General features: G+C 59.0%; 414 protein-coding genes, 9 tRNA genes, 3 rRNA genes, 1 other RNA gene and 10 pseudogenes (1 of these 437 cut by a window edge). 238 read left to right on the forward strand and 199 right to left on the reverse strand.

The genetic code is table 11. The annotated features are described in order from the left end of the window. Positions 1-42: 42 nt before the first annotated feature. From mdtD to betI, 7 genes are all read right to left on the reverse strand, one after another. Positions 43-1470: a multidrug transporter subunit MdtD gene (gene mdtD, locus AB4N82_RS12115; RefSeq protein WP_460104963.1), complete on the reverse strand. Its 1428-nt coding sequence runs from the start codon at positions 1468-1470 to the stop codon at positions 43-45. Positions 1471-1505: 35 nt separating this feature from the next. Further along, complete coding sequence (locus tag AB4N82_RS12120) at positions 1506-2396, reverse strand: alpha/beta fold hydrolase (RefSeq protein WP_032884035.1); 891 nt, start codon at positions 2394-2396, stop codon at positions 1506-1508. Positions 2397-2579: 183 nt separating this feature from the next. Further along, positions 2580-3896: a TldD/PmbA family protein gene (locus AB4N82_RS12125; protein ID WP_122763913.1), complete on the reverse strand. Its 1317-nt coding sequence runs from the start codon at positions 3894-3896 to the stop codon at positions 2580-2582. Then, entirely contained in the window at positions 3896-5338 is a 1443-nt protein-coding gene (locus AB4N82_RS12130) for a TldD/PmbA family protein (RefSeq protein ID WP_122763912.1), read from the reverse strand. Before AB4N82_RS12130 ends, AB4N82_RS12125 begins: the two co-directional genes overlap by 1 nt. A gap of 203 nt (positions 5339-5541) precedes the next feature. Further along, entirely contained in the window at positions 5542-7245 is a 1704-nt protein-coding gene (gene betA, locus AB4N82_RS12135; protein WP_122763911.1) for a choline dehydrogenase, read from the reverse strand. Positions 7246-7387: 142 nt separating this feature from the next. Continuing rightward, a complete protein-coding gene (gene betB, locus AB4N82_RS12140; RefSeq protein WP_122763910.1) occupies positions 7388-8860 on the reverse strand; it encodes a betaine-aldehyde dehydrogenase in 1473 nt (490 codons plus the stop codon). Positions 8861-8970: 110 nt separating this feature from the next. Then, complete coding sequence (gene betI / locus AB4N82_RS12145; RefSeq protein WP_032884029.1) at positions 8971-9564, reverse strand: transcriptional regulator BetI; 594 nt, start codon at positions 9562-9564, stop codon at positions 8971-8973. 389 nt (positions 9565-9953) lie between these two features. On the opposite strand from betI, the gene AB4N82_RS12150 reads away from it, so the two are divergent. Beyond that, the gene (locus AB4N82_RS12150) at positions 9954-11888 is read left to right on the forward strand and encodes a BCCT family transporter (protein ID WP_233897097.1); all 1935 of its coding nucleotides are present in this window, start codon (positions 9954-9956) and stop codon (positions 11886-11888) included. Between the two features lie 177 nt (positions 11889-12065). Here the strand turns inward: AB4N82_RS12150 and choV are convergent, their stop codons facing one another. The 3 genes from choV to AB4N82_RS12165 all read right to left on the reverse strand — a co-directional run bounded on the left by choV (position 12066) and on the right by AB4N82_RS12165 (position 15103). Continuing rightward, positions 12066-13244, reverse strand: a complete 1179-nt coding sequence (gene choV / locus AB4N82_RS12155; protein WP_122754259.1) for a choline ABC transporter ATP-binding protein — start codon at positions 13242-13244, stop codon at positions 12066-12068. After that, on the reverse strand, positions 13241-14086 hold the full coding sequence (choW, locus tag AB4N82_RS12160) for a choline ABC transporter permease subunit (RefSeq protein WP_003194913.1): 846 nt from the start codon (positions 14084-14086) through the stop codon (positions 13241-13243). The genes choV and choW overlap by 4 nt, the downstream gene beginning before the upstream one ends. A gap of 69 nt (positions 14087-14155) precedes the next feature. Beyond that, the gene (locus AB4N82_RS12165; protein WP_032884025.1) at positions 14156-15103 is read right to left on the reverse strand and encodes a choline ABC transporter substrate-binding protein; all 948 of its coding nucleotides are present in this window, start codon (positions 15101-15103) and stop codon (positions 14156-14158) included. 416 nt (positions 15104-15519) lie between these two features. On the opposite strand from AB4N82_RS12165, the gene AB4N82_RS12170 reads away from it, so the two are divergent. Both AB4N82_RS12170 and gbdR read left to right on the forward strand, forming a co-directional pair. Continuing rightward, positions 15520-16896 carry an L-serine ammonia-lyase gene (locus AB4N82_RS12170; protein ID WP_122763909.1) on the forward strand — a complete coding sequence of 459 codons (1377 nt, stop codon included), beginning with the start codon at positions 15520-15522 and terminating at the stop codon, positions 16894-16896. Between the two features lie 589 nt (positions 16897-17485). Next, the gene (gene gbdR / locus AB4N82_RS12175; protein WP_032884022.1) at positions 17486-18589 is read left to right on the forward strand and encodes a choline metabolism transcriptional regulator GbdR; all 1104 of its coding nucleotides are present in this window, start codon (positions 17486-17488) and stop codon (positions 18587-18589) included. Positions 18590-18692: 103 nt separating this feature from the next. On the opposite strand, the gene AB4N82_RS12180 is transcribed toward gbdR, so the two are convergent. The 5 genes from AB4N82_RS12180 to AB4N82_RS12200 form a co-directional block, all read right to left on the reverse strand. After that, the gene (locus AB4N82_RS12180; protein ID WP_032884020.1) at positions 18693-18956 is read right to left on the reverse strand and encodes a hypothetical protein; all 264 of its coding nucleotides are present in this window, start codon (positions 18954-18956) and stop codon (positions 18693-18695) included. Positions 18957-19206: 250 nt separating this feature from the next. Beyond that, positions 19207-19683: a thioesterase family protein gene (locus tag AB4N82_RS12185; protein ID WP_095185094.1), complete on the reverse strand. Its 477-nt coding sequence runs from the start codon at positions 19681-19683 to the stop codon at positions 19207-19209. 139 nt (positions 19684-19822) lie between these two features. Further along, positions 19823-20788 carry an L-carnitine dehydrogenase gene (locus AB4N82_RS12190; RefSeq protein ID WP_122763908.1) on the reverse strand — a complete coding sequence of 322 codons (966 nt, stop codon included), beginning with the start codon at positions 20786-20788 and terminating at the stop codon, positions 19823-19825. A 125-nt stretch (positions 20789-20913) separates the two neighbouring features. Then, positions 20914-21801, reverse strand: coding sequence for a beta-keto acid cleavage family enzyme (locus AB4N82_RS12195; protein ID WP_032884016.1), 888 nt, complete (start codon positions 21799-21801; stop codon positions 20914-20916). A gap of 73 nt (positions 21802-21874) precedes the next feature. After that, positions 21875-22819 carry a choline ABC transporter substrate-binding protein gene (locus AB4N82_RS12200; protein WP_460104966.1) on the reverse strand — a complete coding sequence of 315 codons (945 nt, stop codon included), beginning with the start codon at positions 22817-22819 and terminating at the stop codon, positions 21875-21877. A 193-nt stretch (positions 22820-23012) separates the two neighbouring features. On the opposite strand from AB4N82_RS12200, the gene AB4N82_RS12205 reads away from it, so the two are divergent. After that, positions 23013-23957, forward strand: coding sequence for a GlxA family transcriptional regulator (locus AB4N82_RS12205; RefSeq protein WP_032884013.1), 945 nt, complete (start codon positions 23013-23015; stop codon positions 23955-23957). A 68-nt stretch (positions 23958-24025) separates the two neighbouring features. Further along, positions 24026-25204: an AAA family ATPase gene (locus AB4N82_RS12210; RefSeq protein WP_099601667.1), complete on the forward strand. Its 1179-nt coding sequence runs from the start codon at positions 24026-24028 to the stop codon at positions 25202-25204. Between the two features lie 124 nt (positions 25205-25328). On the opposite strand, the gene AB4N82_RS12215 is transcribed toward AB4N82_RS12210, so the two are convergent. Continuing rightward, positions 25329-25745, reverse strand: coding sequence for a DUF3010 family protein (locus AB4N82_RS12215; RefSeq protein WP_032884011.1), 417 nt, complete (start codon positions 25743-25745; stop codon positions 25329-25331). A gap of 41 nt (positions 25746-25786) precedes the next feature. Then, positions 25787-26188: a lysozyme inhibitor LprI family protein gene (locus AB4N82_RS12220; protein WP_032884009.1), complete on the reverse strand. Its 402-nt coding sequence runs from the start codon at positions 26186-26188 to the stop codon at positions 25787-25789. A gap of 219 nt (positions 26189-26407) precedes the next feature. Between AB4N82_RS12220 and AB4N82_RS12225 the strand changes: the two genes are divergently transcribed. From AB4N82_RS12225 to etfB, 6 genes are all read left to right on the forward strand, one after another. Beyond that, positions 26408-27385 carry a dipeptidase gene (locus AB4N82_RS12225; RefSeq protein WP_032884008.1) on the forward strand — a complete coding sequence of 326 codons (978 nt, stop codon included), beginning with the start codon at positions 26408-26410 and terminating at the stop codon, positions 27383-27385. Positions 27386-27462: 77 nt separating this feature from the next. Then, positions 27463-27993, forward strand: a complete 531-nt coding sequence (locus AB4N82_RS12230) for a DUF5943 domain-containing protein (RefSeq protein ID WP_005792152.1) — start codon at positions 27463-27465, stop codon at positions 27991-27993. A gap of 15 nt (positions 27994-28008) precedes the next feature. Next, positions 28009-30069 (forward strand): dimethylglycine demethylation protein DgcA, encoded by a 2061-nt coding sequence (dgcA, locus tag AB4N82_RS12235; RefSeq protein ID WP_095185089.1) that lies wholly within the window; start codon positions 28009-28011, stop codon positions 30067-30069. Between the two features lie 154 nt (positions 30070-30223). Beyond that, positions 30224-32167, forward strand: coding sequence for a dimethylglycine demethylation protein DgcB (dgcB, locus tag AB4N82_RS12240; RefSeq protein WP_122763907.1), 1944 nt, complete (start codon positions 30224-30226; stop codon positions 32165-32167). Next, entirely contained in the window at positions 32167-33387 is a 1221-nt protein-coding gene (gene etfA / locus AB4N82_RS12245) for an electron transfer flavoprotein subunit alpha (RefSeq protein ID WP_095185087.1), read from the forward strand. Before dgcB ends, etfA begins: the two co-directional genes overlap by 1 nt. Before the next feature lie 10 nt (positions 33388-33397). Further along, positions 33398-34168, forward strand: a complete 771-nt coding sequence (gene etfB / locus AB4N82_RS12250; RefSeq protein WP_032884002.1) for an electron transfer flavoprotein subunit beta — start codon at positions 33398-33400, stop codon at positions 34166-34168. Between the two features lie 136 nt (positions 34169-34304). On the opposite strand, the gene AB4N82_RS12255 is transcribed toward etfB, so the two are convergent. The 14 genes from AB4N82_RS12255 to gbcA all read right to left on the reverse strand — a co-directional run bounded on the left by AB4N82_RS12255 (position 34305) and on the right by gbcA (position 47512). Next, entirely contained in the window at positions 34305-36134 is a 1830-nt protein-coding gene (locus AB4N82_RS12255; protein ID WP_460104969.1) for a secretin N-terminal domain-containing protein, read from the reverse strand. Positions 36135-36243: 109 nt separating this feature from the next. Further along, positions 36244-36735, reverse strand: a complete 492-nt coding sequence (locus AB4N82_RS12260; RefSeq protein WP_122763906.1) for a hypothetical protein — start codon at positions 36733-36735, stop codon at positions 36244-36246. Continuing rightward, positions 36732-37268, reverse strand: a complete 537-nt coding sequence (locus tag AB4N82_RS12265; RefSeq protein WP_032884514.1) for a hypothetical protein — start codon at positions 37266-37268, stop codon at positions 36732-36734. Before AB4N82_RS12265 ends, AB4N82_RS12260 begins: the two co-directional genes overlap by 4 nt. Positions 37269-37273: 5 nt before the next feature. Beyond that, positions 37274-37828, reverse strand: a complete 555-nt coding sequence (locus tag AB4N82_RS12270) for a hypothetical protein (protein WP_122754265.1) — start codon at positions 37826-37828, stop codon at positions 37274-37276. After that, positions 37825-38550 (reverse strand): hypothetical protein, encoded by a 726-nt coding sequence (locus AB4N82_RS12275; protein WP_122763905.1) that lies wholly within the window; start codon positions 38548-38550, stop codon positions 37825-37827. The genes AB4N82_RS12270 and AB4N82_RS12275 overlap by 4 nt, the downstream gene beginning before the upstream one ends. Next, entirely contained in the window at positions 38531-40168 is a 1638-nt protein-coding gene (locus AB4N82_RS12280; protein WP_122754267.1) for a GspE/PulE family protein, read from the reverse strand. Before AB4N82_RS12280 ends, AB4N82_RS12275 begins: the two co-directional genes overlap by 20 nt. Positions 40169-40172: 4 nt before the next feature. Next, positions 40173-41357, reverse strand: a complete 1185-nt coding sequence (locus AB4N82_RS12285; protein WP_032883996.1) for a type II secretion system F family protein — start codon at positions 41355-41357, stop codon at positions 40173-40175. After that, positions 41354-41818, reverse strand: a complete 465-nt coding sequence (locus AB4N82_RS12290; RefSeq protein ID WP_032883995.1) for a transglycosylase SLT domain-containing protein — start codon at positions 41816-41818, stop codon at positions 41354-41356. Before AB4N82_RS12290 ends, AB4N82_RS12285 begins: the two co-directional genes overlap by 4 nt. Positions 41819-41824: 6 nt before the next feature. Beyond that, positions 41825-42256 carry a type II secretion system major pseudopilin GspG gene (gspG, locus tag AB4N82_RS12295; protein WP_122763904.1) on the reverse strand — a complete coding sequence of 144 codons (432 nt, stop codon included), beginning with the start codon at positions 42254-42256 and terminating at the stop codon, positions 41825-41827. Positions 42257-42458: 202 nt separating this feature from the next. Continuing rightward, positions 42459-43991: a lytic polysaccharide monooxygenase gene (locus tag AB4N82_RS12300; RefSeq protein WP_122763903.1), complete on the reverse strand. Its 1533-nt coding sequence runs from the start codon at positions 43989-43991 to the stop codon at positions 42459-42461. A gap of 70 nt (positions 43992-44061) precedes the next feature. Continuing rightward, positions 44062-44568: a type II secretion system protein gene (locus AB4N82_RS12305; protein WP_206073136.1), complete on the reverse strand. Its 507-nt coding sequence runs from the start codon at positions 44566-44568 to the stop codon at positions 44062-44064. Beyond that, positions 44555-44935 (reverse strand): type II secretion system protein, encoded by a 381-nt coding sequence (locus tag AB4N82_RS12310; RefSeq protein WP_032883989.1) that lies wholly within the window; start codon positions 44933-44935, stop codon positions 44555-44557. The genes AB4N82_RS12305 and AB4N82_RS12310 overlap by 14 nt, the downstream gene beginning before the upstream one ends. Further along, the gene (locus AB4N82_RS12315) at positions 44910-45404 is read right to left on the reverse strand and encodes a prepilin-type N-terminal cleavage/methylation domain-containing protein (RefSeq protein ID WP_460105128.1); all 495 of its coding nucleotides are present in this window, start codon (positions 45402-45404) and stop codon (positions 44910-44912) included. Before AB4N82_RS12315 ends, AB4N82_RS12310 begins: the two co-directional genes overlap by 26 nt. A gap of 812 nt (positions 45405-46216) precedes the next feature. Then, positions 46217-47512: a glycine-betaine demethylase subunit GbcA gene (gene gbcA / locus AB4N82_RS12320; protein ID WP_032883986.1), complete on the reverse strand. Its 1296-nt coding sequence runs from the start codon at positions 47510-47512 to the stop codon at positions 46217-46219. A 284-nt stretch (positions 47513-47796) separates the two neighbouring features. Between gbcA and gbcB the strand changes: the two genes are divergently transcribed. Next, positions 47797-48897, forward strand: a complete 1101-nt coding sequence (gene gbcB, locus AB4N82_RS12325) for a glycine-betaine demethylase subunit GbcB (protein ID WP_032883983.1) — start codon at positions 47797-47799, stop codon at positions 48895-48897. A gap of 338 nt (positions 48898-49235) precedes the next feature. Here gbcB and AB4N82_RS12330 read toward each other — a convergent pair whose 3' ends face one another. The 4 genes from AB4N82_RS12330 to AB4N82_RS12345 all read right to left on the reverse strand — a co-directional run bounded on the left by AB4N82_RS12330 (position 49236) and on the right by AB4N82_RS12345 (position 51244). After that, positions 49236-49358 (reverse strand): hypothetical protein, encoded by a 123-nt coding sequence (locus AB4N82_RS12330; protein WP_277419701.1) that lies wholly within the window; start codon positions 49356-49358, stop codon positions 49236-49238. A gap of 71 nt (positions 49359-49429) precedes the next feature. After that, positions 49430-49552 (reverse strand): hypothetical protein, encoded by a 123-nt coding sequence (locus AB4N82_RS12335; protein WP_274602988.1) that lies wholly within the window; start codon positions 49550-49552, stop codon positions 49430-49432. 71 nt (positions 49553-49623) lie between these two features. Then, the gene (locus tag AB4N82_RS12340; protein ID WP_277419700.1) at positions 49624-49746 is read right to left on the reverse strand and encodes a hypothetical protein; all 123 of its coding nucleotides are present in this window, start codon (positions 49744-49746) and stop codon (positions 49624-49626) included. 457 nt (positions 49747-50203) lie between these two features. Further along, positions 50204-51244 (reverse strand): threonine aldolase family protein, encoded by a 1041-nt coding sequence (locus AB4N82_RS12345; protein ID WP_032883981.1) that lies wholly within the window; start codon positions 51242-51244, stop codon positions 50204-50206. Between the two features lie 90 nt (positions 51245-51334). On the opposite strand from AB4N82_RS12345, the gene AB4N82_RS12350 reads away from it, so the two are divergent. The 8 genes from AB4N82_RS12350 to fdhA all read left to right on the forward strand — a co-directional run bounded on the left by AB4N82_RS12350 (position 51335) and on the right by fdhA (position 61345). Next, positions 51335-52063: a TraX family protein gene (locus AB4N82_RS12350; protein ID WP_122763593.1), complete on the forward strand. Its 729-nt coding sequence runs from the start codon at positions 51335-51337 to the stop codon at positions 52061-52063. 238 nt (positions 52064-52301) lie between these two features. Next, entirely contained in the window at positions 52302-53555 is a 1254-nt protein-coding gene (gene glyA, locus AB4N82_RS12355) for a serine hydroxymethyltransferase (RefSeq protein ID WP_032883977.1), read from the forward strand. Between the two features lie 22 nt (positions 53556-53577). Beyond that, positions 53578-54828 carry a sarcosine oxidase subunit beta gene (locus AB4N82_RS12360; RefSeq protein WP_010207084.1) on the forward strand — a complete coding sequence of 417 codons (1251 nt, stop codon included), beginning with the start codon at positions 53578-53580 and terminating at the stop codon, positions 54826-54828. Between the two features lie 15 nt (positions 54829-54843). After that, a complete protein-coding gene (locus tag AB4N82_RS12365; RefSeq protein ID WP_003194855.1) occupies positions 54844-55146 on the forward strand; it encodes a sarcosine oxidase subunit delta in 303 nt (100 codons plus the stop codon). Then, positions 55143-58160, forward strand: a complete 3018-nt coding sequence (locus tag AB4N82_RS12370) for a sarcosine oxidase subunit alpha (protein WP_122763592.1) — start codon at positions 55143-55145, stop codon at positions 58158-58160. The genes AB4N82_RS12365 and AB4N82_RS12370 overlap by 4 nt, the downstream gene beginning before the upstream one ends. A 129-nt stretch (positions 58161-58289) precedes the next feature. Next, positions 58290-58922, forward strand: a complete 633-nt coding sequence (locus AB4N82_RS12375; RefSeq protein ID WP_032883974.1) for a sarcosine oxidase subunit gamma — start codon at positions 58290-58292, stop codon at positions 58920-58922. Positions 58923-59090: 168 nt separating this feature from the next. Then, positions 59091-59948, forward strand: coding sequence for a formyltetrahydrofolate deformylase (gene purU, locus AB4N82_RS12380; protein WP_032883972.1), 858 nt, complete (start codon positions 59091-59093; stop codon positions 59946-59948). A gap of 197 nt (positions 59949-60145) precedes the next feature. After that, complete coding sequence (gene fdhA / locus AB4N82_RS12385; RefSeq protein WP_005792122.1) at positions 60146-61345, forward strand: formaldehyde dehydrogenase, glutathione-independent; 1200 nt, start codon at positions 60146-60148, stop codon at positions 61343-61345. A 50-nt stretch (positions 61346-61395) separates the two neighbouring features. On the opposite strand, the gene AB4N82_RS12390 is transcribed toward fdhA, so the two are convergent. The 6 genes from AB4N82_RS12390 to AB4N82_RS12415 form a co-directional block, all read right to left on the reverse strand. Next, positions 61396-61749 carry a hypothetical protein gene (locus AB4N82_RS12390; RefSeq protein ID WP_122763590.1) on the reverse strand — a complete coding sequence of 118 codons (354 nt, stop codon included), beginning with the start codon at positions 61747-61749 and terminating at the stop codon, positions 61396-61398. Beyond that, entirely contained in the window at positions 61750-62724 is a 975-nt protein-coding gene (locus AB4N82_RS12395; RefSeq protein ID WP_032883969.1) for a hypothetical protein, read from the reverse strand. A 147-nt stretch (positions 62725-62871) separates the two neighbouring features. Beyond that, on the reverse strand, positions 62872-63285 hold the full coding sequence (locus tag AB4N82_RS12400; RefSeq protein ID WP_163033279.1) for a DUF3757 domain-containing protein: 414 nt from the start codon (positions 63283-63285) through the stop codon (positions 62872-62874). A gap of 135 nt (positions 63286-63420) precedes the next feature. Beyond that, positions 63421-63879 carry an anti-sigma factor gene (locus AB4N82_RS12405; RefSeq protein ID WP_032883966.1) on the reverse strand — a complete coding sequence of 153 codons (459 nt, stop codon included), beginning with the start codon at positions 63877-63879 and terminating at the stop codon, positions 63421-63423. A 77-nt stretch (positions 63880-63956) separates the two neighbouring features. Further along, positions 63957-64634: an anti-sigma factor gene (locus AB4N82_RS12410; protein ID WP_122763589.1), complete on the reverse strand. Its 678-nt coding sequence runs from the start codon at positions 64632-64634 to the stop codon at positions 63957-63959. Next, positions 64631-65257, reverse strand: a complete 627-nt coding sequence (locus AB4N82_RS12415) for a sigma-70 family RNA polymerase sigma factor (protein WP_122754275.1) — start codon at positions 65255-65257, stop codon at positions 64631-64633. The genes AB4N82_RS12410 and AB4N82_RS12415 overlap by 4 nt, the downstream gene beginning before the upstream one ends. Positions 65258-65387: 130 nt before the next feature. Here AB4N82_RS12415 and AB4N82_RS12420 point away from each other — a divergent pair, with 130 nt between their 5' ends. After that, positions 65388-65960, forward strand: a complete 573-nt coding sequence (locus AB4N82_RS12420; protein ID WP_032883963.1) for a DUF2780 domain-containing protein — start codon at positions 65388-65390, stop codon at positions 65958-65960. On the opposite strand, the gene AB4N82_RS12425 is transcribed toward AB4N82_RS12420, so the two are convergent. After that, complete coding sequence (locus AB4N82_RS12425; RefSeq protein WP_032883962.1) at positions 65957-66844, reverse strand: acyltransferase; 888 nt, start codon at positions 66842-66844, stop codon at positions 65957-65959. The genes AB4N82_RS12420 and AB4N82_RS12425 overlap by 4 nt on opposite strands. Before the next feature lie 172 nt (positions 66845-67016). Here AB4N82_RS12425 and rloA2 point away from each other — a divergent pair, with 172 nt between their 5' ends. The 4 genes and pseudogenes from rloA2 to creD all read left to right on the forward strand — a co-directional run bounded on the left by rloA2 (position 67017) and on the right by creD (position 71058). Next, positions 67017-67517: a retropepsin-like aspartic peptidase RloA2 gene (gene rloA2, locus AB4N82_RS12430; protein WP_032883961.1), complete on the forward strand. Its 501-nt coding sequence runs from the start codon at positions 67017-67019 to the stop codon at positions 67515-67517. A gap of 9 nt (positions 67518-67526) precedes the next feature. Next, positions 67527-68195: a two-component system response regulator CreB gene (gene creB / locus AB4N82_RS12435; RefSeq protein ID WP_122763588.1), complete on the forward strand. Its 669-nt coding sequence runs from the start codon at positions 67527-67529 to the stop codon at positions 68193-68195. Then, positions 68195-69633 (forward strand): annotated as a pseudogene (creC, locus tag AB4N82_RS12440) (two-component system sensor histidine kinase CreC). Before creB ends, creC begins: the two are co-directional and overlap by 1 nt. Before the next feature lie 51 nt (positions 69634-69684). Then, positions 69685-71058 carry a cell envelope integrity protein CreD gene (gene creD / locus AB4N82_RS12445; RefSeq protein WP_122763587.1) on the forward strand — a complete coding sequence of 458 codons (1374 nt, stop codon included), beginning with the start codon at positions 69685-69687 and terminating at the stop codon, positions 71056-71058. A 452-nt stretch (positions 71059-71510) separates the two neighbouring features. On the opposite strand, the gene AB4N82_RS12450 is transcribed toward creD, so the two are convergent. From AB4N82_RS12450 to AB4N82_RS12485, 8 genes are all read right to left on the reverse strand, one after another. Further along, on the reverse strand, positions 71511-72140 hold the full coding sequence (locus AB4N82_RS12450; RefSeq protein ID WP_095185068.1) for a glutathione S-transferase: 630 nt from the start codon (positions 72138-72140) through the stop codon (positions 71511-71513). A gap of 187 nt (positions 72141-72327) precedes the next feature. Beyond that, positions 72328-72510 carry a hypothetical protein gene (locus AB4N82_RS12455; protein ID WP_032883948.1) on the reverse strand — a complete coding sequence of 61 codons (183 nt, stop codon included), beginning with the start codon at positions 72508-72510 and terminating at the stop codon, positions 72328-72330. Next, positions 72507-73610 carry a PepSY-associated TM helix domain-containing protein gene (locus AB4N82_RS12460; protein ID WP_032883945.1) on the reverse strand — a complete coding sequence of 368 codons (1104 nt, stop codon included), beginning with the start codon at positions 73608-73610 and terminating at the stop codon, positions 72507-72509. Before AB4N82_RS12460 ends, AB4N82_RS12455 begins: the two co-directional genes overlap by 4 nt. Before the next feature lie 62 nt (positions 73611-73672). Then, positions 73673-76102: a TonB-dependent siderophore receptor gene (locus tag AB4N82_RS12465; RefSeq protein ID WP_122763585.1), complete on the reverse strand. Its 2430-nt coding sequence runs from the start codon at positions 76100-76102 to the stop codon at positions 73673-73675. Positions 76103-76259: 157 nt separating this feature from the next. Further along, a complete protein-coding gene (locus AB4N82_RS12470) occupies positions 76260-77228 on the reverse strand; it encodes a FecR domain-containing protein (RefSeq protein WP_122763584.1) in 969 nt (322 codons plus the stop codon). Next, entirely contained in the window at positions 77225-77743 is a 519-nt protein-coding gene (locus tag AB4N82_RS12475) for an RNA polymerase sigma factor (protein ID WP_032883939.1), read from the reverse strand. The genes AB4N82_RS12470 and AB4N82_RS12475 overlap by 4 nt, the downstream gene beginning before the upstream one ends. 1341 nt (positions 77744-79084) lie before the next feature. Continuing rightward, positions 79085-79792, reverse strand: coding sequence for a 3'-5' exonuclease (locus AB4N82_RS12480; RefSeq protein ID WP_122756320.1), 708 nt, complete (start codon positions 79790-79792; stop codon positions 79085-79087). Then, positions 79789-81711 (reverse strand): putative nucleotidyltransferase substrate binding domain-containing protein, encoded by a 1923-nt coding sequence (locus tag AB4N82_RS12485; RefSeq protein ID WP_177434275.1) that lies wholly within the window; start codon positions 81709-81711, stop codon positions 79789-79791. The genes AB4N82_RS12480 and AB4N82_RS12485 overlap by 4 nt, the downstream gene beginning before the upstream one ends. A 246-nt stretch (positions 81712-81957) precedes the next feature. Between AB4N82_RS12485 and AB4N82_RS12490 the strand changes: the two genes are divergently transcribed. After that, positions 81958-82404, forward strand: a complete 447-nt coding sequence (locus tag AB4N82_RS12490; RefSeq protein WP_032884510.1) for a response regulator — start codon at positions 81958-81960, stop codon at positions 82402-82404. A 118-nt stretch (positions 82405-82522) separates the two neighbouring features. Here AB4N82_RS12490 and AB4N82_RS12495 read toward each other — a convergent pair whose 3' ends face one another. Beyond that, positions 82523-84700, reverse strand: coding sequence for a malate synthase G (locus AB4N82_RS12495; protein ID WP_032883935.1), 2178 nt, complete (start codon positions 84698-84700; stop codon positions 82523-82525). A gap of 266 nt (positions 84701-84966) precedes the next feature. Here AB4N82_RS12495 and AB4N82_RS12500 point away from each other — a divergent pair, with 266 nt between their 5' ends. Then, positions 84967-85479 (forward strand): glycine cleavage system transcriptional repressor, encoded by a 513-nt coding sequence (locus AB4N82_RS12500; RefSeq protein ID WP_032883932.1) that lies wholly within the window; start codon positions 84967-84969, stop codon positions 85477-85479. A gap of 111 nt (positions 85480-85590) precedes the next feature. Here AB4N82_RS12500 and rarD read toward each other — a convergent pair whose 3' ends face one another. The 5 genes from rarD to AB4N82_RS12525 all read right to left on the reverse strand — a co-directional run bounded on the left by rarD (position 85591) and on the right by AB4N82_RS12525 (position 91291). Further along, the gene (gene rarD / locus AB4N82_RS12505) at positions 85591-86475 is read right to left on the reverse strand and encodes an EamA family transporter RarD (RefSeq protein ID WP_032883928.1); all 885 of its coding nucleotides are present in this window, start codon (positions 86473-86475) and stop codon (positions 85591-85593) included. Positions 86476-86604: 129 nt separating this feature from the next. Continuing rightward, positions 86605-87579, reverse strand: coding sequence for a serine/threonine protein kinase (locus tag AB4N82_RS12510; protein WP_032883927.1), 975 nt, complete (start codon positions 87577-87579; stop codon positions 86605-86607). Between the two features lie 179 nt (positions 87580-87758). Beyond that, complete coding sequence (locus tag AB4N82_RS12515; protein WP_032883925.1) at positions 87759-89657, reverse strand: PhoX family protein; 1899 nt, start codon at positions 89655-89657, stop codon at positions 87759-87761. 79 nt (positions 89658-89736) lie between these two features. Beyond that, on the reverse strand, positions 89737-90501 hold the full coding sequence (locus tag AB4N82_RS12520; RefSeq protein WP_122763583.1) for a TOBE domain-containing protein: 765 nt from the start codon (positions 90499-90501) through the stop codon (positions 89737-89739). A gap of 52 nt (positions 90502-90553) precedes the next feature. After that, complete coding sequence (locus AB4N82_RS12525) at positions 90554-91291, reverse strand: ComF family protein (protein ID WP_122763582.1); 738 nt, start codon at positions 91289-91291, stop codon at positions 90554-90556. Positions 91292-91383: 92 nt separating this feature from the next. On the opposite strand from AB4N82_RS12525, the gene bioB reads away from it, so the two are divergent. The 10 genes from bioB to AB4N82_RS12575 all read left to right on the forward strand — a co-directional run bounded on the left by bioB (position 91384) and on the right by AB4N82_RS12575 (position 103679). After that, positions 91384-92439: a biotin synthase BioB gene (gene bioB / locus AB4N82_RS12530; RefSeq protein ID WP_032883922.1), complete on the forward strand. Its 1056-nt coding sequence runs from the start codon at positions 91384-91386 to the stop codon at positions 92437-92439. A gap of 143 nt (positions 92440-92582) precedes the next feature. Next, on the forward strand, positions 92583-93764 hold the full coding sequence (gene bioF, locus AB4N82_RS12535; protein ID WP_122763581.1) for an 8-amino-7-oxononanoate synthase: 1182 nt from the start codon (positions 92583-92585) through the stop codon (positions 93762-93764). Then, positions 93757-94488, forward strand: coding sequence for an alpha/beta fold hydrolase (locus AB4N82_RS12540; RefSeq protein WP_122763580.1), 732 nt, complete (start codon positions 93757-93759; stop codon positions 94486-94488). The genes bioF and AB4N82_RS12540 overlap by 8 nt, the downstream gene beginning before the upstream one ends. Further along, positions 94481-95293 carry a malonyl-ACP O-methyltransferase BioC gene (gene bioC / locus AB4N82_RS12545; RefSeq protein ID WP_099601642.1) on the forward strand — a complete coding sequence of 271 codons (813 nt, stop codon included), beginning with the start codon at positions 94481-94483 and terminating at the stop codon, positions 95291-95293. The genes AB4N82_RS12540 and bioC overlap by 8 nt, the downstream gene beginning before the upstream one ends. Then, positions 95290-95970, forward strand: coding sequence for a dethiobiotin synthase (bioD, locus tag AB4N82_RS12550; protein WP_032883918.1), 681 nt, complete (start codon positions 95290-95292; stop codon positions 95968-95970). Before bioC ends, bioD begins: the two co-directional genes overlap by 4 nt. Before the next feature lie 106 nt (positions 95971-96076). Then, a complete protein-coding gene (locus tag AB4N82_RS12555) occupies positions 96077-96358 on the forward strand; it encodes a hypothetical protein (RefSeq protein WP_032883917.1) in 282 nt (93 codons plus the stop codon). Positions 96359-96621: 263 nt separating this feature from the next. Next, positions 96622-98427, forward strand: coding sequence for a phenylacyl-CoA dehydrogenase (locus AB4N82_RS12560; protein ID WP_032883916.1), 1806 nt, complete (start codon positions 96622-96624; stop codon positions 98425-98427). A gap of 201 nt (positions 98428-98628) precedes the next feature. Next, positions 98629-99918 carry a GGDEF domain-containing protein gene (locus tag AB4N82_RS12565; RefSeq protein WP_099601641.1) on the forward strand — a complete coding sequence of 430 codons (1290 nt, stop codon included), beginning with the start codon at positions 98629-98631 and terminating at the stop codon, positions 99916-99918. 90 nt (positions 99919-100008) lie between these two features. Then, positions 100009-101778, forward strand: a complete 1770-nt coding sequence (locus AB4N82_RS12570; RefSeq protein ID WP_032883912.1) for an acyl-CoA dehydrogenase C-terminal domain-containing protein — start codon at positions 100009-100011, stop codon at positions 101776-101778. A 122-nt stretch (positions 101779-101900) separates the two neighbouring features. Beyond that, positions 101901-103679 (forward strand): acyl-CoA dehydrogenase C-terminal domain-containing protein, encoded by a 1779-nt coding sequence (locus AB4N82_RS12575; protein ID WP_032883911.1) that lies wholly within the window; start codon positions 101901-101903, stop codon positions 103677-103679. 226 nt (positions 103680-103905) lie between these two features. On the opposite strand, the gene AB4N82_RS12580 is transcribed toward AB4N82_RS12575, so the two are convergent. After that, positions 103906-104805 (reverse strand): LysR family transcriptional regulator, encoded by a 900-nt coding sequence (locus tag AB4N82_RS12580; protein ID WP_032883909.1) that lies wholly within the window; start codon positions 104803-104805, stop codon positions 103906-103908. Between the two features lie 197 nt (positions 104806-105002). Here AB4N82_RS12580 and AB4N82_RS12585 point away from each other — a divergent pair, with 197 nt between their 5' ends. Further along, positions 105003-106268 carry an aspartate aminotransferase family protein gene (locus AB4N82_RS12585; protein WP_122763579.1) on the forward strand — a complete coding sequence of 422 codons (1266 nt, stop codon included), beginning with the start codon at positions 105003-105005 and terminating at the stop codon, positions 106266-106268. Positions 106269-106450: 182 nt separating this feature from the next. After that, positions 106451-106609: a YqaE/Pmp3 family membrane protein gene (locus AB4N82_RS12590; RefSeq protein ID WP_003194776.1), complete on the forward strand. Its 159-nt coding sequence runs from the start codon at positions 106451-106453 to the stop codon at positions 106607-106609. A gap of 5 nt (positions 106610-106614) precedes the next feature. On the opposite strand, the gene pqqE is transcribed toward AB4N82_RS12590, so the two are convergent. From pqqE to AB4N82_RS12640, 10 genes and pseudogenes are all read right to left on the reverse strand, one after another. Continuing rightward, a complete protein-coding gene (gene pqqE, locus AB4N82_RS12595) occupies positions 106615-107745 on the reverse strand; it encodes a pyrroloquinoline quinone biosynthesis protein PqqE (RefSeq protein ID WP_095185055.1) in 1131 nt (376 codons plus the stop codon). Further along, entirely contained in the window at positions 107738-108013 is a 276-nt protein-coding gene (pqqD, locus tag AB4N82_RS12600) for a pyrroloquinoline quinone biosynthesis peptide chaperone PqqD (RefSeq protein ID WP_095185054.1), read from the reverse strand. The genes pqqE and pqqD overlap by 8 nt, the downstream gene beginning before the upstream one ends. Continuing rightward, positions 108010-108762 carry a pyrroloquinoline-quinone synthase PqqC gene (gene pqqC, locus AB4N82_RS12605; protein WP_099601639.1) on the reverse strand — a complete coding sequence of 251 codons (753 nt, stop codon included), beginning with the start codon at positions 108760-108762 and terminating at the stop codon, positions 108010-108012. Before pqqC ends, pqqD begins: the two co-directional genes overlap by 4 nt. Before the next feature lie 11 nt (positions 108763-108773). Then, entirely contained in the window at positions 108774-109685 is a 912-nt protein-coding gene (pqqB, locus tag AB4N82_RS12610) for a pyrroloquinoline quinone biosynthesis protein PqqB (RefSeq protein WP_032883902.1), read from the reverse strand. A gap of 71 nt (positions 109686-109756) precedes the next feature. Further along, positions 109757-109831, reverse strand: a complete 75-nt coding sequence (gene pqqA, locus AB4N82_RS12615; RefSeq protein ID WP_003194766.1) for a pyrroloquinoline quinone precursor peptide PqqA — start codon at positions 109829-109831, stop codon at positions 109757-109759. A 174-nt stretch (positions 109832-110005) separates the two neighbouring features. Beyond that, entirely contained in the window at positions 110006-112360 is a 2355-nt protein-coding gene (gene pqqF, locus AB4N82_RS12620; protein ID WP_122763578.1) for a pyrroloquinoline quinone biosynthesis protein PqqF, read from the reverse strand. Positions 112361-112408: 48 nt separating this feature from the next. Further along, entirely contained in the window at positions 112409-113203 is a 795-nt protein-coding gene (locus AB4N82_RS12625) for a carbon-nitrogen hydrolase family protein (RefSeq protein WP_122681314.1), read from the reverse strand. A gap of 11 nt (positions 113204-113214) precedes the next feature. After that, on the reverse strand, positions 113215-114906 hold the full coding sequence (locus AB4N82_RS12630; protein WP_032883896.1) for a flavin monoamine oxidase family protein: 1692 nt from the start codon (positions 114904-114906) through the stop codon (positions 113215-113217). A gap of 146 nt (positions 114907-115052) precedes the next feature. Continuing rightward, the gene (locus tag AB4N82_RS12635; protein WP_032883895.1) at positions 115053-115499 is read right to left on the reverse strand and encodes an Lrp/AsnC family transcriptional regulator; all 447 of its coding nucleotides are present in this window, start codon (positions 115497-115499) and stop codon (positions 115053-115055) included. A 36-nt stretch (positions 115500-115535) separates the two neighbouring features. Further along, positions 115536-115688, reverse strand: a pseudogene (locus AB4N82_RS12640) (LysR family transcriptional regulator); the annotation flags it as partial. Between the two features lie 8 nt (positions 115689-115696). On the opposite strand from AB4N82_RS12640, the pseudogene AB4N82_RS12645 reads away from it, so the two are divergent. Then, a pseudogene (locus tag AB4N82_RS12645) lies at positions 115697-115999 on the forward strand (VOC family protein); the annotation flags it as partial. 454 nt (positions 116000-116453) lie between these two features. Here AB4N82_RS12645 and AB4N82_RS12650 read toward each other — a convergent pair. The 17 genes from AB4N82_RS12650 to rpsU form a co-directional block, all read right to left on the reverse strand. Beyond that, positions 116454-117143: a hypothetical protein gene (locus AB4N82_RS12650; RefSeq protein ID WP_460104981.1), complete on the reverse strand. Its 690-nt coding sequence runs from the start codon at positions 117141-117143 to the stop codon at positions 116454-116456. Positions 117144-117541: 398 nt separating this feature from the next. Next, complete coding sequence (locus AB4N82_RS12655; RefSeq protein ID WP_460104983.1) at positions 117542-119212, reverse strand: AAA family ATPase; 1671 nt, start codon at positions 119210-119212, stop codon at positions 117542-117544. 96 nt (positions 119213-119308) lie between these two features. Next, positions 119309-120694, reverse strand: a complete 1386-nt coding sequence (locus tag AB4N82_RS12660) for a restriction endonuclease subunit S (RefSeq protein WP_460104985.1) — start codon at positions 120692-120694, stop codon at positions 119309-119311. Continuing rightward, positions 120691-122235: a class I SAM-dependent DNA methyltransferase gene (locus AB4N82_RS12665; RefSeq protein WP_460104987.1), complete on the reverse strand. Its 1545-nt coding sequence runs from the start codon at positions 122233-122235 to the stop codon at positions 120691-120693. The genes AB4N82_RS12660 and AB4N82_RS12665 overlap by 4 nt, the downstream gene beginning before the upstream one ends. Before the next feature lie 266 nt (positions 122236-122501). Continuing rightward, positions 122502-125978 (reverse strand): type I restriction-modification system endonuclease, encoded by a 3477-nt coding sequence (gene hsdR / locus AB4N82_RS12670; protein ID WP_460104988.1) that lies wholly within the window; start codon positions 125976-125978, stop codon positions 122502-122504. Positions 125979-127021: 1043 nt separating this feature from the next. Continuing rightward, positions 127022-128446, reverse strand: coding sequence for a P-type conjugative transfer protein TrbL (trbL, locus tag AB4N82_RS12675; protein WP_460104990.1), 1425 nt, complete (start codon positions 128444-128446; stop codon positions 127022-127024). Between the two features lie 206 nt (positions 128447-128652). Continuing rightward, positions 128653-129411 (reverse strand): P-type conjugative transfer protein TrbJ, encoded by a 759-nt coding sequence (gene trbJ / locus AB4N82_RS12680; protein ID WP_460104991.1) that lies wholly within the window; start codon positions 129409-129411, stop codon positions 128653-128655. Between the two features lie 47 nt (positions 129412-129458). After that, positions 129459-129833: a conjugal transfer transcriptional regulator TraJ gene (gene traJ, locus AB4N82_RS12685; RefSeq protein ID WP_460104993.1), complete on the reverse strand. Its 375-nt coding sequence runs from the start codon at positions 129831-129833 to the stop codon at positions 129459-129461. A 334-nt stretch (positions 129834-130167) separates the two neighbouring features. Next, positions 130168-130368 (reverse strand): TraK family protein, encoded by a 201-nt coding sequence (locus tag AB4N82_RS12690; RefSeq protein WP_460105130.1) that lies wholly within the window; start codon positions 130366-130368, stop codon positions 130168-130170. 99 nt (positions 130369-130467) lie between these two features. Next, positions 130468-130686 carry a DNA-binding protein gene (locus AB4N82_RS12695; RefSeq protein WP_460104994.1) on the reverse strand — a complete coding sequence of 73 codons (219 nt, stop codon included), beginning with the start codon at positions 130684-130686 and terminating at the stop codon, positions 130468-130470. Between the two features lie 379 nt (positions 130687-131065). Beyond that, positions 131066-131674: a hypothetical protein gene (locus AB4N82_RS12700; protein WP_460104995.1), complete on the reverse strand. Its 609-nt coding sequence runs from the start codon at positions 131672-131674 to the stop codon at positions 131066-131068. Positions 131675-131684: 10 nt separating this feature from the next. After that, the gene (locus AB4N82_RS12705) at positions 131685-132755 is read right to left on the reverse strand and encodes a site-specific integrase (protein WP_460104996.1); all 1071 of its coding nucleotides are present in this window, start codon (positions 132753-132755) and stop codon (positions 131685-131687) included. A gap of 125 nt (positions 132756-132880) precedes the next feature. Continuing rightward, positions 132881-132957: transfer RNA gene (locus AB4N82_RS12710), tRNA-Ile, on the reverse strand. A gap of 15 nt (positions 132958-132972) precedes the next feature. Further along, entirely contained in the window at positions 132973-136716 is a 3744-nt protein-coding gene (locus AB4N82_RS12715; protein WP_122763577.1) for a bifunctional diguanylate cyclase/phosphodiesterase, read from the reverse strand. Positions 136717-136839: 123 nt separating this feature from the next. Further along, on the reverse strand, positions 136840-138690 hold the full coding sequence (gene rpoD, locus AB4N82_RS12720; RefSeq protein WP_095185047.1) for an RNA polymerase sigma factor RpoD: 1851 nt from the start codon (positions 138688-138690) through the stop codon (positions 136840-136842). A gap of 67 nt (positions 138691-138757) precedes the next feature. Further along, positions 138758-140725: a DNA primase gene (gene dnaG / locus AB4N82_RS12725; protein WP_032883872.1), complete on the reverse strand. Its 1968-nt coding sequence runs from the start codon at positions 140723-140725 to the stop codon at positions 138758-138760. A gap of 443 nt (positions 140726-141168) precedes the next feature. Then, positions 141169-141384, reverse strand: a complete 216-nt coding sequence (gene rpsU / locus AB4N82_RS12730) for a 30S ribosomal protein S21 (RefSeq protein ID WP_002551877.1) — start codon at positions 141382-141384, stop codon at positions 141169-141171. A gap of 202 nt (positions 141385-141586) precedes the next feature. Between rpsU and tsaD the strand changes: the two genes are divergently transcribed. Continuing rightward, positions 141587-142612 carry a tRNA (adenosine(37)-N6)-threonylcarbamoyltransferase complex transferase subunit TsaD gene (gene tsaD / locus AB4N82_RS12735; RefSeq protein WP_095185046.1) on the forward strand — a complete coding sequence of 342 codons (1026 nt, stop codon included), beginning with the start codon at positions 141587-141589 and terminating at the stop codon, positions 142610-142612. A 43-nt stretch (positions 142613-142655) separates the two neighbouring features. Here tsaD and plsY read toward each other — a convergent pair whose 3' ends face one another. Continuing rightward, the gene (plsY, locus tag AB4N82_RS12740; RefSeq protein WP_032883869.1) at positions 142656-143225 is read right to left on the reverse strand and encodes a glycerol-3-phosphate 1-O-acyltransferase PlsY; all 570 of its coding nucleotides are present in this window, start codon (positions 143223-143225) and stop codon (positions 142656-142658) included. Between the two features lie 72 nt (positions 143226-143297). Between plsY and folB the strand changes: the two genes are divergently transcribed. After that, entirely contained in the window at positions 143298-143651 is a 354-nt protein-coding gene (gene folB / locus AB4N82_RS12745) for a dihydroneopterin aldolase (RefSeq protein WP_032883867.1), read from the forward strand. After that, positions 143642-144166 (forward strand): 2-amino-4-hydroxy-6-hydroxymethyldihydropteridine diphosphokinase, encoded by a 525-nt coding sequence (folK, locus tag AB4N82_RS12750; RefSeq protein WP_032883865.1) that lies wholly within the window; start codon positions 143642-143644, stop codon positions 144164-144166. The genes folB and folK overlap by 10 nt, the downstream gene beginning before the upstream one ends. Here the strand turns inward: folK and AB4N82_RS12755 are convergent. From AB4N82_RS12755 to AB4N82_RS12805, 11 genes are all read right to left on the reverse strand, one after another. Further along, positions 144155-145390: a multifunctional CCA addition/repair protein gene (locus AB4N82_RS12755; RefSeq protein ID WP_032883863.1), complete on the reverse strand. Its 1236-nt coding sequence runs from the start codon at positions 145388-145390 to the stop codon at positions 144155-144157. The two genes, folK and AB4N82_RS12755, sit on opposite strands and share 12 nt — an antisense overlap. A gap of 63 nt (positions 145391-145453) precedes the next feature. After that, positions 145454-147019, reverse strand: a complete 1566-nt coding sequence (locus AB4N82_RS12760) for a SpoVR family protein (protein WP_032883861.1) — start codon at positions 147017-147019, stop codon at positions 145454-145456. After that, complete coding sequence (locus AB4N82_RS12765) at positions 147016-148287, reverse strand: YeaH/YhbH family protein (protein ID WP_016977872.1); 1272 nt, start codon at positions 148285-148287, stop codon at positions 147016-147018. The genes AB4N82_RS12760 and AB4N82_RS12765 overlap by 4 nt, the downstream gene beginning before the upstream one ends. A 113-nt stretch (positions 148288-148400) precedes the next feature. Then, positions 148401-150323, reverse strand: a complete 1923-nt coding sequence (locus AB4N82_RS12770) for a PrkA family serine protein kinase (protein WP_003194732.1) — start codon at positions 150321-150323, stop codon at positions 148401-148403. 284 nt (positions 150324-150607) lie between these two features. Continuing rightward, entirely contained in the window at positions 150608-150937 is a 330-nt protein-coding gene (gene glpE, locus AB4N82_RS12775) for a thiosulfate sulfurtransferase GlpE (RefSeq protein ID WP_032883859.1), read from the reverse strand. Between the two features lie 32 nt (positions 150938-150969). Continuing rightward, positions 150970-151821 (reverse strand): symmetrical bis(5'-nucleosyl)-tetraphosphatase, encoded by an 852-nt coding sequence (locus tag AB4N82_RS12780; RefSeq protein ID WP_122763576.1) that lies wholly within the window; start codon positions 151819-151821, stop codon positions 150970-150972. Beyond that, positions 151821-152201, reverse strand: coding sequence for a Co2+/Mg2+ efflux protein ApaG (gene apaG / locus AB4N82_RS12785; protein WP_032883857.1), 381 nt, complete (start codon positions 152199-152201; stop codon positions 151821-151823). The genes AB4N82_RS12780 and apaG overlap by 1 nt, the downstream gene beginning before the upstream one ends. Positions 152202-152304: 103 nt before the next feature. Further along, complete coding sequence (rsmA, locus tag AB4N82_RS12790) at positions 152305-153117, reverse strand: 16S rRNA (adenine(1518)-N(6)/adenine(1519)-N(6))-dimethyltransferase RsmA (RefSeq protein WP_095185041.1); 813 nt, start codon at positions 153115-153117, stop codon at positions 152305-152307. Beyond that, a complete protein-coding gene (gene pdxA / locus AB4N82_RS12795) occupies positions 153114-154103 on the reverse strand; it encodes a 4-hydroxythreonine-4-phosphate dehydrogenase PdxA (protein ID WP_122763575.1) in 990 nt (329 codons plus the stop codon). The genes rsmA and pdxA overlap by 4 nt, the downstream gene beginning before the upstream one ends. Then, a complete protein-coding gene (locus AB4N82_RS12800) occupies positions 154100-155440 on the reverse strand; it encodes a peptidylprolyl isomerase (protein ID WP_032883854.1) in 1341 nt (446 codons plus the stop codon). Before AB4N82_RS12800 ends, pdxA begins: the two co-directional genes overlap by 4 nt. Beyond that, positions 155415-158228: an LPS-assembly protein LptD gene (locus AB4N82_RS12805; RefSeq protein WP_122763574.1), complete on the reverse strand. Its 2814-nt coding sequence runs from the start codon at positions 158226-158228 to the stop codon at positions 155415-155417. Before AB4N82_RS12805 ends, AB4N82_RS12800 begins: the two co-directional genes overlap by 26 nt. 130 nt (positions 158229-158358) lie before the next feature. Here AB4N82_RS12805 and AB4N82_RS12810 point away from each other — a divergent pair, with 130 nt between their 5' ends. The 3 genes from AB4N82_RS12810 to AB4N82_RS12820 are packed head-to-tail and all read left to right on the forward strand — an operon-like array spanning position 158359 to position 160824. After that, positions 158359-159384: an aminoglycoside phosphotransferase family protein gene (locus tag AB4N82_RS12810; RefSeq protein ID WP_122763573.1), complete on the forward strand. Its 1026-nt coding sequence runs from the start codon at positions 158359-158361 to the stop codon at positions 159382-159384. Further along, complete coding sequence (gene murU, locus AB4N82_RS12815; RefSeq protein ID WP_122681324.1) at positions 159381-160055, forward strand: N-acetylmuramate alpha-1-phosphate uridylyltransferase MurU; 675 nt, start codon at positions 159381-159383, stop codon at positions 160053-160055. The genes AB4N82_RS12810 and murU overlap by 4 nt, the downstream gene beginning before the upstream one ends. Before the next feature lies 1 nt (position 160056). Next, positions 160057-160824, forward strand: a complete 768-nt coding sequence (locus AB4N82_RS12820; protein ID WP_122763572.1) for a TerB family tellurite resistance protein — start codon at positions 160057-160059, stop codon at positions 160822-160824. Between the two features lie 78 nt (positions 160825-160902). Here AB4N82_RS12820 and AB4N82_RS12825 read toward each other — a convergent pair whose 3' ends face one another. Next, positions 160903-161877 (reverse strand): alpha/beta hydrolase family protein, encoded by a 975-nt coding sequence (locus tag AB4N82_RS12825; RefSeq protein ID WP_122763571.1) that lies wholly within the window; start codon positions 161875-161877, stop codon positions 160903-160905. Positions 161878-161954: 77 nt separating this feature from the next. Here AB4N82_RS12825 and AB4N82_RS12830 point away from each other — a divergent pair, with 77 nt between their 5' ends. The 14 genes from AB4N82_RS12830 (at position 161955) to AB4N82_RS12895 (ending at position 177074) form a co-directional block, all read left to right on the forward strand. Then, entirely contained in the window at positions 161955-163949 is a 1995-nt protein-coding gene (locus tag AB4N82_RS12830; protein ID WP_122756339.1) for a PAS domain-containing sensor histidine kinase, read from the forward strand. Between the two features lie 18 nt (positions 163950-163967). Next, on the forward strand, positions 163968-164597 hold the full coding sequence (locus AB4N82_RS12835) for a response regulator (RefSeq protein WP_032883847.1): 630 nt from the start codon (positions 163968-163970) through the stop codon (positions 164595-164597). A 214-nt stretch (positions 164598-164811) separates the two neighbouring features. Then, complete coding sequence (locus AB4N82_RS12840; RefSeq protein ID WP_032883846.1) at positions 164812-165924, forward strand: ABC transporter ATP-binding protein; 1113 nt, start codon at positions 164812-164814, stop codon at positions 165922-165924. Positions 165925-165967: 43 nt separating this feature from the next. Further along, on the forward strand, positions 165968-167008 hold the full coding sequence (locus AB4N82_RS12845; protein WP_032883845.1) for an ABC transporter substrate-binding protein: 1041 nt from the start codon (positions 165968-165970) through the stop codon (positions 167006-167008). 214 nt (positions 167009-167222) lie between these two features. Continuing rightward, on the forward strand, positions 167223-168470 hold the full coding sequence (locus tag AB4N82_RS12850; RefSeq protein ID WP_032883844.1) for an ABC transporter permease: 1248 nt from the start codon (positions 167223-167225) through the stop codon (positions 168468-168470). Positions 168471-168482: 12 nt separating this feature from the next. Beyond that, the gene (locus AB4N82_RS12855) at positions 168483-169307 is read left to right on the forward strand and encodes an ABC transporter permease (protein WP_017739612.1); all 825 of its coding nucleotides are present in this window, start codon (positions 168483-168485) and stop codon (positions 169305-169307) included. A 140-nt stretch (positions 169308-169447) separates the two neighbouring features. Further along, a complete protein-coding gene (locus AB4N82_RS12860; protein ID WP_032883843.1) occupies positions 169448-170596 on the forward strand; it encodes an iron-containing alcohol dehydrogenase in 1149 nt (382 codons plus the stop codon). Between the two features lie 84 nt (positions 170597-170680). Then, complete coding sequence (rpe, locus tag AB4N82_RS12865) at positions 170681-171355, forward strand: ribulose-phosphate 3-epimerase (protein ID WP_122763569.1); 675 nt, start codon at positions 170681-170683, stop codon at positions 171353-171355. After that, complete coding sequence (locus AB4N82_RS12870; RefSeq protein ID WP_099601621.1) at positions 171352-172170, forward strand: phosphoglycolate phosphatase; 819 nt, start codon at positions 171352-171354, stop codon at positions 172168-172170. Before rpe ends, AB4N82_RS12870 begins: the two co-directional genes overlap by 4 nt. 70 nt (positions 172171-172240) lie before the next feature. After that, entirely contained in the window at positions 172241-173722 is a 1482-nt protein-coding gene (trpE, locus tag AB4N82_RS12875) for an anthranilate synthase component I (RefSeq protein WP_032883839.1), read from the forward strand. A 9-nt stretch (positions 173723-173731) separates the two neighbouring features. Continuing rightward, complete coding sequence (locus AB4N82_RS12880) at positions 173732-174325, forward strand: aminodeoxychorismate/anthranilate synthase component II (RefSeq protein ID WP_024077700.1); 594 nt, start codon at positions 173732-173734, stop codon at positions 174323-174325. A 9-nt stretch (positions 174326-174334) separates the two neighbouring features. Next, positions 174335-175384, forward strand: coding sequence for an anthranilate phosphoribosyltransferase (gene trpD / locus AB4N82_RS12885; protein ID WP_032883837.1), 1050 nt, complete (start codon positions 174335-174337; stop codon positions 175382-175384). Then, positions 175381-176217, forward strand: a complete 837-nt coding sequence (gene trpC / locus AB4N82_RS12890) for an indole-3-glycerol phosphate synthase TrpC (protein ID WP_122763568.1) — start codon at positions 175381-175383, stop codon at positions 176215-176217. Before trpD ends, trpC begins: the two co-directional genes overlap by 4 nt. Before the next feature lie 161 nt (positions 176218-176378). Next, entirely contained in the window at positions 176379-177074 is a 696-nt protein-coding gene (locus AB4N82_RS12895; RefSeq protein ID WP_032883833.1) for a lipoate--protein ligase family protein, read from the forward strand. On the opposite strand, the gene crp is transcribed toward AB4N82_RS12895, so the two are convergent. Further along, positions 177071-177715: a cAMP-activated global transcriptional regulator CRP gene (gene crp / locus AB4N82_RS12900; protein ID WP_032883832.1), complete on the reverse strand. Its 645-nt coding sequence runs from the start codon at positions 177713-177715 to the stop codon at positions 177071-177073. The two genes, AB4N82_RS12895 and crp, sit on opposite strands and share 4 nt — an antisense overlap. A gap of 245 nt (positions 177716-177960) precedes the next feature. Between crp and AB4N82_RS12905 the strand changes: the two genes are divergently transcribed. Beyond that, on the forward strand, positions 177961-178383 hold the full coding sequence (locus AB4N82_RS12905; RefSeq protein WP_003176451.1) for an OsmC family protein: 423 nt from the start codon (positions 177961-177963) through the stop codon (positions 178381-178383). A 62-nt stretch (positions 178384-178445) separates the two neighbouring features. On the opposite strand, the gene coq7 is transcribed toward AB4N82_RS12905, so the two are convergent. The 6 genes from coq7 to hemJ form a co-directional block, all read right to left on the reverse strand. Next, the gene (gene coq7, locus AB4N82_RS12910; RefSeq protein WP_122681328.1) at positions 178446-179093 is read right to left on the reverse strand and encodes a 2-polyprenyl-3-methyl-6-methoxy-1,4-benzoquinone monooxygenase; all 648 of its coding nucleotides are present in this window, start codon (positions 179091-179093) and stop codon (positions 178446-178448) included. Between the two features lie 138 nt (positions 179094-179231). Further along, on the reverse strand, positions 179232-179570 hold the full coding sequence (locus tag AB4N82_RS12915) for a histidine triad nucleotide-binding protein (protein WP_032883829.1): 339 nt from the start codon (positions 179568-179570) through the stop codon (positions 179232-179234). 47 nt (positions 179571-179617) lie between these two features. Then, complete coding sequence (locus AB4N82_RS12920) at positions 179618-180406, reverse strand: SDR family NAD(P)-dependent oxidoreductase (RefSeq protein WP_032883828.1); 789 nt, start codon at positions 180404-180406, stop codon at positions 179618-179620. A gap of 60 nt (positions 180407-180466) precedes the next feature. Further along, on the reverse strand, positions 180467-181432 hold the full coding sequence (locus AB4N82_RS12925; RefSeq protein WP_122763566.1) for a DUF805 domain-containing protein: 966 nt from the start codon (positions 181430-181432) through the stop codon (positions 180467-180469). Between the two features lie 68 nt (positions 181433-181500). Next, positions 181501-182463: an NAD(P)H-dependent flavin oxidoreductase gene (locus tag AB4N82_RS12930; RefSeq protein ID WP_099600893.1), complete on the reverse strand. Its 963-nt coding sequence runs from the start codon at positions 182461-182463 to the stop codon at positions 181501-181503. Positions 182464-182487: 24 nt separating this feature from the next. Then, the gene (hemJ, locus tag AB4N82_RS12935) at positions 182488-182916 is read right to left on the reverse strand and encodes a protoporphyrinogen oxidase HemJ (protein WP_032883825.1); all 429 of its coding nucleotides are present in this window, start codon (positions 182914-182916) and stop codon (positions 182488-182490) included. Positions 182917-183050: 134 nt separating this feature from the next. On the opposite strand from hemJ, the gene argC reads away from it, so the two are divergent. Both argC and erpA read left to right on the forward strand, forming a co-directional pair. After that, on the forward strand, positions 183051-184085 hold the full coding sequence (gene argC, locus AB4N82_RS12940) for an N-acetyl-gamma-glutamyl-phosphate reductase (protein WP_010206935.1): 1035 nt from the start codon (positions 183051-183053) through the stop codon (positions 184083-184085). A gap of 165 nt (positions 184086-184250) precedes the next feature. Continuing rightward, positions 184251-184601, forward strand: a complete 351-nt coding sequence (erpA, locus tag AB4N82_RS12945; protein WP_003176443.1) for an iron-sulfur cluster insertion protein ErpA — start codon at positions 184251-184253, stop codon at positions 184599-184601. Between the two features lie 69 nt (positions 184602-184670). Here erpA and AB4N82_RS12950 read toward each other — a convergent pair whose 3' ends face one another. Beyond that, positions 184671-185762, reverse strand: a complete 1092-nt coding sequence (locus AB4N82_RS12950) for an anhydro-N-acetylmuramic acid kinase (protein ID WP_122763565.1) — start codon at positions 185760-185762, stop codon at positions 184671-184673. 3 nt (positions 185763-185765) lie between these two features. After that, entirely contained in the window at positions 185766-187184 is a 1419-nt protein-coding gene (locus AB4N82_RS12955; RefSeq protein WP_095185031.1) for a peptidoglycan DD-metalloendopeptidase family protein, read from the reverse strand. A 208-nt stretch (positions 187185-187392) separates the two neighbouring features. Between AB4N82_RS12955 and tyrS the strand changes: the two genes are divergently transcribed. The 55 genes from tyrS (at position 187393) to bfr (ending at position 229904) form a co-directional block, all read left to right on the forward strand. Then, a complete protein-coding gene (tyrS, locus tag AB4N82_RS12960) occupies positions 187393-188592 on the forward strand; it encodes a tyrosine--tRNA ligase (RefSeq protein ID WP_122763563.1) in 1200 nt (399 codons plus the stop codon). A gap of 497 nt (positions 188593-189089) precedes the next feature. Then, positions 189090-190626 (forward strand): 16S ribosomal RNA (locus tag AB4N82_RS12965). A gap of 83 nt (positions 190627-190709) precedes the next feature. Continuing rightward, positions 190710-190786, forward strand: a tRNA-Ile gene (locus AB4N82_RS12970). A 30-nt stretch (positions 190787-190816) separates the two neighbouring features. Then, positions 190817-190892 (forward strand) — tRNA-Ala (locus AB4N82_RS12975). A gap of 247 nt (positions 190893-191139) precedes the next feature. Beyond that, positions 191140-194031 (forward strand): 23S ribosomal RNA (locus tag AB4N82_RS12980). A gap of 169 nt (positions 194032-194200) precedes the next feature. Next, positions 194201-194316 (forward strand): 5S ribosomal RNA (gene rrf, locus AB4N82_RS12985). The 16S, 23S and 5S rRNA genes sit together here with 2 tRNA genes alongside, the layout of an rRNA operon. A gap of 167 nt (positions 194317-194483) precedes the next feature. After that, positions 194484-195443: a bifunctional biotin--[acetyl-CoA-carboxylase] ligase/biotin operon repressor BirA gene (gene birA, locus AB4N82_RS12990; RefSeq protein ID WP_122765259.1), complete on the forward strand. Its 960-nt coding sequence runs from the start codon at positions 194484-194486 to the stop codon at positions 195441-195443. Next, entirely contained in the window at positions 195433-196182 is a 750-nt protein-coding gene (locus tag AB4N82_RS12995) for a pantothenate kinase (protein WP_122765260.1), read from the forward strand. Before birA ends, AB4N82_RS12995 begins: the two co-directional genes overlap by 11 nt. A 7-nt stretch (positions 196183-196189) precedes the next feature. Continuing rightward, positions 196190-196636: a hypothetical protein gene (locus tag AB4N82_RS13000; protein ID WP_122765261.1), complete on the forward strand. Its 447-nt coding sequence runs from the start codon at positions 196190-196192 to the stop codon at positions 196634-196636. Between the two features lie 142 nt (positions 196637-196778). After that, positions 196779-196863: transfer RNA gene (locus AB4N82_RS13005), tRNA-Tyr, on the forward strand. Positions 196864-196887: 24 nt separating this feature from the next. Beyond that, a tRNA-Gly gene (locus tag AB4N82_RS13010) sits at positions 196888-196961 on the forward strand. Between the two features lie 25 nt (positions 196962-196986). After that, positions 196987-197062, forward strand: a tRNA-Thr gene (locus AB4N82_RS13015). Between the two features lie 161 nt (positions 197063-197223). After that, a tRNA-Trp gene (locus AB4N82_RS13020) sits at positions 197224-197299 on the forward strand. A gap of 45 nt (positions 197300-197344) precedes the next feature. Then, positions 197345-197713 carry a preprotein translocase subunit SecE gene (gene secE, locus AB4N82_RS13025; protein WP_032884531.1) on the forward strand — a complete coding sequence of 123 codons (369 nt, stop codon included), beginning with the start codon at positions 197345-197347 and terminating at the stop codon, positions 197711-197713. Positions 197714-197722: 9 nt separating this feature from the next. After that, the gene (gene nusG / locus AB4N82_RS13030; protein ID WP_003176436.1) at positions 197723-198256 is read left to right on the forward strand and encodes a transcription termination/antitermination protein NusG; all 534 of its coding nucleotides are present in this window, start codon (positions 197723-197725) and stop codon (positions 198254-198256) included. 117 nt (positions 198257-198373) lie between these two features. Further along, on the forward strand, positions 198374-198805 hold the full coding sequence (gene rplK, locus AB4N82_RS13035) for a 50S ribosomal protein L11 (RefSeq protein ID WP_003176435.1): 432 nt from the start codon (positions 198374-198376) through the stop codon (positions 198803-198805). Beyond that, positions 198805-199500, forward strand: coding sequence for a 50S ribosomal protein L1 (gene rplA, locus AB4N82_RS13040; RefSeq protein ID WP_032884532.1), 696 nt, complete (start codon positions 198805-198807; stop codon positions 199498-199500). Before rplK ends, rplA begins: the two co-directional genes overlap by 1 nt. Positions 199501-199699: 199 nt before the next feature. Then, a complete protein-coding gene (gene rplJ, locus AB4N82_RS13045; protein ID WP_003232405.1) occupies positions 199700-200200 on the forward strand; it encodes a 50S ribosomal protein L10 in 501 nt (166 codons plus the stop codon). Positions 200201-200278: 78 nt separating this feature from the next. Further along, positions 200279-200644 carry a 50S ribosomal protein L7/L12 gene (rplL, locus tag AB4N82_RS13050; protein WP_003176432.1) on the forward strand — a complete coding sequence of 122 codons (366 nt, stop codon included), beginning with the start codon at positions 200279-200281 and terminating at the stop codon, positions 200642-200644. 219 nt (positions 200645-200863) lie between these two features. Next, the gene (gene rpoB, locus AB4N82_RS13055; protein ID WP_032884533.1) at positions 200864-204937 is read left to right on the forward strand and encodes a DNA-directed RNA polymerase subunit beta; all 4074 of its coding nucleotides are present in this window, start codon (positions 200864-200866) and stop codon (positions 204935-204937) included. 64 nt (positions 204938-205001) lie between these two features. Further along, a complete protein-coding gene (gene rpoC, locus AB4N82_RS13060) occupies positions 205002-209201 on the forward strand; it encodes a DNA-directed RNA polymerase subunit beta' (RefSeq protein ID WP_032884534.1) in 4200 nt (1399 codons plus the stop codon). Positions 209202-209418: 217 nt separating this feature from the next. Beyond that, entirely contained in the window at positions 209419-209790 is a 372-nt protein-coding gene (gene rpsL / locus AB4N82_RS13065) for a 30S ribosomal protein S12 (protein ID WP_002555494.1), read from the forward strand. A gap of 118 nt (positions 209791-209908) precedes the next feature. Then, positions 209909-210379, forward strand: a complete 471-nt coding sequence (gene rpsG / locus AB4N82_RS13070; protein ID WP_002555493.1) for a 30S ribosomal protein S7 — start codon at positions 209909-209911, stop codon at positions 210377-210379. A 30-nt stretch (positions 210380-210409) separates the two neighbouring features. After that, entirely contained in the window at positions 210410-212515 is a 2106-nt protein-coding gene (gene fusA, locus AB4N82_RS13075; RefSeq protein ID WP_010206921.1) for an elongation factor G, read from the forward strand. A gap of 30 nt (positions 212516-212545) precedes the next feature. Next, complete coding sequence (tuf, locus tag AB4N82_RS13080; RefSeq protein ID WP_003176426.1) at positions 212546-213739, forward strand: elongation factor Tu; 1194 nt, start codon at positions 212546-212548, stop codon at positions 213737-213739. 159 nt (positions 213740-213898) lie between these two features. Further along, positions 213899-214210 carry a 30S ribosomal protein S10 gene (gene rpsJ / locus AB4N82_RS13085; RefSeq protein ID WP_003186070.1) on the forward strand — a complete coding sequence of 104 codons (312 nt, stop codon included), beginning with the start codon at positions 213899-213901 and terminating at the stop codon, positions 214208-214210. An 81-nt stretch (positions 214211-214291) separates the two neighbouring features. Further along, positions 214292-214927 (forward strand): 50S ribosomal protein L3, encoded by a 636-nt coding sequence (rplC, locus tag AB4N82_RS13090; protein WP_003194649.1) that lies wholly within the window; start codon positions 214292-214294, stop codon positions 214925-214927. A gap of 12 nt (positions 214928-214939) precedes the next feature. Then, on the forward strand, positions 214940-215542 hold the full coding sequence (rplD, locus tag AB4N82_RS13095; protein ID WP_017135963.1) for a 50S ribosomal protein L4: 603 nt from the start codon (positions 214940-214942) through the stop codon (positions 215540-215542). Further along, positions 215539-215838 (forward strand): 50S ribosomal protein L23, encoded by a 300-nt coding sequence (rplW, locus tag AB4N82_RS13100; protein ID WP_002555488.1) that lies wholly within the window; start codon positions 215539-215541, stop codon positions 215836-215838. Before rplD ends, rplW begins: the two co-directional genes overlap by 4 nt. Before the next feature lie 14 nt (positions 215839-215852). Next, the gene (gene rplB / locus AB4N82_RS13105; RefSeq protein ID WP_032884535.1) at positions 215853-216677 is read left to right on the forward strand and encodes a 50S ribosomal protein L2; all 825 of its coding nucleotides are present in this window, start codon (positions 215853-215855) and stop codon (positions 216675-216677) included. Positions 216678-216693: 16 nt separating this feature from the next. Then, on the forward strand, positions 216694-216969 hold the full coding sequence (rpsS, locus tag AB4N82_RS13110; protein ID WP_003232420.1) for a 30S ribosomal protein S19: 276 nt from the start codon (positions 216694-216696) through the stop codon (positions 216967-216969). Positions 216970-216980: 11 nt separating this feature from the next. After that, the gene (rplV, locus tag AB4N82_RS13115) at positions 216981-217313 is read left to right on the forward strand and encodes a 50S ribosomal protein L22 (RefSeq protein WP_003103908.1); all 333 of its coding nucleotides are present in this window, start codon (positions 216981-216983) and stop codon (positions 217311-217313) included. A gap of 13 nt (positions 217314-217326) precedes the next feature. Beyond that, positions 217327-218013 carry a 30S ribosomal protein S3 gene (gene rpsC, locus AB4N82_RS13120; RefSeq protein ID WP_003176422.1) on the forward strand — a complete coding sequence of 229 codons (687 nt, stop codon included), beginning with the start codon at positions 217327-217329 and terminating at the stop codon, positions 218011-218013. A 12-nt stretch (positions 218014-218025) separates the two neighbouring features. After that, positions 218026-218439, forward strand: coding sequence for a 50S ribosomal protein L16 (gene rplP, locus AB4N82_RS13125; protein ID WP_003232424.1), 414 nt, complete (start codon positions 218026-218028; stop codon positions 218437-218439). Next, positions 218439-218630, forward strand: a complete 192-nt coding sequence (gene rpmC / locus AB4N82_RS13130; RefSeq protein ID WP_002555481.1) for a 50S ribosomal protein L29 — start codon at positions 218439-218441, stop codon at positions 218628-218630. Before rplP ends, rpmC begins: the two co-directional genes overlap by 1 nt. A gap of 2 nt (positions 218631-218632) precedes the next feature. Continuing rightward, the gene (gene rpsQ / locus AB4N82_RS13135; RefSeq protein ID WP_003176419.1) at positions 218633-218899 is read left to right on the forward strand and encodes a 30S ribosomal protein S17; all 267 of its coding nucleotides are present in this window, start codon (positions 218633-218635) and stop codon (positions 218897-218899) included. 23 nt (positions 218900-218922) lie between these two features. Next, positions 218923-219291 (forward strand): 50S ribosomal protein L14, encoded by a 369-nt coding sequence (rplN, locus tag AB4N82_RS13140; RefSeq protein WP_002555479.1) that lies wholly within the window; start codon positions 218923-218925, stop codon positions 219289-219291. An 11-nt stretch (positions 219292-219302) separates the two neighbouring features. After that, positions 219303-219617 carry a 50S ribosomal protein L24 gene (gene rplX, locus AB4N82_RS13145; protein WP_003176416.1) on the forward strand — a complete coding sequence of 105 codons (315 nt, stop codon included), beginning with the start codon at positions 219303-219305 and terminating at the stop codon, positions 219615-219617. A 20-nt stretch (positions 219618-219637) separates the two neighbouring features. After that, positions 219638-220177 carry a 50S ribosomal protein L5 gene (rplE, locus tag AB4N82_RS13150; RefSeq protein WP_003176415.1) on the forward strand — a complete coding sequence of 180 codons (540 nt, stop codon included), beginning with the start codon at positions 219638-219640 and terminating at the stop codon, positions 220175-220177. A gap of 13 nt (positions 220178-220190) precedes the next feature. Next, positions 220191-220496, forward strand: a complete 306-nt coding sequence (gene rpsN, locus AB4N82_RS13155; RefSeq protein ID WP_003176414.1) for a 30S ribosomal protein S14 — start codon at positions 220191-220193, stop codon at positions 220494-220496. A 208-nt stretch (positions 220497-220704) separates the two neighbouring features. Then, a complete protein-coding gene (gene rpsH / locus AB4N82_RS13160) occupies positions 220705-221097 on the forward strand; it encodes a 30S ribosomal protein S8 (protein ID WP_010566853.1) in 393 nt (130 codons plus the stop codon). A 12-nt stretch (positions 221098-221109) separates the two neighbouring features. Further along, complete coding sequence (gene rplF, locus AB4N82_RS13165) at positions 221110-221643, forward strand: 50S ribosomal protein L6 (protein ID WP_003176412.1); 534 nt, start codon at positions 221110-221112, stop codon at positions 221641-221643. A gap of 10 nt (positions 221644-221653) precedes the next feature. Next, positions 221654-222004 (forward strand): 50S ribosomal protein L18, encoded by a 351-nt coding sequence (gene rplR, locus AB4N82_RS13170; protein WP_003176410.1) that lies wholly within the window; start codon positions 221654-221656, stop codon positions 222002-222004. Positions 222005-222007: 3 nt separating this feature from the next. Beyond that, complete coding sequence (rpsE, locus tag AB4N82_RS13175; RefSeq protein WP_003176409.1) at positions 222008-222508, forward strand: 30S ribosomal protein S5; 501 nt, start codon at positions 222008-222010, stop codon at positions 222506-222508. A gap of 2 nt (positions 222509-222510) precedes the next feature. Next, the gene (gene rpmD / locus AB4N82_RS13180; RefSeq protein ID WP_003176408.1) at positions 222511-222687 is read left to right on the forward strand and encodes a 50S ribosomal protein L30; all 177 of its coding nucleotides are present in this window, start codon (positions 222511-222513) and stop codon (positions 222685-222687) included. A 3-nt stretch (positions 222688-222690) separates the two neighbouring features. Continuing rightward, on the forward strand, positions 222691-223128 hold the full coding sequence (gene rplO, locus AB4N82_RS13185) for a 50S ribosomal protein L15 (protein WP_003176407.1): 438 nt from the start codon (positions 222691-222693) through the stop codon (positions 223126-223128). Continuing rightward, on the forward strand, positions 223129-224457 hold the full coding sequence (gene secY, locus AB4N82_RS13190; RefSeq protein ID WP_017736663.1) for a preprotein translocase subunit SecY: 1329 nt from the start codon (positions 223129-223131) through the stop codon (positions 224455-224457). Between the two features lie 27 nt (positions 224458-224484). Next, complete coding sequence (rpmJ, locus tag AB4N82_RS13195; RefSeq protein ID WP_002555468.1) at positions 224485-224601, forward strand: 50S ribosomal protein L36; 117 nt, start codon at positions 224485-224487, stop codon at positions 224599-224601. 129 nt (positions 224602-224730) lie between these two features. Further along, complete coding sequence (gene rpsM / locus AB4N82_RS13200) at positions 224731-225087, forward strand: 30S ribosomal protein S13 (protein ID WP_003210063.1); 357 nt, start codon at positions 224731-224733, stop codon at positions 225085-225087. Positions 225088-225117: 30 nt separating this feature from the next. Next, positions 225118-225507, forward strand: coding sequence for a 30S ribosomal protein S11 (gene rpsK / locus AB4N82_RS13205; RefSeq protein ID WP_002555466.1), 390 nt, complete (start codon positions 225118-225120; stop codon positions 225505-225507). Positions 225508-225525: 18 nt separating this feature from the next. Next, positions 225526-226146, forward strand: coding sequence for a 30S ribosomal protein S4 (rpsD, locus tag AB4N82_RS13210; RefSeq protein ID WP_003176404.1), 621 nt, complete (start codon positions 225526-225528; stop codon positions 226144-226146). Between the two features lie 22 nt (positions 226147-226168). Then, entirely contained in the window at positions 226169-227170 is a 1002-nt protein-coding gene (locus AB4N82_RS13215) for a DNA-directed RNA polymerase subunit alpha (RefSeq protein WP_003176403.1), read from the forward strand. A 41-nt stretch (positions 227171-227211) separates the two neighbouring features. Next, the gene (rplQ, locus tag AB4N82_RS13220; protein ID WP_003176402.1) at positions 227212-227598 is read left to right on the forward strand and encodes a 50S ribosomal protein L17; all 387 of its coding nucleotides are present in this window, start codon (positions 227212-227214) and stop codon (positions 227596-227598) included. A 237-nt stretch (positions 227599-227835) separates the two neighbouring features. Then, on the forward strand, positions 227836-229284 hold the full coding sequence (locus AB4N82_RS13225) for a catalase (protein ID WP_460105022.1): 1449 nt from the start codon (positions 227836-227838) through the stop codon (positions 229282-229284). Between the two features lie 155 nt (positions 229285-229439). Then, a complete protein-coding gene (bfr, locus tag AB4N82_RS13230) occupies positions 229440-229904 on the forward strand; it encodes a bacterioferritin (RefSeq protein ID WP_032884537.1) in 465 nt (154 codons plus the stop codon). Between the two features lie 63 nt (positions 229905-229967). Here the strand turns inward: bfr and uvrA are convergent, their stop codons facing one another. Continuing rightward, entirely contained in the window at positions 229968-232802 is a 2835-nt protein-coding gene (uvrA, locus tag AB4N82_RS13235) for an excinuclease ABC subunit UvrA (protein WP_032884538.1), read from the reverse strand. 178 nt (positions 232803-232980) lie between these two features. On the opposite strand from uvrA, the gene AB4N82_RS13240 reads away from it, so the two are divergent. The 4 genes from AB4N82_RS13240 to tam all read left to right on the forward strand — a co-directional run bounded on the left by AB4N82_RS13240 (position 232981) and on the right by tam (position 236680). After that, on the forward strand, positions 232981-234375 hold the full coding sequence (locus AB4N82_RS13240) for an MFS transporter (RefSeq protein WP_095186176.1): 1395 nt from the start codon (positions 232981-232983) through the stop codon (positions 234373-234375). A 9-nt stretch (positions 234376-234384) separates the two neighbouring features. Further along, the gene (locus tag AB4N82_RS13245; protein WP_003232445.1) at positions 234385-234900 is read left to right on the forward strand and encodes a single-stranded DNA-binding protein; all 516 of its coding nucleotides are present in this window, start codon (positions 234385-234387) and stop codon (positions 234898-234900) included. 122 nt (positions 234901-235022) lie between these two features. Next, a complete protein-coding gene (locus AB4N82_RS13250; RefSeq protein ID WP_163034912.1) occupies positions 235023-235829 on the forward strand; it encodes a hypothetical protein in 807 nt (268 codons plus the stop codon). Positions 235830-235918: 89 nt separating this feature from the next. Continuing rightward, complete coding sequence (gene tam / locus AB4N82_RS13255) at positions 235919-236680, forward strand: trans-aconitate 2-methyltransferase (RefSeq protein WP_095186178.1); 762 nt, start codon at positions 235919-235921, stop codon at positions 236678-236680. Positions 236681-236700: 20 nt separating this feature from the next. Here tam and AB4N82_RS13260 read toward each other — a convergent pair whose 3' ends face one another. After that, the gene (locus AB4N82_RS13260) at positions 236701-237264 is read right to left on the reverse strand and encodes a cysteine hydrolase family protein (protein WP_032884542.1); all 564 of its coding nucleotides are present in this window, start codon (positions 237262-237264) and stop codon (positions 236701-236703) included. 97 nt (positions 237265-237361) lie between these two features. On the opposite strand from AB4N82_RS13260, the gene AB4N82_RS13265 reads away from it, so the two are divergent. The 3 genes and pseudogenes from AB4N82_RS13265 to AB4N82_RS13275 all read left to right on the forward strand — a co-directional run bounded on the left by AB4N82_RS13265 (position 237362) and on the right by AB4N82_RS13275 (position 240346). Beyond that, positions 237362-238321: a GlxA family transcriptional regulator gene (locus tag AB4N82_RS13265; protein WP_095186179.1), complete on the forward strand. Its 960-nt coding sequence runs from the start codon at positions 237362-237364 to the stop codon at positions 238319-238321. Positions 238322-238492: 171 nt separating this feature from the next. Next, positions 238493-239601, forward strand: a pseudogene (locus tag AB4N82_RS13270) (DUF3182 family protein). Further along, positions 239591-240346 carry an alpha/beta hydrolase family protein gene (locus AB4N82_RS13275; protein WP_032884545.1) on the forward strand — a complete coding sequence of 252 codons (756 nt, stop codon included), beginning with the start codon at positions 239591-239593 and terminating at the stop codon, positions 240344-240346. Before AB4N82_RS13270 ends, AB4N82_RS13275 begins: the two are co-directional and overlap by 11 nt. Positions 240347-240351: 5 nt before the next feature. Here AB4N82_RS13275 and AB4N82_RS13280 read toward each other — a convergent pair whose 3' ends face one another. The 3 genes from AB4N82_RS13280 to AB4N82_RS13290 are packed head-to-tail and all read right to left on the reverse strand — an operon-like array spanning position 240352 to position 243330. Further along, a complete protein-coding gene (locus AB4N82_RS13280) occupies positions 240352-241296 on the reverse strand; it encodes a lysylphosphatidylglycerol synthase domain-containing protein (protein WP_122765265.1) in 945 nt (314 codons plus the stop codon). Next, positions 241286-242554: a cardiolipin synthase ClsB gene (clsB, locus tag AB4N82_RS13285; protein ID WP_032884547.1), complete on the reverse strand. Its 1269-nt coding sequence runs from the start codon at positions 242552-242554 to the stop codon at positions 241286-241288. The genes AB4N82_RS13280 and clsB overlap by 11 nt, the downstream gene beginning before the upstream one ends. Continuing rightward, complete coding sequence (locus AB4N82_RS13290) at positions 242551-243330, reverse strand: endonuclease/exonuclease/phosphatase family protein (RefSeq protein ID WP_032884548.1); 780 nt, start codon at positions 243328-243330, stop codon at positions 242551-242553. Before AB4N82_RS13290 ends, clsB begins: the two co-directional genes overlap by 4 nt. 266 nt (positions 243331-243596) lie before the next feature. Here AB4N82_RS13290 and AB4N82_RS13295 point away from each other — a divergent pair, with 266 nt between their 5' ends. The 5 genes from AB4N82_RS13295 (at position 243597) to AB4N82_RS13315 (ending at position 250615) form a co-directional block, all read left to right on the forward strand. Beyond that, positions 243597-245039, forward strand: a complete 1443-nt coding sequence (locus AB4N82_RS13295; RefSeq protein ID WP_032884764.1) for an OmpA family protein — start codon at positions 243597-243599, stop codon at positions 245037-245039. Positions 245040-245057: 18 nt separating this feature from the next. After that, entirely contained in the window at positions 245058-246644 is a 1587-nt protein-coding gene (locus AB4N82_RS13300; RefSeq protein ID WP_206073133.1) for a hypothetical protein, read from the forward strand. After that, positions 246645-247475 (forward strand): hypothetical protein, encoded by an 831-nt coding sequence (locus tag AB4N82_RS13305; protein ID WP_050442793.1) that lies wholly within the window; start codon positions 246645-246647, stop codon positions 247473-247475. 58 nt (positions 247476-247533) lie between these two features. After that, the gene (locus tag AB4N82_RS13310) at positions 247534-249618 is read left to right on the forward strand and encodes a mechanosensitive ion channel family protein (protein ID WP_122765266.1); all 2085 of its coding nucleotides are present in this window, start codon (positions 247534-247536) and stop codon (positions 249616-249618) included. Positions 249619-249730: 112 nt separating this feature from the next. Continuing rightward, entirely contained in the window at positions 249731-250615 is an 885-nt protein-coding gene (locus AB4N82_RS13315) for a sugar nucleotide-binding protein (RefSeq protein ID WP_032884551.1), read from the forward strand. A gap of 126 nt (positions 250616-250741) precedes the next feature. Here AB4N82_RS13315 and AB4N82_RS13320 read toward each other — a convergent pair whose 3' ends face one another. The 5 genes from AB4N82_RS13320 to AB4N82_RS13340 all read right to left on the reverse strand — a co-directional run bounded on the left by AB4N82_RS13320 (position 250742) and on the right by AB4N82_RS13340 (position 254654). After that, positions 250742-251440: an OmpW/AlkL family protein gene (locus AB4N82_RS13320; RefSeq protein WP_095186186.1), complete on the reverse strand. Its 699-nt coding sequence runs from the start codon at positions 251438-251440 to the stop codon at positions 250742-250744. Positions 251441-251534: 94 nt separating this feature from the next. Further along, complete coding sequence (locus tag AB4N82_RS13325; RefSeq protein WP_032884553.1) at positions 251535-252056, reverse strand: DUF3299 domain-containing protein; 522 nt, start codon at positions 252054-252056, stop codon at positions 251535-251537. 11 nt (positions 252057-252067) lie between these two features. Then, positions 252068-253333, reverse strand: coding sequence for an ABC transporter permease (locus AB4N82_RS13330; RefSeq protein WP_027605183.1), 1266 nt, complete (start codon positions 253331-253333; stop codon positions 252068-252070). Between the two features lies 1 nt (position 253334). Then, on the reverse strand, positions 253335-254045 hold the full coding sequence (locus tag AB4N82_RS13335; protein ID WP_122765267.1) for an ABC transporter ATP-binding protein: 711 nt from the start codon (positions 254043-254045) through the stop codon (positions 253335-253337). A 6-nt stretch (positions 254046-254051) separates the two neighbouring features. Next, entirely contained in the window at positions 254052-254654 is a 603-nt protein-coding gene (locus tag AB4N82_RS13340) for a DUF2796 domain-containing protein (RefSeq protein WP_122765268.1), read from the reverse strand. A 132-nt stretch (positions 254655-254786) separates the two neighbouring features. Between AB4N82_RS13340 and AB4N82_RS13345 the strand changes: the two genes are divergently transcribed. Beyond that, positions 254787-255134, forward strand: a complete 348-nt coding sequence (locus tag AB4N82_RS13345; protein ID WP_099603289.1) for a hypothetical protein — start codon at positions 254787-254789, stop codon at positions 255132-255134. On the opposite strand, the gene trxA is transcribed toward AB4N82_RS13345, so the two are convergent. The 3 genes from trxA to AB4N82_RS13360 are packed head-to-tail and all read right to left on the reverse strand — an operon-like array spanning position 255131 to position 257150. Then, positions 255131-256003, reverse strand: coding sequence for a thioredoxin (gene trxA, locus AB4N82_RS13350; protein WP_122765269.1), 873 nt, complete (start codon positions 256001-256003; stop codon positions 255131-255133). The two genes, AB4N82_RS13345 and trxA, sit on opposite strands and share 4 nt — an antisense overlap. A gap of 32 nt (positions 256004-256035) precedes the next feature. Then, on the reverse strand, positions 256036-256698 hold the full coding sequence (locus tag AB4N82_RS13355; protein WP_460105029.1) for a class I SAM-dependent methyltransferase: 663 nt from the start codon (positions 256696-256698) through the stop codon (positions 256036-256038). Then, complete coding sequence (locus AB4N82_RS13360) at positions 256695-257150, reverse strand: YbaY family lipoprotein (RefSeq protein WP_032884559.1); 456 nt, start codon at positions 257148-257150, stop codon at positions 256695-256697. The genes AB4N82_RS13355 and AB4N82_RS13360 overlap by 4 nt, the downstream gene beginning before the upstream one ends. A 139-nt stretch (positions 257151-257289) precedes the next feature. Here AB4N82_RS13360 and nrdR point away from each other — a divergent pair, with 139 nt between their 5' ends. The 11 genes from nrdR to AB4N82_RS13415 all read left to right on the forward strand — a co-directional run bounded on the left by nrdR (position 257290) and on the right by AB4N82_RS13415 (position 265495). After that, positions 257290-257760, forward strand: coding sequence for a transcriptional regulator NrdR (gene nrdR / locus AB4N82_RS13365; RefSeq protein ID WP_163033267.1), 471 nt, complete (start codon positions 257290-257292; stop codon positions 257758-257760). Then, positions 257757-258893: a bifunctional diaminohydroxyphosphoribosylaminopyrimidine deaminase/5-amino-6-(5-phosphoribosylamino)uracil reductase RibD gene (gene ribD / locus AB4N82_RS13370; protein ID WP_122765271.1), complete on the forward strand. Its 1137-nt coding sequence runs from the start codon at positions 257757-257759 to the stop codon at positions 258891-258893. Before nrdR ends, ribD begins: the two co-directional genes overlap by 4 nt. Positions 258894-258940: 47 nt before the next feature. Continuing rightward, positions 258941-259603 (forward strand): riboflavin synthase, encoded by a 663-nt coding sequence (locus tag AB4N82_RS13375; RefSeq protein WP_032884562.1) that lies wholly within the window; start codon positions 258941-258943, stop codon positions 259601-259603. 15 nt (positions 259604-259618) lie between these two features. After that, positions 259619-260710, forward strand: a complete 1092-nt coding sequence (ribBA, locus tag AB4N82_RS13380) for a bifunctional 3,4-dihydroxy-2-butanone-4-phosphate synthase/GTP cyclohydrolase II (protein WP_032884563.1) — start codon at positions 259619-259621, stop codon at positions 260708-260710. Positions 260711-260798: 88 nt separating this feature from the next. Continuing rightward, on the forward strand, positions 260799-261275 hold the full coding sequence (gene ribH, locus AB4N82_RS13385; protein WP_122765272.1) for a 6,7-dimethyl-8-ribityllumazine synthase: 477 nt from the start codon (positions 260799-260801) through the stop codon (positions 261273-261275). After that, complete coding sequence (nusB, locus tag AB4N82_RS13390) at positions 261272-261772, forward strand: transcription antitermination factor NusB (protein WP_032884564.1); 501 nt, start codon at positions 261272-261274, stop codon at positions 261770-261772. Before ribH ends, nusB begins: the two co-directional genes overlap by 4 nt. 18 nt (positions 261773-261790) lie before the next feature. After that, positions 261791-262756, forward strand: coding sequence for a thiamine-phosphate kinase (gene thiL, locus AB4N82_RS13395; RefSeq protein ID WP_122765273.1), 966 nt, complete (start codon positions 261791-261793; stop codon positions 262754-262756). 66 nt (positions 262757-262822) lie between these two features. Further along, positions 262823-263551, forward strand: coding sequence for a substrate-binding periplasmic protein (locus AB4N82_RS13400; RefSeq protein WP_122765274.1), 729 nt, complete (start codon positions 262823-262825; stop codon positions 263549-263551). Positions 263552-263679: 128 nt separating this feature from the next. Beyond that, on the forward strand, positions 263680-264297 hold the full coding sequence (gene ribA, locus AB4N82_RS13405; RefSeq protein WP_032884567.1) for a GTP cyclohydrolase II: 618 nt from the start codon (positions 263680-263682) through the stop codon (positions 264295-264297). Further along, complete coding sequence (locus tag AB4N82_RS13410) at positions 264294-264710, forward strand: nuclear FMR1 interacting 1 family protein (RefSeq protein WP_095186193.1); 417 nt, start codon at positions 264294-264296, stop codon at positions 264708-264710. The genes ribA and AB4N82_RS13410 overlap by 4 nt, the downstream gene beginning before the upstream one ends. After that, positions 264707-265495: a cobalamin-binding protein gene (locus AB4N82_RS13415; protein ID WP_122756010.1), complete on the forward strand. Its 789-nt coding sequence runs from the start codon at positions 264707-264709 to the stop codon at positions 265493-265495. The genes AB4N82_RS13410 and AB4N82_RS13415 overlap by 4 nt, the downstream gene beginning before the upstream one ends. Before the next feature lie 19 nt (positions 265496-265514). On the opposite strand, the gene AB4N82_RS13420 is transcribed toward AB4N82_RS13415, so the two are convergent. The 14 genes from AB4N82_RS13420 to exaC all read right to left on the reverse strand — a co-directional run bounded on the left by AB4N82_RS13420 (position 265515) and on the right by exaC (position 281334). Further along, entirely contained in the window at positions 265515-267404 is a 1890-nt protein-coding gene (locus AB4N82_RS13420; RefSeq protein WP_122765275.1) for a TonB-dependent receptor domain-containing protein, read from the reverse strand. Between the two features lie 142 nt (positions 267405-267546). After that, on the reverse strand, positions 267547-269445 hold the full coding sequence (gene dxs, locus AB4N82_RS13425) for a 1-deoxy-D-xylulose-5-phosphate synthase (RefSeq protein ID WP_122765276.1): 1899 nt from the start codon (positions 269443-269445) through the stop codon (positions 267547-267549). Between the two features lie 111 nt (positions 269446-269556). Next, positions 269557-270444 carry a (2E,6E)-farnesyl diphosphate synthase gene (gene ispA / locus AB4N82_RS13430; RefSeq protein ID WP_032884572.1) on the reverse strand — a complete coding sequence of 296 codons (888 nt, stop codon included), beginning with the start codon at positions 270442-270444 and terminating at the stop codon, positions 269557-269559. Next, on the reverse strand, positions 270441-270683 hold the full coding sequence (locus tag AB4N82_RS13435; protein WP_003176346.1) for an exodeoxyribonuclease VII small subunit: 243 nt from the start codon (positions 270681-270683) through the stop codon (positions 270441-270443). The genes ispA and AB4N82_RS13435 overlap by 4 nt, the downstream gene beginning before the upstream one ends. 265 nt (positions 270684-270948) lie before the next feature. Then, positions 270949-271581, reverse strand: coding sequence for an isochorismate family cysteine hydrolase YcaC (gene ycaC, locus AB4N82_RS13440; RefSeq protein ID WP_027605204.1), 633 nt, complete (start codon positions 271579-271581; stop codon positions 270949-270951). Positions 271582-272003: 422 nt separating this feature from the next. Further along, the gene (locus AB4N82_RS13445) at positions 272004-272780 is read right to left on the reverse strand and encodes a LexA family transcriptional regulator (protein ID WP_081797587.1); all 777 of its coding nucleotides are present in this window, start codon (positions 272778-272780) and stop codon (positions 272004-272006) included. A 211-nt stretch (positions 272781-272991) separates the two neighbouring features. Beyond that, positions 272992-273519 (reverse strand): inorganic diphosphatase, encoded by a 528-nt coding sequence (gene ppa, locus AB4N82_RS13450; protein ID WP_003176323.1) that lies wholly within the window; start codon positions 273517-273519, stop codon positions 272992-272994. Between the two features lie 108 nt (positions 273520-273627). Continuing rightward, entirely contained in the window at positions 273628-274443 is an 816-nt protein-coding gene (locus AB4N82_RS13455) for a M90 family metallopeptidase (protein WP_032884574.1), read from the reverse strand. Positions 274444-274449: 6 nt separating this feature from the next. Further along, entirely contained in the window at positions 274450-275106 is a 657-nt protein-coding gene (locus AB4N82_RS13460) for a DedA family protein (protein ID WP_032884575.1), read from the reverse strand. Between the two features lie 300 nt (positions 275107-275406). Then, positions 275407-275865 carry a GNAT family N-acetyltransferase gene (locus AB4N82_RS13465; protein ID WP_032884576.1) on the reverse strand — a complete coding sequence of 153 codons (459 nt, stop codon included), beginning with the start codon at positions 275863-275865 and terminating at the stop codon, positions 275407-275409. 91 nt (positions 275866-275956) lie between these two features. Further along, positions 275957-276790, reverse strand: a complete 834-nt coding sequence (eutC, locus tag AB4N82_RS13470; RefSeq protein ID WP_122765277.1) for an ethanolamine ammonia-lyase subunit EutC — start codon at positions 276788-276790, stop codon at positions 275957-275959. Then, positions 276787-278181 (reverse strand): ethanolamine ammonia-lyase subunit EutB, encoded by a 1395-nt coding sequence (locus AB4N82_RS13475; protein WP_095186198.1) that lies wholly within the window; start codon positions 278179-278181, stop codon positions 276787-276789. The genes eutC and AB4N82_RS13475 overlap by 4 nt, the downstream gene beginning before the upstream one ends. 52 nt (positions 278182-278233) lie before the next feature. Continuing rightward, a complete protein-coding gene (gene eat, locus AB4N82_RS13480) occupies positions 278234-279667 on the reverse strand; it encodes an ethanolamine permease (RefSeq protein ID WP_122765279.1) in 1434 nt (477 codons plus the stop codon). A gap of 146 nt (positions 279668-279813) precedes the next feature. Then, entirely contained in the window at positions 279814-281334 is a 1521-nt protein-coding gene (gene exaC, locus AB4N82_RS13485; RefSeq protein ID WP_032884580.1) for an acetaldehyde dehydrogenase ExaC, read from the reverse strand. A 272-nt stretch (positions 281335-281606) separates the two neighbouring features. Here exaC and AB4N82_RS13490 point away from each other — a divergent pair, with 272 nt between their 5' ends. The 4 genes from AB4N82_RS13490 (at position 281607) to AB4N82_RS13505 (ending at position 285840) form a co-directional block, all read left to right on the forward strand. After that, positions 281607-283508 (forward strand): sigma-54-dependent Fis family transcriptional regulator, encoded by a 1902-nt coding sequence (locus AB4N82_RS13490; RefSeq protein ID WP_122765280.1) that lies wholly within the window; start codon positions 281607-281609, stop codon positions 283506-283508. 79 nt (positions 283509-283587) lie between these two features. Continuing rightward, positions 283588-284937, forward strand: coding sequence for a UDP-N-acetylmuramate:L-alanyl-gamma-D-glutamyl-meso-diaminopimelate ligase (mpl, locus tag AB4N82_RS13495; protein ID WP_032884582.1), 1350 nt, complete (start codon positions 283588-283590; stop codon positions 284935-284937). Next, on the forward strand, positions 284934-285563 hold the full coding sequence (ubiX, locus tag AB4N82_RS13500; RefSeq protein WP_032884583.1) for a flavin prenyltransferase UbiX: 630 nt from the start codon (positions 284934-284936) through the stop codon (positions 285561-285563). The genes mpl and ubiX overlap by 4 nt, the downstream gene beginning before the upstream one ends. Beyond that, on the forward strand, positions 285556-285840 hold the full coding sequence (locus AB4N82_RS13505; protein WP_032884584.1) for a YceK/YidQ family lipoprotein: 285 nt from the start codon (positions 285556-285558) through the stop codon (positions 285838-285840). The genes ubiX and AB4N82_RS13505 overlap by 8 nt, the downstream gene beginning before the upstream one ends. 137 nt (positions 285841-285977) lie before the next feature. Here the strand turns inward: AB4N82_RS13505 and AB4N82_RS13510 are convergent, their stop codons facing one another. The 3 genes from AB4N82_RS13510 to AB4N82_RS13520 form a co-directional block, all read right to left on the reverse strand. Beyond that, positions 285978-286619 carry an oxidoreductase gene (locus AB4N82_RS13510; RefSeq protein ID WP_032884585.1) on the reverse strand — a complete coding sequence of 214 codons (642 nt, stop codon included), beginning with the start codon at positions 286617-286619 and terminating at the stop codon, positions 285978-285980. 29 nt (positions 286620-286648) lie between these two features. After that, positions 286649-288367 carry a C13 family peptidase gene (locus AB4N82_RS13515; protein WP_032884586.1) on the reverse strand — a complete coding sequence of 573 codons (1719 nt, stop codon included), beginning with the start codon at positions 288365-288367 and terminating at the stop codon, positions 286649-286651. Between the two features lie 105 nt (positions 288368-288472). Continuing rightward, positions 288473-288928 carry a MaoC family dehydratase gene (locus tag AB4N82_RS13520; protein WP_032884587.1) on the reverse strand — a complete coding sequence of 152 codons (456 nt, stop codon included), beginning with the start codon at positions 288926-288928 and terminating at the stop codon, positions 288473-288475. Between the two features lie 163 nt (positions 288929-289091). Between AB4N82_RS13520 and AB4N82_RS13525 the strand changes: the two genes are divergently transcribed. From AB4N82_RS13525 to AB4N82_RS13535, 3 genes are read left to right on the forward strand one after another with little or no spacing between them, the layout of a single operon-like run. Next, positions 289092-289445, forward strand: a complete 354-nt coding sequence (locus AB4N82_RS13525; protein ID WP_032884588.1) for a CidA/LrgA family protein — start codon at positions 289092-289094, stop codon at positions 289443-289445. Then, entirely contained in the window at positions 289442-290158 is a 717-nt protein-coding gene (locus AB4N82_RS13530; protein WP_032884589.1) for an LrgB family protein, read from the forward strand. Before AB4N82_RS13525 ends, AB4N82_RS13530 begins: the two co-directional genes overlap by 4 nt. A 21-nt stretch (positions 290159-290179) precedes the next feature. After that, positions 290180-290773 (forward strand): LON peptidase substrate-binding domain-containing protein, encoded by a 594-nt coding sequence (locus AB4N82_RS13535; RefSeq protein ID WP_095186203.1) that lies wholly within the window; start codon positions 290180-290182, stop codon positions 290771-290773. Here AB4N82_RS13535 and AB4N82_RS13540 read toward each other — a convergent pair. Together AB4N82_RS13540 and AB4N82_RS13545 are read right to left on the reverse strand one after the other, a co-directional pair. Beyond that, positions 290767-292083 (reverse strand): bifunctional DedA family/phosphatase PAP2 family protein, encoded by a 1317-nt coding sequence (locus AB4N82_RS13540; protein ID WP_032884591.1) that lies wholly within the window; start codon positions 292081-292083, stop codon positions 290767-290769. The genes AB4N82_RS13535 and AB4N82_RS13540 overlap by 7 nt on opposite strands. A 25-nt stretch (positions 292084-292108) precedes the next feature. Then, positions 292109-292792 (reverse strand): DNA-3-methyladenine glycosylase, encoded by a 684-nt coding sequence (locus AB4N82_RS13545; RefSeq protein ID WP_032884768.1) that lies wholly within the window; start codon positions 292790-292792, stop codon positions 292109-292111. Positions 292793-292966: 174 nt separating this feature from the next. On the opposite strand from AB4N82_RS13545, the gene AB4N82_RS13550 reads away from it, so the two are divergent. The 13 genes from AB4N82_RS13550 to AB4N82_RS13610 all read left to right on the forward strand — a co-directional run bounded on the left by AB4N82_RS13550 (position 292967) and on the right by AB4N82_RS13610 (position 305428). After that, positions 292967-294232 (forward strand): glutamate-5-semialdehyde dehydrogenase, encoded by a 1266-nt coding sequence (locus AB4N82_RS13550; RefSeq protein WP_122765281.1) that lies wholly within the window; start codon positions 292967-292969, stop codon positions 294230-294232. After that, a complete protein-coding gene (gene nadD / locus AB4N82_RS13555) occupies positions 294232-294876 on the forward strand; it encodes a nicotinate-nucleotide adenylyltransferase (RefSeq protein WP_095186205.1) in 645 nt (214 codons plus the stop codon). Before AB4N82_RS13550 ends, nadD begins: the two co-directional genes overlap by 1 nt. Before the next feature lie 69 nt (positions 294877-294945). Then, a complete protein-coding gene (rsfS, locus tag AB4N82_RS13560) occupies positions 294946-295440 on the forward strand; it encodes a ribosome silencing factor (protein WP_003176298.1) in 495 nt (164 codons plus the stop codon). 9 nt (positions 295441-295449) lie between these two features. After that, positions 295450-295917, forward strand: coding sequence for a 23S rRNA (pseudouridine(1915)-N(3))-methyltransferase RlmH (rlmH, locus tag AB4N82_RS13565; RefSeq protein ID WP_003176297.1), 468 nt, complete (start codon positions 295450-295452; stop codon positions 295915-295917). Between the two features lie 15 nt (positions 295918-295932). Next, positions 295933-297831 (forward strand): penicillin-binding protein 2, encoded by a 1899-nt coding sequence (gene mrdA, locus AB4N82_RS13570; protein WP_032884594.1) that lies wholly within the window; start codon positions 295933-295935, stop codon positions 297829-297831. 31 nt (positions 297832-297862) lie between these two features. Next, positions 297863-298966 carry a rod shape-determining protein RodA gene (rodA, locus tag AB4N82_RS13575; RefSeq protein ID WP_050442794.1) on the forward strand — a complete coding sequence of 368 codons (1104 nt, stop codon included), beginning with the start codon at positions 297863-297865 and terminating at the stop codon, positions 298964-298966. A 17-nt stretch (positions 298967-298983) separates the two neighbouring features. Then, positions 298984-299994: a lytic murein transglycosylase B gene (mltB, locus tag AB4N82_RS13580; protein WP_032884595.1), complete on the forward strand. Its 1011-nt coding sequence runs from the start codon at positions 298984-298986 to the stop codon at positions 299992-299994. Beyond that, complete coding sequence (locus AB4N82_RS13585; RefSeq protein ID WP_032884596.1) at positions 299994-300995, forward strand: septal ring lytic transglycosylase RlpA family protein; 1002 nt, start codon at positions 299994-299996, stop codon at positions 300993-300995. Before mltB ends, AB4N82_RS13585 begins: the two co-directional genes overlap by 1 nt. A gap of 180 nt (positions 300996-301175) precedes the next feature. Then, positions 301176-302333, forward strand: coding sequence for a D-alanyl-D-alanine carboxypeptidase family protein (locus AB4N82_RS13590; RefSeq protein ID WP_032884597.1), 1158 nt, complete (start codon positions 301176-301178; stop codon positions 302331-302333). Positions 302334-302417: 84 nt separating this feature from the next. Further along, positions 302418-302693, forward strand: coding sequence for a DUF493 domain-containing protein (locus tag AB4N82_RS13595; RefSeq protein ID WP_032884598.1), 276 nt, complete (start codon positions 302418-302420; stop codon positions 302691-302693). Next, positions 302693-303340 (forward strand): lipoyl(octanoyl) transferase LipB, encoded by a 648-nt coding sequence (gene lipB, locus AB4N82_RS13600; RefSeq protein ID WP_032884599.1) that lies wholly within the window; start codon positions 302693-302695, stop codon positions 303338-303340. The genes AB4N82_RS13595 and lipB overlap by 1 nt, the downstream gene beginning before the upstream one ends. 26 nt (positions 303341-303366) lie before the next feature. Beyond that, positions 303367-304368, forward strand: a complete 1002-nt coding sequence (gene lipA, locus AB4N82_RS13605) for a lipoyl synthase (RefSeq protein WP_162163623.1) — start codon at positions 303367-303369, stop codon at positions 304366-304368. A 139-nt stretch (positions 304369-304507) separates the two neighbouring features. Beyond that, complete coding sequence (locus AB4N82_RS13610) at positions 304508-305428, forward strand: S66 peptidase family protein (protein WP_122765282.1); 921 nt, start codon at positions 304508-304510, stop codon at positions 305426-305428. Between the two features lie 120 nt (positions 305429-305548). On the opposite strand, the gene AB4N82_RS13615 is transcribed toward AB4N82_RS13610, so the two are convergent. The 5 genes from AB4N82_RS13615 to leuS all read right to left on the reverse strand — a co-directional run bounded on the left by AB4N82_RS13615 (position 305549) and on the right by leuS (position 311706). Further along, positions 305549-306874: a lytic murein transglycosylase gene (locus AB4N82_RS13615; protein ID WP_032884601.1), complete on the reverse strand. Its 1326-nt coding sequence runs from the start codon at positions 306872-306874 to the stop codon at positions 305549-305551. Positions 306875-306935: 61 nt separating this feature from the next. Beyond that, positions 306936-307100, reverse strand: coding sequence for an alternative ribosome rescue factor ArfA (gene arfA, locus AB4N82_RS13620; protein WP_003176285.1), 165 nt, complete (start codon positions 307098-307100; stop codon positions 306936-306938). Positions 307101-307328: 228 nt separating this feature from the next. Then, positions 307329-308366 carry a DNA polymerase III subunit delta gene (gene holA, locus AB4N82_RS13625; protein ID WP_122765283.1) on the reverse strand — a complete coding sequence of 346 codons (1038 nt, stop codon included), beginning with the start codon at positions 308364-308366 and terminating at the stop codon, positions 307329-307331. 39 nt (positions 308367-308405) lie between these two features. Next, positions 308406-309011, reverse strand: a complete 606-nt coding sequence (locus AB4N82_RS13630; RefSeq protein ID WP_032884603.1) for an LPS-assembly lipoprotein LptE — start codon at positions 309009-309011, stop codon at positions 308406-308408. An 88-nt stretch (positions 309012-309099) separates the two neighbouring features. Continuing rightward, entirely contained in the window at positions 309100-311706 is a 2607-nt protein-coding gene (gene leuS / locus AB4N82_RS13635) for a leucine--tRNA ligase (RefSeq protein WP_122752989.1), read from the reverse strand. A gap of 261 nt (positions 311707-311967) precedes the next feature. Between leuS and AB4N82_RS13640 the strand changes: the two genes are divergently transcribed. Both AB4N82_RS13640 and AB4N82_RS13645 read left to right on the forward strand, forming a co-directional pair. Continuing rightward, on the forward strand, positions 311968-312285 hold the full coding sequence (locus AB4N82_RS13640) for a hypothetical protein (RefSeq protein WP_032884605.1): 318 nt from the start codon (positions 311968-311970) through the stop codon (positions 312283-312285). Between the two features lie 97 nt (positions 312286-312382). Next, complete coding sequence (locus tag AB4N82_RS13645; protein ID WP_095186210.1) at positions 312383-313144, forward strand: YdcF family protein; 762 nt, start codon at positions 312383-312385, stop codon at positions 313142-313144. A 74-nt stretch (positions 313145-313218) separates the two neighbouring features. Here AB4N82_RS13645 and lnt read toward each other — a convergent pair whose 3' ends face one another. From lnt to miaB, 5 genes are all read right to left on the reverse strand, one after another. Then, positions 313219-314742 (reverse strand): apolipoprotein N-acyltransferase, encoded by a 1524-nt coding sequence (lnt, locus tag AB4N82_RS13650; protein ID WP_122756002.1) that lies wholly within the window; start codon positions 314740-314742, stop codon positions 313219-313221. A gap of 8 nt (positions 314743-314750) precedes the next feature. Next, entirely contained in the window at positions 314751-315590 is an 840-nt protein-coding gene (locus AB4N82_RS13655; RefSeq protein ID WP_005791724.1) for an HlyC/CorC family transporter, read from the reverse strand. 31 nt (positions 315591-315621) lie between these two features. Then, positions 315622-316080 (reverse strand): rRNA maturation RNase YbeY, encoded by a 459-nt coding sequence (gene ybeY, locus AB4N82_RS13660; RefSeq protein WP_122765284.1) that lies wholly within the window; start codon positions 316078-316080, stop codon positions 315622-315624. After that, positions 316073-317077: a PhoH family protein gene (locus AB4N82_RS13665; RefSeq protein WP_032884609.1), complete on the reverse strand. Its 1005-nt coding sequence runs from the start codon at positions 317075-317077 to the stop codon at positions 316073-316075. The genes ybeY and AB4N82_RS13665 overlap by 8 nt, the downstream gene beginning before the upstream one ends. A 193-nt stretch (positions 317078-317270) precedes the next feature. Then, positions 317271-318599, reverse strand: a complete 1329-nt coding sequence (gene miaB, locus AB4N82_RS13670; RefSeq protein ID WP_032884610.1) for a tRNA (N6-isopentenyl adenosine(37)-C2)-methylthiotransferase MiaB — start codon at positions 318597-318599, stop codon at positions 317271-317273. Between the two features lie 131 nt (positions 318600-318730). Between miaB and AB4N82_RS13675 the strand changes: the two genes are divergently transcribed. Further along, a complete protein-coding gene (locus AB4N82_RS13675) occupies positions 318731-319057 on the forward strand; it encodes a DUF1820 family protein (RefSeq protein WP_003236992.1) in 327 nt (108 codons plus the stop codon). A gap of 8 nt (positions 319058-319065) precedes the next feature. Here the strand turns inward: AB4N82_RS13675 and AB4N82_RS13680 are convergent, their stop codons facing one another. The 4 genes from AB4N82_RS13680 to AB4N82_RS13695 form a co-directional block, all read right to left on the reverse strand. Then, the gene (locus tag AB4N82_RS13680) at positions 319066-319620 is read right to left on the reverse strand and encodes a tetratricopeptide repeat protein (RefSeq protein ID WP_032884611.1); all 555 of its coding nucleotides are present in this window, start codon (positions 319618-319620) and stop codon (positions 319066-319068) included. Between the two features lie 225 nt (positions 319621-319845). Continuing rightward, positions 319846-321129 (reverse strand): glutamate-1-semialdehyde 2,1-aminomutase, encoded by a 1284-nt coding sequence (gene hemL, locus AB4N82_RS13685; RefSeq protein ID WP_122765285.1) that lies wholly within the window; start codon positions 321127-321129, stop codon positions 319846-319848. An 18-nt stretch (positions 321130-321147) separates the two neighbouring features. After that, a complete protein-coding gene (gene thiE, locus AB4N82_RS13690; RefSeq protein ID WP_032884613.1) occupies positions 321148-321771 on the reverse strand; it encodes a thiamine phosphate synthase in 624 nt (207 codons plus the stop codon). Between the two features lie 31 nt (positions 321772-321802). Continuing rightward, positions 321803-322600, reverse strand: coding sequence for a hydroxymethylpyrimidine/phosphomethylpyrimidine kinase (locus AB4N82_RS13695; RefSeq protein WP_122765286.1), 798 nt, complete (start codon positions 322598-322600; stop codon positions 321803-321805). A 275-nt stretch (positions 322601-322875) separates the two neighbouring features. Between AB4N82_RS13695 and AB4N82_RS13700 the strand changes: the two genes are divergently transcribed. The 4 genes from AB4N82_RS13700 (at position 322876) to AB4N82_RS13715 (ending at position 329366) form a co-directional block, all read left to right on the forward strand. Continuing rightward, positions 322876-325266 (forward strand): hybrid sensor histidine kinase/response regulator, encoded by a 2391-nt coding sequence (locus AB4N82_RS13700; protein ID WP_095186214.1) that lies wholly within the window; start codon positions 322876-322878, stop codon positions 325264-325266. Between the two features lie 68 nt (positions 325267-325334). Next, positions 325335-326990, forward strand: a complete 1656-nt coding sequence (locus AB4N82_RS13705) for an acyl-CoA dehydrogenase family protein (protein WP_122765287.1) — start codon at positions 325335-325337, stop codon at positions 326988-326990. A gap of 195 nt (positions 326991-327185) precedes the next feature. Next, positions 327186-328658, forward strand: coding sequence for an AMP nucleosidase (amn, locus tag AB4N82_RS13710; RefSeq protein ID WP_163033266.1), 1473 nt, complete (start codon positions 327186-327188; stop codon positions 328656-328658). Between the two features lie 72 nt (positions 328659-328730). Further along, on the forward strand, positions 328731-329366 hold the full coding sequence (locus tag AB4N82_RS13715; RefSeq protein ID WP_122765288.1) for a pseudouridine synthase: 636 nt from the start codon (positions 328731-328733) through the stop codon (positions 329364-329366). On the opposite strand, the gene AB4N82_RS13720 is transcribed toward AB4N82_RS13715, so the two are convergent. Then, positions 329361-329570 (reverse strand): DUF2788 domain-containing protein, encoded by a 210-nt coding sequence (locus tag AB4N82_RS13720; protein ID WP_032884769.1) that lies wholly within the window; start codon positions 329568-329570, stop codon positions 329361-329363. The genes AB4N82_RS13715 and AB4N82_RS13720 overlap by 6 nt on opposite strands. A 196-nt stretch (positions 329571-329766) precedes the next feature. Then, positions 329767-330246, reverse strand: a complete 480-nt coding sequence (locus AB4N82_RS13725) for an Lrp/AsnC family transcriptional regulator (protein ID WP_003176264.1) — start codon at positions 330244-330246, stop codon at positions 329767-329769. A gap of 416 nt (positions 330247-330662) precedes the next feature. Between AB4N82_RS13725 and AB4N82_RS13730 the strand changes: the two genes are divergently transcribed. Continuing rightward, positions 330663-331736 (forward strand): DUF6515 family protein, encoded by a 1074-nt coding sequence (locus tag AB4N82_RS13730; RefSeq protein WP_095186217.1) that lies wholly within the window; start codon positions 330663-330665, stop codon positions 331734-331736. Here the strand turns inward: AB4N82_RS13730 and AB4N82_RS13735 are convergent. Together AB4N82_RS13735 and AB4N82_RS13740 are read right to left on the reverse strand one after the other, a co-directional pair. Further along, positions 331733-332626, reverse strand: a complete 894-nt coding sequence (locus tag AB4N82_RS13735; protein WP_032884620.1) for a cation diffusion facilitator family transporter — start codon at positions 332624-332626, stop codon at positions 331733-331735. The two genes, AB4N82_RS13730 and AB4N82_RS13735, sit on opposite strands and share 4 nt — an antisense overlap. Before the next feature lie 9 nt (positions 332627-332635). Then, the gene (locus tag AB4N82_RS13740) at positions 332636-333055 is read right to left on the reverse strand and encodes a hypothetical protein (protein ID WP_032884621.1); all 420 of its coding nucleotides are present in this window, start codon (positions 333053-333055) and stop codon (positions 332636-332638) included. A gap of 110 nt (positions 333056-333165) precedes the next feature. Between AB4N82_RS13740 and hrpB the strand changes: the two genes are divergently transcribed. Continuing rightward, entirely contained in the window at positions 333166-335673 is a 2508-nt protein-coding gene (gene hrpB / locus AB4N82_RS13745; RefSeq protein WP_122765289.1) for an ATP-dependent helicase HrpB, read from the forward strand. Positions 335674-335797: 124 nt separating this feature from the next. Here hrpB and AB4N82_RS13750 read toward each other — a convergent pair whose 3' ends face one another. Beyond that, on the reverse strand, positions 335798-336886 hold the full coding sequence (locus tag AB4N82_RS13750) for an endonuclease/exonuclease/phosphatase family protein (protein ID WP_032884623.1): 1089 nt from the start codon (positions 336884-336886) through the stop codon (positions 335798-335800). 40 nt (positions 336887-336926) lie between these two features. Next, positions 336927-337586: a YciC family protein gene (locus tag AB4N82_RS13755; protein WP_032884770.1), complete on the reverse strand. Its 660-nt coding sequence runs from the start codon at positions 337584-337586 to the stop codon at positions 336927-336929. A gap of 180 nt (positions 337587-337766) precedes the next feature. Here AB4N82_RS13755 and AB4N82_RS13760 point away from each other — a divergent pair, with 180 nt between their 5' ends. From AB4N82_RS13760 to AB4N82_RS13770, 3 genes are all read left to right on the forward strand, one after another. Continuing rightward, positions 337767-338516 carry a DUF2076 domain-containing protein gene (locus AB4N82_RS13760; RefSeq protein WP_095186220.1) on the forward strand — a complete coding sequence of 250 codons (750 nt, stop codon included), beginning with the start codon at positions 337767-337769 and terminating at the stop codon, positions 338514-338516. Between the two features lie 116 nt (positions 338517-338632). Continuing rightward, positions 338633-339109 carry a LabA-like NYN domain-containing protein gene (locus AB4N82_RS13765; protein ID WP_122765290.1) on the forward strand — a complete coding sequence of 159 codons (477 nt, stop codon included), beginning with the start codon at positions 338633-338635 and terminating at the stop codon, positions 339107-339109. Positions 339110-339151: 42 nt separating this feature from the next. Then, positions 339152-339763, forward strand: coding sequence for a 3'-5' exonuclease (locus AB4N82_RS13770; RefSeq protein WP_032884626.1), 612 nt, complete (start codon positions 339152-339154; stop codon positions 339761-339763). A gap of 139 nt (positions 339764-339902) precedes the next feature. Here AB4N82_RS13770 and AB4N82_RS13775 read toward each other — a convergent pair. After that, positions 339903-340144, reverse strand: a pseudogene (locus tag AB4N82_RS13775) (DUF6124 family protein). A gap of 102 nt (positions 340145-340246) precedes the next feature. Between AB4N82_RS13775 and AB4N82_RS13780 the strand changes: the two are divergent. Then, positions 340247-340807, forward strand: coding sequence for a hypothetical protein (locus AB4N82_RS13780; protein ID WP_122765291.1), 561 nt, complete (start codon positions 340247-340249; stop codon positions 340805-340807). After that, complete coding sequence (locus tag AB4N82_RS13785) at positions 340791-341075, forward strand: acyl carrier protein (RefSeq protein WP_032884628.1); 285 nt, start codon at positions 340791-340793, stop codon at positions 341073-341075. Before AB4N82_RS13780 ends, AB4N82_RS13785 begins: the two co-directional genes overlap by 17 nt. An 86-nt stretch (positions 341076-341161) precedes the next feature. Here the strand turns inward: AB4N82_RS13785 and AB4N82_RS13790 are convergent, their stop codons facing one another. Further along, complete coding sequence (locus AB4N82_RS13790) at positions 341162-341623, reverse strand: Lrp/AsnC family transcriptional regulator (protein WP_095186224.1); 462 nt, start codon at positions 341621-341623, stop codon at positions 341162-341164. Positions 341624-341784: 161 nt separating this feature from the next. On the opposite strand from AB4N82_RS13790, the gene yedA reads away from it, so the two are divergent. Next, on the forward strand, positions 341785-342681 hold the full coding sequence (yedA, locus tag AB4N82_RS13795) for a drug/metabolite exporter YedA (RefSeq protein ID WP_122681740.1): 897 nt from the start codon (positions 341785-341787) through the stop codon (positions 342679-342681). 48 nt (positions 342682-342729) lie between these two features. Further along, positions 342730-344067: a DEAD/DEAH box helicase gene (locus AB4N82_RS13800; RefSeq protein WP_032884631.1), complete on the forward strand. Its 1338-nt coding sequence runs from the start codon at positions 342730-342732 to the stop codon at positions 344065-344067. A 118-nt stretch (positions 344068-344185) separates the two neighbouring features. On the opposite strand, the gene AB4N82_RS13805 is transcribed toward AB4N82_RS13800, so the two are convergent. Further along, complete coding sequence (locus tag AB4N82_RS13805; RefSeq protein ID WP_122765292.1) at positions 344186-345412, reverse strand: TIGR03862 family flavoprotein; 1227 nt, start codon at positions 345410-345412, stop codon at positions 344186-344188. A 170-nt stretch (positions 345413-345582) separates the two neighbouring features. Continuing rightward, positions 345583-346503, reverse strand: coding sequence for a histone deacetylase family protein (locus AB4N82_RS13810; protein ID WP_032884633.1), 921 nt, complete (start codon positions 346501-346503; stop codon positions 345583-345585). 76 nt (positions 346504-346579) lie between these two features. On the opposite strand from AB4N82_RS13810, the gene AB4N82_RS13815 reads away from it, so the two are divergent. Genes AB4N82_RS13815 through AB4N82_RS13825 form a run of 3 tightly spaced genes read left to right on the forward strand, consistent with a single transcriptional unit; the run spans position 346580 to position 348640 of the window. After that, positions 346580-347149, forward strand: coding sequence for a GNAT family N-acetyltransferase (locus AB4N82_RS13815; protein WP_032884634.1), 570 nt, complete (start codon positions 346580-346582; stop codon positions 347147-347149). A gap of 37 nt (positions 347150-347186) precedes the next feature. After that, positions 347187-348056 (forward strand): acyl-CoA thioesterase II, encoded by an 870-nt coding sequence (gene tesB, locus AB4N82_RS13820; protein WP_032884635.1) that lies wholly within the window; start codon positions 347187-347189, stop codon positions 348054-348056. Continuing rightward, positions 348053-348640 carry an HAD family hydrolase gene (locus tag AB4N82_RS13825; RefSeq protein ID WP_122765293.1) on the forward strand — a complete coding sequence of 196 codons (588 nt, stop codon included), beginning with the start codon at positions 348053-348055 and terminating at the stop codon, positions 348638-348640. The genes tesB and AB4N82_RS13825 overlap by 4 nt, the downstream gene beginning before the upstream one ends. A 132-nt stretch (positions 348641-348772) precedes the next feature. On the opposite strand, the gene AB4N82_RS13830 is transcribed toward AB4N82_RS13825, so the two are convergent. From AB4N82_RS13830 to AB4N82_RS13840, 3 genes are read right to left on the reverse strand one after another with little or no spacing between them, the layout of a single operon-like run. Further along, positions 348773-349747 carry an alpha/beta hydrolase gene (locus AB4N82_RS13830; RefSeq protein ID WP_122765294.1) on the reverse strand — a complete coding sequence of 325 codons (975 nt, stop codon included), beginning with the start codon at positions 349745-349747 and terminating at the stop codon, positions 348773-348775. Then, complete coding sequence (ypfJ, locus tag AB4N82_RS13835; RefSeq protein WP_032884638.1) at positions 349748-350635, reverse strand: KPN_02809 family neutral zinc metallopeptidase; 888 nt, start codon at positions 350633-350635, stop codon at positions 349748-349750. 57 nt (positions 350636-350692) lie between these two features. Beyond that, entirely contained in the window at positions 350693-351106 is a 414-nt protein-coding gene (locus AB4N82_RS13840) for a membrane lipoprotein lipid attachment site-containing protein (protein WP_095186226.1), read from the reverse strand. 198 nt (positions 351107-351304) lie between these two features. Between AB4N82_RS13840 and AB4N82_RS13845 the strand changes: the two genes are divergently transcribed. Next, positions 351305-352183 (forward strand): DMT family transporter, encoded by an 879-nt coding sequence (locus AB4N82_RS13845; RefSeq protein ID WP_099603256.1) that lies wholly within the window; start codon positions 351305-351307, stop codon positions 352181-352183. Position 352184: 1 nt separating this feature from the next. On the opposite strand, the gene AB4N82_RS13850 is transcribed toward AB4N82_RS13845, so the two are convergent. Then, positions 352185-353519, reverse strand: a complete 1335-nt coding sequence (locus AB4N82_RS13850; RefSeq protein ID WP_032884641.1) for an MFS transporter — start codon at positions 353517-353519, stop codon at positions 352185-352187. A 232-nt stretch (positions 353520-353751) separates the two neighbouring features. On the opposite strand from AB4N82_RS13850, the gene quiC reads away from it, so the two are divergent. Further along, on the forward strand, positions 353752-355653 hold the full coding sequence (gene quiC / locus AB4N82_RS13855) for a 3-dehydroshikimate dehydratase QuiC (RefSeq protein WP_099603255.1): 1902 nt from the start codon (positions 353752-353754) through the stop codon (positions 355651-355653). An 80-nt stretch (positions 355654-355733) separates the two neighbouring features. Beyond that, the gene (locus AB4N82_RS13860; RefSeq protein WP_032884643.1) at positions 355734-356399 is read left to right on the forward strand and encodes a TetR/AcrR family transcriptional regulator; all 666 of its coding nucleotides are present in this window, start codon (positions 355734-355736) and stop codon (positions 356397-356399) included. A gap of 47 nt (positions 356400-356446) precedes the next feature. On the opposite strand, the gene AB4N82_RS13865 is transcribed toward AB4N82_RS13860, so the two are convergent. Together AB4N82_RS13865 and aroQ are read right to left on the reverse strand one after the other, a co-directional pair. Beyond that, positions 356447-357295, reverse strand: coding sequence for a shikimate dehydrogenase (locus tag AB4N82_RS13865; protein ID WP_095186228.1), 849 nt, complete (start codon positions 357293-357295; stop codon positions 356447-356449). Then, positions 357292-357741 carry a type II 3-dehydroquinate dehydratase gene (gene aroQ, locus AB4N82_RS13870; protein ID WP_095186229.1) on the reverse strand — a complete coding sequence of 150 codons (450 nt, stop codon included), beginning with the start codon at positions 357739-357741 and terminating at the stop codon, positions 357292-357294. The genes AB4N82_RS13865 and aroQ overlap by 4 nt, the downstream gene beginning before the upstream one ends. Positions 357742-357948: 207 nt before the next feature. Here aroQ and AB4N82_RS13875 point away from each other — a divergent pair, with 207 nt between their 5' ends. From AB4N82_RS13875 to AB4N82_RS13905, 7 genes are all read left to right on the forward strand, one after another. After that, entirely contained in the window at positions 357949-358470 is a 522-nt protein-coding gene (locus AB4N82_RS13875; RefSeq protein ID WP_095186230.1) for an RNA polymerase sigma factor, read from the forward strand. Between the two features lie 64 nt (positions 358471-358534). Next, positions 358535-359533, forward strand: a complete 999-nt coding sequence (locus tag AB4N82_RS13880; protein WP_122765295.1) for a FecR family protein — start codon at positions 358535-358537, stop codon at positions 359531-359533. 151 nt (positions 359534-359684) lie between these two features. Further along, positions 359685-362435: a TonB-dependent receptor gene (locus AB4N82_RS13885; RefSeq protein ID WP_460105056.1), complete on the forward strand. Its 2751-nt coding sequence runs from the start codon at positions 359685-359687 to the stop codon at positions 362433-362435. A 103-nt stretch (positions 362436-362538) separates the two neighbouring features. Then, on the forward strand, positions 362539-363162 hold the full coding sequence (locus AB4N82_RS13890; protein WP_122752971.1) for a heme acquisition protein HasA: 624 nt from the start codon (positions 362539-362541) through the stop codon (positions 363160-363162). A 176-nt stretch (positions 363163-363338) separates the two neighbouring features. Beyond that, positions 363339-365075: a type I secretion system permease/ATPase gene (locus AB4N82_RS13895; RefSeq protein ID WP_460105058.1), complete on the forward strand. Its 1737-nt coding sequence runs from the start codon at positions 363339-363341 to the stop codon at positions 365073-365075. Then, positions 365072-366397: an HlyD family type I secretion periplasmic adaptor subunit gene (locus AB4N82_RS13900; RefSeq protein ID WP_460105060.1), complete on the forward strand. Its 1326-nt coding sequence runs from the start codon at positions 365072-365074 to the stop codon at positions 366395-366397. Before AB4N82_RS13895 ends, AB4N82_RS13900 begins: the two co-directional genes overlap by 4 nt. Beyond that, positions 366394-367710: a TolC family outer membrane protein gene (locus AB4N82_RS13905; protein ID WP_032884652.1), complete on the forward strand. Its 1317-nt coding sequence runs from the start codon at positions 366394-366396 to the stop codon at positions 367708-367710. Before AB4N82_RS13900 ends, AB4N82_RS13905 begins: the two co-directional genes overlap by 4 nt. Before the next feature lie 143 nt (positions 367711-367853). On the opposite strand, the gene trmA is transcribed toward AB4N82_RS13905, so the two are convergent. Both trmA and AB4N82_RS13915 read right to left on the reverse strand, forming a co-directional pair. Then, a complete protein-coding gene (gene trmA / locus AB4N82_RS13910) occupies positions 367854-368933 on the reverse strand; it encodes a tRNA (uridine(54)-C5)-methyltransferase TrmA (protein WP_122765297.1) in 1080 nt (359 codons plus the stop codon). Further along, a complete protein-coding gene (locus AB4N82_RS13915; protein ID WP_032884654.1) occupies positions 368930-370225 on the reverse strand; it encodes an NCS2 family permease in 1296 nt (431 codons plus the stop codon). The genes trmA and AB4N82_RS13915 overlap by 4 nt, the downstream gene beginning before the upstream one ends. 188 nt (positions 370226-370413) lie before the next feature. Between AB4N82_RS13915 and AB4N82_RS13920 the strand changes: the two genes are divergently transcribed. The 4 genes from AB4N82_RS13920 to AB4N82_RS13935 all read left to right on the forward strand — a co-directional run bounded on the left by AB4N82_RS13920 (position 370414) and on the right by AB4N82_RS13935 (position 374629). Then, complete coding sequence (locus AB4N82_RS13920) at positions 370414-370860, forward strand: DUF4879 domain-containing protein (protein WP_286818319.1); 447 nt, start codon at positions 370414-370416, stop codon at positions 370858-370860. Between the two features lie 96 nt (positions 370861-370956). Continuing rightward, entirely contained in the window at positions 370957-371463 is a 507-nt protein-coding gene (locus tag AB4N82_RS13925; protein WP_032884655.1) for a (2Fe-2S)-binding protein, read from the forward strand. Further along, positions 371460-372449, forward strand: a complete 990-nt coding sequence (locus AB4N82_RS13930; protein ID WP_032884656.1) for an FAD binding domain-containing protein — start codon at positions 371460-371462, stop codon at positions 372447-372449. Before AB4N82_RS13925 ends, AB4N82_RS13930 begins: the two co-directional genes overlap by 4 nt. Further along, positions 372446-374629, forward strand: a complete 2184-nt coding sequence (locus AB4N82_RS13935; protein WP_122765298.1) for a xanthine dehydrogenase family protein molybdopterin-binding subunit — start codon at positions 372446-372448, stop codon at positions 374627-374629. The genes AB4N82_RS13930 and AB4N82_RS13935 overlap by 4 nt, the downstream gene beginning before the upstream one ends. Before the next feature lie 140 nt (positions 374630-374769). Here AB4N82_RS13935 and AB4N82_RS13940 read toward each other — a convergent pair. The 4 genes and pseudogenes from AB4N82_RS13940 to AB4N82_RS13955 form a co-directional block, all read right to left on the reverse strand. Next, positions 374770-374958 (reverse strand): annotated as a pseudogene (locus AB4N82_RS13940) (MFS transporter); the annotation flags it as partial. Positions 374959-375140: 182 nt separating this feature from the next. Then, a pseudogene (locus tag AB4N82_RS13945) lies at positions 375141-375329 on the reverse strand (MFS transporter); the annotation flags it as partial. A 182-nt stretch (positions 375330-375511) separates the two neighbouring features. Continuing rightward, a pseudogene (locus tag AB4N82_RS13950) lies at positions 375512-375700 on the reverse strand (MFS transporter); the annotation flags it as partial. Positions 375701-375882: 182 nt separating this feature from the next. After that, a complete protein-coding gene (locus AB4N82_RS13955; RefSeq protein ID WP_032884658.1) occupies positions 375883-377130 on the reverse strand; it encodes an MFS transporter in 1248 nt (415 codons plus the stop codon). A gap of 317 nt (positions 377131-377447) precedes the next feature. Here AB4N82_RS13955 and AB4N82_RS13960 point away from each other — a divergent pair, with 317 nt between their 5' ends. From AB4N82_RS13960 to AB4N82_RS13970, 3 genes are read left to right on the forward strand one after another with little or no spacing between them, the layout of a single operon-like run. Continuing rightward, complete coding sequence (locus AB4N82_RS13960; RefSeq protein WP_032884659.1) at positions 377448-378887, forward strand: cytochrome ubiquinol oxidase subunit I; 1440 nt, start codon at positions 377448-377450, stop codon at positions 378885-378887. Between the two features lies 1 nt (position 378888). Beyond that, positions 378889-379896, forward strand: coding sequence for a cytochrome d ubiquinol oxidase subunit II (cydB, locus tag AB4N82_RS13965; protein ID WP_032884660.1), 1008 nt, complete (start codon positions 378889-378891; stop codon positions 379894-379896). A gap of 12 nt (positions 379897-379908) precedes the next feature. Further along, positions 379909-380076 (forward strand): DUF2474 domain-containing protein, encoded by a 168-nt coding sequence (locus AB4N82_RS13970; RefSeq protein ID WP_081797589.1) that lies wholly within the window; start codon positions 379909-379911, stop codon positions 380074-380076. Between the two features lie 69 nt (positions 380077-380145). Here the strand turns inward: AB4N82_RS13970 and AB4N82_RS13975 are convergent, their stop codons facing one another. Both AB4N82_RS13975 and AB4N82_RS13980 read right to left on the reverse strand, forming a co-directional pair. Next, on the reverse strand, positions 380146-381270 hold the full coding sequence (locus AB4N82_RS13975) for a methyltransferase (RefSeq protein ID WP_122765300.1): 1125 nt from the start codon (positions 381268-381270) through the stop codon (positions 380146-380148). 156 nt (positions 381271-381426) lie between these two features. Beyond that, positions 381427-382137 carry a helix-turn-helix transcriptional regulator gene (locus AB4N82_RS13980; protein WP_122765301.1) on the reverse strand — a complete coding sequence of 237 codons (711 nt, stop codon included), beginning with the start codon at positions 382135-382137 and terminating at the stop codon, positions 381427-381429. Between the two features lie 371 nt (positions 382138-382508). Between AB4N82_RS13980 and AB4N82_RS13985 the strand changes: the two genes are divergently transcribed. Further along, entirely contained in the window at positions 382509-383285 is a 777-nt protein-coding gene (locus AB4N82_RS13985) for a ferredoxin--NADP reductase (RefSeq protein WP_095186240.1), read from the forward strand. A gap of 46 nt (positions 383286-383331) precedes the next feature. Here the strand turns inward: AB4N82_RS13985 and mscL are convergent, their stop codons facing one another. Continuing rightward, positions 383332-383748 carry a large-conductance mechanosensitive channel protein MscL gene (gene mscL / locus AB4N82_RS13990; protein ID WP_032884664.1) on the reverse strand — a complete coding sequence of 139 codons (417 nt, stop codon included), beginning with the start codon at positions 383746-383748 and terminating at the stop codon, positions 383332-383334. A gap of 287 nt (positions 383749-384035) precedes the next feature. Between mscL and katB the strand changes: the two genes are divergently transcribed. Genes katB through AB4N82_RS14010 form a run of 4 tightly spaced genes read left to right on the forward strand, consistent with a single transcriptional unit; the run spans position 384036 to position 388317 of the window. Continuing rightward, on the forward strand, positions 384036-385577 hold the full coding sequence (gene katB / locus AB4N82_RS13995) for a catalase KatB (RefSeq protein ID WP_032884665.1): 1542 nt from the start codon (positions 384036-384038) through the stop codon (positions 385575-385577). A 55-nt stretch (positions 385578-385632) separates the two neighbouring features. Beyond that, positions 385633-386172, forward strand: coding sequence for an ankyrin repeat domain-containing protein (locus AB4N82_RS14000; protein ID WP_032884667.1), 540 nt, complete (start codon positions 385633-385635; stop codon positions 386170-386172). Between the two features lie 35 nt (positions 386173-386207). Continuing rightward, entirely contained in the window at positions 386208-387575 is a 1368-nt protein-coding gene (gene radA, locus AB4N82_RS14005) for a DNA repair protein RadA (RefSeq protein WP_032884669.1), read from the forward strand. 16 nt (positions 387576-387591) lie between these two features. Continuing rightward, positions 387592-388317, forward strand: a complete 726-nt coding sequence (locus AB4N82_RS14010) for a hypothetical protein (RefSeq protein ID WP_122765324.1) — start codon at positions 387592-387594, stop codon at positions 388315-388317. A gap of 4 nt (positions 388318-388321) precedes the next feature. Here the strand turns inward: AB4N82_RS14010 and AB4N82_RS14015 are convergent, their stop codons facing one another. After that, the gene (locus AB4N82_RS14015) at positions 388322-388690 is read right to left on the reverse strand and encodes a PilZ domain-containing protein (RefSeq protein WP_032884671.1); all 369 of its coding nucleotides are present in this window, start codon (positions 388688-388690) and stop codon (positions 388322-388324) included. Positions 388691-388864: 174 nt separating this feature from the next. Between AB4N82_RS14015 and AB4N82_RS14020 the strand changes: the two genes are divergently transcribed. The 3 genes from AB4N82_RS14020 to yjiA all read left to right on the forward strand — a co-directional run bounded on the left by AB4N82_RS14020 (position 388865) and on the right by yjiA (position 392251). Then, complete coding sequence (locus AB4N82_RS14020) at positions 388865-390931, forward strand: carbon starvation CstA family protein (protein WP_032884672.1); 2067 nt, start codon at positions 388865-388867, stop codon at positions 390929-390931. Between the two features lie 15 nt (positions 390932-390946). Beyond that, the gene (locus AB4N82_RS14025) at positions 390947-391144 is read left to right on the forward strand and encodes a YbdD/YjiX family protein (RefSeq protein ID WP_003176208.1); all 198 of its coding nucleotides are present in this window, start codon (positions 390947-390949) and stop codon (positions 391142-391144) included. 147 nt (positions 391145-391291) lie between these two features. Continuing rightward, positions 391292-392251, forward strand: a complete 960-nt coding sequence (gene yjiA, locus AB4N82_RS14030; RefSeq protein WP_122765302.1) for a GTPase — start codon at positions 391292-391294, stop codon at positions 392249-392251. A 184-nt stretch (positions 392252-392435) separates the two neighbouring features. Here the strand turns inward: yjiA and glyA (AB4N82_RS14035) are convergent, their stop codons facing one another. Both glyA (AB4N82_RS14035) and AB4N82_RS14040 read right to left on the reverse strand, forming a co-directional pair. After that, a complete protein-coding gene (gene glyA / locus AB4N82_RS14035; RefSeq protein WP_032884674.1) occupies positions 392436-393689 on the reverse strand; it encodes a serine hydroxymethyltransferase in 1254 nt (417 codons plus the stop codon). Between the two features lie 221 nt (positions 393690-393910). Continuing rightward, a complete protein-coding gene (locus tag AB4N82_RS14040; RefSeq protein WP_122765303.1) occupies positions 393911-397762 on the reverse strand; it encodes a sensor domain-containing protein in 3852 nt (1283 codons plus the stop codon). Between the two features lie 285 nt (positions 397763-398047). Here AB4N82_RS14040 and ettA point away from each other — a divergent pair, with 285 nt between their 5' ends. Then, a complete protein-coding gene (gene ettA, locus AB4N82_RS14045) occupies positions 398048-399712 on the forward strand; it encodes an energy-dependent translational throttle protein EttA (protein WP_032884676.1) in 1665 nt (554 codons plus the stop codon). A 348-nt stretch (positions 399713-400060) separates the two neighbouring features. Then, complete coding sequence (gene gdhA / locus AB4N82_RS14050) at positions 400061-401398, forward strand: NADP-specific glutamate dehydrogenase (RefSeq protein WP_032884677.1); 1338 nt, start codon at positions 400061-400063, stop codon at positions 401396-401398. Here gdhA and AB4N82_RS14055 read toward each other — a convergent pair. From AB4N82_RS14055 to AB4N82_RS14075, 5 genes are all read right to left on the reverse strand, one after another. After that, positions 401395-401892, reverse strand: coding sequence for a GreA/GreB family elongation factor (locus tag AB4N82_RS14055; RefSeq protein ID WP_122765304.1), 498 nt, complete (start codon positions 401890-401892; stop codon positions 401395-401397). The two genes, gdhA and AB4N82_RS14055, sit on opposite strands and share 4 nt — an antisense overlap. Positions 401893-401962: 70 nt before the next feature. Continuing rightward, the gene (locus AB4N82_RS14060; protein WP_032884679.1) at positions 401963-402319 is read right to left on the reverse strand and encodes a hypothetical protein; all 357 of its coding nucleotides are present in this window, start codon (positions 402317-402319) and stop codon (positions 401963-401965) included. A gap of 159 nt (positions 402320-402478) precedes the next feature. Next, positions 402479-402784 carry a chorismate mutase gene (locus tag AB4N82_RS14065; RefSeq protein ID WP_032884681.1) on the reverse strand — a complete coding sequence of 102 codons (306 nt, stop codon included), beginning with the start codon at positions 402782-402784 and terminating at the stop codon, positions 402479-402481. A 153-nt stretch (positions 402785-402937) separates the two neighbouring features. After that, a complete protein-coding gene (locus AB4N82_RS14070; RefSeq protein ID WP_122765305.1) occupies positions 402938-404791 on the reverse strand; it encodes an Lnb N-terminal periplasmic domain-containing protein in 1854 nt (617 codons plus the stop codon). Between the two features lie 92 nt (positions 404792-404883). Then, positions 404884-405372: a DUF3015 domain-containing protein gene (locus AB4N82_RS14075; RefSeq protein WP_027605327.1), complete on the reverse strand. Its 489-nt coding sequence runs from the start codon at positions 405370-405372 to the stop codon at positions 404884-404886. A gap of 267 nt (positions 405373-405639) precedes the next feature. On the opposite strand from AB4N82_RS14075, the gene AB4N82_RS14080 reads away from it, so the two are divergent. Further along, complete coding sequence (locus tag AB4N82_RS14080) at positions 405640-408078, forward strand: Lon protease family protein (protein WP_032884683.1); 2439 nt, start codon at positions 405640-405642, stop codon at positions 408076-408078. Positions 408079-408376: 298 nt separating this feature from the next. Then, positions 408377-408694 (forward strand): PA4575 family protein, encoded by a 318-nt coding sequence (locus AB4N82_RS14085; protein WP_032884774.1) that lies wholly within the window; start codon positions 408377-408379, stop codon positions 408692-408694. 6 nt (positions 408695-408700) lie between these two features. On the opposite strand, the gene AB4N82_RS14090 is transcribed toward AB4N82_RS14085, so the two are convergent. Beyond that, on the reverse strand, positions 408701-410524 hold the full coding sequence (locus AB4N82_RS14090) for a hypothetical protein (RefSeq protein WP_081797591.1): 1824 nt from the start codon (positions 410522-410524) through the stop codon (positions 408701-408703). Between the two features lie 165 nt (positions 410525-410689). On the opposite strand from AB4N82_RS14090, the gene AB4N82_RS14095 reads away from it, so the two are divergent. Next, the gene (locus AB4N82_RS14095; protein ID WP_005791582.1) at positions 410690-411178 is read left to right on the forward strand and encodes a TIGR00645 family protein; all 489 of its coding nucleotides are present in this window, start codon (positions 410690-410692) and stop codon (positions 411176-411178) included. Between the two features lie 19 nt (positions 411179-411197). Here AB4N82_RS14095 and AB4N82_RS14100 read toward each other — a convergent pair. The 9 genes and pseudogenes from AB4N82_RS14100 to AB4N82_RS14140 all read right to left on the reverse strand — a co-directional run bounded on the left by AB4N82_RS14100 (position 411198) and on the right by AB4N82_RS14140 (position 424039). Next, positions 411198-412632: pseudogene (locus AB4N82_RS14100) on the reverse strand (ArnT family glycosyltransferase). A gap of 149 nt (positions 412633-412781) precedes the next feature. Further along, on the reverse strand, positions 412782-413687 hold the full coding sequence (locus AB4N82_RS14105) for a methyl-accepting chemotaxis protein (RefSeq protein ID WP_371260674.1): 906 nt from the start codon (positions 413685-413687) through the stop codon (positions 412782-412784). Continuing rightward, positions 413682-414944 (reverse strand): annotated as a pseudogene (locus AB4N82_RS14110) (PDC sensor domain-containing protein); the annotation flags it as partial. The pseudogene AB4N82_RS14110 and the gene AB4N82_RS14105, both read right to left, overlap by 6 nt. Positions 414945-415076: 132 nt before the next feature. After that, positions 415077-416192: an HD-GYP domain-containing protein gene (locus AB4N82_RS14115; protein WP_122765308.1), complete on the reverse strand. Its 1116-nt coding sequence runs from the start codon at positions 416190-416192 to the stop codon at positions 415077-415079. Between the two features lie 75 nt (positions 416193-416267). Continuing rightward, positions 416268-417200, reverse strand: a complete 933-nt coding sequence (locus AB4N82_RS14120; protein WP_032884688.1) for a chemotaxis protein CheV — start codon at positions 417198-417200, stop codon at positions 416268-416270. A gap of 1318 nt (positions 417201-418518) precedes the next feature. Next, positions 418519-418915, reverse strand: a transfer-messenger RNA (tmRNA) gene (gene ssrA / locus AB4N82_RS14125). 94 nt (positions 418916-419009) lie between these two features. Continuing rightward, the gene (locus tag AB4N82_RS14130; protein ID WP_032884699.1) at positions 419010-419291 is read right to left on the reverse strand and encodes a hypothetical protein; all 282 of its coding nucleotides are present in this window, start codon (positions 419289-419291) and stop codon (positions 419010-419012) included. A gap of 136 nt (positions 419292-419427) precedes the next feature. Continuing rightward, positions 419428-422238: an FAD-binding and (Fe-S)-binding domain-containing protein gene (locus tag AB4N82_RS14135; RefSeq protein WP_095186250.1), complete on the reverse strand. Its 2811-nt coding sequence runs from the start codon at positions 422236-422238 to the stop codon at positions 419428-419430. 106 nt (positions 422239-422344) lie between these two features. Then, positions 422345-424039, reverse strand: coding sequence for a lactate permease LctP family transporter (locus AB4N82_RS14140; protein WP_032884701.1), 1695 nt, complete (start codon positions 424037-424039; stop codon positions 422345-422347). Between the two features lie 261 nt (positions 424040-424300). Between AB4N82_RS14140 and AB4N82_RS14145 the strand changes: the two genes are divergently transcribed. Beyond that, the gene (locus tag AB4N82_RS14145) at positions 424301-425068 is read left to right on the forward strand and encodes an FCD domain-containing protein (protein ID WP_032884703.1); all 768 of its coding nucleotides are present in this window, start codon (positions 424301-424303) and stop codon (positions 425066-425068) included. Between the two features lie 37 nt (positions 425069-425105). Here AB4N82_RS14145 and smpB read toward each other — a convergent pair whose 3' ends face one another. Beyond that, entirely contained in the window at positions 425106-425588 is a 483-nt protein-coding gene (smpB, locus tag AB4N82_RS14150; RefSeq protein ID WP_003176160.1) for an SsrA-binding protein SmpB, read from the reverse strand. 167 nt (positions 425589-425755) lie between these two features. On the opposite strand from smpB, the gene AB4N82_RS14155 reads away from it, so the two are divergent. After that, positions 425756-426190, forward strand: a complete 435-nt coding sequence (locus AB4N82_RS14155; protein WP_032884705.1) for a type II toxin-antitoxin system RatA family toxin — start codon at positions 425756-425758, stop codon at positions 426188-426190. Next, positions 426183-426485: an RnfH family protein gene (locus AB4N82_RS14160; RefSeq protein WP_122765309.1), complete on the forward strand. Its 303-nt coding sequence runs from the start codon at positions 426183-426185 to the stop codon at positions 426483-426485. The genes AB4N82_RS14155 and AB4N82_RS14160 overlap by 8 nt, the downstream gene beginning before the upstream one ends. Positions 426486-426548: 63 nt before the next feature. Here AB4N82_RS14160 and AB4N82_RS14165 read toward each other — a convergent pair whose 3' ends face one another. Next, positions 426549-427076, reverse strand: coding sequence for an outer membrane protein assembly factor BamE (locus tag AB4N82_RS14165; protein ID WP_017528805.1), 528 nt, complete (start codon positions 427074-427076; stop codon positions 426549-426551). 98 nt (positions 427077-427174) lie between these two features. On the opposite strand from AB4N82_RS14165, the gene fur reads away from it, so the two are divergent. After that, on the forward strand, positions 427175-427579 hold the full coding sequence (gene fur, locus AB4N82_RS14170; protein WP_003194220.1) for a ferric iron uptake transcriptional regulator: 405 nt from the start codon (positions 427175-427177) through the stop codon (positions 427577-427579). 84 nt (positions 427580-427663) lie between these two features. Here fur and recN read toward each other — a convergent pair whose 3' ends face one another. Further along, positions 427664-429337 carry a DNA repair protein RecN gene (recN, locus tag AB4N82_RS14175; RefSeq protein WP_032884707.1) on the reverse strand — a complete coding sequence of 558 codons (1674 nt, stop codon included), beginning with the start codon at positions 429335-429337 and terminating at the stop codon, positions 427664-427666. 253 nt (positions 429338-429590) lie between these two features. On the opposite strand from recN, the gene grpE reads away from it, so the two are divergent. The 8 genes from grpE to AB4N82_RS14215 all read left to right on the forward strand — a co-directional run bounded on the left by grpE (position 429591) and on the right by AB4N82_RS14215 (position 440059). After that, complete coding sequence (grpE, locus tag AB4N82_RS14180; protein WP_017139264.1) at positions 429591-430151, forward strand: nucleotide exchange factor GrpE; 561 nt, start codon at positions 429591-429593, stop codon at positions 430149-430151. Between the two features lie 102 nt (positions 430152-430253). Next, on the forward strand, positions 430254-432170 hold the full coding sequence (gene dnaK, locus AB4N82_RS14185) for a molecular chaperone DnaK (protein ID WP_032884708.1): 1917 nt from the start codon (positions 430254-430256) through the stop codon (positions 432168-432170). Positions 432171-432488: 318 nt separating this feature from the next. Continuing rightward, positions 432489-433613 (forward strand): molecular chaperone DnaJ, encoded by a 1125-nt coding sequence (gene dnaJ / locus AB4N82_RS14190; RefSeq protein WP_032884710.1) that lies wholly within the window; start codon positions 432489-432491, stop codon positions 433611-433613. A gap of 10 nt (positions 433614-433623) precedes the next feature. Further along, on the forward strand, positions 433624-434430 hold the full coding sequence (dapB, locus tag AB4N82_RS14195) for a 4-hydroxy-tetrahydrodipicolinate reductase (RefSeq protein WP_032884711.1): 807 nt from the start codon (positions 433624-433626) through the stop codon (positions 434428-434430). Between the two features lie 259 nt (positions 434431-434689). Next, on the forward strand, positions 434690-435826 hold the full coding sequence (carA, locus tag AB4N82_RS14200) for a glutamine-hydrolyzing carbamoyl-phosphate synthase small subunit (RefSeq protein WP_032884712.1): 1137 nt from the start codon (positions 434690-434692) through the stop codon (positions 435824-435826). 105 nt (positions 435827-435931) lie between these two features. Then, the gene (gene carB, locus AB4N82_RS14205) at positions 435932-439153 is read left to right on the forward strand and encodes a carbamoyl-phosphate synthase large subunit (RefSeq protein ID WP_032884713.1); all 3222 of its coding nucleotides are present in this window, start codon (positions 435932-435934) and stop codon (positions 439151-439153) included. Next, a complete protein-coding gene (gene greA / locus AB4N82_RS14210) occupies positions 439150-439626 on the forward strand; it encodes a transcription elongation factor GreA (protein WP_032884714.1) in 477 nt (158 codons plus the stop codon). The genes carB and greA overlap by 4 nt, the downstream gene beginning before the upstream one ends. Positions 439627-439654: 28 nt before the next feature. Beyond that, positions 439655-440059, forward strand: coding sequence for a hypothetical protein (locus AB4N82_RS14215; protein WP_032884715.1), 405 nt, complete (start codon positions 439655-439657; stop codon positions 440057-440059). Between the two features lie 8 nt (positions 440060-440067). Here AB4N82_RS14215 and AB4N82_RS14220 read toward each other — a convergent pair whose 3' ends face one another. Then, positions 440068-440376, reverse strand: a complete 309-nt coding sequence (locus AB4N82_RS14220; RefSeq protein ID WP_017139256.1) for a YhbY family RNA-binding protein — start codon at positions 440374-440376, stop codon at positions 440068-440070. 105 nt (positions 440377-440481) lie between these two features. Between AB4N82_RS14220 and rlmE the strand changes: the two genes are divergently transcribed. The 15 genes from rlmE to pnp form a co-directional block, all read left to right on the forward strand. After that, the gene (gene rlmE / locus AB4N82_RS14225; protein WP_003235041.1) at positions 440482-441132 is read left to right on the forward strand and encodes a 23S rRNA (uridine(2552)-2'-O)-methyltransferase RlmE; all 651 of its coding nucleotides are present in this window, start codon (positions 440482-440484) and stop codon (positions 441130-441132) included. 200 nt (positions 441133-441332) lie between these two features. Continuing rightward, positions 441333-443243 carry an ATP-dependent zinc metalloprotease FtsH gene (ftsH, locus tag AB4N82_RS14230; protein WP_027605365.1) on the forward strand — a complete coding sequence of 637 codons (1911 nt, stop codon included), beginning with the start codon at positions 441333-441335 and terminating at the stop codon, positions 443241-443243. Between the two features lie 8 nt (positions 443244-443251). Continuing rightward, positions 443252-444103 (forward strand): dihydropteroate synthase, encoded by an 852-nt coding sequence (gene folP / locus AB4N82_RS14235; RefSeq protein ID WP_032884716.1) that lies wholly within the window; start codon positions 443252-443254, stop codon positions 444101-444103. A gap of 16 nt (positions 444104-444119) precedes the next feature. Then, positions 444120-445457, forward strand: coding sequence for a phosphoglucosamine mutase (gene glmM / locus AB4N82_RS14240; protein WP_032884717.1), 1338 nt, complete (start codon positions 444120-444122; stop codon positions 445455-445457). A 66-nt stretch (positions 445458-445523) separates the two neighbouring features. Beyond that, positions 445524-446279, forward strand: coding sequence for a triose-phosphate isomerase (gene tpiA / locus AB4N82_RS14245; RefSeq protein WP_032884719.1), 756 nt, complete (start codon positions 445524-445526; stop codon positions 446277-446279). A gap of 4 nt (positions 446280-446283) precedes the next feature. Beyond that, on the forward strand, positions 446284-446667 hold the full coding sequence (gene secG, locus AB4N82_RS14250; RefSeq protein ID WP_010206600.1) for a preprotein translocase subunit SecG: 384 nt from the start codon (positions 446284-446286) through the stop codon (positions 446665-446667). A gap of 22 nt (positions 446668-446689) precedes the next feature. Beyond that, positions 446690-446775, forward strand: a tRNA-Leu gene (locus AB4N82_RS14255). A 96-nt stretch (positions 446776-446871) separates the two neighbouring features. After that, positions 446872-446948 (forward strand) — tRNA-Met (locus AB4N82_RS14260). Positions 446949-447088: 140 nt separating this feature from the next. Continuing rightward, entirely contained in the window at positions 447089-447547 is a 459-nt protein-coding gene (gene rimP, locus AB4N82_RS14265; protein ID WP_032884784.1) for a ribosome maturation factor RimP, read from the forward strand. A 47-nt stretch (positions 447548-447594) separates the two neighbouring features. Next, positions 447595-449076, forward strand: a complete 1482-nt coding sequence (gene nusA, locus AB4N82_RS14270) for a transcription termination factor NusA (protein ID WP_003212187.1) — start codon at positions 447595-447597, stop codon at positions 449074-449076. A 27-nt stretch (positions 449077-449103) separates the two neighbouring features. Then, positions 449104-451629, forward strand: a complete 2526-nt coding sequence (gene infB / locus AB4N82_RS14275; protein WP_032884720.1) for a translation initiation factor IF-2 — start codon at positions 449104-449106, stop codon at positions 451627-451629. A gap of 159 nt (positions 451630-451788) precedes the next feature. Further along, entirely contained in the window at positions 451789-452184 is a 396-nt protein-coding gene (rbfA, locus tag AB4N82_RS14280; protein WP_003176137.1) for a 30S ribosome-binding factor RbfA, read from the forward strand. 3 nt (positions 452185-452187) lie between these two features. Next, entirely contained in the window at positions 452188-453105 is a 918-nt protein-coding gene (truB, locus tag AB4N82_RS14285) for a tRNA pseudouridine(55) synthase TruB (RefSeq protein ID WP_032884721.1), read from the forward strand. A gap of 115 nt (positions 453106-453220) precedes the next feature. Then, positions 453221-453490, forward strand: coding sequence for a 30S ribosomal protein S15 (gene rpsO, locus AB4N82_RS14290; protein WP_003177875.1), 270 nt, complete (start codon positions 453221-453223; stop codon positions 453488-453490). Positions 453491-453686: 196 nt separating this feature from the next. After that, positions 453687-455546, forward strand: partial view of a polyribonucleotide nucleotidyltransferase gene (pnp, locus tag AB4N82_RS14295; RefSeq protein WP_122752938.1) — the 5' portion only. It continues 246 nt past the right edge of the window; 1860 of the gene's 2106 nt are visible here — the first part of the coding sequence; it begins with the start codon at positions 453687-453689; the stop codon falls past the right edge of the window.

Consider the following 455546-nt stretch of genomic DNA (forward strand, 5'->3'; position numbering starts at 1 on the left):
GCCCTGTGGGAATTTCCCCGCAAGTTCTAGACGAGACGCCGCTTAATGCTCGATATGTTGGTCTGGGTTGACCACCCGTTTGCCGTCTGTTGGCGACAGTTGCAGGAAGATCGCCGCCGCCAGCATCGCCATGATGCCCACGGTGAGGAAGGTCAACTGGAAGGCGCCCAGCACACTTTCCACGCCATCATTGCCCGATTCGGCAGTGAAGCCGCCGAGCAGCGCACCGGCGCAGGCCACGCCCAGGCTCAGAGACAGTTGCGCCACCACCGAAAGCAAACTGTTGCCGCTGCTGGCCTGAGCGTCGTCGAGGTCGATCAGGGTCACGGTGTTCATGGCGGTGAATTGCAGGGAGTTGATCGCCCCCAGCACCGCGAGCATGCCCAGCAGCAAAGGGTAGGGCGTCTGTTCCGTAACCAGACCCATGCTGGCGAGCATCATCCCCAGTGCCAGGGTATTGCCGGTGAGCACGATGCGATAACCCAGGCGCTCGATCAACGGACGCGCCACAGACTTGGCAAACATCGCCGCCGCCGCCAGTGGCAGCATGCTCATACCGGCTTGCGATGGCGAATAACCCAGCGCTACCTGCAACAACAGCGGCACCAGGAACGGCAGCGCGCCGCTGCCCAAGCGGGCGAACAGGTTACCCAGAATGCCCACCGCAAACGTGCGCGTCTTGAACAGCACCGGCGAGAACAGCGCATTGTCGATATACCCGGCCCGCAGCCAATACGCCGCCAGGCACGCCAGCCCGCCGAACAGCAGCAACATCACCCGCAGGTGCGGAAGGTGCAGTTCGCCCAGGCCTTCCATAGCGATGGTGATCAACACCATCGCCGCGCCGAACAGCAAAAAGCCGAGGCCATCAAAGCGTGTGCGCTCGCTGCCGCGCAGGTCGGGGATGAATTTCCACACGGCGTAGCAGCCGATCATGCCCACCGGCAGGTTGATCAGGAAGATCCAGTGCCACGTCAGGTATTGCACCATCCAGCCGCCCATGGTCGGGCCGAGCAATGGGCCGAGCAGGCCAGGAATGGTGATGAAGCCCATGATCCGCACGAGCTCGGAGCGCGGGTAAGCACGGAGAACGACCAGCCTTCCGACCGGCAGCATCAGCGCGCCGCCCAAGCCTTGGATCACCCGCGCACCCACCAGCATGGTCAGGCTGCTGGACAAGGCGCACAGCAAAGAGCCGATGCTGAACAGCATGATCGCGCCAAAGAAGATTTTCTTAGTGCCGAAGCGGTCGGCAATCCAGCCGGACGCCGGGATCAGCAGGGCGACGGTGAGCATGTAGGCGATCACCACACCTTGCATACGCAGCGGGTTCTCGGCGAGGTCCCGCGCCATTGCCGGCAGCGCCGTATTCAGAATCGTCCCGTCCAGCGACTGCATGAAGAAGGCAATCGCCACCACCCAGGGGAGCCAGCGGGCGGTCTTGTCATCGAGCGGGACGCGATTCGGCATGGGAACCCTTTTGTTAGCAGGCTATGTGTTGGCGATTATGCGCCATTCGTCGCGCTTTTTCCCACTGGCGGTTCGTCTAAGTCCGACAACACCGCGTGCTCGCCCACCAAAAAATTCAGCAGCGCGCGGTGCACCGATAACGCGGCCTCGCGGGACTCCAGATCAAGCAAATGACCGGTGTGCTCGGCCACTGCAAAGCTGCTGCGGGCCACGTAATGCTTGAATAGCTGGGCTTCGGCGGCCGGGGTGTATTCGTCCAGGGCGCCGTTGAGGAAATGCACCGGCGTTTCAATCTGCCGCAGTGCTGGCAGGTAGTTGCCGTCACCCAGACCGAGTACCTGATGGATATGGAAGCGCGCCTGGCGGTACTCGGTGGTGGCCATGGTCGACAGGTGACGGTGGTTATTTCGTTTGAGCCGGGGCGAGAGGTATTTGCCGACCGTCTCGTTGAGCAAGTGGCCGACAGCGGATTTGTCATCGGCCTCGATCAGCACGCGCACGCGCTCCACGTAGTCGAGCATGGGTTGGTTGAGGTTGGGCGCCAGGGCCATCACCACCGAGCTTTCGATGGACGGCGGGTTGTGCGCGAGGGTCAGCAGCGTGGAGATGCCACCCCAGGAGGCCGATACCAGGTGGTTGACCTCGAAGCGCTCCACCAGGGCGCGCAGCATCTGCACTTCGTCGTCCTTGGTCACTAGGTCCAGGTCGGTGTTGTGCTCGCGGGAATAGCCGGAGAATGGCAAATCGAAGAGCAGCACATTGAAATGCTCGGCCAGGCATTTGCTGGTGCGGGCGAAGGAGCGGGTGGTGGAGAGCGCGCCATTGACCATCAGTACCGTTTTCTTTTGCGGGTCGTGACCCAGTTGCTCCATGTGAACGTTGTAGTGTTTGAACAACTTTTGTATGACGAAACTTCCATGGTTCATCGCAGTACTTCCAGTATGTGGCGGTATGCCACTAGCTGTTATAGCGAGGTTTTTTGCAGGCGACAACAGGCCGCCCGTGCAAACGGACAGGAAGAGAATTTACGGTAGGAAGGGCTGAAACCGGGATGTCTGAAATCAGCACAAAACACTGTGGGAGGGGCTCCTCCCACAGGCATTTGATGTTTAGAGAGTCAGGGTCAGGCGTTTTACCAAGGCCCCCGGCAACAGGTTGGATGCAGTGTTGCGCTGTCCGTAGGTGCTGGCCGACAGCAGCAACTCGCGCTCAGCGGTGAGGGCTTCCAACTGCGAGCCGAGCAGGCTGTAGACGCTGTCATCAAACCGCATGGTGCTGACCGGCGCCTTGATCTCGCCGTCTTCCACCCAGAACGTGGCGAAGCGCGTCATGCCGGTGAGGCGGGCGGCGGGCAGGTCTGAATAGTTCAGGTACCACAGGTTGCTGATGTACAGCCCGGTGCCGAGTTGTTTGAGGATGTCAGCTTCGGCCAGGCTGCCCGCTGCCATCTGCAAGGCACTGGGGGATTCGTCGCTGCTGGCGCCGTTGGTGCTGAGACCATATTCGGCGGCACTGCGCGAGTTCACCAGTTGGCCTTCGGCCTTGCCCGCGTTGATCAACGTGACATCGCCGCGCGGGTAGCCCTCGCTGGAAAACGCCTGGCTCAGGGAGCCGCTGACGTGTTCGTTCACTGTTACCAGCGGGCTGAGGTGTTGCTCGCCCGCGTACAGCTTTTGCAGTGAGCTGCCTTTGCTGGCGATGGCCTGTGCGGAGAAACCACCCCAAGTGATGATGCTGATGATTTCTTCCAGCGCCGCCGGGGCGAGGTAGGCGCGATACTGCCCGGGCGCCAGGGTGTGCAACGGTCGACCGAGGAACTCAAGCTGGTTGCGGGCCTGTTGCAAGCGGCGGGCGAACTCGGCGCTGTCCCAAGTGTGCCCGGCATAGTTGGCCTTTACCGCTTCGCCGTTGGCATGGAACAGGCTGAAGTCGAAGTTGAAGCTATTGGCCTGGTGCCAGCCGAATGCCCCATCGGAACTGGCAAAGCCACGGCTGATCGGCCCGGCGGCGTAGATGCCAACCAAGTCCACGCCGTCAGTAGCCTGGCTGATGTCCTCCAGCACGAGGGCCAGATCGGGCAGCGGCTGGGCCTGTTCGTTGTGGCTGTGCCAGGCATCGTGGTTGAGCAACAGATACGGGTCATGGGGCAGCAACGGCAAGGTTTCGCGCAGTTGTTGCAGGCCATCGGCGAGGCGCTGGCGGTCCAGTTCAGGCGTGCCAGCCAGGGTGATAGCGAGGTCGGCGTGGCGGCCATCGTTGATCAGTTTCAGGTTGAGGCTGGCCTGTTGCACTTGTCCGGCCTGGCGCACCTTGGCGTGGTTGAACCGCACGAACTCGGACGCCTCGGCCGCATAGCTCAGGTGAAATTGTTCCTTTTCGGTGATGGCCTGCTTGAGCCACTCCACCAATGCCTTGAAGGTATTCATCAGGCATCTCCCCCAAATACGTCAATGTTGCTGAACACACACGCGGGTGAGGCGTGGCCGACACGGATCACCTGGTTGGGTTCGCCCTTGCCGCAGTTCGGCGTGCCCAGCACCTTGGTGGTGCTGGCGTCACCCACGGCGCTGAGCTTGCGCCAGAACTGCGCGGAAATAGCTCGGTAGTTGGGGTTCTTCACCACGCCCTTGAGCTCACCGTTTTCAATCAACTGGCCCCATTCGCAGCCGAACTGGAATTTGTTGCGCGCATCATCGATGGACCATGAACGGTTAGTCGACATCAGGATGCCGTTTTCGATGCCGCCAATCAGTTGCGCCACGCTCTTGTCGCCGGCTTCGATATTCAGGTTGGCCATGCGGTCGATCGGCGCGCGGTTCCAACTGCTGGCGCGGCTGTTGGCTACGCCGCTCATGCCGGATCGAAATTGCGACAGTGCCCCACCCAGCGGCTTGATCAACAGCCCTTCGCGTATCAGGAATTGCTTGCTGGCGGCGGTGCCGTCGTCGTCATGGCTGTAGCTGGCGAGCTGCTCGGGAATGTTCGGGTCGAACGTCACATTGAGCAGCTTGGAGCCGTATTGCAGGTGGCCAAAGTCGCTGGCCTTCACAAAACTGGTGCCGGCGTAGTTGCGCTCATCGCCGAGAATACGGTCCAGTTCCAGCGGGTGGCCGATGGACTCGTGGATCTGCAGGATCATCTGGTCAGGCATCAGCAGCAGGTCGCGCGGGCCTTGGGGCGTGTTCGGCGCCAGCAGCAGTTGCAGGGCTTCGTCGGCAATGCGCGGGGCCGCGCCGACCAGGCCGAAACGGTTGATCACCTCAAAGCCGCCTTGTTGGCCAAAGTTGGTGCCGCCGAGGGTGCGGGTCTGGCTGTCGTTGCCGTCAAAGGCTGTAACGTTGACGCCAGGGAACACAAAACGCTGGGCCTGGCGCAGCTCGGCGCCTGCAGTATTGAGGTAGATCTGCTCGACGTGGGTCAGACCCAGGCTGACATCCCAACTGACCAGGCGCTCGTCCTTGGGCACGGCGGCCGATTCGTCGCCAAGCAGGTGATAGCAGTCACTAAGGGACGGGAAGGGCTGGTCGAGGTCAGGCGACAGATAGTCGGCGATGTCGCTGGAGACGTGTTGGTCGCGCACATCCAGCAGGGCGTGAGGCTTGATTTGCCGGGCTTGCTGTTCGGCGCGCTCAAGGGCGGCTTGCAGGCCGGCAAGGGAAATGTCGTTGGTCGCGGCGTAGGCTTCGACACCGTTGAGACGCACGGTGAGCATGGCGCCTTCGTCGTTGCTCAAGTGTGGCGGTTCGGCGACGTTCTTGCGCACCGACAGGTACTGGCCGGATTCGCGAACGTAGCGTAGGGAGAAGAAATCGGCGGTAGTGCGCAGGGCACTGAAATGCCGTTTGAGTGTGGCGTGGTGTTCGAACATGGGGCCTTCCTTGTGGGCAGCTCAGCGCGGGCAGGCAAACAGAGTAGGCCTGGGCTGGGGGCTGATCAAGGAAAGTGTAGAGGTAAGGTTTGCAGTGCCTGATAGGGCCCTAGCGGGGGCAAGCCCTCTCCCACATTTGATTTGTGAATACATTCAAATGTGGGAGGGGGCTTGCCCCCGATGAAGGCACCGCAGTGAATCAGTTACTGCACAGTCGGCCCCACTTCACGCAACGGCTTGCCACGCACCGGCGCATCGCCTGCCACGTAGTAATCCGCCGTGCTGCGCGGCAGCGGCTGGCGACCACGGATCTTGTCGGCGATTTTCTCGGCGATCATGATCGTCGGCGCGTTCAGGTTACCGGTGGTGATGATCGGCATGATCGAGGCATCGACCACACGCAGACCTTGCATGCCATGCACGCGACCTTCGCCATCCACCACGGCCATTTCGTCGGTGCCCATCTTGCACGAGCAGGACGGGTGGAACGCGGTTTCGGCGTGCTCGCGGATGAACTTGTCCAACTGCTCATCGGTTTGCACGTCGATGCCCGGGCTGATTTCGCGGCCACGGTATTGATCGAGGGCCGGCTGCTGCATGATTTCACGGGTCAGGCGAATGCCGTCGCGGAATTCCTGCCAGTCCTGTTCGGTGGCCATGTAGTTGAAGAGGATGCTCGGGTAGTCCCGTGGGTTCTTCGACTTCAGTTGTACGCGGCCACGGCTCGGCGAGCGCATGGAGCCCATGTGTGCCTGGAAACCGTGCTCTTTCACACCGTTGCTGCCGTTGTAGTTAATCGCTACCGGCAGGAAGTGGTACTGGATGTTCGGCCATTCGAATTCTTCACGGGTACGGATAAAACCGCCCGCTTCGAACTGGTTGCTGGCGCCGATACCGGTGCCGTTGAACAGCCATTCGGCACCGATGGCCGGCTGGTTGTACCAGAGCAGCGACGGGTACAGCGACACCGGCTGAGTGCACGCATATTGCAGGTACAGCTCAAGGTGGTCCTGCAGGTTTTCGCCGACGCCAGGCAGGTCATGGACCACCGGGATGTCGAGGCTTTCCAGCAATTTGGCCGGGCCCACGCCGGAGCGTTGCAGCAGTTGCGGCGAAGCGATTGCGCCGCTGCACACCAGCACTTCTTTACGCGCACGGGCTTCAACGCGCTCTTCGGCGGCACCGATCAGGTAACGCACGCCAACGGCACGCTTGCCTTCGAACAAGACTTTGTCGGTGAGGGCGTGGGTGACGATGGTCAGGGTCGAACGCTTCTTGGCCGTGTCCAGGTAACCACGCGCGGTACTGGCGCGACGGCCGTTAGGCGTGACGGTACGGTCCATCGGGCCGAAGCCTTCCTGCTGGTAGCCGTTCAAGTCTTCGGTACGCGGGTAACCGGCCTGCACGCCCGCTTCAACCATGGCGTGGAACAGCGGGTTATTGCCGGCTTTAGGCGTGGTCACGCTGACCGGGCCATCGCCGCCATGCCAGTCGTTCGGGCCGATGTCGCGGGTTTCAGCCTTGCGGAAATACGGCAGGCAATCGAGGTAGCTCCAGTCTTCCAGACCTGGCAGCTTCGACCAATTGTCGTAGTCCATGGCGTTGCCGCGGATGTAGCACATGCCGTTGATCAGCGAAGAGCCACCCAGGCCCTTGCCGCGACCGCATTCCATCCGACGGCCGTCCATGTGTGGCTCTGGATCGGTCTCGTAGGCCCAGTTGTAGCGGCGGCCTTGCAGTGGGAATGCCAGGGCGGCGGGCATTTGGGTACGGAAGTCGAGGCGGTAGTCGGGGCCGCCGGCTTCCAGCAGCAGGACGGTGACGCCTTCGTCTTCGGTCAGACGGGTCGCCAGGGTATTACCGGCGGAGCCGGCACCCACAATGATGTAGTCGTATTCTTGGGACATAAATGCACCCTCTTTGATGTGTGGTCAGGTCGGGCCTCATCGGGGGGCAAGCCCCCTCCCACATGTGATCGGGTTACACCGTCAAAGGTGGGAGGGGGCTTGCCCCCGATGGCGGCCTCAAAGGCAACGCAAGGCTCGGGTCTTAGAACACCGAGGCGTAATCGCCCAGCTCAACCTGTACCGATTTGATGCGGGTGAAGTTATTCAGCGAGCTGATGCCGTTCTCACGGCCAACACCCGATTGCTTGTAGCCGCCGACCGGCATTTTTGCGTCGGACTCGCCCCAAGCGTTGATCCAGCAGATACCCGCTTCCAGTTGATGAATCACGCGGTGAGCGCGGTTCAGGTCTTTGGTGACCAGGCCGGCGGCCAGACCGAAGTCGGTGTCGTTGGCGCGGCGGATCACTTCTTCTTCGGTTTCGTAGGTGAGGATGCTCATCACCGGGCCGAAGATTTCTTCACGCACGATCACCATGTCGTCGGTGCAGTCGGTGAAGACAGTCGGTGCCACGAATGCGCCTTTGGCGAAGTCGCCGTCGGTCAGGCGGTCGCCGCCGCACAGCAGGCGGGCGCCTTGTTCTTTGCCTTTGACGATGTAGCCCAGCACGCTTTCCATGTGGGCGAAGCTGACCAGCGGACCGAAGTTGGTGTTGTCGTCTTGCGGGTCGCCAACGCGGATGCGCGCAACACGCTCAACGATCTTGGCTTCGAACGCCGCTTGCAGGTGCTTAGGCACGAACACGCGAGTGCCGTTGGTGCAGACCTGACCGGAGCTGTAGAAGTTGGCCATCATCGCGATGTCGGCCGCACGATCCAGGTCGGCGTCTTCGAACACGATCAGCGGCGACTTGCCGCCCAGTTCCATGGTCACTTCTTTGAGCGAAGAGCTCGACGCGCTGGCCATGACTTTCTTGCCGGTGTCGGTGCCGCCGGTGAACGAGACTTTCTCGATGCGTGGGTGCTCGGTCAGCCAGGTGCCGACTTCACGGCCGCTGCCAGTCAGTACGTTGAACACGCCAGCTGGAACGCCAGCCTCGGTGTAGATCTCAGCCAGTTTCAAGGTGGTCAGCGAAGTGACTTCGCTTGGCTTGAAGATCATTGCGTTACCGGCAGCCAGGGCCGGTGCGGATTTCCACAGGGCGATCTGGATCGGGTAGTTCCACGCGCCGATACCGGCGACCACGCCCAGCGGCTCGCGGCGGGTGTAGACAAACGAGGTGTCGCGCAGTGGGATCTGCTCGCCTTCGATGGCAGGCACCAGACCTGCGTAGTATTCCAATACGTCAGCGCCGGTGACGATGTCGACGTACTTGGTTTCGGAGAAGGATTTTCCGGTGTCCAGAGTTTCCAGGGCGGCCAGCTCGTCGTTGCGCTCGCGCAGGATGTCGACAGCACGACGCAGGATGCGCGAACGCTCCATGGCGGTCATGGCGGCCCAGATTTTCTGGCCTTTTTCAGCGCTGACCACGGCACGTTCAACGTCTTCTTTCGTTGCGCGTTGCACTTGGGCGAGAACTTCACCGTTAGCCGGGTTGATGGCTTCGAAGGTGGCATCGCTGCCAGCGTCGCTGTAGCCGCCGTCAATGTAGAGTTTTTGCAGGTCGAAACGGGCCATAAAGTCCTCGCAAGTGCATAAGTGGTTGGCGTTACCCGCCGCTAAGTGGGCCATAAGGGTGTGGCAACACTGAGCGGCAGACGTTCAGGGGTTGAGCGTTTATAAGGGCTCTAACTCACCTGCTTGGCCAATTGGAAATCCATGTATTCGTAAGCGATCCGTTGCGCTTGCGCCGTGTCGAAAGCGTCTCCCGACAGGGCGCCGCGCAACCACAAACCGTCGATCAACGCCGCCAGGCCTCGGGCTGCTTTGCGTGCATGCGGCAGCGGCAGCGTTCGGCGGAACTGGCAGCACAGGTTGGAATACAGACGTTGATCGTTGATCCGCTGCAACCTGTGCAATGACGGGTGGTGCATGCTGGTGGCCCAGAAGGCCAACCAGGTTTTCATTGCCGGGCCGTTGACCTGGCTGGCATCGAAGTTGCCCTCGATGATCACCTGAAGGTGTGCCCGTGGGCTGTCGTCCGTGAGCGCAAGCCTGCGTTCGTGGACGTTCTCAATCAGCGCGTTCATCAGGTAGCGCATCGTCGCTGCAATAAGGCCGTTCTTGTCCTTGAAATAGTGACTGATGATGCCGTTCGAAACGCCGGCCAAACGGGCGATCAGCGCAATGCTGGCATCTCCCATTCCGACCTGATCGATGGCCGTCAACGTGGCTTCGATCAACTGTTGGCGGCGTATGGGTTGCATACCGACCTTGGGCATGTAGCACCTCTCCTTAGGCCTGCCGACGGGCGATGAACGTTCGTCGACTTGAAGGCCAGTCTATTTTGTTTTGATTGAACGTTCAATCAACAAAGAATAAGCTCTGCGACAAATGGTCGCTGCCTACAGGTATTTCCTACGTGAGGGCGGCGACATCTGACACCTGGGAAACCCTTGAAACAGGCCGCATAAGCGCCTGGCACCGCATCGACGGGGCGCAAGAATTTTCGGGGTGTCTTTATAACACCCGTCCGTCGACTGCCGAAAAATCGATGGCCTGGGATAACCGTTGCCTTGTGTTTCTCTCTCGCACTGCCCGGAGCATCTGCGCCATGAGTTCTGCCTCTCTTATAAAGACCCCGCCGGAAAAGGTGCGGGTCAACGGTTGGGTGTTCTACACCTCCACCGCGCTGATTCTGTTGTTGACTGCCATTCTGATAATCGCCCCGCAGGAGGCCGGGCGCATGCTCGGCGTAGCCCAGGCGTGGCTTTCCAAAAGCTTCGGCTGGTACTACATGGTGGTCATCGCCGCCTATCTCGTATTCGTAGTCGGCCTGGCGTTTTCGTCCTACGGCAAGTTGAAACTGGGCAGCAAGGACGACACCCCGGACTTCAGCTACGGCGCCTGGGCCGGCATGTTGTTCTCGTCGGGCATCGGCATCTCGCTGCTGTACTTCGGCGCCTCGGAGCCGTTGGATCACTACTTCAACCCGCCTGAAGGCGCGGCCGCCAGCAATGGCGCCGCTCGCCAGGCGTTGCAACTGACCTTCCTGCACTGGGGCCTGCATGGCTGGGCGATCTACGCCTTGGTCGGCCTGGCCGTGGCGTACTTTGCGTACCGCCATAACCAGCCGCTGGCGTTGCGTTCGGCGTTGTACCCGCTGATGGGCGAGCGTTGGGTCAAAGGCGCGGCGGGCCACGCGGTGGACGGTTTCGGCATGTTCGTGACCCTGCTGGGCCTGGTAACCAACCTGGGGATCGGTTCGTTGCAGGTGTCGTCCGGGTTGGAAAACTTGTTCGGCATGGAACACAGCAACACCAACCTGCTCATCGTGATCATCGTGATGAGCACCGTCGCCACCATCGCTGCCGTGTCGGGTGTGGAGAATGGCATTCGTCGCCTGTCCAACCTCAACATCGTGCTGTTCAGCGGTTTGCTGATCTTCGTGCTGCTGTTCGGCCCGACCCTGCACCTGCTCAATGGCCTGGTGCAGAACACCGGTGATTACCTCAACGGCATCGTGCTGAAGACGTTTGACCTGTATGTGTATGAAGGCGACGGTGAAAAAACCGAGCGCTGGATGGGCCTGTGGACTCTGTTCTACTGGGCCTGGTGGATTTCCTGGGCGCCATTTGTAGGTATGTTCATCGCGCGTATTTCCCGTGGTCGCACGGTGCGTGAACTGGTGGCCGGCGTGCTGCTGATCCCGCTGGGCTTTACCCTGGCGTGGCTGTCGATCTTTGGTAACTCGGCGCTGGACCTGGTGCTGAACCAAGGGGCGGTGGAGTTGGGCAAGACGGCGCTGGAACAACCGTCCATGGCCATCTACCAACTGCTGGAGCACTACCCAGCGTCGAAAATCGTCATTGGTGTGTCGATCTTCGTAGGCTTTGTGCTGTTCCTGACCCCGGCGGATTCCGGCGCAGTGATGATGGCCAACCTTTCCTGCAAAGGCGGCAACGTGGATGAAGATGCGCCGCACTGGCTGCGGATCTTCTGGTCGGTGGTGATCACCCTGGTGACCATCGGCCTGCTGTTTGCCGGCAACTTCGAAGCCATGCAAACCATGGTGGTGTTGGCGGGGCTGCCGTTCTCGGTGGTGCTGATTTTCTTCATGTTCGGTCTGCACAAGGCCATGCGCCAGGACGCGGCGATCGAACAGGAGCAGGCGCAACTGGCTGAACGCGGGCGTCGTGGTTTCAGCGAGCGTTTGACGGCACTCGACCTGCAACCGAGCCAGGGCACTGTGCAGCGCTTCATGGACAAGCACGTCACGCCAGCGCTGGAAGAGGCGGCGGTCGCGTTGCGTGAGCAAGGGTTGGAAGTGCAGACGCTGTTGGGCAAGTCCAAGCGTTGCATCGGTGTGCGGATCGAGATGGAAGAGGGCAACCCGTTCGTTTATGAAGTGAGCCTGGATGCTTACTCGTCGGCGCCGAGCGACCTGCCTGAAGAAGAGCGCACCCGCTATTACCGTGCCGAGGTGTACCTGCACAACGGGCCTCAGGAATACGACCTGATGGGCTTCGCCCAGGAACAGATCACCCGGGACGTGCTCGATCAGTTTGAAAGCCATCGGCAGCTCCTTGGCCGTGTCTATAGCTGATGCTTTGAAAGCCCGGTGGTGTTGTCACTGACACCACTGAGGCAAAAAATGTGGGAGGGGGCTTGCCCCCGATTGCAGTGTGTCAGTCAGTTCATCTGTTACTGATCCACCGCTATCGGGGGCAAGCCCCCTCCCACATGTTTGACCCAGTTTCTCCAATGGCATTTGCGGTGTTTGCTAGCCCAGGTTTTTGCCCAGCAGGGCGTGGTAGAGCTCACTGTCGCCCAGGATCCCCACCACCTTGTTGTTGTCATGCAGCACCAACTTGTTCCCCGTCTGGTAACGAATCTGCAGCGCATCACGCATGCCGATATTCGAATCCACCAGCGTCGGTACCCGGCCCAGGCCTTCTACTGCTTGCCCCGGTGCCCAGTTCTGCAGGTTCATCACCACGCCATTCTGACGGGCGCCCTGGATGGTGTTGCCCTCAGCCAGGTCCAGCCACGAGTCACCGCCTGGATCGAGGCACACCGAGCCGTTCACTCGCGTGCAGTTGTCCAGCGTGCGCATCAGGCTGCGGCCGCACAGCACGTTCAGCGGGTTGGTGTGGGCGACGAAGGTACGCACATAGTCGTCCGCGGGGTTGAGTACGATCTCTTCCGGCACGCTGTACTGAATGATCTTGCCGTCTTTCATGATCGCGATGCGGCTGCCCAGCTTGAGCGCCTCGTCGAGGTCGTGACTCACGAACACGATGGTCTTGCTCAGCTTGCGTTGCAGTTCCAGCAACTCGTCCTGCAAGCCCTGGCGGATCAGCGGGTCGAGGGCGGAGAAGGGTTCGTCCATCAGCAGAATATCGGCGTCCATCGCCAACGCACGGGCCAGGCCAACACGCTGCTGCATACCGCCGGAGAGTTCGTCCGGCTTCTTGTTGCGCCACTGGGTCAGGCCCACCAGCTCAAGTTTCTCGTCCACCAGCTTGCGCCGTTCTTTCTCCGGACGACCCTGCATTTCCAGGCCGAAACTGATGTTTTCACGCACCGTCAGCCAAGGCATCAGGGCAAACTTCTGGAACACCATGGCGATGCGCTTGGTGCGCATCATTTTCAGCTCGGCAGGGGTGCAGGAGGCGATGTCGATCTGGCGACCTTCATGCTCCACAAACAGCTGGCCACGGCTCACGGTGTTAAGGCCGTTGATGCAACGCAGCAAGCTCGATTTGCCGGAGCCCGACAGGCCCATCAGCACACAGATTTCACCTTTCTCGATATCCAGGCTGGCTTTTTCAACGCCGACAATCTGCCCGGTCTTTTTCAGGATCTCGTTGCGATGCATGCCCTGGTCGAGCAGCTTGAGTGCTTCGCGTGGGTCTTTGGAGAAGATCACGTCGACATTGTCGAATCGGATAATGCTCATGCATCACCCCCTACTTTGGCGTCGGGTTGTTTGCAGATGCGGTCGAGCATGATGGCCAGCAACACGATTGCCAGGCCCGCTTCAAAGCCCAGGGCGATGTCGGCGGTGTTCAGCGCGTTGACCACTGGCTTGCCGAGGCCATCGGCGCCTACCAGCGCGGCGATCACCACCATCGACAGCGACAGCATGATGCATTGGGTAATGCCGGCGGCAATGCTCGGCATGGCGTGGGGCAGTTCAATGCGTGAGAGCAACTGACGGCGCGAGCAGCCAAAGGCCTTGCCGGCGTCCATCAACTCTTGCGGTACATCGCGGATACCCAGGTAGGTCAGGCGGATCGGCGCGGCAATGGCGAATACCACCGTGGAGATCAACCCAGGCACCACACCCAGCCCGAAGAGGGTCAGGGTAGGGATGAGGTAGACGAAGGTCGGTACGGTCTGCATCAGATCGAGCACCGGCCGCATCATGGTGTAGAACATCGGTTTGTGCGCGGCAACAATGCCCAGCGGCACACCGATGACCACGCAGACCAGGGTGGCAAACAGCACCTGCGCCAGGGTCTCCATGGTTTCCTGCCAGTACCCCAGGTTGAGGATCAGCAGGAAGGAGGCGATGACAAAAACCGTCAGTCCCCATTTACGTTGAATAAAGTGAGCCAGCAGCGCAATCAGACCGATCAATGCCAGCGGATTGAACCAGGTCAGCGCAAACGTCACGCCGTGGATCATCGTTTCCAGTGTCGATGCGATTGCGTCGAAGTAGTTGGCACCGTGTTGGGTCAACCAATCGACGAAGGCAGCGATGTACTGGCCTAGTGGGATTTTCTGTTCAGTCAGCATGGTAGTGAATGTCCACATGCGAAGAGGGAATACATCCCGGGGCAGCGTACCGCCCCGGGGTCAGCAGTATTACTTGGCGAGATACGCTTTGACGGCCTCCAGACCTGGTTTGCCATCGACGGTGGTGACCCCTGCAAGCCAGGTGTCGAGTACTTCTGGGTTCTTTTTCAGCCAGGCCTTGGCGGCGGCGTCGGGCTTCATCTTGTCGTCAAGGACGTTACCCATCAGGGTGCTTTCCATGTTCAAGGTGAACGACAGGTTTTTCAGCAGTTGGCCAACGTTGCTGCATTCCTGGGTATAGCCCTTGCGGACGTTGGTGTAGATGGTGGCCTGGCCGTAGTTGGGGCCGAACGAATCGTCACCCCCGGTCAGGTACTTCATCTTGAAACGGGTGTTCATCGGGTGCGGTTCCCAGCCGAGGAACACGATGGCCTGGTCGCGCTTGGAGGCGCGTTCCACCTGCGAGAGCATTCCGGCTTCGCTGGATTCGACCACTTTGAAGCCGGCGGTTTTCAGGCCGAAGGCGTCTTTATCGATCAGCGTCTGGATGGTGCGGTTGCCGTCGTTGCCCGGCTCGATGCCGTAGATCTTGCCGCCCAACTCATCCTTGAATTTGGCAATATCGGCGAAGTCTTTCAGACCTTTGTTGTACAGCGCCTCGGGGACCGCCAGGGTGTATTTGGCGTTTTCCAGGTTGGCGCGCACGGTTTCCACGGTGCCGGCATCACGGTACTGCTTGATGTCGTTTTCCATGGTCGGCATCCAGTTGCCGAGGAAAATATCCATATTCTTGCCGTCGGCCAGGGACTTGTAAGTCACCGGTACCGAAATCATCGTGGTGCGCGGCTTGTAGCCCAGGCCCTTGAGGATTTCGCTGGTGGTCGCGGTAGTGACGGTAATGTCGGTCCAGCCGACATCGGAGAAGTTGACGGTCTTGCACTGTTCCGGTTCTGCAGCGTGCGCCATGACGGGAAGACTCAGCATGGCGGCCAACAACAACGAGGGTGAACCTTTCATCTGGGTAGACTCCTGTGTTTTTTCTGGCGGCCTTCGCCGCGCTTTATAAGTGTTGCGGTTGGAGCGTGCGACAACAGCTCTGCCACGGTGCCTTGCAAACGAGTCGAGACTGATCATGTACCAGTGAAAATCTGACGCCTACAGGGGGCGTCGTATCCAGTACAGGGAGGGTCGCATCCAGTGTCGGTGACGTCGCTTACAGGTTTTTCCCAAGGCAAAACCGCAGTTTTTGCCCATCTGCGCCGCTGAAAACGGCCAAAACAGGCGATCGCACGCGAGCGACGCTGGTGAGCATGGGTGCGTCGGTGTGAGACGCCGTGACGGCAGATAAAACCTTGATGATGCCGCCATCTGGGCGATCTGAGCGTAGCAGCTTGTTCAAGTCCGGCCCGTGCTTATCGAGGAGTTCCACGTTAATGGCTATCAGCGTTTTCGACCTGTTCAAGATCGGCATCGGGCCTTCTAGTTCTCACACCGTCGGCCCCATGCGCGCCGCGGCGTTGTTCGTCCAAGCACTGCGTGAACGTGAATTGTTGGAACAAGTACGGCGCGTCGAAGTTCAGCTGTACGGCTCGTTGTCGGCCACCGGCATCGGCCACGGCAGCGACACCGCAACCATCATGGGCCTGATGGGCGAGTGGCCGGATGCAATTGATCCGTCGCAGATCGGCCTGCGCATCCACACCCTGCGCGAGACCGACACACTGCTGCTGGACGGGCGTTTGCCGGTGCCGTTTGTATGGGCACGGGACATGCGCCTGCTCGATGAGAACCTGCCGTTCCACCCCAACGCCATGACCTTGGTGGTAGTTGGTGATGATGGCGAGCTGCACCGCGACACCTACTACTCAGTGGGCGGTGGTTTCGTGGTGGATGAAGCCCAGGCCCGAAGCGGCGTGGCGGATATGGACCGCACCGAGTTGCCCTATGACTTTTCCAGCGCGGTGGAGTTGTTGCAGTTGTGCAAGACCCACAACCTGCGCGTTGCCGAGTTGATGCTGGCCAACGAAAAGGTCTGGCGCTCCGAAGAAGAAATCCGCAGCGGCCTGATGAAGCTTTGGCACGCCATGCAGGCGTGCGTGGAGCAGGGCCTCAAGCACGAAGGCATCCTACCTGGCGGCCTCAACGTGCGTCGCCGCGCGGCCAAGTTGCACCGCAGCCTGCAGGAGTTGAACAAGCCTAATGTGATTGGCTCGACGTTGAGCGCCATGGAGTGGGTCAACCTGTTCGCCCTCGCGGTCAACGAAGAAAACGCCGCGGGTGGGCGCATGGTCACCGCGCCTACCAATGGCGCGGCGGGGATTATTCCGGCGGTGTTGCACTACTTCATGAAGTTCAGCGACGAAGTCACCGAAGCCAACGTGGTCGACTACCTGCTCAGTGCTGCGGCGGTAGGGATTCTGTGCAAGAAGAACGCTTCAATCTCGGGTGCCGAAGTCGGTTGCCAGGGGGAAGTGGGTTCTGCGTGTGCCATGGCCGCGGCCGGGCTGGCCGAGATTCTTGGCGCTACGCCGGAGCAACTGTGCAACGCCGCCGAAATTGGCCTGGAACACAACCTCGGCCTGACCTGCGACCCCGTGGGCGGGTTGGTGCAAGTGCCGTGCATCGAGCGCAATGCGATTGCGGCGGTGAAAGCGATCAACGCGGCGCAAATGGCCTTGCGTGGCGACGGTCAGCACTTTATTTCCCTGGACCGGGTAATCCGCACCATGCGCGATACCGGGGCAGATATGCATGACAAGTACAAAGAGACATCGCGGGGTGGGTTGGCGGTCAGTGCGGTGGAGTGCTGATGAGCTTGTTGTGATGAACAGGGCTTAGTGATGAACAGGGCTTTTGTGGTGAGCGTGCTTTTGTGGTGAGCGGGCTTGCCCCGCGCTGGGTGGCGAAGCCGCCCCAATCAATAAAGGCACCACATAGTTTCAGATAAAACCCGGTCGCCTGATTTTGGGGCGGCTTCGCCACCCAGCGCGGACCAAGCCCGCTCACTACAAGTGAACACTTCAACCAAAATCGCCACCTTTTAGCGCGTCGCAAACAGATAAGTAGCTCCCGAACGATTTTCCCTCCGACCACCCGTCACCTGTGCATGGGGTGACAGACTTCTCCTACGCCCGCAAAGCGCCTTCCCACAAGTGCTACCGATCTGCTCACACCCCTTAGCAGTGCTGCTCCTACGTCCCTTTTCGGCCGTATCCCGCACTTCCTGCGCGGGCTTATATAGACGCGTCATAAGGTCGTTTTCAGGAGTTATTGAATAGCCATTCAATTTTAGGCATGGCATTTGCTCTATCTATTTAAAGCGTCGCCTTCCTGAGGCCGACCGCCATAACAAGAGCCTCGCCTGAGGCCAACACCCGCTTAGTGTGAGGAGATACCGCGATGACGTCGTTCAACTCAGGGGCCCAACCCCAGAACCGTGCGCCTCAATCCATCGGCTTTTTGCTGTTGGACAATTTCACGCTGATTTCCCTGGCGTCAGCCGTGGAACCGCTGCGCATGGCCAACCAATTGTCCGGTCGCGAGTTGTATCGCTGGACAACCCTGAGTGTCGACGGCAACCAGGTCTGGGCCAGCGACGGTCTGCAAATCACCCCCGACGCCTCCATGCACAAAGCTCCGGCCCTGGACACCGTCATCGTGTGCGGCGGCGTGGGTATTCAGCGCACCGTTACCCGTGAACACGTGTCGTGGCTGCAAAGCCAGGCGCGCCAGTCCCGCCGTCTTGGCGCCGTCTGCACCGGCAGTTGGGCCCTGGCTTGCGCCGGCCTGCTTGATGGGTTTGATTGCAGCGTGCACTGGGAATGCCTGGCGTCGATGCAGGAAGCCTTCCCGCGCGTGGCCATGAGCACACGCCTGTTCACCCTCGACCGCAATCGCTTCACCAGCTCCGGCGGCACCGCGCCGCTGGACATGATGCTGCACCTGATCAGCCGCGATCATGGCCGCGAACTGTCGGCAGCGATCTCCGAGATGTTTGTGTACGAGCGCATCCGCAACGAACAGGATCACCAGCGTGTGCCGCTCAAGCACATGCTGGGCACCAACCAGCCGAAGCTGCAGGAAATTGTGGCGTTGATGGAAGCCAACCTGGAAGAGCCTATCGACCTGGACGAACTGGCGGTGTACGTCGCCGTGTCGCGGCGCCAGCTGGAGCGCCTGTTCCAGAAATACCTGCACTGCTCGCCGTCGCGCTACTACCTCAAACTGCGCCTGATCCGTGCACGGCAGTTGCTCAAGCAAACGCCGATGTCGATCATCGAAGTGGCCTCGGTGTGCGGGTTTGTGTCTACGCCGCACTTCTCCAAGTGCTACCGCGAATACTTCGGCATTCCGCCACGGGATGAGCGCGTCGGTTCCAACACCACCCAGCAGGTGGCGATGATGCCGATTCCGCAGGCGCTGGTGTTGTCACCGTTGGCCGGGCCGATGTCGGCGTTGAGTCAGGCGCGCAATGAGTCGACTTTTGCGAGCGTGCGGCTTTAGACCGAGTTGACTGCATCGGGGGCAAGCCCCCTCCCACATGGGAATGGATTCCAAGTGTGGGAGGGGCGGTGCGACGATTCGACTTGCTCTCAATAGCGTTCTATCAGACACCAGAGTTCTGCTTGAACTGCACCAAAGCCGGCAACAGCTGCTTATCAATCGCCTGACGCACCGCCGGCAGGATCGTCGCGCTGCCGCTGTACATCTGTTCCACCATGCCCTTGAGCGCTTTAGCCCGTGCTTCGCTCAAACCGCGCACGGCGCACTCGCAGGCCTGCTCAGCGGTGGCGCCGCTGGACACGTCGAAACCCAGTGAGCGCAGTTGGCCCAGCAGGTCATCCTGGTCAATCAAATCCGCATGCATCATGACGTTTATCCTGGTGAGGGGAGCGAGGTCTGACTGGGATTCTGGTAGCCGCCCATGCGGTCGGCAAGGGCAGAATGCGTGAATGCCTCAGATGGCTATGAGCGTGTCGTTTTCGGGCCATTTGCCAACCGCACTTATCGGCACACTGAACCCAGGCACACAGCTTGACGGTTTGGTCACCCTCGGGATGTACGGCTCACACAAGGCACTCTGCCCCGATCCACTCCACATTGGATCGGGGTTTTTTTGCTTATTGTCTGACCGGCAAACCGATGACACGGCCAAGCAGGGCAGGCTTGGGCAGGTCAGCCTGTGCAGCGCTGACAGCGATGATTTTTTCCAGCGTCGGCTCGGTAAACGGCGCCGAATGCGGGCCGGCCAGATCGACGTGCAAGAGCATCTGTTCGTTACCCGCCAGCGCCCGCTCTTCGCCCACAAGATGCAGGCTGTGATAGAGGTGCAGGCGCTTGGCGTCATGGGCGATCAGTTGGGTATGCACCTCAACCTCGGCGCCGAGTTTCACCTCGTGCAGGTAGTTCAGGTGCAGTTCCAGGGTGAACAGCGAGTGGCCGCTGGCGTCGCGGTTTTCGCTGTCCAGGCCCAACGTGTCCATCAGCGCGTCGGTCGCGTAGCTGAAGATCAGCAGGTAGAACGCGTCGCGCAGGTGGCCGTTGTAGTCGACCCACTCGGGGAGGATTGCTGTGGTGTAGGTCGTCAGTGCAGGCATGGAAAACTCCCGGATCAGTACTCGGTCAAAATGTGGGAGGAGCTTGCCCCCGATAGCGGTGTGTCAGTTGCCAGATTTCTTGACTGATCCAATGCTATCGGGGGCAAGTCGATTCGTCGCACCGCCCCTCCCACATGGGTTATTCGGCGAAAGCCATACCGTGCTTGGCTTTGGTGGTTTTTACCGCTTCCAGCACCGCCAACAGGCAATCATCACGATAGCGTTCCAGTGCCGAAATGCTGTGTGTACCCAACTGATCGCTAGTGCCATCCACCACATCATCAATCAATTTGTCAGTCAGCTCGGGCGCCGGCAGATACGTCCACGGCAACTGCAGTGCCGGACCAAACTGCGCCATGAAATGCCGCATCCCCGCATCGCCGCCCGCGAGGGTGTAGGTCAGGAAGGTGCCCATGAACGACCAGCGCAACCCTGCGCCAAAGCGGATGGCATCGTCGATTTCGCCGGTGGTCGCCACGCCGTCATTCACCAGGTGCAACGCTTCACGCCAGAGCGCTTCGAGCAGGCGATCGGCAATGAAGCCCGGTACTTCCTTACGCACATGCAACGGGCGCATGCCGAGGGATTCGTACACCTTGATCGCGGCTTGAATAGCGTCGGGCGCGGTGTTTTTGCCGCCGACCACTTCCACCAATGGCAGCAGGTAAACCGGGTTGAACGGGTGACCGACCACGCAGCGCTCAGGGTGGGTTGAGCTCTCGTAGAACTCACTGGGCAGCAGGCCCGAAGTGCTCGAGCCGATCAGTGCGTTGGGCTTGGCAGCGGCGCTGATTTTGCCGTGCAGTTCCAGCTTCAGCTCCAGGCGTTCTGGGGCGCTTTCCTGGATGAAGTCAGCGTCTTTTACGCACTCTTCAATGGTGGCGACAAAGCGCAGGCGGTCTTGGGATGCGCCGGGTGCGAGGCCTTGTTTCTCAAGCGCACCCCATGCGTTGGCAACGCGTTTGCGCAGGGCGGCTTCGGCGCCGGGGGCCGGATCCCAGGCGATTACATCAAGGCCGTGGGCGAGGGCGCGGGATACCCAGCCACTGCCGATGACACCGCTGCCGAGCGCGGCGAAGGTTTTGATTTCGGTGATAAAGCTCATGGCACATTCCTAAAGAGGTTGGTAATCCCCTGTGGGAGGGGGCTTGCCCCCGATAGCGGTGCGTCAGTCGATACAGCTGGTGCTGATCCTCCGCCATCGGGGGTAAGCCCCCTCCCACATGTTGATCAGCGGCGTTTGGTGAGGCCCATCTTTGCCCGGCCCTCTGCGGGGGTCATGACTCGCGCGCCCAAGCGGCTGAGGATCTCACTGGCCCGTTCTACCAACTGCCCATTGGTCGCCAGCACGCCCTTGTCCAGCCACAGATTGTCTTCCAGGCCTACCCGCACATTGCCGCCCAGCAGTACCGCTTGCGCCGCCATCGGCATTTGCATGCGGCCGATGCCGAAGCCCGCCCACACTGCGTCGGCGGGCAGGTTGTCGACCATGGCTTTCATGGTGGTGGTGTCGGCCGGCGCGCCCCATGGGATGCCCAGACACAGTTGGAACAGCGGGTTGTCGAGCAGGCCCTCTTTGATCATCTGCTTGGCGAACCACAGGTGGCCGGTGTCGAAAATTTCCAGTTCGGCTTTTACACCCAACTCTTGAATGCGTTTGGCACCGGCGCGCAACTGCGCAGGGGTGGACACGTAAATGGTGTCGCCATCGCCGAAGTTCAGCGTGCCGCAGTCCAGTGTGCAGATCTCCGGCAGCAGTTCTTCCACATGGGCCAAGCGTGTCAGCGGGCCGACCAGGTCGGTATTGGGGCCGAACTCCATCGGGTTCTCGCCGCCGCCGATCTCCAGGTCGCCGCCCATGCCGGCGGTGAGGTTGACGATGATGTCGATGTCCGCCTCGCGGATGCGCTCCATCACTTCGCGATACAGCGCCACGTCGCGGCTGAACTTGCCGGTTTCGGGATCACGCACATGGCAGTGCACCACGGTGGCGCCGGCCTTGGCGGCTTCAACCGCTGCGGCTGCGATTTGTTTGGGGGTGACCGGCACGTGTGGGCTTCTGGCGGTCGTGTCGCCAGCACCGGTGAGTGCGCAGGTGATGATGACGTCGTGATTCATGAGACGGTTCCTTACAGGCGTGGTGATGCCGTTCGCAGCCGTGTCTGGCTGCGAAGCAGTGGTTGAAAGTGTGTTACTTGCCGGTCAATTGCAGGTTGGCGGCGGCCGGTTTGCCATCGAAGGTGGTCACGCCTTCCAGCCAGCGAGCCTGGTCTTGAGGGTGATCCTTGAGCCACTGCTTGGCCGACTCGATAGCGTCCTTGTGATCCAGCAACGGCTGCATCATTCGGCTCTCGTCGGCCGCGGTGAAGGTCAGGTTGGTCAGCAGTTTGTGCACATTGGGGCACTGCTCGGCGTAGGTCGGCGAAGTGACGGTCCAGACGGTCGCCATGCCTTCGTTCGGGCCCAGGGCGTCGTCGCTGCCGGTGAGATAAGTCATCGCCACGTTGACGTTCATCGGGTGCGGCGCCCAGCCAAAAAACACCACCGCTTCCTTGCGGCGAACGCCGCGGTCGACGGCGGCTAGCATGCCGGCTTCGCTGGATTCCACCAGTTGGAATTTGCCCAGGCCGAACTGATTCTTGGCGATCATCGCCTTGATCTGGGTGTTAGCCCCTGAGCCCGGCTCGATGCCGTAGATCTTGCCACCCAGTTCTTTTTCGAATTTGGCGATATCGGCGAAGGTTTTCAGGCCCTTGTCCGCCAGGTAAGTCGGCACGGCGAGGGTGGCGCGGGCGTCTTCTAGGCTTGGCTTGTCGAGGACTTTGACTTGTTTGGCGTCGACAAATGGCGTGATGGTCTGGGTCATCAGCGGGTTCCAGTACCCCAGGAACAAGTCCAGGCGCTGGTCGCGGATGCCGGCGAAGATGATTTGCTGGGAGGCGCTGGTTTGTTTGGTCTTGTAGCCGAGGCCGTCGAGCAGTACTTGGGTCATGGCGCTGGTGGCGATGACGTCGGTCCAGTTCACCACGCCCATGCGCACGTTCTGGCATGAAGCGGCATCCGCTGCCATCACATTGGTGCTCAAAATAGCGCTGGCACTGAGTGCAAGCACGCAGCGGCTGATCAGTCGATTCATGGTGGATCCCTCGGCAGGTCGTTATTGTGGGGTCCGGCGTCTTTGTGCGCCGTGCAGCCAAGTTACGCAAGCCAGGGGCCAGCAAAACGCACGGCGGCGACCACCTCTTGCACTGCAGCGACCTGCCCCCTTGAATCCGCCCCTGAACGGGAGTATCACAGTGCCACGCTGCCCGTCCGACGAGAGCGCCACCATGTCCCAGGATTTCTACTTTCTGCTGATGCCGGGGTTTTCGGCCATTGGGTTTATCTCCGCGCTGGAACCGCTACGGGTGGCCAACCGCTTTCGTGGCGAGCTGTACCGCTGGCATGTGCTGAGTGCCGATGGCGGCGCGGTGTTGGCGAGCAATGGCATGTCGGTCAACGCGGATGCCGGGCTGGAGCCGCTGAAAAAAGGGGCGACCTTGCTGGTGGTGGCCGGCTTTGAACCGCTGCAGTTCGCCACCCCCGCCCTGGAACACTGGCTGCGTCGCCTCGACCACGACGGCGTGACCCTTGGCGCCATTGATACCGGCGCCTGCGTCCTCGCCGAAGCCGGCCTGCTTGACGGCCATCGCCTGACCCTGCATTGGGAAGCCATCGACGCGTTCAAGGAGTCCTATCCTCACCTGACCGTCACCCAGGAACTGTTCGAGATCGACCGCCGCCGCATCACCTGCGCCGGCGGCACCGCGTCCATCGACTTGATGCTCGACCTGATCGCCCAGGCCCACGGCCCGGAACTGGCGATTCAAGTCTCCGAACAATTCGTACTCGGCCGCATCCGCCCACGCAAAGACCACCAGCGCATGCAGATCGCTACGCGCTACGGCATCAACAACAAAAAATTGGTGCAAGTGATCGGCGAAATGGAGCAACACACCGAACCGCCCTTGAGCACCTTGGCCCTGGCCGAAGCGATCAAGGTGACTCGGCGCCAGTTGGAGCGGCTGTTTCGCCTGCATCTGAATGACACGCCCAGCAACTTCTACCTCGGCCTGCGCCTGGAAAAGGCCCGGCAGTTACTGCGCCAGAGCGATTTGAGCGTGCTGGAAGTCAGCATTGCCTGTGGGTTTGAGTCGCCGTCGTATTTCACGCGCAGCTATCGCGCTAGGTTTGCGAAGTGCCCGAGGGAGGATCGGCGACGGGAGGTGGTTTGACGGGCAATTATAGTCAATTATACTCGTGACTATAATTTATAGTCCTTTCCATAATTGAGTATAAAACCATGTCCAAGAACAGCGGTTTCGTGTTCCGCCGCCCAGTCCTGGCGCGCAGCATTGCCGATGGTCTTGTGGGGGCCGGTATTCAGGATTTCACTTCCGGCCTGTTTCTCGCAGCGCCGCGCCGCACCGGTAAAAGTACTTTTTTACGCGAAGACCTGATCCCGGAGTGTCAGCTTCGGGGATGGCTGACCGTGTACGTGGATTTGTGGGCCGACAAGGAAAAGGACCCCGCCGAGTTGATCGCCAGCGCCATAGCCGCTGCGCTGGTTCCCTATGAAAAGGGCATTCGTAAGCTGGCCAAGAATATCGGGATCGAGAAGCTCAGCTTTCTGCGTACCCTGTCCTGGGATTTCAGCAAGCCGCAATTGCCGGTCGGCGCAACGTTGACCCAAGCTTTGGAATTGCTCCACAGCGTTGCGCAAAAAACCGTCGTGCTGGTGATAGACGAAGCGCAGCACGCATTGACCAGCGATTCAGGTATCAACGCGATGTTCGCGCTCAAAGCTGCCCGGGACCAACTCAACCAGGGTCGTGACGAGGAGGGCAGCGGATTGCATCTCGTGTTCACGGGCTCCAATCGCGACAAACTGGCCCATTTGGTGCTGGGCAAAAGCCAACCGTTTTTCGGCTCCAGCATTACGCCGTTTCCGTTGCTGGGCAAAGAGTTCACCCAGGCCTACACCGTGCACCTCAATGCGCACTTGGCTCAGGACAATCAATTCAGTGCTGCGGATATCGACGAAGCCTTCGAGTTGGTCGGTCGTCGTCCCGAAATGCTGCGCACGATCATCGGCGAAGTGGCGTTGGAGTTGGGCGAGGCCAGCAATCTGGGCGAACTGCTGCACAGTCGCGCCGAACTGCTGCGCGCGGGTGTATGGACCGAATTCGAAAGCGCTTGGAACGCCCTGACGATCCCGCAGCGTGCGGTGTTGGAGGTGATGGTGGAGCGCTCACACAACAACGAACCTTTTGCGCCGTTTACCGACAGCACACTGATAGCGGTCAGCAAGGCGCTGGAGGACATGGGCAGCGACGTGGTGCCGGGCACCCAGACCATTCAGGCCTGTATCGATGCGTTGCGCGATAAGGAGTTGGTGTGGAAGTCGAGCCGGGGTGGGTATGCCCTGGAGGACAAAACGTTCGGCGATTGGCTGCGGCACAAGCGCCATACACCCCACTGAAAACACCACAGACCCAGTGTGGGAGGGGGCTTGCTCCCGATAGCGGTAGGTCAGCCAATGCATGAGCAAGCTGATCCACCACCATCGGGAGCAAGCCCCCTCCCACAGTGGATTTCGGCGTGGCTTATTTCTTCAGCAGGGCGGAGCACGCGGTCTTGAAGGCCTCATGCTGATACTTGTTCAACGTCGCCGGCAGTTCAAAGGTGTGCTTCTTGTTCTGCGCATTGATGGTCTGCGGCGACAGCAACGTCACCTCAACCCCCTCCAGCAGTTGAAACACCCCTTCAATCTTGAACGTGGTCGGGCCACCGGCGAATTCGCCTTTTTTGCTGCGCTTCTTGATCGCGATGCGAGTGACGGCGTTGGCCTGCACGAAGGCCTTCACCTGGGCGGCAAAGGCTTTGACGTTGGCCGCTTCATCATCGTCTTCAAGGGCGATTTTCTTGGTAGCCAGGGCGACGTGGCTCAGCGCCTGGTTGTCCAGGGAGGCGACAGCGATGATGGCTTCGCTGCCTTTGATTTCGATGCCGCAGATAGTCATGAAAAACCTTGGCTCAGAGTAAAAGTGGCGGGGATTGTCGCTTATTCCTGCCCAATCGACTCCAAAAACTCCGACCGCTCATCACTCATCCGCGCCAGGCAGTCATTTTGCGCAATCGCATAGGCTTTGGTGCCGGTCACTGCCGGGAAGGTGTCCACCGCGCAATCGGCGTCACGTAGTTTTTCCCACTTCTGCTGGGCGTCCTTCAGACGAGCGGTAATGTCGGCGAGCTTGGTCTTGTCGCTGCCATAGGTAGAACCCATGCGTTCCAGCAGGCCCTGATAGTTGTCTTTCAACAATTGTTCGGCGGTGGTTTTGTTGTAAGTGGCGCATTCCAGGGTTTGCTTGTCGTTTTCGATGCCATCGCACGGCGTGCTGTCGGTGTCTTCAGCCGCGTGGACGCCGGTTGCGATGAGTGCCAAAGCCAGGAAAATCGATTTCATTGCGCCGTCTCATATCAGGTGATGCAGGAATTCTGGCTCAAGCGTAAGACAAAGAACAGTCGCCAGTCAGAGCTGTCATGTAGGCCTTTGTCGCGGATTGACGCTTTCGGCAATTCCCCTGTCGTTTTTGCACCCGGCTCAGGTTGCCCCTGGGCATATGCTGGCCCCAAAGCGCCGGCAGACGATTCGGCGCATGAATCGCCAATAAGGGGACGCCTGATGAGCCCAGCCGAATTGCACGCCGACAGCATCGTTATCGACGGGCTGATTATTGCCAAGTGGAACCGCGACCTGTTCGAGGACATGCGCAAAGGTGGCCTCACCGCCGCCAACTGCACCGTGTCGGTGTGGGAAGGGTTTCAGGCCACCATCAATAACATCGTCGCCAGCCAGACCCTGATCCGCGAGAACAGTGACCTGGTGATCCCGGTGAAAACCACCGCCGACATCCGTCGCGCCAAGGAACTGGGCAAGACCGGCATCATTTTCGGCTTCCAGAATGCCCACGCGTTTGAAGACCAACTCGGCTACGTCGAGATCTTCAAGCAGCTCGGCGTTGGTGTGGTGCAGATGTGCTACAACACCCAGAACCTGGTCGGCACCGGTTGCTACGAGCGTGACGGCGGCCTGTCGGGCTTCGGGCGCGAGATCGTCGGCGAGATGAACCGCGTCGGCATCATGTGCGACCTGTCCCACGTCGGCTCCAAAACCTCCGAAGAAGTCATCCTCGAATCGAAAAAGCCGGTGTGCTACTCCCACTGCTTGCCTTCCGGTCTTAAAGAGCACCCGCGCAACAAGTCCGATGCAGAGCTGAAGTTCATCGCCGACCACGGCGGCTTTGTCGGCGTGACCATGTTCGCGCCGTTCCTCGCCAAGGGCATCGATTCGACCATCGACGACTACGCCGAAGCCATCGAATACACCATGAACATCGTCGGCGAAGACGCCATTGGCATCGGTACCGACTTCACCCAGGGCCATGGCCAGGATTTCTTCGAAATGCTGACCCATGACAAGGGTTACGCCCGCCGCCTGACCAGCTTCGGCAAGATCATCAACCCGCTGGGCATCCGCACCGTGGGCGAGTTCCCCAACCTCACCGAAACCCTGCTCAAGCGCGGCCACAGCGAGCGCGTGGTGCGCAAGATCATGGGCGAGAACTGGGTCAACGTGCTCAAGGACGTCTGGGGCGAATAAGCCACCGCTGACACTTCTTTACCCTCGGCCATCCGGCGCCGGGGGCATCCAAACGAATTTTCTGGAGTTAAGTTTCCATGGCCAAGATCGCCCCTCAATTGCCTATCGAAGTCGACAGCGAAACCGGTGTCTGGACCTCCGACGCCCTGCCGATGCTGTACGTGCCGCGCCATTTCTTCGTCAACAACCACATGGGCATCGAAGAAGTCCTGGGCGCTGACGCCTACGCCGAAATCCTCTACAAGGCCGGCTACAAATCCGCTTGGCACTGGTGTGAAAAAGAAGCTGAATGCCACGGCCTGGAAGGCGTCGCGGTGTTTGAACACTACATGAAGCGCCTGTCGCAACGCGGCTGGGGCCTGTTCAAAATCCAGGACATCGACCTGGATAAAGGCACCGCCAGCGTCAAGCTCGAACATTCGGCATTTGTCTACGTGTACGGCAAGGTCGGGCGCAAAGTGGACTACATGTTCACCGGCTGGTTTGCCGGCGCGATGGACCAGATTCTTGAGGCCCGTGGCAGCAAGATCCGCACTGTGGCCGAACAAGTCTACGGAGGCTCCGAAGAGGGCCACGATGACGGCTTGTTCACCGTCAAGCCGTTGTAAGCCGAGGACCGTGCCATGGCTTTCGAAGCAATGTTCCAGCCGATCCAGATCGGCAAACTGACCATCCGCAACCGCGTGCTCAGTACCGCCCACGCCGAGGTGTATGCCACCGACGGCGGCATGACCACCGATCGCTATGTGAAGTACTACGAAGAGAAAGCCAAGGGCGGTATTGGCCTGGCGATCTGCGGCGGTTCCTCGGTGGTCGCCATCGACAGCCCCCAGGAATGGTGGAGTTCGGTGAACCTGTCCACCGACCGCATCATCCCGCACTTCCAGAACCTGGCTGACGCCATGCACAAGCATGGCGCCAAAATCATGATCCAGATTACCCACATGGGCCGTCGCTCGCGTTGGGACGGCTTTAACTGGCCGACCCTGATGTCGCCGTCCGGTGTACGTGAGCCGGTGCACCGCGCGACCTGCAAGACCATCGAGCCGGAAGAGATCTGGCGCGTGATCGGCAACTACGCCAGTGCCGCTAAGCGTGCCAAGGCCGGTGGCCTTGACGGTGTGGAACTGTCGGCGGTGCACCAGCACATGATCGACCAGTTCTGGAGCCCGCGGGTCAACAAGCGTACCGACGAATGGGGCGGCACCTTCGAAGGCCGCATGAAGTTCGGCCTGGAAGTGTTGAAAGCCGTGCGCGCGGAAGTCGGTGATGACTTCTGCGTGGGCATGCGCCTGTGCGGTGACGAGTTCCACCCGGACGGCCTGTCCCACGAGGACATGAAGCAGATCGCCAAGTATTACGACGACACCGGCATGCTCGATTTCATTGGCGTCGTCGGCTCGGGTTGCGACACCCACAACACCCTGGCCAACGTAATCCCGAACATGAGCTACCCGCCGGAGCCGTTCCTGCACCTGGCGGCCGGTATCAAGGAAGTGGTCAAGGTCCCAGTGCTGCACGCACAGAACATCAAAGACCCGAACCAGGCCACGCGCATCCTTGAAGGCGGCTATGTGGACATGGTCGGCATGACCCGTGCACACATCGCTGACCCGCACTTGATCGCCAAGATCAAGATGGGCCAGATCGACCAGATCAAACAGTGCGTCGGCGCCAACTATTGCATCGACCGCCAGTACCAGGGCCTGGATGTGCTGTGCATCCAGAACGCCGCGACGTCCCGTGAATACATGGGCGTGCCGCACATCATCGAGAAATCCACTGGACCGAAACGCAAGGTCGTAGTGGTCGGCGCCGGTCCAGCCGGGATGGAAGCCGCACGCGTTGCCGCTGAACGTGGCCACGACGTGACGCTGTTGGAGAAGAAAGAATTTATCGGCGGGCAAATCACCACTGCTTCCAAGGCGCCGCAACGCGACCAGATCGCGGGGATCACGCGCTGGTTCCAACTGGAACTGGCGCGCTTGAAAGTCGACCTGCGCCTGGGCGTGGCGGCCGATGCCGAGACCATCCTGGACCTGCGTCCAGACGTGGTGGTGCTGGCGGTCGGCGGGCATCCGAACATCGAGCAGAACGAACACTGGGGCGCGGCCGAAGGCCTGGTGGTGAGCAGCTGGGACGTGCTCGACGGCAAAGTCGCGCCGGGCAAGAACGTGCTGGTCTACGACACCATCTGCGAATTCACCGGCATGTCGGTTGCGGACTTCCTCGCGGACAAAGGCAGCCAGGTGGAAATCGTCACCGACGACATCAAGCCGGGCGTGGCGATTGGCGGTACGTCGTTCCCGACTTACTACCGCAGCATGTACCCGAAAGAAGTGATCATGACCGGCGACATGATGCTGGAAAAGGTCTACCGCGAAGGCGACAAGCTGGTGGCGGTGCTGGAGAACGAATACACCGGCGCCAAAGAAGAGCGGGTAGTGGACCAGGTGGTGGTCGAGAACGGCGTGCGTCCGGATGAAGCCATCTACTACGGGCTCAAGGAAGGTTCGCGCAACAAGGGTCAGATTGACGTTGAAGCCTTATTCGCGATCAAGCCGCAGCCGTGCCTGAGCGAGACGGGCGAGGGGTACTTGCTGTTCCGCATCGGTGACTGTGTGGCACAGCGAAATACCCACGCTGCCATCTATGACGCCCTGCGCCTGTGCAAGGATTTCTGACACCACAGGGCCAAAAATGTGGGAGGGGGCTTGCCCCCGATAGCGGTGGGTCAGCGACAACTGTACCGACTGACAGTCCGCCATCGGGGGCAAGCCCCCTCCCACATTCGGGTCAGTTTCGCATTAGATTTGTGTGGTCTGTGGGAGCTTCACCATGTTGAACACCTTGCTGCCTATTCTCTTGTTCGCCGCCTTGGGCCTTGCCGTCCTCGGCGCCCTGCGCCGGGTGAACATGTGGCGCCGTGGCCGCGCGTCCAAAGTCGACCTGCTGGGCGGCCTGCTGGCCATGCCCAAGCGCTACATGGTCGACCTGCACCATGTGGTCGCCCGCGACAAATACATCGCTAACACCCACGTCGCCACGGCACTGGGCTTTGTGCTGTCGGCACTGCTGGCGATTCTGGTGCATGGCTTCGGCCTGCAAAACCGTATCCTCGGCTACGCCTTGCTGCTGGCCTCGGTGTTGATGTTTGTCGGCGCCACCTTCGTTTACCTGCGCCGGCGCAATCCGCCGTCGCGCCTGTCCAAAGGCCCGTGGATGCGCCTGCCGAAAAGCCTGATGGCGTTCTCGGTGAGCTTCTTCCTGGTGACCTTGCCCGTGGCCGGGATTCTGCCGGCGGACTTCGGCGGTTGGTTGCTGGCTGCGCTCTTGAGTGTGGGTGTGCTGTGGGGCGTGTCCGAAATGTTCTTTGGCATGACCTGGGGCGGCCCGATGAAACACGCCTTCGCCGGTGCCCTGCACCTGGCCTGGCACCGTCGCGCTGAACGTTTTGGCGGTGGTCGTTCCACCGGTTTGAAGCCGCTGGACCTCAGTGATAAATCCGCGCCGTTGGGCGTGGAGAAACCCAAGGATTTCACCTGGAACCAACTGCTCGGCTTCGACGCCTGCGTGCAGTGCGGCAAGTGCGAAGCGGCGTGCCCGGCCTTTGCCGCCGGCCAGCCGTTGAACCCGAAAAAGCTGATCCAGGACATGGTGGTCGGCCTGGCCGGCGGCACCGATGCCAAATTCGCCGGCAGCCCATACCCAGGCAAAGCCATTGGCGAACACAGCGGCAATCCGCATCAACCGATCGTCAACGGCCTGGTGGACGCCGAGACCCTGTGGTCCTGCACCACCTGCCGCGCCTGCGTGGAAGAGTGCCCGATGATGATCGAGCACGTGGACGCCATCGTCGACATGCGCCGCCACCTCACCCTGGAAAAAGGCGCCACGCCGAACAAAGGCGCCGAAGTCCTGGAAAACCTGATCGCCACCGACAACCCCGGCGGTTTCGCGCCGGGCGGTCGCCTGAACTGGGCGGCGGATTTGAACCTGCCGTTGCTCAGCGACAAAAGCAGCGTTGACGTGCTGTTCTGGGTCGGTGATGGCGCCTTCGACATGCGCAACCAACGCACCTTGCGTGCGTTCGTCAAAGTGCTTAAAGCCGCCAAGGTCGACTTCGCCGTGCTCGGCCTGGAAGAGCGCGACAGTGGCGACGTGGCGCGACGCCTGGGCGATGAAGCGACGTTCCAACTGCTGGCTACGCGCAATATCCAGACCCTGGCCAAGTACAGCTTCAAGCGTATCGTCACCTGCGATCCGCACAGTTTCCATGTGCTGAAAAACGAGTACGGCGCCTTCAACGGCAACTACCGCGTACAGCACCACAGCACTTTCATGGCCGAGCTGATCGGCGAGGGCGCGCTGAACCTGGGCCAGCACAAAGGCAACAGCGTGACCTACCACGACCCTTGTTACCTGGGCCGCTATAACGGCGAATACGAGGCGCCGCGCGAAGTGCTGCGTGCGCTGGGGATCGAGGTCAAGGAGATGCAACGTTCGGGCTTCCGCTCGCGTTGCTGCGGCGGTGGCGGCGGCGCGCCGATCACCGACATCCCCGGCAAGCAACGTATCCCCGACATGCGCATGGACGACATCCGCGAAACCGGCGCCGAGCTGGTGGCGGTGGGCTGTCCACAATGCACTGCGATGCTTGAAGGTGTGGTCGAGCCGCGTCCGTTGATCAAGGATATCGCCGAGCTGGTGGCCGATGCGTTGCTTGACGAGGCATCGCCAGCCAAAGCTCCCATCAAACGTGAACCTGCGGAGGTGCACTGATGAGCGACATTATCCGCCGCGACCCACGGGCCGAATGGATCGCCCGTAACCGCCTGCACCCGTTGCATGCGGCGATGCAGCCGGTACAACACAGCTGGATGGGGCCGAACGGCGTTATCCGCAAAAACGTACATGGCGTCGGTTTTATCGGCCCCAACGGCATCAAGCGCATCGACCGCAGCGGCGCCCAGCAGGGTGGCGTGACCAAGCGTACGGCGGCGATTGAAGTGCAGTTGCCGCTGCATCAGGTGCCTGCGCCGGCGTTCTATATCAACGTGGTGCCGGACATGGTCGGCGGCCGCTTGAGCAGCCACGACCGCGACCTGCTAGGCCTGGCGCGGCAACTTGCCGGCAGCGACGGTGCGGTGTTGGCGGTGGTGTTTGGCGAGCATAAGGAAAACGCGTTCGCCACGGCCGGTGTCGACCGTCTGCTGGTGCTGGACGGCCACGAATTCGACGGTTATTCACCGGAACAACGCGTGCAGGGTTTGCGGGCTGTGGATAACCAGTTCAACCCACGCCATTGGTTGCTGCCCGACAGCCGCAGCGGCGGTGGTGAGCTGGGTCGGCGGTTTGCCGCGAGCCTCAAGGAGCGCCCGGCCACGCGGGTGTGGCAGATCAAGGGCGACGAGTGCATCGGCCGCGCCGGCGCTGGCCAGGAAGACCTGGCGCGGCCACTGCCGCGCCTGATCCTCGCCGCCGTCGAATGTGCCGATCCGGTCAGCGACACACGTCATGAAGTCTTGCCCGTGGAGTTATCCACAACCCTGGCCCGCAGCCTGCCGCGCATCGAAGACCTCGGCGCGGTGGCAGTGGACCCGGCGGCGATCCCCATGGCCGAGGCCGAGTTTATTTTCTCTGGCGGCAACGGCGTGAAGGATTGGAACCTGTTCCACCAGACCGCTGCTGCCCTGGGCGCCACCGAAGGCGCGTCGCGTGTGGCCGTGGACGACGGCTTTATGGCCCGCGATCGCCAGGTCGGCGCCAGCGGCACCTGGGTCACCGCACGGGTGTATGTGGCCGTGGGGATTTCCGGGGCGATCCAGCACCTGCAAGGCATCGGTGCCTGCGACAAGGTGGTGGCGATCAATCTCGATCCGGGTTGCGACATGATCAAGCGTGCCGACCTGTCGGTGATCGGCGAAAGCGCCGCGATACTGCAAGCCTTGATCGATGCGGTCGAGGCCTACCGCAACGGCGCCAAGCGCGATGCGGCTTGAGGACATGACTATGACCACGAATGTAATCAGCCTGGTGTCCATCGGCGCACACCCCACCTCCGGGCGCCCGCGCCGGGCAGAGCAGGATGCGCGAGCCGTTGAACTCGGCCTGCAAATGGCTGGGGATAAGTTGCAGGTGCTGCACGCGGGCAATATCGCCGAACCCACCTTGCGCAGCTACTTGGGCATGGGCTTGCCGCAACTGCATGTACTCGAACAACCGGAGGGAGCCGATGCCTTGCCGGTACTCAGTGATTATCTGCGCGAGGCAGGCGCCCAGGTGGTACTCACCGGCAGCCAGGCCGAAACCGGTGAAGGCTCGGGCATGCTGCCGTTTCTGCTGGCCGAGCAATTGGGCTGGCCGCTGGTTGTCGGGTTGGCTCAGGTGGAGTCCATCGAAGGCGGCGTTGCACATGTGCTGCAAGCCTTGCCGCGTGGGCAGCGGCGGCGCTTGAAGGTGCGCTTGCCGTTTTTGGCGACTGTGGATAACGCCGCGCCCAAGCCTCGGCAGAGCGCCTATGGCCCGGCGCAACGCGGTGAGTTGGCAGCCCATGAGGTTGAAGTTGAAGCCGATGAGTTATTCACAGGCGCGGTGCTGCAACCGGCCAAGCCTCGTCCCAAGCGCCTCAAGGTGATCAAAGCCAAAAGCGGCGCCGACCGCATGAAAGCCGCTACGGCCAAGGCCAGTGGTGGCGGTGGGCAAGTGCTCAAAGGTGTCAGCGCCGAGGAAGGCGCCCAAGCCATTCTCAAGTTGCTCATAGAAGAAGGCGTCGTGCGCTAACCCACCAACACTGCAAGACCAATGTGGGAGGGGGCTTGCCCCCGATGGCAGTGGTTCAGTTACAGATGAGCTGATTGATACACCGCAATCGGGGGCAAGCCCCCTCCCACATTTTTATCTCCATCAGGGTCTGAGGTTAAGGGGCGGCTGGCGCGGGTTTCGGCACCAGCTCCGGCAGCGGTGGCGGCAGCGGCTGCCAGGTGGCATCCGGCTGTTGCATCGGCGGTGGCAGGGCCGGTGTAGGGTCGCCGCCCATCGGCTTGAGGATCATTTTGTCGGTGGTGTCGCGCAGGATCATGCCCTGGGTTGAGCTGCGCGCTTCGGTGCCGCTGTGAAAGGTGCTGATCTGGGAAATCGGCAGGTCGAGGTTGCGTTCGATCCTCGGCGTCAGCAGCAGGATGATCTCGGTTTTCTGCTGAGTGTTCTGGTTAGTGCCGAACAGCTTCTTGCCGATCCACGGGATCTGGCTCAACCACGGCAGCCCCGAACCTTCATCGATATCCGAGGTGCGGATCAGCCCCGAGACGATCTGGGTTTCGTTGTTGCGCGCGGTCAGCAGGGTCTTGGTGGAACGTGAGCCCAGTTCGAAGGTGGCTGGCACGTTTTCCGAGCCGGGAATGCGCTTGGTGATGTGGCTCATTTCCACGTTCAGCTCCAGGTTCACCTCATCGCTCAGGCTGATATTGGGCTTGACGGAGATCTGCAGCCCCACGTCCTGATAAGACACCGATGAGGTGGTGATCTGATTGGCGGTGGTGGTGGTCACCACCGGGATCTTGTCGCCGATATTCACCTGGGCTTCTTCACGATTGCGCACCCGCACCCTGGGGTTGGCCAGGGTCACGGTGTTGCCGCTGCGCTGCAGCATATTGATACGCGCCGATGTGCTGCCCGAATCCAGCAGGATGTTGTCACCGTTGATGCCGCGAAGCGCGCTGATGGGGATACCTGCGAGCCCGGCGGGCACGTTGGCCAGGTTGCCTACCGACAAGCCGATACCTTCCGGGTACTGGATGCCCAGGTTCAATTCGTCGGTCAGGCTGACCTCCAGCACCTGGATATCGATGGTCACTTCCGACTGCGCAATGTCGATGGCCTCCACCAGTTTTTCCACGGCGCTGAGGGTGTCCAACCCATCGCGCACAATCACCGCATTCAGGCGCTCGTCTACCAACACCTCCTTGGGCTTGAGCACCTGCTTGATCTCGGCGGCGATGACCTTGGGGTCGCCATGGCTGAGGTAGAAGGTGCGGACGGCCAACTCACGGTATTCACGTTCTTTGTCCGGGCGGCGGGGGTAAACCAGGATGGTGTTGGCGTTAAGGATTTTCTTGTCCAGCCCTTGGGTGGTCAGCAGCAGGTTCAGCGCATCTTCGGCGGTGGTTCGGCTGGCGGTCATGCTTGCCGAGGCGCTGGGATTGACGTCTTTGTCGATGACGAAGTTGACCCCTGAAAGGCGCGCGATAGTCTCGAAAATCGTGGTCAGGCTCTGGGCGCTGAACTCCAGGCTCAGGGGTTTGCGCATGGCCTCGGAAAGGTCGGCGCTGAGGTAGTCGGCGCTGACCAGCTCGCGGGTCAGGGCATTGCGAAAGTCCAGGGCCTCTCGGTAGTTGGGCTTTTGCGCGATGATCCGGCGCACCAGGTTGAGCGCCTCCACTGGGTTTGCGCGTTTCATTTCGTAGGCCTGCGCCAGTTGTGGGCGCAGTTGTTTCATCGCCTGGATGCTCTGGATTTCCTGGCGTGCGCCGAGGTTGCTGGGGTCGTATTTGAGGATGGTTTCCAGGGCGCGGATGGCGGCCGCGTCGTCACCACGCATCAGTGCGGTACTGGCCTCGCGGCTGTACTGGGCCACCAGCAACTCCAGTTTGCTGAAATTGGCGGTGCGCAGTTGCACGTCGTCCGGGTCTTGTTTGGCTTCGGCTTGGAGCACTTCCACCGAGCGGATGATGTCGCCCTTTTGGCGCAACTCATCGCTCTCTTTGATTGCGCGTTGGGTCTGGCACGCGCTGAGCAGAAGCCAGGGTCAGGCTCAAGTAAATCCATGTACGTATCGCCATGATCGTGTCCCGCCCTGGTCAGTGAGTGTCAAGCCGCAAGGTGCTGACATGCTTGAGCGGCATGTAGGTCAGCACCACGGTCGTGTCGGTCAGCTTGTCCAGTCGGTAGTGCGAGTCGAGCATCTTGCCGGGCACGATGCGCCCCGGCACCGAGCAGCGGTTGCACAGCGTGTATTGGCGATCGTTACCGCGCAGCACGACGATTTTCGATTGGTTCTCATAACGCCACTGCGCGCTCACGCTGAAGGGCAGCGCAGGTGGTTTGGGCGGTGCGGTGTCGACTGGAATGGGGGGCGGCGCAGGTGTCCAGGTTTGGGTGGGGAACAGGTCGACTGTCTCAGCCAAGGTTGGCGCGGAGGGTGACGCTGGCGCTGTGGGGTTGATCTGCGGCGTGGTCGTCACGGGTGACGATGCAGGGGCAGGGCTGTCCACCGTGTCCTGCCAGAACAGCCAGCCACAGCTGATCAGGGTCAATAACAGGAGCACGCGCAAATACAGTGGCAGCTTCATTCCACCACCCCCAGCACACTGACCTTGAGGTTGATGTCCAGCATGCCGCTGCTGATGTCTTTGCGCTCCAGGGTCACGCGCTCGATGCGCACGGCGGGCTCGTTCGAGAGGTCGACCAGGGCATTGCGCAATAAGGCGTAGGGGCCGGAGAGCGGGATCTCCACGTCCAGCCGTTGCAGCCCTGTGTCGCCGGGCGCGGAGTAGGCCAGCGTGGTCTGTTCGATGGCAAAGCCGTAGCGGCTGAGCACACCCAGCAGCGTTTCCAGGCGGGGGGCAAAGTCCTGCGCGCTGGGTAAGCGCTCGACCACCGCCGGTTCGGTGACTTGCACATCCTGAGGCTGTTCATCGATGCCGGCCTGCAGTTCCTGGCGGCGCAGGTTGTCGCTGATGCCTGCCGGGTAGATCACCGTCACTTCGATCACCAGCGCCGCCATCATGGCCCCCACCGCCAGCAGGCCCCAAAATCCCAGGCGCTGTTGCCACTGGGTCAGTTGCCAGCGCAGGCGCGGCAGGTGGCGAGTAAGGGCATGCATGGGCATTACCCCGCGCCAACGGTGAGTTTGACCTGCACCGGGTGTTGCGGGTCGTTGGCCTTGCGGGCGCTTTGTTGCAGGTTCACCTGTACACCGGGTTGCGCCTTAAGTCGCTCGGCAAATCGAAAGGCGTCGCCCAGCACTTTGGCTTCCAGGTCCAGATGAATCAGTTGGGCTTGTGTGTTGATCTCGACGCGGGTCAAGGCGATGTCTCGGGACCAGGCTTGGGCCACGGCATCCATCAGTGCGAAGGGCGTGACCTTTTGTTGGGCGAAGGTGGACAGCTGCTGTTTTTGCGTGGGCGACAGGCGAATGGCGGCCTGTATCAACTGCTCCTGACGGCGAGTCAGCTGGATGAAGTGCTGCTCCAATGCGTCGGTCTGTTGTTGCTGTTGCTCCATGCGTTGCCAGTGCTGCCAGGTGTTGAACAGCAGGGCGGCGGCGCCCAGCCATAGGACAGTCACCCACGGCCGGCGGGTGGCGCTGGCGCGTAGGAAATCCACGTGTGGCCCTTGAGGCGTACGCAGGTGCTGCCAGACAGTCGCGAGCCTGGATTTCATACAGACGACTCCTCCAACCAGGGGTGCACCGGCCCCAACCGGTTTTCCGCCGGGGTGTTGGTGACCACCAAGGTGGCAGCGGCATGCCGCTCCACCAGCAGGTCGGCGGTGAAAAGGTTGTCGCTCAAGGTGCTGCCGCGTGGGGTGGATATGACGCAGACCTGATCGATCACACCCTGTTGTCGATAGAGGCAACTGAGGCTTTCGGTTTCGGGCACCACCAGCACACAGTCGGCCGGTAAGTGCCGCCAATACCGCTGCGCCACCGCTGTCAGCAATGGCATACACGTCACCAGCGGCAGGCGACGCAGCTTGAATAGCTCACGCAGGTCGTGCAGCAGCTCCCGATGCATCGCGACCGCCAGGCGTTCATGGCCGAAGGCGCTGTCCGCCACGTGTATCTGCCACTGCTCAGGGTCGATGCCGGCTTGTTGGCTGAACGTGGCCTCGGCGAATCCTTGCCAATCGTCTGCGCTGTACAACCCGGTTTGCCACCCCAGCATCAGGTAATGCACATGGGGAAATCCCAGCAGCACCGTGGCGCGGTCCAGGAACCCTACGCGGCCGCGCGGCGCCTGTTCCAACAGCTCGGCGCAGGCGGCCAAGGGCACGCCTTCATGTTGCGCGCGCCACACCGGCGCACCGCGCCAGCGCGGGCGCGCGGCCCACTCGGCACCGGTGCTGTGCAGCCACACCACGTGCTCAATAAAGGGAAATGACACGGTGGATCTCCTTGAGCGTGGTATCGCCCTGGGCGGCATGGGCCAGGGCGATATCGCGGATAAATACGTGGCCGGCTTCACGCGCCAGTTCACGCAGGCTGGAGGCCGAATTGCGGTTGAGCAGGCCCTCCTTGATGCTGTCGGTCAGCGTCAGCACTTCGGCCAGGGCGAGCCGGCCGCGATAGCCGGTGTGGCGGCAGGTCTCGCAGCCTGTGCCCACACGGTAGTGGCCCTGTCTGAGTTGGGCGTCAGGCAGTTGGGCGAGGCGGACAATATCGGGGTCGGGCTCGGCGTCGACGCCGCAGTCCGGGCAGATGCGCCGCACCAGGCGCTGGGCGACCACCCCGTTGAGGGCTTCGACAAAACTGGCCGGGTCCACGTCCATATAGGTAAAGCGCTCCAGCACACTGAACGCGCTGTTGGCGTGTACCGACGACAGCACCAGGTGCCCGGTCAGCGCCGCCTGCACCGCGATACCGGCGGTTTCGCCGTCGCGGATTTCCCCCACCAGAATCGTGTCCGGGTCGTGGCGCAGGATCGAGCGCAGGCCACGGGCGAAGGTCAGGCCCTTCTTGTCGTTGACCGGAATTTGCAGCACGCCGGGCAGTTCGTATTCAACCGGGTCTTCGATGGTGATGATCTTTTTCTCGCCGGTATTGGTCTCCGACAGGGCGGCGTACAGCGTGGTGGATTTGCCGCTGCCGGTGGGGCCGGTCACCAGCAACATGCCATAGGGTTCGCTGGCCAATACGCGGATGCGCGCGATGGTGTCGGCGCTCAGGCCAAGGGTTTCCAAGCTCAGGGATTCGCCGCGCTGGGACTTGTCGAGAATCCGCAGCACCGCATCTTCGCCGTGGATGCTGGGCATGATCGACACACGAAAATCCACCTCGCGGCCTTGGATCTTCATCTTGAAGCGTCCGTCCTGGGGCACCCGCCGCTCGCCGATATCCAGCTCCGACAGCACCTTGATCCGCGACAGTGCCTGCTCGGCCATGTCCAGACCGCTGGCCTGGCCCATCTGCTGCAACACGCCGTCGATACGGTATTTGATCACCAGGCCCTGGGGCGTGGTTTCCACATGGATGTCACTGGCGCGGCTTTGCAGCGCATCGAACAACATGGAGTTGACCAGGCGCACCACTGGGTTGTCGTCGCGGGCGATGCTGCTCAATGAAATTTCCTGGGCGGCCTGGCTGACACGGGCGCTTTCATCGTCGCTGCCGAAGGGTTGCATGACCCGTTGGCTGGCTTCGGCCAGGGTCAATTGAGCTTTCACCGCGCCGGGCAGGCTCATGGCGAGGGGTAATTGGCGCAAGGTTTTGGAGGACTGCAACCAGTGTCGGCTGGCCAGGGTGAACGGGTCGCCCAGTACCAGGCAGGGCTCACCGTGGTTATCCACAGGCAGCGCGTTATGGATCAGTGCCTGGGGCAATGCCAGCAGATCAAAACGCCAGTTTTCACTGAGGGTTTGCGGGGCGATGGCAAGCAGGCCGAGGGGCTGGGCGATAGTGCTTAATTGGTCGGGTGCTTTTTCCAGGACCTCCCGCAGGTAATCGGACAAGGGGATGCCTCGTTGTGCCGCAAGCGCTTGCCATTGCAGTGTCTGCTCACTCATCGCGTTACCCCTGAATGGAACCCGCCAGTTCGAAAATCGGCATGTACAGCATGAACACGATCAAGCCGATCAGCCCGCCCACCACCAGCATCAACAGTGGCTCGAACACCTTGCTGAACAGCTCAATGGCGCGCTCCAGTGCCTCATCGTGAAATTGCGCGATGCGCTCACACATGGCCGCCAATTCGCCGCTTTGCTCGCCCACCCGCAATAGGCGTTCGGCGACGGCGGTGGTCAGTTGATGGCGGGCGAGGGCGGTAGAGAGGGGTTGTCCGGCCTGGATATCGGTCATGGCTTGGCGCAAGGCGCCTTGACGTTCCACGGGCAGTAGCGCGCCGGACAACTCCACCGCCGTGACCACCGGCATTCCGCCCATCAGCAACATGCCTGCGGTGCGATAAAACCGCGCGAGCACAAACAGCGTGCGCTGGGCTCCCAGGCTGGGGATTTTCCAGAACAGGCCCGCTGCGCGACGCTTGAACCCGGCGCTGCGAAACATCAGCACCAGTGCAGCGATGACCAGTACCAGGCCGACCAGCATCTCCAGGCTATGGGCGTCCACCAGCGCGCCCCACCACACCATGAAGCGCGCGGTGGCTGGCAGGTCGGTGACCGCATCGAATACCGAGGCGAAGCGCGGGATCACGAAAAACAGCAGAAACAGCAGGATCAACGCGCCCACGCTGAGCACCACCAAGGGGTACATCAGGGCGCCGCTGACGCGCTTTTTGACGGTTTCCAAATGCGCTTCGAAATGATGGTAGCGGCGCAGGGCCACGGCCAATTGGCCGCTGTGCTCGGAGGACGCCACGGTGGCGATCAACAGCGAAGGAAACGTCTGTGGCTTGAGCTGCATCGCCTTGGACAGTGAGTTGCCTTCATACATGGAGGCGAGCAGATCGCTCATGACCTGTCGGTTGACGCCCGGCGGCGCCTTGTCGCGCAGGGTTTCCACCGCTTCCACCAGCACCAGTCCGGCGTCCAGCAGCACCACCAGTTCCTGGATAAACAGGCCAAGGGCGAACGTGCTGCGGCGACTCGGCAGTTTGAGTTGGCGGCGGGCTTTGAGCGAGATGACTTGCACACCCTCGGCCTGCAGTTGCCGGCGCGCCTGGGAGAGGTCCACGGCGTGCAGTTGCAGGGACTGCAAATGGCCGTCGCGGATGATGCGTGCGTCGACGTCGATCATGGTGCCTGCCTCGCCAGTTGTTGGCGTTGTTGCAGTAACTCACCGTAGTAGCGCCACACCGCCCGGGCGTAGCGCGAGCGCTGCGCCTGGCGATCCGACTTGGCCCCGGCGTTGTAGGCGCCGACTGCCTGCCAGCCATAGCCCTGTTCGCGGATAAACCCGGCGAGGATCCACGCGCCGACCATCACGCTGGTGCAGGGCTGGGTAATCAGGTGTTGTTCGGTGATGCCCCATTGCGCGAGCGCAGGCAAGTGACGGCTGTTGATTTGCATCAGGCCGATGTCCTGGCTGCCGTCACTGTTGACGTTACGCGCGTGTGGGTTGAGGCCGGACTCGACCTTGGCGATGGCGTACAGCAGAAGCGGGTCAACGTGGTAACGGCTGGCCGCCAATTGCCAGCAGTTGGCCTGGGCAACGCCCATGCAGCACAACAGGGTTAAGGCAAGCGGCAGGCGGCGCATGGTGGGTCACAGCCCGTAGACGATGTCGGCGTAGGTGTTCTCACCGCCGGCTTTGCCGTCTCGGCCCAGGCAGATGATCTCTGCGTCGTTGGGCGCAGTGCCGGGGTTCTTGAAGAGGTAAGGGTTGCCCCATGGGTCTGGCGGCAGTGACTTGAGGTACGGCCCTTGCCAATTGTTCGCGTTGGCGGGGCGCGTCGTGAGCGCATTCAGGCCGAGTGTTTCGTCGGGGTAGGTGCCAGTGTCCAAGCGGTACTGATGCAAGGCATCGGCAAGGGACTTCATCTGCCCCTGGGCTGTTTGCACCTTGGCCAGTTCCAATCGATCAAACATCTTCGGCCCGACGTAGCTGGCGAGCAGGGCGATGATCAGCAGGACTACCAGCAGCTCAAGCAAGGTGAAACCGCAGGAGCGGGTGCGGAAAAAGGCGCGACTGTACATGGAGATACCCTGTGGGAGTGCCAAGGCACGGCGGTTGTGTAGCCATCTCCCGGCCCGCGTTTGAGCGGGCACCGCCGGTAGTACTGCATCGCTATTCGAATTACACCTCTACAACTGTAGCGTTCGTCGATATAAGGCGCCGTGAGGCGCCCTATAACGTTTGGCTCTTGGGGTTATCGAGTTAATGAATATGCGCGTCGGCTTATTCCACCTTTTCCCAAGCGTCGCGCCATGCTTCGCCGGTTTCCGGTGCATAAGCCCATGCGGCACCAGCGCACCAGCCGCTGTTCGGAAACGGTCTGCAGCGGTAGTTACCGCCAGCGTTGCTCACGATGTCCCCGGCTTTGTACGGCGTGCCCTCTACGTAGGCCGGATACTCTCCGCCGCCGCTGTCCGGAGTCACCGTGAAGTCGAACTCCGCCTGGCTGGTCTTGCCGTTTTGCTGGTCGCGCACATTCAGGCGTGCCTTGAACGGGGTCGCCTCTGTGACGGTGTAGGCAGTACCGCTGACGTTGGCGGCGTTCTGCGCCCCGGTCATCCCAGGCACCGCCCATTGGTAGAGCAGTTGCCCGTTGCTACCGGTCGAGCCCGTGCCACTGAAGGTAAAAGCCTGTCCGGACTTCAACGAAGTGGGGCCGGTAATACGGGCAACCGGTGGCGCTGGGTTAACAGGCGTTTCCCCACCCGGAATGATGGACATCGCCTTGGAGTAACCCTCGTTCTGGACGAACACTGAGTTGGCGCTTGGGTCGGCTGAGTTGAACGCAATTTCGTTGCCGTGCTTTTCCCCGACTTTGGCGATGCTCGCATTGATCTGACTGGCCAGTTGTTGGCCCCAGATTTTCGCGTCCAGATTGGCTGCCGTGATGGGCAGGGTTATATCGACGACCTCCTGGGCTCGCGGGGTGTTGTCGAGGATGCGGAAGCGCACGGCGTCACCGGGTTTGAGGGCGCCCATGACGGCGTCGATGAACTGGCCAAGCTCGCGCCAGCGCTCCGGAATACCGCCCCCGACGATGTTAATGTCGCTGCAGTTGTAGAACCCTTCCCCGGCCGGATCTATGCGCTGCCATTGCACGAAGAGCGTCGCCTTGCCGGACTGCTGTGCCGGAACCGGAACTGACATCTTGAAGTATCCCGAGGCCGAAATAGCCGGTGGCTTGTTGCCCCAGTTGGTTTGCGCGACCGTGAATTGCTCGGTGTGGATAAGGGTCAAGTCATTCCAGGTCAAGGGGGCGCGGGTTGGGTCAACGCCTGGTTTGGTCAGGAACACCCGCGCAAAGCTGGGCACGTGGGGCGCCGTGCCGATGATGCGCACGTCCATTTTGCCGTTTTCGGGCGTCACGTCGGTGCGGTGCCAATCCCATTTCGCCTTCGGCGGCGATTCGTTCCCCACCAGGTTCAGGCCGTCTTTTTCGCTGTCGGCTGCCGAGCACAGTTTGCCGTCCGGCACTTCTCGCTTGACGGTCTCCAGGTCCTCATAACCGGGCGCCCGGATCAAATGCGCGACTTCATTCCATTGTTGACCTGGATACCTCCCACTTATTTCGTCCAGTGCTGCGCACCCCGCGTCACTTTTGCTACCTGACCAAAAGTCCGGAAGCATTCTGCAGTGGATCTGTCGTGCGATGGGGGTATCCACGCCGCCATGGGCTATCGCCAGCGCCGGCATCAGAATTGCCAGTGCGAGCACCCAGTTAATCAAGTTCCTTGTGTAGCGCTGTAGGTTATTCATGTTGTAGTCCGCCTCAATTCAGATAGAAAAGTTCCGAACGGCTGGAACGATCAGTGTGTGTGCAAGGGCATCATTGGTTGGGCTGGTCTCCACGGGGAGCGCTGGGGATTGGAGGGTTACTCTGTCCAGGGCCGTACAGAAACACCCACCCTTGATAACTGCCTTGCCCTGTAAAACTCTGATTGATCACCGCAAAGTTGCTTTGCTTGAACGGCGTGCCGCTGGCGTTGCTGAACACGCCCATGATCGTTTCACCCGGCCCCGGGACCACGCCCCAATCGGCGGTGCCAGTCAGCGGGTCGTTGTAGACCCGGCGCAGGTAGCGCTTGATGGTCGGTTGGCGGCGGTCCAGCACCAAATCTTCGAGGGACTTGGGGAACGTATTACCGGCGGCGTAGTACAGGCCGATCGCCCGCCGAATTTCATTGCCTCGCGCCAGCAGTTCCAACTCACGCTCGCGCTGCAACACGCTGGACCACAGCGTGCCTGTTTCCATCAACATCACGGCCACCACGGCCACTGTCACCAACATGCCCATGAACACCGAGCCGTCCTGGCGGTGTTTACCAGTCTGCATAGGCGCTCCCGTCGTGGGCGCTGCCGGGCGCACCGCTGCGCACGTCGCCCAGGCCTTGTTCGTCGGAGGGTTGCAGTTGCCAGGTGTCGCGCTTGCCGGTGAGCGGGTCCATGGGGATTTCGCGCAAATAGCGCCGGTCGACCAGGGCTTGCAGGGACTCGGGATTGTTGCCGTGGTCTTCACGGTATTGGTCCAGGGCCTGGCGGATGGAGGACAGGTTATGGCGCAGCACGGTTTCCTGGGCCTTGGCGTGCTGGCGAAAATACTGGGGCGTCACGAGGGTCATGAGGGTGGCGATGATAGCCATCACCACCAGCAACTCGATCAGGGTAAAACCCCGATTACCACTGGCTGTATGACGTTCCATTCAAACTCTCCCGAGTGCTGCGGGACGAAACGTCGAATACATCTTCCCCCTCTTGTGGGTTATCAGCGGTGCTCTTGTAACTGCGCAGTTGCCAGGTTTGCGCGGGCAACAGTTCCGGACACTCGCAGACGGGGTCGCGGGGGATGCGGCGCAGGATGAAGAGTTTTTTGCCTTTGAGATCGGTCTTGTCCGTGACCCCCTCGACTAATGCTTGGAGGGAGGGTGGATAACCGCTGTCGCTGATACTTTTTTCAATACGTCCGTCGTCGCTGGCTTCTTTGTAGGCGTCGATCCCACGGCGTATTTCCCGCAACGAGCGTTGCAGGTCAAGTTCCCTGTCGCGTTTACCCATCAACGCCGTCAGCGGATAAGCCACTGTCGAAAGCGTGGCCAGTAAGGCCAGCGTCAGTAGTAATTCAATCAGCGTAAAACCTTTGGCGCAGTGATGGCTGGAATGACCCCGCCCTATCACTGATCTATCTCCCTCTATCGCGCCAAGGACTTCTGCATTAACCCAGGCCAATGGATATAACTGCAAAAGTGAGTGTAGATGAACTTTGAATCTGAGTATTTTTTGTACAGTTGGCCGATAAGCGGTGGTTACCCACAATCACTGTGCACGTGCCTGTGGATAAGGTGTTTGTGGTTGTCCACAGAGCATGTAAATCAAGGCCTGCAGCGCGCTGTACGAAAAACAACCAGGCTAAGTGGCGGTTTTTACAGGCGTTTTGATGTGGATAAGGACGCTGCCCATTCTCGACTTGCCCCCAAACTCTGTTGGCGGTTCTGTGGATAAGATGTTCGCTATCAGCTACAGGCCATATAAACAGTGGCTCTCAGTGAGTTGGTTGTATTTTGATCAATTCGGCCTTTTTGTTCCGCTAAACCGGTAGATGCCCCGGTTTATGAAGGTTTGAGGCGGTTTTCCACAGCGTCGCCAGAGTTGCCCCCAAAGTCTGTTGGCGGATCTGTGGATAAGGTGTTTGCGTACCGCTGTGGGCTTTGTATTACGTGGCCTGTAGGCTATTGATCATAAATTGATCAAAGCAGGGAAAAAACCGTGGAGTCGAATAAGTCACGGATTTTCTTCAGTTAATTTTGGACAAGTAAGCCAGTTGCCCACAATTACTGTGGGTGGCTTTGTGGATAAGTTGTTGGGTAAAGGCTGGAGGGCGCGCTGGCAGAGGCCTGCGAGAGATTTGGTCAAATATTGAGCAGTGTGAGGTTCAAGTGGGGGAGGGGGCTTGTCCCCCTCCCACCTTGTTGAGCTGCGGGTATCGATTATTCGTGTGCAGCCACGCCTTTGAGGTAAGGCGCCGGTGCAGCGCCCAGATTGCTCAGCAGGCGCTCGCTGTACCAGTCCACAAAGTTCACCACGCCGAACTCATAGGTCTTGGAGTACGGCCCTGGCTGGTAAGCGGTGGAGTTGATCCCGCGCTGGTTCTCTTCTGCCAAGCGACGGTCCTGGTCGTTGGTGGCGTCCCACACTTGGCGCATGCGCTCCACGTCGTAGTCCACGCCTTCGACGGCGTCCTTGTGCACGATCCACTTGGTGGTGACCATGGTTTCCTGGGCGCTGATTGGCCACACGGTGAACACGATGATGTGATCGCCCATGCAGTGGTTCCAGGAATGCGGCAGGTGCAGGATGCGCATCGAGCCCAGATCGGGGTTTTTGATGCGGCCCATCAGCTTGGCGCAGCCTTGCTTGCCGTCCAGCGTCATCGACACAGTGCCCTTGAGCAGCGGCATGCGCACGATGCGGTTGCGCAGCCCGAAGCTGGCGTGGGCGTAAGGAATTTTTTCCGCGTCCCAAGCGGCTGCGGAGGCGGCCACGTGGTCCTTGAACGCCTGGTCGGCGCGCGGGTCGGTGACATCGTCCCATTCCAGCAGGGTCTTGAGCAGTTCCGGGTGCGAGGCGTTGCAGTGGTAGCACTCGCGGTTGTTTTCCAGCACCAGCTTCCAGTTGGCTTTTTCCATCAAGGTGGTTTGCACCGCCACCTTGGTGTTCTCCATGTCGTACGGTTCCATGTAGTGGTTCAGGGTCGACAGGAAGTCATCAATGGCCGGCGGGTTCTCGGCCAGGCTGATGAAGATGTAGCCACCGGCGGTCTTCACGTTCACCGGCTTCAAACCGTACTGCTTCATGTCGAAGTCGGCGCCCATTTCGGTACCGGCAAACAGCAGGCGGCCGTCCAGCTCGTAAGTCCACTGGTGGTAGTGACACACCAGTTTGGCGACCTTGCCCTTGTCACTGGTGCACAGGCGCGAGCCGCGATGGCGGCAGACGTTGTGGAACGCATGCACCACGCCTTCGGCGCCACGAATCACGATGATCGGGTTCTTGCCGATTTGCAGGGTCAGGTAGTTGCCCTTGGCGGGAATTTCGCAGGTCATGCCGGCGATTAACCACTCTTTCTGGAAAATCTCCTGCATGTCGATATCAAACAGCCGGTCATCAGAGTAGAACGGCTGCGGCAGCGAAAACGTGCGCTCGCGCTCTTGCAGCATTTGCGCGGTGGCCTTGCGTGCGGGTTCCAGCGGATCGCCCAAGCTTAAGGTTGCGGTGACGTCCATCGTGTGTGTCCTCATGGCCATTCTGTGTGGCCGGCGAATAGTGGCTACGGTTGATGCTATGCAAGGCGTAAAGAAAGCGTAGTTGTTGGGTGCGAGTGTGGGGCCGGCGTTGCGACGATCCTTATCCATGGGCGACATGGCCCAATCTGATCCCGACGCGCAACCCCCTGTCGTTGGGGGCTGGTCGCGATAAGTATGTGAATGTCGCAGATAGGTAAATGGGTGGTTCTCGCGTTACGCAGAATCGCCACCATAAAGCCGAATATCGGCAGTGGAGAATCAGCATGTCCAACAGTTTCCTGAATCCAGTAACTACCCAGACCTGGGCCAATGGTCGGCACATCGTCCGTTGCGTCAAAGTCATCCAGGAAACCTGGGACGTGCGCACCTTTTGCTTCATGGCCGACCAGCCGATCCTGTTCTTTTTCAAGCCGGGGCAATTTGTCACCCTGGAGCTGGAAATCGAAGGCCAGCCGATCATGCGCTCGTACACGATTTCGAGCTCGCCCTCGGTGCCTTACAGCTTCTCGGTGACCATCAAGCGTGTGCCGGGCGGCAAGGTGTCCAACTGGCTGCACGACACGCTGCACGAAGGTCAGGAGCTGGCGGTACACGGACCGGTGGGGTTGTTCAACGCCATCGACTTCCCAAGCCCCAAAGTCTTGTACCTCAGCGGCGGTGTGGGGATTACTCCCGTGATGTCCATGGCGCGTTGGTTCTACGACACCAACGCCAATGTCGACATGACCTTTATCCACAGCGCCCGCTCGCCTAAAGACATCATTTACCACCGCGAGCTGGAGCACATGGCGTCGCGGATCGATAACTTCAGCCTGCACCTGATTTGTGAGAAGCACGGTCTGGGCGAGCCTTGGGCCGGTTATCGGGGCTACCTGAACCACAAGATGCTCGAACTGATGGTGCCCGACTTCCTGGAGCGCGAAGTGTTCTGCTGCGGCCCGACGCCTTACATGAACGCGGTCAAGCGCCTGCTGGAAGTGGCCGGGTTCGACATGGCGCGCTATCACGAGGAATCCTTCGGTGCGACGCCGCCGGAAGCTCGTGCCGATGCGGTGGAACAAGCCGAACAAGCGGCCGACGCGCCGGAAATCGATTTGGCAGACCTGCATCAGGTGGAATTCATTTCGTCAGGCAAGAGCATCCGCGTGGCGCCGGGCGAAACCGTGCACGCAGCGGCGGCCAAGCTTGGGCTGTTGATCCCGAAAGCTTGCGGCATGGGCATTTGCGGAACGTGCAAGGTGATGAAGCTGGGCGGGGAGGTCGAGATGGACCACAACGGCGGGATCACCGAGGAAGACGAAGCCGACGGTTACATCCTGTCGTGCTGTAGCGTGCCGAAAGGGGATGTGCGTATCGAGTTCTGATTGCTCAAACAGGCACAACACAGTCCAAATGTGGGAGGGGGCTTGCTCCCGATAGCAGAGTGTCAGTCACTGCATGTGCAGGCTGACCCACCGCCATCGGGAGCAAGCCCCCTCCCACATTTTTTATGTACATCAGTGAGTGATTGTCAGGCGCCCATGACTTCGCGGATGTCTGCGGCCAGTTCGCGCACGCTCTTCCTCCAGGCACAACACAGTCCACATGTGGGAGGGGGCTTGGTCCCGATAGCAGAGTGTCAGTCACTGCATGTGCAAGCTGACCCACCGCCATCGGGAGCAAGCCCCCTCCCACATTTTTTATGCACATCAGTGAGTCATTGTCAGGCGCCCATGACTTCGCGGATGTCTGCGGCCAGTTCGCGCACGCGCTCTTCCTCCAGGCACAACACATTCCAAATGTGGGAGGGGGGTTGCTCCCGATAGCAGAGTGTCAGCCACTGCATGTGCAAGCTGACCCACCGCCATCGGGAGCAAGGCCCCTCCCACATTTTTTATGTACATCAGTGAGTCATTGTCAGGCGCCCATGACTTCGCGGATGTCTGCGGCCAGTTCGCGCACGCGCTCTTCCTGCAGGCACAACACAGTCCAAATGTGGGAGGGGGCTTGCTCCCGATAGCAGAGTGTCAGCCACTGCATGTGCAAGCTGACCCGCCGCCATAGGGAGCAAGCCCCCTCCCACATTTTTTATGTACATCAGTGAGTCATTGTCAGGCGCCCATGACTTCGCGGATGTCTGCGGCCAGTTCGCGCACGCGCAATTCCTCCAGGCACAACACAGTCCAAATGTGGGAGGGGGCTTGCTCCCGATAGCAAAGTGTCAGCCACTGCATGTGCAAGCTGACCCACCGCCATCGGGAGCAAGCCCCCTCCCACATTTTTTATGTACATCAGTGAGTCATTGTCAGGCGCCCATGACTTCGCGGATGTCTGCGGCCAGTTCGCGCACGCGTTCTTCCTCCAGGCACAACACCGTCCAAATGTGGGAGGGGGCTTGCTCCCGATAGCAGAGTGTCAGTCACTGCATGTGCAGGCTGACCCACCGCCATCGGGAGCAAGCCCCCTCCCACATTTTTTATGTACATCAGTGAGTGATTGTCAGGCGCCCATGACTTCGCGGATGTCTGCGGCCAGTTCGCGCACGCTCTTCCTCCAGGCACAACACAGTCCACATGTGGGAGGGGGCTTGGTCCCGATAGCAGAGTGTCAGCCACTGCATGTGCAAGCTGACCCACCGCCATCGGGAGCAAGCCCCCTCCCACATTTTTTATGCATATCAGTGAGTCATTGTCAGGCGCCCATGACTTCGCGGATGTCTGCGGCCAGTTCGCGCACGCGCTCTTCCTCGGTATCCCACGCGCACATGAATCGCGCGCCGCCTTTACCGATGAAGGTGTAGAAGCGCCAGCCCTTGGCGGTCAACGCGGCAATGGCTGGTTCCGAGAGTTGCAGGAATACGCCGTTGGCCTGTACCGGGAACATCAATTCCACGCCCGGAATATCCGCCACCAGGCTGCTCAGCAGTTGTGCGCAGTGGTTGGCGTGGCGTGCATGTTTGAGCCAGGCGTCGTTTTCCAGCAGCCCCACCCATGGCGCCGACAGGAAGCGCATTTTCGACGCGAGCTGGCCGGCCTGTTTGCAGCGGTAGTCGAAGTCTTCGGCCAGCTTGTGGTTGAAGAACAGGATCGCTTCCCCCACGGCCATGCCGTTCTTTGTGCCGCCAAAGCACAGTACGTCCACACCGGCTTTCCAAGTCAGGTCTGCTGGCGAGCAGCCGAGGAAGGCGCAGGCGTTGGAAAAGCGCGCGCCGTCCATGTGCAGGTTCAGGCCCAGTTCTTTGCAAGTGGCGCTGATGGCGCGGATTTCTTCCGGGGTGTACACGCTGCCGACTTCAGTGGCTTGGGTCAGGGTGACTACGCGGGGTTTGGGGTAATGGATGTCTTGGCGTTTGAGCGCGATCTCGCGGATCGATTCCGGGGTCAGCTTGCCGTTTTCGGTGCGGGCTACGAGCAGTTTGGAGCCGTTGGAGAAAAACTCTGGCGCGCCGCATTCGTCGGTTTCGACGTGGGCCGTTTCCGAGCAAATCACGCTATGGTAGCTCTGGCACAAGGAGGACAGCGCCAGTGAATTGGCGGCGGTGCCGTTGAAGGCGAAGAACACTTCGCAGTCGGTTTCGAACAGGTTGCGGAAACCGTCGGCGGCGCGGTGGGTCCATTCATCATCGCCATAGGCGCGTTGATGGCCTTGGTTGGCTTGTTCCATGGCGGCCCAGGCTTCCGGGCAAATGCCCGAATAGTTGTCACTGGCGAATTGTTGGCTCTTGTCGGTCATGGCCCATTCCTGTGGTCGATGTTGGTGCGCACTTTAACCAAGATTGTCGGGCGTACGCACGCTCTGTAAATGCAAAGTCACTGGGGAATTATGCACGGTACTGAAACGATACCTGTCGGACGTGTCCGTGATGGCGCTTTGGATTTGCTCAAGTGGCTGGCGCTGCTGAGCATGGTGCTCGACCACCTGCGTTATGTCGGCTTGAGCCTCGATGGCCTCTACGTACCGGGGCGCTTGGCGTTCCCGTGGTTTTGCCTGGCGATTGCGGCGAACCTGCACCGCGTCGCAAACGCACCGGTGACTGGGCATTGGCGTTACCTGGGCTGGCTGCTGCTGTTCAGTGTGATCAGCGAAGTGCCGTACCGGATGTTTATCGACGATGCCGATACGTTGAATGTGCTGCCGACCTTGGCCTTGGGCTTGCTGGTTGCCCGAGGATGGCAGCAGAAGGCGCTTATTGATCGAGGATTGGCGTTGATCGCCGCCACGATAGCGGCCGTATTTTCATCCCACTTAATGTTCGGTTTCTTTGGTGTATTGCTGCCATTGGCGATGCTGCTGGTGTTTAGTCGGCCTTGGTATTTCAGTGTGTTGCCGGGCCTGGTCTGCGTCGCGGCCAACCAGTGGCAGATCCTGCTCAATAGCGGCACGCTGGTGGCGCTGTTGGGGTTGGCTGCATGCCTGATTGCGCCATTGGCGGGCTTGGTCTTATTGCGACATGCCAAAAGCGCCGGGCCCCCGGCCATGCGTCGTTGGGCGTATGTGCTCTATCCCGCGCATTTCCTGCTGCTGCTACTCCTTCGCAAGTTCATCACCTGACCCATTGTGGGAGGGGGCTTGCTCCCGATAGCGGTGGATCAGCTTGCACATGCTGTGGCTGACACACCGCTATCGGGAGCAAGCCCTCTCCCACATTTGTTCTGTGTTGTTCCGGCAATGTCGTAAACGCACCTTTGCGTGGCGTCCGTAGGCATTTGGCCTGTCTGCGCCAGCCCTACCATCGCATCAAAGGGCCCTGCGACGGGCCTCAACAATACGAAAGGCTGGGAGAGACGCGATGTTCAGCAAACAAGACCAGATCCAGGGATATGACGACGCACTGCTGGCGGCCATGAATGCCGAAGAGCAGCGTCAGGAAGATCATATCGAGCTGATCGCGTCGGAGAACTACACCAGCAAGCGTGTGATGGAAGCTCAAGGCAGCGGCCTCACCAACAAATACGCCGAAGGCTACCCAGGCAAGCGCTACTACGGCGGCTGCGAGCACGTGGACAAGGTTGAAGCCCTGGCCATCGAGCGCGCCAAGCAACTGTTCGGCGCCGATTACGCCAACGTGCAGCCACACTCCGGTTCGTCTGCCAACAGCGCTGTGTACCTGGCGTTGATCAATGCCGGCGACACCATCCTGGGCATGAGCCTGGCCCACGGCGGTCACCTGACCCACGGCGCCAAAGTGTCGTCCTCGGGCAAGCTCTACAACGCGGTGCAATACGGCATCAACACCGACACCGGCTTGATCGACTACGACGAAGTCGAGCGCCTGGCCGTCGAGCACAAGCCGAAAATGGTGGTGGCCGGTTTCTCTGCCTACTCCAAGACCCTGGATTTCCCACGTTTTCGCGCCATCGCTGACAAAGTCGGCGCGCTGCTGTTCGTCGACATGGCCCACGTCGCCGGCCTGGTTGCCGCCGGCCTGTACCCGAACCCGCTGCCCTACGCAGACGTGGTCACCACCACCACCCACAAAACCCTGCGCGGTCCACGTGGCGGTTTGATCCTGGCCAAGGCCAACGAAGAAATTGAAAAGAAACTCAACGCCGCCGTGTTCCCTGGCGCCCAGGGCGGCCCGCTGATGCATGTGATCGCCGGCAAGGCCGTGTGCTTCAAGGAAGCCCAGGAGCCAGGCTTCAAGGTCTACCAGCAGCAGGTGATCGACAACGCCCAGGCCATGGCCGGCGTGTTTATCAAACGCGGCTACGATGTAGTGTCCGGCGGCACCGATAACCACTTGTTCCTGGTCAGCCTGATCCGTCAGGGCCTCACCGGCAAAGAGGCGGATGCCGCCCTCGGTCGCGCCCACATCACCGTCAACAAAAACGCCGTGCCGAATGACCCGCAGTCGCCGTTCGTGACCTCGGGCCTTCGCATCGGCACCCCGGCGGTGACCACGCGCGGTTTCAAAGTGGCGCAGTGTGTTGAGTTGGCCGGCTGGATCTGCGACATCCTCGACAACCTCGGCGATGCCGACGTCGAGGCCAACGTGGCCAAGCACGTGTCTGCCCTGTGCGCTGATTTCCCGGTTTATCGCTGAGCGCGGTTTTGGAGTAATGACTATGCAACGCTACTCGGGCTTCGGCCTCTTCAAGCACTCCCTCAGCCACCACGAAAACTGGCAGAAGATGTGGCGCACGCCGACCCCTAAGAAGGTCTACGACGTGGTTATCGTCGGCGGCGGCGGGCATGGTCTGGCGACCGCCTACTACTTGGCGAAAGAGCACGGCATCACCAACGTGGCCGTGGTCGAGAAAGGTTGGTTGGGCGGTGGTAACACCGCGCGCAACACCACCATCGTGCGTTCCAACTACCTGTGGGATGAGTCGGCGCACCTGTACGAACACGCGATGAAACTGTGGGAAGGCCTGTCCCAGGACCTGAACTACAACGTGATGTTCTCTCAGCGTGGCGTGTACAACCTGTGCCACACCCTGCAGGACATCCGTGATTCCGAGCGCCGTGTGAGCGCCAACCGCCTCAACGGCGTGGACGGCGAACTGCTCAATGCCAAGCAAGTGGCCGACGAGATTCCGTACCTGGATTGCTCCAAGAACACCCGCTACCCGGTGCTTGGCGCCACCGTGCAACGTCGCGGCGGCGTGGCCCGTCACGATGCCGTGGCCTGGGGCTTTGCCCGCGCCGCTGACGCACTCGGCGTGGACCTGATCCAGCAGACCGAAGTGATCGGTTTCCGCAAGGAAAACGGCGTGTGCATCGGTGTGGAAACCAACAAGGGTTTTATCGGCGCCAAGCGCGTCGGTGTGGTGACGGCGGGTAACTCCGGCCACATGGCTTCGCTCGCCGGTTTCCGCCTGCCGATCGAATCCCACCCGCTGCAAGCGTTGGTGTCGGAGCCGATCAAGCCGATTATCGACAGCGTGATCATGTCCAACGCCGTGCACGGTTACATCAGCCAGTCCGACAAGGGCGACCTGGTGATCGGGGCCGGTATCGACGGCTACAACGGCTACGGCCAGCGCGGCTCATACCCGGTGATCGAACACACCATCCAGGCCATCGTCGAGATGTTCCCGGTGCTGTCGCGCGTGCGCATGAACCGTCAGTGGGGCGGCATCGTCGACACCACGCCGGACGCCTGCCCGATCATCTCCAAGACCCCAGTACCGAACATGTTCTTCAACTGCGGTTGGGGCACCGGTGGCTTCAAGGCTACGCCGGGCTCAGGCAACGTGTTTGCCGCGAGTCTCGCCAAGGGTGAAATGCACCCATTGGCTGCACCTTTCTCCATCGACCGTTTCCACAACGGTGCGTTGATCGACGAACACGGCGCTGCGGCCGTCGCCCACTAACAGGAGAAATTTCCTATGTTGCATATCTTCTGTCCTCACTGTGGCGAACTGCGCTCCGAAGAGGAATTCCACGCGTCCGGCCAAGCGCACATCCCGCGCCCGCTGGACCCGAATGCCTGCACCGACGAGCAGTGGGGCGACTACATGTTCTTCCGCGACAACCCGCGCGGCCTGCATCACGAACTGTGGATCCATGCCGCCGGTTGCCGCCAATATTTCAACGCGACCCGCGACACCGTGACCTACGAAATTCTTGAAACCTACAAGATCGGTGAGAAGCCGCAATTCACCGCCAAGGCCTCTGGAGAGAAGGTATGAGCCAGATCAATCGCCTGTCCAACGGTGGCCGGATCGACCGGAATAAAGTCCTTACCTTCAGCTTCAACGGCCAGAGCTACAAAGGCTTTGAAGGCGATACCCTGGCCGCTGCATTGCTGGCCAACGGCGTCGACATCATTGGCCGCAGCTTCAAGTACTCGCGCCCACGGGGCATCTTTGCTGCCGGCGCTGAAGAGCCAAACGCGGTGCTGCAGATCGGCGCCACCGAAGCCACGCAAATCCCTAACGTGCGCGCCACGCAACAGGCGCTGTACCAAGGCCTGGTCGCCACCAGCACCAACGGCTGGCCGAGCGTCAACAACGACATGATGGGCATTCTCGGCAAGGTCGGCGGCAAGCTGATGCCGCCGGGTTTCTACTACAAAACCTTCATGTACCCGCAATCGTTCTGGATGACCTACGAGAAGTACATCCGTAAGGCCGCAGGGCTGGGTCGCTCGCCGACCGAGAACGACCCGGACACCTACGACAACTTCAACCGTCACTGCGACGTGCTGGTGGTCGGCGCAGGCCCCGCCGGCCTCGCTGCTGCACTGGCTGCTGCGCGCGGCGGTGCTCGCGTGATCATCGCCGATGAGCAGGAAGAGTTCGGCGGTTCGCTGCTCGATTCCCGCGAAAGCCTCGACGGCAAGCCGGCCACTGAATGGGTCGCGAGTGTCATCGCCGAACTGAAATCCCTGCCGGACGTGGTGCTGCTGCCCCGCGCCACCGTCAACGGTTACCACGACCATAACTTCCTGACCATTCACGAGCGCCTCACCGATCACTTGGGTGACCGTGCGCCGATTGGTGTGGTGCGCCAGCGCATCCACCGCGTGCGTGCCAAGCGTGTGGTCCTGGCGACCGGTGCTTGCGAGCGTCCGCTGGTGTACGGCAACAACGACGTGCCGGGCAATATGCTCGCGGGTGCGGTTTCCACTTACGTGCGTCGCTATGGCGTAGCACCGGGTAAAAAGCTGGTGCTGTCGACCAACAACGACCACGCTTACCGCGTTGCGCTGGACTGGCTCGATGCCGGTCTGCAAGTGGTCGCGGTGGCGGATGTGCGCCACAACCCACGCGGCGCGCTGGTTGAAGAAGCTCGCGCCAAAGGTATTCGTATCCTCACCGGCAGCGCCGTGATCGAGGCTCGTGGCACCAAGCGCGTGACCGCTGCGCGTATCGCCGCGATCGACGTCAAGGCGCATAAAGTCACCAGCCCTGGCGAGTGGCTGGACTGCGACCTGGTGGCCAGCTCCGGCGGCTACAGCCCGGTGGTCCACTTGGCCTCGCACCTGGGTGGCAAGCCGACCTGGCGCGAAGACATCCTCGGTTTTGTACCGGGCGAAGCACCGCAGAAACGTGTGTGCGTCGGTGGCATCAACGGCGTCTACGGCCTTGGCGATTCCCTGGCGGATGGTTTTGAAGGCGGCGTACGCGCGGCCAGCGAAGCCGGTTTTGCCCCGGTGGAAGGTACGCTGCCAAAAGCTTTGAGCCGTCTGGAAGAGCCAACCCTGGCGCTGTTCCAAGTACCTCACGAGAAAGCGACCGCACGGGCGCCGAAGCAATTTGTCGACCTGCAGAACGACGTCACCGCCGCCGCCATCGAACTCGCCACCCGCGAAGGTTTCGAGTCGGTGGAACACGTCAAACGCTACACCGCGTTGGGCTTCGGCACCGACCAGGGCAAGCTCGGCAACGTCAATGGCCTGGCGATTGCCGCGCGCTCGCTGAACGTGACCATCCCGCAGATGGGCACCACCATGTTCCGCCCCAACTACACGCCGGTGACCTTCGGCGCGGTAGCGGGCCGGCACTGTGGGCACATCTTCGAACCCGTGCGCTACACCGCGCTGCAAGCCTGGCACGTGAAAAACGGCGCCGAGTTTGAAGACGTCGGTCAGTGGAAACGCCCGTGGTACTTCCCGCGCAACGGTGAAGACCTGCACGCCGCCGTGAAACGCGAATGCCTGGCCGTGCGTGACAGCGTCGGCCTGCTGGATGCGTCCACCCTCGGCAAGATCGACATCCAGGGCCCGGATGCGCGTGAGTTCCTCAACCGCATCTACAGCAACGCCTGGACCAAGCTCGATGTGGGCAAGGCGCGTTACGGCCTGATGTGCAAGGAAGACGGCATGGTCTTCGATGACGGCGTCACCGCCTGTCTCGCCGACAACCACTTCCTGATGACCACCACCACCGGCGGCGCCGCCCGTGTGCTGCAGTGGCTGGAAATCTACCAACAGACCGAATGGCCGGACCTCAAGGTGTACTTCACCTCGGTCACCGACCATTGGGCGACCATGACCCTGTCCGGTCCTAACAGCCGCAAGCTGCTGGCCGAAGTCACCGACATCGACCTGGACAAGGACGGTTTCCCGTTCATGACTTGGAAAGAAGGCCTGGTGGGCGGTGTGCCGGCGCGGGTGTTCCGTATCTCGTTTACCGGTGAGCTGTCGTACGAAGTCAACGTGCAGGCCGACTACGCCATGGGCGTGCTGGAACAGATCGTCGCGGCCGGCAAAAAGTACAACCTGACCCCGTACGGCACCGAGACCATGCACGTACTGCGGGCCGAGAAGGGCTTCATCATCGTCGGCCAGGACACCGACGGCTCGATGACCCCGGACGACCTGAACATGGGCTGGTGCGTTGGCCGCACCAAACCGTTCTCGTGGATCGGCTGGCGTGGGATGAACCGTGAAGACTGCGTGCGCGAAGAGCGTAAGCAACTGGTGGGCTTGAAGCCGATCGACCCGACTGTGTGGCTGCCGGAAGGCGCGCAACTGGTGTTCGATCCGAAGCAGTCGATCCCGATGAAGATGGTCGGCCACGTCACCTCAAGTTATGCGCATAACTCCCTGGGCTATTCGTTTGCCATGGGCGTGGTGAAGGGCGGCTTGAAGCGCATCGGCGAGCGGGTGTTCTCACCCCAGGCGGATGGCAGCGTGATCGAGGCGGAGATTGTGTCTTCGGTGTTCTTTGATCCTAAGGGTGATCGGCAGAACATCTGATAGACCGCGGCGCGGCCATCGGGAGCAAGCCTGCTCCCACATTTTGATGGGTGAATACTTTCAAATGTGGGAGGGGGCTTGCCCCCGATGAGGCCAGAACAGTCACCCCAGAATTCAGATAGGTGCTTTATGACAGCAGCCAATGTTTACCAACAACGCCCCACCTCCGGCGCCAAGGCCGAGTCGTCGCTGCACCATGCCGACCTCGCCAGCCTGGTCGGTAAGGGCCGCAAGAACGCCGGCGTGACCGTGCGTGAAAAGAAACTCCTCGGCCACCTGACCCTTCGTGGTGACGGCCATGACGCAGCCTTCGCCGCCGGCGTGCACAAGGCCCTGGGCATCGAACTGCCCGGCGCCCTGCAGGTCATCGTCAAAGGCGAAACCAGTCTGCAATGGCTCGGCCCGGATGAGTGGTTGCTGATCGTGCCAAGCGGTGAGGAATTCGCCGCCGAACAAAACCTGCGCGCCGCTCTGGGTGATTTGCATATCCAGGTCGTCAACGTCAGCGGCGGTCAGCAGATCCTCGAACTGAGCGGCCCGAACGTGCGTGATGTGCTGATGAAATCCACCAGCTACGACGTGCACCCCAACAACTTCCCGGTGGGCAAGGCAGTGGGCACGGTGTTCGCCAAGTCGCAATTGGTGATCCGCCACACGGCTGAAGACACCTGGGAACTGGTGATTCGTCGCAGCTTCTCGGATTACTGGTGGTTGTGGCTGCAAGACGCCTCGGCCGAATTCGGCCTGAGCGTTCAAGCCTGATCGAGTGGGCGCTTTTGTGGCGAGGGGGATTGCCCCCCGTTGGAGCGCGCAGCGGTCCCACTAAGGTCAGCGCATTTTTTCTGCAATAACCGAGTGGCGGGTTTTGGAGCTGCTTCGCAGCTCAACGGGGGACAAGCCCCCTCGCCACAAGGGCCTGAGGATTCCAGTATGAGCCGCGCACCCGATACATGGATTTTGACCGCCGACTGCCCCAGCGTGCTCGGCACGGTGGACGCGGTCACCCGCTATCTGTTCGAACAGGGCTGCTACGTCACCGAGCACCATTCGTTCGATGACCGTCTCTCGGGTCGGTTTTTTATTCGCGTCGAATTCCGCCAGCCGGATGGCTTCGACGAGCAGGCTTTCCGCGATGGCCTGGCCACGCGCGGTGAAGCCTTTGGCATGATCTTCGAACTGACGGCGCCGAACTACCGGCCAAAAGTGGTGATCATGGTCTCCAAGGCCGATCACTGCCTAAACGACCTGCTGTACCGCCAGCGTATCGGTCAGCTGTCTATGGATGTGGTCGCAGTGGTGTCCAACCATCCCGATCTCAAACCTTTGGCCGACTGGCATCAAATTCCCTACTACCATTTCCCCCTCGACCCCAACGACAAACCGTCCCAGGAGCGTCAGGTGTGGCAGGTGATTGAAGAGACGGGCGCCGAACTGGTGATCCTTGCGCGCTACATGCAAGTGCTGTCGCCGGAGCTGTGCCGCAAGCTGGACGGCAAGGCCATCAATATTCACCACTCGTTGCTGCCGGGGTTCAAGGGCGCCAAGCCTTATCACCAGGCGTACAACAAGGGCGTGAAACTCGTCGGCGCTACGGCGCATTACATCAACAACGATCTGGACGAAGGTCCGATCATCGCCCAAGGCGTGGAGGTGGTGGATCACAGCCACTATCCCGAGGATTTGATTGCCAAGGGGCGGGACATCGAAGGGCTGACATTGGCGCGGGCGGTGGGGTATCACATTGAGCGGCGGGTGTTCTTGAATGCCAATCGGACGGTGGTGCTCTGACTGCCGCCATCGGGAGCAAGCCCCCTCCCACATTCGACCGCATTCCAAAGGTAGAACTCGGTCAACTGTGGGAGGGGGCTTGCCCCCGATGAGGCCCTCACAAACAACGCAATAACAGCATCTGTACCCGAGCACTTAAACGCGCTGCCCACCCAACGGGCAACGCAGTTCCATAAAAACAACAGCGAGGTGAAAGCATGTCTGGTAATCGTGGTGTCGTGTATCTCGGCAACGGCAAGGTCGAAGTACAGAAAATCGACTATCCCAAAATGCAGGACCCCCGTGGCAGGAAGATTGAACACGGCGTCATCCTGCGCGTGGTCTCCACCAACATCTGCGGCTCCGACCAACACATGGTGCGCGGCCGCACCACCGCCCAGACCGGCCTGGTGCTCGGTCACGAGATCACCGGTGAAGTGATCGAGAAGGGCAGCGACGTCGAAAACCTGAAGATCGGCGACCTGGTTTCCGTCCCCTTCAACGTCGCCTGCGGCCGCTGCCGCTCCTGCAAAGAACAGCACACCGGCGTGTGCCTGACCGTCAACCCGGCCCGTGCCGGTGGTGCTTATGGCTACGTCGATATGGGCGACTGGACCGGTGGCCAGGCCGAATACGTGCTGGTGCCATACGCCGACTTCAACCTGCTGAAACTGCCCGACCGTGACAAGGCCATGGAGAAAATCCGTGACCTGACCTGCCTCTCCGACATTCTCCCCACCGGCTACCACGGCGCGGTGACTGCTGGCGTTGGCCCTGGCAGCACCGTCTACATCGCCGGCGCCGGTCCCGTCGGCCTGGCAGCTGCTGCGTCTGCACGCCTGCTGGGCGCGGCGGTGGTGATCATCGGCGACGTCAACTCCATCCGCCTGGCCCACGCCAAGGCCCAGGGTTTTGAAATCGTCGACCTCTCCACCGACACCCCATTGCACGAACAAATCGCCGCGCTCCTCGGCGAGCCCGAAGTGGACTGCGCGGTTGACTGCGTAGGCTTTGAAGCACGCGGTCACGGTCACGACGGCGTCAAGGCCGAAGCCCCGGCCACGGTGCTCAACTCACTGATGGGCGTGGTGCGCGTGGCGGGCAAGATCGGTATCCCCGGCCTCTACGTCACCGAAGATCCAGGTGCTGTGGATGCCGCCGCGAAGATGGGCAGCCTGAGCATCCGCTTCGGCCTGGGCTGGGCCAAATCCCACAGCTTCCACACTGGGCAAACGCCGGTGATGAAGTACAACCGCCAACTGATGCAGGCGATCATGTGGGACCGTATCAACATTGCCGAAATCGTCGGTGTGCAGGTGATCAGCCTGGATGACGCACCACGTGGGTATGGCGAGTTCGATGCGGGCGTGCCGAAGAAGTTTGTGATTGATCCGCATAAGTTGTTTAGTGCGGCGTAGTTGATAGATAAGGGCGACTTAGAGTCGCCCTTTTTTATCGCAGATAAGTCTTATATAAAAAACCAACTGATAAACATGCCGGCAAAGGATAGGCAGGCAGTGAGTGTCGGTATCACCATCCAATACCTAAGATGTTTTGGTATTCTTTCAACGTCCTCAACAAGCACCAGATGTTTCCATTGAAGTATTTTTGGAATAAGAATAATCGTCGCCATGGCGAATACGCGCTGGGGGCGTCCTTCAAAGTGTGAATTACGGAAGATATGTTTTTGCACGACTAGATAGGTGCTGTATTGCACATAGCCTTCTGCAGCATCCAGCTTTTTATACATGGCACAAAAGATCAGCGGAAAGCTCAATAGCATTAGGATGACTGAACCAATACCGAGGTAGAACCAGACCATTTAATCCCTCGCAGTCTTATAGATAAAATCGCCTGTGCTTTGCGCAAGTCCGGTTCCCAGCGCGGCTCCCCCTAGGCCGCCTGCGGCACCGCCGACGATGGCACATGCCAAGGCTCCGGCGCCAGCCGTGGGTATTCCAAAAACTAACATGCAGGCGCCGATGCCAATCGAGGCTCCAAGTCTTGCTCCCAAGTATGAGCCACCAACGCCAGCTACCAACTTGCCTCCTTCAACATATTTCGCCCGCGTACATTCTTGCTCACGCCCGGTGGAACACGCCTCTGCTATCTCCAATGCTGTCGACCCAACATCCAGCGCAAGACCAATGTAAGTGCCCTTCTTCAATATCTGCGACGCCTTGGCTATACGCTCGACTGTGTCCTCATACCCGCGAATCTCCCCGTGATGCCAATAGCTCTTGCTGGAGATCCCCAGCATTCTCTTGATTGAACCTTCATTCTTCAGCCCCGTACCAAAGCGCGCCATCCCGGAGAGTTGGGTATCCAGCTTCGCAAACAACGCCCTACGCTTAGCCAGAAATTCATTTCTCGCACTCACGGTACCGTTCCTCAGGTACTGCTTATGCAATTCATCGATTTCCTTGAGCGTCTGCTCGATCTGCGTCAGGTGATTGCTCCAAGCACCGCTCACACTGCCGATGCCCAAAGACGCATGGGACATGATGGTCTGCAATTGATCGTAGTTTTTGATCATAAATTGATCAGCGGCGGAGTGTGCCAACAGCGCATGCTTGATGTTGGCTGCCGATCGCATCAGTCGGGCTTCTTCAGCGGTACAGGAAGCTGTTCGGCTGTCCCCGATAATGACCAAATGTCCAGGCAGTACTACGGTGTTGCGAATGTGTTGGTTGAGGATGTCGAACTTGGTTTGGGTATTTGGGGTGAGAGAAAGGCTCAGTTTGAGCAACGGATAAGGCTGCGGCCGTTCATTGATAAATGCGTAAGGTCCCTGCATCGCGTACACCTCCAAGACTGAGGTGCAGGACTATAAGAAGGCGCCATAAGGGATGTAAGGCGTGTACAAGGAAGTTGGTAGCGTTTCGGAAACGGACTACCTAAGTTAGGGCTGATGACTACAAATCAGCCCTACGCAGCGCAACGTTCATTGATGGTTGAACATGCATTTCAAGTTGTCATTAGCCTTGCAGTAGTTGGCTTCCCAGAACGTATTGGGCGCATGTGAGAACTGATGCACAGGTTTTAGTACCAGTCTCACGGCGTCATCGCCGGCCCCGGAGTAATCACAGATGACCGCAGGCATGCTGTTTCTCTCGTCGTTTATGGGCTTGTAGTTTGCCGCCGTGAATTCCAGGCTTGCCATGCGCAGTTCTTTAGCGGTCTCGTTCTCGCCGGCCCATTTCTGATCCAAAGGACCATCAGCCACATAGTGGTAGCCGCCTTTGTCCATCCGGTATTGCTTGATGTCGGCAGGCTTGGGGCAGGAAGAAGTTTGTGCAAAGACGTGACCGGTCACAGTGAGCATTGCCAATAGGCAAACAACACGGTTGAGGTTCATGAGAGAGACTCCCTTGTGCATTGGACTTGAATGCTGAGGGAGTTTTTATCAAGCATCTACTGTGAGAAATGACAGTGGCTTAGATTCAATTTTGATAAAAAACGGGGTGCTCAGAGCACCCTTGCGGCAATGGGCTCAGCGCGTTGCCAAAGCCCCCTGATAGACGGTCGGCCCCGTCGGTTGCTTGCTCACTGAGCCGCCTTTGCTCTCCGCACTCACCATCAATTCCACCGGTTTGCTGATCGAGGCCTGCTGCCTCGGGTTCAAGCCGATGATGCCTTCGCCATCCTCCGGTATCAGTCCAAGTGACACGGGCTTGCCGCCGTCGGGTATCGCCCACAGTTCCAGGCTCTGGTCCGGCGCGGGTGCGGTGATGGCGATGGGTTGCACTTCCAGGTAATCCTTGTGAGCCATGACCTGCGCCGCCGGCTGTTGGGTGGTGGTGATCAGGGTGGCGGCGGACTTGACGTTGTCCTGAGTGTAGAACGCGCCGCCGAGGCCGGCGATCACGGCCACGCAGACGCCGATAAACAGGCGTGGACGGCTCCAGAAAGGCGGCTTGGGCTCAATGATTGTGGGGCGTGTAGCGCTCATAACGTTGTTCCTGACAGGGCTTTCAGTGCTGTCATGGACTCTGGTTTGCGCGATGGGTTCCTGGCCCCCCTTGCAGGTCAAAGTGATGCCAATTGGCCCTGATACAGCACCGGTCCGGTGGGTTGCCCGGTGGGCGAGCCGCCGTGTGGTTCCAGGCTCACGGCCAAGGTCAGCGGTGCGGTCAGCAAGGCTCGCTGCGCTTCGCTCAGTTGGATTCGGCCTTTGCCCACTGCGGGCACCAAGCCCAGGGAGATCGGTTTGCCTCCGGGCTTGATGGCCCACAATTCCAGGTCCTGTGCCGACGTCACGGCGGCCAGTGACAAGGGTTCCACTTGCAGGTGGTCGGCAAAGGCCTTGATCTGCAACGCGGGTTGTTGGTTGGCGGCGACCAGTGTGGCGTTGTACTCCACACTCAGGTCGCGCTGGTACAACACGCCCACCAGCACTGCGATAACAATCCCGAACGCCGCCGCCCACAGTCGCAGGTTCGTCCACAACGGTTTCTTGGCCGGCATGTGCAGCACCTGCGGCTCGATCCGTGACTTGATGCCCGCCCACACATGCTCGGGCACCGGCCGTTCGGGCAATGCGCCGGTTAGGCTGGCAAGCGCTTCCTGCCAATGGCCCAGTTCAACGCGCAGCGCGGCATCTTCCAATAACAGCGCATCAAAACGCCGACGGGCGGTGGCGGGCATCAGTCCGATGGCGTAGTCGGCTGCCAGGGCGCGGCGCAGGGCTGTGGTTTTGTAGTTCATGATTCAAGGCACCTGCGCAGGCGCTCCATGCCGCGGCGAATCCAGGATTTGACCGAGCCCAGCGGCGCGGCCAAGTGTTCGGCCAACTCCGAACACGACAGGCCCTGGAAGTAAGCCACAGTGATCGATTGACGCTGCATGCCGTCGAGGGTGTCGAGGCAGCGGTTGAGCGCGCGGGCTTCGCGTTCGCTGTCGAGCCGTTCGTAGGCGCTGGGGCCTTCGTCGAGCAAGGCGTCCTGTTGACCGTCGGCCAAAGGCTGTTCGCGGCGTTTACGCAGTTGGTCGATGGCCAGGTTGCGGGTGATGTTGATCATCCAGGTCATCGGCGCCGCCAGGTGGGCTTCGTAGCGCGAGGCGTTGTACCAGATGCGTACGAAGGCTTCCTGCAGCACCTCTTCAGCCAGGTCCTGGCGTCCCATAAACACCATGGCGACCCCGTGCAGACGCGGCGAAACACTGCGATAGAGCGTTTCAAACGCTTGGCGATTGCCCAAGGCGCATTGGGCCAGCAGGGGCCGCAACGTGTCAGCATCAGTGAGCGTAATAGGGCTTCTCCAGGCTCTCGTTTGAGGGCGACGGGACTGCGCACGGTAGGCAGAGGTTAGTTCAGCTTGGGCATTCATTCCATCCAGCTCCGGGCAGCGTATAAAGCCTATACGTAGGGCAGGGCGATTCGGATGCGTGTGTGGGAACAATCCCCCGGAATGCCCAGTCAAACGCCTGCTTTCGCACCTATATCCAGAGGTTGTTTCAATGAAGATTTCACGCGGTTTCGCCCTTTCCTGCCTGATGACTCTGGCGGCCGGCCCCGTACTCGCCGCGGGCTTCAGCCTTGGTGATGCGGCCAATGCCATTTCCGGCATGCAGGGCGGTAGCAACAAAGCCGCTGCCGCCGCACCGTCGTCCGAGACGGCCGGTTTGCTGAGCGCGCTGACCTCGCAACTCAATATCACCCCCGAGCAAGCCGTTGGTGGCACCGGCGCGATGTTGGGCCTGGCCAAGAACAAACTGAGCGGCAACGATTATTCGCAACTGGGCAACAGTGTGCCGGGCCTGGATCAGCTGTCGGGCAACAATGCATTGGGCAGCCTCGGGGCCTTGAGCGGGATGCTCGGCCAGACCGGTGGCAGCAAAACCAGCGGCCTGGACGGCTTGCTGGGTAACGTGAAGAACACCAATGACCTCAACACCGCGTTCAGCGCGTTGGGCATGGACAGCGGCATGATCGGCCAATTCGCTCCGGTGATCCTGCAATACCTGGGCGGCCAGGGCGCCAGCAGTTCGGTGCTGGGCAAACTGGCCCAGGCCTGGGGCACCGGCAGCTAAATGCTCTGCGCGCGCAGTTGTTCGATGCGCGCGTCTTTCTCCTTCCAGAGCTGGTTGACCCAGTTCTGGACGGTCTGGCGAAATGCAGGATCGTTCTCGTAATCTCCCTGCCACAACGCCGGGTCCAGCTCACGGGTCTGGATGTCGATGATCACCTTCGGCACCGCGCCGCTGATCAAGTCCCAGAACCCCGGAATCTTCTGCTGCGGATAGACCACCGTGACGTCGAGGATTGCGTCCAGCTGTTCCCCCATCGCTGCCAGCACAAACGCCACACCGCCTGCCTTGGGTTTGAGCAACTGGGTGAAGGGTGAGTCCTGCTGCCTGCGTTTGGCCTCGCTGAACCGCGTGCCTTCCAGGTAATTGACCACCGTCACCGGCTGGCGCTTGAACAGCTCACAGGCTTGTTTGGTGATCTTCAAGTCCTGGCCCGCCAGCTCGGGGTGCTTGGCCAGGAACGCCTTGGTGTAGCGTTTCATGAACGGGTAATCCAGCGCCCACCAGGCCAGGCCCAGGAAGGGCACCCAGATCAGTTCTTTTTTCAGGAAGAATTTAAAGAACGGCGTACGCCGGTTGAGCGCCTGGATCAGCGCCGGAATATCCACCCAGGACTGGTGGTTGCTGATGACCAGATAGGAGGTGTCCCTGCGCAAGTCGTCGCCGCCGCGAATGTCCCATTGCGTCGGGATGCAGCGGGCGAAGATCAGTTTGTCGATCTCGGCCCAGGTCTCGGCGATCCACATCACCGCCCATGACGCATAGTCACGGTAGCGCCCCGGTGCCACCAGCTTGAGCAGGGCGAACACCAGCAAGGGGCCGATCAGGATCAGCGTATTGAGTAATAGCAGCAGGGTGACCAAACAGCCGGTGAGCAGGCGGCGCATAAGCAACTCTTGGGATCTTGTGGGCGGATCATGATAAGCAAGCTGAGTCTAGAGGCCAAATCGCAAAGCGTCGGACGAATGTTTCACAATGTTCCGGGTATGTTGGGCTGACTAACTAACGGTCGCTTTTGCGGTCTAGAATCCGCCTACTTAATTCAAGGAAACCACCTACGTGAAATCTATCCTTGCCTTGCTTGCCCTCGTTGCGCTGCCTGTCATGGCAGCCGAACCGACCCTTTACGGTCGCTACGAATACATTCAACTGCCGGAGATCGGCGAAACCTTCAAGGCCAAGATGGACACCGGCGCGCTGACCGCCTCGCTGTCGGCCCGCGACATCGACACCTTCACCCGTGATGGCGATGATTGGGTGCGCTTCCGTCTCGGCGGCAAGGACGCCTCCGATAAGGTCTACGAACACAAGGTCTCGCGCATCAGCAAGATCAAGAGCCGCGCCGACGAAGACGACGACAAGGACGAAGCCAGCGTCGCCAAGCGCCCGGTGATCGACCTGGAAATGTGTCTGGGCAACGTCAAGCGGACCGTCGAGGTCAACCTGACCGACCGCAGCAGCTTCAATTATCCGTTGCTGATCGGCGCCAAGGCCTTGCGTGAATTTGGCGCAGCGGTAAACCCGGCTCGTCGGTACACTGCCGACAAACCGGACTGCTGATTTGAACCCATGCCCTACATCCTGATTGTCGAAGACGAAGCGGCGATAGCCGACACGCTGATATTCGCCCTGCAAGGCGAGGGCTTTACCACCACCTGGCTGAGCCTCGGCCAGGAGGCATTGGCCCATCAGCGGCAGACGCCCGCCGACTTGATCATCCTCGACATCGGCCTGCCCGACATCAGCGGTTTTGAAACCTGCAAGCAATTGCGCCGTTTCACCGAAGTGCCGGTGATGTTCCTCAGCGCGCGCGATGCTGAGATCGACCGGGTAGTGGGGCTGGAAATCGGCGCCGATGATTATGTGGTCAAGCCGTTCAGCCCACGGGAAGTGGCGGCGCGGGTCAGGGCGATTCTCAAGCGGGTCGGCCCTGGCGTTGCACCGGCGGTGTTCCAGGTGGACCTGGAACGGATGCAGATCACCTATCGGGGCCAGCCCCTGAGCCTCACGCGCCATGAATTCCGCCTGCTGCAGAGCCTGCTGGAACAACCCGAGCGGGTGTTCAGCCGCGAGCAATTGCTGGATGCCGTAGGCGTACCGGCGGATGCCGGCTACGAGCGCAATATCGACAGCCATATCAAAAGCCTGCGCAGCAAACTGCGTAGCGTGGCGGCGGACGCCGAACCGATCCAGACCCATCGCGGCCTGGGCTACAGCTACAGCCCGAGCAACAGCTGATGCGCCTGGGGCTGCGGATTTTCCTGGTGTACGCGCTGTTTATCGGCCTCACCGGTTACTTCGTGCTCAGCACGGTGATGAAGGAAATCCGTCCCGGCGTGCGCCAGTCCACCGAGGAAACCCTGGTGGACACCGCCAACCTGTTGGCCGAGATCCTGCGCGATGACGTCAAAAACCGCACCCTCGGCCAAAGCCACTGGCAGGAATTGCTCAAGGCCTACGGGAACCGTCAGCCGGGCGCGACCATATGGGGCCTGCCGAAAAACCAGGTCAACCACCGCATCTATGTCACCGACGCCAAAGGCATCGTGTTGCTCGACTCCACAGGCGAAGCGGTGGGCCAGGACTACTCCAAATGGAACGATGTTTACCTGACGCTGCGCGGCGAATACGGCGCCCGCTCCACCCGCAGCCAACCGGATGACGCCACTTCATCAGTGATGCACGTAGGTGCACCGATCCGCGACAACGGCCAGATCATCGGCGTGGTCACCGTGGCCAAGCCCAACAGTTCATTGCAGCCTTATGTGGATCGCACTGAGCGGCGCCTGCTGTGGTACGGCGCCGGATTAGTCATCCTGGGCCTGCTGTTGGGCGCGCTGTTGTCGTGGTGGTTGAGCGTCGCGCTACGACGGCTGACGGCCTATGCCGAGGCGGTCAGCGAAGGCCGGCGCGCCGAGTTGCCTCACTACCGTGGTGGCGAGTTGAAGCAGTTATCCACTGCTGTGGAGCACATGCGCACGCAACTGGAGGGCAAGGCCTACGTCGAGCATTACGTGCACACCCTGACCCATGAATTGAAAAGCCCATTGGCGGCGATTCGTGGCGCGGCAGAGCTGTTGCAGGGTGATATGACCCGCGAGCAGCAGCAGCGTTTTGTCGGCAATATCGACAGTGAAAGCGCACGCCTGCAGCAGTTGATCGAGCGTTTGCTGAACCTGGCGCAAGTGGAACAACGCCAAGGCCTGGAAGAGCAGGTGAGTATCCCGCTGGCAGCCTTGGTCGACGACGTGCTCAAGGCCCAATGTGCGCGGATCGAAGGCGCCGGCTTGCAAGTGGAGCAGACGATTGCGGCGGATGTGAAGGTGTTCGGCGAGCCCTTCCTCCTTCGCCAGGCACTGGGCAATCTGCTGGAGAACGCCTTGGATTTCACCCCCCTGGCGGCCTGTTGGCATTCGCTGCACAGACGCACCATAACGATGTGCAGGTGAGCCTGTTCAACCAGGCCGCACCGATTCCCGACTACGCGTTGCCGCGCCTGAGCGAACGTTTTTATTCCCTGCCACGCCCGGCCAGCGGACGCAAAAGCACGGGGCTGGGCCTCAACTTTGTCGAGGAAGTGATGAAGCTTCACGGCGGCGCATTGCAGATCGGTAACGTCCCCGGCGGCGTGCGCGTAGAACTGCATCTCCACACAGTCTCCACATTGCCCACATAAATCCCCCACATGCGCGGCCCACTCTCTCTCCATCAAAACAGGGAGAGACCCATGAACCGCAGCCTGCTTTTCAAACTTGGCGCGATTGCGCTGCTGATCCTGCTGTTGCTGATTCCGTTGCTGATGATCAACGGCATCATCAGCGACCGCCAGCAACTGCGCGACGGCGTACTGATGGACATCGCACGCAGCTCCAGCTACGCCCAACGCCTCACCGGCCCGGTGATGGTGGTGCCCTATCGCAAGACCGTGCGTGAGTGGAAGCTCAATGAAAAGCTCAACAAGCGCTACGAAGAAACCCGTGAAGTGCGTGGTCGTTTGTATTTCCTTCCGGAGCGTTTTGAACTCGACGGCAAGGTGCAGACAGAACTGCGCGCACGGGGCATTTACCAAGCTCGGCTGTTCCACGCCGACAATCGCATCAGCGGGCGTTTTGTGCTGCCGGAGCAATGGGGCATCACCGAGAACTATGCCGATTACCGCTTTGAGCCGGCGTTTCTGGCGGTGGGCATCAGCGATATTCGCGGTATCGAAAACGCGCTGAAACTGGAGCTGGGCAGCCAGCGCCTGGAGTTCTCGCCGGGCAGTCAGGTCGGTTGGTTGGGTGAAGGTGTACACGTCGAACTGCCGGCGCAGGACAACAAGAAACCGGCCGCCATGGACTTCGCTTTTGACCTGCGCCTGCAGGGCACCGAGCAACTGCAAGTGGTGCCGGTGGGCAAGACCAGCCAGGTCTCACTCGCGTCCAACTGGCCACACCCGAGCTTTATCGGCAACTTCCTTCCGGCTCAGCGTGAGGTCACCGACCAGGGCTTCACCGCCAACTGGCAGACTTCGTTCTTCTCCACCAACCTCGAAGAAGCCCTGCGTGGCTGCTTGTCCGAAAACAGCTGTGAGGACTTCAACAGCCGCAGCTTCGGGGTGAACTTCATCGATCCGGTGGACCAGTACCTCAAGAGCGACCGTGCGATCAAATACGCGCTGCTGTTCATCGCCCTGACCTTTGCCGGCTTCTTCCTCTTCGAAGTGCTCAAGAGCCTGGCAGTGCACCCGATTCAATACGCCTTGGTGGGTGTGGCGCTGGCGTTCTTCTACCTGCTGCTGTTGTCGTTGTCCGAGCACTTGGGTTTTGCCCTGGCGTACCTGATCTCGGCGAGTGCCTGTGTGATGTTGATCGGCTTTTATGTGTGCCATGTGCTGCGCAGCATCGCCCACGGCCTGGGGTTTTCGGCGGGGTTGGCGGCGTTGTACGGCTTGTTGTACGGGCTGTTGAGCGCCGAGGATTACGCGCTGCTGATGGGCTCGCTGCTGTTGTTCGGCCTGCTGGGAACGGTGATGGTGCTGACGCGCAAACTGGATTGGTATGGCGTGGGCAAGCGCAAGGTGGTCGAGCCGTTGGCGTTTGATCTGGAGGCGGTGCAATGAGTGGGTTACGAGAGGATCGGCAAGAGCGGTCGCAGTTGGTGGAGAAAATTAACGCGCTGTTTTCCGCTGTTGTGGTGAGTGAGGTTTGCGTGGTGAGCGGGCGGGCTGTGGAGAGTGAGCGGTCTGTGGTGAGTGGACGGTCTGTGGAGAGTGGACGGTCTGTGGTGAGTGGATTTTTGGGGTGAAAGGGCTGTCTGTGGAGAGTGGATTTTTGGGATGAAGGGGCTGTCTGTGGTGAGCGGGCTTGCCCCGCGCTGGGCTGCGAAGCAGCCCTAATCCAGACACCGCGTTTTTTCAGCAATACCCGATTGGCAGGTTTTGGGGCCGCTTCGCAGCCCAGCGCGGGGCAAGCCCGCTCACCACAGACAGCCCACTACCACAGACAGCCCGCTCACCACGGATAGCCCACTACCACAGACCGTCCACTCACCACAGGAAAGCTGAGCGGTTTGCTAGACCGGCGGCTGGGTCTCCAGCATCGAAGGTCGCTGGCTGACTTCGGCGTACCAGCCGGCAAGCTTGGGGTTGTCGACTCGCCACTGCATGTCCGGATGACGGAAGTCGAGGTAGCCCAGGGCACAGGCCACGCTGATCGAAGCAATGTCGAAGTGGCTGGTCAGTTCGGCGATGGCATCCTGTTCCAGCTCGGCGAGGGCGCGGCGGATCTTGTTGCGCTGCTCGTCGAGCCAAGGCGCCCAATGTTTCTCCACCGGACGCAGGGTCGATTCATAACGCACCAGCACGGCGGCATCCATGATGCCGTCGGCCATCGAGGCCAGGGTCAGGCGGCGCCAGCGGGCCGCGCCGTCGCGGGGGATAAGTGGGTTGCCCACATGCTGGTGGTCGAGGTAATCAAGGATCACCCGACTGTCGTGCAACGCGCTGCCGTCCGCCAGGCGCAGGGCCGGGATCTTACCCACGGGGTTGCCTTGCACCACCTGCGCGTCCGGGTTGACCGGGGTCGGCATGCACCCTTGCAGGGCCACGCGATCCTGCTGGCCGGTTTCGATCAGCAGCACGCGGACCTTACGAACGAACGGTGACGCGGGGTTATGGAACAAGGTCATGCTGGGAGTGGACATGGGCAAGCCTCAAAATTGACTGTGGCTAGCCTAGAGGGTTGCGCGGTGGCTGGCGAGGGGGAGTGCGGGTGTTTTTGAGGGCCTCATCGGGGCAAGTCGAATCGTCGCACCGCCCCTCCCACGGTTGACCGAGTTGTCATGACGACCACGGAACACCTGTGGGAGGGGCTTGCCCCCGATAGCGCCCTCAGCCACGCCGCTTGAACAACGCCCACATGCCAATGGCGGCCGGTATCCCCAACCCCACCCAACTCAACGAATCCCACAGCCCATCACCCAGCAACGCCGCAAACAACCCGGCGGCGCCGAGCAGGCCAATCCCCAGCGGGATGCCAAATACCTTCCAGAAACTCGACTGTCTTGGCTTCATGCCTTGCCCGCCTTGCGCCGGACGATCCACAGATAAATCCCGCTGATCAGCACAACGATGGTCAACACATCCAGCACCGCCCACAGGATTTTCATCGGCATGCCGCCGTAGTCACCGAAGTGCAGCGGCTGAGACATGCCCATGGCGTCCATGTACCACGGCCGTTCGGCAACGGCGGTGACGGCCAGGGTGCTCGCGTCGATCAGCACCGGCGTGAGCAGGTGCGAGGTCAGGTGGGTGCTGCCTTTCATGAACACCGCGTAATGATGCTCGCTGGAAAAGCGTGTACCAGGAAAGGCGATAAAATCCGGCTGCATACCAGGGGCGGCCTTGGCGGCGATGGTCAGCAGTTCCGTTGCTGGGGCACGCTGGGTCAGCGGCGGGGCATTCTTGTACGGTTCGATCATCGCGCTGAGGCTGTCCTGACGCCACGCGGCGATGATCAGGTCGGCGCAGGCGCTGATCACGCCGGTCACGCCCACCACCAGCGCCCAGGTCAGGGTGACCACGCCGATCAGGTTGTGCAGATCCAGCCAGCGCAGGCGGGTGGATTTGTCCTGGCGCACAGTGGCGAACTTCAATCGGCGCATAAACGGCAGGTACAACACTGTGCCGGAGATGATCGCCAGCACAAACAACACGCCCATGAACGCCAGCAGCAACTTGCCCGGCAGCCCGGCGAACATGTCCACATGCAGACGCAGCAGGAACAGCGTGAAACCGCCATTGGCCGAAGGCATCTCCACCGACTCGCCGGTGCGCGCGTCGAGCATAAAGGTGTGGGACGAATTGGGCTCAGTGCCCGCAGTAGCGGCCATGATCGCGATCACACCGTTCTTGTCGTCCTCGTCCCACGCCAGGTATTGCATGGCTTCACCGGGGCGATGGGCCTGCGCCTTGGCGACCAGTTGCTCAAGGTTGAGCTGCGGCGTATCGGCAGGCATCTGCGCCAGTGTGGGCTCGTTGCCCAGCAGATGGTCGATCTCATGGTGAAACACCAGTGGCAGGCCGGTGAGGGCGAGCAGCAGGAGGAATACGGTGCAGATCAGGCTGGTCCAAGTGTGGATGAAGGACCAGCGGCGGATGGTTTTGCTTTTCATTTTCTAACCTTCAGACACACCAAAGCCGCCCAAGGAGGCGGCTTGGTTGTTAACTCAGCCGATTACCACTGGTAAGTGGCGCTGGCGACTACGCTGCGTTGGTCGCCGAAGTAGCAGTAGGAACCGTCACAGGTGGAAATGTAGTCCTTGTTGAACAGGTTGGTAGCGTTGAGTTTTACCGACGCGCCTTTGAGGCTGTTATCGATTCGGCCCAGGTCGTAGTGCACCGCGCCGTCGAATACGGTGTAGGCATTGGCTTTGCCAGTCCAGGTGTTGCCCTGGTCGCCATAGGTGTTGCCGGTGTAGCGCGCGCCGAAGCCGATACCGAAACCATCCAGTGGGCCGGTGTGCCAGGTGTAGTCGGTCCACAGCGAGGCTTGCTGATTGGGGATCAGTTGCAGGCGGTTGCCTTTATAGATGCCGGTTTGCACCTCGGACTTGGACAGGGTGTAGGCGGCAATCACCTTGAGGTTCTCGGTCACGTCAGAGACGGCTTCCAGTTCCAGACCCTTGACCTTCACTTCGCCGGCCTGGTCGGTGATCGACTCGTTGCCTGCGCCGGTGCGGGTTACCAGTACGTTTTTCTGAGTCAGGTCGTAGACCGCCGCGCTCAGCAAGGTATTAGAGCCGGGCGGTTGGTACTTGATCCCCAGTTCCCACTGCTTGCCTTCGGTGGGTTTGTACGATTTGACCGGGTCGGTGCTGGCGTTGCTCGCTGGCTGGAAGGATTCGGCATAGGACAGGTACGGTACAAAGCCAGAATCGAATACATAGCTGATCGCCGCGTTGCCACTGAAGTTCTTGCTGCGGTCGGTGTTGGTCGCGTCTAGTTTGTTGAAGTACGTGGTGCCCTGGTGTACCCAATCTTCACGGCCACCCAGCGTCAGGCGCCACTTGTCGAGGGCCATCTGGTCTTGCACATAGAGGCCGGTCTGCACGGTTTTCTGGTTGTAGTCGTAGTAAGGCGTCACGCCGACCGGACGCACAGTCGGCGCGGTGTTGACCGGATCAAAGATGTTGATGTTCGATGCGGTGCCGTAGATGGTCCGGAACGAGGTATCGGTGCGCTGATGATCCAGGCCCAGCAGCACGGTGTGGATAATATCGCCAGTGGCGAAGTCAGCCTGGAAGTTGTTGTCCACTGCGAACTGACCGATGTTCTCGTCAACGTTCGTCGAAGAACGGGCGATATTGCCCGCCGCGTCAGCTGGTTGGTAGATATAAGAACCGACGGTCAATTGCTGGAACGACAGCTCAGACTTGGTATAGCGCAGGTTTTGTTTGAACTGCCACGTATCGTTGAAGCGATGTTCGAACGCGTAGCCCAGCGCGTAGTAGGTACGGTCGTAGAACTCGTAGTCCGGATCGCCCAGGTTCTTGTGGTGGGATACTTCGCCCAAAGACGATTTTATTTTGGTGCCCTGGATCGGCAGGAACTGGCTGGTGGTGCCGGTATCGTCGCGGGTGAACTGCGAGAGCAAGGTAAATTTGGTATCGGGGTCGATATTCCAGGTCAGGCTCGGCGCAATGTTGTAGCGCTTGTTATCGATATGGTCGACCTGGGTGCCTGCATCACGCACCACACCGCTGACGCCGTAGAGGAACTGGCCTTCATCGTCGATCTTGCCGGTGCTGGCGAAGTTGATCTGGCGGTAGTTGTCGCTGCCGTATTGCACCTGGATCGCATTGCTCTGTTCAGCGCTGGGGCGGCGGCTGACCATATCCAGCAGGCCGCCGGGCGGTGTCTGGCCATACACCGAGGAGGCGGGACCGCGCAGCAGGGCGAGACGGTCGAGGTTCCAAGTTTCGGCTTTCGGGTTGGCGTAAACGCCGCGTGGCAGTGGCAGGCCGTCGAGGAATTGGGTCGGTTCGAAGCCGCGCACGCGCATCCAGTCGTAACGGGTATCGCTGCCATAGCTGGCGGAGACGATGCCGGGCATGTACTTCACCGCGTCATCCAGGTTCTGGACGTTGCGGTCCTGCATCTGCTCGCGGGTGGCGACGGAAATCGAACGCGGTGCCTCGACTAGTGCCGTGTCAGTCTTGGTACCGGCGGCAGTGCGGTTGGCCAGGTAGCCCTCGACCGGACCCCAGGCACTTTCGGTATCGCCCTGACCAATGATGCTGGTCTCTGGCAACGCCACAACCCCCTCAGGAATCGCCACCAAGGTAAACGTCCCCGCACCACCCTGTTCCAATTGCAACCCAGTCCCACGCAACGCCTCGCGCAGTGCACCTTGTGCATCGAACTGGCCCTGGACCGGCGCCGAGGTCTTGCCGGCGGCCAGCGACGGGTTGAGGGTCAGCGCGAGGCCGGCCTGGCTGGCGATTTGGTTCAGGGTGGTGGCCAGCGGTGCAGCCGGCAGGTTGTAGGCGCGCACGCTGGACGCTTGTTCGGCGGCAAACAGTGAAGGGCTGGCCAGCGGGGCGCTGAGGGCTATAGCCACGGCTAACAGGCTGGGGCGCAACAAGGTGTCTAGCGTGCGGGACATGGGGCGGCTCCTGAATGGAAGTAATTCGCAATTGCCTATGTGCCGAACGAGAATCGAGAAGTGATAGGGCAGGATCAAAATATTTTTGCGGTGGGTGTGAGGGCCTCATCGGGGGCAAGTCGAATCGTCGATAGCGATAGCCCAGCCACCCCAGAACCTAAGGCTTACCCGTGACCGTTACCCACCACGGCGTGTGCTGCTCGATCTGCACCGGCAGGGTCGGCAGCAGAGCGTTGAGCGCAAGGGTGGTGTCGTGCAGCGGGAAGCTGCCAGTGATGCGCAGGTCAGCCACGCTTTTATCCACACCCAAGTAGCCGGTGCGGTAGCGGCTGAGCTCTTCCACCACATCGCCCAGGCGGGCGTTGTCGACCACCAGCATGCCGCGGGTCCAGGCGTCGGTGGCAGGGGTGACGGCCAGCGCTGGGCCGAGGCCGTCGCCACGCATCAGCACTTGCTGGCCTTCCTTGAAAATCTGTTCTTGATGCAATGCTTGCGGCTGCGCCGCGACTGCCGATTGCAAGACGCTCAACCGCGTGGCGTCGTCTTCGCGCCTGACGATAAACCGCGTGCCCAGCGCCCGCAGGCTGCCGTCGCGGGTTTGCACGTAGAACGGGCGCGCGTCGTTGTGGCCGGTCTCGACGAGGATTTCGCCTTCCTGCAACACGATCAGCCGGCGTTTTTCATCAAAGCGTACGTCGATGGCGCTGTGGGTATTGAGGTTGATCTGCGTGCCGTCCGCCAGTTTCAGCGTGCGCTGTTCGCCGGTGGCGGTGCGTTGGTCGGCCAGCCAATAGTGGATCGGCACATAACGCTCGCCGGCAAACAACGCCAAACCGCACACCAGCGCGATACTCGCCAGGCCAGTACCGAGCTTGCGCACCCGTTGGCGAATACCTTCACGCGATTGCAACAACGCCGCCCGCGCCGGGCCCGAGGCCACGCCAAAGCGCTGATCGAGCATCCCCAGCTGGCGCCAGGCGCGAGCGTGTTCTTCATTGCTGGCCAACCATTTGCTGAACTCTTCACGTTCCACCGCGCTGCCGTCGCCGGAATCCAGGGACAGCTGCCAGGCAATCGCCGCATCCAGCACACGGGCCGAGACCGGTTTTGAGCTGATCGCACTCACAACGGTTCGCCATACAACGCGATGTAGCACTGGCGAATGCCCTGGGCCAGGTATTGGCGCACACGGGGTACTGACACGCCGAGGCGCTGGGCGATTTCCGCGTGGCCCAGGCCGTCGAGGCGGTTATAGAGGAACGCGGCGCGGGCCTTGCTCGACAGCTTGCCGAGCAGGCGGTCGATGGCCTTGAGGTCTTCCAGGATAAGTTGCTGTTCTTCCGCAGAAGGGTGTTCGCTTTCCGGGACCAGCATCAATTCGGCGAGATAGGCCTGTTCCAAGGCGGCGCGACGGAAGTAGTCGAACAGCAAGCCTTTGGCGATCGCCACCAGAAATGCCCGTGGCTCGCGGGGGGCGCGCAGCTCGTCACGGCCCAGCAGGCGCATGAAGGTGTCCTGACTCAGGTCTTCGGCGCGACTCGGGCAGGCCACATTGCGCCTCAGCCAGGCCAACAGCCAGCCACGATGGTCGCGATACAACGCGCCAACAAGCTCACTGTGTGGGTTCTGGACCGACGACAAGGCATCACCGAATAAACAGGGGGTTTAAACTAACGAGAATTATTCGCGATTGTGTCAGAGGCGTGGGATGGGCGCAATTGGCGTCCGTCGGGTTGAAGGCTTAATGACATCTCATTGGTAGATGAGCGTTGCCTTGTGAGAAGAGCTCTTTGTGGTGTGGGCTTTCTGTGGTGAGCAGGTTTTCTGTTGTGAGGGGGCTTTCTGTGGTGAGTAGGTTTTCTGTTGTGAGGGGGCTTTCTGTGGTGAGCAGGTTTTCTGTTGTGAGGGGGCTTTCTGTGGTGAGCAGGTTTTCTGTTGTGAGGGGCTTTCTGTGGTGAGTAGGTTTTCTGTTGTGAGGTGCTTTCTGTGGTGAGTAGGTTTTCTGTGGTGAGCGGGCTTGCCCCGCGCTGGGCTGCGAAGCGGCCCCAACACCTGCCAATGGGTTATGACTGAAGAACCGCGGTGCCTGGATTGGGGCTGCTCCGCAGCCCAGCGCGGGGCAAGCCCGCTCACCACAATGAAAGCTCATTCACCTAAAGGTCATTTATTTAAGTGGTTAGAAAGAGGCGCTTGCTTGCGCCGCTTCCATTGGCTCAAGCGTGGTGAGGGGGCTTTCTTTGGTGAGCAGGCCTTCTGTGGTGACTAGATTTTCTGTGGTGAGCGGGCTTGCCCCGCGCTGGGCTGCGAAGCGGCCCCAACACCTGCCAATGGGTTATGACTGAAGAACCGCGGTGCCTGGATTGGGGCTGCTCCGCAGCCCAGCGCGGGGCAAGCCCGCTCACCACAATGAAAGCTCATTCACCTAAAGGTCATTTATTTAAGTGGTTAGAAAGAGGCGCTTGCTTGCGCCGCTTCCATTGGCTCAAGCGTGGTGAGGGGGCTTTCTTTGGTGAGCAGGCCTTCTGTGGTGACTAGATTTTCTGTGGTGAGCGGGCTTGCCCCGCGCTGGGCTGCGAAGCGGCCCCAACACCTGCCAATGGGTTATGACTGAAGAAACGCGGTGCCTGGATTAGGGCTGCTCCGCAGCCCAGCGCGGGGCAAGCCCGCTCACCACAATGAAAGCTCATTCACCTAAAGGTCATTTATTAAGTGGTTAGAAAGAGGCGCTTGCTTGCGCCGTTTCCACCGGCTCAAGCGTGGTGAAGGGGCTTTCTTTGGTGAGCAGGCTTTCTGTGGTGACTAGGTTTTCCGTGGTGAGCGGGCTTGCCCCGCGCTGGGCTGCGAAGCGGCCCCAACACCTGCCAATGGGTTATGACTGAAGAAACGCGGTGCCTGGATTGGGGCTGCTCCGCAGCCCAGCGCGGGGTAAGCCCGCTCACCACAATGAAAGCCCTTTCACCTAAAGGTCATTTATTTAATTGGTTAGAAAGAGGGCGCTTGCTTGCGCCGTTTCCATTGGCTCAAGCGCTCCTGAAGCGCCTTCGGGGAGTCGATCTGCTGTTGTCGTGCACGACTGAATAGGATAAGCATCAGCTCCGCCGTGGCCAGGGCGTCGGCGCTGGCGTGATGGCGTTCGCCCACGTGCAGTTTGAAATGGTTTATCCAGTCGTCCAGTCCGGCTTCGCGGATAGGCGCCTCGGGGCACAGCAGTGGGGCGATGTCGGCCACATCCAGAAACGGATGCGCCAGGCGATAACCCAGGCTGTCCTTGAGTGCGCGGCCGAGCATGTGCTGGTCGAACGGTGCATGGAAGGCCAGCAATGGGCTGTCGCCGACAAATGCCATGAAGTCCAGCAGCGCTTCCACCGGATCACTGCCAGCGGCGATGGCGCTGGGCCCCAGACCATGGATCAACACGCTGGGGCTGAGCTTTGTTTCGGCGCGCTGCAGGGTGCGTTCGAACAGCTGTGAAAAGTCCACCGCGCCGTCTTCGATCACCACCGCGCCGATGGACAGCACTTGGTCACGGTTGAGATTCAGGCCGCTGGTTTCCAGATCTACCACCACCCAGCGTTGGGTACGCAGTGGGTTATCGCCCAATGCCGCGGGCTTGGACAGTTGCACCAGGCGCCGTTGTTGCGCGGCATCAAGGCCAGGTTTTTTCGCACGTAACCAGTCGAATAAACTCACAGTTGATACCGCAACGTCAGGCTGCTTTGCAGGCGTTGGGCCTGGCGCAGGGATTCGCGCAGAATGCGCCGGTCCAGGTGGTTGAGGCTATCGGGGTCGACGCGGTTGGAATACGGCTGGTTCTCGCGGGTCTGTAACTGGTGCTGCTGCATGCGGGTTTGCTGGATAAAGTGGTACGCCTCCTCATACGCGGCGCCGTCCAGCGGTTCGATGACTTCCTTGGCCACCAACTGGCGCAGACGCTCCAGGGTGTTGTTGGCGTGGATGCCATTGGCCAGCGCCAGCAGGCGCGCGCCGTCGACAAACGGTGTGAGGCCCTGCACCTTGAGGTCGAGCGTGGCTTTTTCACCGCTTTTGCGTGTCAGCACGAATTCGCGGAAACGTCCTACAGGTGGCCGTTGGCGCAAGGCGTTCTCGGCAAGCATGCGTTGAAACAGCCGGTTATCTGCGACCTGATCCAGGACGTTTTGGCGCAAAAAATCGCCCCCCTGTTCATCGCCCCACACCACCCGCAGATCAAAATAGATGCTCGAACCCAACAGGTTCTCCGGCGTTGCTTCACGAATAAACGCCGCAAACCGCCGCGCCCATTCCGCCCGCGACAGGCACAGCTCGGGGTTGCCGGCCATGATATTGCCCTTGCACAGGCTGAACCCGCACAGCGCCAAGCTCTGGTTGATCTGCTGCGCCAGGGGCAGCAACCGACCGCGAATCTCGGCGGCCTCAACCGCGTCCTTGGCCTCGAACAGAATGCCGTTGTCCTGGTCGGTGTACAGCGTCTGCTCGCGGCGGCCTTCGCTGCCGAAACACAACCAACTGAACGGCACGCCGGGGTCGCCTTTTTCGGCGAGGGTCAACTCGATTACTCGACACACCGTGTGATCGTTGAGCAGGGTAATGATGTGAGTGATCTGGGTGGATGACGCGCCATGGGCGAGCATTCGCTCGACCAACTGGCCAATCTCGCCGCGAATCGCCACCAGGTTCTCCACCCGGGGCGCATTGCGGATGGTGCGGGCCAGGTGCACCAGATCGACCCGTTGCAGGGAAAACAGATCGCGTTCGGATACCACGCCACACAGGCGCTGGTCCTTGACCAGGCACACATGGGCGATATGCCGTTCGGTCATGGCGATGGCGGCGTCGAATGCGCTGTGGTCCGGGGTCAGGAAAAACGGCGCCTGGGTCATGTGACTGTCGATCGCCTGGGTGAAATCGCTGGTGCCGTCGGCCACCACTTGGCGCAGGTCGCGCAAGGTGAAAATCCCCAGGGGCGACTGATGGACGTCGACGATCACAATGCTGCCCACCTGTTGCTCGTGCATCAGCGTCACCGCTTCGCGCAGCGGCGTGTCCGGGCTGCACATTACCGGGTGGCGCATGGCCAATTCGCCCAGACGGGTATTGAGCGAGTACTGCGTGCCTAGGGTTTCCACGGCTTTTTGCTGCACTTGCTGGTTGACCTGATCCAGCAGGCTGCTGACGCCGCGCAGGGCAAAGTCGCGAAACGGGCTGGAGAGGGCAAACAGTTTGATAAAGGCGGGCTTGTTCAGTTGCAGGCAGAAGGTGTCTTCGGCGGCTTTATGCTCGGTGCGCGTGGCTCGTTCACCTAAAAGCGCAGCAAGGGGGAAGCACTCGCCAGTGGTGATTTCGAAGGTGGTTTCTGCCGAGTCCGGTCGTTCGCCCACGACGCGGCCTTGTTTGACGATGTAAAAGTGCTCCACCGGCCCGCCCGACGGCTTGAGAATGCTCTCGCCAGGGCCGAAGAAACGTAATTGACACTGTTCAACCAGAAATGCCAGGTGCGCATTTTCCATTTGATTGAATGGCGGGAAACGTTGCAGGAATTGCAAAGTGCCGTGGATGTTCTGCAACACGGCGGTTTTACCCGCCTGCGTGAAAGCATCAGCTTTACTCATAACAGTGACCGCAGTTTTTTTGTCGTTATCGTCCTGCATGGTCGACTCCTACGCGATAGGTGCCCATTGGACGTAAGTCTAGGTCGATGAAAACAGCGTAGAGCTAGGGAAAAACCTTACATGAATATCGTCCAAACCCCGTGGAACACCCACTAGTCAAACTTTCCGACGAAGTGCACATTGATCGCCCTTCCGCAGATGTCTGACGAGTGTGCTGGGAGATTGATGAAAATTGTTGAGAACCGTATGTCCGACCACGATATTTTGAGTGATGCCGAGCGCGAGGCCCTAAGCGCCGTGATGCTGGAGCCTGATTTACCGCCGCAACGCGTGCTGATTGTCGATGACGACAAGGATGCGCGAGAACTGCTGGCGGAGATCCTTGCTCTGGACGGTATTCGCTGCATGACTGCCGAGAGTGGTGAGGCAGCGTGGAATTTGTTGAAATCCAGCAGCTCCATCGGTTTGCTGATCACCGACTTGCGCATGGCACCGAGCAATGGCCTGGAGTTGATCCGCCAAGTGCGCGAATCCACCCGCGCGGCGCTGCCGATCATCATCATGTCGGGGGACGCCGAAGCGCCGGATGTGATCGATGCGATGCATTTGAGTGTGGTGGACTTTTTGCTCAAGCCGATCGACAGCGTGAAGTTAGCGAAACTGGTCAAGCGCGAGTTGGGCATGGCTTCCTGATTTTTGCGGTATCTGCACGGGCTTCATCGGGAGCAAGCCCCGTCCCACAGTTGACCGCGTACATCCACAACACAGCCCCAAAGAAAAAGCCCTGATCTCTCGATCAGGGCTTTTTCATTTACAGGCCGTTTTTAGCCTTGAACTCCCGACGCCGACGGTGCAACACCGGCTCGGTGTAACCGTTGGGTTGCTTGGTTCCTTCAATCACCAACTCCACCGCTGCCTGGAACGCGATGTTGCTGTCGAAGTCCGGGGCCAGTGGGCGATACAGCGCGTCCCCTGCGTTCTGACGGTCCACCACTGGCGCCATGCGCTTGAGGCTTTCCATCACCTGGGCTTCGTTGACGATGCCGTGGCGCAACCAGTTGGCGATGTGCTGGCTGGAAATACGCAGGGTGGCGCGGTCTTCCATCAGGCCCACATCGTTGATGTCCGGCACTTTGGAGCAGCCGACACCTTGGTCGATCCAGCGGACCACGTAGCCGAGGATGCCCTGGGCGTTGTTGTCCAGCTCGTTGCGGATTTCTTCCTCGGACCAATCGGTGTTGCTGGCCAGGGGGATGGTCAGGATGTCGTCCACCGAGGCGCGCTCGCGCGTGGCCAGTTCGGCCTGGCGGGCGAATACGTCAACCTTGTGATAGTGCAGGGCGTGCAGCGCAGCCGCCGTAGGCGACGGTACCCAGGCGGTGTTGGCACCGGCCAATGGGTGAGCGATTTTCTGTTCGAGCATCGCGGCCATCAGGTCGGGCATCGCCCACATGCCTTTACCGATCTGTGCGCGGCCTTGCAGGCCCGTGCTCAAGCCGATATCGACGTTCCAGTTCTCGTAGGCGCCGATCCATTTTTCGGCCTTCATGGCGGCCTTGCGCACCATCGCGCCCGCTTCCATGGAGGTGTGGATTTCGTCGCCGGTACGGTCCAGGAAGCCGGTGTTAATAAACACCACGCGCTCGCTGGCCGCCTTGATGCAGGCCTTGAGGTTGACCGTGGTGCGGCGCTCCTCGTCCATGATCCCGACCTTGAGGGTGTTGCGCGGCAGGTTCAGCACGTCTTCGATGCGACCGAACAGCTCGTTGGTAAACGCGGCTTCTTCCGGACCGTGCATTTTCGGCTTCACGATGTACACCGAGCCGGTGCGGCTGTTCTTGCGGGTGTTGTTGCCGTTGAGGCTGTGGACCGCCGCCAGGCTGGTGACCAGGCCGTCGAGGATGCCTTCCGGCACTTCATCGCCGTTCTTGTCGAGGATCGCGTCGATGGTCATCAAGTGACCAACGTTGCGCACGAACAACAGCGAACGGCCATGCAACGTCACGTCCTGACCGTCGATGCCGGTGTAGACACGGTCAGGGTTCATGGTACGGGTGAAGGTCTTGCCGCCCTTGGCCACTTCTTCGGCCAAGTCGCCCTTCATCAGGCCGAGCCAGTTGCGGTAGATCACCACTTTGTCGTCGGCATCCACGGCGGCGACGGAGTCTTCGCAGTCCATAATGGTGGTGAGCGCAGCTTCCATCAGTACGTCTTTCACGCCGGCGGCGTCGGTCTGGCCGACCGGGGTGCTGGCGTCGATCTGGATTTCGAAGTGCAGGCCGTTGTGTTTGAGCAGGATCGCAATCGGCTCGGCCGCCGGGCCCTGGAAGCCGATCAGTTGCGCATCGTCACGCAGGCCGCTGTTGCTGCCGCCTTTGAGGCTGACGATCAACGTGCCGTCGACGATCTTGTAACCGGTGGAATCGACATGGCTGCCGGCGCTGAGCGGCGCGGCTTCGTCGAGGAAGGCACGGGCGAAGGCAATCACTTTGTCGCCACGCACTTTGTTGTAGCCCTTGCCCTTCTCGGCGCCGTCGGCTTCGCTGATGGCGTCGGTGCCATACAGCGCGTCGTACAGCGAACCCCAGCGCGCATTAGAGGCGTTGAGGGCGAAACGGGCATTCATCACCGGCACCACCAGCTGTGGGCCGGCCATACGGGCGATTTCGTCATCGACGTTTTGGGTCGAAGCCTGGAAGTCTGCGGCTTCTGGCAGCAGGTATCCGATGTCTTGCAGGAAGGCTTTGTAGGCCACCGGGTCGTGAGCCTGGCCGGCATGGGTCTGGTGCCAGGTATCGATGCGCGCCTGGAAATCGTCGCGTTTGGCGAGTAGGGCTTTGTTCTTCGGTGCCAGGTCATGGATGACCTTGTCGGCGCCGGCCCAGAACTGGTCGGCAGTGATGCCGGTACCGGGAATGGCTTCGTTGTTCACGAAGTCGAACAGGACTTTGGCGACCTGCAGGCCACCGACTTGAACGTGTTCAGTCATTGCTTGCCTCACTCTGCGGAGCTTATGCGCTTTTTCAGATTTTCATTATGTAGTGCACGGTTGGGCATACTACATGATGACTTGCGGTTGTGAAAATTAGACTAAATACGTCGTTTAGCGACCCACTTTGGTCGTACGGTCACAGCGGAGAACAGGATGTTCTCAAAAAACTATTAGATTGTTCCAGATAAATATAAAAATGGTACACGATTTGTTTTCATGGGCCCCTGGGTCCACCTTGTAGATTGAATTCAGAGGGCTTCGCCATGGACCATCTTGTACTCACAATTATCGCCGCCGACAAACCCGGCCTGGTCGAGCGCATCGCGCAGAACATTGCCGCCCACGGTGGCAACTGGCTGGAAAGCCGCATGGCCCATATGGCCGGGCAGTTTGCTGGGATCCTGCGGGTCAGCGTACCTACGGAAAGCCGTCAGGCGTTATTGGGGGCGCTGGAGGACTTATCCACACACGGCATTCGCGTGCTGGTGGGTGAGGGCAGCACTGGGCAGGCCTCGGCGTCCAAACCAATTGTGATGACGTTGGTGGGCAATGACCGTTCGGGCATCGTGCGTGAGATCACGGCGTTATTGAGTCAGCAGGGCGTGAACCTGGAGCGCTTGAGCACGGATGTGCGCCCGGCCCCTATGAGTGGCGACCCGCTGTTCACGGCTGAAGCGTTGTTGCAGGTGCCACCATCGTTGTCCTTGGAGAGCTTGCAGCAATCCCTGGAAACCTTGGCCGATGACTTGATGGTGGAGCTGCGTAACGAGGAATAATTTGTCCACAAGGTTATGCATGGAAATCTTGCATGGGCCTGTGGATAACCTTGGGGTGAATGCCTGCAAGCCATGCCGGCTGTGGCTTGCAGGATGCTGTACGTTATTTGATCAGCGTTTGCGCACGGTCAGCCAGGCGTCCACGCTGTAGACCACCAACCCAGCCCAGATAAAGGCGAAGGCAATCAGCGTGCTTGGCGCCAGGTGTTCGCCGAACAGCAGTACGGCTTCGAGCAACACCAGGGTCGGCGCGACGTACTGCAAGAAACCCAGCGCGGTGTACGGCAAATGCCGTGCGGCGGCGTTGAAGCACACCAGCGGGATGAGCGTTACCGGACCCGCGGCCACCAGCCACCAGGCTTCGGACGTACTCCAGAACGCCAGTTGCGCACTGTGGGCGGAGGGGTTGAACAGCAGCCACGCGACGGCAATTGGCACCAGCATCCAGGTTTCCACCACCAGCCCTGGTAGCGCCTTGACCGGTGCCTGTTTGCGGATCAGGCCGTAGAACCCAAAGGTCAGCGCCAGCACCAACGACACCCACGGCAAACTGCCTACTTGCCACACCTGTTGCGCCACGCCCACTGCGGCCAGGCCCACGGCAGCCCATTGCAGGCGACGCAAGCGTTCGCCGAGAAGCAACATGCCCAGCAGTACATTCACCAACGGGTTGATGTAGTAACCCAGGCTGGCTTCCAGCATGCGGCCACTGTTCACCGACCACACATACGTCAGCCAGTTACCGGCAATCAACGAACCGCTGAGGGCGAGGATCGCCAGGCGCTGGGGGTTGTCGCGCAGCTCGCGGAACCAACCGGGATGCTTCCACACCATCAACAGCAAACCGCCGAACAACGCCGACCACAGCACACGGTGAACGATGATCTCGGCGGCGGGTACGCTGGCGATGGCTTTGAAGTAGAGCGGGAACAAGCCCCAGATGACATAGGCGCTCAGGCCCAGGATGTACCCCTTGCGGGGGTTGGCGGCGTGCATTGCAGAATCCTTGCTTAGGCAGCTAACAAAGCGCGATTGTAAGGATATTTGTCAGGCAATGGGACTGGCTTGGTAATGAGGTCTGCTTTGTGTAGGAGGGTGCAAGCCCCCTCCCACGTTCACAAGCAATCAGAAGAGTTTGAGCGGCTCTTCATTGAGCGCCGAAAGCTGCTCGCGCAGTGCCAGCACCTGATCACCCCAATACCGCTCGCTGCCGAACCACGGGAAGCTGTGGGGGAAGGCGGGATCGTCCCAACGCCGCGCGAGCCAAGCGCTGTAGTGCATCAGGCGCAGGGCGCGCAGCGGTTCGATGAGTGCCAATTCCCGCGGGTCGAAATCGTGGAACTCCTGATAGCCGTCCATCAACTCGGACAGTTGACCCAGGCATTCCTGACGGTCGCCAGCGAGCATCATCCACAGGTCCTGCACTGCCGGTCCCATACGGCAGTCATCCAGGTCGACGATATGGAACATCTCGTCGCGGCACATCATGTTGCCGGGGTGGCAATCGCCGTGCATGCGGATGTTCTTGTGCGGTGTGGCCTTGTAGACCTCTTCCACACGCTTGAGCAGGTCGCGGGCAACGGACTCGTAGGCCGGCAGCAGGCTTTTGGGAATGAAATTGCCTTCGAGCAGCGTGTTGAGTGAATCGTGACCGAAGTTCTTCACGCCCAGGGCTTCACGGTGTTCGAACGGGCGGGTCGAACCCACCGCGTGCAAACGGCCGAGCAGTTGCCCGAGTCGATACAGTTGATCAAGGTTGCCGGGCTCTGGCGCACGGCCGCCACGGCGAGGGAACAAGGTGAAGCGGAAACCGGCGTGTTCGAACAGGCTCTCGCCGTTGTGGATCAATGGCGCGACTACTGGCACTTCGCAGTCGGCCAGCTCGAAGGTGAAGCGGTGTTCTTCAAGGATCGCGTCGTTGGTCCAGCGTTGAGGGCGATAGAACTTGGCGATCAGCGGTTCACCGTCTTCGATACCCACCTGATACACGCGGTTTTCGTAGCTGTTGAGCGCCAGAACACGAGCATCGCTGAGAAAACCGATGCTTTCGACGGCGTCGAGCACGAGGTCAGGGGTGAGGGTTTCAAACGGATGGGCCATGGGAACTCCTGCGGGCAGCAGGGCGCCGCTTCCGGCCGGGTATGGTAACGCACCAAGCCTGAGATAGGGGGCGCCTGTGCCATTGTCATCGGGGGCAAGCCTCCTCCCACAGGTGACCGCGTTTATCCTGTAGGAATGCGGTCTGATGTGGGAGGACGCTTGCCCTCGATAGCGGCCTATCAGGCGCCGACAATCCCGCCATCATCTCGCCGAATCGCTATCACCGACGAACGCGGCTTGCCATTCGGCAGATGCTCCGGCCAAGTCGAGCCGCCGGTTTCCCCCGGATGCTGAATCCCCACAAACAACGTTTTCTGATCCGGTGAGAAGCTGATACCCGTCACTTCACACGCCACCGGCCCGACCATGAAGCGGCGGATTTCTCCGGTGACTGGGTCGGCGCAGAGCATCTGGTTGTTGCCCATCCCGGCAAAGTCGCCCGCGTTGCTGTAATCGCCATCGGTGAGGATCCACAGGCGTCCGGCCTTGTCGAAGCCCAGGCCGTCGGGGCTGTTGAACATGTTCTGCGGGTTGATGTTGGACGATCCGCCCTTGGGCTTGCCCGCGTGTACGCCGGGGTTGCCGGCGACCACAAACAAATCCCAGCTGAAATCGGCCGCACCGTGGTCATCGGCATTGGCTTTCCAGCGCAGGATCTGGCCGTAGACGTTCTTTTCCCGTGGGTTGGGGCCGCCTACCGGTTGGCCGTCTTCGCCGCGCTTGGCGTTGTTGGTCAGGGTGCAATAAACCTGGCCATCGGTGGGGCTGACCACGATCCATTCCGGGCGGTCCATGCGCGTGGCTTTGACCACACTGGCGGCCAGGCGCGCGTGGATCAGCACTTCTGCCTGGTTGGCGAAACCGCTGCTGGCATCGATACCGTTTTTTCCATGGGTCAACTCGACCCACTGGCCTTTGCCCTTGGGATGATCGGCATCGCCGTTGCCCGCGTCGAAGATCGCCACGTACAAGGTGCCGTGGTCGAGCAAGTCTTTGTTGGCCTTGGGGTTCTTGTGGTTGATCTTGTCGCGGCTGACGAACTTGTAGATGAACTCGCCGCGCTCGTCGTCGCCCATGTACACCACCGCGCGGCCGTCGCGGGTTTCAGCGAGGGCGGCGTTTTCGTGCTTGAAGCGGCCCAAAGCCGTGCGTTTGGCCGGGGTGGATTGCGGGTCGAATGGGTCGATTTCCACCACCCAGCCATGACGATTGAGTTCGTTGGGGTTCTTGGCCAAGTCGAAGCGTGGGTCGTGCTGGTGCCAGTTGATGTCTTTACTGGCGGCCACCACGCCGTAGCGTTTCTGTCCGGCGTCGAAGGTTTGTTGTGGATTGCTGCTGCCGAAGCAGTCGGTGAAGTTCTCTTCACACGTCAGATAAGTGCCCCACGGTGTCTTGCCGTTAGCGCAGTTCTGGAAGGTACCGAGGGCTTTCTTGCCGGATTTGTCGGCGCTGGTTTTCAGCCAATCGTGGCCAGCAGCCGGGCCGCTCAGGCGGATTGGCGAGTTGCCGTGGATACGGCGGTTGTAACGCGAGTCCTGGACGAACTGCCAGGTGTCACCTTTACGCCGCACTTCAATTACCGACACGCCTTCGCTGGCCTGGGCCTTGTGCACATCTTCCGCCGATTGCGGCGCGCCGCCGTGGGCGTAGAGATAGCGGTAATTGGTGTATTCGTTGTTGATCGCCATCAGCGCGCGGTTGTCGTCGCCGGGGAAGGCGAACAGGCTCATGCCATCGTTGTTGTCGCCGAATTGTTGTTCCTGGGCCTTGGCCGTGCCGTTGCCGGAAGGGTCGAAAGCCGGCGCGCTCTTGTGCAGCGGTTGGCCCCAACTGATTAACACCGAGGCGCTGTAGCCCGGCGGCAAGGTGATGGTGTCGCTGGTGGCGGCAGCGATGCTGGCAAACCCCAGCAGCGGGCTGGCGGACGCGGCGTTCACGGCCAGTGCGCTGCGGCTCAGCAGGTTGCCGCCCAGGAACATCGCGGCACCGCACAGGGCGCCGGCGCCGATGAAGCGGCGGCGGGTGAGGCCAACCATCTGTTCAAGGTCGGTGGCTTGGTTTTCTTCTAATAGGCTCATCTCAGGCTCCCTGCGGTTTTTGCAGACACCATAAGGAGCGGGTGTGACGAAGTTGTTGCAGTTTGAAGAACTCTGCGGCTCAGACTGGTGTGCCGAGCAGCACATGACTGGGGGCAAATTGCACTTGGATCGCCTGGCCTTCGGCGGCGTCCAGAGCGATGAGTACGTCGGGCTGCGCCAGGGCGCATAAAACCTGGCCATTGGGCAGGGCGATACGCACTTCGCTGGGACCGTCCTCGGCGTGGAGAATGGCGTCTAGCGTCCCGCTCATACAATTGTGTCCGAGTGTTACGGCGCCATCCGGTGCCAGCAATTCCAGCCAGCCAGCCTTGATCAGCGCGACGACTTCCACGCCGATCTCCAGCTCCAGCCGTTGTGTGCTGTCGTGGGTGATTTGCGCCGCGAGGGTCAATCCACCCGCGAGTTGCAAATGAATCAGGTCGTTGCGGCCATGGCTTTCAATTCTGATGACCAGGCCATGCAACTGATTGCGCGCGCTGGTTCGCAGCATCAAACGGCCCAGCAGATTGAAGTCACTGGCGGCTTGGTCCGAGCCCAACACCTCTGCCTGCAAGGCTTGCAGGCGTTGATAGAGGCGCAATACCCGTTCCCCTTCAGCCGTGAGCCTGGCGCCGCCGCCGCCTTTGCCGCCGACGCTGCGTTCTACCAGCGGTTTTTGCGCGAGGTTGTTCAGTTCATCAATGGCATCCCAAGCGGCCTTGTAACTCAAGCCAGCACTCTTGGCGGCGCGGGTGATGGAGCCCTGTTCGGCGATATGCCCAAGCAGGGCGATGCGTTGGGGGCGGCGGACGATGTGTTGGCTCAGTAAAGTCGGAAGAGACATGGGCATATGCTGTGTTGGGATGAGCGGACGTTGCGGCTGTGAGGCATGAGAGTCAAGTGCCGGGCTTGGGTGTGCGGGCCAGGCAGTACACGTCCACCTGTCGCGCGCCGGCGTTGATCAACAGCCGCGCCAGGCTGTGGGCGGTGGCGCCGGTGGTGAGCACGTCGTCCACCAGTGCCAGGTGGCGGCCTTTTACAAGGGCATCAGGGGGCAGGGCGAAGGCGTTGAGCAGGTTGCGTTTGCGCGCCTTGGCGTCGAGGGTCTGTTGCGCCATGGTTTCATGGGGGCGTAATAACAGGTGTTCATCGTAGGGGATATTCAGGTCGGTACTGAGCCAGCGCGCCAGCATCAGCGCCTGGTTATAACCACGCTCGCGCAGGCGCTGGCGGGCCATGGGTACCGGCAGCAGAACGTCTGGGCGGGTGAGTTCGTTGTTGTCGAAGCGATCCCGCAGGTGTTGCCCCAGCAAATGCCCCAGCAGATGCCCGAGGGGCCAGCGCGCCTGGTGCTTGAAGCGACTGATCAAGGTGTCCACGGGAAAGCTGTAGGTCCAGGGGGCGATTACTTGTTTAAAGGCGGGGGGGTGTTTCACGCATTGGCCGCAGATCAAACCGTCCATCGCCAAGGGTAACGCGCAGGTCTGGCAGTGATCCATCAGCCAGGGCAGCTCGGTTTCGCAGACGTTGCACACACAATCGTCTGTTTCTGTGGCCTCATCGCAGATTAAACAGGTTCGTATGTTTTTTAACCAGATGTAAACTTCGTGTTTGTATCTTGGTTGACAGTGCATGAATCTTCCTTAAATATGCCGAGCATCCGTGTCGCGCCTGTGGGTATTGCCCTTCCCGCAGCGTTTGCCAAAGCATAATCAAGGAATCGCCCATGAGCGCCAGCATCACCGCCACCTTGCGTCACGATTGGTCCCTGGCTGAAGTCAAAGCACTGTTTGTGCAGCCGTTCAATGACCTGTTGTTCCAGGCGCAGACCGTACACCGTGCGCATTTCGACGCGAACCGTGTGCAGGTGTCGACGCTGCTGTCGATCAAAACCGGCGCCTGTCCGGAAGATTGCAAATATTGTCCGCAGTCGGGCCACTACAACACTGGCCTGGAAAAAGAAAAGCTGATGGAAGTGCAGAAGGTTCTCGAAGAGGCCGCCCGCGCCAAGGCCATCGGTTCGACGCGCTTCTGCATGGGCGCCGCCTGGAAACACCCGTCGGCCAAAGACATGCCGTACGTGCTGCAGATGGTCAAAGGCGTCAAGGCCATGGGCCTGGAAACCTGCATGACCCTCGGCCGTCTTGACCAGGACCAGACCGAAGCCCTGGCCCAGGCCGGCCTCGACTACTACAACCACAACCTGGACACCTCGCCGGAGTTCTACGGCAGCATCATCACCACCCGCACCTACAGCGAGCGCCTGCAAACCCTGGCTTATGTACGTGATTCGGGGATGAAGATCTGTTCCGGCGGCATCCTCGGCATGGGCGAGTCCCTCGACGACCGTGCCAACCTGCTGATCCAGTTGGCCAACCTGCCGGAGCATCCGGAGTCGGTGCCGATCAACATGCTGGTGAAAGTGGCCGGTACGCCGCTGGAAAACGCCGAAGACATCGACCCGTTCGACTTCATCCGGATGCTCGCCGTGGCGCGCATCCTGATGCCTCAGTCCCATGTGCGGCTGTCCGCCGGCCGTGAAGCCATGAACGAGCAGATGCAGGCCCTGGCGTTTTTCGCCGGCGCCAACTCGATTTTCTACGGCGACAAACTGCTGACCACCGCCAACCCGCAGGCCGACAAGGACATGCAACTGTTCTCGCGCCTGGGCATCCTGCCGGAAGCCCGTGAAGAGCACGCCGATGAAGTGCATCAAGCGGCGATTGAGCAGGCGTTGGTCGAGCAGAAGAGCAGCGAGCAGTTCTACAACGCTGTCGTCTGATTGAAATGAAAGGCCCATGTGGGAGGGGGCTTGCCCCCGATGAGGGAGTGTCAGTCGATAAATAGAGTGACTGGCCCACTGCTATCGGGGGCAAGCCACCTCCCACAATTTGATCGAGTTAATCCTGCTAGTCCGAGGCCTGCATGTCTTTTGATCTATCCGCGCGCCTCGCTGCCCGCCGTGCCGAACACCTTTACCGTCAGCGGCCACTGCTGCAGAGCCCCCAAGGTCCTGACGTGGTGGTCGACGGCCAACCGTTGCTCGCCTTCTGCAATAACGACTACCTGGGCCTGGCCAATCATCCTCAAGTGATCGAAGCCTGGCGTGCCGGTGCGTCCCGTTGGGGCGTGGGCGGTGGCGCATCGCATTTGGTGGTCGGGCACGCCACGCCGCACCATGAACTGGAAGAGGCCCTGGCTGACCTGACCGGTCGCCCCCGTGCGCTGCTGTTTACCACGGGCTACATGGCCAATATGGGCGCAGTCACGGCGCTGGTGGGGCAGGGCGATACGGTGCTGCAAGACCGTCTCAATCACGCGTCCTTGCTGGATGCGGGCTTGCTGTCCGGTGCGCGGTTCAATCGCTACCTGCATAACGACGCCGCCAGCTTGGCCAAGCGCCTGGAGAAAGCCACCGGTAATACGTTGGTGGTCACCGATGGCGTGTTCAGCATGGACGGCGATTTGGCCGACTTGCCCGCGCTGGCCCGTGAAGCCAAGGCCAAAGGCGCCTGGCTGATGGTGGACGACGCCCATGGTTTCGGCCCGTTGGGGGCCAACGGCGCAGGGATCGTCGAGCATTTCGGCTTGAGTCAGGAAGACGTGCCGGTACTGGTCGGCACCCTGGGCAAAGCCTTCGGCACCGCCGGCGCGTTTGTGGCGGGCAGTGAAGAATTGATCGAAAGCCTGATCCAGTTCGCCCGGCCGTATATCTACACCACCAGCCAACCACCCGCGTTGGCCTGCGCCACGTTGAAAAGCCTGGAGCTGCTGCGCACCGAACATTGGCGGCGTGAACACCTTAATGGCCTGATCCGCCAGTTCCGGCAGGGCGCCGAGCAGCTCGGCCTGGACTTGATGGACAGCTTTACGCCGATCCAACCGATCCTGATTGGCGACAGCGCCAGAGCCGTGCGTTTGTCCCAGATGCTGCGCGAGCGCGGCTTGATGGTCACTGCGATCCGACCACCGACGGTGCCCGTCGGCAGCGCCCGTTTGCGCGTGACATTGACGGCGGCCCACAGCGAGGCGCAGGTGCAGCTATTGTTAAACGCATTGGAAGAGTGTTTCCGCTTGCTAGGCGCCCTGGAGCCCGACCATGCGTGATCGACTGATATTGCTGCCCGGCTGGGGCCTCGGCGTATCGCCGCTGGAACCTTTGGCCGCCGCATTGCAAGGGCTGGACGAACACCTGCACGTACAGATCGAGCCGTTGCCGGTGCTGGACTCCAGCGATCTCGGCGAATGGCTGGATGAACTCGACGCCACATTGCCGGATAACGCCTGGCTCGGCGGCTGGTCCCTGGGCGGCATGCTGGCTTCGGAATTGGCGGCGCGACGTGGCGAACGCTGCTGCGGGTTGCTGACCCTGGCGAGCAATCCATGTTTTGTCGCCCACGAGGGTTGGCCGAGTGCGATGCCTGCGCAGACGTTCGATTCCTTCCTCGCCGGCTGCCACGCCGATTCCCAGGTCACCCTCAAGCGCTTCGGACTGTTGTGCGCCAAAGGTGCTGAAGACCCTCGCGGGCTGGCGCGTTTGTTGGTCAGCGGCGCGCCGCAGACGCCGTCCGGCGCGTTGATGACCGGTCTTGAACTGCTTGCGAAATTGGACACCCGCGAAGCCTTGCTGGCCTATCGCGGCCCGCAGTTGCATCTGTTTGCCGGTATGGACGGGTTGGTGCCTGCCGAAGCCGCCAGCGACCTGCTGACGCTGCTCCCCGATGTTGAAATCGGTCTGATTGAACAGGCCGGTCACGCTTTTCTTCTGGAGGATCCCCACGGAGTAGCGGGGGCCATCCAGGCTTTTTTGCATGAGTGCGTTGATGACTGATTTATCCCACCCCCCTCTGCCGGGTGCCTTGCCGGACAAGCGCCAAGTAGCGGCGTCGTTTTCCCGTGCGGCGGCCAGTTACGACAGCGTCGCCGAGCTGCAGCGAGCGGTGGGGCATGAACTGCTGTCGCGCCTGCCGTCAGCGTGCGCGCCACGACGTTGGCTGGATATGGGATGCGGCACTGGGTATTTCAGTCGCGTGCTGGGTGAGTTATTGCCGGCCAGCGAGGGCGTGGCGCTGGATATCGCTGAGGGCATGCTCAACCATGCGCGGCCTTTAGGCGGCGCGGCGCATTTCATCGCGGGAGATGCCGAGCGTTTGCCCGTGCACGATGCAAGCTGCGGGCTGATCTTCTCCAGCCTTGCGGTGCAATGGTGTGCCAACTTCGATGCAGTGCTCAGCGAGGCACATCGCGTGCTGCAACCGGGCGGGGTATTGGCCTTTGCCAGTTTGTGTGTGGGTACATTGGATGAGCTGCGCGAAAGCTGGCGCGCCGCCGATGGCCTGGTGCACGTCAATCGCTTCCGCACCTTTGAGGCTTACCAGCAACTGTGTGCGGCCAGCGGCCTGCGTGTGGTCAGCCTGGAGCGCCAGCCCCATGTGCTGCATTACCCGGATGTGCGCAGTCTGACCCATGAATTGAAGGCTCTTGGTGCACACAATCTCAACCCCGGACGCCCCGGAGGGCTGACGGGCCGTGCGCGGATTGTTGCACTGGTCGAGGCTTATGAGCGATTCCGCCAGTCCCAAGGCCTGCCGGCGACTTATCAAGTGGTGTACGCCGTACTGGAGAAACCTCTATGAACGCCGCTTATTTCATTACGGGCACCGACACCGACGTCGGTAAGACCACCATCGCCGCCGGCCTCCTGCATGCAGCCGGCCAAGCCGGCAAAAGCACCGCCGCTGGTAAACCTGTCGCCTCCGGTTGCGCAGTAACCCCCGAGGGCCTGCGCAATGCCGATGCATTGGCGCTGCTGGCCGAATGTTCATTGCCGTTGAGTTATGCCGAGGTCAATCCGGTGGCTTTCGAGCCCGCCATCGCCCCGCACTTGGCAGCAAGGGAGGCAGGGGTTTCGCTGACGGTGCAATCGCTGCTCAAGCCCATGCAGCAGATTCTGGCGCGGCAAGCGGATTTCACCTTGATCGAGGGCGCAGGTGGCTGGCGCGTGCCGTTGGCTGACCAGGCCAATCTGTCGGACCTGGCCATCGGGCTCAAACTGCCGGTGATCTTGGTGGTAGGCGTGCGCCTGGGCTGTATCAGCCATGCTTTGCTCACCGCCGAAGCCATCGCAAGGGATGGTCTGTCGCTGGCGGGCTGGGTGGCGAACATCATCGACCCCAAGACCTCCCGTCTGGAAGAAAACCTCGCCACCCTGGCCGAACGGCTGCCTGCTCCGTGCCTGGGTCGAGTGCCGAAACTCAAGCACGCCAGCGCCGAAGCCGTGGCGCAATACTTACAGTTGGACTTGCTTGACTGATTTTGGCTATCGCTAAGGCATTATGCCATTAGTGTTTTTGACGGGCGTTTTGCCAGGTTCTCTGCTTCAATCAACATTCACGATTCTCTAAAGGCAGGCTCAAGCCATGGAAATCTCTGGAAGCAGCGCGTTTTATTCGGGCCTGAACACCATTCAGTCCGGGCAGAGCCGTGTCGACCAGGCCGCTGGCAAGATCGCCAGCGCAGCCACCAGCCAACCTTCCGATGCCCAGAATGATCGCTTGCAGGCGATCAACCGTGGCCAGCCGACCGATTCCGCCAGCAATATGGTGGAACTGGCAGAAGGCAAGTTTCAGGTGGAGCTAGGCGTCAAAGTCGCCAAGGCTTCCGACGAAATGCTCGGCACCTTGATCGACACCTACGCCTGATCTGCTGGCGCTCGAAATGTGAGAGGGGCTCGTCCCCCTCCCACATTTGTCCTGTTTTATTCTGATCCCTCTCTACACTCTCCCCGATGTGGCATCTCGCCTCAGGCCTTGTTGCGCCTGAGTTGACGTGCGTCATGACAGACGGCATCTGCCCGACGCTTGACATCCCCAGGTCGTAAACGTATGTTTCAAACACCTGTTTGACCGCCACAACACATCCACGCGGTTGTTCATTCCAGCTACATCAGCAGAGGTTTATCGCTATGCCTGACTACAAGGCCCCCTTGCGTGATATTCGCTTCGTTCGTGACGAACTGCTCGGTTATGAAGCGCACTATCAGAGTCTGCCGGCTTGCCAGGACGCTACTCCGGACATGGTTGACGCCATCCTTGAAGAAGGCGCCAAGTTCTGTGAACAAGTGCTGGCACCGTTGAACCGCGTGGGCGACATCGAAGGGTGCACCTGGAGTGAGTCAGGCGTTAAGACGCCGACGGGTTTCAAAGAAGCCTACAAACAATTCGTCGAAGGCGGCTGGCCTAGCCTGGCCCACGACGTGGAGCACGGCGGCCAAGGCCTGCCGGAATCCCTGGGTCTGGCCGTGAGCGAAATGGTCGGCGAAGCCAACTGGTCGTGGGGCATGTACCCAGGCCTGTCCCATGGTGCGATGAACACCATCTCCGAGCACGGCACCCCCGAGCAGCAAGAGGCCTACCTGACCAAGCTGGTATCGGGCGAGTGGACCGGCACCATGTGCCTGACCGAGCCACACTGCGGCACCGACCTGGGCATGCTGCGCACCAAGGCCGAGCCTCAGGCCGACGGCTCCTACAAAGTCTCCGGTACCAAGATCTTCATCTCGGCCGGTGAACACGACATGGCCGACAACATCGTCCACATCGTATTGGCCCGCCTGCCGGACGCACCGGCCGGCACTAAAGGCATCTCGCTGTTTATCGTGCCCAAGTTCATGCCTAACGCCGACGGTTCGGTGGGTGAGCGCAACGCGGTGACCTGTGGTTCCCTGGAACACAAGATGGGTATCCACGGCAACGCCACCTGCGTGATGAACTTCGACGCGGCCACCGGTTTCCTGATCGGCCCGGCGAACAAAGGCCTGAACTGCATGTTCACCTTTATGAACACCGCTCGCCTGGGCACTGCGCTGCAAGGCCTGGCCCATGCCGAGATCGGCTTCCAGGGCGGCCTGAAATACGCCCGCGATCGCCTGCAAATGCGCTCCCTCACCGGCCCCAAAGCACCGGACAAGGCCGCTGACCCGATCATCGTGCACCCAGACGTGCGTCGCATGTTGCTGACCATGAAAGCCTTCGCCGAAGGCAATCGCGCAATGGTGTACTTCACGGCCAAGCAAGTGGATATCGTCAAGTACGGCACCGATGACGAAGCCAAGAAACAGGCCGATGGCCTGCTGGCTTTCATGACGCCAATCGCCAAGGCATTCATGACCGAAGTTGGTTTTGAATCGGCCAACCATGGCGTGCAGATCTACGGCGGTCACGGCTTCATCGCCGAGTGGGGCATGGAGCAGAACGTGCGCGACAGCCGCATTTCGATGCTGTACGAAGGCACCACCGGTATCCAGGCGCTGGACCTGCTCGGCCGTAAAGTGCTTATGACTCAAGGCGAGGCGCTCAAGGGCTTCACCAAGATCGTGCACAAGTTCTGCCAGGCCAATGAAGGTAACGCGGCCGTTCAGGAGTTCGTTACACCGCTGGCTGCACTGAACAAAGAGTGGGGCGAGTTGACCATGAAGGTCGGCATGGCCGCGATGAAAGACCGTGAGGAAGTCGGTGCCGCTTCGGTGGATTACCTGATGTATTCCGGTTACGCCTGCCTGGCTTACTTCTGGGCCGACATGGCACGCCTGGCGGCCGAAAAACTGGCTGCCGGCACGACCGAAGAGGCGTTCTATACCGCCAAGTTGCAGACTGCGCGCTTCTACTTCCAACGCATTCTGCCGCGTACTTTGGCGCACAAAGCCACCATGCTGTCGGGCGCCAACAACCTGATGGACATGAAAGAGGAAGACTTCGGCCTGGCTTACTAAGCCTCACCGGGTTTGCCTGAACCGCCGCTTCCCTTGGAAGCGGCGGTTTTTTTATGGGCGATAAAAAACACAGCGCAGCGCTCAGGGATTGTCGCCGCCTGCCGTTACAGTGATGGCAATGTGATACGTGACAGGCAGGGTGTGCTTAACTGTCCGCGCTAAGGCACATAGCCATCATTTTTGCGGGTCGGAGTTCTACCCTTGTCACGCGTGTCCGCTGTTCGTTTCAGTCATTTCCTCCCTTCGTTGCTGCTCTTGCTGGCCGGGCTCTCGGCTGCGTACGTCAAGGACCTCAACGTCTTCTTCACGTCACTGTTCAATGTGTTGCCAACCTTGGTGCTGTTGCTCGGCGGTTCGTACTGCGCTGTGTATCGGCGCCAGCGTGAGCTGTTTTTGATGATCACGGTGTACATCGCCTACTTCCTGCTCGATACCCAGACCGATTTCTATCGCGACAACGGCCGCGTGCGCGAAGACGCTGCCGTGGTGTTTCATCTGTGTTGCCTGTTGTTGCCGCTGCTGTTCAGCATCTACGCGCTGTGGCAGGAGAAAACCCACCTGTTCCGCGACTTCGTGGCCCGTTGCGCTGTGGTACTGGCGATAGGCAGCGTGGCGCTGGCCCTGGAGCAAAGTTATCCCCAAGCGGTGCTGAACTGGCTGGCGGAGATCCGCTGGCCGGCGCTGCACGGGACCTGGATGAGCCTGATCCAGTTGTCGTACCCGATGTTCCTGATCGGTTTTCTCACCCTCGCCGCCCAATACTGGTACCAGCCGCGCCCGCTGCACGCGGCGCAATTGGTGGGGTTGCTGGGGCTGTTCTGGATGCTGCCGAAAACCTTCATCCTGCCGTTCACCCTGAACATCATGTGCAGCCAGGTGATGTTGATGATCGCGGCCGGCGTGGCCCATGAGGCCTATCAAATGGCGTTCCGCGATGAGCTGACCGGCCTGCCGGGACGCCGCGCCCTCAACGAGCGCATGCAGCGGCTGGGGCGCAACTATGTGTTGGCGATGACCGACGTCGACCACTTCAAACGTTTCAATGACACCCATGGTCACGATGTGGGTGACCAAGTGCTGCGCTTGGTGGCGAGCAAGTTGTCCAAGGTCAATGGCGGTGGACGCGCCTACCGCTACGGCGGTGAAGAGTTCGCCGTGGTGTTTGCCGGCAAAACCCTGGATGAGTGCATGCCGCACCTAGAGGAAATCCGCGAAATTATCGCCAACTATGACATTAAGCTGCGCAACGCGGACCGTCCCCAGGATGATCAACAAGGCCGTCAGCGCCGGGCGGGCAGCGGCGCGACGAGTGTGTCGGTGACGGTCAGTATCGGCGTGGCCGAACGCCAGGCCGAGCAGCGCAGCTCCGAAGAAGTCCTCAAGTCCGCCGACCAGGCGCTGTATGCGGCCAAGGGCGCCGGGCGTAACTGCGTGATTGCCGCCGGGCAGACGCGCCGTGGCGCGGTGCGTATGGACAGCGCTGCCGGTTAAGTAATGGCGGTGTATTCAGCGGTTCTACAGTGATTGTTTGCGACGCTGGCCAGCAGTAGGTTGAGACCATCTGCTGCCGGAGACATGACCATGCCTGAGTACAAAGCTCCCCTGCGCGACATGCGCTTTCTGATCGACAACGTATTTGATTTCCACGGTCACTACGCCGCGCTGGGCGCAACCGACGCCAGCCCGGACATGGTCAGCGCTATCCTCGAAGAGGGCGCCAAATTCTGCGAGAACGTGCTCTCGCCACTCAACCGCAGCGGTGATGAAGAGGGCTGCCATTTCGACAATGGCGTCGTGACCACGCCCAAGGGCTTCAAGGAAGCCTTCGCCCAATACGTCGAAGGCGGTTGGCACGGTGTGGCGGCGGATCCGGCTTACGGCGGCCAGGGCTTGCCGCAATCGTTGGGCCTGGTGCTCAGCGAGATGATCGGCTCCAGCAACACCTCATGGGGCATGTATCCGGGCCTGACTCACGGCGCGATGTCGGCGATCCACGCCCACGGGACGGAAGAGCAGAAGGCCACGTTCCTGGGCAAACTCACCGCAGGCGAATGGACCGGCACCATGTGCCTCACCGAAGCCCATTGCGGCACCGACCTGGGCCTGATCAAGACCCGCGCCGTGCCCCAGGCCGATGGCAGCTATGCGATCACCGGCAGCAAGATCTTCATCTCGGCCGGTGAGCACGACATGAGCGCCAACATCATCCACCTGGTGTTGGCCAAACTGCCGGATGCACCCGCGGGCACCAAAGGTATCTCGCTGTTTATCGTGCCCAAGTTCCACGCTGACTCCGGCGAACGCAACGCGGTGCACTGCGGCTCCATCGAGCACAAGATGGGCATCAAGGCCTCGGCCACCTGCGTGCTGAACTTCGACGGCGCCAAGGGCTTTTTGATTGGAGAGGCCAATAAAGGCCTCAATTGCATGTTCACCATGATGAACCACGCGCGGCTGGGTACCGGCATGCAGGGCCTGTGCAACGGCGAGGCGAGCTTTCAGGGCGCGATCAAATACGCCAACGACCGCCTGCAAATGCGCTCCCTGACTGGCGCCAAGGCGCCGAACAAAGCCGCCGACCCGATCATCGTGCACCCCGATGTGCGTCGTATGCTGCTGACCATGAAAGCCTTCAACGAAGGCAATCGCGCGCTGACCTACTTCACCGCGCAATTACTCGACACTGCACACCTGAGCAGCGACGCCGCTCAACGCCAGGAAGCCGAAGACCTGCTGGCGTTCCTCACGCCGATCTGCAAAGCCTTTATGACCGACACCGGGCTGGAAGTGACCAACCACGGCATGCAGGTATTTGGCGGCCATGGCTATATCCGCGAATGGGGCATGGAGCAGTTGGCTCGCGATGCGCGGATTGCGCCGATCTATGAAGGCACTAACGGCATTCAGGCACTCGACCTGCTGGGGCGCAAGGTGCTGGGCAGCCAGGGCAAGTTGCTGCGCGGGTTTACCAAGATTGTGCATAAGTTCTGCGCCGCGAATGCCGAACATCCGCAGTTCAAGGCCTATGTGGCGCAGCTCAATCAGTTGAACCAGGAGTGGGGCGAGTTGACCACCCAGGTCGGCATGGCCGCGATGAAAAATCCCGACGAAGTGGGCGCCGCTGCCGTGGATTACTTGATGTACAGCGGTTACATCGTCCTTGCCTACCTGTGGCTGCGCATGGCGATTGCGGCGCAGGCCCATGACGATGTCGAGTTTGCCAAGGCCAAGCTGGCCACGTGCGAGTTCTACTTCAAGCGTCTGCTGCCGCGTACCACAACCCACCGCGCCGCTGTGCAAGCCGGCAGCGAATGCCTGATGAGTCTGCCAGCGGAGGCATTTGCACTGTAGTGACTTAAAAATACCAATCAGTCACAAGTGGACCCTATGTGTCTGAAAAGTTGTTCGGGTACACTCGGAGCCTGTAAAACCGATCCTATCGAATCACTTTTCCCGTTCTCACGAGGTTTGCCATGGCTGATTACAAAGCGCCGCTGCGTGATATGCGCTTCGTCCTCAACGAAGTTTTTGAGGTCGCCAATACATGGGCCCAATTGCCGGCATTGGCAGACAGCGTTGACGCCGAAACTGTCGAGGCGATCCTCGAGGAAGCCGGCAAAGTCACCGCCAAATCCATCGCCCCGCTGAGTCGCGGTGGCGATGAGCAAGGCTGCCGCTGGGATAACACCGCAGTGTTTACCCCGGACGGTTATCCACAGGCCTACAAAACCTACGCTGAAGGCGGCTGGGTCGGTGTCGGCGGCGATCCGGTGTTTGGCGGTATGGGCATGCCCAAGGCGGTGTCGGCCCAGGTTGAAGAGATGATCAACTCGTCGAGCCTGGCGTTTGGCCTGTATCCGATGTTGACGTCTGGTGCGTGCGTATCGATCAACACCCACGCCAGCGAAGAGCTCAAGGCTGCCTACCTGCCGAAGATGTATTCCGGTGAATGGGCCGGTTCCATGTGCCTGACCGAGGCCCATGCCGGCACAGACTTGGGGATTATCCGGACCAAGGCCGAACCTCAGACGGACGGCTCCTACAAAATCAGCGGGACCAAGATCTTTATCACCGGTGGCGAGCACGACCTCACCGAAAACATTATCCATCTGGTCTTGGCCAAGCTGCCGGATGCGCCGGCCGGGCCTAAGGGGATCTCGCTGTTCCTGGTGCCAAAGTTCATGGTCAATGCCGACGGCAGCCTCGGCGCGCGCAACCTGGTGAGCTGTGGTTCCATTGAACACAAGATGGGTATCCAGGCGTCCGCTACTTGCGTGATGAACTTCGACGAAGCCGTGGGTTACCTGGTGGGCGAGCCTAACCGTGGGCTGGCGGCGATGTTCACCATGATGAACTACGAGCGTCTGGGTGTGGGTATCCAGGGCCTGGCGTCCGGCGAGCGTTCCTATCAGAACGCGATTGAGTATGCGCGTGATCGTCTGCAAAGCCGCTCACCGACAGGCGCTCAGGCGAAAGACAAAGCCGCTGACCCGATCATCGTCCATCCGGACGTGCGCCGCATGCTGCTGACCATGAAAGCTGCGAACGAAGGCGGCCGCGCGTTCTCCACCTACGTGGCAACGCAGCTGGATATCGCAAAGTTCAGCGAAGACGCCGCAGCCCGTGAGCGTGCGGATAACCTGGTGGCATTGCTGACGCCGGTGGCCAAAGCGTTCCTCAGCGACCTGGGCCTGGAAACCACGGTGCTCGGCCAGCAGGTGTTTGGTGGCCACGGGTACATCCGCGAGTGGGGCCAAGAGCAATTAGTGCGTGATGTGCGCATCACCCAGATCTACGAAGGCACCAACGGCATTCAGGCCCTGGACTTGATGGGGCGCAAGATCGTGGGCAGCGGCGGGGCGTTCTACACCTTGTTTGCCGACGAGATCCGCCAGTTCATTGCTCACTCGAACGCCGACCTGGCTGAGTTCACCAAACCGCTGAGTGCGGCGGTGGACAACCTCGATGAGTTGACGGCCTGGGTGCTGGATCGCGCCAAGACCAACCCGAACGAAATCGGTGCGGCCTCAGTGGAGTATTTGCATGCGTTTGGATACATGGCCTACGCCTACATGTGGGCGCGTATGGCCAAGGCCGCGTTGGGCAAAGAGGCTGAAGAAGACTTCTACGCCAGCAAGCTGGGGACCGCGCGCTTCTACTTTGCGCGCCTGCTGCCGCGTATTCACTCGCTGAGTGCGTCGGTAAAGGCCGGTAGCGAATCACTGTTTTTGATGGATGAGGCACTGTTTTAAGGGGGGCGAGGGCGTGTAAGCATTCTCTTACATGACGTGCTGCTATTCGTCCTCTATCGCCAAATTGGATCCACGGATAATCTACTTCACATGGACGTCGCGCAGGAAGCGCAAAGAAACAACACGGACACGTAGGATTCTGCCAGGACGGCGGAGTGAAATGGATGTCAGGGAAACAGTCTGCAAAGCCCCGCTTCGGCGGGGTTTTCTTTTGCCCGCGAAAAAGTCAGGCCGGCGCCTGCGGGGCATTCATCACGTCTTCAAGCAAGGTGCGCAGCAGTGCCACTGTTGCTTGCTGGCGCTGCACGTCACGGCACACCAAGCCTACTTTCAGCGGCACCCTCGGTTCACTCAAGGGTTTCCACAGCAGCATCTGGCTGTTGTGTTCGTCCTGGGAGCGCCCCGGCAGCACCGTTGCCAGTTTGGTATGGGGCAGGCTGTCGAGAATCCCCACCATGGTGTTGAGCTCAGCCTGGACTTGTGGCCGTCGCCCAAGGTTGGCGAGTTGGCCCTGCCAGATCTGCCTGATTTGAAACTCTTCCCCCAGCAACAACATCGGCAACTCGGCCGCCTGTTTCAGCGAGACTTTCTTGAATTCGCGCAGGGGATGATCGTCCGGAATGACCACTTTCAACTCATCTTCATACAGCAGCACGCCATGTAATCCCGGCTGACGGGGTGGCAGGTAACTGATGCCGATGTCCAGCGAACCATTGAGCAGCCGCCGTTCAATCTCAAGCCCGGTCAATTCGTAAATCTGCACCACCAGATGCGGCTGGGCCTTGCGTACGCGCTCAAGCATCTGCGGCACCAGGCTGGTGTGCACGGTTTGCAGCACGCCGATAGCCAAGGTGCGCAGGGCCTGGCCCTTGAAGTTGCGCAGCGCTTCGACGGCTTGCTGCATGCCATCTATCAACGGCAACGCGTGGTTGTACAGCGTGTGAGCGGCCAGGGTTGGCAGTAGACGTTTGCTGCTGCGCTCGAACAGGCTCACATCCAGGTTCTGCTCCAGTTGGCGAATCTGTTGCGACAACGCTGGTTGGGAAATCGACAGACGTTCGGCGGCACGGCCTACATGGCCCTCTTCATACACCGCGACGAAATAACGCAGTTGCTTGAAATCCATAAGTCTTTCTTATCGAAAAAGCTGAAAAATCGAAATGGCTGTTAGCCCTTTAGGCGCCTAGTCTAGCGCCTATTCGCAGGGCTTACAGGGCCAGATCAGGCAATGAACAGTGTTTGTGTTGATAGCGTTTACATAGGCAACTCAAAAAATTCACAGGCAGTCTTCGCGACTTGCTCGGTTGCTATCGGGGGGGATCTGTGAACTTGTTCTCTATTCGCCGCGCCGCGCCTAGCCTGGACGATTTGGTCTTGGATACGCAGCACGATGATCCGTCCAGCGAATCCTTGATGCCCACGGTGGCGAGGCCGCCGCAAGTCTTCGTGCGTGGCCAAGGTTCCTGGTTGTGGGACAGCGACGACCGCGCTTACCTGGACTTCAGCCAAGGCAATGGCGCCAATAGCCTCGGCCATAGCCCCCAGGTGTTGATCAAAGCGCTGAGTGACCAGACCCAAGCGTTGATCAACCCCGGCGTGGGTCTGCATAACCGTGCCCAACTCAACCTCGTCGACCGTTTGTGTCACCGTACCGGCAGCGACCAGGCTTACCTGCTCAACAGTGGCGCGGAAGCCTGTGAAGCGGCGATCAAGCTGGCGCGCAAATGGGGTCAGCTGCATCGTGGTGGCGCGTACCGCATCATCAGTGCCAGCAACGGTTGCCATGGCCGCAGTTTCGCGGCGCTGGCTGCATCGGCCGGTACTTTGGAAAACCGTTTCGAACCGCAATTGCCTGGTTTCAGCCATGTGCCTTTCAACGACCTGCCGGCGCTGCACGCTGCTGTCGATGCTCAAACCGTAGCCATCATGCTCGAACCGATCCAGGGTGCCGGCGTAACCCCTGCGACGGAGCGCTACCTCAAGGGCGTTGAGCGCTTGTGCCGTGAACTGGGGATCCTGCTGATCCTGGACGAAGTGCAGACAGGCCTCGGTCGTTACGGCACGTTGCTGGCCGAACAACAGTACGGTGTACGCGCTGACATCATCACCCTCGGCAAAGGTCTGGGCGGCGGCGTGCCCCTGGCGGCGCTGCTGGCGCGTGGCAAGGCGTGTTGTTTCGAAGTAGGCGAATTGGAAGGCACGCATCACGGCAATGCGTTGATGGCGTCAGCCGGCGCGGCGGTACTCGATACCGTGCTGGAGCATGGCTTTCTTGAGCATGTGCGCGAGTCCGGCCTTTATCTTGGCGAAGGCCTCACTCGTCTGGCCTATCGCTACGACCACGGCCAACTGCGCGGCCAGGGCCTGATGTGGGGGCTGACGTTGTCGGATGATTCTGCCGATGCCGTAGTAAGCGCCGCACTGCAAGAAGGCCTGATCCTCAACGCCCCGCAACCTGACTGCCTACGCTTCACGCCAGCGCTGACGGTGAGCAAAAGCAACATTGACGAAATGCTCCTGCGCCTTGCTCGCGCGTTCTCCCGCGTGCGTACCGCACAGCTGCAATGCCGCAAGGGCATCGCTGTTTAACCCCATTTTTCTGAACCGTCTCGCGGTATACGCGGCGCCTCCAGCCTGATTCTTTTGGCTGGGGGCGTTTTTTTGCCTGCTCGTTACAGGATGGCTCAATGCCAGAATTCACTGAACCCTCACGAATGGCAAAGGTCGATTAGCTACACGGCTCACACGAGCCGATTTTTTGGAGCTGACCCATGGACATCATTCGTATCATCATCGCCATTCTGCTGCCGCCACTGGGTGTGTTTCTGCAAGTAGGCTTCGGCGGCGCGTTCTGGCTGAATATTCTGCTGACGTTGTGCGGTTACTTCCCTGGGATCATCCACGCGGTGTACATCATCGCCAAGCGCTGAGGCTGTTAGCCTTTTGCGATGAGCCGTGAATTGCGCTCATTGCGAAAGGCCAGTTGCTCGATGGTCTGGGTGGCGTGTTCGGCCTCTTCCCGCGCTTGCAGGATGATGCCGTGCTGCTCGGACTTGCTGCACACCGGGTCGGCGTTGCTCGCATCCCCCGTGAGCATGAAGGCCTGGCAACGGCAGCCGCCGAAGTCCTTTTCCTTCTCGTCGCATGAGCGGCATGGCTCTGGCATCCAGTCGTAGCCGCGAAAGCGGTTGAAGCCAAACGAGTCGTACCAGATGTGTTGCATGCTGTGGTCGCGCACATTCGGAAACTGCACCGGCATCTGTCGGGCGCCGTGGCAGGGCAGGGCGGTGCCGTCTGGCGTGACGGTCAGAAAGATGCTGCCCCAGCCGTTCATGCAGGCTTTCGGGCGTTCTTCGTAGTAATCCGGCGTGACGAAGATCAGCTTGCACGGATGGCCTTCGGCTTCGAGCTTGGCGCGGTATTCGTTGGTGATGCGCTCGGCGCGCACCAACTGCTCCTTGGTTGGCAACAGCCCAACACGATTGAGCTGCGCCCAGCCGTAGAACTGGCAGGTCGCGAGTTCAACAAAGTCCGCTTCCAGCGCGATGCACAACTCGATGATGCGGTCGATCTTGTCGATATTGTGCCGATGGGTGACGAAGTTCAGCACCATCGGATAGCCGTGGGCTTTCACCGCACGAGCCATTTCCAACTTTTGCGCGAAGGCTTTTTTCGAGCCGGCCAGCAGGTTATTGACCTGTTCGTCGCTGGCCTGGAAGCTGATCTGGATATGGTCCAGGCCGGCCTTCTTGAAGTCGCTGATCTTCTGCTCGGTGAGGCCGATGCCGGAAGTGATCAGGTTGGTGTAGAACCCCAGTTTGCGAGCCTCGGCGATCAACTCGGCCAAGTCCTGACGCACCAGCGGTTCACCGCCGGAAAACCCCAGCTGCGCGGCGCCCATTTCCCGGGCTTCGCGAAATACCTTGATCCACTGCTCGGTGCTCAGTTCCTTGCCCTGCTCGGCGAAGTCCAGCGGGTTGGAGCAATACGGGCACTGCAGCGGGCAGCGGTAAGTCAGCTCGGCCAGCAGCCACAGCGGCAGGCCAATGGCCGGCTTTTCAGGCAAGGGTGATCCAGTGCTCAGCACGGGCGACCTCCATGAATTGCTCGATGTCATCACCGAGCTCAGGCACACCTGGGAATTGTTTATCCAACTCGGCGATGATTGCGGCCACGTCGCGCTCGCCGTCGATCAAACCACCGATCAACGCGGCGCTGTCATTGAGCTTGATCATGCCCTCAGGGTAGAGCAGCACATGGCCCTTTTGCGCAGGCTCGTACTGGTAGCGATAACCCTGGCGCCAGGTCGGTGTTCTGCTGCGATCAAAGCTCATAGGGTGATCCCTTTATGCCAGACCCGCTGCTCGGTCACGCTGTGATACGGCGGACGTTTGAGTTCGTAGGCCATGCTCATGGCGTCCAGCATGCTCCACAGGATGTCCAGTTTGAACTGGAGAATTTCCAGCATGCGCTCCTGGCCTTCGCGGGTGGTGTAGTGCTGCAGGGTGATCGCCAGGCCGTGCTCCACATCGCGACGGGCCTGCCCCAAGCGAGTGCGGAAATATTCGTAGCCGGTTGGGTCGATCCACGGGTAATGCTGCGGCCAACTGTCGAGGCGCGACTGGTGGATCTGCGGCGCGAACAGTTCGGTCAACGAGCTGCTGGCGGCCTCCTGCCAACTGGCGCGACGGGCGAAGTTGACGTAGGCGTCCACCGCAAACCGTACGCCGGGCAGCACCAATTCCTGGGAGCGCAGTTGGTCCGGGTCGAGGCCGACTGCCTCGCCCAGGCGAAGCCAGGCTTCGATACCGCCGTCCTCACCGGGAGCGCCATCGTGGTCGAGCAAGCGCTGGATCCACTCGCGACGGATCTCGCGGTCCGGGCAGTTGGCCAGAATCGCGGCGTCCTTCAGGGGAATGTTCACCTGATAGTAGAAACGGTTGGCGACCCAGCCCTGGATTTGCTCGCGGCTGGCACGGCCTTCGTACATCGCCACATGGTAAGGGTGATGGATATGGTAGAAGGCGCCCTTGGCGCGCAAGGCGGCTTCGAATTCGGCGGTAGTCAACGGTGTGTCAGTCATGTCGTCTGCTCCTACAATTCAATGCTCATGCCGTCGTAAGCCACTTCGACATTGCGCCGCACCAGCTCCGCCCGCTCGGGAGAATCTTCATCGAGGATCGGGTTGGTGTTGTTGATGTGGATAAGCACCTTGCGCTGCTCCGGCAGTTGCTCCAGCACTTCCAGCATGCCGCCGGGGCCGTTTTGCGCCAGGTGGCCCATCTCGCGACCGGTGCGGGTACCGACGCCACGGCGCTGCATTTCATCGTCGTCCCACATCGTGCCGTCTACCAGCAGGCAGTCGCTGCCGGCCATGATCTCCAACAGCGGCGCGTCGACTTTGCCCAGGCCCGGGGCGTAGAACAGTTTGCCGCCGGTGCGCAGGTCTTCAACGATCAGGCCAATGTTATCGCCGGGGTGCGGGTCGAAACGGTGCGGCGAGTAAGGCGGCGCAGCGCTGCGCAGTGGCAATGGAGTGAAGCGCAGATTCGGGCAGGCCGGGATGGTGAAGCTGGCGTCCAGTTCGATGCGGTTCCAGGCCAGACCGCCGTTCCAGTGGGTGAGCATGGTGAACAGCGGGAAGCCGGTGCTTAGGTCTTCATGGACCATGTCAGTGCACCACACCTGGTGCGGGCAGCCTTCGCGCAGGCTCAAGAGGCCCGTGGTGTGGTCGATTTGGCTGTCCATCAGGATGATCGCACTGATGCCGGTGTCGCGCAGGGCACGGCCCGGTTGCATCGGCGCAAAGCCTTGCAGCTGTGCGCGAATATCCGGGGAGGCATTGCACAGCACCCAATTCACACCATCGTCGGAGATCGCGATGGACGACTGGGTACGTGCCTGGGCCCGCAGGCTGCCATCACGAAAACCTGCGCAGTTCACGCAGTTGCAGTTCCACTGCGGGAAACCACCGCCGGCGGCGGAACCTAGAATCTGGACGAACATGGTTACTCCATCACGCAAAGCTCAAAACAAAAACGCCCCGGGCGAACCGAGGCGTTGTATTACCCAGCGGATTAACGGCTGGCGAAGTACATGGTGACTTCGAAACCGATGCGCAGATCAGTGTAAGCAGGTTTGGACCAAGTCATATTCTTACTCCTACGAAGTGATGGGACGTTTACTACCAAGTAATACATATAGTCCACCTCCAGTCGGAGATGTTCAGATGTGTGCGTAGGAATGTTACTCAATTCTTGTCAGGTTAGCGCTGTCTTGGTGGAAAAAGCCTGTTGCAGGGTTGGCAATGATCAGCCTGCTGGCTTTCAGGCGCTCAACGTCTCCGGGCCATTGGCTACATAGCGCCAGCCACCTCGGGCGTCATTCAATTGCTGGGCGGCCAGCAGCAGGTCTTCACGGCTAACGCTGTGGATCAGTTGCTGAATGTGCGTGAGATAACCCGACGGATGGCCGGCCAAGTGTGCGTGCCACAGCAGCTCGGCAGCTTGGGCGACCGGCAACGCCTGAGGTGAAAATTGTTGAGCCAGGGCAAGGTTGCCAAGATCTTCGAAACTGCCGACCAACGCCGGCAGTTGGGCCAGGAAGGTTTCCAGGTGCTCAACGATGCCTTCCAGGGACACGCTGGGAGACTGCACGCCAAACAACAGGCCGGTTTGCCCGTTTATCTGTCGGACTGCGCTGAATACTGCGTAGCCCAACTGCAACTCAACCCGCAGGCGTTGGTAGAAAGGAGCTTGGAGCAGGTGTCCAAGCAGTCGCCACGACGCTTCATCGGCCAGGGATTGGCTCGGGGTCGGGCAAAACAGCAGCAAGGCGGCTTCGGTGGAGCTGGTTTTTATCTCATGCCACACGCGTTGACCACTGAGGTTTTGCAGTGTTTGTTCGATGTGGGCAGGTTGCCCAGGCAGACGGGCGGCGGCCGCTTTGATCAACGCTTGAGTTGCGATGGGTAAACCCAGGCCCAGGCCATGCCAGCGTGCGGTGGCCCAGGATGCAGGCTGCTCGTGGGGGTCGACATTACCAGCGGCGCAGCAGGAGGGCAGCGCCTTGAGCAACGCTCGGATTGGGATCATGGGAGGTGGCGCGATGACAGCTTCTTGCGGCTGATTCAGGCTTTGCGCCAAGACCTCCAGCACGGCCGGCATGGGTTCGTGCAGACCGGTCATCTTCACCAGCCAGTCACTACCGGTGGCTTCAAAGGACACTTCAACACCCGCCTGACGTGCATTTTCAAGCAAGGGCTGCAAGCTGCTTTCCACCCCGGCGGCAACTGGCGAGCCAAACCGCCATTGCAGGTACAGCGCGCCTTCGTCGCTGTCATCCGCCAAGGCCTGGCTGAATGTTAGCGCCGCTACCTCCCGGCGACCCCGCGAGCGATCCTGGGCAAAGGTTCGCAGCCCTCGGTGGGCGCTGGTTTGGCCGCGGATCAGGCCTGCGCGCTCTTGCTTGACCGGTGGGCGCAGGAACGGATTGTTCGATGGGAGTTGCCAGCGATGTTCGGCGGGCGGTAGTTGCAGTGATTCAAACAGGGCCTTGAGCGCGGCGATGCCTTGTTCACCCAGATCGTCGCTGTCGTTTCGGGCCAATGCCAGGGCGCCCTGGATCTGTTGTTGTCGCACGTTCAGCAGCGCGAACTCTTCGCGCAGCGGAGTCCAGTCGCTGTGTGAGAAAAAGCTCAGCCAGTCGTGCAACAGTGCCTCAATGTGTGTCGCCGGTTTGTCTGCGGTACCGAGCGTAAAGTCGATATCCAGCACTGCTTGTCCGGCGGCGTGGTACAGCACTGACGCCTGCAGTGCGCTGACCAATTGCCGTGCTTTCAACTCAGCGAGCAGCCCGCCCGGTGCAGAGGCGTTTAGCCAAGTGCAGAGGAAATCCAGTGCTTCGCGGGGTACGTCACAGGCGATGACGTGGTGCAGGTGTCCGCCTTCGGTGTGCTGATACCGCCGAGCCTGGCCTTGCATCAGGGCCGGTGGCGACGCCTGCGGATGTTGCGGGCCAGAGACCAGTTGCACACTGAACTGCTGCGCCAGGGCTTCCAGCTCTTGCAGCGACTGCGGACCGGCAAGGCTCAAAGTCATCTGCCCGCTCTGATAGAAATGTGTGTGGAATTCCCGCAAGGCTTGTTGAAACGCCTCGCGCTCCACCGGCAGGCTGTCGCGGTTGCCGGCATGAAAACCACGCAACGGATGATCCGCCGCCAAGCCTTCGAACAGCGCCACCTGTTGCTGAGCCTTGGCATCTTGAGACCAGGCGACAAACTCTGCGTGCAGCACTTCGCGCTCGCGCAGTTGATCCTCCAGCGTCAGGCGCGGATGGGTCAGCATGTCTGCCAGCCGCTCAAGCCCCTCTGCAAAGGTCGGAACGGGCAGTTCAAAGAAGAAGTCCGTGGTGCGTTCGCGGGTGCTGGCATTCACTTGGCCACCGTGACGTTGTACGTAGGCCATCAACCCTTCACCGCTGGGAAACCGCTCGGTGCCGAGAAACAACAAATGCTCAAGAAAATGGGCCAGACCAGGCCAAGCCAACGGTACGTCATGGCTGCCGGCAGCCACCCTTAACGCTGCGGCGCAACGCTTCAAACGTGGCGCATGGCGCAGGCAAACCCGCAGGCCGTTGGCCAGGGTCAAATGAACGGGATAAGGGTGGGCCGGGACAGGCATGGGCACTTCCAGAACGGGGCAAGTGCCTATGCTAACAAACCCATCGGATCAGGGCTTGTGCAGCGGGCCGTAAAGCTCGGGGCGACGGTCTTGCAGGTAGTGATTGGCGGCGCGGGCGTCGAGGATCGATTGGTGATCCAACGTGCCGACAATCAAGGCTTCATCCAGACCGGCCTGGGCGATGCGCTGGCCATCCGGTGCGGCGATGCTGCTTTGGCCGCAGTACTGAATCTCGCCTTCGTGCCCGCAATAGTTGGCATAGGCCACGTAGCACTGGTTTTCAAAGGCCCGCGCCCGCACGGTGACGTCGGCAACGAAATCGAACGGCACCATGTTGGCGGTGGGCACCAGTATTAATTCGGCCCCGGCCAAGGCCAGGCGCCGGGTGTTTTCCGGGAACTCCAGGTCGTAGCAAATCAGGAATCCCAGCTTCCAACCGTTGAGCTCCACCAGTGGGAAGTCATCGTCGCCGGCACTGAACATCGAATGGTCCAGATCCCCGAACAGATGGGTCTTGCGATAGTTGCAGAGGCGCTGGCCGTTGGCGTCTATCAGCTGCACGGCGTTGTAGATCTGCCCATCGTCGGCCCGCTCAGGATAACCATACAAAATGGCCAGTCCGGCGCTTTGCGCGATGTCGGCAATGCTCTGGGCAGACTCGCCATCCTGCGCTTCGGCCAATGCCCCGACGGCTTCTGCGCCGATGTTGTAACCGGTCAGGAACATCTCCGGCAGCACTAGCACATCGGCGCCGGTCGCTTCGTGTGCGAGCTGGCGCAGGCGCTTGAGGTTGCCCGCCACTTCCAGTGGCAGCGGCGGGCATTGGTACAGGGCGACACGCATGGCGTAACTCCTTATTCGGCCAGGGCGATTGGTCCGATGTCATCGAACACGTCGCCCGGCCCTGGGTTCTCGGCGTGAGTACTGCCACCGAAGTGGGTCATGATGCCCCACACCGCGTTCAGCGAGGTTTGTACTGCGCCTTCCACCCAGGCAGGTGTCCAGGAAACGTCGTCGCCGGCGATAAAAATCCCACGCTGTTCGGCCGGCATGTCCTTCTGCATAAAGTGCGCATACATACGCTGGTTGTAACGATAGTGGCCAGGCAGCGCGCCTTTGAAGGCCCCGAGGAAATGCGGGTCGGCCTCCCAGGACACGGTGATCGGATCACCAATGATGCGCGCCTTGATATCGACTTTCGGGTAGATCTTGTTCAAGGCATCCAGGGCCAGCTTTACCCGCTTTTCGATAGGCTGCGGAAGCATTTTCAGCGCGTCGCTCATCCACGAGTACGACAAGCAGATCACCCCTGGTTTGTCGTCGCCGTTGTCGAACAGGTAAGTGCCGCGGGTGAGGCGGTCGGTGAGGGTCATGCTCATGAGGTCGCGGCCGGTTTCCGGATCTTTGTCTTTCCAGAAGGGGCGGTCGACCATCACGAAGGTTTTCGAGGATTGCATGTAGCGGGTGCGGTCCAGGGCCATCCACATCTTTTGCGAGAACAGGGTTTCATCGCATTCGATTTGGGTGGTCAGCAGCCAGCTTTGGCAGGTGGTGAGGACGGCGGCATATTCGCGGGTGTCGCCGTAGTTGTCGGTCACCGCGAAGCGGCCATCGGCTGCATGTGCAATGCGCTTGACCCCGGCTCTCGGCGCGCCGCTGTGCAACGAGCTGAGGCTGGTGCCGGCCGGCCAGTGGGCGCAGCGTTCCGGTACATGGCGCCAGATACCCATTGGCACTTGGGCCACGCCACCGACCACCAGGTGTTGGTGGTCGTCGCAGTTGGTCATCACTACGCGGAAGATTTCCAGCATCGAGTTGGGAAAGTCCGAGTCCCAGCCGCCGGTGCCGAAACCGACTTGCCCAAACACTTCACGGTGATGAAACGACAACTTGGCGAACGCCTTGGACGTGGCGACGAAATCGTAGAAGGTGCGGTCGTCCCACAGGGGCACCAGCTTATTCCACAGCGCTTTGAGGCGCGGTACGTCGCGGTCGCGAATGGCTTGCTGGATATCACCGAACTGCGAGCCAGCTTCCAGGGCGTCGGCCCAGGCGTCAGCCACTTCCTGGAACAGTGCAGGCAAGTCGGACAGCTTTTGTGCGTAGTGGGTTTGGCCTTCGAGGTCGATCACGGTGCTGCCGGAGGCCGGCGTCAGTGGGTTGGGGAACGGTTTGGTTTCCAGTCCCAGCTTGTCCACATAGTGATAGAAGGCGGTGGACGACACCGGGAAGCGCATGCCGCCCAGCTCGGCGATGATGCCTTCGGCACCTTCGAAGGCCTGGGAGCGCAAACGGCCGCCCATTTTCGAGGCTTCGTACACCACGGGTTTGAGGCCCAGCTTCATCAGCTCATAGGCGGCAACCAGCCCGGCGATACCTGCGCCGATGATGGCTACTTCTGCACCATGGTTGGCGGCGGGGATACTGCCCAGGCCTGCGGGGTGCTCGATCCAGTCATCAAAGGCAAACGGAAAATCCGGGCCGAAGATGGTGATGGGCTTTTTACCGTCTGCAGGGTGGCGACTGTTTTTGTTCGACGTATTCATGGCTGACCTGGCTGGATACCCGGCGGGGCACGACCCGCTGAGTATAGGAAAAGATGGCAGCCAGTTTAGGGAGCGTTGCGCTCGTTAATAAGACGCAATGTGTCGTCGGAATGAATTGTTTTCAGTCGAAGTGACGAGGTTGCTGGTCAGATTGGTTGTCCGCGATCCAATTTGTTACTGAGGATGATCGAGGTGGTGGTTTTCTCTACACCATCGACACTGCCGATCTGGTCCAGTAACTGATCCAGTTGCTCCGGCGAATCCGTCCGTAGCCAAGCCACGTAATCAAACTCGCCGCTCACCGCGCACAACTGTTGCACCTGAGCCATGGCACTCAGCCTGCGCAACACTTCTTTGCCTGAGCGAGGTTGCACAGTGATGCCCACGTAGGCCTGCAAACCACCGTCCGCTACCCGTTGGCCCAAGCGCACGCCATAACCGGTGATCACTTGGGTTTTCTCCAGGCGCGCCAGGCGGGAGGTCACCGTGGTGCGCGCGATGCCCAACTGCCGCGCAAGCATGGCTACGCTTTCGCGGGCGTTGATCTGCAAGGCGGCGATCAGTTGGCGATCGATTTCATCGAGGACAGGCAAGGGAGGCTCCGTGACGGGCTGCAATGGGAACGCATGTTACAGGCTTGAATCGTCCAGCAGGCAGCGGGCAAACAGTTGTGGCACTGGTAAGTGCCGTTGGCTATAGCGACTCAGTAGGATGACCTCTCGGTAAAACGTCAGGTTGCCCAACGGGATTATTCTTACTTGGGGCGAGCGCTCCAGCCACAGTCAGTAGTTTCTTCGGCCACCCATTGGTCGTCCCCGAACATCCGAAAACCGCCTTCCAGGACGCGGCCCACACCAATGCCGTCGACGTCCACGATGTCCTCGTGCCGTATTTCGGCGTGGTATTGGGCTGTGAAGATTGGCACGTACTGGCGGAACGCTTGCAGGCGCGAGGTACGACGTTTGCGCTGGAGTCGCATATTCGGTTCAAGGGCCAAGTAGGAGGGCAGGCGACATTGTTCCTGTTTGACCCGTGCGGTAATGCGCTTGAGTTCAAAGCATCCAGGGATATTGGGCAGTTGTTTGCGAAGTGAGGCGGTGGACGTTTTGTGGACAGTCCGGACACTGAGAGTGGGTCTTCAGACACACAAAAGCCGCGCAATGCGCGGCTTTGGAGTTGGTGGGCCCACACGGACTTGAACCGTGGACCAAAGGATTATGAGTTGGCTTGTGACGCAGCAAGCCTAACGGAATCGTACATAGGTTAGCGTAGGTATAACGAGCTGCAAGTAGCGTGTTTACGGGGTGGAGCGTAGTTTCGCGTACGTGGTTAAAGCTTGGCCCTGTACCGCTAGTGTACCTTCAATGTACGACCAGCCTTTTGCTGGAGTCGGATTAAATCTAACGGAAATTGGGCAAGATTTGTCATTTTCTGACTAAAGTAGACACGTGATCCATAAAAGTCGGACTAAGATTCAGTTTGGATTTGGGCCACGCATGGTGCGTTTTTCCTATCCTCCGTCTTGGGTATGCTGTAAGTGCTTTCCCTCAAATTCCATATGTTGCGGCAGCATCGCCATTTGCATCTAGCCCTTCAAGGCAGAGCGCTCGTAGTCGCTCTAGAAACTGATCTGGCAATTGAAGTAGAGAACTATAGAGTAAACTGCGCCAATAGTTGTAGGGGGAAAGTCTGGCAGAGCGCATGTTTATTCTTGCCCTGTATTCAATGGAGCTTTTAAAAGCTGGTAAGTCTCCAAAGTCTAAGTCTTCTGCGAGCTTCTCGCGGAGGGAGAGAAATTCTCCTTCAATACGCCCTTTGATTTTATAAACGTCGTTCCATGTCGTCAATTTTTGCTGGTTTATAGGATCTATTGGCGTCATCGTCCACGTAGCTATTGGCAAAATGTCTAGGAATTCGATATGCAATGCCACCTGTCCGTGGGCATTTTCGCTCCAAGGGTCAAAGCATGTGCGTCGAATTCCTTGTGGACCTCGTAAAAGGTCTTTAGCAAGCTTCGCTTTGGAGTTGCAAGTGTGACAAGTAGGTAATAGGTTGTCCGGGTCCACTCCGAACTGCGGATACTTATCTTTAGCTAGTAGATGATCGTAAGGTGCACGCCATTGCTCTTCTGCTGCGATGCCATGTTGTCGCTGTGCTAGTAGCTCCGTCGCGCACATGCCACAGACGTTTCCATTTCCAGGGGGAGGGGCGGCGCTGTATCGATTGTAGTGATCCATGACAGTCTCTCCACACGCACGTGTGACACCAACAAGTTTCGAAGTGTTTTCGAATAGATGCGCGGCTAATTTTTTCAGCTCGACTGTTACTGTTTCAGGAGGCTCAGGTATTTCTGATGTTGAGTCACCGAAGAGTAGCCGAGTGCTCGCGGCTCCCCGAAAAGCTAAGTAAAGTTCATATCTTACGTCTGCACCTGTAGCCGCTATGGCATCTCTTACTGATTGCAAACGTGCTAGTGTCAACTCGTTAGCTTGCACCGCATCCCAAAGCCCTGAGGGAAGGGTCGTGTCGTCGACAGCCCGCCCGGCACAACTGGAAAGAAGTAGTTCTTGCATTAATAAGTTGAGCCCGCTGAAAACCGCGCTGGGTGGAAGGCCGGATCTAACTGGAAGTAGCATTAGTTTTCTAAACTCCGCAGCCGGTGCAATATATAAGCGCGCTCCATCGATTCGCCAAGGTGAGATTCGATCCACCTTCGCTTATGAGTATTATCTGTGCCTTGGTCGTGCAGGTGCCGGTTGATTTCATCAACTGCTGTTTGTGAGATCACGGACCTGAGGCCGAAAAACTTTTTAATCAGTACTTCAAACGAAGCGCCAAATGTTTCGCTAGGTGGTGATGCCATGATTGATTGGCCGTCAGTTTTTTCAAAGTGATAGACAGATTCGCGATATAGGGAGGAGATCAGAAATGGCGAATGAGACGAGATCAACGCCTGCGAGGTGACTAGGCTACGTCCGGCTTGCTCAAAGTCGAGGTGATAGCGAGTTCGCCAGCTAGGATTAAGATGCGTCTCAGGCTCGTCGAATATGAATAGTGACTCGGCGTCGCCAAAGAGCCTTACAGCTCCGATTGTATGGAGCAGCTGCGCTTCTCCATCGCTCAAGTCGTCAATTGGTGCAACGCTGTGTCCGTCAGTGAGGTGTAGTTCTAACACAGTAAGTGGAAGCTTTCCCTTGAGCGGCTTTTTGACATGCTCGTTTAAAGAGTCATCTCGTAACATTTTGCGGATGTCAAATGACCATCTTTTAACGCCTAGCAGTTGCAATTTATACAGCTTCCAGAATAGACGGACAGGGTCGAGATATGTCTCGTTAAGACGGTCGACGACATGTTTGTCTAGGAAGTTAATCGTGATCTCTGCTCTTAGGTAGTTGAGTTCGTATAATTCGTATTGATCGTCTGTGGTTCGGCTTGATAAGCCGTGTACATTATCCTCACCTACTGCTCGTATCAACTGTTTGAGATCTTCGATACTGTCCTGTTCTACGGGCACGCGCTGCAAATCGTATTGTAGAACTACTTTGCTTGGATGTCTTAATCGGATCTCTGGCCACAGCTCGTCGCGCTCTGTATCGCTTAATAATCCAAGGGCTGCAATAATCAAATTTGTGCAGTCGTAATCTAGGAATAGTGAGCTCGGCAATGGTGTATCGGCTTCAAGTGTGCGCAGAGGATCGCCTATGGCTTCGCCAAAGATTCCCGGAAAGCGCCGTCTATATTTGTCGTTAATCTGTTCGAAATCCTCCGCATCGACATTGGGTTGCGCCAACTCTATGCGGCGACGAGACCTTACTCGCATTACCTCGAAGTACTGGAGGGCGTTACGCATAAAGGCTCGTTGTAGGTTCTCATTTAGGCCGGAGGCGTAACCTATCAAACGAGGCAATGGCAAGTCTGCCAGTGCGCAATCAACCTCAGAAGACCATTGTGTAGCTTCGACGCCATTGTATATATTGAAATCAATTATTTGGATGCTGCTGTGGATTTGAATTGATTGATCTGCTTTGAGTTGCGCCGTAAATCGTTTGAGTGGTTCATTGTTATTGCCTGACCATTCATAGGTAACTCTGAAACGATATTTTAGCATCTTGCGGACATTGAAGTCTGGTCGCTTCCTTCGCTCCAAATAGGCAAAGGCTTCTGCTATCAGCTCCATAAGCTGCGACTTGCCAGACCCGTTTCGGCCTATAAATGCGATTATTTTTCCTGGCGCATCGGAAAAATCAAACTGTTGATTAGCCAATCCCTTGTACTGACCAATGAGCTCGAAATGGAGCAGTTTCATTTTTGGATATCCATTTAATTTCGATATGCCTTGTCTCTTAAGACTGAAGCCTTGAGCATAGGTGCACACTGACCTCTGTAAAGATGCAGGCAGTCTTTACTCGAGAGCATTACTTGCTTTCCTTCCACGCTTGACCATATGAACGTTGGTGCGTAGGGCTTTGATTCGCTCCAGCAGGGCGCCGGCCGGTTCGTCGCTCGCATCCTGGGGCACCAGTTTTCCTTTAAACGCCTTGGCCAGGATACTTTGAGTCAGGCGGTTGATTTTGTTCTGGGCGTTGGCGACCCTAGATTCTAGTTGGTCGGCGAAGGCAAAGAGATTTTCGGCGCGACGAATAATTTCGATTTGTTCTTCTATGGGGGGCACAGAGAGTCGCAGGTCGCGAATGTTTGAGAGGTTCAAACCAGGCTTTCCCCCGCCATAAGCAAGCTTTGTCAGTGCACCCCGGCCAGAGCCAATGTCTTTGAGATAGAGCTCTATAAACGGTGCGAACTCAGGCTTATTAAGTTTGATCAAGGCTACATGTTGGCTGACATAAGCCTCTGGAATGTGCTGTTTTACTCGGGCGACTTTTCCAACATTAGCTCCGGTTATTGTAATCAACAAGTCTTGCACTTGAACTCTAGTTCGCTTTCCTTCGCTAGACTCGGGCAGGCTGACAAAGGCAGTATTTGATATGTCCAGCTCGTCAGTGTTGATGTCCTGAGAGCGTATAAATATAGCACCATTATCTGAGTAGTAGTCCGCCCAGCCCCGTGAGCCACTTGTAACCAATGAGGACATACACCCGAGCTTACAACTCTCCCATTTATCTTGAGGTTTCGAACCGCCAAGATTCGCCCGCCAGTCCTCCGTCAAACGTCCGGAAACCGCTGCCGCGATTACGGACTGTCGGAAACTGGTGAAAAGGCTAGGTATGGCGTCGATGCGAGCTTTGATGGTTTCGACCTGGGCCAGCAGTTCATCGACTTTTTGGGCGATTCGGGTTTGTTCTCTGGCCGGAGGTATGGGGAACTTGAATTCTGAAAGTTTTCCCCTCGCAATCCGCTTGCGCGTTGTTCCAGAAGACTCAATCTCGATTGTCTTTCGCACTTCTGGAGAGTTTATAAAATGCATCAATAGCCTGTGTGATACATCGGACGAGCCCGAGCGAAATATAGCTACATCAACCACAGTAAGGCAGCGTTGACTAATGCTGGGCATCAAGCATGCGCGACCGAGAGGGTCGGGCATCCTGGCAATTAGTAAATCTCCTTCAGATAACTCGGTACAGTTAAGTAGCTTGAATTTTTCATTGTTAACGAAACGTGATGACTTGTCGATAAAGACGCCGTCGCCTATATCAGCAAGTTGCAGTAGTCGGTTTTCGCCCGCTGGATCTTGGTCCTTACTTTCGATCCAGTCACCATCAGAAAAGAGCCCACCCTCTATGATTAGGTCACTGAGCGAGCCAAGCACCCACCCCTTTGGCAGCTCATTCATTCCAATTCCCCCGGCCCATCACTAAACCCCGACTCTTTCGCCAGAATCTGCTTTCGCTGCTCTGTCTCGTCCCCAGCTCCCAATGCAAAAATTAGTTGATCTAGTTCGCGTAATACCGCTGAGAGTTCGGTCATGGCTTCACCAGCTAGCGCTTCCGGGGAGGGGAAGTCATTGACATCAATGTCGTCATTATCCGTGAGCCAGTTAATATTCAGCGAGTCACCGCGTTCTCTGATTTGCTCGCGGGTAAACACGCGGAAGCGGCTGAGATCGCCGATACCTTCGACGTTTTCAGCACGTGGGCTGTTGCCATTGGCATCCGCGCCGTAGGCATCCTCGAAGGGTTTGAGGTGGCTTGCCCCGAATGGGGTGCGTTTGCCGAAGCTGGGCATATTGCTGCGCAGGTCGTAGACCCATACACGTTGAGTGCAGCCCTGTTCCTGGCGTGGGTTGGTATCGGTGCCTTTCTGGAAGAACAGGACGTTGGTTTTCACGCCCTGGGCGTAGAAGATTCCGGTGGGTAAACGAAGGATGGTGTGTAGGTTGCATTTGCTCATCATGTCGCGGCGCACCTCGGTGCCGACGCCCGCTTCGAACAGCACGTTGTCTGGTAGCACTACTGCGGCGCGGCCTCCCGGTTTCAGGCCTCGGTAAATGTGTTGGAGAAAGGCGAGTTGTTTGTTGCTGGTTCTGTAGGTGAGATCTCTACGGGTGGGGCCGCCGCCGCCTTTAGCGGTACCAAAAGGTGGGTTAGAAAGGATTACATCGACTTTGGGCAGATCTGCACCGATTTGGCCTAGGGCGTTACCTAAATGTACTACGCCTTCTTCATCACCTTCCATGCCGTGCAGCAATGTGTTCATCAAGGCTAGACGGCGGGTGCCTGGTACTAACTCGATGCCAATAAATGCGCGGTTTCGCTGAAATGTTCTGGCTTTTTCGTCGAGGTCGTAGTGGTCATCGGTATGGTTTTTGATATAGGCGTCGGCAGCGATCAAGAACCCGGCTGTGCCTGCGGCCGGGTCCTGGATGGTTTCGCCAGGCTGAGGCTTGACACAGTTGATGATGCTATCGATCAGCGGGCGTGGAGTGAAGTATTGGCCAGCACCGGATTTGGTTTCGCTGGCGTTCTTTTCCAGTAGGCCTTCGTAAAGATCGCCAAGACCATCCCTGCGGGCGCTAAACCAGTCGATACCATCTAGGCTCTTAATCAACTGCTCCAAGTGGCGCGGCTCTTTCATGCGAGTCTGAGCATCGGCGTAGATCGCGGCGATCAGCGGATCAGTATTTTGGCCCAAGTCGAGCAGCATTTGCCGGTAGTAGTTGAGCAGGTTGAGGCCTGACTTTTCAGACAGATCCGGCCAACGAGCCCCCTCGGGTAGCTTGTGGCTGAAGTTCTCGTTGTTCTGGACCTGCTCGTACTCCATCTTTATAAACAGTAACAGGACCAGTTCAGTGACGTAGTCGCTGTAGTTGATCCCGTCGTCTCGGAGAACGTCGCAAAGGTTCCAGAGCTTCTGGACGATGTCGCTGTTGGTCATGGTGGCGCTCAGTAAATGGGCGGGGCTAGCCACTGACGAAGTCGGGCTGGCCACCTGAATGGGGTGCCTCGGGCCGGCTTGTTGAACCGTGTGTGTAAAAAACGCTCAATGCGTGCTTGGCTTCCGAAGCTACAGTGGTACATCGCGAGTATTGAAAAAACTTGGCTCTGTCGTCATGAGCGGGCCCGGTATTGTACTCCGGGTGCTGGTTCTCTGTACGTGCTGCTCAGGGCGCTTTCTGGCCGCACAATAGATTAAGCAATTGACTAACCTACCTCCGGCCACAGGTTGTCGTTCAGGGCCTCCAATACCCGATCCAGATGACCACCGAGGTTGCGATTCAAACTTTTAAGACCTCCATCATTTCTGAATGCCTCATTGACTTGTTGCGGGTCGATGATCACCTCATGCACCAATTGCCTGGCAAGGCGATCGAGCCATTTACGTTGCACAGGCGTCCATTGCTGGAGGGCGTAGATTTTTTGCATGGCATTGGTCACCCGCTGATCGAATGGCAGCAAGGCTTCGCCGATAGCGGCCTGGCGGATGTAGCCGATGATGCTGGCAGCGATTTCCTGGTTGGTTTGGTTACGCCATGCGCTTTTGAGGCTGACTTCGCTAAAGCCGTGTTGATCGAGCAATAGGCGTACATTGCGCAGTTGTTCACGTGTGAGGTCTTTCGGCCGGTTGACCACCACGCCAAGTGCTGCGGACTGGTTGAGCTGTTGGTGGATAAAATCGTGGAAACTTTCCAGGTAGTCCTGGGGTTTTTGGTGGTCGCCGTAATTTTGCTCGCGGCCAATTAGCTCATCACTCTGGGTGGCTATAATTGGGTGGCTCTCTGAACCGAGCAGGGTGCTGACGCTATCCAATTGGTTGAGTAGTTGACTATGTTGGCGGATAAAATTGGCGGCTTGCTGCGGCCCTAGTTCATGCAGGTGTTTGTGTAGCTTGGCCGGCTCTACCCCCCAAATGTCTTCAAGCTCGTCGAGCTTTTGCTTTAGGGATGGGTCGTTCTCTGCTTTGTGGTCAGCCTTGCGCAGGATGCGCATGATGCGCTGGCTAAGAACGTCAAGCACATCATGGGCGTGGCTACTGTCTTCCTGGCTACCAGGGGCGTCATGGCTCGCATCATTAGTGAGCTCGCTGACCAATTGCTCAATGGAGACGTTAGGATTCTTCACCAGTGGTTTCATGGTGTCGACGGCTTCCAGGCTGGCGTAGAGGTCGACAGGGTCGTAGATGCGAAAAACCGTTTTGCCTATGTCGTCGCAGCGTCGAGTCGCACGGCCTTTCATCTGTTCATAAAGAATTCGCGAGCGTACTCGGCGCATAAACACTAGGTTGCAAATTTTTGGCACGTCAATGCCGGTGGTGAGCAGATCTACAGTGATAGCGATGCTTGGATGCGGTTCGTTTTTGTACCTGCGAATCAGTTGCTCAACTTTGTCGCTCTGGCCAGTGATGATTTGCACCGTCGCCTGGTTGTATTGCTCGGCATACGCTTCCCTGAAAGCTTCGTCCAGGAGGTTTTTCACACGCTCGGCATGGGCCTGGTTGACGCAGAAAATCATGGTCTTTTCTTCGCCGAATGGGTCCAGCTCATTGGCCAGGGCGTCACAGATCACTTTGTCAAAAGCTGGGGTGATGACGCGGCGGTTGAACGACTCGATATTGAAGATGAGTTCGTCCTCCAGCTCGGCAAGGTCGACTTCGCCAGTTTGAGTATTGATCACGCTGACCGACTCACCCTTCTCAAAACGGATACCGTGCTTGCTAAGTTGGGTTTCGTAGCGGATTGGCGGTTCATGGTCGATCAGCCAGTCATCGGCTACGGCTTCGCGGTAGCTGTAGGTGAACACAGGCTTACCAAAAATCTCACTGGTGTGCTTGGCCGGGGTGGCGGTGAGGCCGATTTTGCAGGCATCGAAATAGTCCAACACGCGACGATATTGTGAGAGGTACTGACTGTGATCACGGACAGCTAGCTGGCCTTCGCTCATCTCCTGGTCGAGGGTGTAACCACGGTGAGCTTCGTCAACAATGATGCAGTCGAACTCGCCTACGGACGGTGGACTGTCTGAGCGAAAAATGCGGCTGACCATAGCCTGTACGGTGGCCACCTGAATGCGGGTTTCCGCTTCGGCGGCCATGTCGCCCAGCTCTTTGATGTCATAGATCTGCGCCAGGGTGTGGTTCTGCTCAAGGGGGGTGTCGTTAAACGAGTCGATGGCCTGCTGGCCAAGGGCACTGCGGTCAACCATAAACAAGATGCGCTTGAAGCGCTCGGCCTTCAGAAATCGGTACATCAAGCCAATGATAGTGCGGGTTTTGCCGGTGCCAGTTGCCATGGCGAGCAAGCAATCGCGTTGGTTGTTGGCTAGGGCTTGCTCCACTGCCTGGATGGCTTTTTCCTGATAGTCACGTAATTTGAGATAGGCGAACCCTTCACCCTTGAGCTTGGCCTCGGCCTCTGCTTGGCTGCGTTTGAGGAGGTCGATCAGATCATTCGGAGTATGGAAATCCTGCAGCGGCCGACGCGTATTGGCAGGACTGCGCAAATCACGGAACCAAGTGCCTGATTGTTCGGCGAGCTGCTTGATATAGGGGCGACCATTGCAGGCAAAGGCAAATGGGACGAGGAAGCTGGTGCCTTGACCATCGCTCCAGGGCTGCAACTGCCCAGCGAGCAGCCAGGGCTGCTGATGCTCGGACGCAATCTTGAACGCGCGGGCATAACGCTCTGCCTGGGTAATGCGGTCGGCGATATTGATGCGTTTGCGTTTGGCTTCAACAATGGCTACAGGGAGCAGGCCAGCGAACAGTACATAGTCAGCGCAGGCTTTTGGGCTGCTGGTGGGCCACTCGGCGATAGCTTTGTTCTTACCCTTTTCAGGGCGCGCGCCCTTGCTGTAGATGAGGTCCAACGAATCGGCTTCCCAGCCGGCCTCGATCAGTTGCTGGTCGATCAGAATCCGTGTGAGGTCTTCACTTAGGTCGAAGCTGCTGCTGGCTTGTTGAGTTTTATAAACGACTTGCTGGGTCGACTGAGGCTTGGTTTCCAGCCTTTGCTGTAGAGCAGTGAGGCGTTGTTCAAATTCAGCGCGCAACTTGTTCAGCTCGGCTTCATGGGTATCGGCCAGTTGTTTGTGCTCGCGTGACTCCGCATCCATTTGCTCGGCGAGAACGGAGTACTCCTCTGCCTCGCGCCTCATCAACATGGCCAGTTGTTGATTGCTTTCAAGCTGTTGGCTGGACTCGCTTAGCTGCGCTTTTAACTGCTCAATATGGTTTTGTAGGTCACGTAGCGGGGTGCTGGGGTCAGCCGGTGTAACGAAGGCGCCGGGTTTGAACGCATTGCCGTTTTTACCGAAGGACTGGTGGTACCAGATGGCCAGGGCACGTCCGACTTTGAGCCCGTCCATGGCTTCGCGGTGCTGGGTACGAAATTGGTGTGTGGCTTTATTACCTTCAATGCGCAGGGTGTGAAACAGGCTGCGGATGTTTTGATCCAGCTGGATATCGCGGCTCAATTTGTAAAGGAGGTCGGACTGCGTGGTCGTGGCATCGAACTCGACACCGGCGCGGCTGGCTAGGTCTTGAGCCAAAGCCTCGCCCAACTGTCTCAGTTTGATCAGTGTGGTGTTGGGATCACTGGCAAAGACCTGTTCGGCCGCGCTCGCAAGCTGTAGGAAAACGGGGTCGTGTTCCTGAAGAAAGGAGAAGTTGCTACTGGCGACCATGGTCGATCCTATGAGTGTTCGTCCCTTGATTGCGCCGAATTGAGCTTAATTGCGCAAAGTTACGTTGAGCTTACCCAAGATGGGTTGGGTTTGGCCATGGCGGAACGCTACTAGTATTGTTCAGCCGTAGTATCGGGATTTCGAGTAGGCTCATCTGAAGTAACACCAGCACTCAACTGCTTGAGCAATTCTTTTGAGAGTCCTCTAGACCTTAATGTATGGCGTGTGACCATTAAGGGTAGCTCTTGAGGGGATTCATCATCCCCATCGAGAAAAACAGGCTCTTGCCGACTTTCAATATCGTTCATTTCGATGTACTCAGAGGGCTAATGTCCAGTGATTGCAGGGCTGCCGCGATAGGTCAGGATTTCGTTGACAGAACTAGACCACCTTCCCTTTGGCGTAACAATCACTGTCGTGCGACGCACTGCCAGGTATTCAGCCTCATGACATTTAGGCCGCACTGATGCAAAGGAGGATTTTTTCCTTTGCGTAGCGTAGCGGTCATAGCGGCGCGCAGCGCAGTTGGCCGCCTTCGGGTTGAGGCGCTAGGGGCTGGGGAGGGAGTCGGGGGCTGCTGAGCTCTTGGTTAAAAACACGGGTTAGAAAACAGAGTTAAAAGAAAGGGTTAGAGATGATTGAAAATGAAGCTATCCCATTGAAATGCATGATTTTTTAACAATGTATCTGCCCCCCAAGTGTTAGTGCTTTGGCCCCCCAAGTGTTAGCACCTCGGCCCCTCAACTGTTAGGTCACCCGCCCCCCAAGTGTCAGTAGGTGGCCCCCCAAATGTTAGTAAAAATTACGATTGCGCCCTATGATTTTCCAGCAAGGTAGTGGCAAGGACCGAAGTAGCGCCTAATCATGTTGGAAACATCTGATTTTTTGGGGAACCGCTGTCAACGGCGATATTGCGAACGGAAAAAAGGGGGCTAAGCCCCCCAAGTGTTAGTTCTCGCCAATTTTTGGCCCCCCAAATGTTAGTAGTTGGAAGGTTTACCCGATGAATTCAGACGACTAGTGAGTTTTATATGCTCGCGAAGTCAATCTTGCGGCGGTTTCTGATTTACGAAGTCGGCTACCTCAGCATTCCCTGCAGTAATGTGGTCGCCTTCAAACGCAGGTTTTTGAATCGCCCACCCCGACTGATCTTGCTCAGAGTCAATTGCTGTTGTGATCTTTCCGCCGAATGACTGCTTGTTCCCCTCCATCGCAGCGAGGCTGATACCGCCCGCCGCGTGACGCGCAAGCTGTGCACCTGCCTCCATCGCGATTTTGCCGGCCTTACCAAGTGTACTTTGGTCGGATGCCGCGTCAGGGTCGTGGTGTCTTCCGTCTTGGCGGCTAGAAAAGCCTGATCCATTGCCCATGGTCTCTGAGAAGCTTGAACGGCCGCTCCCAGCACTAGGAGACGAGTCAGAGGTGTCCATCGAGAGTTCGCCGCTTCCACCGTCTGCCATGCTTGCCTGGGCGGATTTAAACGCTGCTGAGAGCGCTGACATGCCTCCACCAGCCTGGGTTGCACCCGCCAAAGCTGAGGCGCCTGCTGATGCTGCAGCGGATGCAGCCATGCTCGCCGCACCTATCGCTGCGCCAGCACCGAAGCTACCGATCCCTGCTGACTGTCCTCCAGAACCAACCAGGCCAGCTAACATCGGAGGCAGTTTATTCACCATGGTGAGCAGCACTACGGATGCGACAAGGAGTACGCATAAGCTGTTCAAGTCTGGTGTCCCTTCCTGGAAGGCTTTGTAGTACTGGTCGATGAAAGATTTGCCGATGCCGATCAGCAGGATCATCGTGAAGAGCTGGATCCCGATACCAAGCACTGCCTTGTAGAAGCTGATCGCAATGTCTGACGTCCAGCGGCTGCCCCCGAAGCCCAACAAGAAAACGCCAGCGTAGGCAAGAAGCCAAGCGGAGACGAGTAGCAGCAGCATGTTGACGGCAATGAGGGCTAGGACCACCAACACCACGATTGCGGCAACGAGCATAACGGCAGAGAGGACTGGGGACAGTAACGAGGCAGAGTCGCCTACTTTTGTAAGTATGTTGAAGCCGATATCAACGATACCGGATGGGGATAGACCATTGCCCAGGCCTGACGCGTCAGCGCTGATCTTGCGCATGGTGTCGATGATGGATAGAGATATGGCCGGGCCGTTTATCAGGAGCCACCAGAAAAACCCCAGTGTCCCAAAGAATCTGATCGTTTCTGCAAAGAAGTCTTGAAGACCTGCGTTACGCAAAAGCATCAGCCCGTAAGTCCAAACCATGCTTACGAGTGCCAGACTCCAGAACAGCCAGGTGGCTGCGCTCAGAATCTTGGATTGCCAAGTGATGGCTACCGTGGAAAAGCTCTCCAGTATTTTGTTGAGCATGTTGCCGCTGTCCAGGCCAGCGGCTTGAACGCTTTGCGCGATGCAGAGCGAGGCGATTAGCAGATGAATTGAAATGAGCTTTTTCAAAGGATCACCATTTCCTATTGCTGCTAGGAGAGTTGTTGTGGCTCAGCGCGCATGCGTCCCGAATTTGCTCCTGGTCGTGCTTCGGCCGACCAGTGGGATCGTCATTGCAAGTGAGCGTCTTTGAGGTGTTCGACGTATCACAACCCCCGGTGAGAGCTAGTGACAATGCTATGCAGACTGAAAATCGCCGGTGCATATCTTCCCCCTTACCAAGACTTTTCGACGCTTGGGCTGTTTTGTCCGGACAGTGCGTGGTGATCAGCAGAGAGCTGTTGGGAGTCTCGGTCACCGTTTATCTGGGCTTCGGTAGCCACCGCGTTCTGCTGTGCGACGAGTAGGCTTCGGATCTGAAGGAGCTGGTTGGCTTGGGCGCTCGCTAATTGATTAGCCGATTGGATCGCCTGCATCTGGCCATTGGCCTTAACGGCCTGATGTTGCATTGCCGCTAAGTTATCCGCGTCTGCTTGTAGGGTGTCTTGTTGGCTATCGACGTTTTTTAGCAATGCGTCGCTAGCCTGTTTGCGTGCGGTGCTGGCATTGGCTCGGGCCTTTGCAATGGCTTGCTGATCCTCGCTTGAGCAGCCTTGGACGCCAAAGCATGGAGATGCTGAGTAATACGAAACGTCCTGGTATTTGGAGAGATAGCTTTCTAGGCTGCCTGCCTGGTTCTTGTAGTAGGTGAGCGTGTCTTGAGCTGCCAGTAATTTAGAGATGGTCCGATCAGCCTCATCCCATATGTAGGCTGCCGGAGCGGCGGTGTTCTGCAGCATGTTCTCGTACTGTTCTAGCTGGGTCTTGTATTGCTCGATCTGCTTCGTGACGGCAGCTACGTTTTGGATAGCGCTGATCGTAGACTGGCTAACGTTTAATCCGTCGACTACCGGGATGCCAGCATCCGCTTGCTGTAAATGCATCATAGAGATGGTCAGCAAGCAACCTGCGATAAAACCTTCGGTTTTATTCATGGAAACTCCAAAGGAAGAATGTTTTTGAAAGGTTGATTTTTTAGCGGCTAAAATTTGAGGGACTGCACCAGTCGCAGCATTTCGTCTTGGTTAGCTTCTATGCGCTCCAGCAGTGCCCGCACTACGTCTGGAGTCATAGCAATACCGGCCAGTGCAAGCTTGGGATCGTCAGTCAGCCAAAGCTTGAGAAGTCCTCCCAGACGTCCTTGGTCTGCATTGATCTTCACGAGCTTCAGCACGTTCTGCGAATCGATAGTTCCAGTAATTACATGGCCGAGGCTCAGTCGTCTGAGATACTCCGCAACCGTTAGGCTTGCTTGGGCTGCATTTTCTTTAATCAAAGTTTCCTCATCAGGTAGCACAGGTACTCGCAAGTGCTTGCCATGTTTTCTGGTGTCAGTACTAGAGCTGTTTTTTTGCATGGTGTGTTCCCCCTATCTTTGCGAAGAAATTTAGTTCGCGGATGCGAATGGCCTCGCAGAGCAAGTACACGTTGAGTGCCGCCAGGCGCGAATAAGTGGTAGTGAAATTAGCTGGCCGGCTCGCCGGTTAGCTAACTTCACCTATCTTGCCCTGCATTTCGATAATCTTTAAACGATCAATGGGGCAGTCTTGGATCGAACAAAGTTGAATCTTTTGTCGAACAATGGTCAGAACAACGAGGTTGAGCGACTATTGAGCGTGCTGAGAGCGGTTGAGCGCTTCAGCAATGACAATTGCGCGGCCTATTAACTATTAATTGCTCGTGTGAGGAAATTATTTGGCCGGCTTGGTGCAGAGCTGATGAGCGTAACGCCGGAACGCGTGGTAGCCGTAGCTGATTAATTCTTCCTCCCGGAGCGCTTGCCAGATTTGCAAGATCGACCAGCCTTTATCAATCGCATTCTGAATGTCTGCTCTGTGGATTATGAACTCCGCTCGGTTTCTTTCTGATCTTTGAACGCCATTCTTAGACATTACGTTTTCTGCAATTCTCAGAGATAATGGCTTCACAGTTTTTCTCCCAAGCTAAAAGGATCGATTAGCCTTTCATTGTGGTTGTGCCGGAAGCGGCCATTACCCTTGATCTATAACCCTGGCAATGTCGGCTGTTCGGAAATACACGCGGCGACCGAGTTTTATACGGCAGGGGAGTAGGCGTCTTGATAGGTCGTTGTCGCCTCCAAGGCTGATTCTCAAACCGTCTTTGCTTCTATGAAGTATTTCCGCCAACTGCTCAATTGAAAGCAGCGTAGCTCCGCCGTATCGAGCTAGTAATGTTTCTTCAGTTGTCATATATATCACTCGCCTAGAGAACTTAGGCGATAATAAAGCTACTTTTCTGAAGTTTGAAAGGTTTTTTTTGAGTTTTTTATAAGTGTAAGAAGTTTAGCTAAAGTTACTTGGAGTTCTATAGCTAAAGTTTAGTCGTCTGGTGTTTTTTTGGGGGCGACGTTTGCCGAGACTCTAGATGCGGGTGACTGTGAAATGATATTTTGCTTCGCTACCGCCGCCTGTTCGTTTAAGTTTGACAAGGATTTGCGTGATTTTTTAGCTGCTAAAATTCGATTGTATTCTCTCTTTAGCTAAAGATTGCGAGGTAGCAAAACTTTATCTAAATTTTGATTTGGCGTAACCACGCGAACTTATGGCTCAGGTAGCTCTAAAGACGCAGCTATAGAAAAAGTGTTTTGACTGTCGTCGCCACTGAGGCTAGGTTGGATAGGATGTTGGTTTTTTGTTCAAATTCTTTGATCTGGTTGACCGCCTCAGCATCAGCGTTTTCTTTTATGCGGTCTGGGTTGCCATCAGGCGGTGACAGAGGCTGATTGATATCGGTGTTCGTATTTGGCGAAGTAACTACCGTGTAGCGAGACTTGGATTGGGTGAACAATATTTCTGGAATGGCGTCATATTTTTCACAACTTTCCATTGCAATTAACTTTTCAATAATTTGTAATTCAGAGTCAATTCTTATTGCAATTGAGGCGAATGTGGTAAAGCTTATATCTTCGGAGATTATTTTCGAGCGCCAATTGAATTGATCCACTATATTGTTATATGGGTACAGTAGATCAAAACCTAGCCTGATCATGCGGTTCTGAGCGCTTGTTCCTAATGCGATGAGACATGCCTGCGCCTCTGTTGCGAGCTCGCATGCTTGTGGTTTGCCAAATCGTGAGTCCTCGGTTACGGGTGATGTGGTTGGGTAGTTTTCCACGAGCAATTTAAAATAAGCATCGTGTGCGGACTTGAATTTTTTAACTATTTCTATTTTTTCCATGACCTAATCCTTACGTCGCTTTTTTCCGAATAGTTATCGAATCTAATCTACCAACTAAGTCTTCTGCTCTCAGGTGCGTATAGCGTTTTAACATCTGCATTGAGCGGTGCCCGCTGATTGCGGATACCTCTTGGTCTGACAGTCCACCCTCTACGAGTCTGCTCACTGCCTCATGGCGCAGGTCGTGAAATCTAAAGTCTGGTAGTCCGAGCTTTTTCTTCAACTGGCCCCAAATCTTTGTGAAGGTATACGGGCGGCGTTTCCTATCCTTACCGGGTTCACCAAAGAACACCAGGTCGCAGTCAATTGGGCGCACAGGGTTATTCATTGCTGCCTGGAAGGTTTCTGTGGCGTGCTTGCTCAGGGGCACGGTTCTGGATGTATCGTTTTTCGTATCTGAGAGGCGTATGACGCGCTTAACCAAATCGACCTGAGGGCGACGTAGGGACGAGATCTCAGAAGAGCGCATACCCGTTTCTAGAGCGATGCGAACAATCCATCCCAGCATTGGGTTGCTGTACGCATTTACGGCAGCGAGCAATCTCCGCTCTTCGTCTGGTGATAGGCGTCGGTCTCTGCCTTCACCGGGACTTGGCTTACGAATATTCAACACTGGGTTGAACGTCAGCCCTAGTCCCCACTCTTGGATAGCTACTGTGTACAGGTGACTCAAAAGGGCCAGTTCAAGGCGCACGGTGTTGTTGCTGATGTTTCCGTTGCGGCTGGGTTCGTTCAGTCGCTTGTCGCGATAGCCTGCGATGATTTCCGCAGAGAGGGCAGCCAGTGAGTATTTTCCCAGGTGCTCGATGAGCTTTTTGGCTTTGGATATTTCACCACGTTGCGTGGTGGGTTTCTTAGTGGGGGTGATATCGCTGAGATAGCGTGTGAGGGCCGCTTCCAGCGTCATACGCTCAGAACCGCTGCGCTGGATGTACACACCCCGAACCATTTCGTCTTCGGTACGCCGAGACCAGTCCTCCGCATCACGCTTGGTGCGAAAGGTTTTGGCGACGGTGGGCCAGCCAGTTTTGCGAATGAGTGCCTTCCAGGTGCCGGAAGGGGTCTTTACGAGAGTAGCCATGAGAGGGTGCTCCTAGGCGGCCGGCGAACCAGCACTGTACCTAATTTGTACCCTTGGACCATAGGACTGTATCTGTGGTGGTCCATCCAGAAACACGAAAGCCGCGCAATGCGCGGCTTTGAGTGTGGTGGGCCCACACGGACTTGAACCGTGGACCAAAGGATTATGAGTCCTCTGCTCTGACCAACTGAGCTATAGGCCCTTAACAGGTCGCGGATTATAACGATGGTTTCTTCTGTGTGCTATCCGAAAAATCCTCAATGCTCATACGAAGGAAGGTAGCGACAAAAAGCTCCGGCGGCAGTGGCAAGCTGACGATGTAGCCTTGCATCTGTTCGCAGCCCTCAGCGGCCAGGAAGGCTTGCTGCGCGGGGTTCTCGACGCCTTCGGCGATGATGGTGAATTGCATGCTGTGGCCCAGGGCGATGATAGCGCGCACGATGGCGGCGTCGTGGGGGTCGTCCGGCAGGCCGCGGACGAAGGATTGGTCGATCTTCAGGAAATCCAGCGGTAGCCGTTTGAGGTAGCTGAGGGACGAGTAGCCAGTGCCGAAGTCATCAATTGCCAGCTGCACGCCCAGTTGTTTGAGTTGGTGCAGCACCTCAAGTGCTTCTTCGGCCTGGCTCATGATGAAATTTTCAGTGATCTCCAGTTGCAGGTGACCTGGGTCGAGGTGGTAGTCGCGCAACAGTTGTTCTATTCGACTCAGCAAGCCGGGATGGCGTAGCTGCGCACCGGCGAGGTTGACCGACAGCGGGCCGAAATCTTCGTAGGTGCCCTGCCACGCGTGCAGTTGTCGGCAGGCCTGTTCCAAGACCCAATCGCCAATTTGCAGGATCGTGCCGTTCTCTTCGGCCAGGGCAATAAAGTGTTCTGGCGGTACGTCGCCAAAGGTGGGGTGATGCCAGCGGATCAGGGCTTCGGCACCGATCAGTTCTTGTGTTACCAGGCTCAGTTTCGGCTGGTAATACAGGCTCAGCTCTTTACGTTCGATGGCTCGCCGCAGTTCATGCTCCAGTGCCACACGCTCGTTGGCCTGAGCCGTCAGGTCGCGGGTGTAGCTTTCGACCCGGTTACGTCCCTTGGCTTTGGATCGATACATCGCAGCGTCGGCATTCTTGACCAAGGTGGCGACATCCGTACCGTCCTGCGGGTAAAGGCTGGTGCCGATGCTGGCGCTGATGAAGAACTCGTGCTCGCCAGCCTGGAATGGCGGGGTGAAGCAGGTCAGTAACTTGTTGGCCAATTGCTCGGCGTCATTGGCGTGTTGCAGGCCGGGTAGCAGGATTATGAATTCATCGCCGCCCAGGCGCGCTACGGTATCGATGTCTCGCAGTTGGTCCTTGAGGCGCACGGCAATGTCTTTGAGCAGCAGATCGCCGATCGGGTGGCCGAGGCTGTCGTTGATGTGTTTGAAGCGGTCCAGGTCGAGGAACAACACCGCGCCCTGTTTGCCGGTCTCTTGATGGCCGTTGAGGGCTGCCTGCAACCGGTTTTCAAATAGAGTGCGGTTGGGCAGCCCGGTCAGTGGATCGTGGTGCGCCTGATAATCGAGGCGCGCCTGGGCCAGTTTGAGGCTGGATATGTCTGCAAACACCGCCACAAAGTGAGTGATCAATTGATCCCGGTTGCGCACGGCGCTGATGGTCAGCCAACTGGGGTACAGTTCGCCGTTCTTTCGACGGTTGGAAATCTCGCCCTGCCAATGACCTTGGGCCGTCAATTGGTGCCACATCGCGGCGTAAAACGCGCTGTCATGCAGGCCTGAGGCGAGGAGGCGGGGTGTTTGGCCGAGGGCTTCGGCTTCGCTGTAGCCAGTGATTTCGCTGAAGGCGCGGTTGACGGCGCTGATGTTCTGCCGGGTGTCGGTGATCAACACGCCTTCGGCGGTACTCTCGAATACCGTCGCGGCCTGTTGCAGTTTTTCCTGCATCAATTGACGTTCGGTGATGTCGCGGGCGATGGTCAGCATGCAGTCTTCCCCGGCGATCGGCAGCGGGCGACTGGACACTTCACACATCCGAATTTCACCGTCGCTACGGCGTATGTGGCAGATGAAATCACGCACAAAGCCATCTCGCTGCATCAGTTCCAGCATGTGTTTGCGTTCGTTGAGATCGACCCAGATGCCCAGTTCCAGGGTTGATTGGTCGAGAGAGGTGGCGCTGGTGTAACCGGTCAGGCGGCTGAAACCTTCGTTGACTTCAATCAGCAGGCCGTCGCATTGGCGGCTCAGCAGCAAGCCGTCGGGCGAAGCATGGAAGGCTTTGGCGAACTTCTCTTCGGAGGTTTGCAGCAGTTGCTGGGTTTCCTTGAGTTGGGTGATATCGCGCACCACCACCACGATGGCTTCAATCGCGTCGAGCTGGAAGGGCTCCGCGGAGATAAGCCCGGTGAAGGCTTGGCCGTTACTGCGCAAAAACGGCATTTCAAGGTTGCGAATACTGGTTGTCTGGACGCGTTGCAACAACTCCGGACCGATGCCCGGGATGCCCCATATCTCCAGTTCCGTGCCGGTTCTGCCGATCACTTCCTCGGCGGTCAGGCCGATTTGATCTTCGAACGCTTTGTTGACCTCCAGCAGACAGCCATCGGAAAGCCGCGCGATCACCAGGATGTCCGGGCATTGCTGGAAGACCGAGGCAAACTTCTGCTCGGACAGCTGCAGCGCCTCCTCGGTGCGCTTGGCCTCGCTGATATCAATCATCAAGCCGCGCAGCACCGGCTCATGGCCGTGTTCGATCAGGCTGACAATATCGCGTACCCACAAACAGCGGCCGTCGGCGGTGATCACTCGGTAATCAATGCTGTGGTCGCGGTTGGCGCGGGTTTCGCGATAGCAATAGGCTTCGGTGCGGATCAGGTCGGCGGGGTGAATGATGTTGCGCCAGAAGCCCGGAATCAGCCAATGGGCTCTTGGGTAACCGAGCAGGTCCTCGGCGTGGGGCGACACGTAACTGTAGGTGAAATCGGTGATGCTGGCTTCCCAGGCAATAGCGGACAAGCTTTCTACCAGGCCGCGATAGTGGTACTCGCTGCTGCGCAATTCTTGTTCAAGCGCGACGCGGCGGGAAATTTCCGAACTCAGCCGGCGATTGATCCGAATCACGACGGCCAATACGGCGATTAGCAGCAGCACGGCGGGCAGGCCGTACATCAGCAGGTCGCGCCAGAACGTGCGGTTATCCGTGAAGTTGCCTACCCAGTGCTGTTGGATGGCATTGGTTTCATCGGGGCTGAGGTCGGCCAGGACTTTATCCAGGATGCCCACCAGTATTTTGTCGTCCCGTGGCACTCCCATCGCCAATTGATAGCGGTAAGGGGTATCGCCGCTGACGTATAGACCATCGAGTTTTAGTTCGCGCAGGCTCCAGACGCTGGACGCCAGGTCGCTGACCACGGTATCGACTTCGCCGGTCGCCAAGGCTTGCAGCGTGGAGCTGACGTTGGGCATCGCGACCAGGTTGAGGTCAGGATGGTGGGTGCGCAGCAACTCGTGAGGGGCGTAGTTTTCCACCACGGCAACCTTCAATCCGTAAAGGTCCTTGAGATTACGCGGCCGTGCCCCGCCTTCGTGGGCAAGAATCACCATCGGAAAATCGATGTAAGGCCGGGTGAAGGCCAGATAATTCTGGCGCTCCGGTGTCGACATGATGCTGGGGATAAGGTCGAGCTGATTGCTTCGAGCCATCTCCAATACGGCACCCCAGCTCGGCGGCTCGATTATCTTGACCCTGACGCCCAGGCGATCCTGGATCAGACGCACATAATCCGCCGACAAGCCTTGGTATCGACCATTTTCATCACGGTATTCGAAGGGTGGCCACGAGGGGTCCACTCCCAGTCTCAGCTCCTGATGGTCCGCCAGCCAGCCACGCTCATCATCAGTAAGAGTCAACGCGCCAGCCGTTGCGGTCCAGTTCAGCAGCGACAGCAGTATCACGGTCGGCAATCTGGGCATAACGGTCTCGTTATGGCACGGGGGAATGTGTCGAGTGTAGACGGGCATTGCGGGGGGAGTGGGGCAGTACAGGATTTTATCTATGCAAAACAAAACCCCCGGCATGGGCCGGGGGTTCTGGTATCACTCGTCGAGGAAGGAGCGCAGATGCTCGCTTCGCGTCGGGTGGCGCAACTTGCGCAGCGCCTTGGCTTCGATCTGACGGATCCGTTCACGGGTCACGTCAAACTGCTTACCGACTTCCTCAAGGGTGTGGTCGGTATTCATGTCGATGCCGAAACGCATGCGCAGTACCTTGGCTTCACGGGCAGTGAGGCCGGACAGTACGTCGCGAGTCGCTTCTTTCAAGCTCTCAACTGTGGCGACATCGATTGGCGACTGCATAGTCGAGTCTTCGATGAAGTCACCCAGGTGGGAGTCTTCGTCATCACCGATCGGGGTTTCCATGGAGATCGGCTCTTTAGCGATCTTCAATACCTTACGGATTTTATCCTCAGGCATTTCCATGCGTTCGCCCAGCTCTTCCGGGGTCGGTTCGCGACCCATTTCCTGCAACATCTGCCGGGAAATACGGTTGAGCTTGTTGATCGTCTCGATCATGTGCACCGGAATACGAATGGTGCGGGCCTGGTCGGCGATCGAGCGAGTGATCGCTTGACGGATCCACCAGGTGGCATAAGTCGAGAACTTGTAGCCGCGACGGTATTCGAACTTGTCCACAGCCTTCATCAAGCCGATGTTGCCTTCCTGGATCAGATCGAGGAATTGCAGGCCACGGTTGGTGTACTTCTTGGCGATGGAGATCACCAGACGCAAGTTCGCTTCTACCATCTCTTTCTTCGCGCGGCGGGCTTTAGCCTCACCGATCGACATGCGACGGTTGATGTCCTTGATCTCGGCAATCGTCAGACCGGTTTCGGTCTCAAGTGCAGTCAGCTTCTGCTGGCAGCGGATGATATCCGGCTGCAGGCGACCAATGGCTTCAGCATACTTCGCCTTGCCTTTGGCCAGAGCGTCGCTCCAGCTTTCGTCAACTTCGTTGCCCGGGAACTGGCGCAGGAAGTCAGTACGCGGCATGCGAGCATCACGAACACAGAGCTGCATAATCGCACGCTCTTGTGCGCGCAGACGCTCAAGGGCGCTGCGAACGCGTTCAACCAGGCCTTCGAATTGCTTCGGAACCAGCTTGATTGGCATGAACAGCTCAGCCAGCGCCAGCAGCTCGGCAATTGCCAGCTTGTTGGAGCGACCGTGCTTTTTCAGGGCCTTGCGGGTGACTTCCATTTGATCGGAAACCGCACCGAAACGCTGGGCGGCGATGATCGGGTCTGGACCGCTTTCGACTTCTTCTTCGTCGTCGGTGCTGGCTTCAGCCTCGTCGTCTTCGGAGTCGTCGTCCGCTTTCGCGGCTTTCGCATCGACAGGCGGCGGTACTTCGGCAGCAGGCGGCGCAATACCGTCGTCCGGGTCGATATAACCGCTCAGGACGTCGGACAGGCGGCCACCTTCGGTGGTGACGCGAGTGTACTCGGAGAGAATGTGGTCAACCGTGCCAGGGAAGTGCGCGATTGCGCCCATCACTTCACGGATGCCCTCTTCGATACGCTTGGCGATTTCGATCTCGCCTTCGCGTGTCAGCAACTCGACGGTACCCATTTCACGCATATACATGCGCACAGGGTCAGTCGTGCGACCGATGTCGGTCTCCACCGCGGCCAACGCAGCAGCGGCTTCTTCAGCGGCTGCCTCGTCGGTATCGGCGTCGGCCAACATAAGGGCGTCCGCATCCGGAGCACTCTCGTGTACGGGGATCCCCATGTCATTAATCATGCGGATGATGTCTTCCACCTGCTCAGGATCTGAAATATCCTCAGGCAGGTGGTCGTTGACCTCTGCGTAAGTCAGATACTTCTGCTCACGACCAAGGGTGATCAACTCTTTGATACGAGACTGCTGTTGCGCTTTTCCGGACATAACACCCTATCCACTGAAGGTCTTGGCGGGCAAAAAACAAGCCGAGGATTATACCCGAGCTATGACCTCACACGCCAGCTGAGGTCGGGTTTGATGCGGAAACATTCTGTTTTAAGAGGTCGCGCATCTGTTTTGCTATCTGAATTTGCTCTTCAGCCGATAATCCTGGCTGTCTTGCTCTCTTGATGAGTTCATCGAGGGTTTGCGTATGCTGACCCGCAGATAACCTAGTAATGGTGTCTAAAAACTGTTGTTCAAGGTTATCGCCGTCAATTAGCCACTCCTTTTCCGCAAGTGCTTTCAACAAGCGCCCTTGTTCTGTGCCGTGCCAGCGTGCCATCAGCTGAATTGAGTTTAGCTTAGGATTTTTCTGCACGGCTTCGATCAGCGCGATCAGCACCTGAGCGTAGGTATTGCTCGCATTGGCAAAATGGTCGGCACTTTCGACCTTGCCCGCCAGTTGCGGGTGGTGAATGAGCGTGCGCAGGGCAATCAGCGTGGGCGCTTCTACGGCAACTGGCGTGCGTGGGGCGTAGGCCTCATCGCGATCGCCACGCTTGCCGTTCTTGCTCCACGGTTTCTTGTCCCATTTCTTGCCGCCGGCACCGGGCTTCTTCGGCGTCCATTCCTGCTGGGGCGCATAGGCCTCCTGCGGCTGGAAGTCGGCATAGTCCGGCATGGCGTCGTAATCCATGCCCGGGTCGTAGGCGGGCGGAGCATCCTGCGGTGCACTGTGCACCAGCTGACTGACGGCTTCGCCGCTTAGTCCGGTAATTTCCAGCAGGCGTTGGCGCATCAGGGTGCGCAGGTTGGCGCCAGGCACCTTGTCGATCAGCGGCGCTGCGAGGGTGGCCATATGGGCCTTGCCTTCAAGGGAGCGCGGATCGGCTTCCTCGGTCAGTTGCTGGAAGAAATAATCGGCCAGCGGCTGCGCATGTTGGTTGATGCGTGCACGGAATGCGTCAGTGCCCTCGGAGCGCACCAGGGTGTCCGGGTCTTCTCCCTCGGGCAAGAACAGGAAGCGCGCGCGGCGCCCATCCTGCAGGCTCGACAGCGTTGCTTCGAGTGCGCGCCAAGCGGCGTTGCGGCCAGCCTGGTCGCCGTCGAAACAGAACAGCACGCTGGGCACGACGCGAAACAGGCGCTTCAGATGTTCTTCGCTGGTGGCGGTGCCAAGGGTGGCGACGGCGTTGCGCAAGCCTTGCTGGGCGAGGGCGATCACGTCCATATAGCCTTCAACCACGATGATTTCATCGAGGTTGCGATTGTTCTTGCGCGCCTCGAACAGGCCGTAGAGTTCCTGGCCTTTGTGGAATACCGGGGTTTCCGGGGAGTTCAGGTACTTGGGTTTGTCGTCGCCCAGTACGCGGCCACCGAAGGCGATGATACGGCCGCGGCTGTCACGGATAGGGAACATCACGCGGTCGCGGAAGCGGTCGTAGCGCTTGCCGGTCTCGGCATTTTCCACCAAGAGGCCTGCGTCGATCATGGCTTTTTGCTGCAGAGTGTCGCTGCTCAAATGTTTGTACAGGTTGTCCCAGCCGGGTGGCGCGAAGCCGAGACCGAAGTCGCGAGCGATTTCACCGGTAAGGCCGCGGCCCTTGAGGTAATCGACGGCCGCCTTGCGCTGAGGATGGCTCTTCAGTGCCTGCCGGTAAAAGTCGGCGGCGGCAGTGAGCAGCGGGTATAGCGGCGAATCGGTGGGTTGCCGTGGTTTGTGCGGGCGGCCACTTTCTTCGCGGGGGACTTCCATGCCGGCGGCTTTCGCCAGGTCCTCGATTGCCTGGGGGAAGTCCAGGTTGTCGTGGTCCATCAAGAAACCGAGGGCGTTACCGCCTGCGCCGCAGCCAAAGCAGTAATAGAACTGCTTGTCTGGGCTGACGCTGAACGACGGGGTTTTTTCTTTGTGGAACGGGCAGCAGGCGGTGTAATTCTTGCCGGCTTTCTTCAATTGCACGCGCGAGCTGACAACATCGACGATGTCGGTGCGGTTCAGAAGGTCGTCAATAAAGCTCTGGGGAATTAGCCCGGCCATGGCGTTCTCGTCATCACTGCGTGTAAATGAGGGCCCGTGAAGTGCTCAAGCGCTTGGGTCGAGTGGCTCGACCATCAATCGTCTGCTTGGGCTGTATGGAAGTGTATCTGCCGAGCATTCACTGACGTTAATTTCTATCAGTCTTCGGCGAAGAAATGTTGCCCCTGGCTCCGGTCTTGGCCGCTAGCGGCCTCGGAAGCTCATCGATGGGCACAGCCGACCGTTGATCGCCTGTTTACAGAATAAGTGTGCTCGTCAGTAGCCTTGTTAGGCTCGTCAGAAGAGACGTGCACCGCTGGCAAAAGAGCCAGTCCTGACGTGTGAAGCAGTTGTCTCAGTCGCATGTGCGGCTTCGACGATGAAGCATCAAGCGATATCTGCAAATGCCAATAGCCCGGCTGAAGGGCCGGGCTTGGCAGAAGCTTGCTACGAACGTCTGTGTATTAGTACAGACGAACGGCGCGGCGCTGCTCGCGCTGAACTTTCTTGGCGTGACGCTTAACAGCGGCTGCTGCTTTACGCTTACGCTCAGAAGTTGGCTTCTCGTAAAATTCGCGGCTACGAACTTCGGCCAGTACACCGGCTTTTTCGCAGGAGCGCTTGAAACGACGCAGAGCTACGTCGAAGGGTTCGTTCTCTTTAACTTTGACGGCTGGCATCCAGAGCTACCTTCTTTCATTACCGGGATCAACGTTCTCGTCGCAAAAAATTCGCGGCTGAGGTCGTCGGTTTTTAAGGGTTGCGGATGTTAACCCCTCATTGACCGGAATGCAAAGCCTCTGATCGAAAACCGCTAGTCGGGAGGGGGAGTGGCGACTATTATGCGCGCCTTCGAATTTAGCCTCTACAAGGCGCAAACCCATGCTAGTACTGGGACTTGAAACCTCCTGCGACGAAACCGGTGTCGCACTTTACGACAGTGAACGCGGGCTTTTGGCCGATGCACTGTTCAGTCAGATCGACCTGCACCGCGCTTATGGCGGCGTGGTGCCGGAGCTGGCCAGCCGTGATCACGTCAAGCGCATGCTGCCCTTGATTCGCCAGGTGCTGGACGAGGCCGGTTGTGTGCCGACCGAGATCGACGCGATTGCCTACACGGCGGGCCCTGGATTGGTCGGAGCCCTTCTGGTTGGGGCCTCTTGCGCACAGGCGCTGGCTTTCGCCTGGGGTATTCCAGCCCTGGGTGTGCACCATATGGAAGGCCATTTACTGGCGCCGATGCTGGAAGAAAACCCGCCGCAGTTCCCGTTCGTCGCTTTGTTGGTTTCGGGGGGGCATACGCAGCTGGTTCAGGTTGACGGAATCGGTCAATACACGCTTTTGGGCGAGTCGCTGGACGACGCCGCCGGCGAAGCTTTCGACAAGACTGCGAAGATGATGGGCCTCAATTACCCCGGCGGACCGGAAATCGCCCGTCTCGCCGAAAAGGGCGTTGCTGGTCGCTACACATTCCCGCGTCCGATGTGCGATCGCCCCGGTTTGATGTTCAGCTTCAGCGGGTTGAAAACCTCCGCACTGAATACCTGGCAGCACAGCGTCAGCGCCGGGGACGACAGTGATCAAGCCCGTTGCGACATCGCTCTGGCGTTCCAGCAGGCCGTGGTGGAGACTTTGACCATCAAGTGCAAGCGTGCTCTGAAACAGGCTGGCATGAAGCGTCTGGTGATTGCTGGCGGCGTCAGCGCAAACAAGGCGCTGCGCAGTTCATTGGAAAAAATGCTCGGTGATATGAAGGGGGATGTGTTCTACGCCCGCCCTGAGTTTTGCACCGACAATGGCGCCATGATCGCCTATGCCGGTTGCCAGCGTCTGCTGGCGGGGCAGCACGAAAGCCTGGCGATCAGCGTGCAGGCACGTTGGCCGATGGAGCAGCTGCCGCCGTTGTAGGCCGTTATTTGGGCGCGACGTGAGCCAGGCTCATCTGGGGGATTTAAAAATGCCGTTCGCGCCCGGCAAACAGGTCGCGTAAATTGCCCCGATGGCGCCAGACGATCAGCAATGTCAGCACGCTCATCGGCAGCAGCGCCGCCGGTTCCTGCCAGGCCAGCAATGGCAGGGTGAGCGGCGTGGCGATCAGCGCCGCCAGTGAGCTGGTTCGGGTTAGGTAGAACGTCAGCAGCCAGGCAAGCACGGCCAGTAGTGCCGCCGGTGGGTAGATCCCCAGCAGCATACCGGCCGCCGTGGCGACACCTTTGCCGCCGCGAAATCGGAAGTACAGTGGAAACAGATGGCCCAGGACGGCGCACACGCCCACCCAGGCCTGCTGTTGCAGGGTAAGGCCGGCGGTGCTGGCGATCAGCACGGGCAACAAGCCCTTGCACAGATCGCCCAGCAGCGTCAGCACGGCGAGCTTCTTGCCCGCCAGGCGCAACATGTTGGTGGCGCCAGCATTGCCGGAACCACTCATTCGCGGGTCGGGGTTTCCCGTCAGGCGGCTGAGCAAAATGGCGAAGGACAGCGAGCCGAGCAGGTAGGCGAGAATCGCCAGTGACCAAAACATGCTAACTATTCCGGGCGAGGACGCCCTGATTCTAACGGGGCATCGCGCCCTTGTCGTGCTGCGGAGAAGAGCTTGGACAGAGTGTTTATCGAAGGCCTGGAAGTCGACACCGTGATCGGGGCCTACGACTGGGAGCGCGGGATCCGCCAATGCCTGCGTCTGGACCTGAGCTTTGCGTGGGATAACCGCCCGGCCGCCGCAGGTGACGACTTGACCTTGGCGCTGGATTACGCCAGCGTTTCGGCGCGTATCCAGGCGTTTGCCGAACAGTCCCAGTACCAACTGGTGGAAACCTTTGCTGAGCGCTTGGCCCAAGTGTTGATGAGTGAGTTCCAGATTCCCTGGCTGCACCTCAAGCTGACCAAGCCCGGCGCAGTACCGGCCGCCAAAGGTGTGGGCGTGGAGATTGAGCGCGGATGTCGCTAACTCAGGTTTACCTTGGCCTCGGTAGCAATATCGAGCGCGAGCTCCATCTGTGCGCCGGGCTCGACGCGTTAGCGAGCTTTCTGACGGATATGCGCTGCTCGGCGGTGTTTGAAAGCCAGCCGGTGGGCATCAAAAGCGGGCCGTTCTTCAATCTGGTGGTGTCGGCCTATACCGACCTGTCGTTGACAGAATTGGACCGCCGTCTTAAGACCATCGAAGCTGAAAACGGCCGCTACGCGCCGGACCGCAAAGGCCTGCCATTGGACATCGATGTGCTGCTGTACGGCGAGTTGGTGGGGGATTTCGACGGTTTGATCCTGCCCCGTGCGGAAATCCTGAAAAACGCCTTTGTTTTGTGGCCGCTGTCGTTGATGGCACCGGACCGCGTGCATCCTGAGGTGGGTAAAACGATGGCTGCTCTGTGGCGGGATGCGCAGATCGATCAGTTGCTGGCGCCTGTCGCCTTTGAGTGGCAGGGCCAGCACCTGACGCCGAATGCGCTTCTAATTCGATAGGGCGCGTTGTTCCTTGTAGGCCTGCAACGCCTTGAGCCGTTCGCGCTTCAAGGCTTCGCCCAGCTCAGGGCCTTTGAAACCCTTCTCCACCAATGGCGCCACCGCCACCTCGCGTGCTGTCTGCGCCGCACCGCGCAAATAATCTGCCTGTGGATAACTGCGTTGCTCGAAGCCCTTGCGGCCCCGGGCATCCATTTCACAGGCGACCACAAACTCCTCAAAGCGCTGCGGTCGGCGATATACGTCAAAACTTTGCAGTAACTCCAGCAGCGTCGAGGCTTTCAGCTCCAGCGCTCGATGGCCGTGGGTGTGATATTGACCCACCAGCAGCGCCAGCTCCTGGCAATCCCTTTGCACTTTGAAACGTTCATTGACTGCCTTGATCAGCTTCAAGCCCCGATGCTCATGGGCGATATGCTGCGGCAACTTATCCACAGGCGTTAGACCTTTGCCCAGGTCATGCAGCAGGCAGGCCCAGCGCACGGTCAGTGGCTGTTTGTGCAAGGCGGCCTGCTCCAGCACGCTCAAGGTATGCACGCCAGTGTCTATCTCGGGGTGGTGGGCCTCGGGTTGGGGGACGCCGAAGAGTGCATTTACTTCCGGCATCAAGGTTTTCAGTGCGTCGCAGTCGCGCAGGACCTGAATAAACACCTGAGGCTGATCTTCCATCAGTGCTCGGGAGATTTCCTTCCAGCTGCGCTCCGGCGTCAGGGCTTCCAATTCGCCTGATTCGCTGAGTTGACGCATCAGTTCCAGAGTCTGCGGTGCCACTGTAAAACCAAGATGTGCATAGCGAGCGGCAAAACGTGCGACGCGCAGAACTCGCAGGGGATCTTCGGCGAAAGCGGGGGAAACATGGCGCAGAACGCGGGCTTCGAGGTCACGCTGGCCGTTGTAGGGGTCGGTCAGGTTGCCGTCATCGTCTTCAGCCATTGCGTTGATGGTCAGGTCGCGACGGATCAGGTCTTCTTCCAGCGTGACCTCGGGGCTGGCGTGAAAGACAAAACCGCCATAGCCCCGGCCGCTCTTGCGCTCAGTGCGGGCCAAAGCATATTCGTCGCCGTTCTTCGGGTCCAGGAACACCGGGAAGTCAGCGCCTACCGGCTTGAAGCCCTTCGCTAGCATCTCCTCGGTGGTCGCACCGACAACGACGCGGTCGATATCAGTGACCTTGATGCCCAGCAGGCGGTCACGCACGGCGCCGCCGACTTTGTAGATTTTCATGAAAAAGCCTCCATTAGCGGCACAGGATACCGCCTGTGCCTGACCAATGGAGGCTTTGCTGTTTCAGAGGTGAACGACGGCCATGTCCAGGCGACCATAGTCGTTATCGTTGTGATCACTGCGCGGTGGTACATGGTGAGTTTTCATCACCTGATCGCCTTGCAGTGTTTCCAGATGGATGTCGAAGCCCCACAACCGGTGTAAGTGCTTGAGTACTTCCTCGGTGGATTCGCCCAGGGGTTTGCGGTCATGTTGCTGGTGACGCAAGGTCAGCGAGCGGTCGCCGCGGACGTCGATGCTGTAGATCTGTACGTTGGGCTCCCGGTTGCCCAGGTTGTACTGCGCGGCCAAGGTTTCACGGATGATGCGGTAGCCGGGCTCATCGTGGATGGCCGGCACCACCAAATCGTCCTTGAGATCGTCATCGAGGATGCTGAACAGCTTGAGGTCGCGTATCACCTGGGGTGACAGGTACTGCAGGATAAAACTCTCGTCCTTGAAGCTGCTCATGGCGAACTTGATGGTGGACAGCCAGTCGCTGCCGGCGATTTCCGGAAACCAGCGGCGGTCCTCTTCGGTCGGGTGTTCGCACATGCGCCGGATGTCGCGGTACATGGCAAAACCCAGAGCGTAAGGGTTGATGCCGCTGTAATACGGGCTGTCGAAGCCAGGCTGAAATACCACACTGGTGTGGGAGGTGAGGAACTCCATCATGAAGCCGTCGGTGACCAAGCCCTCGTCGTACAGGTCGTTCATAAGCGTGTAGTGCCAGAACGTCGCCCAGCCTTCGTTCATCACTTGGGTTTGGCGCTGTGGATAAAAGTACTGGGCGATCTTGCGCACGATGCGCACGATTTCCCGTTGCCATGGTTCCAGCAGTGGGGCGTGTTTTTCCAGGAAATATAGGATGTTTTCCTGAGGTTCGGCGGGGAAGCGCGCATTGTCCTTGTCGCTGTTTTTGTCGGCGCGTTTAGGAATAGTGCGCCACAGGTCGTTGATTTGCTTCTGCAGGTGCTCTTCACGCTCCTTCTGACGCAGGCGTTCTTCCTCGGCGGAAATCGGGTACGGGCGCTTGTATCGGTCGACCCCGTAGTTCATCAGGGCATGACAAGAGTCGAGCAAGTCCTCCACTGCGTCGATCCCGTGGCGCTCCTCACACTGCATGATGTACTGCTTGGCGAACACCAGGTAATCGATGATCGAACTCGCATCGGTCCAGGTGCGGAACAGGTAGTTGCCTTTGAAAAAGCTGTTATGCCCATAGCAAGCGTGGGCCACCACCAATGCCTGCATGCAGATGGTGTTTTCTTCCATTAAGTAGGCGATGCATGGGTCGGAGTTAATCACAATCTCGTAGGCCAGCCCCATCTGGCCACGGGTGTAGGACTTCTCGGTGCTGAGGAAGTGTTTACCGTAGGACCAATGGTGATAACCCAGCGGCATACCGACAGACGCGTAGGCATCCATCATCTGCTCAGCGGTGATCACTTCGATCTGGTTGGGGTATGTGTCCAGAGCATAACCCGCCGCGATCCGACTGATTTCCTTGTCATAGGCTTGGATCAGCTCAAAGGTCCACTCGGAGCCGGTGGAAATGGGTTGGCGCTTAGTCTCTTTTTTGGCGGTCATGTCACTAACCTGCGCTGGAAGAGTTCACGGAAGACCGGATAGATATCGCCGGCCGAGACCAGTTGCTGCTGGGCGAACGTGTCGGCAAAAGCTTCGCCGATGCGCTCATATTCGAACCACAGGGCCTGGTGCTCACGGGGGGTAATTTCAACGTAAGTGTAGTACTGCACGAACGGCATGATCTGGTTGATCAGGATGTCGCGGCAGATGGGCGAATCATCATTCCAGTTGTCGCCGTCAGAGGCTTGAGCGGCGTAGATATTCCATTCGTTGGCCGGGTAGCGCTCGGCCATGATCTCCTGCATCAGCTTCAGGGCGCTGGACACGATGGTGCCGCCGGTTTCCCGCGAGTAGAAGAACTCTTCTTCGTCGACTTCCCGGGCGCTGGTGTGATGGCGGATGAACACTACGTCGATCTTGTCGTAGTTTCGCTTCAGGAACAGGTAGAGCAGGATGAAGAACCGTTTGGCGATGTCCTTGGTGGCCTGGGTCATGGAGCCGGAAACGTCCATCAGGCAAAACATCACCGCCTTGGAACTGGGGTTCGGTTGTTTGACGAGCAGGTTGTATTTCAAGTCGAAGGTGTCGAGGAACGGCACACGATGGATGCGCGCACTGAGTTTCTCGATTTCCGCCTCGATTTCCTGGATATCGCCGAAGTTATCCGGTTCTTCGCGCTTCAAGCGCGCCAACTCTTCCTTGGCCTCTTTCAATTTGGCGCGGCTGCTGCCCGACAGGGCGATACGCCGTGCATGGGCCGAGCGCAGGGTACGGATGATATTGATCCGTGACGGGTTGCCCTCGTTACTGATACCTGCCCGCACGGTCTTGAAGGTGTCGGTACCGGTCAGGTTTCGTTTGACGAGGTTGGGCAATTCCAAGTCCTCGAACATGAATTCGAGGAATTCCTCCTGGGTAATCTGGAACACAAACTCGTCCATGCCTTCGCCAGAATTGCCGGCTTTGCCTGGACCTTTGCCACCACCACCGCCTTGAGGTCGCTGGATATGTTCGCCGGTGGTGAACTCCTTGTTACCAGGGTGCACGACGGTCTGTTTGCCGCCGCGGCCATGGTGCAGGACCGGTTCGTCGATATCCCGTCCGGGAATGCTGATTTGCTCACCATGCTCCATGTCGGTGATGGAGCGGCGGCTGACGGCCTCTTCGACGGCCTTTTTGATGTGGTCACGGTAACGCCGCAGGAAACGCTGGCGGTTTACCGTGCTCTTGTTCTTGCCATTGAGGCGTCGGTCGATCACATAGCTCATGAGGAGCCCTCCGGGCAGCTTCACGTTACAAGCTTCAAGCGGCGAGCTGGAAGCTTAGAGACAAGCGGTCAACTGCCAGGCCCATGACCTGGCAGTGCACGCCTATCGCTGCCTTACTGCGATTTGCGAACCCGCAGATACCACTCGGAGAGCAGTCGTACCTGTTTGTCGGTGTAGCCACGCTCGACCATTCGTGTGACGAAGTCGTTGTGTTTTTGCTGGTCCTCCTTGCTGGCCTTGGCATTGAAGCTGATGACCGGTAGCAGATCCTCGGTGTTGGAGAACATTTTCTTCTCGATGACCACCCGCAGCTTCTCGTAGCTGAGCCAGGTAGGGTTCTTGCCGTTGTTGTTGGCGCGGGCACGCAGTACGAAGTTGACGATCTCGTTGCGGAAATCCTTCGGATTGCTGATGCCAGCGGGTTTCTCGATCTTTTCCAATTCCTCGTTGAGGGCTACGCGGTTGAGGATCTCGCCGGTTTCCGGGTCGCGGTATTCCTGGTCCTGGATCCAGAAGTCCGCATACAGCACGTAGCGGTCGAAAATGTTCTGGCCGTACTCGCTGTAGGACTCCAGGTACGCGGTCTGGATTTCCTTGCCAATAAACTCGATGTAGCGCGGCGCGAGGTACTCCTTGAGGAAGCGCAGGTAGCGTTCGCGGGTCTCCGCCTGGAACTGTTCCTGTTCGATCTGCTGCTCCAGCACATAGAGCAGGTGCACCGGGTTGGCGGCGATCTCGTGCGGGTCGAAGTTGAAGACTTTGGACAGGATCTTGAACGCAAAGCGCGTCGATAGGCCGTTCATGCCTTCATCCACGCCTGCCGTGTCGCGGTATTCCTGGATTGACTTGGCTTTAGGGTCGGTGTCCTTGAGGTTTTCACCGTCGTACACGCGCATCTTAGAGTAGATGTTCGAGTTCTCCGGCTCCTTGAGGCGCGACAGCACGGTGAACTGGGCGAGCATCTTCAGGGTGTCGGGTGCGCAATGGGCCTTCGCCAGGGAGCTGTTGAACAGTAGCTTGTCGTAGATCTTGATCTCATCGCTGACTCGCAGGCAATAAGGCACCTTGACGATGTAGATCCGGTCGATGAAGGCTTCGTTGTTCTTGTTGTTACGGAAGGTGTGCCATTCCGATTCGTTGGAGTGGGCCAGCAGGATCCCGGTGAACGGAATCGCGCCCAAGCCTTCGGTGCTGTTGTAGTTACCTTCCTGGGTCGCGGTAAGCAGTGGGTGCAGCACTTTGATCGGTGCCTTGAACATTTCCACGAATTCCATCAGGCCTTGGTTGGCCCGGCACAGTGCGCCCGAGTAGCTGTAGGCGTCGGCGTCGTTTTGCGGGAATTCTTCGAGTTTGCGGATATCGACCTTGCCCACCAGCGCCGAAATATCCTGGTTGTTCTCATCGCCCGGCTCGGTCTTGGCAACGCCGATCTGGTTGAGGATCGAGGGGTAGAGTTTCACCACGCGGAACTGGCTGATGTCACCGCCAAACTCGGCCAGGCGCTTGGTGGCCCAGGGCGACATGATGGTGTTGAGGTAGCGGCGTGGGATGCCGAAGTCTTCTTCGAGGATCGCGCCATCTTCCGTGGCGTTGAACAGGCCCAGTGGCGACTCGAAGACCGGCGAGCCCTTGATCGCGTAGAAGGGCACTTTCTCGATCAGCTGTTTGAGCTTTTCGGCCAGGGACGATTTACCGCCGCCGACAGGGCCGAGCAGGTAGAGGATCTGTTTCTTCTCTTCCAGGCCTTGGGCGGCATGGCGGAAGTAGGAGACGATCTGATCAATGCATTCTTCCATTCCGTGGAAGTCTTCAAAGGCCGGGTAGCGGCGGATCACCTTGTTGGAGAATATTCGCGACAGGCGCGAATTATTGGCGGTTTCCACCAGCTCCGGCTCACCAATCGCCAATAGCAGGCGCTCGGCGGCAGATGCGTAGGTGCTGCGGTCCTGCTTGCACAGCTCAAGATACTCTTGCAGCGTGAGTTCTTCCTGCTGTGTGGACGCGAAGCGTTGTTGGAAGTGGCTAAAGATACTCATGACGTCGTCACCTCGCTCGATACGTGGAGCCGACGCCGGATCTATCAGTCGATGCTGGCAGTCATTGACGATCGCCAATGGCCGTTTTCCCCCCAGAACACCCTAAACGCTACCGATGACCCGCACGCCGGTGTACCGGCTCTCCCCTGATTCGGATGGCCTGCGCTTAAGGATAGTTCGGAATCTGGGAGGTCAAGGCGTGATACGCAATTAGTTTGCCTGCGCCGTTCGTCAGAAACGGCGCGAGCCCAAGCGTCACGCGGGGTAGCGGGGTTTGAAAATATTTATTGCGAATCGCCCGAAGAAATTTCTGCGGGATAGGTCGTACGCCACAGCTCAAAACCACCGTCCAGGCTGTAGACGTCGGAGAAGCCTTGGCTGATCAGGTAGGCGGCGGCGCTCTGGCTGGAATTGCCGTGGTAGCAGGCCACGATCAGTGGCGCGTCGAGGTCGGCGGCGCGGATGAAGTCGGCGATGTTAACGTTATCCAGATGCTGGGCGCCGGTGATATGGGCTGCCGAGTAAGTAGGCTGGTCGCGGATATCAACCACCACCGCGCCTTGCTCGCGCAGGGCTTGGGCTTGTTCGGGAGGGATACGTTTGAATTCGCTCATGGCGGGCTCCTTGTCTTGGCGGCGCTTAGCGTCTAGCGCTTGGCGGCAGCCGGCAGTGTAATGGGAAGGGGAGATTCACACTGGCAGCTGTGGCGCTCGCCAGTGTCGATGTTCATCAGGGTCATGGCGCCGCCCCACACGCAACCGGTGTCGAGGGCGAATACGCCGGGTTCGTTGCACTTGCCTTCCAGGGCGGCCCAGTGGCCGAAGATGATCTTCGTATCACGGGTCTTGCGTTCCTTATGGGCAAACCACGGCTTGTAGCCGGGCAGGGCGGTGTCGGCACCTTCTTTGCTCTTGAGGTCCAGCTTGCCCTCGGCGGTACAGAAGCGCATGCGTGTGAAGTAGTTGGTGATCACCCGCAGGCGGGCGACGCCCGTCAGGTCGTTATCCCACTTCACCGGTTCGTTGCCGTACATGCCGTCCAGGTAGGTGGTGTACAGGCTGTCATCGGCCAAGGCACTTTCGACTTCGGCTGCGCACTTAAGGGCTTTCTTCAGCGTCCATTGCGGCGGGATACCCGCATGCACGAGGGCCATGTTGCGGCCTTCGTCGTAATGCACGATCTTTTGCCGGCGCAGCCAGTCGAGCAGCTCGGCTCGGTCGGGCGCTTCGAGAATTTCCCGCAGGGTGTCGCCCTTTTTCAGGCGCTCGATATTATTGCCGGCCGCCAACAAGTGCAGGTCATGGTTGCCCAGCACGCACACCAGGGAATCACGCAGGCTATATAAGTAGCGCAGGGTTTCCAGGGACTCAGGGCCGCGATTGACCAGATCACCGACTAACCAAAGCCGATCATTGGCCGGGTCGAAGGCCACGCGCTCAAGCAGGCACTTGAGCGGCCCCAGGCAGCCTTGCAGGTCGCCGACTGCGTAGGTCGCCATCAGTGCAGGGCTCCCGGTACGGCAAGGCGAAATGGCTTGATGATGGCGTCGAACAGTTGGCCATCGGTGGCTTTCATCTGATACGAGCCTTGCATGGTGCCGACCTTGGAGGTCATCACCGTGCCGCTGCTGTAGGTGTGGCTGGCGCCAATGTCGATCAGCGGTTGCTGGCCAACCACGCCTGCGCCGCGCACTTCTTCCACTTGGCCGTCACCGTCGGTGATTACCCAATGGCGTGATAGCAACTTGGCCGGCACCTGCCCGTTGTTCTTCACCGTGATGGTGTAGGCAAAGGCAAAGCGGTTCTGTTCAGGTTGCGATTGGTCCGCCAGGAAGCGGGTCACGACGCTGACGTCGATCTGGTAGCGAGGATCGGACATGCAAGAGGCCTTAAAAGCAAAAGCGGAGGACAGCAGATGCGGATCAGTCTAGGCCAAGAGGTGGGCACTAGGCCAGACATGTGTCTGGCCATGGCTGGGTGCTTCAGTCGACTGCTGGAGCAGGCTGGATGGCAAGCTGGTCTGCCAGGCGCACGAACGCGGCCAGGTCCAGTTGCTCGGGACGCAGGCTACCGTCGACGCCGGCGGCTTCGATTTCAGCTTGGCTCAATAGGGCCTTGAGCGTGTTGCGAAGGGTCTTGCGGCGTTGGTTGAACGCTTCGCGCACGACACGTTCCAGCAACTTGTGGTCCTTGGCCGGGTGGGGCAGAACGGCATGCGGTACCAGGCGCACAATGGCCGAGTCGACCTTTGGCGGCGGGTTGAATGCACCCGGACCCACGTTGAACAGGTGTTCAACGCGGCAGTGGTACTGAACCATGATCGACAGACGGCCCCAATCACCACCACCTGGGCCTGCGGCCAGGCGTTCCACCACTTCTTTCTGCAGCATGAAGTGCATGTCGCGGATGATCCCGGCGTTGTTCAGCAGGTGGAAAATCAGCGGTGTGGAGATGTTGTACGGCAGGTTACCGACCACGCGCAGGCTGTTAGGCGCGGCGTTGAGGGAGTTGAAGTCGAACTTCAGTGCATCGCCCTGGTGCAGGTTGAAGTTGGATTTTCCGGCGAACTGCTGGTTGAGGATAGGGATCAGATCCTTGTCCAGTTCAACCACGTCCAGCTGGCCACCGCTGGCCAGCAGGCCTTGGGTCAATGCGCCCTGGCCTGGGCCGATTTCCAGCAGGCGGTCTTCGGGCTTGGCATGGATGGAGCGCAGGATGCGGTCGATCACGCCAGCGTCGTGCAGGAAGTTTTGCCCGAAGCGCTTGCGCGCCCGGTGTTGGTAATGCTCAGTCATATACGGGTCTCGGCCATCTGATAGGCGGTTTCCAGGGCCACGTGCAGGCTGCCGGTATCGATCTTGCCGCTGCCCGCCAAGTCCAGGGCAGTGCCATGGTCGACGGAGGTGCGGATGATCGGCAGGCCCAGTGTCACGTTGACGGCGGCGCCGAAGCCTTTGTATTTCAGCACCGGCAGCCCCTGGTCATGGTACATCGCCAACACTGCGTCGCAGTGCTCCAGATATTTGGGGGTAAACAGAGTGTCTGCTGGCAGTGGGCCACGCAGGTCCATGCCTTCTTGGCGCAGACGCTCCAGGGTTGGTTCGATGATGTCGATTTCTTCATGGCCCAAGTGCCCGCCTTCACCTGCATGGGGGTTGAGCCCACAGACCAGGATACGCGGTTGAGCGATGCCGAATTTTTGCTGCAGGTCGGCGTGCAGGATGCGCGTGACGCGCTCCACGCGTTCGGCGGTGATGGCGTCTGCGACGTCACGCAGCGGCAGGTGCGTAGTCACCAGGGCGACACGCAGGCCGCGTGTGGCCAACATCATCACGACTTGTTCAGTGTGTGTCAGTTCGGCGAGGAATTCGGTGTGGCCGGAAAAGGCGATGCCGGATTCGTTGATCACGCCCTTGTGGACCGGTGCGGTGATCATGCCGGCGAAATCACCGTCGATGCAGCCTTGCCCCGCACGAGTCAGCGTTTCGAGCACAAACGCCGCATTGGCCTTGTCCAGTCGCCCTGCAACCACCTTGGCCTGCAGCGGGGTGTCCCACACATAGAGGCTGCCCGCGGGCGCCGGCAGGTCAGGCCAGTTGCCCGGCGCCACGTCCAGCAGGTTGATAGCCACACTCAGTTGCGCGGCCCGCTCAAGGAGCAGGTCGCGGCTGGTAATGGCAATCAGAGGGTATGGCTGAGGCTGCGAGGCGAGCAGCAGGCAAAGGTCTGGACCAATGCCGGCCGGCTCGCCGGGTGTTACCGCGAAACGCTGTGGTTTCACTGGGCTGCCTGGTCGGTGCCTGTTTGCTCGGCGCCTGGCAGCTTGTTTTCCACGTAGGCTTCGTCACGGATCTGACGCAACCAGGTTTGCAGCTCTTCGTCGTACTTGCGGTTACGCAGTACGTTCAGCGCTTGTTGCTCGCGGGCCTGGCTGGTGTTGTCAGTGGCGCGGCGGCCAAGGACTTCCAGTACATGCCAGCCATATTGGGTCTTGAACGGCTTGGACAGTACGCCTTGCGGAGTATCGGCCATTACCTGTTGGAACTCGGGCACCAGCGCTTTCGGATCGATCCAATTCAGGTCGCCGCCGTTGAGGGCTGAACCTGGGTCTTCCGAGAAGCTCTTGGCCAAGGTGGCGAAGTCTTCACCGCTTTCGATGCGGTCATAGATCTTCTGGGCCAGCTCCTTGGTTTGCGCCTCGGTACGGATTTCGCTTGGTTTGACCAGGATATGACGAACATGAACCTCGTCTTTCAGCGAGGTCTCGCCACCGCGACGTTCCAGCAACTTCAGGATAATGAAGCCACCTGGGGTGCGGGCTGGCTGGGTGATACCGCCCACTTCCATGGCACTCAGTTCACGGTCGAACGGAGGTGGCAGTTGAGCGGCTTTACGCCAGCCCATATCGCCGCCTTCGAGGGCGTTGTCGCTGCCGGACTGGGCAATGGCCATCTGAGCAAAGTCAGCACCGCCTTTCAGGCGATCATAGATAGCTTGGGTTTTCGCCGCTGCCGCATTCAGTTGCTCGGAGTTGGCACTGTCTGGGGTCGGGATCAGGATATTGGCCAGGTGCAGTTCTTCGGAAAGCTGCATCTTGCCCAAGTCGGAGGCCAGGAAGTTCTTCACTTCCTGCTCGGACACCTGCACTCGCTCGGCAACGCGACGCTGACGCACACGGCTGATGATCATCTCGCGGCGGATCTGGTCGCGGGCGTCTTCGTACGAAAGACCGTCGCGGGCCAGGGCTGAGCGGAACTGGTCGATGCTCATGTTATTGCGTTGAGCGATGGTGCCGACGGCCTGGTTCAGCTCTTCGTCCGAAATACGAATACCGGAACGATCACCGATCTGCAGTTGCAGGTTTTCGACGATCAAGCGTTCAAGTACCTGTTGGTCCAGGACGCTGGTAGGCGGTACACCACCGCCACGCTTGGCGATGGTTTGCTGAACTTCCTTGACCCGTTGGTCCAGTTGGCTCTGCATGATCACGTCGTTATCGACGATGGCCACTACCTTATCCAGCTGTTGAACCGCAGCGTGTGCCGATGCGGTCCCCAGGAACAGTGCGCCCAGCACTAGCGGGCGCAGACAATCAGAAAGCTTGGTCTTCACGTTCACGATAACCTTCAATGCCTTTGTCGAGGAAGCTCTCTACCTTGGCGCCGGTCAGGCCGCCGAGTCCTTTGAGGACGATCTGCAGGAAGAGCCCGTGGTCACCCTTTTCGTTCAGCGGGGCGATCTGGCTGTATTCGTCGTTGGAAACCCAGTAACGGTTGATGACGCGCAGTTTCCAGCAGCAGTTGTCGTACTCGAAACCACCAAAGGCTTCCAGGGTACGGTTGCGTGCGTAGTCATACTGCCAGCGGGTGATCAGGTTCCACTGAGGAATGATCGGCCACATCATCGAGAAGTCGTGTTGTTGGATTTTGTAGTAATCCTTCACGTAGTTCGGGTCGCCTGGCTGACCGTAGTCGCCACCGAACTGCCACTTACCGGTCAACTGGTTGTAGACAACCTGGTCGTTACGATAGCGGTAACCAACGTTGATGATCTTGTTGGGGTTGTCTTCCGGCTGGTAGTGAAGCATCGCGCTGCCGGAGCGAGGGCTGTGCTCCTCGGTGTCCCAGTTGTAGTTGGCCGTGGCGCGCCAGTCGCGGTTGAAGCGGAACTCGTAGTCCAGGGCAACCGGAGAGACGTCGGACTGTGCATCGGCACGGTCTGCGGCGAGGATGCCTGGCAGTTGAACTTCACGATCCTTGAAGTACACCGCCTGGCCCACGGCTACACGTTGACGTTCGAAGCCGTTTTCTTCGATCCAGCGGCTGGTCAAGCCAAGGGACAGCTTGTTTTCGTCGCCGATACGGTCGGCCCCGCTGAAGCGGTTGTCGCGGAACAGCGAAGAGTAGCTGAACGACGATTCGCTGGTGTCAAACACCGGAATATCGCTTTGGTCCTTGTTCGGCACGTACAGGTAGAACGCGCGCGGTTCAAGGGTCTGGCGATAGTCTTTGCCGAACCAGTTGGTATTGCGATCGAAGTACAGGCCGCTGTCGACGCTGGCTACAGGAATTGCGCGGTCCTGGGAGCTTTTGAACGTGCCGCCAGCGTATCGGGTGCCGTTATTCGCTGCCAATGTTTGTGCAGCGATGATGTCGTTCTTGCCTTTGTTGTCTAGGTCAAGATCGTACTTGGTGTAGACGTACTTGAGCTTCGGCGTCACAAAGCCGTAGGTCCAGTTCATCGGGTATGAAACGGCTGGCGCTACGTTCAGGCGAGTACCGTTTGCACGGGTCAGGCCGTTGACGTAAGTGTCCAGGCGACGCTCGGAATCACCGTTTTCATTGATAAAGTTGCCGCTTTCCAGGCTGCGTTCAAACCGAACTGCTTCGGTTTCGTAGCTGAAGTTCAACCCGCCTGGGTGGTATGGCAGCTGACCATTGAAGGTGATCTGTGGCAGTCGGTCATACGGTGTGATCTGGGAGATCGTGGCCAGCTGGTAAGCCTGGACATTCAAGCGCGCCTGGTAGGAGTCGCCGCGATAACTCACGGAGCCCTGCTGGTTGACGTAGTCCCGGCTCTCGACACCTTCCTGATAGGACTTGAGGTCCTGGAAGTAATAAGGGTCGCTGATTTTGGTGTAGTCGACCTGGGTCAGTACACGCGAATCCAACCCGCCTTTATGCTGCCAATTGAGCATGTAGCGGGTTTTTTCGTAATCGGTCTGCAGTTTGCGTTCGTCGTTGTCGTCGTTGAGGTACGCGCCGCCGAACTGGCCTTCGCTGGACTTGGTGAGGTAGCGGAATTCGCCTTCCATCATCATGCCGCGCTTGGTCATGTATTGCGGGTACAACGTGGCGTCGTAGTTCGGCGCCAGGTTGAAGTAGTACGGCGTAACCAGGGTGAAGCCGGTTTCGCTGCCGGTGCTGAAGCTCGGCGGCAGGAAGCCGGACTGACGACGGTCGTCGATCGGGAAATAGATGTAAGGGGTGTACAGGATCGGGATGTTCTTGATCCGCAACGTCGCGTTGGTGGCCGTACCGAAACCGGTGGCTGGGTTCAACGTGATGTTGTTGCCTCGAAGCTGCCAGGCGTTGCTGTCCGGCTCGCAGGTGGTGTACGTACCGTCCTTGAGACGGATGATCGCGTTTTCGGCGCGCTTGGCGTACAGCGCGTTACCGCGGATACGCGACTTGTGCAGCACGTATTCGGCGTTGTCGATCTGGGCCGCGCCGGTGTCCAACTGAACCTGGGCGTGGTCGCCGACGATCAGTGCACCGTTGTCACGCAGTCGTACGTTGCCGTTCAGCTCGCCGCGGCTTTCGGCCTGGTACAGGCTGGCTTCTTCGGCTTCAAGCTGCATGCTGCCCTGGCGCATGACGACGTCACCTGCCAGGGTCGCGACTTGTTGTTCCTGCTCGTAACGAGAGGCCTTGGCACCGATGAAGGTGGGCGCATCGCTCTTGTTCGTCTTGTCGTTCATGCCAGGACGAGTCGGCTCGATGTACGCACCGCCGCAATAAGGACCGGTTTCGGCCAACTGGGCTGCGGTCAACTTTTCGCGAGGTACCCAGTCCAAGTGGCTGTAGTCGGCGCTGCGTGAGCGCAGGCCACGGCCCTTGGATTCTGTGACCAGTGCGGTCTTGGGTTCGGCCGCGGCAGTGCCACCAGCTTCGGCCTGCGCCGTGCTGTTGGCCGAGCTGACGGCAGCGCCGTCATGCACCGGGCGCGGTGGCAATGGGGCTGCGGCGGTTTTCGGCGCGCAATCCCAGGCACCCGAAGCAGAGACTGAGCAGTCATACTGTTCCGCGGCGACCACGAATGAGGTGGCGAAGGGTTGCATGGCCAGCAGACTGCCGGTTACCAGCAACGGAAATTTTCTACGAAACGCGGGGGATTTCAATGCCATCTTATTAGTCCGGGCTTCCTGCGTGCCATCTGCCCGCGGTTTGGGCCGCACGCCTCTCGATGGTCTGAAAAAGATGCGTGATAATAAAGCATGACCCGCTTGACGGCTAGCGCCGTCGGAGACCCTTGTAATGCCTGAGCAAGATCTACGTTTACAACAGCTGGAAGTCTGGCTGGATGAGCAGTTGCCGATCCTTTTCAACGCTCAAGACTGGGGCTCCGTACCCCCGGCCACACTGACTGCGGCCAGCAGCGACGCGAGTTTCAGGCGTTACTTCCGTTGGGAGGGTGGCGGCCGGACTTTCGTGGTGATGGACGCTCCACCCCCCCAGGAAAACTGCAAACCCTTCGTCGATATCGCCCATTTACTGGCGAAGTCGGGCATAAATGTTCCAAAAATTTATGCAGAAGATCTGTCGCGCGGCTTTCTTTTGCTCAATGACCTGGGCAGAAAAACCTACCTGGACGTGATTGACGAGCAAAACGCCGATCAGCTGTTTGCCGACGCCATCGACGCCTTGCTGGCATTCCAGCAGTTGCCGATGGACGCACCACTGCCCAGTTATGACGTTGCCTTGTTGCGCCGCGAGCTGGAACTCTTTCCCGAGTGGTACGTACGGCGCCATTTGGGTGTCGAGTTGGATACAGAACAACAAGCCCTCTGGCAGCGTGTCAGCGACCGGCTGATCGACAGCGCCTTGGCGCAGCCGAAAGTGCTGGTGCATCGCGACTATATGCCGCGCAACTTGATGATCAGCGAGCCGAACCCCGGCGTGCTGGATTTCCAGGACGCGGTCTACGGCCCGGTCACTTATGACATTACCTGCCTGTTCAAGGACGCTTTCCTCAGTTGGCCCCAGGCGCGCGTACGCGATTGGCAGCGCGGTTATTGGGAGCGTGCGGGCCAAGCGGGCATCCCGGTGCAACCGGATTTTGATGACTTCCTGCGTGCCAGCGACCTGATGGGTGTGCAGCGCCACCTCAAGGTCATTGGCATCTTCGCGCGTATTTGCCATCGCGACGGCAAGCCGCGCTACCTGGCCGACGTGCCGCGCTTCTTTGCTTATATAGAAGCAGTGCTCGCCGATCGCCCGGAGTTGAGCGAATTGGCTGAGCTGCTGACCAGTCTGCGCCAGCCCGCTGAGGCCAGCGTATGAAGGCCATGATCCTGGCCGCCGGCAAAGGTGAGCGGATGCGTCCGCTAACCTTGCACACGCCCAAGCCGCTGGTGCAGGCCGGCGGCAAGCGTCTGATCGAATACCACCTGGAGGCGCTGGCCAAGGCCGGCTTCACCGATATCGTGATCAACCACGCCTGGCTCGGCCAGCAGATCGAGAGCTATTTGGGCGATGGTGCGCAGTTTGGCGTACGCATCCGTTACTCCCCGGAGGGCGAACCGCTGGAAACCGGCGGTGGGATTTTCCAGGCGTTGCCGTTGCTGGGGGACGAGCCTTTTCTGGTGGTCAATGGCGATATCTGGACTGACTACGACTTTACCCAACTCAAGCAACCGCTCAGCGGCCTGGCTCACCTAGTGATGGTCGACAACCCAGCGCATCATCCCTCGGGCGGTGATTTCTTCCTTGATGAGGGTCTGCTTCATGATGCGGCGCCCGGTGCCGATAACCTGACCTTCAGTGGCATTTCAGTGCTCGACCCCCAGTTGTTCGCGGGTTGCAGTGCCGGTGCCTTCAAGCTGGCGCCGCTGCTGCGTGCGGCGATGGCCAAGGGTCAGGTAACGGGGGAACACATGGCGGGACGCTGGATTGATGTCGGCACGCTGGAGCGCTTGGCGCAAGTCGAAACCCTGCTGACAGCGGGGCAGTAGCATGTTGTGGCCAGGGACGCTGATCGGCGCCGGGGCTGGCTTTGCCATTGCCAGTATTCCGGGGGCCTTGTTGGGTGCATTGTTGGGGCAGGCGTTGGACCGCCGAATGCAACTGCGCAGTTGGGCTCAGTTGCGCGAGCGCATGGGCGGCCGCCCGGTGCTGCGCAATGATGAGTTGTTGTTTGTATTGCTCGGGCGCCTGGCCAAAAGCAACGGGCGCGTGGTGGACGGTCATATCCAGCAGGCGCGTCAGGAGATGCGCTCGCTGGACATGACCGAGTCCGCCCAGCGCCGCGCGATTGCGGCGTTCAATCGCGGTAAGTCGGGCTCCGACCGTATGCGCAGTTATCTGCGCGTGCTCAAGGCTCAGCCCCATGCGGCGGAAGGTGTGTTGCGCGCCTGTTGGCGGATGGTGTGGGCGGACGGCAAGGCGGATGATGCCGAGTGCGACCTGATCAACCTGTGGGGCAAGTGGTTGGGCTGGACGCCGCAGCAGCTTCAGGCCTTGGCGGCGGACTACACGCCTGAGCGCAAGCCGCTGGTCAATCGAGGCACGACCTATCAGGAAGCGTTGCGACTGCTCGGCGTCACCGCTACCACCGAGCCGTCGGTCATCAAACGTGCCTATCGCCGCCTGCTGAGCCGTCACCATCCGGACAAGGTGGCCGGTAGTGGCGCCAGTCTCGCGCAAGTGCGTGAGGCGACCGAGCGAACCCGTGAATTACACAATGCTTACTCGTTGATTCGCGAGCGCCGGGATTTTCGCTAGATGCCGCTCTTTCACGGATAACCACATTCCGATGTGGGAGAGGAGCAAGCCCCTCCCACATTGTTTTTGTGCTGTTCTTCAGTCGGCGCTGGCCTGCGGGCTCAACCACCCGCGAATCCTGCGATACAACTGCTCCTGCTCGGCTGCGCTATTGCCGGGCACGGTTTTCAATGACACCTGCTTATAGCCATCATTCTTCAATCGCTTGGCAGCCTGCGCACGGGCCTGAGCGTTTTTGCTTGCCTGCGCGTTGTCTTGATAGAAGACATCGGCAGTCGGCAGTTTCAGGCCGGGCGCCAGTTGCTGCACGTCCGGATGGCGTCCGTTAGGCGTCTGCGCCGCGACCATCACAAATTTCTGCACCTGGGACGGTTGTTTCTCGGTGAGATAACGCGCGGCCCACCAGGCGCCTGTGCCATGACCCAGCAGCACCACACTGCGTGCGTTCTGGGTCTGGGCGAAGGCCACGGCAGCGTCGATGCGGTCGAAGATGCGCGAGGCGTCGGTCTTGTCCTGCTCGTCGGCGCCCGGCACCACTGACGGATCGGTGCCCTCGGCTTCGGCGCTGGCGGCTTGTTCGATCGGTTTGTCGGCGGTGCTCGCTTCTTTGCTGCTGGTGTCGACAGTGGCTTTGGGTGCTTCCATAACGCGCGGCGGCAGGGTATCTACGCTCACATCCGGCAATGACAGGCTGAGGCTGCCCCAATTGGCGTCGGGAAATTTGCGCCGCAACGGGCCGATTGCTTGCGGCCAGTCAGCACTTTCACCGCTGCCCGGTACGATAATCACCACACCTTCGGGTTCGGCGCTGTTGGCCGGTTTCCACAGGGCGAGGAATGAGTCGCTGCCAGCCTGCAATTGTTGCTGTTCCTGCTGAGGGATGGTGCGCTCCAGCGCGGTGGCGTCTTCCTGGCTGCGCTCAAGCAGAGGCTGGCGCTCGACGGGTTTTTCGTCGGCCGGCGCGGGGGCGTCGGCGGCCTGTACAGAAAAGGCACTGGTAAACAGCAGCGACAGGCACAATGCTGGCAGTGCCGAACGGTTTCGATAGGGCATCGTAGATTTCCGGCCAGAAGAGATTCCAGCAGCCTAATGGGTTGGTCAGTTTTTGTCAGTGATGTGAGACGTGGATCATGGGTTTTCGCTGTCTGCTGGTTATCGGCTGTTTGTGCGTCGCCTTGATGGCGAACGCCTCCCCTACGCCTGCCGCCCCGCAGGCGCAGCTCAATGCGCAGCAGCGCGAATGGCTGGCCCAGCACCCGGAGTTGCGGGTGGGCGTAGTGCTGCAGTTGCCTTACGCGCAATACGACCGTCGCTTGCAGCGCTTGTCCGGGGCCAATGTGGAGTTGATGCAGTGGCTGGCCAAGGCGCTGAATGTCGAGCTGACCTGGCGCAATTTCCCCAACCAGGAGCAACTGGAAGCCGCCGTCCGCGACGACGAAGTGGACATTGCCCCCGGCCTGCAACAAACCCCAGCCGGTTTGCGCCTGTGGTTATTCAGCGACCCATATATGCGTGTGCCCCAGCATATCGTTGGCATCCGCGAGGGCGGCGGCGCGGTTGAGCTGGAAAAACTGGACGATCAATCCCGCGTCGCCGTGCGCATGCCCAGTGCCGTGGCCGATTACCTGCGCAGCACTTATCCCAACCTCAATCTGCAAGGTGTGCCCATTGAGCGCCAGGCCTTGCAGTTGTTGGTCAGCCAGCAAGCGCGTTATGCCGTGGTAGATGAAGCGCAATTAAGCCGATTATCCGGCGAGGCCGAGTTCGCCGGTTTGGCGGTGGTGGGGGACATCGGTCTGCCGCAATTGTTGCGGGTGGCCACACGGCGCGATTGGCCCGAACTGGCGGGCATCATGGAAAGTGCCTTGGGCGCTATCCCCGCCCGCGACCTTGACCAACTGCATAGCCGCTGGCTGCAACCCAAATACCCACGGTTATCGGAGTCGCCTGGGTTGTGGCAGAACCTCAGCCTGTTACTGAGCCTGCTGCTGCTCGCCAGTTTAGCGACCGTGTTCTGGCAGCGCCGCCAGCAACGTGTGTTGGAGCATGGCCTGCTGGCCGCCCGTGAAGAAAGCGCCGCCCGCGCTGCCGGTGCCGAAGCGCTGCGGTTGACACAGTTTTCCATCGACCAAAGCACCGTCGGCATCCTGTGGGTCAACTGGGACAGCCATGTGCGCTACGCCAACCACGCCGCCGAAAGCATGCTCGGTTATGCTCCTGGCGCACTGATCGAGCGGCCGCTGGTTGACCTCGACCCGACCCTGGACATGGACCGCTGGCTCAATTTGTGGAAGCGCGCACGGGCCAGCGAAGAGGGACCACAGAACTTCGCCACCGATTGTTTGCGCGCCGACGGCAGCATCTTGCCGGCCAACGTGTCCTTGAGCTTTTTGCGGTTTGCCGAGGCTGAGTACTTGGTGGTTTACCTGAACGACGTCACCGAGTTGCGCCGCACGCTGGCCGCGTTGATGCAAAGCGAAGCGCAACTACGCGAACTGTCGGCCCACCTGGAAACCGTGCGCGAGGAAGAAAAAGCCCGCATCGCCCGGGAAGTGCATGACGAACTCGGTCAGATGCTCACCGTGCTTAAGTTGGAAACGTCCATGTGCGAGCTGGCTTATGCGCAACTGGACCCTGGCCTGCACGAGCGCTTGAACAGCATGAAGCGCCTGATTGCTCAACTGTTCCAACTGGTGCGGGACGTCGCGACGGCGCTGCGCCCACCGATTCTCGATGCTGGCATTGCCTCCGCAGTTGAATGGCAAGCCCGTCGTTTTGAAGCGCGCACGCAGATTCCCTGTCTGGTTCAGGTGCCGGATAACCTGCCGACCCTGAGCGACGCCAAGGCCATCGGCCTGTTTCGTATCCTGCAGGAGGCGCTGACCAACGTGATGCGCCATGCCCAGGCGCATACTGTGGAGCTGACGCTGGCCATAGAAGGCTCGGATTTGCGGTTGACCATCAGCGACGACGGCGTAGGTTTCGTCCAGCCTGAAGGGCGTGCGGTATCGTTTGGCCTGGTCGGTATGCGCGAGCGGGTGCTGATCATGGGCGGGCAATTGAGCCTGCACAGCGAGTTGGGGGAGGGCACCACCCTGAGTGTGACGGTGCCGCTGGATGCATAACGCCAAGAGGAAGTCCCTGTGATCCGTGTACTGGTAGCCGAAGACCACACCATCGTTCGTGAAGGCATCAAACAACTGATCGGCCTGGCCAAAGACCTGCTGGTGGTGGGGGAGGCTAGCAATGGCGAGCAGTTGCTGGAGACGTTGCGCCACGTGCCGTGCGAGGTAGTGTTGCTGGACATCTCGATGCCCGGCGTCAACGGCCTGGAAGCGATTGCGCGCATCCGTGCGTTGAGCAACCCACCGGCGATCCTGGTGCTGTCGATGCACGACGAAGCACAAATGGCCGCCCGTGCCCTGAAAGTCGGTGCCGCCGGTTACGCCACCAAGGACAGCGACCCGGCGCTGTTGCTGACGGCGATCCGCAAAGTCGCGGCCGGCGGGCGTTATATAGACCCGGACCTGGCCGACCGTATGGTGTTTGAAGTCGGTCTGACCGACGCCCGGCCATTGCATTCGTTGCTGTCGGAACGGGAGTTCTCGGTGTTCGAACGCTTGGCGCAGGGCGCCAACGTCAATGACATCGCCCAGCAACTGGCGCTGAGCAGCAAGACCATCAGCACTCACAAGGCGCGATTGATGCAAAAGCTCAATATCACCTCCCTGGCTGAGCTGGTGAAGTACGCCATGGAACACAAGCTGTTGTGATGACATGCCTGTTTGCGACCTGCTTCAAACCCCGCTGACGCCATTCCCGGCGCTTCGCACTGCAGCACTGTTCCATCCCCGCCATCCGTGTAGGGCAATCCCTACCCCCAAGCTTCCATCCTGCTGATGCAATTCTCTCCTGGCCCCCGATTTCCGGGGCCTCGCGCCTGGACTACGCTTGTGCCACAGCAGTCCAAAACACAAAGGTGCGGGTATGAGCGAGGTGGATTCAAATGATGTGCTGGTCAGCTTTCGTGGCGTGCAGAAGAGCTACGACGGCGAGAACCTGATCGTCAAAGACCTCAACCTGGAAATTCGCAAGGGCGAGTTCCTCACCTTGCTCGGGCCTTCCGGTTCGGGCAAGACCACCAGCCTGATGATGCTCGCCGGGTTTGAGACGCCGACTGCCGGTGAAATCCAGCTGGCCGGGCGCTCCATCAACAACGTGCCGCCGCACAAGCGCGACATTGGCATGGTGTTCCAGAACTACGCGCTGTTCCCGCACATGACCGTGGCCGAGAACCTGGCGTTTCCCTTGTCCGTGCGTGGTTTGAGCAAGACCGATGTCAGTGAGCGGGTCAAGCGCGTGCTGAGCATGGTCCAGCTCGACGCGTTCGCCCAGCGCTACCCGGCGCAACTGTCCGGCGGCCAGCAACAGCGTGTGGCCCTGGCCCGCGCGTTGGTGTTCGAACCGCAACTGGTACTGATGGACGAACCGCTCGGCGCTCTCGACAAGCAATTGCGCGAACACATGCAGATGGAGATCAAGCACCTGCACCAACGTCTCGGCGTGACAGTGGTGTACGTGACCCATGACCAGGGTGAAGCCCTGACCATGTCCGACCGCGTGGCGGTGTTCCATCAGGGCGAGATCCAGCAGATCGCCCCGCCGCGCACGCTGTATGAAGAACCGAAGAACACCTTCGTCGCTAACTTTATTGGCGAGAACAACCGCCTCAACGGCCGCTTGCACAGCCACACCGGCGACCGCTGCGTGGTCGAGCTGGCGCGGGGCGAGAAGGTTGAAGCACTGGCGATCAATGTCGGCCAGATCGGTGGCCCTGTAACGCTATCGGTGCGTCCGGAACGGGTCAGCCTCAATGGCTCCAGCGAAAGCTGCATCAACCGCTTCTCCGGGCGGGTGGCCGAATTTATCTACCTGGGCGACCACGTGCGTGTGCGCCTGGAAGTCTGCGGCAAGACCGATTTTTTTGTGAAACAACCGATTGCCGAGCTGGACCCAGCACTGGCGGTCGGCGACGTGGTACCGATTGGCTGGCAAGTCGAGCACGTTCGCGCACTCGACCCACTTCTAGAGGCGAATTGATCGCCCCATGGCTTCACCAACCCTGCACGTGGAGAGAACAACAATGTTGAGATCCCTGAAGTATTCCGTCCTGGCCTTGAGCTTGATGGGCGCGACACAGGCCATGGCCGGCCCGGACCTGACCGTCGTGTCCTTTGGTGGCGCGAACAAGGCTGCACAGGTCAAGGCCTTCTATGCACCGTGGGAAAGCGCGGGCAACGGCAAGATCGTCGCCGGTGAGTACAACGGTGAGATGGCCAAGGTCAAAGCCATGGTCGACACCAAAAGCGTGTCCTGGGACCTGGTAGAAGTGGAATCGCCGGAACTGTCCCGCGGTTGTGACGAAGACATGTTCGAACCGCTGGACCCGAAACTGTTCGGCGACAGCGCCAACTACGTGAAGGGTGCGATCCAGCCATGCGGCGTGGGTTTCTTCGTATGGTCGACTGTGTTGGCGTACAACGCCGACAAACTGGCTTCCGCGCCAACCAGTTGGGCGGATTTCTGGGACACCAAGAAATTCCCGGGCAAGCGCGGCCTGCGCAAAGGTGCCAAGTACACCCTGGAATTCGCCTTGATGGCCGACGGCGTAGCGCCGAAGGACGTGTACAAAGTGCTGGCCGGCAAAGATGGCCAAGACCGTGCGTTCAAGAAACTCGACGAACTCAAGCCGTCGATCCAATGGTGGGAAGCTGGCGCACAACCGCCGCAGTACCTCGCATCGGGTGACGTGGTGATGAGCTCGGCTTACAACGGCCGAATCGCTGCCGTGCAGAAAGAAAGCAACCTGAAAGTGGTGTGGAACGGCGGCATCTACGACTTCGATGCATGGGCGATTCCAAAAGGCCTGGCCAAGGATCGCGCAGAAGCGGCGAAGAAATTCATCGCCTTCTCGGTCGCACCGCAGCAGCAGAAGACCTACTCGGAAAACATCGCCTACGGCCCGGCCAACACCCAAGCCGTACCGTTGCTGGCCAAGGACATCCTCAAGGACATGCCGACTACGCCAGAGAACATCGCCAACCAGGTGCAGATCGACGTGAGCTTCTGGGCGGACAACGGCGAGCAGCTTGAGCAGCGCTTCAATTCTTGGGCTGCCAAGTAACCCGCCTGCTGTGTTCAATGGGCTTTTGTGGTGAGCGGGCCTGCCCCGCGCTGGACTGCGAAGCAGTCCCAAACCAGGCGCCGTGTTCTGTCTGAAAGAACGCGGTGACTGTCAGAGGGGCCGCTTCGCCGCCCAGCGCGGGGCATGCCCGCTCACCACAGCGTCTGAGCCCAGGCACAGGTTTGTCGTCACTTTCAGATTTTCGGAGTTAGCCATGGCCATCGCCGTTCCCTCGAACGAGGTCAACAGCCCCACCCTCAAGCAGCGCCTGGCGCGTGCCGAGCGGGTCAATCGCTGGAAGGCCCAGGCCTTGATTGCACCGCTGGTGCTGTTTTTGCTGCTGGTGTTTCTGGTGCCGATCGTCGCGCTTTTGTTCAAAAGCGTCGGTAATCCGGAAGTGGTGGGCGGCCTGCCGCGTACCGTGGTGGCGGTGACTGCCTGGGACGGTCGTGGTCTGCCGGGTGAACCGGTGTATCAGGCTCTCAGTGAAGACCTGGGTGAGGCGCGCAAAAACCAGACCCTGGGCGATCTGTCTAAACGCTTGAACATGGAGCTGGCCGGCTATCGCAGCCTGCTGACCAAAACCGCGCGGGCGCTGCCGTTCACCGAAGCCCCTGCCTCCTATAAAGAAGCGCTGGAAACCCTCGACGAACGCTGGGGCGACCCGGCGTACTGGCAAGCGATCCGGCGTAATACCAGCAGCCTGACACCGTTCTACCTGCTGGCGGCCGTCGATCACCGCATCGACGACCTCGGCGAAGTGGCCCCGGCCACCCCGGATCAGGCGATCTATCTGGATATCTTTGCCCGTACCTTCTGGATGGGCCTGGTGATCACCGTGATCTGCCTGTTGTTGGCCTATCCCCTGGCGTATCTGCTGGCCAATCTGCCGGCGCGTAAAAGCAACCTGCTGATGATTCTCGTGCTGCTGCCGTTTTGGACCTCGATCCTGGTGCGAGTGGCAGCGTGGATCGTGCTGTTGCAATCCGGCGGTCTGATCAACAGTGCGCTGATGGGCATGGGCCTGATCGATAAGCCCCTGGAGTTGGTGTTCAACCGCACCGGTGTCTACATCTCCATGGTGCACATCCTGCTGCCGTTCATGATTCTGCCGATCTACAGCGTGATGAAAGGCATCTCGCCGACCTACATGCGTGCGGCGATTTCCCTGGGCTGCCACCCGTTCGCCAGTTTTTGGCGCGTGTACTTCCCGCAGACCTACGCCGGCGTTGGCGCTGGTTGCCTGTTGGTGTTCATCCTGGCGATTGGTTACTACATCACCCCGGCACTGTTGGGCAGCCCGAACGACCAGATGGTCAGCTACTTCGTGGCCTTCTACACCAACACCAGCATCAACTGGGGCATGGCGACGGCGTTGGGCGGCTTACTGCTGCTGGCGACCGTGGTGCTGTACCTGATCTACAACCGTTTGGTCGGCGCCAGCCGCCTGCGCCTGAGCTGAGGAGACCTTGCGATGCTGAGCCCTTATATGTCGCCCGTTGAGCGGGTTTGGTTCTACAGCTTGCGGATCCTCTGCGGCTTGATTCTGCTGTTCCTGATCTTGCCCGTGCTGGTGATCATCCCGCTGTCGTTCAACAGCGGCAGTTTTCTGGTGTACCCGTTGCAGGGCTTCTCGCTGCACTGGTACCAGGACTTCTTCGCTTCAGCTGAATGGATGCGAGCGCTGAAGAACAGCATCATCGTCGCCCCGGCGGCCACCGTGCTGGCCATGGTGTTTGGTACGCTGGCGGCGATTGGCCTGACCCGTGGCAATTTCCCCGGCAAAGCACTGGTCATGGCGCTGGTGATTTCGCCGATGGTGGTACCGGTGGTGATCATCGGCGTGGCCAGCTACCTGTTTTTTGCGCCGCTGGGTTTGGGTAATAGCTTTTTCTCGCTGATCGTGGTGCACGCGGTGTTGGGTGTCCCTTTTGTGATCATCACGGTGTCGGCGACGTTGCAGGGTTTTAACCACAATCTGGTGCGTGCAGCGGCCAGCCTGGGGGCTTCGCCACTGACTGCGTTTCGTCGGGTGACTTTGCCGTTGATTGCGCCGGGGGTGATTTCCGGGGCGCTGTTTGCGTTCGCGACCTCGTTCGACGAGGTGGTGGTGACGCTGTTTCTCGCCGGCCCCGAGCAAGCGACCCTGCCACGGCAGATGTTCAGCGGTATCCGCGAAAACCTCAGCCCCACTATTGCGGCGGCGGCGACGTTGCTGATTGCCTTCTCGGTGTTGCTGTTGCTGACCCTGGAATGGCTGCGCGGCCGTAGCGAGAAACTGCGTACTGCCCAAGTCTAAAACCCAGCACAGAACCCATGTGGGAGGGGGCAAGCCTCCTCCCACACGGGTTCTGTGACCATTCAGCTGCTGAATGAAAGACAACCTGTTTCGGTCAGCTACTCTTGTGCCAGCCCATCGACTAATAAGAGGCCGCGCACATGAGTACTTCCTCATTCAAGATCGCCCACAAATTGCTGACCGGCGCTGGCGCCATCGAACAACTGGCCTTTGAACTCACGCGCCTGGATGTGGATAACCCGCTGATCGTGACCGACGCCGTGCTGGTCAAATCCGGCACCGTGGCGCTGGCGCTTGAACACCTGGGTGAACGCCCCTACGAAATTTTTGATCGCGTGCTGCCCGACCCGGAAATCGCCATCGTCGAAGACTGCATGCAGGCTTATCGCGACGGCGGGCACGACGGCCTGATTGGGCTGGGCGGCGGCAGTGCCATCGACATCGCTAAAAGTGTGGCCGCCTACGCCGGTTACCATGGAGCCCTGGCCGACTTGTTTGGTGTCGACCAGGTACCGCGCAAGGGCCCGCCGCTGATCGCCATCCCGACTACGGCCGGCACGGGCTCGGAGGTGACCAATGTGGCGATCCTCTCCGACAAGGCCGCACAGCTGAAAAAAGGCATCGTCAGCGACTACCTTTTGCCGGATGTGGCGCTGATCAGCCCGCAAATGACCCTGACCTGCCCACGCAGTGTCACCGCCGCCAGTGGTGTAGATGCGCTGGTGCATGCCATTGAGTCCTACCTGTCGCTGAATGCCTCTCCGATCACGGACGCCTTGGCCATCGGCGCAATCAAGCTGATCGCCAAGGCGCTGCCCAAGGCCTACGCCAACCCCGCCAACCTCCAGGCCCGCGACGACATGGCCACCGCCAGCCTGATGGCCGGCATGGCGTTCGGGAATGCCGGGGTGGGTGCGGTGCACGCGTTGGCGTATCCACTGGGCGGGCGTTTCAATATCGCCCATGGCGTGAGTAACGCGCTGTTACTGCCCTATGTGATGCACTGGAACAAGTTGGCGTGTGTCGAGCGGATGCAGGACATTGCCCAGGCCATGGGCGTGAATATCACGGGGTTAAGTGCCAATGACGCGGCCGACCAGGCGGTCGAGGCGATGACGCGACTCTGCGCCGCAGTGGAGATCCCGGAAGGGCTTCACAGTTTCGGGATTCCCGAAGGCGCAATTCCCACCATGGCTGCCGAAGCGGCAGGTATCGAACGGTTGATGCGTAACAACCCGCGCAAGCTCAGCGTGGCGGATATTGAGAAAATCTACCGGGCCGCTTACTAGCCATTGAGCCAGGTCACGGTGCGCGCAGCAAAGCATGAGGTATACAATGCGCGCCATCGTGATTTAGCTCAAAAAAGGTGCGTCATGCAGCCCTTCGTCATTGCTCCATCGATTCTCTCCGCCGATTTTGCCCGCCTGGGTGAGGAAGTGGACAACGTGTTGGCCGCCGGTGCCGACTTCGTGCACTTCGATGTCATGGACAACCACTACGTGCCCAACCTGACCATCGGTCCGATGGTCTGCGCAGCGTTGCGCAAATACGGTATTACCGCGCCGATCGATGCGCACCTGATGGTGAGCCCGGTAGACCGCATCATCGGCGACTTCATCGAAGCCGGTGCAACCTACATCACCTTCCACCCGGAAGCCTCGCTGCACGTCGACCGTACCTTGCAACTGATCCGCGAAGGCGGCTGCAAGGCTGGCCTGGTGTTCAACCCGGCTACCCCGCTGGACGTGCTCAAGTACGTGATGGACAAGGTCGACATGGTGTTGCTGATGAGCGTCAACCCAGGTTTCGGGGGGCAGAAGTTCATCCCCGGCACCCTCGACAAGCTGCGCGAAGCCCGTGCGCTGATCGATGCGTCCGGTCGTGATATCCGCCTGGAAATCGACGGTGGGGTCAACGTCAACAATATCCGTGAAATCGCAGCGGCCGGCGCCGATACGTTCGTGGCCGGTTCGGCGATCTTCAACGCGCCGAACTACCAGGAAGTCATCGACAAGATGCGTGCCGAACTGGCGCTGGCACGTCCATGAGCGGCTTTGAGCAGCTGTTTCCCGGCAAACTGCCACGGTTGGTGATGTTCGATCTGGACGGTACGCTGATCGACTCGGTGCCAGACCTGGCGGCGGCGGTGGACCAAATGCTGCTCAAGCTGGGGCGCAAGCCGGCGGGGATCGAGTCGGTACGCGAATGGGTCGGCAATGGCGTGCAGATGCTGGTGCGCCGGGCCCTGGCTAACCATATCGACGCTGAAGGCGTCGATGACGTGGAAGCCGAGCACGCGCTGGAGTTATTCAATGCTGCTTATGAGGACGGCCACGAACTGACCGTGGTTTACCCCGGCGTGCGCGACACCCTCAAATGGCTGCACAAACAGGGCGTGGAAATGGCCCTGATCACCAACAAGCCGGAGCGCTTCGTCGCGCCGCTGTTGGACCAGATGAAAATCGGCCGGTATTTCCGCTGGATCATCGGTGGCGATACCTTGCCACAGAAGAAACCCGACCCGGCGGCGCTGTTTTTCGTGATGAAAATGGCCAATATCCCGGCGTCCCAGTCGCTGTTTGTCGGCGACTCGCGCAGTGATGTGCAGGCGGCAAAAGCCGCGGGTGTTCAGTGTGTAGCCCTAAGCTACGGTTATAACCATGGCCGGCCGATTGCCGAAGAGTCGCCGGCGCTGGTCATTGATGACCTGCGACTGCTAATCCCCGGTTGCTTGGGAGCGGGCGCTGAGATAACGTTGCCCGACATCGATAAGTCCCCTTCTGGAAATTCCATCGTGGTGGTCACTCGCAAACTCTGGATGAAAGTCATCAAGGCCCTGGCCCGCTGGCGTTGGCGCGCCTGACTGATCCTGGCCGCGCCCTGCGGCACGTTTGCATACCTGACTGTTAGACCCTCACGCCACGAGGCACATCATGATCCGCGAAGAATTCCTGCGTTTGGCCGCTGCCGGCTATAACCGTATCCCCCTGGCCTGCGAAACCCTGGCCGACTTCGACACGCCACTGTCGATCTACCTGAAACTGGCCGACGAGCCCAACTCCTATCTGCTGGAGTCGGTACAGGGCGGCGAGAAGTGGGGCCGTTACTCGATCATCGGTCTGCCATGCCGTACGGTGCTGCGGGTACACGACCATCATGTGAGCATTACCCATGATGGCGTCGAGATCGAAAGCCATGACGTTGAAGACCCGCTTGCCTTCGTCGAAGCCTTCAAGGCGCGCTACAACGTGCCGACCATTGCGGGTCTGCCGCGTTTTAACGGCGGGCTGGTGGGTTACTTCGGCTACGACTGCGTGCGTTACGTGGAAAAACGCCTGGGCAAATGCCCGAACCCGGACCCGCTGGGCGTGCCGGATATTCTGCTGATGGTGTCTGACGCGGTGGTGGTTTTCGACAACCTCGCCGGCAAGATGCACGCGATTGTGCTCGCTGACCCATCCCAAGCTGACGCCTTCGAACAGGGCCTAGCCAGCCTGGAAGCCCTTCTGGAAAAACTGCGCCAGCCGATCACCCCGCGTCGCGGCCTGGACCTCAGCCGTCCACCGGCGAGCGATCCGGTGTTCCGCTCCAGCTTTACCCAGGATGACTACGAGCGCGCCGTCGATACCATCAAGGAATACATCCTCGCCGGTGACTGCATGCAGGTGGTGCCGTCGCAACGTATGTCCATCGACTTCAAGGCCGCGCCTATCGACCTGTACCGGGCGCTGCGCTGCTTCAACCCGACGCCGTACATGTACTTCTTCAACTTTGGTGACTTCCACGTAGTGGGTAGCTCGCCGGAAGTGCTGGTGCGTGTCGAGGATAACCTGATCACCGTGCGCCCGATCGCCGGCACTCGTCCGCGTGGCGCGACTGAAGAAGCGGATCTGGCGCTGGAAGAAGACCTGCTCAGTGACGATAAGGAAATCGCCGAGCACTTGATGCTGATCGACCTGGGCCGTAACGACACCGGGCGCGTTTCGGAAATTGGCTCGGTGAAGCTGACCGAGAAGATGGTCATCGAGCGTTATTCCAACGTGATGCACATCGTGTCCAACGTCACCGGTGAACTGAAAGCCGGGTTGACGGCGATGGACGCACTGCGGGCGATTCTGCCGGCGGGCACGTTGTCGGGCGCGCCGAAGATTCGCGCGATGGAAATCATCGACGAGTTGGAACCGGTCAAGCGTGGTGTCTACGGCGGCGCCGTGGGGTATTTCGCCTGGAACGGCAACATGGACACCGCTATTGCGATCCGCACGGCAGTGATCAAGGACGGGGAGCTGCATGTGCAGGCCGGTGGCGGGATCGTCGCCGACTCGGTACCGGCCCTCGAATGGGAAGAAACCCTGAACAAGCGCCGCGCGATGTTCCGCGCTGTTGCGCTGGCTGAACAGACCCCCAATTCCTGAGGTTTCCCCATGTTGCTGATGATTGATAACTACGATTCCTTTACCTACAACGTTGTGCAGTACCTGGGCGAACTCGGTGCCGAGGTCAAGGTGGTGCGCAACGACGAGCTGACCGTGGCCGAGATCGCCGCGCTGAATCCCGAGCGCATCGTGGTTTCGCCGGGCCCGTGCACGCCGACCGAGGCGGGTATTTCTCTCGAAGCCATCAAGTACTTCGCCGGCAAGCTGCCAATCCTGGGTGTATGCCTGGGCCACCAATCCATTGGCCAGGCCTTTGGTGGTGACGTGGTGCGTGCGCGCCAAGTGATGCACGGCAAGACCAGTCCGGTGTTCCATAAGGACTTGGGCGTATTCCAGGCACTCAACAACCCGGTGACTGTGACTCGCTACCACTCGCTGGTGGTCAAGCGCGAAACCCTGCCGGAATGTCTGGAGCTGACTGCCTGGACACAGCTGGAAGACGGCTCGGTCGACGAGATCATGGGCCTGCGTCACAAGACACTGAACATCGAAGGGGTGCAATTTCACCCCGAGTCGATCCTGACCGAGCAGGGCTACGAGCTGTTCGCCAACTTTCTCAAGCAGAGCGGCGGCACGCGCTAAGGACTTTCCATGGATATCAAGACTGCCCTGAGCCGTATCGTCGGCCATCTGGACCTGAGCACCGCTGAAATGAGCGATGTGATGCGCGAGATCATGACCGGCCAATGCACTGACGCGCAGATCGGCGCGTTTATGATGGCAATGCGCATGAAGAGCGAGAGCATCGACGAGATCGTCGGCGCGGTTTCGGTGATGCGTGAGTTGGCCGACAAGGTCGAGCTTAAAACCCTCGACGGTGTGGTCGATGTGGTTGGCACCGGCGGCGACGGTGCGAATATTTTCAACGTGTCGACGGCTTCATCCTTTGTGGTCGCGGCGGCGGGCTGCACCGTGGCCAAGCACGGTAACCGTGCGGTGTCCGGTAAGAGCGGCAGTGCCGACCTGCTGGAAGCGGCCGGTATCTACTTGAACCTGACACCGGTACAAGTGGCGCGCTGCATCGACAACGTCGGCATCGGCTTTATGTTTGCCCAGTCCCATCATGGTGCAATGAAGCACGCCGCCGGTCCGCGCAAAGACCTTGGCCTGCGTACGCTGTTCAACATGCTCGGCCCGCTTACGAATCCGGCCGGTGTAAAGCACCAGGTGGTGGGTGTATTCAGTCAGGCGTTGTGCAAACCGTTGGCTGAAGTGCTGCAACGGCTGGGCAGCAAGCATGTGCTGGTGGTGCATTCCAAAGATGGCCTGGATGAATTCAGCCTGGCCGCGCCGACCTTTGTGGCGGAGCTGAAGAATGACCAGATCACCGAGTATTGGGTCGAGCCAGAAGACCTGGGCATGAAGAGCCAGAGCCTGCATGGCTTGGCGGTAGAAAGCCCGGCGGCGTCCCTGGAGTTGATTCGCGATGCCCTGGGGCGGCGTAAGACTGAGAACGGTCAAAAAGCTGCGGAAATGATTGTTCTGAATGCTGGCGCGGCACTTTACGCTGCCGACCATGCCTATAGTCTTAAGGAAGGTGTCGAATTGGCCCACGATGCGCTGCACACCGGTCTGGCTCGTGAAAAGCTCGAAGAGCTGGGAGCATTCACCGCTGTATTCAAGATGGAGAATGAAGGATGAGTGTTCCGACCGTTCTGGAAAAGATCCTGGCCCGCAAGGCTGAAGAAGTCGCCGAACGCCGTGCCCGTGTGAGCCTGGCCGAGCTGGAAGCCCAAGCGAAAGCTGCTGACGCACCGCGTGGATTTGCCAATGCACTGATCGCCCAGGCCAAGCTCAAGCATCCGGCGGTGATCGCGGAGATCAAGAAGGCTTCGCCGAGCAAGGGTGTTATCCGCGAGCACTTTGTGCCAGCGGAAATCGCGGTCAGCTACGAAAAGGGCGGGGCGACATGCCTGTCCGTATTGACTGACATCGATTATTTCCTGGGTTCCGACCTGTTCCTGCAGCAGGCCCGTGCGGCGTGCAAGTTACCGGTGATCCGCAAGGATTTCATGGTCGACCCGTACCAGATCGTCGAAGCCCGTGCCTTGGGCGCCGACTGCGTTCTGCTGATCGTCTCCGCTCTGGATGACGTGAAGATGGCCGAGTTGGCGGCCGTGGCCAAAAGCGTCGGCCTGGACGTGCTGGTGGAAGTGCACGACGGCGATGAGCTGGAGCGCGCACTCAAAACCCTCGACACACCGCTGGTGGGGGTCAACAACCGTAACCTGCACACCTTTGAAGTCAGCCTGGAAAACACTCTCGACCTGCTGCCGCGTATTCCACGCGACCGCCTGGTGATCACTGAGAGCGGCATTGTTAACCGCGCCGACGTGGAGCTGATGGAAATCAGCAACGTGTACTCGTTCCTGGTGGGCGAGACCTTCATGCGCGCCGAGAACCCGGGGGCGGAACTGCAGCGTCTGTTCTTCCCGGAGCGTGGCGTGGCGGTCAGCGGTTCAACTCTCGATTGATTTGACCCACGGTCAATATTTGAAATGCAGTCAAATGTGGGAGGGGGCTTGCTCCCGATAGCGGAGTGTCAGTTGACTTGTTCATCAACTGACAGAATGCCATCGGGAGCAAGCCCCCTCCCACATTGGGTCCTGTGGTTATGCCGATAGGTAGGTGTTAGATGACTCAGCCAGTAAAGATGACCGTCGAAGCAGGCCTTGCCGCCGAGCAAGCCTTGTTGGCTGCCGTTTGTGCTGGTGACCAGGAGTTCGGCCTGCTGTTCTGGCAACCCAGTGATCAAGCCTTGGTGATGCCGCGTCGTCTGAGTCGGTTGCCGGCATTCGAAGCCGCCAGCCAAGTCTCGGCTGATTACGGTTGGCCGGTGTTGCTGCGTGAGACCGGTGGCGAACCGGTGCCGCAGTCCAGCGCTACGGTCAATATCGCCCTGGTCTACGCTCCGCCGCGCAGTGAAGGCGATCAAGGCCGCATCGAAACCGGTTACCAGCGCCTATGCCAGCCGATCTGCGATTTACTCATCGAGTTGGGCGGCGATGCCTCCGTCGGGGAAATCGAAGGTGCATTCTGCGACGGTCGTTACAACGTCAACCTGAACGGGCGCAAAATGGTCGGCACGGCTCAGCGCTGGCGGCAAAGCGGTGGCCGCCCGGTAGGGTTGGTGCACGGTGCGTTGTTGCTGGATAACGATCGCGAAGAACTGATCGCGGCGGTCAATCGCTTCAACGAAGCCTGCGGTCTGGAGCAACGGGTTCGTGCCGACAGCCATATCGCCTTGCACGAAGCTTTCCCCGCGCCGGATGCCATCAGCCGATTGGATACCTTGTACCGTCAGATGCTGGCCAGCTTCCTGCCGGGTTAGCGAGTACCGAACACAACCATTGTCTTGCCTTTGACGTGCACCAGGTTGCGCTCCTCCAGGTCCTTGAGCACGCGGCCGACCATCTCTCGTGAACAGCCGACAATTCGCCCGATTTCCTGACGGGTGATCTTGATTTGCATGCCGTCGGGATGAGTCATTGCATCGGGCTGTTTGCACAGCTCCAGCAGGCAACGGGCCACGCGACCGGTAACGTCGAAGAATGCCAAGTCGCCGACCTTGCGCGTGGTGTCACGCAGGCGCTGGGCGATCTGACCGCTGAGTGCGTAGAGAATGTCGGGATCGTGTTGAGCCAGCTCGCGAAATTTGGTGTAACTGATCTCGGCCACTTCGCACTCGACCTTGGCCCGCACCCAGGCGCTACGCTCCTGTTCCTTGCCGGCTTGCTCAAACAGCCCCAGTTCCCCGAAGAAATCCCCCGTGTTCAGGTAGGCGATGATCATCTCGCGGCCGTCTTCATCCTCGATCAGAATGGTGACTGAGCCCTTGATAATGAAGAACAACGTTTCGGAGCGCTCGCCGGCGCAGATGATGTTGTGCTTGGCCGGGTAACGTCGGCGCTGGCAATGCATCAGCAGCTTGTCGAGATTCTTGATCTTGGGTATGGGCGTCAGAGCAACCATGGTTGTATCCCGAAAGGCAGCGCGAGGTGGTTGGAATTGTTGTACTCGGCGGTATCGGCATTGATACACGCTTTATAAAGGGTGGCAATGCGCCACTCATTTGGCGTCAGCTTAACAGACACATTCTGACTCGATTAGCCAATTTACCGAGCAAGCCCCGTTATTGATCACATAGATGGGAAACGCTGTCGCGCTCAGGCCCTGTGCTAAGCTGGCGACCCTTTTTTAGCAGTGGAGTCTGGGCGATGAAGGCACGCATCCAATGGGCGGGCGAAGCCATGTTCCTCGGTGAGTCGGGCAGTGGCCATGTAGTGGTCATGGATGGCCCGCCTGAAGCCGGTGGCCGCAACCTGGGCGTACGTCCGATGGAAATGCTCCTGCTGGGCGTGGGCGGTTGCAGCAATTTCGACGTGGTCAGCATCCTGAAAAAATCCCGACAGGCTGTGGAAAGCTGTGAAGCCTTCCTGGAAGCCGAGCGCGCCACTGAAGATCCCAAGGTGTTCACCAAGATCCATATGCACTTCGTGGTGAAGGGCCGAGGGCTGAAGGAGGCTCAGGTCAAGCGCGCCATCGAGCTGTCGGCAGAGAAGTACTGCTCGGCGTCGATCATGCTCGGTGCGGCCGGCGTGGCCATTACCCATGACTACGAGATTATCGAGTTGGGTTAATCGCCGATTGGCAAAAGAAAAGGGCGCTTTGAAAGCGCCCTTTTTTTCGGCTGCAGGTTTGCTCAGACGCGGTAGGTGCTTTTGGTCATGACCTTGGCAAGTAGGCTCATGCCGAAACGCACTGGCGCCGGGAAGCGGAAACCGCCTGCATCCAGTGCGCTTTCAGCGTGGTGTTCTTCATCGATACGCATCTGCTCAAGAATGGCCCGGGATTTTTCGTCTTCGGCCGGCAATTGCTCCAGGTGTTCATCCAAGTGCTTGCACACTTGATGTTCAGTCGCGGCGACAAAACCGAGGCTGACCTTGTCACTGATCAAGCCGGCAGCAGCGCCGATGCCGAACGACAAACCGTAAAACAGTGGATTCAGCACGCTGGGATGGCTACCCAGTTGACGGATGCGTTGCTCGCACCAGGCCAGGTGGTCGATTTCTTCCTCGGCCGCGTGCTCCATGGCCGCGCGTACCTGCGGCAGCTTGGCAGTCAGTGCCTGGCCTTGGTAAAGCGCCTGGGCACAGACTTCGCCGGTATGGTTGATGCGCATCAGGCCGGCGACATGACGAGTGTCGGTCTCGCTCATCTGCGCGTCAGGTTGCAGGATGGCGGGCGACGGACGGTACGGTTGGCCACTGAAGGGCAGGAGTGTGCGCATGGCCGTGTCGGCTTGCAGCAATAGGCGATCAATCGGCGAGTAGTGACGTTGGGTAGTCATGCTGACCTCCGGGAAGAATCTCGGCGGCCAGTTTACCGCAAGAGATGGGCAAGCGTTTGCCCTGAGTCAATTTGCCTTTGTGGCGAGGGAGCTTGCTGCCGTCCGGCTGCGTCGCAGTCGCAAACTCCCCAATAATCCTCAGCCCGGTGGCCAGTTCATCTGGCGCTGACCCAGCACGTGCATATGGATGTGATAGACAGTCTGTCCGCCATCCTCATTGCAGTTCATTACTACGCGAAACCCTTTCTCGCAGCCTTGTTCCACGGCGAGGCGCTGGGCAGTAAACAGAATGTGCCCGGCCAGGGATTTGTCATCTTCCGTGAGGTCATTGAGGGTGCGGATAGGCTTCTTCGGGATCACCAGAAAATGCACTGGTGCCTGCGGGGCAATATCGTGAAAAGCGAGGACTTGATCATCTTCGTAGATGATCTTCGCGGGTATTTCTCTGTTGATGATCTTGGTGAACAGAGTATCCACAGCTGTTTCTCCATTATGAGCGTGCAGGGGTGAGTGTACCCACGCGGTCAGCGTGGGCAATAGGCCTTGTTGATGGCACCGGCTATTTTGCGCGTCAGCCAGCGCGGGCTTAGACGTGGGCTGAAGGCCAGCCAGCGATTACGGCGGCCGGGGATGATGATGGCTTTGTTCTTTTCCAATGCGCGTACGGTGTAGAGCGCGACCTCTTCCGGGCTCATCAGTTGTTCGCTGCGATCAAGCTTGGCGGTGTCCATTTGCGCGGTACCGAAGAACGCGGTGCGTGTCGGGCCAGGGCAAAGGACCGATACCTTGATGCCGCAGGTCTTCAGTTCTTCGCGCAAACCCTCGGAGAAATGCAACACATAGGCCTTACTGGCGTAGTAACTGCTCATCCACGGACCGGGTTGAAACGCGGCAATCGACGCAACGTTAAGAATTTGTCCGCCGCCCTGCAGCGCCATGGTATTGCCCAGGGCGTGACACATGCGGGTGAGGGCGAGGATGTTGACTTCAATAAGGTCTTGCTCGGTCATCCAGTCCTGGGCCAGGAATGGTCCGCTTGTGCCGATGCCGGCGCAGTTGACCAGCAAATCAATCTGCCGCTCGCCTTCTTCAAGCTCCAACAGGAATCCGGACAAGCGCAGCGGCTCGCCCAGGTCGCAGGCACGAAACAGCACCTCGACGCCGAAGCGCTGAGTCAATTCGATTGCAATGCTTTCCAACTGATCACGCTGGCGGGCCACCAGAATCAAGCTGCGGCCACGACGTGCCAGGGCTTCTGCCAAGGCAAGGCCAATGCCGCTGGAGGCACCGGTGATCAGAGCGTAACGGGTCATGCCTTTCTCCATCGCAACGCCCCCATCAATGATGGAGGCATCACGGATGGGGGCGTTTCTTTACTGTTCTTCTGCAGAGTCTACAGGTTCGGCCGCTTCGTCAGCACTTTGGGCGTCTTCTTCATCAACGATGACGCTTTGATCGGCGTCTTCATCGGAGGTGATGGAGCTGCTTTCGTAGCTGCTGTCGACGTTGGATTCGAGTTGGTCCAGGTAGCCGTTCATGCCCAGCGACACGACGAGGATGAGCATCAGAGGAATGAATGCCAGCCACAGAGAGGCCAGAACCTTTACCGCAGTGGAGTTACGCGGTGGCGGTGCGCCGTATTGGTTGGCACCCGAGTTACCTGGCACTACCAGCAGCAACAGCGGGAAAATGCTGTTTACCAGCGGCACGAGGTTCAGCAGGTACAGCCAGCCAGACCAGCCCAGGTCGTGCAAGCGCTGGACCCCGATTTGCACACTCACGACTACAACCGCAACGAACAGCGCTAAACCGAGCAGCGAGCCAACAATGATGGCTATCGTCGGTGACGCGGTCGCGATGGCGAAGCCTACAGTGCTAAGGATGCCTGCTGCGACGAGCATTGCGACGGTCAGTACCAGCGTCCATGCCAGATACCGCAGACGGCCAATACGGCCATTGATCGTGAAGATCTTGAGATCGGCGTATTCAAGGTGGCTGTCACCCACGGCAGCACGCGGAGGCGCGTACGGTGAAGCGGCTGGGCGAGAGAAGTCTGTTGCACCAGAGCTCGTCTGGTGTGTTTCGGCAAGGCTGAAGGCTACGGGCTGTTCGGCCTCGATGCGCGCGTCGACGCCAGCGTTCTTCAGAGCGGTGAGGTAGGTTTCGGCGTCGGGGCGTGACAGGTCGCGTTTTAGTGCAACCGGGCGACCGGTGAAGAGTTTCTCGATGTCCTCGACGGTGCTTTTGAACAGCTCAGCCAGGTTCAGCTTGGCCGTGGTGCTTTCGACACCCGGGAGCAAGGCTCCATCAAAAACAATCTTGAAGCGGTTGTCGCTCATGCGGGCTTCCTTGTCACTTATTCAGGTGGGGGTGCGGGCCTGCTCAATTGGCAGGCCTGTCGGTTGGGTCAGCGTGGCCAGCGCAATTGTGCGGCCTGCTCGCGCGCCTTGCGGTATTCGGCATCGAGGCGGGCAACGAGTTCATCGACGCTGGGCAAATCATTAATCTCACCGACGCCTTGGCCGGCGGACCATACGGTCTTCCATGCTTTGGCTTCGTCGCTCAGCGGTTTGAGCTTGGAACCGAAGTTGACTTCGCCTTTGCCTTGCAGGGCGGCGAGGTCGAACCCGGCATTTTCCAGGCTTTGGCGCATAAAGCTAGCGGGAACGCCGGAGACTGCGGGAGTGTGCACGATGTCGGCGGCGCGCGATGTGAGCAGCATCTCTTTATAGGCATCTGGGGCGTGGCTTTCGGCGGTACCGATGAAGCGCGTGCCGAAATATGCCAGGTCTGCGCCCAGTAACTGGGCGGCGAGGATTTCGTGTCCATGATTGAGGCACCCGGCCAGCAGCAGGGTTTTGTCGAAGAACTGTCGAATCTCGGCAATCAGCGAGAACGGGCTCCAGGTGCCGGCATGGCCACCGGCACCGGCAGCCACAGCAATCAGGCCATCTACACCGGCTTCAGCGGCTTTTTCGGCATGGCGCCGGGTGGTGACATCGTGGAACACCAGCCCGCCGTAGCTGTGCACGGCATCTACCAACTCCTTCACCGCGCCCAAACTGGTGATCACGATCGGCACCTTGTGCTCAACGCAGATCGCCAGATCCGCCTCCAGGCGAGGGTTACTGTTGTGCACGATAAGGTTGACGGCGTACGGCGCTGGATTGTCCAACTGCGCAAGGCCCGCTTCGATTTCCTCCAGCCAGGCTTTGAAGCCACTGCTCTCGCGCTGGTTGAGCGCAGGAAAGCTCCCGACCACGCCATTGCGGCAGCAGGCCAGGACCAGTTGTGGATTGGAAATCAGGAACATCGGCGCAGCCACCACGGGCAGGCGCAGACGTTGTTCAAGCAGAGCGGGCAGCGACATTGGAGGTACCCCGAGTAATTGAAGTTAGAACGGTTTGACTACGACCAAAATTACGATAGCCAGCAATATCAGAACCGGGACTTCATTGAACCAGCGATAAAAGACATGGCTGCGGGTGTTTTCGCCACGGGCGAAACGTTTTACCTGTGCGCCACACATGTGGTGATAGCCGATCAACAGTACAACGAGGGTCAGCTTGGCGTGGATCCAGCCGCCGGACTGAAAGATGCCGGGGTTGAGGGCAATCAGCCAGATGCCGAATGCCAGGGAGGCAATCATCGCCGGGCCCATGATGCCGCGGTACAACTTGCGCTCCATGATGCTGAAGCGCTCCTTGCTGACGGTGTCCTCGCTTTGGGCGTGGTAGACGAACAGGCGCGGCAGGTAGAACAGCCCGGCAAACCAGCAGACGATGCTGATGATGTGGAAGGCTTTGACCCATAGATAAAGCATTTTTAGTTATTCCCAGGTTCACGGTAGCGAAGATAGTAGTGGCTCATGCGCCCATACGTCACGTTGACGGTTGTCGCAGGGCGATACGGCCCCTATTATCGACGGCTTTCCAGTGGTTCGTTGAGGGCAGGTTTATGGTCAAGGTCGGTATCGTCGGCGGCACGGGTTACACCGGTGTCGAATTGCTGCGTCTGTTGGCTCAGCATCCGCAAGCTGAGGTGGTGGTCATCACCTCTCGATCCGAGGCAGGCCTGGCCGTGGCCGATATGTATCCGAACCTGCGAGGCCACTACGACGGCTTGGCGTTCAGCGTTCCGGACATCAAGACCCTTGGCGCCTGTGACGTGGTCTTCTTCGCCACGCCACATGGTGTTGCCCATGCGCTGGCCGGTGAGTTGCTGGCAGCTGGCACCAAGGTCATTGACCTGTCGGCGGACTTCCGTCTGCAGGACGCCGATGAATGGGCCAAGTGGTACGGTCAGCCACACGGCGCGCCGGAGTTGTTGGAAGAGGCGGTGTATGGCCTGCCTGAAGTCAATCGTGAGCAAATCAAGCAGGCTCGCCTGATCGCGGTGCCGGGTTGCTACCCAACCGCTACGCAGTTGGGCTTTCTGCCGTTGCTTGAAGCTGGGCTGGCGGATGCTTCGCGCCTGATTGCAGACTGCAAGTCGGGCGTCAGCGGTGCAGGCCGTGGTGCTGCGGTAGGGTCGCTGTACTCCGAGACTTCGGAAAGCATGAAGGCTTATGCGGTAAAAGGGCATCGCCACCTGCCGGAAATCCGCCAGGGCCTGCGCCGTGCTGCCGGTAAGGATGTGGGCTTGACCTTTGTGCCGCACCTGACGCCAATGATCCGTGGTATCCACTCAACGCTATACGCAACCGTGGTCGATCGTTCGGTAGACCTGCAGGCGTTGTTTGAAAAGCGCTACGCGAATGAGCCGTTCGTCGACGTAATGCCGGCGGGCAGCCACCCGGAAACCCGTAGCGTGCGTGGCGCCAACGTGTGCCGGATTGCTGTGCACCGTCCGCAGGACGGTGACCTGGTGGTCGTGCTGTCGGTGATCGATAACCTGGTCAAGGGCGCGTCGGGCCAGGCTGTGCAGAACATGAACATCCTATTCGGCTTGGATGAGAAGTTGGGCTTGTCCCATGCCGGCATGCTGCCTTAAGGCGGTTTGTTGATTGCGCAAAAGGCCCGTTGATCGGGCCTTTTGTATTTCTAATGGCGGCGATGCAGATTGATATACCGTAACAATAGTTGACCGATTTTCTAGGAGAAGCGGATAATGCCCGCCATTACGCATATGGCGGCTCTACGCCGGGAGATTATCAGCATGAGCGTTGAATCCTTCACCCCCACGGCTTTGCAATTCACCCACGGTGCTGCGCACAAGGTGAAGAGCCTGGTCGATGAAGAGGGTAATGATCGCTTGAAGCTGCGCGTATTCGTTACGGGCGGCGGTTGTTCAGGGTTTCAGTACGGCTTTACCTTCGATGAAGATGTGGCTGACGATGACACTATCGTTGAGCGCGAGGGCGTGAGCCTGGTTGTAGATCCGATGAGTTTCCAGTACTTGGCGGGCGCCGAGGTGGATTATCAGGAAGGTCTGGAGGGTTCGCGTTTCGTGATCAAGAACCCTAATGCCACCACTACATGCGGTTGCGGGTCTTCGTTCTCGATCTGATCGAGAGTGGATACAAAAACGCCGCTTGGCTTTCATGGGCCACGCGGCGTTTTGCTGTCTGCGGATTAGTCAGGCGGGGTAGATTGCGCCCAGTAACCGTAGTCCGCGCGCGCCAGTGACGCTGGGGCGGTTGGCGGCAATGCCTTCCAGGCAGCAATGGGCCAGCCAGGCGAAGGCCATGGCTTCGACCCAGTCGGGGTCTACGCCGTGAGTGGCTGTGCTGCTGACCTGGGTGGATGGCAGCAGGGCGGCCAGTCGCTTCATCATTGCGGTGTTATGGGCGCCGCCCCCACAGATCAACAGCGTTTCTGTCTGCGATTGTGCGGTTTGCAGGGACTCAACGATGGTCAGGGCGGTCAGTTCCAGCAAGCTGGCCTGCACGTTCTGGGGTTCGAAGGCTGGCAGGCGGCTAAGGTGCTGTTGCAACCATCCCAGGTTGAACACTTCTCGGCCGGTGCTTTTTGGGCCTTTTGTCAGGAAAAACGGGTCGCCGAGCAGAGCGTTGAGCAACTGATGTTCTACTTTGCCGCTGGCTGCCCACTGGCCGTCGCGATCAAAGTGTTCGCCGCGTTGTAGATGAATCCAGGCATCCAGCAGGACATTGCCCGGGCCGCAGTCGAAGCCGGCTACAGGTTTGCCGGTCTCAATCAGGCTGAGGTTGCTGAAACCGCCTACATTCAATACCGCACGGTTGCCGGTGCTTTCGCCAAACAATGCTTCATGAAACGCAGGGACGAGCGGCGCACCCTGGCCGCCGGCGGCTACATCGCGGCTGCGAAAGTCGCTGACCACGGTGATGCCCGTCAGCTCAGTGAGCAAGGCCGGGTTTCCGATCTGCACCGTAAAACCTCGGGCGGGTTCGTGGCGGATAGTCTGACCATGGCTGCCGATCGCGCGGATATCTTGAGGCTTGAGGTTTTGCTGGTCGAGCAGTGTGTGAATGCCTTGAGCGGCGAGGGTAACCCAATGCTGCTGGGCGATCGCTGAACGGGCAATCTCATCCGGGCCGCTAGCGCACAGGCTTAGCAGCTCTGCGCGCAGGGTGTCCGGCATCGGAGTGTAGTGGGTGTCGATCAGATTGACCGCTGCACCTTGTTCGATCAGGGCGATATCCAGGCCGTCGAGGCTGGTCCCGGACATCACACCTATATAGAGCGGCATGACTTAACGCTTCGCCGAAGCCAGCAGGGTGGAACGCTCTTGGTCCATACGTGCCATCAGGGGCTGGCTTTGTTGCATGAAGCGCGCGCGCTCTGCTTTGGCGATTGGGTCGGCCATCGGCAGTTTCTGGCCCAGTGGATCAACGTGTACGCCATTGACCTGGAACTCGTAGTGCAAATGCGGTCCGGTGGAGAGGCCGGTAGTGCCGATATAGCCGATCACCTGACCTTGCTTCACATTACCGCCCGTCTTCACGCCCTTTGCGAAGCCTTGCATGTGGCCATACAAGGTTCGGTAGGTGTTGCCGTGCTGAATGATCACCGTGTTGCCGTAACCGCCGCGACGGCCGGCCAGCAGGACCTTGCCGTCTCCCGCTGCCTTGATAGGCGTACCACGAGGAGCTGCGTAGTCGACGCCCTTGTGTGCGCGGATTTTGTTCAGGATTGGATGCTTGCGCCCCATGGAGAAACGCGAGCTGATGCGAGCGAAGTCCACTGGGGTGCGGATGAACGCTTTGCGCATGCTATTGCCATCAGCCGTGTAGTAGCTGCTATTGCCTTGCTTGTTGGTGTAGCGCACAGCGGTGTAGGTCTTACCGCGGTTGGTGAAGCGTGCAGAGAGAATATTGCCAGTGCCGACCACTTTACCGTTGGCGACCTTCTGCTCGTAGATCACGTCGAATTCGTCACCTTGGCGGATGTCTTGGGCGAAGTCGATGTCGTAGCCAAATACGCTGGCCATGTCCATGGTCATGCTATGCGACAACCCCGCGCGCGCAGCGGATTGCGACAGCGAGCTGTTGATCACGCCGTGAACGTAGGCGGAGCGCATCACTGGTTTGGTGGTGATGCGATTGAACGCGAAACCTTTAGCGCCCTTAGTCAGGGAGATGCTTTCGAGGTCGCTGACGTTGCTGTGCAGGTTGTTCAATTGGCCGTCAGGCGTCAATTCGAACTCAAGCTTCTGGCCGTGTTTCAGTTGGGTGAACTGCTTGGCTTGTTTGTCGCTGGCCAGCACGTCGTTAACGGTGGCGGCAGGAAGGCCAACCTTCTCGAAAAGGGTCGAAAGCGTATCGCCTTTTGCGACGATCACTTCGCGGTGCTGAGGATTCTTAGCTGCGTCTGCGACTGGCTTTTGCAGTTCCTTTGCCGCTTGCTGGGTATCTTCGGGCGTGTTTTCTATCTGGGCAAACGGCGATTCAGATGGGGCATTTGTGGCTTGTTGAGCGTCGGAAGCGTCTTGATCTTGTGTCAGTTGTTCAACTGGACTCTCCAAGTCGAGGCTCAGGGATGTTCGTTTGGCTTCTACGTCACTGGAAGGGAATACCAGGAGTGCCAGGCTAAGAAGGGCGGCGATACCACTTGCGGCGAGCAGGTGGGTCTTCGGGTAAAGCGGCGGCGCTTTAGACGGTTCAGTGGTCATAGGTAATTTGACTTTGAAGATGAAATGGAAAAGATGAATGACATGATGAAGATGAAATAACTGTATAAAATATAACCAAATCATCTGTGGCGCAAGCTCGCGAATGCTGGGCTTGCTGAACGGTGTCCGTGCGCAGGGCAAAACTTGTAATTAGTCCCTGATCTTGTATGGTTGGTTCCCTTTTGAATCTGAGCCTTGCGGGTCTGTTATGAAGTCGGTTGAAGAGCAGCTAGCGCTGATAAAACGTGGTGCGGAAGAACTGTTGGTTGAGGCCGAGCTGATCGAAAAGCTCAAGCGTGGCCAACCCCTGCGTATTAAGGCTGGTTTCGATCCGACAGCGCCGGACCTGCACCTGGGTCACACCGTGCTTATTAATAAGCTACGTCAGTTCCAGGAGCTGGGGCATCAGGTCATCTTCCTTATAGGTGACTTCACTGGGATGATCGGCGACCCGAGTGGCAAAAGCGCTACGCGCCCGCCGCTAACCCGCGAGCAGGTTCTCGACAACGCCGAGACCTACAAGACCCAAGTATTCAAGATTCTTGATCCGGCTAAGACCGAGGTGGCGTTCAACTCCACCTGGATGGATCAGATGGGGCCGGCCGACTTTATTCGTCTGACATCTCAGTACACCGTTGCGCGAATGCTTGAGCGCGACGACTTCGATAAGCGCTACTCCACCAATCAGCCGATCGCTATTCATGAGTTCCTCTATCCGCTAGTCCAGGGTTATGACTCGGTGGCGCTGCGTGCCGATGTGGAGCTGGGTGGTACCGACCAGAAGTTCAACCTGTTGATGGGGCGTGAGCTTCAGCGTGCGTATGGGCAAGAGGCTCAGTGCATTGTGACCATGCCATTGCTAGAAGGGTTGGATGGCGTCAAGAAGATGTCCAAGTCTCTGGGTAACTATGTAGGTATCCAAGAGGCGCCAGGCGTGATGTACGGCAAGCTGGTTTCCATTCCTGATGCGCTGATGTGGCGTTACTTTGAGCTGTTGAGCTTCCGCTCGATGGACGAGATCAATGCGTTGCGCGCTGACGTCGAGGCTGGAGCCAACCCGCGTGATGTGAAAATCAAGCTGGCAGAAGAGATTGTTGCTCGGTTCCATGGTGAAGAGGCAGCGGCCAGTGCTCACCGCGCGGCGGGCAACCGCATGAAAGATGGCGAGTTGCCGGATGATCTGCCTGAGGTTGAGCTGACTGCTGCTGAGGCGATGCCGATTGCGGCCGTTCTTAATAAGGCGGGCTTGGTGAAAAACTCCGCCGTGGCTCGTGACCTTCTGGGTTCGGGTGGTGTGCGTATAGATGGCGAGGTGGTAGATCGCACCTTTATATATGAGCTCGGAGCGACCCACATTTGTCAGGCGGGGAAGAAGGCCTTTGCACGCATTACGCTCAAATCTGAATAAGGCTGAAATTAAGTGTTGACGGCGAATTATATCTGTCTATAATTCGCCCCACTTCCGGCGCAGTCGAAACGGAAAACTCCTTGGTAAACAATGAGTTACGCAGTTTTCGGCAGTAGGTTGCTTCAGTTCATCGAAGCCAAAAGGAAGTTGAAAAAGAGGTGTTGACAGCAGTGTGTAAAGCTGTAGAATTCGCCATCCCGCTGATGAGAGATCAGAAGCGCAAGTGGTTGAAGTTGTTGAAGAAATCTTCGAAAGCTTCTGAAAATAATCACTTGACAGCAAATGAGGCTGCTGTAGAATGCGCGCCTCGGTTGAGACGAAAGATCTTAACCAACCGCTCTTTAACAACTGAATCAAGCAATTCGTGTGGGTGCTTGTGGAGTCAGACTGATAGTCAACAAGATTATCAGCATCACAAGTTACTCCGCGAGAAATCAAAGATGTAACCAACGATTGCTGAGCCAAGTTTAGGGTTTCTTAAAAACCCAAAGATGTTTGAACTGAAGAGTTTGATCATGGCTCAGATTGAACGCTGGCGGCAGGCCTAACACATGCAAGTCGAGCGGTAGAGAGAAGCTTGCTTCTCTTGAGAGCGGCGGACGGGTGAGTAATGCCTAGGAATCTGCCTGGTAGTGGGGGATAACGTTCGGAAACGGACGCTAATACCGCATACGTCCTACGGGAGAAAGCAGGGGACCTTCGGGCCTTGCGCTATCAGATGAGCCTAGGTCGGATTAGCTAGTTGGTGAGGTAATGGCTCACCAAGGCGACGATCCGTAACTGGTCTGAGAGGATGATCAGTCACACTGGAACTGAGACACGGTCCAGACTCCTACGGGAGGCAGCAGTGGGGAATATTGGACAATGGGCGAAAGCCTGATCCAGCCATGCCGCGTGTGTGAAGAAGGTCTTCGGATTGTAAAGCACTTTAAGTTGGGAGGAAGGGCAGTTACCTAATACGTGATTGTTTTGACGTTACCGACAGAATAAGCACCGGCTAACTCTGTGCCAGCAGCCGCGGTAATACAGAGGGTGCAAGCGTTAATCGGAATTACTGGGCGTAAAGCGCGCGTAGGTGGTTTGTTAAGTTGGATGTGAAATCCCCGGGCTCAACCTGGGAACTGCATTCAAAACTGACTGACTAGAGTATGGTAGAGGGTGGTGGAATTTCCTGTGTAGCGGTGAAATGCGTAGATATAGGAAGGAACACCAGTGGCGAAGGCGACCACCTGGACTGATACTGACACTGAGGTGCGAAAGCGTGGGGAGCAAACAGGATTAGATACCCTGGTAGTCCACGCCGTAAACGATGTCAACTAGCCGTTGGGAGCCTTGAGCTCTTAGTGGCGCAGCTAACGCATTAAGTTGACCGCCTGGGGAGTACGGCCGCAAGGTTAAAACTCAAATGAATTGACGGGGGCCCGCACAAGCGGTGGAGCATGTGGTTTAATTCGAAGCAACGCGAAGAACCTTACCAGGCCTTGACATCCAATGAACTTTCTAGAGATAGATTGGTGCCTTCGGGAACATTGAGACAGGTGCTGCATGGCTGTCGTCAGCTCGTGTCGTGAGATGTTGGGTTAAGTCCCGTAACGAGCGCAACCCTTGTCCTTAGTTACCAGCACGTAATGGTGGGCACTCTAAGGAGACTGCCGGTGACAAACCGGAGGAAGGTGGGGATGACGTCAAGTCATCATGGCCCTTACGGCCTGGGCTACACACGTGCTACAATGGTCGGTACAGAGGGTTGCCAAGCCGCGAGGTGGAGCTAATCCCATAAAACCGATCGTAGTCCGGATCGCAGTCTGCAACTCGACTGCGTGAAGTCGGAATCGCTAGTAATCGCGAATCAGAATGTCGCGGTGAATACGTTCCCGGGCCTTGTACACACCGCCCGTCACACCATGGGAGTGGGTTGCACCAGAAGTAGCTAGTCTAACCTTCGGGAGGACGGTTACCACGGTGTGATTCATGACTGGGGTGAAGTCGTAACAAGGTAGCCGTAGGGGAACCTGCGGCTGGATCACCTCCTTAATCGACGACATCAGCTGCTCCATAAGTTCCCACACGAATTGCTTGATTCATTGAAGAAGACGATAAAGAAGCAGCCCGAAATTGGGTCTGTAGCTCAGTTGGTTAGAGCGCACCCCTGATAAGGGTGAGGTCGGCAGTTCGAATCTGCCCAGACCCACCAATTTTGTGTGGGAAACGCCTGTAGAAATACGGGGCCATAGCTCAGCTGGGAGAGCGCCTGCCTTGCACGCAGGAGGTCAACGGTTCGATCCCGTTTGGCTCCACCACTACTGCTTCTGTTTGTTGAAAGCTTAGAAATGAGCATTCCATTGTGATGATGGTGAATGTTGATTTCTAGTCTTTGATTAGATCGTTCTTTAAAAATTTGGGTATGTGATAGAAAGATAGACTGAACGTTACTTTCACTGGTAACGGATCAGGCTAAGGTAAAATTTGTGAGTGGCTCGAAAGAGTCAAATCGAATTTTCGGCGAATGTTGTCTTCACAGTATAACCAGATTGCTTGGGGTTATATGGTCAAGTGAAGAAGCGCATACGGTGGATGCCTTGGCAGTCAGAGGCGATGAAAGACGTGGTAGCCTGCGAAAAGCTTCGGGGAGTCGGCAAACAGACTTTGATCCGGAGATGTCTGAATGGGGGAACCCAGCCATCATAAGATGGTTATCTTACGCTGAATACATAGGCGTAAGAGGCGAACCAGGGGAACTGAAACATCTAAGTACCCTGAGGAAAAGAAATCAACCGAGATTCCCTTAGTAGTGGCGAGCGAACGGGGACTAGCCCTTAAGTGGCTTTGAGATTAGCGGAACGCTCTGGAAAGTGCGGCCATAGTGGGTGATAGCCCTGTACGCGAAAATCTCTTAGTCATGAAATCGAGTAGGACGGAGCACGAGAAACTTTGTCTGAATATGGGGGGACCATCCTCCAAGGCTAAATACTACTGACTGACCGATAGTGAACTAGTACCGTGAGGGAAAGGCGAAAAGAACCCCGGAGAGGGGAGTGAAATAGATCCTGAAACCGTATGCGTACAAGCAGTGGGAGCCCACTTTGTTGGGTGACTGCGTACCTTTTGTATAATGGGTCAGCGACTTATTTTCAGTGGCGAGCTTAACCGAATAGGGGAGGCGTAGCGAAAGCGAGTCTTAATAGGGCGTCTAGTCGCTGGGAATAGACCCGAAACCGGGCGATCTATCCATGGGCAGGTTGAAGGTTGGGTAACACTAACTGGAGGACCGAACCGACTACCGTTGAAAAGTTAGCGGATGACCTGTGGATCGGAGTGAAAGGCTAATCAAGCTCGGAGATAGCTGGTTCTCCTCGAAAGCTATTTAGGTAGCGCCTCATGTATCACTGTAGGGGGTAGAGCACTGTTTCGGCTAGGGGGTCATCCCGACTTACCAAACCGATGCAAACTCCGAATACCTACAAGTGCCGAGCATGGGAGACACACGGCGGGTGCTAACGTCCGTCGTGAAAAGGGAAACAACCCAGACCGTCAGCTAAGGTCCCAAAGTTATGGTTAAGTGGGAAACGATGTGGGAAGGCTTAGACAGCTAGGAGGTTGGCTTAGAAGCAGCCACCCTTTAAAGAAAGCGTAATAGCTCACTAGTCGAGTCGGCCTGCGCGGAAGATGTAACGGGGCTCAAACCATACACCGAAGCTACGGGTATCACGTAAGTGATGCGGTAGAGGAGCGTTCTGTAAGCCTGTGAAGGTGAGTTGAGAAGCTTGCTGGAGGTATCAGAAGTGCGAATGCTGACATGAGTAACGACAATGGGTGTGAAAAACACCCACGCCGAAAGACCAAGGTTTCCTGCGCAACGTTAATCGACGCAGGGTTAGTCGGTCCCTAAGGCGAGGCTGAAAAGCGTAGTCGATGGAAAACAGGTTAATATTCCTGTACTTCTGGTTATTGCGATGGAGGGACGGAGAAGGCTAGGCCAGCTTGGCGTTGGTTGTCCAAGTTTAAGGTGGTAGGCTGAGATCTTAGGTAAATCCGGGATCTTAAGGCCGAGAGCTGATGACGAGTTAACTTTTAGTTAACGAAGTGGTTGATGCCATGCTTCCAAGAAAAGCTTCTAAGCTTCAGGTAACCAGGAACCGTACCCCAAACCGACACAGGTGGTTGGGTAGAGAATACCAAGGCGCTTGAGAGAACTCGGGTGAAGGAACTAGGCAAAATGGCACCGTAACTTCGGGAGAAGGTGCGCCGGTGAGGGTGAAGGACTTGCTCCGTAAGCTCATGCCGGTCGAAGATACCAGGCCGCTGCGACTGTTTATTAAAAACACAGCACTCTGCAAACACGAAAGTGGACGTATAGGGTGTGACGCCTGCCCGGTGCCGGAAGGTTAATTGATGGGGTTAGCTAACGCGAAGCTCTTGATCGAAGCCCCGGTAAACGGCGGCCGTAACTATAACGGTCCTAAGGTAGCGAAATTCCTTGTCGGGTAAGTTCCGACCTGCACGAATGGCGTAACGATGGCGGCGCTGTCTCCACCCGAGACTCAGTGAAATTGAAATCGCTGTGAAGATGCAGTGTATCCGCGGCTAGACGGAAAGACCCCGTGAACCTTTACTATAGCTTTGCACTGGACTTTGAATTTGCTTGTGTAGGATAGGTGGGAGGCTTTGAAGCGTGGACGCCAGTCTGCGTGGAGCCAACCTTGAAATACCACCCTGGCAACTTTGAGGTTCTAACTCAGGTCCGTTATCCGGATCGAGGACAGTGTATGGTGGGTAGTTTGACTGGGGCGGTCTCCTCCTAAAGAGTAACGGAGGAGTACGAAGGTGCGCTCAGACCGGTCGGAAATCGGTCGTAGAGTATAAAGGCAAAAGCGCGCTTGACTGCGAGACAGACACGTCGAGCAGGTACGAAAGTAGGTCTTAGTGATCCGGTGGTTCTGTATGGAAGGGCCATCGCTCAACGGATAAAAGGTACTCCGGGGATAACAGGCTGATACCGCCCAAGAGTTCATATCGACGGCGGTGTTTGGCACCTCGATGTCGGCTCATCACATCCTGGGGCTGAAGCCGGTCCCAAGGGTATGGCTGTTCGCCATTTAAAGTGGTACGCGAGCTGGGTTTAGAACGTCGTGAGACAGTTCGGTCCCTATCTGCCGTGGACGTTTGAGATTTGAGAGGGGCTGCTCCTAGTACGAGAGGACCGGAGTGGACGAACCTCTGGTGTTCCGGTTGTCACGCCAGTGGCATTGCCGGGTAGCTATGTTCGGAATAGATAACCGCTGAAAGCATCTAAGCGGGAAACTAGCCTCAAGATGAGATCTCACTGGAACCTTGAGTTCCCTGAAGGGCCGTCGAAGACTACGACGTTGATAGGTTGGGTGTGTAAGCGCTGTGAGGCGTTGAGCTAACCAATACTAATTGCCCGTGAGGCTTGACCATATAACACCCAAGCAATTTGCTTGCTTCGAGCTGAAAAGCGAAAGAGCACCAGATTGCGGTGTGTGAAGACGAAATGAACCGAAAGTTCGACTCTTGCAAACACCGAAAGCTATCACATACCCAATTTGCTGAAGCGAGGCCAACTGGCCACGACTCAGTCCCCGAATTTCTTGACGACCATAGAGCATTGGAACCACCTGATCCCATCCCGAACTCAGTAGTGAAACGATGCATCGCCGATGGTAGTGTGGGGTTTCCCCATGTGAGAGTAGGTCATCGTCAAGATTAAATTCCGAAACCCCATTTGCGAAAGCAGATGGGGTTTTGTTTTGGGCGATCGGAAAGTGCCGGCAGGTTTTCTCATGGACGCCTTCAGGGCTAAACGCCTGCCTTTCTATGCAATGGTCTTTCGCATGGCTATCATGCGTTCCTCATTGTGAGGCGATACTTGCATGCTGACGTTGTTAGAACTTCTGAAAGATGGCCGATTTCATTCCGGGGAAGCACTTGGCGCCGCCCTGGGCGTCAGTCGCAGTGCTGTCTGGAAGCAACTCCAGCACCTTGAGGCCGAATTGAATCTGCCTGTTCATAAGGTTCGTGGAAAGGGGTATCAATTAGCATCCCCATTGGTTTTCTTGAGTGCTGCGGAAATTGAGCAGTATGCCCCTGATTTAGCATGGCCTATCCATATCTACGATTCCATTGACTCAACAAATGCCGAAGCTTTGCGTCTTGCTGGGGTTGAGTGCGCGACGCCCTTTCTGGTGCTTGCGGAGCAGCAAACGGCGGGAAGAGGCAGGCGTGGTCGAAAGTGGGTCAGTCCATTTGCCCAGAATGTCTATTACAGCCTTGTATTGCGTATTGAGGATGGTCTTCGGCAGTTGGAAGGCTTAAGTCTTGTGGTTGGATTGGCGGTCATGCAAGCCCTGCGTGAGTCTGGAGTTCAGACTGCGACTTTAAAATGGCCAAACGACGTTCTCGTAGGGCAAAAGAAAATTGCCGGGATTTTGCTGGAGCTCGTAGGGGATCCTGCTGATATCTGTCACGTTGTCCTTGGAATAGGCATCAACGTCAATATGCAGAAGGCTGACGAGGTTGATCAGCAATGGACATCAGTGCAGTTAGAGACGGGTTTTCCTGTTGATCGAAACGCCCTGATTGCCCGGCTGGGTTTGCAGTTGCAAGGCTACTTGGGTCGACACCGGGTGCTAGGTTTTGCCGAGCTTCAGAATGAGTGGGAGAAAAATCACGCTTGGCAGGGGAGGGCTGTGTCGCTTATAGCCGGTGTCAACCAGGTCGATGGAGTGGTGCTGGGTGTTGATCGTCAAGGTGCTTTGCGTTTGAGTGTTGATGGTGTTGAGAAAATATACAGTGGTGGTGAGCTAAGCCTGAGGTTGCGTGATGATTCTTGAGCTCGACTGTGGGAATAGCTTTATCAAATGGCGTGTGCTTGATTCGAGCGGGGTGAACGCCTCGGCTGAAGGTGTTGCAGGTTCGGATGCTGCCTTGATTGATAGCCTGCTGGCGCTGCCTGAGTTGTTGCTGACGCGTTGCAGGTTGGTGAGCGTCCGTGCGCAGGAAGAGACGGAAAAACTGGTTGAAGCGCTTGTGGAGACATTTGGTGTTGCTGTTACCAGTGCTGCTTCAGCTCGTGAAGTGGCTGGGGTACGTAACGGCTACGAAGATTTTGAGCGCCTTGGTCTGGATCGCTGGTTGGCAATGCTCGGTGGATTTAAATTGGCCTCGGGTGCCTGCTTGGTGCTCGATTTTGGCACTGCGGCGACTGCAGATTTTATAGCTGAGGATGGCGAGCACCTGGGAGGCTATATTTGTCCGGGCATGTCTCTCATGAGGAATCAGCTGCGTACACATACACGAAAGATAAGGTATGGCGATGCCGCTGCTGAAAGGGCTTTGGAGTGCCTCTCACCAGGTCGTACAACAGTCGAGGCAGTAGAGCGAGGCTGTGCGTTGATGCTTCGAGGATTTGTTCTGACCCAGGTAGAGCTCGCGCGCAGCTACTGGGGCGATGACTTCAGTATATTCCTGACTGGCGGAGATGCTGATTTGGTATTGGGCTCTGTGCCGCAGGCTCGACTCGTTCCTGATTTGGTTTTCGTTGGTCTGGCGATGGCGTGCCCGTTATCTTGAGGTGTTTATGCGTTGGCTGTTTTTGCTTTTACTGATCCTCAACGCCTTTTACTACATATGGCACCAGCAAGAGGCCCCGCTGCGCGCTAAAGACGTTACTCCTCTGAGTCTCTATCGAGGTGCTCAGCAGGATATTCGTCTGCTGAGTGAATCTTCGGATGCAGTGATCCGCAGGGAGCGGGCAAACGTATCTGATTCGCAAAATACCTGTTTGTACATTGGTGGATTTACAGACCAGCGCCAAGCGCAATCTGTCGAGCAGCGTCTCACTAGCTTGGATATAAAGGTCAAGGTTCAACTGCTGAGTACGTCAGATGCTCAAGGTTACTGGCTCCGGGTGGCCCCGGAAAGCCGGCGCCTGGCTGAAGATCTGCCCTTTGAAAACCTTGTTAAGGAATTCAATGAGTTAAAACATAAAATAATGCTGTGCGAAGGCATTGCAACTGTCGAATAGTTTGCATAGAATGGCGCCCGCTTCGCAGTGAAGACCTTTAGGGGGATTTAATGAGCTGCGGCGTCAATGCAGCTAACCTCATAATTTAAATGAGAAAATGCTTGACAGAAGGTCGGCGTAATGTAAAATGCCGGCTCGCTTAGGAGGGGTTCCCGAGCGGCCAAAGGGATCAGACTGTAAATCTGACGTCTACGACTTCGAAGGTTCGAATCCTTCCCCCTCCACCATTTTTGGCGTGAGCTGCAAGCTCCGCGGGTATAGTTTAGTGGTAGAACCTCAGCCTTCCAAGCTGATGATGCGGGTTCGATTCCCGCTACCCGCTCCAAGTTTGCAGGTTGTGCATGTGTTTTGCTCTTGTAGCTCAGTTGGTAGAGCACACCCTTGGTAAGGGTGAGGTCAGCGGTTCAAATCCGCTCAAGAGCTCCATATAACAAGGCAGATATGAAAATATCTGCCTTTGTTTTAACAGCTGCCTCGGCTTGAGTGTTTTGTATCTGGTGGTTTTGCCAGGTTGTCTCAAGTCTGTTGGGGTTGGTTGTTGTAAAGTCTTTTTCAGGCCTGCATAATGGTCGGCCTGATTTTGTTTTAGGTCAGTAGCTCAATTGGCAGAGCGACGGTCTCCAAAACCGTAGGTTGGGGGTTCGATTCCCTCCTGACCTGCCAGATTCACGTGGTGTGTCTGGCTTTCTTTTCACAGGATCTTCATAGATGACTCCTAAGGCTGAAGCTCAAAGCTCTCGTTTCGATCTCGTCAAGTGGCTAGTTGTTGTGGCGTTGGTGGTCGTAGGCGTAGTTGGCAATCAGTACTATTCTGCTTCGCCGATCCTGTACCGTGTGCTCGCTTTGCTTGTTATTGCTGCTGTGGCTGCCTTTGTGGGCTTGCAGACTGCTAAAGGCAAGTCTTTTGCGGTACTGGTAAAGGAAGCTCGCACCGAAATCCGTAAAGTCGTTTGGCCGACTCGCCAAGAAACCACGCAGACCACGTTGATTGTTGTGGCTGTTGTTCTGGTTATGGCGTTGCTGTTGTGGGGGCTTGATTCCCTGCTCGGTTGGCTTGTTTCCTTGATTGTTGGCTAAGGGTGTCCCGTGGCTAAGCGTTGGTACGTTGTTCATGCTTACTCGGGTTACGAGAAGCATGTTATGCGCTCTTTGCTAGAGCGCGTGAAGCTGGCAGGCATGGAAGATGGCTTCGGCGAAATTCTGGTTCCCACTGAAGAAGTGGTTGAAATGCGGAATGGTCAGAAGCGTAAAAGTGAGCGTAAGTTCTTCCCTGGCTATGTTTTGGTTCAGATGGACATGAATGAAGGTACTTGGCATTTGGTCAAGGATACGCCTCGTGTCATGGGTTTCATTGGCGGTACCGCTGATAAGCCTGCTCCGATCACTGATAAAGAGGCAGAAGCAATTCTGCGTCGCGTTGCTGATGGTAGTGACAAGCCTAAGCCGAAGACTTTGTTCGAGCCGGGTGAGGTTGTTCGTGTTACAGATGGTCCGTTTGCTGATTTTAACGGCACTGTCGAAGAGGTTAACTACGAGAAGAGCCGGATCCAAGTGGCAGTGCTCATTTTCGGTCGCTCTACTCCTGTAGAGTTGGAGTTCAGCCAGGTCGAGAAGGTCTAGCTGGCTAAGCATCCCAACCCCGCAGCCTTAGGCTGTGGGGTTTTGTCGTCACTGGGATAAACGCGCAAGTAACCGGGGAGCCTTTCGAGGCGTTTGAACCCGTAATTGGAGTGCCTCATGGCCAAGAAAATTACCGCTTACATCAAGCTGCAAGTGAAGGCCGCTCAGGCCAACCCAAGCCCACCTGTTGGTCCAGCTCTGGGTCAGCATGGCGTGAACATCATGGAATTCTGCAAGGCCTTCAACGCCCGTACTCAGGGTCTTGAACCAGGTCTGCCGACTCCAGTGATCATCACTGTATACAGCGACCGTAGCTTCACTTTCGAAACTAAGTCGACCCCGGCTTCGGTTCTGCTGAAGAAGGCTGCTGGTCTGACTAGCGGTTCCGCTCGTCCTAACACCGTTAAAGTCGGCACTGTAACTCGTGCTCAGCTGGAAGAAATCGCGAAAACCAAAAACGCGGATCTGACTGCAGCTGATATGGATGCAGCCGTGCGTACCATCGCCGGTTCTGCTCGTAGCATGGGCCTTAACGTGGAGGGTGTGTAATGGCTAAGCTGACCAAGCGCCAAAAGGCTATCGCCGGCAAAATCGAAGCAGGCAAGGCCTACAGCTTTGTAGACGCTGCAGCCCTGTTGACCGAGCTGTCGACTGTCAAATTCAGCGAGTCCGTTGACGTTGCTGTAAACCTGGGTGTGGACCCGCGTAAGTCCGACCAAGTCGTTCGTAGCGCTACTGTGCTGCCACACGGTACTGGCAAGACTGTACGTGTAGCCGTCTTCACCCAAGGCCCGGCAGCTGAAGCTGCTCTGGCCGCTGGCGCTGATCGCGTTGGCATGGACGACCTGGCTGCCGAAATGAAAGGCGGCGACCTGAACTACGACGTAGTTATTGCCTCCCCGGATGCAATGCGTGTTGTAGGTCAGTTGGGTCAGATCCTTGGTCCACGTGGCCTGATGCCTAACCCTAAAGTCGGCACTGTAACGCCAGACGTAGCTACCGCGGTTAAAAACGCCAAGGCTGGTCAGGTTCGTTATCGCACCGACAAAAACGGCATCATTCACACCTCCGTTGGCAAGGTCGGTTTCGACGCCGTCAAGCTGAAGGAAAACGTTGAAGCCCTGATCGCTGATCTTAAGCGTATCAAGCCAGCTTCTTCTAAAGGTATCTACGTCAAGCGCGTTACCCTGAGCACCACTATGGGCCCAGGTCTGGTCATCGACCAAGGCTCGCTGGACGTATAAGACACAGATTGACGCAAGCGATTGCGTCAATTGAAAAAATTGGGGTCCCTGCCTGGCGGGGGCTATCCAAGACCGTAGGCGACGCAAGTCTTAAACCAAAAGCCTACGCAGATGGTGCTCCCGGTTCCTTACCGAATCAGACACCAAAACGACATCCGGCCTAGGCCAGATGAAACGGTAACAAGCAGGAGTTAAACCCGTGGCAATTAATCTCGAAGACAAGAAGGCCATCGTCGCTGAAGTCAACGAGGCTGCCAAAGCTGCCCTGTCCGCTGTCGTGGCTGATGCCCGTGGTGTGACAGTAGGCGCTATGACCGGACTCCGTAAAGAGGCTCGTGAAGCTGGCGTATACGTACGTGTTGTACGTAACACCCTGCTCAAGCGCGCTGTTGCTGACACTGAATACAGTGTTCTCAATGACGTGTTCACCGGCCCGACTCTGATCGCTTTCTCCAAAGATCATCCAGGCGCTGCTGCCCGTTTGTTCAAGGAATTCGCCAAGAGTCAGGATAAGTTCGAGATCAAGGCAGCTGCGTTCGAGGGCAAGTTCCTCGCAGCTAACCAAATCGACGTACTGGCAACATTGCCGACCCGCGACGAAGCCATTTCGCAGCTGATGAGCGTGATTCAAGGCGCTACCAGCAAGCTGGCTCGTACTCTGGCTGCAGTTCGCGAGCAAAAAGAAGCTGCCGCAGCCTAAGGCTGAGCGACTTCTCTCGCGTATTTTTGTTTATTTCGATGGCCGCGTAGGCCGTCCCCCAATTCAGGAAATACAGCAATGTCTATCTCCCAAGACGATATCCTCAACGCCGTAGCTGAAATGTCGGTTCTGCAGGTTGTTGAGCTGATCAAAGCTTTCGAAGAAAAATTCGGCGTTTCCGCTGCCGCTGCTTCCGCTGGCCCAGCAGTTGCTGCTGTTGCTGCTGAAGAGCAAACCGAATTCAACGTCATGCTGCTGGAAGCTGGCGAGAAGAAAGTAAACGTGATCAAGGCAGTACGTGAACTGACCGGTCTGGGCCTGAAAGAAGCCAAGGCTGTAGTTGACGGCGCTCCTGCCCAGGTTCTGGAAGCAGTGTCGAAAGACGCAGCTGACAAAGCCAAAGCTACTCTGGAAGAAGCAGGCGCTAAAGTCGAGCTGAAGTAAGCATCGACTTTGCGTCTCCAGCCCAAGCGTTAAGCTGAAGGCTGATGGCTGGTGGCTCTTGCCACCGGCCTTTTTCCGTTATTGGCTGTCGACTCGGTCGCCGCCATTAACGCGCTGTAGCCATCCGAAGCGGTGGTGCAAACCATGGGGTTTGCAAGATTTTCTGGCTGCTCCCGTCGGAGGGGCCAAACAAGCAGGTGACCAAGCTGGGGAACGCTGATGGCTTACTCATATACTGAGAAAAAACGTATCCGCAAGGACTTTAGCAAGTTGCCGGACGTCATGGATGTCCCGTACCTTCTGGCTATCCAGCTGGATTCGTATCGTGAATTCTTGCAGGCGGGAGCGACCAAAGATCAGTTCCGCGACGTGGGCCTGCATGCGGCCTTCAAATCCGTTTTCCCGATCATCAGCTACTCCGGCAATGCTGCGCTGGAGTACGTCGGTTATCGCCTGGGCGAACCGGCATTTGATGTCAAAGAATGCGTGTTGCGCGGTGTTACGTACGCCGTACCTTTGCGGGTAAAAGTCCGTCTGATCATTTTCGACAAAGAGTCGTCGAATAAAGCGATCAAGGACATCAAAGAGCAAGAAGTCTACATGGGTGAAATCCCACTGATGACTGAAAACGGTACCTTCGTTATCAACGGTACCGAGCGTGTTATCGTTTCTCAGCTGCATCGTTCACCGGGTGTGTTCTTTGATCACGACCGCGGCAAGACGCACAGCTCCGGCAAACTCCTGTACTCCGCGCGGATCATTCCGTACCGCGGTTCTTGGTTGGACTTCGAGTTCGATCCTAAAGACTGCGTATTCGTGCGTATCGACCGTCGCCGTAAGCTGCCAGCTTCTGTGCTGCTGCGCGCGCTCGGCTATACCACCGAGCAGGTGCTGGACGCTTTCTACACCACCAACGTATTCAGCCTGAAGGATGAAACCCTCAGCCTGGAGCTCATCGCATCGCGTCTGCGTGGTGAAATTGCTGTCCTGGATATCCAGGATGAGAATGGCAAGGTAATCGTTGAGGCTGGCCGTCGTATTACTGCGCGCCACATCAACCAGATCGAAAAGGCCGGTATCAAGTCGCTGGAAGTGCCTCTGGACTACGTCCTGGGCCGCACTACCGCGAAGGTCATCGTTCACCCGGCTACAGGCGAAATCCTGGCTGAGTGCAATACCGAGCTGAACACTGAGATCCTGGCCAAAATCGCCAAGGCTCAGGTTGTTCGCATCGAGACCCTGTACACCAACGATATCGACTGCGGTCCGTTCGTCTCTGACACGTTGAAGATTGACTCCACCAGCAACCAACTGGAAGCGCTGGTCGAGATCTATCGCATGATGCGTCCTGGCGAGCCACCAACCAAAGACGCTGCTGAGACCCTGTTCAACAACCTGTTCTTCAGCCCTGAGCGTTACGACCTGTCTGCGGTCGGTCGGATGAAGTTCAACCGTCGTATCGGTCGTACCGAGATCGAAGGTTCGGGCGTGTTGTGCAAAGAAGACATCGTTGCGGTACTGAAGACTCTAGTCGACATCCGTAACGGTAAAGGCATCGTCGATGACATCGACCACCTGGGTAACCGTCGTGTTCGCTGCGTAGGCGAAATGGCCGAGAACCAGTTCCGCGTTGGTCTGGTGCGTGTTGAGCGTGCGGTCAAAGAGCGTCTGTCGATGGCTGAAAGCGAAGGCCTGATGCCGCAAGACCTGATCAACGCCAAGCCAGTGGCTGCGGCGGTGAAAGAGTTCTTCGGTTCCAGCCAGCTCTCGCAGTTCATGGACCAGAACAACCCTCTCTCCGAGATCACCCACAAACGCCGTGTTTCCGCACTGGGCCCGGGCGGTCTGACCCGTGAACGTGCTGGCTTTGAAGTTCGTGACGTACACCCGACGCACTACGGTCGCGTTTGCCCGATCGAAACACCGGAAGGTCCGAACATCGGTCTGATCAACTCCTTGGCGGCCTACGCGCGCACTAACCAATACGGTTTCCTCGAGAGCCCGTACCGTGTGGTGAAAGACGCTCTGGTCACTGACGAGATCGTGTTCCTGTCCGCCATCGAAGAAGCTGATCACGTGATCGCTCAGGCTTCGGCCACGATGAACGACAAGAAAGTCCTGATTGACGAGCTGGTAGCTGTTCGTCACCTGAATGAGTTCACCGTCAAGGCGCCGGAAGACGTCACTTTGATGGACGTTTCGCCGAAGCAGGTAGTTTCGGTTGCAGCGTCGCTGATCCCGTTCCTGGAGCACGATGACGCCAACCGTGCGTTGATGGGTTCCAACATGCAGCGTCAAGCTGTACCGACCCTGCGCGCTGACAAGCCGCTGGTAGGTACCGGCATGGAGCGTAACGTAGCGCGTGACTCCGGCGTTTGCGTCGTGGCTCGTCGTGGCGGCGTGATCGACTCTGTTGATGCCAGCCGTATCGTGGTTCGTGTTGCTGATGATGAAGTTGAAACTGGCGAAGCCGGTGTCGACATCTACAACCTGACCAAATACACCCGCTCGAACCAGAACACCTGCATCAATCAGCGTCCGCTGGTGAGCAAGGGTGATCGCGTCCAGCGTAGCGACATCATGGCCGACGGCCCGTCCACCGACATGGGTGAACTGGCACTGGGTCAGAACATGCGCATCGCGTTCATGGCGTGGAACGGCTTCAACTTCGAAGACTCCATCTGCCTGTCCGAGCGTGTTGTTCAAGAAGACCGCTTCACCACGATCCACATTCAGGAACTGACCTGTGTGGCACGTGACACCAAGCTTGGGCCGGAGGAGATCACTGCGGACATCCCGAACGTGGGTGAAGCTGCACTGAACAAGTTGGACGAAGCCGGTATCGTTTACGTAGGTGCTGAAGTTGGCGCAGGCGACATCCTGGTGGGTAAGGTCACTCCGAAAGGCGAGACCCAACTGACTCCGGAAGAGAAGCTGTTGCGTGCCATCTTCGGTGAAAAAGCCAGCGACGTTAAAGACACCTCCCTGCGCGTACCTACAGGTACCAAGGGTACTGTCATCGACGTACAGGTCTTCACCCGTGATGGCGTTGAGCGTGATGCTCGTGCGCTGTCCATCGAGAAGACTCAGCTCGACGAGATCCGCAAGGACCTGAACGAAGAGTTCCGTATCGTTGAAGGCGCGACCTTCGAACGTCTGCGTTCCGCTTTGGTAGGCCACAAGGCTGAAGGCGGCGCAGGTCTTAAGAAAGGTCAGGACATCACCGACGAAATCCTCGACGGTCTTGAGCACGGCCAGTGGTTCAAACTGCGCATGGCTGAAGATGCTCTGAACGAGCAGCTCGAGAAGGCCCAGGCGTACATCGTTGATCGCCGCCGTCTGCTGGACGACAAGTTCGAAGATAAGAAGCGCAAACTGCAGCAGGGCGATGACCTGGCTCCAGGCGTGCTGAAAATCGTCAAGGTTTACCTGGCAATCCGTCGTCGCATCCAGCCGGGCGACAAGATGGCCGGTCGTCACGGTAACAAAGGTGTGGTCTCCGTGATCATGCCCGTTGAAGACATGCCGCACGATGCCAATGGCACTCCGGTCGACGTGGTCCTCAACCCGCTGGGCGTACCTTCGCGTATGAACGTTGGTCAGATCCTTGAAACCCACCTGGGCCTCGCGGCCAAAGGTCTGGGCGAGAAGATCAACCGTATGATCGAAGAGCAGCGCAAGGTCGCAGACCTGCGTAAGTTCCTGCACGAGATCTACAACGAGATCGGCGGTCGCAACGAAGAGTTGGACACCTTCTCCGACCAGGAAATCCTGGATCTGGCGAAGAACCTGCGCGGTGGCGTTCCGATGGCTACCCCGGTGTTCGACGGTGCCAAGGAAAGCGAAATCAAGGCCATGCTGAAACTGGCAGACCTGCCAGAAAGCGGCCAGATGCAGCTGTTCGACGGCCGTACCGGCAACAAGTTTGAGCGCCCGGTTACTGTTGGCTACATGTACATGCTGAAGCTGAACCACTTGGTAGACGATAAGATGCACGCTCGTTCTACCGGTTCGTACAGCCTGGTTACCCAGCAGCCGCTGGGTGGTAAGGCTCAGTTCGGTGGTCAGCGTTTCGGGGAGATGGAGGTCTGGGCACTGGAAGCATACGGTGCTGCTTACACTCTGCAAGAAATGCTCACAGTGAAGTCGGACGATGTGAACGGTCGGACCAAGATGTACAAAAACATCGTGGACGGCGATCACCGTATGGAGCCGGGCATGCCCGAGTCTTTCAACGTGTTGATCAAAGAAATTCGTTCCCTCGGCATCGATATCGATCTGGAAACCGAATAACACGTGACGCGAATCGAGAGCGGGGCTGTTTAGCCCGCTCTCTGCTCCGCCAGGAGGAAAGGCCTTGAAAGACCTACTGAATTTGCTGAAAAACCAGGGTCAAGTCGAAGAGTTCGACGCCATCCGTATTGGGTTGGCATCGCCTGAGATGATCCGTTCGTGGTCGTTCGGTGAAGTTAAAAAACCGGAAACCATCAACTACCGTACGTTCAAACCTGAACGTGACGGCCTGTTCTGCGCCAAGATCTTTGGCCCGGTAAAGGATTACGAGTGCCTGTGCGGTAAGTACAAGCGCTTGAAACACCGTGGTGTGATCTGCGAGAAGTGTGGCGTTGAAGTTGCACTGGCCAAGGTTCGTCGTGAGCGCATGGCGCACATCGAACTGGCTTCGCCGGTTGCTCACATCTGGTTCCTGAAATCGCTGCCGTCCCGTATCGGTTTGCTGATGGACATGACCCTGCGTGATATCGAGCGCGTTCTCTACTTCGAGAGCTATGTCGTTATCGACCCAGGCATGACCACCCTTGAAAAGGGTCAGTTGCTGAACGACGAGCAGTACTTCGAAGCGCTGGAAGAGTTCGGCGACGATTTCGATGCCCGCATGGGTGCCGAAGCGGTCCGCGAACTGCTGCACGCTATCGACCTGGAACACGAGATTGGCCGTCTGCGTGAAGAAATTCCGCAAACCAACTCCGAAACCAAGATCAAGAAGCTGTCCAAGCGTCTGAAGTTGATGGAAGCCTTCCAGGGTTCCGGCAACTTGCCAGAGTGGATGGTGCTGACCGTTCTGCCGGTTCTGCCGCCAGACCTGCGTCCGCTGGTACCGTTGGACGGCGGTCGTTTTGCGACCTCCGACCTCAACGACCTATACCGTCGCGTGATCAACCGTAACAACCGCTTGAAGCGCCTGCTTGATCTGTCCGCTCCGGACATCATCGTGCGCAACGAAAAGCGTATGTTGCAAGAAGCGGTTGATGCCCTGCTCGACAACGGTCGTCGTGGTCGCGCTATCACGGGTTCCAACAAGCGTCCTCTGAAATCCCTGGCCGACATGATCAAGGGTAAGCAAGGTCGTTTCCGTCAAAACTTGCTCGGTAAGCGTGTTGACTACTCCGGTCGTTCGGTAATTACCGTAGGCCCGACCCTGCGTCTGCACCAGTGCGGTCTGCCTAAGAAGATGGCTCTCGAGCTGTTCAAGCCGTTCATCTTCGGCAAGCTGGAAATGCGCGGTCTCGCGACCACCATCAAAGCGGCCAAGAAAATGGTCGAGCGCGAACTGCCAGAGGTTTGGGACGTTCTTGCTGAAGTGATTCGCGAACACCCGGTCCTCCTCAACCGTGCACCGACCCTTCACCGTCTGGGTATCCAGGCGTTTGAACCGGTACTGATCGAAGGTAAGGCTATTCAGCTGCACCCTCTGGTCTGTGCTGCGTACAACGCCGACTTCGACGGCGACCAAATGGCCGTGCACGTACCGCTGACGCTGGAAGCCCAGCTGGAAGCGCGTGCGTTGATGATGTCGACCAACAACATTCTGTCGCCAGCCAACGGTGAGCCAATCATCGTTCCGTCGCAGGACGTTGTATTGGGTCTGTACTACATGACGCGTGAAGCGATCAACGCCAAAGGCGAAGGTCGTGTATTTGCGGACTTGCAGGAAGTTGACCGTGTGTTCCGTGCCGGCGAAGCCGCATTGCACGCCAAGGTCAAGGTGCGGATCCACGAAACCGTCAACGATCGTGATGGCGGAAGCGTGAGCAACGTTCGTATCGTCGACACAACTGTTGGCCGTGCACTGTTGTATCAAGTTGTGCCAAAAGGTCTGTCGTACGATGTCGTCAACCTGCCGATGAAGAAAAAGGCGATCTCCAAATTGATCAACCAGTGCTACCGCGTGGTTGGTTTGAAAGAGACTGTTATCTTCGCTGACCAGTTGATGTACACCGGTTTTGCTTATTCGACCATTTCCGGCGTTTCCATCGGTGTTAACGACTTTGTTATCCCGGATGAAAAAGCCCGCATCATCAGTGCTGCTACTGACGAAGTGAAAGAGATCGAAAGCCAGTACGCCTCGGGCCTGGTAACACAGGGCGAGAAGTACAACAAAGTGATCGACCTTTGGTCCAAGGCGAACGATGAAGTTTCCAAGGCGATGATGGCCAACCTCTCGAAAGAGAAAGTCATCGACCGTCATGGCGTCGAAGTCGACCAGGAGTCCTTCAACTCGATGTACATGATGGCCGACTCGGGCGCACGGGGTTCTGCTGCGCAGATCCGTCAGCTCGCCGGTATGCGTGGCCTGATGGCCAAGCCGGACGGTTCCATCATCGAAACGCCGATTACTGCGAACTTCCGTGAAGGTTTGAGCGTACTTCAGTACTTCATCTCCACTCACGGCGCTCGTAAAGGTCTGGCGGATACCGCGTTGAAAACCGCTAACTCCGGTTACCTGACACGTCGTCTGGTAGACGTTGCACAAGATCTGGTTGTAACCGAGATCGATTGCGGCACCGAGCACGGCCTGCTCATGACTCCGCACATTGAAGGCGGTGACGTTGTAGAGCCGCTGGGTGAGCGCGTATTGGGTCGTGTTATTGCGCGTGACGTGTTCAAGCCAGGTACTGAGGAAATCATCGTTCCTGCCGGCACTCTGGTTGATGAGAAGTGGGTCGAGTTCATCGAACTCAACAGCATCGACGAAGTGATTGTTCGCTCGCCGATTAGCTGCGAAACCCGCTACGGTATTTGCGCCAAGTGCTATGGCCGTGACTTGGCTCGTGGTCACCAGGTGAATATCGGTGAAGCGGTCGGCGTTATCGCTGCCCAATCCATCGGTGAGCCGGGTACCCAGCTGACCATGCGTACGTTCCACATCGGTGGTGCGGCAAGCCGGACCTCCGCAGCTGACAGCGTTCAGGTGAAGAATGGCGGTACTGTCCGCCTGCACAACCTGAAGCACGTTGAGCGAGTGGATGGTTGTCTGGTTGCAGTATCCCGTTCCGGTGAGCTGGCAATCGCTGACGACTACGGTCGTGAGCGTGAGCGTTACAAGCTGCCGTATGGTGCTGTGATTTCGGTTAAAGAAGGTGACAAGGTCGACGCTGGCGCAATCGTGGCCAAGTGGGATCCGCACACTCACCCAATCGTTACCGAAATGAAAGGTACCGTGACCTACGTGGGCATGGAAGAAGGCATCACGATCAAGCGTCAGACTGACGAATTGACCGGTATGACCAACATTGAAGTACTCGACGCGAAAGATCGTCCAGCTGCCGGTAAAGACATCCGTCCTGCCGTTAAGATGGTCGATGACAACGGCAAGGATTTGTTGCTGCCAGGCACTGACGTAATCGCTCAGTACTTCCTGCCAGCTAACGCCCTGGTCGGTGTAGCGGATGGTGCGAAGATTGCGATCGGTGATGTTATCGCTCGTATCCCGCAAGAAACTTCGAAGACCCGTGACATTACCGGTGGTCTGCCGCGTGTTGCCGACTTGTTCGAAGCTCGTCGTCCGAAAGAAGCATCGATTCTGGCTGAAGTCAGCGGCACCATCGCGTTCGGTAAAGAGACTAAAGGCAAGCGCCGTCTGGTTATTACCCCGAACGACGGTAGCGATCCGTACGAAGAGCTGATTCCGAAGTGGCGTCACCTGAACGTCTTCGAAGGCGAACAGGTAAACCGCGGCGAAGTTATCTCCGACGGCCCGAGCGATCCACACGACATCCTGCGTCTGCTGGGTGTGAGTGCGCTGGCCAAGTACATCGTTAACGAGATCCAGGATGTTTATCGTCTGCAAGGCGTGAAGATCAACGATAAGCACATTGAGACCATCCTGCGTCAGATGCTGCGTAAAGTTGAAATCGCTGAATCCGGCGATTCCAGTTTCATCAAGGGCGACCAGATGGAACTGACTCACGTACTGGTAGAGAACGAGCGTCTGGCTGGCGACGAGAAATTCGTATCCAAGTTCACTCGTGTTCTGCTGGGTATCACCAAGGCGTCGTTGTCCACTGAGTCGTTCATCTCGGCGGCCTCCTTCCAGGAGACCACTCGCGTACTGACCGAAGCAGCGGTAACCGGCAAGCGCGATTACCTGCGCGGCCTGAAAGAAAACGTGGTCGTGGGTCGTCTGATCCCGGCTGGTACCGGTTTGGCTTACCACAGCGAGCGTAAGCGCCGCCGTGATGCTGACAAGCCGCTGCGCGTAAGCGCCAGTGAAGTGGAAGCTGCACTGACCGAAGCGCTGAACTCAAGCGGTAACTGAGTTCTGCAATAAATAAGTCCGGGCCCTGGCAGTCCCATTCGTCGGATCGAGGCAATTTTGCCCCGGTTCGACGAGAGGGGAGGTCGGGGCCTTGCCTTGACTGGGGGCAAGATCCTCTTTAGACTCTTGTACCCCTAAATTTGGCGGGAATTCGTTCCTGCCATTTTTGCTTTTCTTGCAAGACAATAGCGTCGCAAGACAACAGTGGAGCTAGTAGATGGCAACTATCAACCAGCTGGTACGTCAGCCGCGTAAGCGTATCGTCGAGAAATCCGACGTGCCTGCGCTGCAGAACTGCCCGCAACGTCGTGGCGTGTGCACTCGCGTGTATACCACTACGCCGAAAAAACCTAACTCGGCACTGCGTAAAGTGTGCCGTGTGCGTCTGACCAACGGTTTCGAGGTTTCCTCGTACATCGGCGGTGAAGGCCACAACCTGCAAGAGCACAGCGTGGTGCTGATTCGTGGCGGTCGTGTAAAAGACTTGCCAGGTGTTCGTTATCACACCGTACGCGGCTCCTTGGATACTTCCGGCGTTAAAGGTCGTAACCAGGGTCGTTCGAAGTACGGTACCAAGAAGCCTAAGTAGTAGCGGCTTTTTGTAAAACTGAACCATCTTATTTTCTGAGTCGATAAGAGTAAGGTCGGAGGCGTCCCGAAAGGGCACTGATTCCGAGCGAACCTGAAGACCGTTTGAGGGCTTATCCATGCCAAGAAGACGCGTAGCAGCCAAGCGCGAAGTGCTTGACGATCCAAAATACGGAAGCCAAATTCTGGCCAAGTTCATGAACCACGTGATGGAAAGCGGCAAGAAAGCCGTTGCCGAGCGTATCGTTTATGGCGCGCTGGAAAAGGTTAAAGAACGCAAGAACAGCGACCCCCTGGAAATCTTCGAGAAAGCTCTCGACGCCATCGCTCCGCTGGTCGAAGTGAAGTCGCGCCGTGTAGGCGGCGCTACTTATCAGGTTCCGGTTGAAGTTCGTCCGTCCCGTCGTAACGCCCTGGCAATGCGCTGGTTGGTAGACTTCGCCCGTAAGCGTGGCGAGAAGTCTATGGCTCTGCGTTTGGCTGGCGAACTGTTGGACGCTGCTGAAGGTAAAGGTGCTGCTGTTAAGAAGCGTGAAGACGTGCACCGTATGGCTGAAGCTAACAAAGCTTTCTCGCACTACCGCTTCTAATCTTAGCTTCACTAATTTTGCGAGGGCTTTATGGCTCGTACTACTCCGATTAGCCGCTACCGTAACATCGGTATCGTTGCTCACGTGGATGCTGGTAAAACCACCACCACCGAGCGCGTACTGTTTTACACCGGCAAAAGTCACAAAATGGGCGAGGTGCATGATGGCGCCGCGACCACAGACTGGATGGTTCAGGAGCAGGAGCGTGGTATTACCATTACTTCTGCTGCTATTACCGCCTTCTGGAAAGGTTCTGAGAAGCAGTACAAAGACGAGCATCGCTTCAACGTAATCGATACCCCGGGCCACGTAGACTTTACCATTGAAGTTGAACGTTCCCTGCGCGTACTCGATGGCGCTGTCGTTGTGTTCTGTGGTACTTCGGGTGTTGAGCCTCAGTCGGAAACCGTATGGCGTCAAGCCAACAAATACGGCGTTCCACGTCTTGTTTACGTAAACAAGATGGACCGTGCTGGTGCCAACTTCCTGCGCGTGATCGGTCAGATCAAGCAGCGTCTGGGTCACACTCCGGTGCCAATCCAACTGGCTATCGGTTCCGAGGACAACTTCCAGGGTCAGATCGATCTGATCAACATGGAAGCGGTCTACTGGAATGATTCCGACAAAGGTATGGTTCCTGTTCGTAAGCCTATCCCTGCTGAACTGCAGGAACTGGCTGACGAGTGGCGCAACAACATGGTTGAGGCTGCTGCCGAAGCCAGCGAAGAGCTGATGAACAAGTACCTCGAAGGTGAAGAACTCACCAACGTGGAAATCAAGGCCGCTCTGCGTCAGCGTACTATCGCTGGTGAGATCGTCTTGGCTGTTTGCGGTTCCTCGTTCAAGAACAAGGGTGTTCCCCTGGTTCTCGATGCTGTGATCGACTACCTGCCTGCTCCAACCGACATTCCTGCTATCAAGGGTACCAACCCTGATAACGAGGAAGAGGAAATGGAGCGTCATGCAGACGACAGCGAGCCGTTCTCGGCCCTGGCGTTCAAGATCGCTACCGACCCATTCGTGGGTACCTTGACTTTCGTCCGCGTTTACTCGGGCGTGTTGGCGTCCGGCGACGGTGTGATCAACTCGGTTAAAGGTAAGAAAGAGCGCGTGGGTCGTATGGTGCAAATGCACGCAAACGCCCGTGAAGAGATCAAGGAAGTGCGCGCTGGTGACATCGCGGCCCTGATCGGCATGAAGGATGTCACCACTGGTGAGACTTTGTGCGACGCTGCTAAGCCAATCATCCTGGTTCGCATGGACTTCCCGGAGCCGGTTATTTCGGTTGCCGTAGAGCCTAAGACCAAGGATGACCAGGAAAAAATGGGTATCGCTTTGGGCAAGCTTGCTCAGGAAGATCCATCTTTCCGCGTTAAGACTGATGAAGAGACTGGTCAAACGATCATCTCTGGCATGGGCGAGCTGCACCTGGACATCCTGGTTGACCGGATGCGCCGTGAGTTTAACGTCGAAGCCAACATCGGTAAGCCTCAGGTTTCCTATCGTGAGCGCATCACGAAAAACTGTGAAATCGAAGGCAAGTTCGTTCGTCAGTCCGGCGGTCGTGGTCAGTTCGGTCACTGCTGGATCCGTTTTGCTCCTGCTGACGAAGGTCAGGAAGGTCTGCAATTCGTGAACGAAGTAGTGGGTGGTGTTGTTCCTAAGGAATACATCCCTGCTATCCAGAAGGGTATCGAAGAGCAGATGAAGAACGGTGTTGTTGCCGGCTATCCGCTGATCGGCCTGAAAGCAACCGTTTTTGACGGTTCTTACCACGACGTCGACTCCAACGAGATGGCGTTTAAGGTGGCTGCTTCCATGGCAACCAAGCAACTGGCCCAAAAGGGCGGTGGTGAGTTGCTTGAGCCAATCATGGCGGTAGAAGTTGTTACACCTGAAGACTATATGGGTGATGTCATGGGCGACCTTAACCGTCGTCGCGGCATGATCTTGGGTATGGAAGACACGGTTTCCGGCAAAGTGATTCGCGCCGAGGTTCCGTTGGGTGAGATGTTCGGTTATGCGACCGACGTTCGCTCCATGTCCCAGGGTCGCGCAAGCTACTCTATGGAATTCAAAAAATACAACACAGCTCCGGCGCACATCGCTGAAACTGTATCCAAAAAACAAGGCTGATTCAGTCCTTTAGGCAAGGAGTTAATTGTCGTGGCTAAAGAAAAATTTGATCGTTCCCTACCGCACGTCAACGTTGGCACCATCGGTCACGTTGACCATGGTAAAACCACTCTGACTGCTGCTCTGACTCGCGTTTGCTCCGAAGTGTTCGGTTCCGCAATCGTTGATTTCGATAAAATCGACAGCGCGCCAGAAGAAAAAGCTCGTGGTATCACCATCAACACTGCGCACGTTGAATACAACTCGCTGATCCGTCACTACGCTCACGTTGACTGCCCAGGTCACGCCGACTATGTGAAGAACATGATCACCGGTGCTGCCCAGATGGACGGCGCGATCCTGGTTTGCTCGGCCGCTGATGGTCCGATGCCACAAACCCGTGAGCACATCCTGCTGTCCCGCCAGGTTGGCGTTCCGTACATCGTGGTTTACCTGAACAAGGCTGACCTGGTAGACGACGCTGAGCTGCTGGAACTGGTTGAGATGGAAGTGCGCGATCTGCTGAGCACTTACGACTTCCCAGGTGACGACACTCCGATCATCATCGGTTCTGCTCGTATGGCTCTGGAAGGCAAAGACGACAACGAAATGGGCACCACGTCCGTTCGTAAACTGGTTGAGACTCTGGACAGCTACATCCCAGATCCAGTTCGTGTTATCGACAAGCCGTTCCTGATGCCAATCGAAGACGTATTCTCGATCTCCGGTCGTGGTACTGTTGTGACTGGTCGTATCGAGCGCGGTATCGTTAAGGTTCAAGATCCACTGGAAATCGTTGGTCTGCGTGACACTACCGTCACCACCTGCACCGGTGTTGAAATGTTCCGTAAGCTGCTCGACGAAGGTCGTGCGGGCGAGAACTGCGGCGTTCTGCTGCGTGGTACCAAGCGTGACGACGTTGAGCGTGGCCAGGTTCTGGTTAAGCCGGGTTCGGTTAAGCCGCACACCAAGTTCGAAGCTGAAGTGTACGTGCTGAGCAAAGAAGAAGGCGGTCGTCACACTCCGTTCTTCAAAGGCTACCGTCCACAGTTCTACTTCCGTACTACCGACGTTACTGGTAACTGCGAACTGCCGGAAGGCGTAGAAATGGTAATGCCAGGCGACAACATCAAAATGGTTGTCACCCTGATCAAAACCATCGCTATGGAAGACGGTCTGCGCTTCGCAATCCGTGAAGGCGGCCGTACCGTTGGTGCTGGCGTTGTAGCTAAAATCATCGAGTAATTATCTCTTCTGAGATAGCTCTGATGTTTTGAGGAGGCCCCCGCTTAGCGGGGGCCTTTTTTATTGGGTTGACACCCATCTGGGCCGTCTATAGAATTGCGCCTCCTTTTAACGGGCGTATTGCGCTCGGTGGGAATAGCAGCCGGAGTCTGAAATCCAATGCAAAATCAGCAAATCCGTATCAGGTTGAAGGCTTTTGACCATCGCCTGATCGACCAATCCACCCAGGAAATCGTGGAAACCGCGAAACGTACTGGTGCTCAAGTGCGTGGTCCAATTCCACTGCCTACCCGTAAAGAGCGGTTCACCGTTCTGGTCTCCCCGCACGTCAACAAAGACGCGCGTGACCAGTACGAGATCCGTACTCATAAGCGCGTACTGGACATCGTCCAGCCAACGGATAAAACCGTTGATGCACTTATGAAGCTTGATCTGGCGGCCGGTGTGGAAGTTCAGATCAGCCTCGGCTAAGACTTGGGTCTTAGTCGTGTAACGCTCTGAAATGGGCGGCCATAGCGGGTGAAAGCCCCGTACACTCATGAGGTTTACAACATGACTATTGGTGTAGTCGGTCGTAAATGCGGTATGACCCGTATTTTCACCGAAGAAGGTGTCTCCATTCCGGTTACGGTCATTGAGATCGAACCGAATCGCGTCACCCAGTTCAAAACTGAAGAGACCGATGGCTATCGTGCAGTGCAAGTCACTGTCGGCGAGCGTCGTGCTTCGCGCGTGACTGCTGCTCAAGCAGGTCACTTCGCTAAAGCAAACGTTGCAGCTGGTCGCACTGTTATGGAGTTCCGTCTTGAAGATGGCGACTACCAGGCTGGCGATCTGATCAACGCTGAAATCTTTGCCGCTGGTCAACTGGTTGATGTAACCGGTCAGTCCAAAGGTAAAGGCTTCCAGGGTACGATCAAGCGTTGGAATTTCCGTGGTCAAGATAACACTCACGGTAACTCCGTCTCCCACCGCGTCCCGGGCTCTATTGGCCAGTGCCAGACTCCTGGTCGTGTATTCAAGGGCAAAAAAATGTCCGGTCATATGGGCGCTGAGCGCGTGACCGTGCAGTCCCTCGAAGTAGTGCGCGTCGACGCTGAACGCAATCTGTTGTTGGTCAAGGGTGCTGTTCCTGGCGCTACTGGCGGCAACCTGGTTGTACGTCCAGCGGCCAAGGCTCGCGGTTAAGGGGAAGCTGACATGCAATTAAATGTAAATGACGCTCAAGCGATCGAAGTTTCCGAACTGACATTTGGCGGCGAATTCAACGAGACGCTCGTTCACCAAGCAGTCGTGGCCTACATGGCCGGCGGCCGTCAAGGTAGCAAGCAGCAAAAGACCCGTTCCGACGTTCGTGGTGGCGGTAAGCGCCCATGGCGTCAGAAAGGCACTGGCCGTGCTCGTGCCGGTACTATCCGTAGCCCAATCTGGCGTGGCGGCGGTACCACTTTCGCAGCTCGTCCACAGGATCACACTCAGAAGCTCAACAAGAAGATGTACCGCGCAGCTCTGCGCTCCATCCTTGCTGAACTCGTGCGTACTGATCGTCTGGTCGTGGTTCAGGACTTCGCTGTTGAAAGTCCAAAAACCAAAGATCTGCTGGGCAAACTGAACAACATGAGCCTGACCGATGTTTTGATCGTGTCTGAAGCTGTTGATCAGAACCTGTACCTGGCTGCTCGCAACCTGCCACACGTTGATGTACGTGACGTGCAAGGTTCCGATCCAGTTAGTCTGATCGCATACGACAAGGTGTTGATCACCGTGTCGGCCGTGAAGAAATTCGAGGAGCTGCTGGGATGAACCAGGAACGCGTATTTAAAGTTCTGCTTGGCCCGCACGTTTCCGAAAAGGCTACGGTTCTGGCTGACAAGAAAGGCCAGTTCGTTTTCAAGGTTGCAACTGACGCAACCAAGCTGGAAATCAAGAAGGCCGTCGAAAGCCTGTTCAGCGTGAAAGTAGAGCGTGTTACTACCCTGAATGTTCTGGGTAAGAGCAAGCGCACTGCTCGCGGTCTGGGCAAGCGTAATGACTGGAAGAAGGCAGTTATCTCCCTTCAGCCAGGCCAAGATCTCGATTTCAGCAGCAGTGCTGAGTAAGGAAGGGGTGCATCATGGCAATCGTTAAATGCAAACCGACTTCCCCTGGCCGCCGTTTTGTGGTCAAGGTGGTCAACCAGGAGCTGCATAAAGGCGCTCCTCACGCACCGCTGCTCGAGAAAAAATCGAAGACTGGTGGTCGTAACAACAATGGTCGTATTACCACTCGTCACATCGGTGGTGGCCATAAGCAGCATTATCGTTTGGTCGACTTCCGTCGCAACGACAAAGATGGCATCACTGCCACTGTTGAGCGTATCGAATACGATCCAAACCGTACTGCTCACATCGCTCTGCTGCTGTACGCAGATGGCGAGCGTCGCTACATCATCGCACCTAAAGGTGTGAGTGCTGGCGACCAGCTGATCGCAGGTGCCTTGGCGCCGATCAAGCCGGGCAACGCTCTGCAGCTGCGTAACATTCCAGTTGGTAGCACCGTACACGGCATCGAATTGAAGCCAGGTAAAGGCGCGCAAATCGCTCGTTCCGCTGGTGCTTCGGCTCAGCTGATTGCTCGTGAAGGTGTCTACGTGACCCTGCGTCTGCGTTCTGGTGAGATGCGTAAAGTTCTGGCTGAATGCCGCGCGACCCTAGGTGAAGTCTCGAACTCCGAGCACAGCCTGCGTTCGCTGGGTAAAGCTGGTGCCAAGCGCTGGCGTGGCGTTCGCCCAACCGTTCGTGGTGTTGCCATGAACCCGGTTGACCACCCACACGGTGGTGGTGAAGGTCGTACCTCTGGTGGTCGTCATCCGGTATCGCCATGGGGCTTCCCGACTAAGGGCGCGAAGACTCGTGGTAATAAGCGTACCGACAAAATGATCGTCCGTCGTCGCAAGTAAATAGAGGGATACGACAGTGCCACGTTCTCTGAAAAAAGGTCCTTTTATTGATCTTCACCTACTGAAGAAGATCGAAGTGGCGGCGGAAAAGAACGATCGCAAGCCGGTGAAAACCTGGTCGCGTCGTTCGATGATCCTGCCACAAATGGTCGGTCTGACCATCGCTGTACACAACGGTCGCTTGCACGTCCCAGTTCTCGTGAACGAAGACATGGTCGGCCACAAACTAGGCGAGTTTGCCGGTACCCGCACTTATCGTGGGCACGTGGCAGACAAGAAAGCCAAGCGTTAAGGGGTTAGGAAATGGAAGTAGCCGCTAAGTTGTCGGGCGCTCGAATCTCCGCCCAGAAAGCCCGCTTGGTCGCCGACCAGATCCGCGGGAAGAAGGTGGGCGAAGCGCTCAACCTGTTGGCTTTCAGCAGTAAGAAAGCCGCCGAGATCATGAAGAAAGTGCTGGAGTCGGCCGTAGCCAACGCCGAGCATAACGAAGGCGCAGACGTTGATGACCTGAAGGTCAGCACCGTTTTCGTCAACGAAGGGCGTTCGCTGAAGCGCATCATGCCACGTGCCAAAGGCCGTGCTGATCGCATCGTCAAGCGGTCTTGCCATATCACTGTCAAGGTTGCTGACAAGTAACGGAGTCGAAGAGATGGGTCAGAAAGTACATCCCATTGGCATTCGCCTGGGAATCGTCAAGGAGCACACCTCCGTCTGGTACGCAGACGGTCGGACTTATGCGGACTATTTGTTCGCTGATCTGAAGGTGCGTGAGTATCTCCAAGACAAACTAAAAAGCGCGTCCGTAAGCCGTATCGATATCCATCGTCCGGCACAAACTGCACGTATCACCATCCACACCGCTCGTCCAGGTATCGTTATCGGGAAGAAAGGTGAAGATGTTGAGAAACTGCGTCAGGACCTGACCAAGCAAATGGGTGTGCCTGTGCACATCAATATCGAAGAGATCCGTAAGCCGGAGCTCGACGGTATGCTGGTTGCGCAGAGCGTAGCTCAGCAGCTGGAGCGTCGCGTAATGTTCCGTCGCGCTATGAAGCGCGCCGTACAGAACGCCATGCGCATTGGTGCCAAAGGCATCAAAATCCAAGTGAGCGGTCGTCTCGGCGGTGCTGAAATCGCACGTACTGAATGGTATCGCGAAGGTCGTGTGCCACTGCACACCCTGCGTGCCGACATCGACTATGCCAACTACGAAGCTCACACCACTTATGGTGTGATCGGTGTAAAGGTTTGGATCTTCAAAGGCGAAGTAATTGGTGGTCGCCAAGAAGAACTGAAACCACAAGCACCAGCGCCTCGTAAAAAAGCTGCTAAGTAAGGGGTACGCCAAATGTTGCAACCAAAGCGTACGAAGTTCCGCAAGCAGATGACAGGCCACAACCGTGGTCTGGCTCAGCGCGGTAGCAAAGTCAGCTTCGGCGAGTTCGCGCTGAAGTCTGTAGCTCGTGGTCGTCTCACCGCTCGTCAGATCGAGTCAGCGCGTCGTGCACTGACCCGTCACGTTAAACGTGGCGGCAAGATCTGGATCCGTGTATTCCCGGACAAGCCGATCTCCAAAAAGCCCCTCGAAGTTCGGATGGGTAAAGGTAAGGGTAACGTGGAATACTGGGTAGCCCAGATTCAGCCAGGCAAAGTCCTGTATGAAATCGAGGGTGTAACTGAAGAGCTGGCGCGTGAGGCTTTTGCCCTGGCTGCTGCAAAGCTGCCGCTCGCCACCGCCTTTGTTAAACGGACGGTGATGTGATGAAAGCGAATGAACTTCGTGAAAAATCCGCACAGCAGCTGAACGAGCAACTGCTCGGCCTGCTGCGCGACCAGTTCAATCTGCGTATGCAGAAAGCAACTGGCCAGTTGGGGCAGTCTCATCTGCTCTCGCAAGTTAAGCGTGACATTGCTCGCGTGAAGACTGTGCTCAACCAGCAGGCAGGTAAGTGATCATGGCTGAAGCCGAAAAGACTGTCCGTACGCTGACTGGCCGTGTTGTCAGCGACAAGATGGACAAAACCATCACCGTTTTGATCGAGCGTCGCGTTAAGCACCCGATCTACGGTAAATATGTTAAGCGTTCGACTAAGCTGCACGCGCACGACGAAACCAATCAGTGCCACATCGGCGACAAGGTCACTATTCGTGAAACTCGTCCGCTGGCCAAGACCAAGTCTTGGGCGCTGGTTGATGTTCTCGAACGCGCTGTGGAAGTCTAAGGACTAGGGGTCGGAGAAATTATATGATTCAGACTCAATCCATGCTCGATGTGGCCGATAACAGCGGCGCTCGCCGTGTTATGTGCATCAAGGTGCTGGGTGGCTCCCATCGTCGTTACGCTGGTATCGGTGACATCATCAAAGTTACCGTGAAGGAAGCAATTCCTCGCGGTAAGGTGAAAAAAGGCCAAGTGATGACTGCTGTTGTAGTCCGCACTCGTCACGGTGTACGCCGTGCAGACGGCTCTATTATCCGCTTTGATGGCAACGCTGCTGTTCTTCTGAACAACAAGCAAGAGCCGATCGGCACCCGTATCTTTGGGCCAGTGACGCGTGAACTTCGTACTGAGAAGTTCATGAAGATCGTCTCGCTCGCCCCAGAAGTGCTGTAAGGAGATCCGACATGCAAAAGATTCGTCGTGACGACGAGATCATCGTGATCGCCGGCAAAGACAAAGGTAAGCGCGGTAAGGTTCTTAAGGTTCTCGCTAATAACCGTCTGGTTATTGGTGGTCTGAACCTGGTTAAGCGCCATACCAAGCCTAACCCTATGTCGGGCGTGCAGGGCGGTATCGTCGAAAAAGAAGCTCCTCTGGACGCTTCTAACGTCGCCATTTTCAACGGCGAAACCAACAAGGCTGACCGCGTTGGTTTTAAAGTAGAAGATGGCAAGAAAATTCGTGTCTTCAAGTCGACCCAAAAAGCGGTTGATGCTTGAACACTGCTAGGTAGAAGACCATGGCACGACTAAAAGAGATTTACTGGAAAGAAATCGCACCGAAGCTTAAAGAAGAACTTAAGCTCTCGAACGTGATGGAAGTTCCACGCGTTACCAAAATCACCCTGAACATGGGTTTGGGCGAAGCGGTCGGTGACAAAAAAGTCATCGAGCACGCTGTTGCTGACCTGGAAAAGATCACCGGTCAAAAAGTCGTTGTGACTTACGCTCGGAAATCCATCGCTGGCTTTAAAGTCCGTGAAGGTTGGCCGATCGGCGTCAAAGTGACTCTGCGCCGTGAGCGTATGTACGAATTCCTGGATCGTCTGCTGTCGATCTCCCTGCCTCGGGTTCGCGACTTCCGCGGCCTGAATGCCAAGTCCTTCGATGGTCGTGGTAACTACAGCATGGGCGTGAAAGAGCAGATCATCTTCCCGGAAATCGACTACGACAAGATCGATGCTCTCCGCGGTCTGGACATCACCCTGACCACCACTGCCAAGAACGATGATGAAGGTCGCGCTCTGTTGCGTGCTTTCAAATTCCCGTTCCGCAACTGATTGGAGTAGGACCATGGCCAAGATGAGCATGAAAAACCGCGAGCTGAAGCGTCAGCTCACGGTTGCCAAGTACGCCAAGAAGCGTGCAGCACTGAAAGCAATCATCGTTGATCTGAACGCAAGTCCAGAAGCGCGTTGGGAAGCTACAGTTGCTTTGCAGAAGCAGCCACGTGACGCAAGCGCTTCGCGCATGCGTAACCGCTGCCGCCTGACCGGTCGTCCACACGGCGTTTACCGCAAGTTCGGCCTCGGCCGTAACAAACTGCGTGAAGCGGCAATGCGTGGTGACGTACCAGGTCTGGTTAAAGCTAGCTGGTAAGTACTTTCAGCGTCTAGGGGGTCTGCATCGCAAGATACTGACCGCCGGTGACCTTGAATCTGGAACAAGCCCCTTTTGGGGCTTGTTTCATTTCCGGAGTGTGTCTAAAATACGCGGCTCGCCTGAGCCCGTGTTTTTTACGCTCGGAGATTCTCGGCGACATATGTAGCCGCAAGGCTAATTTTTTTGTATTAGGAGCGTCTAGCCCATGAGTATGCAGGACCCGTTAGCGGACATGCTAACTCGTATCCGTAATGCCCAGATGGCTGAAAAGTCCGTCGTAAGCATGCCATCTTCCAAGTTGAAGGTAGCTGTTGCCAAAGTCCTGAAAGACGAAGGCTACATTGCGGGTTATCAGATCAGCAGCGAAACCAAGCCACTGCTGTCCATCGAGCTGAAGTACTTCGAAGGCCGTTCGGTCATCGAGGAAGTGAAGCGCGTTAGCCGTCCAGGCCTGCGTCAGTACAAGTCCGCTGAAGATCTGCCGAAAGTTCGTGGCGGTCTTGGCGTGTCTATCGTCTCCACCAACAAAGGTGTGATGACGGATCGTGCTGCGCGCGCTGCCGGTGTCGGCGGCGAAGTTCTTTGCACTGTGTTCTAAGGGGGGATAAGCATGTCTCGCGTCGCTAAGAACCCCGTTAAGCTGCCAGCCGGTGTCGAAGTCAAATTCGCAGGCCAACAGCTTTCGGTGAAGGGTGCCAAGGGCACTCTTGAACTGAACATCCATTCGTCCGTTGAGATCGTTGAAGAAGCTGGTGAGCTGCGTTTCGCTGCTCGCAATGGCGATCAACAAACTCGCGCAATGGCCGGTACCACGCGTGCGTTGGTAAACAACATGGTCCAAGGCGTAAGCCAAGGCTTCGAGCGCAAGCTCCAGCTGGTCGGTGTTGGTTACAAAGCGCAAGCAAAAGGCACGGTTTTGAACCTTGCCCTTGGCTTCTCGCACCCAGTGGATTACGAACTGCCGGAAGGCATCACCGCTGAGACCCCTAGCCAAACCGATATCCTGATCAAGGGTATTGATAAGCAGCTGGTAGGTCAGGTGGCCGCTGAGATCCGCGACTTCCGTCCACCAGAGCCTTACAAAGGCAAAGGTGTGCGCTACGCGGACGAAGTCGTCCGTCGTAAAGAAGCCAAGAAGAAGTAGGGCATAGCAAATGACCGACAAAAAAGTTACTCGACTGCGTCGCGCTCGCAAAGCACGCCTGAAAATGCACGAACTCGAAGTCGTGCGTCTCTGCGTGTACCGCTCGTCGCAGCACATCTACGCCCAGGTCATCTCGGCCGACGGCAACCAAGTCCTGGCAAGCGCCTCGACTTTGGATAAAGAACTGCGTGATGGTGCCACTGGCAACATCGACGCGGCCACTAAGGTTGGCCAGCTGGTCGCTACGCGTGCTAAGGCCGCGGGCGTCTCGCAAGTGGCTTTCGACCGCTCTGGCTTCAAGTACCACGGCCGCGTGAAAGCGCTGGCTGATGCTGCTCGTGAAGCTGGGCTGGAGTTCTAAGTTATGTCAAATAACGACCAAAAGCGCGACGAAGGCTACATTGAGAAGCTGGTTCAAGTTAACCGCGTAGCTAAAACCGTTAAAGGCGGCCGTATCTTCACTTTCACTGCGTTGACCGTGGTAGGTGATGGTAAAGGGCGCGTTGGCTTCGGCCGTGGCAAGTCACGTGAAGTGCCTGCTGCGATCCAGAAGGCAATGGAAGCTGCTCGTCGCAACATGATCCAAGTTGATTTGAACGGTACCACTCTGCAGTACGCAATGAAGTCCGCCCATGGCGCTTCGAAGGTGTACATGCAGCCTGCCTCTGAAGGTACCGGTATCATCGCTGGCGGCGCTATGCGTGCTGTCCTCGAAGTTGCTGGTGTTCAGAACGTTCTGGCCAAGTGCTACGGCTCGACTAACCCTGTAAACGTGGTTCACGCCACTTTCAAAGGTTTGAAAGCCATGCAATCTCCTGAGTCCATCGCTGCTAAGCGTGGTCTGACTGTCAAGGAGATCTTCTGATCATGGCTACCGTTAAAGTAACGCTGATCAAAAGCATGACCGGCCGCATTCCTAACCACAAACTGTGTGTTAAAGGTTTGGGTCTGCGTCGCATCGGTCACACTGTAGAAGTCCAGGATACTCCCGAGAATCGCGGGATGATCAATAAGGCTTACTACATGCTGCGTGTAGAGGGTTAATCGATGAAACTCAATGATCTGAGTCCAGCGCCGGGCTCCCGTCGCGAAAAGCATCGTCCGGGCCGTGGTATCGGTAGCGGTTTGGGTAAGACTGGTGGCCGTGGTCACAAAGGTCAAACCTCCCGCTCCGGTGGCACCATTGCTCCAGGCTTTGAAGGCGGTCAACAGCCGCTGCATCGTCGCCTGCCTAAGTTCGGTTTCGTATCCCTGAAAGCTATGGATCGCGCAGAAGTGCGTCTGTCCGAGCTGGCTAAAGTGGAAGGCGACATCGTTACTGTGCAGACCCTGAAAGATGCCAACGTGATCAACGTCAACGTACAGCGTGTGAAAATCATGCTGTCCGGTGAAGTGACTCGCGCTGTCACTATCGGCAAGGGAATCGGCGCCACCAAAGGTGCGCGTTCGGCTATCGAAGCAGCTGGCGGCAAGTTCGAGGAATAAATGGCTAAGCAAGGTGCTCTCTCAGCGCTCGGCAAAGGCGGTATGTCTGAACTTTGGGCTCGTCTGCGTTTTCTGTTCCTGGCGATTATCGTCTACCGAATAGGCGCACACATCCCGGTTCCAGGTATCAACCCGGACCGACTCGCAGACCTGTTTCGACAGAATGAGGGGACCATTCTTAGCTTGTTCAATATGTTTTCCGGCGGCGCGCTGGAACGGATGAGCATCTTTGCACTGGGGATCATGCCGTATATCTCGGCATCGATCATCATGCAGTTGATGACCGCCGTCAGCCCGCAGCTGGAGCAGTTGAAGAAGGAAGGTGAAGCTGGCCGTCGCAAGATTAGCCAGTACACCCGCTACGGCACTGTTGCCCTCGCTCTGGTTCAGGCTATCGGCATGTCCGTTGGCCTGGCTGGGCAGGGCGTTGCGTTCACTGGTGACTTTGGCTTCCATTTCGTCGCGGTATCCACATTTGTGGCTGGTGCGATGTTCATGATGTGGCTGGGTGAGCAGATTACTGAGCGCGGTGTTGGTAACGGTATCTCGATGTTGATTTTCGCAGGTATCGTCGCCGGTCTTCCGAGAGCGATTGGGCAGTCTTTCGAGTCTGCACGTCAGGGTGATATCAATATCTTCGCCCTAGTTGCTATCGGTTTGCTGGCAGTAGCGATTATCGGTTTTGTGGTGTTCATTGAGCGTGGCCAGCGTCGTATTGCTGTTCACTACGCCAAGCGTCAGCAGGGCCGTAAGGTCTTTGCTGCGCAGACTAGCCACTTGCCGCTGAAAGTGAATATGGCCGGTGTTATTCCGGCAATTTTCGCGAGCAGCATTTTGCTGTTTCCGGCTTCGTTGGGTACCTGGTTTGGCCAGTCTGAAAATATGGGCTGGCTGCAGGACCTATCTCAGTCGATCGCTCCTGGTCAGCCGTTGAATATTCTGCTGTTTAGTGCAGGGATTATTTTCTTCTGCTTCTTCTATACGGCGTTGATGTTCAATCCGAAAGACGTAGCGGAAAACCTGAAGAAGTCCGGTGCCTTTATTCCGGGTATCCGTCCAGGTGAGCAGTCTGCGCGCTACATTGATGGCGTTCTGACTCGTTTGACCCTGTTCGGTGCTCTATATATGACGGCCGTCTGCCTGTTGCCCCAGTTCCTTGTGGTTGCAGCAAACGTTCCGTTCTACCTTGGCGGGACCTCGTTGCTGATCGTGGTCGTGGTTGTGATGGACTTCATGTCCCAAGTACAATCGCACCTCGTTTCGCACCAGTACGAATCCCTGATGAAGAAAGCCAACCTGAAGGGTTACGGCAGCGGCATGTTGCGCTGAGTACCCATAAGGTTCGAGGAGTTGGTGATGAAAGTTCGTGCATCGGTGAAAAAGCTGTGCCGTAACTGCAAGATTATTCGCCGCGAAGGTGTTGTTCGAGTAATTTGCAGCGCGGAACCGCGTCACAAACAGCGCCAAGGCTGAGTGTGATCCGCTTGAAGCCCGGCAGCTAGTGCGCTGCCGGGTTGATTATTTGTTATTACAGCGATATTATCTCGCGCCCTATTTCTTGGCTTCCGGGGCGTAGGTAGCTGTCAATTGGAGTCCCACTGAATGGCCCGTATTGCAGGCGTTAACATTCCAGATAACAAGCACACTGTTATCTCGCTGACCTACATCTATGGTGTTGGTCGCACTACTGCGCAGAAAATTTGCGCAGACACTGGGGTAAACCCAGCCGCTAAGATCAAGGATCTGAGCGACGAGCAGATTGAGCTGTTGCGTGGCGAAGTGGCGAAGTTCACCACTGAAGGTGACCTGCGTCGCGAAATCAACATGAAAATCAAGCGTTTGATGGACCTCGGTTGCTACCGTGGTCTGCGTCATCGTCGTGGTCTTCCAGTACGCGGTCAGCGTACCAAGACTAACGCGCGTACCCGTAAAGGTCCGCGTAAGCCGATCCGCAAGTAATCGCCCACGCGAATCGACAGGAAATTAATCATGGCAAAACCTGCTGCTCGTCCTCGTAAAAAAGTTAAAAAGACAGTGGTTGATGGCATCGCCCACATCCATGCATCTTTTAACAACACAATCGTGACCATCACCGACCGTCAAGGTAACGCGCTTTCTTGGGCTACCTCCGGTGGTTCGGGTTTCCGCGGTTCCCGCAAGTCCACCCCGTTTGCTGCTCAAGTAGCTGCTGAACGTGCTGGTCAAGCTGCGCTGGAATATGGCCTGAAAAACCTCGACGTTAACGTCAAAGGTCCAGGTCCAGGTCGTGAGTCTGCTGTCCGTGCTTTGAACGGCTGTGGCTATAAGATCGCCAGCATCACCGACGTGACGCCAATCCCGCACAACGGGTGCCGTCCGCCGAAGAAGCGCCGCGTGTAATCCAGGAGATTGTAAAGAATGGCTCGTTACATTGGTCCAAAATGCAAACTCGCTCGTCGCGAAGGCACCGATCTCTTCCTGAAGAGCGGCGTGCGCGCGATCGAATCGAAGTGCAACATTGAAGCAGCACCTGGTATCCACGGCCAACGCCGCGGTCGCCAGTCCGATTACGGCACCCAACTGCGTGAAAAGCAGAAGGTTCGTCGTATCTACGGCGTTCTCGAGCGTCAGTTCAGCGGCTACTACAAAGAAGCTGCTGGCAAGAAAGGTGCAACTGGTGAAAACCTGCTGCAACTGCTCGAATGCCGTCTGGACAACGTTGTATACCGTATGGGCTTTGGTTCGACTCGTGCCGAATCCCGTCAGCTGGTATCGCACAAGTCGATCAGCGTTAACGGTCAGACCGTAAACGTTCCGTCTTATCAGGTTCGTGCTGGTGACGTGGTCGCAGTTCGCGAGAAAGCAAAAAACCAACTTCGCATTGTCCAAGCTCTCGATCTGTGTGCCCAACGTGGCCGCGTAGAATGGGTAGAAGTAGACACTGAGAAGAAGTCGGGCGTTTTCAAGAACGTTCCTGCTCGCAGTGATCTGTCCGCCGACATCAACGAAAGCCTGATTGTCGAGCTCTACTCCAAGTAAGGGCTAGAAAATAGGTGCATCCATGCAGATTTCGGTAAATGAGTTCCTGACACCCCGCCACATTGATGTGCAGGTTGTCAGTCCAACCCGCGCCAAGATCACACTCGAGCCTCTCGAGCGTGGTTTTGGCCACACCCTGGGCAACGCGCTGCGCCGCATCCTGTTGTCCTCAATGCCCGGCTGTGCAGTAGTCGAGGCCGAGATTGACGGTGTGCTCCACGAGTACAGCGCCATCGAAGGTGTACAGGAAGACGTAATTGAAATCCTGTTGAACCTTAAAGGTCTGGCTATCAAGCTGCACGGCCGTGACGAAGTTACGCTGACCTTGTCGAAGAAGGGTTCGGGGGTGGTTACCGCTGCCGATATTCAGCTGGATCATGATGTCGAGATCGTTAATCCCGATCACGTAATCGCTAACCTGGCGTCTAACGGCGCCCTGAACATGAAGCTCACTGTAGCTCGTGGTCGTGGTTATGAACCGGCCGACTCGCGTCAGAGCGATGAAGACGAAAGCCGCAGCATTGGTCGCTTGCAGCTCGACTCTTCGTTCAGCCCGGTTCGCCGTATCGCATACGTGGTGGAAAACGCCCGTGTCGAACAGCGTACTAACCTGGACAAGCTGGTTATTGATCTGGAAACCAACGGTACTCTGGATCCTGAAGAGGCTATCCGCCGCGCTGCAACCATTCTGCAACAGCAGTTGGCTGCGTTCGTCGACCTCAAAGGTGACAGCGAACCAGTGGTAATCGAGCAGGAAGACGAGATCGATCCGATCCTGCTTCGCCCGGTTGACGATCTGGAACTGACTGTACGTTCGGCTAACTGCCTTAAGGCGGAAAACATTTACTACATCGGCGACCTGATTCAGCGTACCGAAGTAGAACTGTTGAAGACTCCGAACCTGGGCAAGAAATCCTTGACTGAAATCAAGGACGTTCTGGCCTCCCGCGGTCTGTCCCTCGGCATGCGCCTCGACAACTGGCCGCCTGCAAGTCTTAAGAAGGACGACAAGGCGACTGCCTGATCGTCGTAATCACCGAACGTGAGTTTGGTAAGGAATGAACCATGCGTCATCGTAAAAGTGGTCGTCACCTGAGCCGTACCAGCTCGCACCGCAAGGCCATGTTTCAAAACATGGCGGTGTCGCTGTTCGAGCACGAGCTGATCAAAACTACACTGCCGAAAGCTAAAGAACTGCGTCGCGTTGCTGAGCCGCTGATTACTTTGGCTAAGACAGACAGCCTGGCTAACCGCCGTCTGGCTTTCGACCGTACTCGTTCGAAAGCTATCGTTGGTAAGCTCTTCAACGACCTGGGCAAGCGTTACGCTACCCGTGAGGGTGGCTACCTGCGCATCCTCAAGTGCGGTTTCCGCGCTGGTGACAACGCGCCTATGGCGTACGTTGAGTTGGTTGATCGTGCTACTGCCGGCGAAGCTGTAAGCGCCGAGTAAGACGACAAGCTGTAACAAAGAACCGGGCCTAGTGCCCGGTTTTTTGTGCGCGTAACGAAAGCGCGATTTGTACAAGTTTTCGGGGTAGGGGCTTGGCACTATGCGGTTGAGGTTGTTGGTAGTAATTTTCTATTGATGCGTGAAATTTAATGAATTTGTACGTGTCATGTTGCTGATCAATAATCCTCCCAAGCCGATTAGCCGGCAGTTCTAAGTCCGACCTGAGGAAAATTGAGCATGAGCCAGAATAAAATCCTTACTACCGCCAGCGGTGCTCCCGTTGCAGATAACCAGAATTCCCGTTCTGCTGGCCCGCGTGGCCCGCTGTTGCTCGACGATTTCCATCTGATCGAGAAGCTCGCTCACTTCAACCGTGAAAACATTCCTGAGCGCCGCGTACACGCCAAAGGGTCGGGTGCCTACGGAACGTTTACAGTCACCCAAGACATCACTCAGTACACAAGCGCCAAGCTGTTTGAATCTGTGGGTAAGCAGACCCCGACCTTCCTGCGCTTCTCAACTGTGGGAGGTGAGCGTGGTTCTGCTGATACTGAGCGCGACCCACGTGGTTTTGCCTTGAAGTTCTACACTGAGGAAGGCAACTGGGACATCGTGGGGAACAACACTCCGGTGTTCTTCATTCGCGACCCGCTGAAATTCCCTGACTTCATTCACACTCAGAAGCGTCTGCCGCACAGCAACCTCAAAAGCGCACAGATGATGTGGGACTTTTGGTCGCACTCCCCTGAGGCGCTGCACCAAGTGACCATCTTGTTTTCGGACCGTGGCATTCCAGACGGCTACCGTCACATGCACGGCTTTGGCAGCCACACTTACAGCCTGATCAATGCTAATGGTGAGCGTCACTGGGTGAAATGGCACTACAAAACCAAGCAGGGGATCAAGAATCTGGCTCCAGCCGATGCTGCACGCTTGGCCGGTACCGACCCCGATTACGCCCAGCGTGATCTGTTCGGTGCGATCGAGCGCGGTGATTTCCCGAAATGGCGCGTCTGCATCCAGATCATGACTGAAGCCCAGGCTAACGCTCACTACGAGAATCCTTTCGACGTGACCAAAACCTGGTCGCAGAAGGAATTTCCGTTGATCGAAGTTGGTGAGCTTGAGCTCAATCGCAACCCGCAAAACTACTTTGCTGAAGTTGAGCAGGCAGCATTCGGCCCGAGCAATATGGTCCCAGGTGTTGGCCTGTCCCCAGACCGCATGCTGCAAGGTCGGGTTTTTGCCTACGCTGATGCCCACCGCTACCGTGTTGGCACCAATCACCAGCAGTTGCCGGTAAATGCGCCGCGCAACCCGGTAAATAGCTACCAGCGTGACGGGTCGATGGCTTTCGGCAACAACGGTGGTGCCGCCCCTAACTACGAGCCAAACAGCTACGCCGATGCACCTAAACAAGCTCCGCAGTACGCCGAGCCAGCCTTGGCCCTGAGCGGTGCCGCTGATCGTTACGATCATCGGGAAGACACTGACTACTACAGCCACGCCGGTGCGCTGTTCCGCCTGATGAACGATGATCAGAAAGCCCTGCTCACCGATAACATCGCGGGTGCAATGGCTGGGGTTTCCAATGATGTGGTTCAGCGTCAATTGGCGCACTTCTACAAAGCGGACCCTGCATATGGAGAAGCAATCGCAAAGGCATTGGGTGTATCGCTTAACTGACTCTAAACGATAAGCAGAACCGCCCTCATTTGGGCGGTTTTTGCGTTATTTCCGCTACTTTTCTCCGGAAATCTTCACTTTTATGCCGTTAGTCCCGTGACCTCCGAGTCATCATGGTTCAAACTACAGACTTTCAAGCAGGGAGATGTAGGGCGATGCAAGGTCACCCCGACGTAATCGATTACCTCAACACGTTGCTGACGGGCGAACTGGCAGCTCGTGACCAATATTTCATCCACTCGCGTATGTACGAAGACTGGGGTTTTACCGAACTCTATGAGCGTATCAACCACGAGATGGAAGAAGAGGCACAGCACGCTGACGCGCTGATGCGTCGTATCCTGATGCTCGAAGGCACGCCGCGCATGCGTCCCGATGATCTGGATGTGGGCACCAGCGTACCTGACATGCTCGCAGCCGATCTTCGCCTTGAGTACAAGGTGCGTGCTGCGCTCTGCAAGGGCATCGAGCTCTGCGAGCAGCACAGCGACTTCGTCACGCGGGAAATCCTGCGTGTGCAGTTAAACGACACCGAAGAAGATCACACCTACTGGCTGGAAAAGCAGTTGGGCCTGATCAAGTTGGTAGGGCTGGAGAATTATCTGCAATCGCAGTTCTGATTTCCGGCTACTAAAAAGCCCCTGTCACCGCAAAGTGACAGGGGCTTTTTTATGGGGCATACATCAGGCCCGATCACGCTCCAACAGCGGCTTCAAGTAGTAACCGGTGTGGGACTGCGGCATTTCGGAGACTTGCTCCGGTGTACCTACCGCGATGATCTGGCCACCCTTGGAACCGCCTTCCGGCCCTAGGTCCACCAACCAGTCAGCAGTCTTGATCACATCAAGGTTGTGCTCAATCACGACCACAGTGTTGCCGTGGTCGCGCAATCGGTGAAGCACGTCCAGCAGTTGCTGGATATCTGCGAAGTGAAGGCCCGTGGTCGGTTCATCGAGGATATACAGAGTCTTGCCCGTATCGCGCTTGGACAGCTCGCGAGACAGCTTCACCCGCTGCGCCTCACCCCCGGACAGCGTGGTCGCCGACTGTCCCAGCTTGATATACGACAGGCCTACATCCATCAGTGTTTGCAGCTTGCGCGCCAATGCTGGAACCGCGTCGAAGAACACGCGAGCTTCCTCGATGGTCATCTCCAGGGTTTCGTGGATGTTCTTGCCCTTGTACTTGATCTCTAAGGTTTCGCGGTTATAGCGCTTGCTCTTGCATACGTCGCACGGCACATAAATATCCGGCAGGAAGTGCATCTCCACCTTAATCAGACCATCGCCTTGGCACGCCTCACAGCGCCCGCCCTTGACGTTGAACGAGAACCGGCCAGGACCGTAGCCACGCGAGCGTGACTCCGGAACACCGGCGAACAGCTCGCGAATCGGTGTAAACAGCCCAGTGTAGGTCGCTGGGTTAGAACGCGGCGTGCGGCCAATCGGGCTTTGGTCGATGTCGACGACCTTGTCTAAATGCTCCAGGCCTTTGATGCTGTCATGTGCCGCCGCTTCCAGGGTGGTTGCACCGTTCAGGGCGGTTGCGCTCAGTGGGAACAGGGTGTTGTTGATCAGTGTCGACTTGCCCGATCCAGAAACACCGGTCACGCAGGTCAGCAAGCCCAGCGGAATTTCAAGGTCGACATTACGCAGGTTGTTCCCGCGTGCGCCTTTGAGGTGTAGCGCCATCTTCTTGTTGCGCGGCGTGCGTTTAGCCGGTACCTCAATCTTCACGCGGCCAGACAAGTACTTGCCGGTCAACGAGTCCGGGTGAGCCATGACTTCGGCCGGCGTACCCTCGGCAACAATATGCCCACCATGTACGCCGGCACCTGGGCCAATATCGACCACATAATCCGCCAGGCGAATCGCGTCTTCGTCGTGCTCGACCACGATTACCGTGTTGCCGATATCCCGCAGGTGTTTCAGCGTACCCAGCAGTCGGTCGTTATCCCGTTGGTGCAAACCAATGGAGGGCTCATCAAGGATGTACAAAACGCCTACCAGCCCGGCACCAATCTGGCTGGCCAGGCGAATACGCTGCGCCTCACCGCCGGACAGTGTATCGGCACTGCGATCCAGCGAAAGATAATCCAGGCCCACGTTAACCAGGAACTGCAACCGCTCACGGATTTCCTTGAGGATTTTGTCGGCAATCTCCCCACGGCGTCCTGTCAGCTTGAGGACACCGAAGTATTCACAGGCATCGCCAATCGGCAGATTGGTCACTGCCGGCAGCGTCTTCTCACCCACCCATACATGCCGCGCCTCACGACGCAGGCGAGTGCCACGGCAATCCGGGCAAGGTTGAGTGCTGAGGAATTTCGCCAACTCTTCGCGCACGCTCGCCGATTCGGTCTCGCGGTAGCGCCGCTCCAAGTTCGGCACGATGCCTTCGAACGGGTGGGAGCGCTTGACGATGTCGCCACGGTCGTTCAGGTATTTAAAGTCGACGTTCTGCGAGCCACTGCCATTAAGGATGACCTTCTGCTGATCTGCCGGCAGTTGGTTGAATGGCACTTCAAGGCTGAATTTATAGTGAGACGCCAGTGAACCCAGCATCTGGAAGTAGTAGACATTACGCCTGTCCCAGCCGCGTATCGCCCCCTCCGCCAACGTCAGCTCGCCGTTGACCAGGCGTTTGATGTCGAAGAATTGCTTTACCCCAAGACCATCGCAGGTCGGGCAAGCGCCGGCCGGGTTGTTGAAGGAAAAAAGCTTGGGTTCCAGCTCGCTGATGGCGTGGCCACAGATCGGGCAGGCAAAGCGTGCGGAGAAGATGATCTCTTCACCCGGCTCGTCATCCATCGGCGCCACCAGGGCAATACCGTCCGCCAGTTTCAGCGCGGTTTCGAATGACTCGGCCAGACGCTGCTGCAGGTCGGCGCGCACTTTGAAACGGTCGACCACTACATCGATCGAATGCTTCTTCTGCTTGTCGAGCTTTGGCGCTTCATCCAGCTCATACAGCTTGCCGTTGATGCGTGCGCGTACAAAACCCTGGGCACGCAGCTCTTCGAAAACAGAAAGGTGCTCGCCCTTACGCTCGCGAATCACCGGGGCCAGCAGCATCAGCTTGGCGCCTTCCGGCTGGGCCAGTACCAAGTCGACCATCTGGCTGACGGTCTGGGCTTCCAGCGGAATGTCGTGGTCCGGGCAGCGGGGAATACCTACCCGCGCGTACAGCAGGCGCAGGTAGTCGTAGATTTCGGTGATGGTGCCCACGGTGGAGCGTGGGTTGTGGGAGGTCGACTTCTGTTCGATGGAAATCGCCGGCGACAGACCTTCGATGGTGTCGACGTCAGGCTTTTCCATCATCGACAGGAACTGCCGGGCATAGGCCGACAGCGATTCCACATAGCGGCGCTGACCTTCGGCATACAGCGTGTCGAACGCCAGGGACGATTTGCCCGAGCCGGACAAGCCGGTGATGACAATCAGTTTGTCCCGGGGCAGGGTCAGGTCGATGTTCTTCAGGTTGTGGGTTCTAGCCCCACGAATCAGGATCTTGTCCAAGATGGCCTCGCACGGCGGGCGTAAATAATGCCGGAGTATACGGCTAAAGACTGGATGAATATACACTGTCAAAGTGCCGGGTGCAGCCTTACATGAAAGCTGCGCGGCAAAGCGCCGCATATACCCTCTCAATCGATGGGACTGGTAGAATCGCCGCCGGTTCACACGAGGTTTTTCCATGCACGATCCCCACAGCGAACGCATGAGTAGCGGCGAGACCCGAGCAGCAAGCGGTCTGGCCCTGGTGTTCGCGTTCCGTATGCTTGGCATGTTCATGGTGTTGCCGGTACTGGCGACCTATGGAATGGATCTGGCAGGCGCGACCCCCGCACTGATCGGCCTGGCGATTGGCGCCTATGGCCTGACCCAGGCGATTTTTCAGATCCCCTTTGGGATCATTTCCGACCGCATTGGCCGGCGTCCGGTGATTTACCTCGGGCTGATCGTCTTCGCCCTCGGCAGTGTGCTCGCGGCGCAGTCCGATTCCATCTGGGGTGTGATCGCCGGGCGTATCCTGCAGGGTGCTGGGGCGATTTCCGCTGCGGTGATGGCGCTCCTCTCTGACCTGACCCGCGAACAACACCGCACCAAGGCCATGGCCATGATCGGCATGACCATTGGCCTGTCGTTTGCGGTGGCCATGGTGGTCGGTCCCTTGCTGACTCGTGCTTTCGGCCTGCACGGCTTATTCCTGGCCACCGGCGGCATGGCGTTGTTCGGGATCGTGATCGTGGCCTTTATGGTGCCGCGCTCCACCGGCACGTTGCAGCACCGGGAGTCGGGTGTCGCACGCAAGGCGTTGTTGCCGACGCTCAAGCACCCAGACCTGCTGCGCCTGGATTTAGGTATCTTCGTATTACACGCAATGCTGATGTGCAGCTTCGTCGCCTTGCCCCTGGCCCTGGTGGAAAAAGCCGGGCTGCCCAAGGAGCAGCACTGGTGGGTCTACCTCACTGCTCTGCTGATTTCGTTCTTCGCCATGATTCCGTTCATCATCTACGGCGAGAAGAAACGCAAAATGAAACGAGTTCTCCTGGGTGCCGTCGCGACATTGATGCTCACTGAACTATTCTTCTGGCAGTTCGGCGACAGCCTTCGGGCGCTTGTGATCGGGACGGTGGTGTTTTTTACCGCGTTCAACCTGCTGGAGGCTTCATTGCCTTCGCTGATCAGTAAAGTTTCACCGGCGGGTGGCAAAGGCACGGCCATGGGGGTGTATTCCACCAGCCAGTTCCTTGGCTCGGCGTTGGGCGGCATCATGGGCGGCTGGATGTTCCAGCATGGCGGTTTGTCGGTTGTGTTCCTCGGATGCGCCGGGCTTGCTGCACTTTGGCTGGTCTTTGCTGTTACCATGCGCGAACCTCCCTACGTCACAAGTCTGCGTTTGCCGCTATCGCCTGAGGCGATCCGTGAAAGCGGTCTGGTAGAGCGCCTGAAGGCAGTCGTAGGGGTAACAGATGCAGTCGTGGTCGCTGAAGAGGCGGCCATTTACATCAAATTGGACACCGAATTATTGGATCGCGCGACGCTTGAGCAACTGGTCAATCCAGTGCCGACAGCGCGCCCAGCTTAGGAGAACGTTATGGCCCGTGGGGTTAACAAAGTCATATTGGTCGGTACATGCGGCCAGGATCCCGAAGTTCGCTACTTGCCTAACGGTAACGCCGTGACCAACCTGAGTCTGGCGACCAGCGAACAGTGGACCGACAAGCAAACCGGCCAGAAGGTCGAGAAAACCGAGTGGCACCGTGTGTCGATGTTTGGCAAGGTTGCAGAGATCGCCGGCGAATACCTGCGCAAAGGTTCGCAGGTCTACATCGAAGGCAAACTGCAGACCCGCGAGTGGGAAAAAGACGGCATCAAGCGTTACACCACTGAAATCGTGGTCGACATGCAAGGCACCATGCAACTGCTGGGCGGTCGTCCACAAGGCGATCAACAGGGCCAGGGCGGCATGTCCAACTCGGCACCGCGTCCACAGCAGTCGCGTCCACAGCCAAGCCAGCAGCCACAGCGTGAGTCGCGTCCGGCGCCACAACAGGCCGCTCCGCAACCGGCTCCGGATTTCGATAGCTTTGATGACGATATTCCTTTCTAGGATAACGCTCGGAGCAATCCGTTAAGCTTTCCCGAAAAGCCCCATGAGCCCTGCTCTTGGGGCTTTTTTGTTTGTAGGTTCGCATTGAGAACCGCCGACCCACACAGTCATGGATGAACATCGTGTCGAACACACTGCTGCGCTACGTATTGGCCGTCGTTTTGGCGGCCGGCTGCACCGCGTTACACGCTGAGCCAAAAGCTTCTAAAAACCTGATTGTCGGCCTCTGGGCCATGCAGTCATTGAACGAAGGTCAAACGACCGTGGCTGAGTTCAGGTCCGATGGCCAATTGTTGATGCACGCTTTCGACTGCGTGAAATCAACTCGGGAACCGACGAACGTGGTCGCTTATTCCGTGGCTGACAATGGGGAGGTAATCAACATGATATTACCGACCAAAACCATTGAGCTGAAGGTGCTGACCTTTTCTCCCGAGGCCATGCAGTTCACTTCCCGAACGGATGGCATGGAAATCAGGTACGACCTTGAAAAAGTCGACAGCATCGATTCTGTGTGCCAACGCTACCCTCAGCTCAAGGCCGAGCAGGCCCGGAGTACGCCCTACACTGACAGTGATTTCGTCGCTGCCCCAGCCATTCCCGACCATCCGGGTATGGACCGCTACGTCGGCAAATGGAGCTCCAGTAATTTTGTGATGTATGAAATTACCCGAGATGTGAACGGGGTTTTTTACCTGAGTACGCCCAGTGACAAAAACTGGCATTACCTCTACAACGACGTTCACTGGATAGGCAATGCACTGCATTTCCAACGGTATACCTACTCGGACCATGAACAGGCGTTTCGTCTCCCAAAGCACAAATTACTCACCCCTACCAGTCTTGAACCCATGCTTGACGGCCGGATGCGCGAAGACTTCATCCTCAATGGCGATCCGTACATGAGTTTTCTGAAGCGGATGAAATGACGGCATAGAAGATCTCCGGCCCTGGCATTTGTCCTCATGGGTCACACGATTTAGGCTGTAGCCCCTTCCAAAGAACAAGGAAAGCCGCGATGACCTGGTCTGCCAAGCAGTACACGATGTTCGAGCAACAACGCACCCGTCCGGTCCGTGACTTGGTTGCAGCCATTCCAAATAGTGACGTGAAAACCGCCGTTGACCTGGGTTGCGGCCCTGGCAACTCCACTGAAGTGCTGGCCGAGCGCTTCCCTCAAGCACATGTCATCGGCATGGACAGCTCCGACGATATGTTGATCGACGCCCGCAAACGCCTGCCGGAATTGAGCTTTGAACTGGCCGATATCGGCGCCTGGAGTCCCGCGCAAAAATTCGACGTGATCCTGGCCAACGCTTCGCTGCAATGGGTGCCCAACCACAGCACGCTTTACCCTCATCTGGTCAACCAACTGACGCCCGGCGGCACGCTGGCAGTGCAAACCCCGGACAACCTCGATGAGCCTGCACACCGGCTTGCGCGTGAAGTCGCGGCTGAGGGCCCGTGGTCTGCAAAGCTTGGTACGGTCAAACACAATGAGCGGTACGCGGCGAGCTACTACTACGAGTTGCTGAGCAAGCACTGCGCTGCCGTTGACGTATGGCGCACGACCTACCTGCACCCGTTGGCGGATCACGGGGCTGTGGTGGAGTGGTTCAAGGGCACGGGATTGCGTCCATTCCTTGCGCCTTTGACCGATGGTGAAAAAGCCGCCTTTCTACAGGAATATCAGGCGCGGATTGCCCAGGCGTATCCAGCCCTGGCCGATGGCACCGTGTTACTGCCGTTCCCGCGCCTCTTTATTATCGCGACCCGCTAAAACACCCAGGCAAGCAGCGTTTACGCCGCCGCTGCTTGCGCCTTCAAATACTCCTCCGCCGACACCACGCCCGCATACCCAAACGCCAACGAGGCCATGTACGCGCCATGCACCTGCGCGGCCGGAATCACCTGCCCGTTGAACTCCTGATCGCGGGTGGCGCAGGCATCATGAATCACCGTGACCTTGTAGCCCAGATCCGCTGCGGCCCGCACCACGGCATCGACGCACATATGGCTCATGCTGCCGACCACCACCAGTTCGGTGATGCTGCGTTGTTCCAGCAAGGCGCGCAGATTGGTTTCACGAAACGAGTTCACGAAATGTTTAAGCACCACAGGCTCATTGCTTTCGTTCAGTACCTTTGGATGCAACTGCGCGCCTTGTGACCCAGGCGTGAAGAACGGTGCATCTTCGGACGTGAATTCATGGCGCACATGAATCACCGCATCACCTGCCTGGCGGAACGCCTTGAGCACCTGCGCAGCCTTGTCCGCCGCAGCTTCCACACCATCAAGCGGCCACTTGCCCTGGGGGAAGTAGTCGTTCTGGATATCGATTAGGATGAGCGCTTGCTTGGCCATGGGTTATTGCCTCGTGATGGGTTGATGGGCCCAGTATCTTAGCTGGCGCCGGCGCCGGGGATTGGCTGCACCGACAATAACAGGGGGAAAACTGACAATGGCTGTTGTTGAGCTGGGCGTGTTGATCTACGAAGGGGCGCAATTGGCCGCCGTGCATGGCCTGACCGACCTGTTCGGCGTGGCCAACCGGATTGCGGCCGAGCATCAGTCTGCACAACTGCCGCTGCTGCGTATCAGTCATTGGCAGGTAAGTGCCGATGGCTCGCCGAAAAGGGTATTCGACAGCCACCCAGGCCCCGACCAGCCGATGATGGCCGTGCTGGTGCCCCCGTCGATCGGTGAGTTCACCGAAGAACAAGCGCCGCCTGCGCTGCTGGAGTGGCTTCGTCAGCAGCACGCGACGGGGACCGTACTCGGTGGCGTCTGTATCGGCTCGATCATGCTGGCGCGCAGTGGCTTGCTGGATGGGCGCAGCGCTACTACCCATTGGTCTTCCGCCAAGTCTTTTGCCGCACGTTACCCCTCCGTGCGCCTGGAGGCGGACAAACCTATTGTCGATGACGGCGACCTGATTACCACGGCCGGGCTGATGGCGTGGTCCGAACTGGGCCTGCGTCTGGTTGACCGTCTCATGGGGCCGAGCATCGCTGCCGACACCGCGCGGTTCTTGGTCATCGAACACAGCGACAGCGCCAGCCAGTGCGGCAGTAACTTTGCGCCGATCCTTGGTCATGGCGACGCGGCCATTCTCAAGGTTCAACATTGGTTGCAAGCCAGCGGGGCGGTAGATGTGTCCGTCGCGACCATGGCGCAAGAGGCGGGGTTAGAAGAACGTACTTTCCTGCGGCGCTTTCGCGGCGCCACTGGCTTGAAACCCACCGAATACTGCCAGCACCTGCGTGTGGGCAAGGCGCGGCAGATGTTGGAGTTCACCAACGGCACCATCGACCATATCGCCTGGACCGTGGGCTATCAGGATCCCAGCGCCTTTCGCGCCATTTTCAAGAAAATCACAGGTCTGGCGCCCAGTGATTATCGCAGCCGTTTTGGCGTGTGAATCGTGCAGAACGCCGCGCACTTGACGCCTCGTCGTGCAGAATAAAACAGGCCAAATGCCATCGTTTTTTCAGTAACTGATTGATTTCAAACCGGTCCCGCCCCTCCGTGTTTTGGCCTGATCCCTGCAGCCTTCTTGATACACACATGGCCGGACGGCCAAGGGGGACGCATGACCCCGACACAACGCAAAAAATGGGTGGTCGCTTACTCCACACGAGAGGGCGCACCTCAGCATGAAGTCGACACAAACCTCGCCCTGGCCCGCTGGCTGGCGCAAATTCTGGGGCTTAAATTCGGCGGAAGCTACGATCCGCAAAAACATGCTGGCCGTGAGCTGTATTTACTGCCCACGCAAACCCTTGTTAGCCCGGCGCAGGCCCGCGCCCTTAACGTCAAAGGCCCCGAAGATCTGTGGGGCGGCTATGTCGATCACGACTTCATCTGCACCAAAGCCATCAGCCATGGTTTGTTAAGCCCTGAGGCCAAGGCGCCAGAGGGATGGTCGCCGTTGTTCTGCGAGCGGGTAAAAAAGTCGTGTTGGAAGGCCTCAGTGTATTCGCGCTCGAAGACGCACTGCCCGCTGCCACCCGTTTGCTTAACGACGGGCCCATTCGCCTGAAACCAGTGAACGCCTGCGCTGGACGCGGCCAGGAAGTTATCCACAGCCTCGATGCCTTCAAAGTCGTGCTGGCCCGACCTGAGGCCGTGCAATTGTTCGACGAAGGCGTGGTGTTGGAGCAGGACCTGCATGATGTGGTCACCCATAGCGTGGGCCAGAGTTTTATCGGCGATCACGTGTTCAGTTATTGCGGCGAGCAATACCTGACCGAAGACGGGGAGGGCGAAGGTGTCTATGGCGGATCCGAGCTGCTGGTCGTACCCGGTTATTACGAAGACTTGCTTAAGCTCGATCTGCCCGAGGACGTACGCCTAGCCATCGAGCAAGCGCAGGTCTTCGACACGGCAGCTGATGAAGCCTACCCCGGCTTCTATGCCTCACGGCGCAACTACGACATCGCTCAAGGTTTGGATAACCACGGCCAGCGTCGCAGTGGCGTGCTCGAACAATCCTGGCGCATGGGCGGCGCCAGCAGCGCGGAAGTCGCGGCGCTGCAGAGCTTCATCAACCACCCGGGCCTTAAAGCCATTCATGTGTCCTCGGTAGAAACCTACGTGGACCAAGCGCTGCCGGCGGATGCCATTGAGGTGTACCGCGGCCCCGCGGAAAACAGCGACTTTCTTCTCAAGTACGTGACGGTTAAATCTTATGACGGCTAGAAGTGAAACCATTTCCATCGATATCGACGACGAACAAATGAGCGGCACGTTTCTGAGCCCTAAATCCAAAGTGCCGGGCGTGTTGTTTGTGCACGGCTGGGGCGGTAGCCAAGAGCGGGATCTGGAGCGGGCCAAAGGCATCGCCGGCCTGGGGTGTGTGTGCCTGACCTTCGACCTGCGCGGCCATGCTGGCAACGGTATTCCATTGAACCGCGTCACCCGCGAAGACAATCTGCGGGACCTGCTGGCGGCGTATGACCGGCTGCTTGCCCATCCTGCCATCGACACCTCGGCGGTGGCGGTCGTGGGCACCAGTTATGGCGGCTACCTGGCTGCAATCCTCACTTCGCTGCGCCCGGTACGCTGGCTGGCGCTGCGTGTGCCGGCGTTGTACCGCGATCAGGAATGGCTCAAGCCCAAGCGCGATCTGGATAAGGTCGATTTGATGGATTACCGCAGCACCTTGGTGCATGCCGAGACCAACCGCGCCTTACATGCTTGTGCGGCGTTTACCGGTGATGTGCTGATTGTCGAATCGGAAACCGATGACCATGTGCCCCACGCCACCATCATGAGTTACCGCGCTGCGTGCCAGCAGACCCATTCCCTGACTCACCGCATCATCGATGGCGCTGACCACTCCCTCAGCGATCCGGTGTCCCAACAGGCCTACACCTCGATCCTGGTGGACTGGATCACCGAGATGGTGGTCGGCGAGCGGTTGAGCATCATCCAATCCCAGTAGTGCGTTCAGGCGGGTGTTTTCTTCACCCGCAACGCCTTGGCCTTGGCTTCCACGCCCAAGTACATCACCAGTGCAATCAGCAGCGGGCAGATGAAGTAGATCGCCCGATACGCAATCAACCCCGCCAGCAAACTGCCCCGCGACGCCTCATGCTGTAACAGCCCGATAAACACCGCTTCCAGCACCCCAAGCCCGGCTGGGATATGGGTGACTACGCCGGCAATCGCGCTGATCAACAACACACCCAGTACCAGCGGATAGTCCAACTTGGCGGGCAGCAGGGTAAAAATCACCGCCGCCATCAGCGACCAGTTCAACGCGCCCAACGCCAGTTGCAAGCAGGCCATGCGCAGCGATGGGAGGTTGATCTCGATGCCTCGGATCGACCACGCGCGTTTTTTCGAAAATTGGCAGGCCGCCAGGTAGCCCAGGCTGGCCAACACCAGCAATACACCCACCCCTTGCAGCGCGCCGCTGCTCAGCTTCCAGCCCGGCGGCATGGTCACCAGCCCGCTGCTGAAAACCGCGCCCGCCAGCGCCATGTAGCCAAACCAATTGGTGGCCAGGCTCAGGCCCAGAATCTTGGCGATATTGCCGGTGCTCACGCCCAACCGCGAATACAGCCGATAGCGCATGGCGATGCCGCCGACCCACGCGCTGAGGTTGAGGTTGAACGCGTAGCTGATGATGCCCACCGGCAGAATTTGCTTCCAGCGCAATGGCTGGCGGATGTAGGTGCGGCCGATCAGATCGAAGCAGGCGTAGACGATAAAGCTGCACAGGGTCAACGCGCTTGCTATCAGCAAGGTACGCAGTTTGAAATCACCCAGCGTCTGGACCACCTCGCTCCAGTCGATCCTGCGGGCGAGCAGGGTGAACAGCACGATCAGCAGCAGGAAGAAGGCGATGGTCAGGGGCTTCTTCCAACGCTTGAAACGCTCAGCTTTCATGGCGCTGTTCCTCATGCACGAAGGGTTTCAAGCGCGGTTTGTGCGCAGGCAGCCAACCGGTCAGCGCGGGGAAATGGCGCATCACATGGAACACCAGGAAGCCGACGGTCAATCGCCACAACCACAGGCGTGGCTTGCGGTTTTCCGGCATGGTCTGGCAGTGATTTTTACTGAGCACTTCGAGGCGCTCGTACAGTTGCTGATTAAACGCGCGGTCGCGAATCAACACGTTGGCTTCCAGGTTCAGTGCCAGGCTCAACGGGTCCAAGTTGCTCGAACCTACAGTGCTCCACTCGTCATCCACCAATGCGACTTTGCCGTGCAGCGGACGCTGGCAGTATTCGTGAATCACTACACCGTCTTTGAGCAGGTAGTCGTAGAGCATGCGTGCTGCCAGTTTGGCCAGCAGCACGTCGGGTTGGCCCTGCATGATCAACTGCACATGCACACCGCGGCGCGCGGCGTTGCGGATTTCCCGCAGCAGGCGGTAGCCGGGGAAGAAATACGCGTTGGCGATCACCGCTCGGTGTTGGGCCTTGCTCAGGGCATGGATATACGCTTCTTCGATATCGTCGCGGTGTTGCAGGTTGTCACGGTAAATCAACCGTACCAGGCCGTCGCCGTGCTCGCTCGACCACGCTGAAGGCCGCTGCTGGCGCCGTCGCCACCCGCGCCGCGTGCGCACCTGGCGGCCACTTTGCGCCAAGGCAAAGTGATGCAAGTCTGCCACCGCCGGGCCAATTACCTGTACCGCGTAATCCTGTTTGGCCTCGGGGCCGAAATCCCCCAAGTGATCAGCAGAGAAGTTGATCCCTCCGATAAACCCCACGGTGGCGTCCACCACCACAATCTTGCGGTGCAGGCGGCGGAACCAGTTTGTGCGAATCCCCAGCGTCTTGGACGCCGGATCGAACATCTGCACCGTCACGCCGGCTTCGGCCAGCTCACCGAGAAACCCCGCGCTCAGCTCGCCGCAGCCAAAGCCATCCAGGCTGACAACGACCTTGACCCCACGCTGCGCCGCCTCGATCAGGATACGTTGCAGCTCATGGCCAACCTTGTCCTCGAAAAGGATAAAGGTCTCCAGCAGGATCTCGCGCCGGGCTTGGCGCAGCGCCTCGAATACCTTGGGAAAGTACGCTTCGCCGTTCTCCAGCAACTCGACCTGATTACCGCTTTGCCAGCCGTAATCCAGGTCGCGTGCCTTGGTTTCGTCCGGCGGCTGGTCGGTAGAGATGTGCTCGACCGCAACGTTCATAGCTCAATCTCCACCGACAGCGGCACGTGGTCTGAAAGATGGGACCACGGCCGTGTGGTCAGCACCTGTGGGTTGTGAACCTTCACGTTGCGCACATAAATGCGGTCCAGCGGCAGCAACGGCAGGCGTGCCGGGAAGGTGCGCGCCGGTTTGCCAAGGGTGTGCACGAACACCTCGGTGAGGCCGCTTTGGCTCAAATCGGCCCGCTGGCGCCAGTCGTTGAAATCGCCGGCGACCACCAACGGCGCATCGGCGGGAATCTCGCGGATGCGCTGCTCCAGCAAACGCAATTGCTGCTGGCGATGCACCTCGCGCAAGCCCAGGTGGATACAGATTGCGTGCACTTCCTGCCCGCTGCCCGGCAAGCGCAACACGCAATGCAGCAGGCCACGGTTTTCATGGCCGCTTTGGGAGATGTCGAGGTTGTCGTAGCTCACGATCTGGAATTTCGACAGGAGCGCATTGCCGTGGTCGCCATGGGGATAAACCGCGTTACGCCCGTAAGCGAACTGCGGCCAGATACTGTCGGCCAGAAACTCGTACTGCGGCATGTTCGGCCAGTCGCTGTAGCGCTGCGGATGGCGCTCGTGGGTGCCATGGATTTCCTGCAGGAACACCATGTCTGCGCCCACGCTGCGCACCGCTTCTCGCAGCTCGGGCAGGATGAAGCGTCGGTTCAGGGCGGTGAAGCCCTTGTGGATATTGACCGTCAGCACTGTAAAGCGCGTGATGGCGACGCTGGGGGTAACGGGCACCCAGTCGGGGATCGCAGTCATGTGTATTCCTGTGAAGAGTGGGGCTTGGCTTCATGTAATGGCTGACTGTTGGCGGCTGGAGAAAGTTTCGAACGTCCTACGGACGGTTCTGAAGGACGCATGGAGTTACAAATGCTGTTGAATTGCCATCACTGACGTGATCCAATCCCGCGCTATTTACCCCATTCAACGATTGTGCAGGGCCTGTTCATGGATGATGCAGTTGGCGCGTATTCGGCGTTGGCAGTGGGTCGGCGGCTCTTTTCATGAAGGCCGGAACCCATCAAGTGAATACCTCCTTTACCCGAAAAATCAGCCTGCTTGCTGGCGCCGTGGCGCTCAGCGGCTGTGCGACGCTTAACGACGCCGGCAAAAACTACGGCACGGCCATCGGTTGCGCCGGTGGTGCATTGCTCGGTGCAGGCCTGACGTATGCGATCACGGGCGATGCCAAAAAGGCGATCGTCGGCGGTGGTGTGGGCGCGGCGGCCGGTTGTGTGGCGGGTAACTTGTGGCAGAACCGTTTGCAGGAACTGGAGCGGATCGCCAAGGAAGAGAACCTGAATATCCAGGTGCAAACCCTGCAAAGCCAGGAGGTCGCCAGCGGAAACGCCCGCGCGCCGGCACCGACTGAAGCGGGCATCGTTGCCCAAGTGCAGGATGAAGGCATGTTCGCCACCGGCAGCGCGCAGTTGAGCGCCAATGGTCAGCGCCAGGTCCGCAAGTTGGCCGCCGCGTTCGCGCCTAAGCAGGGCCAGAACAGCCAGGCGGCGATTCTGGTCGTCGGCCACACCGACGCTACCGGCAGCGCCGCCACCAACCAGCGGTTGTCCGAGCAACGTGCCCGCGCCGTGGCGTCGATCCTGGCCGAGCAAGGCATCGCCCCGCAGCGTATGTTTTTCCAGGGGGCGGGGGCTTCGCGGCCAATCGCCGACAACAGCGATGTGCAGCAACGCGGCAAGAACCGTCGGGTTGAGATCGTTGAAGTGACTGACCGCAACATGCTGGTCAAACGGGTCAACGCCGAACAGAACAACTCCAAATACCTGGCGCACGGTACCTCGACCGAGCCTGCGCGCACCGTCGCCCGCGCGCCGAAAAACAAGCCTGCTGCCACCACCAAACCGGCTGCCGAGAGCAAGCCCGCCGATGCCGGTACCGCCCTGGTCGACTTTGGCGGCCAGCCGGCCAGCGACACGCGTTGGACCCTGGCCCAAGGCATCGCGCCGAAAAAGGCCGGGTTCGCTCTGGTCAGCAGCGCGCAAGCCAACGATCTGCCCAACAGCAGTTGCGAAGCCGACCGCCCGCGAGAAACCGGCAAGGTGTTCAACCTCGCCAGCGGCAAGGCGCTCGACACCCAAGTCACCACCGAGTACCTGCCGGGCTACAACAACCGCGTGTGGGCGAATGTGGTCAATGGCCACCTGGTGACGCTGTCGCCGGTTTCGATCCTGCGTGACGGCGCCAGCGTCGACCGCCAACCCTTCATCGAAGTGGTCCAGGGCTACAAGGACGGCAACCGCAAGTCGATCAAAAGCAAAGCCGTGGCCAACACCTACGAAGGTGAGGACCTGGTGCTCTATCGCGTTTTCATCCAAGACCCCAAGGCACCGGTGTCGTGTATCGACGTGGTGTTCAGCAAGAAAAACTCCGAAGCCACGGACGGTGCGTTGTTCTACCCGCGCAGCCGTGAAGCTTTCACTACCCGTTTCGTGCCGATTCGCGCGTAAGACTCAAGGACATACACCATGGAAGACTTCAGCTTTAATGCGCTGACGGCCCTGCTCTGGGCAAACAAGCTAATCACCGGCCTGGTGATTTCCACGCTGCTGGCGGCGATCCTGATTCAAGCGTATTGGGAAAAAGTGGGTTATTTCGTCATGCGTGTTTGGCACGGCGTGCCCGTGATCGGCAAGGTAGCGCGCCTGTCCAAGCAGAGCCTGATGCTCGACGCTTATGGCTGGCCGAAATCCGAGAGCGAGCTGTGCGACGCGTACTACTCGCGCTATGAAAAAATCGGCGCGGAAGACGTCGATTTCTTTAATAAAAGCGAATCCTACCTGCGCACCATCGGCGAGCGTGGCCGCCGGGAGCGACCGTTCTGGGTGTTTGCCCTGATTTTTATGCTGATCATGTTCGAGGCAGTGGGTTTCGCCTACGTACTGGTGCCATTCATTAACCAGAACCTGTCGGCCAATGACCAAAGCTGGATGGGCTGGTTGTTCGCCTTCCTGCTGGCGGTCGCCTCGGCGATCCTGGCCGAAGTCACCGGCCGTGCTGCGCACAAGAACGCGCTGATCAGCAAGGCTCGCCACTGGTGGGAAAACGACAGCGACAGCGACCGCCCGAATCAGCTCAAGGAGTTGCCGGGCATCGGGATCAAAGACACCGAAAGCGATAAAGACGGCAAGGACTACAACCGTATCCTGGCGCGCATCAACACCAACCACACCGTGACACCAAGCCGTGGCTGGATGATCACCACCGGTATCTGGATCGCGATTATCGCGATTGCGGCGTTCGGTATCCGCACCATGCAGCTCAAAAGCATCGAGACCGAAATGGTCGGCAGCCCGCATGCCTTTGCCCAGCAGAATTACGACTCGGCCAGCCCGTTCGAACTGCCGGCCGATTCGGCGGCGATCAACGATCAGGCAGACAAGCAAACCCTGACCGACAAGATGGACGCGATCCGCAAAGCCTCGCTGATCACCTTCATCGTGCTGTCGGTGATCTACATCGCGATTCAGATCACCAGTATCTGGCTGGCGTCGATCTTCGGTTTTGCCGGGGTTGAGTCCAAGACTGCCTGGGAGCACACCCACAAGTTCTCCAGCGGCGAAGCCCTGGAAAACTGGATGCAGAGCCAGCGCGTGGAAATTGCCTCCCATGCCGATCACAAATTGAGCAAATTGCAGCTCAAGCTCGCCGGGCGCACCACCACCAACGCCCAGCAGCAGGCGGCGTTGACCACTGCACACAATCGCAGTTTCGAGACCTTCGTGGCGCGCAAACAGGCGTTGCCAGGGAATCCGCAACCGGCGGCCAAACCCGTCAATGTTCCGGTTGCACCTGCCGCACCTGCCGCACCTGCCGCACCGGCGGTAGCAGAAGTCGCTGCACCAGCACCAGCACCAGCACCAGCCCCGGTGCAGGCGCCAGTGGCGGTGGCTGCCTCGGAAGGTCTCGACGCCCTGCGCGGCAAAGACCTGACGGTCTACACCGAAGAGCAATTGGCAACGATCAGCCGTGCCAAAGGCCACGCCTTGGAAGATGTGCTGGCGCTGCGTGCCGAACAGCAGTTGGTTAAAGACTTTGACGCAACAGGTGCTTGAATGATGATCCCGCGCTTTTTCTGTGCCCTGTTGCTGGCGCCCTTGATGGCGGTGGCCGGCGAGCGCAACGACATTCCGGATTGCTATCCGTACGCCAAGGTCGCTGAGTTTCGGCCCGTGGCTGCGGGGCGCGAGTTGACGGTGATCATTGATCAAACGATCCCGATGCCTGAGGTCATTCAGAAGGCCACTTGGGCCCAGGTGCAGCGCTTTGTTCAGCCGGGCGATAAGGTCCGACTGTACAGCTTCTCGGCGTTTCTGCCGGGGCAGTTCATGCAATTGCGCTTTGCCGGTGAACTCAACCAGGGCATCGACGAGAAAGTCCGTGAGCGTGTGGGCATGCAATCGCTGCGCACCTTTGATACGTGCCTGGCCGAGCAACGCAGCTTCTTCAACAAGACCTTTGGCAAGGTGTTTGTGACCACGCTGCGTGAAGCGTCCGAAGAGATTGCGCGCAGTGAGATCTTCCAGTCGTTGCGTGATATCGGCAAAGACCTGGGCCAGCAACCGGCTCAGGAACGTGTGGTGTTGTTGATTTCCGACATGCTGGAAAACAGCGACTTCGGCAGCTTCTACGCCAACAACCGGATTCGTGATCTGCAACCCGACGCCGAGCTGAAGCGGGTGGCCGACAAAGGCCTGTTCGCCGATCTGCAGGGCGCGCGTGTCTATGTGGCCGGTGCGGCGTTGGTGACCAAGGACGTCAAGCAGGCTTATCGCTCCGGCAAGACCATCCAAGCGTTGGAAGGCTTCTGGAAAGGCTATTTCGCCGGCTCTAACGCGCAGTTGGTAGCGTTTGGCGCGCCAAGCCTGAATGTCGACCTGAAATGAACCATCCCTGCTGAAACCCGTCAGTTCCTTACAGACCCTTCTGAAGGAACTCGGTGTTTTGCTGAATCTCAAGACTGCATTACTGCTCGGTGCGCTGCTGTTTTGCGGCAGTGGCGCACTGCACGCCGCGGCGGTTGCGCCCGAACCCGAGACGCCGGCCAAGCCAGAGTTGCTGGTGGAAGGCGGACTGCTTGGTGCCATCAGTTCCAGCATCGACGACGTGCAGGACAAGCTCGACCTCAATCAGAGCCTGATCGACGCCTGGCGCCTGCGTGCGGACAGGGCGGCGGATGAAGTAGGGCGGTTGGTCGACCAAACGTCAGAACGTTCGCCGTGGAGTGTGGCCGGGAATTTTCTGCTGCTGTCAGGTGTGTGGGTCGGCGCTTTTACCGTGCTGACGTTGTTGGGGCGGTTTATCGTGAAGCGCTTGGGCCGACGGTCATTCGTCGCACAGCGCAAACGCCTGCATGCGGTGCTCGGGTATGTGGTGCCCTACACGATCCCGGCGCTGATCTGTCTGCCGCTGACCCTTTATGTCAGTCACTTCCTGCCCACTTCAGTGGGGCGCGCGTTGGCACTGTGTTTTGCCTATGCCACCAGCAGCGGGATCTTTTCCACCTCGATGCTGTTGTGCGTGATTGTCATGTTCAACTTCGGCCACAAGCGGCCGGCGGTGCAAATTATTCGCGATTACTGCCCCAAGCCGCTGTTCCTGATTGGCTTCCTCGCCGCCCTCAGCGATGCCCTGACCAGCCCGCAGATCGCCCGCCAGCTTGGCGGCAATATCACCAGCAGTATTGCGGTATTTACCGGCCTGTTCGCGGCGGTGATTTTCGGTGTGCTGGTGGTGCGCTTGCGTCGGCCGGTCGCCCATCTGATCCGCAATCGGCCACTGGCCCAGCGCCTTAAACATCCGGCGTTGCAGCAATCTTTGCGGGTGTTTTCCGGCCTGTGGTACTGGCCGATTCTATTGATGGTGCTGGTCTCGGCGATCAACCTCATCGGCGCCGGTGACGATAACCAGAAAGCCCTGCGTTGCGCGCTGTTCACCACGATTCTGCTGATTGGCACCGTGTTCTTGAGCACCGTGTTGCAACACCTGTTCAAGTCCCGCAGCCAGGTAGCGATCCAGCGCAGCAGCGCCTATAAAGATCGCTTCTTGAGCCTGTTGCACGCGATCCTGCGCATTGTCATGGCGATCGCCTTTATCGAAATCCTTGGGCGGATCTGGGGCGTGTCCCTGTTCGAGTTTGCCCAGCGCAACTCGGTAGGGCGGGCGATCAGCGACTCTTTGAGCAGCATCGGCCTGATCCTGCTGATGACATGGTTGTTCTGGGTGGTGCTCGACACTGCGATCCAGGAAGCGCTGAAACCGCCGGTAAACAAGCGCTCCAGTCGCCAGCCGAGCACGCGGGTGAAAACCATACTGCCGCTGTTGCGTAATGCGGTGAAGATCATCCTGGTGGTCATCTGCGCGATCACCACCATGGCCAACCTTGGCATCAATGTCGCGCCGCTACTGGCGGGTGCTGGTGTGGTCGGCCTGGCCATTGGTTTTGGTTCTCAGCAACTGGTGCAGGATGTGATCACCGGGCTGTTCATCATCATTGAAGACACGCTGTCCATCGGCGACTGGGTGGTGCTCGACTCCGGCCACGCCGGCACCGTCGAGGGCCTGACTATCCGCACCCTGCGTCTGCGTGACGGCAAGGGCTTTGTGCATTCGGTGCCGTTCGGGCAGATCAAGGCGGTCACCAACCAGTCGCGGCAATTTGCCTATGCGTTCTTCTCGGTGCAGTTCACCTACGACACCGATGTGGACAAGGCCGTGGAGTTGATTCGTGAAGCCGGTCAGTCGATCCGCGACGATGTCTTCCTCAAGTACAACCTGCAAGGGCCGCTGGAAGTGTTTGGTGTCGACAAGATGGACCTCAATGGTGTGGTGCTCACAGCGCAGTTCCGCACGGTATCGGGTGGGCAATATGCTGTCAGTCGCGCGTTTAACCAGCGTCTGAAAAAGCTTGTGGATAACTGCCCCGAGGTGCACTTCGCGCAGACTTATCCACAGCAGGTCATGGTGCCCCAGCGTGCGGCGTTGGAGCATGAGCCCGCAGAGCCAGGCGTCAAGACACTTAATCCGTGACGGTTGCGCTACAAACCCGCAAAATGCAACGATTCTGGCAAATGCCAGCGGCAAGGCCCACGGGCCTGCCGACCATAGCCAACGTTCCAAACAGACCGGGCCTGCTCAATCTATGCGAATGCGCCTTATGTTATTGGGCGGCGGGAATGCCCTCGGGCAGGCGCTGATTCGCCTCGGTGCAGAGGAAGACATCGGTTTCCTCGCACCCAAACCGCCCCAAGACGGCTGGGATGCCGCGAGCCTTACCCAATTGCTCGACGACACCCGTCCCGATGCCTTGATCAATCTCGCCTATTACTTCGACTGGTTCCAGGCCGAAGCCGTCAGCGAAACCCGTTTGGCTTCGCAGGAGTTCGCTATCGAGCGCCTGGCCGAACTGTGCCAACACCACAACATCACCTTGCTGCAACCGTCCAGCTACCGCGTATTCGATGGCTCCCGTGCCACCGCCTACAGCGAAAAAGACGAGCCGGTGCCCTTGGGCCTGCGTGGCCAGGCGTTGTGGCGTATCGAACAGAGTGTGCGCGCCACGTGCCCGCAGCATGTGTTGCTGCGCTTTGGCTGGCTGCTGGATGACAGTGTGGATGGCACCCTCGGGCGCTTCCTGGCCCGGGCCGAGAAACCGGATGAATTGCTGATGGCGGATGACCGCCGTGGCAACCCGACGCCGGTGGATGATGCGGCGCGGGTGATCATTTCGGTGCTCAAGCAACTCGATTGCGCGGCGCCGCTGTGGGGCACTTACCATTACGCCGGCCAGGAGGCGACTACGCCGCTGGCGCTGGGTCAGGCGATCCTCACCGAAGCGCGCACTTTCCATCCGTTGGCCATTGAATCGCCCACCGCCCAAGCCCACGCGGCCCGGCCGGATGCGACGGACGAGCCGCAGCACGCGGTGTTGGCCTGCAAGAAAATCCTGCATACCTTTGGCATCAAGCCACGGGCCTGGCGGGCGGGGCTTCCGGCGCTATTGGATCGGTTTTACCGCCACAGCTGAACCCAACGCACAATCAAATGTGGGAGGGGGCTTGCTCCCGATAGCGGTGTACCAGTCATTGGTTTGTTGACTGATCCACCGTCATCGGGAGCAAGCCCCCTCCCACAGTTGTTTATGCAGTTTTGCTTAGAACTTGTAGCCGATACCCACCATGTAAACCATTGGGTCCACGTCCACATTGACCTTGGCACGGGTGCCCGGCGCCACGGCATTGTTTTCCACGGTAGCCTTGGTGCTGATGTCGATGTAACGCGCCTGGGCGTTGATCATCCACTTGTCGTTGATCATGTAGTCCGCGCCGATCTGCGCAGCCCAACCCCATGAGTTCTCGGCTTTGAAGTTGCTGAAGCCTGCGCCCTGGGCACGGCTGCCGACGTGTTCGTCGTAGATCCAGGTGTAGTTGATACCGGCGCCTACGTACGGTTGGAACGGGGACTTGTTGTCCAGCGGGTAGTACACGACGCTCAGGGTTGGCGGCAGGTGTTTCAGCGTACCCAGCTTGCCGTTGGCGCCGCCGAGGGCGGTGCCCTTGATCTTCACGTCATGCTCGAACGGCGTGGCGGCCAGCAGTTCGATACCCACGTGGTTGGTCAGCATGTAGGCGAAGTTGAGGCCCAGTTGGGTGTCGCTGCTCATGGTCGCCTTGCCGCCCAGGTTGGTACCGGCCAGCGGGCCCTGGTCAACCTTGACGGTGCTGCTGTCGGCCTTCGGGTTCACGGTGATAGCACCGGCGCGAACCAGAATGTCGCCCGCTTCGTGAGCATGGGCAATGGGGGCGACGAGGGCGAGCGCGAAGAGGGACGCGCCGAGCAGAGACTTGTTCATGGGAGCTCCAAAGGACGTTTAAAAGTTGTACGTCCAATGGTAAAGATCGTTCCGTTCGGTCTGTTGACTCAGCTCAATGAAAGGACGATCAGCGTTATTCCTGCAGTTCGTACATGTAAATCTTCTCGGCATCCATCTGGTAACCGGCGTCCGCCAGTTCGCTGGTAGACGGCTTGACCTGCATCGCGCCTTCGATCCAATACGGCTGGTAGAGCTCATCGAGCTTCACGCCGACTTCACTTTTCACATGCACGATCTGGTTCGACGGCGGCGGCGGTACGTGGATGCACGCGCCGAAATACGGCACCAGCAGGAACTCGGTGGTACGGCCTTCTTCGCTGACTTCCAGCGGCACGATATAACCCGGCAAGCGGATGTGCTGGCCATTGAGGCTCTGCACCACCGGCGCGTTGGGCAGGTCCTGCTTGGCCGCCGGCGCGGCTTCGACGGACAAGGCATCGGCCATGTTCGACAGGTCGTGCAGCGGTTTCATATTCGGGACTTCTGGCGGCGCGTCCGGTGGGATCATCTCCTGCCAGGACAAATCCTTGGGCTGCTCATCGGCCCAGGCGGGTACCGCCACCAGCAACAACAGTGCAAACAGGGCACGACGCATCGAGTCCTTCCTCATAAACGTATGGACAGGCCATCGGCCAAGGATTGTCGGTAGGCGCGCCAGGCCGGCACGCTGCCCATCAACAGCGCAGCAGCCAGGATACCGGCGAGCAAGGTCCATTCATATTCGCTCGGCCAGGACATCGGCAGGTCCAGCCCGTAATTGGCCTGCAAATACCCACGCGACGCGGCAATGCACACATACAGCAAGCCCACGCCTGCGATCACGCCGGACAGGGCCAGGGCGAAGGCTTCGAAGATCAGCAACGTTGCGATATGCCACGGCCGTGCACCCACCGAACGCAGGATCGCCATTTCGCGGCGGCGTTCGTTGAGGCTGGTAAGGATGGCGGTGAGCATGCCGATCAAGCCGGTCAGCACCACAAACAGCGAGATCACGAACAGCGCTTTTTCGGCGGTGCCCATCATGCTCCAGAGCTCTTGCAGCGCCACGCCGGGCAGGATCGCCAGCATCGGCTCGCCACGGAATTCATTGATCTCGCGCTGCAGGGCGAAGGTGGAAATCTTGTTGTTCAGGCCGAGCATGAAGGCGGTAATGGCCTGCGGGGTCAGGTCCATATTGCGAGCCTGATCGGCGCTGATGCGGCCTTTGCCCTGGGCCGGCACACCGTTGTGCCAGTCAATATGGATAGCTTCCATGCCGCCCAGGCTGATGTGCAACGTGCGATCCACCGGCGTGCCGGTGCGCTTGAGAATACCGACCACGGTGAACGGCTTGTCATCGTGCTTGACCAGGCTGACCACCGCCACGCCGTGGGCCAGTACCAGCTTGTCGCCGAGCTTGTAGTGCAGGGCATCAGCGACCTCGGCACCGAGCACCACTTCGAACGGGTCGGTGGCAAAGGCACGGCCGCTGGCCAGTTCGAGGTTTTGCTTGCGGCCATACTGGTAATGCTCGAAGTACGACTCGTTGGTACCCATCACCCGGTAGCCGCGATGGGAGTCGCCGAGGGAAATCGGGATCGCCCATTTCACCTGGGGGCTGGCGGCGAAGTGCTCGTAGCTGTCCCAGCGGATGTTGTTGGTGGCGTTGCCGATGCGAAATACCGAATACAGCAGCAGGTTGACCGAACCGGAGCGGGCGCCGACGATCAGGTCGGTGCCGCTGATGGTACTGGCGAAACTGTTGCGCGCCTCAACGCGAACCCGTTCCACTGCGAGCAACAAGCAGACTGAAAGCGCGATGGCAAACGCGGTGAGGATCGCGGTAAAGCGACGGTTAGCCAGGCTGGCCATGGCTAGACGAAACAAATACATCTCAAACCTCTGCGGGCGTGGCGGCGCGATTGAGTTCGGCCAGCGACAGGTTGCGGTCGAACAGCGGCGCCAGGCTCTGATCATGGCTGACAAACAACAGGCTGGCGCCGGCGTCGCGGCATTCAGCGAACAGCAGCTGAAGGAAAGCTTCGCGGGCGTCGTAGTCCAGGGCTGAGGTGGGTTCGTCGGCGATCACCAATTCCGGTTGGCCGATCAGCGCGCGTGCGGCAGCCACCCGTTGTTGCTGGCCGATGGACAGCGAATCGGCGCGGCGCTCCAGCAGGTGTTTATCCTTCAAGCCCAAATGCGCGAGCAATGTAGCGGCGGCCTGGTCGACACTGCCGTGGCGCTGCTTTGCCCGCTGCGCTCGCAGTTTGGAAAAGTGGCAAGGCAACTCGACGTTTTCGCGCACCGACAGGAACGGCAGCAGGTTGAACTGCTGGAAGACGTAGCCCGTATGGTCGACGCGGAAACGATCACGGGCGCCGGCCGAGAGTTCGGTCAGCTCCTGGCCGAGCAAGCGAATGCTACCTTGGCTGGGTTTCTGCACGCCGCCCAACAGACCAAGCAGCGTAGTTTTGCCGCTGCCGCTCGGGCCCTTGAGAAACAGGGTTTCACCCGCTTCCAGGCGGAAGGCGGGGATGTCCAGCAACTGTGGGTGACCGGGCCAGTTGAAGCCCAGGTCAGACAGTTCGATCAGTGCTTGGGTCATGTGAACTCAGAACTTCAGGGTGGCTGCTGTGGCGGTGGCATCAACACCTTGCTGGCCGCTCGGGCCGATCAGTTGTACCTGAATTTTCTGAGTGGCGGGGAAGGTCTTGAATACCTGGGTCAGGTCCAGATTGCTCAACGCAGTCGGCGTGGCGCAGGTGAATTGGTAGTGGGCGTGGATTTCGCTGTGGTCGTGATGATGTTCGTGGGCGCCGTCTTTGGCGTCGTGATCGTGGTCATCGTCGTCGTGGTCGGCTTCCGGCTTGTCACCGAACAGCGGGCTGTTGAGCTCCTGGGAGCTGATCACGCAACCGGCGGCCTTGGGCAGGTTGAACAGGGCCGATGGGTTTTCCAGCTGTTTGCGTGCAGCGGCGACTTTGGCCTTATCGGCAGCCGTGGTGGCGACGTGCTCAAAACCCACCAGATTCATTCCCGGGCTGTCCAGCTCAAGCTCCAGGGTCTGGCCGTCGAGTACGGCGTTGAGACGTCCGACGCCGTGCTCGTGCGCGCCGAGGCTGCCGTGTTCGTGGTCGTGATCATGGTCCTCAGCCGCATGGGCAATGGCCAGTGGCAGCAGGGCAAACGGCAAAGCGAGCAGCAGACGGCGCATGAGAGGGCTCCAGAACATGAAAGTTATGTTATGTGATCTTATAACAATAAGGCCGAGAGTTTGACCGTCTGCTTGGCGTTGCGCAAGCCGCATGGGAGCATGCCCGTCAGAAAAACTGCAGGAGTCAGGACGATGTTGCGAATTCGTGGAACCATCGGCGACCTGCCGGTGGACTTAACCCTAGAACTGGACGACGGCGATTGGGCAAAGTTGGGCGCGCAATTGCAGGCGACGCCGGCAGCCAGCGCCGCCGCCGCGCCGGTAGCGCCGGTCAAACACAATGATGACCTGTGGCAGAACGCCCAGGACCTGTTGCGCAACGCCGGACAACTCAGTGGCCTGGAGTTGCTTGATCGATTGGAAGGTTTGGCGGGGGATGCTGCGGCGGGCAAGCGACTGTTGGTGCGCCTGCGCCACAGCGCTAAGGTCAAGGTGAGCAGCGGCGGGGATACGCCGCTGTACAGTTGGATCGGTGATTAGTACAGCGCGGCAAACAACTTGCGGCGGTACACGGTGACCAGCGGGTGGTCATTGCCCAGCAGTTCGAACACTTGCAACAGGGTCTTGTGCGGCAGGCCTTCGCTGTAGCCGCGGTTGCGGATAAACAACTTGAGCAAGCCTTCCAGCGCGGCGTCGTACTGCTGACGCGATAGTTGCTGGATGCTCAACTGATACGCAGCTTCATCGTCCTGCGGGTTTTGCGCCAGACGGCTTTTCAAGTCGGCGGCGTCCGGCAGGTCGGCGGCTTGGCGCAGGAAAGTGATTTGCGCCTTGGCCCCGGCGAGCGCGGCTTTGTGGTCGTCGCTTTTCACTGCGTCGAGCACGGTTTGGGCTTCACCCAGCTCACCGCGTTCGGCCAGGCAGCGTGCGTACAGAATCAGCGCGGCGGCGTTGGTGTTGTCCTCGCCCAGCAGCGCGACGAGTACGGCTTCGGCGTCGCTGATGCGCCCTTCGGCAAACAACGTTTGTGCCTGTACCAATGGATCCGCCGCCTTCGGCGCGGGCATCTGCACATGCGGCGCCAACAGCGCTCGCACAGCCGACTCCGGCTGGGCTCCGGCGAACCCGTCTACCGGCTGGCCATCCTTGAACAGCACCACCGTCGGCAGGCTTTGAATACCAAAGCGCGCAACGATGTCTTGCTCGGCTTCGCAATCGACCTTCGCCAACAGCAACTCGCCCTGATAACTCTCGGCAATCTGCGCCAGCATCGGCATCAAGGCCTTGCAGGGCGCGCACCACTCGGCCCAGAAATCCACCAATACGGGTTTTTCGAAGGAGTTCTGAATCACGGCCTGGTCGAAGTTGGCGGCGGTGACGTCGAAGATGTACGGCGTGGGCTCACTCATGGGGCGTCTCGAATAAAGCGGGAATGGGGCAACTATAAGGGCTGGCGCCGCGAATGGTACAGGCTCACCTTGCGAAACTCCCAAGGCTCGGCCAAGTCCGGCAACGTCAGCGCATCGAGGATTTCCAGGCGCTGATAAGCCGGGTGTTGGAAGTCGCGCACCCGTGAGTCCGCCACCAGTGCTTCGCGGCCGCGGCTGAGGAAATGATCCAGCAGTGGCAGGTTGGCGCGATCGTAAAGCACATCGGCTACCAGGATCAGGTCGAAGCGATCGGCTTCGGCGAAGAAGTCCGGCGAATAGGTTAATTCCACGTTATTGAGCTCGGCATTGGCGCGGCAAGATGCCAACGCCAGCGGATCCAGGTCGCAGGCAACTACTTCCACCGCACCTGCCTTAACCGCCGCAATCGCGGCCACGCCGGAACCGGTGCCGAAGTCCAGCACGCGCTTGCCCGCGACCCACTCAGGGTTCGCCGCCAAATACCGCGCCAATGCCAGGCCGCTGGCCCAGCAAAAACTCCAGTAGGGCGGCTCATGCAGGATGCGCCGGGTTTCTTCCGGGCTGAAGGCGCGGTCCATGTTGTCCGCATCCAACAGCCACAACGAGAGCTCGGTGCCCGGCAGCGGGCAGGGCACCAGTTGAGCGTCGCCGATCAGCGCGCTCAGGGCGCGCTGCAAGTCCAACGGGGGCGTCATGGTGCCTTGACGAGTTCCAGGGGGCCGGTGGTCTGGGTGATTGCCTGGGTGATGCGTACGGCGGGCAGGTGCAGGATCAACTGACCGGACTGGCTGGCGCGGCCACGCAGCTCAACCCGTGCACCGGCCGGGAAAGCCTCTGGGTTAAAACGCAGGCGGAAGGCCACGGGCTTGCCGTTGCCGGTCAGTACGCTGCTGGCGAGCAGTTGTTGCGGGCGCGAACGGTCGTCGATCACCAGCAGGGCCATCTCGACTTCGGCACCGGCGGGGACGTTGGTCAGGCTGCCGTTGATTTCACGTTGGTAGGCGGGTAGGGGGCCCAGGTCTTCAATGCCAGGGACTTTTTTCTCCTGCGCAGGCACCGGTTGGGGCGCAGACGGCTTGGGGGCTTCGCTGCTGCAGGCGACCAGGACACTGAACAGGGTGAGCAAAACAAGTGGTCGTAACTGCATGTACGGCTCCAGAAAGGACAAAATCCGTGGCTTGAAATGTAAGAAACATAATAGCCCGCCTGTATACCGTAAAGGCTATGGCTTGTCTTGCCACAGGGATGCGCTACCATGGCCCTCCCTTTTTTTGTTGCCTGCCACCATGCACTGTCCCTTCTGCGGTGCCAACGACACCAAGGTCATTGACTCGCGTCTGGTCGCCGAGGGCGATCAAGTACGTCGCCGGCGCGAATGCCTGGCCTCTGGCTGCGGTGAACGTTTCACCACCTTCGAAACCGCCGAACTGGTATTGCCACGTCTGATCAAGTCCGACGGCAGCCGCCAGCCTTTCGACGAAGAAAAACTGCGCGCCGGTATGCAACGCGCGCTGGAAAAACGCCCGGTGAGTGTCGAGCGGCTGGAGGCGGCGCTGGCGCATATCAAGCACAAGCTGCGAGCGACTGGCGAGCGCGAGGTCAAGAGCCTGGTGGTGGGAGAGTTGGTGATGGGCGAGCTGCAAAAGCTCGACGAAGTCGCCTATATCCGTTTCGCTTCGGTGTATCGACGCTTCCAGGACCTCAATGAGTTCCGCGAAGAGATCGACCGCCTGGCCCGTGAGCCGGTCAAACCATGATTCCTCCTTCTGCTGAACAAGCTGTCCTCGACGCCCATTACATGGCCCGCGCCCTTGAACTGGCGCGCAACGGCCTGTACACCACCCACCCTAATCCGCGTGTTGGCTGCGTGATTGTGCGCGATGGGCAGATTGTCGGCGAAGGCTGGCATGTGCGCACGGGCGAGCCCCATGCGGAAGTGCATGCCTTGCGGGCTGCCGGCGATAAGGCCCGAGGCGCCACGGCATACGTCACCCTCGAACCGTGCAGCCACTATGGTCACACCCCGCCGTGCGCCGATGCGCTGGTGAGCGCCGGGCTGGCGCGGGTGGTCGCGGCGATGCAGGACCCTAACCCGGAAGTTGCCGGGCGCGGCATGCAGCGCTTGGCCCAGGCCGGGATCGAGGTGCGCAGTGGCGTACTGGAAGGTGAGGCGCGGGCGCTCAACAAAGGCTTTCTCAAACGCATGGAACACGGGTTGCCGTTCGTGCGGATCAAAATGGCGATGAGTCTGGACGGTCGTACCGCGATGGCCAGCGGCGAAAGCCAATGGATCACCGGTCCCGCCGCCCGCGCCGCCGTGCAGCGCCTGCGCGCCGAGGCCAGCGTGGTGTTGACTGGCGCCGACACGGTGTTGGCTGACGGTGCGCGGCTTACCGTCCGTGCTGCCGAGCTGGGACTGGATGAAGAAACCACCGCCCTGGCCATGTCGCGCCCGCCGTTGCGTGTGTTGATCGACGGCCGCCTGCGGGTGCCGCTCAACGCACCCTTCTTTAAGGCGGGCCCGGCATTGGTCATCACCTGTGTCACCCCGGAAAACCAGTTCCCCCGAGGCCCCGAGTGTCTGGTGGTGCCAGGCGTAGAAGGCCAGGTCGACCTGCGCTCGGCGCTGGTGGCGCTGGCCGCCCGTGGCGTCAACGAGGTCTTGGTGGAAGCTGGCCCAAGCCTGGCAGGGGCGTTTGCCCAGCAAGGTCTGGTGGACGAATACGTGATTTTCGTCGCCGGCAAGTTCCTCGGCTCCGCTGCCCGGCCTTTGCTGGACTGGCCGCTTGAGAAACTGGCCGACGCCCCCCAACTCAAGATCACTGAAATGCGCGCTGTAGGCGACGACTGGCGAGTCACTGCCATCCCTGTGCCAGCAGCGAGCGTATAATTCTGACCGGGCGCTCAAGTGCCCGCCCCGTTTTCCAGGAGAAGGCCATGTTCACCGGCATTATCGAATCCATCGGCAGCATTCGCGCCATGACCCCCAAGGGCGGCGACGTGCGCCTGCTGGTTGAAACCGGCAAGCTCGACCTCGGCGACGTCAAGCTGGGCGACAGCATCGCCGTCAGCGGTGTGTGCCTGACTGTCATCGAACTGCCGGGCAATGGCTTTGCCGCCGACGTCAGCCGGGAAACCCTGGACTGCACCGCGATGAATGACCTCAAGGCTGGCAGCCCGGTCAACCTCGAAAAAGCCCTGACGCCCACCACCCGTCTCGGTGGTCACCTGGTCAGCGGCCACGTCGACGGTGTCGGCGAAGTCGTTGCTCGCAGCGAAAATGCCCGTGCCGTGGAATTCCGCATCCGCGCGCCCAAAGAGCTGGCCAAATACATTGCCCACAAAGGTTCGATCACTGTCGACGGCACCAGCCTGACCGTGAACGCCGTGAATGGCGCCGAATTTGAACTGACCATCATTCCCCACACCCTGAGCGAAACCATCATGGCGTCGTACCAGCCTGGTCGCCGGGTGAACCTGGAAGTCGACTTGCTTGCCCGTTACCTGGAGCGCCTGCTGATGGGCGATAAGGCCGCAGAGCCTGCAACTGGGAACATCACTGAGAGTTTTTTGGCCGCTAACGGCTACCTGAAATCCTGACCAAGGGGGTGCCGCGTGGCGCTCAATAACATCGAAGAACTGGTTGAAGACATCCGCCAAGGCAAGATGGTCATCCTGATGGATGACGAAGACCGCGAAAACGAAGGCGACATCATCATGGCCGCCGAGGCCTGCAAGCCTGAGCACATCAACTTCATGGCCAAGCACGCTCGCGGGCTGATCTGCATGCCCATGAGCCGCGAGCGCTGCGAGCTGCTCAAGCTGCCGTTGATGGCGCCGCGTAACGGCTCGGGTTTTGGTACCAAGTTCACCGTGTCGATTGAAGCGACCACAGGCGTGACCACCGGCATTTCCGCCGCTGACCGCGCCCGCACCGTTCAAGCCGCTGCCGCCAAAGACGCCAAGGCCGAAGACATCGTCAGCCCAGGCCACATCTTCCCGCTGATGGCTCAACCGGGTGGCACCCTGGCCCGTGCCGGCCACACAGAAGCAGCCTGCGACCTGGCGCGCATGGCCGGTTTCGAGCCGAGCGGTGTGATCTGCGAAGTGATGAACGACGACGGCACCATGGCTCGTCGCGCCGAACTCGAAGCATTTGCCGCCGAGCACAACATCAAGATAGGCACCATTGCCGACTTGATTCACTACCGGATGATCCACGAACGTACCGTTCAGCGGATTGCCGAGCAGCCACTGGACAGCGAACTGGGCCAATTCAATTTGGTGACCTATCGCGATTCAGTGGAGGGCGATGTGCACATGGCCCTGACCCTGGGCACCATCAGCGCAGACGAACCGACCCTGGTGCGTGTGCACAACATGGACCCGCTGCGCGACCTGTTGATGGTCAAGCAACCGGGCCGTTGGAGCCTGCGCGCCGCGATGGCTGCGGTGTCCGAGGCGGGCAGCGGTGTGGTGCTGCTGCTGGGTAACCCGGTGGACGGCGATGTATTGCTTGCCCATATCCGCGAGACCGCCGAGCAGACCCAGGTTAAAACACCGACCACCTACAGCATCGTCGGTGCCGGTTCGCAGATCCTGCGTGACCTCGGTGTGCGCAAAATGCGCCTCATGAGCGCACCGATGAAATTTAATGCGATATCCGGATTCGATCTGGAAGTTGTAGAATACGTGCCCTCCGAATAAAGGCTGGCGTCTATTGCCCCTTGTTCGCGGTTAAATCATCACTGAGGGACGCACTTTTCGCGTCCCGGCTCTTTAAGAGATTTGTCGAATGACCCTGAAGACCATCGAAGGTACCTTCATCGCCCCCAAAGGCCGCTATGCCCTGGTGGTTGGCCGCTTCAACAGCTTCGTGGTTGAAAGCCTGGTAAGCGGTGCCGTGGATGCCCTGGTTCGCCACGGTGTGAGCGAAAGCGATATCACGATTATCCGTGCCCCTGGCGCCTTCGAAATTCCACTGGTTGCGCAAAAAGTTGCTCAGCAGGGTGAATACGCAGCAATCATCGCCCTGGGCGCTGTGATTCGTGGCGGTACCCCGCACTTCGAATACGTGGCCGGCGAATGCACCAAGGGCCTGGCCCAGGTGTCCATGGAGTTCGACGTGCCAGTCGCTTTCGGCGTACTGACCGTTGATTCCATCGAACAAGCCATTGAGCGTTCCGGCACCAAGGCCGGCAACAAAGGCGCTGAAGCTGCTCTGTCCGCCCTGGAAATGGTCAGCCTGCTGTCGCAGTTGGAGGCCAAGTGATTTCCGACGAGAGCGATCGTTTCAACCCGCGCGACGAGCGTCCAGCGGACGCCGGCAAACCTTCGAAGAGCGAAAAGCGCCGTGCTGCCCGTCAGCTCGCCACCCAGGCGTTGTACCAGCGCCATATGGCCGGTACTTCGCTGAACGAAATCGAAGCGCAATTTCGCGTCGACAACGACTTCACCTTTGCCGACCAGAGCTATTTCCACGACATCCTGCACGGCGTTCCGGCCAACCTGACCGAGATCGACGCTGCATTGACGCCGTGCCTGGACCTGACCCTTGAAGAGCTGGACCCGGTTGAACTGGCCGTACTGCGCCTGTCCACCTGGGAACTGCTCAAGCGCGTCGACGTGCCGTACCGCGTGGTGATCAACGAAGGTATCGAGCTGGCGAAAGTCTACGGTTCGACCGACGGTCACAAGTTCGTCAACGGCGTGCTCGACAAGCTGGCTCCGCGCCTGCGTGAAGCCGAAGTGAAGGAACACAAGCGCTAAGTTGCGCTTGAGTTCTCGATGGGCGAGTTTGAGCTGATCCACAAGTACTTTGCCGCCGCGCCCTGTGCGCAGGGCGGCGAGGGCATTGCCTTGGGGATCGGCGACGACTGTGCCCTGCTGGCGCTCCCTGCCGGGGAGCAACTGGCAATCTCCACCGATACCTTAGTGGCCGGCGTGCACTTTGCCGACCCTTGCGATCCGTTCCTGCTCGGCCAGCGTTCGCTGGCCGTGGCGGTGAGCGATCTGGCTGCCATGGGCGCCAACCCCCTCGCGTTTACCCTTGCACTCACTACGCCCACCGTCGATGCCTACTGGTTGCAACGCTATGCCCAGGGTTTGAACGCCATGGCGCTAAGCTGCGGCGTGGGCTTGGTGGGCGGCGACACCACGCGGGGGCCGCTCAGTTTGACCCTGACGGTGTTCGGCCGTGTGCCAGCGGGCCAAGCGTTGACGCGCAGCGGTGCGCAGCCGGGGGACCTGCTGTGCGTGGGCGGTGAGTTGGGCAATGCCGCTGGCGCCTTGCCACTCGTGCTGGGCCAGCGCAACGCCGATGCGGCCATCGCTGATCCTCTGCTGGCCCATTACTGGTCACCGCAGCCGCAGTTGGCTTTAGGGCTGGCGCTGCGGGGCAAGGCGACGGCTGCGATGGACATCTCCGACGGGCTGTTGGCCGATTGCGGGCATATCGCCAAGGCGTCGGCCGTCAGCCTGTTGATCGAGCGTCAGAAGCTTCCGCTGTCCAGCGCCTTGCTGGCGTTTGTCGGTGATGACCAGGCGCGGGTGGCTGCATTGAGCGGTGGCGACGACTACGTGCTGGCCTTCACCTTGCCGTCCGTCGAGTTGGCACCGCTGCTGGCCGCGGGTTGGCCGGTGCACGTTATTGGCTGTGTCCAGGCGGGGCAGGGTGTGACGCTCCTCGACGCCAACGGGCAGGACATCACTCCGGCCATCCGGGGTTATCAGCACTTTCGCGAGACGCCCTGAGTCGGCGTGCTGCGCTACCCTCTACTACGTCATTACGCAAGCACGGCATTGCAGGAGGTCGTACCCATGGATGTGCGCCACTGGCTGCTGACACTGCTGTGTGTCATTCCTGCGTGGGTCCTGGCGCAGGATGAGTCTGTTGTACCAGGCAAGATCATGCTCGCCAGTGAGGCTTGGGACGACTACACCAATGCGGACGGCAGCGGTCTGGCCTGGGATGTGCTGCGGCAGGTCTTCGAGCCGGTCGGGATCACTCTGCACACCCGCATCGAGCCCTATACCCGCTCGGTGGGCCTGGCCCAGCGCGGTGAGGTAGATGGTTGGGTCGGCTCTTACCGTGACGAGGTCACGGGCGTCCTTTACCCGCACTGGAAGTTGGACTCCGATGCTATCTACGCCGTTGGGCTGGCAACCTCCCCGACTCCGAGCGCCGCAACGCTGGGCGAATACCGCCTGGCCTGGGTACGCGGCTATCGGTACGAGGCGTACTTGCCCAATGTGCGACGTTTCAACCAGATCCAGCGGCGCGATGGGATTTTACCGATGCTCCAGCATGGTCGGGCCGATTTCTACATCGATGCCCTCAGCGAAACGCAATACGTCCTCAAACAGGCGCGAGACCCTTCCACGTTCAGGCTTACCCACATCATCGACCTGCCGCTATACGTTGGCTTTGCCGATACCGAGCGCGGCCGTTCGTTACGCACCGTGTACGATCAGCGCATGGCCGTGCTGGTCAAAAGCGGCGTGCTGAAGCCGATCTTCCAGCGCTGGAACCTGCCGTATCCCTTCTAACTGCATAGAACCGAGATGAAGGCCAATCGAACCGATTGATCTTTATCAGCGATCATTCAGCTTAAGCGTGTGCAGGAACCTGCTGTTACAATGCCCGCCTCTGTAAAATCTGAAATCAGGAGCACACGGTGCCCGTCGTTTTCGTCGCCGCTTCCAAGCTGCCTACCCCTTTTGCCACGTTCACCATGAACGGCTTTCTCGAAGAAGCCACCGGGCGTGAGCACGTTGTGCTCAGCCTCGGCGATATCGCGGATGGCGCGCCAGTACTGGGTCGTGTGCATTCCGAGTGCCTGACCGGCGATGCGTTGTTCAGCCAGCGCTGTGACTGCGGCTCGCAACTGGAGGCGGCCATGCGCGCCATCGCCCGTGAAGGCCGTGGCGTGCTGCTGTATCTGCGCCAGGAAGGCCGCGGTATTGGCCTGCTGAACAAAATCCGCGCCTACGAGCTGCAAGACGGCGGCGCTGATACCGTTGAGGCCAACGAGCGCCTGGGTTTCGCTGCAGACCAGCGTGACTACGCGATCTGCCTGCCAATGCTTGAGCACCTGGGCGTGAAATCCCTGCGTCTGATGACCAACAACCCGCGCAAGGTCAAAGCCTTGACCGAGATGGGCATCACCGTGGCCGAGCGTGTGCCGCTGCATACCGGGCAAAACCCCCACAACAAGCTCTATCTGGCGACCAAAGCCAGCAAGCTCGACCATATGATGGGCAACGAGCATCAGGGCGAGGTCGACCGCGCGTGACCCGTGGCCAGGTAAAGCGGCGACTGTCCTTCAACTGGTGGCAGTACCTGGCCCTGGCGCTGCTTCCGTTGTTCGTGCTCAACCTGGTGTTTGGCCAGGTAGCGCTGCTGCCCGTGCTGGCGATGCCGTTCTTCATCGCTGGCGTGGCCTCGATGTTCCTAAGCCTGCGTTACTTCCACGGCTATAAACACGCGCTGATCGCCACCTCAAAAGCTCTCGATACTCCCGAAGAACCGGCTGCCTGGATCACCCTCGCGGCCCGCCGGCGCACGGCTTTGCTGGTGGCGGCGATTCCCGCGTGGGTGGGCGCGCTGGCGGTGTTCGTTGGCCTGGAAGCGGTGCCGCTGTTCCTGCTGGCGCTGTCGACGATGGTGCTGTTTTACCTCTACCGCATTCCCCGTCAACTCGGATGATGCGCCGCTGGCTGGCGCTTCTGCTGCTGACACTGAGTGCACAGGCCTTGGCCGCCGAGCGGGTGGTGAGCCTGGCGCCATCCCTGTCTGAAATCGTGGTCGAATTGGGTGCTGCCGATCTGCTGGTAGGCGTGCTTGATGGCGGCGAACGGCCGGCCGAGTTGGTGAAGGTGCCATCGGTGGGGCATTACGGCCAGTTAGACATGGAGCGCCTGCTCAGCCTCAATCCCGACCTGATTCTGCTGTGGCCCGGCAGTGTTGGCCCGGCCCAGCGCGAGCAGCTGCAACGCCTGAATATTCCGGTGTACGTCGCCGAACCCCATAGCCTCGAACAGTTGACCACCCAAGTCCAGGCCATAGCCGAGCAATTAGGCCGTGCCGACGCCGGCCGGCAATTGGCAGCGCAACTGCGCGAGCGCCTGGCCGGGTTGCGCCAGCGTTATCAACGTGTCGAACCGTTGCGGGTGTTCTATCAGGTGTGGAACCAGCCGCTGTACACCGTGGGCGGTGGCCAGATCATCAGCGACGCGCTGAGCGTGTGCGGTGCGCGCAACGTGTTTGACGACCTGAAGCTACCCGCACCGCAGGTCAGCATCGAGTCGGTGTTGCAACGTAATCCCGAGATGATTCTGGTGGGCGATCAGGCTCAGAAGGACGCCTGGAAGGCCTGGCCAAGCATGGCGGCGCGGGTACAGTTGGTTCCGGACAAAGGCCTGGAACGGCCCAGCGGGCAGATGCTGGAAGCGCTGGCGCGGCTGTGTCAGGTAATTGCCCCGAGCCGATGAAGCCAGTACCAGGCGACAATCAGATTTCAGGTGTCCAGGTCACACCAAACATCCACGCCCGGCCCTCTTCACGGTAATCCTGATTGTTCAGAAATGCCGGATCGTTGTAGCTATAACGTGCCCGCGAATAGGATTTATCCAGCACGTTATCAACCTTCAGCGACAGCGCTACTTCTCGGCTAACCGCCCAACTGCTGCGCAACCCGAGCAATCCGTAGCCGCCCAGGCGCTGCGTGTTGTTTTCATTGTCGTAGCTATTGCTGATGGCCTGCCAACTGGCGCCCACGCCCACCTGATCGAATTGCCGATCCATATCCAGGCTCAATGTGCGGCGTGCACGACGGGCCAAGGTGTGGCCGCTGTCGCGGTCGCGTGGGTCGATGATCGAAACACCCAGGTTGCCCTGCCAGCCGAACAGTTCCTGTTTCAGCGCCGCTTCAAAGCCATTGATGCGCGCCGATGCCACATTTTGCGGTTTGTCGGTACGGTCGAGGATGATCGCGTTGCTCAGGTCGGTGCGGTACACCGAGGCTTCCAGGCGCGTGCTGTCACTCAGTTGGCTGCGCCATTGCAGTTCGTAGCTTTTCGAGGTTTCGGGCTGCAGGTTGGGGTTGCTGTATTGCGTTTGCGGGTAATACAGGTCGTTGAAGCTCGGCGCACGGAATCCTTCGCTGTAACTCAGTAACAGGTCATTGTCGGGATTGACCGGCACGGTGAGCGTACCGCTCCAGCTGTTCTGGCCGCCGAACTGCTGGTTCTCGTCGTGGCGCAGCCCCAGCTCTGTGGAGAACCGTTCGCCGCGGAAGCGGTGCTGCACAAAGGCGGCGCGGTTCCAGCGGCTGTTTTCGGTGAAAGTGGTGGAACCGTGGAAGCGGTCTTCGTACCAGTCACCGCCCAAGATCAGGCTGTTCTGTTCATCCAGGGTCAGGTCGTTCTGCCAGTTGACGGAGTCGCGGTAGGTGTTGAATGCGCTGAAATAATCACTGAGGGTGTCGCGTTTGGTGTCACGGTTCTCGCTGTGGCCCAGTTCCACGCGCGATTGCCAGCGCTCACTGAACGTGGCGTCGATATAACCGCTGGCGCTGCTCACGGCGTAGTCGGTGTAGGGTTTTTGCCCAACAGTCTGCTTGGTGACGATGTCGTAGCGGCCGAAGCTGTTGTCGTACTCCGACTTGCCACGGTTATCCAGCAGGTTGAAACCCACCTCCAGCGCATCGCTGAACGAATGGCTGAGGTTCAGGCTCACCGATTGGTTGCGATAGGCATCATGGTCGCCGTCGCTGGGGAAGGATTCGTGGGTCGAATTGATCCCGGCAGTTTCATCCAGGCTCGCCCCGAGGTTGAAGCGCGTGTGTTCATCGCCACCCGAGAGACCGAGGCTGCGCTCCCAAGTGTTATTGCTGCCAAAACCCAGTTTCACGCGCGGTTGCAGGCCTTGCTCGGCGTTGCGCCGGGTAAACACTTGGATCACACCGCCGATGGCATCGCTGCCGTAGATCACCGAGCGCGAGCCGCGCAGGACTTCCACGCGCTCAATCTGGTCGATATTCAGGTATTGCAGGCCGCTGTCGCCGGACGTGGTGTTGGCGATGCGCTGGCCGTCCACCAGCACTAGGCTCTGGGCGGATTTAGTGCCGCGTAGGTAGATCCCCGGCAAACTGCCGCGTCCGCCGGTTCGCGCGACTTGCGCGCCGGGCACTCGGCTGAGCAGGTCAGTGAGGCTGGTCGGTTGCAGGCGGTCGATGTCGTCGCGGGTGAAGACGGAGTTGGCGGCGCTGCTGTCGTTGCGCGCCTGGACCTGACGGTTTGCGCTGATAACCACTTCGGGGAGCTTCAGGGCCTCGTCGCGGGTTTCGGCGAGCAATTCAGGGGAGGGCAGAAGCAGCAGGGCAAGGTACAGGCGATTCATAGACGGTTCACAGCTTTTGAAGGTGACACAAATCAAATGTGGGAGGGCGCTTGCCCCCCGATGGCGGCCTGTCAGTCAGCAAAGTTGTTGACTGAACTGCCGCTATCGGGGGCAAGCCCCCTCCCACATGTTGATCCGGTTTCTACAGGTCCAGCAGCGCCATTCGTGCGCGCACCGAAGCCTCGATCCCTGCTTCGTCCAAGCCGCACTCCGCCAGCATCTGCGCTGGCTTGGCGTGTTCGACGTACACATCCGGCAAGCCCAGGTGCAGCACCGACTTGAGGATATTCTCCCGTGCCAGGAACTCACTGACTGCCGCGCCGGCGCCGCCCATGATGGCGTTCTCTTCAACGGTCACCAGCAACTCATGGCTACCGGCGATCTCGCGTACCAAGGCTTCATCCAGCGGTTTGACGAAGCGCATATCCACCACGGTCGCGTCGATCTTTTCGGCGACTTTCAGTGCTTCGGCCAATTGCACGCCGAACACCAGGAACGCGACCTGGCTGCCCTGTCGACGCACGATGCCTTTGCCGATCTCGATCGGCTCCAGATCTTTGTCGATCACTGCATTCGGGCCATTACCACGCGGGTAACGCACGGCGGCCGGGCCGTTATACAGGTGGCCAGTGCTGAGCATCTTGCGCAGTTCGTTCTCGTCGCTCGGCGTCATTACCAGCATGCCGGGGATGCAACGCAGGTACGATAGGTCGAAGCTGCCGGCGTGAGTTGGGCCGTCTTCGCCTACAAGACCCGCGCGGTCGATGGCGAACAGCACGTCAAGGTTCTGCACCGCCACATCGTGAATGAGCTGGTCATAACCGCGTTGCAGGAAAGTGGAGTAAATCGCTACTACTGGCTTGGCGCCTTCACAGGCCATACCGGCGGCGAAAGTCACCGCGTGCTGCTCGGCAATCGCCACGTCGAAATAGCGCAGCGGGAAACGCTCGCTGAACGCCACCAGGTCGGAGCCTTCCTTCATCGCCGGGGTAATGCCCACCAGGCGCGGGTCGGCAGCGGCCATGTCGCACAGCCATTCGCCAAACACACCGGAATACTTCGGCCCGCTGGCCTTTTTCGGCGCAGCGGCTGGGGCGTCCACAGGTTCCAGCTTGGTGATCGCGTGGTAACCAATCGGGTCGACTTCCGCCGGGGCGAAGCCTTTACCTTTCTTGGTGACGATATGCAGGAACTGCGGGCCTTTGAGGTCGCGCATGTTACGCAGCGTGGCGATCAGAGTGGGCAGATCGTGGCCGTCAATAGGGCCGATGTAGTTCCAGCCCAGCTCTTCGAACAGGGTGCCAGGGACAAGCATGCCCTTGGCATATTCTTCGGTGCGTCGGGCAATTTCCCACGCGCCGGGCAGACGCGAGAGCACCTTCTTGCTGCCTTCGCGCATGCTGGCGTAGGTACGGCTGGAGAGGATTTTTGCCAGGTAATTGGACAGGCCACCGACGTTGCGAGAGATCGACATGTCGTTGTCATTGAGGATCACCAACATGTTGGCGTTCACTTCAGGCGCATGGTTCAGCGCTTCGAAGGCCATGCCGGCGGTCAACGCGCCATCACCGATCACGGCAATCGCCTTGCGATCACTGTTTTGCAGGCGGGCGGCAATCGCCATGCCCAGCGCTGCACTGATAGAGGTGCTGGAGTGACCGACGCCAAAGGTGTCGTACTCGCTCTCGGCGCGACGCGGGAAGGCGGCAACACCGTCCTTTTGGCGCAGGGTACTCATGCGCTCGCGTCGGCCGGTGAGGATTTTATGCGGATACGCCTGATGGCCCACGTCCCACACCAGCCGGTCGTCCGGGGTATCGAACACGTAATGCAACGCGATGGTCAGCTCGATGACGCCCAGGCCTGCACCAAAATGCCCACCGGTCTGACCGACCGTGTAGAGCAATTCCAGGCGCAGTTCATCGGCCAGGGTTTCCAGCTCGGCTTCACCCAGACGACGCAGGCCGTCCGGCGTGACAGCACGGTCGAGCAGGGGCGTGGACGGGCGCTTGCGGGGAATCTCTTGAAACGTCGTGGGCATCAGGCGAATCGTTATAGGTATAAGAAGAGGCGGCAGTTTACCTCAAGCATCGCAAACTGCCCACGCAGAGCGCCGAACTTGGCCGATATGCGGCTGCAATGGCCGCTGTTATCAGTGGCGGCGTTCGACGATATACCGCGCCAGGTCACGCAGTGGCGCGGCTGCCGCGTCGAAAGGTCGCAGGGCGTCCAGGGCCTGGTCGCGCAGTTCCAGGGCATATGCCTTGGCAGCGTCGAGACCAAGCAGCGCAGGATAAGTCGGTTTGTCCCGTGCGATATCGGCACCTTGGCGCTTGCCCAAGGTGGCCGTGTCACTTTCCACGTCGAGAATGTCGTCCTGCACTTGGAAAGCCAGGCCGATGGCCCGGGAATACGTCTGCAAGGCTGCCAACTGCGCAGCTTCGGCACGGCCACTGGCCAGGGCACCGAGGTGCACGGCAGCCTCGATGAGCGCGCCGGTCTTGTGGCGATGCATATGTTCCAGAGCTTTTTGATCCAGCTTGAGACTGACCGAACCCATGTCGATCGCCTGCCCACCGACCATACCGGCCGGGCCCGCAGCGTGGGCGAGGGCGGTGACCATGCGCAGGCGAGTCTCGGCGTTGACGCTGCTCAAGCCCGGGTCCAGCAATGCGCTGAACGCCAGACTTTGAAGGCCGTCACCGGCCAGAATCGCATAGGCTTCATCAAAGGCTTTGTGAGTGGTTGGCTGGCCGCGACGCAGATCGTCGTCGTCCATTGCCGGCAAATCGTCGTGTACCAGGGAATAAGCGTGGATCAGCTCCACCGCACACGCCGCGCCGTTGGCCTGCTCGGCAGGCGCACCGAGGGCTTCACACGCCGCATACGCCAGCAGCGGGCGCACACGCTTGCCGCCATTCATCACGCTATAGCGCATGGCTGCATAGAGACGGTTCATTTCTGGGCTGGGCGCAACAAACAAGGGCTCCAGCGCCGCATTCACCCGGGCTTGGCTACTGGCCTGATACGCGTCGATCATTCCGGCTGTTCCGCATCGAAAGGTTCTTCGGCCAACTCCCCGTCACGCTCCAGCAACACCTGTACCTTCTGCTCCGCCTGCGCCAGCGCGCTCTGGCAGTCGCGAGTCAGGCCGATGCCTTGCTCAAACGCCGTCAGCGAGTCCTCCAGCGACAACTCGCCATTCTCCAGACGCTCGACCAGGGTTTGCAGGTCGGCGAGGGATTGTTCGAAATCGAGTGCAACTTTTTTGCGGGCCATGGCGGCTATTCCGGTAGACGGTAAACCGGCGGGACACTAGCAGACATGGGGGAGTGGGGCAAATGAGTGGTGGGAATTACGAGGTGGTAAATCGCACCGTCGATTGAACACAGGTGGTCCCGCAACACGCGGGATGGGGACGTTGCCGGCAGTTGCAAAACAGTTGCCAAGCCTCGAGCAAGTTGAGCGTGAACGGGCGGGTTACGCTCAGGTGAACACCGAAAGCCTGCTTTTCAAGGCAGGCTTATCGGGAATTTCGGCTGACTTATTTCTGATGGGCTGTCAGCGCCGCATAACCATTCATCAAGTTGCGATAGTTGGGAATACGCTGGGACAACAGATTGCCCAGGCCTTCGATATCGTTGCGCCAGTCGCGGTGCAGCTCACACGCCACCGAGAACCAGTTCATCAACTGTGCACCGGCTTGCGTCATCCGGCTCCATGCCGCTTGTTGCACGGTGGTATTGAACGTGCCGGATGCATCGGTCACCACAAACACCTCAAACCCTTCTGCCAACGCCGACAAGGTCGGGAACGCTACGCACACATCCGTCACTACGCCGGCAATGATGATCTGCTTACGGCCGGTAGCCTTGATCGCCTTGACGAAGTCTTCGTTGTCCCACGCATTGATCTGGCCAGGACGAGCGATGTACGGCGCGTCCGGGAACATCTCCTTCAACTCAGGCACCAGAGGGCCGTTGGGGCCTTGCTCAAAGCTGGTGGTGAGGATGGTCGGCAGGTTGAAGAATTTGGCCAGGTCGGCCAGTGCCAGCACGTTGTTCTTGAACTCGTTGGGCGAGAAGTCTTGCACCAAGGAAATCAAGCCGGTCTGGTGGTCGACCAGCAGGACTACGGCGTCGTCTTTGTTCAAGCGGTTGTAGGTCGGAGTGCTCATGGTTGAATCCTTTTTTGTTTAAGTGGGTTTGGCGTTGCGTTCAACATGGGCACAGATTAATGGGTCGTGATTGGAGGATAAATCGGGCGAGGGGAGTCTTACTGTCAACTAAAAAGGGACAAAGGATGGAGGCTGGGCATGGGGTTGGGAGCGAGCGGAGGCAAAGAGGATGCGTGCACGTTGGCTTGATTTGCAGGGGGGGAGATTATTAGAGGCATTAAAAAGCCGGCTTGTGGCCGGCTTCTCGGGGACTGCCTCAGCTTGTTTTTGACAAACCTCACCAGCCTTCAAATCGCTCAGCCCACATTGCGTCGGGCTGAATAGTAGGGGCATCCGCGGGAACTCCTCCGCTTCGCCGAGCAGGGTGGTTAGCCTTAAGCCACCCCCTGCCAAATGTGCGGCGCATGATACCCACATTCACCTTAAATGCCCACCTCCGGTTCCGATTTAGAGCCTTCCCAGCCTAATAGGTGCTCATCCAGCGGAACGGGCGGGCGGCGGTTGTTGAGGGTGGACCACCAGAATATCCAGCCGACGATTTTGAAGTTCTGCTCGAAGCGTTCTTCATGGTTGAGGTATTCGTCCGGGTGTTCGCTGGCGTTGTGGCTTCGCATGCGCAACCCTCCCCCTGGACGGTTGTAGAGATATTTGATGCGCAGCATGCCGTCGTGTTCGACGGCGTAGATTTCGCCATCAATGATTTGGGTGCGGCCTCTGTCGATGGCGAGGGTGGCGCCCTGTTGGATGATGTCGATCATGCTGTTGTCGACCATGTAGGCGCCTACCGCGCGGTCAGGGTTGACGGTAAGGGTTTCGAGAGTATGCAGGGAGACGCGGATGCGCTCGGTTGAGGTGAATGTGGGGTGGAGGGGAATCTCCACATCGAGTGGTTCCGGAGGGCAGGTTGGGCCTGTGAGGTACTTTCCGCCTCCTTCTCGGGTGCTGGGCAGTCCTTTCCGGGCGTCTGGGCCTTCCAGCAGGAAGTTGGCCGGTGGGTGTTTGGGGCCTTCGCCGGTGCGCAGCCAACGGCTGGAGACGCAGAGAAGTTCTGCAAACTCGTTGAGTCGGCCCATGGGTACACCGCGTTTGAACCAGTTGTTCACGTGTTGAGGCGTGACACCACGGTTTTTGGCGAAGTCGGATGCGGAAAGATGAACTTCCTGCAATAGCACTTTTAAACGATCACCTGATGTATTCATAAACGCAGAGTTTACTGGCCAAGAAAACCAATCAAATAAACCATGCGTTGAATTGCGCCTGTAGGTTTTTGCTTAGTTGTGGCTTGATCTTTCAGTTGTATCGCTTAGTTGAACGGCGTGTATTAATTTTTGAACTTGTTGTTTAGTTTTCCCACAAAAAAGCCCCGAATAATCGGGGCTTTTTAATTGCCGGGGCAATGAAGAGCGGGTATCAGCCTTTGTAGGCTGCAACCGACTTCATGATCTCGGCGCGGGCGGCGTCTGCGTTGCCCCAACCGTCGATCTTCACCCACTTGCCTTTTTCGAGGTCTTTGTAGTTCTCGAAGAAGTGCTTGATCTGTTCCAGCAGCAGTGGTGGCAGGTCGGTGTATTCCTTCACGTCCACATACAGCTGGGACAGCTTGTCGTGTGGGACTGCGATAACTTTGGCATCGCCGCCGCCGTCGTCGGTCATGTTCAGGATGCCGACCGGACGTGCGCGGATGACCGAACCAGGGGTGACCGGGTAAGGCGTTACGACCAGCACGTCGAGGGGATCACCGTCGTCAGCCAGGGTGTTCGGGATGAAACCGTAGTTGGCCGGATAGAACATCGGGGTGGCCATGAAACGGTCAACGAACAGGCAGTCGCTGTCTTTGTCGATTTCGTATTTGATCGGCGCGTGGTTGGCCGGAATCTCGATGGCGACGTAGATGTCGTTCGGCAGGTCTTTGCCAGCCGGAATCTTGCTGTAGCTCATTGGGCGTTGCCCCCGTAGTTGGCCATATGACATGGCCGGATTGGCCTAAAAGTGGCGGCGATTATAGGCATATTCTGACGGCGATGCCATGCGCCAGACGTCGTACGGTCATTCGTCTTGTGGCTGATAACGCGGGTCGTGGGCTTGCAGATGGGTCAGGCGGGCCAAGGGGTCTTGGCGATAAAAGCGACTGAGTTGGGCATACACCTGTGGATAAGTGCGGACCAGTAAATCCGGGGCGCTGAAAAAATATTCGCTGGTGACCGCAAAGAATTCCGCCGGGTTTTCTGCGGCGTAGGGGTCGATCTCGGTGTCGGCGTCCGGGTTGGCGTCCAACTGGCGATTGAGATCGTCATAAGCGCTTTGCATCACGCTGGCCCACTCCTGCACGCGCATGTCGTGGTGCAGCGGCGGTAGGCCGTTGGCGTCGCCGTTGAGCATGTCGAGTTTGTGGGCCAGTTCGTGGATCACCAGGTTGTAGCCCTCCCACTGGCCGCTGGCGAGTACGCCCGGCCAGGCGAGGATCACCGGGCCTTGCTGCCAGGCTTCACCGCTGTGTTCGCCGTCCCACTCGTGTTCGATGCCGCTGCTGTCTCGATGGCGCTGGGGGCTCAGGAAGTCGTCGGGGTACAACACGATTTCGTGGAAGCCCTGATACCAGTCGAGGTCGCCGAGGTTCATCAGTGGCAATTGCGCCTGAGCGGCGAGCAGCAGGCGTTGTTCCTGGTGCAGCTCGACGCCCGGCAGGGCGGTGAGGTGTTTTTCGGCGAGAAACACCACGCAGGCTTCGCGCAACCACTGGTCCTGCTCGGCGCTGATACCGTCGAGGAAGGTCAGGTGGTGGCGCACCCGTTGCCAGGTTTCATCGGCAATCGGGTGCTTGGCCAGCAGGCGCCGGCGACGCCAGGCGCTGAGGGACCACATCGCAGGTTACTGCTGCTTGGCTTCGGAGGAAGTGCGGCCAAAACGGCTGCGGAACACACCAATGATCATCGGCACCAGGGACAGCAGGATGATGAACACCACCAGCAGCGACAGGTTTTTCTTGATAAAGGGCACGTTGCCGAAGAAGTAGCCCAGGGTCACCAGGCCGCCGACCCAGAGGATAGTGCCCAGCACGCTAAATCCGAAGAACCGTGGGTAGGGCATTCTCGCGATGCCGGCCACGAACGGCGCAAAGGTGCGCAGAATCGGCAGGAAGCGCGCCAGGGTCACGGTTTTGCCGCCGTGCTTGTCGTAGAAATCGTGGGTTTTTTGCAGATAGTCGCGGCGGAAAATCTTCGAGTTCGGGTTACTGAACAGGCGTTCTCCGGCTGTTCGTCCGATTACGTAGTTGGTGCTGTCGCCGAGGATTGCCGCCAACATCAACAGGCCGCCCAGCAATACCGGGTCCATGCCGCCACCTGCGGCGATGGCTCCGGCGATAAACAGCAAGGAGTCGCCTGGCAGGAACGGCATGACCACCAGACCGGTTTCGCAAAAGATGACCAGAAACAGAATGGCGTAGATCCACGGACCGTAATTGGTTACCAGCAGGTCGAGGTAGACGTCGAGATGCAGGATAAGGTCGAGCGGGTTGAAATCCATGGATGGCACCTGTGTGAACGGCCCGGCTCAGCAGGCCTGTGCGGAAGCTCGGGTAATAAGGCTACAAGTGTATGCCGCATTTCTTACAACCCTGAAAGGTCCGCATTATACGGATTGAGAGGTGAAAAGCGTGTTGGTTTTGTAGCGGGGGATGTCGTGGCGTGAGGTCTGAAGATCGCCAGAAATCAATGTGGGAGCGGGCTTGCTCGCGAAAGCGGTGGGTCAGTTATAAATAGTCTGACTGACAAACCGCTATCGGGGGCAAGCCCCCTCCCACAAGGTGTCCACGGTGTCCGGGAGTCAGTCTTCGCTGATCGGCAAGGTGTAGTTCTTGAACTCGGTGTCTTCACGAAACCCGATTGACTCGTACGTCTTCTGCGCCACTTGGTTGTCACTGCTGGTCGACACCCGCAGCCGCACTGCGTGCGTCTCTTTGGCCATCTTTTTCGCGGTGCGCATCAGGTTATCCGCCACCAGCTGCCGACGCGCGTCTTCGGCTACGTAGATGTCATTGAGGATCCACACCCGCTTGAGCGAAAGCGACGAAAAGCTCGGATACAACTGACAAAAACCAAGCAACTTCTTGTCGTCATCATCGGCCAAGGCCAGGTAAATCACCGACTCCTTGCGGCGCAGGCGCTTTTCCAAAAAAGCCCGCGATGAGTCCGGGAACGGCAGGGCCCCATAAAACTCGCGGTATTTGACGAACAGCGGGGTCAACAGGTCCAGGTGTTCCAGGGTCGCTTGAGTAATCCGCATGCCAGGCCTCAACTTCCAGATGGGTATGACCACACGTGCGGCCGTGAATTGATGCTGCCTAAAGACGCCAAAAAGCGCAATCGTGCCGGGATCAGTCCAGCGGTGGGCTGAGCAGGAAATTACCTTTCATCAGGTTTGGGTCGTCGGACTCGATGGTCTGCAGCTGCGCCTCATCCTTGAGGTTTACCCCCGAGAGCTGCCGGCGACACGCCTCTTTCATCAAATACAGCAAACGATGGGCCGCCATCCCGTAACTCAAGCCTTCCAAGCGCACGTTGGAGATGCAATTGCGATAGGCATCGGTGAGTCCGATCTTAGGGTTGTATGTGAAATACAGCCCCAGACTGTCCGGCGAACTGAGCCCCGGCCGTTCGCCGATGAGGATCACCACCATTTTGGCGCCGAGCAGTTGCCCGATTTCGTCGGCCACCGCCACGCGCCCCTGTTCCACCAGGATCACCGGCGACAAGGACCACCCTTCGGCGTGGGTTTGTTCTTCCATGCGCGTAAGAAACGGCAACGTATGTTTATGCACCGCCAGCGCCGACAGACCATCAGCCACCACGACCGCCAGGTCCACGCCGCCGGGATGCGCTGCCGCGTAATCCCGCAGGCTCTGTGCCGATTCGTCGCTCAAGCGCCGCCCCAAATCCGGACGTTGCAAGTAGCTATGCCGGTCGGTTGCGGCGCTGTGCAGCAACAGGCTGTCACGCCCACGTTCGGCCAGTTGACTGCTAAGGCCAGCATGGTCGAAAGGCAGATGCACCGCGTCCCGCGCCTGGGCGTGGGCAAATTGGAAATCAAGCTGGGCGTTGGTAGGAATGCTGGTACCGGTACGGCCCAAGGCAATACGCGCCGGGGTCAGGCGCCGCAGTTCCAACCACGGGTTTTCAGGCAGGTCGAGTTGCACAGGCGGCTCCTTCATCCCAATTGCTCCAGGGCGTGGCGAAACGCCGGTGGCAGGCTGTTGCCGAAGCGCACCTTGCCGTCGGCTTGCGTAAAAATGCCCATTTTTGCCAGCCACTGTTCAAACTCCGGTGCCGGCTTTAAACCCAACGTCTGGCGAGCGTACAAGGCGTCGTGGAACGAGGTGGTCTGGTAGTTGAGCATGATGTCGTCGGAGCCGGGGATACCCATGATGAAGTTGATCCCGGCCACGCCCAGCAGGGTCAGCAGGGTGTCCATGTCGTCCTGGTCGGCTTCGGCGTGGTTGGTGTAACAGATGTCGCAACCCATCGGTACACCCAGCAATTTGCCGCAGAAGTGGTCTTCCAGGCCGGCACGGATGATCTGCTTGCCGTTGTACAGGTACTCGGGGCCGATAAACCCGACCACCGTGTTTACCAGAAACGGTTTGAAATGCCGTGCCACGGCATAGGCGCGGGTTTCGCAGGTTTGCTGGTCAACGCCAAAATGCGCATTGGCCGACAAGGCGCTGCCCTGGCCGGTTTCGAAATACATCAGGTTTTGGCCCAGAGTGCCTCGGTTCAAGCTCAAGCCCGCGTCGTAGCCTTCCTGCAGCACATTCAGGTTGATGCCGAAACTGGCGTTGGCCGCTTCGGTGCCGGCAATCGACTGGAACACCAGATCCAGCGGCACGCCGCGGTTGATGGCTTCGATGGAGGTGGTGACGTGGGTCAGCACACAGGCCTGGGTGGGGATTTCGTAGCGCTGGATGATGGCGTCGAGCATCTCCAGCATCGCGCAGATCGAGGCGATGCTGTCGGTGGCCGGGTTAATGCCGATCATGGCGTCGCCGTTACCGTACAACAGGCCGTCGAGAATGCTCGCAGCGATGCCCGCCGGCTCGTCGGTCGGGTGGTTCGGTTGCAGGCGGGTCGACAGGCGACCGCGCAGGCCCATGGTGCCGCGAAACTGGGTGACGACGCGGATCTTCTGTGCCACGAGTACCAAGTCCTGCACGCGCATGATCTTGGACACCGCAGCAGCCATTTCCGGTGTCAGACCCGGCGCCAAGGCGCGTAGGGAATGTTCATCGGCAGCGTCGCTGAGCAGCCAGTCGCGCAGGCCACCGACGGTCAGGTGACTGACAACGGCGAAAGCCTGCTTGTCGTGGGTGTCGATGATCAGTCGGGTGACTTCATCGCTTTCATAGGGGATCAGCGCTTCTTCGAGGAAGTGTTTCAACGGGATATTTGCCAGCGCCATTTGCGCCGCCACCCGCTCACCGTCGTTCTGCGCGGCGACGCCGGCGAGAAAGTCTCCGGAGCGCGCGGGACTGGCCTTGGCCATCACGTCCTTGAGGCTGTCGAAGCGGTAGGTTTGTGCACCCACCGCGTGGGAAAAGCTTGCCATACAGTGTCTCCTTGACGACGCGGGCAGCAGCCCGCGTCGAGGTTTACGGCAGTTAGTGCAAGGCGGCCTCTGCGGCCTGGATCGCCGCGAATTCCTCTTCGGGCGTGCCTGCTACCAAGTGATGCCGGCTGTAGAAAGCAAAGTAAGCAATTAATACTCCATAGATGATCGCGGCGCCAATCACCACCCGTGGATCCACCAGAAAGCCCGCAACGACGGCCACGCAGGCGAGTACCAAGGCAACCCCTGAAGTGAAAATGCCACCCGGCGTGCGGTAAGGACGGTCCATTTTGGGGCGACGGATGCGTAGGGTTATGTGCGCGGCCATCATCAGTACGTAGGAAATGGTCGCGCCAAACACCGCCACCAGGATCAGCAAATCCCCCTGGCCTGTCAGCGACAGGCCGAAACCGATAATGCCGGGGATCACCAGCGCCAGTACCGGTGCCTTGCTCTTGTTGGTCTCAGACAGCTTGCGCGGCAGGTAGCCGGCACGGGACAAGGCGAAGATCTGCCGCGAATAGGCATAGATAATCGAGAAAAAGCTGGCGATCAGTCCGGCCAAGCCAACCAGGTTGACGAAGCTGCCCATCCAGGTCGAACCGCCGTAGGACAACGCCAGCGCTTCCACCAGCGGGTTCCCGGATTTGATCAACACGTAAGTGCCCGCGCCGCCCGGTGCAATCACCAGGATCAACAAGGCAAAGCTGGTCAGCACCACAATGGCGCCGATCAGGCCACGAGGCAGGTCGCGCTTGGGGTTCTTGGTTTCTTCGGCGGCCAGCGGCACGCCTTCTACGGCCAGGAAAAACCAGATCGCGTAGGGAATTGCCGCCCACACGCCGACGTAGCCAAACGGCAGGAAGGTGCTGGCGCCCTTGGCCTCGGTCACCGGAATATCCAGCAAGTTGGCGACGTTGAAGTGCGGCACCATCGACACCAGGAACACGCCCAGTGCAATCGCGGCGATGGCAGTGATGACAAACATCAGCTTCAAGGCTTCGCCAACGCCAAAGATGTGGATACCGATAAAGATGATGTAGAACGCCAAGTAGATCATCCAACCGCCAATGCCGAACAGCGACTCGCAGTAAGCGCCGATAAACACCGCGATGGCGGCGGGGGCGATGGCGTATTCGATCAGAATGGCCGTGCCCGTGAGAAAACCGCCCCAAGGCCCGAAGGCACTTCGAGCAAAGCCGTAGCCACCGCCAGCGGTAGGGATCATCGAAGACAGTTCGGCCAGGGAGAAACACATGCACAGGTACATGGTGGCCATCAGCAATGTGGCGAGGAACATACCGCCCCAGCCACCCTGGGCGAGGCCAAAGTTCCAGCCGGCATAGTCGCCGGAAATAACGTAGGCAACGCCGAGCCCAACTAACAGCACCCAGCCGGCGGCGCCTTTTTTAAGTTCGCGTTGTTGGAAGTATTGGGAGTCAACTTTTTCGAAGTCGACAGAAGATCCAGTCGGTTCGCTAGGCATGAAGAAGTACCTTTCGTTGTTATTGTTTTTAACTCGGCCTCTGTGTGCCGAATGCTATTCGCAAGTACTTGTGACGATCTAAGTGTGGGAGGGGGCAAACCCCCTCCCATCATTGACCTTGTTTCAAAAGTGGGAGGGGATGTTAGTTAGAAGAAGCCCAGCGGATTAATGTCGTAACTCACCAGCAAGTTCTTGGTCTGCTGGTAGTGGTCCAACATCATCTTGTGTGTCTCGCGGCCCACACCGGACTTCTTGTAGCCACCGAACGCGGCATGCGCCGGGTACAGGTGGTAGCAGTTGGTCCACACTCGGCCCGCCTTGATCGCCCGGCCCATGCGGTAGGCGCGGTTGATGTCGCGGGTCCACACGCCGGCGCCCAGGCCGAACTCGGTGTCGTTGGCAATGGCCAAGGCTTCGGCTTCGTCCTTAAAGGTGGTGATGCTCACCACTGGGCCGAAGATTTCCTCCTGGAACACACGCATTTCGTTGGTGCCCTTGAGCAGCGTCGGCTGGATGTAATAACCGCCGGCCATGTCGCCGGTGAGCTGCTCCACCTTGCCGCCGGTGAGCAACTGCGCGCCTTCGCCCTTGGCGATTTCCAGGTAAGACAGGATCTTGTCGAACTGCTGCTCGGACGCCTGGGCGCCGACCATGGTGTCGGTGTCCAGCGGGTCACCGCGTTTGATCTGCTCGATTTTCTTCATCACCACTTTCATGAAGTCGTCATAGATCGACTCTTCCACCAGCGCACGGGATGGGCAGGTGCACACCTCGCCCTGGTTGAAGAACGCCAGCACCAGGCCTTCGGCGGCTTTCTCGATGAAGGACGGTTCGGCTTTCATGATGTCGGCGAAGAAGATGTTCGGCGACTTGCCGCCCAGCTCAACGGTGGACGGAATAATGTTCTCCGCCGCCGCATGCATGATGTGCGAACCCACCGGGGTGGAGCCGGTGAAGGCGATCTTGGCGATGCGTTTGCTGGTGGCCAGAGCTTCGCCGGCTTCTTTGCCGAAACCGTGTACTACGTTCAGCACGCCCGGTGGCAGCAGGTCGCCGATGACTTCCATCAGCACGTTGATGCCCAGCGGGGTTTGTTCGGCGGGCTTGAGCACCACGCAGTTACCGGCCGCCAGGGCCGGGGCGAGTTTCCAGGCGGCCATCAGCAGCGGGAAGTTCCACGGGATGATCTGACCAACCACGCCCAGAGGCTCGTGGAAGTGATAGGACGCGGTGTGTTCGTTGATCTCGGCGCTGGTGCCTTCTTGGGCGCGGATGCAGCCGGCAAAGTAGCGGAAGTGGTCGGCGGCCAGCGGGATATCGGCGTTGAGGGTTTCACGCACGGCTTTGCCGTTGTCCCAGGTTTCGGTAATGGCCAGCAGTTCGAGGTTCTGTTCGATGCGGTCGGCGATTTTCAGCAGCACCAGCGAGCGGTCCTGGGCCGAGGTCTTGCCCCAGGCGTCAGCGGCGGCGTGGGCGGCGTCGAGGGCCTTGTCGATGTCTTTGGCAGTGGAGCGCGGGAATTCGGCGATGGGCTTGCCGTTGACCGGCGAGGTGTTGGTGAAATAGTTGCCGTCGACCGGCGCAACGAATTCGCCACCAATGTAGTTGCCGTACTTGGCCTTGAACGAAACGATCGCGCCTTCAGTACCGGGGTGTGCGTAACGCATGGTGGGTATCTCCTGGCTTTTATGTTTATTGGAGTGCAGCGCTCAAGCGCTTGGTAAAGCGTAGAGCAAAGGTCGGGCCACTGCCTTGAGGGCCAGGTAAATCAAGGGGTTGGGGTGTGTTGCAAGGCATTGCTGTCACACGCCTGGCACAGCCTGGGTGACACTTTGTGCCATAAACGGTACAGCCTGTGACCGGTGGGTCTGCACGGGATTGCATCTCTTGCAGGGCTGGGGGATGCTGGACGCTCTCACGCAGGGAGAATAATAAGAACATGCACAACGATCATTTCAGTCGCCATGCCCAGCAAGTCCTCACCGTGGCACGTGGCCGTGACCCCTCCAGCGATCCGTCCATCGCCCGTTCCTGGCTGCGGTGCCTGGAGGATTACCACCTGGATCCCGCGCAGACCATCGCACCCACCGTGCTTGAACACGGGCGCCTGTTGGAAAGCCGCGAGCGTCTGCAGCAAGTGCTGCACATCGCCGGCAGTGAGATGAATAGCCTGCACCAGCAGCTCTCCGGTGCCGGCCACGCGGTACTGCTGACCGATGCGCGCGGAGTGATCCTCAACTGTGTCACCGCGCCGTCCGAGCGCAAGATTTTCGAGCGCGCCGGTCTGTGGCTCGGTGCCGATTGGAGTGAAGCCTGCGAAGGGACCAATGGCATCGGCACCTGCCTGGTGGAGCGTCAGTCCCTGACCATTCATCGCGATGAACACTTCCGTGGCCGCCACACCGGGCTGACCTGCTCGGCGAGCCCGGTGTTCGACCCCCATGGTGAATTGCTGGCGGTGTTGGACGTGTCGTCAGCCCGGGAAGCGGTATCGCGCCAGAGTCAGTTTCACACCATGGCGCTGGTGAACCTGTCAGCGAAGATGATCGAGAGCTGCTACTTCCTGCGCCATTTCGAGCACCACTGGCTGTTGCGCTTTCATCTGCAGGCCGAGTCCGTGGGCCTGTTCAGCGAAGGGTTGCTGGCGTTCGATGGTGAAGGGCGCATTTGCGCGATGAACCAGAGCGCGCTGAATCTGCTAGGGCAGGTTCGAGGCAACCTGCTGGGTCAGCCGGTGGAGGCGTTCTTCGACTGTTCTCTGGATCAATTACTCGGTCGCGCCAGTGCCAATGCGACCGCCAGTTGGCCACTGCGCACCCGCGATGGGCGGCGCTTGTTTGCCGCACTGCGTGGTCAGCCACGCAGTGTGTCTTTACCCATCGCGAAGGCTGAGCCCGCCCGCCTGGCTGGCATCTGCCTGGGTGATCCGGCGTTGCAAAATGATTTTCGCAAGGCGCTGCGGGTATTCGAGCGAGATGTTCCTTTGCTGATCAACGGTGAGACTGGGTCCGGCAAAGAGGCCTTTGCCAAGGCCGTGCACCATGCCAGCCAGCGTGCCGACAAAGCCTTCGTCGCCCTCAACTGTGCCGCCATCCCGGAAAGCCTGATCGAAAGCGAGCTGTTCGGTTATCGCGGCGGCAGTTTCACTGGCGCGCGGAAGGAGGGCATGCAGGGTAAGTTGCAACAGGCTGACGGCGGCACTCTGTTCCTCGATGAAATCGGTGATATGCCCCTGGCTCTGCAAACCCGCTTATTAAGGGTTCTGGAGGACCGCATGGTGGTGCCTATCGGCGGTGAGCCCCAGGCGGTTAACGTCAGAATTATCAGCGCGACGCACCGCAACTTGCTGGGGCGTGTCCAGGACGGCAGTTTCCGTGAGGACTTGTATTACCGGCTCAACGGGCTGGAAGTTGGGTTGCCACCGCTGCGTGAGCGCAGCGATAAATCTCAGTTGCTGGATTTTCTGCTGGCTGAAGAGGCGGGCGGGCAGACTGTACAACTTGAGCCGGCGGCGCGTTCGGCGCTGTTGACCTTTGCCTGGCCCGGTAACGTCCGACAACTGCGCACGGTGCTGCGTACGTTGGCGGCGCTGTGCGACGAAGGGCGCGTGGGCCTTGAAGATTTGCCCGCGTCGATCCGCCAGGCCCGGCCGCAACCGGTGGTTGAGGCTAAGCCCGCCGAGTCGCCCCTGGAAGACGCTGAGCGACTTGCCTTGCTAACGGCCTTGGAACAACAGCGCTGGCACATGTCCCATACGGCGGAGCAACTGGGTGTCAGCCGCAATACGTTGTATAGAAAGCTGCGCCGGCACGGCATCGCACGCGCGTCCCTGCCCGGGTGATCGTGGTTTGGTCCTACAGCTAAAGAGTGCGATTTTCGCCCCCCTGCGCTAACCTGCCTCGATGTTTACGAGGTCGACTATGCACATTCATATTCTTGGTATTTGCGGCACCTTCATGGGTTCGATGGCGGTTCTGGCTAAAGAGCTGGGCCATCACGTGACAGGCTCCGATGCCAATGTTTACCCGCCCATGAGCACGCAACTCGAAGCGCAGGGCATTGAACTGACCCAGGGTTACGATCCGGCGCAATTCGACCCGGTGCCGGATCTGGTGGTGATCGGCAATGCCATGTCCCGTGGCAACCCGGCCGTCGAGTACGTGCTCAACAAAGGTTTACCGTACGTCTCCGGCCCGCAATGGCTGGCCGATCATGTGCTGCAAGGCCGCTGGGTACTGGCCGTTGCCGGTACCCACGGCAAGACCACTACCAGCAGCATGCTGGCCTGGGTGCTGGAGCACGCGGGCATGAGTCCTGGCTTCCTGATCGGCGGCGTGCCACAAAACTTCTCGGTCTCCGCGCGCCTGGGCGACACGCCGTTCTTTGTGATCGAAGCTGACGAATACGACAGCGCCTTCTTCGACAAGCGCTCCAAGTTTGTCCACTACCGTCCGCGCACGGCGATCCTCAATAACCTTGAGTTTGATCATGCGGACATCTTCCCCGATCTGCCCGCTATCGAGCGGCAGTTCCACCATTTGGTGCGCACCATCCCAAGCGAAGGCCTGGTCATCTACCCGACTACCGAGCCGGCTTTGCAGCGCGTGATCGAGATGGGCTGTTGGACACCAGTGCAAACCACCGGTGCGGGTGGGCAATGGCAGGTCAAGTTGCTCAGTGAAGACGGTTCCAGGTTTGAAGTGCTGTTTGAGGGTGAGGCCCAAGGCATCGTCGAGTGGGACATGACTGGTCAGCACAACGTTGCCAATGCCTTGGTCACCCTGGCTGCCGCACGGCATGTGGGCGTGGTGCCTTCCATGGGTATTGCTGCGCTGAGCGCATTCAAAAGCGTAAAACGCCGCATGGAAAAAGTCGCCGACGTGAATGGGATTACCATCTACGACGACTTTGCCCACCACCCAACCGCCATTGCCACCACCCTTGACGGACTGCGCAAGCGCGTTGGCGATGCCCCGATCATTGCTATTGTCGAGCCGCGCTCAAACTCCATGAAGCTCGGTGCACACCGCGACGGCCTGCCGGAAAGCGTCAACGATGCCGACCAGGTGGTGTGGTACGCCCCGACCAATCTTGGCTGGGACTTACCGGCGATTGCGGCCCAGTGCACGGTGCCGTCGAAAGTCTGTGATTCCATCGAGGGCATCATTGAGTTCGTCAAGCAGCAGGCCAAGCCTGGCACCCATGTGGTGGTCATGAGCAACGGCGGCTTCGGCGGCTTGCACGGCAAACTGGCCGAGGCGCTGAAATGAGCGGGCCGGAACGCGTCACCCTGGCGATGACCGGTGCCTCGGGCGCGCCCTACGGCCTGCGTCTGCTTGACTGCCTGGTGCGTGAAGATCGCGAGGTGCACTTTCTGATCTCCAAGGCCGCGCAGTTGGTGATGGCGACCGAGACCGACGTGGCACTGCCTCCCAAGGTGCAGATGATGCAGGCCTTCCTCACCGAGTACACCGGTGCGGCGCCGGGGCAGATCAAGGTTTACGGCAAAGAAGATTGGATGTCGCCGGTGGCCTCGGGCTCCGGTGCACCGGCGGCAATGGTTGTTGTGCCGTGCTCCACCGGCACCTTGTCGGCGATTGCCACCGGGGCCTGCAATAACCTGATCGAGCGCGCGGCAGACGTGACATTGAAGGAGCGCCGCCAGTTGATCCTGGTGCCGCGCGAGGCGCCGTATTCGAGCATTCATCTGGAGCACATGCTCAAGTTGTCGAACATGGGCGTGACCATCTTGCCTGCGTCGCCGGGCTTTTATCATCAGCCGCAGACCATCGATGACCTGGTGGATTTTGTGGTGGCGCGGATTCTCAACCTGCTGAATATTCCACAGGACATGCTGCCGCGTTGGGGCGAACACCATTTGAGCAGCGATGAATAAGGCACTGTTGGTGATACTGGCGTTGCAATTGGGCGGCTGCGCCACCGCGCGTACGCTGGACGCTGCGCAGCCCGGCGCGCCGGTGGTGTATGCCGGCACGCGGTTGGACTTGTACGCAATGAATGGAGGTTGCTGCGCCAAGGACCGGTTTGGTGCTGAGGCGCCGAGCTATCCCGGTGTCGACCTGCCGGCCAGTGCGTTGCTCGACACTTTGCTGTTGCCGCTGTCGGTGTTGACGGTGCTAGGAGTGGGATTTAACGCCACAGGCGGGCTCTAGCGCTGACCCGAAGGCAATACAAAACCAATGTGGGAGGGGGCTTGCTCCCGATAGCGGTGTATCAGTCACCCAATATGTTGACTGACCCTCCGCCATCGGGAGCAAGCCCCCTCCCACATTTTGCTTTGTGTTCGGCTTTATTTACCGAGCTTGCGCAGTTCGTCCGACTCTACGATCCGCACCCCATTCTGCTCTTCCAGCGCCAGGCGCCACATGGCCCGGGCCAGTTCACACACTTCGATGCCTCGGTACTTGCCGGGAATCAGCCGTGACAGCGGCCCTGCCAGTTGTTCGGCCAAACGGGGTTCCAGCCGCTCGCCCAATAACAGCGACGGTCGCACGATGGTCAGTTGCGGCCAGTCTTGGGCCTTGAGTGCTTGCTCCATTTCCCCTTTGACTCGGTTGTAGAAAATCGAAGATTTCGGATCGGCGCCAATCGCGCTGATCACGATCAGGTGCCGTGCGCCCATTTCCCGTGCGCGCTTGGCGAAGGCGACGACCATATCCAGGTCAACCGCACGGAAGGCCTCTTCCGAGCCCGCTTTTTTGATTGTGGTGCCCAGGCAGCAGAAGGCGATATCCACCCGGCCGCTCAGTTGCGGCAGGAACACCGCTGGGTCGCCCACCGGGTTTTCCAGGTGTGGATGTTCGGCCAATGGCTTGCGGCTCGGCGCGAGCACGCGGGTCACGGTGGGTTCGTTGAGCAGGCGGTCGAGCAGGTGTTCGCCAGTGAGGCCGGAGGCCCCTGCGAGCAAGATATGCTGAGGTGTCAGGTACATAGTGTTTCCCCCTTGTTACACGTTGCAGCTTAGTTGCCTTTGGCTTCCTTGCTATTCATTGAGACGCTTTCGAGCGCCTTTCGTGCCTGCTGTTTACGTAAAAGTTGCCAGTGGGCAATCACGCCTTTGGGGGCCCAGATCTGCGGTTCGGACGCTTCGAAATTGTCGGCCTGTTCGCGCTCGCTCACATGCAGCTGTGCCAGCTTGAAGGCTTGCTGCAAGTCGTCGGTCTGGTTGAAGGCTTGGGCGAAGAGGGCGTCGCCGAAGTAGGTGAAGTCGGCTTCTTCGGAGCAACCGAAGGACACGCGGTCGGCGCGGGAGGCGGTCATGATCAGCGTACGGTCGTCTTTGAGTGCCGGGATAAAGCCGCCGGAATAGCAGGCGGAAATTACGATGATCTTGTCGCGGTTTTTCAGCGGTGTCAGCACGGCGGCCAGCTCATCGGCGGGCAAATCGGCCAGCTCCATGCGCGGCTGATCCAGCACCAGTTCGTGTTCGTGGGTGCCGTGGCTGGTCATGTAGATAAACACCAGGTCTTCCGGGCCTGTGCGCTCGGCCAGGGTTTGCACGGCACGGCGCAAGCTTTCGCGGGTGGCCAGGGGGCGGTCGGCGATATGGTCGCGGTGGTTGACCAAACGGATCTGCCCACGTGCGCCGAAGCGGGTGGCGAGCATGTTGCTGACGTAATCGGCTTCGCGCAGGAACACGCTTTGTTTGCCGTCGCCGGCCACCGCCAGGGTGTACAACTCCACGGCAGGGGTGGAGGCGGGCACGGCGGCAAAGGCAGCATCGAGCAAATGCCCTTGGGCCAGCACGCCGATCTCCAGTGGGTCAGGCAACAATGTGCCGTCCGCGTCACGCACGCGCATGCCGTTGACCCAGGTACCGGCCTGCACCGTGCCGTCGGTGAGGACCAGCGTGCCGCGGCCCTGATAGTTGTCGCTGTCGAAGCCGCCGATGTAGAAGCTGCCGTCGGTCAGGTTCAGGCGACCTTCTCCGGTAAAGCGCCAATCGCTGAAATAGCCGACGTAGTGGCTGCCATCCACGCCGATCAGTTCGCCCTTGCCGCTGAGCGCGCCTTCCTTGAACTGGCCGATCCACACGTCGCCGTCAGCGTTTTCATAGCGGCCCTTGCCGTTGAGTTGGTTCTGCTTGAACTGACCGACATAGATGTCGCCGTCGGCGCTGTTGAAGGTGCCGTTGCCCTCCAACTGGCCATCGACGAAGCGACCACTGAACTGATTACCGCTGTCGTCGTTGCGCTGGCCTTCGCCATTCGGCTTGCCGTGGGCGAACTGGCCCTGGTATTGGCTGCCGTCGGCCAGCTCCAGGCGGCCGAGACCGGAATACTGATCGTCTTTGAATTCGCCGCGATAGGTCATTTGCCCCTCTTTGAGGGTGCCTTCGCCGTTGCGCCGACCGTTGCGGAACCCGCCGACATACTGGCTGGCTGCGGTGGTCAGGCTGCCCTGTCCATCGAACAGACCTTGCTGGAACTGGCCTTTATAGACTTCGCCGTTGCTGCCATGCCACTCGCCCTGGCCGTGCCACTGGCCTTTGTCGAACGCGCCGGCGTACCAACTGCCGTTGGGGTAGTCCACACGGCCCTGGCCTTGCAGCAGCCCGTTGACCACATCGCCCCGATAGCGGCCGCCGTCGGGCAGGCGCGCATCGGGCGGCAACAGCGATTCGCCGTCTCCGCAAGCGGTGAGCAACAGGGCAAGGGCAAGGGGGGCGAGTGGGCGCATAGCGGGATCCGGATATTTGAGCGCCGAGTATGCCGCAGCTGCGAGTTTCATACATAAATTTACATACCCCGTGGTGAGTTTCAGCCTCTCACCACAGGGATGGCCTTACACGAAACAGAGTGAAAGCGACTCGGCAATGTAGGCCGGTTTTTCCTGGCCTTCGATCTCCAGTGTGGCAGTGGCCTTTAACAGCCACTGGCCGGGCTTTTTCTCGGTGACGTCAGTGAGGATCACGTTCAAGCGCACCTTGGAGTTGACCTTGACCGGCTGGATAAAGCGCACGGTGTCCAAGCCATAGTTGACCGCCATCTTCAGGCCTTCGGGCATGATCAGGATGTCTTCCATCAGCTTGGGTATCAGCGACAGCGACAGGAAACCGTGGGCAATGGTGCTGCCGAACGGCGTTTGCGCAGCCTTGACCGGGTCGACGTGGATGAACTGATGGTCGCCAGTGGCTTCTGCGAACAGGTTGATACGTGCCTGGTCGATGGTGAGCCATTCGGAACGTCCCAGTTCCTTGCCGACATAATCTTTGAGCTGCGCTACAGGTACATAGGGCATTGCGTCTCTCCTTGGTTCATCGATGCAGTTTTTATGGATTACAGAGAACCAATGTAGATCATCACGGGCAACCAGCCCGGTCAACCCACCATGCTTTTGGCGAATGCCGATGCATAGGGCCGGCATGCTTATAATGCGGGCGAGTTCAGAGGGGGGAAAGCGGATGCTGTTACGTGGTCTGACATGGCTGGTGTTGTTTCAGTTGATCGGCACGGCGATCAATCATTTGCTGTTGCCGGTTCTGCCGGGGCCAATCATTGGCCTGCTGCTGATGCTGGGTTTCCTGATCTGGCGTGGCGAGGTGGGCGAGCCGTTGAGCCTGGCCGCTGGCAGCCTGTTGCGGTATCTGCCACTGCTGCTGGTGCCGCCGGCAGTCGGCGTGATGGTGTACGCCAAGGACATCGCGGCTGACTTTTGGGCCATCGTCGGCGCGCTGGTGTTGTCACTGGTGATCGCCATGGCATTCGTTGGCGTACTGATGCAGCAGATGGTCAAGCGCAAGGAGAAGGATCAATGATCTTCGACTGGCATGGCGCGTGGACGTCCGTGATTCATCACCCGCTGTTCGGTATCGGTATTACCCTGGGCGCCTATCAACTGGTGCTGGCGGGGTTCGAGAAAACCCGCTGGATCTTCCTGCAACCGGTACTGGTCTCCATGCTGCTGGTGATCGGCGTGTTGCTCACCTGCGGCCTGAGCTATGCCGAGTACCGCAAGAGCACCGAGATCATGGGCATTCTGCTGGGGCCTGCCACGGTGGCGCTGGCGGTGCCGCTTTATCTGAATCTGCGGCGCATTCGCCAATTATTTTGGCCAATTTTTACTACGCTGGTGATAGGCGGTGTATTGGCTACCGGCCTGTGTGTGCTGCTCGGCTGGTGGTTCGGCGCTGAACACATGATGCTGATGACCATGGCGCCCAAGTCGGTGACCTCGCCGATCGCCATGCTGGTGGCCGAGCAGATCGGCGGCGTGGCGGCACTGGCCGCGGTGTTTGTGCTGATCACTGGGGTGGTGGGGGCGATGGTGGGGCCGGCGTTACTTTCGCGCCTGGGTGTGCACAGTCCCGAGGCGCGTGGCATGGCGTTGGGCATGACCGCCCACGCGGTCGGCACCTCGGTGGCCCTGCAGGAGAGCGAAGAGTGTGGCGCCTTTGCGGCGCTGGCCATGAGTCTGATGGGCGTGGCCACGGCGGTGTTCCTGCCGTTGGCTGTGTCAGTGATTGTTTAAACCAGGTTTAAGGAAACCTTTATGAGTCTGGCGCTGTTCCCGCTCAATACCGTGCTGTTCCCTGGCTGCACCCTCGATCTGCAACTGTTCGAGGCGCGCTACCTGGACATGATCAGCCGTTGCATGAAAAAGGGCGAAAGCTTCGGCGTGGTGTGCATCCTTGACGGCAAGGAAGTAGGCATGGCTCCGGACGGCTACGCGCTGATCGGCTGTGAAGCGCTGATTCGCGACTTCAAGCAGCAGGACAATGGCCTGCTGGGGATTCGTGTTGAAGGCGGGCGGCGCTTTCGCGTGCTCGATACGGGCGTGCAAAAAGACCAGTTGCTGGTGGCCGAGGTGCAATGGCTGGATGAGCAGCCGGACCAGCCGTTAGACGAAGAGGACGCTGATCTGTTGGCATTGCTCCAGGCCCTGGCCGAGCATCCGATGGTCTCTTCGCTGGACATGGACGCTCACGCCGAGGGCCAGCAAGCCTTGGGCAATCAGCTTGCTTATCTCTTGCCCTTTACCGAAGCCGACAAGATCGACCTGCTGCAACTCGACGACCCGCAGCAGCGCCTGGATGCGATCCAGATGCTGCTTGATGAGCTACAGGAAGAGCTTTTCACTCAGTAGGCGTAGCGCAGCAGTGCGTGGGATGTGCCGGTGAGTGCAATAAAGCTCAGGACTGCCACTATGGCAGGCAGCAGCAGCCACCATGTTTTTTTGCGCAAGGGTGGCAGTGGGCTGCGGTGCTGGATGGCTGTGAGGCTGAAGGCACACACCGTCATCGCCAGGAGCGTGCCGGCCAGGATGTCCGAGGGCCAGTGCGCGCCCAGGTAAACCCGGGACAAGGCGATAAATGCGGCGGGAATGCAGCCCAGCAGTATCCACGTCAGGCGCAGCCGTGTCGGTTGGCCACAACCTGCCAGCACCGCCAGCGCCAGGAAAAACGCGAAGGCGCCGGAGGCATGGCCGCTGGGCATGCTGAAACTGGTCAGGGGGTCGGTAAGGATTTCAGGGCGGCCGCGGGCGAAAAACAATTTGCTCCCGGTGTTGATTACCGCCGATCCGGCCAGTGTGGCGCCCACAAAGATGGCGTGGCGCCACTGTCGAGCCAGTAGCAAAAGCCCGGTGAAGACGGCGCTGGCGACAAACATCTTCTTGAACTCACCCAATTGGGTGACCATCACCATGGCTTCATCCAGCCAGGCGCTGCGATGCTCCTGCACCAGTGCGCTAAGGCCCTGATCGAAATCATTCAGGTGTGGATAACCGATAAACAGTGCGATCAACAACGTCAGGCTGGCGCAACCTATCCACAAGGTGGTGCGCCGGTGGTCGCGCAGGCTGCTGTTCAAACCCAGCCCCAGCAGTACCGCCAGGCACGCCGTGACAACGCCGGCCTCAGGCCAGAAGCCTTCCGGTAATGGCAGGCGGAACGCGGCGCCGGTGGCCCAGCCCGGCAGCAAGTAGGCCACCGACCAGCCGGCTGCGGCGAGGACGCTCACTGCCGCAAAGCGTGGGAACGGCATATCGCACATGCCGGCCACCATCGGCAGCATCGGGCGCAAGGGGCCGATGAAGCGTCCGACCAGCAGGCTGGCGATGCCGTACTTGTGGAAGTAGGTCTCTGCACCGTTCATCCATTCGGGGTGGTGGCGCAGACCGGGCAGGCGGCGGATGTTCTGGTGGAAATGTCGGCCCAGAAAGTAGGAAACCCCATCGCCCAGCAAACCGCCGAGAAAGCCCAGCAACAGTGTTTCACTCAACGACAGCGCGCCGCTGCCGGCCAATGCGGCAATGGCAAACAGCAATACCGTGCCCGGTACGATTAAACCGGCAATCGCCAGGCATTCCACGCACGCGACGATAAACACCGCCACCGCCAGCCATTGTGGGTTCAGGGTCAGCCAGCCGGTAATGCTATCGAGCCATTGGCCCATAAACGTCACTCCATCACCACAAAATTCAAATCAGAAAATAGTCGCGGCCTTCGACCTGGCCTCGGCGCAGCGGGTTCCGTGTGCAGTACGGTGCATAGCTTGCATCGACAAAACGGTACATCAGGTGTTCATCGCGGCCACTGGGGATGCCCAGGCGGGTCGTCTGGATGATTTGCGTCGGTACCTGGCCGACATCTTCCACATACAGCCTTTCCTGGTCGAAGCGCTTGGCGTCCCACATCGGCACTTTGAGCCCCAGCGCTTTGCACAACAACGTTTGGCCGGCGCACAGCTTCTGCGAGGTGCGCGGGCTGCCATCGGCATTCGGGTTGTTCAACTGCATCTGCGCGAGGCTCGCCTGGCCGGAAAGGTCATCGACCCACGGATAGGCCGATTTGATCAATACGGCATTGCCCGGTCCATGTGCGCTGAAGTTCAGGGAGTCGCCGCCACGGGCGTAGTACATGTAGATATGGCCGCCATCCAGAAACAAAGCCTTACGCTTTTCTGTGTAGCCGAGTGAAGCGTGGCTACCTTTTTCGGCCACGTAATAGGCTTCCGTTTCAATAATTCGAGCCGAAAGCCAGATTTCGCCGACGCGATGGCGTACAACTTTGCCGAGCAGTTCCCGCGCAAGAATTTGCGCGTCACGGTCGAAGAAGCCGTCGGGCAGGGCGCTGGCGGGGCGTTGGGGCGATGAGCTGGGCATGGCGGTCAGGGGAAATGCGGCTAAATGTGACGGAATCATAACAACTCCCACCTTAATTACCGCTGAACCCCAGGTTTTTACAGTTCATTTCGACCATCCGCCCCTCACCGCTGTCAGTCGGGCGGCGTCACAGCTATAATCTGCCGCTTTCCTCTTTGCCAAGACTCCCTGACCATGACTGAGTCCGTTCTTGACTACATGACCCGCCTGGGTCGCGCTGCCCGTCAGGCCTCGCGGTTGATCGCCCGTGCGAGCACCGCGCAGAAGAACCGTGCCTTGCTGGCCGCCGCTGATGCTCTGGATGCTTCGCGCTCCGAACTCGCCGCGGCCAACGAACTGGACCTGGCCAACGGCCGCGCCAATGGCCTGGAACCGGCCCTGCTGGACCGTCTGGCGCTGACCCCGGCACGTATCGACGACATGATCGAAGGCCTGCGTCAGGTGGCCAAGCTGCCTGACCCCATCGGTGAAATCCGCGATATGCGTTACCTGCCGTCCGGTATTCAGGTCGGCAAGATGCGCGTGCCCCTGGGCGTGATCGGCATCATCTATGAGTCGCGACCTAACGTGACCATTGACGCCGCGAGCCTGTGCCTCAAGTCCGGCAATGCCACCATCCTGCGTGGCGGTTCCGAGGCGATCAATTCCAACCGCGCAATTGCCGCCTGCATCCAGCAAGGCCTGGCCGTGGCCGAACTGCCGGCCGAAGTGGTGCAAGTGGTGGAAACCACCGATCGCGCGGCCGTTGGCGCGCTGATCACCATGCCGGAATTCGTCGACGTGATCGTGCCGCGCGGTGGCAAGAGCCTGATCGAACGCGTCAGCCGTGATGCCAAGGTTCCGGTCATCAAGCACCTGGACGGTGTATGCCATGTGTTCATCGACATCGCCGCCGATATCGACAAGGCCATCCGCATCGCCGACAACGCCAAGACCCATCGCTACGCCCCGTGCAACACCATGGAGACTCTGCTGGTGCACGTCGGCATTGCCGATCGCGTGCTGCCGCCGCTGGCTGCCATCTATCGCGACAAGGGCGTGGAACTGCGCGGCTGCGAACGCACCCGCGCGCTGCTGGGTGCGGACGTGATCGAAGCGACTGAACAGGACTGGTACACCGAATACACGGCGCCGATCCTGTCAATCCGCATCGTTGATGACCTGGATCAGGCCATCGAACACATCAACACATACGGCTCCAAGCACACCGACGCGATTGTCTCCGAGCACTTCAGCGATGCGCGTCGCTTCCTCAACGAAGTGGATTCCGCTTCGGTGATGATCAACGCCTCGACGCGCTTTGCCGACGGCTTTGAATACGGGCTGGGCGCCGAGATCGGCATCTCCACCGACAAGCTTCACGCACGCGGCCCGGTTGGCCTGGAAGGTCTGACCAGCGAGAAGTACGTGGTGTTCGGCGACGGTCATGTGCGCACTTGATGGCTAAACGCATCGGGCTGCTCGGCGGTACTTTCGACCCCGTGCACATCGGCCATTTGCGCAGCGCTCTCGAAGTCGCAGATGCCCTTGCACTGGACGAGTTGCGCGTGATGCCCAACGCGCGGCCGCCTCATCGCGACACGCCGCAGGTGTCACCGCAACAACGTCTGGAAATGGTGCGCCTTGCCGTAGAAGGCATACCGCCGCTGGTGGTGGACGACCGCGAACTCAAACGCGATAAACCGTCCTACACTGTCGACACCCTGGAGCTGATACGCGCCGAGTTGGCCGTAGATGACCAGTTGTTTCTGCTTTTGGGCTGGGACGCATTTTGCGGCCTGCCCTCTTGGCATCGCTGGGAGGAACTCCTCCAGCATTGCCACATCCTGGTTTTGCAACGCCCGGATGCCGACAGCGAACCGCCGGATGCCTTGCGCAACCTGCTGGCCGCGCGGTCGGTAAGTGACCCCTTGGCCCTGACCGGGCCGAACGGGAATATTGCATTCGTCTGGCAGACCCCGCTTGCGGTGTCTGCCACCCAGATCCGTCAACTGCTGGCCAGCGGGAAGTCGGTACGTTTCCTGGTGCCTGACGCGGTCCTGGCCTACATCGATGCGCACGGGCTTTACCGTGCGTCGAACTGAAAAGGCGCGCTTGAACGCACGAACAGTCGTGCAGCGAGCGCCCGAACATATGAGCAAAACGAGTTTTTTATGACGAACAAAGACGTAAGCAAAGTAAAACGCAAAGGCACGTTCAAAAGCGCCCCGCTGCCGGTTGAAGCCCACGTTGGCCCGGAACTGGCTGGCGAAGAGCTGGTAAAAGTCGCCGTTGCCGCCCTGGAAGACGTGAAGGCCCAGGACATTCAGGTTCTGGACGTACGTGACAAGCAGAGCATCACCGACTTCATGATCATCGCCACTGGTACTTCCAACCGCCAGATCGGCGCGATGCTGGACAAGGTCCGCGAAGCCGTCAAAGCCCAAGGCGTCAAGCCACTGGGTGAAGAAGGTAAGGGCGACAGCGACTGGGTGCTGCTGGACATGGACGACGTGATCGTTCACATGATGACCTCCAACGCCCGTCAGTTCTATGACCTGGAGCGTCTGTGGAAAGGCGCCGAGCAGAGCCGTGCCGCTGATGGCAAGCACCACAGCCCGGAAGTGGGCCACGCGCACTTCGACAAGCTCAACAAAGACCAGGAATAAGGAACGGCTGTGCGCCTGCGTCTGATCGCTGTCGGTTCACGCATGCCCAAGTGGGTGGAAGAAGGCTGGCACGAGTATGCCAAGCGTCTGCCCGCTGAGCTGTCGCTGGAACTGGTGGAAATACCGCTCAACACCCGGGGCAAGAATGCCGACGTAGCGCGCTTTATCCGTCAGGAAGGCGAAGCCATGTTGGCCAAGGTCGGCCCCAACGAGCGCATCGTCACCCTCGAAGTGCACGGCAAACCCTGGAGCACCGAGCAACTGGCGGTGGAACTGGATCGCTGGCGCCTGGACTCGCGCACCGTCAACTTCATGGTCGGTGGCCCGGAAGGGCTGGCGCCTGAAGTCTGCGCGCGAGCCGACCAGCGTTGGTCGCTGTCGGCACTGACGTTGCCGCACCCGTTGGTAAGGATTCTGATCGGTGAACAGCTGTATCGCGCCTGGACAGTTCTGTCCGGGCACCCTTACCACAAATAGTCTGCGCCCCTCCCGATGACCCAGCCGATCCGCATCAAGGACCACGAGAAAGACGCACGTCTTGTACGCGCTCGCGTCGTGTTTGGTGCGATTCTGGTCGTCGGGCTGATGTGTGTGCTGATCGCCCGCCTGTATTTCCTGCAGGTGATCCAGTACGAGTACCACTCCACGCTGTCGGAAAACAACCGGGTGCATGTGCAGCCGATTCCGCCGACCCGTGGGCTTATTTTCGACCGCAACGGTGTGGTGGTCGCGGATAACCGGCCCAGCTTCAGCCTGAGCATGACCCGCGAGCGTTCCGGCGATTGGCAGCAAGTCCTCGATGTTATCGTCGAGGTGCTGCAACTCACGCCGGAAGACCGAGTGATCTTCGAAAAGCGCATGAAGCAGGGGCGTCGGCCCTTTGAGCCGGTGCCGATCCTGTTTGAGTTGACCGAAGAGCAGATCGCCCGCATCGCGGTAAACCAGTTCCGGTTGCCGGGTGTGGAAGTGGTGGCACAGTTGGTACGTCATTACCCGCAGGGCGCGCACTTTGCGCACTCGGTCGGCTACATGGGGCGGATCAACGAAAAAGAGCTCAAGAGCCTCGACCCGGTCAATTACAGCGGTACCCACCATATCGGCAAGACCGGCATCGAGCGTTTCTACGAGCCGGAACTGCACGGCCAGGTGGGTTATGAAGAAGTAGAGACCAATGCCCGTGGCCGCGTATTGCGCGTGCTCAAGCGCACCGACCCGATTCCCGGCAAGGACATTGTGCTGAGTCTGGACATCAAGCTGCAGGAAGCGGCGGAGATGGCCTTGGGTGGGCGGCGTGGCGCCGTGGTGGCACTGGACCCGAAAACGGGTGAAGTCCTGGCCATGGTCAGCCAGCCAAGTTTCGACCCTAACCTGTTTGTGACCGGGATCAGCTTCAAGGCCTACGCCGAGTTGCGCGACTCCATCGACCGACCGCTGTTCAACCGCGTGCTGCGCGGCCTGTATCCGCCCGGTTCGACCATCAAGCCCGCGGTGGCGATTGCTGGCCTGGATGCAGGCGTGGTCACTGCTTCCAGTCGCGTGTACGACCCGGGCTACTACATGCTGCCCAACTACGATCACAAATACCGTAACTGGAACCGCACCGGTGACGGCTACGTCGACTTGGACACCGCGATCATGCGGTCCAACGACACCTATTTCTATGACCTGGCCCATAAGCTGGGGATCGACCGGCTGTCTGCCTACATGGGCAAGTTCGGCCTCGGTCAGAAAGTTTCCCTGGATATGTTCGAAGAATCTCCTGGCCTGATGCCGTCCCGGGAGTGGAAGCGTGCGACCCGTCGTCAGGCGTGGTTCCCGGGTGAAACCCTGATCCTCGGCATCGGCCAGGGCTATATGCAGGCCACCCCGTTGCAGCTGGCCCAGGCTACCGCGCTGGTGGCCAACAAAGGTATCTGGAATCGCCCGCACCTGGCCAAGACCATCGAGGGCGAGAAACCGGTGGATGACAACCCGATCCCGGACATCGTGCTGCGCGACTCGTCCGACTGGACCAAGGTCAACCATGGTATGCAGCAAGTGATGCACGGCGCCCGTGGCACCGCGCGAAAAGCCGCAATCGGTGCGCAGTACCGCATTGCCGGCAAGAGCGGTACGGCCCAGGTGGTCGCGATCAAGCAGGGCGAGAAATACGACCGCACCAAGGTCCAGGAGCGCCACCGCGACCACGCCTTGTTCGTCGGTTTTGCTCCGGCAGACGACCCGAAAATCGTCGTGGCCGTCATGGTGGAGAACGGCGAGTCCGGCTCCGGTGTTGCCGCCCCCGTGGTGCGCCAGGTGATGGATGCCTGGTTGTTGGCCGACGACGGCAGGCTCAAGCCCGAATATGGCGGCCCCCCTTCAAACCCCGAGGTTACGGCCAGTGAAGAGTAATTTTGACCGCATCCTCTCCAGCGAGGATGTGATGCGTCGCCGCGCGACGTTGCTGCAGCGCATGCACATTGATGGCCCGTTACTGATCCTGTTGCTGACCCTGGCCGCCGGCAGCCTGTTTGTGCTGTATTCGGCCAGCGGCAAGAACTGGGACCTGCTGATCAAGCAAGCGTCGTCTTTTGGCCTGGGTCTGCTGTCCATGGTGGTGATTGCCCAGTTGGAGCCGCGTTTCATGGCGCGGTGGGTGCCGCTTGGCTACGTCGCCGGTGTATTGCTGCTGGTGGTGGTGGACGTGATGGGCCACAACGCCATGGGCGCAACCCGCTGGATCAACATTCCGGGGGTGATTCGCTTCCAGCCGTCGGAATTCATGAAGATCCTGATGCCGGCCACCATTGCCTGGTACCTGTCCAAGCGCACCTTGCCGCCGCAGCTTAAACACGTAGGCATCAGCCTGATTTTGATTGGCGTACCGTTCATCCTGATCGTTCGTCAGCCGGACCTCGGCACCTCGCTGCTGATCCTCGCCGGTGGTGCGTTCGTGCTGTTCATGGGTGGCTTGCGCTGGCGCTGGATCCTCAGTGTGCTGGCTGCGGCCGTACCGGTGGCGGTGGCCATGTGGTTCTTCTTTATGCACGACTACCAAAAGCAACGGATCCTCACGTTTCTCGATCCGGAAAGCGACCCGCTCGGCACCGGCTGGAACATCATCCAGTCCAAGGCAGCCATCGGTTCCGGCGGCGTGTTTGGCAAGGGTTGGCTGCTGGGCACCCAGTCGCACCTGGACTTTTTGCCAGAGAGCCACACCGACTTCATTATCGCGGTGATGGGCGAAGAGTTCGGCTTGGTAGGCATCTGCGCACTGTTGCTGATCTATTTGCTGCTGATCGGGCGCGGCCTCGTAATTACCGCACAGGCACAGACGCTGTTCGGCAAATTGCTCGCAGGCAGCCTGACCATGACTTTTTTTGTTTACGTTTTCGTCAACATCGGTATGGTCAGTGGCCTGTTGCCGGTGGTTGGGGTGCCGTTGCCGTTCATTAGCTACGGCGGAACTTCGCTGGTGACATTGCTGTCAGCGTTTGGGGTTTTGATGTCGATTCATACGCATCGCAAGTGGATCGCACAGGTTTGAATAAGGTGAAGATGTCAATGCAAGTAATGCGCGGCTGGGCCACTCGGCATGCGTCCTGGATGGGCCTGATTGGGCTACTGGGCGCAACGCAAGAGGCGCAGGCCGGTGACTACGATGGTTCACCCCAGGTCGCCGAATTTGTCGGTGAGATGACCCGCGACTACGGTTTCGCAGGTGAGCAGCTGATGGGCGTGTTCCGCGAAGCCCAGAAAAAGCAGGCGATCCTCGACGCCATCTCCCGCCCCGCCGAACGCGTGAAGCAGTGGAAGGAATATCGCCCGATGTTTCTCACCGACGCCCGCGTGGCGCGCGGTGTGGACTTCTGGCGCCAGCATGAAGCCGTGCTGGCCCGCGCCGAGCAGGAATACGGCGTGCCGGCCCAGGTAATTGTTGCGATCATCGGCATTGAAACCTTTTACGGACGCAATACCGGCAGCTATCGGGTGATCGACGCCTTGTCGACCCTGGGCTTCGATTACCCGCCTCGCGCCGACTTCTTCCGCAAGGAGCTGCGCGAATTCCTGCTGTTGGCCCGCGAAGAGCAGGTCGACCCGCTGACCCTCAAAGGCTCCTACGCCGGGGCGATGGGCTTACCGCAATTCATGCCGAGCAGCTTTCGCGCCTATGCCGTGGATTTTGACGGTGACGGCCACATCAACATCTGGAGTAATCCCGACGACGCCATCGGCAGCGTGGCCAGCTACTTCAAGCGCCATGGCTGGGTGGGCGGCGAGCCCGTAGTGATTCGCGCCGACGTCAGCGGGGAACGTGCCGATGAAGGCCTGACCCAGGGCATCGAGCCGGCCAAGACGGTCGGGGAGTTGCGGGCGCTGGGCTGGTCGAGTCAGAATGCGCCACGCGATGATATGCCGGTCACGGCGTTCCGCCTGGAAGGCGAAAATGGCCCTGAATATTGGATGGGCCTGAAGAATTTCTACGCAATCACGCGTTATAACCGCAGTGTGATGTACGCCATGGCCGTGCATCAGCTGTCAGACATGCTGGTCCAAGCACGGGGCAACAAGTAATGCGGGCATCGCCGTTCAATCAACCGCTCAAGCTGGTGGCGTTCGCCGCGTTGTCCCTGCTGGTCGTCAGTTGTTCCACAAGCCGTGGCCCGGCACCACAGAAGTCCGGCGGTACCGCCGTACGTTCCCAGCCAGGCCTGGACATCAACCGCGCGCACAAAGACGGCGCGCCGTGGTGGGATGTCGACGTGTCCAAAATCCCGGATGCCACGCCCACCTTGCACACCGGCCCTTACAAGGCCAACCCCTATACCGTGCTGGGTAAATCCTACTTTCCGTTGCAGGAATCCAAGACCTACGTGCAATCGGGCACGGCGTCCTGGTACGGCACCAAGTTCCATGGTCAGAACACTGCCAACGGCGAGGTCTATGACCTGTATGGCATGAGCGCAGCGCATAAAACCTTGCCGCTGCCCAGCTATGTGCGGGTGACCAACCTGGACAATAACCGCACGGTGATCCTGCGGGTCAACGACCGCGGGCCGTTCTATTCGGACCGGATCATCGATTTGTCCTACGCCGCCGCGAAGAAGCTCGGCTATGCCGAAACCGGTACGGCGCGGGTCAAGGTCGAAGGTATCGACCCGGCGCAGTACTGGGCCCAGCGTGGCAAGCCCGCCCCGCTGATGCTCAATGAACCGCAGAGTGCGCAGCCGCAAGTGACGGCATCCACCGGCAAGATCGAACAGTGGACACCGCCACCGCAGCAACACGCACCGGACACGGTGGTCGTGCCCCACGCAGCGCCGGGTGCTTCGGTCGCTGGCGGGCAATACCTGCAAGTGGGCGCTTTCGCCAACCCGGATGCGGCAGAACTGTTAAGGTCCAAGCTCAGTGGCATGGTCAACGCGCCGGTCTTTATCAGCTCCATCGTGCGTAACCAGCAAACCCTGCACCGCGTGCGCATGGGCCCGATCGGCTCGCCGAGCGAAGTGGCGCAAGTACAGAACAGCGTGCGCATGGCCAACCTGGGACAACCCAGCGTGGTCACCGCCGAATAACAAAGAATTGATGGTTCAGGCCCGTGCGCGGGTTTGAGCTGTGGTTGTTGGCTCGTTGAACAATAAAAACCCAGGGGCAAGGGGTGAGCGGGCAACCGAACACGTGACAGTCTGGTAGCGGGCTGTCTGAATAAGTTTTGCCCGCGAGGGCAAGTTTCCATAAGCAATTTCGAGAGACGGATGAACATCACCACCTTAGCCAAACGCACGTGCCTGCTTATCTCGCTGATCATCACCCCGGCCGCCTGGGCGGTTGAAATGGTGCCGGCTTCACCGCAACTGGCCGCTAAGGCGTGGGTCCTGATGGACGCTGCCAGCGGCAACGTGCTGGTAGAGAGCAACGGTGACCAACGCCTGCCGCCAGCCAGCCTGACCAAGCTGATGACCGCCTACATCGCGACCCTGGAAATCCGTCGCGGCCAGATCGGCGAGAACGACCCGGTAACCGTCAGCGAAAACGCCTGGCGTACCGGCGGTTCGCGCATGTTCATCAAGGTGGGCTCGCAAGTCACCGTAAGTGACCTGCTGCACGGCATCATCATCCAGTCCGGTAACGACGCCAGCGTCGCGCTGGCCGAGCACATCGCCGGCAGCGAAGATGCATTCGCCGACATGATGAACAAAACCGTGGCCGACCTGGGCATGACCAACAGCCACTTCATGAATCCGACTGGTTTGCCAAACCCTGAGCACTACTCGTCGGCTCACGACATGGCGATCCTGGCCCGCGCGATCATTCGTGTTGACCCGGTGCACTACGCGATTTACTCCCAGAAGGAGTTCTTCTGGAACAACATCAAGCAGCCTAACCGCAACCTGTTGTTGTGGCGCGACAAGACCGTTGATGGTCTGAAAACGGGCCACACCGAAGAGGCTGGCTATTGCATGGTGTCGTCCGCTGTTCGTGACGGCCAGCGCCTGATTGCAGTGGTATTCGGCACGAACAGCGAGCAGGCCCGTGCGGCCGAAACGCAAAAGCTGCTGACCTATGGTTTCCGCTTCTTCGAAACCCAGACCTTCTATCAGAAGGGTGCTGAACTGGCGACCGCGCCGGTATGGAAGGGCGCAACCTCTCAAGTCAAGGCCGGCCTGGCTGAAGACCTGACCCTGACCATGCCTAAAGGCCAGCTGAAAAAGCTCGCTGCCAGCATGACCATGAACCCGCAATTGGTTGCTCCAATCGCCAAGGGTGACGTGATCGGTAAAGTCGAAGTGAAACTGGACGACAAGGTGGTGCACAGCGCTGACCTGATCGCGCTGGACGCTGTCGACGAAGGTGGTATCTTCCGCCGCGTGTGGGATAGCATCCGTCTATTCTTCTACGGCTTGTTCAACTGATAGTGTGCACCTGCAAAGCCCCGCGTTGATCCGACGCGGGGCTTTGCCGTCGCCACGGCTTACCGCTTACGAGGCCGTTACGCCATGACCGATACCGAAGTAAAGGCACCCAAGATCGAATTCCCGGTGGTCGATTACCCGATCAAGGTGATCAGCGACACGGGTGTTGGCCGCAAGGACACGATTCTTGAGATCGTGCGTAAACACGCGACGATCAACGATAACCGAGTGGATGAGCGATCCAGCACCACCGGTAAATACACGACTATCCAGTTGCACATCGTTGCGACCGGCCAGGACCAGCTCTACGACATCAACAGCGAACTGCGGGCCACCGGCTTCGTGCACATGGTGCTGTGATGCCAGAGGTCCTGGGCTTTCGCGAGCTCGGCCAGATGGCCTACGAGCCTGTCTGGCACGCCATGCAACGGTTCACCAACGAGCGTGGCACCTCGGCCCCCGATGAGATCTGGCTGGTGGAACACCCGCCAGTGTTCACCCAGGGCCAGGCTGGCAAGGCTGAGCATTTGCTGCTGCCGGGGGATATTCCGGTGGTGCAGGTCGACCGAGGTGGCCAAGTGACTTACCATGGCCCCGGCCAGTTGGTCGCTTATCTGTTGCTGGACGTGCGCAAGCTGGGATTCGGCGTGCGCGATCTGGTCAGCCGGATAGAGGCTTGTCTGGTCGAGTTGCTGGCCAGTTATGGCGTGACCGCCGCGGCCAAGCCTGATGCTCCCGGTGTGTATGTGGATGGCGCGAAAATCGCCTCCCTGGGGCTTCGGATTCGTCACGGATGTTCCTTTCATGGCCTGGCCCTGAACGTGGACATGGACTTGGCCCCGTTTCGGCGGATCAACCCGTGCGGCTATGCCGGGTTGGCGATGACCCAACTGAGCGAACACGCTACACCGATTAAATTTGCCGAGGTAAGTGCCCGGCTGCGCGCGCAGCTCGTCAAACACCTCGACTATGCTGAGCAGACGACCCTAACGGGCGGAATCGACTGATTATGACTACTGATGCAGTGCAAACCATGATCCCGACGCTGGACGTTACCGAGCGTCCGGCCCCGGCCCCGCGTGCCAAGGTGGAAGCCGGCGTCAAGCTGCGCGGCGCCGAGAAGGTTGCACGCATCCCGGTGAAGATCATTCCGACCACCGAACTTCCGAAGAAACCTGACTGGATTCGCGTGCGTATCCCGGTTTCGCCGGAAGTCGACCGTATCAAGGCCCTGCTGCGCAAACACAAGCTGCACAGCGTATGCGAAGAGGCCTCTTGCCCGAACCTGGGCGAATGCTTCTCCGGCGGAACCGCCACGTTCATGATCATGGGTGACATCTGCACCCGTCGTTGCCCGTTCTGCGACGTTGGCCATGGCCGGCCGAAGCCACTGGACGTGAACGAGCCGGAAAGCCTGGCCATCGCCATCGCCGACCTGAAACTCAAATATGTAGTGATTACCTCGGTGGACCGCGACGACTTGCGTGACGGCGGTGCACAGCACTTTGCCGACTGCATCCGCGAAATCCGCAAACTGTCGCCGAACGTGATGCTCGAAACCCTGGTCCCGGACTACCGTGGCCGTATGGACGTGGCGCTGGAAATCACCGCCGCCGAGCCACCGGATGTGTTCAACCACAACCTGGAAACCGTGCCACGCCTGTACAAGGCTGCGCGTCCGGGTTCGGACTACCAGTGGTCGCTGACCCTGCTGCAGAAATTCAAGCAAATGATGCCGCACATTCCGACCAAATCCGGCCTGATGCTGGGCCTGGGCGAAACCGACGAAGAAGTCATCGAAGTCATGAAACGCATGCGCGAACACGACATCGACATGCTGACCCTGGGCCAGTACCTGCAACCGTCGCGCAGTCACTTGCCAGTGCAGCGTTTCGTGCACCCGGACACCTTCGCCTGGTTCGCCGAGGAAGGCTACAAGATGGGCTTCAAGAACGTCGCCTCGGGCCCGTTGGTACGCTCTTCGTACCACGCTGACGAACAAGCCAAGTTGGTCAAGGCAAGCCTGGTTTCCTGATAGGGGTTTAGATCCAGTGTGGGAGGGGGCTTGCCCTCGATTGCGGTATGTCAGTCGCTACATGTGCTGGCTGATCCACCGCAATCGGGGGCACGCCCCCTCCCACATTTCGTTCCGCGCTAGTTAGGGAGAGTTGTGTATGACAGCAGCCGTTCCAGCCCTTCGTTCTGAAGGCACCATCGCCCTGATCGCACCTGCCGGCCCCGCCGTGCTGGACGTTGAAAGGGCTGGCCAATGGATGCGCACGCGCGGCTACGATCTGCGAATTTCCCCCGGCGTCTATGAACGCGACGGCTACCTCGCCGGCAGCGATGCAGTGCGCCTGCGTGACCTGCACGCCGCCTTCGCCGATCCGGACATCGACGCTATCTTTTGCCTGCGCGGCGGCTATGGAACACCGCGTCTGCTCGATAGCCTGGATTTCGAACTGCTACGCGCTAACCCCAAGCCATTCGTGGGCTACAGCGACATCACCGCCCTGCACTTGGCGATCAGCCGCTACGCCGGCTTCGTGACCTTCCACGGGCCGATGCTCAATGCCGATCTGCTGGACGACAAGCAGCAGCCTACCGAGTCCTCACTGTTCAGCCTTCTGCGCGCACAAATGGGCGCCGGCAGTGTGCTGTCGCACCCGGTGGCGTACCCGTTGACCACGATCGAGCCTGGCATTGCCTGTGGGCGCTTGCTGGGAGGTAACCTGTCGATGATTGCGGCGGTCATGGGGACGCCTTACGAAATCGACGCTGAAGGCATCATCCTGTTTATCGAAGACGTCAACGAGCCGATCTACCGCATTGACCGGTTGCTGACGCACTTGCGCCTGGCCGGTAAATTGGCCCAGGTTGCGGGTGTGCTGGTGGGGGATGTGGCGGGGGTGGATAACGCTGCGCTGGAGCGCCTGCTGAAGCAGACGTTCGAGCCTTTGTGCATACCGGTGTTGGCCGGCTGGCGCAGTGGGCATTGCGATCCGAACCTGACGCTGCCAATGGGCGCGTTGGTGCGTTTGGATGCAGGGGAGAAGCGGGTGGTGTTGGAGCAGGATGTGGTGTTCAAACCCTGAATCTGTTGGTGCCTGCCAAACCGCCATCGGGGGCAAGCCCCCTCCCACACTTGAATGTATTCACAAATCAAAATGTGGGAGGGGGCTTGCCCCCGATAGCGATAGTCGCCATAAGCAGATCTAACGGTTTTGCAGCGACTCCAGCAATTTCACCGTCGGATACCCATCCGCCGGCCAGCCCAGCGCCTGCTGCGCCGCACGAATCGCCTTACGGGTGTTGGCGCCGATAATCCCATCCGGGTTGCCCGCGTCATAGCCATTGGCACTCAACGCCGTCTGCAAATCCATGCGCTGGGATCGGCTCAGTGGCAGCTCATCTTTCGGCCACTCGCCACGAATCACGCCACCGCCACCAAACCGCTCCGACAACAGGCCAACCGCCAGCGCGTAGGACGATGAGTTGTTGTACTTGAGGATGGCGCGGAAGTTATCCAGCACCAGGAACGCCGGGCCGCGATAGCCCGCAGGCAGCAGCAGGGCGGCGGAGAGTTGGTCGACATTGCTTGGCATGCTGGCGCCCGGCGGCAGCTGCACGCCCAGTTTCAGCCACTCAGCGACGGTTTTGCGGGTGCCGCCATCGGCCAGGGCGTAATCGAAGTTCGCTGGCAGTTGTTTCACCTCGAACCCCCAAGGCTGGCCTTTCTGCCAGCCGGAGCTTTGCAGGTAGTGCGCAGTGGAGGCGAGGGCGTCGGCCGGGCTATTCCAGATATCGCGGCGACCGTCGCCGTCGAAGTCCACGGCATGGGTGTTGTAGGTGGTCGGGATAAATTGGGTCTGTCCCATAGCGCCTGCCCAGGAGCCTTTCATCTGGTCGGCCTGGATATCGCCGTGTTGGATAATCTGCAGTGCCGCCAGCAATTGCGCCTGTGCAAAGGCTGGGCGTCGGCCTTCATAGGCCAGGGTCGCCAGGGAGCGGATTACCGAATTGTTGCCCTGGAACTGGCCGAAGTTACTCTCCATGCCCCACACCGACACCAACGCTTGGCGGTCGACGCCATAACGTTGCTCGATGCTTTGCAGGATGTCGGCATATTTGATTAGCAGTGCCTGGCCATTACGCACACGCAACGGCGATAGGGCACCGTCGAGGTATTCCCACACCGGGCGGGAAAACTCCGGCTGGCTGCGGTCGGCGCGGATCACCGCCATGTCGGGGGTGACATTGGCGAAGGCATTGTCGAACACGGCGGCGGTAATGCCGGCCTGCAGGGCTTGCGCGCGGAAACCCGCCTGCCATTCGGCGAAGGTTTGGGTCGGTTGGATATCGAGATTGTCCACGGCCAGCGGGGCCACGACGGCGGGCGCTACAACGGGTGCGGTTTGGAGCTTTGGCAACGGTTGGGCGTCGGCGGCGGTAGGTTTTTCCGCACAGGCGACAAGCAGAATGAGGCTGGAGGCAGCGATCAGTTGGCGAAGGTGCCAATGACGGGAAAGACGAGAGGGCATGCACAGGTCCAGGGATTACAAATCAGACGCTGACCTTATCATGCCAGAGGGGCGCTTGCCTTCAGGCAGCCAGAAAGTAAGAAGCCTCCCAGCTATTAGACTGGAAGGCTTCGCGGCGGTAGCTGCCCTTGCCCTTGCCGGCGCGTTCCTGACGGCTGCGGAACAGTGGCTGGGCGATGATGGATTTGGCCTTGTTGGGGCCATGCTTGGATGGCTTTTTGCTCATGGTCGATGCTCTCCTTAGATGTGATGCAGCGGTGCAAATCATCTGCCGAAGTTGGACAGCTGTAAAGCCCGGCGGCAGGTAGGAGATTTCATTGCTTATGCGATAGGAGATGTGGGAGGGGGCTTGCCCCCGATGGTGGTGTTTCAGTCAAGACATGTGTCGACTTCAGCGCCGCCATCGGGAGCAAGCCCCCTCCCACATTGGTTCTGTGGTGTTTGGAAACTAGGATTATTCGGCTGGAAGTGTCAGGCGCTGACCGGCCATCAACAACGACAAACGGCTGAGGCTCATCCACGGTGAACCCGCCGCCTGGCCCTTGATCTGTGCATCAATGCGCTGCGCCTCCAGCAACAGTTGTGCCCAGCGTTGCGCCGAGTGCCGTTGAAGGGCTTTGCTCATCAGGGGTTTGCGCTTGTCCCACACCGGTGGCCGAGCCTGGCTGAAGCACTTGTCCAGCGGCGTGCCTTGGCTGTACTGCAGGGCAATATTGGCCAATACCCGAAGCTCTCGGGCTAGGGCCCAGAGAATCACTGGTGGCTCGACCCCTTCGCCACGCAGGCCTTCGAGCATGCGCAGGGCGTGGGCGGGTTCGCCGTTGAGGATTGCATCCACCAGCCCGAATACGTCAAAACGTGCACTGTCCGCCACGGCGCCTTGTGCCGTTTCGACGGTAATCTGCCCGTCTTCGGCCATCAGCTTGAGCTTTTCGATCTCCTGAGCGGCGGCAAGCAAGTTGCCCTCGACCCGAGCGGCGATCAGTTCAACGGCGTCTTGCGTTGCGGCCAGCCCCGATTGTGACAGGCGTTGGCGAATCCACTGCGGCAGCTGATTGCTGTCCACCGGCCATATCTGGATGAACTGGGTCTGCGCCCCTTCCACCAGGGCCTTGCCCCACTTGGTCTTCTGCGCGCTGCCGTCGAGCTTGGGCAAGCTGATCAGCAAGACCGTATCTTCAGCGGGACGTGAGCAGTATTCCATCAGTGCCGCCGCGCCTTTATCACCAGGCTTGCCCGATGGCAGACGCAGCTCAAGCAGGCGTTTTTCGGCGAATAGCGACATGCTCGCGCCGGCTTGCAGCAGCGTGCCCCAGTCGAAGCTGGCGTCGGCGCTGAATACCTGGCGTTCATCGAAGCCCTGCTGGCGTGCGGCGGTACGGATGGCGTCGGCGGCTTCCTGGCACAGCAGCGGGTCATCACCGCTGACGATGTAGACAGGCGCGAGGCCACCTTGCAGGTGTTTGGCGAGTTGGGCGGGGGCGAGTTTCATAGGCAGGTAGAGCGGGGCGCCTGGGGCGCCCCGTCTGGCTTACTCGACAGGTACTTCAACAGGCGATTGTTTCGGCGTGTTGTCTTCGTACTCTTTCGCAGCTTTCAGCGCATCGGCGTCAGCCTTGGCCTTGTTGTCAGCGGCTTGCTGCAAGGTTTCCAGCTTCTCCGGGGTCAGCATCGACAGGCGCAAGACTACGCGTTGCACCAGATCACGACGCATTTCCTTGCGGACCTGGATGATTTCGGCATCCGAGCCCACCAGGTTGTTGCCATCGTGGCTGACGATTTTCTGCACCTGGATGTTGTCACCCATCAATGGCAGGTGGTCGCGGCCCTGGATTTCAAAGCTGAGCACAGTGCTCAGTTCGATATCCGAGGCGCGCCCTGCGCTGGCGTAGCTCAGGTTGCGCTGGGTTTCTTTTTCGTTCGCCAGGAACAGCTTGTAGGTTGCGCCGGTGTAGACGTGTACCCCGTTGTTTTCCAGGACCTGGCGCAACTGGGTCACGGTTTCGCTGTAGGCGTCGCGCGCGCTGACATCCAGTTCCTTGATCGTCAGGTCATTGGTGCCGGTGCCACGCAGCTGGAAGCCGCAAGCGCTCAGTAGCACGGCAAGGCCCATAACCAGCAGATTGCGTTTGATCATTTTGTTGCTCCCCTTGAAACCATGTGGGCCTTATCGAGGCCTTGAAGGCTTTGTTCGGCGCAGGGCTCAAGCCCTGCGCCCGATGCGATTAGCTAGCGACGATATTGACCAATTTGCCAGGCACCACGATCACTTTGCGGATCGTCAGGCCTTCGGTAAAGCGCAGCACGTTCTCGTTGACGCGTGCGGCCGCTTCGACTTCTTCACGGCTGGCACTGGCCGGCATGTCGATCTGGCCACGCAGCTTACCGTTGACCTGGATCACCAGTTGCAGCGTGTCCTGTACCAGGGCGCTGTCATCCTGCACCGGCCAGCGCGCATCGATGACTGCGTCGCTATGGCCCAGACGGCTCCACAGGTCGTGGCTGATGTGCGGCGTAATCGGTGCCAGCAGCAGGGTGACCGTTTCCAGGCCTTCCTGTACCAGTGCGCGGTCCTGTTCGGTCGCTTGCGGGGCTTTTTCCAGCACGTTCATCAATGTCATCACCTGGGCGATGGCGGTGTTGAACTTGTGGTTTTGGCCTACATCCTGGCTGGCTTGCTTGATGGCCAGGTGGGTGCTGCGGCGAATAAGTTTCTGCTCGTCGCTCAGGGACGCCACGTCCAGCTTGGCCGGCAGGCCCTGGCTGACATGGGCGTGAGCCAGGCGCCAGACGCGCTTGAGGAAGCGGTGCGAGCCTTCGACGCCGGAGTCGGACCATTCGGCGCTCATGTCAGGTGGTGAGGCGAACATCATGAACAGACGGCAGGTGTCGGCACCGAACTGGTCGATCATCGACTGTGGGTCGACGCCATTGTTCTTCGACTTGGCCATTTTCTCGGTACCGCCGATCTCCACCGGCAGGCCGTCGGCGATCAGCTTGGCGCTGATGACCTTGGCTTTGCTGTCGCGCTCAAGTTCGACGTCCGCCGGGTTGAACCAGGTGTAGGCGCCATTGGCTTCGCGGCGATAGTAGGTCTCGGCGATCACCATGCCTTGGGTCAGCAGGTTCTTGAACGGCTCGTTGGAACTCACCAGGCCTTCGTCGCGCATCAGCTTATGGAAGAAACGCGCGTACAGCAGGTGAAGAATGGCGTGTTCGATGCCACCAATGTACTGATCCACCGGCAACCAATGGTCAGCCGCGGATTTTTCCACCAAGCCACCCTCGTAGTGAGGCGAGGCGTAGCGGGCGTAGTACCACGAGGACTCCACGAAGGTGTCCATGGTGTCGGTTTCACGCTTGGCTGGCTGGCCGCATTTAGGGCAACTGCACTCGTAGAACTCAGGCATGCGTGCCAATGGCGAACCGGCGCCGTCCGGCACCACGTCTTCCGGCAGCACGACCGGCAGTTGGTCTTCCGGTACCGGCACGTCACCGCAGGTTTCGCAGTGGATAATCGGGATCGGGCAGCCCCAGTAGCGCTGGCGGCTGATGCCCCAGTCGCGCAGGCGGAACTGGGTGCGCGAGGCGCCGAGGTTCTTCTTGATCAGCGCGACTTCGATGGCGTCGAAAGCACCTGCGAAGTCCAGGCCGTCGAACTCTCCGGAATTGATCAGGGTGCCGTGCTCGCCGTAGGCGTCTTGCCACGGGGCCGGGTTGGTGTCGCCCGAACTGGTGCGCACCACCGACTTGATCGGCAGGTTGTATTTGGTGGCGAATTCGAAATCACGCTCGTCGTGGGCCGGTACAGCCATTACTGCGCCATCGCCGTAGTGCATCAACACGTAATTGGCGACCCAAACCGGCAACTTCTCGCCGGTCAGTGGGTGCTCGACGAACAGGCCGGTCGGCAGGCCTTTTTTCTCTTGAGTGGCGACGTCGGCTTCAGCCACGCTGCCGCCTTTGCATTCGGCGATGAACGCCTGCAGCTCGGGGTTGTTCTGTGCGGCCTGGGTGGCCAGCGGGTGCTCGGCGGCCACGGCGACGTAGGTCGCGCCCATCAGGGTGTCGGGACGGGTGGTGAAGACTTTGAGTGCGCCCGCTTCGCCGATGGAGTCGACGTTGTACGGGAACTGCACTTCCATGCCCTTGGACTTGCCGATCCAGTTGCGCTGCATGGTCTTGACCTGTTCAGGCCAGCCCGGCAAATCGTCGAGGCTCGACAAGAGTTCATCCGCGTAGGCGGTGATCTTGAAGTAGTACATCGGGATTTCGCGCTTTTCGATCAGCGCGCCGGAACGCCAGCCGCGCCCGTCGATCACCTGCTCGTTGGCCAGCACGGTCTGGTCGATCGGGTCCCAGTTCACGGTGCCGCTTTTTTTGTAGATCACGCCTTTTTCGAACAGGCGAGTGAACAGCCATTGTTCCCAGCGGTAGTAATCCGGCTTGCAGGTGGTCACTTCGCGGGACCAGTCCACCGCCAGGCCCAGGCTGCGCAGCTGGGTCTTCATGTAGGCGATGTTTTCGTAGGTCCACTTGGCGGGAGCCACGTTGTTTTTCATCGCAGCGTTTTCCGCCGGCATGCCGAAGGCGTCCCAACCCATGGGTTGCAGGACGTTCTTGCCTTGCATGCGCTGGTAGCGGGAAATCACGTCGCCGATGGTGTAGTTACGCACGTGCCCCATGTGTAGCTTGCCGCTGGGGTAAGGGAACATCGATAGGCAATAGAAAGTCTCCTTGCCTGGCTGTTCACTGACTTCAAAGGACTTTTGCTCGTCCCAGAAGGTTTGGGCGGCATTTTCTATTTCACGGGGCTGATATTGTTCGTGCATGGCTACTTTTGAACTGGATAGGGGTGGCCTAATCCTCTTCGGTGCAACGTTCAGGTTGTTCGACACCAAAAAGCGGCGCGTCCGTGCCCAAACCCTGCGGGAAGTGGAGTTACAGGAAGCGCCGTAGCATACATGACCCCACTCTATCGAGGGAAACCCTGATTGCGTAGCCGAGGCCGTCTGTCGCGGCGCCGGGCAGGCGCAGCAACGAGGGCTACGCTGTTCAGTGGGGAGCAAGTCTTTCTTCAATGAGGTGAGGGGATGGTTGAATCGCAGCGAATCGCAACTAAACCGGACGTCTACGAGGGACTGATCGACCGATTGGGTCGTGCATTGGATGCAGCGAGGACAGCGGGCCGATTGCGTGATGAACGGCCTGTCGAGTTGGAACTGCGTGGATTGAGTCGCGCGGAGTTGGAACTGATCAAGGCTTACCTGGAACGCAACAAACGCAGTGCGCCCCCTTGGGTGGCAACCCCGCCAGTCCAAGAGCCTACGCACTCTGCCAAGGTGGTGTGGCTCAAGGACTTGCCGGCCGGTCGTGGCCCGGAAACATTCCGGTCCGCCCGCTACAAGTAGTTAACCCCGCTGAACAACACCATTGCGCTATTTCACTGTAGAGATTGTCGCTAAACCCCGTTACACCTTAGGCTTCGGGCATCTTTGGAGATGCCCGATGCCTATTCGTTATTTCATTAAACAACTGCTCCTGCCGCCCGGCATTCTCTTGCTGCTGCTGGCCCTTGCCTGGTGGTTTAGACGCACTCGCCCACGTTTGGCCGGTTGCTGCTTTGCCCTGGGGTTTGGCGGCATGTGGTTGATCAGCTTGCCGGTGGCCGTGGAGTGGGGCGCGCGGGCCCTGGAGACCGAACCTCCGTTGGCGCGTGAAGACTGGTCGACCCTGGCCCAGCGCGCCGACGCCATTGTGGTGCTGGGCTCGGGACGTGAGCGCGGCGACCCGGCATGGGGTTCTGATCAGCCTACCGGTATTGGCCTGGAGCGCCAGCGGTATGCCGCCCGACTGGCCAAGGCGTCCGGCCTGCCGGTGCTTACCACCGGGGGATTGCACTACGGCACGCCGCCCAGCGAAGCTGAGCTGATGGCGGTGTCGATGCAGGACGATTTCGGCGTTACGGTGCGCTGGAAGGAAGAGCGCAGCCGTACCACCTGGGAAAACGCACAGATGAGTGCCGAGATTCTATTGCCCGAGGGCATCAAGCGTGTGGTGGTCGTGACCCAGGCCTGGCACATGCCGCGTTCGGTGTGGAGTTTTGAAAAGGCCGGCTTCACCGTGGTGCCGGCGCCGGTGGGGTTTCTGGGCGTGGACAATGCCCGGCCGCTGGGTGGATGGATGCCCGAGTTCAAGTCGGTGTGGCAGAGCGGGCAGTTGATCAACGAGGCGGTAGGGCAGGTGGGGTATCGGTTGTTCTATCGATAACCCTGCTGATTAAAATGCAGATCAAGATGTAGGAGGGGGCAAGTCCTCTCCCACATTTTGATTCGCGTTGGCTGTTAGACGGTTTTTGACATCCGGCCTGCCAGCAGCGCCCAACCAAACAACCCCAGGCACACGATGATCAGCGGCCACGAGCGCCATTGCAGGTATGGCGTCAGGTTATGCATCGGCACCACTTCGCCATAGAGGATTCCGCGCTCGAATTGCGGGATCTGCGCAGTGATCTGGCCAAACGGGTTGATCAACCCAGTCACGCCATTATTGGTCGCACGGATCATCCAGCGCCCAGCCTCCAACGCACGCATCTGCGCCATTTGCAGGTGCTGCAGCGGGCCGATGGAGCGGCCGAACCAGGTGTCATTGCTGATGGTCAGCAGCAGGTCGCTCTGGGCCGACAGTCCGGCGGCGAATTCCGGGTAGACCACTTCGTAGCAAATGAAAGGCGCGATCTGATAGCCCTTCGCCTGCAACATCGCCTGGTCGGCAGGCCCGCGGGCGAAGTCCGACATCGGCAGGTCGAAGAAGGCAATCAGTCCGCGCAGCATGTCCTGCAGCGGCACGTATTCGCCAAACGGCACGAGCTTCTGCTTCAGGTAAGTGCCGTCGCCTTCGCCTACCACGGTGATGCCATTGAAGTAGCGCTTCTGGTGGTGCACTTCCTGGCGTATTGGCACGCCGGTGATCAGCGCGGTGTGTCGGTCGGCGGCAAACTTGCCCATCATCCCCAGGTAGCCCTCGACGGACTCCTTGAGCACCGGCACCGCCGTTTCCGGCCACACCAACAGGTCGACAGGCTTGGAGCTGAAACTCATGTCGCGGTACAGCGCGAGCTGTGCATTGAGCTGCTCGGGGTCCCACTTCATGCTTTGTTCGACGTTGCCCTGGATGGCCGCTACGGTCAGCGGAGCGCCGGACGGGGACGTCCAAGCGTGATGCTTGAGCGCCAGGCCGATGGCCCAGGGGGCGACCAGCAACACCAGACCTGCGCCGATAAACCCATTGCGTTTACTGGCCAGCAGGCGCGGCAGGTTGCACAGCAGGGCCGCCGTCAGTGCCAGGGCAAAGGAAATCAGCCACATGCCACCCACTGGCGCCAGGCCGGTGAGGGGGCCGTCGAGCTGGCTGTAACCGGAGTACAGCCACGGGAATCCGGTGAGGAACCAGCCGCGAAAGGCTTCCTGGCCGACCCATAATGCGGCAAACGTCAGCGCATCTGCCAACGGTGCTTCATTGCGACGCAACCAGCGTGCCCACAGCCAGGCAGGCAGGGCGAAGAACCAGGCAATGGCGGCGGTGAACAACAGCATCAGGAACCCCGCCAGCAGCACCGAAGCGCCGCCGAAGTGGTGGATGCTGTAGTAAATCCAGCTGGTGCCAGCACCAAACAGGCCGAAACCGAAACACCAGCCACGGCCCAGGGCCTGACGGGGTGTCAGCTGTCGCAGGCCGACATAGAACACTCCCACCGCGATCAGTGCAAACGGCCACAGATCGAATGGCGCCAGCGCCAGTGTGGTGATGGCGCCGGCCGCCACGGCCAGCAAGTTACCGGGCCAGCCGGGTGCGATCATGCGGCGCATTTCAGTCCTTAACGGGCAATAGGGGTCAAGCGGATCAAGTGGATACGACGGCTATCGGCATTCAGGATGCGGAAGCGATACGCGCCGATCTCGGTGGTTTCGTTACGCTTGGGCAGATGCCCGAACGCACTCATTACCAGGCCGCCAACGGTGTCGAACTCGTCGTCGGAGAATTCGCTGTCGAAAAACTCGTTGAAGTTCTCGATCGGCGTCAGCGCCTTGACCAGGAAGTCACCGCTCGGCAGCGGCTTGATGTAGCTGTCTTCTTCGACGTCGTGCTCATCTTCGATGTCGCCGACGATCTGTTCCAGCACGTCTTCGATGGTCACGAGGCCGGCCACGCCGCCGTATTCGTCGATCACAATGGCCATGTGATTGTGGTTGGCGCGGAATTCGCGCAGCAGCACATTCAGGCGCTTGGATTCGGGTACGAAGGTGGCGGGACGCAGCAGGTCCTTGATGTTGAAGCTGTCGCCGTTCTCCTTGAGGATCAGCGGCAGCAGGTCCTTGGCCAGCAGGACGCCCATGACGTCGTCATGGCTTTCACCGATCACCGGGTAGCGCGAGTGCGCGGAGTCGATCACGGCCGGGAGGAATTCCCGCGGGGTCTGAGTCGCCTTGATGCTGATCATCTGCGAGCGCGGGACCATGATGTCCCGTACTTGCAGGTCAGCGACCTGGATGGCGCCTTCGACGATGGCCAGCGCTTCGCTGTCCAGCAACTTGTTCTGGTGGGCCTCGCGCAGCAGCTCCAGCAGCTCCTGGCGGTTTTTCGGCTCGTGGGCAAAAGCCTGGGTCAGTTTACCCAGCCATGACTTTTGCCCGTTGCTCGATCGGTCTTCGCTCATAGCGATTACTCTAAATCCTTTGTTGTGTCAGTTATGTTTCGTCGTCTGCATACGGATCAGGGTGACCCAGTTCGGCAAGCAACGTTTGTTCCAGTGTTTCCATTTCCTCGGCTTCGTCATCGTCTATATGGTCGTAACCCAAGAGATGCAAGCAGCCGTGGATGACTAGATGAGCCCAATGGGCTTCCAGCGTCTTACCTTGTTCCTTCGCCTCGCGCTCCACCACTTCGACGCAGATCACCAGATCGCCCAGCAACGGGATATCCAGCAGCTCGTCGGGTACGTCGGCGGGGAACGACAGCACGTTGGTCGCGTAGTTTTTCTGGCGCCAGGTGTGGTTCAACTCGCGGCCTTCGGGCTCGTCCACCAGACGGATGGTCAATTCCGAGTCGGCAGTGCGCTGGCGCAGTGCCAGTGCGCACCATTGGCGGAATTGTTCTTCGCTGGGGGCGGGCGCCTCGGTGGCCAGTTGCAGGTCAAGCTCAAGCATCGCGGCGAACGTCCTTTGACAGTCCGTCGTCGCGGTGTTCGAAGCGCTCGTAGGCTTCGACGATGCGTTGCACCAGCGGGTGGCGCACTACGTCCTTGGGTGAGAAATGCGTGAAACTGATACCCGGCACGTCCTTGAGCACTTCAATCACATGGCTCAAGCCCGACTTGGTGCCCTTGGGCAGGTCAACCTGGGTAATGTCGCCGGTGATGATGGCCGTCGAGCCGAACCCGATGCGGGTCAGGAACATCTTCATCTGCTCGACCGTAGTGTTCTGGCTTTCGTCGAGGATGATGAAACTGTTGCTCAAGGTGCGGCCGCGCATGTAGGCCAGCGGGGCGATTTCAATCACCTGGCGTTCGATCAGCTTGGCCACGTATTCAAAGCCAAGCATCTCGTACAGCGCGTCGTAGAGTGGACGCAGGTACGGGTCGATCTTCTGTGCGAGGTCGCCGGGCAGGAAACCGAGCTTTTCGCCCGCTTCGACCGCCGGGCGCACCAGCAGGATGCGGCGCACTTGCTCGCGCTCAAGGGCATCCACTGCACAGGCCACGGCGAGGTAGGTCTTGCCGGTACCGGCGGGGCCGATGCCGAAATTGATATCGTTGCCGAGGATTGCCTTGACGTACTTCTGCTGATTCAAGCCCTTTGGGCGAATCATGCCTTTCTTGGTACGCAGTGCCACGCTGGCTTCAGCGACGGGGTTGTTGGCCAAGTCTTCCACAGCCGACTCCTGCAAATACAGGTGCACGGTTTCTGGCGACAGCTCGCTACCCTTGGTTTCGCGGTAGAGACGGCGCAGCAGATTTTCTGCAGATTTAGTGGGCTGGGCTTCACCAATAAGCTCGAACTGATTGCCGCGATTGCGGATCTCGATGCCCAGGCGTTGTTCGATCAGGCGCAGGTGCTCGTCGAACTGTCCGCACAGATTGGCGAAACGGCGTGCCTCAAAGGGCTCAAGGATAAAACGATGGGGTTCTACTGTGGGTGCGTTCAAGGTCGCTTTTAGCCGCCCTTTGGCTGTTTAGGTGAAAGAGAGGATAACGCCAGTGACGCGGGTACGAAAGCACTTACGTCATTGGAATGTTGCACGGCTCCTATGTGGGAGGGGGCTTGCCCCCGATAGCGGTGTGCCAGCAATAAATGAGTGGTCTGATTCACCGCCATCGGGAGCAAGCCCCCTCCCACATTTATTGCACCAGAGAGCCGCGCAGCGAGTGTGGTTGCGCCGCATCGATGTGCACATCGGCAAATTGGCCGATCAGGGTTGGATTGTCGCAACGGAAGTTGACGATCCGATTGTTCTCGGTGCGGCCCTGCAATTCGCCGGGATCTTTCTTCGAGTAGTCGGTGACCAGGATGCGCTGGACTGAACCGACCATTTGTCGGCTGATCTCGAAGCCCTGCTGGTTAAGTCGGTGTTGTAGCGCGTTCAAGCGCTCTTTTTTCAGCGCTTCCGGGGTTTCGTCCACCAGATCGGCGGCGGGTGTGCCGGGGCGTTGGCTGTAGACGAACGAATAGGAGAAGTCGAAACCGACGTCTTCAATCAGCTTCATGGTCTGCTGGAAGTCTTTTTCGGTCTCGCCTGGGAAGCCGACGATAAAGTCTGAGCTGATGCAGATGCCCGGCACTGCTGCACGCAATTTGCGCAATTTGGATTTGTATTCCAGGGCGGTGTGATTGCGCTTCATTGCCGACAGGATGCGATCCGAACCCGACTGCACCGGCAAGTGCAGGTGTTTGACCAGCTCAGGCACGTCGGCGTGGGCCTGGATCAGGCTGTCGGAGAACTCCAGCGGGTGCGAAGTGGTGTAACGGATGCGCTCGATACCGTCCACTGCTGCCACTACGCGGATCAACTCTGCCAAGTCCGCCAGGCGACCGTCCTCGGTCAAGCCGCGATAGCCGTTGACGTTCTGGCCCAACAGGGTCACTTCGCGCACGCCGTTTTCGGCCAGGTGGATGATCTCTGCCAGCACGTCGTCAAAGGGCCGGCTGACCTCTTCGCCACGGGTGTAGGGCACCACGCAGAAGGTGCAGTACTTGCTGCAGCCTTCCATCACCGATACATAGGCGCTTGGCCCGTCGATACGCGGTTCAGGCAAATGGTCGAATTTTTCGATTTCCGGGAACGAGACGTCTACCTGAGGCAGCTTGGTGATACGGGCCGCGTCGATCATTTCCGGCAAGCGGTGCAGGGTTTGCGGGCCGAAGACCACGTCGACATAGGGGGCGCGGTCGCGGATCGCGGCGCCTTCCTGGCTGGCCACGCAACCGCCGACGGCGATCACCATCTCTGGATTGGCCAGTTTCAATTCACGCCAGCGGCCCAACTGCGAGTACACACGGTCCTGGGCACGCTCGCGGATCGAGCAGGTATTGAGCAGGATCACGTCGGCATCTTCGGCGCGGGCGGTGACTTCCAGGGCCTGGTGTTCGCCCAGCAGATCGACCATGCGCGAGCTGTCGTACTCGTTCATCTGGCAACCGTGGGTTTCGATATAAAGCTTCTTGGCCATGGGAATCGTCAACTGGTGGTAAAGAACCGCGCATTATAGGGGGCATGCCCATTGGTTCCTAGCGTTGTGCATCGGGTGCCATGCTATAGTTCGCGCCCTCTTTTATATCCCCGATGTGTTATCCGCCCACCATGACCAAACGCGAAGCTCCAATCTACAAGGTGATTTTCCTCAACCAGGGCCAGGTGTTCGAAATGTACGCCAAGCAGATCTATCAAAGTGATCTGTGGGGCTTCCTGGAAGTGGAAGAGTTCGTCTTTGGCGAGCGCACCCAGTTGGTCGTCGACCCGGGCGAAGAAAAGCTCAAGGCGCAGTTCGAAGGCGTGGTGCGCAGTTTTGTGCCGATGCATTCAATTGTGCGTATCGATGAAGTCGAGCGGCTGGGCACGCCGAAGATCAGCGAGGCACGGGGCGTGAGCAATGTCATGCCGTTTCCGATGCCAATGCCTGAGAAGTAAGACGGCTGTCAGGGCAGGGGTGAGAAGGGCGAACGCCCATCGGCACTCTGCAGTTCCTGCAGGTAGTTGCGGAAAATCTGGCCCAACACCTGGGTGGCCACTTCCAGTTCATCGCGCTGCATGTGCTCGGCGACTTCGTCGGCCGTGTCCAGCGCGTCTTCGGCGCCGTTGACGGCGGCCATTTTCAGCACGATATACGCCTGAACGTTATTGGCCGGCACGCCTTCGCCTTTGAAGAACATGGTGCCGAGCTGAAATTGTGCCTGCGCGTGACCCTGCAACGAGGCTTTCTCGAAGTAGCTCAAGGCTTTGTTGAGGTCGAGGGCGGGATTTTTGCTGTCGTGGTAGTACTCGCCCAACTCATATTGCGCCTGCGCATCACCTTCGTCGGCCTGTTTCTGGCACGCGCTCAGGGATTCGGCCTGGCTGTCTGGCTGGGTATTGAGGGTGCAACGACCCATCGCTGGGATTAACAACGAGTTGCCGCCTGCTTGGGCATTTGCCAGCAGCGGCTGAAGGAGCAACAGGCAGCCCAGTACCAGGGTGCGGCCGGTGCGTTTCATGGGAATCGACTTACCTCTGACGGGGCGCGCGGACCCTCACGGGATCCAATAAGCGCGCATTATGAAATAAGCAGGCCTCTGCTTACAAAGTCTTTACTCGTTTTTCTGCTGCTTGGGCAAGTTATCTGCCGGATTGCAGGTGAATTCTCGAAAAAATAAGGAAATCTCTGTAAGCAAAGTAGCAAATCTGGCGCCACCCACAGCGACGCCAGATGTTGCGACCGTTTATTTCAGGGCTGCGAATGCGCGTTCAGCGGCGTCCAGGGTCAGTTGCAACTCGGTTTCTCCATGGGCAATCGATGTGAAGCCCGCTTCAAAGGCACTCGGCGCCAGGTACACGCCGCCTTCCAGCATCAAGTGGAAGAAGCGTTTGAAAAGGTCGGCGTCGCTGCTCATCACGTCATCAAAGGTGACGATATCGTCCGCACCGCTGAAGTACAGGCCGAACATACCCCCCGCCTGCGTGGTGACAAACGGGATGCCGGCCGCATCGGCGCGCTGTTGCAGGCCGTCCAGCAGGCGAGTGGTGTAGTCGGTCAGCTTAGCGTGAAAGCCCGGGCGGCTGATCAAACGCAGCGTGGTCAGGCCGGCAGCCATAGCCAGCGGGTTACCCGACAGCGTGCCTGCCTGGTAGACCGGACCCAGTGGCGCGATGTGCTGCATGATTTCGCGTTTGCCGCCGAAGCAGCCTACCGGCATGCCACCGCCGATGATCTTGCCGAAGGTGCTCAGGTCAGGCGTGACGCCATAGTGCGCCTGGGCACCACCAAGGGCGACGCGGAAGCCGGTCATCACTTCATCGAAAATCAATACCACGCCATGCTTGTCGCACTGCTCGCGCAGGCCTTCGAGGAAACCCGGTGCAGGTGGTACGCAGTTCATGTTGCCGGCCACCGGCTCAACAATGATGCACGCCACGTCTTGGCCGACTTCGTTGAGCATCTGCTCGACGGCGGCTATGTCGTTGAACGGCAGCGTCAGAGTGTGCTTGGCAAATGCCGCTGGCACACCGGCCGAGCTGGGCACGCCTTGGGTCAAAAGGCCGGAGCCGGCTTTTACCAGCAGGCTGTCGGAGTGGCCGTGGTAGCAGCCTTCGAACTTGATGATGCTGTCGCGGCCGGTGAAACCACGGGCCAGACGAATCGCGCTCATGGTGGCTTCGGTGCCGGAGCTGACCATGCGCACCATTTCCATTGACGGCACGATTGAGCACACCAGGTCAGCCATCTCGGTTTCCATGGCGGTAGGGGCGCCGTAGGACAATCCGTGCTCCAGCTGTTTACGCACTGCATCCAGCACGTCCGGGTGGCTGTGGCCCAGGATCATCGGGCCCCAGGAACCGACGTAATCTACATAGCGTTTATCATCTTCGTCGGTGACGTAGGCACCTTCGGCATGCTTGAAGAACAACGGCGTGCCGCCCACGCTCTTGAACGCACGCACGGGGGAGTTCACACCGCCGGGGATGTGTTTCTGGGCATTGGCAAACAGGGTTTCGGAACGAGACATGGTGGGGGCTCTCTGAATTCAGGATTTGATTAAGGCGTTGAAAGCGCGGGCGCGGCGCGTGACTTCCTGGGTGCTGTCGGCACCGAACAGGCCGTGGACCACGGCCAGTAAGTCGGCACCGTGGGCCACCAAGGGCTCGGCGTTTTCCAGGGTGACGCCCCCGATCACGCAGATCGGCAGGTGCAGGCGCTTGCGGGCCTCAGCCAGCATTTCAAGGGTGGCGGCAGGCGCACCAGGCTTGGTATTGGAATTGAAGAAGCGACCGAAGGCGACGTAACTGGCGCCTTCGCGCGCGGCCTGTTCGGCCAGTTCAATCTGGCTGTGGCAGGTGGCGCCGATGATGGCTTTGGAGCCCAGCAGCGCACGGGCCGGTGTCAGTGGGCCGTCGGTCTGGCCCAGGTGCACGCCGACGCCCAGGCGCGCGGCCAACTCGGCGTCATCGTTGATGATCAGTTGGGTCTTGTAGCGCGAGCACAGTTCACGCAGCTTTTCGGCTTCACGCAGGCGCCGGGCTTCGTCGCTGCTTTTGTCGCGGTACTGCAACAGGGTCACGCCACCGTCCAACGCCGCTTCCACATAGGCGAGGAATTTGCCGGCCAACAGTTGGCTGTCGGTGATGGCGTAAAGGCCACGTAGTTTCATCGGGCAGGCCTCTTGATGTTCGAGCAGAAAGTTACGAGCAGAAATCCAGCGGCAGCCGGCGCGGTACAAACTGGCCCTGGCCGAGCTGTTCAGCGTCACGCAGGGTGCGCCAGGTGTAGGTGAGCGCCGATTGCACCGCGCTCACCAGACCTTCGCCCTGAGCGATCCGCCCGGCCAGTGCGCTGGCCAGGGTGCAGCCCGAACCGTGATAGCTGCCGGGCAGGCGCTGGCAGGTAAAGGTCTGGTGCGTGCCGTCGCGGCTGTAGAGGCGGTTGTGCACTTCATGCTCGTCGCCATGTCCGCCGGTGATCAACAGATGCTTTATAAATGGCAGCAGTTTTTCGGCACATTCGTCCGCGGTGCCTTCGGGCAGTTCGGCGAGAATGCGCGCTTCGGGCAGGTTCGGTGTGGCAATCAGCGACAACGGCAGCAGCCGCTCGCGCATGGCGTAGCCCACTTCGTCCTTGCCCAGGCTCCCGCCGCCGCCGGCACGCAGCACCGGGTCGCACACCACCGGCAGGTGCGGATGCGCCTGCAGCAGTTCGACCACGGTGTCGACCATTGCGGTGGAACCGAGCATGCCCAACTTGACCGCCGCTACTTCGGAATCGCCGAGCACGGCATTGGCCTGGGCCATTACCCACTCGCGGTCGAGCACGCGAAAGTCGCTGACATTGACGGTGTTCTGCACGGTCAGGGCAGTAACGGCCGGAGCCGCATGGCACCCTTGGGCGAGCAGGGCTTCGATATCTGCCTGCAAGCCGGCGCCACCACTGGGATCATGGCCGGAGAGACAGAGGACAACAGGGCGAGAGCTGTAGATATTCATGGTGCGCGAGCTTACCACCAAACGCTTTTGGCGTGGCCGTCGCCCGATGGTTGAATTTTGTCCAGGATGCGACGCTTTTTTGGCACTTTTCTTCTCGCAAAAGTGTGCTGAAAGCCTTGTCCTAGAGCCTTCAGGAAAATTATTTCAATGGTGTCCAATGGCCTTTAGCGGCTATGCTAAAGTGGATCCAAACAACTTAACTGTATCGCCGGTGTACGTCTTCTCAAAAGGAATGGGGGCTTTTGACATAACCGGACAGGCCACGCTGGGGCTCTATGCGCTATTTGCTGATCTTATTGTTGTGCGGGCTGCCGATGCTCGCCAACGCCATCGAGTTCAACCAGGACACCCGCAGCCTGGCACTGGGCCGAGCCATGCAAGTGCTCGAAGACCCGACCGATGCCCTCACGATTGCCGATGTCAGCGCGCCTTCCGCCGCCCGACAATTCAAACCCCACGATAAAGACACCCTCAATGCCGGCTATTCACGCTCGGTGTTCTGGCTCAAGGTCAACCTGCATTACCTGCCACACAGCCCCGAGGCCCAACGTACTTGGTTGCTGGAGTTGGCCTACCCGCCGCTGGACCACCTTGACCTGTACCTGCCCGACAGCACCGGCAACTATCGCCTGGCCGGGCGCACCGGGGATGCGTTGCCGTTTTCCGCCCGTGAGATTCGCCAGAACAACTACCTGTTCAAGATCGATTTCACCCCCGGCGAGGCGAAAACCGTGTACCTGCGCCTGCAAAGCGAAGGCTCGATCCAGGCGCCGCTGACCCTTTGGTCCAGCACCGCCTACCTGGAACAGCAGCCGCTGCGCTTGTATGTATTGGGCCTGATCTACGGCGTGTTGTTGGGGATGCTGGTGTACAACCTGTTTATCTACCTCAGCGTGCGCGACACCAGCTACCTCTATTACATCTTCTATATCGCCTCGTTCGGCATGTACCAGTTGTCGGTCAACGGCGCGGCAGTGGAGTATTTCTGGCCGAACAACCCCTGGTGGGCGAATGCCGCGACGCCGTTCCTGATCGGTGCGGCCGCGTTGTTTGGCAGCTTGTTCGCGCGCAGCTTCCTGCATACGGCGCAGCACAGTCGCTGGATCAACCGCTTACTGCTGGCGTTGGTGGCCTGCGGTGCCGTGGTGATGTTGTTATCGCTGATGACCAGCTACGCCCTGGCGCTGCGCCTGGCTACCGGCTTGGCGTTGGTGTTTACCGTGACTATCTTTGTCGCCGCCATCAAGGCCTGGTACTGCGGGCAGCGCGTGGCGCGCTATTTCATCATTGCTTGGTCGGCCTTCCTGCTGGGCGGAGTGGTGAATACGCTGATGGTGCTGGGCTACCTGCCCAATGTGTTCCTTACGATGTACGCCAGCCAGATCGGCTCGGCGATTGAAGTGGCGCTGTTGTCCTTGGCGTTGGCTGATCGCATCAATGCCATGCGTGAGCAACAGGCGCAGATTCTGCTCGACGCCAGCCAGAAGCTCGAAGTGCTCAACCAGCAACTCGCCCGCAGCAACCGGCTCAAGGATGAGTTCCTCGCCACCCTGACCCACGAACTGCGCACCCCTATGAACGGCGTGATCGGCTCCCTTGAGTTGATGCAAACCGTGCCACTGGACGACGACCTCGCGCAATACCAGCAAACCGCCGCCGGCTCGGCGCGGGACATGATGCGCATGGTCAATGGCATTCTGACCCTCACCGAACTGCAGGCCGGGCGCCTCAGTGCACAGCTTCAGGTGTTCAGCCTGCGCGGCGTGCTCGACACCTTGCGCCAGCAATTCAGCGCCAGCGCCCAAGCCAAAGGCTTGGCGTTTTCCATCGATGTGGCCGATGAACTGCCGGACCGCGTGGTGGGCGACGCAGATAAACTTATCCAGTGCCTGGATTGCCTGCTGGACAACGCATTCAAATTCACCCACGAAGGCGCCGTGCGCCTGCGGGTGGTGGGCGTGCCCCACAGCGACGGTGGCTTGCGCCTGAGCTTTATTGTGACCGACACCGGTATTGGCTTCGCCTTCCTCGACGAGGCAACCCTGTACCAGCGGTTTTTCCAGCTCGATGGCTCCATGACTCGTGAATACGGCGGCATGGGTATCGGCCTGGCTATCTGCCGGCAATTGATCGAGCTGTTGGGCGGGCGCCTCACGCACCATTCCGAGCCAAGCAAGGGCAGTCGTTTTCAACTGGAAGTGGAAGTCAGCCCGGTGGCGCCTGAAGCAAAACCGGCGGCGGATCGGCAGCGCGCGCCTCAGGATTGCGCGGTGCTGCTGGTGGATGACAACAGCATCGGCCAACTGGTGGTGCGCGGCATGTTGCTCAAGCTCGGTTACCGAGTGAAAAACGTGGACAGCGGCCCGAGCGCATTAGCGGCCTTGCAGAGGGGCAATTTCGACGCGGTGGTGTTGGATATACCTGAGGGCGGCTTCTCATTGTGCTGTCAGATCCGTGCACTGCCGGGCTGTGCAGAGTTGCCGGTGATTGCCTTGAGCACGTCGCTGAATGTGTCTGAGCGCGAGCACTGTCATGGCATCGGTGTGTCCGACCGCCTCGCCAAGCCTGTGCGCTTTGAGGCCTTGCGGGCCGTGTTGGAGCGCCGGGTGCTGTGTCCGCAAGAGGGTGAAAGCGCCGGGCATTCGGCGGGTATGTCACTTTTTTAAGGCGGGTGACGGTGCTTAACTGAAATTCAGGCCTCAACTCAACGGGGCTTTTTCCATGAGGCCCCGTCATGAACCTGCACCCGTTCGCCGAAACCCACGACGTCACTAACCAGCCCCCATCCCTGGATGGCACCAACCTTTTCCGCATCGATCTGCCGTTGCAAGAGTGGTCGCGCCGCTTTGGTGCCGGCTGGGCGCAAGCGCGCCTCGATGCCTATGGCGCGCTGGCCGGTGGGCCGTTGATGGCGGCCGGTTTCCTGGCGAACCAGAACAAGCCCGTGTTCAACAGCCATGACCGTTATGGTCATCGCATCGACCTGGTGGAATTTCATCCTGCTTACCACGAACTGATGCGTATTGCCGTCGAACACGGCCTGCCGTCGTTGCCGTGGGCACACCCGCAGTCCGGCGCTCATGTAGCGCGGGCCGCGATGACTTATCTCCACAGTCAGGCCGAAGCCGGCACTGGCTGCCCGCTGACCATGACCTTCGCCTGCGTCCCTGCCCTGCGCCTGCAATCGGACCTGGCGAAGACGTGGTTGCCGAAAATCCTCAGCACCGAATATGACCCGCGCAATGTCGGTATCGCCCATAAGACCGGCGCCACCATCGGCATGGCCATGACCGAAAAACAGGGCGGCACCGATGTGCGGGCCAATACCACTCGCGCGTATCCGGTAGGGGCCGGTGGTCCAGGGCAAGCTTATGAGCTGGTGGGGCATAAGTGGTTCTGCTCGGCGCCGATGTGCGATGCGTTCCTGACGCTGGCTCAGACTGACAAGGGCCTGACCTGTTTCCTACTGCCTCGGCACCGCCCGGATGACACGCGCAACGAGTTCTATATCCAGCGCCTTAAAAACAAGCTCGGTAACTGCTCCAACGCCTCCAGCGAAGTGGAGTTTCGCGGTGCCCTGGCCTGGATGATCGGCGAAGAAGGCCGTGGCGTGCCGACCATCATCGAGATGGTCGCCATGACCCGCTTTGACTGCATGGTCGGCTCCAGCGCCTTGATGCGCCAGGCGTTGACCCAGGCCAGTCATCATTGCGCCCATCGTTTGGTAGGTGGCCGTGTACTCAGTGAGCAACCGCTGATGCAAAACGTGCTGGCCGACCTGGCCCTGGAAAGCGAAGCCTCGCTGGCCTTGAGCATGCGCATGGGCTGCGCCCTGGATAATCCGGGTGATGAGCGGGAGGCCAAATTCGCCCGGCTGGTGACAGCGGTGGGCAAATATTGGATCTGCAAGCGCGCCCCGGCGATGATCAACGAAGCCGCCGAGTGCATGGGCGGCGCGGGGTATGTCGAGGACAGCATCCTGCCGCGCTTGTACCGTGAGGCCCCGGTAAATTCGACGTGGGAAGGTTCCGGCAATGTGCAGTGCCTGGACGTGCTGCGCGCTCTGTCCAAAGAGCCCGGCGTGCTGGAAGCGCTGTTTGTCGAACTCGGTGACGGGCATGGTGATAAGCAGCTGGCGCGGCACATCGAACAACTGAAGTCGGCGTTCATGGACACCCAGGACATTCAGTATCGCGCGCGGCAGTTGACTGAGGACATCGCCGTGGCACTGCAGGCCAAGTTATTAATGGAGGCCGGTCATGGGGCGGTCAGCGATGGGTTTATCGCCAGCCGTTTGGGCCAGTCGTCTGGCCGCGTCTACGGCACCTTGCCGCGTGGCGTTGATGTCGGGGCCATCGTCGCGCGCTCAAGCCCCAATGTCTCTGAATAAACACGGTCCAAATGTGGGAGGGGGCTTGCTCCCGATGGCTGAGTGTCCGTCAGCCTATCTATAAACTGACCCACCGCTATCGGGAGCAAGCCCCCTCCCACAGGGATTGCAGCCATCTTGGGAGGGCACTCCAATTCAAGGTTTGCGTCTGACAGGGATACAGGCAAGATAAAGGCCTGCAAGTCAGAACACAGGATGCTTACCGTGACCGAAGCTTTTGTTGTCGTTCAAACCGCCGAAGAGGCCGTGGATCGGCTGGCGGCCCTGCATGAGCGGGCTACCGGCGCGCTCAATCAAGCCCTCAAGCAATACCTCAAGGACCGCGTCGAACCCGACGCCGCACAACGCGCGTTGTTTCGTTATCCAGAATTGCGCCTGACCTACCATTGCCACGGCGAAGTCCCACAGACTACCCGGGCGTATGCCAAGGTCCAGCTACCAGGGACCTACAGCGTCACCGTCACCCATCCGGCGGCGTTTCGTAAGTATTTGCTGGAACAATTGGTGCCGCTGATGCACGACTTCACCGTGACGGTGGAAGTGGGCGTCAGCCAGCAGAACATTCCGTACCCGTACGTGGTAGAGCAGGGCGACGAACTGGCCGGCTCCGGCGTAACCGCGGCCACCCTGGCCCGTGTGTTCCCCAGCACCGATCTGTCGGCCGCCACCGATGGCATCGCCGACGGCCTCTACGACTGGGAAAACACCGACCCGCTGCCCCTGGCACTGTTCGATGCAGCGCGTGTGGACTTCTCCCTGCGCCGCCTGGTGCATTACACCGGCAGCGACTGGCGCCATGTGCAGCCTTGGATCCTGCTCACCAACTACCACCGTTATGTCGACCAGTTCATCCTGCATGGCCTGGAGCAACTGCGCAGCGACCCGCGCTTTATCCGCATGGTGCTGCCGGGCAACGTTGTGATCGATAAGAGCATGGACCACGGCGAAGCATCGGCCATTGCCGCGGGCGTGGTCTGGCATCGCTATCAGATGCCGGCCTATCACCTGCAGGCCAGCGATGGTCACGGCGTAACGCTGGTGAACATCGGCGTCGGCCCGTCCAACGCCAAGAACATCACTGACCACCTGGCCGTGCTGCGTCCGCATTGCTGGCTGATGATTGGCCACTGCGGCGGCCTGCGCCAATCCCAGACCATTGGCGACTACGTACTGGCCCACGCCTATATGCGCCGCGACGGGATTCTCGACCGCGTGGTGCCGCCGAACATTCCAATCCCGGCCCTGGCCGAAGTGCAGATGGCCTTGCAGCAAGCCGCCGCCAACGTCACCGGCGAAAAAGGCGAAGAGCTGAAAAAGCGCCTGCGCACCGGCACCGTGCTGACCTACGACGATCGCAACTGGGAACTGCGCTGGGCCCAGGAACGGCCATTGATCAACTTGTCCCGCGCCGTGGCGGTGGACATGGAAAGCGGCACCATCGCCGCCCAGGGCTACCGCTTGCGCGTACCGTACGGCACGTTGTTGTGTGTGTCGGACAAGCCGCTGCACAGTGAGATCAAATTGCCGGGTTCGGCCAACGCGTTCTACGAACGTGCGGTCAGCCAGCACTTGAAGATTGGCATCGAGGCGGTGGACCTGTTGCGCACTGAACTCAACTCGCTGCACTCGCGCAAGCTGCGCAGCTTCGACGAGCCGCCGTTCCGCTAAGCGGTTGGGATGGTCATTTAGCGGTCAGGCCACTAGCATTGTCGGTCCTGACCGTTAGATGTTCCTTTTGCCATGTCCCGTCCTACTCGCCCCGATTCGCGCCGCCCTGGCGCGAAACCTCCGTATTCTGCTGCGCGCCGTGTTGCCAAGGCGCCGCCTGCCGAGCCGAAGTTGGTTCTGTTCAATAAACCCTTCGATGTGCTGACGCAGTTCAGCGACGAAGGCGGGCGCGCGACGCTCAAGGACTTTATCGACATCCCCGGCATTTACCCGGCAGGCCGCCTGGACCGTGACAGCGAAGGCCTCTTACTGCTGACCAACGATGGTCAGTTGCAGGCGCGTATTGCCGATCCCAAGCACAAACTGGCGAAAACGTACTGGGTGCAGGTGGAAGGCGAACCCACCGAAGCATTACTGCAACGCCTGCGCGACGGAGTAGAACTCAACGACGGCAAAACCTTGCCCGCCGAGGCCCGGCGTTTGGATGAGCCTGAGTTATGGCCACGCAACCCGCCGGTACGCTTTCGCAAAAACCTACCGACTTACTGGCTTGAACTGGTGATTCGAGAGGGGCGTAACCGCCAAGTACGACGCATGACCGCCGCCGTGGGCCTGCCGACCTTGCGTCTGGTACGGGTGCGTATTGGCGATTGGACCATCGACGGCCTGGACCAAGGCCAATGGAAGGAAGTACCCGCGCGTTTATAAAGCGCCGGACTCGATGAGGCCGATCACCACGCTCTTGATGATGAACGCGGCCACGCCCAGGCCCAGCACGAAAAACAGGATGAACGAACCAAAGCGCCCGGCCTTGGATTTCTTCGCCAGGTCCCAGACGATAAAGCCCATGAAAATGATCAGGACAGTGACCAGGCCGGTCATCATCCATTCTTCGAAGAGTGCGGGGTCGATGTTATTCATGGGGGCTTCCGACGGGGCAGGCGGCAAGTATACGGCAGCGTCACAGGTGCAACATTGACTTGGATCGAAGTGCGTTCCAAATGTGGGAGGGGGCTTGCTCCCGATGGCGGTGTGTCAGTCAGCTAATCTGTGGCTGACACTCCGTCATCGGGAGCAAGCCCCCTCCCACAGTTGACCTTCACCGATCTTAAGTACGCAGGTGGGTCAGCGGCAATTCGGTGCTGTTGAGCACCTGGTTCAGCACAAAGCTCGACCGGACGCTGGTCACGCCTTCAATGCGAGTGAGGTGGCCCAGCAGCAGCTTCTGGTAGTGATCCATGTCCGGCACCACCACTTTCAACTGATAGTCAGCATCCATCCCCGTCACCAAACTGCACTCCAGCACCTGGGGCAAGGTGCGGATGGCTGCTTCGAAATTCTCGAAGCGCTCCGGTGTATGCCGGTCCATACCGATCAGTACATAGGCGGTGAGGCTCAGGCCGAGCATCTTGCGGTCGAGCAGAGCGACCTGGCGGGAGATGTAGCCGTCGTCCTCCAACTGCTTGACCCGGCGCGAGCACGGCGACGGCGACAAGCCGATGCGCTCGGCCAACTCCTGGTTGGAGATCCTCGCGTCGCGCTGCAATTCCGCCAAAATACTCAGGTCGTATCGGTCAAGCTTGCTCATTGGGTTGGCCTTTGTCGTAACTATTGCGGCGAATTATCCATGAAGGGTTAAAAATTGCGCAAGCACTGTTTATTGACGCAATCTTCGCAATCATCTGTCGGGCGCTGGCGGGTATCTTTATCAACAGAATCACCGCCTGGACAACAGTCCACAGCAGCTCGCCCAATCAGGCTTGCTGCGGCCGCCACCCCAGCAGGGTTGAGCCGGCCTCCAGGCTGCACACTGTCCACAAGACGGCGTGAGGTGAGCCAACGTCAAAAGCGTTGAGCATGGACGAAGTTCTCAAGGGGTGGCCGACGGGTCACCCCTTTTCTTTTGCCTTAAGAAAATTGTTCTCGTGACTGATAACCTGTCTCAGAACCGGGCGAGGCTTTTCCAGTCTCATGTTCAAGCCCTAATCCGCAGTGAGGAATAGCATGAAGCGCATCTGGCGTATGGCAGGTGTTGGTTTGCTGGTGGTCACCGTCGGCACGCAAGTGATGGCTGAAGAGCAACGCCCTGAAGCGGGCGGCCAGCATGAAAGAGGGGCGGAGCGTGGTCGGCAGGGTAACGAACAGCCGCGCCCGCAAAATAACCAGCCGCGCCCGCAGCCTCAGAACAATCAACCACGGCCGGAAAACAATCAGCCGCGTCCACAGAACCCGCATTTTGATCGCGCCGAGCAACAACAGCATGGTGGCGGACAAGGACAAGGTCGCCCGCAAGGTGCCGAACAGCCTCGGCCAGCACCGCAGCCTGCGAATAACCTGCCGATCCAGAGCCGCCCCGATACCGTGCGCCAGACCCAGGAGCCACGCCAGGGTTACTACCGTGACATCCCGCGTCGTAACGACGGCAACCAGCATTGGGAGGCCGGTGGTCCCGGTTCACGTCCGGGCAACAACGGCGGCGGTTACAACAACGGCCATCCCGGCGATAACCGTTGGCCAGGCCGTCCCGATGGGCATGGCAACGGCTGGGGCCCTGGCCCGCAATATCGTCCCGGTTATATCGTCGACCGCTTCCCCGACCGCAATTACCGCGTGCCGTACCGTGGCCAGGATTACTTCTTCTCCGGCGGCTACTGGTACCGCCCTCAAGGCCCGCGCTATGTAGTCGTGGCGCCGCCGTATGGCATTCGGGTGCATTACTTGCCGGACTATGCGCGCGAAGTCTGGGTCGGTGGCTCGCTGTTGTTCCTCGCCGCTGGCGCTTACTACGCCTACGAACAAAGCACCCAGCAATACGTGGTGGTGCAACCGCCGGCGCAAGTGCCGGCGCCGCAGCCAGCACCGCAAGGCAATGGCTATGACGTGGTGGCCTATCCCGCCAACGGGCAGTCACCGGCGCAAGTCCAGCAGGACGGTTACGACTGTTATCGCTGGGCGGTGCAACAAAGCGGCTTCGACCCGCAGGCGGCCACCTACGCCCCTGACCCAGCGGTGGTGCAAACCTACCGCCAGGCCCAGGGCAACTGCCTGAGCAGTCGCGGGTATCAGGTGCAGTACTAGGCCTTGGCGCCCGTGACCACTTCTCGTGGGTCGGCGTGCACCAGCACTTCGGCACGCGGGTAGGCGGCGTGAATGGCATCGGCGGCCTGGTCGCTGATGCCGTGGGCCACTGACAGCGTCAACTCCCCTGGCAGCTCCAGGTGCAACTGCACAAACCAATGGTTGCCGGAGATGCGCGTGCGCAAGTCATGGGCACCCAGCACCCCCGGCACGCCGCGCGCCAGTTCCAGCATGTGCTGGCTGACGTCCGGCGGCAGTTCCTCGTCCATCAACACCGCAAAGCTTTCCTTGGCGATCTGGATCGCGCTCCACAAAATGTAGGCGGCGATGCCCAGGCCGAACCAAGCGTCGAACTGATGAAAACCCATGCCCGCCAGCACCAGCGCCACGAGGATGCTGCCGTTGAGCAGCAAGTCCGAGCGATAGTGCAACGAGTCCGCCCGCACGGCATTGGAGCCGGTTTCGCGCACAACTCGGTGTTGCAGCATCAGCAGTGCCACGGTCAGCGCCAGGGAAAACACGATCACCCCAATGCTCAGCCACGGCGCGCCGACCGGTTCCGGATGCTGCAAACGCTCGTAGGCCTGCAAGGCGATCAGCACCGCACTGCCACCGATAAACAACGCCTGGGCCATGCCCGCCAGCGACTCCGCCTTGCCGTGGCCGTAACGGTGATCGTCATCGGCTGGGCGCAGGGCGTAATGGACCGCCAGCAGGTTCAGCAGCGAGGTCACGCCATCGAGCAGTGAGTCAGTCAACCCGGCGAGCATGCTCACCGAGCCGCTGAGCCACCAGGCGATGGCTTTTGTGACGATCAGCGCACAGGCCACGCCCACCGAGGCGCGGGTGGCCAGGCGTAACAGCCGGGCGTGTTCGGGACTGCTGGTCATAAACGTTCCTTAGGCGGCGGGTTGCAGGCCCAGGGACGCAAGTTGTTGCACGCTGCCCTTGAACTGGATCATGCGTGGGTCGTCCAGCGGCAGGGTGCGGCCGGTTTCCTTCTGGATGATGCTTTGCAGCTTGGCGTTGTCGACCTTGCCGTCGGCGCCGATAGCTTCCTGGAGTTTTTCCGGGGCGACCTGGGCCGTCTTGCCGGGTTCGAAATAGATCGCGCCCGTGGCGAAGTCGACGCCGAACGCGATCAAGCCAGGGATCACGTAGAACAACAGGCCTACGGCATCGAGTACGGCAATGGCCGGGTCGATCTTGCCGTCGATCTGGCCACGACGGTCCGGGTAGAAAATCGAACCGCAGGCCGTCAGTTGGCTCAGCAGGGTGACGGCGAGGACACCGCCGATGACACGGGAAGCGATACGCATGAAGACTCTCCTGAACACGGTTGATAGGGGACTATATAGCACTGCCATTGAGACCATCGTCGGCATCCGGCAGTTCGCCGTTATACTCGCCGCTCTGCTTTGGAGCCAGTATGAATTCGTTGCCGATCGATGATGTTTTACCCGCCCTGCGTGACGCCTTGGCGAATCGCCATGAAGCCGTGCTGGAAGCGCCACCCGGCGCCGGTAAAACCACCCGTGTGCCCTTGGCCCTATTGAATGAACCCTGGCTGGCCGGGCAGACCATCCTGATGCTCGAACCCCGGCGTTTGGCCGCTCGCGCCGCCGCCGAACGTCTGGCCAGCGAGCTGGGCGAAAAGGTCGGTGAAACCGTCGGCTACCGCATCCGCCTCGACAGCAAAGTCGGCCCCAACACCCGCATCGAAGTCGTCACCGAAGGCATCCTCACGCGCCGCCTGCAGGACGACCCCGCGCTGGACGGCGTGGGCCTGCTGATCTTTGACGAGTTTCACGAACGCAGCCTCGACGCCGACCTGGCGCTGGCCTTGAGCCTCAACGGCCGCGAGTTGTTTCGCGACGAGCAACCGCTGAAAATCCTGCTGATGTCTGCGACCCTTGAAGGCGAGCGCCTGGCCAGCCTGCTGGATGACGCGCCGATTCTGCGCAGTGAAGGGCGCATGTTCCCGGTGCAGATGCGCTGGGGCCGGCCGTACCAGGCCGGTGAATTTATCGAGCCGCGTGTGGTGCAGACTATCCTCGAAGCCGTGCATGACGAGACCGGCAGCGTGTTGGTGTTTCTGCCGGGGCAAGCCGAGATTCGGCGGGTCCACCAGCAACTGGCCGACGCGCTGGGTGATCGCCCTGATGTGCTGTTGTGCCCCCTGCATGGTGAGCTGGACCTGAATGCCCAACGCGCCGCCATCGACCCGGCACCCGCTGGTAAACGCAAAGTCGTACTGGCCACCAACATCGCCGAGACCAGCCTGACCATCAACGGCGTACGCGTGGTGATCGACGCCGGGTTGGCGCGCGTGCCGCGTTTCGACCCCGGCAGCGGCATGACCCGCCTCGACACCCAGCGTATCTCCCGCGCCAGCGCCACCCAGCGCGCCGGTCGGGCAGGGCGCTTGGAACCGGGGGTGTGTTATCGGTTGTGGTCCGAAGACCAGCATGAAGGGCTGGCCGCGTATGGCAGTGCGGAAATCCTTGCGGCCGACCTCGCCGGCCTCGCCTTGCAGCTGGCGCGCTGGGGCGTCACTCCCACGCAACTGGTGTGGCTGGATCTGCCGCCGACCGCCGCGTATGCCCAGGCCCAGGATTTGTTGCAACGCCTCGGTGCATTGAACGAAGACACACTCACCGCCCACGGCCAGAAAATGGCCGAGCTGCCGGCCCATCCGCGCATTGCCCACTTGCTGTTGCGCGGGCAGGACTTGGGGTTGGCGGCCACCGCCTGTGATGTCGCCGCCTTGCTGGGTGAGCGCGATATCTTGCGCGGTGGCGGCGCGGATTTGCACAGTCGTCTGGCCCTGCTGTCCGGCGAAGAGCGGGCGCGCGGAACCCAAGGCGGTGTGCAGCGGGCCAAGCAATTGGCGCGGCAATATCGCAGCTATTTAAGAGGCCAGGCGACCCAACCGGTGCCCGACCCGGATCACCCGCGCTGGCTCGGTGCGTTGCTGGCGCTGGCCTACCCGGACCGTGTCGCCCAGCAACGTCGCCCCGGCGGTGCCGAATACCGCCTGGCCAACGGCCGCGCGGCGCTGTTCGCCGAAGCCGACAGCCTGATGAAACAACCCTGGCTGGTCATCGCCGACCTTGGCAGCCGCCAGGGCCAGCGCGAAGAACGCATCTACTTGGCGGCGGATTTTGATCCGGCACTGTTCGACTCGGTACTCGCCGAGCAAGTGCGCAACGTCGACCAGCTGGATTGGGACGAACGCGAAGGCGTGCTGCGTGCCGAGCGCCAGCGCAAAGTCGGCGAACTGGTGCTCAGCCGCGAACCTCTCACCGGTCTCGACGAAAACGCACGCAGCCAGGCGCTGGTCAATCTGGTGCGGCGCAAAGGCCTGGAGTTGTTGCCGTGGACGCCTGAGCTGCGCCAATGGCAGTCCCGCGTCATGCTGCTGCGCCAACTGGACGTCGGCAAAACCAGCGAATGGCCCGACATCAGCGACAGCGCCTTGCTCGCCGACCTGGAGCACTGGCTGATGCCCTACCTGGGCAAGGTCTCGCGCCTGAGCCATTTCGCCAACCTGGATATCTCCAGCTACCTGCACAACCTCTTACCCTGGCCGCTGCCCCAGCGCCTGGACGAGCTGGCGCCGCAGCATGTGAAGGTGCCATCGGGGTCATCGGTGCGGTTGGATTACAGCGAACAACCGCCGATCCTGGCGGTGCGCTTGCAGGAATTGTTCGGGCTGGCGGATACGCCAAGGATTGCGGGCGGGCGTCAGGTGGTGAAGTTGCACCTGTTGTCCCCGGCGCGGCGGCCGGTGCAGGTAACGCAGGATCTGGCGAACTTCTGGCGCAGTACGTACGCCGAGGTGAAGAAGGATTTGAAGGGCCGGTACCCCAAGCACTATTGGCCGGATGATCCGTTGATTGCAGAGCCGACCGCGCGGATCAAACCCCGAAAGTAAGCTTGATAGAGATCCAAATGTGGGAGGGGGCTTGCCCTCGATGACTGTGGGCCAGTTACCGATGAGTTGACTGACACACCGCTATCGGGGGCAAGCCCCTTCCCTCATTAGTTTTGTGTGTCTGTTATTGCGCAGCGGGCAGCAGGAAGCGCGCAATCACCGGCAAATGGTTGGAAATACGCAACGTATCCTCCTGCCGCACCTTGGCCTCCACTCGCTTGATCCTTGGGCTGTAGAACAGGTAATCCAGGGTGCGATCCGGGCCATCGATGCTCGGGTCATTGGGAAAATGCGTCAGCCATTTCTCACGATCAATCCCGCTGGATTGGCTGTTGCTCGGGATCATCGGGTACTTATCCCACAACAGATGCAGCTCACTGTCCGGCGAATACTGCCCGCGCTTACCCGCATCCAAACGCAGGAATTGCCCCAGTGGCAGCAGGTTGAAATCACCGCCGATCAGCCAGGGCGTGCCACGGCCTTCGAATTTATCCAGTAACTTTACGGTGGCTTGCACTTGCTCCTGTACGGCACTGCGCCCCGGCGCGTCGCCGTCCAGGCGGGTGTTGAGGACGGCCAGTTGGCCGCCGTCGCTCAGTGGCAGGTAGGTCAACAGCAACGCTGGCTTGGGCTGGAATTGGCGACTGATGAAGTTGGCGTCCGGCACCGGCAATTGCAGGCGCTCGGCGTGTTCGATCTGGTAGCGGCTGAGGGTCGCGAGTTTTCGGCCGACGCTGCCGAAGATATGCAAGTCGGGCACAAAGTCGGCCTTCCAGTCGAAGGCCTGGGCGCTGCATGGATAGAGGTCGACCAGGCGCTCCTGCAACAAGGCAAGTTGGTCCTGGTAATGGGAGGGCTTGGCGTTTTCGTCGAGTTCCTGCAACAGCAGGATGTCGGGCTGTTCGTCGCGAATCACCCGCGCCACTTCATCCAGGCTCACAGCCATGTCTTCCACGGTGGGGCGGTCGTCCGGGCCGCTGCCGTCGGGGGTGTCGTACCAGAACACGTAGTTCTTGCCGGCCAGGTATTGCACGTTCCACGTCATAACCTTGAGCGCCTGCCCTGGCAGCAGCGTCGGCGCGCGGGGCGCAACGCAGCTCACCGGCAAGGTTTCCTTAGGCGCGGGGCGCCAGGTCAGGCTGTAGATCAGGGCGGTGAGCACGCCTGCGATGATCAGCAGGCCCAGCAAGGTGATGCGCAATAAACGGGTCATCGGCTCGGCTTATAGCGTTTCAGGAATGGCACGGAGCATATCACCGCGCGTCGGCATCGCCACCGATCAGCATGAATAAACGGAACAGCACCACGCTGGTGAACAACTGCAGGAAGCTGTGGGCACTGTCCATCAACAGCCCCAGCAGCGGCGCCGGGTTGGGATACGCCGCGAGGCTGGCGCCTTTAAGCAGCCACAGCGGGGTCATGACGCACAGCAGGCACACCAGGATCCGCCAGAAATGCCCACGGGTCAGACGGAAACTTTCCTTCATCGCCTCCAGCGCCGGCATGCCGCGCAGCACCAGCAGGTACTCGGCAAACGCCAGCACCACCATCAGCCACAGGCCAGGCAGGAAATACAGCGATAGGCCCAGCAGGATCAAAAGGGTGCTCATGGCCGTCAGCAGGGCGAAGCGCGGCCACAGAGCCAGCGACATGGCCCAGACATCCTTGGTGCGCGGGGACTCACCACGGGTGCGCGCGTCGAGGAACAGAATCAAGGCGCCGGTGTACAGCGGGTACACCAATAAGCCCACCACTACGCTGTAACCGGGAAACGCATCCGCGCCCAACGTGTGGTCCAGTATCTGTTGCAGCAAGGCTTCGAGAATCACCAGCGGCAGGCATAACTGGACGATCGCGCCCAGGTTGCTGCGGGTAAAACGGAGGGAGTCGCGCAATACGTCTAACGGATTCATCAGGTTCATCGCAGGCCTGGAAACAAGGGCGACACTTTAACCGATCACGGTCAGAGGGTCACAAACGTAAACCTTGAGTAAAGACCATTGAAACAACTCGTAACACCCCCATAACTGGAAGGCACCTGACCTGATCACAGGCGGGACCAGAATTTCTACCGGCAATCTAACGAGGTCGCCATGAACAGCGAAGAGCAAACCCTGATCGATGGACTGTTTTCACGGTTGCAGCAAGCCGAAACGGACTCAGCCCCCCGCGACGCCCAGGCCGAAGCGCGGATCAAGGAGCACATGACTCGCCAACCGGCCGCCGGGTACTACATGACGCAGTCGATCCTGGTGCAGGAACACGCGCTCAAGAGTCTCGACGCGCAGAACAAGCAACAGGCGCAGCAGATCCAGCAATTGCAGGATGAGTTGCAGCGGGCCAAGTCCGCGCAACCGGCCCCGGCGAGCAGCGGTGGTTTCCTGTCGAGCATCTTTGGCGGCGGCGGTTCCCGTGACGCGCAACCGGCGTCGAGCGCTCCGGGCAATTCGGGCGGTGGCTGGCGCGAGCCAGCGCGGCCTTCGTTCGGCGGCCAGTCCGCGCCGCCGCAAAACTATCAACAACCACAACAACCACCCGCCGCCGCGCCCATGGGCAGCGGCTTTCTTGGTGGCGCGATGAAAACCGCCGCTGGCGTGGCCGGTGGTGTGTTGCTGGCAGAAGGCATCAGCAGCCTGTTCAACCACAATTCGCAACAGCCGCAGGTCGTGGAAGAAATAATCCGTGAAGAGCCGGCGCCCGCCAGTGACAACGGCAACTGGGGCAATGACGACCAGAAGTTCGCCGGCAATGACAACTGGGGCGGCAATAACTCGGACAGCTTCGCCGACAGCGATTATTCCGACGATTCCTCCTCCTTTGGCGACGACGACTCCTTCGTCTGACACTCCCGGTCCGGGGCGCTGCGGCGTCCCGGTCTGATTTTTCCGGAAACTTTCTCGCGGCTGGCATACTGGCACCCTTTCCGGGCCCAGGCGCCTGGCTGTCATGAGGAAGTGCGGTGAAGAAAATTGCAGTGTTCGCCGATGTACAAAACCTCTACTACACCGTCCGCCAGGCGTATGGCTGCCACTTCAACTACGCCGCCCTGTGGGCAGACATCAGCTCCCGCGGGCAGATCGTCGAGGCGTACGCCTATGCCATCGACCGTGGCGACAGCAAGCAGCAGCAATTCCAGCAGATCCTGCGCAACCTGGGGTTTACGGTAAAACTCAAACCGTACATCCAACGCAGTGACGGCTCGGCCAAGGGCGACTGGGACGTGGGCATCACCCTCGACATCATGGACGCCGCCGACCACGTCGACGAAGTGGTACTGGCCTCCGGTGACGGGGATTTCGACATGCTGCTCGAACGCATCATTCAAAAGCATCGGGTTGAAGCCGTGGCCTACGGCGTGCCCGGGCTGACGGCCAACTCACTGATACGCGCCGCCAGCCGCTACGTGCCGATCGAAGGCGCGCTGCTGCTCAAATAAGCGCTGCGGCTCAATCAATTGTTAGACGGAGTTGGAACAGGTTTGGAACGTATAGCGGTCATCGACTTTGAAACCACCGGCATCACCCCGAGCAGCCACTGCCGGGCCACGGAAATCGCGGTGGTTATCCTCGAACGTGGCCAGATCGTGGACCGCTACCAGAGCCTGATGAACGCAGGTGTGCGTGTACCGGGATTTATCGAACAACTCACCGGCATCAGCAACGCCATGCTGCGCAGCGCCCCGCCGGCCGAGCGGGTGATGAATGAGGTCAACGAATTCGTCGGAACCACGCCCTTGATGGCGCATAACGCCGCGTTCGACCAGAAGTTCTGGGATTACGAGCTGGGGTTGATTCGCCGGACGCGTTTGCAGAAATTCGCCTGCTCGCTGTTGCTGGCACGTCGTCTGATGCCATCGGCACCAAACCACAAGCTCGGCACCCTCAACACCTACGCGAAACTGCCCCACACCGGCCAGGCTCACCGAGCGCTGGCGGATGCGGAAATGGCGGCCAACCTCACCGCGCACCTGGCCCAGGAACTGCGGCGTACCCACGGCTTGCGCGAACTGTCCCACGACCTGCTGTGCACTTTGCAGAAAGTGCCGGCGGCGAAGATCAATGAGCATTTGAAGAAGCATCGCGGGTTCTGACAGAACAACGCCGTTCAATATGTGGGAGGGGGCTTGTTCCCGATTGCGGCGGGTCAGCCACACATAAGCTGACTGATTCACTGCTATCGGGAGCAAGTCGAACCGTCGCACCGGCCCTCCCACATTGGTTATCGGTCGTTCATCGAGGCTGCACACACTCCAACGCCCGATCCACCACCCCTTCGCCATCTCCACCAAATGCATCACCGCCCGCTGCTGCACATCCATCGCCTCACCCGACGAGTGCGCAGTGCCCACCGCGCAATGCAGCAAATCCGCCGCATGGGCGAGGGCATCTTCGAGGCTCAGGTTGTCGTTCAGGATGAAGGGCGGGGCATCTTGAGGGCGTTTATCTGCTTTCTGAATGGTCAGTAGGCTCAGCCCTAGTGTTTCGTCAGACCGTTCTGGATTTTCCTTCTCCCACCTATCGCTCTTCGCCGCAACCTAACATCCCGCCTGTCATTTACGTAAAAGGACTACGTTATGCAGGAAAGCGATCTTCACACAGCAATCATGCGAAGCCAGCTTGAACTCCAACGGGACGGCATCGATTTCGGCTCAACTTCAAGCATGGCGTTTCATTTGGGTAATGCGATGACAAGCTGCCCGGCAGTCATAGTGTTGCCTCATTCACCAGGCTGGACCCATGGCGCCAGGTACCAGTTACTCAAGCCCATTCAGGCTGACTCCTCAGTGCCGAGCACCCCGTTTGACGAGCTCTGGACACCTACACAGCAACACCACGCCTTGACCGACGCGACGGTTCTGGCTGGTGCTGAGGGCATAGCTGTCAGCAAAATTGCCGTGGGCACCTGGGGCCGTGTCGGCGCCAGCAAAACGACTAGCCCGCGGAGTCTCACCGGGATGTGCTTTTTCCCTCGTACATTGATCAGGCAACCCACCTCGGCCAGAGTGGCAAAGGCAAATTTTGGCACCGTCCGGGTGTTTGGCATTGTTGGACGGAGTATTCCTTTCGTCGCTGGGGGGTTGGCTGTCTTTAATCTGGTCAGTGCCGGTAAGTGCGCCTATGAAACAAGCAACTGAAGGTAGCGCGACCAGAACCGAGATCAGCGAAAAGGTGATTCAGCTCTTCGTCGACATCATCGGTTTCATCGACCGAAGCCAGGTCACGGAGCAAACGGACTTCATCCATGACTTCACGATTATTGATGATGATTTGACCTGCTTTTTCATGCAGAACAAGTGGCAATTCAACTTGCAAGCGACCCAGGAAGATTGGGATCACATCACTACCATCCAGCAGATAGTCGATTTGATTGTTGAACGCTCGAATTTGCAGTGCGGCCACTGACGCCATCGGGAGCAAGCCCCCTCCCACAGTTTGATTTGTGAATACATTCAAAATGTGGGAGGGGGCTTGCTCCCGATGGCGGTAGATCAGCCACCATTTTTGCCATTGGTTTCCAACTGCCCCAACGGCACCCGCCGCTCTATCGCGCTCGACAAGATGATTGAGGTCTTGCTGAACCCGAACTTCGCCAGCCGATTGATCAAACGCTCCAACTCCGGCATCGACCCTACCGCCGCTTGCATGATCACGCACGGATCCCCTGTCACCCGATGGCATTCGGTCAGTTCGGGGATTTCGGCGAGTGCGTCATAAACCTTCTGGCTGCCATGGTTAGTCAGCCGCAGTTCGATCACGCACTGAATCGGCAAGCCCACCTTCGAAAAATCCACCTTGGCCTGGTATCCGGTGATCACCCCGCTGGCCTCCAGCTTGGCCACGCGCTCGGCTACGGCGGGGGCGGAAAGGTTTACCTTGCGGGCCAGTTGCGCGTAGGAGGCGCGGCCGTCTTCGAGCAGGGCGCTGAGGAGCATGCGGTCGTATTTGTCCATGATAAGGCTCCAATTGCACGTGGCTTTCGAAAGCACGGGTTATAGCCTTCATAACCATGATTTGAAAAGTGTATGGGCGGTTTAAACAGGTTTTGTAACTTATGTTTAACGACCTGCTTTTTTAGAATAAGCCTCTCTTATATCTGCCTTCGAGCCGCCCAATGCCTGGCACACGTCGCTTTCCCTTACCGTTGATCGCCGCTTTTTTTGCTTTGTATGTGATTTGGGGGTCTACCTACTTGGTGATCCGCATCGGCGTGGACTACTGGCCGCCGTTGTTGCTGGCGGGGATTCGATTCTGCACGGCGGGTGTGCTGATGTATGGCTACCTCAGATGGCGCGGCGTGCCAGCGCCGACGTGGCCACAATGGAAGGCCGCCGGGATGATCGGCATTTTGCTGCTCACCTTCGGTAATGGCGGCGTCACGTTGGCCGAACATGCGGGCGTGTCGTCTGGCGTCGCTGCACTGGCGGTGGCGACCGTGCCGCTGTTCACCTTGCTGTGCGGGTATTTCTGGGGCGCGCGCAATACGCGGCTGGAATGGGCCGGGGTGATCCTGGGGATTGTCGGCATCGCCATGCTCAACATGGGCAGCACGCTGCAATCGAGCCCGGTGGGCGCCGCCTTGTTGTTGTTCGCGGCGGCATCGTGGGCATTCGGGTCCGTGTGGAGTCGGCAGTTGTCGCTGCCCCAGGGCGCCATGGCCAGCGCTGCGGAGATGCTGGTGGCGGGCGTGGCATTGTTGATCGGCAGCGCGCTTTCCGGTGAGCACCTGCAGGCCATGCCGCCGCTGGAGGGTTGGCTGGCGTTGGCCTACCTGACGGTGTTCGGCTCAATCATCGCCTTCAACGCCTATATGTACCTGCTCAAGCACGTACGCCCGGCGGCGGCCACCAGCTATGCCTATGTGAACCCGGCGGTGGCGGTGTTGCTGGGGATTGTGTTCGTGGGTGAATCCATCGGCCTGGAAGAGGGCTTGGCCATGCTGGTGATTATCAGCGCCGTGCTGTTGATCAGTCTGCCCCAGTGGCGAAAGCCCAAGCCGGAAATAAGGTAAACTGCCGCGCAATTGCGACCTTGCGCTGAATTTTCCTACGGTAACTACATGACTTTCGCCACACTTGGCCTGATCGAACCCTTGCTGCGCGCCCTTGAGACGCTTGGCTACCAGACCCCGACGCCGGTGCAGGCGCAAGCCATTCCGGCGGTGCTGGCCGGTCGTGACCTCATGGCTGCGGCCCAGACTGGCACTGGCAAGACCGCAGGTTTTGCCTTGCCGTTGCTGCAACTGCTGACCATGGAAGGGCCGAAAGTCGCCGCCAACTCGGCGCGCGCGCTGATTCTGTGCCCGACCCGCGAACTGGCCGAGCAAGTTCATACCAGCGTTGCCGAATATGCCCAAAACCTGCCGCTGACCACCTACGCGGTCTATGGCGGCGTGAGCATCAACCCGCAGATGATGAAGCTGCGCAAGGGCGTCGACATCCTGGTTGCCACCCCTGGCCGCCTGATTGACCTGTTCCGCCAGAACGCACTGAAGCTTAATCAGCTGCAGACCCTGGTGCTGGACGAAGCCGACCGCATGCTCGACTTGGGCTTCTCCGAGGAACTGGCGAATATCTATCGCATGCTGCCGAAAAAGCGCCAGACCCTGCTGTTCTCCGCGACCTTCTCCGATGAGATTCGCACGCTGGCCGGGCAGATGCTCAACGACCCGCTGAGCATCGAAGTCAGCCCGCGCAACGTCGCCGCCAACACCGTTAAGCAATGGGTGGTGCCGGTGGACAAGAAGCGCAAGGCGGAGCTGTTTGTGCACCTGATGCGCAAAGGCCGCTGGAAGCAGGTGCTGGTGTTCGCCAAGACCCGTAACGGCGTGGATGCGCTGGTGGATAAGTTGCAGGGCCTGGGCATCAATGCCGACGGCATCCATGGCGACAAACCCCAGGCAACCCGCCAGCGTGCGCTGGATCGCTTCAAGAGCAGCGAAGTGCAGATCCTGGTGGCCACCGACGTAGCGGCCCGTGGCTTGGATATCGAAGACCTGCCGATGGTCGTCAACTTCGACCTGCCGATCGTGGCCGAAGATTACATTCACCGTATCGGCCGTACCGGGCGTGCGGGCAACACCGGTGAGGCGATTTCCCTGGTGTGCGCCGATGAAGTGAACATGCTGTCGGCCATCGAGATGCTGACCCGTCAGACCTTGACCCGCAAAATGGAGCAGGACTTCGAGCCGGAGCACCGCGTGCCGGATACCGATGCCAGTGGGCAAGTGGTGAAGAAGCCGAAAAAGCCGAAGAAGCCTAAGGCGTCCGGTGGTGGCGGTGGTAAGCGCAACCTGGGTAAGTGGGTGGACAGTGGTGAAGTGGCGCCGTCGGAACCGTCGATTAAGCCGGTGCGTAAGGTGCCGGTGTTTAACACTGGGCCGCGTAAGAAGAAGTGATTTTGCGCTGTGGCTGATGGCCTCATCGGGAGCAAGCCCCCTCCCACATTTGAAGGTGTTCACAATTCAAATGTGGGAGGGGCTTGCCCCCGATAGCGGACTTGAGCTCACCGCAATCTCAAGCGTTCAACCACTCCAACACCCCCCGCCCAGCCGCTCTGCCACTGGCAAAACACCCCGTCAGCAAATACCCGCCGGTCGGCGCTTCCCAGTCCAGCATCTCCCCCGCACAAAACACCCCAGGCAATTGCTTGAGCATCAAGCGCTCATCCAACGCTTCAAACGGCACGCCGCCTGCCGTACTGATCGCCTCGTCTATTGGCCGCGTCTTCACCAGCGTCAACGGCAGGGCCTTGATATCCACCGCCAGTTGCGCCGGATCATTGAAGTGATCGGCTGGCGCCAACTCACGCAACAACGCCGCCTTGACCCCGTCCAGCCCCAACTGACTGTGCAGATGCTTGCTCATCGAGCGTGAACCGCGCGGTTTGGCCAGCGCAGCTTGCACCTTGTCCAGCGGCTTGCTCGGCAGCAAGTCGATATGCACGGTGGCCGCGCCGTCGCGGTTGAGCGCCTCACGAATCGGTGCCGACAGCGCATAGATCAGGCTGCCCTCAATACCGGTGGCGGTGACCACACATTCGCCGAGCCGAGGTTTGTCGTCACCCAAACCGATGGCGACATTTTTCAACGGAGCGCCGGCGAATTTGCTCACCATCAATTCGCTCCAGGCCGACACTTCGAAGCCGCAGTTGCTCGGTTGCAGTGCCACGTAAGGCACGCCTTTGTCCTCCAGCAGCTTGAGCCACGCACCATCTGAGCCCAGCCGTGACCAACTGCCGCCGCCCAGTGCCAGCAGCACGGCATCGCTGCGCACGGCTTTCTCGCCTTCAGGGCTGTGGATAAGTAAATCACCTTCGGCATTCCAGCCGGTCCAACGATGCCGGGTGTGGATAACCACGCCTTGGTCACGCAGGCGCTTGAGCCAGGCGCGCAGCAGCGGGGCGGCTTTCATGTCCGTAGGAAACACTCGGCCGGAGGTGCCGACAAAGGTCTCGATACCCAACCCATGTATCCATTCGCACAACGCTTCGGCACCAAACCCACGCAGCAGCGGCGCCATCTGCGGCGCGCGCTCGGCGTAGCGCGAGAGGAAGGCCGGGTAAGCCTCGGAGTGGGTGATGTTCATGCCGCCCACACCCGCCAGCAGGAATTTTCGCCCCACTGATGGCATGCCGTCATACAGATCTACGCGCACCCCGGCCTGGCTCAAGACTTCGGCGGCCATCAGCCCGGTAGGGCCGCCGCCGATAATAGTGACGTGGTGAGGTGCGGTCTGAGGCATGGGTAGGGCTACGGTGGCGTGAATAGGCCGAGCATTCTACCCGACGTCAGCCAGGCTGCCTGATCAAAAAACGTACACTTTCCTACAGGTCCTATGCCTGCTGGCTTTCAGCCGCTTACGCTCAAGTTATCCACAGGCCGTTCCACAGCCATTGTGGGTAAGCGCACAACTCAATGACAACCTGATGACGTCCACACCCGTTGCGCACTGTGGTGCAGGATGCCGTGGCGACGGGCCAAGGCTGGGCGGTCTTTGCTGTAGCCGCCGCCAATCACGCCCATCACCGGAATGTCGCGGCCCAGACAGTGGCGCATGACGCTCTCATCGCGGGCGGCCACGCCTTCGTCTGTCAGCTTGAGGTACCCGAGGGCGTCGTCTTTATGCACATCCACGCCTGCGTCGTACAGCACCAGGTCGGGTTGGTAGAGCGGCAGCAGGTAGTTGAGGGCGTCATCGACCACGCGCAGGTAATCGGCATCGCCCATGCCCATGGGCAGTGGGATGTCCCAATCGCTTTGGGCCTTGCGCGCCGGGAAGTTCTTTTCGCAGTGCAGCGACACGGTGATGGCATCCGGCGTGTCGTGGAGGATGCGCGCGGTGCCATCGCCCTGATGCACGTCGCAGTCGAAGATCAACACGCGGCTGACCCGGCCGCTGGCCAGCAGGTAATGGCTGATCACCGCCAAGTCATTAAAGATGCAAAAGCCCGCCGGGTAATCGTAATGCGCGTGATGCGTGCCGCCCGCCAGGTGACAGGCCAGACCGTGCTCAAGCGCTTGCTCCGCCGCCAGGATCGAGCCGCCGACCGCGCGCACGGTGCGCCGGGCCAGGGCTTCGCTCCAGGGCAGGCCAAGGCGGCGCTGGTCTTCGCGGGACAACTCGCCGCTCATGTAGCGTTCGATATACCCAGGCTCGTGGGCCAGGGCCAGGATGTCGGCAGGGCACAGCTGCGGGCGCAGCAGTTGGCTGTCTTCGGTCAGGCCGGTGGCCACCAAGTGGTCGCGCAACAGGCGGAACTTGTCCATGGGGAATCGGTGGTCCGCCGGGAACTCGGGGCTGTAGTCATCGTGGTAGATCAATGGCAAAGGCATGGGATTTTCTGACGGGAACCTGCGAAGGATCTTACCAGCGCTGTACACTCACGCACATGGCAAGGGGAGGGGACCCGTGGAGTCGATACTCGAATTGGAAAGTGCTCGCCTGGTGCTGCGCCAATGGCGCGACAGTGACCTGACGGCCTTCGCAAGCATGTGCGCCGACCCACACGTGATGCGTTATTTCCCGGCCAAGCTGAGCCACCTGGAAAGCGCCGCACTGATCGGGCGGATACGCGGCCACTTCGCTGAATATGGCTTTGGCCTCTGGGCGCTGCAGCGCAAGGACAGCGGCGAGTTCATCGGCCTGACCGGGTTGCAGCATGTCAGCTTTGACGCGGACTTTACCCCAGCAGTAGAAATTGGCTGGCGCCTGGCCCGCGAGCATTGGGGACTGGGCTATGCCAGCGAGGCGGCGTGGACTGCACTGCGCTGTGGTTTCGACCGTTTGCAGCTGGATGAAATCGTTGCCTTCACCACCGAAGCCAATCTGCCATCACAAAAAGTCATGCAGGCCATAGGTATGCATTACGATCCCCTGGCAGATTTTGAACACCCCAAGGTCGCAGCCGATGACCCGCTGCGCCCACATGTTTTGTACCGCATCACCCGCGCCCAATGGTTGGACACGCTGCACGGATAGCAGCCCGGAATGCCCCATAGATTGTAGGAGTTGCTCTATGAGCCAAGTATTGGAAGATCTGGTGGACCTGCTGACCCTGGAGCCGATCGAGGAAAACCTCTTTCGCGGCCGCAGCCAGGACCTGGGTTTTCGCCAACTGTTCGGCGGTCAGGTGCTCGGCCAGTCGCTGTCGGCGGCCAGCCAGACCGTTGAAGAAGCGCGCCATGTGCATTCCCTGCACGGTTATTTCCTGCGCCCCGGCGATGCCGCGTTGCCGGTGGTTTATTCGGTTGACCGTGTTCGTGATGGCGGCAGTTTCAGCACGCGCCGCGTGACCGCGATTCAGAAGGGCCACCCGATCTTCACCTGCACCACGTCGTTCCAGTACGACGAAGAAGGCTTCGAGCACCAGACCACCATGCCCGTGGTGGTCGGCCCGGAAAACCTGCCGTCGGAGCTGGAATTGACCCAGCAGCGCGCGCACCTGATCCCCGAGCACATGCGTGACAAGCTGCTGTGCCCGAAGCCGATTGAAGTGCGACCGGTCACCGAAAAAGACCCGTTCAACCCGCAGCCGTCCGACCCGGTCAAGTACGTGTGGTTTCGTGCCGACGGCGCGTTGGCCGACACACCGGCGCTGCATAAATACCTGCTGGCCTACGCTTCGGACTTTGGCCTGCTGACCACCTCGTTGCTGCCCCACGGCAAGACCGTTTGGCAGAAAGACATGCAGGTCGCCAGCCTCGACCACGCGTTGTGGTTCCACGCGGATCTGCGTGCCGATGACTGGTTGCTCTACGCCATGGACAGTCCGTGGGCCGGCAATTCCCGTGGGTTCTCCCGTGGCAGCGTGTACAACCGCGCCGGGCAACTGGTGGCCTCGGTCACCCAGGAAGGCTTGATTCGCCATCGCAAGGATTGGGCATGAGCCTGAGGGAGGTTAAGCACTGGGTGTTCGACATGGACGGCACCCTCACGGTGGCCGTGCATGACTTCGCGGCGATTCGCGTGGCGTTGGACATTCCCCCCGAGGACGACATCCTCACTCACCTCAGCGCATTGCCGGCGGACATCGCGGCGGCCAAGCATGCCTGGTTGTTGGAGCATGAGCGCGAGTTGGCACTCGGATCTGTTGCGGCTGAAGGCGCGGTGCAATTGGTACGCGAATTGGCCGGGCGCGGTTATCGCCTGGGCATCCTGACTCGCAATGCGCGGGAGCTGGCCCACGTGACGCTGGAAGCGATTGGCCTGGCTGACTGCTTTGCGGTCGAGGATGTGCTGGGCCGAGATGACGCGCCACCCAAGCCCGATCCGGGTGGGTTATTGAAATTGTCGGCGGCGTGGGATGTATCGCCGAGCGAGATGGTGATGGTCGGCGATTACCGTTTTGACCTGGACTGCGGCCGGGCGGCGGGGGCCAGGACGGTGTTGGTCAACCTGCCGGAGAATCCGTGGCCGGAGCTGGCGGATTGGCATGCTGAAGATTGTGCTGCATTGCGCCGGATGATTTAACCCAAGCAACAGAGATCAAATGTGGGAGGGGGCTTGCCCCCGATAGCGGTCTGTCAGTTAAAAAATTGCTGACTGACACACTGCTATCGGGGGCAAGCCCCCTCCCACATGTTGAGACTGTTTCTTCAGGTATTACTGAGTGAACAGCACCTTCTGCCCTTCGGGCGAAGTAAATATCTCATCCCCGTTATGCCCCACCCCTGGCACCTCAACCAGCGTCTGGCTCAACTGCGGATGCCGGTGTTTGAGGTAGTCAAAATAGTTATGCCCACGCATCAGCCGATAGGCGCCCTGTGTCTCTGCCTCACAGCTTTTATCCAACGCAGGATGGTTCGGATCAGTGTCTTGCTGGCCCAGCAGGTAGGTGATGTCCCGTGACACGTAGGCCTGCTCCAACTGTTCGACGCTTTGGCCTTTGGCGTAGGCCGGCAGGTGTTGCAGGCCGTACTTCCAATCGTTGAAGCCTGGGCAACTGGCGGTATCGAACTGCACCGGTCGCTGTCGGCTGAAGTAGGCATAGGACGACGGGTTGGCCACCACATAGCGCAGGCGGATGCCTTCGTTTTTCAGGGTTGGGTGATCATGGCCGGTGAGGGCGAAGCGCTGCACTACCTGGCCACCGCCGGAATGGCCGGCGACGACGATTTCCTTTAAAGCTGGAAACAGCGTGCGGTTGCCCAGGTGCTTGATGATCTGGTCAAGGGCGCCGTAGGAGCTGATCTGGCCTGGGCCGATGGAACGCTCGCCGGCCATCCAGTCGTTGCCGTTCCAGCGCAGTACTTGGCCGTCCAGATGGTTGCGCTTGATGTCGGACGCATTCAGAAACTGCGGCGCGATGACTAGCGTACTCGCGCTAACGCCTGCGTGCTCGGCGGCATCGATACCGCTTTGCAGGTAGGTCTGCGCATTGCGTAGGCGACCATGCACAAGAATCAGGGCGCGGGTGACGTTAGGCAGCGGCTGGCGCCAGTCCTGGCTCACGCCGAGGCTGAGGTCGCCGGCGTCCAGATGAAAACGATCGGGGCTGACGACTTTGACGCCGTGTTCAGCCGCCAGGGTTGAACACGACACTAATAAAGTCAGCAGCAAGCCCCATCGCTTATTCATTTAAAGACTCTTGGCCGTGAAGGTGTCGCATTGGGTGATCTGGCCCTGGGCGAAACCGGTCTTGAACCAGCGAACCCGCTGTGCCGAGGTGCCGTGGGTAAACGAGTCCGGCACCACGCGCCCTTGACCCTGTTGCTGCAAGCGATCATCGCCGATGGCGTTGGCTGCGTTCAGGGCTTCTTCAATGTCGCCGGCTTCCAGCCAGTTCAGGCGTTTTTGCGCACGGTTGGCCCACACGCCGGCAAAACAGTCGGCTTGCAGCTCCTGGCGTACCAGTAGACCGCCGTCGCCTTGCATCTGCCGACCCTGTTGGCGCGCATTCTGGATCTTCGAGGAAATACCGAGCAACGTCTGCACATGGTGCCCAACTTCGTGGGCGATCACGTAGGCCTGGGCGAAATCGCCGGAGGCCTGGAAGCGTTGGGACATTTCTCGGAAGAAATCCAGGTCCAGGTAGACCTGCTGGTCAGCCGGGCAATAGAACGGACCGCTGGCCGAGGTGGCGCCACCACAGGCGGAATTGACCCGGCCACGGAACAGGATCAGTTTCGGGTTCTTGTATGTCAGGCCGTTTTCCTGAAACACCTGAGCCCAGGTGTCTTCGGTATCGCCGAGCACTGCGCGGACGAAATCGGCGTGTTCATCATTGGCCGGCGGCGCTTGGCGCGACTGCGTGCTGACGGACGGCGCCTGTTCCATTTGGCCGGTCAATTGGCCGAGGATCTGCATCGGGTCCTGGCCGGTCAGCCAGCCAATACCGACGATCAGCACAATCGCGGTCAGGCTCAAACCCTTGCCACCGCCAAAACGCATGCCGCCACCGCCGCCGCCACTGTCCTCGCGGGCATCCACCACGTTGTCGCTGCGTCGGCCTTTTTTCCATAGCATGGGGGCAATCCTCTTGATGAACGGTCCTACAAAAATGTGGTTTGAGTATGGCCGGTATTAGCGGCAATACCCTTCTCCGGTGGCGACGATCAGGCAGTCTTTTTTATCGGCCAGCCATTTCAGCCCAGTGGCTTCGCCGTCGCCGGCACGCAGCAATTGCGGGCCGTCCGGGCGGGTGAAGGCGATACCGTCTTCAGCTGCTTCGCCCTTGAAGGTGCCGGAATCGTCCGCATCAAGGCCGTATTGCATGGTGAGAACGTAGTGGCCACGGCCGATGGTGTCGTCCTTGGCGATAGTCAGGTTCAGGCCTTCGACGCCGATCCACTTGCCGACCCATTTATCGGTGGGTGGGGTCTCGGGCACCAGGGTGGCCTGCACAGAGGCGGGCGCGGGTTTGGGCGTTTCCTTGGCCTCCTGGTTGCAGGCGCTGAGCAGGGCAAGGGTAGACAGAACAAAGAGGGTTTTTTTCATAGCAACAGGCCTTGGTTAAAAAGTGTGCAGCACGGGGGCGAACGTGCAGGGTTGGACTCGGTTCCCGTGATTTAGTGCGCTGTTCGCCCGGTGTTTGGTTATGCTCTTTGGGCAGACTTCGGCCCGGCTGCTAGATTACCGGGTTGAGTGCTTCTTCGTTCAGCGCTCAGCGTTCCGCTCGCCACGCAAGAGAATTCAATGACCCTTAGTACCCCGTTGTCCGGCGTCAACCATCCCTTCAAAGGCATTCTGCTGATTGTGGCGGCGACGTTCCTGTTCTCCAGCCACGACGCCTTGTCCAAATACTTGGCCGGTTTTTACCCGATTGTGATGGTGGTATGGGCGCGCTACCTGGTGCACACCTTGTTGATGGCCGGTATTTTCCTGCCGCAATCCGGCTTGCGCGTGCTGCGCAGCAAACGGCCAGGTATGCAGGTGGTGCGGGCGTTGTGCCTGTTGGGCACCAGCCTGTTTTTTACCTCGGCCCTGCATTACATCCCGCTGGCGGAGGCCACGGCGGTGAACTTCCTGGCGCCGATCCTGGTGACCGCGCTGTCGGTGCCGCTGCTGGGTGAGCACGTCACGCGTGGCCAATGGCTGGCGGTGATCTGCGGGTTTGTCGGCGTGCTGGTGATCATCCATCCCGGCGGTGAACTATTCACCCCGGCGGTGTTGCTGCCGCTGTGCTCGGCGCTGTTCTTCTGCTTCTACCAGTTGCTCACACGCATCCTCAGCCAGTACGACACGCCTACCACGAGCAATTTCTTCGCCGGGTTGTGCAATACCCTGGTGATGAGCGCGATGGTGCCGTTCTTCTGGCAGATCCCCACGCTGTGGCATGGGGTGATGATGCTGGCGCTGGGCACGTGCGGGATGACCGCGCACTTGATGCTGACCCAGGCGTTCCGCTTTGCGGCGCCGGCCTTGCTGGCGCCGTTCGGCTATTGCCAGATTGTGTTTGCGGGGTTGTTGGGTTGGCTGGTGTTCAGCCATACCCCCGATATGACCACGGTGGTGGGTATCGGGGTGATCTGCATGAGCGGGTTGGCCGCTGCCTGGCAGCAGCGGCGTCGGTAAATCAGGCGTCGACGGTAGGAATCTTGCGCGGCGCCATGAAGTACATCCACGTCAGCGCTATGAAGTACATCGCCGGGATCAGGGTGAACAACACGGTGTAGTTGTTGTTGGTCACGGTGAGGATATGGCCGACGATCTGGGTCATGAACATGCCGCCGATGGCTGCGCACATGCCGCCGAAGCCGAACACGGTGCTCATCATGTGCTTGGGCGTGTAGTCCATCACCAGGCTCCAGATGTTGGCGGTCCAGGCCTGATGCGCGCCGATGGCCAGGGAGATGGCAAATACCGCGACCCACAGTTGGCTGGAACCGGCCGCCATGATCACGCCGACGATGCAGCAGGCAAACAGCAGCATCGACAACAGCCGCGCCTTGATCGAGTTCATCCCACGGCCGATCAGGAATGACGACAGGATGCCCCCACCCACGCTGCCGAAGTCAGCGGTCAGGTAGATGATGATCAATGGGATGCCCATCTGGGTCACGTTGATGCCCAGGTTGTATTGCTGGTTCAGGAACGGCGGCAGCCAATACAGGTAAAACCAGAACACCGGCGCGGTCAGTGCGTAAGCAATCGCAAAGGCCCAAGTGCCGCGCATACGCAGGATTCGGCTGAACGGCACGCCAGGCTGTTCCGGCTCGACTTCCCGTTGCACGTAATCCAATTCTGATTGTTTAACGTTCGGATGATCTTCCGGGTTGTAGTACTTCAACCCCCAGAACACCAGCCAGATCGCGCCCAGCGATGCCATGCACAGGAAGGCAGCCTGCCAGCCCCACACATGCAGGATCAGCGGCAGCAGCATTGGCGTCATCATCGCGCCAACGTTGGTACCGGCGTTGAAAATCCCGGTTGCCACGGCGCGCTCACCGGCGGGGAACCACAGGCGCGTGGTCTTGACGCAGGCCGGGTAGTTGGCGGCTTCGGTCAGCCCAAGGATAAAGCGACAGACCATAAAGCCGACGGCCGAAGTGGCCAGGCCGTGGGCGCCGGTGGCCAGGCTCCACAGCAGCACCGCGCAGAAGAACACGCGTTTCACGCCGACCTTGTCGATCAATCGGCCTTGCAGCACAAAGCCAATCGCGTAGCCCACCTGGAACCAGAAGTTGATGTTGGCGTAGTCCATCGCCGTCCAGCTCATCTCTTTGGCGAGGATCGGTTGCATCACGCCCAAGGCAGCGCGGTCGATGTAGTTGAGGGTGGTGGCGAAGAACACCAGGGCCAACATGCCCCAGCGAGTTTTACCGACGGCCATGGCGCCGCGGATCTTGTCGCCGATGCCGGCGTGCGGGGTGCCGGGGCGCGAAGCCAGGGCGGAGTTTTGCGAAGGCATGTGGTTGTACCCGTTTTTTGAAATTTTTATGGTGTGTTCTGGGTCTTTTCTAAACGTTGGTGCGGGATCGATGGTGCGCAGCGGCTAAAAAATCGTCAATTCGCCAAAGAGGCTTAGTGTTCGATAATCGCACCAAAAACTAACCGGTTCGTACATTTTAATTGCTGTGAGTAGTTTAGCGGCCAATAATTTGCCGTAAATAAGACGAGCCTTAAATGCCGGGAGTCGCGCTATGCAACGTTCCATTGCCACTGTTTCCTTGAGCGGCACCCTGCCGGAAAAGCTTGAAGCCATCGCCGCCGCCGGGTTTGACGGGGTTGAGATCTTCGAGAACGACCTGTTGTATTACGACGGCAGCCCACGGGAAGTTAGGCAGATGTGCGCCGACCTCGGCATCGCCATTACCTTGTTCCAGCCATTTCGCGACTTTGAAGGTTGCCGACGCGACCGTCTGGCGCGCAACCTGGAACGGGCCGAGCGCAAATTCGACCTGATGCAGGAACTGGGCACGGACCTGGTGCTGGTGTGCAGCAACGCCTCGGCCGATTGCGTCGGCGATGAACGTATTCTCCTCGATGACTTGAGCCTGCTGGCCGAACATGCCGGGCGCCGTGGCTTGCGCATCGGTTATGAAGCACTGGCCTGGGGCAAGCACGTGAACACCTGGCAACAGGTGTGGAATCTGGTGCGTCAGGTTGATCACCCAAGTCTCGGCGTGCTGCTCGACAGCTTCCATACCCTCTCGCTCAAGGGCGACCCAACTGCCATCGCCGAGATCCCAGGCGACAAGATCTTCTTTGTGCAAATGGCCGACGCGCCGATCCTGGCGATGGATGTGCTGGAGTGGAGCCGCCATTTTCGCTGCTTCCCCGGTCAGGGCGAATTCGATCTGGCGGGCTTTTTGGCGCCGATCATCAAGAGCGGCTACACCGGGCCGTTGTCCCTGGAAATTTTCAACGATGGTTTCCGTGCGGCGCCGACTCGGGCCAATGCCGCCGATGGTCTGCGTTCTCTGCTGTACCTGGAGGAGAAAACCCGCCAGCGCCTGGCCGAAGAGGCGCCTGCCACGCCGGTCGATATCCTGTTTGAAACCCCGGCGGCCAGCGAATACGACGGCATTGAATTCCTTGAGTTTGCGGTCGATGAAAACCTCGGTGCCAAGCTGACGAACTGGCTGGAACGCCTGGGTTTCGTCAAGGCCGGGCAGCACCGCTCCAAGAGCGTGAGCCTGCTGCGCCAGGGCGATATCAACCTGATCCTCAACTGCGAACCCTATTCCTTCGCCCATAACTTTTTCGAAGCCCATGGACCGTCTTTGTGCGCCACGGCGATCCGGGTCAAGGACAGCGCCAAAGCTCTGGAGCGAGCGGTCGCCTATAAAGGCCAACCCTATCGCGGACTGGTTGGGCCTAACGAGCTGGAGTTGGCGGCCGTGCGTGCGCCGGACGGCAGCTTGATTTACCTGGTGGACCAGAGCGAGGGTGGTTTGTACGACACCGATTTCAATCTGCAATCCGCTGCGACCGACGCCGGTGGTTTGCTGCGTATCGACCACATGGCCATGGCCTTGCCGGCCGACAGCCTCGACAGTTGGGTGCTGTTCTATAAGAGCTTGCTGGACTTTGAAGCTGATGACGAAGTGGTGTTGCCCGACCCCTACGGCCTGGTGAAAAGCCGCGCATTGCGCAGCCGTTGCAGCTCGATTCGCCTGCCGCTGAACATCTCCGAAAACCGCAACACTGCCATTTCCCACGCGCTATCGAGCTATCGCGGTTCGGGCGTGCACCACATTGCCTTCGATTGCGCGGACATTTTCGCCGAGGTGCGCCGCGCGAAAGAGGCCGGCGTGCCGCTGTTGGATATCCCGCTCAACTATTACGACGACCTGGCTGCACGCTTCGATTTTGACGATGAGTTCCTCAGCGAGTTGGCGTACTACAACGTGTTGTACGACCGCGACGCCCAGGGCGGTGAGTTGTTTCATGTGTACACCGAACCGTTTGAAGGGCGGTTCTTCTTCGAGATCATCCAGCGCAAGAACGGTTACGCCGGCTACGGCGCGGCCAACGTGGCGGTGCGTCTGGCGGCGATGGCCAAATCCCGCAGCGGTGCAGTGCGTCAGGCACGTTTATAAGAGGGTGTCGGGTGCTTCCTTCGGGGAGCACCGGGCCCCATAATCGCGGCCTGCAAAATAAAAATGGCCGTGAGCGCACCATGACCTCAAGTCCCGAACTCCCCGAGGTGCCAGACGCACCGCGCAAGAGTCGTAAGAACAATCCGGAAAAGACCCGCGAGAACATCCTCCAGGAAGCCATTGTGGAGTTTGTCCAACAGGGCCTGTCCGGCGCTCGCGTGGACGCCATTGCCGAGCGCATCCACACCTCCAAACGCATGATCTATTACTACTTCGGCAGTAAAGAGCAGTTGTACGTTGAGGTTTTGGAAAAGCTCTACGGCGATATCCGCAACACCGAAGCACGCATGAACCTTACGGCGCTGGAGCCGCGTGAGGCGATTCGGCGGCTGGTGGAGTTCACCTTTGATCACCACGATCAGAACGTGGATTTTGTGCGGATCGTCAGCATCGAAAATATCCACAATGCCGAGTACGTGAAACGCACCGACACGATCAAGGCGATGAACAGCAAGATCCTTGAAGGGTTGGGTGCGACATTGCGCCGAGGCGCCGAGATGGGGGTGTTCCGTGAAGGGCTGGAGCCGCTGGATGTGCACTTGCTGATCAACTCATTCAGCTTTTACCGCGTGTCCAACCGCCATACGTTCAGTGAGCTTTTTCAGATCGAGCTGTCGGATGAAGTGGTTAAACAGCGGCATCGCGAGATGATCTGCGAGTCGGTGTTGCGTTACCTGCAGGCCTGAATACAGCGCCTAACCCAATGTGGGAGGGGGCTTGCCCCTCCCACATTTCAGGTATTCATGCTCTTGAAGTGCGCCAACATCCGCTGCGCATCCGCCACTTGACCACTGAACAACTCAAACGCCTTTACCGCCTGAAACACCGCCATATTGCCGCCATCCAACGTGCGGCAACCCAAGGCGCGGGCGTTGCGCAGCAGTTCGGTTTCCAGCGGGAAATACACGATTTCCGCGACCCACAATTGCGCCCGCAACAGAGTCGCCGGCACCGGCATACCCGGCAGTTTGGCCATGCCCATTGGCGTGGTGTTGACCAGACCATCGGCCTCGGCCATCGCGTTGTCTAAATCAAGACCCACTTGCGCACGACCGCTGCCGAAGCGCTGGGCGAGGTTATCCACAAGGTCGCGGGCGCGGCTGGCGTCCACGTCGAAAATGCTCAAGTGCTCCACACCCTCAGCCAACAGCGCATGGGCCACCGCCGCGCCCGCACCACCGGCGCCCATCTGCACCACGCGCTGACGTGGCACATCATTAAGGTTGCGCCGGAAACCTTCGGCGAACCCCAGGCAATCGGTGTTGTGGCCGATGCGTTTGCCGTCTTTGAACACCACCGTATTCACCGCGCCGATACCCCGTGCTTCATCGGACAGTTCATCGAGCAGCGGGAGGATGGCCTGTTTGCACGGGTAGGTAATGTTCAGTCCGGTGAAGTGCATCTGCTCGGCTGCGCGCAGGAGGTCGGGCAGGGCGTTGGTGTCCAGGTGCAGCGGCTCCAGATCAATCAGGCGATACAGGTAACGCAAACCTTGGGCGTCGCCTTCCTGTTCATGCAGATCGGGGGTACGGGAAGCCTGGATACCGGCGCCGATCAGGCCGGCGAGGATGCGCTGTTTCATTGAACCGATCCCTTCAGCAATTGGCTGAAGTGTTCCAGGGCCAGGTGGTAGCCGTGGCTGCCAAAACCGGCGAGCACCGCTTTGGCGATGGGCGATACAAAGGAGTGATGACGAAATGCTTCGCGGGCATGCACGTTGGATAAATGCACTTCGATCACCGGCACTTCACTGGCCACCAGAGCGTCACGAATCGCCACCGAGGTGTGCGTCCAGGCCGCCGGATTGATCACGATACCGGCGCAACGGCCACGGGCGCCGTGGATCCAGTCCAGCAGTTCGCCTTCGTGATTGGTCTGGCGAAATTCGATTTTCAGCCCGAGCTTATCGGCACTGCGCCCGCACAGGGCGGCGACGTCGGCCAGGGTTTCATGGCCGTAGGTGGCGGGCTCGCGGGTGCCGAGCAGGTTGAGGTTGGGGCCGTTGAGCACCAGCACGATAGGCGGCATTGGGGGGTATCTCCACAGTTCTTGTTCGTTGTGCAGATAAAATGTACTGGTTAGTTAATTTGGTCAATTGATGGCGGCGGATGTGTTCGATTACCGAACTTTTAATCAGGTGTGCCCCTAGCTGAATCGGATTAGATATCAATTGAAAATCATTCTCGACAACGCTTAAGATGCCCGCCTGTTTCCTTTTCATTCCAGGGAGTCGGTTTGTCGGACGTGGATCTCAAGGGCCTGTTTCTCAAGCACGCCGATACCCTGCGCGGGTATCTGGCTCGCAAGGTACGGGACCCGCAGTTGGCGGCCGACCTGGTTCAGGAGAGCTTCCTGCGCCTGGCGGAAAAACCACCCGGCGAGCGCATCGACAATTCCCAGGGCTATCTCTATCGAACGGCGAGCAATCTGCTGATCGACCATATCCGCCAGGAAGCACGGCGCAAGACCGATTCCGTGCCTAATGAGGCGCTGGCCGAGATTGAAGATGAAGTGGCCGGGTTGGAGGCTCAGGCAATGGCGCAGCAACAGCGGCAGGCATTGAAGCAGGCATTGGCGGAGTTGCCGGAACGAACCCAGCAGATCTTCCGTCTGAATCGGATAGAGGGCATGACTCATGCCCAGGTTGCGCGGCACTTGGATATATCAGACAGCTCCGTACAAAAGCACCTGGCCAAGGCGTTGGCGTATGTCATGCAGCGCTTGCAGGACGGTCAGGTGGCGCCATCCGACGAGTGAGTTACGGAAAAACCTCCGCTCAGACGTCACAGCGTTACATAACGAAAAAATTCGAGATTCACACGTGAATAGCCAGGGTCCACAACAGCACAGCATTACCGAGGCGGCCGCCGATTGGGCGGTGCGCCTGCACGCCGCTGCCCTGACCGACCAGGAGCAGGCCGAGCTGCGCCAATGGATTGCCTGCGACAGCCGCCATGAAGCGGCGCTGCGCTTTGCCGAGCAGACCTGGGCAGCGTTGGGCGAGGTGCATAAGGACGAGCCAGTGCACCGTCAGCGTCCGGCGGCGGCGACGCTACCGGTGCGCCGAACCCCGCGACGCAGGCCGTGGCAACGTGCGGCGGCGGTGGCGCTGGTGGTGGTGGTCGCCGGCGTGGGTTGGGTGCGCGGGCCGGAGGCCTGGCTGCGCATGCAGGCCGATTACGTGACCCAGAAGGGCGAAGTGCGCACCGTGCACTTGGCCGATGGCAGCACGGTAGAACTGGATTCCGCCAGCGCCATCCGGCTGGACTACGACGGCGTGCAACGGCGCATCAGCCTGATCCAGGGCTCGGCGATTTTTGACGTGGCGCCGATGGTGGGTAAGGAAACCCGGCCATTCGTGGTGCAGAGCGCCGGCGGGCAGACGCGGGCGCTGGGCACGCGGTTTGTGGTGCAGCGTGAGGACGACCGCCAGGGCTGGGTCGGCGTGTTGCAGCACAGCGTCGAAGTCTCCCTGCACGCTACACCGAAAAAAGGCCCGAGCGACCACGTGCTCAAGGAAGGCCAGGCCGCCCGCTACAGCCCCGCGCAGGGCATCGAGCCCTTGGATCAGTTTGATGTAGAGCGTGCCACCAGTTGGCGGCGTGGCGTGTTGATTTTTGATCGTCAGCCCTTGGCCAAAGTGATTGAGCAGCTCAACCGCTACCGTCCCGGTCAGGTGGTGTTGACCCATTCCGACCTGGGTGAACGTGAAGTCAGCGGCGTGTTCCGCCTAGACATGCTCGACACGGCCCTCGGCACCCTGACTCAGGAACTCCAGGTGCAACGCTTGGACTTGGCAGGCCTCAGCCTGATCTATTAATGACCTGGCGGGAGGTCTGCTCCCGCCCGCTTAAAACCCCCCGCACGAAAAACTTTTAAAAAGTCTTACTGACTTCCTGCGCCTCGTACGTCTTGCTAGGTGAGAAGCATTCGCATAAACAAAAATACGATCAGCGCAGGGAAAACCAGAAATGTCAGCACTCACCAAGGGGCGTATCACCGGTAGCCGGTTAGCCTTGGCCATTCACTTGGGCCTGTTCGCCGCAGCGGCTCCCGTGTACGCGGCGCAGCCTCAAGCGGGAGCGGCCCAGCCCGTCGTGCTGACGTTCGATATCCCTGCGCAATCCTTGGGCAGTGCCGTGTTGGCGTTCGCCGACCAAGCCGGTTTGCAAGTGTTGTTTGACAGCCAGCGCCTGCAAGGCTTGAACAGCACCGCGCTCAAAGGCAGCTTCAGCGTGCAGGAAGGCCTGGGCCGTTTGCTCGGCGCTGCGCCGGTGGAGTATCGCTTCACCAGTGAACGCCAAGTGACCCTCAACCGCGTCAGCGATGATCACGCGGGCGCCATGACCGTAGGCACCACCACCATCACCGCCAACACCAATGGCCAGGCCAGTGATTGGGTGTACCAGACCCCAAAGTCCGTGGCGGTGATCAGCCGTGACATGATCGATAAACGCCCGCCCCGTCACGCCGCCGACATGCTCGAAGAAACCGCAGGCGTCTACACCGCCGTCAACCAGCGCGATCCTGGTTTGTCGGTGAACATTCGAGGGGTGCAAGACTACGGCCGCGTGAACATGAACATCGACGGCATGCGCCAGAACTTCAACGTCAACGGCCACCAACAACGCAACGGCACCCTGCTGATCGACCCGGAGTTCATCTCCAGTATCGAGATCGACAAGGGCAGCCAGTCGGGGCAGGGCGGCGCAGCAGTGTTGGGCGGGATTGCCTCGTTCAAGACGTTGGATGCCAGTGAGTTCTTGAAAGACGGCAAGGAGTACGGCGGACGCATCCGCGCTGGCCACGGCATTGGTGAGCTGGGCAATGGCACCAATTTTAATGGCAGCGGTGTGTTTGCCTTTGGTGATGAGCGCGGCGATGTGTTGGTGGGGTACAGCGAACGGCATTTCGGCGATTACCGCTCGGGTAACCACAACGACCAGAAATTGGGCACCAACCTGCGCGCCCGCAAGGCCATGCCGGGTGCGTTCGATGATTGGTTGAACAGCGAAGTCGGTGACATGGGCAGCGTGACCCGATCACAGATCGTCAAGCTGGGCCTTAACTTGCCCAATGACCAGCGCGTGCAACTGAGCTACCTGGAAAGTGACAGCGACAGCAACGATGCCTGGGCTTACACCAGCGACGATAACCAGAGTGTGTTTTACCAACGAGTCAGCAAAAACAACCTCAACGCCAAGAATTTTGCGTTGGACTACAGCTATACCCCGGATAACCCACTGATCGATCTGAAGGCCAAGGCGTACTACGTCACCACCCAGCTTGATCGTACAAATGCGCCGAACGGCGCGACGGTAGGCACCGGAAACTACGTGGGGACCTACACTGACCACTTCCAGACGGACACCTGGGGACTACAAGGCGACAACACCTCGCGCTTTGATTTCGGTCAGTTGGGCCGTGTGAGCTGGAACTACGGTGGGGAGCTGTACCAGGACGAGTTCAAACCACGCACCAACAAGGTCGAAGCCACCAACGACCTCGCCTTGCTGCCCTACGCCGAGGGTGGAACGCCGGGCGGCAAACGCACCATCGCGAGCCTGTTTAATAACCTGCAATACGAGTATGGCGATTGGCTGACCCTGGATGGCGGTTTGCGTTACGACCGTTATCGGCTCGAAGGCGAAACGGGCATGACGCTGTACCGCCGTGATCGCTTCTACAGCAGCCTGGTGGGGGCCAAGCGAGTCGTGGAAGTCTACGATGTCGATCGCGAGGAGGGGCAGTTCTCCCCCACCTTCGGCATCGCCGTCAAACCTGGCCTGGACTGGCTGCAGCTTTATACGCGCTGGGGCAAAGGCTGGCGCCCGCCGGCAGTGACCGAAACCTTCATGACGGGCCGCCCCCATGGCGGCGGCTCGGGTGAGCGCGTGTTCCCCAACCCCTATCTCAAGCCCGAGGAGTCGAAGGATTGGGAGGTGGGCGTGAACGTGTTCAAGGAAGGGCTGTTGTTCGGTGATGATCGCTTGGGCATCAAGGTGGCCTACTTTGATACCAAGATCGAAAACTTCTCCTTTCTCAACACCAGCGTCAGCCTTCCGGAAACCACATCGGGTGGTTTTCTCGGGACCATGGCCTACGTCAACAACACCAACCCCACGCGTTTCCGTGGGCTTGAGTACCAGCTCAACTACGACATGGGCCGCGTCTACGCCAACCTGAGCTTCACCCACATGATCGGCAGTAACGAGTTCTGTTCGAAGAACTATTACATGGGCGGCGCGAAGAAAAACGGCCCAAGCACAACGCGTATCGAGCGCTATGTGGATGCAAACGGCGTTTCACGGATCCGCCTCGTGACCCGCTATGAAGTACTCGACGATGACGTCGCCAACAATCGGGAAAGCTGTGGCCGGATCATGGGCAACGCCACCTACATGCCCGCCGACCGTGGCTCCTTGACCCTGGGGGCGCGCTTCCTGGACAAGCGCCTGGATACCGGTGTGCGTGTGCGCTACAGCGCTGGCAATGGGGAAAACCTCAATCAGCAGGGTTACGACCTGATCGACCAGGCGCTCTGGCCTCAATACACCCTGTATGACCTGTACGGCAGTTACTGGATGACTGACCACCTGAACATTTCGCTGGCATTGGAAAACGCCACCAATGAAGCCTATTTCGTCGCCATGGGCGACGCCAACAACTTGAGCCTGGCGCGCGGCCGGACGTTGAGCGGGATGTTGGAATACAAGTTCTGATCTACGTGCAGCGGTACGTGATCAATGGTTTTACCCAACAGTGGGTAAAAAAGTGCGCCGCTTGTGCGTACTCATCAATAGCGTTGTTTAACGAGGTTTAGTGATGACTATTTCTGTTAGCTACGATTCGATCCTGAGTGATGTAACCGTCTCGGAATACCTGAGCGCTTGGGCGCTGGGCTTCAATACAGCCGGTCACGGCAGCAGCAACACCGGTGGCTTCAGCAACGGCTCACTCGCCGGTGACCAGTACGCTACCCACGGCGCCAACAGCTCCGACTACGCCTTCATTGCCGACAGCGACACCAGCAATGGCCTGCACTATGTATTCAATCCACTGCTGCCAGCGAGCAGCAACCAAAACCACTTCCTGTGGGGCGAGCTGGATAACGTTCAACTGGGCACTGGTCTGGGCGGCGGCAGCGGCAGCGACTTCAGCCTGACCGACTTCAAGGTCGCCTTCAACGGCCTCGACCTGAGCGCAGCGTCGGATGCCGGTCGCGTCGGTAACGAGGTCCAGAGCGTGATCTACGGCCTGATGCAGGGCAACACGTCCGCGTTGGAAACCGTTCTCGCTGACCTGCTGGGCGCAATCGGCGAAGACCTCAACAGCACCTTCGACGAGATCAGCGCCGCTGTCGCCAGCCATGCCGCATCCTCGGCCACCACCGACGTTGCGCTGGTGGGTGTGCAAGACGTGGCACAGGACTGGGCACTCGCCGCCTAACGCCTTCGCTGCATGAAAAAAGCGAATGGAAGATCGCTCTCCCATTCGCCGCATGACACACCGCCGTCGCCCAAGCCGTCTAACTCTTCCGGCGACGGCGGTGCCAAATTCTGCGCAGCGTCGTATCGCCTGTCAACGCGGCGACCTTGCACGTTTAACCCCACGAGAACCTCCAGATGCGCCACGCCGGCAACGAAACCCTGGCCGCCCTCACGGCCTATAAAAGTGGCTTCTTCAACATCGGCCTGTTCTCGGCGGTGATCAACCTGCTGATGCTGGCCCCGGCGCTTTACATGTTGCAGGTGTACGACCGAGTGCTGGCTTCGGGCAATCAGATGACCCTGTTGATGCTAACGCTGATGATCCTCGGCCTGTTCGGCCTGATGGGCGCATTGGAGTGGGTGCGCAGCCAAGTGGTGATCCGCCTCGGCACGCAGATGGACATGCGCCTGAACCAGCGGGTGTACGACGCCGCGTTCGAGGCACAACTCAAGGGCGGCACCCAGGCGGCGGGGCAGGCACTGAATGACCTGACGACGCTGCGCCAGTTCGCTACCGGACAGGCGTTGTTCGCGTTCTTTGATGCGCCGTGGTTTCCGGTGTACCTACTGGTGATCTTCCTCTTCCATCCTTGGCTCGGAATGCTGGCGCTGGGCGGCGCGGTGATTTTGATCGCGCTGGCGTGGATCAACCATCATGTGAGCCAGGCGCCGATGGCCCAGGCCAGCCAACTGTCTATCAGCGCGAGCCAGCAAGCCACCGCCAACCTGCGCAATGCCGACACCATCGAAGCCATGGGCATGCTTGCCACGTTGCGCGGGCGTTGGTTCAACCAGCACCAGGCGTTTCTCGCGCAGCAGAACCTGGCGAGTGAAAAGACCGCCGCTGTCAGTGCCTGGTCCAAGGGCGTGCGCCTGGCGTTGCAGTCGCTGGTGCTTGGCCTGGGCGCGTTGCTGGCGGTGCAGGGCGACATCACGCCGGGGATGATGATTGCCGGTTCCATTCTGATGGGCCGGGTGCTCACCCCCATCGACCAACTGATCGGCGTGTGGAAGCAATGGGGCTCGGCGCGCCTGGCCTTTGATCGGCTATCGAAGATGTTGGCGGACAACCCCGCGCGCCCGGCGCGCATGAGCCTGCCGGCGCCCAAGGGGCAATTGAGCGTCGAGCAACTCAGCGCCTGCGCCCCCGGCAGCCGTCGGCCGGCGTTGGCTAATCTGGGCTTCAACCTGCCAGCGGGTGACGTGCTGGGGGTGATCGGGCCGTCAGGCTGCGGCAAGTCAACCCTGGCGCGGGTGCTGGTGGGCGCCTGGGCTCCACTGGCCGGCAAGGTGCGCCTGGACGGCGCCGACCTGACCCAATGGGACAAGCAGCAACTCGGTCCGCACATCGGCTATCTGCCCCAGGACATCCAACTGTTTGCCGGCAGCATCGCCGACAACATCGCGAGGTTTACCGAGCTGGATGCCGACAAGGTCCTCGCCGCCGCGCAGATGGCCGCTGTACACGACCTGATCCTGCAACTGCCCCAAGGCTATGACACGCAGTTGGGGGAGGGCGGCGCAGGCTTGTCCGGCGGCCAGAAACAACGGGTGGCCCTGGCGCGTGCGCTGTACGGTTTGCCCGCGCTGATCGTGCTGGATGAACCCAACGCCAACCTCGATGAAGTGGGCGAGCAGGCCCTGCTCCAGGCCATCGCCCAGCTCAAGCAGCAGCGTCGCACCGTGATCCTGATTACCCACAAAGCCAATGTGCTGAGCCTCACTGACCAATTGCTGATCCTCAAGGACGGCCAGTTGCAGGCCTTCGGTCCAACGACGCGGGTGTTGGAGGCGCGGCAGAAACCGGCAGTCAGCAAACCAGTGTCGACCATGAGCATGAGTTACCGCCTCGGCGAAGGAAAACAGGCATGAGCATGAGCAAACCGATGCTGGTCAGCGACGCATCCCATAACGTGCTGGCGCTGGATGACAAAAAATATTCACGCCTGGGCTGGCTGCTGGTGCTTGGCGGATTTGTCGGGTTTATCGGCTGGGCCGCGCTGGCCCCTCTGGACAAGGGCGTCGCGGTGTCGGGCAAGGTGATGGTTTCGGGCCATCGAAAAACCGTTCAGCACCCTACCGGCGGCATCGTCGAGCGTATCGAAGTGCGCGACGGTGAGGTGGTCAACGCCGGCCAAGTGTTGCTGCGCTTGAAAGAAACCCCGTTGCGCGGGCAGATGCAGTCGCTGCGCAGCCAGTACCTCGCGTCCTTGGCCACCGAGGCGCGGTTGAATGCCGAAAGCGAAGGGTTGCCTGCGATCACCTTCGGCCCTGAACTGCTGAATGAGCCGCAGGCTACCAACACCCTGAATCTGCAACGGCAACTGTTCAACAGCCGCGCCCAGTCGCTGGCCACCGAGCAACAAGGCCTGCGCGAAACCATCGCCGGGGCCGAAGCGCAGTTGCGCGGCACGCGGGATTCCCAAGCGAGCAAACTGCAGCAACGGGCGGCGCTCAATGAGCAACTGCAAGGCCTGCGCGAACTGGCGCGGGACGGTTATATCCCGCGCAATCGCCTGCTCGACAGCGAGCGCCTTTACTCGCAGATCGACGGCACCATCGCCGAGGACTATGGCCGCATCGGCCAGTTGCAGCGTCAGGTTTTAGAGCTGCGCCTGCGTATCCGCCAGCTCGGCGAAGACTTCCAGAAAGACCTGCGCAGCCAGTTAGCCGAAACCCGCACCCGCAGCGACGACCTGCGTAATCGCCTGGCGTCGGCCGAGTTCGAACTGGCCAACAGCCTGGTCCGCGCCGCGGCGTCCGGCGTGGTGGTGGGGTTGGACGTGTACACCGAAGGCGGCGTGATCAAGCCCGGTCAGGCGCTGATGGACATCGTGCCCCAGGGCGAGCCGCTGTTGGTGGAAGCGCGGGTGCCGGTGCAGATGGTCGACAAAGTGCACCCCGGTTTACCGGTGGAACTGCTGTTCTCGGCCTTCAACCAGGCCACCACGCCGCGGGTGGCGGGTGAGGTGACATTGGTATCCGCCGACCGCCAGGTCGATGAACGCACCGACGAGCCTTATTACACGTTGCGTGCCCAAGTCAGCACGGCGGGTATGCAGCAACTCGCCGGCGCACAGATCCGCCCCGGCATGCCGGTGGAAACGTTCATAAAGACCGGTGAGCGGTCGATGCTCAACTACCTGTTCAAACCTTTGCTGGACCGCACCCATATGGCCTTGGTGGAAGAATGAAGGCGCTGCTGTTTACCTTGTGCGTGAGCTTTACACCGGCTGCGCAGGCCCTGGGGTTGTTGGATGCGTACGACCTGGCGCTGCGCAATGACCCGACCTTTCAGGCCGCCATCCAGGCGCGTGAGGCCGGTGAAGAGAATCGCGTGATAGGTCGGGCGGCGTTGCTGCCGAATCTGTCGTGGAGCTACAACAATTCGCGCAACGAGTCGCAGGTGACCGCAGGTGATGTCACCAGCGACCGCGACTACCGCAGCTATGCCTCGACCCTGACCTTGCAGCAACCACTGCTGGACTACGAAGCCTACGCGCGGTTTCGCCAAGGCACGGCCCAGGCGCTGATGGCCGATGAGCGCTTTCGCGGCAAAAGCCAGGAACTTGCGGTGCGGGTACTCAGCGCTTATAGCCAGGCGTTGCTGGCCCAGGAACGCATCGAGTTGAGCCGCGCGCAGAAACGCGCATTTGCCGAACGCCTGCAACTCAATGATCGCCTGCTCAAAGGTGGCGAGGGGACACGTACCGATGTCCTGGAAACCCAAGCGCGCCTGAGCCTCGCCCAGGCTGAAGAAATCGAATCCCTGGATGCCCAGGACAGCGCCCTGCGAGAGTTGGAAGCCATCGTCGGCCAACCGCTGCAGATCGAAGAACTGGCGCCGCTGACCCGTCAATTCGATATCCCGCCCCTGGAGCCGAACCGTTTCGAGACCTGGCGGGAAATGGCAATGGCCAACAATCCGGAGCTTAAATCCCAGCATCACGCGTTGGACGTGGCGTCTTACGAAGTGGAGCGCAAACGCGCCGGGCACATGCCCAAGGTCAGCCTGTACGCCAGCAGCCGCCAGACCCGTTCCGATTCGGAAAGCAGCTACAACCAGCAGTACGACACCAACAGCGTCGGCATTCAGGTCAGCTTGCCGTTGTTTGCCGGCGGTTCGGTGTCGGCTTCTACTCGTCAGGCGGGCAATCAGTTGAGCCAGGCCCAGTACGAACTGGACGCGCAAACCTCGGCCACGCTGGTGGAGTTGCGCAAGCAGTTCAACCTCAATACCAGCGGCGCGGCAAAAGTGCGGGCTTATGAAATGGCCGTCAGCTCCGCCACGGCACTGGTCACCGCGACGAAGAAAAGCGTCAGCGGAGGCGAGCGCGTTAACCTCGACGTGCTCGACGCCGAACAGCAACTGTTCACCGCCCGCCGCGACCTGGCGAACGCTCGACATGCGTATTTGCTGGCCAGGATTCAGTTGAAGTATTACGCGGGACTGCTCAGCGAGCAGGACTTGCGGGCGTTGGCGGGGTATTTCCAACCTTCGGCCTGACAACGCTATTTGCCAATACACCAAGCCAATGTGGGAGGGGGCTTGCCCCCGATAGCAGTGCGTCAATCAGCAAACCTTCAACTGACCCACCGCCATCGGGAGCAAGCCCCCTCTCACATGTTGAACTGCTACCAGCCTTGGAATTACCGACGAGTCAGCAACACCCCGGATTCCATATGGTGCGTCCATGGGAACTGGTCAAACATCGCGCATTGCGTAATGCGGTGCGTGTCATGCAACTGCGCAATGTTCGCCGCCAACGTCTCCGGGTTGCAGGAGATGTAGAGAATGTTGTCGAAGCGACGGGTCAATTCGCAAGTGTCCGGGTCCATGCCGGCCCGGGGCGGGTCGACGAAGACGCTGCCGAATTCGTAGCTCTTCAGATCGATGCCCTGCAGGCGACGGAACGGGCGCACTTCATTCAGCGCTTGGGTGAGTTCTTCGGCAGAGAGTCGCACCAGCGTGACGTTATCCACCGCGTTTTCATCGAGGTTGCTCAGGGCCGCACTCACCGAGGTCTTGCTGATTTCGGTGGCCAGCACTTTGCGTACGCGGGTGGCGAGCGGCAGGGTGAAGTTGCCGTTGCCGCAGTACAACTCCAGCAAGTCATCCGGGCGATCGCCCAAGGCTTCGTATGCCCAGTTGAGCATCTTCTGGTTCACCGTGCCGTTGGGCTGGGTGAACGCGCCTTCGGGTTGGCGGTAGCTGAAGGTGCGCCCGCCCACGTCGAGTTTTTCCACCACGTAGTCGTGGCCGATCACATCGCGCTTGCCCTTGGAGCGGCCGATGATGCTGACATTCAAATCAGCTGCCAGCTTGTTCGCCGCCGTGTGCCAATGCTCGTCCAGCGGGCGGTGATAACACAGGGTAATCATCGCATCGCCGGCCAGGGTGGTGAGGAACTCCACCTGGAACAGCTTGTGGCTCAGGGCGGCGCTGGCTTGCCAGGCGGCCTTGAGTTGCGGCATCAACTGATTGATGCGTTGGCTGGCAATCGGGAATTCTTCGATCAGGATCGGCGTGCGCTTGTCGTCCTGGGAGAACATGGCGTAGTGGCGATCTCCGCCTTCGCGCCACAGGCGGAACTCCGCCCGCAGGCGGAAGTTCTGCAGCGGTGAGTCGAATACCTGTGGCTCGGGCGCGTCGAACGGCGCCAGCAGGTCACGCAAGCGCGTGACCTTGTCTTGCAGTTGAACGGTGTAGCTTGCGGCGTCAAAAGTCATGCGTTGAACCAGCCCAGCTTGATCACGAACAGAATCGACAGAATCACCAGCGCTGGGTTCAGCTCACGGTAGCGGCCCGAAAGCAGCTTGATGGCGGTCCAGGCGATGAAACCGAAGGCGATGCCGTTGGCAATGGAGTATGTGAAGGGCATCGCCAGGGCGGTGACCACCACCGGCGCTGCAACAGTAATGTCATCCCAGTCGATTTCTGCCAGGCCCTGGGTCATCAGCACCGCCACGAACAGCAGTGCCGGCGCCGTGGCAAACGCCGGTACGCTGGCGGCCAGTGGCGAGAAGAACAGCGCCAACAGGAACAGGATCGCCACCACGATGGCGGTCAAACCGGTACGGCCACCGGCGCTCACGCCCGCGGCGGATTCGATGTAGCTGGTGGTGGTCGAAGTGCCCAGCAGCGAACCGGCCATGGCGGCGGTGCTGTCGGCGATCAGGGCGCGGCCCATTTTCGGCATGTGGCCGTCCTTGCTCATCAGGCCGGCGCGCTTGGCGACGCCGATCAGGGTGCCGGAGTTGTCGAACAGGTCAACGAACAGGAACGCGAAGATCACGCTGACCAGGCCGATGTCCAGTGCGCCTTTGATATCCAGCTGCAGGAAGGTTGGGGCCAGCGAAGGGGGCATCGAGGTCACGCCGCCAAACGGGGTCACGCCCAGGACGATGGACGCGATAGTGACCGCAAGAATGCCGATCAGCACCGCGCCGCGTACGGCCAGGGCTTCCAGTGCGACGATCAGCACAAAACCGAGGGTGGCGAGGATCGGGGCCGCTTTTGTCAGGTCGCCCAGACCTACCATGGTGGCCGGGTTGCTCACCACGATTCCGGCGTTGTGCAGGGCGATCAACGCCAGGAACAGGCCGATACCGGCGGCAATCGCCGAACGCAGAGGAAGCGGGATGGCGTTGATGATCCACTCACGGATGCGGAAGATCGACAGCAGGAAGAACAGCACCGCCGAAATAAACACCGCACCCAGCGCCACTTGCCAGGTGTGGCCCATGTGCAGCACCACGGTATAGGTAAAGAAGGCGTTGAGGCCCATGCCCGGCGCGAGTGCGATCGGGTAGTTGGCGATCAGGCCCATCACGGTCGAGCCGATGGCCGCCGCGAGGCAGGTCGCGACAAATACCGCGCCCTTATCCATGCCGGTTTCGCCGAGGATGCTCGGGTTCACGAACAGGATGTAGGCCATGGCCAGGAATGTCGTGATGCCCGCGAGAATCTCGGTGCGCACGTTCGTGTTGTGTGCCTTGAGTTGAAACAGCTTTTCCAGCATGCCTGCTCCCTGTGACGCTATCTTGCGTCGTGATTTGTTGACCTCTAAGTCAAAGCACAAACTGCGCCAAACGCCTGTGGTTTCAGAGAGGATCGGAAAAAGCGGCGCATCATACCAGCAGCCGAGGCTGTATGGCGCATGGCCTTGAGGCATACTGCGCCGACGTTCAATACCGGGTCATCGACAGCATGAGAAAAGCCAACGCGTGGAGTCTAGCCCTGATCCCTTGTCTCGGCCTGTGGCTGGGTGCGGCACCGGTCTGGGGCGCGACTGCACCGGCCTTGAGCGAAGTGCGCGTGTTCAAGGTCGAATCGGCCAAGTGCACCGAAACCATTCCAGAGCGCACCAGCACCACGCAGATGTGCACGCACCGAGGGCCGACCAAGGTGTCGGTGATGGAAGTGGGCCTGGGTAACAACCCGGTCGGCCTCTTCAACGGCGCGGTGCTCAACGGTCAGCGCACGCCGGTGTGTCAGGTCGGCAACGTCAGCCAGGCCTGCGCTGGCGGGGGCACCTTGATGGGCTACATCTATGTGTTTGACCTGAATGTCGAAGCCCAAGGCTGGTTCGAATACAGCAACTCATCGATCAATCCCCCGCGAAACACCTTGAAGACCCTGCTCAATATCCGCTGATCAATCATCTTGAACGCTCAAAACCCCGGGAAGTCGTACCCCTGAGACGGCGACTTTCCTGAACGCCGCGGATGTACACCAACCCGTGAGGTGTTTATGAGCGCGACCCCCAATGGCGCGGCGGCCCAACCGTTCGTCGCCCACTCCATACGCTTGACCCTCAATGGCCAGGATCGTCAGTTGGACGTATTGCCCTGGACCACGTTGTTGGACTTGCTACGGGAACAACTCGACCTGGTCGGCAGTAAAAAAGGCTGCGACCACGGCCAATGTGGTGCCTGCACCGTCCTGCGCGATGGCAAGCGCATAAACGCCTGCCTGACCCTGGCCGTGATGTGCGATGGCGCCGAGCTGACCACCATCGAAGGCTTGGCAACGGGCGACCAGTTGCACCCCATGCAGCAAGCCTTCATCAAACACGACGCCTTCCAGTGCGGCTACTGCACGCCGGGCCAGATCTGCTCCGCCGTCGGCCTGGCCAATGAAGGCCGTGCCCACGACACTGCACAAATCCAGGAATTGATGAGCGGCAACCTGTGCCGCTGCGGTGCCTATACCAATATCCGCGATGCCATCAAAGACGGCCTGGGAGGTGAGCAATGAATCCCTTCCACTACAGCAAACCTGTCGACGTACAGGAGGCCGTGCACCTGACCAGCGGCGCATCGCGTTTTATTGCCGGTGGTACGAACCTGTTGGACCTGATGAAAGAAAACATCAGCCGTCCCGAACACCTGATCGATATCACCGGCCTGCCACTGCATGGAATTGAAGAAACCGCCGATGGCGGCCTGCGGATCGGCGCGCTGGTGAGCAACGCCGACCTGGCCTGGCACCCGCTGATTGAAGAGCGTTACCCGCTGCTGTCCCAAGCCATCCTCGCAGGTGCTTCGCCGCAACTGCGCAACATGGCCAGTACCGGCGGTAACTTGCTGCAGCGCACCCGTTGCTACTACTTCTACGACGCCACGGTGCCGTGCAATAAACGCGAACCCGGCAGTGGTTGCCCGGCCCGCAGCGGGTTGAACCGTATCCATGCGATTCTTGGCGCCAGCGCGCAGTGCGTGGCTACTCATCCGTCGGACATGTGCGTCGCCTTGGCTGCGTTGGAGGCGCGGGTGCATGTGGAGGGACGCGGCGGCGCACGGGTCATCGAGTTCGCCGACTTCCATCGTCTTCCTGGCGATACGCCGCAGCGCGACAACCTGCTGGCCGACGATGAGCTGATCACTGCAATTGAATTGCCCGCCGACCATCTGGCACGTCACAGCCACTATTTGAAGATTCGCGATCGCGCGTCTTACGCGTTTGCCTTGGTCTCAGTCGCCGCCGCCCTTGAACTGGACGGCGACACTATCGTTGACGCTCGCCTGGCCCTCGGCGGCGTGGCCCACAAACCCTGGCGTGACCGCGCGGTAGAGGCCGCGCTGATTGGTCAGACCGTCAGCCGCGAAACCTTCAGCAACGCCGCCGACGTGCTGCTGCAAGACGCCGAGCCGCTGGAACATAACGGCTTCAAGATCAAGCTCGCGCGCCGCGCAATTATCCGCGCGCTGAGCGACGCCGCCGTTGCAGGAGAACAGCCATGACCGCTATCGGTAAACCCTTGAACCGTGTCGACGGTCTGCTCAAGGTCACAGGCCAGGCACGGTACGCCGGTGAGTTTCCTGAGGCTGGCCTGCTTCATGGCAGCGTGGTGTCCAGCACCATCGCCAAAGGCCGTGTTATCAACATCGACGCGTCCAAAGCGTTAGCGCTGCCGGGTGTGGTGGATGTTATCCATCATCTTAACCGCCCGAAAATCGCCAGCTATGACGATGCCTTCGCCGATGACGATGCGGCGGATGGCTCGCCGTTTCGCCCGCTGTACAACGACCGCGTGCTCTACAGCGGCCAGCCCCTGGCATTGGTCATCGCCGATAACCTGGAGTTGGCGCGACACGCCGGCTCGCTGGTGCATATCGACTATGAGTGCGAGGGCTTCGAGACCGATCTGCTCGCCCAGCAGGAACTGGCCTATCCCTCGCCGCAAACCCCGCCCAAGCCGCGCGGTAACTTCCAGGCTGAATGGTCCGGCGCGGCCATCAGCCTCGATCTGCACTACAGCACACCCATCGAACACCACAATCCGATGGAGCCCCACGCCAGCACCGTGCTGTATCAGCCGGATGGCACCCTGCACATCCATGACAAGACTCAGGGCCCGCAGAACTGCCAGGCCTATGTGCAAAAAGTCTTCGGCCTGGATAAAAGTCAGGTGCGCATCTTTGCTGCGTTCGTCGGAGGCGCCTTCGGCTCTGGTCTGCGCCCGCAGTACCAATTGCCTTTGGCGGTGATGGCGTCTCTGGCGCTCAAGCGTTCGGTGCGGGTCACCCTGACGCGCCAGCAGATGTTCACCTTTGGCTACCGCCCGCGCACCCTGCAGCGTTTGCAGATGGGCGCCGCCGCCAACGGCCGTTTGCTGGCGCTGGGGCATACCGCGATTGGCCAGACCTCGCGCTTTGAGGACTTCAGTGAACACGTGGTGGAATGGAGCGGCATGCTCTATCACTGCGACAACGTGCAGCTTACTTATAAGTTGGTGCCGCTGGATGTCTTCACGCCCCTGGACATGCGCGCGCCAGGCGCCGCGTTGGGCGTGATTGGCCTGGAATGCGCCATGGATGAACTGGCCTGCGCCCTGGGCATGGACCCGGTGCAACTGCGGCTGATCAACTACGCCGAACGCAACCAGAACGAAGATAAACCCTGGTCGAGCAAAGCCCTGCGCGAGTGTTACCGCGAAGGCGCCGAGCGTTTCCGCTGGAAGCAGCGCAACCCGGAGCCGCGCAGCATGCGCGACGGCCGCCAGTTGATCGGTTGGGGCATGGCCGGCGGGGTGTGGGAGGCCATGCAAATGAAGGCCAGCGCCAAGGCGCGTATTGATTCGCTGGGCAAATTGACGGTCAGTAGCGCCACCACCGACATCGGCACCGGTACGTACACGGTGATGACTCAGATCGCGGCCCAGGCCAGTGGCGTGGCTGTCGACGATGTCAATTTTCTACTCGGTGACTCGTCTTTACCCACCGCGCCGTTGCAGGGTGGATCGTTTACCGTGTCCTCAGTGGGCACTGCCGTGCAGCAAGCCTGCGAAGCGTTGACGGCCAAACTGCTGAGCATTGCCCGCCAGACTTACCCGGTGTTCAAGGACGCCGAGTCCGTTCGCTTTGAAGACGGCCAACTGCACACCGGTGACGTGAGTGTGTCGCTGGCGCAGTTGGTCAAGGACAGTGGCGAAGACGTATTGGAAGTGCAGGTCGACAGCGAGCCGGACAAAAAACGCGAGGGTTACGCCACCGCCACCCACTCGGCGGTGTTCGTCGAGGTCCAGGTGGACGAAGACCTGGGAACAATCAAAGTGCGGCGTGTGGTCAGCGCGATTGCGGCCGGGCGCGTGGTCAATCCGAAGATGGCCCGCAGCCAGATTCTCGGCGGGGTGGTGTGGGGAATCGGCATGGCATTGCATGAAGAAACCCAGATCGACCATCAAATGGGGCGCTACATGAACCACAGCCTGGCCGAGTACCACATCCCGGTGAATGCCGATATCGGCGAGATTGACGTGGTATTTGTCGAAGAGCACGACGAGATCGTCAATGCACTAGGTTCCAAGGGTGTTGGCGAGATCGGCATTGTCGGGGTAGCGGCGGCGGTAGCCAACGCGATTTACCATGCCACCGGCAAGCGGGTGCGGGAGTTTCCGATCACCCTGGATAAGGTGCTCTGACGCGGTCCAGCAAACATTGAAGATCCAAACGTGGGAGGGGGCTTGCTCCCGATGGCGGAGTTTCAGTCCAAGCATAAGTTGGCTGATCCACCGCTATCGGGAGCAAGCCCCCTCCACATTGACCTTATTGCCACATTGAATCACGCAGCGGGCTTGATGCTTTCCTCCACCGGCACATGCATACGATCCCGATTCGCCAGTGTCGGGAACAGTTTTATCCACACTTCGGTTACCACCAGCGTACCGATTCCGCCCATGACCACGGCGGGCACGGTGCCGAACCAGTGCGCAGTGATACCGGACTCGAACTCGCCTAACCACCGGCAAGCGGGTGCGGGAGTTTCCGATCACCCTGGATAAGGTGCTCTGACGCGGTCCAGCAAGCATTGAAGATCCAAACGTGGGAGGGGGCTTGCTCCCGATGGCGGAGTTTCAGTCCAAGCATAAGTTGGCTGATCCACCGCTATCGGGAGCAATCCCCCTCCCACATTGACCTTATTGCCACATTGAATCATGCAGCGGGCTTGATGCTTTCCTCCACCGGCACATGCATACGATCCCGATTCGCCAGTGTCGGGAACAGTTTTATCCACACTTCGGTTACCACCAGCGTACCGATTCCGCCCATGACCACGGCGGGCACGGTGCCGAACCAGTGCGCAGTGATACCGGACTCGAACTCGCCTAACCACCGGCAAGCGGGGGCGGGAGTTTCCGATCACCCTGGATAAGGTGCTCTGACGCGGTCCAGCAAGCATTGAAGATCCAAACGTGGGAGGGGGCTTGCTCCCGATGGCGGAGTTTCAGTCCAAGCATAAGTTGGCTGATCCACCGCTATCGGGAGCAAGCCCCCTCCCACATTGACCTTATTGCCACATTGAATCATGCAGCGGGCTTGATGCTTTCCTCCACCGGCACATGCATACGATCCCGATTCGCCAGTGTCGGGAACAGTTTTATCCACACTCCGGTTACTACCAGCGTACCGATTCCGCCCATGACCACGGCGGGCACGGTGCCGAACCAGTGCGCAGTGATACCGGACTCGAACTCGCCTAACCACCGGCAAGCGGGTGCGGGAGTTTCCGATTACCCTGGATAAGGTGCTCTAACGCGGTCCAGCAAACATTGAAGATCCAAACGTGGGAGGGGGCTTGCTCCCGATGGCGGAGTTTCAGTCCAAGCATAAGTTGGCTGATCCACCGCTATCGGGAGCAAGCCCCCTCCCACATTGACCTTATTGCCACATTGAATCATGCAGCGGGCTTGATGCTTTCCTCCACCGGCACATGCATACGATCCCGATTCGCCAGTGTCGGGAACAGTTTTATCCACACTCCGGTTACCACCAGCGTACCGATTCCGCCCATGACCACGGCGGGCACGGTGCCGAACCAGTGCGCAGTGATACCGGACTCGAACTCGCCTAGCTGGTTGGACGCGCCGATAAACAGCCCGTTGACCGCACTGACCCGGCCGCGCATTTCATCCGGCGTCTCCAACTGCACGAAGGAGGCGCGAATGACCATGCTGATCATGTCCGCCGCGCCCAGCACTACCAGCACCGCCAGGGAAAACCAGAACGAGGTGGACAGGCCGAAAGCAATGGTCGCCACGCCGAACACGCCGACAGCGGTGAACATTACCCTGCCAACTTTGCGGTCCACCGAAAAGCGCGCCAGCCACAACGACATCAACAGTGCGCCCACCGCCGGTGCCGAACGCAACAGGCCCAGGCCCCAGGCGCCGGTCAGCAGGATGTCCTTGGCGAACACCGGCAGCAACGCGGTGGCGCCGCCCAGCAGCACGGCGAACAGGTCCAGGGAGATAGCGCCGAGGATGTCCGGGCGGCTGCGGATAAAACGGATGCCGGCCAGCAGCGAATCCAGGGTGGCCTTGCCTTTGTTCAGCGGGGTCTGGCGGGCGGGCAGGTTGAGGGTCAGCACGCAGGCGATGATGTACAGCACCACCGTGGGGCCATACACCCAGACGCTGCCGAACGCATAAAGCAAACCGCCGAGCGCCGGGGCGACGATGGTGGCCAGTTGCTGGGCCGACTGTGAAGACGCCACCGCACGCGGGAACAGCGCACTGGGCACGATGCTCGGCAGCAGCGCCTGGGTGGTGGGCAATTCAAACGAGCGCGCGGCACCGAGCAGGAAGGCGAGGATAAAAATCATCTCGCGGGTCACGTTGCCGGTCAGGCCGCCGATGGCCAGGGACAGGGCAATCAGCGCCTGTACGGTCTGGCAGATGGCTGCGACTTTGCGCCGCTCGTAGCGGTCGGCCACGTGTCCGGTGTGCAGCATGAACAGCACCCGTGGCACGAACTCCACCAACCCGACCAGACCCAAGTCCAGCACATTGCCGGTCAGTTGGTACAGGTTCCAGCCGATGGCCACGGTGAGCATCTGGAAGCCGCTGGCAGTGAAAATCCGTGCCAGCCAGAACGCGATGAAAGGGCGGTGATGACGCAACAGCAACACGGGTTCACTAGGCATCGGGAATTCGGGTCGAGGCGAGAGGGAGCCGCGAGATTAGCATTAAGTTGTAACAGATAGTTGCTAGAGCTGGGCTGAGGCAGTCTGTCACGCGGCAAAAGACCACATAACTGGACACAGAAAATGGGACTACTCTTTCAGTAATGCTTGATCCAGATCAAAACCTCCGTGGGGATTGATCTGGCGGCCGCAAGGCCAGAATCCCTACGTGGCTGGTAAAAAAAGAAACGAATTGAAATTCGCCACACTCCATATCCGTGGGGGCAGTGGGTGCAGGCTTCCGCCAGCAGCCGGTATTACCTGACAGAGGAAGACTTATGTTCGGTTTGGAGGCGCTAGATCTCGCCCGAATTCAATTCGCGTTCACCATCTCGTTCCACATCCTGTTCCCGGCGATCACCATCGGCCTGGCCAGTTACCTCGCGGTGCTGGAAGGCTTGTGGCTCAAGACCCACAACGACACCTACCGTGACCTCTACCATTTCTGGTCGAAGATCTTTGCGGTCAACTTCGGCATGGGCGTGGTCTCGGGCCTGGTCATGGCGTATCAGTTCGGCACCAACTGGAGTCGCTTCTCGGACTTTGCCGGCGCCGTCACCGGGCCGCTTCTTACCTACGAAGTGCTCACCGCCTTCTTCCTTGAGGCCGGTTTCCTTGGGGTGATGCTGTTCGGCTGGAACAAGGTCGGGCGCAAGCTGCACTTCTTCTCCACCGTGATGGTGGCCGTGGGCACGTTGATCTCGACCTTCTGGATTCTGTCGTCCAACAGCTGGATGCAGACGCCACAAGGCTTTGAAATCATCGATGGCCGGGTGATTCCAACCGACTGGTTCGCCGTTGTCTTCAACCCATCGTTCCCTTACCGCTTGGCGCACATGGCCACAGCCGCCTTTGTTGCCACGGCCTTCTTTGTCGGTTCCTCGGCGGCGTGGCACTTGCTGCGCGGCAAGGACAACCCGGCGATCCGCACAATGCTCTCGATGGCGATGTGGATGGCGCTGATCGTGGCGCCTATCCAGGCGGTGATCGGTGACTTCCACGGCCTCAACACCCTGAAGCACCAGCCGGCAAAAATCGCGGCGATTGAGGGCCACTGGGAAAACAAAGGCAATGAGCCGACCCCGCTGATTCTGTTTGGCTGGCCCGACATGAAGGCCGAAAAAACCAAATACGCGGTGGAAATTCCTTACCTGGGCAGCCTGATCCTGACCCACTCCCTGGACAAACAAGTGCCAGCGCTCAAGGAGTTTCCGCCTGAGGACCGTCCCAATTCGACCATCGTGTTCTGGTCGTTCCGGGTCATGGTCGGCCTGGGTTTCCTGATGATCTTCACCGGTCTGTTCAGCCTGTGGCTGCGTCGCGGCGACAAGATGTACACGTCCAAGCCGTTCCTGTACCTGGCGCTGTGGATGGGCCCGTCCGGCCTGATCGCGATTCTTGCCGGTTGGTTCACCACCGAAATCGGCCGCCAGCCGTGGGTGGTCTACGGGTTGATGCGCACGGCGGATGCTTCATCCGGGCATAGCCTGGCGCAGATGACGATTACCCTGGTGTTGTTCGTGGTGGTGTACTTCGCGCTGTTCGGCGCCGGCTTGGGCTACATGATGCGCCTGGTACGCAAAGGCCCTGTGACCCACGAAAGTACTGAACCGACCCACGGTGGCCCTGGCCAGAAACGCACACCGGCCCGTCCGTTGTCGGCTGCCGATGACGGCAACGATGACGACCACGTCGACATCCAGCACAAGGGGCATTGAGATGGGTATTGATCTTCCGCTGATCTGGGCCGTGATCATCATCTTCGGCATCATGATGTACGTCGTGATGGACGGCTTCGACCTCGGCATTGGCATCCTCTTCCCGTTTATTCCGGGCAAAGTCGACCGCGACGTGATGATGAACACCGTCGCCCCGGTTTGGGACGGTAACGAGACCTGGCTAGTACTCGGTGGCGCAGCGTTGTTTGGCGCCTTCCCGCTAGCCTATTCGGTGGTGTTGTCGGCGCTGTACCTGCCGCTGATCCTGATGCTGATCGGGCTGATCTTCCGTGGCGTGGCCTTCGAGTTCCGTTTCAAGGCCAAGGACCACAAGCGCCACCTGTGGGACAAGGCGTTTATCGGCGGTTCGCTGACGGCCACGTTCTTCCAGGGCGTAGCGTTGGGGGCGTTTATCGACGGGATTCCGGTGGTGGACCGCCAGTTTGCCGGTGGCTCACTGGACTGGCTCACACCGTTCACGATGTTCTGCGGCGTGGCGCTGATCGTGGCCTATGCCTTGCTCGGCTGCACCTGGTTGATCATGAAAACCGAAGGCCCGTTGCAGGAGAAGATGCACAACCTGGCGCGGCCCTTGGCATTCGTTGTGTTGGCGGTAATTGGCATCGTCAGTATCTGGACGCCGCTGGCGCACCCGGAAATCGCGACGCGCTGGTTCACCCTGCCGAACCTGTTCTGGTTCCTGCCGGTACCGATCCTGGTGCTGGTGACCATGTACGGGTTGATCCGCGCGGTGGCGCGTAATGCCCACTACACGCCGTTCCTGTTGACGCTGGTGTTGATTTTCCTCGGCTACAGCGGCCTTGGGATCAGCCTGTGGCCGAACATCATTCCGCCTTCCGTATCGATCTGGGACGCGGCCGCACCGCCGCAAAGCCAGGGTTTCATGCTGGTGGGTACGCTGTTCATCATCCCGTTCATCCTGGGCTACACCTTCTGGAGCTACTACGTGTTCCGCGGCAAGGTCACCCACGAAGACGGCTATCACTAGGAGGGTTGTGGCATGTCCGGCAAACCTACGTTGCACGAAATTGAAGAGGGCGAGAAACAGCCGTTGTGGCGGCGTCTGGGGTGGCTTGCGATGATCTGGACCGGCAGTGTGCTGGCACTGTTCGTCGTGGCCAGCCTGATGCGCATGTTCATGAATGCGGCCGGCCTGACTACCCACTGACATCCCGATCCGGGCTTTGCGGCCCGGTTTTCAAGCCCTGCTTTTTCCTTTGGAAAGGCAGGGCTTTTTTTATTTGCGCGCTTTGAGGATGACGAATTTCGGCGTGGCGGCCACTTGCTCGACACCGCGGAACAGTCGCGCCAATTTGCTGTGATAACCCAGGTGGCGGTTGCCGACTATATAAAGCGCGCCGCCCACCACCAGCGCTTCCCGCGCTTGCTGGAACATGCGCCAGGCGAGGAAGTCGCCGACCACTTGTTGTTGGTGGAACGGTGGGTTGCACAGCACCACATCCAGAGAGTCCGAGGCCTGGCCGGCCAGGCCATCGGCAGCACGCACGATCACCTCCCGTTCGCCGAGGGCGGCTTGCCAGTTCTCAAGGGCTGATTGCACGGCCATGTACGACTCGTCGAGCAAGGTGTAATGGGCGTCCGGGTTTTGCAGCGCGCTGGCAATCGCCAGCACGCCGTTGCCGCAGCCCAGGTCCGCGACGCGCGCACTGCCCAGGCCTTTGGGCAGGTGCGGCAGGAAGGCGCGGGTGCCGATGTCCAGGCCTTCACGGCAGAACACGTTGGCGTGGTTGAGCAGTTCGATAGCGGGTGTTTCAAGCTGATAGCGCGTTGGGTAGGGCGAGACTGCCGCGGGGCGATCTTCCAGAGTGGCAATCAGCAACCGTGCCTTCTTTACCGCAAGGGAGGCGTGCATCGGCCCGATGTAACGCTCCAGCAACTCACCGGCCGCGCGGGGCAGGTGCTTGACCATCGCCCCGGCGATGACCTCTGCGCCGGGTGCCAGTTGGCCTTGCAGGCGGATCAGCTGTTCTTCCAGCAGTGCTAGGGTTTTGGGTACGCGGATCAGGACTCGGTCGAAAGGGCCGGTCGGCACTTGGTGGGCAGGCACGAAAGTCACGCCATCAAACGCCTTGCCATTGCGTACCAGGTTTTTCTCCAGGCCCTGGGCGGCGAGAAACGAGTCGCCGCTGGAGGTGACCTGCATCTGGCCTTCAAGACTGGCCGCCAAGGCACCGAAACTATCATTGAGTACCAGCACGCGTGTCGCTGCACTCGGCTGTTGTCCGGCCAGGTGGCTGAGCAGGTATTCGTCGGCCGCATCGAAGGCTTGCAGCGGATCGTTATGTTGCTCTGGCTGGCGGATCAGATCGAGCTGGGCGAAGGGGCTGTCGAGCAGGGGCATGGCGGGGGAGGCTCTGGGTAATCGATGGGCGGCGGCAGTGACCTGCGCAACCGTCTGAGTGAACTACAGGCGGGCCCCCAAGGGGCCCTGCACTCAGAATTGGGCGTAAATGTTACTTTTTTTCTACGGGGATTACATGCGGTGTTTCAAGGGCGGTTAAAACAGCCCTGCTTTCGAGGCACAGAGCACGGCGGCGATCTTGTTGTTGACCCCCAGCTTTTTGAAGCAACTGCAGATGTGAAAGCCCACGGTACGTTCGGAAAGGCACAGGATGGTGGCAATGTCTGCGGCAGTTTTGCCCATGGCTGACCATTTGAGGATTTCGGTCTCGCGCGAGGTCAATTTTTTCGCAGGGTTGATGCTGGGGCTGGCCGCGTAAGTCTGCGCCACGGCCGCATGCATCGCATGGCAAATCCACAGGACCTGGCCAGCTTTTTCGTAGAGCTCTTCCGGAGTCACGGCACCTTTACTGCGACCCAGGGTAAGCATGCTGAACACACCCTGGAAATCATGCACTGCTTGGGTCCAACCCAGATGCACACCAAACGACTGAGCCAAAGACCACAAGTTGGGTGAGTCTTTAAAGGTTTTTTCCTCCCAAACGATGGGTAACACAGAGCTTTTGCAATGTTTCACCACGGGATCAACGTCAAAAAAGTGCGCCTGGTTGTAAAGGTTGTTCCACTCATCTGGATAGTTATTGAAGCGAACGGGCTTTGTTCGATTGTTGGGTAGGTGTGAACTCATCGTAAAGGAACAGTATTCAAAGCCGAGTGCGAAGGTGTGGTTGAGGGCTATCTCGAAAAGAGTGGTGGCCTCGCTTTCGCCTTCCAGTTTGGGAAGACGTGTATTACGCCAGTTAACCATTGGTAACTCTCCATGTGGGGTCTACAAGACATGGGATACCTCCTGAACTCCCAAATGCACGGAAAGGAGTGTAGGACATTACTTACGGTGCAAGAGGAAAATTTCGCTCTTGAACGCAGAGGGTTTAAGAAGATTTTTTAAGGACGGCAAAAGGGGTGTAACGGCGCTTAGTTGGTTTTTTTCGATTTTTTAGTGAGTTGAATGATCAACTTAGAGTGGGCTTGTAGCTAGAGCAGAGGGACTAATAGCCAATGGGTCGGATTGCCATTAAATTGCCACTACTTAGGGGCTGCGCGATGCCACTACAAACCACCGGTGTTTCCGTGCGCGACTTTGAGGGACACTAGGGCACCTGTAGAACGGAGCCCCCCATGACGGCCAGTGCTGAGAAATTTACCCGCCAGACCTTGCTAGATGTGCAATCGCTGACCCCCAGCCTGTTTACGCTGCGAACCACTCGCGACCCTGGGTTCCGTTTTACTGCGGGTCAGTTCGTGCGTCTGGGCGTGACCAAGGCGGACGGTACTACGGTGTGGCGCGCTTACTCGATAGTTTCCTCGCCGTTTGATGAGCACTTGGACTTCTTCTCGATTGTGGTCCCTGGAGGCGAGTTCACCAGCGAGCTGAGCCGCCTGCGCGTGGGCGATACCTTGATGGTGGAACGCCAGGCTACGGGGTTCCTGACCTTGAACCGGTTCGTCGATGGCCGTGACTTGTGGATGTTGGCGACAGGGACCGGAGTCGCGCCGTTTTTGTCGATCCTGCAGGACTTCGAAGTCTGGGAGAAATTCGAGCGGATCGTGCTGGTGTACAGCGCACGGGAAGCCAAGGAACTGGCCTATCAGTCGCTGATCAAGGAACTGGGTGAGCGTGAGTACCTTGCCGAGTACGCGCACAAACTGACCTACATCCCACTCGTTACCCGCGAGCACCATCCAGGCGCATTGAGCGGGCGCATTACTACCTCGATTGAAAACGGTGAGCTGGAGCGCGCAGCGGGCGTAGAGCTGAGCCCGGAGCATTCCCGCGTGCTGATTTGCGGCAACCCGCAGATGGTTGATGACACCCGCCAGTTGCTCAAGCAGCGTGACATGCAACTGAGCCTGAGCCGCAGGCCTGGGCAGGTGGCGGTGGAAAACTACTGGTAATAAAAAAGGCGCCTCAAGCAGGCGCCTTTTTTTAAGCCGATCCGGGTTAAAGCGGCTTGTCGTTCTGTGCCTTGAGCAGATCGCGGATCTCCCCCAGCAGCAGTTCTTCCTTGGTCGGCGTCGGCGGCAGGCTAGGTGCTACGGCCTCTTCGCGCTTGAGGCGGTTGATGGCCTTCACGCCCATGAAGATCGCAAAGGCGACGATGACAAAATCGATCACGCTCTGGATGAACTTGCCGTAGGCCAGCACGACGGCGGGAACATCGCCTTGGGCCGCCTTGAGGGTGACCGCCAGGTCACCAAAGTCCACACCACCGATCAACAGACCAATGGGCGGCATCACCACGTCGCCGACAAACGAGGAAACAATTTTGCCGAAGGCTGCGCCGATGATGATACCGACGGCCATGTCGACCACATTACCTTTGACCGCGAAGGCCTTGAACTCACTGATCACGCTCATAGGTTATTCCTTGTTACAGATGAGAAGGGTGAAGCACAGTGTAAGTCAGTCGTATAGGGCTTGTGCGACACAACTGTTAATACTGTTAATTTTAATCGACACATTAAAACGCAAATAGTTTGCAAAGTGCCACCAATCGCGCGCGAAATACTCGCTGTTTCAGTGGGTTACCACATTAATTTCTTAATCGCCCTGGTGGGGTTTTTCTATTTATCTTCTGACTCCCAGGTCACTAGCCTCTGGCAAGCACAACTGAATGTGCACTAAAAAAACCAGAGGAAACCTCGATGAACAACCCAATGAGCCGCAGTCCAGTGCTGGCGCGACATGCGCTGTTGCTGGCGACTGCCAGTCTGCTTTCTCTTTCGGTGCAAGCCGCCAACCTGACGCGAGATAACGGCGCGGCCGTCGGCGACAACCAGAATTCGCAAACCGCAGGCGCCAATGGCCCGGTGCTGCTGCAAGACGTGCAGCTCATTCAGAAGTTGCAGCGCTTCGACCGCGAACGCATTCCGGAGCGCGTGGTGCACGCCCGGGGTACCGGCGCCCACGGCACGTTTACGGTGACAGATAACCTTAGCGACCTGACCAAGGCCAAAGTTTTCGCCGCTGGCGAAGCCACCCCGGTATTTGTGCGATTCTCGGCTGTCGTTCACGGCAACCACTCCCCGGAAACCCTGCGTGACCCGCGCGGTTTTGCCACCAAGTTCTACACCGCTGACGGTAACTGGGACTTGGTCGGCAATAACTTCCCAACTTTCTTTATTCGTGACGCCATCAAGTTCCCGGACATGGTGCATGCGTTCAAGCCGGATCCGCGCACGAACTTGGATGACGACTCCCGTCGCTTTGACTTCTTCTCACATGTACCCGAGGCCACGCGCACGCTGACCGAGTTGTATTCGGACTCTGGCACGCCCGCCAGTTATCGGGAAATGGACGGTAATGGCGTACATGCCTACAAATTGATTAATACCAAAGGCGAAGTCCATTACGTCAAGTTCCACTGGAAGAGCCTGCAAGGCATTAAGAACCTTGATCCAAAGCAAGTCACCGAAGTGCAAGGTCGTGATTACAGCCATATGACTAACGACTTGGTCACCCATATCAACAAAGGCGACTTCCCCAAGTGGGACTTGTATGTGCAAGTGCTCAAGCCCGAAGACTTGGCCAAGTTTGAGTTCGATCCGTTGGACGCCACCAAGATCTGGCCGAACGTGCCTGAGCGCAAAGTTGGGCAGATGGTGCTGAACCGCAATCCGGCGAACGTGTTCCAGGAAACCGAGCAAGTCGCCATGGCCCCGGCCAACCTTGTGCCCGGCATCGAACCGTCGGAAGACCGCCTGCTGCAAGGCCGGGTGTTTTCCTACGCCGACACCCAAATGTACCGCCTGGGTGCCAATGCACTGCAACTGCCGATCAATGCCCCACGGGTCACCGTCAACAACGGTAACCAGGACGGCGCGATGAACTTCGGCAAGACCACCAGCGGCGTGAACTACCAGCCAAGCCGCCTGGAAAACCGCGAAGAGCCGCAAACCGCGCGCTACAGCCAGACGGCACTGTCTGGTAGCACCCAGCAGGCGAAGATTCAGCGCGAGCAGAACTTCAAGCAGGCCGGTGATCTGTATCGCTCATACACCAAAAAAGAGCAGCAGGACTTGATCGACAACTTCGGCGGCTCACTGGCCACCACGGATGACGAGAGCAAGCACATCATCCTCTCGTTCCTCTACAAAGCGGACCCGGCATACGGCACCGGCGTGGCCAAGGTCGCGAAGGGTGACCTGGCCCGCGTCAAGGCGCTGGCTGAAAAATTGACTGACTGACATTGGTGACGGTCGACGCGCCGGTTGGGGCGTCGACCCATGGCAGGAGAAACCCATGCGTATTTCTATCGGTTTGCTGATGGCCATGCTGGCCTTTGTCGCCCATGCCGAATCCCCCGAACCGGCAGCACTCAAGGCACAGTTGCAGGATTATTACTTCGACGCCGCCCGCCGTGGCGACCTCGATATGCTCAACACCTTTATTGAGTCTGGCTACAGCCTCAACACCCAGGACGAAAAGGGCTACACCGCGTTGATCCTCGCCGCCTATCACGGCCAGGGCCGGTTTGTGGAGCGTTTGCTCAGTGCCGGTGCCGACGCCTGTGTACAGGACAAGCGCGGCAACACCGCGCTGATGGGCGCGATCTTCAAAGGCGAGCTGAACATTGCCCAGCGCCTGCTGGCCACCGATTGCAACCCCGACCAACGCAACGGCGCCGGGCAGACGGCCGCGATGTATGCAGGCCTGTTCAAGCGCGTCGAATTGCTTGATGAATTGAAAGCCAAAGGCGCTGACCTCAATGCCGAAGACCCGATCGGCAACAGTGCTTCGCGATTGGCCAGCGGTGAAATCCGGACCCCGGCGCCGCGCTGAGCTATCATCGCGGTTTTTCGGTTGGAGGTTCTCAAATGGCAAAGGCCAAGCGCATGTACGGCTGCACGGAGTGCGGCGCGACCTTTCCCAAGTGGGCCGGCCAGTGCGGCGAATGCGGTGCGTGGAACACCCTGACCGAAACCATGATCGAAAGCGGCGGCGCTGCGGCGCCCACGGGCCGTGCCGGCTGGACCGGGCAGCAGGCGCAGATCAAGACCCTGGCCGAAGTCAGCGTCGAAGAAATCCCGCGTTTCTCCACCGCCTCAGGTGAACTGGACCGTGTGCTGGGCGGCGGCCTGGTGGACGGCTCGGTGGTGCTGATCGGCGGCGACCCTGGCATCGGTAAATCGACCATCCTCCTGCAAACTCTGTGCAGCATCGCCAGCCGCATGCCGGCGTTATATGTGACCGGTGAAGAATCCCAGCAACAAGTGGCCATGCGCGCACGCCGTCTTGGCTTGCCTCAGGATCAGTTGCGGGTCATGACCGAGACTTGCATCGAAAGCATCATCGCCACGGCTCGTATCGAAAAGCCAAAGGTGATGGTGATCGACTCGATTCAGACGATTTTCACCGAGCAGTTGCAATCGGCGCCGGGTGGTGTGTCCCAGGTGCGCGAAAGTGCAGCGCTACTGGTGCGGTATGCCAAGCAGAGCGGCACGGCGATCTTCCTGGTCGGCCACGTGACCAAAGAAGGCGCGCTGGCCGGGCCGCGAGTGTTGGAGCATATGGTCGACACCGTGCTGTATTTCGAAGGCGAGTCCGATGGTCGACTGCGCTTGCTGCGGGCGGTGAAAAACCGTTTCGGCGCAGTGAACGAACTGGGTGTATTCGCCATGACTGACCGGGGACTGAAAGAGGTCTCCAACCCTTCGGCGATTTTTCTAACCCGTGCCCAGGAAGAAGTCCCAGGCAGTGTGGTGATGGCTACGTGGGAAGGTACCCGACCGATGTTGGTGGAAGTCCAGGCATTGGTGGATGACAGCCATTTGGCCAACCCGCGCCGGGTCACGCTGGGGCTGGATCAGAACCGCCTGGCGATGTTGCTGGCGGTGTTACACCGTCATGGCGGCATTCCGACCCACGATCAGGATGTGTTCCTCAACGTGGTGGGTGGGGTCAAGGTGCTGGAGACCGCATCCGACCTGGCCTTGATGGCGGCGGTGATGTCCAGCTTGCGTAACCGGCCTCTGCCGCACGACCTCTTGGTATTTGGGGAGGTCGGCCTGTCCGGCGAAGTGCGTCCGGTGCCGAGCGGTCAGGAGCGCTTGAAGGAAGCGGCCAAGCACGGCTTCAAACGCGCGATTGTGCCCAAGGGCAACGCGCCGAAGGAAATGCCGCCAGGATTGCAGGTGATTGGGGTCACGCGCCTGGAACAGGCATTGGATGCACTTTTCGAATAATTCAGGGATGGACGCGATGCAACGATCGAATCACTGGGGTGTAGTCGCCCTGTTTATCGCCTTGGCCAGCTTGCCCGCCATGGCCTGGGCGGAGCTGCCAACGGGCTATCGCCTGGCGCAAACGCTGGTGACGCCAGAGGGCAGTGTGCTGCAGGTGCTCGAAGACCAGCGCATCAGCCCCCAACTGCACAAGGACAGTTGGGGCAGTGGGCTGGATGAAGACTCGTTCGACGAGCCCGGCGATTTGGTCGAAAACCCGCTACTCGAAGCCCAGGTGCGGTGGGTATCGGCCTCTGGCGAGGTGATAGCTAACGAAGACCTCGGCTACCCCTTGGCCGAGGTCAAGAAAGCCCCGCTCAAAGGGCTGCCCGAGCCTGTGTATTTTTTGACCATCGATCAGACCGCCCCCATGGGCAGCTACAGCGGACCTGCCACGCAGTTACTGCTGCCCGGCAAGCAGCAACTCAAGCCGTTGAGTTACCAGGGCGCCGACGGCAAAGTCCAGGCGCTGACCCTGGCTCATACCGGCAAGGCAGCGTGGATGATCGCAACGCCAGCCAACGGCGGCGCGGATGAACTGCTGCAGGTGTCATCATTTATGGACGGCGACGGTGAGGATGACTTTGCCACCCGTTATCAGACCTATCGGTTTGTCGACGGGCAGTGGCACGGCGCCTCAAGTCAGAAGAAGGGTTACTGGGACATGGAAAGTGATTTTCCCGCACGTAGTGCGTTCCCCTGAGCCATCACACTTCCAGCAGCGCGCCCAGCTCTCGCTCCAGTTCCTCCTGATCGCCTAGGTTCAACTCGATCAGCCGCCGCAAGTGGCTGATCGAGTCCAGGTCGATGTCTGTGCACACAAATCCCAGTTGACCCACTGCTTCGTGGGTTAGCCGTACTTGCATCTTTATATGCGCCTTGGGATCCAGGCGTATGTCGACCGCGAACGGCAGCGCCTTATTTCCCTTCCACTCTTCAGGCCGTTGCACCAACAGGCCCTTAAGCGATAAATCCACCAATTGCACTGGCCATTCGTTGCCGTTTTGCCGAAGTTCGGTCTTGGCATCAAAGGCAATCCGGCGAAAACGGCGACGATCAGACGCTTGCTCGGTCATGGTGAAACCCTCTGTGGATAAAAGGATTGTAGCCCTGCGCCATCATTGAGCTGTTTTTTCTGGTTTTTTCTTCGTTGCAAGGCTCTAGACCAACGTAGGGGGGTGGCCTTTAAGGCCAACAGCGCTAAACTCCGAACGGCTGTCCTTTCTGTCCACCCTGGCTGGAATATAAAAATGAAAAATAATAATAGCCTGCTACGCCATCTACCCTGGCTGGTGCTGGCAATCGTAGGAGCGTGCGCCCTGGGCGTAGTGGCCTTGCGCCGAGGCGAGGCGATCAACGCCTTGTGGATTGTGGTCGCTGCTGTGGCCATCTACCTGGTTGCTTATCGCTACTACAGCCTGTTCATCGCTAACAACGTGATGCAACTCGATCCACGGCGGGCTACCCCCGCAGTGATCAACAACGACGGTCTGGACTATGTGCCGACCAACAAACACATCCTTTTCGGTCACCACTTTGCGGCCATTGCCGGTGCGGGCCCGCTGGTCGGTCCGGTACTGGCGGCGCAAATGGGCTACTTGCCCGGCACGCTCTGGCTGATTGCCGGCGTGGTGCTGGCCGGCGCGGTCCAGGACTTCATGGTTCTGTTCCTGTCGACCCGTCGCAACGGCCGTTCCCTGGGGGACATGGTTCGTGAAGAGATGGGCCGTATTCCGGGGACCATCGCGCTGTTCGGCTGCTTCCTGATCATGATCATCATCCTCGCGGTGCTGGCGCTGATCGTGGTCAAGGCCCTGGCCGAGAGCCCATGGGGCATCTTCACGGTGATGGCGACCATCCCGATCGCGATGTTCATGGGCATCTACATGCGCTACATCCGCCCGGGCCGCATTGGTGAAATTTCGATCATCGGCGTGTTGTTGCTGCTCGGCTCGATCTGGCTGGGCGGGCAAATTGCCGCTGATCCGGTCTGGGCCAAGGCTTTCACGTTCACTGGGATCCAGATCACCTGGATGCTGATCGGTTATGGTTTTGTCGCGGCGGTACTGCCGGTGTGGCTGATCCTGGCGCCGCGTGACTACCTCTCAACCTTCCTGAAAATCGGCACCATCATCGCCTTGGCAATTGGCATCCTGGTCACCATGCCAGACCTGAAAATGCCGGCCCTGACCCAGTTCATCGACGGCACCGGCCCAGTGTGGAAAGGCGGCCTGTTCCCGTTCCTGTTCATCACCATCGCCTGTGGCGCGGTCTCGGGTTTCCATGCGCTGATCTCCTCGGGCACCACGCCCAAGTTGCTGGCCAATGAAAGCCACGCCCGCTACATCGGTTACGGCGGCATGTTGATGGAGTCGTTCGTTGCCATCATGGCCATGGTTGCCGCTTCGGTGATCGAGCCTGGCGTCTACTTCGCTATGAACAGCCCAGCCGCCGTAGTCGGCAGCGATGTGGTTACCGTGGCACAAACCGTCAGCAGCTGGGGTTTTGCAATTACCCCTGAGGCACTGTCGGCCGTGGCCCATGACATCGGTGAAACCACCATCCTGGCCCGTGCCGGCGGTGCACCGACGTTGGCGGTGGGTATCGCGCAGATCCTGCACAGCGTACTGCCGGGTGAAAACACCATGGCGTTCTGGTACCACTTTGCGATCCTGTTCGAAGCGCTGTTCATCCTGACGGCTGTTGACGCAGGTACCCGAGCTGGTCGCTTCATGCTGCAAGACTTGCTTGGCTCCTTCGTGCCGGCGCTCAAACGCACCGAATCCTGGACCGCCAACCTGATCGCGACCGCCGGTTGCGTGGCGATGTGGGGTTATCTGCTGTACCAAGGCGTGATCGACCCACTGGGCGGTATCAACACCCTGTGGCCGCTGTTCGGTATCTCCAACCAGATGCTGGCCGGTATCGCGCTGATGCTGGCGACGGTTGTGCTGATCAAAATGAAACGCCAACGCTACATCTGGGTGACCATGCTGCCGGCGGTATGGCTGCTGATCTGCACCACCACCGCAGGCTTCATCAAGCTGTTCGACGCCAACCCGGCGATTGGCTTCCTGTCGCTGGCCAAGAAGTACAGTGACGCGCTGGCTAACGGTCAGATCCTGGCCCCGGCCAAGAGCATCGACCAGATGCAGCACGTGATCTGGAACGCCTACACCAACGCAACGCTGACGGCGCTGTTCCTGTTCGTGGTGTTCAGCATCCTGTTCTATGCGCTCAAGGTTGGCGTCGCCGCCTGGGGCAACAAAGAGCGTACGGATAAAGAAGCCCCGTTCCAGGCAGTACCCGACGCATAACCGAGGATTGCAAACATGTTCAATGACATCAGTCGCCTCGGTAAATACCTCGGTCAGGCCGCGCGCTTGATGGTCGGCATGCCCGACTACGACACGTACGTCGAGCATATGCAAACCAAGCACCCAGACAAGCCGATGATGGACTACAAGGCGTTCTTCCGGGAACGTCAGGAGGCCCGATACGGCGGCAAGGGTGGGCCCAAGTGCTGCTGACCCGTTAGTTCGGGCTGGTGGTGATCTAATGTGGGAGGGGGCTTGCTCCCGATAGCGGTGTGTCAGTGACAGATAAGTGCCTGACACACCGCTATCGGGGCAAGCCCCCTCCCACATTTGTTTCAGTGTTCCTTCAAGGAGAATTTTTTGTCCTCTCCCATTCCAGTGACCGTACTCAGCGGCTTTCTGGGCGCCGGCAAGACCACCTTGCTGCGCCATCTGCTCAAGGCCGAACACGGCTTGAAAATCGCCGTGATCGAAAACGAATTCAGCGATGCCGGTATCGACACCCAGTTGTTGGGCGAAGAACCGGTGCAAGTCATGACCCTGTCCAACGGCTGCGTGTGCTGCACCATCCACACCGACCTCACCAAGGCTCTCTATCTGCTGCTTGAGCGCCTGGACAGCGGCGAGATCGCCTTCGATCGCCTGGTGATCGAGTGCACCGGCCTGGCCGATCCGGCGCCGGTGGCCCAAACCTTTTTCATCGATGAAGAACTGCGCGAGCGCTACATCCTCGACGGCATCATCACCCTGGTGGACGCGGCCCACGCCGAGCACCACCTGATCCAGACCATCGCCCAGGCCCAGATCGGTTTTGCCGATCGCCTGCTGGTGAGCAAACGTGATCTGGTGGACGACGCCACCTTCGAGGCGCTGAGTGATCGCCTCACCCGCATCAACCGCCGCGCGCCGATTCGTGTGGTCGAGCACGGCAAGATTGATTTGGCAGAACTGCTCGATGTCCGCGGCTTCAACCTAAACGCCGGCATGAGCCTGCGCCCGGTGAGCAAGGCGCCGTCCATCGACCGTATTTCCAGCCTGGTGCTGCGCACCGACCAGCCGCTGGATATTGACCGCCTCAGCGAGTTTATGAATGAGCTGTTGGAAGACCACGGCAAGCAACTGCTGCGCTACAAGGGCGTGCTGAACATTGCCGGCGAAGACCGCCGTATGGTGTTTCAGGGCGTGCTGAAGCTCTACGGGTTCGACTGGGATACCGAGTGGGCCGAGGGGGAAGCGCGGGAGAGTGTGATCGTGTTTATTGCCGATGAATTGCCGGAAGACAAAATCCGCGAAGGCTTTGCCAAAGTCTACCAACCCTGATGTGTAATGCAGTCAACTGTGGGAGGGGGCTTGCTCCCGATGGCGGTGGGTCAGTAAACCTATATGTGACTGACACACTGCTATCGGGGGCAAGCCCCTCCCACACTTGATCTCATTTCAAGTTGGACACCAGGCATAAAAAAGCCCGGCTCAAGAGCCGGGCTTTTTATTCAAGCAACTGCAATCAAGCGCCGTATACCGGCAGTTTTTTGCAGATGGCCTTGACCTTCTCACGGACCGCGTCGATCACGGCTTCGTTGTTCAGGTCTGCCAGGATGTCGCAGATCCAGCCGGCCAGTTCCTTGCACTCTGCTTCTTTAAAGCCACGAGTGGTCACAGCTGGGGTGCCGAAGCGCAGGCCCGAGGTGACGAACGGAGAGCGTGGATCGTTCGGTACCGAGTTCTTGTTCACGGTGATGAAGGCTTTGCCCAAGGCAGCGTCAGCATCTTTGCCGGAAATGTCCTGCTTGATCAGCGACAGTAGGAACAGGTGGTTTTCAGTACCGCCGGACACTACATCAAAGCCGCGCTCGATAAACACGCTGGCCATGGTCTGGGCGTTCTTGACCACTTGTTGCTGGTAGGTCTTGAACTCAGGCTGCAGTGCTTCCTTGAAGCAGATCGCTTTGGCGGCGATCACGTGCTCCAGCGGGCCACCCTGGGCGCCTGGGAATACAGCGGAGTTCAGCTTCTTCTCGATCTCGGCGTTGGCGCGAGCCAGGATCAGGCCGCCACGTGGACCGCGCAGGGTCTTGTGGGTGGTGGTGGTCACCACATCAGCGAATGGAACCGGGTTCGGGTAGACGCCCGCGGCGACCAGACCGGCCACGTGAGCCATGTCCACGAACAGGTAGGCGCCAACCTTGTCGGCGATTTCACGGAAGCGTGGGAAGTCCAGGATCTGCGAGTAGGCAGAGAAACCGGCCACAATCATTTTTGGCTTGTGTTCAACCGCCAGGCGCTCAACTTCGTCGTAGTCGATCAGGCCGTTGGCATCGATACCGTATTGAACGGCGTTGTACAGCTTGCCGGAGGAGGAAACGCTGGCGCCGTGGGTCAGGTGACCGCCGTGTGCCAGGCTCATGCCCAGAATGGTGTCGCCGCCTTGCAGCAGGGCCAGGTACACGGCGCTGTTGGCTTGGGAGCCGGCGTGTGGCTGGACGTTGGCGTAATCGGCGCCGAACAGTTCTTTTGCACGGTCGATGGCCAGTTGCTCAACCACGTCGACGTACTCGCAACCGCCGTAGTAGCGCTTGCCTGGGTAGCCTTCGGCGTACTTGTTGGTCAGAACCGAACCTTGAGCCTCCATGACCGCAGGGCTGGTGTAGTTTTCCGAAGCGATCAGCTCGATGTGCTCTTCCTGGCGCACGGCTTCTTGCTCCATGGCGGCGAAGAGATCGGCGTCGTACTTGGCAATGGTCAAATCACGGCTGAACATGGCGGTCCTCAAGGATCGGGGGCAGAAAAGGAGGGCATTCTAACCCAATGGGTTTTAGATGGCATATGAAAGGACATCAAGTCGCGGACAAGTGGGATTCACTTAGGGATGAGCGGTGTCATTGCCGGCCTAATCGGGGGTAAGTCCCCCCACATTTGAAACGCATTCCCCTGTGGGAGGGGGCTTGCGCCCGATGAGGCCAGTGGCTTCACCACAAACGATCAGTCGAACATGAAGAGGGCATCATTGCTGAACTGCGCCTCGAACCGATTCGCCGGCATCGGTCGTCCGAACAGATAACCCTGCACCTCATCGCAGCCATGCTCGCGCAGGAAATCCAACTGCTCATGGGTTTCCACGCCCTCGGCGATTACCGCCAGGTTGAGGCTGTGGGCCATGGCAATAATCGCCCGGGCGATCTGCGCGTCCTGTTCGCCGGACGGCAGGCCGTCGACGAAGGTGCGGTCGATTTTCAACACATCGATGGGGAACTGCTTGAGGTAGTTGAGCGATGAATAGCCCGTGCCAAAATCGTCCACCGCAATGCTCAGGCCCAGGTTTTTCAGGCTGTCGAGGATGTGCAGGGCTTCGTTGACTTCGCGCATCAGGATACTTTCGGTCAGCTCCAGCTCCAGGCACGCCGGCGGCAGGCCTGTGTCTTTGAGGATGGTGGCAATGCGGGTGCCCAGTTGGCCGTCGGAGAACTGCCGCGCCGAGATGTTCACCGAGACTTTCGGCACGCGCACCTTGTTTTGATGCCAGGTCTTGAGCTGGCGGCAGGCTTCGCTGATCACCCAGTCGCCCACGTCCACCACCAGGCCCAATTCTTCCAGCACTGGAATAAAGTCCCCGGGCGGCACTAACCCGCGACGCGGATGGCGCCAGCGCAGCAGGGCTTCGGCGCCGGTCAGGCGTTTGCCATCACCGCTGAACTGCGGCTGGTAATAAAGCACGAATTCGTTCTGCTCCAGGGCGTGGCGCAGGTCGCTTTCCAGCTCCAGGCGTTCCAGGGCGCTGGCGTTCATGTCGGCCTGGTAGAACTGGAAGTTGTTCTTGCCGCGTTCTTTGGCGTGATACATGGCGGTGTCGGCGTTTTTCATCAGTTGGCTCAGCTCGTTGCCGTCCTGAGGGCTGAGGGCGATGCCGATACTGGCGGTCACAAAGAACTCGCGGCCTTCCAGCACAAAGGGTTTCACCAGGCTGGCGAGGATCTGTTCGGCCACATGAATCGCGCGGTTCAGCGCCATTTCACGGCTGACCCGTGGTTGCAGGAGCAAGGTGAATTCGTCACCGCCCATGCGCGCGACAGTGTCGTCTTCGGCCACGCAGCCGAGCAGGCGAGTGGCCATTTCCTTGAGCATGCGGTCGCCGGCGGCGTGGCCAAGGGAGTCGTTGATCGGCTTGAAGCGGTCAAGGTCGAGGAACATCAGCACCACCCACGACTTCTGCCGCTCGGCAGACTGCAACGCGGTGTGCAGGCGGTCTTGGAACAGTGTGCGGTTGGGCAGGTGGGTCAGGGCGTCGTAATACGCCAGGCGGTGAATACGCTGCTCGCTGGCCTTGCGCTCGCTGATATCACTGAAGAAGCATACGTAACTGGCGAGGTCGCCTTCGTCGTCGAACACGGCGGTAATGCCGACCCACGCCGGGTAGTGCTCGCCGTTGCGGCGCTTGAGCCACACTTCGCCTTCCCAGGTGCTGTGCTGGTGCAATTGCTTGAGTACGTAGCGCAGGTGGGCTTCCTGCTGCTCATCCACGGTCAGCATGTTCGGCAACTGGTCGAGTACGTCCGCCACTTCGTAGCCGCTGACTCGGCTGAATGCCTCGTTGGCCTGCACGATATAGCCCGCCGGGTCAGTGATCAGGATCGCCGAGGTGGAATGCTCAAATACCGTGGCCGCCATGCGCAGGTCTTTCTCGGCACGGCGTTGTTGGCTGATATCGCGGCCGACGCCCAGAATGCCCTCGAAGGCGCCATGCTCGTCCCACACCAGTACCAGGCGCAGTTCGATCGGCACTTTACGCCCGTCGGCGCGCAGGCAGTCAAACAGGAACAGCTGGGTCTGCACTTCATCGCGCAGCTTATTGAGCGCATCGGTGTCGCCCAGCGCACGGCTGACCTGTTCCATCAGGCTGTAAATACCCGCCAATTGCGCTGGGTTGGCGATGATCGACTGCCAGCCATTCTTGAACACCCAGTCCACTTCATACCCCAGCACCGCACTGACCGACGGGCTGATGTAGTTGAGGGCCAGTTTGCTGTCGGTGGAGCAGATCACGTCACTGATGCTTTCGGCGAGCATGCGATAGCGCTGTTCGCTGTCGCGCAGGGATTCGCTGGCTTCGATCTGGTCGGTGATGTCTTTGGCGACGCCAATGATGCGGGTGACTTGGCTCGTTTTATCACGGGCCAGGGCCTGCTCACGAATATCAAAGCGCCGCCATTGGTTATTGCGATGGCGGAAGCGCAACTGGCAGTGCAACTGCGTCGCGTAGCCGGCCTGGCGCTGTTGCTGGCGCAAATCGTGGTAATACTCGGCGTCTTCAGGGTGAAGCAGGATTTCCCAGAAGTACTCGCCCATTTGCTGCAGTTCGGCCTTTACGTAGCCGAGGGTTTGCCCCAAATGGTGGTTGCTGAAAATCATGCGCTGGCTGACCACGTCCTGCACATACAGGTGATCAGGCACGGTGCGCACCACGTCCGACCAGAAACTCTCACGCTCCACCAGCGACAGTTCGATCAGCTTGCGGCTGGTGATGTCGCTGATGCTGAGGATCACCGCCTTGAAATCGTCCTGCTGCTCCGGCAGGCGCATCACCAGCCACAGGTATTGCTCGTTGCCGAGCACATCCTTGAGCTGGATCTCCAGTTCAAGCTGGCTCTGCTGGGTCAGGACCGCTTCGAGTATTTGATGGCCGATGGACGTGCTGTTGCGTGGGCAATCATCGATCAGTCGCTCCCAAGCCTTCTCGCACGAGTCCACGTTGAGCAGGCGGACCGCCACTTGGTTGATCTCGGTGATGCGCAGCTCGGCGAGCAGTTGCCTGCATTCTTCAGGTTTGTTTTGCAGCCAGGCGTGAAGGTGTTCGCGGGTCTGCAAGTGCGTCTTGGCAAAAAACGCATTCAGGCCTGACAGGTCCAGGACGCACAGGGCGACGCCGGTACCTTCGAAAATATCCTGATAACGCCGCCGGCCTTCATGCACCTGGCGCTGGCGGCGACGCATATTCAGCAGCACGATTACGGGGATCAGCGAGAAAGCCAGGCCCAACAGGCATTTGCCGATAAACGCCGGCAGCAGTTGTTCCAGCACGGCTGCGCGGTCAAACATGCCGCGCAACTGCCAGTCGCTTTTGCTCAGGGGGGTGACCAGCACGCTTTTATTCAAGTCATCCGGGGTCAGGGCGCTGGACCATTGCGCCGGCATGCCACTGTCACGGCTGACGACGCGGTGGTTCAGGCTGTTCTCGATGGCCCACATGGGGCGCTGGCCCTGACTGTCCTGGCGGGTCAGGTTGACCAAGTAGTTAGGTGCCAGGCGCAGCGCCCAGTACATTCTTGAGCCGCCGCTGGGCTGGTGCAGCAGCAGATAGATGATGGTGCCGTCTTCGTTATTGCTCAGGTAATACGGTTGGCCGTGGCTGCGCTGCACCAGTTCTTCCAGCCAGGCGCTGTCCTGGCTGTCGTTGGCGCTGTCACTGATCATCGCGCCGCTGGGCGCGAGCAGGGCGATACTGCGCAGCTCCGGCAGCGAGCGCTGCAGCGTGCGCGTCAGGGCCTGTTGCTGTTCAATGTCGCGCGGCGGCTCGACCATCGGTAGCAGGTTCAAGGCGATTTTTGCGCTCAGGGCCATGTTCAGGCTGATCTGCTCAGCCAGGTCGGCGCTGTAGTCGATGGTGTATTGCTGCTGGTTTTTCTGGTTTTGCTGCAGTTGGTCCAGCAGTTGCCAGAACAATAAGGCGAGCAGCATGAGGACGAGCGTCGCCAATGCGCCTTTGAGGGTGCCGTGCAGGGGCGCTCCCGGCGCTATATGAGCGGCGCGCAAGGGAGTTGGCGGCGTGACTTTGGACAAGCTGTGATCCTGCGGTTTGGCTGGACTGGCGCGCGACGTGCACTATAAGCCGGACGCCCGGAGGGCGGCTAGCATGCCTTGACTTGTGGCAAAGTGCCAGCCCTGCTTGGCTGGACTGACCAAGCGCATTGAGGTAGCTTTGCCGGTTACGCGGGGGCGTTCCAGCCCCAGATACTCAGGCTTTTTTCGCTCGCTGGCATTGATGATAGTCAACGGCCCGCGCGGCGCATGGCTTGGCACGGGCTTCGCCCGCTTAATTCATCAGTCACTGACGCTAGGTTCACCATGGCTCAATACGTCTTCACCATGCATCGGCTGGGAAAAGTTGTTCCGCCGAAGCGGGAAATCCTGAAAAATATTTCGCTGTCCTTCTTCCCCGGCGCCAAAATCGGCGTGCTCGGCCTCAACGGTTCGGGTAAGTCCACGCTGCTGAAAATCATGGCCGGCGTCGACACCGAGTTCGAAGGCGAAGCCCGCCCGATGCCGGAACTGAACATCGGCTACCTGCCGCAGGAACCAATCCTGGACCCAACCAAGACCGTGCGTGAAGTGGTTGAGGAAGCGGTCAGCGTGATCAAAAACGCCCAGGCGCGCCTGGACGAAGTCTACGCCGCCTACGCCGAGCCGGATGCCGACTTCGACAAGCTGGCCGCCGAACAGGCCAAGCTCGAAGCCATTCTGCAGGCCAGTGACGGTCATAACCTGGAACGCCAACTGGAAGTCGCCGCCGATGCGCTGCGCTTGCCGGCTTGGGACGCCAAGGTCGAATTCCTGTCCGGTGGTGAAAAGCGTCGTGTGGCCCTGTGCCGCCTGCTGCTGTCGGCCCCCGACATGCTGCTGCTCGACGAACCAACCAACCACTTGGACGCCGACTCCGTCGCCTGGCTGGAACATTTCCTTCACGATTTCCCGGGCACCGTGGTTGCGATCACGCACGACCGGTACTTCCTGGACAACGTGGCCGGCTGGATTCTTGAGCTCGACCGTGGCGCCGGTATCCCGTACGAGGGCAACTACTCCGGTTGGCTGGAAGCCAAGTCCGATCGTCTGGCCGCCGAATCCAAGCAGCAATCGGCCCATGAAAAAGCCATGAAGGAAGAACTGGAGTGGGTGCGCAAAGGCGCCAAGGCCCGCCAGTCCAAATCCAAGGCACGTCTGCAACGCTTCGAAGAAATGCAGTCCCAGGAATTCCAAAAGCGCAGCGAAACCAACGAGATCTATATCCCGGCCGGTCCGCGCCTGGGTGACAAGGTCATCGAATTCAAGAACGTTTCCAAAGGCTATGGCGACCGCGTGTTGATCGATAACCTGTCGTTCTCCATGCCAAAAGGCGCGATCGTCGGCGTTATCGGCGGTAACGGTGCGGGTAAATCCACCCTGTTCCGCATGCTGATGGGCAAGGAAACGCCGGATTCGGGCAGCATCGAGATCGGCGAAACCGTGCAGCTGGCCTGTGTGGACCAGAGCCGTGATGACCTTGACGGCAGCAAGACCGTGTTCCAGCAAATCTCCGACGGCTCTGACCAGATTCGCATCGGCAACTATGAAATTCCGTCGCGCACCTATGTTGGCCGCTTCAACTTCAAGGGCGGCGATCAGCAGAAGTTCGTCAAGGACCTGTCCGGTGGTGAGCGCGGCCGCTTGCACCTGGCCCTGACCCTGAAAGAGGGCGGCAACGTGCTGCTGCTCGACGAACCATCCAACGACCTCGACGTTGAAACCCTGCGTTCCCTGGAAGAGGCCCTGCTGGACTTCCCGGGCGCCGCCATTGTGATCTCTCACGATCGGTGGTTCCTTGACCGCGTCGCGACCCACATCCTGGCGTACGAAGACGACTCCCAAGCGGTGTTCTTCGAAGGTAACTACACCGAGTACGAAGCGGACCGCAAAAAGCGTTTGGGCGAAGCTGCTGCCCAGCCGCACCGTGTACGGCACAAAAAACTGGCCTGATCCGGCTGGTTGAAAAAAGCGGGGCCCTCGGGCTCCGCTTTTTTTTGCGCTGGGTTTTGCAGTGTTTTTGATGGCCCTATCGGGAGCAAGCCCCCTCCCACATTTGATTTGTGAACACATCCAAAATGTGGGAGGGGGCTTGCTCCCGATAGCTATTTCCCGACTGGTGCACAACCTGGTTTTGAGATCCCCTTTTAAGTGCGAAAAACCCCTGTTTCCTGTGTTTATTTATATCAAATGCACCATTTAAATTCACAAAAGCGACATTTTGCCCTGTCGCGGTGCGACATGAATTGATAAAGTCCGGCTCAATCTCCCTTAAAAACAATCAATTTGCCGAGACTTTTCATGATCGAATCCGTCGAATCCTTCCTTGCCCGCCTCAAAAAACGCGACCCAGACCAGCCAGAATTCCACCAGGCTGTAGAAGAAGTCCTACGCAGTCTGTGGCCGTTTCTTGAAGCCAATCCCCATTACCTGACCTCGGGTATTTTGGAGCGCATCTGCGAGCCGGAACGAGCGATAACGTTCCGGGTTTCGTGGGTCGATGATCACGGCAAGGTCCAGGTCAATCGCGGTTTCCGTATCCAGATGAACAGCGCCATCGGCCCCTACAAAGGTGGCCTGCGTTTCCACCCGTCGGTGAACCTGGGGGTGCTGAAATTCCTCGCCTTCGAACAGACCTTCAAGAATTCCCTGACTTCGTTGCCAATGGGCGGCGGCAAAGGCGGCTCGGACTTTGATCCAAAAGGTAAGAGCGACGCGGAAGTCATGCGTTTTTGCCAGGCATTCATGAGCGAGCTGTACCGCCATATCGGTGCGGATGTGGATGTGCCGGCTGGCGATATCGGCGTGGGTGCACGTGAGATCGGCTTCCTGTTTGGCCAGTACAAGCGCCTGAGCAACCAGTTCACCTCCGTGTTGACCGGCAAAGGCATGACCTACGGCGGCAGTCTGATCCGTCCGGAAGCGACCGGATTTGGTTGCGTGTACTTCGCCGAAGAGATGCTCAAGCGCGACGGTAAACGGGTCGAGGGCAAGCGTGTGGCGGTCTCCGGCTCAGGCAACGTCGCCCAATACGCGGCGCGCAAGGTTATGGACCTGGGCGGCAAGGTGATTTCCCTGTCTGACTCCGAAGGCACCCTGTACGCCGAAAGTGGTTTGACCGAGGAACAATGGTCGGCGCTGCTGGAGCTTAAAAACGTTCAGCGTGGGCGCATCAGCGAACTGGCCGAGCGTTTCGGCCTGGAGTTCCGCAAGGGGCAAACGCCGTGGGACCTGGCCTGCGATATCGCCCTGCCATGCGCCACCCAGAATGAACTCGGCGCCGACGCCGCCCGCACCTTGCTGCGCAACGGCTGTATTTGCGTGGCCGAAGGCGCCAACATGCCTACAACGCTTGAGGCTGTGGATATCTTTATCGAGGCGGGCATTCTGTTCGCACCGGGCAAGGCATCCAATGCCGGCGGCGTGGCGGTGAGTGGCCTGGAAATGTCGCAGAACGCCATGCGCTTGCTGTGGACCGCTGGTGAAGTGGACAGCAAGCTGCACAACATCATGCAGTCGATCCACCACGCTTGCGTGCACTACGGCGAAGAAAACGGCCGCATCAACTACGTGAAGGGCGCGAACATCGCAGGCTTCGTGAAAGTCGCCGACGCGATGCTGGCCCAAGGCATCGTCTAGGTCTCGGCTTCGATACGCAGCACCTCGATCAGCTGATCGCCAACGGGGCGCTTCCACAGCACCTCATCACCCACCTGGGCGCCCAGCAACGCGCGGCCCAGGGGTGAACCCCAGTTGATCAGGCCTGTGCTGGCGTCGGCCTGGTCTTCACCGACCAACTGTATGCGCTGTTGCTCGTCATGCTCATTGGCGAAGGTCACCCAGCTGCCGATCTGCACCTTGTCGGTGCCGGTGGCCAGCGCCACGACCTGGGCGCTCTGGACGCGTTGGTTGAAGTAGCGTAAATCCCGCTCAAGATCGGCCTGGCGCTGCTTATCGGCCTGCTCACCCTTGGCAGATTCGGCACTGTGCTCATCCTTCAACTGCGCAACCTTGGCCTGTAACTGCGCCAGCCCTGGCGCGGTCAAGTGATTGGGTTGCTCACTGACCTGACGCTCCACTGGCTGATCAGCTTGGGCGGCGGCGTTATCCTCATTTACAAAAGCTCGGCTCATGACGTTCTCCCTCTATGGAGCTTGGGCCATGTTCGCTGCGCTTTAGTTTCGATGGATGTCTGAAAGCGACCTATTGCGAGCGATAGGCCCGAGCGGCATCGCGATCCTTCTCGTGCTGCCAGGCGCGCTCACGGTCGTCCCAGTGATTGTCCTTGTAGTCGCGCAGTTCTTCGTTTTCACGCATGGCCTTGCACTGGCGAAAGCCGTCCTCCCAGCCTTCGGCGTATGTCCGGTCTTTAAGGTAGCGCGGGACATTTTTGCGAAACTCCCCGGAAATCACCCCGGCGGCCTGGCGACCGCTGCTGCAGCCATCGTCAAATCCATCGGCGAAGGCCGGTGGATAACCTCTGGCCAGCAATTCCTGATGAGTCGATTGACAACCCGCCAGCCACACCATCGCACACAGTATTACTGCATACCGCCACATTGCTTGCTCCCTGGCCGTTTAACGGCTGATAGGGGAAGTCTAGATAGGGATTTGTCGGGGAGGTGTGAAAGGGGTGTGAGAAAGGTGTGGAGCACGATGAGATCGGTCGGTGAGTGCCGAACCGGTGATGAGGAAGCTGGGCTCCCTCACCACAAAAGACTATGTGGCCTGGCTGTTCGCCAAAGCCCTGTGTTCCGCCAATTCCTGCTCAATGAATGCCGCAATCATTGCGCGATAGACCTGCTCGGTTACCTCGGGGTTTGCGCCCACGGTCTCCGATAATTCCCGCACCTTGGTGATCACCTGCTCAACCCGCTGTGGGGCTTTGACGCCATCGGTGTCTTTTTTGAAGCGTGCTGCCTGTGATACGTAGCGGCCTCGTTCGGCCAGCAGGGTGACGATTTGCTGGTCGAGGCGGTCGATGTTGTTTCGAACGTCTTCAAGGGTGGTGCAGGTAACGGCCATGTCGAGTGAACTCCTGATTGTGCGGGCAATGCTAACAAAATATGGGAGGTGGCTTGCTCCCGATAGCAGAGTGTCAGTCAGTCAATACTTAACTGAAACACTGCCATCGGGGGCAAGCCCGCTCCCACATTTTTGATTTTCGCCAGGCTTTGGTCAGTAGTGATACCACTTCACTTCAAGCATCACTTCATTCACTGGCGTCGACAGGTGGCTGTACTCGCGCTGTGCGCTCAGGCGCAGGCCCAGGTTACGGGACAGTTCCCACTGTTGGTTGAGGCTGATGCTGCGCCGCACTTCACCATTGGTGAAGAAATCGCCCTTGGCTTCCAGGCTCAAGTTGCCCAGCGGGTTTTTCCACAGCACGCCGGTGTTGAAGCCGGCTGCGGGGGAGATGGCTTCGTTGAAGTCGTTGTTGTGTTCCACGCGCACGGTGCCGAGGGCGAAGCCGAGCATGTCGTCGCGTAGTTGCCAGGTGCCGCCAGCGCCGCCGTTGACGTGGGCGACCAGGGTTTCGTCGTCGTGTTTGCCCGGCACGCGTTCCAGGCCGCCCGTGACTTGCCAGGACCAGGGTTGCAGCAGGGCGTTGCGCGGGGTCAGGGAGCGGATGGTAGCCAGGTCCAGTTGCTGCAACTGCCAGTGGTTACCTTCGTACTGGCGCAGTTTCATTTGCAGGATTTCAATCTGGGCGCCGAGGGGGAAGCCTTCGGCGTTGTCGTTGAGGTCGTGGTAGGCCATGCGCAGGCCGTATTCACCGAAGGCTTTGTCGCCCCGGGTGCCGATGCCAGCTTGCCAGGTACGCGACTCATGGCCGTTTTCCGGCAGGCCGGGAGGCGTGATCTTTAGATCGGGCGCGGGGTTCTGGTTGATCGCGCGCAGCAGTTCGAAGCTGCGTTGGGAGCGTGTGGTGTCCCGTTCAAGGCCATTGGCACGGTAGCGGCCCAGGCGATAGGCGGCGTCGATGATCAGGGCCTGACGTTCGCGGGGTAACGCTTTAAAAGCAGGCTCTTGTAGTTGCTGCTGGTCATCGCTGACCTTGAGCACCCATTGCTGCTCGTCGCTGTCCAGCGGCTTTGCGCGCTCCAGCAACTCGCGCTCGCGGGACGGTCGGTAGTCGATCTTCTCGACCAGGCCCGCGTCCTTCACTGCCTTGACGGTGTCGGTAGGAATGGCGGTCAGCGGGAATTGCTCGGTCAGGCGCAGGCCGGGGCGGGCCACTTGCAGCAGTTCCAGCAGGCGATAGGAGCAGTTTTCGTCGAAGAAGAAATAGTCGAACTGGATCTGCTTGAGCTCCCACACGTGCTCAACCATGCGCTCGGTCTCGACTTGGGTGAGGTTAAGGCGATATTCCCACAGGTCGCGGTTTTCGAGGCTGCGGTACTCGGAGAGTTTTTCCTGGTAAGGCACCAGCGCGAACAGACCGGGGTAGCCGCCCATCAGGCCTTTCCAGGCGTAGAGAATGCTGTTGTCCGAGCCTTCTATATAGGCGCCGAAGTTGATCGCGTAGCTGAGCAGCGCGGTCTTGTTGCTCTGCACGTCGGCCTGGTCGATACGCAGCAGGGTGTGGCCGAACATCGAGGACGGGCTGTTGAGGTAGGCCGCCGGGAAAATCATCACCGCGCTATGGGGCGAGACGTCCTTGAACCATTGCTTGAATTCGGTGCAGTCCACGGCGGGCAGGTCAGTCAGGTGCAACTGATCCTTTAACCAGCGGGTACGTGCGGGGTAGACGCATTGGGCGTGTTTTTCACCCAGGCTGGCCGGAGCATAGAGTGCTTCAACGGTGGCCTTGAGTTCGGCATCCGGGTGATGGGCACCATCGGGGGCGAGGAAAAATTTCTGCTCGCTGACATAACTGCGCCAGCCACTGATTTTGCCGGCTTCGTAATGGCCCAGCGAAAGCCAGAACGGATCGTTGGCCAATTGCTGCAAACGTTGATCATCAAGGTGCGGTGCTGCGTACAGCGGGGCGCAGGCGAAGAGTGCCATCCAGGCAAAGCGTTTGAGCATAGGGGCAACTTAAGTCGGAAATTAGAGAGACCCAAAGGGGAAGCGGGTCCAAAAATAAAACCCGCGCCTGGGGAGGCGCGGGCAGGTCGAGCTTAAGCCTGGGTAGCGTATTTCGCCAGACGGGCATCGCCTTTCAGTACAGCCAGAGTGTTGTTGTGTACGTCTTCAGCGGTCACATCGGCCTTGCTGAAGATTTGCTGGAAGTGTTCGTGAGCCACTGCAGCGAAGTGTTCGCGATCTTCCGGAGCAACGCCCAGTACCACCGCGTAAGTGGTCAGTGCTTCGCCATTACCCTTGGCCATGTCTTCGGACAGCTCGTTCATCATGCCATTCATGGCAATCCAGGACTTGCCGCCGTAGGTCAGCGCGCTGTTGGTGCTGCAACCGTTGGTGCCCGAGGTCATGCCGAAGGTGGCGTTACCCGAAGTACCGTTGGTGGTGGAAGCCAGGAAGTGAGCCGGAGTGCCGCGCTGGCCTTCGAACAACATGTTGCCCCAACCGCAGTTCGGGCCACCTGGTGCTTCAGCCATTGCATTGAGGGAGACGACGGTGAAGAGAGTACCGAGAAGGATCCGTTTCATAGCTTTGTTCTCTTTGTGTGCAAACCAATGGACAAGGGTTCAGGCACTTCATAGCGCCCTAGGGATCGGTTATTAGTCCAACCCGCGCAGTTTGGAGTTTAGGCACGTTCCAAGGGTTCCGTGTGTTTTTATAAAACAATCAGAGATGTCGCGATTTTTTTGTAGGACTCATTCGGTGTCTACGCTTTCACAAAGGCTCGCCTTGCCAGAGCGCGCAACGGGGAGCCAGAATGCCGTCATCTGCCCCGCCTGATGTAAGGAAGCCCGATGCCTGATCCTGTTGCTGCCAGCCTGCGTCTAGCGCCCGAAGCGCTGACTCGTCCTTTTTCCGCTGAACAGTTCAGCTTCTCGACCACCAATGATTTGGAGCCCTTTCGCGGTGTGCTTGGCCAGGAACGCGCAGTTGAAGCGTTGCAGTTCGGTGTGGCCATGCCACGCCCCGGTTACAACGTGTTTGTCATGGGCGAGCCGGGCACCGGTCGCTTCTCGTTCGTCAAACGCTACCTGAAGGCCGAAGGCAAGCGCCTGCAGACCCCGGCGGACTGGGTCTATGTGAATAATTTCGATGAGCCCCGCGAACCACGCGCCCTGGAACTGCCAGGCGGTGCTGCGGCGGCGTTCATTGCCGATATCAACGGCTTGGTCGACAACCTGGTGGCCACCTTCCCGGCGGTATTTGAGCACCCGACTTATCAACAGCGCAAAAGCGCCATCGACCGCGCGTTCAACCAGCGTTACGACAAGGCCCTCGATGTGATCGAACGCCTGGCTTTGGAAAAGGACGTGGCGCTGTACCGCGACAGTTCCAACATCGCGTTCACGCCGATGCTCGACGGTAAGGCGCTGGACGAAGCCGAGTTTTCGCAACTGCCGGAAGTAGATCGCGAGCGTTTCCACACAGATATTTCCGAGCTGGAAGAGCGCCTCAACGAGGAGTTGGCCAGCCTGCCGCAGTGGAAGCGTGAGTCCAACAACCAACTGCGCCAGTTCAACGAAGAAACCATCACCTTGGCCCTGCAACCTTTGCTTGCGCCACTGTCGGAAAAATACGCCGAGAACGCAGCTGTCTGCGGTTACTTGCAGGCGATGCAGGTGTACCTGCTGAAAACTGTGGTCGAGCAATTGGTCGACGACGCCAAGACCGACGCCCAGGCCCGCAAGCTGCTCGAAGAGCAATACTGCCCGAGCCTGGTGGTTGGGCACCCGGTCAACGGCGGCGCCCCAGTGGTGTTTGAACCGCACCCGACGTACGACAACCTGTTTGGCCGTATCGAATACAGCACCGACCAGGGCGCGCTCTACACCACCTATCGCCAACTGCGACCGGGTGCCTTGCACCGTGCCAATGGCGGGTTCCTGATCCTCGAAGCCGAAAAAATGCTCAGCGAGCCGTTCGTGTGGGACGCCCTCAAGCGCTCCCTGCAATCGCGCAAGTTGAAGATGGAATCGCCTCTGGGCGAGCTGGGCCGTCTGGCTACCGTGACCCTCAACCCGCAAATGATTCCGTTGCAGGTCAAGGTGATCATTATCGGTTCGCGCCAGCTTTACTACGCGTTGCAGGACGCCGATCCGGACTTCCAGGAGATGTTCCGGGTGCTGGTGGATTTCGACGAAGACATCCCGATGGTCGACGAAAGCCTGGAGCAGTTCGCCCAGTTGCTCAAAACCCGAACATCGGAAGAGGGCATGGCGCCGTTGACGTCGGACGCGGTGGCGCGGCTGGCGACTTACAGCGCGCGGCTGGCGGAGCATCAGGGCCGTTTGTCGGCGCGTATTGGTGACTTGTTTCAACTGGTGAGCGAGGCGGACTTTATCCGCCACCTGGCCGGCGATGAGATGACCGATGCCGGCCATATCGAGCGCGCCCTCAAAGCCAAGGCCACCCGTACCGGCCGCGTGTCGGCACGGATCCTGGATGACATGCTCGCCGGGGTGATCCTGATCGACACCGCCGGTGCGGCCGTGGGCAAGTGCAACGGGCTGACGGTGCTGGAAGTCGGTGACTCGGCATTCGGCGTACCGGCGCGGATTTCCGCCACGGTGTACCCGGGCGGCAGCGGCATTGTCGACATCGAACGTGAGGTTAACCTAGGTCAGCCGATTCACTCCAAGGGCGTGATGATCCTCACGGGTTACCTGGGCAGCCGTTATGCCCAGGAATTCCCACTGGCGATTTCGGCGAGCATCGCGCTGGAGCAGTCCTACGGTTATGTGGATGGCGACAGTGCGTCCCTGGGCGAGGCGTGCACCTTGATCTCGGCCCTGTCGAAAACCCCGCTCAAGCAATGTTTTGCCATCACCGGTTCGATCAACCAGTTTGGTGAAGTGCAGGCGGTAGGTGGGGTCAACGAGAAGATCGAAGGCTTCTTCCGTCTCTGTGAAGCGCGCGGTTTGACCGGTGAGCAAGGGGCGATCATTCCTCAGGCCAACGTTGCTACGTTGATGCTTGATGAGAAGGTCTTGCAGGCTGTGCGCGCCGGGCAGTTCCATATCTACGCGGTGCGCCAGGCCGATGAGGCGTTGAGCCTGTTGGTGGGTGAAGACGCGGGTGAGCCGGACGCCGAAGGGCAGTTCCCGGAAGGGACCGTCAATGCGCGAGTGGTCGAGCGTTTGCGTGCGATTGCCGAGATGATCAGCGAGGAAGACTTGAAAGAGGCGGAGAAGGAGTTGGCGCAGCAGGCGCTGGCCGAAGCCAAGCCCACCTGAGTTCTGAGGCCAGGCCGGGGTAAACATTTGGGAGGGGGCTTGCTCCCGATTGCTATAGGTCAGTCATGTAAATGTCGACTGACACACTGCATCGGGAGCAAGCCCCCTTTCACATTTGGAACTGGTTGCGTCACTAAATTGACTTCCTTCTGAGGGACTAATGTCCGTTGGTCCCTACGGCCTTGGTTTGTCGGGTTTTTCTTCTATTCTCTGCTTTAGGGATATTCACAGGAGTCGCTGGATAGAAACAGCCTTGCCCCAGGCCGGGCTGAACACCGATCTGCCGAGGGTCGCCGCCATGCCGCGCAACCTTTGTCTTACCCGCCAGTGCTTTGGCCTGGTCACCCGTATCGAATGCTCCATTCGCCCTCTCGCGGGGGATAACGGGATGTGGACCTTGTTATTTGCCGCCGGAATGTCCGGTGAACAGCCGTCCACCATCAAGTCCCAAGGCCCGTTTCATGGGCCTTTTGCGGCGCAAACCATCCTGGAATCGATTGTGGATAGCCTGACCATGCACGGCTATGAAGTGGCGGGCGACCCACAGATTTGGTGCCTGCATATGCAAGCCCATCTGCGGCAGCTCAATGGCAACCATGAGCCGCTTGCGCTGTAGTGGCGGTCACTTGCTGTCGGGCTTGTCCAGCTTGACCTCGAAGCCGTACTGCACGGTGTTCAGGTCGGTGCGCTGGTAGCTTTCCAGTGCGGTCGGTCGGCCGTAGAAATAATGCACGTCAAACATCGCCGTGCCGTATTCCTCGGCGCGGTGGCTCACCCCAAGGATTTCCTTGAGGTACTGGCCACTGGCGTCCTTGGCATAGAAGCGCCAGCTGTCGGCCGGGAATTCTTTCTGATCGACGATCAGCGCATTGTCCTTGAGCGACAAGCCCTTGGGCAGCTTGGCCACGTCTAACTCACCTTTCTCGATAGTCGCCAAAAACAGCGGGATTGAGCCCACCACAAACGCCGGGTTTTCCGGGAACAGGGTGAGGTCGTAGGTGAGAGTTCCACGGGCCGGATTTAGCTCGAACGCTTCGGTCGGCAGCTCGATGGGGTCGCCGCGCTCACCTTTTTCGTCCGCCGTAAAAAAGGTAATCGGCGATTCGCTGCTGTTGCGCTCTGCACCGACCAGGTCGTCATTAAAGGTGAACGGGTGGTCGAACACGATATGCGCGGCACTGGCGTCTTCGACAGACTGGCTGATGCTGACGCTGTTTTTCAGTTGTTCTTCGGTCATTGCCGAGTCTTTGAGCCAGCTGGCAGCGCTGTCGTCGTACACGGTGACCGGCATCGGCAAGGCTTGTACGGTCTTTTCCAGGCTGTTTTTGTCGAAGCGCAACACCGGCAAGTCGAGGTCCTTGCGGGTAACGGACGCCGTGGAAAAGTCCATCACGTTGACCTGCAGGGTATCGATCAGGCCGTTGAAATACACCTTGGCGTAATGACTGCCCTGCTTATGCTCGAAAGCTTTCTGTTCATCCGTCAGTTGTTTTTCGAATCCCTCCGACCAGGCCTTCTGCTTTTGCATCTCGGCCAACTGTTTCTCGTAGAACGCCACTTGCGCGGCACTTTCGTTGATCGAACCTGAGCGTGTGAGGAATTGCCCGGTAGTGTCGCGCGCCTGCACCAGCAGAGGGTTTGGCGACTCGTCGCCGACTTGCGGGGCCAGTGGCTCGCTGTTGGTCAGCTCGATTTCGGCGTAGTTCTTCTCCAGCAGCAGCAAATTGAGGGTGATGTTGCCCTCAGTGCGTTTGTGACCCACGTCCTTTTTCGACAGGTCGAACGTCAGCACCTTGCCCGGCGCGATGACTTCGACCGCGCCTTTTAGGGTGACAGGCTGGGGTTGGCTCTTGTTTTCCGTCTCGATGCCGTCGATGAAGGGGTAGGTCACCGTCAGGTCATCGGGGTTGGTCAGGTTGGAGCTGCTGGGGCTTAACTGAATGCCGGGGTCTGTCTCCGACCATTCCGGCTGGAAGGGGATGACTTTGTTGTTGCTCAAGGTGACCGACTGCCATTCCAGGCCATGGGGGAAGGGGAATTGGTCGGGCATGTTGAAACTGAACGGGAAGACCGGCTGCAAATCCGTCAGGTAGTCGGAGTGTGAAGTCTTGCGCAGTACGAACAGGCCATTGATATAGGTATCCACCAGCGCCTGGGGCGTGGGGTAGTGCTTGAGCAGGGCCAGGTTGTCTTCGCCGTACTCGGCCTCGATGGGCTTGGTGGCCAGTTTGACCCGCGCCCGTTCCAGCAATAGCAGCGAACCGCCGAGGTCGGCGACGGCGTCACGCAGTTTGGGGTCTTGGATGCTGTCGAGGGACTGTTCGAATTTGGCGGTTTTCTCTTCGAGGGTCGTCTGCTTCTGCTCGTCGCTGGGGGAGCAGCCGCTGGCCAGCAGCAATGCCGCGCACAGGCCAATGCTGGCCAAAGGGGATCGCACATCCATCATCTGAGTTTTTCCTGTCCGACGTCATCGAGCCGAGTTGAGATGGGCTCGACACTAGCAGAAAAATTCTCTTACAGATGCCGCCTGGGTCAGTTTTCTCGCGCTTACAGGTGTCTTGTAGCGGCTGGTATACTCGCCGCCATTTTTAGCCAAGCTGTGTGAGACCCCATGGAACGCTTTATCGAAAACACTATGTACGCTTCACGCTGGCTGCTGGCGCCGATCTACCTGGGGTTATCCCTGGGTTTATTGATCCTGGCGCTGAAATTCTTCCAGGAAATCATTCACGTGATTCCCAACATTTTCACCATGCTGGAAGCGGAAGTGATCCTGCTGCTGCTGTCGTTGATCGACATGGCGCTGGTGGGTGGCTTGCTGGTGATGGTGATGATTTCCGGCTACGAGAACTTCGTGTCGCAGCTGGATATCGATGAAAACAAGGAAAAGCTCAACTGGCTGGGCACCATGGACTCTTCGTCGCTGAAGATGAAAGTGGCGGCGTCCATCGTGGCGATTTCCTCGATCCACCTGCTGCGCATCTTCATGGACGCCAAGAACGTCGATCCCCAGCACCTGATGTGGTACGTGATCATCCACATGACCTTCGTAGTCTCGGCCTTTGCCATGGGCTACTTGGACAAGCTCACCAAGCACTGATGCCCTGGGTGCGCTGGCCTTACTGCTCGATGAAGTAGTAAGGCTGGCGACCAATCTTCATCTCCTTGATCACGGTGATCTTCCCGCTCAGTTGGCGGGTGTTGTCCAGCAATGCAACGTTGCCGGGCTTGGCCGTGAGAAAACTGTGTAATTCAGCTTCGGTCTGCAGGATCGGCAAGTAGGCCTGCAGATAGAACACGCTCGCCCCGGCGATGCGCTCATTGGGCTGGAACATCACCACGTTCTTACCTTCAGTTTGAAACGCCCTGGCCTGACTGATCACGGGTACGAAAGACTCGCGCTTGTCTGCTTTGGGTGCGAACCAGAACGCAGCCGTCAGGTAGCTGACCATTGCCAGGCTGAACACGCCGATGATCACCCCCCGGTGGTAGCGGTACAGCGCCGGCTTGCGCACCTTGAGCCATTCCAACAGCACACCTGCATATTCTGCTGCGAGCACGGCGGCGGCTGGCGTGAGTGCCATCAGGTAAACGGTGCGCTTGCTGGACGCCAGAGTCAGCAGAGTGAACTGCGCCACCAGCCAGACACTGAAAAACAGGCGGTAGCGATCGCGCAACAGGCTTTTTTCGAAAGTGCCACAGGCCCAGGTACACGAGGATATTCCAGGGCAGGAACGCTTGCGGCAGCTTCGCGAAGTAGTAGTAAAACGGCTCGTAATGCCCAGCCTCGACGAACGACCCGCTGAACCGCCCGACGCTGTTGGTCCACAGCACTTCGCCCACGGCCTGCATCCCGCCGCGCTGGAACAGGAAGCCCAGCCAGATCATTAACGGCACCAACGCCAGCACGGTGAACACGCCCGGTTTGAGCCACTCGCCGATACGCAGGCGCTTGTCCATCAGGCTGATGCTGGTCAGGTACACAAAGATCACGATGCCCGGCAACGCGAGGCCCAGCACGCCTTTGCTCAGGGTGGCGATCACCATGCCGGCGGTAAACAGCATCCATGCCCACGCGCTGGAAGCCTCACGTCCGGGTCGCACGGCTTGGTAGAACGCCAGCAGCGCGGTGGTCACGCCCAGGCTGAGCAGTGAATCTTCACCCACGCCGCGCACATTGCCCCAGTAACTGGCCATGGTCGCGAGGATCAGCGCTGCGCAAAACGCCAGTGTCTTTGGGCGTCCGAACCTGCGCAGCATTCCATAGAGCAGCATCACGCTGAACAGACCGGCAAATGCCGAAGCCAGCCGTACCGCCCCAGGTGTGCCGCCAAACAGGCGAATCGCTCCGGCGTCCAGCCACAGACTCAGGGGCGGCTTTTCCAGGAAGGGCTCACGAAACAGTTGCGGTACGACCCAGTCATTGTCCAAGTGCATGGCCATGGCAATGCCCGATACACGGGCCTCGGTGGAGCCTTGCAGTTCATGGTTACCCAGGGCCAAGAAGAACAGCAGACCTGCAAGCAGGAGCAGCAGAGGAGCGGGACGCGTCATGGAGTCTGGCTACCGAGAGAAGGGGGATCGTTTGAGGGAACGGCTCACAATCGATGAGTATAGGGAGGTGATTCTTAATATTTCATGAATGGGCGTGGGTTATGTCGCTGGGCCAGGAGGTTGACGACCCCCTGGCTTCGCGTGAGGCATTACGAGGCTTTGACTTTGAAGCGGCTCAGGCCCTGTTGCATGGAGTTGGCCCGTTCCGACAGGTTCTTGGCTGCCACTGCACATTGCTGGGAGTTTGCCTGATTCTGCTGAGTGACTTCGTCGATCTGCTCCAGGCCGATGCTCGCCTGTTGCAGGCCGGAAGCCTGTTCGCTGGAGGCTTGGTAGATCAACGACACTAGGCTGGAAACCGTGCTGGTGCCGGTGACGATATTTCTCAACGAGTCGGCGGTGCGGCCGGCGATGATCATGCCGCGTTGCGTTTTGGTCGAGGAGTCGGCAATCAACGCGGCGGTTTGCTGGGCGGCTTCGGCGCTGCGGGCGGCGAGGCTCCTGACTTCGTCGGCGACCACCGCAAAACCACGCCCCAGTTCGCCGGCACGTGCGGCCTCGATAGCCGCGTTCAATGCCAGCAGGTTGGTTTGAGCGGCGATGTTGTCGATGGTGGTGATAATCGCGGTGATGTCTTTGCCCGAATTGTCGATTTCCGCCATGGCCGCGATCAATTCACTCATCAACTTGTCACTTTCCCCGGCGTCGGCGCGCGAGGCTTGGGATTGCTCGTCTGCCTTCTTCGCATTGGCGGCGTTGTCGGTAGTCTGCGCTGCCATCTGGGTCATCACGGCACTGATTTCGGTGATGGACGATGCAGAATTGGACGCGCCGTCGGAAAGCGACTGGCTCAACTCGGTGACCTGCGCGGAACTGCCGGTGATTTGCGTGGCGCTGGCCTGCACTTGGGAAATGAGGGTGTTCAGGTTACCGACCATTTTTTCCAACGATTTGCCGAGGGTGTCGTTGGGGGAGGACAGGCGTACTTCCAAATCCAGGTCCCCTTCGGAAATACGCTCGGCCACACGCACCTGGCGTTGCAGGCTTTCCGACATATCGTTCAAGGCAAAGGACAATTGGCCGACTTCGTCATCAGATTTCTGCACCAGCCGGCGAGAGAAGTCACCCAGGCTGATATTCGCGGCCAGAGCGGCAGCTTCACGAATCGGGCCGACGATTTTCGCTGTGGCAAACCACAGCGCCAGCAATGCCAGCAAGGAGACACCTACGCCGACCGAGACCTGCCAGATGCTGCTCTTGAGGCCGCGTGACTGCAGTTCCTGCTCCAGGGCCAAGGCCTGGCTCATGACCACCGCCTTGGGCAGATGGATCAAAATCGCCCACGGCTTGCCGGTGCGCCCCAGATTGATCGGCATCTGTACTTCGATTTCCTGGGAGTCCTGATTGAGCCGGCTGTCTCCCTGGCCTTTTTGCACATTCGCCAACACCTTTTCCCAAGTGCCTGGCAACAAGCCTTTCAGTGACTGGCCAATGAATTCCGGGCGTTTACTGTCAGCCACCACGAGCCCTTGATTGCTCAGGATCGACACGGAGCCTTTGCCGCCATACAGGTCTGCGGACATTTGCTCGCTCAGTTTCTGGATAAACGAGATATCGAAGTCAGCCCCGACCACGCCGTAGAACTTGCCATTGGCAGTGATAGGTACCGATAGCGTGGTCAGCCACACATTTTTGCCTTGCACCACGTAGGGAAGTGGGTCCAGCACGCTTTCTTTCTGGGTGTCCCGTGGGCCTGAGTACCAGCCGCCCTTCAACACGCCATTGGGGTGGCGGGCATCGGAGTCGTACTCAACCAGCGGTTGCACGGCGATATGGCCATCTGAACTGCGTGTCCAGTAGGGGGTGAAGCGACCGGTCAACGGGTTGTTACCGCCCTCATTGATACGAAAGGCTTGGTCCTGGCCGTCCAGCGCATCCGGTTCCCAGCATGAATACGTGCCGTTGAAGTCGGGGTTGTCCTTGAGCACGCTGAGCAGCATCGTATTGATCTGCTCACGACTGAGGGTCAGTGGGCTCTGCGCACTTTTACTCGCTCCCAGCGTATTGGCCATTGTGCGTGCCGAATCCAAGGCGTTCTGCAGTTTTGCCTGGATGGCATTGGCACGCGACTCAGCTAGGTTTTGCACTTCGCGGATAGTGGCGCTTTCAATCAGGGTTGAAACTTCAGTGCCGACATACGCTTGATTGGCGCTTGAAGAATAAAGGCCATATGAGACCAGGCTCGCACACGAGATAAACAGGCAGAGTCCGGCGGTGAAGCAAATTCGAGTCTGCAATGAGTTGAATTTCATGATATTTCCTGCCCATGCTAATAGTCGTCAACATCATCGAATGTCGACATTTCGGTACTTCTTTTGCACAAGGCACGGTGTTTTATCATTGGCTGCTTAGGCATGGACATGCTGTACAGCGCTTGGAGTTACTTAATGCTCTTTGGGCATCTCTTCGTCGAGCCATAAGCGTTCGGTGTTTTTAAAACCGTAACGCTGGGGCGGTACCCGCGCGACAATTCGGTCGGGTTGTTCGGGATCACTCAGGTCTATTATTTTCGGCGTTACATAAATATTTAGAACGGGCAGAAAGAACACTTTGATTTTTGGTGTCAGTAACGACTCGGGATGTTGTTCTATCACTACACCGATACTGCCACTTTTCAATTGAACGATAGAACCGACCGGGTAAATACCCACGGACTTTAGAAACGCGCGGAATACCTCGTCATCAAAATGCCCTTCCCATGTGGACATTTGCTGGATGGCGACGGCGGGGTCCCAGCCCTGGTTGTAGGAGCGGTCCGAGGTGATTGCGTCGTAGACATCGCACACCGCAGCCATCCGAGCCACCAGACTGATCTGGTCCCTTACCAACTGATGGGGGTAGCCGGTGCCGTCGACTTTTTCGTGGTGATGCAGGCACACATCCACGACCATTTCGCACATCTGCGAGGTCGCTTGCAGGGTTTTTTCCCCTTCCAGTGGATGGGTACGCACCAACTGCAATTCGTCAGTGCTCAACCGGCCAGGCTTGTTGAGAATGGCGCCCGGTATGGCCATTTTGCCGATGTCGTGCAACAGCCCGGCCATGCCGACGCGACGAATCAGTGCGGTAGAGAGGCCCAATTGATTGCCGAGGGCAATCATCAACGCACACACGGCGACTGAATGCATGTAGGTGTAGTCGTCGATGCTTTTCAGGCGTGCCAGGCTGATAAAGGCATTAGGGTGGCGGGCGATAGAACTCGAAATGTCGTCCACCAATGCACTGATGTGCTTAAGCTCCAGTGCCCGGCCCATGCGGGCATGGCCGAACATCTCGACAACGGCGGTTTTAGCGCGACTACAGATTTCCTGTGCGGCGACTAATTCGTTTTGCATGGATGTGGGGATGGCTGGGACGGCTGGCGCAGCCGCTTGGGCCGTAGCGGCCGGTTGAGCGCCGCAGCCCAAGGCGCACGGCGCCTGCGACGGCTCACCGCCCCGCCAGAATGGCTTTGCCTCGCCATCAGGCGCCTGAAGATCGAGTTCATTGCACTTCAACATGGTATGCCCTCTGTTGATGGTCTTTTTATACGTTGTTCATCAGCCTCCTTGGCTTGAGCAGTGTCGTTTTGCCTTTCAGGTAGGACTCACGGCCTTGATTCGTGCGACTACGCGACCTGCCAGGTCATCCGGGCGAAACTTCGCGAGGAAGTCATCGGCCCCGACTTTCTTGACCATGGCCTGGTTGAAACCGCCCGATAGGGACGTGTGCAGCACGATATGCAACTTGGCCATGCGTGGGTCGCTGCGGATTTCGGCGGTCAGCGTATAACCGTCCATTTCCGGCATTTCGATATCTGAAATCATCATCAGAAACTCCTCATCCGGGTTGCGCCCCTCGTCAAGCATGGCCCGAAGGTAATCCAGCGCCTGGCGACCATCGTTCAAGGCGACGACCTCGACACCCACTGTTTCCAGGCAGCGGGTCACCTGTTTACGCGCAACCATCGAGTCATCCACGGTCAGCACTCGCAGGTGTCGAGCCTGTTGATTGACCGCGTCATCCACCACGCCGATGGAAATTTCCTCGGACGAGGGCGAGATTTCCGTCAGCACCTTTTCTACATCGATGATTTCAACCAGACGATCATCGGTACGGGTAACCGCCGTCAGGTAATTGTTGTCACCGCTGCCCTTGGGAGGCGGATGAATGTCTTCCCAGTTCAAGTTAACGATGTGTTCAACTGCATACACCAAGAAACCTTGAACTCGGTTGTTGTACTCCGTAAGTATGATAAAAGCGCTTTCTTTATCTGTGATGCCGGGCAGCCCGGTAGCCATTGCAAGGTCTAGAATGGGGATGCAAGCACCACGGATATTCGCAACGCCACAAATGTTGTTATTAGACTTTGGTAGTAGAGATAGCTTGGGGCAGCGAATAACTTCTCTGACTTTAAAGACGTTAATGCCATACAGCTGTTGGTCGTTAAAGCGGAATAGCAATAATTCCAGTCTGTTCTGACCGACCAGTTGTGTACGGCTGTTAACGGATGCCATTACACCTGCCATACACACCCCTTTGATTCTGGTTGGAACAGCGTTGATGTCGTAATGACATTATCATATGTAGGGGAATGTAAAATATATGTGAAAGCGAAATACTTTTTAGGTTAATCGCTAAAGCGATAGCCAATCGGATGATGAACTATTCAAGTGGATGTTTGAAATTAGTTAGTTGGCTAACTTGCTAGTTTGAGTGTTGAGAATGATTAAGATTGGAAACCAGGATTCAGCAAAGTTACGGCGCCTTATGCGTTCCACGTCCAGCTTTCGGCTAGCGGCGTGTGGCGGTGAGTACTGTCGAGTTCGAAGGGCTGGCTGGTGGTCATGGTGTTTAGTGAGGGGAGGGGGGAATGGGGATTAAGGGGATGGGGGGGATTTTTTCATGGCGCAACCTCCTTGATTGATGGAGTCGCCATGCAACGCTCCTAAACGAAAGGAGTGGCGACCGTACGCGGGTTACCAGACCAATAATCAACGAGTCCGGCGAATCCGAAAATGCCCCACGCACAGCGGCCACAAGGCGTATTTTCCAACACCTCCATTGCGTGGAAAGGTCTACCGGCCAGCCCTTTCTTCCCTTAGACAGTCACCCGGTGGTGACTCGGCCCCAGTGCATAGGCAGCGCGTAAATATTGTCAGGGGGCATCACTTGTTGGCTCGGGTTGACGGAAGCGACGTCACGGATGGTTCGTCCGCCTATGTCCGAAACGGCCGCGATTCAATAAGTCGGAGTCGGAGGCAACCGACGGGTGAGATTTAGACCGGGATCCATTAAGAAGGCCGCGCAGCCCTCACTCTCATACCAACTGCAAGGCGTTTGTCCGGTACGGTATGGATGATGAGCGAACCGGTCGCTTTCTATTTACTCGGGGGTACAAAACGACGGCATGTTGACTGACGTTCTTATCCGTCAGGTCGCCGGGAATGTCTTCCGAGGCTTCGAGCCACAACGCCGGGACCACGTCACCGTTGGTGCTTCATACGAAATCATATTCACGGGTCCAATCGAAGGTGATTTGGGGGGCTGGCACCGTTTTGTATGGGCCAAAGAGCCAGTTCAGAGAGAACGTTGCTTTGGGGCGGGTATGGCACCGTCTGATAGGCGTAAAAGATCTACGGGTTTGTGGAATTGTTGTGGAGGGTTAACGGGGGAAAGGCGTAGCTGTGTTCACCGGTACCCGTATGGATCGAATGATCTGTGGGAAATTGAACGCTGCAGCTTGCGGAGTGGGTATTGGGTGGGTGTCGCAAGTGCTGTAATGCTTGAACTCAGTGGATTTCAGGCACAAAAAAAGACGTCCGTGGACGTCTTTAGATGTTGAAGTGGTGGAGCCGGGGGGATTTGAACCCCCGTCCGCCAGTACTCCGCTGTCGGTACTACATGCTTAGCCGTGTCTATTAAGTTAACCCTCAGCGACCCGACTGGCAGGGTGCTTTGGGCGAGTTGTGTAAGTTTTAGCCGCTTCGTCCACAACGTACTGCACGGCGATTCTGTTCTATATGACAATCACTTTGGGTTTACAGACATCCCCTGGTGATTGCTGGACCCGAAGGTACCAGAAGCTCAGGTCTAAGGCTGCTTACGCAGCGATAGCGAATTCCTGGCCGTAGTTTTCGTCATTGGCAACTATAAGTAGTTGCAACAGTGGATTTACGAGTTCTGTTACCAACTCGGCATGCACCTAAAGTTTCGCGACCGGCGTCGAATCCTAAACGGCCCCGTGCTTGTAACTCGTTGTTTCATAGTGAGTGACAAGCCTGTGCAGTGTACGCCATACGGTCACCGAAGGCCAACCCGAAGGTTGGCCTTACTGCTTACTTGCCGCCTTTGTTGCTGTTTTGCAGGTCTTGCAGGGTTTTGTTGGTGACTTCGATGCACTGCTTATCATCGCCAGACGCGTGAAATGCCTTGGCTTGGGAGACAACCGTATCTATTTCCCCACTCTTGCCGGTGGTGTCGGTGGCGAGTGTCGCTTTGGCGTTGTTAATTTTGTCTATATTGATCTGGCACAGGTCTTTTTCACTGTCGGCCGCGAAGACCGGGGACGCCAGCATCGCAGCGGTAACGAACAAGCCAGCAAGAGCGGAACGCTTCATAGGGTATCTCCTTGCGCAAAGGGCTCGACGCTGCTGGCCTTCAAGCGCTGCCAGCGACATCACTGATTGGCCTCGTTCGTCGAGGCCTATTCAAGTGACTACGCTGGCGTGCAGGGGTTCTGTTTTTTTTGCAGGATTATTGGGCGCGGGCCTGGGTGACGCGGTCCACGAGGTACACCAGCCCGTGATAATCAATGCCGCCATGCTGGCTCAAGCCGATTTCGCAGGTGCGGCTGGTGGAGATGCCTTCGCTGCAATATTGCACGGCATCCTTGAGGGTGCGCAGTGAGTGGGCATTGAGTTCTGGCGTGGTGAAGCCTTTGTCGCCGGCAAACCCGCAGCAGTGGATGCCTTCTGGAATCACGACGGTTTTGGCGCAGCGACGGGCTAGGTCGATCAGCGCCTGGCTTTCTCCCAGGTGTTGGGTACTGCAGGTGACGTGTACGGCGATCGGTGCTTCCTGCGGCATGAAATCAAGGCGGTCCATCAGGTGCGTGCGGATAAAGCGTACTGGGTCGTAGAGGTCCAGGCGGGTTTCGCCCAGGTCTTGCACCAAACGAAGTGTGCACGGGCTGGTGTCGCAATAGATCGGATCGAGGCCGCCGCGGCTGGCGTGGAGCAGGGCGCCGATCAACTCCTGGCGCTTGTGCTCTGCCTGTTCGGCATAGCCTTTGGACGCGAACGGCTGGCCGCAGCACAGGCTGTCTTGGTTGTCGGGAAAGACGACCTGGTAGCCAGCCTTTTCCAGCAGGCCCCGGGTTTTGTCGTACAGCGACATCTGCTCTTTATCGCCGGACGCCGGGCCCATGGCGCGTGAGACGCACGCCGCCAGGTAGACCACTCGAGGCCGCTCATCCGTCACAGCCGGGCTGAAACGAATCGCCTTTTCCGGCTGTGGCATAGCGCTGCTCCACTGCGGAATTTGTCCCTTGGACAGCTTGGTCACGGTGGCAGACAGCTTCGCCAGGCGAGGAGCGCCGAGCAGCATGCGAGCACCATTGGCGACATGCAGGGTAAAGCGCGCACCTTGCAGTGCGGTGGCGAAATGGGTGGCGAGCCATTCGGCTGTTTTCGTACGGTCGGCGTCACGACTGCGCAGCTTTTTCACCAAGTCGCCGGTATTGATTCCCACAGGGCAGCGCTGGGCGCATAGCCCGGTGGCTGCGCAGGTGTCGATGCCTTGGTAGTGGTAGGCGGCTTCCAGTTCGGTGGTGTCGACGCCGGCGCGTTTCTTCGCCTGAATGTCGCGCCAGATCACGATGCGCTGGCGTGGGCTCAACGTCAGGCCTTTTGAGGGGCACACAGGCTCGCAGAAGCCGCACTCGATGCACTTATCCACAAGCTCGTCGGCTGCAGGCAGTGGTTTGAGGTGCTTGAGGTGAATCTGCGGGTCGTTGCTGAGCACTACGTCGGGGTTGAGAATGCCGTTGGGGTCGAGGAGGCGCTTGAGCTGCCACATCAGTTGGTAGGCATCGCTGCCCCATTCCAACTCGACGAATGGCGCCATATTGCGTCCGGTACCGTGCTCGGCTTTCAGTGAGCCGCCGAACTCGACGGCCACCAGTTGCGCTACGTCATCCATGAACGCTTGGTAGCGTGTGACTTCTTCGGCGCTGTTGAAGCCTTGGGTGAACACAAAGTGCAGATTGCCTTCCAGGGCGTGTCCGAAAAGGATGGCTTCGTCGTAGTGATGTTTGTCGAACAGTTCGATCAGACGGTTTACGCCGATGGCGAGTTGCTCGACGGGAAAGGTTACGTCTTCGATGATCACCGTGGTGCCGGTTTTGCGCACAGCGCCGACGGCAGGAAAGGTGTCCTTGCGAATCGCCCAGAGTCGGGCGTTTTCTACAGGGTCTTCGGTGAAATCGACCTGTTTCTCGACGGGGAAAACGGCCAGGGACGCCATGATCAGCGCCATTTGCTCATGCAGCAAAGAAGGTGATGCCGCGCGGGATTCGATGAGCAGCGCGCAGGCATTTTCCGACAGGTGTTGTACGAAGGCGGGCATGCCGGGTTTGTTCTGGACCGAACGCATGCTACGTCGATCCAGCAGCTCTACGGCTGAGACCGGCTGGGTTTTCAACACGGTTACTGCGTTGCAGCACGTCTCCACATTGGGGAACACAATCAATGCCGAGGCTTTGTTGGGATGATCGATCACGGTGTCGTAGGTCACTGCGCTTATAAAGCCCAGCGTCCCCTCGGAGCCGACCAGCAGATGGCTAAGAATATCCAGTGGTTCATCGAAATCCACCAGGGCATTGAGTGACAGTCCTGTGGTGTTTTTCAGACGATATTTGTGGCGGATTTTCGCGGCGAGTTCGGCGTTTGCCCGCGTCTCGCGACCCAGTGTCGCCAGGCGTTCAAGCAGCGCGCCGTGCCGCTCACGAAAGGCGCTGACGCTGGCCGCATCTTCGGTGTCCAGGCAACTGCCGTCGGCCAGCACCAGACGAATGCCAGCCAAGGTGTGATAGGTATTTTGCGCGGTGCCGCAGCACATGCCGCTGGCATTGTTGGCGACGATTCCGCCGATCTTGCAGGCATTGATCGATGCGGGATCCGGGCCGATCTTGCGCCCGAACGGCGCCAGCCAGGCGTTGGCCTGGGCACCGATTACGCCGGGTTGCAGGCGGATCTGAGTCCCGTGCCCGCGAATCTCGCGGCCGTTCCAATTGTCTCCCAGCACGATCAGTACGGAGTCGCTGATCGCTTGACCGGACAAACTGGTGCCGGCCGCGCGGAAGGTCACCGGCACGCGCTCACGCTGGGCCAGTTGCAGCAGAGCTACCACTTCACCTTCCGACTCCACGCGGATCACTAGTTGTGGGACCAATCTGTAAAAACTGGCGTCGGTGCCGAATGCGAGGGTGGAAAGTGGATCGTCGAAACGCCGATCTTTTGGGATCAGCTGTGCGACGTCAGCTAAGAAAGCGGCAGGCAGACTCATGGGGCCTCCAGGATCAGCACCCCCAGGGCGCCGTATTGACACGAATGCGCAATGCCGACGCCGAGGTTACCGCCCGGCGTCGGCTATTACCCTATTGCTTGTGGCTTTAGTGCACCAGCATGCCGGTAAACCAGTAGGCCTGAGCCAGCGTGATCAGCCCGACGATTGTGGCGAAGAACAGGCTGTGCTTGAGGGTGAAGCGGAACAGATCGGATTCCTTGCCCACCAGGCCGGTTGCGGCGCAGGCCACTGCGATCGATTGCGGCGAGATCATTTTGCCGGTGACGCCGCCGCTGGTGTTCGCTGCTACCAAGAGGGTGTCGTTGACGCCGATCTGGTGCGCTGTAGTGGCTTGCAGCGAACTGAACAGGGCGTTGGACGAAGTGTCGGAGCCCGTCAGGAAAACGCCCAGCCAGCCAAGGAACGGTGAGAAGAACGGGAAGGCTGCACCGGTACCAGCCAATACCAGCGCCATGGTCGACGACATACCGGAGTAGTTGGTGACGAAGGCAAATGCCAACACCATGCCGATCGACAAGATTGGCCAGCGCAGTTCGTAGAATGTCTCTTTTAAAGTGGTAAGACCAATCTTGATGTTGATCTTCAGTACGAGCATCGAAATCAGTGCGGAGAAGAAAATCGCGGTACCAGTGGCTGAAATTGGGTCCAGCTTGAATACCGCTGGAATGGCAGTCGGGTTGGTCACGATGGGTGCGACCTTGACCACCAGTTGGTCCAGGTGCGGGATCGCGAAGTTGAACACCCAGCTGTACATAGAGCCGCCGGCGGCGAACATCGCCTTGAACGGTTTGAGCGTCCAGATAGTGACCAGCACGGTGAGGATCAGGAATGGCGACCAAGCCTTGAAGATCTGCCCCAGGCTATAAGGCGAGGCGACGGTGCTGCGTGGCAAGCCGAAGCCGCCAACGCTGGCGGTAATGGCTACGCCGGAGGTTGCGCCCGCAATCTGCGCGCCTGCGGTGCGCTTGGGCTGCCAGACTTTCAGGAACAGGGTCAGGGAAATCAGGCTGGCCAAAGCCGAGGTGATGTCCGGCAGTTCCGGGCCGATGAAGTTGGACGTGAAGTATTGAGTGATGGCAAAGCTCAAGCCAGCGACCAGCGCAGCCGGCCAGGTTTCGCGCACACCGCGCAGGCCATCCATCATAAATACCAGCCAAAACGGCACGAACAGCGACAACAAGGGCAACTGGCGTCCGGTCATGGCGCCGATCTTGAAGGCATCGATACCGGTCACTTGCCCGGCAACGATGATCGGAATCCCCAGGGCGCCAAAGGCAACGGGCGCGGTGTTGGCAATCAGGCACAAGCCGGCTGCGTACAGCGGGTTGAACCCCAGGCCTACCAGCAATGCGGCGGTAATTGCCACGGGGGCACCGAAACCGGCAGCGCCCTCCAGGAAGGCGCCAAAGCAGAAACCGATCAGCAGCACCTGTAAGCGTTGGTCATCGGTGATCGACAGCACCGAGCTGCGGATGATCTCGAACTGGCCACTCTTGACCGTTAGTTTGTAGAGAAACACCGCCGCGACAATGATCCAGGCAATAGGCCAAAGACCGTAGGCGAAGCCGTAGCCAGCAGCGGCCAGCGCCATATCTACTGGCATCTGGAAGGCAAAGATTGCCACCAGTATCGACAGCGCCAACGTGATGCTGCCGGCCACGTGGCCTTTGAGGCGAAACACGGCCAGGGCCAGGAAGAAAAATACGATCGGAATAACGGCGGCCAATGCGGACAGGCCGAGGCTGCCGAGCGGGCTGTAAAGCTGTTGCCAGGTTTGCATATGGGGTGGCCCCTAATTGTTGTTGGTCAGGCACTTTTTAGTCGATCTGGATAATTGGTATTACCAATTTACAATCGCTGGAGGGTAGGTTAAAAGCCTTCAGGAGATGTGTCAATTTGCCGCTCGCGAAACTTTGGTCGTAGGTCATTGGGTAAGACCATCTGATCGGTTGAATCGAAGCTGTTCTGATAGGTGCTGGAAGGGCGGCGATAGGCCAGAATAGAGGGCCCGGCGAGTGGTCGGGATGGTGGAGAGTGAGTTATGGGGTTTGATCAGGTGCGTCAGCGCCGTTTGTCTGACGATATTGTCGAGCAGCTTGAGGGGATGATCCTTGAGGGCACGCTGAAGTCGGGTGAGCGCTTGCCGGCTGAGCGCGCTTTGGCTGAGCGGTTTGGCGTGTCGCGTCCGTCGCTGCGGGAGGCCATTCAGAAACTGGCGGCCAAGGGGTTGTTGGTGAGTCGGCAGGGCGGAGGCAATTATGTTGCCGAGTCACTGGGCTCGACGTTCAGTGATCCGTTGCTACACCTGTTGGAAAACAACCCCGAGGCGCAGCGTGACCTGCTGGAGTTCCGCCAGACCCTCGAAGCATCCTGTGCTTATTACGCTGCGTTGCGTGCCACCGAGGTCGATCGCGAGCGGCTGACCGCTGCATTCGAGGCGCTGCAGGATTGCTATGGCCGCGTTGATGAAGTGAGTCGGGTCGAGGAGGGTGCTGCGGATGCAAGATTTCATCTGGCCATTGCGGAGGCCAGTCATAACGCCGTGTTGCTGCACACCATTCGCGGCCTGTTCGACCTGCTCAAGCGTAACGTGGTGACCAATATTGGCGGCATGTATCAGCAGCGTACGGAAACTCGCGACATGCTGATCAGTCAGCATCGGGAGTTGTACCTGGCAATTATTGAGGGGCGGGCAGAGCAGGCGCGAGAAGTCTCAACGCGTCATTTGGAATACGTGCAGGAAGTGTTGGCGGAAGTGCGTCAGGAGGTTCAGCGCGTGGCGCGAGCGGAGCGGCGTAAAGGGATGTAGCCGGGGGATTTATTCCGAGGCTACATCGTCACAAGGGTTACTCTTCCTTGCCCTTGTTGCGCACAGCGCGATGCAGTTCCCGGTTGGAATCGCGTTCGCGCTCGGTATCACGCTTGTCGTATTCCTTCTTGCCCTTGCCCAGTGCGATCTCGCACTTGACCAGATGCTTGCTCCAGTACCAGGACAGGCAGATGCAGGCGTAGCCTTTCTGCTGCACGGCAGCGGCGAGCTTTTCCAGTTCGCGTGCGTTGAGCAATAGTTTGCGCGTGCGCACCGGGTCGGCAATTACGTGGGTGCTCGCAGTGGTCAACGGGGTGATATGACTGCCCAGCAGCCATGCCTCGCCATCCTTGAGCAATACGTAGCTGTCGACCAGTTGCAGCTTGCTGGCACGCAGACTTTTTACTTCCCAGCCGGCCAGGACCAGACCAGCCTCGAACCGATGTTCGATGAAGTAATCGTGTCGCGCCTTTTTATTTTGCGCGATGGTCCCTGTGGGGTGTTTCTTTTGTTTAGCCATAGGGGCGGCATTATAGGGAGTTGCGAGCGTGTCGGCTACGGTCAACCTACGTGCTTGAGCGTGTTGGTCGAATCCCGGACAATGCTGGTAGTTCTTTGGTTTTTTCTCTCGCGGAACGAGCTGTTCTTTCGCGATGTTTGCCGCTCAGCTGTGGAAATAACGCGCACATGACGACGCATATTCAACGTTCGGCCCTGCTGCCCTATCCGGCGCAGGCGCTCTATGACCTGGTCAACGACGTGGCGCGTTACCCGGAATTCCTGCCTTGGTGTTCAACGGCTGAGGTGCTTGAAAGCACTGATGAGCACATGGTCGCCAGTGTCGGTGTGGCGAAAGGTGGGTTGGGCCAGCACTTTGTCACGCGCAATGTGTTGGTGCCGGGCAAGTCCATTGAAATGAATCTGCAGGAAGGTCCCTTTACCCAGTTACACGGTATCTGGGTATTCAAGGCGCTGACCGACAAGGCCTGCAAGATCAGCTTGGACCTATCGTTTGATTACGCTGGCCCGCTTGTGCGGGCGACATTGGGGCCATTGTTCAATCAGGCGGCCAATACGCTGGTAGATGCGTTCTGTCAGCGGGCCAAGCAACTGCATGGTTGAGATTGAGGTGGTATACGCTGCCCTAGATCAGCAGGTCTTGCTGGCGGTAACGGTGGCTTCGGGTACCAGTCTGCGAGGGGCGGTACAGGCGTCAGGAATTGCAGTGCGGTTTCCCGAGTTGGATCTGGCTGATTGTCCTTTGGGGATATTCGGTAAGGTTGTCGCCGACGCTGAGGCGCGCGTTGTGCAATCGGGTGATCGCATTGAGATCTATCGACCTTTGCTCGTCGACCCTAAAGAGGTGCGAAGGCTGCGTGCCGCCAAGGCGGCGTTGATCAAGCAGCAGGACTCATAAGATTGCTAATCATCAGGCAACAAAAAGCCCGGCGTGCCGGGCTTTTTTGTAGGTGCCGCAATGTTACTGCGGGCTGGTGTCCAGCGGCTGAGGCGTCGGTACCGGAACGGTTTCCACTCCGTCGACGTCCTTCTGGATCTTGTCGAGCAACGAGCCTGGCTTCGCTGGTACTTCGGATTTCGGCTTCTCGCTTTCCTGCGCAGGTGCAGTCACGTTGGTGCCGTTGTCTTTACCTAGCAGGGCTTCATCTCGGCTTACGCCAGGCATGAAGTCACCCGACAGGCTGACAAGCTGGTCATTGCCATTGAAAATGACGCTGACACGTTCCTGTTGGCGTTCACCGCCACCAGGCTGCAGGCTGTAGAGATAATCCCAGCGATCGGCGTGGAAAGTGTCAGTCAGCAGGGGGTTGCCCATAATAAACCGTACTTGCCGTCGGGTCATTCCCGGGCGTAACTGGTCTATCATGTCCTGCGTGACGACATTGCCCTGCTGGATGTCGATTTTGTAAACCCCGGGGAATGAACAACCGGCGAGTGCGAGCAGTCCCACAAAGGTGAAACTGGTTAGCAAGAGCTTGGTGTTTTGCATCGGTGGGCGACTTCCACTATCTTGGCTGGGACAACGTAAACGCCGATCATACCCGTATTAAGAGAAGCTGCGAAGCAGCATCCGCGAGAAAGCTAACCATGGTTGAAAATAGCGAACTACGCAAAGCCGGTCTTAAAGTGACTCTGCCACGAGTCAAGATTCTACAAATGCTCGATTCTGCTGAGCAGCGCCACATGAGTGCCGAGGATGTTTACAAGGCGCTGATGGAGTCTAATGAGGACGTTGGCCTGGCCACGGTTTACCGTGTACTGACCCAGTTTGAAGCCGCAGGGCTGGTGGTTCGTCATAATTTCGACGGCGGTCATGCAGTGTTCGAATTGGCCGACGGTGGTCATCATGACCATATGGTTGACCTGGATACCAATGAGGTTATCGAGTTCACTAGCCCAGAGATCGAAGCGCTGCAGCATAAGATTGCTGAGGAGCATGGATTCGATTTGGTTGACCACAATCTCGTGTTGTACATCCGTAAGAAAAAGTAAAAATCGATGCAGATTCGCTCTGCAAAACGATTGAAGGCGACCCTAGGGTCGCCTTCGTGCTTTCTATATAAGGAAAAGTTTGGGTCAGGCCTTGGTGGTTACGACCATCTTCTTAGCGTGTGCTAAAGACTCTTTAGTCAGGTCGATACCCCCGAGCATTCGGGCCACTTCTTCAACGCGTTCCGACTTGCTCAGCTTAGATACTGCCGTGTGCGTCGCATCGCTTCCTCTTACCTTGTGCACAAATAAGTGTTGATGCCCCTGGGCTGCCACTTGTGGCAAGTGAGTGACCGTCAGTACCTGCCCTCGATCTCCCAGGCGACGCAGCAACTGGCCAACAATCTCCGCGGTCGGGCCGCCGATGCCTACGTCGACTTCATCGAACACCAGCGTCGGCACCCGGGATGTTTGCGCAGTAATCACTTGGATCGCCAGGCTGATACGCGACAGCTCGCCACCGGACGCGACCTTTGCAAGTGCCTTGAGCGGTTGTCCTGGGTTGGCGCTGACCAATAGCTCAACCTGCTCCAGGCCGTGTGGCTGCAACTCAGTAGTGGTGTTGGCGCGCAATTCAATAGTGAAGCGCCCGCCCGGCATGCCCAGGCGCTGGATTTCCTGCTCAACGGCATCTGCCAGACTGCTGGCGGCCTGTTGGCGCAGCTCGCTCAGTTCACGGGCCTTTTCCTGGTAATGGCGGGCAAAAGAGCCGAGCTCTTCGCCTAGTCGCTCGATGGATTCGTCATTCGCGTTCAGCGTCTCGATTTCATCCAGCAGCTTTTGCTGCATGGTTGCTACTTCAGTGGGTTGGATTCGATGTTTGCGCGCCAGGGTGTAGATGGTGTCAAGACGCTCTTCTATTTCCTGCAGGCGCGCCGGGTCGGCGTCGAAATGATCCAGGAAGCGGTTGAGCTCGCCTACTGCTTCTTCTACTTGGATTTGCGCACTGGTCAGTAGGGTTGTGGCTTCACTTAATGAGCCCGAAGCGCTGTTAACGCTGGACAATCTGTTTAGGCTCGCCGTGAGCGCATTGAGCACGTTGCCGGAGTCGCTCTCGCTGCACTGCTCAACCACTTGGCGGCAGATACCCAACAGGGTTTCGGCGTTGGTGAGGTTCTTGTGTTCCTGCTCCAGTTGTTCGAGCTCAGTTTCTCCAAGACCCAGGCTTTCCAGTTCTTCAAGTTGATAGCTGAGCAGTTGGTGGCGAGCGCGCTGCTCGTCGCCGGAGTTGGACAGTCGTTCCAGCTCCTGGCGAGTCTGGCGCCAGCGCTGGGCAGCCAGTTGTACTTGCCGGGCAAGGTCGGTTGCGCCGGCGTATTCGTCGAGCAGGCGGCGGTGGGTATCGGTTTTGAGCAGGGACTGGTGCTCATGCTGGCTATGAATGTCTATCAGCAGTTCACCCAGGGCTTTCAAGTCGCCGAGGGGGCAGGGCGTTCCATTGATATAGCCGCGCGAGCGTCCTTCGGCAGTGATGACGCGGCGTAGGATACATGGGCCGTCATTATTGAGGTCGCGCTCGGCTAGCCAGACTTCGGCTTCGGGGATATCGGCGAGGTCGAAGGTGGCCAGGATGTCGGCCTTGTCCGCCCCTGGGCGCACTACGCCACTATCGGCTCGGTCGCCCAGGGTCAGGCCCAATGCGTCGAGCATGATCGATTTGCCGGCGCCGGTTTCGCCTGTGATTACGCTCATCCCCCGATCCAGTTCGAGATCCAGATGTTCAACGATGGCGTAGTTATGTACGGACAGGTGCACGAGCATGAAGGCCGCTCCCAGGCTTTAGGTCTGGTTATTTATACAGTGTTTTGTTTGGGGCTGACAATCCTGATGCTTAGCTCGATTTGCTCGGTCCGGCAGTTTTTTTAGCGCAAAGAAGAATGTTGGTGCGGGATTGATCTGTGGCAGGCGAAAGACTTTTGGTAACGCCTGCGCCCTTGAACCTGGAAATTGTGGCCCCATATACCGGAACAGAAGCGCGAGTTGAGTTCGCGCATGATTTTGAAAGGAGAAATCTATGGCTGACGAACAGACGCAGGATACGCAAACTCCAGACGCCAATTCGGCTGCCGGTGATGAACTGGCAACTCGTGTGCAAGTGCTCGAAGAGCAGTTGGCCGCTGCGCAGGATCAGTCGTTGCGTGTTGCCGCCGATCTGCAGAACGTCCGCCGCCGTGCCGAGCAGGATGTAGAAAAGGCTCACAAGTTCGCGCTGGAAAAATTCGCCAATGACTTGCTGCCGATCATCGACAGCCTGGAGCGTGGTCTTGAATTGTCTAATCCGGATGACGAAAACATCCGCCCGATGCGCGAAGGTATTGAGCTGACCTTGAAAATGTTTCAGGACACTCTGAAGCGTTATCAGCTTGAAGCCATCGATCCGCAAGGCGGCGAACCGTTCAATGCTGAGCATCACCAGGCTATGGCCATGCAGGAAAGCCATGATCTGGAACCTAATAGTGTGTTGAAAGTGTTCCAGAAGGGTTATCAGCTCAACGGCCGTCTGCTGCGTCCGGCAATGGTAGTGGTGAGCAAGGCTCCTGCACCGGTTGCACCTTCTATTGATGAGCAGGCTTGAAATCCGCCGCAAGGCCCCCATCTATAAGTCAAGCGTTTAAGTGCTACCGCAGTTAGCCACCACTGCTGCGGCAACCAAATTCAAGTTTCGGGAGAGTAAATCATGGGCAAAATTATCGGTATTGACCTGGGGACCACCAACTCCTGCGTCTCCGTGCTGGAAAACGGCGTAGCAAAAGTAATCGAAAACGCCGAAGGCGCGCGTACCACGCCGTCGATCATTGCTTACGCCAACGACGGTGAAATCCTGGTTGGTCAGTCGGCCAAGCGTCAGGCAGTGACTAACCCGCATAACACGCTGTACGCGGTAAAGCGTCTGATCGGTCGTAAGTTCGACGAAGAAGTCGTACAGAAAGACATCAAGATGGTTCCGTACAAAATTGCCAAGGCTGACAACGGTGACGCTTGGGTTGAAGTAAACGGCCAGAAAATGTCGCCGCCACAGATCTCGGCTGAAATCTTGAAAAAGATGAAGAAGACTGCCGAAGACTACCTGGGTGAGACAGTGACTGAAGCGGTGATCACCGTTCCGGCCTACTTCAACGACAGCCAGCGCCAGGCGACCAAAGACGCCGGCCGCATCGCGGGTCTGGACGTAAAACGTATCATCAACGAACCAACCGCAGCTGCTCTGGCTTACGGTATGGACAAGGCCAAGGGCGACCACACTGTGATCGTTTATGACCTGGGTGGCGGTACCTTTGACGTCTCCGTGATCGAAATTGCTGAAGTGGACGGCGAACACCAGTTCGAAGTGTTGGCTACTAACGGCGACACTTTCCTGGGTGGTGAGGACTTTGACATTCGTCTGATCGACTACCTCGTTGACGAATTCAAGAAAGAAAGCGGCATGAACCTCAAAGGTGACCCGCTGGCGATGCAGCGCCTTAAAGAAGCCGCTGAAAAAGCCAAAATTGAGCTGTCTTCCGCTCAGTCGACCGACGTTAACCTGCCGTACATCACGGCAGACGCTACCGGTCCTAAGCACTTGAACGTGAAGATCTCTCGCGCCAAGTTGGAAGCGCTGGTTGAAGATCTGGTTCAGCGCACTATCGAGCCTTGCCGCATCGCGCTGAAGGACTCCGGTATCGACGTTGGTGCTATCAACGATGTAATCCTGGTGGGCGGTCAGACCCGCATGCCACTGGTTCAGAAGTTGGTTACCGAGTTCTTCGGCAAAGAAGCACGTAAAGACGTAAACCCGGACGAAGCGGTTGCCATGGGGGCTGCCATCCAGGGCGCGGTATTGGCCGGTGACGTGAAAGACGTGTTGCTGCTGGACGTAAGCCCGCTGACCCTCGGTATCGAAACCATGGGTGGCGTGATGACTGCGCTGATCGAGAAAAACACTACGATTCCTACCAAGAAATCCCAAGTGTTCTCGACTGCCGATGACAACCAGGGTGCTGTGACCATTCACGTGCTGCAGGGTGAGCGTAAACAGGCTGCTCAGAACAAGTCCTTGGGCAAGTTCGATCTGGCTGAGATTCCACCAGCACCACGTGGCGTGCCACAAATTGAAGTGACCTTCGACATCGACGCCAACGGCATCCTGCACGTCGGCGCGAAAGACAAGGCTACCGGCAAAGAGCAGAAGATCACCATCAAGGCCAACTCCGGTCTGTCTGATGAAGAAATTCAACAGATGATTCGTGATGCTGAAGCCAATGCTGATGCGGATGCCAAGTTCGCGGAACTGGCTGGTGCTCGTAACCAGGGTGACGCACTGGTTCACTCGACGCGCAAAATGATCGCTGATGCTGGCGAGAAAGTGACCGCTGAAGAGAAGGCCGCAATTGAAGCCGCTGTAGTTGCGCTGGAAGCCGCTGTAAAAGGTGACGACAAGGCGGCTATCGATGCCAAGGTTGAGGAGCTGTCGAAAGTCTCCGCGCCAGTTGCTCAGAAGATGTACGCCGAACAAGGTCAGCCTGCTGACGCTGCTGCGCAACAGGCAGAGCCTGAAGCCAAGCACGACGACGTTGTCGATGCTGAGTTCGAAGAAGTTAAAGAGACCAAGTAAGTTGGTCGCCCGGTTGACCGCTATCAAGCGGTGACTGGTAGGATGTCGCCGCGCGGGAGCTTGCTCCCGCGTTGGCGTGTCTGGGGTATGTGAATTTTTACAGCATGCGACAACGCTCGGATGCTGGCGGTGTGATCGGGAATGCTCCTGCTTTCCGATCAATAAATACCGCGTTTTTGGCCGGGTCCCTGGCTAAAAAGTAGTAATGACCAGGATCGTTGAATTGACGTGAGTTGGGTCCGGGCCTGTATTGGGGCTCAACGAGTTTAGTCGGGCTCAGGAGGGTCTGGCTGAACGTCCTTAAGAGTGCAAAGACTTATGGCAAAGCGTGACTATTACGAAGTATTGGGTGTGGAGCGCGGCTCCAGCGAGGCGGACCTGAAAAAGGCTTACCGTCGCTTGGCGATGAAGCACCACCCGGACCGTAATCCGGATAGCAAAGAATCCGAAGAAATGTTCAAAGAGGCCAATGAGGCCTACGAATGTCTGTCTGATCCCAACAAGCGTGCAGCCTACGACCAGTATGGTCATGCGGGTGTCGACCCAAGTATGGGTGGTGGCGGTGCTGGTTTTGGTGGTCAGAACTTCTCCGATATTTTCGGTGACGTATTCAGTGACTTCTTTGGCGGTGGCCGGGGTGGTCAGCGTGGTGGCGCCCAGCGTGGTAGCGACTTGCGTTACACCCTGGAACTGAACCTGGAAGAGGCCGTGCGCGGGACCAGCGTCAATATTCGCGTACCGACGTTGGTTAACTGCAAGCCGTGCGATGGTTCGGGGGCTAAGAAAGGCTCTTCGCCGATTACCTGCCCAACCTGCGGAGGTATCGGCCAGGTTCGTATGCAGCAGGGCTTCTTCTCGGTGCAGCAGACCTGCCCGCGCTGCCATGGCCAAGGCAAGATCATTTCCGATCCGTGTGATTCGTGCCACGGTGAGGGGCGCGTCGAAGAGTACAAGACCCTCTCGGTGAAAGTGCCGGCTGGTGTTGATACTGGTGATCGTATTCGCCTTTCTGGCGAGGGTGAGGCCGGGACCCAGGGTGGACCAACGGGTGACTTGTACGTGGTGATCAATGTGCGCGAGCACTCGATCTTCCAGCGCGATGGTAAGCACCTGTTCTGCGAGGTGCCGATCAGCTTTGTCGATGCAGCCTTGGGTGGCGAGTTGGAGATTCCGACCCTTGATGGTCGAGTCAAGCTCAAGATTCCTGAGGGGACGCAGACCGGTAAACAGTTCCGCATCCGTGGCAAGGGCGTAGCGCCGGTGCGCGGTGGCGGTGCTGGCGACCTGATGTGTCGTGTGGCGGTGGAAACTCCCGTCAATCTGGGGCGCCGTCAGCGTGAACTGCTTGAAGAGTTCCGCAGTTCGTTGGAGGGCGATGACACCCATTCGCCGAAAACCACTGGCTTCTTCGAAGGCGTGAAGCGCTTCTTCGGCGACCTGTAAGGAAGTGAGTATGCGACGTATAGCCGTAATGGGCGCTGCCGGGCGCATGGGCAAGACGCTGGTCGAAGCAGTGCAGCAGCGTTCGCCGGCCTCTGGGCTGACTGCGGCGATTGTTCGCCCTGGCAGCACGTTGATTGGTGCGGATGCGGGTGAGTTGGCTTCGCTGGGGCGTATCGGTGTGTCGTTGTCCGGCAACCTGGAGCAGGTGGCTGACGAATTCGACGTGCTGATCGATTTCACGCTGCCGGAAGTGATGCTGAAAAATCTCGCATTCTGCCGTAAGGCGGGCAAGGCGATGGTGATCGGTACCACGGGTTTGACTGCCGAGCAGAAGCAGTTGTTGGTGGAGGCGGGCAAGGATATTCCTGTCGTCTTCGCTGCCAACTTCAGTGTTGGCGTGAACCTGTCGCTCAAGTTGCTGGATATGGCGGCGCGCGTGCTGGGTGATGAGGCGGATATCGAGATTATCGAAACGCATCACCGTCACAAGATCGATGCGCCGTCGGGTACAGCGCTACGCATGGGCGAAGCTATTGCTGATGCGCTTGGGCGTGACCTGTCTAAAGTGGCCGTTTACGGTCGTGAAGGCCATACCGGTGCGCGAGCGCGTGACACCATTGGCTTTGCGACCGTTCGCGGTGGTGATGTTGTGGGTGACCACACCGTGCTGTTCGCCACCGAGGGCGAGCGCCTGGAAATCACACACAAGGCTTCCAGTCGCATGACATTCGCCAAGGGGGCGGTGCGTGCTGCGCTTTGGTTGGAAGGTCGTGAAGCAGGCCTGTATGACATGCGCGATGTACTGGATCTTCACTAATCAGTAGCTAAAACGGGGTCTCAGGATTATCCTAAGGCCCCGTTTTTACCCGCTAAGCGACGTCCTGTCGCATTCTCCTGCCTTTAAGGCTCATTAGCGGTGGACCAAAAAAGCCTTTTTCTGTAAGCTACAGCTTTAGTGTGTCCACTAAAAGCGCGCAGAATAATTCAGTGAAGAAGCGGGGTGACGTGTCCATACGTCACTCCGCTTTTTTACAACCTGCGATCGCCCTTTCAGGCTTTATTTACGGGAGGTCTTCTTGACTAAGCCAGCCATACTCGCCCTTGCTGATGGCAGCATTTTTCGCGGCGAAGCCATTGGAGCCGACGGTCAAACCGTTGGAGAGGTGGTGTTTAACACCGCCATGACCGGCTATCAGGAAATCCTTACCGATCCTTCCTACGCCCAGCAAATCGTTACCCTGACCTATCCGCACATCGGCAATACCGGTACCACACCGGAAGACGTCGAGTCTGATCGTGTATGGTCGGCCGGCCTGGTCATTCGTGACCTGCCATTGGTTGCGAGCAACTGGCGTAACACGATGTCGCTGTCGGATTACCTGAAAGCCAATAACGTTGTGGCGATCGCCGGTATCGATACGCGTCGCCTCACACGCATCCTGCGTGAAAAAGGCTCGCAGAATGGCTGCATCATGGTCGGTGACAATATTTCCGAAGAAGCGGCGATTGCCGCGGCGCAAGGCTTCCCAGGCCTGAAAGGCATGGACCTGGCGAAAGTCGTCAGCACCAAGGAACAGTACGAGTGGCGCTCTACGGTCTGGGACTTGAAGACCGATAGCCACGAGACCATCGACGCGGCTGACCTGCCTTATCACGTGGTCGCTTACGACTACGGCGTTAAATACAACATCCTGCGCATGCTGGTTGAGCGCGGTTGCCGCGTGACCGTTGTTCCTGCGCAAACCCCGGCCAGCGATGTTCTGGCCCTGCAACCGGACGGTGTGTTCCTGTCCAACGGCCCGGGTGACCCGGAGCCTTGCGACTATGCCATCCAGGCCATCAAGGAAGTGCTGGAAACCGAGATTCCGGTATTCGGTATCTGCCTGGGCCACCAGCTGTTGGCGTTGGCCTCCGGTGCCAAGACTCTGAAAATGGGTCATGGCCATCACGGTGCCAACCACCCTGTGCAGGACTTGGATACAGGCGTTGTGATGATCACCAGTCAGAACCACGGGTTTGCGGTGGATGAAGCGACCTTGCCGGGCAACGTCCGGGCAATTCACAAGTCGCTGTTCGACGGCTCCCTTCAAGGCATCGAGCGCACCGACAAAAGCGCGTTCAGCTTCCAGGGCCACCCTGAAGCCAGCCCGGGCCCGAACGACGTAGCGCCGCTGTTCGACCGTTTCATTAATGAGATGGCCAAGCGACGCTGACTGAGCGGCCTGCGGGCGGCCCCGAAACCCGGTGGCCCCCGCAGGTTCTTCAAAGATTGTTCAAGACGGCTTGCCGATTGACCTGCGGATTTGAGTGACAAACCCATGCCAAAACGTACAGACATAAAAAGCATCCTGATTCTCGGCGCTGGCCCGATCGTAATCGGCCAGGCTTGCGAATTCGACTACTCCGGCGCCCAGGCTTGCAAGGCCCTGCGCGAAGAGGGCTACCGCGTCATCCTGGTGAACTCCAACCCGGCCACGATCATGACCGACCCGGACATGGCTGACGCCACCTACATCGAGCCGATCAAATGGCAAACTGTTGCCAAGATCATCGAGAAGGAGCGTCCGGACGCCCTGTTGCCAACCATGGGTGGCCAGACCGCTCTGAACTGTGCCCTGGACCTGGAGCGCGAAGGCGTCCTGGAAAAATTCGGCGTAGAGATGATCGGCGCCAATGCCGACACCATCGACAAGGCTGAAGACCGTTCGCGTTTCGACAAGGCCATGAAATCCATCGGCCTGGCGTGCCCGCGTTCCGGCATCGCCCACAGTATGGAAGAGGCCTATGCGGTTCTGGAAACCCTCGGTTTCCCGTGCATCATTCGTCCGTCCTTTACCATGGGCGGCACCGGTGGTGGCATCGCCTACAACCGTGAAGAGTTCGAAGAAATCTGCGCCCGTGGTCTGGACCTGTCTCCGACCAAAGAGCTGCTGATCGACGAGTCCCTGATCGGCTGGAAAGAATATGAGATGGAGGTTGTCCGCGATAAGAAGGACAACTGCATCATCGTCTGCTCCATCGAAAACTTCGATCCGATGGGCGTGCACACCGGTGACTCGATCACTGTTGCTCCTGCACAAACCCTGACGGACAAGGAATATCAGATCCTGCGTAATGCCTCCCTGGCGGTATTGCGTGAGATCGGTGTGGAAACCGGCGGTTCCAACGTCCAGTTCGGCATCTGCCCGGACACCGGTCGTATGGTCGTGATCGAGATGAACCCGCGTGTTTCCCGTTCGTCGGCCCTTGCCTCTAAAGCTACCGGCTTCCCGATTGCGAAGGTCGCGGCCAAGCTGGCTGTGGGTTACACCTTGGACGAGTTGTCGAACGACATCACCGGCGGCAAGACCCCTGCGTCCTTTGAACCGTCCATCGACTACGTAGTGACCAAGCTTCCACGTTTTGCCTTTGAGAAATTCGCCAAGGCTGACGCGCGTCTGACCACTCAGATGAAGTCGGTCGGCGAAGTTATGGCCATCGGCCGTACGTTCCAGGAGTCCTTGCAGAAAGCTCTGCGTGGTCTGGAAGTGGGGGTTTGCGGCCTCGACGAGAAGCTCGACCTGAGCAACCCGGAAAGCATGAGCGTGCTCAAGCGTGAGCTGACTGTGCCGGGCGCCGAGCGTATCTGGTACGTCGCTGACGCCTTCCGTGCCGGTATGACTGTCGAAGACATCTTCGGCATGAACATGATCGACCCGTGGTTCTTGGTACAGATCGAAGATCTGATCAAGGAAGAAGAGAAGGTCAAGACCCTGGGGCTGGCTAGCATCGACCGCGACATGATGTTCCGCCTCAAGCGCAAAGGCTTCTCCGATCAACGCCTGGCCAAACTGCTGGGTGTGACCGAGAAGAACCTGCGCACGCATCGCCATAAGTTGGACATCTTCCCTGTCTACAAGCGCGTTGATACCTGTGCGGCCGAGTTCTCCACCGATACCGCGTACCTTTACTCCACCTACGAGGAAGAGTGCGAGGCTGCGCCGTCGGGTCGTGACAAGATCATGATCCTGGGCGGCGGTCCTAACCGTATCGGCCAAGGCATCGAGTTCGACTACTGCTGTGTGCACGCCGCGCTCGCTCTGCGCGCCGACGGGTACGAGACCATCATGGTCAACTGCAACCCGGAAACTGTTTCCACCGACTACGACACCTCTGATCGCCTGTACTTCGAGCCAGTGACACTGGAAGACGTGCTGGAAATCGTGCGCGTTGAGAAGCCGAAAGGCGTGATCGTGCAGTATGGCGGCCAAACCCCGCTTAAACTGGCGCGTGCGCTTGAGGCTGCTGGAGTGCCGATTATCGGTACCAGCCCGGACGCTATCGACCGCGCTGAAGACCGTGAACGCTTCCAGCAAATGGTTGAGCGCCTTAACCTGCGTCAGCCGCCAAACGCTACCGTGCGCAGCGAAGATGAAGCCATCCGTGCAGCCAGCAAGATCGGCTATCCGCTGGTGGTGCGTCCTTCCTATGTGTTGGGCGGTCGGGCGATGGAAATCGTCTACGAAGAGGACGAGCTCAAGCGTTACTTGCGTGATGCGGTGAAAGTGTCCAATGACAGCCCGGTGCTGCTGGACCACTTCCTCAACTGCGCCATCGAAATGGACGTGGATGCGGTTTGTGACGGCACCGACGTGGTGATCGGCGCGATCATGCAGCACATCGAGCAGGCAGGCGTTCACTCCGGTGACTCCGCATGCTCGCTGCCGCCATATTCGTTGCCGCTGCACATCCAAGATGAGATGCGCGAGCAGGTCAAGAAAATGGCCCTTGAGTTGGGTGTTGTCGGCCTGATGAACGTTCAGTTGGCGCTGCAAGGCGAAGACATCTACGTCATTGAGGTTAACCCACGTGCTTCGCGTACCGTACCGTTTGTATCCAAGTGCATCGGTGTGTCCCTGGCCATGATCGCTGCCCGTGTGATGGCCGGTAAGACCCTGAAGGAAATCGGCTTCACCAAGGAAATCATTCCGAACTTCTATAGCGTGAAAGAGGCGGTGTTCCCATTCGCCAAATTCCCTGGTGTGGACCCAATCCTGGGCCCAGAGATGAAGTCCACCGGTGAAGTGATGGGCGTGGGCGATACCTTCGGTGAAGCATTTGCCAAAGCTCAGATGGGCGCCAGTGAAGTGCTACCGACCGGCGGAACTGCGTTTATCAGTGTGCGTGATGACGACAAACCACTGGTTGCGGGCGTTGCCCGTGATCTGATCAGCTTGGGCTTTGAAGTAGTTGCCACAGCAGGTACCGCCAAGCTGATCGAAGCGGCAGGCCTGAAGGTGCGACGCGTAAACAAGGTGACGGAAGGCCGTCCGCACGTGGTCGACATGATCAAGAATGACGAAGTTACTCTGATCATCAACACCACCGAAGGTCGTCAGTCGATCGCGGATTCCTACTCTATTCGCCGTAATGCCTTGCAGCACAAGATCTACTGCACCACCACCATTGCTGCTGGCGAAGCTATCTGTGAAGCGCTCAAGTTCGGTCCGGAAAAGACCGTGCGCCGCTTGCAGGATCTACACGCAGGATTGAAGGCATGATCAAATACCCAATGACCGTCCAGGGCGCAAAGGCCCTGGAAGAGGAGCACGCCCATCTGACCAAGGTCGTACGTCCTAAGTTGAGCCAGGACATCGGTACGGCCCGCGAGCTGGGTGACTTGAAGGAAAACGCTGAATACCACGCTGCTCGCGAGCAGCAAGGTATGGTCGAGGCGCGGATCCGTGACATCGAAGGGCGCATGCAGAATGCGGTCATCATCGATGTCACGACCATTCCGAAAACCGGCAAGGTGATTTTCGGCACGACCGTGGAAATCGCTAACGTCGAGACGGACGAAAGCGTGGTCTATCACATCGTTGGCGAAGACGAAGCTGATTTCAAACTTGGCAAGATCTCTGTCGGTTCGCCGCTGGCCCGCGCCTTGATTGCCAAGGAAGAGGGTGATGTGGTCGCTGTAAAAACACCTGGTGGCGTGATCGAGTACGAGATTGTTGAAGTTCGTCACGTCTGAAAGGCGGCGCCCGCTTCGTGCGGGCGCCATGCTTTGGCAGCTCTCCCAGATGCTTTGGGTGGGTGGCCTGTGGTTGCTGCACATTGGTGTACTCCCGGTGCTGGGCCTTATTGGCCTGGCTCCGCTGTTGATCGATGAGATCGATGGATTACTGAGTGCGTTGCTGGTGGGTTTTGCAGCGGCGTGCGTGACCCTTCAGGCATTGGTGCTGGTCAAGGCTGAGGGTTTTGTGAGCTTGTGGCGGGATATTCGCGGCCAACTGCTGTTGATGGCGCTGTATGCGTGTGCAATGTATTGCATCGTGCATGTGTGGCTGCCGGAAGCGTTGCGCTGGCAGCTATTCAGCTATCTTGTGCTAGGGTTCTCCGGCTTGGTGTTGGTAGTACAGCCCGCGCCAGGATGGAGTGGCAGGGCGCGCAAAGCACGCCCGTGACCCTTGTGTCATTTGAAGCGATGAACGTTCGACAGTTGTTTGTTGACGCTGAAGTTCTTGCGATACAGCAGCGCCATCTTGCCGATGACCTGAACCAGGTCCGCTTTGCCAACCTTGCACAGTTCTGCAATGGCGGCCAGGCGCGCTTCGCGGTCAAGGATGTTGACCTTAATCTTGATCAGTTCGTGATCGCCCAATGCGCGTTCAAGTTCGGCTAACACACCCTCAGTCAAACCGTTGTCTGCCACAATCAGAACTGGTTTCAGATGGTGGCCAATGGATTTGTACTGTTTCTTCTGCTCTTGAGTGAGCGGCATAATCTGACCCCTGCGTCTGATCTTGTAAAAAGCGGCGGCCAGTTTACCCGAGCGAGTCCGGGACCGCCCAGTTAATCACGACCCGTTTTATTTTCGAGGTGGCCCGTGGCCCGTTCCAAAACTAGCCTTAAGTGGCTGCAAGAGCATTTCAACGATCCTTACGTCAAAAAGGCGCAGAAGGACGGCTACCGTTCGCGGGCCAGTTACAAGCTCCTGGAGATCCAGGACAAGGACAAATTGATTCGTCCGGGCATGAGCGTGATTGATCTTGGCGCGGCGCCGGGTGGCTGGTCTCAAGTGACCAGTCGTCTGATTGGTGGCCAGGGAAGATTGATCGCGTCCGACATCCTTGAGATGGACAGCATCCCGGATGTGACCTTTGTGCACGGCGACTTCACCCAGGACTCGGTATTGGCCGAGATTCTGGAGGCCGTGGGAAATTCGCAGGTAGACCTTGTGATTTCCGACATGGCCCCCAATATGAGTGGATTACCGGCCGTCGATATGCCGCGGGCCATGTTCCTCTGTGAATTGGCACTGGATTTGGCGGGCCGGGTGTTGCGTCCGGGCGGTGATTTCCTTGTGAAAGTCTTCCAGGGCGAAGGTTTTGACGAGTATCACAAGAACATTCGCAAGCTGTTCGACAAGGTGCAGACGCGAAAGCCGGACTCTTCCCGTGACCGGTCTCGCGAGCAATATCTGCTGTGCCGCGGGTTCCGCGGGGTTGAAGGTGCGGCGAGCGAAGAGCGTTTTTGATTTATTCGAGGAAGGCGATAGGTTTTTTTATGTCGCTTTCGTCACGAAGCTTTACGAATATTATGTAGTCAAAGTTTCACAAAGGGTTACAGACGGCGCCTGCCAGAGTTGTAGGTAATGTAGTAAGTTAGGCCGGTGAATATCATGCGAAGCGCGCGCCAGTAGCGGAGCTTGCTTCAGAGGGTAGTTAATTGAACGATATGGCAAAGAATCTGATCCTGTGGTTGATCATCGCGGCTGTCCTCGTGACGGTGATGAACAACTTCTCCAGTCCTAACGAGCCGCAGACCCTCAACTATTCCGACTTCATCCAGCAAGTTAAGGATGGCAAGGTCGAGCGCGTAGCGGTTGATGGCTACGTGATCACCGGCAAACGCAACGATGGCGATAGCTTCAAGACCATTCGTCCGGCAATCCAGGACAACGGTCTGATCGGTGACCTGGTGGATAACCACGTGGTTGTCGAAGGCAAGCAGCCTGAGCAGCAGAGCATTTGGACTCAACTCCTGGTGGCAAGCTTCCCGATCCTGGTGATCATTGCCGTGTTCATGTTCTTCATGCGCCAGATGCAGGGCGGTGCGGGGGGCAAGGGCGGGCCGATGAGCTTCGGCAAGAGCAAGGCGCGCCTGCTCTCTGAGGATCAGGTGAAGACCACCCTGGCTGACGTAGCAGGTTGCGATGAGGCGAAGGAAGAAGTCGGCGAGTTGGTGGAGTTCTTGCGCGATCCAGGCAAATTTCAGCGCCTGGGTGGTCGTATTCCTCGCGGCGTGCTGATGGTCGGCCCTCCAGGTACCGGTAAAACCTTGCTGGCCAAGGCGATTGCTGGCGAAGCCAAGGTGCCGTTCTTCACGATTTCCGGTTCTGACTTCGTTGAAATGTTCGTTGGTGTCGGCGCCAGCCGCGTTCGCGATATGTTTGAACAGGCCAAGAAGCACGCGCCATGCATCATCTTTATCGATGAAATCGACGCCGTTGGTCGCCATCGTGGGGCCGGCATGGGTGGTGGCCACGATGAGCGTGAGCAGACTCTCAACCAGCTGCTGGTCGAGATGGATGGTTTTGAGATGAATGACGGCATCATCGTGATAGCCGCAACCAACCGTCCAGACGTGCTTGACCCTGCACTGCTTCGTCCGGGTCGCTTCGACCGTCAGGTTGTGGTTGGTCTGCCGGACATTCGTGGTCGTGAACAGATTCTGAAAGTGCACATGCGCAAAGTCCCAATGGGTGACGACGTAGCTCCGGCTGTGATTGCCCGTGGTACTCCAGGCTTCTCCGGTGCTGACTTGGCCAACCTGGTGAACGAGGCTTCGCTGTTTGCAGCCCGTACCGGCAAGCGCATTGTTGAAATGAAAGAGTTCGAACTGGCGAAAGATAAGATCATGATGGGCGCTGAGCGCAAATCCATGGTCATGTCCGAAAAAGAGAAGCAGAACACTGCTTATCACGAAGCGGGTCACGCCATTGTGGGGCGTGTCGTGCCTGAGCATGATCCAGTCTACAAAGTGTCGATCATTCCTCGTGGTCGCGCCTTGGGTGTCACCATGTTCCTGCCGGAAGAGGATCGTTACAGTCTCTCCAAGCGTGCGTTGATCAGTCAGATCTGCTCTCTGTACGGCGGTCGAATCGCTGAAGAGATGACATTGGGCTTCGACGGCGTGACCACTGGGGCTTCCAACGACATCATGCGCGCCAGTCAGATTGCGCGAAACATGGTGACCAAGTGGGGTTTGTCGGAAAAGCTCGGTCCTTTGATGTACGCCGAGGAAGAAGGTGAAGTATTCCTGGGTCGTGGCGGCGGTGGTCAAAACGCCAGTTTCTCCGGTGAGACAGCCAAGCTGATTGACTCCGAGGTGCGCAGTATCATTGACCAGTGCTATGGCACGGCCAAACAAATCCTGACCGATAATCGCGACAAGCTCGATGCAATGGCTGATGCATTGATGAAGTACGAGACCATCGATGCAGACCAGATCGACGACATTATGGCCGGTCGTGCACCTCGTGAGCCTCGTGATTGGGAAGGTGGTTCGGGTACTTCGGGCACCCCGCCTGTGGTTCAGAACGAGCGCCCTGAAACCCCAATCGGTGGCCCGGCAGCTGACCACTAAGGTTTGAAATGACTTTTGCTTCGTCCTCCCCCCGGTTGCCTTGCGGCAACCGGGTTCTTGATTTGGCCCATACACATGTTATGGGCATTCTTAATGTAACCCCTGACTCCTTTTCCGATGGTGGCCGCTTCAGCCAACTTGATGCTGCACTGCGTCACGCAGAAGCCATGGTGGCGGCCGGCGCGACCTTGATTGATGTCGGTGGTGAATCAACTCGGCCTGGTGCTCGCGTTGTTTCTCCTCTGGAAGAGTTGGAGCGCGTGGCGCCGATTGTCGAGCGCATCGCTCGAGAGTTGGATGTGATTATTTCGGTTGATACTTCCACCCCGGCCGTGATGCGTGAGACTGCGCGATTAGGTGCCGGCTTGATCAACGATGTGCGGTCCCTGCAGCGCGACGGCGCTCTGGATGCAGCTGCGGCTACCGGTTTGCCGGTGTGTTTGATGCATATGCTGGGTGAGCCCGGCAATATGCAGGACAGTCCGCACTATGATGACCTGGTTGGTGAGGTGAGTGGTTTTCTCTCAGAACGCGTTGCCCAATGCGCTGCGGTAGGTATTGCGCCGGAAAGGATCATCCTTGATCCGGGGTTTGGTTTCGCCAAGACCCTGCAACACAATTTAAGTTTGTTCAAACACATGGAGTCCTTGCATGCCCTTGGTCGGCCCCTGTTGGTCGGTGTATCGCGCAAGAGCATGATAGGGCTGGCATTGAGCCGTCCGGTGGGTGAGCGGTTGTATGGTGGCCTCGCACTGGCGGCACTTGCAGTGACCAAAGGCGCACGCATCTTGCGTGTGCATGACGTTGCAGAAACCGTGGATGTGGTGCGCATGATTGCCGCTGTAGAATCTGCCGAATAAGAATGATGGAGCACTTATGACAAAAAAATACTTTGGCACCGACGGGATCCGTGGTCGGGTCGGCGAGTTTCCGATTACTCCAGATTTCATGCTCAAGCTGGGTTGGGCGGCAGGCATGGCGTTCCGCAGCATGGGCGCATGCCGCATCCTGGTGGGCAAGGACACCCGGATTTCCGGGTACATGTTTGAGTCTGCGCTAGAGGCTGGCTTGTCCGCCGCAGGTGCTGATGTGATGTTGCTGGGCCCGATGCCGACTCCGGCGATCGCTTACCTGACGCGTACGTTTCACGCTGAAGCAGGTATTGTGATCAGCGCCTCGCACAACCCTCATGACGACAATGGCATCAAGTTTTTCTCGGGGCAGGGCACCAAATTGCCGGACGAGATTGAGTTGATGATCGAAGAGCTGTTGGATGCGCCGATGACCGTGGTCGAGTCCAGCAAGCTGGGCAAGGTGTCGCGGATCAATGACGCATCCGGTCGTTATATCGAGTTCTGCAAGAGCAGTGTGCCAACCAGTACCAACTTTGCCGGCCTGAAGGTTGTCGTCGACTGCGCCCATGGTGCGACCTACAAAGTCGCGCCAAGCGTATTTAAGGAGCTGGGCGCAGACGTGACTGTGCTGTCGGCTCAGCCCAACGGACTGAACATCAACGAGAACTGCGGCTCGACCCATATGGAGCAGCTGCAAGCTGCTGTCCTGGCCGAGCATGCCGACCTCGGTATTGCCTTCGACGGTGACGGCGACCGCGTGCTGATGGTTGACCACACGGGTGCCGTGGTCGATGGCGATGATCTGTTGTTTATCATTGCCCGCGACCTGCATGAGCGCAACAAGCTGCAAGGCGGTGTCGTCGGTACGCTGATGAGCAATCTTGGGCTTGAGCTTGCGTTGGCAGACCTGGGTATTCCTTTTGTTCGCGCCAATGTCGGTGACCGATATGTGATCGCCGAGCTGCTGGAGCGTAACTGGCAGGTAGGTGGTGAGAACTCCGGGCACGTGGTGTGCTTCCAGCACACCACCACCGGTGACGCGATTATTGCTGCGTTGCAGGTGCTATTGGCTTTGCGTCGCCGCGAAGAGAGCCTGGCTCAGGCTCGTCAGGCTTTGCGCAAATGCCCGCAAGTATTGCTTAACGTGCGTTTCGCAGGTGGAGAAAACCCGATCGACCACCCTGCTGTCAAAGAGGCTTGCGAGCGCGCGACCCTGGCAATGGCTGGTCGTGGACGGGTATTGCTACGCAAGTCCGGCACAGAGCCTTTGGTGCGCGTTATGGTCGAAGGTGACGATGAAATACAGGTTCGCGGCCACGCCGAAGACCTGGCAAAACTGGTAACTGAAGTTTGCGCCTGAATTCGGCTTGCCAGTGATGATGTGGTTGGGTAACATCTGCGCCCACTTTGACCGACGAGGTACAGCATGCGTCGCACTATGGTAGCTGGTAACTGGAAGATGCACGGTACCCGCGCCAGTGTCGCTGAGCTGATCAATGGCCTTCGTCACTTGGCCTTGCCTAGCGGTGTTGACATCGCGGTGTTCCCGCCTTGCTTGCATATCACCCAAGTGGTTGATGGCTTGAAAGGTAAGTCGATTCAGGTCGGCTCGCAGAATTCTGCGGTGGAAGCCATGCAAGGTGCGTTGACCGGTGAGATTGCACCGAGTCAGCTGGTTGATGCGGGTTGTTCCTATGTGCTTGTTGGGCACTCCGAGCGCCGTCAGATGATGGGCGAGCGTGATGGAACACTCAATCGCAAGTTTGCAGCTGCACAGGCTTGTGGCTTGATTCCGGTGCTGTGTATTGGGGAGACCCTTGAGCAGCGTGAATCTGGCAAGACTCTTGAGGTTGTCTCGCGTCAGCTTGGCAGCATCATCGAGGAGCTGGGTGTTGGTGCGTTCGCAAAGGCGGTAATTGCTTACGAGCCGGTCTGGGCCATTGGCACCGGGCTGACTGCTACACCGCAACAGGCGCAGGATGTGCACGCAGCCATCCGTGCGCAGTTAGCGGCAGAGAATTCTGAAATCGCACAAGGTGTGCGGCTTCTATACGGCGGCAGCGTGAAGGCGGCCAATGCGGTCGAACTGTTCGGCATGCCGGATATCGATGGGGGGCTCATTGGTGGAGCTTCCCTGAATGCAGATGAGTTCGGTGCGATTTGTCGCGCCGCGGGAAACTGAAAAAATGCTGGAAACAGTCGTAGTCGTTTTTCATCTGTTGGCAGCCCTGGGCGTAGTTGCCCTGGTTTTGTTGCAGCAGGGTAAAGGTGCGGATGCTGGTGCGTCTTTTGGTGCAGGTGCTTCAAATACTGTATTCGGAAGCCAAGGTTCCTCTACCTTTCTTAGTAAGTTTACTGCTATACTTGCCGCCGGTTTCTTCATAACCAGCTTAGGGTTAGGTTACTTTGCTAAAGAGAAAGCTCATGTGCTGACTCAAGTAGGTTTGCCAAACCCAGCAGTGTTGGAAGTACCAAAAGCAAAACCGGCTTCTGATGATGTCCCGGTGCTTCAAGAGCAAAAGTCGGCTACTCCAGCGACTGACGTACCTCCAGCTCAAGAGCAGAAGTAAGAAGGGTTGTAAGCGCTGTATTGCCGAGGTGGTGGAATTGGTAGACACGCAACCTTGAGGTGGTTGTGCCCATAGGGTGTAGGGGTTCGAGTCCCCTTCTCGGTACCAATTATCAGGAGAGCCCGCTGTTGCGGGCTTTCTTGTAGGTGGAAGGTTACATTGACCCTGTAAGGGATCGGTCGTATACTTCCGCCCCAGCTTTGTCGCGGGGTGGAGCAGTCTGGTAGCTCGTCGGGCTCATAACCCGAAGGTCGTCGGTTCAAATCCGGCCCCCGCAACCAGTTTTAGCGGAGCCCCTTTTAAGGGGCTTTTTGTTAGCTGGACACTTTCAACGCCGCTGTTCGACGGCGTTTCAAGGATGGGCGTTTCGCCCATTTTTTTATTTTGCACAGCATGCACATACATGCACGAGGGGGTTCAGGTGTCGAGCAAGCTAGAAGAGTTGCAGGCCTTGTTGGCCCCGGTGGTCGTGGCCCTAGGCTATGAATGCTGGGGTGTTGAGTTTTCGGCTCAAGGTCGCCACTCAATGTTGCGCGTTTATATCGATAAAGAGGGCGGTGTGCTGGTGGACGATTGTGCCATTGTCAGCCGTCAGATCAGCGGTGTGCTGGATGTTGAAGATCCAATTTCCGTTGAATACACCCTCGAAGTTTCCTCGCCAGGCATGGAACGCCCACTGTTCACTATTGATCAGTTTGCAAAATTTGCCGGTGAACAAGTGAAGATCAAGCTGCGATCTCCTTTTGAAGGACGACGCAACTTTCAGGGCCTTCTGCGCGGTGTAGAAGAACAGGATGTCGTGGTGCAGGTAGAAGACCATGAGTTCCTGTTGCCGATCGATATGATCGACAAGGCCAACATTATTCCCAGTTTTGACTGAGACGCGGATCCCGCGGATCCAATGGCTTGCGAAAGGCGAGGCGTACGATGAGCAAAGAAGTACTGCTGGTTGTTGAGTCGGTATCCAATGAAAAGGGCGTACCGGCAAACGTGATTTTTGAAGCGCTGGAGTTGGCTCTGGCCACTGCTACCAAAAAGCGTTTTGAAGACGAAGTTGATCTGCGTGTGGAAATTAACCGCCACACCGGTGCCTATGAGACTTTCCGTCGCTGGACGGTCGTCGAAGAAGCCGACCTTGATGATCCGGCCATCGAAACCTGGCCAAGCAAGGTTGCCGAAACGCACCCAGGCGCCCAGGTTGGTGATGTCGTCGAAGAAAAGATCGAGTCCATCGAGTTCGGCCGCATTGCTGCACAGACCGCCAAGCAGGTCATCGTGCAGAAGGTTCGTGAAGCCGAGCGCGCTCAAGTCGTTGACGCCTATCGCGAGCGGCTGGGAGAAATTATCTCCGGCACCGTGAAAAAAGTTACCCGCGACAATGTGATCGTCGATCTGGGCAACAACGCCGAAGCGTTGCTGGCCCGCGAAGACATCATCTCTCGCGAAACCTTCCGTGTCGGCGTGCGTTTGCGTGCGCTGCTCAAGGAAATCCGCACCGAGAACCGTGGCCCTCAGTTGATCCTGTCGCGTACCGCGCCGGAAATGCTGATCGAGCTGTTCCGTATCGAAGTGCCGGAAATCGCCGAAGGCCTGATCGAAGTCATGGCTGCGTCCCGCGACCCGGGTTCGCGCGCCAAGATCGCGGTCCGTTCCAAGGACAAACGCATCGACCCGCAAGGCGCTTGCATCGGTATGCGCGGTTCGCGCGTCCAGGCAGTGTCGGGCGAATTGGGCGGTGAGCGTGTGGACATCGTCCTGTGGGACGATAACCCGGCGCAGTTCGTGATCAACGCCATGTCGCCTGCTGAAGTGGCGGCAATTATCGTTGACGAAGATGCCCATGCAATGGACATCGCCGTTGGCGCAGACAATCTGGCTCAGGCCATTGGTCGTGGTGGTCAGAACGTGCGTCTGGCCAGCCAATTGACCGGCTGGACCCTGAACGTGATGACCGAATCGGACATCCAGGCTAAGCAGCAAGCTGAAACCGGTGACATCCTGCGCAACTTCATTGACGAGTTGGAAGTCGACGAAGACCTGGCACAGGTGCTGGTAGATGAAGGCTTCACCAGCCTGGAAGAGATTGCCTACGTACCGTTGGAAGAAATGCTCAACATCGACGGCTTTGACGAAGACACCGTCAACGAGCTTCGCGCTCGGGCCAAGGATCGTTTGTTGACTAAAGCCATCGCTACTGAGGAAAAGCTGGCAGACGCCCATCCGGCCGAAGACCTACTCTCGCTTGAGGGTATGGACAAGGATTTGGCGATGGAACTGGCGGTGCGCGGCGTAATTACCCGCGAAGACCTGGCCGAGCAGTCTATTGACGATCTGCTCGACATCGACGGCATTGACGATGATCGTGCCGGCAAGTTGATCATGGCCGCCCGAGCCCATTGGTTCGAGTAATTAGGCGCGGCCTGAGGAGAGAAGTGCATGACGCAAGTCACGGTGAAACAACTGGCCGATGAGGTCAAAACACCGGTAGAGCGCCTGTTGCAGCAGATGCGTGAGGCAGGTCTGCCGCACACCGCCGCCGATGAAGGTGTGAGCGATAGTGAGAAGCAGTCTTTGCTGACTCACTTGAAGAGCAGCCACAAGGCGAAAGTGGAAGAACCGCGCAAGATTACATTGCAGCGCAAAACCACCAGCACCCTGCGTGTTGCTGGTAGCAAGAGCATCAGCGTTGAAGTACGCAAGAAGAAAGTCTTCGTACAGCGCAGCCCGGAAGAAATTGAAGCCGAGCGCAAGCGTGAACTGGATGAACGTCGCGCAGTAGATAATGCTGCTCGTCAGAAGGCTGAAGAAGAATCCAAGCGTCGCGCCGAAGAAGAAGCGCGTCGCCAGCCTGCTGCTGCGCAAACTGCTTCGGCTGATGCGGTCGCCGCGCCTAGCGCTCCTGTGGAAGCTGTGCGCGAGGCCGCTCCGGTTGCCGCTGCACCAGCACCTGCTGCTGATGCCCGTAAGCGTGAGGAACCTCGTCGTCCGGACAAACCACGTGCCGACGATAACAATCGTCGCGGTGGTGGTGGCGATGGCGAGCGCAAAAACGCTCCGCATCGTGCTTCGGTCAAAGAGAAAGCGCCTGCTCCACGCGTTGCTCCACGTACTACCGACGAAGAGAGCGATGGCTTCCGTCGCGGTGGTCGCGGCAAGGCCAAGCTGAAGAAGCGCAACGCCCACGGTTTCCAGAGCCCAACCGGTCCTGTCGTGCGTGATGTGCAGATTGGCGAGACCATCACTGTTGGCGATCTTGCCAATCAGATGTCGGTCAAGGCTGCTGAAATCATCAAGTTCATGTTCAAACTGGGTACTCCAGCGACCATCAACCAGGTGCTTGATCAGGAAACTGCTCAACTGGTAGCCGAAGAACTGGGCCACAAAGTGACCCTGGTCAGCGACACCGCCCTGGAAGATTCCCTGGCAGAGTCCCTGAAGTTTGAAGGTGAGACGTTCTCCCGTGCGCCAGTTGTGACCGTAATGGGTCACGTTGACCATGGTAAGACTTCGCTACTCGACTACATTCGTCGTGCCAAGGTAGCTGCTGGCGAAGCCGGTGGTATCACTCAGCACATCGGTGCGTACCACGTTGAAACCGAGCGCGGCATGGTCACCTTCCTCGACACCCCAGGTCACGCCGCGTTTACCGCAATGCGTGCCCGTGGTGCCAAGGCGACTGATATCGTGATCCTGGTAGTTGCAGCGGACGACGGCGTGATGCCGCAGACCATTGAAGCTGTCCAGCACGCCAAGGCCGCTGGTGTTCCACTGGTTGTTGCTGTGAACAAGATCGACAAGCCGGGCGCCGATCTCGATCGCATCCGCAGCGAACTGTCGGTTCACGGTGTGACCTCTGAAGAGTGGGGCGGTGATACGCCATTCGTTTCGGTTTCGGCGAAAGTCGGTACTGGCGTGGACGAACTGCTCGAAGCGGTCCTGCTGCAAGCTGAAGTACTTGAACTGAAAGCAACTCCATCGGCCCCAGGTCGTGGCGTTGTGGTTGAATCGCGTCTCGACAAAGGTCGTGGCCCGGTTGCGACCGTGCTGGTTCAAGACGGTACCCTGCGCCAAGGCGATATGGTGCTGGTCGGTTCGAACTATGGCCGTGTACGTGCCATGCTCGACGAGAACGGCAAGCCAATCAAAGAAGCGGGTCCTTCCATCCCTGTCGAGATCCTCGGCCTGGATGGTACCCCGGACGCTGGCGACGAGATGAGCGTGCTGTCCGACGAGAAGAAAGCCCGTGAAGTGGCTCTGTTCCGTCAAGGCAAGTTCCGTGAAGTCAAACTGGCTCGCGCTCACGCTGGCAAGCTGGAAAACATCTTCGAGAACATGGGCCAGGCAGAGAAGAAGACGCTTAATATCGTCCTTAAATCTGACGTTCGTGGTTCTCTCGAAGCGTTGAACGGCGCCTTGAATGGCCTGGGTAACGATGAAGTGCAAGTGCGTGTTGTCGGTGGCGGTGTCGGTGGTATCACCGAATCCGACGCCAACCTGGCACTGGCTTCCAACGCTGTACTGTTCGGTTTCAACGTGCGTGCTGATGCTGGCGCACGGAAGATCGTCGAGCAGGAAGGCCTGGACATGCGTTACTACAACGTCATCTACGACATCATCGAAGACGTCAAGAAAGCCCTTACCGGCATGCTTGGCAGTGACGTTCGGGAGAATATCCTGGGTATCGCCGAGGTACGTGACGTGTTCCGTTCGCCGAAATTCGGCGCGATCGCCGGTTGCATGGTTGTCGAAGGCACTGTGTACCGTAACCGTCCAATCCGTGTACTGCGTGAAGACATCGTTATCTTCGAAGGCGAGCTGGAATCCCTGCGCCGCTTCAAGGATGACGCTTCTGAAGTACGTGCCGGCATGGAATGCGGTATTGGCGTCAAGAGCTACAACGACGTCAAGGCTGGCGACAAGATCGAAGTCTACGAGAAGGTTCAGGTTGCTCGCAGCCTCTAACTCGCGCACTTCCGGAGCCACGCCGCGTGTGGGCATGCAAATGCCTCGCGCAGCGTACGGACTCTAAACGCAACGCCCGGTCTGGCTTTTGTCAGGCCGGGCGTTTGCCGCTTTCAGACCCCATGGGTTTCACCGTGTGGCAGTAACAGGTAACAAGACATGGCAAAAGAATACAGCCGTACCCAACGTATCGGCGATCAAATGCAGCGCGAGCTGGCCCAACTGATCCGTCGCGAAGTCAAAGACCCACGCGTTGGCCTGGTCACCATCACCGCTGTTGAAGTGAGCCGTGACGTGGGTCACGCCAAGATTTTCATCACCGTGATGGGCCAGGACAACAGCGAAGAAATCGCACAAAGCATCAAAGTGCTCAACTCGGCTGCCGGCTTCCTGCGCATGCAGTTGGCCCGCGAAATGAAGCTGCGCAGTGTTCCGCAGTTGCACTTCCACTACGACGAAAGCGTCGTGCGTGGCGCGCACTTGTCTGCATTGATCGAGCGCGCCGTGGCTGAAGACAGCCAGCATCCGTCCACACCTGAAGACGCCAAGGAGTAAGCGGTGGCTCAGGTCAAACGTATCCGTCGCAACGTCAGCGGCATCATTCTGCTTGATAAGCCCATTGGCTTTACGTCCAATGCGGCGTTGCAGAAGGTCCGCTGGCTGCTCAATGCCGAGAAGGCCGGGCATACCGGTAGCCTCGACCCACTGGCCACCGGCGTACTGCCGCTGTGCTTTGGCGAAGCGACCAAGTTCTCGCAATACCTGCTTGATTCCGATAAGGGTTACGAAACCCTGATGCAACTGGGCAAGACCACCACCACGGCGGATGCTGAAGGTGATGTTTTACAGGTTCGCGACGTGACCGTTGGTCGTGCTGATATCGAAGCCGCTTTGCCCGCTTTTCGTGGGCAAATCAGTCAGATACCGCCGATGTACTCGGCTCTCAAGCGTGACGGGCAGCCACTTTACAAGCTGGCACGTGCCGGCGAAGTAGTGGAGCGTGAACCGCGTTCTGTTACTATTGCGCGCTTGGAATTGCTCGCTTGTGAGGGTGAAACCGCACGACTGGCCGTGGACTGCAGCAAAGGCACCTATATCCGTACCCTGGTGGAAGATATTGGTGAACAGCTCGGTTGCGGCGCGTACGTCGCAGAACTGCGACGCACTCAGGCCGGACCTTTCAGCCTGGCCCAGACGGTTACGCTGGAAGAGTTGGAAGCGGTACACGCCGAAGGCGGCAATGAAGCGGTTGATCGCTTCCTGATGCCATCGGACAGTGGTTTGCTGGATTGGCCATTGCTGCACTTCTCGGAGCACAGCGCGTTCTACTGGCTTAACGGCCAGCCGGTACGTGCCCCGGATGCCCCTAAGTTCGGCATGGTGCGAGTACAGGATCATAACGGTCGCTTTATCGGTATCGGTGAAGTGAGCGAAGACGGGCGCATCGCGCCACGTAGACTGATTCGGTCAGAATGACCGAACGAGTGTGGCTGTTAACAGGCACGGTCAACACTCATTTTTAGATACAGGGATTTGTCCCTGGCCTGTTGAGACTGCCCTTTGGGTGGTTTCCTGAAAAAAGGATTGCCTCATGGCTCTCGACGTTCAAGAAAAAGCACAAATCGTTGCTGACTATCAGCAAGCTGTTGGTGACACTGGTTCGCCAGAAGTGCAAGTTGCACTGCTGACCCACAACATCAACAAGCTGCAAGGTCACTTCAAGGCCAACGGTAAAGATCACCACTCCCGTCGTGGTCTGATCCGCATGGTAAACCAGCGTCGTAAGCTGCTGGATTACCTGAAAGGCAAGGATCTGGGTCGTTATCAGACTCTGATCGGTCGCCTGGGTCTGCGTCGCTAATAAGCGATTGCGCTAGAGGTTGGTTGTCTGCCGTGTGTCAGTGGGATTCCCGCTGGCCCATGGTAGGCTCCCAGCCTCAAGTTTTATCTGGATACACGTTTTACCCCCTGGACAAGGGTTGGGCCGATTCCCGACATTGCCCAAGAATTTCGTAAGAAAACAAGTTCCCCAAGAGCCACAAAGAAGGTAGGACACCGTGAACCCGGTTATCAAAAAATTCCAGTTCGGTCAGTCGACCGTTACCCTTGAGACAGGCCGTATCGCCCGTCAAGCCTCCGGCGCAGTGCTGGTTACCGTTGATGACGACGTCACCGTATTGGTGACCGTTGTTGGCGCCAAGACCGCTGACCCGAGCAAAGGCTTCTTCCCTCTTTCTGTTCACTACCAGGAAAAGACTTACGCTGCCGGTAAGATCCCTGGCGGTTTCTTCAAGCGTGAAGGCCGTCCTTCCGAGAAAGAAACCCTGACTTCCCGACTGATCGACCGTCCGATCCGTCCGCTGTTCCCAGAAGGCTTCATGAACGAAGTGCAGGTTGTCTGCACCGTCGTTTCCACCAGCAAGAAAACCGATCCGGACGTCGCTGCGATGATCGGTACTTCGGCTGCCCTGGCTATCTCCGGCATTCCTTTCGATGGCCCTATCGGCGCTGCCCGCGTTGCTTTCCACGAGAGCACCGGCTACCTGCTCAACCCAACTTACGAGCAACTGAAAGCATCGAGCCTGGACATGGTCGTTGCCGGTACTTCGGAAGCCGTATTGATGGTTGAATCGGAAGCTAAAGAGCTGACCGAAGACCAGATGCTGGGTGCTGTACTGTTTGCTCACGACGAATTCCAGGTTGTGATCAACGCCGTTAAAGAACTGGCTGCTGAAGCCGCCAAGCCTACTTGGGCCTGGGCTCCGCAAGCCGAAGCCACCGAGCTGCTGGGCACTATCCGCTCCGAGTTCGGCGCTGCCATTTCCGACGCCTACACCATCACCGTCAAGGCCGACCGTTACGCTCGCCTGGGCGAGCTGAAGGACCAGGTTGTTGCCAAGCTTTCGGGCGAAGAAGGTCAGCCATCTTCCAGCGAAGTCAAAGCTGCATTCGGTGAAATCGAATACCGCACCGTTCGCGAGAACATCGTTAACGGCAAGCCACGTATCGACGGTCGCGACACTCGCACTGTGCGCCCGCTGAATATCGAAGTTGGTGTTCTGCCGAAAACTCACGGTTCGGCACTGTTCACCCGTGGCGAAACTCAGGCTCTGGTAGTCGCGACCCTGGGTACTGCCCGTGACGCACAACTGCTGGACACCCTGGAAGGCGAGAAAAAAGACCCGTTCATGCTGCACTACAACTTCCCTCCGTTCTCGGTGGGCGAGTGTGGTCGTATGGGCGGCGCTGGTCGTCGCGAAATCGGTCACGGCCGTTTGGCGCGTCGTTCGGTTCAGGCCATGCTGCCTGCTGCTGACGTGTTCCCTTACACCATCCGTGTTGTGTCGGAAATCACCGAGTCCAACGGTTCCAGCTCCATGGCTTCCGTTTGTGGTGCTTCCCTGGCACTGATGGACGCTGGTGTGCCGATGAAGGCACCGGTTGCCGGTATCGCCATGGGTCTGGTTAAAGAAGGCGAGAAGTTCGCCATCCTGACCGACATCCTGGGTGACGAAGACCACCTGGGCGACATGGACTTCAAAGTAGCCGGTACCGCTAAAGGTGTTACCGCGCTGCAGATGGACATCAAGATCAAAGGCATCACCGAAGAAATCATGGAGATCGCTCTGGGCCAAGCCCTGGAAGCGCGCCTGAACATCCTCGGCCAGATGAACCAGATCATTGGTCAGTCTCGCACCGAGCTGTCGGAAAATGCTCCGACCATGATCGCGATGAAAATCGACACCGACAAAATCCGTGATGTTATCGGTAAAGGTGGCGCGACCATCCGTGCGATCTGCGAAGAAACCAAGGCTTCGATCGATATCGAAGACGACGGTTCGATCAAGATCTTCGGCGAAACCAAGGAAGCGGCTGAGGCAGCACGTCAGCGCGTTCTGGGTATCACGGCTGAGGCC

This window comes from Pseudomonas sp. H1_D04, from assembly GCF_054683855.1.

Excerpts from the sequence above, each read along its gene's own strand:
- rplV (WP_003103908.1), top strand. The coding sequence starts at position 216,981 with ATGGAAGTAGCCGCTAAGTTGTCGGGCGCTCGAATCTCCGCCCAGAAA.
- AB4N82_RS14135 (WP_095186250.1), bottom strand. The coding sequence starts at position 422,238 with ATGAGTCTGCCTGCCGCTTTCTTAGCTGACGTCGCACAGCTGATCCCA.
- AB4N82_RS13505 (WP_032884584.1), top strand. The coding sequence starts at position 285,556 with ATGAATAAGGCACTGTTGGTGATACTGGCGTTGCAATTGGGCGGCTGC.
- AB4N82_RS12215 (WP_032884011.1), bottom strand. The coding sequence starts at position 25,745 with ATGACTATCTGCGGCATCGAAATCAAAGGCAGCGAAGCCATCATCGCT.
- creB (WP_122763588.1), top strand. The coding sequence starts at position 67,527 with ATGCCCTACATCCTGATTGTCGAAGACGAAGCGGCGATAGCCGACACG.
- AB4N82_RS13800 (WP_032884631.1), top strand. The coding sequence starts at position 342,730 with ATGACTTTCGCCACACTTGGCCTGATCGAACCCTTGCTGCGCGCCCTT.
- AB4N82_RS12760 (WP_032883861.1), bottom strand. The coding sequence starts at position 147,019 with ATGACCGCCAAAAAAGAGACTAAGCGCCAACCCATTTCCACCGGCTCC.
- katB (WP_032884665.1), top strand. The coding sequence starts at position 384,036 with ATGAACAACCCAATGAGCCGCAGTCCAGTGCTGGCGCGACATGCGCTG.
- AB4N82_RS12180 (WP_032884020.1), bottom strand. The coding sequence starts at position 18,956 with ATGATGCATGCGGATTTGATTGACCAGGATGACCTGCTGGGCCAACTG.
- AB4N82_RS14090 (WP_081797591.1), bottom strand. The coding sequence starts at position 410,524 with ATGATGGATGTGCGATCCCCTTTGGCCAGCATTGGCCTGTGCGCGGCA.
- AB4N82_RS13640 (WP_032884605.1), top strand. The coding sequence starts at position 311,968 with ATGGTTGAATCGCAGCGAATCGCAACTAAACCGGACGTCTACGAGGGA.
- AB4N82_RS13825 (WP_122765293.1), top strand. The coding sequence starts at position 348,053 with ATGAGCCTGAGGGAGGTTAAGCACTGGGTGTTCGACATGGACGGCACC.
- rplW (WP_002555488.1), top strand. The coding sequence starts at position 215,539 with ATGAACCAGGAACGCGTATTTAAAGTTCTGCTTGGCCCGCACGTTTCC.
- ubiX (WP_032884583.1), top strand. The coding sequence starts at position 284,934 with ATGAGCGGGCCGGAACGCGTCACCCTGGCGATGACCGGTGCCTCGGGC.
- dnaK (WP_032884708.1), top strand. The coding sequence starts at position 430,254 with ATGGGCAAAATTATCGGTATTGACCTGGGGACCACCAACTCCTGCGTC.
- AB4N82_RS14060 (WP_032884679.1), bottom strand. The coding sequence starts at position 402,319 with ATGTGGCGGTATGCAGTAATACTGTGTGCGATGGTGTGGCTGGCGGGT.
- AB4N82_RS14115 (WP_122765308.1), bottom strand. The coding sequence starts at position 416,192 with ATGTTGAAGTGCAATGAACTCGATCTTCAGGCGCCTGATGGCGAGGCA.
- glyA (WP_032883977.1), top strand. The coding sequence starts at position 52,302 with ATGTTCAGCAAACAAGACCAGATCCAGGGATATGACGACGCACTGCTG.
- AB4N82_RS12495 (WP_032883935.1), bottom strand. The coding sequence starts at position 84,700 with ATGACTGAACACGTTCAAGTCGGTGGCCTGCAGGTCGCCAAAGTCCTG.
- AB4N82_RS12230 (WP_005792152.1), top strand. The coding sequence starts at position 27,463 with ATGGCCAAGATCGCCCCTCAATTGCCTATCGAAGTCGACAGCGAAACC.
- AB4N82_RS14000 (WP_032884667.1), top strand. The coding sequence starts at position 385,633 with ATGCGTATTTCTATCGGTTTGCTGATGGCCATGCTGGCCTTTGTCGCC.
- tam (WP_095186178.1), top strand. The coding sequence starts at position 235,919 with ATGACCTGGTCTGCCAAGCAGTACACGATGTTCGAGCAACAACGCACC.
- AB4N82_RS13465 (WP_032884576.1), bottom strand. The coding sequence starts at position 275,865 with ATGCGGATTACTCAAGCGACCCTGGAACACCTGGACCTGTTGACCCCG.
- AB4N82_RS13850 (WP_032884641.1), bottom strand. The coding sequence starts at position 353,519 with ATGCCTTCGCAAAACTCCGCCCTGGCTTCGCGCCCCGGCACCCCGCAC.
- AB4N82_RS13805 (WP_122765292.1), bottom strand. The coding sequence starts at position 345,412 with ATGCCTCAGACCGCACCTCACCACGTCACTATTATCGGCGGCGGCCCT.
- AB4N82_RS12755 (WP_032883863.1), bottom strand. The coding sequence starts at position 145,390 with ATGAAAATCTACAAAGTCGGCGGCGCCGTGCGTGACCGCCTGCTGGGC.
- AB4N82_RS14085 (WP_032884774.1), top strand. The coding sequence starts at position 408,377 with ATGCCGCGCAACCTTTGTCTTACCCGCCAGTGCTTTGGCCTGGTCACC.
- fdhA (WP_005792122.1), top strand. The coding sequence starts at position 60,146 with ATGTCTGGTAATCGTGGTGTCGTGTATCTCGGCAACGGCAAGGTCGAA.
- rplP (WP_003232424.1), top strand. The coding sequence starts at position 218,026 with ATGTTGCAACCAAAGCGTACGAAGTTCCGCAAGCAGATGACAGGCCAC.
- AB4N82_RS13400 (WP_122765274.1), top strand. The coding sequence starts at position 262,823 with ATGGATGTGCGCCACTGGCTGCTGACACTGCTGTGTGTCATTCCTGCG.
- recN (WP_032884707.1), bottom strand. The coding sequence starts at position 429,337 with ATGCTCGTGCACCTGTCCGTACATAACTACGCCATCGTTGAACATCTG.
- pqqD (WP_095185054.1), bottom strand. The coding sequence starts at position 108,013 with ATGAGCTTTGATCGCAGCAGAACACCGACCTGGCGCCAGGGTTATCGC.
- AB4N82_RS13780 (WP_122765291.1), top strand. The coding sequence starts at position 340,247 with ATGCAGGAAAGCGATCTTCACACAGCAATCATGCGAAGCCAGCTTGAA.
- aroQ (WP_095186229.1), bottom strand. The coding sequence starts at position 357,741 with ATGCCGCCTATCGTGCTGGTGCTCAACGGCCCCAACCTCAACCTGCTC.
- AB4N82_RS14070 (WP_122765305.1), bottom strand. The coding sequence starts at position 404,791 with ATGCTCAAACGCTTTGCCTGGATGGCACTCTTCGCCTGCGCCCCGCTG.
- AB4N82_RS12995 (WP_122765260.1), top strand. The coding sequence starts at position 195,433 with ATGATTCTTGAGCTCGACTGTGGGAATAGCTTTATCAAATGGCGTGTG.
- AB4N82_RS12765 (WP_016977872.1), bottom strand. The coding sequence starts at position 148,287 with ATGAGCTATGTGATCGACCGACGCCTCAATGGCAAGAACAAGAGCACG.
- AB4N82_RS12500 (WP_032883932.1), top strand. The coding sequence starts at position 84,967 with ATGGACCATCTTGTACTCACAATTATCGCCGCCGACAAACCCGGCCTG.
- birA (WP_122765259.1), top strand. The coding sequence starts at position 194,484 with ATGCTGACGTTGTTAGAACTTCTGAAAGATGGCCGATTTCATTCCGGG.
- AB4N82_RS13000 (WP_122765261.1), top strand. The coding sequence starts at position 196,190 with ATGCGTTGGCTGTTTTTGCTTTTACTGATCCTCAACGCCTTTTACTAC.
- AB4N82_RS12820 (WP_122763572.1), top strand. The coding sequence starts at position 160,057 with ATGTTGTGGCCAGGGACGCTGATCGGCGCCGGGGCTGGCTTTGCCATT.
- dnaG (WP_032883872.1), bottom strand. The coding sequence starts at position 140,725 with ATGGCCGGGCTAATTCCCCAGAGCTTTATTGACGACCTTCTGAACCGC.
- tesB (WP_032884635.1), top strand. The coding sequence starts at position 347,187 with ATGAGCCAAGTATTGGAAGATCTGGTGGACCTGCTGACCCTGGAGCCG.
- AB4N82_RS12460 (WP_032883945.1), bottom strand. The coding sequence starts at position 73,610 with ATGAAAAGCAAAACCATCCGCCGCTGGTCCTTCATCCACACTTGGACC.
- AB4N82_RS12205 (WP_032884013.1), top strand. The coding sequence starts at position 23,013 with ATGTCCCAGGATTTCTACTTTCTGCTGATGCCGGGGTTTTCGGCCATT.
- lipA (WP_162163623.1), top strand. The coding sequence starts at position 303,367 with ATGATCCCGACGCTGGACGTTACCGAGCGTCCGGCCCCGGCCCCGCGT.
- AB4N82_RS14215 (WP_032884715.1), top strand. The coding sequence starts at position 439,655 with ATGCTTTGGCAGCTCTCCCAGATGCTTTGGGTGGGTGGCCTGTGGTTG.
- AB4N82_RS12700 (WP_460104995.1), bottom strand. The coding sequence starts at position 131,674 with ATGGAAAAAATAGAAATAGTTAAAAAATTCAAGTCCGCACACGATGCT.
- AB4N82_RS14010 (WP_122765324.1), top strand. The coding sequence starts at position 387,592 with ATGCAACGATCGAATCACTGGGGTGTAGTCGCCCTGTTTATCGCCTTG.
- AB4N82_RS14165 (WP_017528805.1), bottom strand. The coding sequence starts at position 427,076 with ATGCAAAACACCAAGCTCTTGCTAACCAGTTTCACCTTTGTGGGACTG.
- etfA (WP_095185087.1), top strand. The coding sequence starts at position 32,167 with ATGAGCGACATTATCCGCCGCGACCCACGGGCCGAATGGATCGCCCGT.
- AB4N82_RS13280 (WP_122765265.1), bottom strand. The coding sequence starts at position 241,296 with ATGAAAGCTGAGCGTTTCAAGCGTTGGAAGAAGCCCCTGACCATCGCC.
- AB4N82_RS12590 (WP_003194776.1), top strand. The coding sequence starts at position 106,451 with ATGGACATCATTCGTATCATCATCGCCATTCTGCTGCCGCCACTGGGT.
- rpmC (WP_002555481.1), top strand. The coding sequence starts at position 218,439 with ATGAAAGCGAATGAACTTCGTGAAAAATCCGCACAGCAGCTGAACGAG.
- AB4N82_RS13520 (WP_032884587.1), bottom strand. The coding sequence starts at position 288,928 with ATGCCCTATGTACCTGTAGCGCAGCTCAAAGATTATGTCGGCAAGGAA.
- AB4N82_RS13475 (WP_095186198.1), bottom strand. The coding sequence starts at position 278,181 with ATGGCAAGCTTTTCCCACGCGGTGGGTGCACAAACCTACCGCTTCGAC.
- rplD (WP_017135963.1), top strand. The coding sequence starts at position 214,940 with ATGCAATTAAATGTAAATGACGCTCAAGCGATCGAAGTTTCCGAACTG.
- dnaJ (WP_032884710.1), top strand. The coding sequence starts at position 432,489 with ATGGCAAAGCGTGACTATTACGAAGTATTGGGTGTGGAGCGCGGCTCC.
- rpsE (WP_003176409.1), top strand. The coding sequence starts at position 222,008 with ATGTCAAATAACGACCAAAAGCGCGACGAAGGCTACATTGAGAAGCTG.
- hsdR (WP_460104988.1), bottom strand. The coding sequence starts at position 125,978 with ATGGTCGCCAGTAGCAACTTCTCCTTTCTTCAGGAACACGACCCCGTT.
- AB4N82_RS12165 (WP_032884025.1), bottom strand. The coding sequence starts at position 15,103 with ATGAAAGGTTCACCCTCGTTGTTGTTGGCCGCCATGCTGAGTCTTCCC.
- dapB (WP_032884711.1), top strand. The coding sequence starts at position 433,624 with ATGCGACGTATAGCCGTAATGGGCGCTGCCGGGCGCATGGGCAAGACG.
- AB4N82_RS13330 (WP_027605183.1), bottom strand. The coding sequence starts at position 253,333 with ATGTATTTGTTTCGTCTAGCCATGGCCAGCCTGGCTAACCGTCGCTTT.
- AB4N82_RS13980 (WP_122765301.1), bottom strand. The coding sequence starts at position 382,137 with ATGGTTAACTGGCGTAATACACGTCTTCCCAAACTGGAAGGCGAAAGC.
- lnt (WP_122756002.1), bottom strand. The coding sequence starts at position 314,742 with ATGCGCCGCATGATCGCACCCGGCTGGCCCGGTAACTTGCTGGCCGTG.
- AB4N82_RS12880 (WP_024077700.1), top strand. The coding sequence starts at position 173,732 with ATGTTGCTGATGATTGATAACTACGATTCCTTTACCTACAACGTTGTG.
- AB4N82_RS12925 (WP_122763566.1), bottom strand. The coding sequence starts at position 181,432 with ATGAGCGACAACCGCTTCAAGATTGTTTTTGATGGAGCCTTGCTCCCG.
- AB4N82_RS13540 (WP_032884591.1), bottom strand. The coding sequence starts at position 292,083 with ATGGGCCAATGGCTCGATAGCATTACCGGCTGGCTGACCCTGAACCCA.
- AB4N82_RS12260 (WP_122763906.1), bottom strand. The coding sequence starts at position 36,735 with ATGAAGCTGCCACTGTATTTGCGCGTGCTCCTGTTATTGACCCTGATC.
- eat (WP_122765279.1), bottom strand. The coding sequence starts at position 279,667 with ATGCCTAGCGAACCGACTGGATCTTCTGTCGACTTCGAAAAAGTTGAC.
- AB4N82_RS12625 (WP_122681314.1), bottom strand. The coding sequence starts at position 113,203 with ATGCGTGTCGCCCTGTACCAATGCCCGCCGCTGCCACTGGAAGTGGCG.
- AB4N82_RS12120 (WP_032884035.1), bottom strand. The coding sequence starts at position 2,396 with ATGAACCATGGAAGTTTCGTCATACAAAAGTTGTTCAAACACTACAAC.
- grpE (WP_017139264.1), top strand. The coding sequence starts at position 429,591 with ATGGCTGACGAACAGACGCAGGATACGCAAACTCCAGACGCCAATTCG.
- AB4N82_RS12450 (WP_095185068.1), bottom strand. The coding sequence starts at position 72,140 with ATGTCCACTCCCAGCATGACCTTGTTCCATAACCCCGCGTCACCGTTC.
- AB4N82_RS12560 (WP_032883916.1), top strand. The coding sequence starts at position 96,622 with ATGCCTGACTACAAGGCCCCCTTGCGTGATATTCGCTTCGTTCGTGAC.
- AB4N82_RS12490 (WP_032884510.1), top strand. The coding sequence starts at position 81,958 with ATGTCCGACCACGATATTTTGAGTGATGCCGAGCGCGAGGCCCTAAGC.
- AB4N82_RS13970 (WP_081797589.1), top strand. The coding sequence starts at position 379,909 with ATGTCCGGCAAACCTACGTTGCACGAAATTGAAGAGGGCGAGAAACAG.
- betB (WP_122763910.1), bottom strand. The coding sequence starts at position 8,860 with ATGGCCCGTTTCGACCTGCAAAAACTCTACATTGACGGCGGCTACAGC.
- AB4N82_RS12840 (WP_032883846.1), top strand. The coding sequence starts at position 164,812 with ATGAGCGAGGTGGATTCAAATGATGTGCTGGTCAGCTTTCGTGGCGTG.
- rsmA (WP_095185041.1), bottom strand. The coding sequence starts at position 153,117 with ATGACTGAGCATTACCAACACCGGGCGCGCAAGCGCTTCGGGCAAAAC.
- AB4N82_RS13845 (WP_099603256.1), top strand. The coding sequence starts at position 351,305 with ATGACCCTTAGTACCCCGTTGTCCGGCGTCAACCATCCCTTCAAAGGC.
- greA (WP_032884714.1), top strand. The coding sequence starts at position 439,150 with ATGATCAAATACCCAATGACCGTCCAGGGCGCAAAGGCCCTGGAAGAG.
- hemL (WP_122765285.1), bottom strand. The coding sequence starts at position 321,129 with ATGTCTCGTTCCGAAACCCTGTTTGCCAATGCCCAGAAACACATCCCC.
- AB4N82_RS12930 (WP_099600893.1), bottom strand. The coding sequence starts at position 182,463 with ATGTCGCTGCCCGCTCTGCTTGAACAACGTCTGCGCCTGCCCGTGGTG.
- fur (WP_003194220.1), top strand. The coding sequence starts at position 427,175 with ATGGTTGAAAATAGCGAACTACGCAAAGCCGGTCTTAAAGTGACTCTG.
- AB4N82_RS13885 (WP_460105056.1), top strand. The coding sequence starts at position 359,685 with ATGTCAGCACTCACCAAGGGGCGTATCACCGGTAGCCGGTTAGCCTTG.
- AB4N82_RS12305 (WP_206073136.1), bottom strand. The coding sequence starts at position 44,568 with ATGCAGACTGGTAAACACCGCCAGGACGGCTCGGTGTTCATGGGCATG.
- AB4N82_RS13655 (WP_005791724.1), bottom strand. The coding sequence starts at position 315,590 with ATGAGCGAAGACCGATCGAGCAACGGGCAAAAGTCATGGCTGGGTAAA.
- folP (WP_032884716.1), top strand. The coding sequence starts at position 443,252 with ATGACTTTTGCTTCGTCCTCCCCCCGGTTGCCTTGCGGCAACCGGGTT.
- pqqF (WP_122763578.1), bottom strand. The coding sequence starts at position 112,360 with ATGCCTGTCCCGGCCCACCCTTATCCCGTTCATTTGACCCTGGCCAAC.
- trpD (WP_032883837.1), top strand. The coding sequence starts at position 174,335 with ATGGATATCAAGACTGCCCTGAGCCGTATCGTCGGCCATCTGGACCTG.
- leuS (WP_122752989.1), bottom strand. The coding sequence starts at position 311,706 with ATGCACGAACAATATCAGCCCCGTGAAATAGAAAATGCCGCCCAAACC.
- AB4N82_RS12200 (WP_460104966.1), bottom strand. The coding sequence starts at position 22,819 with ATGAATCGACTGATCAGCCGCTGCGTGCTTGCACTCAGTGCCAGCGCT.
- AB4N82_RS12125 (WP_122763913.1), bottom strand. The coding sequence starts at position 3,896 with ATGAATACCTTCAAGGCATTGGTGGAGTGGCTCAAGCAGGCCATCACC.
- traJ (WP_460104993.1), bottom strand. The coding sequence starts at position 129,833 with ATGCAAAAAAACAGCTCTAGTACTGACACCAGAAAACATGGCAAGCAC.
- AB4N82_RS13290 (WP_032884548.1), bottom strand. The coding sequence starts at position 243,330 with ATGACTGCGATCCCCGACTGGGTGCCCGTTACCCCCAGCGTCGCCATC.
- ypfJ (WP_032884638.1), bottom strand. The coding sequence starts at position 350,635 with ATGCTATGGAAAAAAGGCCGACGCAGCGACAACGTGGTGGATGCCCGC.
- AB4N82_RS13840 (WP_095186226.1), bottom strand. The coding sequence starts at position 351,106 with ATGAAAAAAACCCTCTTTGTTCTGTCTACCCTTGCCCTGCTCAGCGCC.
- AB4N82_RS12630 (WP_032883896.1), bottom strand. The coding sequence starts at position 114,906 with ATGAATACGTCGAACAAAAACAGTCGCCACCCTGCAGACGGTAAAAAG.
- AB4N82_RS13355 (WP_460105029.1), bottom strand. The coding sequence starts at position 256,698 with ATGACGCCCCCGTTGGACTTGCAGCGCGCCCTGAGCGCGCTGATCGGC.
- AB4N82_RS13245 (WP_003232445.1), top strand. The coding sequence starts at position 234,385 with ATGGCCCGTGGGGTTAACAAAGTCATATTGGTCGGTACATGCGGCCAG.
- AB4N82_RS13610 (WP_122765282.1), top strand. The coding sequence starts at position 304,508 with ATGACAGCAGCCGTTCCAGCCCTTCGTTCTGAAGGCACCATCGCCCTG.
- bioD (WP_032883918.1), top strand. The coding sequence starts at position 95,290 with ATGAACGCCGCTTATTTCATTACGGGCACCGACACCGACGTCGGTAAG.
- AB4N82_RS14220 (WP_017139256.1), bottom strand. The coding sequence starts at position 440,376 with ATGCCGCTCACTCAAGAGCAGAAGAAACAGTACAAATCCATTGGCCAC.
- glmM (WP_032884717.1), top strand. The coding sequence starts at position 444,120 with ATGACAAAAAAATACTTTGGCACCGACGGGATCCGTGGTCGGGTCGGC.
- AB4N82_RS13320 (WP_095186186.1), bottom strand. The coding sequence starts at position 251,440 with ATGAACAAGTCTCTGCTCGGCGCGTCCCTCTTCGCGCTCGCCCTCGTC.
- AB4N82_RS13515 (WP_032884586.1), bottom strand. The coding sequence starts at position 288,367 with ATGCGCCCACTCGCCCCCCTTGCCCTTGCCCTGTTGCTCACCGCTTGC.
- AB4N82_RS13715 (WP_122765288.1), top strand. The coding sequence starts at position 328,731 with ATGTCCCGTCCTACTCGCCCCGATTCGCGCCGCCCTGGCGCGAAACCT.
- AB4N82_RS13680 (WP_032884611.1), bottom strand. The coding sequence starts at position 319,620 with ATGAAACGCACCGGCCGCACCCTGGTACTGGGCTGCCTGTTGCTCCTT.
- AB4N82_RS13240 (WP_095186176.1), top strand. The coding sequence starts at position 232,981 with ATGCACGATCCCCACAGCGAACGCATGAGTAGCGGCGAGACCCGAGCA.
- mltB (WP_032884595.1), top strand. The coding sequence starts at position 298,984 with ATGCAAGTAATGCGCGGCTGGGCCACTCGGCATGCGTCCTGGATGGGC.
- rplQ (WP_003176402.1), top strand. The coding sequence starts at position 227,212 with ATGCGTCATCGTAAAAGTGGTCGTCACCTGAGCCGTACCAGCTCGCAC.
- AB4N82_RS13890 (WP_122752971.1), top strand. The coding sequence starts at position 362,539 with ATGACTATTTCTGTTAGCTACGATTCGATCCTGAGTGATGTAACCGTC.
- AB4N82_RS12425 (WP_032883962.1), bottom strand. The coding sequence starts at position 66,844 with ATGCGCCGCCTGCTCACCGGCTGTTTGGTCACCCTGCTGCTATTACTC.
- rpmD (WP_003176408.1), top strand. The coding sequence starts at position 222,511 with ATGGCTACCGTTAAAGTAACGCTGATCAAAAGCATGACCGGCCGCATT.
- AB4N82_RS12655 (WP_460104983.1), bottom strand. The coding sequence starts at position 119,212 with ATGAAACTGCTCCATTTCGAGCTCATTGGTCAGTACAAGGGATTGGCT.
- ettA (WP_032884676.1), top strand. The coding sequence starts at position 398,048 with ATGGCTCAATACGTCTTCACCATGCATCGGCTGGGAAAAGTTGTTCCG.
- AB4N82_RS12265 (WP_032884514.1), bottom strand. The coding sequence starts at position 37,268 with ATGCATGCCCTTACTCGCCACCTGCCGCGCCTGCGCTGGCAACTGACC.
- AB4N82_RS12395 (WP_032883969.1), bottom strand. The coding sequence starts at position 62,724 with ATGCAGGGACCTTACGCATTTATCAATGAACGGCCGCAGCCTTATCCG.
- AB4N82_RS12570 (WP_032883912.1), top strand. The coding sequence starts at position 100,009 with ATGCCTGAGTACAAAGCTCCCCTGCGCGACATGCGCTTTCTGATCGAC.
- rarD (WP_032883928.1), bottom strand. The coding sequence starts at position 86,475 with ATGCACGCCGCCAACCCCCGCAAGGGGTACATCCTGGGCCTGAGCGCC.
- AB4N82_RS12540 (WP_122763580.1), top strand. The coding sequence starts at position 93,757 with ATGCGTGATCGACTGATATTGCTGCCCGGCTGGGGCCTCGGCGTATCG.
- AB4N82_RS14130 (WP_032884699.1), bottom strand. The coding sequence starts at position 419,291 with ATGAAGCGTTCCGCTCTTGCTGGCTTGTTCGTTACCGCTGCGATGCTG.
- AB4N82_RS12290 (WP_032883995.1), bottom strand. The coding sequence starts at position 41,818 with ATGCGCCGCCTGCCGCTTGCCTTAACCCTGTTGTGCTGCATGGGCGTT.
- ftsH (WP_027605365.1), top strand. The coding sequence starts at position 441,333 with ATGGCAAAGAATCTGATCCTGTGGTTGATCATCGCGGCTGTCCTCGTG.
- AB4N82_RS13340 (WP_122765268.1), bottom strand. The coding sequence starts at position 254,654 with ATGCGCCGTCTGCTGCTCGCTTTGCCGTTTGCCCTGCTGCCACTGGCC.
- AB4N82_RS13725 (WP_003176264.1), bottom strand. The coding sequence starts at position 330,246 with ATGAGCAAGCTTGACCGATACGACCTGAGTATTTTGGCGGAATTGCAG.
- AB4N82_RS12895 (WP_032883833.1), top strand. The coding sequence starts at position 176,379 with ATGACTCAGCCAGTAAAGATGACCGTCGAAGCAGGCCTTGCCGCCGAG.
- AB4N82_RS12465 (WP_122763585.1), bottom strand. The coding sequence starts at position 76,102 with ATGTCCCGCACGCTAGACACCTTGTTGCGCCCCAGCCTGTTAGCCGTG.
- AB4N82_RS14120 (WP_032884688.1), bottom strand. The coding sequence starts at position 417,200 with ATGGCAGGTGTAATGGCATCCGTTAACAGCCGTACACAACTGGTCGGT.
- rpsD (WP_003176404.1), top strand. The coding sequence starts at position 225,526 with ATGGCTCGTTACATTGGTCCAAAATGCAAACTCGCTCGTCGCGAAGGC.
- glpE (WP_032883859.1), bottom strand. The coding sequence starts at position 150,937 with ATGAGCGAATTCAAACGTATCCCTCCCGAACAAGCCCAAGCCCTGCGC.
- AB4N82_RS13590 (WP_032884597.1), top strand. The coding sequence starts at position 301,176 with ATGAACATCACCACCTTAGCCAAACGCACGTGCCTGCTTATCTCGCTG.
- AB4N82_RS12190 (WP_122763908.1), bottom strand. The coding sequence starts at position 20,788 with ATGAGCTTTATCACCGAAATCAAAACCTTCGCCGCGCTCGGCAGCGGT.
- rpsC (WP_003176422.1), top strand. The coding sequence starts at position 217,327 with ATGGGTCAGAAAGTACATCCCATTGGCATTCGCCTGGGAATCGTCAAG.
- AB4N82_RS12905 (WP_003176451.1), top strand. The coding sequence starts at position 177,961 with ATGAAGGCACGCATCCAATGGGCGGGCGAAGCCATGTTCCTCGGTGAG.
- bioF (WP_122763581.1), top strand. The coding sequence starts at position 92,583 with ATGTCTTTTGATCTATCCGCGCGCCTCGCTGCCCGCCGTGCCGAACAC.
- AB4N82_RS12855 (WP_017739612.1), top strand. The coding sequence starts at position 168,483 with ATGCTGAGCCCTTATATGTCGCCCGTTGAGCGGGTTTGGTTCTACAGC.
- etfB (WP_032884002.1), top strand. The coding sequence starts at position 33,398 with ATGACCACGAATGTAATCAGCCTGGTGTCCATCGGCGCACACCCCACC.
- AB4N82_RS12400 (WP_163033279.1), bottom strand. The coding sequence starts at position 63,285 with ATGAACCTCAACCGTGTTGTTTGCCTATTGGCAATGCTCACTGTGACC.
- mdtD (WP_460104963.1), bottom strand. The coding sequence starts at position 1,470 with ATGCCGAATCGCGTCCCGCTCGATGACAAGACCGCCCGCTGGCTCCCC.
- AB4N82_RS12830 (WP_122756339.1), top strand. The coding sequence starts at position 161,955 with ATGGGTTTTCGCTGTCTGCTGGTTATCGGCTGTTTGTGCGTCGCCTTG.
- dgcA (WP_095185089.1), top strand. The coding sequence starts at position 28,009 with ATGGCTTTCGAAGCAATGTTCCAGCCGATCCAGATCGGCAAACTGACC.
- ribH (WP_122765272.1), top strand. The coding sequence starts at position 260,799 with ATGACCCTGAAGACCATCGAAGGTACCTTCATCGCCCCCAAAGGCCGC.
- gbcA (WP_032883986.1), bottom strand. The coding sequence starts at position 47,512 with ATGGACGTCACCGCAACCTTAAGCTTGGGCGATCCGCTGGAACCCGCA.
- AB4N82_RS12210 (WP_099601667.1), top strand. The coding sequence starts at position 24,026 with ATGTCCAAGAACAGCGGTTTCGTGTTCCGCCGCCCAGTCCTGGCGCGC.
- rbfA (WP_003176137.1), top strand. The coding sequence starts at position 451,789 with ATGGCAAAAGAATACAGCCGTACCCAACGTATCGGCGATCAAATGCAG.
- tyrS (WP_122763563.1), top strand. The coding sequence starts at position 187,393 with ATGAAGTCGGTTGAAGAGCAGCTAGCGCTGATAAAACGTGGTGCGGAA.
- AB4N82_RS14075 (WP_027605327.1), bottom strand. The coding sequence starts at position 405,372 with ATGAAACGGATCCTTCTCGGTACTCTCTTCACCGTCGTCTCCCTCAAT.
- amn (WP_163033266.1), top strand. The coding sequence starts at position 327,186 with ATGCTTACCGTGACCGAAGCTTTTGTTGTCGTTCAAACCGCCGAAGAG.
- pqqB (WP_032883902.1), bottom strand. The coding sequence starts at position 109,685 with ATGTTCGTCCAGATTCTAGGTTCCGCCGCCGGCGGTGGTTTCCCGCAG.
- AB4N82_RS14145 (WP_032884703.1), top strand. The coding sequence starts at position 424,301 with ATGGGGTTTGATCAGGTGCGTCAGCGCCGTTTGTCTGACGATATTGTC.
- AB4N82_RS13785 (WP_032884628.1), top strand. The coding sequence starts at position 340,791 with ATGAAACAAGCAACTGAAGGTAGCGCGACCAGAACCGAGATCAGCGAA.
- AB4N82_RS12485 (WP_177434275.1), bottom strand. The coding sequence starts at position 81,711 with ATGAGTAAAGCTGATGCTTTCACGCAGGCGGGTAAAACCGCCGTGTTG.
- AB4N82_RS13455 (WP_032884574.1), bottom strand. The coding sequence starts at position 274,443 with ATGTGGTCCCTCAGCGCCTGGCGTCGCCGGCGCCTGCTGGCCAAGCAC.
- fusA (WP_010206921.1), top strand. The coding sequence starts at position 210,410 with ATGGCTCGTACTACTCCGATTAGCCGCTACCGTAACATCGGTATCGTT.
- rpsN (WP_003176414.1), top strand. The coding sequence starts at position 220,191 with ATGGCCAAGATGAGCATGAAAAACCGCGAGCTGAAGCGTCAGCTCACG.
- secE (WP_032884531.1), top strand. The coding sequence starts at position 197,345 with ATGACTCCTAAGGCTGAAGCTCAAAGCTCTCGTTTCGATCTCGTCAAG.
- AB4N82_RS12310 (WP_032883989.1), bottom strand. The coding sequence starts at position 44,935 with ATGGAACGTCATACAGCCAGTGGTAATCGGGGTTTTACCCTGATCGAG.
- AB4N82_RS13300 (WP_206073133.1), top strand. The coding sequence starts at position 245,058 with ATGGAAGACTTCAGCTTTAATGCGCTGACGGCCCTGCTCTGGGCAAAC.
- exaC (WP_032884580.1), bottom strand. The coding sequence starts at position 281,334 with ATGCGTTACGCACACCCCGGTACTGAAGGCGCGATCGTTTCGTTCAAG.
- AB4N82_RS13905 (WP_032884652.1), top strand. The coding sequence starts at position 366,394 with ATGAAGGCGCTGCTGTTTACCTTGTGCGTGAGCTTTACACCGGCTGCG.
- AB4N82_RS13760 (WP_095186220.1), top strand. The coding sequence starts at position 337,767 with ATGAACAGCGAAGAGCAAACCCTGATCGATGGACTGTTTTCACGGTTG.
- AB4N82_RS13920 (WP_286818319.1), top strand. The coding sequence starts at position 370,414 with ATGAGAAAAGCCAACGCGTGGAGTCTAGCCCTGATCCCTTGTCTCGGC.
- quiC (WP_099603255.1), top strand. The coding sequence starts at position 353,752 with ATGCAACGTTCCATTGCCACTGTTTCCTTGAGCGGCACCCTGCCGGAA.
- bfr (WP_032884537.1), top strand. The coding sequence starts at position 229,440 with ATGCAAGGTCACCCCGACGTAATCGATTACCTCAACACGTTGCTGACG.
- AB4N82_RS13615 (WP_032884601.1), bottom strand. The coding sequence starts at position 306,874 with ATGCCCTCTCGTCTTTCCCGTCATTGGCACCTTCGCCAACTGATCGCT.
- AB4N82_RS12860 (WP_032883843.1), top strand. The coding sequence starts at position 169,448 with ATGAGTACTTCCTCATTCAAGATCGCCCACAAATTGCTGACCGGCGCT.
- AB4N82_RS14080 (WP_032884683.1), top strand. The coding sequence starts at position 405,640 with ATGCCTGATCCTGTTGCTGCCAGCCTGCGTCTAGCGCCCGAAGCGCTG.
- AB4N82_RS12525 (WP_122763582.1), bottom strand. The coding sequence starts at position 91,291 with ATGCACTGTCAACCAAGATACAAACACGAAGTTTACATCTGGTTAAAA.
- AB4N82_RS13260 (WP_032884542.1), bottom strand. The coding sequence starts at position 237,264 with ATGGCCAAGCAAGCGCTCATCCTAATCGATATCCAGAACGACTACTTC.
- AB4N82_RS14025 (WP_003176208.1), top strand. The coding sequence starts at position 390,947 with ATGTTCAATGACATCAGTCGCCTCGGTAAATACCTCGGTCAGGCCGCG.
- AB4N82_RS13810 (WP_032884633.1), bottom strand. The coding sequence starts at position 346,503 with ATGCCTTTGCCATTGATCTACCACGATGACTACAGCCCCGAGTTCCCG.
- AB4N82_RS12515 (WP_032883925.1), bottom strand. The coding sequence starts at position 89,657 with ATGAGCCTATTAGAAGAAAACCAAGCCACCGACCTTGAACAGATGGTT.
- AB4N82_RS13755 (WP_032884770.1), bottom strand. The coding sequence starts at position 337,586 with ATGAATCCGTTAGACGTATTGCGCGACTCCCTCCGTTTTACCCGCAGC.
- bioB (WP_032883922.1), top strand. The coding sequence starts at position 91,384 with ATGAGCGCCAGCATCACCGCCACCTTGCGTCACGATTGGTCCCTGGCT.
- trxA (WP_122765269.1), bottom strand. The coding sequence starts at position 256,003 with ATGAGTGAGCCCACGCCGTACATCTTCGACGTCACCGCCGCCAACTTC.
- betI (WP_032884029.1), bottom strand. The coding sequence starts at position 9,564 with ATGCCCAAGGTCGGTATGCAACCCATACGCCGCCAACAGTTGATCGAA.
- rpsU (WP_002551877.1), bottom strand. The coding sequence starts at position 141,384 with ATGCCAGCCGTCAAAGTTAAAGAGAACGAACCCTTCGACGTAGCTCTG.
- AB4N82_RS12705 (WP_460104996.1), bottom strand. The coding sequence starts at position 132,755 with ATGGCTACTCTCGTAAAGACCCCTTCCGGCACCTGGAAGGCACTCATT.
- AB4N82_RS12365 (WP_003194855.1), top strand. The coding sequence starts at position 54,844 with ATGTTGCATATCTTCTGTCCTCACTGTGGCGAACTGCGCTCCGAAGAG.
- AB4N82_RS12420 (WP_032883963.1), top strand. The coding sequence starts at position 65,388 with ATGAAGATTTCACGCGGTTTCGCCCTTTCCTGCCTGATGACTCTGGCG.
- thiE (WP_032884613.1), bottom strand. The coding sequence starts at position 321,771 with ATGAAACTACGTGGCCTTTACGCCATCACCGACAGCCAACTGTTGGCC.
- AB4N82_RS12665 (WP_460104987.1), bottom strand. The coding sequence starts at position 122,235 with ATGACCAACAGCGACATCGTCCAGAAGCTCTGGAACCTTTGCGACGTT.
- nusA (WP_003212187.1), top strand. The coding sequence starts at position 447,595 with ATGAGCAAAGAAGTACTGCTGGTTGTTGAGTCGGTATCCAATGAAAAG.
- nadD (WP_095186205.1), top strand. The coding sequence starts at position 294,232 with ATGGCTAAACGCATCGGGCTGCTCGGCGGTACTTTCGACCCCGTGCAC.
- betA (WP_122763911.1), bottom strand. The coding sequence starts at position 7,245 with ATGTCCCAAGAATACGACTACATCATTGTGGGTGCCGGCTCCGCCGGT.
- AB4N82_RS14140 (WP_032884701.1), bottom strand. The coding sequence starts at position 424,039 with ATGCAAACCTGGCAACAGCTTTACAGCCCGCTCGGCAGCCTCGGCCTG.
- ribD (WP_122765271.1), top strand. The coding sequence starts at position 257,757 with ATGATTCCTCCTTCTGCTGAACAAGCTGTCCTCGACGCCCATTACATG.
- gbcB (WP_032883983.1), top strand. The coding sequence starts at position 47,797 with ATGTCCAACAGTTTCCTGAATCCAGTAACTACCCAGACCTGGGCCAAT.
- AB4N82_RS12805 (WP_122763574.1), bottom strand. The coding sequence starts at position 158,228 with ATGGCATTGAAATCCCCCGCGTTTCGTAGAAAATTTCCGTTGCTGGTA.
- purU (WP_032883972.1), top strand. The coding sequence starts at position 59,091 with ATGAGCCGCGCACCCGATACATGGATTTTGACCGCCGACTGCCCCAGC.
- coq7 (WP_122681328.1), bottom strand. The coding sequence starts at position 179,093 with ATGACTACCCAACGTCACTACTCGCCGATTGATCGCCTATTGCTGCAA.
- bioC (WP_099601642.1), top strand. The coding sequence starts at position 94,481 with ATGACTGATTTATCCCACCCCCCTCTGCCGGGTGCCTTGCCGGACAAG.
- erpA (WP_003176443.1), top strand. The coding sequence starts at position 184,251 with ATGAGCGTTGAATCCTTCACCCCCACGGCTTTGCAATTCACCCACGGT.
- AB4N82_RS13375 (WP_032884562.1), top strand. The coding sequence starts at position 258,941 with ATGTTCACCGGCATTATCGAATCCATCGGCAGCATTCGCGCCATGACC.
- AB4N82_RS12130 (WP_122763912.1), bottom strand. The coding sequence starts at position 5,338 with ATGTTCGAACACCACGCCACACTCAAACGGCATTTCAGTGCCCTGCGC.
- AB4N82_RS12360 (WP_010207084.1), top strand. The coding sequence starts at position 53,578 with ATGCAACGCTACTCGGGCTTCGGCCTCTTCAAGCACTCCCTCAGCCAC.
- AB4N82_RS13675 (WP_003236992.1), top strand. The coding sequence starts at position 318,731 with ATGACCAAACGCGAAGCTCCAATCTACAAGGTGATTTTCCTCAACCAG.
- rplR (WP_003176410.1), top strand. The coding sequence starts at position 221,654 with ATGACCGACAAAAAAGTTACTCGACTGCGTCGCGCTCGCAAAGCACGC.
- AB4N82_RS13740 (WP_032884621.1), bottom strand. The coding sequence starts at position 333,055 with ATGCGTATCGCTTCCCGTGTCATCGGCGGTGTCCTCGCCGTCACCCTG.
- hrpB (WP_122765289.1), top strand. The coding sequence starts at position 333,166 with ATGAATTCGTTGCCGATCGATGATGTTTTACCCGCCCTGCGTGACGCC.
- AB4N82_RS12340 (WP_277419700.1), bottom strand. The coding sequence starts at position 49,746 with ATGCAGTGGCTGACACTTTGCTATCGGGAGCAAGCCCCCTCCCACATT.
- AB4N82_RS13935 (WP_122765298.1), top strand. The coding sequence starts at position 372,446 with ATGACCGCTATCGGTAAACCCTTGAACCGTGTCGACGGTCTGCTCAAG.
- rpoD (WP_095185047.1), bottom strand. The coding sequence starts at position 138,690 with ATGTCCGGAAAAGCGCAACAGCAGTCTCGTATCAAAGAGTTGATCACC.
- carB (WP_032884713.1), top strand. The coding sequence starts at position 435,932 with ATGCCAAAACGTACAGACATAAAAAGCATCCTGATTCTCGGCGCTGGC.
- AB4N82_RS12195 (WP_032884016.1), bottom strand. The coding sequence starts at position 21,801 with ATGAATCACGACGTCATCATCACCTGCGCACTCACCGGTGCTGGCGAC.
- AB4N82_RS12300 (WP_122763903.1), bottom strand. The coding sequence starts at position 43,991 with ATGAATAACCTACAGCGCTACACAAGGAACTTGATTAACTGGGTGCTC.
- AB4N82_RS12225 (WP_032884008.1), top strand. The coding sequence starts at position 26,408 with ATGAGCCCAGCCGAATTGCACGCCGACAGCATCGTTATCGACGGGCTG.
- rpsJ (WP_003186070.1), top strand. The coding sequence starts at position 213,899 with ATGCAAAATCAGCAAATCCGTATCAGGTTGAAGGCTTTTGACCATCGC.
- AB4N82_RS13510 (WP_032884585.1), bottom strand. The coding sequence starts at position 286,619 with ATGTACCTGACACCTCAGCATATCTTGCTCGCAGGGGCCTCCGGCCTC.
- AB4N82_RS13305 (WP_050442793.1), top strand. The coding sequence starts at position 246,645 with ATGATGATCCCGCGCTTTTTCTGTGCCCTGTTGCTGGCGCCCTTGATG.
- mscL (WP_032884664.1), bottom strand. The coding sequence starts at position 383,748 with ATGAGCGTGATCAGTGAGTTCAAGGCCTTCGCGGTCAAAGGTAATGTG.
- yedA (WP_122681740.1), top strand. The coding sequence starts at position 341,785 with ATGCCTGGCACACGTCGCTTTCCCTTACCGTTGATCGCCGCTTTTTTT.
- AB4N82_RS14095 (WP_005791582.1), top strand. The coding sequence starts at position 410,690 with ATGGAACGCTTTATCGAAAACACTATGTACGCTTCACGCTGGCTGCTG.
- AB4N82_RS12270 (WP_122754265.1), bottom strand. The coding sequence starts at position 37,828 with ATGAAATCCAGGCTCGCGACTGTCTGGCAGCACCTGCGTACGCCTCAA.
- apaG (WP_032883857.1), bottom strand. The coding sequence starts at position 152,201 with ATGTCCGATCCTCGCTACCAGATCGACGTCAGCGTCGTGACCCGCTTC.
- AB4N82_RS13955 (WP_032884658.1), bottom strand. The coding sequence starts at position 377,130 with ATGCCTAGTGAACCCGTGTTGCTGTTGCGTCATCACCGCCCTTTCATC.
- AB4N82_RS14155 (WP_032884705.1), top strand. The coding sequence starts at position 425,756 with ATGACGACGCATATTCAACGTTCGGCCCTGCTGCCCTATCCGGCGCAG.
- AB4N82_RS12715 (WP_122763577.1), bottom strand. The coding sequence starts at position 136,716 with ATGCCCAGATTGCCGACCGTGATACTGCTGTCGCTGCTGAACTGGACC.
- arfA (WP_003176285.1), bottom strand. The coding sequence starts at position 307,100 with ATGAGCAAAAAGCCATCCAAGCATGGCCCCAACAAGGCCAAATCCATC.
- AB4N82_RS12220 (WP_032884009.1), bottom strand. The coding sequence starts at position 26,188 with ATGAAATCGATTTTCCTGGCTTTGGCACTCATCGCAACCGGCGTCCAC.
- gdhA (WP_032884677.1), top strand. The coding sequence starts at position 400,061 with ATGATCGAATCCGTCGAATCCTTCCTTGCCCGCCTCAAAAAACGCGAC.
- AB4N82_RS13735 (WP_032884620.1), bottom strand. The coding sequence starts at position 332,626 with ATGACCAGCAGTCCCGAACACGCCCGGCTGTTACGCCTGGCCACCCGC.
- AB4N82_RS13445 (WP_081797587.1), bottom strand. The coding sequence starts at position 272,780 with ATGAATACATCAGGTGATCGTTTAAAAGTGCTATTGCAGGAAGTTCAT.
- rsfS (WP_003176298.1), top strand. The coding sequence starts at position 294,946 with ATGACGAACAAAGACGTAAGCAAAGTAAAACGCAAAGGCACGTTCAAA.
- rplX (WP_003176416.1), top strand. The coding sequence starts at position 219,303 with ATGCAAAAGATTCGTCGTGACGACGAGATCATCGTGATCGCCGGCAAA.
- rplK (WP_003176435.1), top strand. The coding sequence starts at position 198,374 with ATGGCCAAGAAAATTACCGCTTACATCAAGCTGCAAGTGAAGGCCGCT.
- rplA (WP_032884532.1), top strand. The coding sequence starts at position 198,805 with ATGGCTAAGCTGACCAAGCGCCAAAAGGCTATCGCCGGCAAAATCGAA.
- AB4N82_RS12405 (WP_032883966.1), bottom strand. The coding sequence starts at position 63,879 with ATGAGCGCTACACGCCCCACAATCATTGAGCCCAAGCCGCCTTTCTGG.
- AB4N82_RS12415 (WP_122754275.1), bottom strand. The coding sequence starts at position 65,257 with ATGAATGCCCAAGCTGAACTAACCTCTGCCTACCGTGCGCAGTCCCGT.
- AB4N82_RS13435 (WP_003176346.1), bottom strand. The coding sequence starts at position 270,683 with ATGGCCCGCAAAAAAGTTGCACTCGATTTCGAACAATCCCTCGCCGAC.
- AB4N82_RS12650 (WP_460104981.1), bottom strand. The coding sequence starts at position 117,143 with ATGGATCACTACAATCGATACAGCGCCGCCCCTCCCCCTGGAAATGGA.
- AB4N82_RS12510 (WP_032883927.1), bottom strand. The coding sequence starts at position 87,579 with ATGGCCCATCCGTTTGAAACCCTCACCCCTGACCTCGTGCTCGACGCC.
- AB4N82_RS12825 (WP_122763571.1), bottom strand. The coding sequence starts at position 161,877 with ATGCCCTATCGAAACCGTTCGGCACTGCCAGCATTGTGCCTGTCGCTG.
- AB4N82_RS12575 (WP_032883911.1), top strand. The coding sequence starts at position 101,901 with ATGGCTGATTACAAAGCGCCGCTGCGTGATATGCGCTTCGTCCTCAAC.
- AB4N82_RS12170 (WP_122763909.1), top strand. The coding sequence starts at position 15,520 with ATGGCTATCAGCGTTTTCGACCTGTTCAAGATCGGCATCGGGCCTTCT.
- mpl (WP_032884582.1), top strand. The coding sequence starts at position 283,588 with ATGCACATTCATATTCTTGGTATTTGCGGCACCTTCATGGGTTCGATG.
- trmA (WP_122765297.1), bottom strand. The coding sequence starts at position 368,933 with ATGACTTTTGACGCCGCAAGCTACACCGTTCAACTGCAAGACAAGGTC.
- AB4N82_RS13895 (WP_460105058.1), top strand. The coding sequence starts at position 363,339 with ATGCGCCACGCCGGCAACGAAACCCTGGCCGCCCTCACGGCCTATAAA.
- rpoB (WP_032884533.1), top strand. The coding sequence starts at position 200,864 with ATGGCTTACTCATATACTGAGAAAAAACGTATCCGCAAGGACTTTAGC.
- AB4N82_RS12690 (WP_460105130.1), bottom strand. The coding sequence starts at position 130,368 with ATGTCTAAGAATGGCGTTCAAAGATCAGAAAGAAACCGAGCGGAGTTC.
- murU (WP_122681324.1), top strand. The coding sequence starts at position 159,381 with ATGAAGGCCATGATCCTGGCCGCCGGCAAAGGTGAGCGGATGCGTCCG.
- AB4N82_RS12285 (WP_032883996.1), bottom strand. The coding sequence starts at position 41,357 with ATGATCGACGTCGACGCACGCATCATCCGCGACGGCCATTTGCAGTCC.
- AB4N82_RS14055 (WP_122765304.1), bottom strand. The coding sequence starts at position 401,892 with ATGAGCCGAGCTTTTGTAAATGAGGATAACGCCGCCGCCCAAGCTGAT.
- trbJ (WP_460104991.1), bottom strand. The coding sequence starts at position 129,411 with ATGAATAAAACCGAAGGTTTTATCGCAGGTTGCTTGCTGACCATCTCT.
- argC (WP_010206935.1), top strand. The coding sequence starts at position 183,051 with ATGGTCAAGGTCGGTATCGTCGGCGGCACGGGTTACACCGGTGTCGAA.
- AB4N82_RS13325 (WP_032884553.1), bottom strand. The coding sequence starts at position 252,056 with ATGCGTCGTGCCCTGTTTGCACTGTTGTTGCTGGTGGCGGTACCCGCC.
- AB4N82_RS13750 (WP_032884623.1), bottom strand. The coding sequence starts at position 336,886 with ATGACCCGTTTATTGCGCATCACCTTGCTGGGCCTGCTGATCATCGCA.
- AB4N82_RS13585 (WP_032884596.1), top strand. The coding sequence starts at position 299,994 with ATGCGGGCATCGCCGTTCAATCAACCGCTCAAGCTGGTGGCGTTCGCC.
- AB4N82_RS13275 (WP_032884545.1), top strand. The coding sequence starts at position 239,591 with ATGACGGCTAGAAGTGAAACCATTTCCATCGATATCGACGACGAACAA.
- rpe (WP_122763569.1), top strand. The coding sequence starts at position 170,681 with ATGCAGCCCTTCGTCATTGCTCCATCGATTCTCTCCGCCGATTTTGCC.
- AB4N82_RS12350 (WP_122763593.1), top strand. The coding sequence starts at position 51,335 with ATGCACGGTACTGAAACGATACCTGTCGGACGTGTCCGTGATGGCGCT.
- AB4N82_RS12410 (WP_122763589.1), bottom strand. The coding sequence starts at position 64,634 with ATGAACTACAAAACCACAGCCCTGCGCCGCGCCCTGGCAGCCGACTAC.
- AB4N82_RS12950 (WP_122763565.1), bottom strand. The coding sequence starts at position 185,762 with ATGCCGCTCTATATAGGTGTGATGTCCGGGACCAGCCTCGACGGCCTG.
- ppa (WP_003176323.1), bottom strand. The coding sequence starts at position 273,519 with ATGAGCTACAGCAAGATTCCGGCTGGCAAAGACCTGCCGAACGACATC.
- smpB (WP_003176160.1), bottom strand. The coding sequence starts at position 425,588 with ATGGCTAAACAAAAGAAACACCCCACAGGGACCATCGCGCAAAATAAA.
- rplN (WP_002555479.1), top strand. The coding sequence starts at position 218,923 with ATGATTCAGACTCAATCCATGCTCGATGTGGCCGATAACAGCGGCGCT.
- miaB (WP_032884610.1), bottom strand. The coding sequence starts at position 318,599 with ATGGCCAAGAAGCTTTATATCGAAACCCACGGTTGCCAGATGAACGAG.
- rpmJ (WP_002555468.1), top strand. The coding sequence starts at position 224,485 with ATGAAAGTTCGTGCATCGGTGAAAAAGCTGTGCCGTAACTGCAAGATT.
- AB4N82_RS12555 (WP_032883917.1), top strand. The coding sequence starts at position 96,077 with ATGGAAATCTCTGGAAGCAGCGCGTTTTATTCGGGCCTGAACACCATT.
- holA (WP_122765283.1), bottom strand. The coding sequence starts at position 308,366 with ATGAAACTCGCCCCCGCCCAACTCGCCAAACACCTGCAAGGTGGCCTC.
- clsB (WP_032884547.1), bottom strand. The coding sequence starts at position 242,554 with ATGAACGTTGCGGTCGAGCACATCTCTACCGACCAGCCGCCGGACGAA.
- AB4N82_RS13215 (WP_003176403.1), top strand. The coding sequence starts at position 226,169 with ATGCAGATTTCGGTAAATGAGTTCCTGACACCCCGCCACATTGATGTG.
- rpsK (WP_002555466.1), top strand. The coding sequence starts at position 225,118 with ATGGCAAAACCTGCTGCTCGTCCTCGTAAAAAAGTTAAAAAGACAGTG.
- rpsQ (WP_003176419.1), top strand. The coding sequence starts at position 218,633 with ATGGCTGAAGCCGAAAAGACTGTCCGTACGCTGACTGGCCGTGTTGTC.
- trpE (WP_032883839.1), top strand. The coding sequence starts at position 172,241 with ATGATCCGCGAAGAATTCCTGCGTTTGGCCGCTGCCGGCTATAACCGT.
- AB4N82_RS13550 (WP_122765281.1), top strand. The coding sequence starts at position 292,967 with ATGACTGAGTCCGTTCTTGACTACATGACCCGCCTGGGTCGCGCTGCC.
- rplC (WP_003194649.1), top strand. The coding sequence starts at position 214,292 with ATGACTATTGGTGTAGTCGGTCGTAAATGCGGTATGACCCGTATTTTC.
- pqqC (WP_099601639.1), bottom strand. The coding sequence starts at position 108,762 with ATGACTGACACACCGTTGACTACCGCCGAATTCGAAGCCGCCTTGCGC.
- AB4N82_RS13975 (WP_122765300.1), bottom strand. The coding sequence starts at position 381,270 with ATGCCCCTGCTCGACAGCCCCTTCGCCCAGCTCGATCTGATCCGCCAG.
- infB (WP_032884720.1), top strand. The coding sequence starts at position 449,104 with ATGACGCAAGTCACGGTGAAACAACTGGCCGATGAGGTCAAAACACCG.
- AB4N82_RS13865 (WP_095186228.1), bottom strand. The coding sequence starts at position 357,295 with ATGAAACAGCGCATCCTCGCCGGCCTGATCGGCGCCGGTATCCAGGCT.
- AB4N82_RS13525 (WP_032884588.1), top strand. The coding sequence starts at position 289,092 with ATGCTGTTACGTGGTCTGACATGGCTGGTGTTGTTTCAGTTGATCGGC.
- AB4N82_RS13630 (WP_032884603.1), bottom strand. The coding sequence starts at position 309,011 with ATGATCAAACGCAATCTGCTGGTTATGGGCCTTGCCGTGCTACTGAGC.
- rplL (WP_003176432.1), top strand. The coding sequence starts at position 200,279 with ATGTCTATCTCCCAAGACGATATCCTCAACGCCGTAGCTGAAATGTCG.
- AB4N82_RS12185 (WP_095185094.1), bottom strand. The coding sequence starts at position 19,683 with ATGCCTGCACTGACGACCTACACCACAGCAATCCTCCCCGAGTGGGTC.
- ispA (WP_032884572.1), bottom strand. The coding sequence starts at position 270,444 with ATGATCGACGCGTATCAGGCCAGTAGCCAAGCCCGGGTGAATGCGGCG.
- lipB (WP_032884599.1), top strand. The coding sequence starts at position 302,693 with ATGCCAGAGGTCCTGGGCTTTCGCGAGCTCGGCCAGATGGCCTACGAG.
- hemJ (WP_032883825.1), bottom strand. The coding sequence starts at position 182,916 with ATGCTTTATCTATGGGTCAAAGCCTTCCACATCATCAGCATCGTCTGC.
- AB4N82_RS12850 (WP_032883844.1), top strand. The coding sequence starts at position 167,223 with ATGGCCATCGCCGTTCCCTCGAACGAGGTCAACAGCCCCACCCTCAAG.
- glyA (WP_032884674.1), bottom strand. The coding sequence starts at position 393,689 with ATGTTCAGCCGTGATTTGACCATTGCCAAGTACGACGCCGATCTCTTC.
- rplO (WP_003176407.1), top strand. The coding sequence starts at position 222,691 with ATGAAACTCAATGATCTGAGTCCAGCGCCGGGCTCCCGTCGCGAAAAG.
- thiL (WP_122765273.1), top strand. The coding sequence starts at position 261,791 with ATGGGCGAGTTTGAGCTGATCCACAAGTACTTTGCCGCCGCGCCCTGT.
- AB4N82_RS13420 (WP_122765275.1), bottom strand. The coding sequence starts at position 267,404 with ATGAATCGCCTGTACCTTGCCCTGCTGCTTCTGCCCTCCCCTGAATTG.
- nrdR (WP_163033267.1), top strand. The coding sequence starts at position 257,290 with ATGCACTGTCCCTTCTGCGGTGCCAACGACACCAAGGTCATTGACTCG.
- AB4N82_RS13930 (WP_032884656.1), top strand. The coding sequence starts at position 371,460 with ATGAATCCCTTCCACTACAGCAAACCTGTCGACGTACAGGAGGCCGTG.
- AB4N82_RS14015 (WP_032884671.1), bottom strand. The coding sequence starts at position 388,690 with ATGACCGAGCAAGCGTCTGATCGTCGCCGTTTTCGCCGGATTGCCTTT.
- AB4N82_RS12780 (WP_122763576.1), bottom strand. The coding sequence starts at position 151,821 with ATGGCGACCTACGCAGTCGGCGACCTGCAAGGCTGCCTGGGGCCGCTC.
- rpsO (WP_003177875.1), top strand. The coding sequence starts at position 453,221 with ATGGCTCTCGACGTTCAAGAAAAAGCACAAATCGTTGCTGACTATCAG.
- AB4N82_RS13915 (WP_032884654.1), bottom strand. The coding sequence starts at position 370,225 with ATGCTGGAAAAGCTGTTTCAACTCAAGGCACACAACACGAACGTGCGC.
- AB4N82_RS13925 (WP_032884655.1), top strand. The coding sequence starts at position 370,957 with ATGAGCGCGACCCCCAATGGCGCGGCGGCCCAACCGTTCGTCGCCCAC.
- tsaD (WP_095185046.1), top strand. The coding sequence starts at position 141,587 with ATGCTAGTACTGGGACTTGAAACCTCCTGCGACGAAACCGGTGTCGCA.
- AB4N82_RS13860 (WP_032884643.1), top strand. The coding sequence starts at position 355,734 with ATGACCTCAAGTCCCGAACTCCCCGAGGTGCCAGACGCACCGCGCAAG.
- AB4N82_RS12345 (WP_032883981.1), bottom strand. The coding sequence starts at position 51,244 with ATGACCGACAAGAGCCAACAATTCGCCAGTGACAACTATTCGGGCATT.
- AB4N82_RS13595 (WP_032884598.1), top strand. The coding sequence starts at position 302,418 with ATGACCGATACCGAAGTAAAGGCACCCAAGATCGAATTCCCGGTGGTC.
- rplB (WP_032884535.1), top strand. The coding sequence starts at position 215,853 with ATGGCAATCGTTAAATGCAAACCGACTTCCCCTGGCCGCCGTTTTGTG.
- AB4N82_RS12330 (WP_277419701.1), bottom strand. The coding sequence starts at position 49,358 with ATGCAGTGGCTGACACTCTGCTATCGGGAGCAACCCCCCTCCCACATT.
- AB4N82_RS13695 (WP_122765286.1), bottom strand. The coding sequence starts at position 322,600 with ATGAATATCTACAGCTCTCGCCCTGTTGTCCTCTGTCTCTCCGGCCAT.
- AB4N82_RS14065 (WP_032884681.1), bottom strand. The coding sequence starts at position 402,784 with ATGGCCGTTACCTGCACCACCCTTGAAGACGTTCGAAACAACATCGAC.
- ycaC (WP_027605204.1), bottom strand. The coding sequence starts at position 271,581 with ATGAGCACTCCGACCTACAACCGCTTGAACAAAGACGACGCCGTAGTC.
- AB4N82_RS13225 (WP_460105022.1), top strand. The coding sequence starts at position 227,836 with ATGAGCCAGAATAAAATCCTTACTACCGCCAGCGGTGCTCCCGTTGCA.
- AB4N82_RS13490 (WP_122765280.1), top strand. The coding sequence starts at position 281,607 with ATGCACAACGATCATTTCAGTCGCCATGCCCAGCAAGTCCTCACCGTG.
- AB4N82_RS13315 (WP_032884551.1), top strand. The coding sequence starts at position 249,731 with ATGCGAATGCGCCTTATGTTATTGGGCGGCGGGAATGCCCTCGGGCAG.
- AB4N82_RS12770 (WP_003194732.1), bottom strand. The coding sequence starts at position 150,323 with ATGAGTATCTTTAGCCACTTCCAACAACGCTTCGCGTCCACACAGCAG.
- rpsM (WP_003210063.1), top strand. The coding sequence starts at position 224,731 with ATGGCCCGTATTGCAGGCGTTAACATTCCAGATAACAAGCACACTGTT.
- AB4N82_RS14160 (WP_122765309.1), top strand. The coding sequence starts at position 426,183 with ATGGTTGAGATTGAGGTGGTATACGCTGCCCTAGATCAGCAGGTCTTG.
- trpC (WP_122763568.1), top strand. The coding sequence starts at position 175,381 with ATGAGTGTTCCGACCGTTCTGGAAAAGATCCTGGCCCGCAAGGCTGAA.
- secG (WP_010206600.1), top strand. The coding sequence starts at position 446,284 with ATGCTGGAAACAGTCGTAGTCGTTTTTCATCTGTTGGCAGCCCTGGGC.
- AB4N82_RS13535 (WP_095186203.1), top strand. The coding sequence starts at position 290,180 with ATGAGTCTGGCGCTGTTCCCGCTCAATACCGTGCTGTTCCCTGGCTGC.
- AB4N82_RS12375 (WP_032883974.1), top strand. The coding sequence starts at position 58,290 with ATGACAGCAGCCAATGTTTACCAACAACGCCCCACCTCCGGCGCCAAG.
- AB4N82_RS13730 (WP_095186217.1), top strand. The coding sequence starts at position 330,663 with ATGAAGCGCATCTGGCGTATGGCAGGTGTTGGTTTGCTGGTGGTCACC.
- rpsL (WP_002555494.1), top strand. The coding sequence starts at position 209,419 with ATGGCAACTATCAACCAGCTGGTACGTCAGCCGCGTAAGCGTATCGTC.
- AB4N82_RS12955 (WP_095185031.1), bottom strand. The coding sequence starts at position 187,184 with ATGACCACTGAACCGTCTAAAGCGCCGCCGCTTTACCCGAAGACCCAC.
- gbdR (WP_032884022.1), top strand. The coding sequence starts at position 17,486 with ATGACGTCGTTCAACTCAGGGGCCCAACCCCAGAACCGTGCGCCTCAA.
- gspG (WP_122763904.1), bottom strand. The coding sequence starts at position 42,256 with ATGTACAGTCGCGCCTTTTTCCGCACCCGCTCCTGCGGTTTCACCTTG.
- plsY (WP_032883869.1), bottom strand. The coding sequence starts at position 143,225 with ATGTTTTGGTCACTGGCGATTCTCGCCTACCTGCTCGGCTCGCTGTCC.
- choV (WP_122754259.1), bottom strand. The coding sequence starts at position 13,244 with ATGAGCATTATCCGATTCGACAATGTCGACGTGATCTTCTCCAAAGAC.
- AB4N82_RS12390 (WP_122763590.1), bottom strand. The coding sequence starts at position 61,749 with ATGGTCTGGTTCTACCTCGGTATTGGTTCAGTCATCCTAATGCTATTG.
- AB4N82_RS12870 (WP_099601621.1), top strand. The coding sequence starts at position 171,352 with ATGAGCGGCTTTGAGCAGCTGTTTCCCGGCAAACTGCCACGGTTGGTG.
- secY (WP_017736663.1), top strand. The coding sequence starts at position 223,129 with ATGGCTAAGCAAGGTGCTCTCTCAGCGCTCGGCAAAGGCGGTATGTCT.
- cydB (WP_032884660.1), top strand. The coding sequence starts at position 378,889 with ATGGGTATTGATCTTCCGCTGATCTGGGCCGTGATCATCATCTTCGGC.
- crp (WP_032883832.1), bottom strand. The coding sequence starts at position 177,715 with ATGGTTGCTCTGACGCCCATACCCAAGATCAAGAATCTCGACAAGCTG.
- rpsH (WP_010566853.1), top strand. The coding sequence starts at position 220,705 with ATGAGTATGCAGGACCCGTTAGCGGACATGCTAACTCGTATCCGTAAT.
- rplF (WP_003176412.1), top strand. The coding sequence starts at position 221,110 with ATGTCTCGCGTCGCTAAGAACCCCGTTAAGCTGCCAGCCGGTGTCGAA.
- AB4N82_RS13790 (WP_095186224.1), bottom strand. The coding sequence starts at position 341,623 with ATGGACAAATACGACCGCATGCTCCTCAGCGCCCTGCTCGAAGACGGC.
- AB4N82_RS13700 (WP_095186214.1), top strand. The coding sequence starts at position 322,876 with ATGCGCTATTTGCTGATCTTATTGTTGTGCGGGCTGCCGATGCTCGCC.
- AB4N82_RS13345 (WP_099603289.1), top strand. The coding sequence starts at position 254,787 with ATGTTGCGAATTCGTGGAACCATCGGCGACCTGCCGGTGGACTTAACC.
- AB4N82_RS13830 (WP_122765294.1), bottom strand. The coding sequence starts at position 349,747 with ATGAATAAGCGATGGGGCTTGCTGCTGACTTTATTAGTGTCGTGTTCA.
- ybeY (WP_122765284.1), bottom strand. The coding sequence starts at position 316,080 with ATGCTTGAGCTTGACCTGCAACTGGCCACCGAGGCGCCCGCCCCCAGC.
- AB4N82_RS13900 (WP_460105060.1), top strand. The coding sequence starts at position 365,072 with ATGAGCATGAGCAAACCGATGCTGGTCAGCGACGCATCCCATAACGTG.
- rplE (WP_003176415.1), top strand. The coding sequence starts at position 219,638 with ATGGCACGACTAAAAGAGATTTACTGGAAAGAAATCGCACCGAAGCTT.
- AB4N82_RS13530 (WP_032884589.1), top strand. The coding sequence starts at position 289,442 with ATGATCTTCGACTGGCATGGCGCGTGGACGTCCGTGATTCATCACCCG.
- choW (WP_003194913.1), bottom strand. The coding sequence starts at position 14,086 with ATGCTGACTGAACAGAAAATCCCACTAGGCCAGTACATCGCTGCCTTC.
- AB4N82_RS13415 (WP_122756010.1), top strand. The coding sequence starts at position 264,707 with ATGATGCGCCGCTGGCTGGCGCTTCTGCTGCTGACACTGAGTGCACAG.
- AB4N82_RS14020 (WP_032884672.1), top strand. The coding sequence starts at position 388,865 with ATGAAAAATAATAATAGCCTGCTACGCCATCTACCCTGGCTGGTGCTG.
- AB4N82_RS13705 (WP_122765287.1), top strand. The coding sequence starts at position 325,335 with ATGAACCTGCACCCGTTCGCCGAAACCCACGACGTCACTAACCAGCCC.
- creD (WP_122763587.1), top strand. The coding sequence starts at position 69,685 with ATGAACCGCAGCCTGCTTTTCAAACTTGGCGCGATTGCGCTGCTGATC.
- AB4N82_RS12660 (WP_460104985.1), bottom strand. The coding sequence starts at position 120,694 with ATGAATGAGCTGCCAAAGGGGTGGGTGCTTGGCTCGCTCAGTGACCTA.
- dgcB (WP_122763907.1), top strand. The coding sequence starts at position 30,224 with ATGTTGAACACCTTGCTGCCTATTCTCTTGTTCGCCGCCTTGGGCCTT.
- AB4N82_RS12370 (WP_122763592.1), top strand. The coding sequence starts at position 55,143 with ATGAGCCAGATCAATCGCCTGTCCAACGGTGGCCGGATCGACCGGAAT.
- rodA (WP_050442794.1), top strand. The coding sequence starts at position 297,863 with ATGCGTCGCCGCGCGACGTTGCTGCAGCGCATGCACATTGATGGCCCG.
- AB4N82_RS13460 (WP_032884575.1), bottom strand. The coding sequence starts at position 275,106 with ATGGATTTCAACCCGCTCGACCTTATCCTGCATCTCGACGTCTACCTC.
- AB4N82_RS12520 (WP_122763583.1), bottom strand. The coding sequence starts at position 90,501 with ATGTCTCTTCCGACTTTACTGAGCCAACACATCGTCCGCCGCCCCCAA.
- folK (WP_032883865.1), top strand. The coding sequence starts at position 143,642 with ATGTCGCTAACTCAGGTTTACCTTGGCCTCGGTAGCAATATCGAGCGC.
- AB4N82_RS12810 (WP_122763573.1), top strand. The coding sequence starts at position 158,359 with ATGCCTGAGCAAGATCTACGTTTACAACAGCTGGAAGTCTGGCTGGAT.
- tpiA (WP_032884719.1), top strand. The coding sequence starts at position 445,524 with ATGCGTCGCACTATGGTAGCTGGTAACTGGAAGATGCACGGTACCCGC.
- AB4N82_RS12920 (WP_032883828.1), bottom strand. The coding sequence starts at position 180,406 with ATGACCCGTTACGCTCTGATCACCGGTGCCTCCAGCGGCATTGGCCTT.
- mrdA (WP_032884594.1), top strand. The coding sequence starts at position 295,933 with ATGACCCAGCCGATCCGCATCAAGGACCACGAGAAAGACGCACGTCTT.
- AB4N82_RS13335 (WP_122765267.1), bottom strand. The coding sequence starts at position 254,045 with ATGACCCAAGCACTGATCGAACTGTCTGACCTGGGCTTCAACTGGCCC.
- AB4N82_RS12845 (WP_032883845.1), top strand. The coding sequence starts at position 165,968 with ATGTTGAGATCCCTGAAGTATTCCGTCCTGGCCTTGAGCTTGATGGGC.
- AB4N82_RS13545 (WP_032884768.1), bottom strand. The coding sequence starts at position 292,792 with ATGCCCAGCTCATCGCCCCAACGCCCCGCCAGCGCCCTGCCCGACGGC.
- rpsG (WP_002555493.1), top strand. The coding sequence starts at position 209,909 with ATGCCAAGAAGACGCGTAGCAGCCAAGCGCGAAGTGCTTGACGATCCA.
- AB4N82_RS13985 (WP_095186240.1), top strand. The coding sequence starts at position 382,509 with ATGACGGCCAGTGCTGAGAAATTTACCCGCCAGACCTTGCTAGATGTG.
- AB4N82_RS12455 (WP_032883948.1), bottom strand. The coding sequence starts at position 72,510 with ATGAAGCCAAGACAGTCGAGTTTCTGGAAGGTATTTGGCATCCCGCTG.
- radA (WP_032884669.1), top strand. The coding sequence starts at position 386,208 with ATGGCAAAGGCCAAGCGCATGTACGGCTGCACGGAGTGCGGCGCGACC.
- AB4N82_RS13960 (WP_032884659.1), top strand. The coding sequence starts at position 377,448 with ATGTTCGGTTTGGAGGCGCTAGATCTCGCCCGAATTCAATTCGCGTTC.
- AB4N82_RS13360 (WP_032884559.1), bottom strand. The coding sequence starts at position 257,150 with ATGCAGTTACGACCACTTGTTTTGCTCACCCTGTTCAGTGTCCTGGTC.
- AB4N82_RS13645 (WP_095186210.1), top strand. The coding sequence starts at position 312,383 with ATGCCTATTCGTTATTTCATTAAACAACTGCTCCTGCCGCCCGGCATT.
- AB4N82_RS12580 (WP_032883909.1), bottom strand. The coding sequence starts at position 104,805 with ATGGATTTCAAGCAACTGCGTTATTTCGTCGCGGTGTATGAAGAGGGC.
- AB4N82_RS12280 (WP_122754267.1), bottom strand. The coding sequence starts at position 40,168 with ATGAGTGAGCAGACACTGCAATGGCAAGCGCTTGCGGCACAACGAGGC.
- AB4N82_RS12695 (WP_460104994.1), bottom strand. The coding sequence starts at position 130,686 with ATGACAACTGAAGAAACATTACTAGCTCGATACGGCGGAGCTACGCTG.
- AB4N82_RS12335 (WP_274602988.1), bottom strand. The coding sequence starts at position 49,552 with ATGCAGTGGCTGACACTCTGCTATCGGGAGCAAGCCCCCTCCCACATT.
- dxs (WP_122765276.1), bottom strand. The coding sequence starts at position 269,445 with ATGCCCACGACGTTTCAAGAGATTCCCCGCAAGCGCCCGTCCACGCCC.
- eutC (WP_122765277.1), bottom strand. The coding sequence starts at position 276,790 with ATGAAGGAGCCGCCTGTGCAACTCGACCTGCCTGAAAACCCGTGGTTG.
- AB4N82_RS14105 (WP_371260674.1), bottom strand. The coding sequence starts at position 413,687 with ATGTCGGAAAGCCTGCAACGCCAGGTGCGTGTGGCCGAGCGTATTTCC.
- AB4N82_RS13265 (WP_095186179.1), top strand. The coding sequence starts at position 237,362 with ATGGCTGTTGTTGAGCTGGGCGTGTTGATCTACGAAGGGGCGCAATTG.